Genomic DNA, 461373 nt, shown 5'->3' on the forward strand with positions numbered 1-461373 from the left:
TTCGAGAACACGCGGGTGCACTTCGAGCAGCGCGTCGGCTTCCTGGTCGCCCCCTACGTGCGGTTCACCGTGCAGACCGAACCGGTGGTCCAGTTCTCCGCCGACGTGCACGGCAAGGTGAGCTGCCGCCTCTCCGCCGCCTTCCGCGCCACCCACCGCCTGGTGTGGGCGCTGCCGACACCGGTCCCGGTGACCGTGGACCTCGCCCCGGCGCTGGAGTTCGAGGCGACGGTGGCCGGGAAGGTCAGCGTCACCGAGCGCTTCCACCGCATGATCGGGTTCTCCACGAACCCGGACCTGACCATCCGCTCCTACAACGCCGCGTCCCGCACCACCGAGCAGGTCTCCGTCGGACCGCAGCTGTCGGCGTCGCTGCTGATGGGCGCGGACGTCTCGGTCAAGCTCCTGGACCTGGCCGGCATCGGACTGACGCTCGGGCCGAAGTTCACCGCCTCGATCGACCACCGGGGCTGCGTCGACCTGTCGGTGGGCATCGCGGCGGCGTTCGACCTGCGGCTGAACCTGTGGATCAAGCAGTACCAGTACACCCCCTTCACGCTCACCCTCGGCTCGTGGACGCTATACCACCGCTGCCCGGACGGCAGCCAACCGCTCACCGTCGCCACCACCGGGCCGAGGGCGTTCGAGGTCGGCCGACCCGCGAACGCGCAACTCCTCGCCGCCGGCGGTTCCCCTCCCTACAGCTGGAGCGCCACGAACCTGCCGGCCGGCCTGGGCCTGTCGACCGGTGGCGTGCTGAGCGGGACGCCGACCACCACCGGCACCGTGAGCGCGGCGGTCCGGGTCGCCGACCAGCGCGGCGCCACCGCCACGGCCACCGTGCGGTTCACCGTCTCCGGACCGGTCGGCCTCACCCCCGCCACGTGGCAGACCGCCCGCACGCGCATGGCCTACACCCAGTACCTCGACATCGGCGACTGCTACGACCGCGCGCTGAGCTACCGCGCCACCGGCCTGCCGCCGGGGTTGGCCCTCGTGGGCGGTGCCGCGCAAGGCGTCCTCGCCGTGTCCGGTGTCCCGACCAGGACCGGGACCTTCGACGTCACGGTGGACGCCACCTGCCTGGGACAGGCCATGACCCTGCGGGTGCGGCTGCGCGTCGACGAGCCGCCCGCCCCCACCCCGGGGGAGGTGCGCGCCTTCGGCGTGGTCGTCGGAGCGGAGGACGGCACGGCAGGACCGTTCCACCACGTCTCGCAGGTGCGACCGAGCCCGGACGGCCGCTACCTCGCCGCCGCGGTCGGGATACCGCAGGCGCTCGTCGTGCACGACACCGTGCTCGAGACCACGATCGCCCTCACGCACGGTCTGGGCAGCTCCGGCACCGGGCACGGTAGCTGGTCGTCGAACCTGGCGTGGTCGCCCGACAGCCGCTACCTGGCCTTCTCGGCCGTGGACTACCTGATCTCGGGTGCGCCCGCGAACCCGGACGGTTATTACGACTCGTACGACATCTTCCTGTGGGACAGCCAGGAGCGGCGGATCGAGGGGGTGATCGGCGCCGGTGACTCCGACACGGAGAGCGAAAACCCGGTGTGGTCGCCCGACGGCAACCTCTTGGCGTTCAGCGACAGCAAACGCGGTGGGAGTGGGCCGGGCGTCGTGCGCACGTGGAACCCCTCGTCCGGGACCACCACGATCCTGCCCTGCGGCACCGGGTCGAGTTGTCGCCTGCTCGCGTCCTCGACACCGGGAGCGACCGAGCCGTGGAGCGCCGACTCCCGGTACCTGTCGATCGTCGAGCACGAGGAGGACGACTACTACGCCACGACGGGCCTGCGGGTGTGGGACCGCGCCACCGGCGGCTCCAAGCCGGTCGACGCGCCGGGCACCTCGGGCGTACGCCTCGCGGTCGACGGCCGGACGGCCCTGCTGTACCGCTACGAGAACGGCCGGCCGGGCAGCCGGGTCTCCCTGGCCGACGTGGCGAGCGGCGCGGTGCTCAAGACCTTCGAGGTGCCGGTGAGCGTCGGCAGTTCCGAGATGGTGGCCGCGTCGGTCCTCTCCCGGACCGGCGGCCACTTCGTCGGCTGGGCGTGCCTGGACAACGTCTCGCCGCGCTGCGGCCCGGCGGTCGTCGACACCGCCACCGGCGCCGTGAACACCTCCCTCACCGGCATCGGCGCGTTCGTGGCCTGGGTCGGCGACTCGGCGGTGTTCAAGGACCGCCCGGGCGCGCAGACGTGCCTCACCGCCCTCTCGCCTACCACCGGTGCCCGTCGCCCACTCGGGTGCACGGGCCTCGACACCGCCGGAGCCGACGCCACGGGCGTCTTCGTGGTCGTCTCCCGCGCCCCCGGGATCACCGGCCTGGCGAAGGTCGCGGTGTGACCCCTCCGCGACCACCGGGTCCCGTCGCGCGAGTTCATCCCTTCACGGCCCCCCCGGTGAGGCCCTCGGTCAGGAACCGCTGCCCCAACCCGTACATGACCGCGACCGGGATGCTGATCAGCAGCGAGGCCGCCGCCAGCTGTCCCTGCGGCACGACGTCGCCGAAGATCATCGACTGCATGCCGACGGGCAGCGTCTTGTAGTCGTCCCTGGTGATGAATACGAAGGCGAACAGGAACTCGTTCCACGCGTTGGTGAGCGTGAACAGCGCGACCGCGAGCAGGCCCGGTTTGGCCAGCGGCAGCACGATCCGGACGAACGCGCCGAACCGCGTGCAGCCGTCGACCAGTGCGGCTTCCTCCAGGTCGGCCGGGATCGACCTGAAGTAGCCGACGAGCAGCCACGTCGCGAACGGCAGGGTGAACGTGGGGTAGGCGAGCACGAGCGACCACAACGAGTCGTTCAGCCCGATCCCGCTCATCATCTGGTACAGCGGGATGAACAGCAGCGCGCCCGGCATCACGTAGGTGAGCAGGATCGTCACCGTGAAGCTCTCCGAACCGCGGAACCTCAACCGTGCCAACGCGTAGCCGGCCAGCGCCGCGCAGACCAGGGCGATCGCGGTGGACGCCACCGACACCAGGATCGTGTTGACGTACCAGGTGCCGAACGCCCTGCCCGCGAACAGGTTGGTGAACTGCTCGGTGCTCCACGGGGTCGGCCAGAGGTCGTCGGTGCGCGCGACGATCTGGGTGTCGGACTTGAACGCCGTGACCGTCATCCAGTAGAGCGGGGCGAGCACGAAGCCCAGCAGGCCCACGAGCGCGATCCCCGAGCCGGTGCCGCCGACCAGGCGCGCGGCCAGTCGGTCGCCCCGGGCGGCGAGCGCGGAGACGACCCGTCCGACAGCGGCCGCGAGCAGCACGAACACGCCCAGCACGAGCGCGGCCTTCCACGCGATGTGCGGCGACGCTCGCACCAGCACGAGCACCGAGACCACGACGACCACCCACGGCACCGCCCTGCGCTGGGCGGGGCTCAGCCGCCTGCGCCTCACGTCGCCCGTGCCCGGCAGGTCGCCGCGCCGCATCAGCCGCACGAGGATCACCACGAGCACGGCGACGATCGGCAGCATCACCAGCGTGACCGCCGCGCCCGCGCCCAGTTGCAGCTGCTGGATCGCCTTCGAGTAGGCCACCATCACGTACGGGGCGGTGGCGTCCCCCGGTCCGCCCTGGGTCATCAGCCAGATCAGGTCGAAGTTGTTGAACGTCCAGATCGACGACAGCAACACCGTCACGACCATGATGTGGCGCAGCCCCGGCAGCGTGATGTGCTTGAAGCGCTGCCACGGTGTGGCACCGTCCACGACGGCCGCCTCGTAGAGACCGCCGTCGATGGCCTTGAGCCCGGCGAGGAACGTCACCGTGAAGAACGGGACGCCCTTCCAGACGTTGACCAGGATGATCGCCGGCATCGCGAGCGCGGGGTCGGACAGCCACTCGGCGGGCCAGGAGTCGACGAGCCCGATCGCGGCGAGGGCGGGCCCGATCCCGGAATCGGTGAGCAGGACGTTGACGCTGCCGAAGATCGGGTCGAACAACGACCGCCAGGTGAAGGCCGTGACGACCGTCGGCACCACCCACGGCAGCAGGATCACCCCGGCGACGATCGCCCGGCCGCGTCGCATGTGGTGCAGCATCAACGCCGCGATGAGGCCGAGGGTCACCTTGAAGACCTCGGCGTACGCGGTGAAGACGAACGAGTTGAGCACGCCCTTGTGGAACACGGCGTCGTCGACGAGCGCGGTGTAGTTGTCCAGCCCGACGAAGACCGTCCCCGCGCCGTGGCGCTCCGTGGTGCTGGTGAGGACCGAGCTGGCGATCGGGACCAGGATCAGGCCTGCGACCAGCACCAGCGTCGGCCCGATGAACACCGCGGCGAGGCGCCAGTCGCGCCCGAGCAACCGCTGCGACGGGGTGAGCGAGGACGACGCCCCCGGCGCCGGACGGGCCGGTGGTGGACGCAGGACGGTCACTGCCCGTAGCCCTGCTGCTCGAAGACCTGCACGATCCGGGCGTGGGTCGAGGCGACGGCGTCGGCCGGCGGGGTGCCCTGGATGACCGACTGCATCATGTCGGTCAGCAGGTAGGCGGCGGTGGCGGCTTGCTCGCCGGGGCTCGGGGCCTGGGGGAAGGCGTAGCCGGTACCGGTGGTCAGCGGGAGCGGCGCGCGGGTCTGCTCCCGCAGCGCGGGGAAGGCCGGGTCACCGCTGGTGTAGTACGGGTCGGAGTCCCACACCCGGTCCCACGCGGGGTTGACCAGGCACGGCGCCCCCTTCGCGACACCGAGCAGCGCGCTCCCGCCGGCCATGAACTTCGCCACCAGCTTGGCGAGGTCGGGGTTCTTCGCCCCCTTGAACACCACGAACGAGTTGGACTCGCCGTACGCGAGCGGCCGGTCGATCGCCGGTCCGGTGGCGCCGTTGAACGGGTGCGTGTTGGCGTAGACCGGGTTGTTCTTCGTCTTCGAGTCGGCGTAGACGCTGAACTGGTTGAGCGTGAGCCCCAGGACCTGGGCCAGCCAGTTCTCGTTGTTGCTCGAATCGGTCCAGCTCCCGACACCGGGTGGCAGCATCGGCGCGTACTTCGGGTTCGTGTAGGTGTCGCCGATGAACGTGACGGCGGCGACGGTCTCCGGCGAGTCGAACACCACCTTCGTGCCGGTGTTGTCCGCGATGGCACCGCCGTAGCAGTTGATGACGTTCACGATGAAACCGTTGGCGTCGCCGGAGCGGTTCACCGTGAGGCCCCAGCCGAAGCGCCGCTTCGCCGGGTCGGAGACCTCCAACGCGTTGTCGCGCAGCTCTTCCCACGTGTAGTGGGGCTTGAGCGGGAGGCCCTTCTCCTCGTACCAGTCCTTGCGCAGGTACATCGCGGTCGCGATGAAGTGGTAGGGGATCGCGTACCAGCGCCCGCCGAACACGCAGAAGTTGGCCGCCTCCGTCGCGGGCTCTCCGTAGAGCGCGCGCATCTCCTCGACCACGTCGGTGACGTCGGTGAGGGCGCCGAGGTTGTGGAGCTGGCCGACGAACCGCCGATCGCTCATGAAGGCCAGGTCGCGGCTGGTGCCCGCCTTCACCTCGGTGTCCATCTTCGCGACCATGTCGCCGGCGTCACCGGAGACCAGGTCGTTGCCGATCGTGGTGCCGGTGGCCTGCGCGAACGCCTGCAACGACCTGTCCAGCGCCTGGTTGGCGGCCTCCGAGTAGAGCTTCTGCGAGAGCATCCCCACGGACCCGCCGCGCAGCGCGGCGGCCTGGTCGAGCAGCGCCTGGGGCACCTGGACGTCGAGCTGCGGCACGGCGGGGCCGCCTCCGCAACCCGCGAGACCGAGCGCGCCCAGCGCGCTCATCCCGAGGAACGTGCGCCTCGACAAATCCCTTTTCTCTTCCACGACAACTCCTCCCGCGCCCGGTCCAGCGGGCGCTTGCCGGTGGGGGCGACGTCGCACCCGCCGGGACAGCGGGCGAGTGCCGCGCTGCCGGGTCGTCCAGGCGGCGAACGACGCCGAACTGCTGGTGCGTTGTCCTGGCAGCCCGTCGAACAACCCGGACGGACTACGGGGCCGCCGCGGTACCGGGTCCGCGCCGGGCACGGGCTCCAGCGCCGGTACGGCCGCCCGGTCTGCGGGGTCGAGGGCCCCGCTCGACAACCATCGCGTCGGCCACGCTCCGCGCGACACCGCCAACCAGCCGCACTCCGAACCGCACGGCACCGGCGATGTCGGGAAGTTCCGCGCAATGGCCTTCGTCGATATCGCGGAAGAGTTTCGCGTGGGTGTTGCCGGCCTTCCGGCCCGCGATCCGCATCGCCGCCGTCGACACCCGACTACACCACGTGTGAGACGGCCCGGTGTCCGGGTTTCACGGCCGTGCTCGCATGCAGTCGACCCAGGGTGCGGTGGTGACGACGATGTCGGCAGTCCTTCAGGCGCCACGTGCGGGTTTGCGAGACTGCCTGTGCCGACGCGGCGACCGACGAGCCGACCAGGGACAGCAGGAGCACCGAGACGAGGGCGAGTACCGATCTGGCGATCCGGAACACCACTCTCACCGAATCCTTCCCGGACTGGCGTGGAAACGCTTCGGTCGACGCTAGCGGCCGGATCTCAGAATTCGCTGAGCTGGGTACGGGACGAGGGCTTGCCGGTACCGGTGGGCGACCGCCGGCGGTACGGCCTCGTCAGCAGCGGACGGGGCCGGGGCCTTTGCGCACTACATTGATCTTGGTTTCCCGTGTCGCGTCCTGTTCGGCGAGCGCGTGTGCGGTGAACGCCCTGGGAGCGGCAGCTTGGCGCAGTTCGTCCAGGAAGGCTGTGGGGGCGCTCAACACGACGATGTCGTAGGCGGTACCAGGGCGGTCGTCCTGGCTGCCGACGGCGAGCGGACTGTCGGTGGTGTTGCCGTCGAGTACGCGGGAGAGGTAGACGACGTCTTGTGCGGGCGCGTACACGCCGACGACGAGACCGCGGCCGAGCCCTGTCCTGCCCTCGACGATGACCGGCACGCACCGGTTCACGGATGCGCCGTGCACCGGGGACAGAACTCGGATGGAAGTCGGGCGGAAGAACGAGAAACAGCACAGGGTTATCAGTAGTACGGTGGCCAGGGTCGCGCATAACGAAACCGGCTTCGGTCTGAATCGCCCGAGGTGGATGCCGCCGTACACGTCGCGCGCTTGGATGATCGATCCGGACGAGTCCGTGACCGAGTTCGAGGTTCCGGCGTGCGACTGGTGATCATGCCCCATCGGCCCATCATGGCATTTCGCGACGAATGGGCGTCGGGACGGTCCGATACCTGCCGACTGCCCGGTCGGCGACCGGTCGTGGCAGCGATTCGACCAGGAGGCCCTGGGTGTCGGGCTGCGGTGGAATTCCTGTCCCGATCGTGGCTCGACGACGGGCAGAGCCGGTATCGGCGGATTTTCAGGAGGTGAGCACGAGCGGCATCTCGGGGAGGCGACCGTCGATGATGCGGCGGAGCAGGTGCGGGAGTTCGGCGGGGAGCAGTGTGTCGCCGCTGGTGCCCTCGGCCGGCCTGCTCGCCCACGACTACGAGTCCGACCTCCCCCTCAACCTCCTCTGGACCGCCTTCCAAGAGGCTGCACCCGCCGGACGAGGTGCGGGCGGCTCGCTCGAAGACACGCCTGACCGCCGCCGGGGCAGCTCTGATCACGCCGTCCCGCGGTCGTAGAAGTCGGCCTCGGGGGAGGTACCCGTCCACAGACGAACGAGGCGCCTGGCTGCCGAGCGTCCTCGACGGCCCGTTCCGGCCACGGGCCAGCGGACCGACCCGGTGGTGCGGCGGCGTCAGTTCGGTCCGGTGCCCTTGAGGTAGCGCAGGACGGCGGTGACGCGCCGGTCGGCCCGGTCGTCGGGTGGCAGGTCCAGCTTGGCGAAGATGCTGCGGATGTGCTTGTGCACCCCTCCTTCGGTGATGACGAGCCGTTCGGCGATGGCGGTGTTGCCGAGCCCTTCGGCCATGAGCGCGAGCACGTCCCGTTCGCGCGGGCTCAACCGGCCCAGCGCGGTGGTGTGCGGGTTCCGGGCCAGCAGTTGGCCCACCACCTCGGGGTCCACGGCGGTGCCGCCGGCCGCCACCCGGTGCAGCGCGCCGAGGAACTCCTCGACCCGCCCCACCCGTTCCTTCAGCAGGTAGCCGAGCCGGCCGGTGCCCGAGGCCAGCAGCTCGGTGGCGAACGCCTGCTCCACGTACGCCGAGAGCACGAGCACCGCGAGGCCCGGCCGGCGGCGCCGGGCCTCGACGGCCGCCACGATCCCCTCGTCGGTGTGGGTGGGCGGCATCCGCACGTCGACGATGGCGACGTCCGGTTCGTGCTCGGCCACCGCGGCCAGGAACGACCCGGGGGTGTCGGTGGTGGCCACGACGTCGAGCGACTCGGCGCGCAGCAGCAGCGCCAGCCCTTCGCGCAGCAGCGGGTCGTCCTCCGCGATCACGATCCGCACGGCAGCTCCACTTCCATCGTCGTCGGCCCCCCGGGCGGGCTGTCCAGGGCGAGTTCCCCGTCGTGCGCCTCGACCCGCCGGCGGATGCCGGACAGGCCCGACCCGCCGCGCTCGTCCGCGCCGCCCCGGCCGTCGTCGCGGACCCGCAGCAGCAGCCGGTCACCCTCCCGGCCCACCGTCACCACGGCGCTCGCGGCACCGCTGTGCTTGGCCACGTTGGAGAGGGCCTCGGCCACCACGAAGTACGCGGTGGCCTCGACCGAGGCGGCGCACCGGCCCGGCACGTCCACCACCACCTCGCACGGCACGCCGCAGCTGCCCGCGAGCCCGGCCAGGGCACCGGCGAGCCCGCGGTCGGCCAGCACCGGGGGCAGGATGCCGCGGACCACCGCGCGCAGCTCGGCGAGCGCCTGTTCGGCGGCGTCCTGCGCCCGGTCCAGCACGGCACCGGCCGCGGTCGGGTCCCGGTCCAGGGCTCGTCGCGCGGCACCGAGCAGCACGGTCACCGCGACCAGCCGGTTCTGCGTGCCGTCGTGCAGCGACCGCTCGATGCGGCGCAGCTCGGCGGCGTGCGCGTCGAGGGCGGCGGCACGGGTGGCGGTCAGCTCCGCGACGCGCAGTGAGAGGTCGGTGCCCGCGGGAGGTGCCAGCAGGCGCCGTCCCGGCCACTCCTGCACCCGGACCAGCGCCGGTCCGAGCCCGGTGATGAAGGCGGCGCAGAGCACGCCGGTCAGCGCCACGGCCAGTGCGTCGCCGAGGTCGGTGACGGCCCAGGGGATGGGGCTGGGGGTGTTGTCGTCGGGCGGCAGCAGGTGGTACCAGAGCGGGTACGTCGTGTTCTGCAGCGCCGTGACCGGCATCGCGATCCCGGCGAACCCGGCGGCCAGGCCGGCGGTGGCGTGCAGCGGCAGCCAGGCCAGCTCACGCCGCACGGTCGCGTCGCGCAGCGCGGCGCCCACCCGGCGCGGCACCGGGCCGGCGTCGAGGACACCGAGCCGGGCCCGTTCCCGGTCCGCGGTCGTCCGCAGCGCGCGCAGGGCGGCGGGCAGCAGGACGACGCCGACACCGACGCAGCCGAGCAGCGCGACCACGCCGAGCCGGACGAGAACGGACAGCGCGAGCAGCGCCGTGCCGAGACCCCCGACCAGGCGCGCGACGGCGTCCGACGACGCCCGCAGGCGCTTCCGCACCTGTGCCATGCCACCCCCCGGCCGAACCTTACCGATCAGCACAACCCGCGGTGCCCGCGGATCGAGCTGCCCGTCACGGCCCGCCCCTCGGCACGACGGGCCGGGGTGCCATCACCACCCCGGTCGTCCAGCAGGCTGGATTGTCCACCGGGGTGCGGGTGGGCAGCCTGGAGCCGGTCGGTCATCGCAGGACCGGCACCCGCTGAGCCCCAGGAGTTGTCCACGTTGTCCACGTCCTCTTCCCGGCAGGATCGACTCCCTTCCTCGCGCTGTCGCCGCGTGGTCACCATGACGGCGGCGGTGGTGGTCGCGGCGAGCGGCCTCGCGTTCGTCGGCCCGATCCCGACGGCCCGGTCCGAGCCCCGCCACGACGCGGTCCAGCAGGGCCTGGACGGACTCGTCGGTGCCGACCGGCACCCCGGGGCGCTGGCCGCCGTCCGGGACCGGCGCGGCCGGACCCAGCACTACACGGCCGGGGTGGGTGACCTGGGGACCGGCGGCCGGGTGCCGACGAACGGCAGGGTGCGGATCGGCAGCGCGAGCAAGATGTTCACCTCCGTCGTCGTGCTGCAGCTCGTCGGGGAGGGCCGGGTGGAGCTCGACGCGTCGATCGAGACGTACCTGCCGGGCCTGGTGCGGGGCAAGGGCGTGGACGCCGGCAGGATCACGGTCCGCCAGCTGCTCCAGCACGACAGCGGCCTGCCCGACCACACCGGCTCGATGTTCCGGTCCGCGGCCGACTTCCTGGCCTACCGGCACGTCTACCTCGACCCCCGCGAACTGCTCGACCTGGCGAACGCCAGGGAGGACGGGCGTGCCGCCGGCGGCGGTTGGTCCTACAGCAACACGAACTACCTCCTGGCCGGCCTGATCGCCCAGCGGGTCACCGGCCGCCCGTTCGACGAGTTGGTCACCACCCGGGTCGTCCAGCGGATCGGTCTGCGCGACACGTACGCGCCCGCGGTCGGCGAGCAGGACGTCCGCGGCCGGCACCCCAGGGGGTACCAGCGTGACCCGGCGACCGGCGAGCTGGTCGACTTCACGCGGATGGACCCGGGCTGGGGGTGGGCGGCGGGCCACCTGGTCTCCACGCCGGGCGACCTCAACACCTTCCTGCGCGCGCTGCTCGGCGGTGAGCTGCTCGAACCGGCCCAGCTGGCGCAGTTGCGCACCACCATCCCGACGGACCCGGAGTCGGAGGCCGGTCCGGGGTACGGGCTCGGCGTGTTCAGCATGCCGTTGAGCTGCGGAGGGGTCGCGTGGGGCCACGGCGGTGACATCCCCGGCTACTCGACCGTCAGCGCGGCCACCGACGACGGTCGCGCGGCGACCGTCGTGGTCACCTCGCTCAACGGGTCGGTGGAGGACGAGTCCGTCGCCGCGGACCACGGCGCGCTCGTCGACGCCGCGCTGTGCGCGAGCTGACGCCGGACGGAGGGCCGGGCCCTCGCGTCGTCCCACCCGGAGGTGGTGCTGGCTGTACCGGAGGTGTCCAGCACGGGGGGTCGTGCGCCGTCCGGGCGGTGACGACACTGAACGCGTCGGTGCGAAGCATCCAATTGGAGAGTGTCCCTTGTCGAATGATCTCAGACGCCCGGTCACAACCCGGTCGGGTCCCGCGCGTCGGCGTCGTGGCGCGGTCGCCGCGGCGATGGCGGCCGTGGCGGTCGCCGGGCTCACGCTGACGGAGGTGGCGTCGGCGGGCGCGTCGGGCGACAGGTCGAAACCGGCCCACGACAAGGCGTTGCAGGCGGGCATGGAGGAACTGGTCGGCGACGGGTCACTGCCCGCGCTGCTGATGTCGGTGCGGGACCGGAACGGGCGCGTGAAGAACTACACCGCCGGGGTGGGTGACATCCGGACGAGGTCCGAGGTGCCGTCGGACGGTTACGTGCGGATCGCCAGCATCACGAAGATGTTCACCGCCGTGGCGGTCCTGCAGTTGGCCGACGAGGGCAAGCTCGCGCTGGACGACACGGTGGAGGAGTTCCTGCCGGGCGTGGTGCGGGGCAGCGGCGACGGTGCGGCGATCGACGGCCGGACGATCACGATCAGGCAGCTGCTGAACCACACCGGTGGGATGCCCACCGGGATTCCCTTCATGTCCAACGGCATCCTGCCGGTCAAGGACCGGTACTTCGAGACCCGGGAGGTGCTGGACGCGGCGTTGACGCAAGCACCGGCGTTCGCCCCGGGACAGGACAGGGTGTGGGCGTACAGCAACGTCGGCTACATGCTGCTGGGTCTGGTGGCGCAGAAAGTGGCGGGACGCCCCTTCGCCGAGGTGGTCACGGACAAGATCGTCAACCGGATCGGGCTGAAGGAGACGTACTACCCGGGTCCGGGCGACCGCGACATCCGTGCCCCGCACCCCCGGGGTTACCTGCTGCCCAGGGACGACGCGGGCAAGCCGATCGCCGGTGACCTGATCGACATCACCCGGTTCGACCCGTCGATCGCCAGTGCCGCGGGGCAGATGATCGCCACCCCGAGCGACGTGAACAAGTTCCTGGTCGCCCTGCAGGACGGCCGGCTGATCACGCCCGGTCGGCTGGCGGAGATGCGTCAGGTGGTGGACGCGCCCGGTTTCCCCGCCGGCTGGCGCTACGGCCTGGGCGTCATCGAGATGAAGCTCAGCTGCGGGGTCACCGCGTACGGCCACGGCGGCGACGCCGACGGTTTCCAGACCCGCGCCGCGATCACCCCCGACGGCCGGGCGGTCACCGTCGCCGGGACGAACGACGAAGTCCAGCAGTACGAAGTCCTCGCCTTCTTCGACAAGGCCCTGTGCGCCACGAAGTAGGAGTCCCGCACGCGTGAACCCCGTGCCTGCCGACGAACTCCGTCCACGCTGACCACGAACTCGGGCCCGCCGGTCGACGACCGGCGGGCCCGAGTTCGTGGTGGTGTCGCGTCAGCGGTGGGCGCGGTGGCCCCGCTTGGTGACGACGTGGTAGATGCCGAGCACGATCAGCGAGCCGAGGATGGCCAGCAGCCAGGTGCTCAGGTCGAAGAAGCTGCCGATGTCGGAGCCGAAGATCGCGCGGCCGATGAAACCGCCGAGGATGGCGCCGACGATGCCGAGCAGCATGGTGATGACGATGCCGCCCGGGTCCTTGCCGGGCATGATGGCCTTGGCGATGGCGCCGGCGATGAGACCCAGAACGATCCAACCCAGGATGCCCACGGTGCTTCCTTGTCCTCGTGCCGCGCCGTCTTCCCGGCGCGGCGTGATCGCTACAAGCACCGGGTTGCCCAACTCGCACCGATTTCACACCTGTGTGAGCACTTCGCCGTGGAAGTGATGTGGGACTCAGCCGGTTGCCGCGACGTGTGCAGGCCTGTTCCAGGGGCCGCGTGCGCGGTCGTCACGGCTGGGTGAACCGGCTCTTCTCCACCCGTTCGTGCTCCGGCCACAGGCCGTGGGGATACCCCAACCGAGGCGCGCTCACCTCGTCCAGCCGTTCGAGTTGACGCTTCGGGACGTCCAGCTCGGCGGCGGCGAGGTTGGACGTGAGCTGGTCCACGCTCCTCGGTCCGATGACGGGGATCACCCCCTTCGACATCGACCACCTGATCGCCACCTGCTCCGGGGTGGTGTCGAGGTCCCGGGCGACGCTCTCGACGGCGTCCAGGACGCTCGCCTTGGCGGGGTCGTCCTCCCGGTGGAGGAACCGGCTGATCGAGCTCTGCGCACGACCTGTCGCGCCCCGCCGGTACTTGCCCGTCAGGAGGCCACCGCCGAGGGGTGAGAACCCGAGGACGCCCAAGCCGAAGGCGTCCGCCATCGGCACCAGCTCCCGGTCGGCGCCGCGCTCGACGAGGCTGTACTCGACCTGGATCGCCACGAGAGGGGCCCACCCCCGCTGCTGCGCCAGGGTGACCCCCGTTGCCACGCGCCACGCGGGGAAACTGGAGAGACCGGCGTACAGGACCTTGCCGGCGCGCGTCAGGTCGTCGAAGGCCCGCACTATTTCCTCGATGGGCGTGGACGTGTCGGCCACGTGGGCCCAGAACACGTCCACCCGGTCGGTGCCCAGTCGGCGCAGGCTCTGCTCCAGGGACTGGACCATCGCTTTTCGGCTGTTCCCGGTCATCTGGAGGCCGCTGCTCGCCGACGTGCCCATGGTGTACTTCGTCGCCAGGACCACGTCCTCGCGATCGGAGGAGATGATGTCCGAGAGGTACTCCTCGGCGTCCCCCGACTGGTAGTTGGAAGCGGTGTCGATGAAGTTCCCTCCCGCTTCCCGGTAGGCGTCGTACATGGCCCGGGCCTCGGGTGCGTGCGCCCCGTGCCCCCAGCCCATGCCGAAATTGCCCGTCCCCAGCGACAGTTCCGATACCCGCAGGCCCGATCTTCCGAGAAATCGGTATCGCATGCGTCTTCTCGCTCCTCGCGTCGATCCGGTATGCGCAGGTTCCTCATACCGGGCAGCTCCTGCCGCCGACGCCCATCGTTCCCAGTACCGGGCGTACAATCCATAACGTGGAGTCCAGCACTCTTTACCGATCGTCCAGCACAGAGGTTTCCCTGGATGCGCACGACCCTTTCCGGGACGCCCTGGCACTGGCGCGGCCCCGGGCCGTCGCTCCCGTCCCGCTCCGCGCGACGGCGCCGTGGGGAGCCTGGTTCTCCCCCTTCCCGCACATCAAGCTCGGCGTGGTGGTGGAAGGCGAGTGCTGGCTGTGCATCGACGGGCTGGAACCCCTTTTCCTGAGCACCGGCGATTTCTACCTCCTCGGGAACCCGCCCCCGTACGGCCTCGGCAGCTCGATCGAGGAGGCCCGGGTCCGCGGCTCGGACGGGTCGCTCCGCGAGGGGGTTTCCGGGCGCGGGCCCGAGACCTCCCAGGGGTCCGTCACGTACGCGTGCAGCGTCGACTTCGAGTTCCGGGATTCCGACGCGTCGACCCTGTTCTCGTCGCTTCCCCCGGCTGTGCTCGTCACAGCGGACGACGCCGGCGGGAGACCGCTCTGGAACATCGCGGCACTGCTCGTCCACGAGATCGAGACGCACGAGCCGGGGCGGTCCCTCGTCCTGGAGCACCTGGCCCAGATCCTCCTGGTGCACATGCTCAGGTCGCACGCCGGGTCGTCCCACGAGCCCCTGGGATGGCTCGCGTCGGTCGCCGACGACGGGATCGGGGCGGCGTTGCGCGCCGTGCACGCCGAACCGCGCCACCGCTGGACGCTCGACGAGCTCGCCAGGATCGCGATGATGTCGAGGTCGGCCTTCGCCGCGAACTTCAGGGACAGGGTGGGCAGACCTCCCTTGGACTACCTCATCGAGTGGCGCATGCAGCTGGCGCGCGCCGCACTGCGCACGGGGGACTCCCTCACTGCCATAGCGGGGGCCATCGGGTACCAGTCCGAAAGTGCTTTCAGCACCGCTTTCCGGCGCGTCGTCGGGATGTCACCGCGGGAGTTCCGCGTCTCGCTGAACGCGCAGCCGGGGGACCGGAGGTCCGGTGATCCCGTTCCGGCGGGGCTGTCCGGGGCTCACAACCCGTAGTCCGGAGACGTTCGGCTGCTCGGTCGGTGGTCGGTCGTGGCAGCGGCCCCACCGGACGGCGAGGTGGTCGAGCACGGCGCCGAGCCGGGCCGCGGGGGTGTGCCGGCGCAGCTCGCCCCGGACCGCCCGGCCGAGCGCCAGAACGGTGCGGGGTGGACGGCGTGCACCTTGCAACGCGGGCCCGGCGGGCATCCGTTGGAAGATCCCGTCGCGCGGAGCAGGCAGCGGGGTCTCGCACGGGGTCGCGCAGGAAGCGGTGGAAGGTCCACTGCTCGTAGCGGTCCACCGGTCGCCGCCACCGCCGGCGGACCGCGGGGAGGTCACGGGCCGCCACCGCTGCGCGCAGGTCGGGCAGCACGCCGACGCGCCGGTCGCCGGCGACGTGGACGGTGTGGTCGAAGGGGAAGTCGACCTGGAGGTCGGTGGGTGGGGGTTCGGTCACGGTCACCTCCTGCGGGTTCGGGCAGGTGTGCGGGGCGTGGGTGCGCGGGGCGCTCAGCGGGTGGAGCCGACCGGGTCGCCGGTGCGGTCGACCGCGACGACGCCGCCGCGCACGACGAACTCCACCCGGCCCATGGCGGCGATGTCGCTGAACGGGTCACCGGCCACGGCGACGAGGTCCGCGGCGGCACCGGGTGCGATGCGTCCCAGGTCGGGGCGCTCCAGCAGTTCGGCGGCCACCGAGGTGGCGGCCCGCAGCACCCGCGCGGGCGACAGGCCGGCCTCGGTCAGGTCCAGGAACTCCCGCCACGCCTCGCCGTGCGGGAACATGCCGGCGTCGGTGCCGAAGGCGATGCGGACCGGGCTGTCGGCCAGCAGCGCCGTCGACTCGCGGACGCGCCGGGCGTGGGCGCGGTACTTCGCCCGAGTCAGGGGACTGCGGTCGGCCCAGAAGTCGTCGTCGTCGAGGTTGTCGATGAAGTGGCGCTGGGCGTGCAGGGTCGGGCACAGGTAGGCGTCGTGGTCGGCGATGCGCGCCAGGGTCCGCGCGGATGCGAGGTTGGCGTGCTCGATGCTGCGCACCCCGGCCGCCAGGGCGCGGCGCACGGCCTCGTCGTTGAGCGCGTGGGCGGCGCAGTGCAGGCCGTGGTCGCGGGCCGCGGCGACGATCGCGGCCATCTCCTCGACGGTGAACGCGACGTGGTCGGGGGCGTCGGCGGGGGAGCTGAACCCACCGCTGGCGGTGAACTTGATCCAGTCGGCACCCACTCGCGCCTGGTCGTGCACCAGAGCGCGCAGTCGGGCGGGTCCGGAGGCGAGCGTGCCCACGTCCGTGCCGTAGCGGTGGCTCAGGGCGGGCATCTTGTCCCCGTGCCCGCCCGGCACCGAGATGATGTTGGGCGCGACGACCAGGCGAGGTCCCTCGACCAGGCCGTCCTCCACGGCCTGCCGCAGTGCGACGTTGATCGGGTCGTGCGCGCAGCCCAGGTCGCGCACGGTGGTGAACCCCGCCGCCAGCACCGCCTTCACGGCGGGCAGGGCGTTCAGGGCCTGGTAGGCCGCGAGGCCGCCGTCGTGCTCCTCGTCCACCAGGTGCACGTGGCAGTCGATCAGGCCGGGCAGCAGGGTCCGCGCACCCAGCCGGACGGCGGGCACGTCGGGCGGGAGCCCGGCCGCGGGGACCACCGACGCGATCACGCCGTCGGTCACGGTGACCGTGGTGGGGCCCGCGGGGCGGTCGCTCGTGCCGTCCCAGCAGCGGTCGGCGACGATGGTCAGTCCGGTGGGTGACATGGTCCTCCTCAGAGCAGGAAGACGAGCGCGGAGACGATCTTGGTGATGCGGCCGGCCGGGTCGCCGACCGCCGCGGTGGTGACCGCGTCGGTGCGCACCTCCGTGTCGCCGACGCGGTAGAGGTCACGCCGGGAGCGGTACTCGGCCTCGGCGTCGTAGCCGTCGACACCGAGTTCGACGGCCATCGCGGTCAGCGCCATCTCCACGGCCTTGCGCCCGGCCTGTCCGGCGGTCTTGTCCACCGAGTCCTGCTCGTGCACCTCGGCCACGCAGCCGACGCCCCCGCCGGTGGGCACGGCCACGCCCACGGCCGTGGCGATGCGGCGGCCGGGTTCGCCGGTCTCGGCCAGGGCCTGGATGGCGAACAGGACCTGCCCCTCGTGCAGCAGCCGGAGCCCGTCCTCGCGCGACACCCGTTCACACCCCGGCGGTACCCGGCTGGAGACCTGCACGCGGTTGACCCGCCCCAGGCCCGCGTCCACGTACATCAGGTCGTGCGCCTGCAACTCCCGTTCGTGCACCCCGGTCCCGCCGGTGAAGAACATCCGGTCCGGGACGAGCAACCGGCCCAGCGGCAGTTCGCGTTCCACCATCGTCTCCCTCCTCGCTCACCCGGCCACGGTCCGCGCGGCCACCAGGTCCACCACGTCCTCCAGCCGACCGCGCCTGCGGTAGGCGGAGCGCTGCCTGTCCGCTCCGGTGCCGTCGCGCTCGACCGCGCGCACCGCGTCGAGCACCACCTCGGCCCCGTCGAAGTCCTCCAGCGCGGGCCGGACGTGGTCGAGCAGTCCGGCGACCAGGTGCTCGTCCGGCCCGTAGCGGGCGACTCGCCAGCAGGCGGCCCGCAGCACGTGGTCGTCGACGCGCGGCGCGGGGCGCCCGGCCCGCACGTCGGTCAGCGAGGTCGCCACCAGGGCGCGCACCAGGCCCGCCATCGCCACGGCCTCGTCCACCGTTTGCGCCACGTCGGCGATGCGCACCTCGACCGTGGGCAGGTGCCGCGACGGCCGGGCGTACCAGTAGAGCATCGCCCCGTCGAGGATCACGCCGGTGTCGAGCAGCGCGGCGACCAGCTCCTCGTACTCCCGGGCCGAGGACAGGTGGGGCGGCGGACCGGCCGCGGGCCACCGCCCCCACAGCGGGGTGCGCCAGCTGTGGTAGCCGGTGTCGCGCCCCTCCCAGTACGGGGAGTTCGCCGAGAACGCCAACAACGCCGGCAACCACGGCCGCAGGTGGTTGACCACCTGCACGGCCTCTTCGCGGTCGGGCACCCCGACGTGCACGTGGCAGGCGCAGGTGCACTGCTGCTCCACCAGCGGCCCGTAGCGCTCCGCGATGCGGTGGTAGCGCGGCTTGTCCAGGATCGGCGGTGGCCCGGCCCGACCGAGCACCGCGGTGCCGCTGGCCACCAGGCGACAGCCCTGCTCCTGCGCGGCACGGGCCATCCCGCGCCGCAACCGCAGCAGTTCCGCCCGCAGGGACACCAGGTCCGTGCACACCCGGCTGGCGCTCTCGACCTGCGCCTGGTCCATCTCGGGCTCCACCACGCCGCCGCCCGGCACCACCTCGTCGCCCGCCCGGCGCAGCACGGTCTCCGCACGGCGGACCACCTGCCTGCTCGTCGCGTCGGTCAGGACGAACTCCTCCTCGACGCCCATCGTCAGATCCACCCGGCCACCCCCCGCGCTGTCCGGGGTGGCCGCCCGCGTCCGCCGGCACCCCGATTGCCCCGAATTCGTTTTCTGCTTCGAATGTAGTCGGAAGCGTTTCGCCCATCGACTACCCCGACAGTCTTCATCCGTGTACGCGGCACCGGATCACCCTGGCGGCAGACAAGCGGGACCGCCCGTTGCCGAATGGTTCTCCGTGAATCACTCCATCGAGTCGGTTTCGTACCTTGCCGGACGAGCGCCGGTATGGCCTGAGCAGAGCCGGACCGCAAAAATCGCCTCTCGGTGATGGGCTCGTCCGACTCCACCAGCGCCGACGCCGTTCGCCGCCCACGGCCTCGGGGCGACGACTCCGGCACGGTGCTCCGTCAGAGCCTCCCGCTCGGCTGCCCGAACCGGGTTCTCGCACTCAGCGGGGCCGGGGGCCGGGACAGCGCGCTCCCCGACCGGGTCCTGAAGCCTGAGCCGTTCTCTTCTTCGCACGATGGAACGCTCGATTCCCCACTATCGTGTCAGAGTCGCTGGATCGCCCTACAAATTCTCACCGAGAGTCACCCCCGGGCGTCGAAGTGGGTGATTGTGCTGGTCGTGCGCCAATCCCACAGCCTGAATGGCGCTGTCGCGGAGGGTTATCGATTTGCTACATTGGGTCGAAGTCGTGAGCCGTTCCGTGAAAACTGCGGAACGCCTGTGGTGAACACCGCTGAGGAGCGTAAAGTGTGCCCGTCCGCCAGTGGTGACGATGTTGCGGTGGGGTCCGACCTGGCGAATCTCCTCCGATTGGCGAGAATTCACCAGGGAATAGCCCAGATCCTGCTCGCGCGGGTGGAGGGCATCAGCTCCCGGGTCTCCCCGGTGGACACGCCGACCGCATCGGCTTTCTGCGACGGGTGGAGCTTCACCGATCGGGAGCGGCACGTGGCGGCACTGCTGGTCGAGGGGTTGTCGAACCGCCGGATCGCGCGGAGGCTGGAGATCTCCGAGCGCACCGTGAAGAACCACCTGCACTCGATCTTCTACAAGTTGAACGTCAGCGACCGCACCCAGGCGGTCATCAGGTTGATGCGGAAAGCCTGAACGTCGAGCCCGCCGCGGCGCCGGCGGGGTGGGCGTCGGTCCATCACCGTGCACCGCCTTGCCGCAGGGCCCGCCACAGCGCCACCCCGCCCACCCCGGCGAGCGCCCCGTAGAGGACCTTGGCCGGTGTCGCGTTGTCCGCGTGGGGCTTCCGCCAGTCCACCGGGATCTGCAACTCCCGGTTCGACAGGTCCCGCAGGATGCCGCGGGCCTGGGTGTAGCTGCCGTCGACCGTCAGCAGCGTCTCGACCACGCCGCGTGCCAGGCGGGTTTCGGACAGCGTCTCGCACGCCAGTTCCACCATGATGTCGGCCAGTTCGGCGCGCAGCACCTCGGCGGCGGACAGCTCGGGCGCCAGGCAGCGGATCGAGCCCTCCATGTTGGCGAACGCCTTGCCCAGCACCGGGACCACCGGGTTGATCTTGATGCCCCGCCTGGTCGAGTGCCCCAGCACGGTGGTCAGGGTGAGGCCGAAGTTCAACTCCTCCAACGAGGCGGTCGCCGCCTTCGGCACCAGCCGCGCCACGTCGTCGGTGAAACCGCCGATGTCGGCCCACTGCGTCAGCGTGCCCATCTCCACCCACGCCCGCGCGGCGCCGTCCCCGTCGTTCTCCGCGATGGTGATGAGGGTGAGGGCCAGCTTCAGGCTCATGGTGCGGTCGAGCCGGCACACCATGCCCCAGTCGATGAGGGACGCGCCCAGCTCCGGGTGGACGAACACGTTGCCGGGGTGCGGATCGGCGTGGAAGAAGCGGCCCAGGAAGTAGCTGCGGTACGTGTAGGCGAGCAGGTCGTGCGCGATCGCCAGGCGCTCGTCGGCCGGGACGGCGCTGTGCGGCACGTCGCGGATGGAGCGCCCGGGCGCCATGCCCTGCACCAGCACGCGTCGCGTCGCCATCAGCACGTCCGGCACGGTGATGCGGTCGAAGCCCCTGGCCTGCGCCCGCCCGACGTCCATGTTCCTCGCCTCGGCGGTGAAGTCGAGCTCGCCGGTCACCGCGTCGAAGATCAGGTCGAGGACGGCCCGCACGTCCACCACGGCGTTGAACCTCGTCTTCGCCGCGATCAGCGCTCTCGACGCCGTGTGCAACAACGCCATGTCGGTCTCGACCACCGCGCGGACGCCGGGGCGCTGGACCTTCAGCGCCCCGGGGCGCCCGTCGGCCAGCGTGACCCGGTAGACCTGGGCGAGGGAGGCCGAACCGAGCGGGTGTTCGGTGTCGACGTGGCGGAAGTGGCGCCGCCAGGAGCGGCCCAGCTCGTCCTCCAGCACCGGGACGAAGTCGGAGAAGGGCGACGCGGGGACCTGGTCGTGCAACTTGCCCAGTTCCCGCAGGGTTTCGGGGGAGACGAAATCCGGTCGGGTGGACAGGACCTGGCCCACCTTGATGTAGAGCGGGCCGAGCCGCTCGAACGCCTCGCGAACGGCTCGGGCGCGCCGGTCGCGGCGCAGTCGGGCGTCCCCTCCGGCGGAGGCGGCGGCCTCGTGCGCCAACAACCGCCCCAGCGTCGTGGTGATCAACCGGAGTCGCGAGTCAGGCACGGTCGGGACCGCCCGCGGGCGGCGGAGCGGACCGCTCGTCGCCGGGCCGCCGCGTCGGCGGGTCCGGTATCGGGCCCGGTGCCGGCGAGCCGATCCCGGTGGTGCGGTACCTGGTCAACGGGAGCGCCAGCACTTCGACGAGCACCTCCACCGTGCAGTTCTGCCCCGTGGTGCGGCGGTGCGCGCGGAAGCACAACCCCGCTCTCAGGTCGTCCAGCAGTTCTCCGAGTGCGACGACGCGCCCGTCGACGTCGGTGAGGCTGCCGTCCGGCTCGCGCCGCAGCACCCGCCGAGTCCGCCGCCGCCCGCCCGCGGGCCCGGTCATGCGCCGTGCCGGGAGGTCGTGCGCGATCGGTGCCGACCGATCACGAAGCGGCCTTCTCCTTGCCCTGCGAGGACCGCCCACCTCCGAGCCTGCCGACCTCCCGGGCCAGGTCCTCCAGCTTCGCCCTCAGGTCCGCGATGTCCTCGGCGGCGTCGGGAGCGCCCTCGTCGTGCTCGCCGATCACCCTGCGCGCCGTGTCGCGCAGGTCGTGGTCGATGTCCTCGCCGCGGTCGAGCACTTCGTCGACGTAGTCCTTGGTGGCGTCGACGACGGTGCCCAGGTAGCCGACGATGCCACCGCGCCTGCGTGTTCTCCTGCCCGCGCTCCTGGTGGTCATGGTGAATCCTCCCGCTCGGAAAAGGTGGAATCCTCGATGGGGTCGGGGGTACTGGTCTTCCGCTGTCCCCGGGTCGCGGGCGGCGTGCTCCGCCGCCCCGTTCAGTCTCGCGCGGCCGAGGGTGCGGTGACATGGTTTCCTCGTCCTAGTGCCCATGGCCCATGGCTCCGGTGGTCCTTCGCACAGCGCGTCACGGGTCTGTCGCTCGTCGGTGGGAGCGGGCAACCCTGTCGGCGGTGTACCGGATCACGTCTTTTGTTTGGAATGGACGGATGTCCGCCCGGTTCCGGTGAAACCGGGTGTGTCGTTCTCCGCTCGACGCAGAGGAGTTGCTGTGGTCCCGTTTCACGCGCGACGACTTCCGCCCGCGCCGCCGGACGGGCTCGGCGAGCACCCGCTCGAAGTGGTCCGGCACGCGCTGCACTGCGTTCAGCAGGCGTTGACGCACGTTGCCCGCGTGTTGTCGCAGGCGGAGGACGGCCGTGCGGCGGTCGCCGCGGAAGGGGGCCGTGCGGCGCTCGCCGCGGGGGAGGGCCGCGCGACGGGCGAGGACGGGCGCGAGCGCCGGCTGACCGGGCAGGAGAAGCGGGTGTTGACGCTGATCGCGGCCGGTGCCTCCAACCGGGGGATCGCTGAGGGCCTGGGCATCTCCGAGAAGACGGCCAAGAACTACGTGCACGCCGTGCTGCTCAAACTCGACGCCGGCAGCAGGACCGAGGCGGCGGTCACCGCGCTGCACGAACGCCTCGTGGACCCGGACGAGTGCCGCCGCGCCGCCAGGCGGAGGCCGTCGCCCCCGGCATCCGGGCGACGGGCGCGGCCGATGTCCTGAGGCGACGGGGGCGGCCGATGTCCTGATCGGACACCCGGCGCGCGCCGGCCTACCCGCCCCCGGTCCCCGCCCCGGTCAGGATGCCGCCCAGTTCCAGGCCGTACTCGCCGGACCGGAAGGTGGGGTCGCGCAGCACCCTGAGGTGGGCGTCGGTGTTCGTCAGGACCCCCGTGCACTCGAACTCGGCCAGGGCGCGGGCCAGCCGGCGCAGGCACTCGGCCCGGTCCCGACCGCTGACGACGACCTTGGCCAGCAGCGAGTCGTAGAACGGCGGCACCCGGTGACCGGTGTGGACGTGGGAGTCGACCCGGACGCCGGGGCCGCCCGGCAGGACCAGGCCGGTGATCCGGCTCGCCGACGGCCGCCAGCCCGCCGCCGGGTCCTCGGCGTTGATCCGCGCCTCCGCGGCGTGACCGCGCACCGACACGTCGGACTGGTCGAACCCCAACCGCTCGCCCGCCGCGACGCGCAGCATCCACTCCACCACGTCGACACCGGTCACGGCCTCCGTCACCGGGTGCTCCACCTGCAACCGCGGGTTGACCTCGATGAAGAAGAACTCGTCGGGCCCGGTGACCAGGAACTCGAACGTGGCCACGCTGGTCAGGCCGACCGCCCGCGCGCCCCGGAGGGCGGCCTCGTGCAGCCGTTCCCGCAACCCGGGCGACAGGCCCGGCGTCGGCGCCTCCTCCAGCAATTTCTGGTAGCGCCGCTGCACCGAGCAGCAGCGGTCGCCGAGGTGCACCAGACCGCCGTGGTGGTCGGCGAGCACCTGGACCTCGACGTGCCGGGCGGAGGGCGCGTAGTCCTCCAGGTACAGGCGCGCGTCGGTGGCCAGCCGGCGCGCGGTGCGCGTCGCGCGCGGGAACACCTCCGCCAGCTCCTGCGGCGAGTGCACCGGGTGCACACCGCTGCCGCCGCCGCCCGCCGCGGCCTTGAGCACGGTCGGGTAGCCCAGCCGCCGCGCCTGGTCGAGCGCGTCGTTCACCCCGCGCAGCGCGCCGGGCGAGCCGGGCAGCACCGGCAGACCGGCCCCGGCCATCGCCGCCCGGGTCGCGATCTTGTCGCCGAACAGCGCGAGGTGCTCCGCCGAGGGCCCGACGAACGTCAGCCCGGTCTCCGCGCACCCGCGTGCCAGCAGCGGGTCCTCGGAGAGGAAGCCGTAACCGGGGTGCACCGCGTCCGCGCCGGTCCTGGCGCAGCCGTACAGCACGGCCGGGACGCTCAGGTAGCTGTGCGCGGCCTCGGGCGGACCGAGGCAGAAGCTGTCGTCGGCCAACCGCACCGCCAGGCCGTCCGCGTCCGCGGTCGAGTACCCGACGACCGCGCGGATGCCCAAGTCACGGCACGCGCGCACGACGCGCAGCGCGATCTCGCCGCGGTTGGGGATGAACACGGTGTCAACGGGCGCCATCGGGCGTTCCCCCGTCCTGGCGGGCCGGCTCCAGCCGCAGCAGCGGTTCCCCGAACCCGACCACGTCGCCGTCGTGGACGCAGACCTCGCGGATCGTGCCCGCGCGACCCGCGAGGACCGGTGTGGTCATCTTCATCGCCTCGACCTGCGCCACCTCGTCCTCGGCGCCCACGACCGCGCCCACCTCCGGTCCCGGTGAACCGCTCGCCCCGGTGCCGAACCGGACCACGCCCACGGCGGGGGCCGGGACGTCGACCAGGGCCGGGTTCGCGTTCCCGTCCGGTTCGCCGCCGTCCGGTTCGCCGCCGGCCTCGACGGGCCGGGCCGGGACGCCGGTCGGGCCGGCGTGCTCGATCTCCACCTCGAAGTCGGCCGTGCGCACCAGCAGCCGCCTCGCCGGGTGCCGGTGCACGGCCGCCAGCAGTTGGCGCACGACGTCCAGCGCGACTCCCGCCGCCGAGCCGTTGCTCGCCGAGCCGCCGGACGAGGTGCCGTTGGTCGAGGGGGAGGGGCCGTGGTCTCGTTGCGGGAGGGGAACGGGTGGTACGGGCATCGACACGTGGTACCGCCTCACTCGTCTGTTCGGAGCGCGTCCGCGGAGGCTCCCCGGACCCGCAGTCGGTTGTCGCGTCGGCTCAGCAGCTCGGCGGTGGGCAGGGCGCCGAGCGCCACCAGGTGCCGGTGCAGCGCGGCCCGGACCAGCCGCACCGCGGTCACCGGGTCCGCGTGCGCGCCGCCGTCGGGTTCGGGGACCAGTTCGTCGACCAGGCCGGCCTCGTGCAGCTCCGCGGCGCGCAGCCGCAGGGCTTCGGCCGCCTCGGGCGCGCGGCCCGCGTCCCCGTGCAGGATCGCGGCGCAGCCCTCGGGGCTGATGACCGAGAAGTAGGTGTTCCGCATGGCCAGCAGGACGTCCCCGGCGGCCAGCGCCAGCGCGCCGCCGCTGCCGCCCTCGCCGATGACCACCGTGACCAGCGGGACCGGCAGGCCGGAGGCGACCAGCAGCGCCTCGGCGATGGCCCCGCTCTGGTTGCCCTCCTCCGCGCGGCGGCCCGCGTAGGCGCCGGGGGTGTCCACGAAGGTGACCACGGGCAGGCCCAGTCGCCCCGCCAAGCGCATCAGGCGCGTCGCCTTGCGGAAGCCCGCCGGGTGGGGCATCCCGTGGTTGCGGGCGCGTGCGCGTGCCGGGTCGTGCTCCTTCGCGTGCCCCAGCACCACCAACCCGACCCCGCCCCACCGGGCGACGCCGCAGACGAGCGCGGGGTCGTCCTCGACCTGGCGGTCGCCGTGCAGCTCCACGAAGTCGTCGAAGGCACCGGCCACGTGGTCGAGGACGGTGGGCCGGCCGGGGTCGCGCGCCACCCGGACGGCCTCCCACGCGGTACCCGGTGCGGGCCGGCCCCCGTCCGCCGGGTCGGTGGTCCCCGGCGGGTCCGGTGGCCCCGGCAGGTCCGGGAGCGGGCACGAGCCGGGCGCCGGGCGGCCCGCCAGGCAGGAGAGCACCCGGTCGAGCGTCTCGGGCAACGCGGAGCGCTCCACGACCAGGTCGACGTGGCCCTTGTCGCGCAGGAAACGCGCGGTCTGGAAGTCGGCCGGCAGCCGTTCGCCCAGGGCCTGCGCGATCACCCGGGGACCGGCGAACCCCGACCGGCAGCCGGCCTCGGCGAGGATGACGTCGCCGAGCGCGGCGAAGGACGCGGCGACACCGCCGTACACCGGATCGGTCAACACGCTGACGTAGGGCACGCCCCGCTCGTTGAGCCGCCGGACCGCGTCGCACGCGCGGACCATCTGGAGCAGGGAGTACATGCCCTCCTGCATGCGCGCGCCACCCGAGCAGGACACCGCCACGAGCGGCACGCCGCGGGCGGTGGCGAGGTCGGCCGCGGTGACCACCTTCTCGCCGACGACCACGCCCATGCTCCCGCCGAGGAAGTCGAAGTCCATCACCAGCAGCACGACGGGGCGACCGCCGACGTCCGCGGTGCCGAGCACCGCGGCCTCGGAGGCGGTGGTCCGGGTGGGGGCCGCGCGCAACCGGTCCCGGTAGGGGATCGAGTCGGTGAAGGCGAGGGGGTCGGCGGACCGCAGGCCGGCGAGGAGCTCGGTGAAGGTGCCCGGGTCGGTGAGCTGGTCGATCCGCTCCCGCGCGCTCAGCCGCCGGGTCGCCCCGCAGGCGGGGCAGGTGCCGTGCGACCGCTCCCACGTGCCGCGGTGCACCAGGCACCGGCACTCCGCGCACCGCTGCCAGACCCCGGGCGGCAGCGCGTCGATCCGGTCGAGGACACCGTCCGGCTTCCCGTTCAGTCGCATGTCCGCTCCCACCGAGCTGGTCGCCGCCGCGCGGGGTCGTCGTCGCGGCGTCCTCCTCGGCAGTCTGGGCCCCGCGCGGACCCGCGGGCCATGGGTCGCTCGCCCCGGGGATTCGGGTTCCGGCCGTTCGGTCCCGTCGGGCGCGGGTGCCGCGGTCACCACCCCGGAGGTCGCTGGTCGGCGGGGTTCCCGCGCCGCGCCCACTCCAGGCGCGTCTGCGGACGGGGCTGTGAACATCGGGCAACGCGCTTGCCCGCCCCTCGACGGCGGGGTGGGCTGAGGTGCCGCACCCACCGAGAGGGGACCGGGCATGTCGAGATGCGGAGTACGCGGGAGGACTCGCCGAGCCGTGTTCGCGGGAGTGCTGACCGCCGGGTCGGCCGCCGCGGCCGTCGTGCTGCTCGGACTGTCCCAAGGGGCGCTGGCGGCGTCGTTCGCCGTGTCCGGGACGAGCTTCAAGGTGTCGGCGGACAGGTTGGCGGGAAAGGGGTTCGTCCAGTTCGGCGGGGTGGACAGCGGGGCCGACGCGGCTCACCCGGTGGCCACCAGCGCCTTCCGCACCGTGGTGATGGACAACTTCTGCCAGTCGGTGACGCTGCGCTCCCTCCCGGCGGTGGGGGACGTGACCCTGCGGATCGACTCCACCGGCGCGGAGGGCATGTCCGCGACCGACATCGTGCTCGGCGTGGAAGGGCTCAGCGGTGACCTCACCCTGGTGAACCCGCAGATCGGGGTGGACGCCGGCCAGGTCTCGAAAGGACCGCCCGAGCTGGTCGGCCTGCCCGGCGGGTTCGCCCAGCAGGCCGACGAGGTCTCCATCGCCGCGCCGCGGCTGACGGCGTGGAGCGCCACCGCGTACACGCTGCGCCTGAAGGACACCCGGCTGACCCTGCACACCGATCCGGCCGAGTGCCACTGACCGCCCGTGCGGCGAGGAGGACCTGATGGGTTCGGTGCGGAGGCGGGCGGACCGGGCCCGACGCGACTTCCGGGACTGGCGCCGCGGCCGGCCGTTCGCCGCGGGCGCGTTCCTCGTGCTCTCGGGACTGGTGATCGTGATCCCGCCCTACGCCACCCTCCGGGTGGGGGACGTGCTGGTCTCGGTCACGACGGTCGGGGGCGTCTCGGCGCTGCTGATCGGCACGCTGCTCGGGATCTGCGGCGCGTCGTTGTGGCTGCGCCCGCGGTTCCGGTTCGCCGCCGGGGTGACCGCCATGCTGCTGTCGCTCGTCGCCCTGGCCGCGACCAACCTCGGCGGGTTCCTGATCGGCACGCTGCTCGGGGTGGTCGGCGCGGCGCTCGCCCTGGCCTGGACCGACGAACCGCGCCCGCCCCGCAGGGCGCGCCGCGCCGCGGCGGTCGTCAGCCTGCTGGCGTTCGCCGCCGGCGCGGCGCCGCTCCAGGCGCGGGACGTCCCACCGGCCGCCGGTTGGACGCTGCTGGCCGGTGCCGTGGAGCTGTCCGGGCTGGCCTACCACGGCGTCGACCACGTCCAGGTCGACGGCCGGCCCGCCAGGGCCATGCGGTTCACCGCGGCCGTCATCCGGGTGACGGACCCGGTGCAGGTCGGCGACCTCGGCAACGGCCGCCGGGTGGTCCTCGCGGTCCCGCACGGCGGGCTGTCGACGGCCGCCGGGGACATCGAGCTGTTCGTCCTGCGGATCACCGGGCGGGTGAGCCTGCTGGGGTTGTTGTCGGTCCCGGTCGACTTCACCCCCGACACCCCGCCGCCGCTGGTGCCGACGTCCGTCGTGCTCACCGACGTGACCGCGGTCAACGCCCTGGTGCGCGGCGGGGAGGTGACGATCCCGGGTGCGGAGCTGGCGGTCCGCTGACCGCCGCGACGGTGTCCGCGAGGCACTCCGCCGTCACCTTCCGGGGAAGCGCGGACACGGCGCGCACGTCGGGCAGGGTCGCCCTGGCGAACGCGGTGAGGATGCTCCGGGGGCCGGTTTCGAGGAAGGTCCCGACCCCGAGCGCGCGCAGGCGCTCCAGGGTCCGCCGGAAGTCCACCGGTCGGGTGATGTGGTGCGTCGGCGCCTCCCGCAGTTCCCGGGCACCCCGGTAGGGGCGCCCCAGCAACGGGGAGAAGACCGGGACGTCCGGCGGTCCGGCGGGGAGTTCCGAGATCCCGACCCGGAAGGACCGCTCGACGTCGGCGAGCATCCGGTTGTGGAACATGGACGCGGCCGGCAACCGCGTGGCGCGCACCCCCCTGGAGCCCGCGAACGCGGCCAGCACGGCCAGTTCGGCGTCCACACCGGACACCACGGACTGGGTCGGCGCGTTGTCGCAGGCGAGTTGGAGCGAGGGCAGGTGCACCTCCGCCAGGAGCGCCGGCACCTCGTCGGCGGGGAGCGTCAGGGCGATCATCCCGCTCGGCGGCAGCGGGTTCCCGGCGAACGCGGCGTCCCTGGCCAGGATGACCCGGGCACCGTCGCCGACCCCGGTGCCGCCGGCCGCGACGAGCGCGGCGACCTCCCCGGCGCTGTGCCCCACGAGGACGTGGGGGCGGACCCGGAAACGTCGCAGCAGCACCGCGGACGCGGCCACGGAGGCGGTGTAGATGGCCAGGTGCAGGGCGGTGCGGTCGAGGGCCAGCAGGTGGGCCGCGTCCGGGGCCGCGGGGTCGAGGAGCAGGTCGGGAACCCGGTGCCGGCCGCGGTCGGCCCGGTCCACGGCCTCGACGACCTCCAGCACCTCCGGGAGGTGCCGGAGCCCGGTCAGGACCCCGGGGTGGTAGGCGCCCATCCCGGGGAAGAGCATCGCCAACCGCCGGGCCACCGCGGGGCCTCAGCTCGACCGGAACAGCAGCGAGACGTCGTGGCCGCCGAAGCCCATCGCGTTGTTCAGCGCGGTGACGGGACCCGCGGGCAGGGGACGGGGTTCGGGTCCGACGACGTCGAGGCCGATGGCGGTGTCGAGGTCGGTCAGGTTCGCGGTGGGCGGGGCGACGCGGTGGTGCACCGCGAACACCGTCAGCACCGACTCCACGCCGCCGGCGCCCCCGATGAGGTGCCCGGTGGAGGACTTCGTGCCCGAGACGCAGGGCCGGTCGGCGTGGCGGCCCAGCGCCAGGCGGATCGCACCGGCTTCGGCGAGGTCCCCCTGGGGGGTGGAGGTGGCGTGGGCGTTGACGTGGTCCACCTCGTCCGCCGAGGTGCCGGCGTCGCGCAGGGCCGCGGTGATGGCCCGCGCCACGCCGGCGCCCGCGGGGTCGGGTTGGGCGATGTGGTGGGAGTCCGCGGCCAGGCCGTAACCGGCCAGCTCGCAGTACACGCGCGCGGCCCGGCTCCTGGCGTGTCCGGCCTCCTCCAGCACGAGCACGCCCGCGCCCTCGCCGAGGACGAAGCCGTCACGTCGGGTGTCGAAGGGCTGCGAGGCGCGCCGCGGGTCGTCGTTGCGGCGCGACAAGGCGTTCATCCGCGCGAACGCGGCCAGCGCGAGGGGGTGGAGCATGGCGTCCGTCCCGCCGACCACGACCACCTTCGCCCGTCCGGAGCGGATCATCTGCGCGCCGTACGCGACCGCTTCCGCGCCCGCGGCGCACGCGCTGACCGGGGCGTGCACGCCCGCTCGCGCCCCGATCAGCAGTCCCACCTCCGCGCTGGGGGCGTTCGGCATCATCATGGGTATGCAGTACGGGGACACGCCGTCGGGTCCGCGGTCGCACAGCGCCTCGTACTGCTCCAGCGCCGAGACCACCCCGCCCATGCCGCTGCTGACGACGGCCCCCACCTCCAGCGGGTCCAGCGGGCAGTCCGGGCCGCCCGCCGCACCGGTGAACCCGGCGTCGGACCACGCCTCCGCCGAGGCCACCAGCGCCAGCCGGCTCGCCCGGTCGGTGTGCCGCACCCGCTTGGGCGACAGGGTCTCGGCGGGGTCGACGGCGACGGGCGCCCCGATGCGCACCGGCAACCGGTCGGCCCACTCGGGTGGGAGGTCGAGCCCGCGGACGCCGCAGGCCCCGGAGAGCAGGCTCGCCCACGTCGTCCGGGCGTCCCCGCCCAGGGGCGTGGTGGCGCCCACCCCGGTGACGACGACGGTGGGGGTTGTCACTGGCATGCGGGGGCTCCTCGCCGGTCGGCTGCGTGGTGGGTGGCCGGGTGCCGGTCCCTCAGAGCTTCCGCTGGATGTACTCGATGATCCCGCCGACCGTGGTGAGCTCCACGGCCTCCTCGTCCGGGATCTTGATCCCCCACTGCGTCTCGGCGGCCGTCAGCAGCTCGACCACCCCCAGGCTGTCGACCTCCAGGTCGGTCTTGAGCGCCGATTCCACGTTGATCTCCTCCTCGGGGATCTCGGCGATCTCCGAGAGCAGCTTGATGAATTCACTCGGCACGGTGCCGGGATCAACGGACATGGCGGGGCCCCTTCCGGAACGGGTTGAGTGGTGTGCGATCGCCGGTTTCGCGGCGCCGGTCGGCGAAGACGGCCTGACCGAATTCTTCGCCCATTACACCCCACGCGGTCGGCGTCCCACAAGCCCGCGCCGTTCGGCCGGTCGGGCGAACAAATCAGTGATCACCGCCGCTTTTCCCTCATCTGGTCCGGTCGGACGGTGTCCGGAAGTACATCGCCGACCGGGTGACCATTCCGGGTGAACGGGTGAGCCGGCTTGTGCGCGAAGTCCCGGCCGGGTCACATTCGAACGGGAAAGGCCGCCGAGCGCAATCCCGATGAATCACCAATGTCGAAGACGGTGTCGAAGATGGGAAGCCGGGTGCTCAGAAAACCAGTGCGCGAAGAAGCGGGGGCGACGTCCGGGGGCGTCGCCCCCTCGCCGGACCGACCGCTCCCGGACTACCCGTTCACCTCCCGCTGGTTCGACAACGAGGGCATCGGGCAGCACTACCTGGACGAGGGGAAGGGCTCGCCGGTGCTGATGCTGCACGGCAACCCGTCGTGGAGCTACCACTGGCGGCACCTGGTCACCGCGCTGCGCGACGACCACCGGTGCGTCGTGCCCGACCACATCGGCATGGGGTGGTCCGATCGCCCCGCCGAGTCCGCCTACCCCTACAGCGCCGCCCGCCGCGTGGCGGACCTGGACAGGCTGGTGGAGCACCTGGTCGAGGCCCGGGGAGCGCCGCGGCACGGGTGGACCCTGGTGGCGCACGACTGGGGCGGACCGATCGGCCTGGCCTGGGCGCGGCGGCACCCCGGGCTCGTCACGCGCGTCGTCGCGCTCAACACGGTCGCCTTCCTCTGGCCGCCGGGCTACCGCCTGCCGTGGTTCCTGCGGCTGATCCGGGACGTGCCCCCGGCCGCCCGGTTCGTCGACCGCACCAACGCCTTCGCCCTGGCGGCGGTGCGGCTGGGCACGACCCGCGGGCTGGGCCGCGCGGCGCGCGAGGCGTACGTCGCGCCCTACGCGCACCGCCGGCACCGCCGGGCGGTGGTCCGGTTCGTCCAGGACATCCCGCTGTCACCGGCCGACCCCGCCTGGGAATTGTTCGGCCCCGACGAGGACCCCACCGCCGGCCTGCCCCTGTTCATCGGTTGGGGCGCCCGCGACCCGGTGTTCGACGACCGCATCCTCCAGGAGTGGTTGCGGCGCTTCCCCGGCGCGGAGGTCCACCTGTACCCGAAAGCCGGTCACTACGTGCTGGAGGACGCCGGGGAGGAGTTGATCCCCGCGATCCTGCGGTTCGTCCGCTCGTCCGACCACGGCTCGCACCGATCCCCACGACCGGGAGGGAAATAGATGTCACGCGATTACGCGCGCGTACGTGCCGTCGCCGTGGAAGTTCCACCGCACGTCGAGACCGAGGCGGAACTGATCGCGGCGATACGCCGGGCGGCCCCCGGGGTGACCGTTCCGCCGCGCACCTTCACGCAGATGTACGGCCTGCACAGCCGGGTGGTCGCCCCGCCGTCGTGCTACCCGTCCGACCTGGCGGCCGCGGCGGCGGTGAAGGCGCTGGACGCGGCCGGCTGGGAGGCCGGGGAACTGGACCTGCTGCTGTTCGCCGCGGTCTCCGAGGACGTGGAGGAGCCGGCGACCGCGCACGTCGTCGCCGACAGGATCGGCGCCAGGTGCCCGGTGTTCGACCTGAAGAACGCGTGCAACAGCGTGCTCAACGCCCTCCAGGTCGCCGACGCCCTCATCCGCACCGACCCGCGCTGCCGCCGGGTGCTGGTGGCCTGCGGCGAGACGCTCTCGCGGCACACCAGGCGCACCATCCGCGACCGGGCGGAACTGCTCGACGCGCTGGCGTCGTACTCGATCGCCGACCTGGGAACCGCCGTGCTGCTGGAAGCCTCGACCACACCGGGCATCATCGCCTCCGGGTTCTCGGCGAACTCGACGGCCTGGCGCGCCGCCACGCTGCCGAACGTCTACGTCCAGCAGAGCATGGGCCACGACGTCGTGGGGGAGGGCGTCGTCCGGTCGCGCGACCTGATGCTCGGGTTCGACGCCAGGATGGCGGGTGAGGTGCTGGAGCTGTGGAAGGAACTCGACCTGAGCCCGGCCGACGTGGCCCTGGTGTGCGTGCACCAGCCCTCGGTGGAGTTCGCCGGCCAGGTGTGCGCGGCGCTCGGCCTCTCCACCGACAAGGTGATCCCCACGGTGTCGCGCTACGGCAACGTCGGCGCCGCCACCCTCCCGCTCCAGCTGCACCTGGCCGAGCAGGCCGGCCGGCTGCGCCGCGGTGACCTGGTCGTCCTGATGGGCGTCGCCAGCGGTGTGAGCGCGGGGCTGATGGTGCTGAAGTGGTGACCCCCGAACCGATCCCCGACCCGACCCCCGGCCCGGTGCCCGACCTCGGCGTGGCCGACACCCTCTCCGCGGCCTTCCTCGCCCGGGTCGGCGTCCACCCCGACCAGGACGCGGTGATCTGCCGCTCGCCGCGCGCAGCACGACCGCGGACCACGTTCGCCGAACTCCGCGAACTCCACCGACGGGCGTCCGCCGCGTTCGCCGCGGCGGGCATCGGCCGCGGCACCAGGACGGCGGTGCTGGTGCGCGACCCGCTGACCCTCATCGGCTCGGTCTACGCCCTCACCGCGCTGGAGGCCGTCCCGGTGCTCCTCGACCCCGGCCTGCCGCTGCGCCGGCTCAAGCGCTGCTTCGACGACGTCGCGCCGGAGGCGTTCCTCGGGGGCGCGGTCGCGCACGCGGCCCGGCGCCTGCTCGGCTGGGGACGCCACACGACGCGCATCACCCTGCGGGACGACTTCGCCCGCACGGCCACCGGCGACGCGCCGGAGCCGGTCGCGCCGGACCTCGACGGCCTGGCGCTCCTCGCCTTCACCTCGGGCTCGACCGGGTCGCCCAAAGCCGTGCAGTACACCCAGCGCCAACTGGCCTCCCAGGTGGCGCACGCGGGCCACGCGCTCGGGGTGACGCCCGGGACCGTGCTGGTGACCGGCTTCGCCCCCTTCGCGCTGTACGGGCCGGTGCTCGGCGCCACCGTCGTGGTCCCGGACATGGACTTCCGCAAGCCCGCGGAGGTGGACCCGCACCGGCTGGCCGCCACCATCGCGGAGACGCGGGCCTCGGTGCTGCTCGGCTCGCCCGCGCTGCTGTCGGTCCTGGCCCGCCACTGCGCGCGGCACCGCGTCGTGCTGGACACCATCACCTGCGTCGCGTCGTTCGGCGCGCCGATCCCCGCCCGGTTGGTCGACCTGCTCGACCGCTGCGTGCCCGGGGAGGCCCGCATCCGCAGCGTCTACGGGGCCACGGAGTGCCTGCCGATCAGCGCCGCCGACCGGCACGACCTGGTCGGCACCAGGCAGGCCAGGGAGAACGGGGCGGGGACGTGCCTGGGCAGACCGCTGCCGCACCTGTCGGTGCGCATCGTCCGGCCCGGTGCCGGACCGGTTCCCCGCTGGTCGCCCTCCCTGACCGTCGAGCCCGGGGAGATCGGCGAGATCACCGTGTCCGGTCCCAGCGTGAGCCACGCCTACTTCGGCAGACCGGACGGGAACGCCGCCGCCAAGGTCCGCGACGGTGACGAGGTCGTCCACCGGACCGGCGACCTGGGCCGGGTGGACGCGGAGGGACGGCTGTGGTTCGCCGGGCGCAAGGCCCACCGCGTGCCGACGGGACCGGGGCACCTCGACACCGAACACGTGGAGCCCGCCTGCGACGCCGTGCCCGGCGTGCGCCGCACCGCCCTGGTCGACGCCGGTGTCCCCGTCCTGTGCGTGGAACTCGACGACACCCCGGCGGGTGGCGACGGGAAGGCGGTGGTGACCGCCCTGCGCCGGAGGCTGACCGAGGTGTGCGGCGGCGACGTGGTGCGCGAGGTGCTGGTCCACCCCGGCCTCCCCGTCGACATCAGGCACAACGCCAAGATCGACCGGGACCGGCTGGCGCGGTGGGCGCGCCGGCGGGTGCGCGGGGCGGTGCGGCGATGAGGACCCTGGTCACCGGCGGCGGCGGGTTCCTCGGCCGGGCGATCTGCCGCCGACTGCTCCTCGACGGGCACTCGGTGCGCAGCTTCGGGCGCGGCCACGACGGCGAACTGGCCGAGTGGGGCGTCGAGCAGCACCGCGGGGACCTGCGCGACCCGACGGCCGTGTCGGCCGCCGCGGAGGACTGCCAGGCCGTGGTCCACGCCGGGGCGAAGGCGAGCGCCTGGGGCCCTCGACGGGAGTTCCACGACGTCAACGTCCTCGGGACGCGGCACGTCGTGCAGGCCTGTCACGACCGCGGCGTCGGCGTCCTCGTGCACACCTCCAGCGCCAGCGTGGTCTTCGGCGGCTCCGACCTGACCGGCGCCGACGAGGCGACCCCGTACCCCGCGAAGCACCTGGCCGCGTACCCGTGGTCCAAGGCGCTGGCGGAGAAGGTGGTCATGGCCGCCACGGGACCCCGGCTGGCCACCACCGTCCTGCGGCCCCACCTGATCTGGGGGCCGGGTGACCCGCACTTCCTGCCGCGCCTCCTGCGCGCCGCCCGCCGACCGCTGCCGTTGATCGGCGACGGCGACAACGAGGTCGACACCCTCTACGTGGACAACGCCGCCGAGGCGCACCTGCTCGCGTTGCGCCGGCTGACCACGTCGACCGCGACGACCGGGAAGGCGTACTTCCTCAGCCAGGGCGAGCCGGTGGCGCTGCGCGCCATGGTCGAAGGGCTGGTCGGGGCGGCGGGCCTCCCCGTCACCTTCCGCCGCCTGCCCCCGCGCCCGGCCTACGCGGTGGGCGGGATCATGGAACTGCTCTGGAAGCTCGCGGGCAGCCGGTCGGGACCACCCCTGACCCGTTTCCTGGCCGCCGAACTGGCGACCTCGCACTGGTTCGACATCACCGCCGCCAAGGACGAGCTGGGGTTCGCACCGGAGATCAGCACCCGGCAGGGACTGGCGTTGCTGGAGTGCTTCCTCCGCTCCACCGGCGGCCGGTGACGGGCACGACCGCCGAGCGGCAGCCAGGTCCACCTACCCTTCGTCACGGAGGAGCGCCAGGACGAGCACCGCCGATCCGCACCTGTGTCGCGCTCGGTGCGGCACGGACTTCCACGACGCGCCCGCCGCGACGTCCGGCGCGTGGTCGATCCGGCCGGCGTGCTGCTCGTGGGGCGGCCACCGCGACCGCGGACCCGGCCGTCATGACGAGGCGGGGCCCGCGCCGGTCCGGCACCCGGCCCAGGGGCACCCCGACGGCGGCCGGGACGAGCAGGCCGAGCGAGAACCCGGCGGTCACCGCGGACAGCCCGTGCTCGCGCTGATGGACGGCGCGAGCACGGGGAAGGCGTAGTGGAGGACGCCCCAGCCGGTGACCCGGGTCAGGCACAGCACCACCAGGACGCGGCGCAGCCCGGCGCCCCCTCGATCGCGCCGGGCTGCCGGACCTCAGGACCGCGCACCCGGCGCGGCCGGCGTCAGCTCGGCGACCGCGGGTGCGCCGCAGCAACCCCCGGACACCTCCGGCTCGGCCACGTCGAAGACGCCCGAGCCGCCGCACACGCCGGTCTTGGGCAGCACCAGTTCGACCTTGCGCGCGCTCTCGTGGTCCCCGGCGATCTCGGCGACGACGCTGCGGACCTGCTCGTAGCCGGTGAGGGCGAGGAAGGTCGGCGCGCGGCCGTAGCTCTTCATGCCGACCAGGTAGACGCCCGGCTCGGGGTGGCGCAGCTCGTCCGCGCCGTGCGGGTAGACGGTGCCGCAGGAGTGCGCGTTCGGGTCGATCAGCGGGGCGAGCTTCGTCGGGGCCTGGAGCACGGGGTCGAGGTCGAGCCGGACCTCGGACAGCCACGAGTGGTCGGGGCGGAACCCGGTCAGCGCCACGACCTCGTCCACCGCCTCCACCCGGTGCCCGTCCTGCGAGACCAGTGCCAGGCGGTCGCCGTCGCGTTCCACGGCCGCGGTGCGGAAGCCGGTCACGACCTCGACGTGCCCGGCGCGGACCGCCTCCCGCGCCTGGAGCCCGAGCGCGCCGCGCGCGGGGAGCTGGTCGGCCTCACCGCCACCGAAGGCGTTGCCGACCGCGCCGCGGCGCAGCAGCCACGTGACGTGCGTGCCGGGGTGCTCCTCGGCCAGTCCCGCCAGCGCGACCAGCGCGGTGAGCGCCGAGTGGCCGCTGCCCGCGACCGCGACCCGCCTGCCCGCGTACCGCCCGACCTCGGCGGCCACGTCCGGGACGCGGTAGGTGATCCGGTCGGCCGCCGCGCGTTCGCCGACGGCGGGCAGGCCGTCGCCGCCCAGCGGGTTGGGGGAGCCCCACGTGCCGGAGGCGTCCACGACCGCGCGGGCGGTGATGCGCTCCTCGCCGTCGGCGGTCTCCACGTGCACGGTCAGCGGCTCGACGTCCCGCCCGGCGTCCACCACGCGGTCCCGGCCGCGACGGGCCACCCCGACGACGCGGGCGCCGAACCGCACGTGCCCGCCCAACGCCCCGGCCAGCGGCACCAGGTACTCCGACACCCACTCGGCCCCGGTGGGGTACTCCTCGCCCTTCGGTGCCGTCCAGCCCGCGCCGTCCAGGAGACGCCGTGCGGCCGGGTCGACGAGTTCGGACCACCGCGAGAACAGCCGCACGTGGTTCCACCGGGCCACCGCCGCGCCGGCCTGTGCGCCCGCCTCCAGCACCAACGGTCGCTCGCCGCGCTCCAGCAGGTGGGCCGCCGTCGCCAACCCGACCGGTCCGCCACCCACCACGACCACCGGAAGCTCACTCACGGCCCACCTCTTTCATCGGTTTTCATCGATCGAACGAGATGAATGTATCGAGCGAAGTCGATAGATGCAACCATCGGTTCCGGTCGATAGACTGCGGAGCATGACGATGACTGCGCCCGCGGCGGGGTTGGACCTCCAGGACGCGACCACCTACGCCGAGTGGTTCGCCTGCCTGGCGGACCCGACCAGGGTGCGGCTGCTGCACACCGTCGCCACGCGGCCCGGCGAGATCACCGTGGGCGCGTTGACCGAGGCGCTGGGCATCAGCCAGTCCACCTGCTCGCACCACCTGCGCAAGCTCGCCGACGTCGGGTTCGTGCGGCTGCGCAAGGAGGGCACCGCCACCCTGGTCTCGGTCAACCCGGCCTGCTGCACCGGCCTGCCGCACGCCGCCGACGCGGTCATGGGCACCATCGTCACCCGCCCGTGCTGCCCGGCCGACCTGCCCGCCGACGTCACCGTGCGCGCCATGACCGACGACGACTGGGCCGACGTGCGCCGCATCTACGGCGAGGGCATCGCCACCCGCAACGCCACCTTCGAGACCGAGACCCCCAGCCGCCGCACGCTGGAGGCCAAGTGGCTGCCCGGGCACCGCTGGGTCGCCGAGGTCGACGGCCGGGTGGCGGGCTGGGCCGCCGCCACCCCCGTCTCGACCCGCGAGTGCTACTCCGGCGTCGCCGAGACCTCCGTCTACGTCGGCGACGGCGTGCGCGGCCGGGGCGTGGGCAAGTCGTTGCTGCACAAGCAGGTCACCGCCGCAGACGAGGGCGGCCTGTGGACGCTGCAGACCGCGATCTTCCCCGAGAACCGGGCCAGCATCGCCCTGCACCACGCCTCCGGCTTCCGCACCGTCGGCGTCCGCGAACGCATCGCCCGGCACCACGGCGTGTGGCGCGACACCGTCATGCTCGAACGCCGCGCCGGCTCCCCCTCCGCCCCCACCTGCTGACCGGACACCTCGGGGCGACTGCGTCGACCACGACCTCGTTCACGGCACCGCTCGCCGGCCGTTCCGCGGTACGACCATGCCGATCGCTTGGGCAGGCAAGTCCGTGCGCGGCCTGTTGCGACCGGTGACCTGCGACGATGACTTTTCGAGCGGCACGACTCCGACCGGCTGCCGGCTGCCGGTGAAGCGGCGCGACCGCGCCCGTTGGGTGTTCCTCGGCGACGCGGGTGTTGCCGTGCTCCGGGGTCAGGGGCGCGGCAGCAGGCCCACCAGCGACGTGGTGATCGCGGTCCGCAGGGCGGTCCGCAGGTCGACGTGGTGCACCGCGAGCGCCGGCTCGGACTCGTAGACGGCGAGCAGGCTCGGCGGCGGCGAGGTGTAGGAGGACAGCGCGCCGGCCGTGATCAGGGTGTTCAGGCAGAACAGCTCCGCGCGGTCGCCGACCTCGGGCAGGTGCCGCCGGACGAGGTCGGTCATCGCCGCGAGGTTGGCCAGTGAGGCCCGCTTGTGCCGGCGGACCACCTCGACCGAGACGTTGTGCTCCAGGACCCCGCCCTGCGCGCCGAAGAGGTCGCAGAGCACCGTCTGGGCGGCGAGCGAGCGGCTGAGCACGTCGGCGGCCTGCTCCGCCCGTTCCAGCGCGGACCGGGCCGGGTCGACACCGCGGGCCAGTTCCCGCTCCAGCCCGGCCAGCCAGGTCGTCGTGCGGTGGTCCATCAGGTCGAGCAGCACGGCCTCGCGGGACTCGAAGTAGCGCAGCACCGCCGTCTTGGCCAGGCCGACCCGTCGGCTCAGCTCGTTGAGGGTCACCTGCGCCACCGGCATCTCGTCGAGCATCGCCGAGGTCGTCTCCAGGATCGCCCGGCGCCGGATCTCCCGCTGCTCCTCGCTGCGCGCCCGCTGGAACGTCATGGGGCCGAGCCTAGCTGCGGTACCGGCGGTCCCTTGACAGTGTACCGGCGGTACATTACCGTCCGAACGGTAAGTTACCGACGGTACATTAGGAGTCCGGATGAAGTGGACCGAGCAGCAGATCCCGTCCCAGCAGGGCCGGGTGGCCGTGGTCACCGGCGCCAACACCGGACTGGGCTTCGAGACCGCCCGGCGGCTCGCCGAACGCGGGGCCTCGGTCGTGCTGGCCGTGCGCGACCCGGAGAAGGGCGAGCGGGCCGCCGCCCGGATCGACGGCGACGTCTCCGTGCGGGAACTGGACCTGACCTCGCTGGACTCGGTGCGCGCCGCCGCGGCCGGCCTGCGCGCCACCCACCCGCGGATCGACCTGCTGATCAACAACGCGGGCGTGATGTACACCCCGAAGCAGACCACCCGCGACGGCTTCGAGGTGCAGTTCGGCACCAACCACCTGGGCCACTTCGCGCTCACCGGGCTGCTGCTCGACCTGCTGCTGCCCGTGCCCGGCTCCAGGGTGGTCACGGTCAGCAGCACCGGCCACCGCATCCGCGCGGCCATCCACTTCGACGACCTGCAGTGGGAGCGCTCCTACAGCCGGGTCGCCGCATACGGCCAGTCGAAGCTCGCCAACCTGATGTTCAGCTACGAGCTGCAACGCAGGCTCGCCGCGCACGGCACCACCACCGCCGTGGCCGCGCACCCCGGCATCTCCGGCACCGACCTGGCCCGCAACGCCCCGGCGGTCACCCGCAGGCTCATCACCTGGCTCGCCCCCGTGGTCGGCCAACCCGCGTCGGCGGGCGCGCTGCCCACCCTGCGGGCCGCCACCGACCCCTCCGTCCTCGGCGGGCAGTACTACGGCCCCGACGGGTTGGCCGGGGGACGCGGCTACCCGACGCCGGTCACCTCCAGCCCCGCGTCCTACGACCTGACCGCGCAGCAACGCCTCTGGACCATCTCGGAAGACCTCACCGGCGTGCGCTTCCCGGTGGGCCGGGCCGTCGCCGCCTGACGAGGCTCGCGCCCGGACCGGACCCACCCCCTGTCGAACCGGGTGAGCACGCGCTACGTGTTGATGCCCAAGGGAGAACGTTCATCCGCAGATGCCGTTCCAGGGGGAATTGATGATCAACCACCGATTACGTGCGCGGATCGCCGTCCCGGCAACCGCCGCGGCCCTGTTGGGAGCGCTTGCGACACCTTCACACGCCCGGGTGCCGCAAGTCGGAATCCCTCCATCGGGGCAGTGCAGTTCGGACAGCGGCCCCGCAGTCGAAGAATCACTCGAGAAAACCATGACCTTGGCCGTCGCCGGCAGCGACCTGTACTCGCCGGTGCCGGTCCTGTCGCGCTCGCGGCTCGCGATCGGCTTCCACGACCGGTCATCCGGGACCACGTGCTACTACAACGCCGACAGGCAGTTCAAAACCGCCAGCATCGTCAAGGTCCTCATCGCGGTCGCACTGGAGTGGAAGGCCCAGGAGGAACTTCGCCCGGTCGACCCGGACACGGCTGCGAAGATGCGGACGATGATCACCAGCACGGCTGGTGGCGGCCCGTACGGCAACGCTTCCACCGGTGCCGCCGCCGAACTGTGGAGGATCGTCCACCACGACGACGAGCACCGGGTCCCGTACCTGGGCGAGGTCATCGACAGGATCGGGCTCCGCGGCACCGTGCCCGATGGCGAGAACGAATTCGGCACGACGTTGACCACCGCGCGCGACCAGGTGGCGCTGTTCAAGTTCCTGACCTCGCCGAACGAGGAGTTCCTCGGCAGGAACCGCAGGACGCACGTCCTCGAGTTGCTGGTCGAAGCGGCGACGAAGTACGGGTGGGGTACCCACAACGCGGCGCCGGCGGGGGCCACGACCGCGAACAAGATCGGCTACGACAAACTCGGCGGGCGGCCCGTCAGTCCTCTTCCGTGGGTGCCGAAGAAGGCGTCCGATATCGCGACCGCCTACCACACCAACGCCGTCGGGGCGATCTACGGGGGAGCGGGAGGCGGGAACTACGACTACCAGATGGCCGTGTTGACCGACACCAACAACCCCGTCTCCGGCCAGTTGCGGATCAACGCAGTGGCGAGTGCCTTCAACAAGGCGATGGCGCGTGGACTGCCGGTGCCGCGGACCGGTGCCGCGACCACGACGCCCGGTCCGCCCGGTCGGGCGACCCTGCGCCCCAGCGCGCCGCCGGTCCAACCCCCCGCCAAGCCGTACCGGATCACGTTCGAGCCGACCGGGAAGTGCGTCGACAACCACAAGGGGCTCGCCCGGTCCTCCAACAAGGTCCAGCAATGGGCTTGCGCGCGTCCGGGCGATCCCGACACCGACAACCAGCGCTGGTCCTTCGAGTGGGACGGCGACGGAAGCGGCTTCGCGAAGATCCGCAACAGCGGTACCGGGATGTGCCTGGACGTACAAGGGCACAGCACGGACAACGGCGCGGCCGTCGTGCTGGAGCAGTGCTCCAACGCCACGTCGTGGAAGGGGACCCTCGTGCACGACGGCGACATCGACCACTACGAGCTGCGTCCCAGGAGCGCCGAGGGCAAGTGCCTCGACCTCCCGCGCTCGTCGAAGGCCGACGGCGTCCAGCTCCAGCAGTGGGATTGCGTGAGCGGGAACCACCAGCAGCACCTCACCTGGAGCCAGTGAGCGGAGGCGGGCCATGCGGGGCGTACTGCGCGTGCACTTCACGGCCGAGGACCTGGCCAGGACGAGGGTCGCGCCCGCACCGGACCCGATGTGGGAGCTGGTGATGAGCGTCCACAAGCTGCGCACGACAACCGGGGGCCTGGCCTACCGGGCGTGGCGGGGGCAGGCGCTGCCCGCCCTCGCCACGCCGCGGAAGCGGACGGGGGAGCCCTTGCTGAGGCAACTCGTGCCGCGACGTGGGGACTTCCCCGACTTCATCACACCGGTCGAGTCGGTGGACGGGTTCGAGCACGGCCTGGACGCCGTGCTGCGGACACCGCGCGCCCGGCTGCTGCGCGAGGTCGAGTTCCTGGCGCGGCAACGCCGGCTGCCCGGTTGGATGGCGGACCTGGCACTGGGCAGACCCGCGGTGCTCGACGACGTGGCGAGCTCGTTGCGCTCGTACCACGACCGGGTCATCGAGCCCTTCTGGGACGTGGTGCGGGCGCACACCGACGCGGACCGCGCGCTGCGCGCCCGCGCGTTCCTCGACGGTGGTGTCGAGGGGGTGCTCGACAGCCTCCGGCCCGCGCTCCGGTGGAACTCCCCCGTGCTGGAGGCCGAGTACCCGGTCGACTGGGACGTCCCCCTCGAAGGCCGCGGTGTGCTGCTGATCCCGAGTTACTTCTGCTGGAACAACCCCGTGACGCTGATCGACAAGTCGATCCCCGTGCCGGTGCTGGTCTACCCGGTCGACCACGACCTCACCATGACCTCGGCGAACGGCCCGTTCGCCGCCATGCCCGCGGACAGGCGACTCGGCGCGCTGCTCGGGCACACCCGCGGCCGGGTCCTCGTCACGTTGGCCGACATGCACACGACGGGCGAGCTGGCCCGTCGGCTCGGCCTGTCCCCGGCGGCGGTAAGTCAGCACACCACCGTCCTGCGGGACGCGGGCCTCGTCACCACCCGGCGGGACGCCAACCGGTCGCTGCACGTCATCAGCCCACTCGGTAGAGCGCTGATGTCAACGGCGACAGGTACCTGACCAGCGTTTTTCGACTTACGGCGAAGGTTGGTGCACGCCGAGGCGCCGTTCACCAGGCTGTGGACATGACATACACCCGAAAAGGCGCACGAGCACTTCTCCACGCCCTGATCGTCGTCCTCGCGCTGGTCTTCGCGGCGGCACCGGCGATCGCGGTGTCCACGCCGGAACAACCCGGTGCGGTGGCGGCGTGGGACGACCGGACCGGCGAGGAGTTGTCGTCGTGGGAGTGCGACTGGAACAACGTCTGCTTCTGGCCCGAGTACAACGGGGTGGGCGCGCGCTGCATGTGGAGCGTCGACGACCCCAACTGGACGAGCGGGAGCGTCACCTGTTCGTGGGCGGCGGTGCTGAACGCCCGCTCGGTCATGAACATGAAGTCGACGGCCAACGGCGGCGGGATCGGCGTCGTCTACTACAAGAAGTCGAACAACAGCGACCGCGCGGGGTGCACCAGACCGGAGCACGGCGGCAACCTGTCCGGCACGTACCAGATCCGCTCGCACCGGTGGATGCCCAGCGGCGGCTGCGGTTGAACCCGAGGTAGACCCCCGGCGTGAAAGCCGGGCAGGGGGGTCGGTGGGGAGCGCACCCGCGCTCCCCACCGGGCGCGATGCCTCGGTGGTCGTGAAGCACCTCTCCGTTCCTCAGCCGGACGGTAGGTCGACCGGCCTGATCGATGTGTGTGCGCAGAACTCGGACGAACACCACCTCCACGGACTGGGGCAGGACGTCCATCAGGATCGGGCGGTGGCCTGGTCGAACTGAAGTGCCCATCGCGCGGACAGGTGTCCCGAGACCGATGCGCACCACGCCGTTCACCGCGGTCCCGCACAGGTGTCACCAACCGGTGCTCACGCGGCACCTCGGGAAGTGCGTCCGTTGTACCGTGAATTCGAAGGCTGTGCGTCAGGGCAAGTGGATGTCTTCCAATCGGTGCAGAACGTTTTCGGCTCGACGGTGCTCTCCGCCTGCCGTGTACGCGGCGTAGGCCTGCTGTAGATGGGCGCGTGCGGTGGGCAGGTCGCCGAAGTCCTCGGCCATCAGGCCGAGCCGTCGGTGTGCCCGCCCCTCCAGGTCGTGCAGATCGATCTGTCGGCAGATCTCGATGGTGACCTGGTAACAGGAGTTCGCTTTTTCGGTTTTCCCTTGGCTGCGCGCCAGTATGCCCATGCTGAAGTGGATCTGGGCCTCGCCCGCACGGTCACCCGCTGCGCGGTACGCCGCTCGTGCCTGGTGGTAGTGCTTCCACGCGGAGTGGAAGTCGTTCTCGCGTCGGGCGAGCGATCCCAGGTTGTGCAACGCCCGTGCCCGGCCGCGGTGGTCGCCGAGGTCCTGGCTGAGGGCCGCGGCGGCGTCGAACCGCTCTCGCGCGGCGGTGTGGTGCTTCATCTCGCGGTGGATCCGGCCGAGGCCTCGGAGCGCCTTCGCACGGCTGGAGGAGTCGTCCAGCCGTGCGGCGGCGTCGAGGGCCAGTTCGTAGGAGGCGAGCCCGTCCTCTCCGTGGCGGCGGCGGTAGAACAGGAAGGTGCCCATCGCGAACGCAAGCCGCAACACCTGGTCGTAGTGGCCCTCCCGGTGGGCGAGTGCGATGGCGCCGACGAGGTTGGTCCGCTCTACCTCCAACCACGCGTGGGCTTGGTGGCGGGTCCGGATCGACGGGCGTTGCCGTTGGGTGAGCTCGGTCGCGTTCACGTAGAAGTCGATCAGGCGCAGGATCGCGGTCTGCCTGTTGTCGTCGGATTCGTCTGTCGTCACCCGATCCGCGGCGTACAGCCGCAGCAGGTCGTGGAACCGGAACCAGCCGCGCGGTTCACCCGGTTCGATCACGTGGGCGCGGCGCAGCCCGTTGAGCAGCTTCCCGGTCTCGCGTGACGGCAGGTCCGCCAGTGCGGCAGCCGCCTCGGTGCTGACCTGCCTGCCGGGATTGAGCGACGAGAGCCGGAACAGGCGCGCTTCGGCGGCCCCGAGGCGGGCGTAGGACAGGTCGAACGCCGCGCGCACGGCGAGATCGTCGTGGTAGGTCAGCTCGTTGAGCCTTGTCGTCGCCTCGCGCAACGACCCGGTCATCTCGGTGAGCGGCAGTTGCGGGTCGTCGGACAGCAGTGCGGCGATGATGCCCAACGCCAACGGCAGTCGTCCGCACAGCGTGGCGATCTCTCCCGCCGTGTCGACGTCATCCGCGACCCTCCGGTCGGTCGGATCGGCGGCCCGCAGGACGTTGTCCAGCATCGCCACCGAGTCGGCCTCGGTCAGCACGTCGAGCGGGATCTTCCGTGAGCCCTGCAAGCCGCCCAGCGTGTGCCTGCTCGTCACCAGTACCCGGTGCGTGGCGACAGGGGGCAGCAGCGGTACGACCTGCTCCACCGATGAGGCGTTGTCCAACAAGATCAGCATCGGCGCGGCGTGTTCGGCCAGTCTGGTGCGGTAAAGCGCCTCGCGGGCCGCCTGTTCCGCCGGTACCTGTCCGACCGGCACGCCCAGTGCGTGCAGGAAGATCGACAGAGCCGTTCGGGGCTCGACTCGCGAGGCGGGCGAGTAGCCCTGCAAGTCGACGAACAGCACACCTCCGGGAAACCTGCCCGCCTCGATGGCGTCGTGCGCCGCCTTGACCGCCAGCGCGGTCTTGCCGACGCCCGCCAGGCCCATGAGGGTGGACACCACGACCGGGCGGGTGGAGTGCAAAGCCTCGGCAATCAACGCGAGATCGACCGCTCGGCCGGTGAACGCCGCGTCGATCGGCGGCAGCCCGACCAGTGCCGTCACAACGGGAGCCTGCAGGTGGACATTCCTGGCCTGGAGCACCATCCCGTGCACGTTCCCGGACAGCTCGTTGCGCGCGAGGTCGGGTGCACCACGTGCAACGCTGTCCATGAGGGCAGTCAACCAGGCCCTGATCGCCGTTGGACCGCAAAAAGCGGCGTTGATGCCCGTTCCCGAGTTGGAGCCGGTCAAGGAACCTCTAGTGCGCGGACGGGATGTCCAGCCACGGCAGGACCAGCGGGTTTTCGCCCGGGTCGCGTTCGGCGGACGGAGTCGTGCCGGACGGCCATTCCGCGTCGCGCCACGCCTTGTACGCCAGCCCGTCGGGACCCGGAAGCCCGTGGACGTCGCGCAACGCCACCACGCAGCGCGCCGCCATCGCGGCGTACTCCGCCGTCAACGCGGGCAGTGGCGAAGAGCAGGTCCAGTTCGGCGGGTCGATGCCGGTCGGCGGTGTCCACCCGGCCTCGGCCATGCGGCTGTACCCCGCGGATGGCGCCCCCGCCGCCTCGCAGTGCAGCTCGTGCTCGCCGCCGGCGAACTGCACGAACACCCGCGGGTCGGCCCGGGAGAAGACGACCAGGAAGACCCGGTCGGACACCTCCCGCAGCGCCTCGGTGAGACCGCCGCCGAACGCCTCCCAGTCGGACACCCCGGTCACCTGCCTTCCGGGGTGAGGAACCGGACCGCCACGGACCTCGACAACAGCGTGATGGTGACCTGGGCGGTCTCCACCTCCCAGGTCGCGTCGGTGCACCCGCGGTCGCGCCTGAGGGACGGGCGTCCCAGCCGGGCCGCCCCTTCGCGCACCGCCAGCGTGAAGAGGTCGCCGAGGAAGGCCCTCGTCGCCGGTGTCTCCTCCGCGACCACGTCCGTGATCCGGAAGCGCACGGACGACACGGTGTCGATGCCGGACATCGACACCCCCGGTGGGGTGAAGGCCGGGTTGACCAGGTACCCCAGCCCGTCCTCGACCTCGATCACCCAGCCGAGGCGGTCGACCGCCCTCCGCTGGGCGTCGGCGCGGGACACCGGCCAGGGGATGCCGGCCCAGAAGTCGACGGTCTCCCAGACCTCGGTGGGGGACATCGCGGAGTGGTCCACGTCAGCCGCCGGAGCACGGGTCGTGGGCGAGGACGGGCGTGCTGATCCCGTCGCGGATCGCCCTGCTCGTCCTCGTGGCCGGGCTGCATTGCTCTGTCACGGGAACCTCCTGCGGGCTACCTTAGGACGGGCCGGGTCCGGTGTTCCCGGCCCGGCGGCCGGCCCGGCCGTGATCGTCACGCCTTCCCCGCGACCGCTGTGGATCGCGTGGGCGCGGTGAGTGACCTCCGGGTCGTCGCCTCGGTCAGTGCGGGCGGCGCAGCCCGTCCAGCACGAGGGTGACGAGACCGTCGGCCTGAGTCCGCCAGTCGGGGCGATCATGAGCCGCGCTGATGCCGTGCAGTGCGACCACCACGGCACCCGCGTCCACGTCGTCGCGCAGGGCGCCGCTCCGCACCGCGGCGGCCACCAGGTCGGCGACGGCCTGTTCCAGCGCCCGACCGCCCTCGGTCAGGGCGCCTGAGCGGTCGGCCATGAGCGTGGCCAGCGTCCGGGCCAGGCCCTTGTGGGCGTCTATGTGGTCGACCATGCCGTGCAGGAACGCCTCCAGGGCCTCCATCGCGGGCAGGGTGGCCTGGAGTCGGCGGGCGCGGGAGCACAGCGCCGCGACCTCCCCGTGGTAGACCGCCTCGGCCAGTGCCTCGCGGGTGGGGAAGTGGCGGTACAGCGTGCCGGTGCCCACCCCGGCGAGGCGGGCGAAGTCGTCGAAGCGCAGGTCGAAGAACTCCCCGGCGTCGAAGACCTCCCGTGCCTTGGCGATCAGGGCGTCGCGGTTGCGCCGGGCGTCGGCCCGCAGCGGCTTGTCGGCGGTCATGCGCTTCCTCGCGTTGACAAGTGGAGATTATCTCCATATGTTGAAAGTGGAGATGATCTCCAGATCAATCGTACCCCACGAGGTGCATCGTGAAGATCCTGATGTTCGGCCGTGGCGTGATCGCCACCGTCTACGGCTGGGTCCTGGAACAGGCGGGGCACGACGTCGAGTTCTACGTCCGGCCGGGCCGCGCGGCGACGTACGGGGACGGGGTGGACCTCGACCTGATCGACACGCGGCGCCGGGGTCGCGCTCGGCGCGTCGTCGGGAAGTGGCCGGTGCGCTACCGCGAGGCGCTGGAGCCGGACCACGACTTCGACCTGATCGTGCTCAGCGTGCCGCACCACCGCCTCGCGGGGGCGACGGGCTTCCTGGCCCCGCGGGTCGGCCGGGCCACGGTGCTGGTCTTCGGCAACGTCTGGGCCGAGCCGCAGGCCGCGATCGGCGACCTCCCCGCCGACCGGGTCGCCTGGGGCTTTCCCCAGGCCGGTGGAGGCTTCGGCGCGGACGGCGTGCTCCACGGGGCGCTGCTGCCGTCGGTGGTCTTCGGCACCCTCGGCCGGCCCCCGACCGAGCGGGAACTGGCCGTGCGCCGGGTGTTCCGCGAGGCCGGGCTCCGGCTCAAGGAGCGGCCCGACTTCCGCGGCTGGCTGTGGGTCCACTTCGCGTCGGACGCCGGCATGTTCTCGCAGGGCCTGCGGCTGGGTTCCCTGTCCGGGTTGGTCGGGTCGACGCGCGACTTCCGCGAGGCGCTGCTGGCCGGCCGCGAGCTGTTGTCACTCGTCGAGGCGCGCGGCGTCGACCTGCGACGCCACCGGGGCGGTGTGCTGCTGTTCCGGGCGCCCACCTGGCTGACGGCTCCAGCGCTCGCCTGGCTGACCGCGCATGTCGCGCTCGCGCGCGTGAGCCTCGCGGCGCACTCCGACCCCGACGCCGAGGAACCGCGTGAGGTCTGCCGGGACACCCTGGCCGAAGCACGGCGGCTGGGCATCCCGGTACCGCGACTGGAGGCGGCGGAACCGCACTTCGCCCGTGAGAACAGCCGGTGACCGACCTCTTCTGCCTGTCCGTGACGTCGTGGAAAGGAAAGTCATGACCACCGCCGGGAAGCACGAGTTCCCCATGGCCCGTACGTGCCCGTTCACCCCACCGCCGGCGTACGAGGAGATCCGCGAGGAGGAGCCGGTCTCGCGGGTTCGCCTGCCCGACGGCGGGTGGGCCTGGGTGGTCAGCCGCCACGAGGACGTGCGAACCGTGTTGAACGACCGGCGGTTCAGCGCCGACCGGCAGCACCCGGACTTCCCGGCGCTGGTCGAGGGCGAGGCGGCGTCCCGGCGGCCGGACGAGGAGCGCATGCTGATCGCGATGGACGCGCCCGAGCACGGGCCGGCGCGCAGGGCCGTGCTCGGCGAGTTCACGGTGCGCCGGCTGGAGGCGCTGCGGCCGCGAATCCAGGAGATCGTCGACGAGCGGATCGACGCGCTGCTGGCCGGGCCGCGACCCGCTGACCTGGTGGACGCGCTGTCGCTGCCGGTCCCGTCGCTGGTGATCTGCGAGGTGCTGGGCGTGCCCTACGCCGACCACGAGTTCTTCCAGGAGCACACGGTGAAGGTGATCAGGCAGTCGACGCCGCCCGAGGAGCGGTGGGCGGCCGTGCAAGCCGTCCAGGACTACATGGTCGACCTGATCGCGGAGAAGGAGGAGGACCCGCCGGACGACCTGCTCGGGCGGCAGATCGTCAAGCTGCGCGCGGACGGCACCTACCGGCGGGCGTCGCTGGCCAACATGGGCTTCCTGCTGCTCGTGGCCGGCCACGAGACGACGGCGAACATGATCTCGCTGTCGACCGTGGCGTTCCTGCGGAACCCGGAGCAGCTCGCGATGATCAAGGCCGACCCGGTCAGGACGCTCGACGCGGTCGAGGAGATGCTGCGGTACTTCACGATCGTCGACGTGGCGACGGCTCGGCTGTGCGTCGAGGACGCGGAGGTCGGCGGGCAGCTGATCCGTGCCGGCGAAGGAGTGCTGGCGCTCGGCTACTCGGCCAACCGGGACCCGAGGGCGTTCGAGAACCCGGACGAACTCGACATCGCGCGTGGCGCGCGCCACCACGTCGCGTTCGGCTTCGGGCCGCACCAGTGCCTGGGGCAGAACCTGGCCCGGATGGAGCTGCAGATCGTGTTCGACACGCTGTTCCGCCGCGTCCCCACGCTGGAGCCGGCGGTGGACGTGGACGAGCTGCCGTTCAAGGACGACGCGAACATCTACGGCCTGTACCGGCTCCCGGTGACCTGGTAGCGGACGAACCACCACCCCCACCTCGGGAGGAGAGGTCATGAGGATCATCGCGGACACCGGCAGGTGCGTCGGTGCCGGGCAGTGCGTGCTCACCGAGCCCGAGCTGTTCGACCAGGGCGAGGACGACGGCACGATCATCGTGCTGAACGAGACGCCGGAGGGCGAGCTGGTCGAGAAGGCCCGCGAAGCGGTGCACCTGTGCCCCGGCCAGGCCCTCTACCTGGAGGAATGAGGCAGTCATGGCCGGGGCTGCCGGCCGGACCCCGGTACGCCGAGCCAGTGCTGTCGGCGCCCAGTGCCGGGGACTCACCTCCGGTTCATGCAGTCCACCCAGGACTCGGTGGTGACGACGATGTCGGTCGGGAGGGTTTCGGTCACGGTCCCGTCCGACACCCGGATGTGCGCGTGGTAGGTCGCCAGTGGCACTGACGCGGGCCCTTGCACGCCGACGAACCCGTTGACGTCGATCGAGCCGTCGGGGTCGTGGAAGTTGGAGCCCGGTGGGAGGTGGTGCTCGGTGGCGGTCCAGCCGGGAGGCAGGTCGCGCATCCCGTACTGGAGGTCGGTGGTCCACTCCCCGCTCACCACGAAGATGAAGTAGGAGGCGTGGGTCCTCCCGTCGGGACCCTGCTGAACGCACATCCGGCTGGTCCTGTCGAACTGCTCCAGCTGCCACGTCCGGGTCTGCGATGCCGCCTGCGCCGACGCGACGACGGACGCGCCGACCAGGGACAGCAGGAGCACCGAGGCCAGGACGAGCACCGATCTGACGATCCGGAACACCACTCTCACCGAATCCCTCCCGAAACTGGTGTGAACACGCTTCGGTCCACGCTAGCGACCGGGTTTCAGGGATCTCTGAGGCGACTTGTCACGTGGGGCAGGACCACCGCGACCGGCCGGTGGTCAACCGGACCGGCCGCTGGTCACCTCAGGTGGTGATGGGGTGGGAGCGGATCGGTGAGCACGGCCACGTCTCGTCGCTCACGGTACGGGCTTGAGCGCCGCGAGGGTCCGCAGCGTGTCGTAGGAGCGTTGGATGAACGTGCCGCGCAGGGTCGCACCGGCGTTGGTCAGGCTCACCAGGGCGGTGCCCGTTTGCGGGCTGAACCCGGTGAAGGCGGTGAACCCGCAGGTTCCGCCCGAGTGGAACAGCAGGTCGTGGTCCGGCTTCGTCCGCTGGAACCACGCGAGGCAGAGGTGACCGTTGTCCGCCAAGGGGATTCGGCGGCGGGTGACGTCGGCGAGTGCCGAGGCCAGTGGTGTGGCGCGGGGGGTGAGGTGTGCGGCGAGGTAGTCGAGCATGTCGCGCGGGGTGGAGCGAAGTGCTCCGGCGGCGGGCAACCCGGGGATGTGCCACGGTGGCAGTGGCCTGCCGCGCCGGTGCCCGACGGCCTGGGGGGTCGGGGTGCTGCCGGTGCCGGTCAACCCCAGGGGGTGCAGGACCCGGTCGGTGAGCAGGCGTTCGAACGGGAGGTCGGCGGCTTCGGCCAGCGACCACCCGAGCAGCCCGACGCCGAGGTTGGAGTAGTGGAACCGGGAACCCGGTGCCGATCGCAACCGCGCACGGGCCAGCCCGGTTCGGATTTGTGCCGGCCCCAGGTCCCGGTAGGGGTTGGCGAACCAGGTCCGCAGCACCCTGGGCATCGTCGTGAGCGGTACCAGCGGCAGGCCGGAGGTGTGGGTGGCGAGGTGCTCCAACGTGACGGGGGCCGGACGCCGCAGTCGCCAGCCTGGCGGGAGGTGGTCGTCGACGGGGTCGTCGTAGCGGACCTCACCGCGCCGCACCATCTCGGCCAGCAGCAACGCGGTGAACGTCTTCGTGACCGATCCTATTTCGAACCGGGTGTCCGGGGTGATCGGCTGCGTCCGGTCCCGAGCGGTGTGGCCGGCCACCAGCAGGGTTCTCCGGTCGCCGTGCAGGGCCGCGACCGCGGCGCCGGTCGCGCCGGGCGCCGCCGAGAGCAGCGGGCGCACGAGCTCGTCCAGGTCGGACGTGCCGGTCACCGGCATCGGCCGGCGCCCAGCAGCCGGGACACGGCCAGTGTGCCGGCGACCACCGCGACGACCGTGGCGTGGTGGTGGTCCCAGAAGCGCCGGACCCGGTCGTCGTCGACGGGCTCGCCGTCGCGCGGCACGAGGCCGTCGTCGTGCTGCACGGCGGCGAACCGCGTCCACACGTCGAGGTCGAACCGCGGCTCGGGCAGGCAGGCGTCCACGATCAGCAGCTCGGCGACGAGGTCCCAGTCCCCGACCTCGGCCCACACGTCCGTCCACACGGGCAGCCAGGTGGCGAGGTAGTCGACGATGTCGGGCGGCAGGTCGTCGGGCCTGGCGCCCCAGTCGGTCACGTGGAAAACGGTGTGGGTCACGCTGTACGCGGTGTCCCAGTCGATGGCCCAGGGGGGCGGTGTCGCCCCCAACCAGGTCGCCCGCAGCAGGGCGCCCCAATCGTCGTCGGTGGACATGCCGCACGTCCGGTAGGCGTTGGCCACCGCGAGCCGGCGGTTGGGGTACACCTCGGGCGTCGAGCGCACCGCGGCGTTGTGCGCCGCCAGTCGTTCGAGTGCCTGGTGGCGGTGGCCGCCGCAGGTGAAGTGGCAGTACACCTCGATCGGGTCGGTGAGCAGGCAGTTGCGCAGCTGGCGTTCGTAGAGCAGGTCGCCCTCGCGCAGCTGCCGCCACGTGGAGTCGATCAACTCGCGGGCGGCGCGCAGCTGTGCGGTGCCGCCAACCCCCTCGCGCAGCACCAGGGCCGCGGCCATGCCGATCTCGGAGACGGGTTTGTAGACGGTGTCGGGGTCGTCCGGCTCGACCGGGATGTCGTCCGGGAAGATGTCGGCGCCCTGGTGGTCGTGCAGGTACGTCAGGGCGCGGTGGGCGACGTTGTGGGCGATCGGGATCAGCGGGGTCGTCATGCCGGTTCCGATCGGAGCAGTCGGCGGGAGATGGCCAGGTCGAGCGACAGCCGCGACCCGGTGCCGCCGTACAACCGGATGCGCTCGACGAGCAGGGCCGCGTCCAGTGGCTGTCTCAGGCCGTTGCTGCTCGACAACGCCACCCACCGGAGCAACCGCGCCGCGGTGACGAAGTCCCGGCGCAGCACCGCCCGGGTGACCCCCTGCGCGAGCGGGCGTGTCCCTTCGAGCACCGCCGCCGTGATCGGGCCGCCCACGCCCGGCAACGCCAGCGGGGACAGCTGCGCCGCGTTCGCCGACCACTCCTGCCAGGTCTTCGCGCCGTCGAGCAGCGCCGCGGCCGTCTCCGGCGTCGGGGCGACGTCCGATCCCGCGGGCGATGCCTCGCCGGCGCGGGCCACCAGTCGACCCGCCGCCCAGTCCCGCCACGCCGCAACCCGCTGTTGCCGGGTGGTGGTCCGCCGGGCCGGGGGGAAGACCACGAAGGAGCGCGCTACGACCGCCACGTCGTCGCGGTGCACGGGGCGGCCCAGCAGCAGGTGCGGAGCGAAGACGTCCGCACCGATCAGCCGGACCGCCCCCAGGGCGATCGTCGCGTCCGCACCGGTGTTCACGTAGTCGGCGAGCCCGATTTCCCCATCGCCGTCCACGGAGTTCAGGACGCGGTCGGCGACCTCCGCCGCCGCGTCCATCAGCGACACGTGCAATCGTCCACTGTTCACCGGTACCAACAACCCTTCTGCTCGGCTCCGGGCCCGCCCTGGCGGTTCAGGGCAGGAGCCCTTCTAGCGCTTCGAGTCCTTGGGCAGCGGCGGCGAGAGCTTGAGCTTGAGCAGCGCCAGCGCCTGCGGGATCTCGACGTAGCGCGGCGCGTCGCTGACACCGGCTTCGGGCTCCACCATCAGGGCCTCCACCGCGCTCTGCTCCTCGGCGGTGGCCACCGCGGGAAGGGACGTGTGAACGGACATCACAACCTCCTTGATCGGTCTTGCATCGATGTCGAGCGGACGGTCGACGTGCCCCGGTCACCCGGGGCGGTCGGGTCAGACGGGAAGGAAGAGGACGCTCTGGATCGGGAGGATCTCGTTCATGTACCCGCGCGGGATGATCACGGCGGACACCGACAACAGGCCGCACGTCGAGTCCTCGAAGACGACGGCCGTGTACCCGGTGTCGTTCACGAACGACCGCCGCGGCCCGTTGAGGTCGTAGCAGATCTCCGGGGCCGGGTTCGTCACGTTGCGGACGTTGCCCTGCATGAAGGACTGGTCCCACGCGCAGAACGACGGGAAGGTGGCGCAACCCTGGGCGGCCACCGCCGAAGGGGCCGCCAGGGTCACGGACAACAGGACCGATACCGCCGTGACAACGGCAGCGGCGGCGGCTCGTGGACTTCTCCACCAACGCATGTTCTCTCCTCGTTCGGAAGGGTGCCGCACTCGTCCGGAGGGGACGGGCAACGACAGCGGAGCGTTCTTCGGTGACCTCCTCGAAGGACTGCGGCGGCGTGTGGTGCTACCGGCCCTTCACCCGGTAGACGTGCGAACGCCGCCCAGTACGCAGACGTTCATCCGATCGGCCCAGCGAAGCGGCGGAGGCAGCGGGATCCGGTCGAAGTCGTGACCGATCGAGCTTCGGGTGGCCCCGCCACCGCGTCCCCGCTGCCCGCGTCGCCCGGGGCCCGGGCGGGTCGTGGTGGCCGGCGGGGTCGGGCGGCAAGCGATGATCGGCGGCGGGTGGGGCGCGGGAGGCGGCGGAGCACTACCCCGTCCCTGCCCGACACCACAACGCACCCAGCAGCGGAATGGACCGGCCGGCGGTCGGCGAGTACAGCGACGGCGCCCCGATCCAGTACCACGACGACACCTTCGTGCCCTGGTTTCTTTACGCCCCTTGGCGATCACCCGGTCGGGGAGGGTGGGGCGAGTCGGTGGTGGAGCCAGGTGGTCGCTGCGGTGGTGAGGTGGTGGCCGGTGGGGGTGGGGCGTAGTCGGGTGCGGCGGTGCCAGAGGCCGGTGAGGGTGATGGCGTAGGTGGTGATGGCGTCGGGTGCGGCGGTGTGCCAGGCGGGGGCGGTACCCGTCGAGGATGCCCCGTCGTTGCCGTCGGGGGAGGAGGGAAGCCTTCGGGGAGTTCTCCTGCGGGGGGCGCGGGGGCTGTTGAGCGGTGGCGGTGGACGCGGGTGTTCAGCCCACGGCGATTCCGCGGGCTTTGAGGGTGGTCTCGGCGTCGGGGGCGGCCATCATGGCCTCGTCGCCGCCGTGGATCACGCGGAGGTTGGGCAGCAGGTCGAGGTCGTCCAGTGAGGTGACGTCGAAGAGGTCGTCCTCCCCGTCCCAGAAAGGCGAGCACTGGTGGTGGATCTCCAAGCCGCCGTCGGTGGTGAGTTCGTCCACGGTGGCCAGCTGCTCGGGGGTGATCTCCAGGTCGGTGAAGTACTGGCGGGCTTCTTCGAGGACGGTGTGCAGCAGGTCCTGTTGGTGCAGGTACTTCCACAGGTCGCCGGTGGCGCCCTTGGCGTGGAGGACGTCGGCGATCCGGAAACGGGGCTGGATCACCTTGTCCTGGTACATGAGCTTGTCGATGACCAGCAGCTTGAAGTTGAAGTCGCGGAACATGTCCCACTGTCTACCAGGCCACCCCGACAATCCGGGCGGTCGACACCACCTTCCGATCGGCGAATCGTGCACCCTGATGCCCTGTACCTGCCGAGAATTGCCGATAGTCGGCCACGGTGTCTGACCTGTGCTTCAGCACCGCCACGCCGATGCAGGTCCCGAGCACTGGTGGCACCAGCCGGGATGGGCGAGGCACGTGTGCCGCGGGGAGGTGTGACACCGGCACGGCGTCGAACCGGTCCGACGCCGTGCCGCCGGTCAGTTCCGGGGATCGGCAGGTGGCCGGCTCGCTCCCTCGCAACGGAAGCAGACAACCGCCTTGTCGTCGAGAGCCGCCAGGTGACGGTGTGCGTACTCGACGTCGACCATGCCGTCCGGGTAGGTGCTCATCACCTGCTTCCAGTACCGCCGGGCCTCCGGCAGCCGACCACGGGTGAACGCGACGTGGGCCAGGCCCTCCAGCGCACGTGCTCGGTAGCGGGCGATGCCGAACCGGTCGGCGGCCTCCATCGCCAGCTCGAACGTCCGCTTGGCACGGTCGAGGTCCCCCATGGCGAAGGTGGTCTCACCGAGGCAGTTCATCACCTCGCACTCGACGACCCGCAGTTCGAACCGCCGGGCGGTGGTCAGCGCTCGCCTCCCCTGGTCGAGCGACTCGGTGAGGTTGCCCAGCGATCGGTTCACACCGCAGAGACCCTGCAGCGCGAACGCTTCACCGTGGGAACTCCCGGATGTCCTGCTCATCCGCAAACCGCGCGTGAACTCCCGCCGAGCCTCTTCGTGGGCCCCCATGGCGTGGAGGACCGACCCGATGCACCACGAGATGAACTGCGCCGACCGCGCGTCCTCGGCGGTGAGCAGCGCCTCGGCCCGCCGCAGGTGGTGCAGCGCCTGGTCGAAGTCCCCCAGATCCCGGCAGATGACGCCCAGGTTGTTCGCCACCGCGAGGCTCAGGAACGCGTTCGGGGCCCGTGCGGTCAGGGGCTCGGCTTGGAGGAAGATGTCCCTGGCTTCCTGGAGCCGGTCTTCGTGCAGGAAGAGGTTGCCGAGGTCGATCAGCTGCGCGGTCTCGCCCTCGGAGGCGCCGATCTGCCTGCTCAACTTGAGAGCCCGCTCGATGTGTTCCCGGGCTTCGGCAATGGACCGGTGATCGCGGCAGACGGCCGCCAGTCCCTGCAGGCAGGCCGACTCGCCGTGCGCGTCACCGGATTCCCGGGCCGCTCGTGCTCCACCCTCGAACAAGTCGTACGACGGCTCACCGTAGTTGTGCAGCTTGAGCATGGGTTGCAGAGCGCACACCAGCTGCCATGCGTGCCGGTGCCAGTCGTTGTCCGCGGCGAACCGGGCGACCGCGACGAGGTTGGAGTACTCCACGCCGAGGAGTTCGACCGCCTCCTGGGCGGTGGACACCGCTGGGAGCTGATCGGGCACGTGTTCCACCTTGGGTGCCTCGCGGTGGATGGCGTTGTGGTGGTGACGACACCACACGTGCGCCGCGTGCAGGTAGTAGTCGAGGAGCCGACCGAGGGCGGCGTGCTGCTCAGTGCCGTCGTCCTGGTCGGAAAGCAGCTGACGGGCGCAGTCGCGGATCAAGTCGTGGAAGTAGAAGCGCCCGGCGATGCTCTGCTTGAGCAGGTTGTCGTCGAACAACGAGTCGAGGTGCTGCTCGACCTCGTCCAACGGCAGGCCCGCGAGGGCGGCGGCGCTGTAGGCGTCGAAGTCACCGCCCGGGTGGAGGCTGAGCAGCCGGAACAACCGTTGTTGCGGCGGCGACAGGTAGCGGTACGACACCCTGAGCGCCGCCATGACGCCGCGGTCGTCGATTTCGAGGAACCTGACGCGCTGTGCGTGGTTCCGCAGTCGGTTCACCAGCTCCGCGACGGTCCACCCCGTGCGATCCCGCAGGCGTGCGGCGGCGATCCGGATGGCCAGCGGCAACCTGCCGCACAACTCGACGGCAGTGGCGACGGCATCGCGTTCCGCCGCCACGCGCCCCGCGCCGGCGATCTTCTCGAAGAGGGTGATCGCGTCTTCGTGCGGCAGCACGTCGAGGGAGATGGGCAGCGCGCCTTCGAGCGCCGTGAGCTTCCTGCGGCTGGTGACCACCACGAGCGCGCCCGCCGCTCCGGGTAACAGCGGCCGCACGTGTGCGGCGTTGACGGCGTTGTCTATGATCAACAATATTCGCTGACCGGCCATCCGCGAGCGCCAGAGCGCACTTCGGCTGTCTATTGTGGATGGTATGAGTTCGGGGGGCACCCCGCTGTCGCCCAGTAACATGTCCAGTGCCTGCTCCGGGGACACGGGGTTCATCCCGGCCGTGAAACCGCGCAGGTCGATGAAGTAGTGGCCCTCGGGGTAGTCACCCGCGACCTGGTGTGCCAGGTGGACTGCCAGTGTCGTCTTGCCGACCCCGCCCATGCCGTCGACCGCGGAGATGGTGATCGCGGTCGGCGACGTGGCCTGCGTGGCGTCGCGCAGGTGCAGGAGTTCCGCCGACCGGCCGGAGAAGTCGCTGATGTCGTGGGGCAAGTAGGACCGGACGGTCCGCTGCCGAGATGGGTCCTCGTCGGATTCGGTCGGCACGGCCGCGGCCGCGGGTACAGGCGCCGGCGTGCCGCGCAGCACAGTGGCGTGTACCTGTCGCAGTTCCGGACTCGGGTCGAGCCCGAGGTCGTCGGCCAGCATCCTCCTGCCGTCGTCGTACACGGCCAGCGCGTCAGCCTGTCGTCCGCTGCGGTGGAGGGCCTGCATCAGGCTGATGCGCAGCGAATCACGCAGCGGGTGCTCGGTGACGAGCTGTCGGAGCTCGCCGACCACTGAACCGGTCTCGCCGGTCCGCAGGCGGAGGGACATCATGCTCTCGACCGCGCTGAGCCGTTGCTCGTGCAGCCCGGCGGCCGCGCTCTCGATCGTCGTGCCGCCGAGCCCGGCCAGCGCGTCTCCCCGCCAGATGCCGAGCGCGGCGCGCAGCGCGGCCACCGCCTCGGCCAACCGCTCCTGGGCCTCGGCACGCCTGGCCTCGTCGAGGAGAACCAGGAACCGGTCGACGTCGATCGACACCTCCAGGGCTTCGAGCCGGTAGCCGGCCTCGGTCCACCGGATGTGCACGTCCGGGGAGTGCTCTACCAATGCGCGCCGAAGGCCTGCGACGGCGTTGTGGATCTGCTGGCGGGCGGACTGGGGAGGACTGCTCCACAGCTCGTCGACGAGGCGCTCGACTGGAACGACCCGGTTGCCGGCCAGCAGCAGTAGCGCGAGGAGCCGCTGTTGCCGTGCTCCGCCGATGTGGACCATTTCTCCGCCGGAGCGGACTTCCAAAGGTCCCAGGACCCGAAACTCCAATGTGACGACACCCCCTGGTCTGACTCGATCGATCGAGACAAGCGGGCACAGCGAGTAGGGACTCGATAGCGGTCCGGTAGTCCATGATGCCACAGTGGCGGAGGTCGAGGTCCGCCAACGCAGTTGGACCTGCGGCACTACGTCGATGACTTTGCCCATGGGGGATTTGTTGTGAAGAAGGCGTTTTCGCTCGGGTTCGCGCTGTCCGCCGCCGTGTTCGTCGTGGTGGTGACAGCAGGTGGTTCGTCGGCCGAAGTGGGTGACAAGCCGTACGCGGACAACAGCGTGGTGAACGGGGGCACCGGTCAGGAAGTGTGCAGTCAAGGCACGTGAGCCGCGAAGGTGCCGCTGGTGAGACGGGTAGTTCAGCTCCAGGGGGATGCCGCGCGCGGGGTGCACGGATTCGCGTTGACGGCGACGGTGCTGGTGACCAGCCTCGTGATCACCTGGCTCGCCGCGTTGGACGTCGCCGGGCTGCGTGATCGGCTCACCGGCTATCTTGAGGTCTGGCCGCAGCGTTGGACGTTCTTCGTGGATCTTGACAGGGACCTGCTCGTGGGCTACCGGGTTGTCCCCGGTAGCCCGCGGCTGGGCGAGTTGACCGAACGACGGCAATGGGACACGTGGTCCTGGGGACTCAGTCGAGCCGGATATGCGGAGTCGGCGGAGCTGCGCGCGGTCGCGCGCCGGATACCGGACGAATACTGGTTGCCGTGTGACGAATCGGAGGCCGTTGATTGCGGCCGCATGCGGAACGGCGTAGAACCTTACCGGGGGGAAAACCGAGCTGAGAGCCCGGTGTTGTGCGGGCAGCTCGCCATCGCGGTGGAACGCCCGTCGGCGCTGGTCGCCCGTCGACTTCCGGAGCAGCCCAGGCAGGTGTTCCGCATCGCGTTCGTGGACCTCCGGTGCCGGACGTGAGCAGGGTGGCGGGACGACTGGCCCGCGCGATCGAGCAAGCAGAGCTGCGGGGGACGCCCCTCGCGGTCGGCCGCAGCCTGTTGGCCACCGCCGGCCTGCTCACGATCCTCTTCAGCTCGAATTCAGAGCTGTTCATCCGCACTGCGGAGTTGCCGGACGGCATGCGGTGCACAGGTGTGCGTGCGGCCTCGCTGTGGTGCCTGACGGGGCCGACCGAGTCCGGTCTCCTGGTCAGCCGGGCCATCGCAGTCGCGGTGCTGGTGCTCGTCCTGGTCGGGCTGAGCCCGCGATGGACCTGCGTGCCGCACTGGTACGTCTCGTTCAGCCTCGCGGCGGCGATGGAGATGGCCAACGGAGGGGACGCGATCGCGCAGGTCGCCACGATGCTGCTCATCCCGATGTGCTTGGGTGACGACCGGGCATCGCACTGGCAGCGCCCGCTCCGCCCCCTCGCACCGTCGTGGCGGGGCAGCGCGTTCGCCGCTCACCTCGGTCTGCGCGGGCAGCTCTGCCTGATCTACCTCGGCGCGGTGACCGCCAAGCTGATGGACCCCCTGTGGCGGCACGGCGCCGCGTTGTCCATCGTGGCGAACCACCCCCAGTACGGGTTCCCGGCGCCGGTTCGCGACCTCCTCTCGCCGGTGATGGACTCCTACTGGCTCGTCGCCCTCCTCTCGTGGTCGGTGGTCGGCGTCCAGGTGGTGCTGGCGCTGTTGACCCTGGGGCGGCGAAAGCACCGGTTGGTCGCCCTGGTGCTCGGGTGCGGGCTCCACCTGGGGATCATGTTCTTCATGAGCCTGCCGAGCTTCGGCATGGTCATGATCGCGGTGCTGGTCATCAGCACCGCGTCCGTGACGTCCGAGCGGCGCGCCGAGCAGCCCAGCGCCGCGACCAAGGAAGGGAACCCGTGACAGCAGGTCTTGAAGTCGAGCGATTCGACCCCGCGCGCGCCACCGAGAGCGATCTCCGCGGGTACTACGAGGTGATGCTGGCGAGGTCGGACACCGACCGCCCTGATGAGCCTCGGTTGACGTACGCGGATGTCGTGGGCCGCTTGGAGAACCCTTTCGTCGGATTCGGGCCGGTGGTCTACTGGGTCGCGCGCCTGGATGACGAGGTCGTGGGACTCGCGATCGTCTACTTCCTGGAAGAGGAGAGCAGCCACATCGGGCTGACGGAGGTCGTCGTCCACCCACGGGTGCGGCGCAGGGGGATCGGCACCGCGATCCTGAAGGCCGTCGTCCCGGAGCTGCGCGCCCGTGGTCGCCGCGTGGTCGAGACCTGGCAGATCACCAAGGGCAGTGACGGTGAGCGGTGGGCCCGCGAGCTGAACTTCCGACCTGTGCACACCGTGCTGACGCAGGTGCTGGTGATCCCCGGAACCGACAGAGCCCTGTGGCAGGACGATGCTCCCGCCGGTTATCGCCTGCAGCGCTGGGAGGGCGTCGTGCCCGCGGATCTCATCGCGTCCTTCGCCGCCGCTCGCAATGCCATGCACGACGCGCCGTCGGGTGAACTGGGCTACCAGGAGCCCGAGTGGACCCCCGATCGAGTTCGGGCGCGTGAGGCTGAGCTGCGGCAGAACAACATCGAGCTGCGGGCGGTCGTCGCCGTGCACGAGGACACCGGTGAAGTCGCCGGGCTGACCGAACTCGAACTGCACCCCCACCGGCCGTTCTGGGGCTTCCAGCGTGACACCGCGGTGTCGGCGCCGCACCGGGGGCACGGGCTGGGTCGGTGCATCAAGGCGCACCTCATCCGCTGGCTGCTGGCCGATCGCCCGGACCTGGACCGGATCTACACGACCACCGGCGCCGGCAACGAGCACATGATCCGGGTCAACCACCAGTTGGGTTGCACCACGGTCCGGATCATGATCGCCGTCAACCGTGACCTCGCGGAGCTGGAGTCGGACCTCGGCGTGAGGTGATCGACGCCCGCCCACGACGCGCCGTGTCGGCCGGCTTGCTCACTCGCGCACTCGGGGGATCACACGACTGGTGTGCAGGTACTCGACAAGGCCGTTCTCGACGTCGTCGACGAGACCTATCACGGAGTGCGCCCCCTCCTCGCGAGCCACCGTGATCAACCTGTCCCGATCCAGCGCGACCACTTCGCGCGCGTCCGCCGCGAAGGTGTCCGGATCGGCGGGCGCGGTGTGGGGCGAGATGCGCAGCCAGGCGCGTCCGTCCGCGTCGACGTGCACCACGTTGTCGGCAACGGGCGACCGGTACGTTCCCGTGACCCGGCCGGCGTCGACGGGCTGCGGAACTTCCGGTGGGACGGGCAAGTCGGGTTGAACCACCCCGCCCAGTTCGCCGAGCAGGTGACCGAACACCTCGGTGAACACCGGGTACACGTCCCCACCGTTGGTCAGCATCGCCACCGCCACACCCGCGTCGGGCACCACGCGCAGGAACGAGCGCTGCCCGGCCGTCCAGCCGGTGTGGCCGAGCACGAGTGGCCCCCCGTAATCGGGCAGTGCCCAGCCCAGCGCCCAGTGGCCGCTGATCAGCCCCAGGTCGGGGACCGCGACCTGGGGCTCCCGCATCGCGTCGAGATCGGCGTGTTCCAGGTGCATCCGAACGAGGCCGAGCAGGTCACGCGCGTTCATCGCGAGCAGTGCGCCCGCCGGGGCGGTGGAAGCCCCCATCGACAGCTCCCGGACCGGCTTGACCGTGCCGTTCGACGCGGAGCGGACGTGTCCTGCGGCGGGACGTCGGAGGATCGCCTCGTCGGGTGAGGTCGCGACGTTGGCCAGTCCGAGCGGATCGATCAGGCGCTCGCGCAGCACCGCGTTGAACGGCTCGTCCCGCAACGTCTCGACCAGGCGACCGAGCACCACGTAACCGCTGTTGCAGTACGAGAACCGCTCGCCGGGTGGGAACACCTGACGTGCGTCGGCGAGACCGGCCACGTACTTCTCGATGGCGTCGTCACCGGTGCCGGTGTCGGCGAACAGGTCTCCTTCGAAACCCGCGGTGTGGCTGAGCAGCTGCCTGGCCGTCACGGTCTCGCCGGCGGACCGATCGGCGAGCCGGAAGTCGACCAGGTGGTCACGCACCGGCCGGTCCAGGTCGAGCAGACCTTCGTTGACGAGTTGCTGCACCAAGGTCGCCGTCCACACCTTGGTGATCGAGCCGATCCGGAACAGCGCGTCGTCCGTGACCGGTGCGCCCGTCGCGGTGTCCAGCACACCGGCGGCGGCACCTCCGACCTGGCCGTCCGCCAGCACCGCCACCTGGGCACCGGGCACCTCGTGCCGCTCCAGCAGTCGAGGCAGGGTCCCCGTGATCCACTCGGCGGCGGCGCGCGCTCGGCTCATGAACGGGCCTCCGATCGACAAGGTCTCCGGCACCGCACCCTACTCAGGATTCGCGAAGCGCACAGGTGCGCCGCATCAGCTCCGGCTACGCGATCCGCGGGGAGCCGGGCAGGAGTTCGCCCGATCGCCGGCGGTCCGACGAGTTCCGCACCCGCCAGAAGACCGACGACAGGAACGGTGGCCGCGGCCCTGGACGGCACCGTCCGTGCGAGCGCAGGGCCACAGGTAGGAGCCGGGTACCGGTGCGGTAGGGGGCGAGTTCACGATGTGGACGGGCGAGTGCCGGCGATTTCGCAGGAGGGCAGGAAGCATGGGGGCGACCAGGGCGGGCTCCGCGATGCCGGGGCGGCGCACCGGCGGTGCGAGCACCGGCACCGTTCGGTTCGAGGTGTTGGGGGCGACCAGGGTGGTCCACGCCGGGAAGGTGGTGCAGGTCCCCGCGCTGCGGCAGCGGACGCTGCTGGCGGCGCTGGTGCTGGACGCGAACCGGCTGGTCAGCAGCGAGCGGTTGATCGACGTGCTGTGGGGGGAGTCGCCGCCCGCCACCGCGCGCGCCCAGATCCACATCTGCGTGTCCAGGCTGCGGCGCCTCCTGGCGGGGGCGGACGCGGCGCACCTCCTGGTCAGCGAGCCGGGCGGATACGCGATCACGGTTTCTCCGGATCAGGTCGACGTCCGGCTGTTCGTGGACTTGACGGTGCAGGCGGGCCACCTGGCCGAGAGCAACCTGCTCGACGAGGCGGTAGCGGTCCAACGGCGGGCCCTGCGGCTGTGGCGCGGGGCCGCTCTGGACGATGTGCCCACCCCCGCCTTGGCCACCAGGGCCACCAGGTTGAACGAGGAGCGGTTGGACGCGTGGGAACGTTGCGCCGACTGGGAATTGCGGTTGGGGTTGCACCGTCGGCTCGTCGGCGAACTGATGGAGCGGGTCATCGATCACCCGCTGCGGGAGCGCAGCCGGGTTCAGCTCATGCTGGCGCTCTACCGCTCCGGCAGGCAGGCGGAGGCCCTGGAGGTCTTCCACCGGGGTCGTCGTGAACTGGTGGACGAGTTCGGCCTCGAGCCGAGCGCGGAGTTGCGCCGTGTGGCCGCGCAGATCCTCACTGACGACTCGGCCCTGCGCTGGACCGCCTGAGCCCGGCGTCGAGCCGGTGCGGGGACGAACGTGCTCCGGGCCCGCTGTTCCGGAGCCACACGTGGACAACCCGGTCCGCTGCTGTCGGGAGCAGGCGGGCCGCACCGTCGCGGCACACGCGCGCCGACGTGGCGCCTGCCGATCGGCGGGCGGCGTGGCGTCGAGCGACGTCCGCCGCCACGCTCGGGGCAGGCAGCGGCAGGAGGGGATGGGTGCGGTCACGCGCGGCGGTCGTCCCGGGGTATCGGCTGTCGCACCCGGTGGGCGGGCGGTGCCCACCGGGTGCGGGAAAGCCTCGTGTCACCCGTACCGGTAAAAGCCGTGACCGGCCTTCCTGCCCAGTCGTCCCGCGTCGACCATTCGCGACAGCAGCGGCGGCGGGGCGTAGAGCGGTTCCTTGAACTCGTCGTAGAGCGCGCACCCGACGGCCGCGACGACGTCGAGGCCGATCAGGTCGATGAGCCGCAGAGGACCCATCGGGTGGGCGCAGCCCAGCTCCATACCCGCGTCGACGGTCTCCGCGTCCGCCGCGCCGGACTCGACCATCCGGACAGCCGCGAGCAGGTAGGGCACGAGCAGGGCGTTGACGACGAACCCCGCCCGGTCCCGGGACCAGATGACCCGCTTGCGGAGCACGTCGGTGACGAACGATTCGGTGCGGAGCCTGGTCCGGTCGTCGGTGAGCAGGCAGGCGGTCAGCTCGACCAGTGGCATGGAGGGGACGGGGTTGAAGAAGTGCACCCCGATGAACCGCTCGGGGTGCTCCAGGCCCCGGGCCAGCCGCACGATCGGGATCGACGAGGTGGTGGACGCCACCACCGCGTCCGTCGACCCGACCGCCGCGGACACCTGCTTGAGAACGGCCAGCTTCTCGATCTCGCTCTCCTGCACCGCTTCGACCACGAAGTGGCAGTCCGCGAGGGCCGCGTAGTCGTGGCCGACGTCGATGCGGGCCGCGACGGCTGCCGCGTCCCCGGCGTCGAGCTGGCCCTTGGCGACCCGCCGGTCGAGACCGGCCTCGACTCGTTTCCGGCCGCGCGCCGCCGATGCTGGGTTCGTCACGACGACCACCACTTCCAACCCCGACTCCGCGCACAGACCGGCGATCCCGGCGCCCATGGTGCCGCAGCCGACGACGCCGACGCGCCGCACTTCCCCGGTCAGCACGGGCCGGCCCAGCGCAGCAGGCAGGACGCCGTGGCCATGCCGCCGCCGAACGCGGACAGCAGCACCAGGTCGCCGGGGGTGATGGCGCCGGACCGGTGCGCGGCGTCGAGTGTGATCGGCGTAGCGGCGCTGCCGGTGTTGCCGTAGCGCTCCAGGGTGCGGTGCACCTCGGCGTTCGGCAGTGGCAGCAGCGCCACGAGGTCGTCCAGCATGGGGCCGTTGGGCTGGTGCGGGACGAGGTGGGCGACGTCGGCCCAGTCGGTGTCGTGCTCCTTGAGCAGATCGCGGATGGTGTCGGGCACGGTGGCGAGGACGAACTCCTTGACGCTGCGTCCCTCCATGTGCACGAGGTGCGCGCCGGAGTCGACGGTGTCGTGGCTCGTGGGCAGTCTGCTGCCGCCCGCGGGAACGCGGATGAGGCCGGCGGCGTCACCACGGCTGCGCAGGTCGAACCCGAGGAACCCGGTGTCGTCGGGCACCTCGCCGACCACGACGGCGCCGGCGCCGTCGCCGAACAGCACAGCGGTGCGCCGGTCGCCGGTGTTGAGGGAGCGGGAGTACAGGTCGGCGGCGACCACGGCCGCGCGGGCACCGGGCTTGGCCGCCACCAGCGCCCGGGCGACGGCGAGGGCGAAGACGAACCCGCTGCACACCACGTTCATGTCGAAGCAGGCCGCCCGCCACGTCCCGACCGCCGACTGCACCCGGTAGGACGTGGGTGGCTGCGGGGAGTCGCCCGTGGACGTCGCGACGACGAGGTAGTCCAGCTCCTCCGGCAGGACGCCGGACTGCTCGAGCGCTGCCCGCAGAGCGCCGGCGGCCAGATCGGAGGTGGCCTGGTGCGGCAGCGCGTAGCGACGGGTCCGGATGTGGGTCTTGCGGATGATCCAGTCGGGGGTGGTCCCCGCGGCCGCGGCGATGCCGTCGTTGCCGATCTCGTTGTCGGGCAGGTACGAACCGGTGCCGAGGATGCCGGTGCTCACACCGCCACCTCCGCCCGCGCCGGGCGCAGCGGGTTGAGCCACTCCTCGCCGAGGCGGTGCCGGGTCACCGGGTCGGTCACACCGAGCCCCGCGCGCGGCGCCAGGGCGAGCACCGCGACCTTGCCGGTGTGCCCGTTGACCTGCACCAGTCGAGCGGCCTCGGCCACCTGGTCGAGGGGGTAGACGGCCGACACCACCGGGGCGAGCATGCCCAGCCGGTAGAGCCGCATCACCTCGTCGGCCTCGGCGAGGTTCGAGCCGTGGCTGCCGATGATGCGTTTGAGGTTCATCCACAGGTAGCGGTTGTCGAACACGTGCTCGTAGCCGGTGGTGGAGCCGCAGGTGACGATCGTGCCGCCGCGTCGGGCCACCAGCACGGAGATGCCGAAGGTGGCCCGGCCGACGTGGTCGAACACCACGTGCGGGTCCTCTCCCACCAGTGCGCGCACCGCCTTCCCCAAGCGCTTGCCCGCCCTGACCGTGTCCTCGGCGGTGGCGGCGTGGCCCAGGCCGATCTCAGCGCGGTTGACCACGTGTTCGCAGCCCAGGCGTCGCAGCAGGGCAGCCTTGTCGTCGGAGCCGACCACCCCGACGGGGATGGCTCCGGCGTTGTTCACCAACTGCACGGCGTGCGCTCCGAGCCCACCGGCCGCACCCCAGATCAGCACGACGTCGCCCTGCTTGATGCGCGCTCCGCGGTCGCTCACCAGCATCCGGTAGGCGGTACCGCCGCACAACAGGATCGACGCGGTCTCCTCCCACGTCAGGTGCGCCGGTTTCGGGACCAGTTGCGTGGCGCGCACGACCGCGTAGTGGGCGAGTCCGCCGAAGTTCGTTTCGTAGCCCCAGGCCCTGTGCTCGCTCAGCATGGCGTCGGCGTGCGTCGCGGGGTCCTGGTCGTCGACGTACACCGGGCTGACCGCGACGTGGTCGCCCACGCGCCAGCGGCGGACCCCGTCGCCGATCCGCACGACGACGCCCGCCGCGTCCGACCCCACCACCTGGTAGGGCCGATCGTGCCTGGCCAGGTACCCGCCGCCCCGGGCCAGCTTCCGCATCATGTCGAAGGGGGACACCGGGCTGAAGGTCGACTGCCACACGGTGTTGTAGTTGATTGAAGCGGCCATGACGGCCACGAGCACCTCGTCCGGCGCCAGTTCGGGCATCGGTACCCGACCGACTCGCACGGTGCGCCGCACATCGCGGTCAGGCGCGTCGACGAAGATCCCCGCGTCGGACTCGCGCAGGTGCGCGGCCAGGTAGTCGGCGGGTACCGGGGCTGCCGCCAGGTCGTCCGGACCAGCATCGTCCAGTACCGCCCGGGTAAGCGGGTCCATTTGCCGCTCCTCGATCTCGGAATTCACGGATCGCCGTCCCGTGCCTGGCACGGGCAGGCTTCGCGGTTTCCCCGAGAATAAGACCGGCACCTATTCTCGGACTATTCGGGGACCGGAATAGCGTGCGGACAGCGGCCTGATGGGCGATCGGGTCACACTGTGGGGACCGTCAGACCGACCGACAACGGGAGAGGTGGCGCGCCGGAGTCGGGCGTGTTCTGCTCCTGCGCGGGCTTCCGGCACCCAAGATAGGCGGTTGAAATCCTGTGTTGAGCCATGTGACCGTTTCCCATTTTCGTACGTTCGGGTTCGTCGTCCTGCGCGGACTGCTGTCCCCCGAGGAAGCCGAGCGGCTGCGCGTCGAAGCTGAGGCCGCGGTCGACGACGCGTACGGCGGCGAGGCGTCCAACGATGATCTCGCAGTGGCCGACGCGCCCGCGTTCGACGTGCCGACGATGTCGGACAGGACTCCGTTCGCGGCGGGCCTGGTCGCCGACGACCCGAGGTTCTGGCAGGCGTCGCAGTACCTGATGGGCCGCGCGACGGTGCCGACCAACGGCGAGGTGACCTGCTTCCGGGCCAACGCCCGCTGGCACGCCGACATGACGTCCGAGGTGCAGGGCGTGAAGTTCATGGCGTACCTGGAGCCGTGCACGCCGGACTCGGGCCAGATGCAGGTGCTCCCCGGGTCGCACCGGGCGGCGGCGGGCCCGGAGTTCGCCGACTACCTGCGCCAGGACCCGTGCAGGCAGGGGTTCCCGGCCGACCTCGACGACTGGCCGGTGCCGGCGTACGGCATCGACACCGAGCCCGGTGACGTGATCGCCTTCCACTCGAACCTGCTGCACTCGTCGGTGGGCGGGCGGCGCCGGATGGCGTGGGACGTCTACTACTTCGCCGACCCGGCGTTGGAGGGCGCTCAGCGCAGTGAGGAGATCCGCGACGCGATCCTGCACATCGGCGACTACGGCGGTCACCCGTTGGACCACGAGAAGTGGTCCGTCTGGCGGGACTGGCTGGTGGGCGTGAAAACCAGCACGGCCAGGAGCACGGCGGCGAACCGGCTGAAGCGGTTGGGGGTGCTCGACGTCGAGGGCGCGGCGATCGGCACCCCGGAGTGGCAGCCCAGGCTCACGAAGCCCGCCACCGTGTGGGTGTCGGGGGCACCGCCGAGGCGCCGGGCGCGCCGTTGATGGCCGTCGTCCCGGGGCGCGGGAGGTCGTCTCGTGCCCCGGGACGACGGTCAGCCCTGGTCGGCCCGTCGTTCCGCGGAGTCCAGGGCGTCGTTGTTGACGACGATCATGCCGATGAGGACGCTGAGGGCGAGCAGGGCCATCACGGCGAACACCGCGCGCAGGCCGATGAGCTGGCCGAGCAGACCGCCGGCGGCCGCGCCGAGCGGTTGGGTGCCGTAGGCGATGAAGCGGTGCGCGCTGCCGACCCGACCGAGCAGGCGGTCCGGCACCACGCGCTGCCTGAACGACACCATGATGATGTTCGACGTGATGATGCCGGCGCCGCCGAGGAAGAAGCCGATGCCCACCAGCAGCGGCTCCGTCGTCAGCGCCGGGGCGCCGACCAGCAGCGTGCCGGTGGCGAACGACACCACCAGGGCTCGGGTGCGACCCAGCAGTGCCACGAGCCCGGGCGCGGCGAGGGACCCGGCCACGCTGCCTGCCGCCGTCGTGGCCAGCAGCAGGCCGAACACCACCTCCGGCAGGCGCATCGCGGACGCCTCGCCGACCGCGTAGAGGACGAACACCGCGGACGTGGCCGTGGTGGCGAAGTTGAACACGGCGACCATCGCCGTGAACGTCCGCAGCACCTTCTGCCGCCACAGGAACCGCAGCCCTTCGGCGATGTCGGCGCGCATCGACGTGCGCTGCCCGGTCTCGCGCTCGGGCCGGAACGCGCCGCGCACCAGCAGCAGCACCCCGACCGAGGACAGCCACATTGCCGCGGGTGCGGCGAAGGCAGCGACCGCGCCCGCGGCCACGAGGAGCCCGGCCAGCGGTGGGCCCACGAACTCGTTGGCCGACAACTCCACCGCGTACAGCCGCCCGTTGGCCCGGGGGAGGTGGTCCTTGGCCACGACCCGGGGGACGATGGACTGCGCCGACAGGTCGTGGACGGTCTCGGCGGCCCCGGTCGCGAACGCGACGCCGTAGAGCAGCCAGACCGACCCGACGCCGGTCACGGCCGTCACGGCGAGCGCGGCGAGCAGGCAGGCCCGGGCGGTGTTGGCCGCGACCATCGCCCGGCGTCGGTCCAACCGGTCCACGAGCATCCCGGACGGCAGCGCGAACAGCAGCCACGGGAGGTAGAAGGCCACCGTCATGCCCGCGATCAGCACCGGAGACCTCGTGTAGGCCACGGCGATCAGCGGAAAACCGACCTTCACCACGCCGTCGGCGATGTTCGACAATCCGGCGGAGGCCCACAACCGCCAGAAATTCCCGCCAAGGGCGGTCGACGGCCGGAGGGGTTTCCCCGCAGCTGAGTCGTTGTTCGTCATGGGCCAGTACTAGCACACAGCCGGGTGGTGATCCGGCGAATTCGGGTGTACGTCGTGAAAAGAAACACTGATGGACCTGTGGACGACGATTGTGGCGGATCGCTGCCTGCCCGCAGAAGCGCGTGTGGAGAGGAACGGAATGCGGTACGAGACTGTCATCGAGGCCATTGGGAACACTCCGCTCGTGCGGTTGGCCGACACCGGCGCCGTGCGAGTGGAGATGTACGCGAAGTTGGAGATGCAGAACGCGTTCGCGATGAAGGACCGGGTGGCGCGGCAGATCATCCTGCGCGCCCGCCGGAGCGGCGAACTCCGACCGGGTGACCCGATCATCGAAAGCTCGTCGGGGACGATGGCGCTGGGTGTCGCGCTGGTCGGCAGGGCACTGGGGCACCCGGTGCACATCGTGACGGACCCGCGCACCGACCCGGTCACCCTGGCCAAGCTCACCGCCCTGGGCTGCGCGGTGGACGTGGTGTCCTCGATGTCGGCGCACGGCTGGCAGAGCGCCCGGCTGGAACGGCTGGAGCAGTTGCGCCGAGAACTCGGCGGTGCGTTCTGGCCCATGCAGTACAGCAACCCGGACAACCCGGCGGCCTACGCCGGCCTGGCCGACGAATTGCTGGCCGAGCTGGATCGCGTGGACGTCCTGGTCGGCTCGGTGGGCAGCGGCGGGTCGCTGTGCGGAACCTCGCGAGCGCTGCGCCGGCACCTGCCGGAGCTGTGGGTGGTCGGCGTGGACAGCGTCGGCAGCGTCCTGTTCGGACAACCGGACACGCCCGGGCGGTTGCAGAGCGGCCTGGGCAACAGCATGGTGCCCGCCAACCTCGACCAGTCGGTGGTGGACGAGGTGCACTGGCTCAACGACCGCGAGGCGTTCGCCGCGACCCGGCTGCTGGCCCGTGAACAGCAGTTGTTCGCGGGCAACACCTCCGGGTCGGTGTACCGGGTCATGACGCACGTGGCGCGCCGGTCCCGCCCGGGCACCAGGGTCGTCGGCATTTTCGCGGACCGGGGCGACCGGTACGTCGACACGGTCTACAGCGACGCGCACTGGGAGGAGCACGACCTGGGCCGGCGGCCGGACCGCGCGGAGCCCGACACGGTGAGGTACGGCGAGCCGGTGGCGGCGTGGTCGCGCAGCTACCTGTCACGGCCCGCGGAGGAGGCCGCGTGCGAGCTCGCCTGATCTTCGTCGAATCCAACACCACGGGGTCCGGGATGCTCGCGCTCGGCACCGCCCACCGGATGGGCCTCCGGCCGGTGTTGTTGACCGGCGCACCGCAGCGGTACGCCGGCCTGGGTGGCGCACCGGCCGATGTGGTCCTGTGCGACACGAACTCGCCGGACGCCCTGGCCTGGACGGTCGCCGCGCTGGGCGAGGTCGCGGGGGTCACCACGACCAGCGAGTACTTCCTGCCGGCCGTCGCCGGTCTGGTCACCCGCTTGGGACTGCGCGGCAACCCGCCGGACGCGGTGACCCGTTGCCGCGACAAGGCCCGTACCCGGACGGCGTTGGCAGCGGCCGGCGTCGGTCAACCCCGCTTCGCCGTGGTGCGCGACCCGTCGGAGGCCGCCGCCGCGGTCGCCGTGACGGGGTTGCCGTCCGTGGTGAAGCCGGTGGACGAGTCCGGTTCACAGGATGTGCTCCTCTGCGGGTCGGTGTCGGAGGTCCGGGCGCACCTCGGCCGGGTGCTGGCACGTCGGGTGAACGCGCGGGGCCAACGGACCTCGGGTACCGCGCTGGTCGAGGAGTACCTGGACGCCCCGGAGTACAGCGTCGAGACGTTCGCGGTCGATGGTCGCACCGGGATCGTCGGGATCACCGCCAAGCAGGTCGGTGGCAGCCCGTACTTCGTGGAGACCGGCCACTGCTTCCCCGCGGTGCTCCCCCCGGGCACCGCACGGCGCGTGGTGTCCGAGGTGACCCGCGCCCTGGCGGTGCTGGGCCTGCGGCACGGCCCGGCGCACACCGAGGTCCGGGTTCTGCCCGACCGGGTGGCCGTGATCGAGGTCAACGCGCGCCTCGCGGGCGGCATGATCCCCGAACTGGTCCGGCTGGCGGGCGGCGCGGACCTGCTGGAGCAGCAGATCCGCGCCGCCGTCGGCCTCCCGGTGGAGCAGCTGCGCGACCCGACGCGGTTCGCGGCCATCGGCTTCGTCACGGCAGCCGCGCCCGGAACCGTCACAGCGGTGGTGGGCGCGGCCGAAGCCGGTGCCCTGCCCGGCGTGGTGCGGGTGACCGTGACGGCGGAGCCGGGAAGGCCGGTGGTCCCGGCCCGCAACGCCCATGAACGCCTGGGACACGTCATCGCCGTCGCCCCGAACGCGTCCGAGGTCCGAGCGGCTGTGCGGAAGGCATTGGGGCTGATCCAGGTGCGCACCGGTTAACGGGGGTTTGTCGGGTCGGCCGAACGGCCCGCCGGCGCGGCTGAGCCCACCGACTACGGCCGGCCCCCGGCGTCCGGTGCCACCTCCGACACCTGTTCGAGGTCTGGACCGGCCGATGCCCCACCTGCGGACGACCTGTCCGGACCACAGCGGTCCAACACCCCCGACGACACCCGGCGAAGTCCCACTGACGCGTCGGCCACGAACCCGCACCGGGTCGGGACGCGCCGGAGGGACCCGGGCACGGGACCCGGTGCCGGCTGGGCGCGGTGCGCCGGTCCGCCGAGCGAGGGCTCGGCACGACCACACGGGGGGACGATCCGTGCAACCGGCGGACCGGTCCTGCCGCTTCGGTGCGGCAGGCCCGGTCCGCCGGTTCACCGGTCCGAGTGGTCGATCCAGACACGGAGCCCGAGGTCGACGTGGATCAGGAGGTCGGTCAGGAACTCGTTGCCGGACTCACCGTTGGTCATCACCACCAGGCCCGCGCCCGTCTCCAGACCCGCCGCGGTGTGAGCGCGGTAACCCGCGGTCTCGCCGGAGTGGCCGTACCAGCGGGTGCCGTCGGAGGAGCGGGCCACCGTGCCCAGCCCGTAGGTGGTGCCGGGGAGCGGGGTGATCAGGTCGAGCGCGCCGGCGCGGTCGAGGACGTGGCCGTCGCCGTCGACGGCGCGGTGGAGTTCGGCGACGATCTTGGCGAGGTCGCCTGCGGTCGACCACAGGCCGCCCGCTGCTGCGGGGTACCTCCTCCTGCGGCCGGGGATCGGGTCGCCGGTCGTGGTGTGGCCGTCGGCTACGGAGTCGGGACGGGTGGCCAGGAAGGTTTCGCCGTAACCGCTGTCGCGCATGTCGAGGGGATCGAACACCAGCTCGCGGGCCAAGTCCCGGAAAGGGGCGCCGGTGACGTCGGTGAGGACCTGCTCGACGATCAGGTAGTGGGTGCCCGAGTAGCGGAACCGGTCGCCGGTCGGGAATTCCTGGCCGGCGGAGGCGGTCGAGACGCCCCGGCCGGTCAGGAGGTCCGAGACCGTCAGGTCGGGGCCGCCCGGCTCCACGGCCCACTCCCCGTCGAAGGCGTCCTGGGTCAGGCCTGCCGTGTGCGACAGCAAGGCGCGCAGGGTGACCGGGCGGGCCGGGTCGACCGGTGGGAGCCGCGTGCCGCGCAGCAGGAGTGCCACGTCCTCATCCAGGTCCAGCACGCCCTCGGCGGCCAGTCGGGTGGTGACGATGGCGGCCACGTGCTTGCTGACGGAGCCCGCCTGGAACACGGTGCCCGGGTGGACCCGGGCACCCGTGGCGGACGCGGCGATCCCTTCGCCCCACGCGGCCACGACCTCGCTGCCGTCGACCAGCGCCAGGCTCACCCCGGGGACGCGGTGCCTGGCCAGCGCCAACCCGGTGGCGGGTAGCCACGGGGACAGCCGTTCGAGGAATCGGCGCTGCGGCGGTGACGGGGTGTCCGCGGTCGAAGCCCGCCTCCGGTGCTCCACCAGGCGCTGCACCGCGGCGACGAAGGTGTCGGCCAGGTGTGCCGCTTCGGCGGCGTCGGCGGTGGAGTGGGTCCAGTTCACCCGGAACGCGCCGTCCACGACGGCGACGTCGACCTCGAACCGGTGGGGCATGACGCCGTCCGGGTCCACCAGCACGCCGGGGACCTCGCCGACCCGCACGAAGTGGCCTGATCGGGATGAGGTCCGCACCTGGCCGTGGTAGTTGAACAGGCACGGTGCCGGGGTCGGGCGCGGACCGCCCGGGTAGCGGGCAAGGCCGTGGCCGATCCCGCGGTGCGGAGTGGAGGCCAGGTGTTCCCGCACTGTGGCGAGTGCCGCACCCGGGTCGTCGGGCACGCGCGCGGTCAGCGGGTGGATCGTGGTGAACCAGCCGACGGTGCGGCTGAGGTCGACGTCGTCGAAGAGCGGTTCGCGGCCGTGGCCCTCCACGTCCACCCGGACGTCCCGGGTGCCGGAGTGATCGGCCATGGTCTGCGCGAGCGAGGCGAGCAGCAGGTCCTCGACCCGGTGCCCGTTCCCGGCGGACCGCAGGAGGGCCGCGGTGCCCTCGTGGTCGAGGGCGCGGGTGAGCGTGGTCGCGGTCCGCCGGGGCGCCGGTGTTCCCCCCGGGAGGTCCGGTTCCGGCAGTCGCCAGTACGCCGCCTCGTCGGCGAAGTCCGAGGACCCGGCCCACTCCGCCAACCGCCGCGCCCACGCGCGGAACGAGGTGGTCTTCGCGGGAAGGAGCACGGGCTCGCCCCGGAGGCCCTGGTCGTAGGCCGTGCCCAAGTCGTCGAGCAGGACGCCCCACGACACGGAGTCCACGGCCAGGTGGTGGACGGTGACGATCACCTCGTCGGCGCCGTCCCCGCCGACGACCGCCAACGCCCGCAGCAGCGGACCGGTGCGCACGTCGAGCCCTCGGTGCATCTCGGAAGCCGCGTGCTCGACCGCGGCGGCGGCTGCGGCGGTGCCCAGCCCGCCGATGTCGAGCACGGTCAGCGCAGTGCCTTCCCGAGGTGCTGCGACCGTGAGGTGCCAGTCGGTCGAACGGGCCAGTCGCAGTCGCAGGGCGTCGTGGTGGACGGTCAGCGCGGCGAGGGCGGATCGCAGCGGGTCGAGGGCCACCGGGCCCTCCCAGCGCAGGCGGACGGCCTGGTTGTAGTGGTCCAACGGGACACCGAGCCCGGTGAACCAGTGCAAGATCGGTGTCAACGGCGCGTCCCCGGTGACCACGCCCTGCTCGGCGTCGACCCCGCCACCTCCCGGCGTCTCCGCGGCCAGCTCGGCGATCGTCGGGGTGGCCGCCACCATGCGGGGTGTCACCGACAGTCCGACCCGGCGGGCACCGACCGCGGCCTGGATGGCCAGGATCGAATCGCCGCCGAGGTCGAAGAAGTTGTCGTGCACACCGATCCCGGCCACCCCGAGCACCTCGGACCACACCTCCGCGAGCGCGTGTTCGGCCGCGGTTCTCGGGGCGGTGAAACCGGTCTGGAGGTCAGGTCGTTCCCCGTCGGGTACCGGCAGTGCGGCGCGGTCGACCTTCCCGTTGGGGTTCAACGGGATTCGCGCCACGGGCACGAACACCGAGGGGATCATGTGGTCCGGTAGCAGCACGCGCAGGTGTGCCCGCAGTTCCGACGTGGTGGGAGGGGCGCCCGACGCCGCGTGGACGTACGCGGCGAGCCGCTTCCCGCCGCCGGGTTCATCCAGGGAGACGACGACGGCCTGGGTCACCCGGGGGTGGGTGTCCAAGGCCGCCTCGACCTCGCCGAGCTCCACCCGGAAGCCGCGCACCTTGACCTGGTGGTCGAGCCTGCCCAAGAACTCCAGCCCGCCGTCGGGCGTCCGGCGGACGAGGTCCCCGGTGCGGTACAGCCTGCCGCCCGGCGGTCCGAAGGGGTCGGGCACGAACCGCCGGGCGGTGAGACCGGGGCGCCGGTGGTAGCCGCGCCCGACGCTCGCACCCGCCAGACAGGCCTCACCGGGTACGCCGATGGGCACCGGCGCGCCGTCGGCGTCCAGGACGTGGACGGCGGTGTTGGCGATGGGCCTGCCGACCGACACCGCGGGTGCGTCCGGGTCGGCGAACCAGGCGGTGGAGTCCACCGACACCTCGGTGGCGCCGTAGAGGTTGATCAGGGCCGTGCCGGGACACCGGCGGGCGGTCTCGGCCACCAGATCGGTGGTGAGCGCCTCGGCACTGGCGAACAGCCACCGCAGCGGCAACGGCCGTGTCACCGCAGGCATCACCATGCGCAGGATGGACGGCACCAGGTGGGCGGCGGTGATGCCCTCCTCGACCACCACGTCCACGATGTAGCCGGGGTCGCGGTAGCCGTCGGCCTTGGCGAGCACGACGGTCGCGCCCCGGCTGAACGGCCAGAACATCTCGTAGACGGAGATGTCGAAGCTCAACCCGGCGAGTTGCAGGACCTTGTCACCGGGGTCCAGGGGGAACGTGGTCGCCATCCACCACACGTAGTTGACGATGCCCCGGTGACGGATCAGCGTGCCCTTCGGCCTGCCGGTGGACCCGGAGGTGTAGATCACGTACGACAACGCCTCCGGAACCGTCGTCCGGGGCGGCCGGTGTGCCGGCTGCGCGTTGATCGCGGCCCGCTCGGCGCGGTCGTCCAAGCACAGCACCCGTCCGCTGTCCCCGGGCAGCAGGTCGGCGAGAGCGGACTCGGTGAGCACCACCCGCGCGCCGCTGTCGGCGAGCATGTGCTCCAAGCGCTCGCGCGGGTAGTCCGGGTCCAGCGGTACGTACGCGCCGCCCGCCTTGAGCACGCCCAGTACGGCCACGACCGCGTCCACGCCGCGCTCCAGCATGATCCCCACCAGCGTCTCCGGACGCACGCCGAGTTCCCGCAGGCGGTGCGCGAGCCGGTTCGCCCGCGCCTCCAGCTCGGCGTAGGTCGTGGCCGTGCCCTCGTCACGCACGGCCACGGCCGTCGGAGCGCGGTCGGCGGCCCGCTCGAAGAGTTGGTGCAGGCAGAGGTCGTTCGGGAAGGGGGTGTCGGTGTCGTTGACCTGGCGGACCACCGCGTCCCACTCTTCATCGGGCAGTGGGGCGAGGTCGGAGAGCAGGGAGCCGGACCGGCCGGCGTGCTCGGCCAGTTCGGTGAGGAGGGCGCTGAAGTGGGCGGCGAGCCTGCGGGCGGCGTCCGGGGCAAGCCGGTCGGTGTGGTAGTCGAGGCGGAACCGCAGCCCCTCCCGCCGGCCCACGTTCATGACCACCGGGTACTCGGTCTTCTCCCAGGACCCCGCGGGCACGGCGCCGGTCGCCGGATCGGTGTGGTGGCCCTCCACCATGAGGACGGTGTCGAACAGGGCGGTACCTGGTGGCAGCCCGCTCTCCCGCTGGATCCGCGTCAGCGAGTGGTGGTCGTGGTCCCATGACCGGGTGACCTGGTCGTGGGTCGTGCGCAGCCAGGCGGCGACCGGGGTCCGGGCGTCGACCCGGACCCGCACCGGCACGGTGTTGATGAGCAGGCCGACGACCCGGTCGATGCCGGGCAGGTCGCCGGACCGCCCCGTCGTCGTCGACCCGAAGACGACGTCACCGCTCCCGCAGTGGCGGCTGACCAGCAGACCCCACGCGGCGTGCACGACGGAGCCGAAGGTGATCCGCTCCCGCCGCGCCAGCTCGACCAGGCGGTCGGTGACCGCGGGCGTCACCTCGCCGGTCAGGAAGGCGACGTCGTGGTCACCGCCCCGGTCGGAGAGCACGGCGAGCCGGGTGGGGGTGGTGACGTCGGCGAGCAGGTCGCGCCAGTACGTGTCCTCGGAGCCGGCCAGCTCGCGCAACCGGTGGACGTAGTCGGGGAACGCGACCGGTTCGGGCAGCTGCGGCAGCACTCCGGCGGCGCGCAGCACGCGCAGGGTCGTCACCAGTTCGTTCACCACCAGGCGCACGCTCCACCCGTCGAGCAGGGAGTGGTGCCCGTGCAGGATGAGCAGGGCGTCGTGGGCGAGGTGCACCAGGTCGAGCCGGAACGGGGGTCGCCGCACCAGGTCCACGCCGCGGGCACGCTCCTCGGTGAGGTGCCGGGTGAGGCGGGCGGCGACGTCGTCGGCGGCGCTGTCCCGCCAGTCGAGGTCGCGGAACGCCGCCTGGACCGCGGTCCGCACGACCTGCACCGGCTCCGGGCGGTCCCGCCACGCGAAGGTCGTGCGCAAGGCGGCGTGCCGGTCGACCACGTGCTGCCAGGCGCGGCGCACCAGATCCGGTTCGGCGGGCTCGTCCAGCGTGTACGCGAACTGGACGACGTAGTCCGTGCTGCCCGGCTCGAACAGGGCGGTGGCCAGCATGCCCGCTTGCAGGGGCGACAACGGGTGGCTCTCCTCGGCCGGGACGGTATCGGCGACGGCGCTCGGGGTGAGCGGTTCGGCGACGGCGGCCAGCTCGGCCAAGGTCGTGCGGGTGAGGACCTGGGTCGGGGTGACCCGCAGACCTGCCTTCGCGGCACCCGAGACGACCAGGATGGCCATCAGGGAGTCGCCGCCGATGTCGAAGAAGTTGTCCGCGGGCGAGACCGCGGCCCGACCCAGCACTGACGCCCACACCCGTGCGAGCACCTGCTCGGCGTCGGTGCCCGGGACCGTCGGCACCGGGTCAACGGCGGCCGCGGGGTCGGCGGCGAGTGCCGCGGCGAGGGCACGGCGGTCGGTCTTGCCATTGGGGGTCAACGGCATCCGGTCGAGGAGCACGATCCTGCTCGGCACGAGGAAAGGCGGCAGGCGGTCGGCCAGGTGGCGACGCAGCTCCGGTTCCAGCCGATCGCCCCTGTCGACGGGCACCACGTGCGCGGCGAGCCGCAGCGCCCCATCGGGGCCGCCGAACGTGGTGACGGAGGCTTCCCGGACTCGGGGGTGGGCCAGCAGCGCGACCTCCAGCTCGCCCGGCTCGACGCGGTGGCCGCGCACCTTGACCTGGCTGTCGATGCGGCCCCGCAGGTCGAGGGCACCGTCGGAGCGGAAGCGGGCGCGATCGCCGGTCCGGTACATCCGGGCGCCGGGCGGCCCGTAGGGGTCGGGTACGAAGGTGCGGGCGGTCAAGCCCGGGCGGCCGTGGTAACCGCGCGCGACACCGTGGCCCGCGACGTACAGCTCGCCGAGGGCGCCGGGAGGAACCGGGTCGAGGGTGTCGCCGAGCAGGTGGACCCGGGTGTTGGCGGTGGGGGTGCCGATGAGCGTGGTCGGTGTGTGCCCGGTCAGGTCGGCATAGGTGGCGAAGACCGTGATCTCGGTGGGGCCGTAGGCGTTGACCAGCCGTCCGGAGAAGTCCGCGATCCGGGCCGCCATCGGCGGCGGCATCGCTTCGCCCACGGTGACCGCCATCTTCAGCGGCCCGTCGAAGCCTGCCGCGAGCAGCAACCGCCACCCGGCCGGGGTGGCCTGGACGTGGGTGACGCCGTGTTCCCGGATCGCCCGCGCGCGTACGGCGCCGTCGGCGTGGCCGGAGTCCGGTGACACCACGACCGTGCCCCCTGTGATCAGGGGCAGGAACAGCTCCACGGTGGACGGGTCGGAGTTCGGCGACGTGGCCAGCAACCACCGGTCGGTGGGGCCGGAACGCAGGTGGTCGCGTGCGCCGAGCAAGAAGTTGGTCAGCCCGGTGTGGGTGATGTCGATGCCTTTTGGCCGCCCGGTGGATCCGGACGTGTGGATCACGTACGCGAGGTCGGTCGGGCGCGGTGGGCTCGGTGGGAGGGCTCCGTCCCTAGCTACACCGGAGAACTCCAGGACGCGCGCGATCCCGAGGGCTGGGTGGTCCGCTCCGTCGTCGGTGACCACGACCCGGGCACCGGCGTCCTCGGCGAGGAACGCGAGCCGAGCCGCCGGGTAGCCGGGATCGAGCGGGACGTACGCCGCGCCCGCCTTGAGCACGCCGAGGATGGCCACCACCAGGTTGGCGCTCCTGGGCAGGCCCACCCCGACCACGTCGCCCCGGCGGACCGACGCGGCCCGCAGCCCGGCCGCGAAGGCGTCGGTGTGCCGGTCCAGCTCGGCGTAGGTCAGGGTGTGCCCTGCGGCCACGACGGCGGTCGCGGTCGGGCTGGCCGCGACCTGCGCGCGGAGGAGGTCCACGACCGTCCGGTCGAGGGGGTACGAACCGTCGTCCGGGTGGTCGGCCGTGTTGCGGGCCCAGTTCCCGGTGACCAGCGCGAGGTCGGCGGGTCCCATCACGGCGGCGGCGGTGACGGGTTCCCCGGGGTGTTCCGCCACGTGGGCGACGACGTTGCCCACGTACCGCAGCAGGCGCCGCGCGGTGCCGGTGTCGAACAGGTCGGTGGCGAAGTTCAGCGCCAGGTCGATCCCGTCGGTGCCGTTGACCGCCGTGAGTGCCAGGTCGACCTTGGCCGTGCGCTCGGTGAGCTGGACGACCGAGGCCCCGAGGCCGGGTACCTCCGCCGGGCGTTCGGCGGCTTCCAGGCACTGGTAGACGACCTGGTACAGCGGGCCGCGTCCCCGTTCGGCCGCCACCTGCTCGACGGTCACGTCGTGGTGGTCGAAGGCGGCGAGGACGGCGTCCTTCGCCCGGCGCAGCGCCTCGGTGAACACCGGTTCGCCGGTCAGGTCCACCGGCAGCGCGACCGGTGTGGCGAACAGGCCGACGATCGATTCGGTGGCGGTGTCACCGCGACCGGAGAGCAGGGACCCCACCGCGAACCGCTCCTGGCCCGAGCAGTGCCGCAACACGGCGGCGAAACAGGCGAGGAGCACCGTGTAGACGGTCGTTCCGCTGGTCGCCGCCACAGCGCGCACGGCGTCGGCCAGGTCGGCGGGGAGGGACTGCCTAACCGTGTCACCCCGGTGGGACGGCTCGCCGGGGCGGGGGCGGTCGGTGGGTAGTTCCAGCACCTCCGGGGTGTTCGCGAGCGCGGTCCGCCAGTGCGCGAGCTGCCGGTCGGCCAACCCGGCGGAGAGCCGGTCACGCTGCCACTGCGCGAAGTCGGCGTACCGCACGGGGCGGGAGGCCGCTTCGGGTGCGTCCCCGTCGAGCAGCGTGCGGTAGGCGACGTCCAGCTCGCGCAGGAGCAGGGCGCTCGACCAGTCGTCGGTGGCGATGTGGTGCGTGGTCAGGACCAGGACGTGGTCGTCCGGCGCGAGGGTGGCCAGCAGGGCGCGCAGGACCGGTCCACGTCGCAGGTCGAACGGCGTGGCGAACTCGGCCTCGGCGACGCGAACGGCCTCGGTCCAGCGCAGCGGCTCCGCGACGTCGCCCAAGTCGACGAAGCGCCACGGGACCTCCACGGTGTCGGCCACCACCTGGGTGGCCCCGGCCGGGTCCGGGTAGGTGGTGCGCAGGATGTCGTGCCTGGTCACCAGGGTGTCCAGCGCCCGACGGAGTGCGCTCACGTCCAGGGGGCGCCGGATCCGCAGGACCCTCGGTACGTTGTACAGCCCGGTGGCGGCTGAGAACTGGTGGGCGACCCACATGGCGTGCTGCACCGGGGACAGCGGCGCGGGGCCGGGCGGACGGGGCGGGATGCGGACCACCTCGGCCCGGCCGCCCGCGCCGCGCAGGCGGCGCAGTACGAGGTCCCGTTTGGCCTGGGCGAGCTGCGTCGCGCGGTCGGTGTCGGTCATCTGTGGCTCCCGGTCCGTGTCAGTCGCGCAGGCTGCGGGGCCGCATGTCGACCCACACCCGCTCGATGTGCTCGATGCAGTCCTCCTCCGGGCCCCGGGTGCCCTCGGCCGACCACCCGGCTGGCAGGGGCCGCTCCCGCGGCCAGATCGAGTACTGCTCCTCGTCGTTGACCACGACGAGGTACTGCCGTTCGGTGGGCTCGGTCATCGCTGTGTCTCCCTCAGCGGCTCGTGTGGTCCGGGTCGGCCGCTACGAGGGCGGCGATCTCGGCTTCGGTCAGCCCCGCGACTTCGGCCACGATCAGGTCCTCCACGCGGGCTGCCACCGCGCGGACCGTGGGGTGCTCGAAGATCAGCCGGATGGGGATGTCGGCGGCGAACGCGTCGCGCATCCGGTTGACCGCCCTGGTCACCAGCAGCGAGTGCCCACCTGACGCGAAGAAGTCGTCGTGGGCGCCGAGTTCGCGCACCCCGAGCACCTCGGCCCAGATCCGTGCCACGGCCACCTCCGCGTCCCCGCTGGGTGGGACGTGCGGCCGGTCGTCCGCATCGTCCGGGTCGGGCGGTGGCAACGACCGACGGTCGGTTTTCCCGGACGGTGTCCTGGGCAGGTCCGGCAGCAGCACGAACACCGCGGGCACGGCGGCGGGCGCGAGCCGCTCGGCGGTGAACTCGCGCAGCGCCGCCTGCACCGCGTTGGTGGGTTCGGCGGCCCCCACGGCCGCGTACGCGACCAGGCGGCGTTCACCCGGCATCGGCTCCCAGACGGCGGCGGCGGCGTCCGCCACCCCGGGGAACGCCCGCACCGCGGCCTCGACCTCACCGAGCTCGATCCGCACCCCGCGCAGCTTCACCTGGTGGTCGTCGCGCCCCCGGTAGCGAAGCACGCCATCGGTCCCCACCCTGCCGAAGTCCCCGGTCCGGTACATCCGGCGCCCGGGCGACCACGGATCGGGCACGAACACGCGGGCGGTGCGACCGGGCTGTCCCAGGTAGCCCCGGGCGAGACCGATCCCGCCGATGCACAGCTCACCGAACGCGCCGGGCGGCACCGGCCGCAGTGAATCGTCGAGCACGTACACCGCCTGGTCCTCCATGGGACGGCCGAGCGCGACGGCCTCGTCGCCATCGGCGTCGGCCGGGACGCACACGTGGTGGGTGGAGTCGATCGACACCTCCGTGGTGCCCCAGTGGTTGTTGAGCGAGCAGTCCAGACCCGCGAACCGCTCGTGGAAGAGGCGGACGGCCGAGGGCGGCAGCCGGTCGCCGTCGGACACCAGGTTCCGCAGCGCGCCGAGCTCGGACCTGTGCTCGGGACGGATCTCCTCCAAGAACAGCGCCAGCATCCCCGGGACGAACTGCAGCCACACGACGCCGTGGTCGGCGACGGCCGCCAGCAGGGCGCGCGGGTCGCGGTGCAGGCCGGGCGGCAGCACAACGGTTCGCGCCCCGTGCATGAGCGGCCAGAAGACCTCGCGGGCCACGTCGTCGAAGGTCAGCGGGGTTTTGAGGAGCACCGCATCGCCGGGAGCGAGCAGGTAGCGCAGCTGGAGGTCGACCATCTGGCCGACCCACCCGGCGTGGGTGCACCCGACGGCCTTCGGTTCGCCGGTGGACCCCGAGGTGAAGTAGACGGCGCACAGGTGGTCCGGTCGCACCTCGGGCAGCGCGGGCCCGGCGAGCCCCGCTTCGACCAGCGTGGCGACGTCCACGCGATCCGGGCCGTCGGTGGCCGGTTCCGCGCCGCCCGCGACGATGCAGATCCGGGCTCCGGCGGTGGACAGCAGGCGAGCGAGCCGCGGTGCGGGCGTGTCGGGTTCCAGGGGCACGTACGCGCCGCCCGCCTTCAGCACGCCCAGCAGCACGGCCACCAGGTCGGCGGACCTCTCCACGAGAACGCCCACCGGCACGTCCGGCCCGACACCGCGAGCGACCAGGCCGCGTGCGATGGCCTCGGCCCTGGCGTCCAGTTCGACGTAGGTGAGCCGGGTGTCGCCGTCGACCACGGCCTCCGCCGACGGCGTCCGCCGCACCTGCTCGGTGATCAGCCGGTGCAGCACGTCCGGGGCCCGCCCGGAGGCGCCGCCGTCGGCCGCTGTGCGTAGGAGGACCAGGTCCGGGCGGTCCAGCATGGGCACGTCGTCCACCCGCAGCGTCGGGTCGGCGGCGACGGCCGAGAGGAAGCGGACCAGGTGCTCGGCGAACCGGGTCACCGTGTCCACCTCGTACAAGGCGGTGTCCCACTCCACGTACAGGTCGAGCCCGCCCTTGGTCCGGTGGAAGTCCAGCGACAGGTCGTACTTGGCGCCGCTGCCCGGGGTCGGCACCTCGGCCACGGTCAAGCCGTGCAGCCGGGGCGGCACCAGCGGGGTGGTGTGGTCGACCAGGACCTGGAACAGCGGAGTGCGGGACGGGTCCCGCACCACCCCCGTCTCGGTCACGACGGTGTCGAACGGGACCGTCCGTGCCTCGTAGGCGTCCAGCGCCGTGGCTCGGACGCGGTCGACCAGCTCGCCGAACGCCGGGTTGCCCGAGACGTCCCCCGCGACCGCCACCATGTTGAGGAACGGACCGATGACCGGAGGGCCGCCTGCCCCCGGGCGGGTGGACGACGAACTGCCGGTGGTCACGTCGGTTCGACCGCTGTAGCGGTAGAGGACGGCGTGCGCACCCGCGAGCAGGACCATGAACAGGGTCGCGGCGTGCGTCCGGCCCACCTCGCGCAGACGGGCCACGGTTTCCCCGGCGACGGGGAACGCGGTGCTGCGCCTGCCGTGGCCGCCCCGCGTCGGGGGTCTCGGGTGATCCGGGGGCAACTCGAACGGCGCCCGACCCGTCAGCGCCGCCGAGTACCGCTCCACCGCGGCCGGACGAACCGCCGCGGTGGCCTCGGCGGCGACGTCCCGGAACTGGCGGACCGGCTGCAGCGGCACCCCTCCGGGACCGTCGTCCACCAACCGGTTGTAGAGGGCTTCCAGCTCCAGGTAGAGCACGCCCAGGGATGCCCGGTCGATCGCCACGTGGTGGACTGTCACGCAGAGCACGTGCTCCTCCGGTCCGAGCCTCAGCACGCGTGTCCGCATCGGCGGTTCCGCGGCGAGGTCGAGCGGCGCCGCCGCCACGGCCCGCAGGGTGTCGTCGAGGTCGTCGGGGGAGGTGTCGGCGACGATGAACCGGAACTCCTCCAACCGCCTGCGCAGTCCGACGAGGGCGCCGCCGTCTTCGGTGATCGAGGTGCGCAGGACCTCGTGCCTGGTGACGATCCCGGTGAGGGCGAGCCGGAGCGCTTCGAGGTCCAACGGGCCGGTCAGGCGCAGGAACGTCGTGCTCAGGTAGACCGCGCTCGCCGGGGTGAGCTGGTCGGCCAGCCACAGCACGTGTTGGTTCCTGGGCACCGCGACCCGGTCCGCGACAGCGGGCGTCATCCGGGCCATCACCGGGTGGTGAAGTAGCGGACCATGCGGTCGATGCCGTCCTCGTACCGGGCCGACGTGTAGGACAGCCGCAGTGTCGTGGGCAGTCCGAAGTCCGCGCCGGGCACGGTCGCGACGGCGGTTTCGCGCAGGATGTCGACGGCCAGGGTCAGCGAGTCGGGGATCCGGTGCTCCTCCATGTGCTCGGCGCAGTCCAGGGTCAGGTAGAAGCCGCCGCGCGAGCGGATCGCGGTGACTCCGGGCACCGGGGCGAACGCGCGCACGGTGTAGTCGCGGCGCCTGCGGTAACGACCGACGATCTCCGCCAGGCCGTCCTGGTGGTCCAGTGCGGCGATCGCACCGAACTGGGGTACCGGGTCCGTGGTCAGCAGCGTGTGGTGCTGCACGACGGTCAGCGGCTCGACCAACTCCTGCGGGACCAAGGCGTACCCGACCCGCCGGGCGTACATGCGGTGGCCCTTGGAGAAGGCGTTGGTGACCACGATCGGTGAACGGGTCCCGGTCAGTTCGACCGCGGAGAACGGGACGTCGTCGAAGTGGCAGTTGTTGTAGATCTCGTCGCTGATGATCACCGCACCGCCGTCGACGATGCGGTCGACGGCCGCGAACTCCTCCCGGCTGACGACGTTGCCCAGCGGGTTGCCGGGCGAGTTCACCACGACGATCCGGGTGCGGTCGGTGATCGCTCCGGCCAACGAATCGAGATCGATCCGCAAGGTGTGCGGGTCGATGCGGTAGTACCGCACGGTGGCACCCGCCAAGCGGGCGGTGAAGGTGTAGAGCGGGTAGTACGGCATCGGCACCAGGACTTCGTCGCCGGGCCCGGCGAGGAGCTGGTTCAGGTTGCGGAACGCCATGCTGGTACCGACGCTGACCACGAACCGCTCCGGGTCCAGGGTCACGTTGTGCCGCTTCTCGTACTCCACGGCCAGCCGTTCGCGCAGCTGCGGCAGGCCACCGGGGAACACCAGGGAACTCTTCGCGTGGTCGGCTGCGGCTTCCAGCATGGCGTCGACGATCGGCGCGGCCGGGGGTTCCTCCACCTTGCCCAAGGTGAGCCGGACGACGTCGTCCCGCGTTCGTTCGATCTGTTGGGCCATCCCGTCCAGCACGAACATGAGGAACCGCTCGTCGGCGAAGGACACCGGTAGCCGGGACTGGAGGGAGAGCGGCACTCGATCGTTCATCATTCACCTCTCGGGAAACGGGTGGTCTGCACGGGGCGGCGGGCCTCCGGCGTCGTGGCCGAGGGACCGCGAGGCTCGTGCTCGCCCCCTTCGCGGGTGGGCCAGTGGCGGTCGAGCACGGCGGCGAGCGCGGCGGCGTCGGTGAGGAACGAGAAGTGGTCACCGTCGACCACCTCCGTCCCCCACCAGGTATCGGTGACGGCTTCCCACGACGCCAAGCGGGCCGCCGGGACCACGGGATCGGCTGCTCCGCCGATCGCGACCACGGGTGTGCGCGTGCGTTCCGCGTGGGTGTCCACGTAGGTCCCGCCCGCGGCCAGGTCGGCGCGCAGAGCGGGGAGGGTGAGCCGCATCAGGTCGTCGTCGGCCAGCAGGTCGGGCCGGGTTCCGCCGCGTGAGCCGAGGAAAGCCAGCAGCGCGGTGTCGGACAGGTCCTCGGGGTGGGTGGGCAGGTCACCCCTGCCCGGGGCGGAACCGCCGCAGACGACCAGCCCGGCGACCGGGAGTGCCATGCCCTCCAGGGTGCGGGCGACCTCGTACGCGAGCAGCGCGCCGAAGCTGTGCCCGAACAGGACGACCGCGTGGGCGTCGGGGGCCAGCGCGGCAGCGGTGGCGGTGGCCATCGCGCGCACCGACCGGGCGTGTGGTTCGCGCAGCCTGGGACCACGGCCGGGGTACTGGACGCCGAGCACGGCACGGGTCCCGGCGAGGCCGGTCGCCAGGGCCCAGCCCGCCGATGCGCTCGCTCCGGCTGGTGGGAAGAACACCACCCCCGGCTGGGCGTCGGGTTCGGTGCGGCCCAGCCGGCGCAGCCACGGCGAGCCGGTCACCGGGTCGCCTCCCGGGCCAGCAGGTCGACGCGGTGGGCGAAGTCGGCGAACCCCGGGTGGTCGAACAGGGCGCGCAACTCGGGCCGCACCCCCAGTTCGGCCTCGATGCGGGCGCAGATCGCCAGCGCGGTGGCGGAATCACCACCGAGGTCGAAGAAGTCGTCCCCGTCGGTGACGTCGGTGTCGAGGCAATCGCGCCAGACCGACCGCACCACGCCTGCCGACCTGTGTCGATCGTCGTTGACCACGGCTTGGTTCCTCTTCTCGCGGGTTACAGGGACGCCGGGAACGGGTGTGCGGCCCGGGGCTGGTAGCCCGGCTCTCCCGGGACGCCGTCGTCGGGCAGGCAGCGGTCGACCCACACCGAATCCGACAGGGCGGCGCAGGCGCGCCGCGTTCGGTCCAACCGATCCGGGTAGGAGGGGTCGTCGGCAGCGAGCAGCACTCCGAGCGCGGTTCCGCTGTGGGCGGCGACGACCCCCAGCCCACCGACCGCCCGGCACACCTCGATCATCTCGTCGAGGAATCGCTTGCGGCACAGCCGCTGGTTCATCAGGGCGCTGCGGGTCGCCACCTCACCGATGAGACCGACGTCGCCTGCGGCGACTGCGCCTGTCACGGTGGCGAGCAGGCGCTCGTAGGTTCGCATCGAGGCCGCGGTGAAGTGCTTGGGCTGCCGGTTGAAACCGACTGTTTCGACTTCCCCGCCTTCATCGACACCGACCACGACCATCGGCGGCAGGTGCCCGAGCATCGCGCGCAGCCGCACCTCGCGGTGGTGGAAGGCCACCACGCCCGGGTACATGACGCCGTCGGAAGGCTCGATGTCGCGCATCAGGTCCTCGATGGCCTCCGGCGTGGGCACGTCCCCCAGCGCCAACCCGGTGGCGCGTGCGGTGGCCACCAGGTCGGCCGACGAGCTGGCCAGGCCCTTGCCCTCGGGCAGGTTGCCGTCGAGCAGCAGCAGCCCTCCGCCACCTCGACCCGACCGGACCAGCATCGTCCTGACCAGGGTCAGGGCTTTGGACTTGTGCCGCGGCCGGACGACGACGTCGTGGGCGCCCGGATCGTGGTGGAAGGACGCGGTGCTCCACCGCGCGATGGGCATGGTCACGAGGAAGTCGGAGCCGTCGGGCAGGGCACCCTGCAACAGCTCGCCGAACGTGCCGAACGCCGAGGCGGTGCCGCTGCGTTCGCCGGTGCCGATCCTGCGGGACACCGGGTCGCCCAGCCGGGTCACGGCCGACCTCTCCCGCCCAAGGCGCGGTCGACGCCACCCGCAACCGCTTCCAGCGCCCGGCGCAGTCCGGCGACCTGGTCGGCCAGCGTGGCGCGTTCAGTGGTCTGCGCGGCCAACAACTCGGCCGTCCTGTCCGGGTGCGCCGCCCCCGCGGAGGCTCGGCGGAGCAGCTCGCCGGCCGGGTCGAGTGCGTCTGCGAGCAGCCCCCCCGGGTCGGTCAGGTGGTGGCCGTGCGCCTCGGCGATGGTGCCGAGCAGGTCACCGGCGACGGCCTCCCCGTCACGACCGGCCGCGTGGGCGACGGACACGAACCGGCCGGCCAGGACCTGGGCCTCCCGCCACGGCACGCCCGCGTCCAGGGTCAACCGGTTGGCCAGGGAGAACCCACCGAGGTACTCCTCGGCGCATCGGCGTCGGGCGTGCTCGGTGCGGAACACCAGTTCGTCGAGGACGTGCGTCCACAAGCGCAGCAGCGATCCTGCGGTCCCGAGCGCCCCGACCAGCCCGGCGGTGCTCTCCTTGGACACCTCGACGGTGTTGCTGTACGGCGTGTTGCGCTGGGTGAGCGCGACGTCGACGTACCACGACGTCAGGTGCGCGGCCCGGCCGCGGATGCGTTCGAGCACCGGGTAGTTCTTCTTCTGCGGCATGGCGGAGGAAATCCCGGCCAGGGCATCGGGCAGCTCGACCAACCGGTACTCGCTCCCGGACCACGCCATCAGGTCGGTGACGAACCTGCTGGCGCCGACCGCGAACGTCGAGCACTCGGCGGCGACCTCCAGCACCCACGACCGGGACGCCACGCTCACCAGGGCGTGCGGTTCCGGCCCGGAGAAGCCGAGCAGCGCGGCCATCCGGTCGCGATCCCAGGGCAGTTCCTGCCCCGACATGGCCCCCGCGCCCAGCGGGCAGCGGGCCATGCTCTCGTGGACGGCCAGCAGCCGCCGGGCCGTGTGCAGCAGGTGCGAGACGACGGCGGACAGGTGGAACGCGGGCGTGACCACCTGTGCCGCCTGCAGGTGGGTGAAGCCGGGGAACGGGTCGGTCAGGTGGCGACCGGCGGTGCGCAGCGCGGCGGCGGCGCAGGCCAACAACTCGTCCAGCACGTCCAGCACACCGTCTCGCCCGGCCATGAGCGCCACGGTGGCCTGCAGGTCGTTGCGACTGCGGTCGACGTGCCAGGCGGGGGCGTCGACCTGGTCGGCGACCCGCCGCTCCACGGCGAGCGCCAGGTCGGAGAGGTTGCCACCCGGGTCGGCGGTCACCCCCTCGGCGGCGATGCCGTCGAGCGCGGCTACGACTCGTTCCGCGGCGGATCGGTCCAGCACGCCCAAGCGGACGTACTCGGTGAGCAGCACCTTCTCCACGACCAGGTGGTGCCGCAGCAGGTGGTCGGCGTCGTGGTGGAACTGCGGGTTCAGCACCTCGCGGCGCCACACGTCGTCCGGGTGCCCGCTGACCCGGCCGCTGAGCGGGGTCGCGCTCCCCGAAGTCGCGGTCATCGGCCGCTCCCGCTCTCGCGCGTACCGGCCACCCGACGCCAATCGGGGTCGTACCCCGCGACGTGGGCCAAGCCGACGCTGGTGGCCAGCGACACCGCGTCCGGCACGTCGCGCCGCGCCGAGGGCAGCACCGTGCCGTCGCGGTGGTCGGCCACGAGCAGGTCCTCCACGGACGCTGTCAGCGCGGCCTGCGGCCCCAGTTCGACGAACAGGGGCCGGCGGGCGTCGGCCGCGGCGGCGCGGCAGGCGGCGGCGAACAACACCGGCGAGCACAGGTGCGCGGCCCAGTACGCGGCGCCGAGTTCGGGCCCGCGCACCACGCGGGCCAGGACGGTCGAGTACATCGGGATGTCGGTGTCGGTGGCTTCCAGCGCCGTCAACCGGGACACCAGCTCGGGCACGGCGGAGGCGACCCTCGGCGAGTGCGAGGCGGCACCTGCCTTGAGCTTGCGGCAGAAGACCTTGCGCGCGAGCAGTGGCTCGACGACCTCCACGAGCGCCGCCGGATCGCCGCACAGGGTGACGAAGTGGTCGCTGTTGACCGCCGCGACGAACACCCGGTCCGCGTACGGCGCAACGGCCGCCCGCGCGGTCCGCTCATCCGCCTGCACCGCCCACATGTCACCGGAATCCGCCATGGACTCCAGCAGTTCGCCTCGGACGCACACCAAGGCCGCCGCGTGGTCGACGGTGAGCGCCCCGGCGGTGACGGCGGCGGCGATCTCGCCCATGCTGTGACCGATCACGGCGTCGGGCGCCACGCCCCAGTGCCGCCAGAGCGCGGCGAGCGCGACCTGCAGCGCCCACAGCACGGGTTGGACGCGGCCCTCCCCCTCGATGTTCGCGGACCCGCGCACCGCGTCCAGGAGCGACCACCCGGCGTGCCGTGCCACGGCGGCGTCGCACTCGTCGAGGGCCTCGGCCACGACCGGTCCTGCTGCGAGGAGTTCGCGGCCCATCCCGGCCCGCTGCGCTCCCTGACCTGGGAAGACGAACACCACGCGGTCGGGGGGACCGGGACGGGGGCCGGAGCCGGTCGTCGGGAGCGCACGCAGCGCAGCGGCCAGTTCGGCGCTGTCACGGCCGACGACCGCACCGCGGCACGGGTGGTGCGCGCGCTCCGCGGCGGTACGGCACACGGTCTCGGGACCGTGTGCGTCCAGCAGGTCCGCGTACTCGCCGGCCAACGCCGTGAGCGCGGCGGGATCGGGTGCGGACAGCGGCAGGACGTGCGGGAAGGGGGTGGGGAGGGCGGTGCCCGGCTCGACGGGCGCGGCGCGGGTGATCATGGGTGACCTCCGAGGTCCACCGTGGCCAGCCGCAGCTCCGAGGTGTACCGGCGCCCCGCAGCGTCGCGCAGCCACAGGTGGTCCGCCCCCGGTGCCATCTCGGTGAGGCGGACGGTCCGATCGCCGGTGAGATCCGCGCTGCGGATGGCCCTGCACAGGACATTGACGAGCAACGGACTGTCGAAGTCGACGTAGATCGGTTTCTGCTGACCCTGCACCTTGGCGAACACGTGCCGGGGCAGGCCGTGGTCGCGCCACCAGTGCCGGGTCCGGGCGTAGCGGTCCGCCTCGTCGCGGACGGCGGCGAACCCGAGCGCAGTGGCCGGGAACGCCCACGACTCGCGGGTGACGACGAGTCTGTCGACGGTGAGGCGGGGTGTGTGCGGGACGTCCCCGAAGATGTCGAAGCGGTCGCCGACGAGGTTCATGAGCATCTCGGCGAACACGTCGAGGACGTCGAACCGTTGTCCCTCCACGGTGACGTGGACCCCGTCGGCGTCGCTGCCGACGACGAGGTCGGCGGCACGCAGCAGCCCCGGCCGCGCCGGGTCCTCGGTCTGGTCGAACAGCGCGACCAGGAAGTCCCGGTCGCGGATCAGGGCCGGGCGGGTGCGGGCCGAGAGACGCCCGGACTCCTTGGGCAGCACGGGGTGCAGCCGGGGCCTCGGGTCCTCGGCGTCCAGGCAGGCGAACAGTTCGTCCCGCTCGGGGTGGAAGGCGACGCCGACAGCGTTGCGCAAGGTGTTGACCGCGATGTGGAACTCGCCCAGGACCAGCGTGAAGTCGCCACGCCGGAACGCCTCGTCGTCCGCGGCGGACACCATGACGTCCGGGCTGCAGTAGCGCGCGGCCGTCCACCCCGCCTTGGGCGCCGCGAACACCTCGGCCACCGGGCCGGCGAGGTCCGCGCCGCGGTACGCCAGGGAGGGGGTGTCGGCGGGCTCACCCAGGACGGTCCGCCAGCGGAGCCGGAACTCCGCGTCCACCGCGTCCGCGAGGACTCGACCTTCGTCGTGCACCAATGGCATGGCGGTGCTCCACAGCCACGCCAACGTGGGAGCGGAGCCGTGTTCGGCGGTGTACTGGTGGACCAAGTCGCGCATTCGCTCGGCGAGCGCCTGCCCGATCCGGTGGGTGTACCAGCGGACGCTGCGGAGCAGGAGTTCGACGGGGGAGAGCGCCGTCAGGAAGTCCTGGCCCATGACCGGTGTGGCAGCCCGCAGCGCGTCGAGGAAGACCAGGGTCCGGCCGCCGTACATCTTGCCGTGGTTGCGTCCCGGCTCGCTACCGGTCACTTCCCGGAAGACCTCGTCCAGGCCGACCAGCGCCAGCGCCAGCTTGTCCGGGTCGTCCTGGGCCTCGCGCACGGTGTCGCGTGCGGCTTCCAGCCGGTCAAGACCGATCTCGACGGCATCGCGCAGCGTCCCGTCCCCGATCCGGGCGAGGAGCGCCCGCAGCGCGACCTCCGGCCTCAGCCCGGCGGGCACCTCCAAGCGCCAGGTGAGGACCCTCTTGCGACAGAGCCGGTCCAGCATCGCGTAGACGTCGTCCTCGGTGGCCAGGCCGGGCGCGGTTCCGGCCAGCTCCCCGGCGATGCGGTGGGCGGGGGTGGTTCCGTCGCACCGCGCGAGGACCGCCGCATCCGACGCGGACAGGGTGAGGGGCCGCAAACCGGGCAACCGGACCTCGGTTCCCCCGACTTCGGCGAACGCCCGTCGATAAGGGGGCATCCAGCGTCGGACTCGTTCATCGGTGCCGATCAGGGCGGCGAGCCGATCGACGGCCCAGGACTCGAAGAAGATCTCGGAGCGCTCGACCAGCGCCGGGCCGTTCGTCACCGCCGACGTGGGCGTCGAGGGGTCGCACCGACCCCAGCCGACCGGGCCGAAGAAGCCGATGGTGTCGTTCTTGACGCAGTAGCGCTGCCAGTAGTTGGCCATCCGCTCCTCTTGCTGGCGGTAGCGCGCGTTCCGGCCATCGGCGACCGGGTCGCGCCGCAGGAACGACCCGAGCCCGCCCTCGGCCGCCCGGTGGTTCTGCCACACCAGGGCGCGGCGGAACCCGGCTGTCCCGGTGACCTCCTGCAACCGGAGGGTCAGCGTCGACATCGCCTCGGCGAAGCGCTCGCGGTAGGCGGCCCGATCCACGGGCGTGGTCGCGCGGTCCGCGGCGGCGGCGAGGTCGGGCGCGGCCAGGGCCGCCACCCCGGACGCCGGGAAGCCCGGCGCCCTGAGCAGGAACGGGCGCCACAGTGCCCAATCGTCGCCGATCCGAACGTGGGTGGCGGCGGTGGGGTCACCCACGGGGCGCATCGTGATCCGCCGGGTCGACGAGCACGCTCGTGATCTCCTCGGTGATCTCGTCCACGGTTCGCAGCATGAACAGCGTCGAGACGGGCAGCTTCACACCGAGCAGGTCGCGTATCCCGTGCACCACGTCGACGCCCTTGACGGAGTCGCCACCGTGGTCGAAGAAGTCGTCCTGGGCGGTGAACGCGGTCGAACCGAGCACCTCGCGGTAGATGCCGAGGACGGCGAGCCGGATTTCCTCGGTCGAGACGGCCTGGTCGTTGGTCATCGCACGGCCTTCCAGGTCAGGAGATGTAGACGAAGTAGGACTTGAGCGCGGGCATCAGCACCTTGAGCGGGATGCGTCCGCAGACCCCGAGTGCGAACAGCAGGTTGTAGCGCAGGTTCTGGATCGGCATCCCGTCCTTCACCGCGAGCACCGAGCGCACGGCACTCACCGGGTCGTGCCAGTCGATGTTGAACGACACCGACGCGCTCAGCGAGGTGACCTTGTGGAGGGTGCCCGGTGGCATGTAGAGCACGTCGCCCGCCTCGACCACGCGCGTCGTGGTCTGGACTCCCTCGAACCTGGGGTTCTTCTCGTAGTCCGGGGCGTCCGGGTCCACACCGGACCACCGCCAGTTGTAGGTGTACGCCCGGTCCCGGTCCTCGGGCGCCACCATGACGAACCGCTTGCTGCCGTGGAACTGGAAGAACAGGTTGTGGGTGAGCAGGGTGTCGAAGTGCAGCGGCGTGACCGCCCGGGACGGTCCGACGAAGAACTGGGGGAACTCCCACCACTGCTTGGCGAAGAAGGACGGCAGCAGCTCGGCGGGAAACGGCTTCAGTTCGTCCCTCAACCGCGGCACCATCGCCAGCAGCGGCACGTCGTGCAGGTAGGCGGGCGGCTCCCGCTCCGCGCGCACCTCCTCGGGCAGTGCCTCCCACTCCAGCACGGACGCGCAGTAGTCGGCCATCCTGACCGAGGAGGTCCTGCCATCGGCCACCCGGCCGACCTTGAGCCTGACCGGCAGGTCCGGTGCGATCTCGGCGAAGTAGGGCAGGCTCCACGAGCGGGTGGCCGGCAGGTGCGCGAGCGCGCCCTTCATCAGAACCGGGCGCTTGTTGACGTAGTCGCGGTAGAACTCGGCTGGAGACAGGTCGGATCGGACGTCAGCCGACCAGGTCGGCGCGGTAGCGGACATGCGGACTCCCAGCAGGCTCGGATCGAGCGGTCGAGTCGTGCAGGATCGAAGCGACGACGTCGACCGCGTGGTCGACGTCCGCCGTATCGACTCCCAGGTGCGTGACGGCCCGGATGCGTCCCGGACCGAGTTCAGCGAGGTCGATCCCGTGCTCGCGAGCGGCGCCGATGAGCGCTGTGCTGTCCCACCCGTGCGCGGTGACGCGGAAGAAGACCATGTTGATGTCGGCGTCGCCGTCGAGGGTGATGCCCGGGATCGCGGACAACCCCTCGGCCAGGCGACGCGCGGTGGCGTGGTCCTCGGCCAACCGTCCGCGATCGCGGAGGCCGACGAGGCCCGCTGCCGCGACCACGCCAGCTTGGCGCATGCCGCCGCCGAGCATCTTGCGCACCCTGCGGACGCCGGCGACGAACGCCTCCGGACCGACCACCACGGAACCGATCGGGGCGCCGAGACCCTTGGAGAGGCAGAACTGCACGCTGTCGGCGTGCGCGGCGATGTCGGCGGCATCGACGCCGGTCGCGGCGGCGGCGTTGAAGATGCGGGCGCCGTCGACGTGCACCGGAACGCCGTGTGCGTGGGCGAAGGCGGCGGTGTCGGCGAGATACGCCTGGGACAGCACCTTGCCGCCCGCGTGGTTCTGGGGGTTTTCCAGGCACAGCAGGGCGGGCAGGGCGAACTGCGGGTCCCCTGGATCGGTGGGGAACGCGGCAACCAGGGCGTCCGGGTCGAGCGAGCCGTCGTGGAGGTTGGGCACCGGGTGGTAGACCACGCCGCCGCAGACCGATGCGCCACCCGCCTCGTAGACGTAGATGTCCGACTGCTCACCGACGATCACCTTCGTACCGCGCGGGCAGTGCACGAGGATGCTCGCCAGGTTGGCCATGGTCCCGCTCGGCAGGTAGCAGCCGGCCGGTTTCCCCAGGACCGAGGCAGCCTCTGCCTCCAGCGCAACCACCGTCGGGTCCTCACCGTAAACGTCGTCCCCGAGCGGTGCTGCGGCCATCGCGGCCATCATCTCGGCTGTCGGCAGGGTGAAAGTGTCACTGCGCAACTCGATCCGACGCCCAGCTCGTCCGACGTCCTTCACCAAGCCCTCGCCCACGACCACCTCCGGTGTCGGTGTCCGTCGCAACGGACTCTCCGACACCACAGTCGGGTGCGCGGCGATCAGCGCCCTGTCCGCCCGCTATCACCGTGCCGGGATGAGGGGCCGATGGTCGGATCAGGATCGAGGGGCAGCGGGGATTCCACGCGAGGTGGACGAGGTCGCCGCCACGCCGTCCGTGACCTGTTTCGGGCTGTTTCGGGCTGGACGGAGGTGGACTGCCGACGCGCACCCGAGCCTCCGCCCGAGTCGTGGACGCGGGTCTCGTCCACCACCCCGCGGGGGCGGCCGAATGGGAAGGTCCGCCGCGGTGCCGATGGGTGGGCTCCCCGGAGTGGTTCGACGACGGTGATCCGGTTTTCGCGTTGTGGCCGCGCCAGGTTGACCGAGGATGTCGACCCGATTCGCGGGCGGCCCGTGGTGTCGTCCCAGTGGTGGTTCCGCGCCGGCGCCTGCCGCAGAGCCCGGACCTGGAAAATGTCCAGCAGGCCGGGATGGTTGAGGCCGAGGTGTTCGAGCAGGCCGTCGTGCGCATGATCGGCGACGCGGGCGGGTTTCCCCAGGGCCGCACGCACCCCCATCGCCGCCGTACCACCGGGATTACCGGCTCGCGCCCTCCGCGCGGTGAACTCCTCGATCTCCGTCAAGCACCCGGGACCAACCGGTCACCCTCCGCGACACACCGACTGTTCCGAGATCACCGGCAGGGTCAGGCTGAGCCCTTGTACCGCTCATGCCCTCCTACCGATATGGGTGGAGTTGTCGACAGGCACGAAGTCGCCGTCCCGGAAAGTTCGCGGCGCCGGCGCTCGACGACCGACAAGTCCGGGAATTCGCGCCGTGCCGCGACATCAGCACGCAGGACCAGCCGGTGACGGCCAGCAGGTGGTACCCCCGGGGGTGGCAGCGCGACGTACAGGTCCCGGGACGGCACGGGGAGAGGTTGACCACGACCAGGTGCCGCGTATCCGGCCCGATCCGGGACCAGGCCAGGAGGATCTCGCACGTCCGCCGGGTCGAGGTCCATGACGCCGGAGCCGCCGCGGTCGTCGCGACGGCACTCGTGCGCCACCCGGTCGGGGACTGTTTCAAGATCGGCCCTGGCGCACTTCCGGTGCTGACGATGAGTAGCCGGTCGCGGCCGTGACCTTGCGGTGGAGATCGATGCCCTTGTCGGGAAGGTGCTTTCGGGCTGTCGACGCCCTCGTCATCGCAGGCCCGGGGCGCCGGAAGGCACGGCGACAACCCGGATGCGGACCGCGACCACCGCTCTCTGCCACGCACCCAACGACCGAAACCGACAGTCCGGAAATGCCGTCCCCACAAAGGGATTGGCGCCCATCGCAAGATCACGACCCGACCGGCTGCTCACCGTCACCACCGAAAGTGCGCCAGAGCCGATCACGAGATAGACCCGTTCCCGGCCGCGCCGGCCTGGCTCTCCCGATGGGGACCCGACGCGCTCGCCGCCCGACTCCGCGACAGCACCACGCGCGCCGTCGCGGAACTGCGGGCTGTCACGTAGTCGATCCTGTCGTCCGTGCAGTTCACGCGGCATGGTGGTACCCGTCGAGGATGCCCCGTCGTTGCCGTCGGGGGAGGAGGGAAGCCTTCGGGGAGTTCTCCTGCGGGGGCGCGGGGGCCGTTGAGCGGTGGCGGTGGACGCGGGTGCTCAGCCCACGGCGATTCCGCGGGCCTTGAGGGTGGCCTCGGCGTCGGGGGCGGCCATCATGGCCTCGTCGCCGCCGTGGATCACGCGGAGGTTGGGCAGCAGGTCGAGGTCGTCCAGTGAGGTGACGTCGAAGAGGTCGTCCTCCCCGTCCCAGAAAGGCGAGCACTGGTGGTAGATCTCCAAGCCGCCGTCGGTGGTCAGTTCGTCCACAGTGGCCAGCTGCTCGGGGGTGATCTCCAGATCGGTGAAGTACTGGCGGGCTTCTTCGAGGACGGTGTGCAGCAGGTCCTGTTGGTGCAGGTACTTCCACAGGTCGCCGGTGGCGCCCTTGGCGTGGAGGACGTCGGCGATCCGGAAACGGGGCTGGATCACCTTGTCCTGGTACATGAGCTTGTCGATGACCAGCAGCTTGAAGTTGAAGTCGCGGAACATGTCCCACTGTCTACCAGGCCACCCCGACAATCCGGGCGGTCGACACCACCTTCCGATCGGCGGACCAAGCGGACCCGGTACCGGCTTGAGCCGGCCGGGGCTTTCTTCGCCCGCGCCGCACCGGACATCGAGCCCGGACCGCGGTAATGCCGGCCTTTCAAGATCTGCATTCGTTTGCGGCCCGCTGTGCGCGGCAACCTGAATTCCGGGTCCTTGTCAGGGGTTCGTGGTCATGCGATCATGAGGAGGTGAAGATTCTCATCATTGGGGGCTCGATATTCCTCGGATGGTCTTTCGCGCAGGAGGCAATCGATCGCGGACATTCTTTGACCTTGTTCAACCGAGGAAAATCCGGACCCGAAATACGGGGGGCGAAGAATCTTCGGGGTGACCGGGAGGATTCGGCCGACCTGGAGGTCCTCGCCGCCGCGGGACCGTGGGACGCGGTCATCGACACCAGTGGTTCCCAGCCCCGCACCGTCGGGCGGTCGGCCCGAGCCCTCAGCGGCAGGGCGGGCGCTTACCTGTTCGTGTCGTCCGTCCACGCCTACGCCGACTGGCCCGCCGGCCCCGTCGACGAGCAGTCGGCGCGCCACCCCTGCCCGCCGGACGCTGCCGTTGACGAGGTGTCCGGCAACGTGCTCAAGGCAGGGTGCGAGCGAGCTGTCGAGAAGTACTTCGAAGGTGACACCTGCGTCCTCAACCCCGGACTGATCACAGGTCCCCGCGAGACTCCCGGACGGCTGCTGTGGTGGCTGGAGCGCATGGCTCGCGGCGGTGAGGTCGTTGCGCCGGGCCGCGCCGAGCAGCCGGTCCAGCTCATCGACGCCCGGGACGTCGCGGCGTTCGGTCTCGACCTGCTGGAGAGGGGCGCCGCCGGGCGGCACCTGGTCACCGGTCCCAACGGCACCACGACCTTCGGTGAGCTGCTGGACCTGTGCGCGCGGGTGACCGGAGCCGGGGCACGACCGGTGTGGGTCGCCGAGGACTTCCTCGTGGACCAGGGCGTGGGGCCCTGGACCGAGATGCCGTTCTGGGCGCCGGAGCAGCCCGCCATGGCGGGTGCCTGGGCGGCTTCCCCGGCGAAGGCCGTCGCCGCCGGGCTGCGCTGCCGCCCGCTGGCCCGGACGGTCGCGGACACCTGGGAGTGGTTGGGCGAGCGCGGCCCGTCCGAGACCCCCTACCGGCAGGGCGACGCCGTGCTCGGGATCGACCCGGTGAAGGAGCGCGGAGTACTCCGCGCATGGCGGACCGAGGTGGGCGACTGATGACCGGACAGGAACCCGGTGCGCCGCGCGACCTGTACGACTGGTTCGCCGCGTCGGCACGGGAGCACGGCGGGCTCGTCGCCCTGGAGGTCGGCGGGGAACGGCTGACCTATCGCGAACTGGACGGCCTGGCCGTGGAGCTGGCCGAGGAGATCCTGACCGCGTGCGGTGGTCGTGCTCCGCGTCGGGTGGGCCTGACGACGACGCCGGGCACGTCGACCTACGCGGCGTGCCTGGCGGCGTTGCGCCTGGGCGCGGCCGTGGTCCCGCTCAACTCGTCCTTCCCCGCGGCACGGCTGACGCACATCGCGCGGGCCTCCGGTCTGGACCTGCGCCTGGTCGACCACACCCCGGCGCCGGAGGTCCCGGACGTACCGGTCCTCCGCCTGTCCGCGGACCTCCTGGCGCGGCTGCGCCGAGGCGAAGCGGTGGGGGAAGTACCGCCCCGGGTCGAAGCACCCGCGGGGGATGCCGCGTACGTGCTGTTCACCTCGGGGTCCACCGGCACCCCCAAGGGCGTACCGGTCGCGCACCGCAGCATCGACGCCTTCCTGCGGTACGTCATCGACCGCTACGCGCTCGGGCCCGGCTGCCGGATGGCCCAGAACAGCGGCCTCGCGTTCGACGCGTCCGTCCTCGAACTGTTCGGCGCCTGGGGCTCGGGCGCCACCCTGGTCGTCCCGCCCCGGAGCGAACTGCCCAAACCGGCCCGGTTCGTGGCCCGTGAGGGGATCACGCACTGGTTCTCGGTACCGTCCGTGATCACGATGGCGGACCTGACCGGAGGTCTCGCCCCCGGTTCGATGCCCTCGTTGCGCTGGAGCCTGTTCGGGGGCGAGCAGCTGACGGTGCAGCAGGCCAGGGCGTGGCGCAGGGCCGCGTCGCAGAGCGTTGTGGAGAACGTGTACGGGCCGACCGAGCTGACCATCCTCTCGACGCAGTACCGGCTGCCGGAGCGGGTGGAGGACTGGCCGCGCACGGTCAACGGCACCCTGCCCATCGGCCTGGTCTACCCCCATCTCGACCACCAGGTCGTGGACGATCGGGGCAGGCCCTCCGACGTGGGCGAGTTGCGCCTGCGCGGCGTGCAGCGGTTCGCCGGGTACCTCGACGAGGACGACAACCGGGGACGGTTCCTGGACGACTCGGGGCGTCCCGTGGAGACCGCCGGGCGGTACGTCCCGGACGAGGAGCACTGGTACCGCACCGGAGACCTGGTGCAGGTGCTGGACGACGGGGTCCTGGTGCACCTGGGGCGGCTCGACCAGCAGGTCAAGGTCATGGGCCAGCGGGTGGAGATCGGTGAGGTCGAGGCGGTGCTGCGCGAGCAGGACGGTATCGGTCAGGTCGCGGTCGTGGCCCTGCGCGGCGAGGACGGGCAGACGCGGCTGGAGGCCGCGTACACCGGAACCACCCGGTCTGTGGCGCAGCTGCGGCAGGCGCTCTCCGAACGCCTGCCGCGCTACATGGTGCCGCTCCGGTTCACCCACCGGACCGAGCTGCCGATGAACCACAACGGCAAGCTGGACCGCTTGGTGCTGGCGCGGCAGCTGGCCGCGTCCCGGGACTGATCCGGGCGCGGGCGCGGGGGCGAAGGGCCGGTGGGCTCCCGGAACCGGGAGCCCACCGGCCCTCCCGCGTGCCGCGGGCCTTCACCCGGGGGCCTCCACCAGCGCGCCGAGCGTCTTCCAGAACAGCGGCCAGTCCTGGGTGAAGTACATGTGGCCGCCCGGCACGTCCACCACGGTGGTCTCGGCGGAGGTGTGCTCGGCCCAGCGAGCCGCGTCCTCGTACGGCACCAGTTCGTCCTCGGTGCCGCGCAGGACGCTCACCGGCACGGTCAACGGGCCGCCGGGTGGAGGGGCGTAGCCGTCCTGGACCTCCAGGTCGGCGCGGAGCGCCGGGAGCAGCAGTTCTCGCAGCTCCGGCTCGTGCCAGGCTTCGTGGTCGTAGCCCACGAGCCCGCGCAGTCGCGCGACGAACGCGTCGTCGTCCAGCAGGGCGCCGTCCATCCGGGGGCGGGCCACGTCGGGCGCCGCCGCCCCGCTGACCACCAGGCGCTCGGGCAGCCGCGCTCCGTCGGCGGCGAGCAGCCGGGTCGTCTCGTACGCGAGCAGCGCGCCGAAGCTGTGCCCGAACACGGCGAACGGACCGGTTCCCGCCGCTTCCCGGACCTGGTCGGCGCAGACGCGGGCGGCAGCCGCCATGGTGGTGCAGGGTTCCCGGACGAACCACTCGTCCCGTCCCGGCAGCTGGACCGGAACGACCCGGAACGGCAGGCCGGGCTGGTTCTGCCACGGCCGGAAGACCCCGGCCCCACCTCCGGCGTAGGGCAGGCACATCACGGCGATCGTCATCGTGACTCCAGGGGAGTGCGGGAGGAGGGAGGGGGCGCGCCCCGGGGACTGCGGCACGGGGAGCCGTCGGGGTGGTCAGCGGCGGGACCGGCCCGCCCAGCCGCTCAGGGCCCGGGCGCGGCGCGCACCGCGCTGCGAGCCGTTCGGTGCGTCGGCCGGTGCCGGGTTCCGCCCTCCACCGGCGGGAGCCCCGGCACCGTCGGGGCGAGCGTCGTCGAGGCCGTCCAGGAACCCGGCCAACGTCCGCACCCTGGTGTACCGGAACAGGTCCGCCGCGTGCAGCGAGGGGTAGCGGGACCGCAGCAGGGTCAACACCCGGAGTATTCCCGAGGACGTGCCGCCGAGTTCGAAGAAGGTCGCCCCGGTGTCGGTGACCGGTTCGCCCAGGACCCGCTCCCAGGACCGCAGGACCGCGGCAGCGGCCGTCCCGGGCAGTGCGGGGGCGGCGGGGTCCACCACCTCGGCACTCGCGGCGGCCCAGCCGGCGAGGACCCGCCGGTCGAGCTTGCCGTTGGGCGAGCGGGGCAGGTCGGCCACGCCGTGCCACTGGGTGGGCAGCATGGCCCCGGTGAGCCAGTCCGCCGTGCCGCGCCGCAGCTCCGCCGCGACGGCGGCGGGCAGCGGGCGGGGCGACGGGCCCGCTCCGGGGTCGTCCTCGCGCACGAGGAAGGCGATGACGCCGGTGTGGTCCGGCAGCGGGGCGACGGCGGCGTCCCGGACGCCGGGACGCCGGCGCAACGTGGTCTCGATCTCCCCGGTTTCGACGCGCTGCCCGAGGATCTTGACCTGTTCGTCGGCCCGGTGGAGGAACTTGAGGCCGGTGCCGGGGGTGAAGGACACGACGTCGCCGCTGTGGTAGCCGGTGACGCCACCGGCACGGGGCAGTGCGGGGAAGCGCTCGGCGGTCAGGTCCGGGCGCCGCCAGTAGCCGTCACCCACGCCGGTGCCCGAGATCAGCAGGTCGCCGGGGCACCCCGGTGGCAGGTCACGGCCGCCCGCGTCCACCACGTGGCAGCGCACGCCCGGCAGCGGCAGGCCGATGTGCACCGGTGCGCCGGGGACGACCCGCCACAGCGTGGTGTACACGGTGGCCTCCGTCGGTCCGTAGCCGTTCAGGACCGGACCGGGGACGAGACCGGCGAGGTCGTCGGCGAGGTCGTCGGCGAGCGGCTCGCCCCCGACCAGGAGGCCGCCGAGCCGGGCGAGGAACGCGCGCCCCCGCGGGGAGGCGGTGTGCAGCCGGGCGGCGGACGGGGTGCACTGGTAGAACGCGCCGTCGGGGTCCGGTACGTCCTGGAGCACCGTGCGGTGGCTGGTCACGTGCACCGTGCGGCCGTTGGTCAGCGGCCAGACCAGCTCGACGAGACTGATGTCGAAGGAGGGACTGGTGCCTGCCAGGACCACGCCGGGGCCGTCGGCGAACTCGGCGTCGAAGGCGGCGAACAGGGCGCACAGGTTGTCGTGGCGGACGACGGCGCCCTTGGGGCGGCCGGTGGACCCGGAGGTGTACATGACGTACGCGGGGGCGTCGGCGGCGACGTCCGGCCACTTCGCCGGGGCCGGTGAGGAGGAGTCCGGGGCCAGTGTCCGCAGGCCGGGCAGCAGGGGGGCCCTGGCGATCAGCGCGGCGGGCTCGGCGTCGCGCAGGACGTAGCGCAGCCGTTCGGCGGGGTGGTCGGGGTCCAGCGGCACGTAGGCGGCACCCGCCCACCAGGTGGCCAGGACCGCGACGACCAGGTCCGGTGAGCTGTCCAGGTGGATCCCGACCCGGTCCCCCGGGCGCACGCCCGCCGCCACGAGGGCGGCGGCCAGGGCTCGGACGCGGTCGGTCACGGCGGCGTAGTCCAGTTGTCCGGTGCCGCTGCGGACGGCGACGGCCGCCGGGTCGGACTCCGCCCTGGCCCGGACGAGGTGGTGCACCGGCACGGTCGCGGTGGCGACCGGGGGACCCGTCAGCGCCGCGAGTTCGGCGCGTTCCCGCGCGCCGAGGAGGTCGTGCGCGGTCAGCGGCCGGGCCTCCGGAGCGGTCAGCGCGTCGAGGGCCGTGACGAGGTGGTCCAGGAAGCGCTCCGCGACGCGGGCGTCGAGGGCCGGCCGGGGGTGGGCGACGACCAGGTGCTTCCCGCCGTCGGGGGCGTGCAGCAGGGTGACGCTCAAGTCGTACTCGACCTGGTCGGACTCGGGCGGTTCCACCCGCCACCGCAGACCCGCCGCGTCGACGGTCTCGGTGTGCAGCTCGCCCTGGGTGCACAGCAGCTGGGTGAAGGGCTTGCGGTCGGGGTGGCGCGGTGCGCCGGTCACGGCGAGGATGTCCTCGATCGGCAGGTCAGCGTGCTCGACCGCGTCGAAGAGAGCTTCCAGGGTGCGGTCGAGCAGGTCTTCCGTGGTGGCGCCGGCCAGGTCGACGCGGATCGGGATGGTGTTCTGCAGACAACCGACGACCGAGACGCCGCGGGTGTCCCGCTCGGCCCCGCTGACCGTGGCGACGACGATGTCGTCGGTGCGCCCGTACCACCCCGCGACCCAGGCCAGGGCGCTCATCACCTGGGTGAACGCGCTCGCCCCCGTCTCCGCCGCGCGGCGGGACATCCGGTCCACGAGGGTGTCGGGCAGCCGCGTGGTGAGCGACGCGCGGGTGCGGTCCGCGCCGGGCGTGAGCTGCGGCAGGGCGCAGTCCTCCGGTGCCTCTTCGAGCGTGGTCGTCCAGAACCGCCGCAGCAGGTCGAGGCGTTCGGCGGACAGGACGACCTCGGGCGGCTCGGCGTCGGCGAGTTCGCCCGGCCCCAGCCCGTGGGCGGTCGTCAGCGAGGACAGCAGGGCGGGGGCGGAACCGTCGTCGAAGACACCGTGGTGCACGGCGAAGAGCAGGTGTGCCCGGTCGGCGCGGTGCAGGACCGTGATCCGGCACAGCGGTGCACCGGAGTGGTCGAAGGGGGCGCCGAGCCTGGCCACGTGGTGTTCGAGGGCCCGGTGCGCCGACTGCTCGTCCTCCGGCAGGGGGTGCACGGCGAGCGGGACCTCGGGCACCGGGTGGACGCGCTGAACGAGGCCCTCGGGCTCCACGTGCAGGGAGACCCGCAAGGCCGGCTGGGCGCGCAGCACAGCGCGCACGGCGGTCAGCAGCCGGTCGATGTCCACCGCTCCGGAAACGGCCAAGGAGTGCACGATGGCGGGCCGGGGCTGCTGCACGTCGAGCACGAAGAAGCGGAGCTGCCCCGGGGTCGCGGGTTTCTGCATTCGGAGTCCTTCTCGATCTGCTCGGGTTCCCCGCCCCGGGAGGTCTCGCGGCGTTGTGCGGCCGAGGTCGCGGAGAACGGCGAAGTCGCGGTTCACCTTTCGGCGGGATGACGCGGGACGCGGGAGTCGGGGGGCGCGGGATTCGGGGGCGCTCAGCGGGGAAGCGGGGGGCGTCCGGTGGCGGCGACGTGGGCGGCGAGCCGGCGGACCGTCGGGTGGCGGAACAGCTCGGGCCAGCTCAGGCCGTCGTCGATGCGGGCCAGGCAGCGCAGCGCGGACATGGAGTCGCCGCCGAGCGCGAAGAAGTCGGTGTCGCGGCCGACCGGACCGGTGTCCAGGACGTCCTGCCAGACCGCGGCGATGTGCTCTTCCCAGGCACCGACCGGGGCTTCGAAGGCCGCCGCTCCGGACCCCGGTGCGTCGGGGGCCACCGAGAGGGCGCCGAGGGCCTTGCGGTCGAGCTTGCCGTTGGGGTTGAGGGGCAGCTCGTCCAGGAGGAGGACCGCCGCGGGAACCATGAAGGAGGGCAGCACCTCGGCCAGGTGTGCGCGCAGTTCCGCGGGGCGCGGGGTCCGACCGGGGCGGGGGACGACGTGGCCGACCAGCCGCCGGGTTCCGGGGGGTTCCTCCCGGGACGTGACGACGGCGTCCTTCACGTCGGGGTGGGCGCGCAGCACGGCTTCCACCTCGCCCAGTTCGACGCGCAGGCCGTGCAGCTTGACCTGGAAGTCCTTGCGGCCGAGGAGTTCCAGGACGCCGTCCGGGCGCCAGCGGGTGAGGTCCCCGGTCCGGTAGAGGCGGTCGTGCACGGCACCGCAGGACCAGTCCAGGAAACGTTCGGCGGTGAGGTCGGGGCGTTCCAGGTAGCCGCGGGCCAGACCGACGCCGGCCAGGTGGAGTTCGCCGACGACCCCGGGCGGGACCGGCTGCAACGCGTCGTCCAGGACGTACACGCGCTGGTTGGCCATGGGGCGGCCGTAGGGGATGCTGACCCAGGCCGGGTCGGTCTCCGTGACCTCGTGGATCGTGGAGTGGATCGACGCCTCGGTGGCACCGCCGAGGGCCGCGAAGCGGACGTCGGGGGCGAGCGCCCGCACCCGTTCGGGCAAGGACACCGGGACCCAGTCGCCCCCGAGCATGACCAGCCGCAGCCGGCCCAGGGCCGTGCCGCCGGTGTTCTCCAGGTGTTCCGCGAGCAGTTCCAGCAGGGCCGGGGCGGAGTTCCAGACGGTGACGTCGTGCCGCGCGAAGAGGCGGGCCCAGTGCGCCACGTCCTTGGCGCGGTCCGCCTCGGGCACCACGACGGTGCCGCCGGCCGCGGTGATCCCGAGGAATTCGTAGACCGACATGTCGAAGCTCGGTGAGGACAGGGCGAGGACGCGGTCCGAGGGGCCCACGGCGAACCGGGAGTTGAGGTCCGCCAGGTTGTTCACCACGCCGCGGTGGCGCAGGGCGATGGGTTTGGGCAGGCCCGTCGACCCGGAGGTGTGGATGACGTAGCACAGGTCGTCGGGACCCGCGATCCGTCCGGGGTCGGTTCCCGGCCGCGCCGCGAGGTCGGGCTCGGTGCCGTCGAGGAGCCCTTCGACCAGGACGACCGGTCGGTCGGTGCCGGGTGGCGGGGCGGGCAGCGCGGCAGCCCGGACCCGGTCCGTGACCACGGCCGCGCAGGAGGTGCCGTCCAGCATCGCGCTCAGCCGCTGGGCGGGGTAGTCCGGGTCGAGGGGCACGTAGGCGCCACCGGCCTTCAGGACGCCCAGCACGGCGGCGAGCAGGGTGGCGGAGCGCTCCAGGCACAGCCCGACCCGTACGTCGGGCCCCACGCCCCCTTCCCGGAGCCGGTGTGCGAGCCGGTTGGCGGCCGCGTTGACCTCCCCGTACGTCCAGGTGCGCGCACCGTCGACGACGGCGGGTGCGCCGGGGCCGGTCGCGGTCCTCTCCTCGAACGCCGTGTGCAGGCAGGTGCCGTGCGGCAGGTCGGCCGCCGTGTCGTTCCACTCGGTCAGGACGCGGTGCGTCTCCTCGGCGGTGAGCAGGGCCAGCCGGGAGACCGGTGTGCGCGGGGCGCGGACGGCGCCCGCTGTGAGGGTGCGCAGGTGGGACAGGACGCGACGGGCGGTGTCCGCCGTGAACAGCCGCTCGTCGTAGCGCAGTTCGGCGGTCCAGGTGTCGCCCTGCCGGTTCAGGGTGAGGTGCCACTCGAACGGCGGGGTGCCCTGCGACCCGGTGCGGTGGGCGACCGCCACCACCGGCGTGCCGAGGTCGGCGGCGGGCGACACGGGGGTGCCGCGGGCCGCCAGGTCCGCCGCGGTGGAGTCCGGGTCGACGGTGTACCCGATGGTGCCGTCGGGAGTGGCGAGGGCGATCGCGTCCTGGCCGGTGAGGCGGTGCAGCAGTGCCGCGAAGCAGGCCGTGAGCCGTTCGTGGGCCGCCGCCCCGTCCTCCTGCGCGACACCGGCCAGGGTGTCCCGGACCAGACCGGTCGCACGGGGGACGGCGCCGGCGCGGCGCGGTCGGTCGGCGCGGATGAGCACGGCCGGCCAGGTCATCGGAACTGTGGTGGTGTCGGGGCTCACAGGAATGCTCCCGTCCGGAGGGCGCTGTGGGCTTCGGCCAGGGCGGTCGAATGCGGCAGGGGGTGGCGGGCGCACAGCGCCCGGACGTGCTCGCGCAGGCGAACGCGCCGGTAGGGGTCGATGCGGTACTCGGTGTCGCTCAGCGGGGTGGTCGCGGTCAGGACGGCGTGCATCAGCTCCGCGCACTCGCGCATGTGCTCCGGCCCCATGCCGCGCTGGGCGAGGATGTTGCAGCCCAGCCGGATGCCGCTGGTGATCAGAGGGGGGCGGGCGTCGCCCGGGACGCGGTTGCGGTTGACGAGGATCCCGCACTCCTCCAGCGCCCGTTCCGCGACGACACCGGTGAGCCGGCTGTGGCGCAGGTCGATCAGGGCCATGTGGTTGTCGGTCCCGCCGGTGAGCACCTCGTGGCCCAGGCGTGCCAGTTCGGCGGCGAGCGCGCGGGCCCCGGAGACGGTGAGCCGCGCGGTACGGGCGAACAGGGGCTCGGCGGCGAGTGCGAAAGCGCGCGCCTTGGCGGCGATCGACGCGGGGGCGGGGGTGCCCTGGTGCTGCGGGAAGACGGCCCGCTGCATCAGCTGGTCCAGCGGGGTGCGCCCGTCGGGACCGGGGGCCCGGTGGTCGCGACCGCTGAGGATGAGCCCGCCCCGCGGTCCGCCGAGTTGCTTGTAGGTGCTGGTCGTGGTGATGTGCGCGTGGTCGACGGGGCTGGGGTGCTCGTTGGCGGCGACCAGGCCCGAGATGTGCGAGATGTCGGCCAGGAGGTAGGCGCCGACCGAGTCGGCGATCTCCCGGAAGCGGGCGAAGTCGAGGGTCCGGGAGTAGGCGCTGGCACCGGCGATCAGCACGGTGGGGCGGTGTTCGGCGGCGAGTTCGGCGACGCGGCGGTAGTCGATCCGGCCGCTCGCGTCGAGGCCGTAGTGCACGGCCCGGTAGTGCCGTCCGGTGACCGAAGCGGGGGAGCCGTGGGTGAGGTGGCCGCCGGCGTCCAGGTCGAGACCGAGCAGGGTGCCGCCGGGCGGCACGAGGGCGGCCAGCACGGCGAGGTTGGCGGAGGAGCACGAGTGCGGCTGGACGTTGGCGTAGCGCGCCCCGAACAGGGCCTTGGCGCGCCGCACGGCGAGCCGTTCGACCTCGTCGAAGTTGACCGCGCCGGGGTGGTAGCGGGCGCCGGGGTAGCCCTCGGCGGTGACGTTCGACAGCGCGGACCCGCTCGCGGCGAGGACGGAGGGCGCGGCGATGCTGGCGGACGCGATCATCGCCAGGGTGGTGTCCTGGTGGCGGACCTCCGCGTCGAGGAGGCCCGCGAGTTCGGGGTCCTCGCGGTGCAGCTCGCCCAGCCCCGCATGGGTGAGGCCGGCCTGCCCGTATTTCGCCCCGCGCAGGTTCGGGGGGAGGTCGGCCAGGGTCACAGCTGCTCCTCGATGACGCGCCACAGCTCCGGCATGGAGTCCAGCAGGTAGAGGTGCCCGCCGGGCATCTCCACTTCGACGTAGTCCTCGGTGGTGAAGGTCTTCCAGTCGGCGACCCCTTCCGCGGAGGCCACCGTGTCGGATGCGCCGCGCAGCGCGGTGAGGGGGATCGGCAGGGGGTCGAGCACCTCGGGCCGGTAGTCGCTGTACTGCTGCAGGAGCCGTGCGTCGGCGCGCAGCACGGGCAGCAGCAGGGCGCGCAGTTCGGGGTGGTCGAGTGCCTCGAAGCCGCGCAGGCTGTCCTGCTTCAGCGATCTGACGGCCTCGTCGTCGTCGGTGCTGAGACCGGTGTAACCGCGGTGGCGGGGGCTGCGCGTGCCGCTGACGATCAGCCGCTCGGGCAGCGGCCCCCCGGTGTCGTACAGGTGGCGGGCGGTCTCGAAGGCGAGCAGCCCGCCGAAGCTGTGGCCGAAGATCGCGAAGGGTTCCCCGGCGGCGGCTTCCGCGACGCGGCGGGAGAGGTCGGTGACGCACTCGTGGAAGGAGGCGTAGCAGGGGCGGGAGAACTCCTCCTCCCGTCCCGGGAGCTGAACGGGTGTGGCGCGCGCCCTGCCGGTGCTCAGGGCCTTCCAAGGGCGGTAGACACCCGCGCCCGCTCCGGCGTACGGCAGGCACATCACTCGCGTCATCGGGCGCTCTCCTCGGTCGTTGTCGCGGGTGCGGGCCGGAACGGTCCGGGAGGGGCCGCGGCGGTGTGCCGCCCCTCCGCTCCGGTCAGCAGGGCGAGCCGGTGCCGGACGGCGGCCGACAGCCTTGCCAACCGCCCTGCCCAGGGGCTGCCGGCCGGGGCTTGCAGCATTCCCCCGAGACGGTGGCCGGGCAGCTCGTTCAGCTGGAACAGGACCTCGGCCTGCCCGCCGAGCGGCACCACGGGTTCGGTGTGCATGCGGACCCCTCCGGCGGCGTGGACGGGGCGCGGCCAGCTCTCGTACGCGAACAGGGCCTGGTACAGCGGCATGCGGCGCCCCGGACGGGTGCGCACCGCGCGGATCAGGTCGTCCTGCGGCAGGTCCATGTGGAGCAGACCGTCGGTGACGGTCCTCCAGGTGCGCTCGCAGGCGGCGGGTCCGGCGGGCCGCCGCACACGCACCGGCAACGTGGTCAGCAGGCAGCCGATGACGTCCGCGAGGTCCGGGGTCCGGGTGGACACCGGGGTGCCGATGCAGAAGTCCTCGGCCCCGCACAGGTCGTGCAGGGCCTGGGCGTACGCAGTGAGCAACACGGCGAACGGGGGGCAGGCGAGGCGCCGGCCCGTCTCGCGCGCCGCGGCGCCCGCCCCGTCGGGGAACCGGACGGCACGGCGGTGCAGCTCGGCCCGGGCGAGCTCGCGCTGGGTCGGGCCGTCGCGGTCCCCCGGCAGGTCGGGCACGCCGTCGAGCGCCGTCCGCCAGTAGGCGGCGAGCTCGGCCCGGCGTCCGGCGTCCGGCGGTCGCGGGGCCGGGTGGGCGGGCGGCGGCGGTTCGGGTTCCCCGGCGACGACGCGGGCGTAGGCCCGGGCGAGGTCGGCGGTGAACACCTCGTGGGACAGCCCGTCGTACACGAGGTGGTGCGTGAGGACGTACAGGGTGGCGCCGGGGGCGTCCTGCGCGTCCTCGGCGAGCGCGAGGACGACGTGGCGTCCGGTGGAGGGGTCCAGGAGCCCGGTCCGGGCCAGCTCGTGGGCGGCGGCGTCGAAGTCGGTGCCCGGGGGGAGTTCCAGCAGCGGCGGTTCGACGGGCGGCACGGTCGTGCACCGCAGTTCCCCCGCCTCGGGCGTGAAGACCGACCGCAGCACCGGGTGGCGGGTGACCACCCGTGCCGCTGCCGCGGCGAGTGCCGTCGGGTCCGGGGAGCCTTCGACGCGCACGGTGCTGAGCACCCTCCAGGCGGGTGCGCCGGGGGCGATGCGCTCGGCGAACCAGAACTGGCGTTCCGTCGCCGAGGCGGCGCGCGGTTCGGCACGGGGCGTTGAGGGGGTGTCCACGGGCGTCACCGGGCCGAATAGCCCGCGTCGACGGTCAGGGTGGTGCCGGTGACGCGTTGGGAGGCGTCGCAGGCGAGCCAGAGCGCGGCGGCCGCCACGTCGGCCGGCTCGACCAGCCTGTGCATCGGCTGGTCGGCGGTGAACAGTTCCTCGTGCTCGGCCGGCGGGACGTCGAGCGCCCGGGCGACCTCGGAGAGCATCCGCCCCTCCATGGCGGGTTCGTCCCGGATGTTGCCGGGGCACACCGCGTTGACGCGCACGCCGTACGAGGCGTAGTCGAGGGCACTGGCCTTGGTGAGGCCGACCAGTCCGTGCTTGGCCGCGACGTACCCGGCGAAGTTGCGGTAGCCCACCAGGCCCGCGGTGGAGGCGATGTTGACGATCGCCCCGGAGCGGCGTTCCACCATGGCGGGGGCGAACACCTTGGTGGCGCGCCAGGCGCCGCCGAGGTCGACGTCCACCATCAGCTGCCAGTCCGCCTCCGACGTCTCGTGCACCGGCCGGCCGGAGGGGGCCACTATGCCCGCGTTGTTGACGAGCACGTGCGGCGCGCCGAACCGGTCGTGGGTCCGCTCACGCAGCTCGGTCAGGGCATCGAGGTCCCGGACATCGACGGCCGCGGTGAGGACGTCGGCGCCGTGGCGGCGGCAGGCGTCGGCGGTGTGGTCGAGCTGGCTCGCGGTGCCCATCGGGTAGGGGACGCCGGGCACCGGGGCGGCCACGTCGAGCAGGACCAGGTCCGCGCCCTGGGCCGCGAAGGCCAGCGCGCAGGCGCGCCCCGCGCCCCGCGCGGCGCCGGTGATCACCGCTGTGCGTCCTTCGAGGACGCCGACGGACTGGTGCGCTGCGGTCATCGGACCGTCGCCCCCCTGCCCGCCGTGGGCTCCGGGTCCGTGTCGGGCGCGATCCGCGCGTCCTGCTCCGGCGCGGCGGGCCCGTCCCGGTCCCCTCCGGTGCCCGGCCGCTCGTCCATGGCGCGCAGGCCGGGCCACCGCCAGCTGACGGCGATCAGGACGAGGTAGACGAGGGCGAAGCAGAGCATCGGCACGCGCAGCCCGGCCAGGTCCACCAGCCAGCCGGCGGTCAGCACACCGAGCGGGGCGGAGGTGAGGGCCATGGCACCGGTGAGGCCGAAGACCCGGCCGCGCAGTTCCTCGGGGACGCGTTCGAGCATGACCGTCGAGAGCATCGGGTTGAGCGGTCCGCCGGCCACCCCGACCAGGAAGCAGATCACCGTCACCCCGACGGCGCCGGGCTCGAAGTAGAGCATCAGCCGCAGCACGGCCACCGCCGCGAAGCAACCGAACAGGGTGTAGCGGCGGTTGGACAGGATGTTCCGGCTGGCCGGGCCGTACAGGAAGGTGCCGACGATGGCGCCGACGCCGACGGCGCCGAGGAACCACCCCATGGCCGCGCTGTTGTGCAGGACGTCCTGGGCGTAGACCGGCAGGAACAGCGGGGTGAAGGCGTCGTCGAGGAAGTTGGTGACGACGACGAAGGCGGTCATCGCGCCGATCACCGGCATCGTGCGGACGAGCGCCACGCCTTCGCGCAGCTGGCCGAAGAAGCCGGGCCCGGCCGCCAGGTCGTCCCGGGACTTCTTGTTCTCGGCGACCGGTACCGCGAAGGCGACCAGCGCGGCGGCGACGAGGAAGGTCGCGGCGTCGACGTACATGCCGACGGCCGAGCCGCTCGCCGCGATCAGCACGCCGGCCAGGGGTGCTCCGGCCACCAGACCGAGCCGGGGGGCTGCCTGGTACCAGGAGTTCACGCTCTCCAGCCGGGCCCCGGCGCCTTGGATGACGGGCTTGAGGAGCGTCATCCGGGCGGCGGTGGCAGGGGTCGCCACGATCGTGCGGGCGAACAGCAGGGCGAGCAGCAGCGGGATGGGCAGCCCCGCGGTGGCGTCCAGGAGCGGTATGAGCAGCACCAGGATGCCCGCGGAGAGGTCGGACAGCACGCTCAGCCTGCGCCCGCCGAACCGGTCGACCAGGACGCCGCCGACAGCGCCCGCGAAGATCAGCGGCAGGGCGCCGATGAACCCGGCGAGACCGGTGGTGACGGCCGAGCCGGTGGTGTGCAGGACGTACAGGGGGACCGTCACGATCGTGATGGCGTTGCCGAAGGCCGACAGGTACTGGGCCATCAGCAGGAACACGAGCGGGCTGCGGTGCCGGAGGGCCGTCGTGGTGCTCTCGGTCATGCCTGTTCCCCCTGTCGTCCGCGGCGCTCTCGGCTGAGCCGTGCGAAGAGACGTTCCATGGTTTCCCCGGTGACCCCTGTCGTGCCGGGGACGTCGACCGGGACTCGGTCCTGCTGCGCCGCCTCGAACAAGCCGCGCAACTCGCGGGCTGCCGCCTCGGCGGCCGTGCGGACCGCGACCGGGTCGACGGCGTCGGGGTTGTACAGCCAGCGCAGCACGGCGCGGCCGTCGTGCACCCCGACCGCCACGTCCACGTCCACGTCGCGCTCCACCTCGGCGTTGCCGCGGGCGGCGGTCTGCGTCGAGGCGGTGAAGGGGCCGTGCGAACCGTCGACGGGGGCGGCCAGCTCGCCCAGGTGGTTCACGATCACCCGGGGCCGTTCCAGTGCGGCGAACTCCGCGCGCAGGTCGGGGTCGGCGGCGCAGGCCAGCATGCCGAACGTCTTGCCGGAATCGGGTACCCCGCGCAGCGCGGCGGCCGTGGCCCGCAGGTCGTCCCGGGCCGGGCCGCCGGTGAGCGGCACCAGGAAGGGGTGGGCGGCCGAGTAGAACCCGACGGCCCGGTCCGGGTCCCAGTCGGGCAGCGCGGCCAGCGGGTCGCGGCCCAGGCCGATCAGCCACACCGACGGCCGGTCGTGCGGTGCCCAGCGCCGCAGCGCGCGGGCGACGGAGGTGAGCGCGGCGGCCCGCAGCGTGCCGTGGCCGCCGGGCGGCAGCGGTACCGACACCTCCAGCGACCGCTCACCGGCGTAGGTGTTGGGGCCGTCCAGGCGCCAGCGGTAGTGGCCGGTGCCGCTCAGCTGGGCCCGCCAGTACCCGGCGTGCGGCGCCGGGTCCAGTGCCCGTACGACGGCGGCGTGTTCGGCGTACCCGGCGCGTTCGGCCACGAGCGGCCGGCCCCGGTAGGCGGCGGCCAGGTCGGCGATGAGGATGTCCCAGGACATGCCGTCGACGACCAGGTGGTTCGCGCTGAGGACGACGCGGTCCGCCTCGTCGGGCGCTCCGGGCAGGAGGCTGACGGCGAACAGCGGCCCGGTGACGCGGTCGAAGCCCGCCCGCTGGGCGTCCACCACCCGCTCCGGGTCGGTGCCGGCGGGCTCCACCGACCAGTGCCAGTCCGCGCCGGGCACGAGCCGGGTGCCGAGGACGCCGTCGGGGCGCACGGTGGTGGTCAGCGTCGGGTGGGCGCGGACCACCTCCCGGGCCGCCCGGCGCAGGCGCTCCGGGTCCAGGTGGCGGTCCGCGGTGAGGACGTGGCTGTGCGAGAGGTCCTCCACCCGGGACAGCCCGCGGCTCAGGAGCATCTCCTGCTCGGGGCCGAGGGGCCCGGCCGGTGGGACCGGCGCGCGGTCCGCCGGGGCATCGCGGCGCGTGCCGAGGACGCGGGCGAGTCCGGCCGGGGTCGGATGGGTGAAGACGTCCTTGAGGGTGACGGTGAGGTCGTCGCCGCGCAACCGGTGGGCGAGCCGGACGGCGAGCAGCGAGGTGCCGCCACTGGTGAAGAACACCGCTTCGGGGTCGGCGCGTTCGACGCCGAGCACGTGGACCCACGCGGCGGTGACCCGGTCCAGGATCGCCGCGTCGACGGGTCCGCCGGCGACCGTGCCGGCTTCGGCACCGTGGCCGAGCAGGGGGGGCGGTGGCGCCTGCGGCGGCGGAGCGGGCCGCCGCAGCGGCTCGTCGGGGCGTTCCGCGAACTGCTCGACGAGCTGGAGCAGGCGGTCGGCCATGGCGGCGACGGTGGCGTGGTCGAACAGCGCCGTCCGGTACTCGATGCGTCCGTAGACGACCTCCCCCACCCGCCACCAGGCGGTGGTCAGGTCCATGGTGGAGACGCCCTCGGGCACGGCGTTGGCGTACACCTCGGCACCGGGGAGCTCCAGGGACCGCGAGTCGTCGAGGTCCAACTGCACCAGCATGGTCTGCAGCAGCGGGTACCGGGTGGCGGACCGGCCGGGGGCGGTGGCCTCGACGATCTCGCCGAAGGGCACTTCGCGGTGGTCGGCCACGGCGGCGGCGGCAGCGGCCGTGGCCGCGAGCACGTCCAGCGGGGTGGGGTCCTCGGGCAGCCGGATCCGCAGCGGGATGCTGGTCAGCAGGAACCCGATCAGCGGTGCCGCCCCCGGCTCGCCGCGGGTGGCGGTGGGGATGCCGATCACCAGGTCGCGCTGCCCGGTGCGCTCGTACAACAGCGCGGCGTACGCGGCGGTCATCGCCGTGGCCGGGGTGGTGCGGACCTCCCGCGCGCGGCGGAAGAAGGATTCGGCGACGGCCCCGTCGAGGATGAAGCTGTGGTGCTCGCCTGCGTGGTCGGAGGTGTCGGGGCTGCGGTCGTAGGGCAGGGCGAGGTGCTCGGGGACGCCGTCCAGGAACGTGCGCCAGAAGTCCCGGTGGCGGGCGCCCCGCGGACCGGCGAAGTACTCGCGCTGCCAGTGGGCCCAGTCGCCGAACTGCACCGGCATCTCGGCGAGGCGAGGCGCGCGCCCCTCGGCGAGGGCCCGGTAGTGCTCCAGGAGTTCTTCGTTGAGGCGCACGTACGACCACTGGTCGACGAACGAGTGCGGCATGGTTTCCACGACCTGGTGGTCGCCCTCGGCGACCTTGGCCACCGCGAGGCGCAGCACCGGGTCGGTGGCGAGGGCGAACGGGCGGCGGACCTGTGCGGCGATGAACTCCCGACGGCGCCGCTCGACCTCGTCGGCGGGCGCGGCGGTGGTGTCGGCGGCCGTCAGGTCGGTGTAGCTGAGGTCCGCCCGCCGGTCGGGGTGCACTCGCAGGTAGGGGCGGCCGTCCTCGGCCTCGGCCCCGGAGCGCAGCAGGTCGTGGCGGCTCACCAGGCTGTCCGCGGCGCGGCTGAAGAGGTCCGGGTCGAAGGCTCCGAGCACGCGCAGCCCGTAGCCGAGGGTGTAGGTGGTGGTTCCCGGGTCGAGCTGGTCGAGGACCCACAGGCGTTCCTGGTCCAGGCCGAGCGGGAACCGGTCCCGCGGACCCGGCCTGGGCCGCAGCACCGGGCCGTGGCTGGTGGCGAGCCGATCGGTGAGCGCCGCGCGCTGAGCGGGGGTGAGCCGGGCGAGCCGGGCCGTCAGCCGCTGGTCGGCGGGGGTGTTCACGCGGGCCTCCCCACGGCCGCGGCACCGAGGTGGAACAGGGTGGGCAGCGACTCCAGGACGTCGCCGGCCGGGAGCCCGAAGTCGATCAGGCAGCCGACCTCGTCGGCGCCGGCCGCGGCCAGCTCGGCGAGGACGGCGCGGGCCTTGGCCGGGCTGCCGAGCAGCGAGGGACCGGTCAGGAAGTCCAGGTAGGCGTTCTCCAGGAGCACGAACTCGTCGCTTTCCCCCGTCTGCTTGCGGAAGGACCGCAGGTAGGCGTGCATGGCCGGGCGGAGGAAGTCCTCCAGGTCCGGCCGGTCGCTGACGTACGCGTGCGTCATGACCACGACGTCGCCCTCGCCGGTGTGCCCGGCGTCCCGCCACTCCTGCCGGTAGCGGGCGATGTTCTCCCTCAGGGCGGGCAACGTCTGCCCCAGGAGCGCGGTCGCCACCCCGTAGCCGGCCCGGGCGGCGGTGACGAAGGTCCCGGGTGTGCCGGTGGCGGTGAGCCACACCGGCAGCTCCTCCTGGACGGGCCGGGGGCGGGTCGACGCCTGGGTCGTGGTGCCCGCGGTGGACGGGTACGGCAGGGTCTCGCCGCGCCACAGGGCGCGCACGTCCTCGATGGTGCGGCCGGTGACCTCGCGCCGTTCCCGGTAGTCGTCCCGGGCGAGGGCGAAGTCGTCCGGGTGCCAGCCGCTGCCGAAGGAGAGGCCGACACGACCGCCGGAGAGACCGTCCACGACCGCCCAATCCTCGGCGATGCGGGCCGGGTGGTGCAGCGGGGCGGCCACGCTGCCCGCGTGGATGCGGATGGTGCGGGTGCGGGTGGCGACCGCGGCGGCCAGCAGCGCCGGGTTGGGCGAGAAACCGCCGAAGTCGACGAAGTGCCGCTCCGGGAACCACACGGCGTGCTGGCCCGCCGCGTCGGCCTCGGCGGCGGCTTCCAGGACGAAGGCGTAGTAGGCACTGGCGTCGGCGTGGTCGGCGCTGGCGAAGAAGTAGAGGCTGCGGCGCAGGTGTTCGGGCAGTGCGACCGGGGCCTGCGCCTGCTCGGCGCGCTGGGTTCGCAGACCCGCGCCCAGCCTGCGCCGCTGTTCCGGGGTCAGCGCGTCGAGGCGCGCGGAGAGATCACTCATGGTCCTGCCCGTTCTCGTTCTCGATCTCCGCCAACAGGCGCAACAGGGCCTCGTCGTCGCGTTCCGCGACGAGTTCTTCGGTCCGGGCCGTGAACCCGGCGAGGGAGGAGTTCTCGTAGAGGTCCTGGAGCCGGATCCCCACCACGAGGGCGTCGTTGACGACGCTGACCAGGTGGGCGGCGTGCAAGGAGGTGCCACCGAGGTCGAAGAAGTTGTCCTGCGGCCGCAGTTCGGTGACGCCGAACGCCTCCTGCCAGATGCCGCGGACGGCGTCGGCCGTCGACGTTCCTCCGGACCGCTCCGCACCGGCGGCCGGGAACGGGTCGGCGCCGTCGGCCACGGGGACCGGGTCCGTCGGGGTCGCGACGGCCGAGGGGTGGACCTCGGGGGCCTGGGGCGCCGGAGCCTCCACCCAGTGGCGGTTGTCGGCGAAGGGGTAGGGCGGCAGCGCCACGGCGCGTGCGGGCCGTGGCGGGTCGGCCAGCGGGTGACCCGCTGTCCACAGCACCGCCAAGGCGCCGTGCCATTCGGCGGTCTCGTCCGAGCCGCGGCGGTCCGACGCGTCGACGACGGGGATGTCGTGCTGCGCGGCCAGGGCCGCCCGGCGGATCTCCGCGGTGGCCGCGTGGGCCCGGTGCAGGCCGAGGACGGTGTCCGGGCGGGCTTCGAGCAGCGTGGTGACCGCGTCGGTGAAGCGGACCGGGTTGCTCATCTGGCGTCCCCAGTAGGCCGGGTCGACCGCCTGGGCCGCGGTGAGCAGCGACCCGGTGAGCCCGGAGACGATGGGGACCGCGGGCGTCGACAGGGACAGGGAGGCGACGAACGCCTCGAACTCCTCCGCGGGGCCGACCATCGAGCGCGAATGGGCGGCGTGGGCGATCGGCAGGCGCTTGGTGCGGATCCCGGCCTCGCCGCAGCGCGCTTCGAAGGCGGCCAGATCGGCTTCGGGGCCGCCGCAGACGGTGTTGTCCAGCCCGTTGAGCACGCACACGTCGACCTCCAGGCCGGCCGCGAGCCGTACCGCGGTGTCCTCTCCGGCGCGCACGGCGGTCATCGCGCCGGGCTCCGCGGTGGCCATCAGGTGTCCTCGGCGCACGATGGCGGCTGCCGCGTCGGCGGTGGAGAAGACACCCGCGTGGGCGGCCGCGGTCAGCTCGCCGACGCTGTGGCCGAGCAGCAACCCCGGGGTGAGGCCGTGCCGCTCGGCCTGGCGCAGGCCGGCCAGTCCGAGGACGAACAACAGGGGCTGGACGAAGGTGGTGTCGACCAGGCGCGGGTCGTCGGCGGGCCAGGTCCGGGCGTCTGCCAGGTCGGGTCCGCCGGCCCGGCGCACCTCGGCGGCGAGTTCGGCCAGGTCGGCGGCGAACCGGTCGTCCCCGGCGGCGAGGCCCGCTCCCGCGCCGGCCAGGTCGACGCCCTGGCCGGGCAGCACGGCGGCGAGCGACGGAGCGGTCACGGCGCGGCGTCCGCCGTTGCCGGCCGCCGCGGTCAGTTCGGCCACCAGGCGGTCGCGGGCCTCGGCGGGGTCGGCGGGCAGGACGGTCGCCCACCGCTCGGGCAGCGCCTTGCGGTGGTGCCGCAGAGTGCCGGTGATCTCGCCCAGGGGGAGTTCGGCGCCGTCACCGTCGAGCCACGCGGCCAGGTCGCGAGCCTTGTTCCGGAGGGCCTCGGGGGTGGCTGCGGACAGCACGACGAGGTGGTGCGCGCCCCGCCCCGCCGGGTCGTGCCCGACCGGACCGGTGGTCCGGGGTGCCGCGGACAGCAGTACGTGGCAGTTGGTGCCGCCGAGCCCGAACGAGCTGACCCCCGCGGTGCGGGGCCGGTCGGCGGGCCAGGGCCGGGCGGTGCGGGGCAGTTCGAAGGAGGCGCAGCCCAGCTCCACGTCGGGGCCGTCGCCGGGTTGGGACGGGGTCGGCGGCAGGACGCCCGCCTCGACCGCGAGGACCGCCTTGATCAGGCCGATGACGCCGGCCGCCGAGTCGCAGTGGCCGATGCTCGGCTTCACCGCCCCCAGCGTGAGGACGGAACCGGCGGGTCGTTGCCCGTAGACCTCGGCCAGTGCCGCGAGCTCGACCTGGTCGCCGAGGGTCGTGCCGGTGCCGTGGGTCTCGACGTAGCCGACGTCGCGCGGTTCCAGCCCGGCGACGGCCAGTGCCTCGCGCAGGACGTCGGCCTGGCCCTGCGGGCTCGGCGCGGTGAGGCTCATGCGGGCGGCGCCGTCGTTGTTGACGGCACTGCCCAGCAGGTGCGCGCGGGCGCTCTCGCCGGTGCCGGGCAGGTCGGAGACCCGGCGCAGCACCACGATGCCGGCTCCGCTGGAGGGCACGGTCCCCGCCGCGTCCTCGGTGAACGCGCGGCACCGGCCGTCGGGCGAGGTGACGCCGCCCTCGGCGAACGCGTAGCCCTGCTCCGCGTCGAGGTGCACCGTGGCCCCGCCGGCTATCGCGATGTCGCACTCGTAGGTGAGCAGGCTGCGGATCGCCTGGTGGACCGCGACCAGGGAGGTGGAGCAGGCGGTCTGCACGGTGATGGCGGGGCCGGTCAGGCCGAGCCGGTAGGCCAGGCCGGTGGCGAGGAAGTCGCGGGAGTTCCCGAGGGCGAGCTGTTCGGCGCCGAGCGCGCGCAGGATCTTCTCGTCCTTGAGGACGTGGTCGCGGTAGTACGTCTCGCTGCCGCACCCGACGAACACCCCGATGCGGCCCGGGGTGCGTTCGGGGTCGATCCCGGCGTCCTCCAGGGCCTGCCAGGCCACTTCGGTGAGGACCCGGTGCTGAGGGTCGGTGGCCGCGGCCTGGGAGGGCAGCATGCCGAACAGCTCGGCGTCGAACCGGTCGAACCGGTCGATCTGCCCCGCGCGCAGTCGGTCGCCGGGCGCGGTGGCCGCCGGCAGGGAGACGACCCCGTCGGCGATCGCCGCCCAGAAGGTCCCGGGGTCCGCGCTGCCGGGCACTCGCAGGGACATGCCGACGACGGCGACGGCGTCCCTCCCCTCCGCGACCGTACCGGGGTGCTCGTCGTGGCCGTTCTCGCTCACGCTTCCTCCTGACGGGGGCGCCCGTCGGAGGGCGGACCGATGACGTCCGCGAGGCGGCGCGGGGTCGGGTTGCGGAATATGTGCTTGAGCTGGGAACCGCGGAAGCCGTTGGAGCGCTGGAGCGCGTTGAGGCGCACCGCCAGCAGCGAGTTCCCGCCCAGCTCGAAGAAGTTGTCGTCGCGTCGCACGGGGACGCCGAGGAGCTGCTGCCACACCTGGGCCAGCAGGCTCGCGGCGTCTGCCGGCTCCTCGGGAGGCACGTCCGGGCCGGCGTCGGTGGTCGCGCTCGGGGGGTCGGTGTCGTGACCGTGCGCGGGTGGGGGCAGTCGGGTCGCGTCCAGCTTCCCGTTGACGGTCAGCGGCAGCGACGGCACCGCGGTGAGGGTCGCGGGCAGCATGTGCGCGGGCAGGCTCGCGGCCAGCCACCGGCGCAGCTCCGCGAGGTCGGGAGCGGTGCCGGGGCCGACCACGTAGGCGTCCATCCGCGCGGTGGCCGCGTCGTGGGCGTCGCGGACGACCGCCGCGGCCGCGGTGACGGCGGGGTGGGCCAGGAGCGCGCCGCGGATCTCGCCGGGCTCGATGCGGTGGCCGCGGATCTTGACCTGGTCGTCGAGTCGGCCCAGGTGTTCCAGTTCTCCGTTCGGCAGCACCCGGCCGCGGTCGCCGGAGCGGTAGAGGACCTCCTCCGGGAGTCCGGCGAGGCTTCCGGGCAGGAAGCGCTCGGCGGTGAGTTCGGGCCGGTTGAGGTAGCCGGCGGTGACACCGCTCCCCGCGACGTGGATCTCGCCGGGGACCCCCGGGGCCACCGGGCGCCTCTCCTCGTCCAGGACGTACAGCCGCCACCCCGGCAGGGGGAGTCCCACCGATCGGGTTCCGGCGAGGGCGTCCGCCCGGACCAGGTCGCGCCACGTGCAGTGCACGGTGGTCTCGGTGATGCCGTACATGTTGACCACGCGGCAGGTCCGCTCCGGGTGGCGGTCCATCCAGGGCAGCAGCACCCGCGGGTCGAGCGGTTCACCGCCGAAGATCAGCAGGCGGACGGAGAGCGGGTCCGGTGCGGTCGCGTCCGCGGTGAGGAGCTGCGTGAACGCGGAGGGGGTCTGGTTGAGCACGGTGACGCGTTCGGCGGCGAGCAGGGCGTGGAAAGCCTCCGGGTCGCGGGCCGTCCAGTGCGGTACGACGACCAGGTGGCCACCGGTCAGCAGGCACCCCCACACCTCCCAGACGGAGAAGTCGAAGGCGAAGGAGTGGAAGAGGGACCAGGTGTCCTGCTCGGTGAAGCCGAACCCGTCCGGGCCGGCCGCGGCGGCCAGCAGCGCGACGACGTTGCGGTGCCGCACCAGGACCCCCTTGGGGGTGCCGGTGGAGCCGGAGGTGTGGATGACGTAGGCGACCCGCTCCTGGTCCGGTCCGGGCAACGGGGTCCCGGGGTCGGCGGGCGTGGCGTCGACGGGGAGCAGTTCCACGTGCGGCGGCAGCAGTGCCGGGTCGCGGTCGGTCACGGCGGTGGTGATGCCGGTGTCCTCGACGATGAACGCCAGCCGTTCGCGCGGGTGGTCGGGGCTGAGGGGCACGTAGGCGGCACCGGCCTTGAGCACCGCGAGGAGGGCGACGACCAGGTCGGTGCCGTGGTGCAGGCAGACACCCACCCGGTCACCGGCGCGCACACCCGACTCGGCCAGGGACCGGGCGAGCGCGGTGGCGCGTTCGTCGAGTTCGAGGTAGCTCAGCCGCTGCTCCCCGCAGCTGACCGCGGTGCGGCCGGACAACCGCGTGACCTGCTCGGCGAAGAGCGAGACGAGGTCGGTCCCGGCGGTGTCCGCGAGCAGCGGTCCGGCGGTGACGACGCGGTCGGTCGCGGGGACGGTGGAGAGGGGGGCGTTCGGGTTCTCGACCATGGCGGTGAGCGTGGCCTCCAGTTGGCGGCAGAAGCCGGTGGCCCCGGCGGTGTCCACCTCGGTCGGCCGGTGGCGCAGCAGGCCGCGCTGCTCGCCGCCGAGGTCTTGCCGGAGGTAGAGGGCGATCGGGAACTGGGCCGGTCCGAACCCGGGGTCCGGCAGGGGGCGCGCCGTCAGTTCCGGCGTGGTGATGTCGGGCAGCGTCCGGCAGGGGACGACGACCAGGGACAGGCCGGCGCGGTCGGCGGGGGGCAGCACCGCCGACAGCGGCAGGTCGGCGTTCCGGTAGGCGGACATGGCGGACCTGTGGGCCTGGCGCAGGTAGTCGGCCACGGTTCGGGTGCCGCCGGTGTCCAGCGGCACCGGCACGGTGGCGCTGAAGTAGCCGATGGCGGTCGTGTGGCGAGGGGCGCGGCGGGAGACGGTGGTGCCGAGCACGGGTCGGGCGGTCGCGCTGTTGCGGCTCAGCACCAACCCGGCGGCGGCGAGCACCAGGGAGTGGCGGGTGAGGCCGAGTCCGGTCGCCAGTTCGCCCGCGGCGTCCCACACCGCGTCGGGGATCAGCAAGGGCACCGTGCCGGAAGACCCGGCCGGGGCCGGTCCGGCCGCAGGAGCACCGGGGGTGCGGGCCCACTCCAGAGCGGCGGACACCCCGGGAGCGAGGTCACGGGCGAGGTCGGCGGCCCGTCCGAGCCGCTCGGGCGGCAGTTCGTGCTCTCCCCGGGACCACTGCGCGAAGGATTCGCCTGGGACGTCGGGCACGTCACCGAGCAGCCACTCGGCGAGCACCGCCATGGACGTTTCGTCCACGAGCAGGTGATGGACCGTCAGGCACAGGTGTGCGGTCCGGGAGCCGTGCCTGACCAGGACGACGCGCAGCAGGGGCCCGTTGTCGAGGTCGAACGGGCGCAGCGCCTCCCGGCGCAGGCGGGCTCGGGCGAGTGGCCCGTCCGGGTCGACCGGGGCGTCGGCGACGAACAGCTTCGGGGGCCTGCGGGCCGGGGCGAACACCAGTCGATCGTGGTGTTCCGCCACCCGCGCGCCCAGCAACGGGTGGGCGGCGAGCACCTCGTCCAGCCGGGCGCGCAGGGAGTCCGGGTCGAGGGCGCCGTCGACGCGCAGGAACAGCGCGGAGTTGTACGTGGCGGGGTCCTCGGCGCTCCGGTCGGCCGCGTACAGGTCGCACTGGCTCGGGGTGAGCGGCAGCACCGCGGTGTCCCCGTCCACGCCCGGGCTGTTCCCGCGGGACCCCGTGCGGCCGTCCTGGTTCGCCGGGCCGTTAACCGCGGCCATCGGGAACGGCCCGTGCGAGGGTGGCGGCGTCCGGGGCGTCCAGGACTTCCAGGTAGTCGACCTCCTGGCCGGTCAACCGGAAAATCCGGTCGGCGAGCAGCACGGCCTTGAGCGAGTCCCCGCCGTTGGCGATGAACCCCGTGTCCACCTCGGCGTCGGGACCGAGGACTTCCTTCCAGGCCGCGGTGATTTCCGCTGCCGATCCCTGCGTCGGGAGCCCGTTCGCGGCGTCCTCGAACAACTCTTCTGTCGACATGGAAAAGCCCCCCATTGGTGGTTTCACTCCAGGCGGCCCTACTGTCCGCAGTCGCCCCACGATCTGCGGAACTGCCTACCATGGAATGCGTGCGACGAGCGTCGACGAGCACCGACGACCGTCGTGGTGGCGCGGGAAAACTCGCGAGACCCGCTCGCGTCAGGGATTTATGGTCATTTCGGACATCTCGCCGCTTCGTGAATCGGTCAAGCGGGGATGTGTTTCACGTTCTGCGAGGCACGGCATTGCGGACAGGTGGTGAAAAATGTCGGCAACTCGACAGCCGAGCTGGATGCGAGAAATCGATGAGGCCCCTACTTCCGGTCGACGTGCCGCCGGTCCCCCGTCTCGGGCAGTAGTGGGAACGTTACCGGCGATATCGAGAGTCGGTAAATAACCGGACGTGGGGTTCACTCGGATGGCCGTAATTTGATCTTGCACGGGTCGGGAATCCCGATGCGGGAATGTTCGTGGGCCGACCGTCACACCGGCGGGTGGTTCTCGGGGGCTCGGGAGTTCGTGGCGTTGCGGGCTCGTCGGGGGACGCGGGTTCCCGGCGCGGCCACCGGAGCGAGGCACGTCGCTGCCGTGAGGCGTTCACGGCGGCGACGACACCTCGCGCGGGATCAGCCGGTGACGGCCAGCAGGTGGTACTGCCAGGGTGGCAGCGCGACGTACAGGCCCCGGGTCGACACCTCCTCCCCGTCGCGGTGGAAGGTGTCGTCGCGCAGCGGGTCCCGGAAGCCGGTGGGGCCGGTCGGGAGGTCCGCCCACGGCAGGGCGACACGGCCCTGGGACGGCACGGGGGAGAGGTTGACCACGACCAGGTGCCGCGCGTCCGACCCGGTCCAGGACCAGGCCAGCAGGTTCTCGCACGTCCGGTTGTCGGGCCAGCCGGCCACGTCCAGCAGCCGCCACGTCCCGGTCCGCACCTCGGGTGCGACGGCCAGCAGGCGGTGGTGCCACGTGGCCAGGGTCGTGTCCGGGGGCTCGTCGGGGGCGCGGTCGAGGAACACCGGTGAACGGGTCCGCCTGCCCTCGAACTGGCCCTCGTGCCACAGGGTCGCGCCGGGCAGGGTGGCCAGGGCCACGGCCGCCGCGGGGACGGCCTCGCGGGGCAGGCGCGACGCCACCCTCGGCTCGTCGTGGTTCTCCAGGAAGCGCAGCAGGCGGGCCTGGTACGCGAGGTCGGCGCGCAGGTGGTCCCGCACGCCCGCCGCGTCGAGGTCCATGACGCGGTCGTAGAGGCGCTTGTCGTAGCAGAGGTCGAAGCCCTGCTGGTGCAGCGCCCACTCCATGTCCCAGTACGCCTCGGCGATCATCAGCGTGTCCGGGTGCCGGGTGCGGAACCCGGCGAGCACCTCCGGCCAGAAGTCGAGCGCCGGGGGTGGTCCGGTGCGGCCCGCCCACGTGCGGGTGAAGACGTCGTTGGTGGGCAGCATCGCCATGTCGCAGCGGATCGCGTCGCACTGCTCGGCGATGTCGGACAGCGTCCGCGCCGTGGCGTCGCGCAGCGCGGGGGAGAAGGCGTCCAGTTGCACCACGTCCGGCCACGGCGGGAAGTACGGGTCCCGGCCCCTGGCCACGACCTGACCGCCCAGCGCCAGCCACGCGTCCGGCGAGTCGGCGAGGTCGTGGTCGTCGCCGCGCACGAACAGCTCCGGCCGGCCGGTGGTCCACGGGTGGTCCGGTGCGACGTGGTTGGGGACGTAATCCAGCACGAGCAGCACGCCCCGGCGGGCCAGTCGGCGGCGGGCCTGCGCGAGCCCGGACCGCCCGCCGAACCGCTCGTCCACCTCGTAGCGGCGCACGCAGTACGGCGAACCGATCACGTCGTCGACCCGCAGGTCCGGCAGCGCCTCCCGGAACGAGCGGCGGGTGTCGGCGTCCACCAGCGCCAACCCGGCGGCGCTGCGCTCCCACACGCCCATCAGCCACACCGCGTCGACGCCCGGCCGCGCCACGGCGTCCCACGCCCCGTCGGGCACGTCACCCAGGGTCACCGGCCGCCCCAGCTCACGGGTGAGGTCGGTGAGCCACACGGCGGTGTTGACCTCGTGCACCACGAGCTGCGTCGGCGGCGTCATCGGGCCACCGTCCCGCGGAACAGCAGCGGCAGCAACGCGACGGTGCCGGTCCACCCGGTCTGGTGACTCGCGCCCAGGCCGGCGCCGGTGTCGCCGTCGAAGTACTCGTGGAACTGCACCAGGTCCCGCCAGTGCGGGTCCTCGCGCAGCCGGTGGCCGCCGTGGACGGGCCTGCCGCCGTCGCCGGGCAGGAACAGCCGCACGAGCCGGTCGGAGATCTCCTCGGCCACCTCGTGCAGGGTCAGCCACCGGTCGGACCCGGTCGGGCACTCGACGCGGAAGGTGTCGCCGAAGTGCCGGTGCAGGTTCAGCAGCCCGCGCACCAGCATCACGTTGACCGGGAACCACACCGGTCCCCGCCAGTTGGAGTTGCCGCCGAACATGCCGCTGTCGGACTCGGCGGGCAGGTAGGACACCCGGTGCTCCCGACCGTCGACGGTGAACGCGTAGGGGTGGTCGCGGTGCCACTTCGACAGCGAGCGGATGCCGTGCGGGCTGAGGAACTCGTCCTCGTCCAGCACCCGGGTCAGGATTCGCCGCAGGCGCTCCTCGTCGAACAGGGCGAACAGGACGGGGCCGGTGCCGTGCACCTGCTCGCCGTGCCGCCACATCGCCGCGGCCACCGCCGGGTGCCGGTCCAGGAACTCCTCCGCGTCCCGCACGAGACCGGGGAAGCGCTCGCGCACGGAGCCGTCCACGACGGTCGCCGCGGCCAGCGGCACCAGGCCGACGGCGGAGCGCACCTTCATCGGGGTGGAGGAGCCGTCGGGGCGGCGCAGCACGTCGTAGAAGAAACCGTCCTCCTCGTCCCACAGCCCGACGCCGTCCGACCCGACGTGCCGGCTGGCCGCCGCGATCCACGCGAAGTTCTCCAGCAGCACCTGCGCCTGCTCGGCGTAGGACGGGTCGTCGACCGCCAGCTCCAGCGCGATCCGGATGAGGCTCTGGCAGGCCAGGGCCATCCACGCGGTGCCGTCGGCCTGGTCGATGTGGCCGCCGGTGGGCAGTGGTGCGTTGCGGTCGAACACGCCGATGTTGTCCAGTCCCAGGAAACCGCCCTGGAAGACGTTGCGCCCGTCGGCGTCCTTGCGGTTGAGCCACCAGTGGAAGTCGCGCAGCAGCTTGGGGAACGCCCGTGCGAGGAACGCCCGGTCGCCCTCGCCGCGCACCGCCTTCTCGTGCTCGTGGACGAACAGCACCGCCCAGGCGTGCAGGGGCGGGTTCGCGTCGCCGAAGTTCCACTCGTAGGCCGGGACCTGCCCGTTGGGGTGCTGCAACCGCCGCTCCAGCAGCAGGTTCAGCTGGCGCTTGGCCAGCGCCGGGTCCACCACGGCCAGCGCCACCGCGTGGAAGGCCAGGTCCCACGCGGCGAACCACGGGTACTCCCAGCCGTCCGGCATGGAGATGACGTCCTCGGCGACCACGTGCCGCCAGTTGTGGTGGGGTGAGGCCGGTGGTCCCAACGGGTCGGCGCCGCGCTCGGTGAGCCAGCGCTCCACGTCGAAGGCGTAGTACTGCTGGGACCACAGCATCCCGGCCAGCGCCTGCCGCGCCACCGCGCGCTCGTCGGCGGAGAGGTCGCCCGCCAGCACGTCGGCGTAGAACTCGTCGGCCTCGGCGCGGCGGGCGGCGAACACGGCGTCGAAGTCGGCGAACGGGTCGGCGGCGGTGCGGTCGGCGAGCCGGACGCGCACGTCGGCGCTGCCGCCCGCCGGGATGTCGAACACGCACACCGCCGCCGCCTTGGTGCCGACGTCGTGCGGGTCGACCGCGGACATGTCACCCCGCACGACTGCGCGGTGGATGCCGTCCTTGACGAACGGCGTGTCGTTGGGCGAGCCGAACACCTTCTCGTCGTCGGTTTCGTTCCCGGTGACCAGGAAGGACGCCGGCGGGTCCACCGACAGCCGCCGCACGCCCAGGCCCGCGCCCTCCGCGCGCACCGAGCCGCCGGCCGCGGCGAGCTCCGGTTCCTCCTGCCCGCCCGCCCACGACCAGGTGTGCCGGAACCACAGGGTGGGCAGCACGTGCAGGCGCGCCGGGTCGGGTCCCCGGTTGTGCGCGGTGACCTTCATCAGCACGTCCTCCGGACCGGCCTTGGCGTACTCCACGACGACGTCGAAGTACCGGCCGTCGTCGAAGATCCCGGTGTCGAGCAGCTCGTACTCGGGGTCCTCGCGGCCGCGCGAGGCGTTGACCGACACCAGGTCGCCGTAGGGGAACTCCCGTTGCGGGTACTTGTAGAGCATCTTGAGGTAGGACCCGGTGGGGGTGGCGTCCAGGTGGAAGTAGCACTCCTTGACGTCCTCGCCGTGGTTGCCCTCGGCGTTGGTCAGGCCGAACAGCCGCTCCTTGAGGATCGGGTCCTCGCCGTTCCACAGCGCGAGCGCCAGGCACAGCCGCTGCCGGTCGTCGCTGATGCCCGCCAACCCGTCCTCGCCCCACCGGTAGGCGCGGCTGGTGGCCTGGTCGTGGGTGAACGACGACCAGACGTCGTCACCGAACCGCGCCTCGCGCACGGTGCCCCACTGCCGGTCCGCCAGGTACGGGCCCCAGCGGCGCCAGGGGACCCCCGCGTCGGCCTCGTCGAGCCGGCGCCGCTCCGCGCCGGTCACCGCCGACCACCCACTTCGTCGCCGTGCACGACGACCGCCCACACCACGACCACGCACAGCGCGATCACGATGGTCGACCACACCGGCTGCACGGACACGAAACCCAGTTGCAGCAGGGAGTTGACGGACGCGAACACCACGGTGACGACCCGCGCCCAGGCCGCGCCGGTCAGCAGCGCGGTCCCGGCCAGGGCGATCAGCACACCGACGACCAGGTGCACCCAGCCCCAGCCGGTGAGGTCGAGCAGCAGGACCTCGCCCGACCCCACCACGTAGTACTCGTCGTCGAACAGGGCGACCACGCCCTCGATCACGGTGAACAGCCCGATGACGACCATCATGATGGCCGCGAACCCGATCCAGCCGACCCACGCGCTGGTCCTGGGCCTCTCGTCCACCCACGTGTGGGCGGTGCGGTTCGTCTCCTGCGCCATCTCGGTTCCTCTCGTCGTTGCGGTCACGCTTCCACCGACCACTCTGGGGACCTCACGGTGCCGTTTCTTCACCCGGCGCGGACGAACGGGCGCGGACGAGCGCGGCGACCCAGGCGGCGCGCGGGTCCACGTCCACCAGCACGGCGCCGACGAGCAGCGTCGCCGGCACGGCCAGCAGCATCCCGAGCGGACCCAGCACCCAGCCCCAGAACACCAGGGCCACGAACGCGGCGGTGGTGGACAGCCCGACCGCGCCGCCCGCGAACCGGGGCTGCACCAGCGACTGCCCGACGAAGTTCACCAGCGCGTAGACGGCGCAGACCAGCAGCGCCCGCCGGGGGCCGTGCTCCAGCAGCGCGAGCACCGCCGGTGGGGCTAGGCCGAGCAGGAACCCGATGTTGGGGATGTAGTTGGTGACGAAGGACAGCAGGCCCCACAGCACCGCCAGCGGCACGCCCAGCGCCCACAGCGCCGCGGTGTCGACCACCGCGATCACGAGGCCGAACACCGTCGTGACGACGAGGTAGCGGCGGGTGCGGTGGGCGGAGGAGCGCAGCGAGGCGCCCAGTCCCGGCCGGTCGGCGGACAGCTCGGCGAGCCGGGCGTCCATCCCGTCCACGCTGAGGAACAGCAGCAGCGCCAGCAGGAACACCAGGTTGGTGGCGAGCCCCGCGAGGTCCCCCAGCAGTGCGGCCAACGAGGACAGGACCCGCGTCGTGTCCACCGACTCGACGAGCGAGCGCAGCTGCCCGGGCTCGCCCGCCGCCCGGTCCAGCAGGTCCGAACCCCGCGCGAGCAGCTCCCGGCCCCGGTCGACGTAGCCGGGCAGCAGCGCGCCCAGCTTCGCGCCGGACGCCACGACGGTCACCGCGAACAGGACCACCACGCCGTACACGGTGGCCACCACCGCGGTCGTCTCCGCCCACCGCGGCACCCCGCGCCGGCGCAGCGCACGCCGCAGCGGGCTCACCGCGATCACCACCACCAGCGCCAGCAGCGCGGGGGTGACCAGCCACGCGGCGGCGCGCAGACCGGCCACCACGACCACCGCCGACGCGCACCCGAGCAGCACCACGAGCCCTCGGGGCAGCGGTCCCGTCCCCGCCCGTTCCCCTGTTGTCGCACCACTTCCGGCCATATCTCCTCCGTTTCGCGCGGTCGGCCGACACCGTGACAGCCGGCGGCCCGGCGGTTCTTCACCCCCGGCGGACGAAGGGCCGCGCGACCTCACCCGGCACGTGCGGTGCCGGGGCGGCGCGCGGCGACCAGCGTCGTGCCCATGTCGATCCCAGAGCAGCACGACCACCCGCCGATCGCGGCGCACGGACTGATCGGTGATCTCCAGACGGCGGCGCTGGTCGCCGCGGACGGCACCGTGGACTGGTGGTGCGTCCCCCGCTTCGACTCGTCGAGCGTGTTCGCGTCCCTGCTCGACCGCGAGCGGGGCGGCCACTGCCGCATCGGCCCGGTCGGCGACCGGCGGCTCGGCCGGCAGCTGTACTTCCCCGACACCGCGGTGCTGATCACCCGCTTCACCACCGGCACCGGGGTGGGGGAGGTGGTCGACTTCATGCCGCCCGCCGGCACCGCGGCCACCACCAGGCGGCGGCTGGTGCGCGTGGCCCGCTGCGTGCGCGGCGAGGTCGACTTCGAGGTGGAGGTCGCGCCCCGGTTCGACTACGGCACCGCTGCGCACCGGACGACCCTCACCGACGACGGCGCCGTCTTCGAGACCCGCGACACCTCCCTGGTCGTGCACGTCGTGCGGGAGCCGGGGGAGCCCCGGGCCGACGTGCGGCTCGTCGAGCAGGACCTGCGCGGGGTGCTCCGGTTGTCCGAGGGGCAGGTGCGCGGGATCGTGCTGGAGACCAACCTCGGCGGGCCGCCCCGGGCGGTGCGGGTCGCGGAGGTGGAGCGGGAGTTGGCGGATGCGGTCCGGTTCTGGCAGACCTGGCTGTCCCGCTCGACCTACCGCGGCCGGTGGCGCGAGGCCGTGGACCGGTCGGCGATCACGCTGAAGCTGCTGACCTACGCGCCGACCGGCGCGATCGTCGCCGCGCCCACGGCCGCGCTGCCCGAGCGCATCGGCGGCGGGCGCAACTGGGACTACCGCTACACGTGGGTCCGCGACGCCTCCTTCGCGGTGTCGGCGCTGCTGGACCTCGGTTTCACCGACGAGGCGCGGGCGTTCGCGCGGTGGCTGGCCGACCGGTACGAGGAGGGCGACGGCCCGTTGAAGGTGCTCTACCGGGTGGACGGCTCGCCGCACGTGCCCGAACGGGTCCTCGACCACTGGACGGGCTACCGCGGTTCGGGTCCGGTGCGCGTCGGCAACGCCGCGGGCGGCCAGCTCCAGCTCGACATCCACGGCGAGCTGTTCGACGCCCTGCACCGCGCGCACGGGCACGGTCTGCGCGTGGGCCGGCGCGGCTGGCTGGCGCTGTCCGGCGTCCTGGACTGGCTGGAGCGCAACTGGGACCAGCCCGACGAGGGCATCTGGGAGACCCGCGGCGGGCGCCACGACTTCACCTACGGGCGCGTGATGAGCTGGGTGGCCTTCGACCGGGGGCTGCGCATCGCGGACGCGCAGGGCCTGCCCGCGCCCGCGGAGCGGTGGCGCGCGGCGCGGGACGCGATCCACGAGCAGGTGTGGAGCAGGGGCTGGGACCCGGGCCGGCGGGCGTTCGTGCAGCGCTACGACTCCGACGTGCTCGACGCCTCCGTGCTGCGCCTGGGCAGGGTCGGGTTCGTCTCGCCGCGCGACCCGGCGTGGCTGGACACCCTCGACGCGGTGGAGCGCGACCTGGTGGTGGACGACCAGGTCCTGCGCTACGACCCGGTCGCCTCGCCCGACGGGCTGGACGGGGACGAGGGCACGTTCTCCCTGTGCACCTTCGACCACGTGGCCGAACTGGCCCGGGCGGGGCGCGTGGGCAAGGCCCGGCTGGTGTTCGAGAAGGCGTTGACGCACGCCAACGAGGTGGGCCTGTACGCGGAGGAGCTCGGTCCGGACGGGGCGCAGCTGGGCAACTTCCCCCAGGCGTTCACGCACCTGGCGCTGGTGCAGGCCGCCGTGACCCTGGACCGGGCGCTGGCCGCGGGGGGCGGGTCGACGTGGCACTGGTGACACTGTGGTGGTTCGCCTCGCCGGACGGGGCGGAGGACGCGTTGCACCTGCTGCACGACCGCCGGGTGCCGTTGTGGGACGCGGCGGTCGTGTCGTGGCCCGAGGACCTCGCCCGACCGGAGGTGCGGCGACCCGGGCGGGTCGTCGGTGACGCGGTGCTCGGCGGCGCGTTCTGGGGGCTCGTCGTCGGGTTGCCGCTGTCGGCGCCCGTCCTGGGCGCCGTGGTGGGCGCGGCGGTCGGGCTGCTCGTCGCGTGCCTGACCCGCCCGGGACTGGACGACGACACGGTGCTGGGGTGCCGGCGGCACGTCACCCGGGGCTGCTCGGTGCTGGCGGTGCTCAGCGACGGCGAGGACGCGCCGGCCGCGCCGGCCGCGCCGGCCGGGGCGGGGGCCCGGTACCCGTGACCGGGCTGGTGGTGGCGGCGGGCGTCGCGGTCGTCGCGCTGGTGATCGCCTGGCAGGTGCGCGGGATCGGCCGGTCCGACCACCCGGTGCGGCGGGGCGTCCAGGCGCTGGTGCTGGTGGCCGGGCTGTTCGTGCTGGTGTTCGCCGGCTGCTACCACCTGCTCTCCGCCGCCGACCGGGCGGCGTTCACCGAACCGCTCGACCGCGTCGACGCGGTCTACTTCGCGGTCACGGTGTTCGCCACGGTGGGGTTCGGCGACATCGCGCCCGTGACCACCACCGCGAGGGTGGTGGTCACGGCGCAGATGTGCGGGGACGTGCTGCTCGTCGGCGGCGTGGCCCGGCTGGTGGTGCACGCGGTGCGGACCCGCCGCCGTCAGGTCGAGGGCGACGGCGCGGGCGGACGGGGTGGGCCGGACGGGCGGGCCGGTCCGGGCTGACGCGGTGGGCCGGGCCGGCGGGGCAGCAGGACCGCGACGCCGAGCCCGAGCACCGCGAACCCGCCGAGCACGGCCAGGGCCGCGGCGAACGGCCCGCCACCGGCGGCGGTCGACGCGACGGCCGACCCGGCCAGCGCCGTGCCCAGCGAGGAGCCGAGGTTCGACACGGATCGCGACACCCCCGACACCGCGCCCTGGACCGGCGCCGGCCACGCCGACTGCACCAGCGTCACCGACGCGGTGAGCATCGTGCCGACGCCGGCGCCGAGCAGCAGCAGGCCGGGCAGGAACGCGGGGAACCCGGAGCCGTGGCGCACCGGCCACACCAGCAGCGCCACGCCCACCACCGTCACCGCGAACCCGGCGCGGACGATCCACCGCTGGGGGTGCCTGCGCGCCAGCCGTCCCGCGACGGCCGCGGCGGCGAGCACCCCGGCGGTGGCGGGCGCGAGCACCAGACCGCTGCCCACCGCGTCCAGGCCGCGCACCTGCTGGGCGTAGACCGACAGGACGATGAACGCGCCCTGCAGCACCAGCCACTGCACCAGTTGCGTGGCCAGCCCGAGGACCGTGCCGCGGTCTCGGAACAGCGCGGGCGGGCACAGCGGGTCCTCGCGGCGGCCGATGTGCCACCCGAACCACACCAGCACCAGGACGCCGAGCCCCACCACCGCCCAGGCCGAGCGCAACACGCCCAGCACCACCAGGGACATCGCCGCCGCGGACAGCACCGCGCCCGGCACGTCGAACCGGCCCGACCGGGGCGGTGGGCCGGGGTCGGGCAGCCGGCGTGCGGCCACCAGGATCGCCACCACCACCGCGACCTGGAGCAGGAACGCCGCCCGCCAGCCGAACGCGCTGGTGAGCAACCCGCCCAGCAGCGGCCCGGCGGCCGCGCCGACCCCTCCCGCCGCGCTGACGACGGCGAAGGACCGCGCCCGGTCGGCCACCTCGGTGAAGGCCACCGTCACCATGATGTAGATGGGCGGGATCATCAGCGCCGACCCCACGCCCTCCAGCACGGAGTAGCCCACCAGCAGCAGCAGCGGTCCGGGCGCGAGGGCGGCCAGCAGCGCGCCCGCCCCGTACACCGCCAACCCCGCGACGAAGCACCTCTTGCGCCCCCACACGTCGGTCAGCTTGCTGCCGGGCACCATCAGCGCCGCCATCGTGAGCGTGAACAACGTGATCATCGCTTGGACATCGGCCGCAGAAGTGTGAAAATCCTCCGCGATGGCGCTGATGGACACCGTCATGGTGGTCGCGGCGAAGCTCGCGATGAACTGCGCGAGCGCCAACGGCGCCACCATTCCCCTTTTCCGTCGCACGTTCATCCCCTCCGGGTGATGCGGTGGCACACGTCCGTCCACCACTGGTCCGTCACCGGCCGCGGTGAGCGCCCGGCCGGTACCGACGGTCGCACCGGGGCGGTTCCCGCCGGCTCACCCGCCGCGGGTGGGGCCGCGCCGGCGATCACCCGCGGCGGGTGTCGCCGCGGCGCGCACCCCACCGTGACGCTGGTGTCGCGGGACGGGGATCGTCGGGGGGCTTCGGTCCCGGTCCCCGTCCCGTGCCGGTGGCGCCGGCCGGTCGACGCGCGGTAGCGGGCGGAGCGGTCGGGGCGCGGCCCGCGGCATCGCGCGGCGGTCCGGCGCCACCGGGCCCGTATCCCTTGCGGAGCGAGGAGAAACCCGTGCGCACACCCGTCCTGCTCGGCCCACGCAGCGTGATCGACGTGGTCCGGCCGCTGCACCCGATAGCCTCGGTCCACATCGGTGGTCCGAACGGGACGAGCTGGTCCGACCGCTCGGCGACGCTGGTCGACGCGCTGCTGGCCGACGGCGCGGACGAGGCGACCGCCCTGGACTTCCTGGTGGCCGCCTCCGACGAGCCGGAGACGCCCGCGGTGGTGTTCGCCGACGGCGGCCACGTGCCGGCGTCGTACGCCACCCCCGGTCTGCGCGGCCCGGACTCGGTCCGGTTCGGCGCGCCCGCCCACGTGCTGCCCCTCCTGGCGTGGGCGCAGGAACGGCCGCCCTGCGTCGTGGTCGACGCGCGGCGCGCCGGTGTCGAGGTCACCACCAGGCCCGGCGGGCTGGGCACCGGCGCGCGGGAGTCCGTGTGGTGCCGGCCCGGGGCCGTGCTCGACGCGTGCCGGGCGACCCTCGCCGGCTTCCCCGCCCGGTTGGTCGTCGTCCGCGGCGAGGAGCGGCTGGCCGAGTCGCTGCGGGCGGAGCTCGCCCCGGCCGCCACCGTGCGCCGGGTCCGGGAGACGAGCCCCGCCCGGCTCGCGGAGGTGGCGCGGTCCACGGCGCGGCTGTGGGCGGCGCAGAGCCTGGCCGACTTCGACGAGCGGTCCGCGATCCCCGGGCACACCGCGGCCGGGGTCGAGGCGACCCTCGACGCCCTGGCGCGCGGCCGGGTGCGGGAACTGCTGGTGGCGGGCACGACCGCGGACCCGGCCACCGCCTGGTTCGGCACCGCGGCGCGGCACGTGCTGGACGGGAGGCGCTCCGCGCCGTGGGCCCGGCGATCGGGACCGGCGGTCGACGTGGCCGTGCGCGCCGCCCTCCTGGGCGACGTGCCGGTGCGGGTGCTGCGGCCCGGCGCGCCCGGCACGCCCGCCGGCGGCATCGCCGCCCTGTGCGGCTACCCGCTCGCGCTGGTGCGGTCGTGAACGACGAGCTGGTGCCGCTGGGCACCGGGTTCGACGTGTCCTGGCGCGGGTACCGCCGTGACCAGGTGCACCGGTACGTGGACGAGGCGGAGGCGGACGTCCGGCTGCTGACCGCAGACCGGGACGCCGCGCTGCGCTGCGCGGACCTGCTCACCGCCCGGCTGGAGGCCCAGCGCCACGAGAACCGCCTGCTGCGCGCGCGGCTGGACCGGGTCTGCCGGTCGCCGCTGGACCTCGACGGCGCGGAGGAACGCGCGTGGCACCTCGTGCGGCTGGCGCAGGACGAGGCGGCCGAGATCGCCGCGCGCGCCCGTGCGGTGGCCGAACGGGCCTGGCTGGTCGAGCGCCGCGCCGAGGCGTCCCGCCGCCGGCGGCACGAGGCGCTGATCGAGCAGCTGGAGGCACACCGCCGGCACGCCGAGACCGAGCACCGCACGCTGCTGGACCGGGCGCGCGCCGAGGTCGCCGCGCTGACCCGGGAGGCCGAACGCCGGCGACGGGAACTCGACGACCGCGCGGCCCGCGCCCGCCACCGGGTCGCGGAGGACTTCGAGCTGGCCATGTCGGTCCGGCGGGCCGAAGCGCTGCGGGCGCTGGCGCGGCACGAGGCCGCGGCCCGCGCCGAGACCGAGCACGTCGTGCGCGAGGCGCGGCAGCGGGTCGCCGTCCTGACCGGGCACCGAGACCGGATCACCACCCGGCTGCGCGCCGTCGCCGAGGTGCTCACCCGGACCGGCTCGGCACTGGCGCTCGCCCCGGCGCTCTCCCCGTCCGCGCCCGACGCGCGCACGCCCGATGTGTCCGTGCCCGACGTGCCCGCGCCCGGCGCGCCAATCGCCTCCACCGGGTGAGGCGCCGGACCACCCGCCACCGCTGAACTGGCGGCACCCCAAGAGAACGGAAGGCGACATGGCTACTTTGACCATCTGGAAGTTCCACTCCGCGGACGGGGCCGACCGGGCCTCGCGGACCCTGGAGTCACTGGCCAAGGGCCGGCTGATCACCGTGCACGACGCGGCGGTCGTGTCGTGGCCGGAGAACCGGAAGAAGCCCAAGCTGCGCCAGCTGCACAACCTCGTCGGGCGGGGCGCGCTGTCGGGCGCGTTCTGGGGCATGCTCGTCGGCCTGCTGTTCCTGGCACCCCTGGCCGGGGCGGCGATCGGCGCCGCCGCGGGCGCGGCGGGCGGCGGGCTGGCCGACATCGGCATCGACGACGACCTCGTCCACGAGATCCGCGAGCGGGTCACCCCGGGCACGTCGGCGCTGTTCGTGCTCACCACCGACGCCGTGCTGGACAAGGTGAAGGACGCGTTCGCCGACTCCGACCAGCCCGAGCTGCTGTTCACCAACCTCTCGCCCGAGCAGGAACAGGCGCTGCGCGAGGTCTTCACCGACGACTGACGCCCGTCCCGGCGCGACCGCGCCGGCTTCCCCAGGAGGTGTCGCGTGGCACGTGGGCACAAAGGCCGCCGCCTCGCCCTGTTGTGCGTCCTCGTGGCGCTGGTGCCGCTGGTCGTCCAGCGGCGCGAAGGCCGGCTGCCGTGCGGCGCGGGGAGCGTCGTGGCGGTGGCGGTGGTGCTGTTCGCCGCCGTGCCGCGCACCGCGGTGCGCCTGGCCGCCGCGTTGGCGGACCAGCCCACCCCGGCGACGGGCCGGTCATGTCCCTGACCGGTGTGCTCGCGCGGGAACGGCTGTTCGCCGACCTGGACCGGGTGGTGGACCACGGTGACGGTCCCGCCCCGGTGGCGCTCGTGCACGCACCGACCGGGGCGGGCAAGACCACCCTGGTGTCGAGCTGGGCCGCGCGGTGCACCGACCGCGCGGCCCGCGGCGACCGGACCGCCCCGCTGGTCGTCGTGGTCCCGCTCGCGGAGCGGCACGGCGAGCCCGCGGCGCTGAGCGAGGCCGTCCACGACGTGCTGGTCGCCGTCGACGGGTCGCCGTTGACGCGGTTGGTGCCGCGCCCCCGGCGGAGCGCCGCACCGGTGTCCCCGCTGTGCCTGGCCCTGGACAACACCGACGTGCTGGCCGGCCGACCGGCGGCGCGGCTGCTGCCGACGCTGGCGCGCCACCCGTCGCTGCGGCTGGTCCTCGTCGGGCGCACGCCGCCGCCGCTGCGCCCGTGGCTGCGCGCCCGCGGCAGGTCGCGCGAGATCGGGGCGGCCGACCTCGCGTTCACCGCGGACGAGGCGGCGCAGTTGCTGCGGGCGCACCACGTGGCGCCGTCCCCCGAGGACCTGGCCCTGCTGCTGCACCGGACCCGCGGGTCGGCCGCCGACCTGCGCCTGGCCGTCACGTCGCTGACCGCCCGGGGCACACCGGTCGACCGGCCCGCCATGATCGTGTGAATCGGGTCACAGCGGTTCGCGGTGGAAATCCCCGTTCCCCGCCGCCGCGCGGTGCTCCCCGCCGGCGGGGGACCCGTTCGGACGCCGCCGTGCGGGCGATCGCGCGCGACACGTGGGCCCGTTCGCCATTCCGGACGGCCACCTGTGCCAGAACCACTCACGTCACCCACCGGGGGTGAGGAGCACCCGTGACCGCACCGCCGATGATCGTCCGCACCGCCGCCGCCCGATCCACCGGCGCTCCGCTCCCGGGCGGCCCCACGACCGGGCACACCGGAGCGACCGCCGGTAGACGAGGAAGGCAAACAGAATGTCGGAGCGGCAAGACCCAGCGGACGCCGGCCGCGAGCGGGACACCGGGCACCCGGTGGCACCGCCGAAGCTGCGCGTCCCCCTCGCCGAGGCGCCGATGGTGCACCGGCACCGGCTCGCCGCCCTGCTCGACCAGCACACCGCCACGACGACCGCCGCGCCGCCGGTCACCGTGGTGACCGGCCCGGCCGGCGCGGGCAAGACCACCGCGCTGGCCATGTGGGCGCGACGGCACGGGACCGCGCGCGTGGCGTGGGTGACCCTCGACGCGCACGACAACACCTCCCCCTACCTGTGGTCGGCGGTGCGGGAGGCGCTGGTGGACGCGATCGGCCCGGGGGAGCTGCCCGACCTGCCGCCGCCGGCCGAACCGGACTTCCCCGCCCTGCTCATCGCCGCGCTGGAGCACCTGCCCTCACCGGTGCACCTGGTCGTGGACGACGTGCAGCTGCTGGAGGACCGGACCGCGTTGCGGGGCCTGGAACTGCTCGTGCGGCACACACCCGGACCGCTGCGGTTGGTGCTGGCGGGACGCTACGCACCGCCGCTGCGGCTGTCCCGGTTGCGCCTGGAGGGCAGGCTGCGGGTGGTCGGGGAGCGGGACCTCGCGTTCACCCGGGAGGAGGCCGGCGAGCTGTTCGCCCACCACGGCCTGAGACTCGACGCCCGCGACCTCGACCACGCCCTGCGCCGCACCGAGGGCTGGACGGCGGGACTCCGGCTGGCGGCGATGACGGGGGACCCGGCGGCCTTCAGCGGCGCGCTGCCCGCCGTCGCCGACTACCTCACCGAGGAGGTGCTGACCCCCCACGGCGAGCGGGCGCGGCGGCTGCTCGTGGCGACCAGCGTGTGCGAGCAGGTGTCGGCGGACCTCGCCGCGGCCGTGGCCGAGGAACCGGACGCCAACCGGCTGCTCCAGGACCTGCGCCGCACCCACGCACTCGTCTCCGCCGCCGACTCCGGCGAGGGCTGGTTCCGCTTCCACCCGCTGCTGCGCGACCACCTCTCCGCCGAGCTGGACCGCACCCGGCCGCGCGACCGCCCCCGCCTGCACCTGGCGGCGGCGACGTGGCACCGCGACCACGGCCGTCCGCTGGTCGCGGTGGAGCACGCCGTGCACGGGGAGCGACCCGACCTGACCGCGGACCTCGTCGGCCGGCACGGGCTGGCGGAAGTGCTGTGCGGCAACGGTCCCCGACTGCACGAACTGCTCACCGCGGCGGCGGAGCCGCTCTCCGAGCGCCCCCTGGTGGCGCTGGTGGGCGCGGTGGCCGCGCTCGACGCGGGCGACCTCGCCGCCGCGGACTGGCTGCTCGGGCACGTCGGCGACGGCGCGCTGACGTCGGACCGCAACCGGGCGCTGCACGCCGCCGCACGGCTGCACCGGGCACGTTTCCACGGCGACCTGGCCGGACCGCTGCACACCCTGTCCTCGACCCAGGCGGGCCGCACCGGCGACGCCGCGGTGGACGTGCTGGCCCGCCGCGAACGCGGCATCGCGCACCTGTGGTCGGGCCGGCTCGACGAGGCCGAACAGGACCTGCGGCACACCCTGGACGCCGCCGAGCGCGGCGGGTTCGACCACGCCGCCCTGGAGTGCCTGGCGACCCTGGCGACCCTGGCGGCGGCCCGGGGCGACGCGGTGGCGATGGCGCACCACGCCGACCTGGCGTTCGACGTCGCCGCCGCGCACGGCTGGCAGGACCGCCCGGCGTGCGCGGTCGTCTACGCGGTGCTCGCCGCCCACGCCCACAGGTGCCTCGACGACGCCACCGCCCGCGACATGGCCGCCCGGGCCGTGAGCGCCCTGCCGGACACGGCGGACCGCACGGTGGAGCTGGCCGTGGCCGCGGTGCACGCGATCACCGCGTTCGACCGGGCGGACGACCCGCACGCGGTCGTCTCCGCGCTGTGGAAGCAGTGGCGCGGTTTCGCCGACGACCACGTCGCCCCGCACGTGCTCGCCGAGGTCGCGCCCACCGCGCAGCGGATGGCGCTGAGCGTGGGGGAGGAGCAGTGGGCGGTGGACCTGACCGGGTACGTCGAGTCGCTGCTCGGCCCCTCCGCCGAGCACACCCTGCTCCAGGCCGTGCTCCTGGCCCACCGCGGGCGCACGACCCAGGTCCGCAAACTGCTGGAACCGCTGCTGCGCGGGCACTGCGACGCGGTCACGCCCGGCACCCTCGTCGACGCCTGGGTCCTGGAGTCGACCGTCCTGGCCCGCGAGGGCAACACCCAGCACGCCCACGACGCCCTGCGCAAGGCCCTGGCCGCGGCCGAGCCCCTGCACGCGCTGCGCCCGTTCTACAACGCGGGCAAACCGGTCCGCGACCTCCTGGCCCGCGGCGCCGGCCGCTTCGGCAGGCTGGACCGCTTCGCCACCGCGGTGATGACCACCGTCCCGACCGCGTCCACCGGCCAACCCGAGGGCCTGACCACCCGCGAACGGGCGCTGCTGGTGGAACTGCCGTCGATGCGCACGGCCGAGGAGATCGCCGATTCGATGTTCGTGTCCATCAACACCGTCAAGACCCACCTGCGCGGCATATACCGCAAGCTGGGGGTGAGCCAGCGCCGCGACGCCGTGGTCGTGGCCCGCCAACGAGGTCTCATCTGAACGTCCGCGACGCGCGCGACCCGCCACCGTCCGCCGGGGCGGGCGAGCGCCGCCGACCCGTGCGGTCTACCCGCGTCGGGGTCCTTCCCCCGTGCGACGGCCGAGGAGGGTCGAGAGCAGTTCGCCGACGACCACCGCGGTCACCGCCGCGAGGATCACGACCGGCACCTGACCGGCCGCGGCGTCGCCCAGCAGGAGCACGACGAGCACGACGCTCGTGAGGGGCAGGCGGGTCACCGCCGCGCCGGCCGCCATGCCGACGGCCAGCCCGGGAACCGTCCCGAGGCCCGGCACCGCGGTGCTCGCCAGCACGGTGCTCGCCAGCACGCCGAAGGCCGCGCCGATGAGGACGGCGGGGAACACCGGGCCGCCGCGGAACGCCCCCAGGCACACGGCGTAGGCGAGGCACTTGCAGACCAGCAGCGTCGCGAGCGCCCCCGTCGACCACCGGCCGGGCTCGGTGGCGAGCACGGGGAGCAGGCCCTGCCCGGACAGCGCGACCTCCGCCGGCGAACGGCCGGTGATCACGGCGTAGGCGGCAGCGGCGGCCCCGGCGAGCAGGCCGGCCGCGACCGTGACCACCGCGGTTCGGCGGGCCGCCAGGCGGGCCGTCCTCCGTCCGACGGCGAAGGCGCTCCACGTCGCCGCCGCCACGACCGCCGCGACGGGGAAGGTCCACACCACGTCGGCGACGTCGAGCCGGGCGGGTCCGAGGCGGGGGATGGCCAACGCGGCGACCTCCAGGCCGGTCCACCCGCCGAGCCCGGTGAACACCAACGCGCCCACCCCGCTCGACACGAGGCACGGGAGGACGAGCAGCGTCGTCCGGCGCCGGTCGAGGCCGACGACCTCGATGTACATGACGACGGCGACGAGCGGGTTGCCGTAGGCGGCGGAGACCGCGGCCGCCGATCCCGAGGCGGCGACCACGGCGGTCGTCCGCGCGTCGCCGGGCACCTTCGCCGCCCTCGCCGCGAGCAGCGCCAGACCGCCGCCCATCGCGAACAACGCCGCCTCGGGCCCCACCACGGCGCCGAGCACCCACCCCGCGGTCGCCGCGAGGACGGTGCCGGGAACGTGACCGGGCGTGGTCGGGCTCGCGTCGAAGCCCCTGGCCGGCACGTGGCCTCCCCCGCCGGGGAGGTGCTTCACCGCGAGCGCGACGAGCACTCCCGCCGACCCGATGGTGACGATCGGCCACCACGCCGGGAGTTCCTCGAAACCCAGGCTCGCCGGGAGCGTCTCCCAGACGACGTGCTCCAGCCAGTGCACCGCCGCCAGGAAACCGAAGACGAGCAGGGACAGCGGAACCCCGACCAGCGCCGCGACGAGCATCAGCGTCGGGTAACCCCGACCGAGCAGCCCCCCGCCGCTCCCGTCCGGCTCGGACACGGTGGCCTCCACGGGGTTCGCGACGGTCGGGCGACAGGGGTGGACTCGGCCGGGGGTGGACTAGGCCGGGGTGGACTCGGCAGGGGGTGGACTCGGCCGGTCCCGGACCGTCAGGCCTTCGCCGCCGCGTTCCCGTGCACGACCAGCGCCCAGATGACGACGACGTCGAGGGTGACGGCGACGAGCGACCACAACGGGTGCGCCGGCATGAAGACCACCTGCGCGACGGCGTTGACCGACACGAGCAGGACGACGACGCCCCGGGCCCACACCGCCCCGCCCGTCAGCGACACGCCGGCGACCACGGACGCCACTCCGACGACGAGGTGGACCCACCCCCACGTGGTCAGGCTGAACACCAGCAGACCGTGCGGACCCACCGCGTACTGCTCGACGGCGAACAGCGCGACCAGGCCGAAGATGGTGTTGAACACCCCCACCAGGACCGTCATCACGGCGGCGAACGCGATCCACCCCGCCCACGCGGCTCCGGTCCCGACCGCACCACCGGGGTGACCGGTCGCCGTCCCGCGGTCGCCGGTCGGCGTACCGGTACCTGCTGCCGTGCTGTCCATGGCGAACTCCTGTCGACGAGGGGGTGGGGCGACACCCACGATCGCCCCTCTCGTCCGTCCGCTCCTCGCCCGCGGGTGATGAGATGCGCTCGTCGGCTACCCGGACGTCGCGCGGACCCGACCGCGCCCGATCGCCTCGACCAGCGCGGCGTGATCGCGTTCGTTCTGGTCGGCGCAGGCGTCGGCGAACTCGGCGACCGCGTGGTCGAAGACGTCCCCGGAGCCGAGGTAGGCCGCGATCGCGATCCGGTCACCGGAGCGGGCGTGCGCCCGCGCGAGCGTCCAGCCGCACAGCTCGCCGTAGGCCTCCCGGCTCGCCGGTGACTGGGTCTCGATCGCCGCCGAGCCCTTCCAGTCCCACAGCTGCCGCACGTGGAAGTCCCGCACGCGGTGGTCCAGGCCCGACTCGACCCGGACCCAGCCGAGGAAGATGTCGCTGACCGACTGGATGAGCCGTTGCCCCACGACGACCCGCTGGCCGGCGTTGTCGAACTCGCTGGGCCGGGTGAACCCCTCCAGCACCGACGGCCCGGCTTCCTTGGCCTGGAGGAACAGCGGGTCGCGCGCGTCGGCGCCGAGCAGGAGGAGCATCCACGAGCGGGTGCCCACGCTGCCCACGCCGACGACCTTGCGGGCGAGGTCCACGAACCTGTACTGGTCGAACAACACCTGCCGCTCCGGTGCCAGGCTGCCGCGGTAGGCGCCGAGGACCTCCCGCACCCGCGCCTCGACCCCGGCGACGTCCGCGCCGGCCCCCAGCAGGTCGCCGGCGGGCACGACCAGCGGCGGTTCCGGGACGATCCGAGGCTCGCCGTCCACGAGGCCAGCGAACCGGTCGAGCGTGCCGAGGTGGTCCCTGGAGCGCGCCTTGGCGATCGCGCGACCGATGTTCCCGCGCTCGGCCCGGTGGCGCTTCGGGCCGAGCCGCCCCCGGATCTCGGCCACGTCCAGGTGCGCGTACCAGACCTGCAGCGACGTCCGACCGGCGAACTCGCGCATCGCGCGCCGGTAGGCGGCCACCGTCGCGACCACGATCCTCCGACGCGTCCCGGGTGCGTAGCCGCTGCCCCGGCCCGCGACCTCCACGCTGGTGGCGAGCCGCTTCACGTCCCACTCCCACGGTCCGGGCAGTGTCTCGTCGAAGTCGTTGACGTCGAAGACGAGTCGTCGCTCCGGCGAGGCGAACAGGCCGAAGTTCGACAGGTGGGCGTCCCCGCAGCACTGCACGGTCACGCCGCTGTCCACCGTCCGCGCCAGGTCGCTCGCCATCGGGAGCGCGGCGCCGCGGAAGTACGCGAACGGCGAGGCGGCCATCCGCCCGTAGCGGATCGGCACCAGCTCCGCCACGCGGTCCCCGTCCTGCCTCCGCAACAACTCCAACGGGTCGGCCCGACCGGCACCGGCATCGAACTCGGCGTGCCGGCCCCGGGGCACCCTGCCCCGCAGGGCTCTTCCCCTGCGCGCGCGGTCGTGACGGGTCAGCGGCACCTTCCCGCCACCGCCACCGCCACCGCCACCGCCACCGTCCCCGACTTCGCTCATCGACGTGCCTCCACGCTCGGTGTGGACGTCCGAGACTCGCCCGGGGGACAGCCGTGCCGCATCCCCCGCCCCGGGTGAGGCTCCCGAGGTCATCCGAGCCGGGTGACGACGACCGCCGCGACCACCCGGAACCGTGGTCGGCATGGACAGGCAGCGCGCGATGGACGTCGAGGACACCGAACGGCCGCCACCACCCTCGACCGGCCGCAGAGCCGCGGCCGCGGCTGCGCTGTCGGCCCTCGCCGGGGCCGTCGCGGTCGTCGCGACGGCACTCGTGCGCCACCCGGTCGCGTTGCCGGTCTCGCTGGTCCTGCTCTTCGCGGCGGTCACCGCGGCGTGGTCGGCACTGGTGCGCCGCGGCCCCGCGCGGGTGCTCGCGACGGCGACGGCCCTGGCGGCACTGGCCGGGATTACCCTGCTGCCCGGCACCAGGTCGTTCCTGGTGATCGCGGCCGTGCTCGGACTCGTCCTCGCGTCGAGCGTCGCGGCACGGGTGGCAGTCGGGCGCGACCCGGCCCCGGTGGCCCGCAGCCGCACCGTTCGCCCCGCCCGGCACGGCGTCCTGCTGGTGAACCCGCGCTCCGGCGGCGGAAGAGCAGCGCGGTTCGGCATCGAGGACGCGGCGCGGGACATCGGCGTCACCCCGGTCGTGCTCCGCCCCGGCGACGACCTCCGCGCACTCGCCGAACAGGCGGTGGCCGCCGGCGCCGACGTGCTCGGCATGGCGGGCGGCGACGGCTCCCAGGCGCTGGTCGCCGACGTGGCACGCCGGCACGACGTCGCGTTCGCGTGCGTGCCGGCCGGTACGCGCAACCACTTCGCGCTCGACCTCGGGCTCGACCGCGACGACGTCACGGCCGCGCTGGGCGCGTTCGGCGACGCGGTCGAGCGGCGGGTCGACTTGGCGCAGCTCGGCGACCGCGTGTTCGTGAACAACGTCTCGCTCGGTGCGTACGCGACGGTCGTGCAGTCCGAGGACTACCGCGACGCCAAGCTGGCGACCACCGCGCAGCGGCTCCCCGACCTGCTCGGCCCCGGAGCCGAACGCCCCGACCTCCGGTTCACCGGACCCGACGGCCCGGTCGCGGACCGAGCGGATGTCGTGCTCGTCTCCAACGGCGCGTACCGCTTCGAGAGCCTGACCGGCTTCGGCACCCGGACGGGACTGGACGCCGGCGTCCTCGGCGTGGTCACCGTCGCGGTGGACCGCGCGTCGGACCTGCCGACCCTGATCGCCGCCGAGGTCGCCGGTCGGATCGGCAGGTTCCACGGCTACCGCGAGTGGACGGTGCCGCAGTTCGAGATCCACTCCGGCCGGCCACTGCTCGACGTCGGGGTGGACGGCGAAGCACTCCGCCTACCCCCACCCCTCCTGTTCCGCACGCTCCCCGGCGCGCTGCGCGTCCGCACCCCGGTGGACGCACCCGGCGCACCCGCGCCCGTCCGGGCGGGGAACGTGATCAAAGCCCTGCTCCGCGTACTCGCCGGCGCTCCCGTCCACAAGAACGCATGATTCCCCTGCATCAAGGGGTGCTCCGAGGCCGGTGTCGGCGGAGGTGCGAGGGCGCGGACGATCTCCAGGTGTTCGCGGTCAGGGCCGCGCTCAAGCGCCCGGACGCGTCTCGGACCCCTTGACCCGTTCAACGAGCTCGTCGCGGTACTCCCGCACCGCCTGGAACTCCGGTTCGTCACCGGTCGCCCGCTTCAACGCCCCTTCCAGGATCTTCAGCCCCTGGCGTTCGTCGCCGTGCGCGTCCGCCTGCCTCGCGGCGTTCTCCATGGCCTTGGCGAGCTTGGTCCGCGCCTCGGGTTCCTTGGCGGCCTTGTGGACCCGGATCCAGTTGCCGCCCGGGTCGACGACGGTGAACCCGGTGTACCGGTCGTTGCGCAGCCGCGGCCGGGTCATGCGCGGGATGCCGGAGATGAGCAGCTTCCCGTGCACGGACCGCATCCCCGCCGCGAAGGCCTCGAACAGCTCGCTGGTGTCCTCCACGATGACCAGGCACGTGCTGTACGACTGCGCCGGGTCGTAGTCGTCCATCCCGAAGAAGTGCAGGTTGATGTCTTCCCGTCGTACCGCGACGTGCGGGTTCGGCCGCGTCTGCCGATAGGTGATCTCGAAGCCGAGCATCTCGTAGAACGACGCGATCTCGTCGATGGAGGGACAGGGCAGGAGCGGGATGGTCAATTCGTTCGCCACCGCCCGAAGCTACGCCCGGACCAGCCGAAACGACACGGAGCTATTTGCTCGTGCGAACAGCACTGGTCGGCAGGTGTCGATCTACAGGACGTCTCGGGTGAAGCGGTGCGCCACCTGCCCGAACGGGCGGAAGCCTTCACCACCCTGCCGTCGGCAACCCGGATGCGAACCGCGACCACCGCCCTCCGCCGCCCATCCAACGACCAACCGACAGTCCGGAAATGCCGCCCCCCGCAGGGAAATCGACATCCATCACAAGATCACGAACGACCGGCTGCTCTCTGTCACCACTGGAAGTGCGCCAGAGCCGATCACGAGATAGACCCCAGTAGCTCGAAAACAGACCCGGAGGGGACACGTAGTTCTACCGATGTGATCCATCGCGAGGTGACGCACGCTGACGGTGTGGCCCCCGGGTGGAATCTGGTGATGCACGTCGCGGCGCTGGTGCTGTCGGTCTACCTGCGACTGAGCTGGGGCGGGTGGGAGACGGTCGCCTTTGCCCTGTCGATCATCGGGCCGGTGGCCATGCTGTTGCCCAGCCTCGTGGCGTTGGGGGTGCGGCGGCGCCATCGGCTCGGTGCGAACGTGTGGGTGCCGCTGGCGGCCGCGTCCGGTTCGATGGTGCTCGCCGGCGCACTGCTCGTGGGAGCGGGCGATCTGCCGGCGCCGACCATCCCGCTGTTCGAGTTGCTGGGGTTGCCGTGGAACCGCGATGAGTGGGGAGCCTGGACCAACCCCATCGGGCTGGCCTGCGCGGTCGTCTTCCTGGTGTTCCTCGGCTGGGCGTTGCTCGAGGTAGCGGCATCGGGCTTCGCCGCCCGAGGAGAACGCCCGATGTTCCGCTGATGAACTGGCGGTACGTGGGTACCGCTCAGTTCCGCGGCCACTGTCTCGGCTTCTTCCTGGGCGGAGAGGAAAGAGGGTGGCGAGTGCGTCGTCGATGTCGAGGTCGGTATCGAGGGTGAGGCGCACCTGGTCACCCAATCGGGTTGACCGGGTGTGTCGCCATCACTCGATCGGGGAGCGTGCGCCCAGGTTCGGAGGCGTTGGTCGGGTGGGAGGTCGCCCACGAGGGGCTGACCGAGCTGCACGTGGTCGCGGGGCTGCACGAACGCAAGGCGATGATGACGGGGTTGTCGGACGCGGTGTTGGCGTTGCCCGGTGGGGCGGGCACGTTGGACGAGCTGTTCGAGGCGTGGACGTGGGCACAGCTCAAGGTGCACACCAAGCCGGTCGGTGTGCACAACGTGGCGGGGCGCATGTCCCCCCGAACACTTCGTCGCGCCGCCGGGTCACCGCGACGAGGTTCGGCAACTCGGGTTCGCACCACGCGAGAGTGCCCCGTGCGGGTGACGAGTTGCGTTGCACCACCCGCCGGCCGTGTTGTCCTGGTAGGTGTCGGGCATGACTTTCGGGGCTGAGGTCGACCGGATGGTGCGCGCCAACCGGGCGAACTGGGACGCGCGGACACCGGTCCACGCGGCGAGCGAGTTCTACGCGATCGGCCGGCGGGACCCACAGGGCTGGTTCGCGCCGTTCGAGTGGGACGCGTTCGGTGACCTCGCCGGACGGGAGCTGGTCCACCTCCAGTGCCACATCGGGATCGAGACCCTCGCGCCGGCACGACGAGGTGCGCGGGTCACGGGGCTCGACTTCTCCGCGGCTTCGGTCGAGGAGGCCCGGCGGATCGCGGCGGAGGAAGGGGTCGGGATCGACTACGTCCACGCCGACGTCCACGACGCCGTCGCCCACCTGGGTGCCGGGCGGTTCGACGTCGTGTACACCGGCAAGGGGGCCCTGTGCTACCTGCCCGACCTCGCGCGCTGGGCGGAGGTGCTGGTCGGGCTGCTCAAGCCCGGTGGCTTCGTCCACATCGCCGAGTTCCACCCCCTGCTCAACGCCCTCGGTCCTGAACCCGGCCCCGGTGAGGGGCCCGAGCTGCTGTTGCGCCACGACTACCTGGAGGGGCGTGGCGCCACCATGAGCGATTCCACGCACACCTACACCGACGGCCCGGCGTTGGGCTCGGACACGGTCTCCTACGAATGGATGCACTCGATCGGGGAGGTCGTCACCGCGCTCGTGCGCGCCGGCCTGAGGATCGACGCGCTGATCGAGACCGACACGCTGCCGTGGCCGCGCTGGCCCCACATGGTCCGCACGAGCGGCGGCTGGTGGGCGCTGCCCGAGGACGAGCCCCGCATACCGCTGCTCTACGGGCTCAAGGCGTCGAAGCCGCCGGCGTGACCTCCGCTCCGGTCGGAGCCGAACGCGGAGGGGGCACCGAGTTCAAGCGGCCGCGCACGTCGTCCACCCCCGGGCCGCCGAACTCGTCGAGGACGGCAAGAGCGGCCGGCCACGAGGTGCGCGCCGCCGACTGGTCGTCGCCGACCAGGACGTCACCGCGCTTGATCGGCGTTTCCGCTTCACCCCAGCGGTCTTCGATCTCGCGGCGGACGTCCAGGGCGAGGTCGAGGTGGGCGAGTGCGTCATCGCGCCTGCCCGTGGCCTCCAGGGGCACGCCGAGCGAGGGTGAGGACGTAGCCGGTGCCGGGCGCATCACCGGTCGGTGCGGCGCGCCCGGCACGGGCGAGGCCGGATCGCTGCCCGTTGACCGTCGCGGGCGGTCAGTCGGTTCGGGCCTGGCAGGCTTCCAGCGCCCAGGGCTGTCGGCCGTAGGCGTCGCGGAGGATGCGGTAGCAGGTGGTCAGTTCGGCGGCGGTGCAGGCGTCGTGCGCGATCCACGGGTCGGCGTCGTGCTCGCCCACGGCGATGTCCATGCAGTCGCCGAAGTCCTTCGGCGCGGGTGCGGCCGTCGCGGCTCCCGGCGCCAGCACACCGGCGGCCGCGAGGAGCAGGCCGGTCAACAACACCTTGGACGCGGTAGTGGTCATTGTCTTCTCCCGGTGGAAGTGGATGGTCGTCGTATCCGGTGGGGGTGTCCCGGCGCCTCGCCCGGTCGGTGCGGGGTCCGGTCAGCCGATGCCGTAGAGGTGGACGGTCACGCGACCGTCCTCACCTTCGACCACGTAGGGCTCGTGGTGGCCGCGGTAGGGCAGGCAGCCGCCGGCGAGGTGGTCGTCGGAGTCCTCGTCGCGCTCGCTGACGTAGGCGCACACCTGCTCGACGACGTCCTCGTCGAACGCCACCTCCTGCGTGGCGAAACCGGTCGCCGGGTAGCGCCACGCGGACGGGACGTCCTCGGTGCGTCCCTGGCGCCACAGCAACCTGTCCTGGTCGGGCAACCGCAGGACCACCGCCCCGTACGGCTCGGGGTCCCCGGACTCGCCCGGGTCCGCGAACTCGATCGAGTACACCACCCGGTTCTGCTGCACCGCCCCCGCGGGGCCGGCACCCGGCAGACCGGTCAGCAGCAACCCCGCCGCCACGACCGCCGATGCCCTGCCGAACCACTTGACGACCATCCCCGCCTCCGTACCCGTGCCGCCGATGCCGACACGGTCGACGGTAGGCAGCCGATGCCCCGCCCGCTGCCGACAGCGGGGGAAACCGACCGTGCGGGTGAGGGCGTCCACGACCGGGCGGTGAAGACGAGTGCCGCCGGACACGGACCGTGCCGTCCACCGCGACCAGGTCCCGGCCGGAACCCTGGGGGACCGGGCGGCAAGGGGGCGTCGAGCAGCGGGATCGGCCGGGTGCGGTCCGCCCTTTGAGGACCCTGGACCACTCTGCCCGGACATAACTCAACAAGAATCGACAACACACGGTGTGGCTGATCAAGCACGCATCCAGGTTTTCGATGTCGTAGGGGTAGCGCCGCGCTGATTCGTCGCCGGGGCTTGCGAACGGGGTTCGGCGCGGCGTACGTTCCTGCGCCTTTTGTCGAACTGAGAGGGAGTACACCCGTGGAACTGCGCAACCAGGTCGCGCTCGTCACCGGCGCCACCGCCGGGATCGGCCACGAGACCGCGAAGTTGTTCGCCCGCGAGGGCGCGAGCGTGATCGTCCACGGCCGGGACGCCACGCGCGGCGCGGACGTCGTCGCCGAGATCAAGGCGGACGGCGGGACCGCGCGGTTCGTCCGGGCCGACCTGGCCACCGCGGAGGGCGTGCGGGAGCTCGCCTCGGCGGCGGGCGAGGTGGACGTGCTGGTGAACAACGCGGGCATCTACCCGTTCGCGTCGACCGCCGACCAGACCCGCGAGGGCTTCGAGGAGTTACTCGCGGTCAACGTCCTCGCGCCGTTCCACCTCACCGCGGCGCTGGCGCCCGCCATGGTCGCCAAGGGCGCGGGCGCGATCGTCAACGTCTCGACGATCGCCGCCGTGTCACCGGTCCACAACGCCGCCGCCTACGGCGCGACCAAAGCCGCCCTGGAGTCCCTGACCCGCAACTGGGCCGTCGAGTTCGGCATGAGCGGCGTGCGGGTCAACTCCGTCGCGCCGGGCGGGGTGACGACCGGGACCGTGATGAACCTGTTCGGGGACGCCGTCCACGACAACGCCGCCACCACCACGGCGCTGCGGCGCATGAGCGAGCCGAGGGAGATCGCCGAGGTCATCCTCTTCCTCGCCTCGCCGCGGTCCAGTTACGTCACGGGCGCGCTCCTGCTGGCCGACGGCGGGTACACCATCGTCTAGCGCCCGCCCCGCCCGGAAGACCTCGGCTGTCGGGCGTCGGCCGGCAGCTCGTCGAGGATGAGCGCGTCGGGGCGCGTTCCAGGAGCTGTTCGGGGTTCGGATCACGTGGCTGGGGCCGAGGTCCTCAGCCACGTGATCGTCCCCCGCAGGTGCGGTCCGGCCTCGTCGCTCTTCGGACGGCAAGCGCAAGTCGGTGCGGCCGATGGCCGAGCGCCTCGGTGCCGACCACCGGCAGTTCTCGCACTCCTGCGGTCCTCGGCGTGGCCGCTCACGCGTCTCGCTGACCGCGGTTCGGAACAGCGTTCTCCGGAGCCGGGAACGATCAGAACCGGCCTTACCACCAGCCCCGTGACGCTTTCGGAGCCCGCCGCCGGGTCACGGCTCGACCACGCCACCAGCGGCAAGGCGCGCGTTGGCGGCACGAACGATTCCCTCGGCGAGCTTCCGCATCTCAGCCCTGATCGCCTCCTCGTCGCGGTGCTGCGGCAGCGTCTCGTCCCAGGCTTCCAGCGGCTGGAGCATCAGGCCGATCTCCCTCGCGTTGTCGCAGGACCACCACAAACCCCACAGCGAGCGTGCACCGTCTTCGGGCAGCAGACCTCCGGCGATCATCCGGCGGGACACGTCACGGGCGACGACCCAGGGAGCCCGAGACGTGTCCACGGGCTCGACGCCGAGCTCGGCCAGCGTCCGTCGGACAAGTGGCACCGCGTCGGCGAGGGTGAAGCGGGAGGGCGGTTCACCGGCCAGTTCGAGCAACGCGGGACTCTCCACACCGGCGACGAGCAGATCGCAGGCCAGCCAAATCGCCTCGTCAGGTCTGAGCAGATCGACGATCAGGTCGGCGTTGAGCCGCAGCAGCCGTTCGCGCAGCTCCTCGGGCAGGTCGTCCATGCGCACCAGTGAAGCGCCGGACCGCTGCGACCGGTACCGGATATTCGCGACAACCCGCCACGTGATGCCGTTGTCGACCACGTACGGGATCGCGTCCACGATCATCCGGTTGCAGTGATCATCCACCGCCCAGCCCGACCACCGAGGCACGCGGGATCGGGCAACAGCGGGTCCAGTTCGACCCATTCGGCGTCGGCGTGCGCCTTGGGGATCGCGCTGCGCTCGACCTCGGCGAAGCGGGCCACGATCAGCGGAGCCTGGTCGGTGAGGGTGCTGGGCGGGACTTCGGCCGACGACGTCCAAGGTCACCGACAGGGTCGAGCCGTGGTCGAGGGATCATCCGACCAGGCACGGTAGGCAGGTGGCGGCGCGGGTTCCGCTGAGCGGAGCAACTTTCCACGTCGCGGGGCCGGTTCTCGCCGTTCGCGTATTTCCCGACCCGGGGTCGACCTCTCATCAGCGTGAGTGGCGACCGCCGCCGCCATCGGGGAAGGACGAACTTGCAGATCATGCGCACTGCCAGATCCCGGAGAATCGCCACGCTGACACTGGCGCTCGTCGCGGTGTCGGCCCTGGTGCCGTCGGCGTTGAGCACCGCCGTCGCGGCGCCCAAGCCCGAGGGCGTCACGATGGTCAACGGCGCCGGCAAGACCGTGGCGCTGCCCGCCGCGGCGGCCGCCGCGCTGCGGTCCACCGCCGGCCGGTCCGGGAACAACCTCAAGACCGAGGACACCGCCAAGGAGGAGCCGGGTTCCGTCGGCACCAACTCGGTGATCGGGGCCGACGGTCGGGTGCAGGAAGGTGTGCCCACGACCTACCCGTGGGGCGCGATCGCGCACCTGTCCACCAACCAGGGCGGCTGCACGGGCTTCATGCTCAGCCGCGACGTCCTGGTCACCGCCGGGCACTGCGTGCACTACGGCGGGAGCTGGGTGACCTCCTACACCGTCACGCCCGGCCGCACCGGCAACAACGCGCCGTTCGGCTCGTGCAGCGGCGGCATCAACGACGTGTGGACCACGTCCGCCTGGATCAACGGCTACCCGTCCGACCACGACTACGGCCTGGTCAAGCTGACCTGCGACATCGGCAACTCCACCGGCTGGTTCGGCTGGTGGTACAACACCGCCGAGAACCTGGTCAACCAGACCTTCTACGTCGAGGGCTACCCGGGCGACAAGCCCTTCGGGACCATGTGGTGGGACAGCGACACCACCTACTCGCAGACGGCCAACAAGCTCTGGTACTGGATCGACACGGCGGGCGGCCAGAGCGGCTCCCCGGTGTACCACTACAACTCCGTCAGCCCCGGCCTGTGCGGCGGTTGGTGCGTGACCGGCATCCACACCAACGGCGTGGCCGGCACCAACCCGACGAACAGCGGCACCCGCTTCCGCCCGGACGTCATGTCGTTCATCAACTACTGGATCTCCCAGCCGTGACCCCCACCGGCGCCGGGTGCGATCGCGCACCCGGCGCCGGTGCAACCCGGGAGGCCCCGTGCCCCGTCCTCGGACCATGAGGTACACCGCGTTCCTGATGGCAGTCCTGCTCCTCACCGCGGCCTGCGGCCGGGAAGCGGCGCCCGCCGGTGACAGCGCACCGACCGGGGACGACCTGCGCGGCCTGAGCTTCACCGCGTCCACCGGCACCGAGCAGGGCCGGGCACGCGCACTGGTCGCGGGCACCACCGTGCGGGTGCGCTTCACCGACGACGGCCGCCTGGTCGTCAGCGGCGGCTGCAACACCCTCTCCGGTCCCGTCGACACCGGTGGCGGCCGGCTGGCGGTGACGGACCCGAGCATCACCGAGATGGGCTGCGACCCGGAGCGCACCGCGCAGGACCGGTTCCTGGTGGACCTGTTCACCGGCAACCCCGCGTGGCGCCTGGACGGCGACACCCTCGTGGTCGGCTCACCGGACGACAACCTGCGACTGGTCCGGGAACGGGCACTGACCCTGGCCGGCGAGGTGTGGCGGGTCGACACCCTGATCCAGGGCACGACCGCCGGCGCGGCCCCGGCCGGCGTCACCGCGACCTTCGTCTTCACCGACTCCGGGGTGGCGATCACGGGCCTGTGCAACCTCACCGCGGCCGAGTACCGGACCACCGGCCGGACGATCACCTTCACCCCCGGCCCGGTGACCCGCAAGGCGTGCGAGCCGGACGTCATGGCGCTGGAAGCGGCGGCACTGGCCGTGCTCGACGGCGAGGTCGCCTACGCGCTCGACGCCCGGACGCTGACCCTGAGCAAGGGCGACAGGGGTCTGCGGCTCATCGCCGAACCGCGGTAGGGCGAAGTCCGGCGAGGACGAGGACGCCGCGCTACCGGGGGCGTCCGAGGGGTTACCGCTGGTTTCCCGCGCGCAACCAGGCGATGTAGTCGGCGGCGGCCGCGGCGGTGTCGTAGCGGGGCTCGAACCCGGTGTCCTCGCGCAGGCGCGTGATGTCGAGCCAGCTCACCGGGTGGTCCCCGGCCTGCGGGAGTGCGCACCGGAAGTCGGGTTCGGTGGAGTTGATCGCGGTGACGACGTCGGCGTTGCTCGTGGCGCGGCCGGAGGCGACGTTGTACGTCGAGTGGTTCAGCTTCCCGGCGAGCTGCAGCAGCGCGAGCGCGCGTCCGGTGTCCTTGACGTAGAGCAGGTCGAGGGCGTCGTCGGCGTGCGGCGGTGCGATGAGCCCGGACAGGTCGGGTTCGCCGCGCCGGGCCGCGGCGTGGGCCAGGGAGGGGGCGGCGAAGAACGGGTCGGGCAGGTGGCCGCCGGGACCCCAGGTGCCGGAGATGCGCGCGGTGACGATGTCCACGTCGGTCACGTCCGAGAGGTGGCCGGCGAGGAGTTCGGTGACCTTCTTGAACGTGGGGATGGCGTGGGAGTGCCCCAGGGGGATCGGCACGTCCTCGGTCAGCGCGCCCTCGGAGGCGAAGCCGTAGACGCCGATGGTGCTCGCGGTCACGACACGGCGCACGCCCCAGGTCCGCGCGGCGCGGACGATGTTGAGGAACGCGTCCAGTGCCCCCGCCGTGGCCTCGACCGGGTCGGTGTCGGTCACCGGCCACGGCAGGGCGACGGCGAGGTGCACGATCCCGGTGATCGGGTACCGCCGGCCCACGGCGAGCAGGGCGTCGAGGTCGGCGACGTCGGCCTGGACGACGTGGACGGGCAGGTCGGCCATGTGCGGGGGGACCTGCGCGGTGCGGCGCTGGAGCAGGACGCACTCCTCGCCGGCGTCGGTGAGGGCGCGGACGGTGTGGGAGCCGATGAAGCCGAGCCCTCCGGTGACGAGGATCATGGTCGCGCCTTTCGTGGTGGAACTGATCGTCAGGATTACTGACGATCAGACTAGGCCTAAGATGGGGGCCGTGTCCACCGAGCCGAGCGCCACCGCCGACCCGCACGAGGTCCTGGGGTACCTCCTCAAGCACGCGACCCTGAAGCTCACGGCGTTGACGGACGCTGCGCTGGAGCCGTTGGGGATCGACAGCAAGGACTTCGGGGCGCTCCGGGTCCTGGCCCACCGGGAACCGACGTCGCAGCTCCAGGTGGCGCAGATCCTCGGCATCGACCGCACCACGATGGTGGCGTTGCTGGACGCGCTCGAGCGCAAGGGCGTCGTCACGCGGCGCCCGGACCCCGCGGACCGGCGCAGGAACGTCGTCGAGCTCACCGAAGAGGGGATGCGGACCTACGACGCGGCACGGGTGGCGTACGGGAAGGCCGAGAGCGCGTTCCTGGCCGCGATCAGTCCGAACGCGACGGATCAGCTCCGCCGGACGCTGCGCACCCTCGTGCAGACCTGACCTGCGGGGGAGGCCCGGCCGGACCGCCGCCCGGACGAACGGGGGTGCCCCGCCGCCGAACGGCGACGGGGCCGAGCTGCCGGTCGCGGGACGGGCCCGCAACCGGCAGGGGTGGTCACAGCAGGGAGATGTAGTCGGTCGGCGGACCGTCGCCCGCGCTGTTGTGGGCGATCACCGCGGCCCGGACCGGCATGTGGGTGACGTCGGAGTCGGGCACGAACGTGTAGGTGGTGCCCTGCACGGATGGCTGCAGGGTGCAGGAGTCGTGGGTCTCGACGGACGTGCACATGACCACGCCGTAGCTGACGGTCTCGTACCCGTCGTCCGCGGGCGGCGACCACGTCAGGACGACGGTGCCGTCCTTGCGCTCGAAGGTCAGGTTCTGCGGCGCGCCGGGTGCGACCACGCCGCTCTGCGCGTAGCCCTGCCCGGTGGCTTCCGAGCAGGTGTCGGAGGCGGCCTGGGTGGCGATCACCCGGTCCTGGGTGGAGCCGGTGGCGGGTGCGGTGTAGAGGCCGGTGGCGAGGTCGATCGTGCCGAGGGCGCCGTCGCTCAGCCTCCAGGTGACGGGTTGGGTGTTGGCGCAGCCGACGGAGGTGGCGGTGAACTGCACCGCCTCACCCGCTCTGACCCGTCGGGTGGTCGGCTCGACGTCGACGGTGGTGAGCTTGTCCGGTGACGTCCACAGGTCTACCGGGTCGTCCTCGTTGTTGTAGATGGAACTGCTTCCGTGCACCTCCAGCAGCGGCACCTCGAAGGTGAGGCTCACGTCCACCACGAGCGAGACCTTGCCCCAGGGTGTTCGGGAGGAATCGGCGTCGAAGACCAGCGACGGGGTGAGTTCGAGGCCGGGGCCGGCGATGTCGTAGAGCAGGATGGTCAGGTTGGCCGGCAGGCTGACGGTGATCTTGGCCGCCGCCTTCAGGTTCGGTTCGAAGGTGTTGACGGCTTTCGTGGTGTCGTCGTGCGGGGTCCAGCGGTCCTCTGCCTTGCTGTAGGTGAGGCTGCCGCCGATGGTCTGCTCGTAGGAAGCGGTGAAGGTGAACTCCAGCGACCCCTCGGCGGTGAGCCTGGCCAGCAGCGTGAACTTCGGGCACAGCACCAGCGGGAACCAACCGACCCAGAACGTCGTGCAGTCGAACGGGATGTCCACCAGGGGCTTGCTCTCGGCGGTGCCGGAGAACATCGCGGCGAAGCGGCCCTCCACCGACGCCTGGACGGTGGCCTTCGCGGCGATCGAGGCGCTCTGGAGGCTGAACCATGACATGTCCACGTCCAGTGCCCAGTCGGGGGTGACGGTCACCTCGCCGGTCAGCGCGGCCTCGAAGCCGACTTCGCCCTCGGCCTGCACCTTGGTGTCCTCGGAGGTGGAGCTCTGCGGCTTGTAGGCGATGCTCATGTCGAGCCTGCCCCCGATGGAGGAGACGTCGACGCGGGCGCCGGGGACCAGGGAGCGGGGTTGTGCGGTGCTCACCCAGTCGGCCTTGGGCGCGGCGAGCAGGGAGGAGGTGTGGACGGCGTCGGTGAGCTTCGCGTTCTTCGTGATGAGCACGACCTTCTCGCCGCTGGTCCGCACTTCGGTGATCTCGCGCAGCAGGCCCTTGCGGGGGCGGGGCTGTCGGGCCTCCGCGACGACGATCTGACCCTTGACCAGTTTCTTCACCTGGGGGGTGGCCTGGTTGAACACCACGCGGTCGTGGGCGATCCGGCTGATGGCGTCCATGCTGTTGACGGTCAGCTTGACGGTCCTGTCGGCGATCTTGTAGCCGGGTCTGGCCCGGGCGGTGCCGGCGGCGGCGAGGCGGTCGGCCACGCCGTTGGCTGCGGTCACCGCGACGGTGTGGACCTGTTGCGGGTCCAGGCCGGTGAGGGTGGCCCGGTGCGTCGAGGCGCCCACCGTGACGGACTTGCCGCCCGGGGTGGTCGTGACGGTGTAGGAGGTGACGGCCGCGCCGCCGTCGTCGCGCGGCGGCTGCCAGGTGACGTCCAGCGACCCCTGGGTGCCGTCGGCGGAGGGCGTGGCGGACACGGAGCGGGGGCGGGTCGGGGCGTAGGGCGCTCGTGGCACGTTGTCGGCCTTGGTCGCGGCCCTGCCGGTGCCGATCTTGTTGGTGGCCGCCACGGTGACGGTCTGGGCCTTGCCGTTGACCAGGCCGGTCAGGGTGGCGGTGCGGACGTCGCCGCCGACGGTGGCCTTCTTGCCCGAGGGGGTCGCGGTGACCGTGTAGCCGGTGATCGGCGCGCCGCGGTCGGCGCCGGGGTTCCAGTGCACCACCAGGCTGCCGTCGCGACCGAACACCGAGTCGATCGTCGGCGGCAGCGGCCTGCGGGCCGTGCGCGGCACGGCGGGTTCCGACTGCGCGGACTTTGGCGAGGACGTCCCGGCGAGGGTTTCCACGGCGGTGAAGGTGTATTTCGTGCCGTTGGTCAACCCCGTGACGCGGGCCGAGGTCTTGCCGCGGTTCTTCACCACGGCGGTCTTCCCGCCCGGCGCGGCGGTGACCGTCATCGACCACTCCGCCGTCGCGTTCCGGTCCTGGTTCGCGGACAGGAACACCACGTCGACCGCGTTGTCCCGGGAGTACACCTCGGTGATGCGGGGGGCGACCAATCCCGGTGCCGCCTGCGCCGGCAGGCCCGGCGCGACCACCGAGGAAATCAGCAGGGAAATCAGCAGGGAAAGAACCGCTATCGGCGAAAATGCGCGTGCGGAACCGCGACTCGGTCTCATCGGTGACATCCCCTCGATCGAGCGAAAAGAATTCGGATTCGTTCGACCGTAGCGCCCTGGATATTGTCCGGGGCATCACTCGACGGTATCGACTGCTGTCGCTGTGCGTGCACGTGGAGGTCGAAAAAGCACGGAAAGGTGTGGGTCCGGCCACCGACGGGTGCGGTTCCTGCTCTTTTCGGTTGAACCGCGAGTGGTCTCTGCTGCTTGGACAAGGTCACGCGCGTTCGACGACCGTACGCCGATGTTGAGCCGGGAGTGTTCGGTTGCCCACATGATGGCGTAGCGGACGTGTGGGGCGCGGAAGTAGCCGCGGACGATGTGCGGTTGGCGTTGGCGGCGGTGCGGGAAACCTCTGGTCTCGTGGGCGAGGCGGTCGACGTTGTGGGCGCGGGAGGCGTTGACGTTGCGCTCGAGGTCGGCGTTGAGCAGCTCGTCGGGGTTCAACTCGGGGCTGTAGCCGGGCATCAGGTGCAGCTCGATCCGGTCGGCGTTGGTCTCCAGCCAGGCGCGGACCGCTCTGCTGCGGTGCACCGGATGCCGGTCGGCGATGACGTGCACTCTTCAGTCCGCTTGGCGTGCCACACGGTCGAGAAGTGCGGTGGACACGGTCGCGGTGAAGCGTTCGGTGAACACGGTGAACCACAGCGCGCCGCGTGAGGCGACCGCGGACATGACGTTGACCCGCAGCCGTTTCCCGGTCGCCCACACGACCGGCGTGCGGCCCTCCGGCGCCCAGGACCGGCCGGGCGGTGGGGCATCGGAGCGCAGCCCGCACTGGTCGACCCACGCGATCGCCGCGCCCTCGGCCTTGGCGCGTGCCTCGACCGCCGGATAGTCCTCGTCCAGCCAGGCCCGCACCGCGGCGGGCTGCTGTTCGTAGGCACATCGGCCCGGGCGTTGCGGGGTGAACCCGTGGCGGCGCAGCCACAGGCCCACGCCCTGCTCGGTCATGCCGACCCCGACGACCAGGCGGATCAGCTCCACCACCGCCGGACGGGTCCACAACGGGCCGCCGGTCAACAACCCCTCGGGTGTGTAGTCGGCCATCGCGGCGAACAGCGTGCCCCGATCCTCCGCATTGATCAATTCGGTGGGGTCGGGACGTCCTCTGCGGGTCGCCAGGTCGTCGCGACCGTCTCGCCGGTAGGCCGGCCACCAGGTCCCCGTCGACCATTCAGAGACCCCGAACACCTCCGCGGCCTGCCGATAGCCCTCGACTCGACCGGCCTCCAACGCCGCCACCGCAGCACCTCACGCTCCGCAGGCGACAACCGGTGCGCATCCCCGACCTCGACCACGCTGATCGACCTACAGGCAAGCGATCACTTTCGACTCAATAGTGTGGCTCCGTCAGCGGAAAGCGTGATCACCGGTTTGGCGATGACTGTTCGAGCGGCATAGGACCCGCTACGGCGTTTCGCTTTCCAGGCGGGTTCGTCGTCGCACGTCGTTGCAGGCCGGCCGCCGCGGTGGGGACGGGAAGCGTGCGGCTCGGCGATCACCCCGTCCACAGCCACGCCTCGGTGGTCAGCTCCTTGACCCGCACCGTCACCGGACTGAACTGCTCCCGGGGCAGGCCGGGCACGCCCTCGGCGACCACGAACTCGTGCACGTGCCGGGACAGGACGACCGCCAGGTCGCGCTCCGGCTGCGCGAGCACCTGCTCGCGCAGCGGTGCACAGTCCAGCAGTCGGCCGGCGACGGTGGCGGTGGCCCCGCTGAACCCCAGCTCCGAACGGCCGACCGGACCGATGACGACGGCCATCCGCAACCGCAGCCGGTCCTGCGCCCCGGTGTTGTCGTGGGCGAGCCGGTCGGCGGTGCGGCGGAGCAGCAGCGGCAACGCGCGGTGGACGTCGCACCCTGCCGGGAGGAACGCCAGCAGCCCGTCGCCGGTGTCCTGACGGTCGACGGCCGACGGCGCGGTGCCGAGGTCGTGGAGCACCGAGTTCGCCAGAGCCGCCAGCCGCCCCTGCACCCCCGCTCGCCACTCGGGCTCCCGGCCGCCGTACCCGACCATGTCGAGCATGAAGCCCATCCTGATCGCCCGCCCGCCGGGGACCTCGGCCACCGGCACGGGTGGGCGCAGCGTTCGAACCTCGTCCACCAGCCTCCTGTCCTCGTCGAGCCGTTCGAGCGCGTGGTCCAGTTGCCGGTCGACCCACTCCGCCAAGCCGTCGTCGGCCGCCAGCGACCGGGGGAACACCGCGGCCATGTTCGTCCGATCGATCTCCGCGGCCCGGCGCAGCCGGCGCAACGCCGACGTCGACGCGGTGAGCGCGACAGCAACCGGTCGCCCCAGGTCGGCGCGGTGCACCTCGTCGTGGATCCGCGCCCGCAATCGGTCGAGCGCGGGGGTGTCCGCGTGCAGTACGCCGATCGAGTGGCGCAACCTCGTGGTGTGCATCAGGTAGCGGGCCAGCGGCGGCATCTCGGCGGTGCCCCGGCTCCACGTCCACGCGCTGAGCACCGCGTCGTGCCCGGCCGGCGCCAGGACCACCAGGACGCGGTCGGTGCCGACGTCGTCGACCGGCTCCAGCACTGTGAGGACGCCTTCCCGGACCTCGGGCGTCGCCCACCGGAAGCGGTCGCGCAGGTGGACGGGCAATGCGGCCGGCACGGCGTCGTCAGCGCCGGTCGGGTGCTTGGCCTGGAACACCCTGGTCGTGCCGAGCAGGTCCGCCGCGTCGCCCACCAGGTCGGTGCACCGCTGGTCGAACGTGATCCACCCGGACCCCGGCCGGCCGGTAGGGCTGTCGGGCGCGGTGAACGCCAGCGAGAGGTTGAGTACGTCGTGCGAGCGGCGCAGGACGGCCTGGATGTCCGCCGCGCCGTCCCGCGCGGCCGCCACCGCGCAGTCCGGGCGGGACGACCGGAGGGAACCCGGTAGCGCGGCGGGTAGTCCGGTGTTCGGCACGGGGTGCACCGCGCCCAGCGCACGGCAGCGCGCCCAGATCGCACGGAGCCCGTCCTCGGCGTCCTCGGTCGCCGGCGCGTAGAGGTGGACCACCAACTCCTGCTCAGCCGGCACGCCGATCCCCCGGCTGGTCCTCCCCAGTCGGCTCCTCCGCGCGGTACCGATCGCCGGTGTCCCCGGCCAGGGTCCGCACCAACTCGTTGGCCAGCTCCAGTACCCGGGCAGGCGGCGGTACCACCGGTTCATCACCGATGCGCGTGATCCTGCGGGGAACGGCCAGCTCCAGGTCCGCCGCCGCCACGCCGAACGCGTCGCGATCCCGTTCGAGCACGGCCCTCGACAGCTCGACCACCGCTTCGTCGACGGCCGTCCACCGCGCCTCGTCGAGCCGCCACCCCGGCAGGTCCGCCAACACCGCCAGGGCATCGACCACCACCGCCGCGCCGAGTTCCGGGAACGCCGTCACCGTCATCACTCACCTCGTCGACCCGCCTGGTTCCGCCGCGCCGGATCGGCGCCGCAGTATTGCGGCCGCGTGTTCCGGCTCGTGTTATTGAATCACCACTGGACGATCATGCTGACCGCAAAAATCGGCAATCACCCGATGTGAAATCGACGTGCTCGGAACTCCTGGAGGAGGAATTCGGCGGTGTTGGCTGATGAACCCGTCGCGGACGGCGAAGAGGTCGATTGGCACCTGCTGGAGGTCCTGTTCGCCCTGGACTCGGAGGACGTGCCGGAGGAAACGTTCGACCAGCTGGTCGAGGCGCAGTGGAGGGAGGTGGACGCCCTGCCCCCGGGCACGCCCGAGCAGCGGGCGGCGATGGTCCTGCTCGTCAACCTCCTGACCACGGCCGCCGAGCGCTTCGCCGACCTCGCGCGGGATTGGGAGGCGGTGGCGGTCGCGCGGCTGGCGTCCCGCGAGCCGCTGGCCGACGACGAGCGCCCGCACCTGCTGTTGCTCCTGGCGACGGCGCTGCTGGGTCGGTACTCGCGCACCGGGGACGTGCCGGCGCTGCTGGAGTCGATCGAGGTCGGTGGGCTGGGGCTGACCGCGGCCGGTGGAGCGGATCGGTGGGTGCACCAAGTCAACCTCGGCCATGCCCTCACGTTGGCCTTCCGGGAGCGCGGCGACGTGCCACTGCTGGACGAAGCGATCGGCCTGTTGCGCGAAGCCGTGGCGGAGCGCCCCCAGGACGAACCTGAATCGGCCCTGGCACCGATGCAGCTCGGCATCGCGCTCCACCTGCGGTTCGCCGTCGGCGGTGGCGAGGACCTGTTGACCGACGCCGTCGCGCGGGCACGGGAAGCGGCGGCGGAACAGGCTTCGGACGCCTCGATCGCCGGGGCGGCCCACACCAACCTCTGCACGATCGCCCGAACCGCGTTCGAGCACTCCGGTGCCGCCGACCTGCTGGCCGAGTCGATCCGGGCGGGCCGGACCGCCCTGACCCTGCTGCCCGCCGGCGACCCGAACCGGCACGACGCGGCTGCCGTCCTGGGCACGGCTCTGCTGGCCAGGTACAAGTCGGTCGGCGACGGTGCCGCGCTGCGCCGGGCGCGATCGCTGCTCCAGGAGGTGTGCGCCACGAGCCGGCCGGACCACCCCGGCCGGGCCGGGTGGCTGACCAACTTCGCCGACTGCCTCCGGACGTGGTTCATCCACACCGGGCACACCGACGTGCTGGTGCAGGCCAGGGAGGTCGCTGCGGAGGCCGCCCGCGCGGGTCTCGCCAACGGACCCGACCGGGCGGTGCTGCTGGGCACCCTCGCGGACGTCCTGCTGTCCATCTACCTGCACGACCGGGCCCCGGAGGTGCTCGACGAGGCGGTGGGGCTGCTCCGCGAGGCGGTGCGGGTCACCGCCGGTTCCGCCGCAGCCGCCGTGCACCTCGAAGCGTTGGCCCACGCCCTCGACGTGGTGCACACGACCACCGGCGAGCGGGACGCGCTGATCGAGGCGATCGACCTCGCGCACCGGGCCGCCGACGCGGCCCCCGGCCACCGCCCGGCGCGGTCGAGGTCCCTGGGCGGCCTGGGACAGGTGCTCGACACCGGTTACCGCCGGATCGGCGACCTGGCCCTTCTGCGGAGAGCGGTCGACGCGTACTCGGAGGCGCTGTCCGGCACCGACGCGACATCGCCCGTGCTCCTGTCGGGCGCGGCGGGCGCGCTGAGCGCCCTGGCCGACCGGACCGGTGACGCGGACCTCCTCGACCGGGCGGTGGCACTGCACCGGTCGGCACTGGAGGCGGTGCCTCCGGAATCCCCGGTCCGGGCCGCCTACCTGGGCACCTTGGGCGGGGCGCTTGCGAAGCTGCACGCGACCACCGGCGATCACAAAGCCGAGCGGGAAGCCATCGAGGTAATGCGCGCGGGCGTCGCCGAGGGCGACCTCCTACCCCCGATCACCCGGGCCTCCCTCCTCTACCAGCTCGCCATCACGCTGTCGGACACCGAGGAGGCCGCCACCGACCTGCTCGTGCTCGACGAAGCGGCGGGGTTCGCCCGGCGCGCGGTCGACCTGCTGCCCGCGACGGAGTCCCACTCGGAGTCCCACTCGGAGGCCCACTTGGCGGCGGCCGAGCACACCCTGGCCAGGGTGCTGCTCGCCAAGTACGGGTTGGACGGCGACCGGGCCTCGCTCACCGAGGCGAACCGGCACTTCGCCGCCGCCGCGGAGGTCGCCACCGCGCCACCGGTCATCACCTTCGGCGCGCGGTGGCGGGCGGCGTCCACCTCGGCCCTCCTCAAGGACGACGAGCGCGCCGTCACCCAGGTCGAGCAGGCCGCCGCACTGCTCCCCGAGATCGCCCCCGAGGCGCTCACCGAGGCCGACCGACTGCACCTGGTCACCTCGACGGCGGGTTTCCCGGCCACCGTGCTCACCGTGCTGGCGCGAGCGGGACGGCCCGAGCGAGCCGCGGAACTGCTGGAGCAGATCCGAGGCACCCTCCTGACCGACGCGATCACCAGCCGATCCGGTGTGGACGAGCTGCGCGCGGTCCGGCCGGACCTGGCCGATGAGGTGATCCGGCTCCGGCTGGAGCGCGCGGCGCTGAATGACCCCGGCGAAGCCCCGCCAGCGGCCCTGCGCAACCGGCAGCTGTGGACTGTCCACTGGAGACGATTACTTCGCGAGGTGCACGCCCTGCCCGGGTTCGCCCGCTTCCTGGAGCCGCCCACGTACGACGAGCTGCGGGCCGAGGCCACCGAGGGGCCGATCGTCTACGTGGCCGCCGACGAGCGGGGCGGATTCGCCCTGATCGTGACGCGCGACGAGCCGATCGTGGTGGAACTGCCGGCCGCCGACTTCCGGACCGTGACCGGCCAACTGGCGGTGCTGCGCCACGCCGACGAGCTGGCGGCGGGGCCATTGCGGGAGGGGTGGCACGCGGCGCAGGGTCTGGCCGGGTACGTCCTGGCCTGGACCTGGACCGCCATCACAGGACCGGTGCTGGACCGCTTGGGGCCGGTCGACCGGCTGTGGTGGTGCCCGGTGGGCGTCATCGGGGCGCTGCCCCTGCACGCCGCCGGCCTCGACCGGAGGAACGGCCGTTCGGTGCTCGATCGCGCGGTCACCTCGTACACGCCGACCATCCGGGCGTTGGCACGGTCGCGGACCGCACCCGAGGCGCCCACCGGGTCGCTCCTGGTCGTCGCCGCGCCGGAGGCGACCGGTGCCGCCCTGCCCGCCGTACGGCGGGAGGTGGCCCGCATCGCCGCCAAGGTGCCGGGTGCCACTGTCCTGGACAGCGATGCCACCCGCGACCAGGTGCTCGCGCAGCTTTCGCACCACCGCTTCGCCCACTTCGCCTGCCACGGTGTCGCGGACGCGGCGCGCCCCGAGGAGAGCAGGCTCCTGCTCGCCGACCACCGCACGCACCCCCTGACCGTCGAGGCGATCGCCCGCCTGCGCTTGACCGGCGCGGAGATCGCCTACCTCTCCTCGTGCTCGACGGCCGAGACGTCCGCCCGGCATCGCGATGAGTTCACGCACCTGGCGGGTGCCCTGCAACTGGCCGGGTTCCGCGAGGTCGTCGGCACGCTATGGCCGGTGGGGGACCGGGTCGCGGCGGACCTCGCCGAGCGGCTCTACGACCGCGTCGTCGTCGATGGCGTGGTCCGGACGACCCGCGGGTCCACCGCGCGTGCCCTGCACCAGGCGGTCCGGGAACTCCGCGCCGTGCACCCGCACCGCCCGCTGGACTGGGCCCCCTACGCGCACTTCGGCCGGTAGCCTCCGTCCTGCAACCGGCCGGTGCCAGCCTCTGGTCACGGTCTCGGCCCGCATCAGGAACTCGGACAGGTAGCGCCGTGCGGGACGTCCGTCCGAGGGGGACCAGCCAATTATTGAGCCTAAAGTGATGGGTTTCCTGTAAGTCGGTGTGTAGTTGGGGTCGGGGGTGCGCACCGGGACCGCGTTTCAGTGCACTCCGCGACGGGTTCCGCGACGGGTGCCCCGGGTCAGGTGCCGCTGGGGTAGGTCTCGGGTTCGAGCGCGTCGACCCGGCGGGTGTGCAGCGGGTGCAGGGCTCGGGTCCGGTCGAGCCAGAGGAAGGCGTCGTAGCGGTCGCCGAGCACGGTGGGCACGTAGTTGCCCCGGTGGTCGCGTTCGGGGTGGTAGACCACGCCGATGGCGCGGTGGCCGAGTTCGGCGGTGAGCAGGTCGGGTCGGTCCTCGCGGGGGAGGACGAACAGGGCCTGCTCGGGTGCGGTGGCGTGCAGCACGTCCTCCAGCGAGCCGGGGCGGGCCGCCGGCACGGGCATCTCGTGCAGCGGCGCGCCCCACGAGTCGCCGGCGACGACCGTGCCGCGGTGGCTGCCGAACCCGACCAGCACCACCCGGTCGCCCCCGTACCGCTCGCGGGCGAGCTGACCGATGTTGATCTCGCCGTGCGCGGCCATGGCGGTGGCGCGGGCGTCGCCGACGTGGGTGTTGTGGGCCCACACGACCGCTTTCGAGCCCGGACCGTAGTGGGTCAGCAGGCGGGCGAGGGTGTCGTCCATGTGCCGGTCGCGGACGTTCCACGACTCGCGCCCGCCGCCGATCATGGCCCGGTAGTAGCGCTCTGCCCCGGCGACGACCTCGGCGTTCTGCCACGCCCCGAACGCACCGCCGTCGCCCGCCGACCCGTTGGCGGCGGCCCGTTCGCGCAGCCGCACCAGCAGGTCGACCACCTCGTTCTCGCAGCTGGTGGGGATCAGGCGGGTGGCCATCGCGTAGTCTCGGGCGCTCTCGCCGTAGGGCTCGAAGCAGTGGTAGGCAGCCAGGGCCGCAGGCACCTCGACGGGGTCGTGCTCGCGCAGGTGGGTGAGGATCTCGCGCAGCGATTCCCACAGCGAGTACACGTCCAGACCGTGAAAGCCCACTCGTTCGTGGACATCCCGCACCGCGTTGTGGGCCCGCAACCACCGGGTGAAGTCGGCGACCTCCTCGTTGGCCCACATCCACGTCGGCCACCGCTCGAACGCGGCCAAGGCGCCGCGCGGGTCGGCGGGCGCGTCGGGCAGGCAGCGGACGGCGCGGTCCACCCGGTCGCAGTCGGGCCAGTCGCCCTCCACCGCCACGAACGAGAAGCCCTTCTCGGCGATCAGCCGCCGCGTGAGCAGCGCGCGCCACCGGTAGAACTCGTGGGTGCCGTGGCTGGCCTCGCCGATCATGACCACCCGCGCGTCGCCGACGCGGTCGAGCAGCACGTCGAAGTCGCCCGCGTCGGTCAGCGGCGCGGCCAGTGCGGCGACCTCCTCCGAGTACCGGGGCACGGTGTCCTCCTCGCGGTCGTCGGTGGTCGGAACTGCCTACCCGCACCGCCGCGGCGAAAACCCGCCGTGTTCATGCGGCCGGTCCGGGTACTCACCGGGAACGCGTGAGAGGAGAGCGGGGAGATGCCACGACCGGAAGTGCGACCGGGGACCATCGTCGTCTACACCGACATCGCGTGCGCGTGGTCGACGGTCGCGATCGTGCGGTTGCTGCGCGCCCGGGACGAGGCGGGGTTGACCGATCGGGTGCACCTGGACCACCGGTGCTTCCTGCTGGAGGACGTCAACGCCTTCCCGATCCCGAAGAAGTTCCTCGACTCGGAGATCCCGGTGGTCGGCGCGCTGGAGCCCGACCTGGGGTGGAAGAACTGGCAGGGCGACCCGGCGGACTGGCCGGTGACCACGGCACCGGCGAACGAGGCCGTGCACGCGGCCAAGGAGCAGTCGCCCCGGGCGGCCGAGGAACTGGACGTGGCGCTGCGCCTGGCGTTGTTCCGCGACAGCCGCTGCATCTCGCTGCGGCACGAGATCGTCGACATCGCCCGCGGCTGCGAGCACGTGGACGCCGACGCGCTGGGCGAGGCGCTGGACGACGGCCGGGCGCGCGGGCCGATGATGCGCGACTACCGCGCCAACCGCGACGCCGTGCAGGGCAGCCCGCACCTGTTCTTCGCCGACGGCCACGACGTGCACAACCCCGGCATCGAGCTGGACTGGGTGGGGGAGCAGGGCGCCGGGTTCCCGGTGGTGGAGCACGACGACCCGACCGTCTTCGCCGACCTCGTCCGCCGCGCCGCGGCCACCGCGCCGGGTTGAGACGGCGATGAGCGGGTAGGCCCTGGGCATGGCTCCTACCGCGTTGACCGCGCTCGCGCTGACCTGTTCCCTCAAGCCCTCGCCCGAGCCGTCGAGCAGCGACAAGATCGCCCGACAGGTGCTGGACGAACTCGCCGCCCACGGTGTCGAGGGCGACCTGCTCCGCGTCGTGGACTTCGACGTGCGCCCCGGGGTGGAGACCGACATGGGCGGTGGCGACCAGTGGCCGACGATCCGCGAGCGCGTCCTGGCCGCGGACATCCTGCTGCTGTCCACCCCGACGTGGGTGGGCCACCCCTCCAGCGTCGCCCAGCGGGTGATGGAGCGGCTGGACGCCGAGCTGTCCGAGACCGACGACGAGGGCCGCCCGTCGATGTACGGCAAGGTCGCCGTGGTGGCGGTGGTGGGCAACGAGGACGGCGCGCACAAGATCATCGCCGACTGCTTCCAGGCGCTCAACGACATCGGCTTCACCGTCCCCGCGAGCGGCGGGACGTACTGGAACTCCGAGGCGATGAACCCCAAGGACTACATCGAGCTGGAGCAGACCCCGGACGCCGTCGCCTCGACCAACAAGAAGCTGGCGAGCAACGCCGTGCACCTGGCGCGGCTGCTCAAGCAGGCCCAGTACCCGCCCGTCCAGTGAGGAGCAGCCCAGTGAGGAGCAGCCCGGTGAGGAGCAGCCCGGTGAGGAGCAGCCCGGTGAGGAGCAGCCCGGTGGGAGACCTGGAAGTGGTGCACGAGTTCACCGGGCCGATGCCCACCGGGGTGAGCGTCTCGCACACCGGTCGGGTGTTCGTGAACTTCCCGAAGTGGGGCGACGAGGTCCCCGCGACCGTGGTGGAGCTGCGCGACGGCGTCGAGGTGCCGTTCCCGGACCAGGCGTGGAACTCGCCCTCGGGCGACGACGACGAGGGCGCGTTCGTGTCGGTGCAGAGCATCGTGGTCGACCCGGCCGACCGGCTGTGGGTGCTCGACACCGGCAGCCCGCTGTTCCGGCCGACCAAGCCGGGCGGGCCGAAGCTGGTGTGCGTCGACCTGGCCACCGACACCGTCGCTCGGGTCATCACGTTCCCGCCCGACGTGGCACTGGAGACGACCTACCTCAACGACGTGCGGTTCGACCTGCGGCGCGGTGAGGCCGGCGTCGCCTACATCACCGACTCGGCCGACTCGGGTCCCAACGGGATCATCGTGGTCGACCTGGACAGCGGCGAGTCGTGGCGCAGGCTGCACGACCACCCCTCCACCAAGGCCGAACCCCTGGAGGGCTTCCGCCCGGTCGTGGAGGGCGCCCCGCTGCTGGAACGCCCCGCAGACGGTGAGCCGGAACCGGTCACCATGGGCTCGGACGGCATCGCCATCAGCGCGGACGGCACGCGGCTGTTCTACTGCCCGTTGGCGTCCCGCCGTTGGTACAGCGTGCCGACCAACGCCCTGCTGGACCGGTCGCTGCCCGACGACGAGGTGGGGGAGCAGGTGGTCGACGAGGGCGACAAGGGGGGCGGCTCGGACGGGTTGGAGACCGACGACGCCGGGCGGCTCTACCTGACCGACTACGAGCACAACGCCGTGCTGCGCAGGCTGCCCGACGGCGACTTCGAGACCGTCGCCCACGACCCGCGCCTGCTGTGGCCGGACACGATGTCGGTCGCCGACGGGTACCTCTACGTCACCGCCAACCAGCTGCACCGCCAGGCGAAGTACCAGGGCGGGCAGGACCGCAGGCAGAAGCCGTACCACCTATTCCGCGTGCCTGTCGACGCCGGACCCGTCCGGCTCCGGTAGCGCACCACCCGGACGAGGAGTGATCCGCTTGACCACCACGACGATGCCGATGCTGGAGACCTACCCGGCGGAGATCAACCTGGACCGGGCGAAGCTGGCCGCGGCGATCGACGCGCTGATCGCGTGCGCCGAGGCGTGCACGGCGTGCGCGGACGCCTGCCTGAGCGAGAGCTCGGTGGCGGAGTTGACCAAGTGCCTGCGCACGAACCTGGACTGCGCGGACATCTGCGGCACGACCGCCCGGGTGTTGTCCCGGCACACCGGGTACGACGCGAACACCAGCCGGTCGCTGTTGGAGGCGTGCGCGACGGTGTGCGGGTCCTGCGGCGACGAGTGCGGCTCGCACGCCGGGATGCACGAGCACTGCCGCGTCTGCGCCGAGGCGTGCCGGGCGTGCGAAGCCGCCTGCCGCGACCTGCTCGCCACCATCAGCTGACGGTGGCGAGGCACGTCGGCTTGCGACGACGAGCCGGGCGGCACGGGTGTCGGTGCCCACGATCGGGTGGCACGTGGTTGACCTCATCCGACGTGGGTAGGCGGCGGTGAACCGACACCTGGAGGTTTTCGTGACTGTCGAGCGGGAGCACGACACCGACCTGGTCCGCGTGATCACCGCCGACCACCGCGAGGTCGAGCGGCTGTTCCGGGAACTGGAGTCCGGCCAGGGCACGCCCGAGCACCGGCGCGCCCTGGCCGACCACGTGATCGCCGAACTGGTGCGGCACTCGGTGGCCGAGGAGCAGTTCATGTACCCGGCCGCGCGCGAGGTCCTGCCCAACGGTGACGAGGTGGCCGACCACGAGATCGAAGAGCACGCCGAGGCCGAGCGGGTGATGAAGGAGCTGGAGGGCCTGGAACCCACCGACCCCCGCTTCGACCGGCTGCTCACTGAGCTGATCCGCGAGATCCGCCACCACATCAAGGACGAGGAGGAGGACCTGCTGCCCCAGCTCGCCGCCCGCTGCTCGGCCGAGGACCTCCAGGAGCTGGGGCGCAAGGTCATCGCGGCCAAGAAGGTCGCGCCCACCCGCCCCCACCCGGCGGCCCCGGACAAGCCACCGGCCAACCTGCTGCTCAACCCGGGCACGGGCCTGATCGACCGCCTGCGCGACGCGCTCTCCGGCCGCAACCGCTGATCACCGCCACCGACCGGTGACGGGTCGGGCGGACATCCCGGCCCGCCACCGTCGCGGGTCGTCCGCACGCCGTGCACACCGGGAGGCTCCCCGGTCGCGCTGGTTCGCGTCGCGTCCGCGTTTCACGGCCGGGCAGGCGGGTACCGGGCCTGCATGGAGGACATCACCGGAGCCGGTCCCGAGGAAGAAGCCGTGCGCGCCGGAGAGGCGAAGCCCGCCACCGAACAGGAGGAAGGGCTCGGCGAACCGGACTCGTCATCACCCGACGACCAGCGGGACGACGATTCCGGGACGCCCGAGGACGACCGGGACGACGCCTGACCGCGACGACGTTCCGCGCCGATCCGGTCACCACCGGCGTCGGTGGCCCCTCGCGGCCGGAGCCCCGCTGTCGCTTTTCGACGCGCGTACGAGGTCCGGCGCCGCGGTACCCGGGTGACGGTGGGGAAGTCGGTGTTCGCCTGGCGGGACGCCAACCACGCCCACGCCCGGCTGCGCGGACCGGGCGAGCGCGTCAACGCCCGACTCAACACCTGGTACGTCCTGCGCAAGTTCCGCTGCCGCCCCACCGCGCCGGCCACCCGGCCAAGGCCACCCACGTCCTGCGGAACCGAAGTTGCCGCACGATGAAAGAGGTGGTGTGCACGCCGTTCAAGCACCACGCCACCCGACCACCGCTGCTGCGGAACTCCCGCACGACGCGGGTACCCGGGACCGTCCCCTCAGGGGCGGATGCCCGCCGGTAGTCGGAACCGGGTGAGGTCGGCGGTGAGGAAGGAGGTCACCTCGGTGATGTGGCGACCCCGGATCGTGAGGACGTCGAGGCCGCCGGGCAGGTACTGCCCGGCGGCCTCGTCCCACAGGTAGGTGCCGAAGGCGAGCTGGCCGTTTGCCGTGGTGGGCAGGAATCGCCAGTGGTACCGCAGCGGGCCGCGCAGGAGGAAGGCGCGGATGTCGTCCCTGCCGCGGTACCACTCGGGCAGCGGTGGCATCGAGTAACGGGCGTCGTCGGCGAGCATCGCGACGATCGCGTCGACGTCGCCGAGGTGCCAGGCGTCGCTCCAGCGGGTCACGAGCGCGCCGACCGCCTCGTCGCCGAGGTCGCGCAGCACGGTGTGCTGGGTCGGCGTGGCCGAGTCGATCACCTTCCGGGCCCGCTGCAGGGCGCTGTTCACCGACGCGGGGGACGTACCCAGCTGGTCGGCCACCTGGGCCGCCGAGAAGCCGAGCACTTCGCGCAGGACCAGCACTGCCCGCTGGATCGCGGTCAGGTGCTGCAGTGCGGCGACGAACGCGAGTTCGACGCTCTCGCGGGCGAGGTAGTGCGCCTCGGGCGAGGTGTCGGGGTACGGCTCAAGCCAGTTGACCTCGGTGGCGGGTGCGCCGGGGTCGACGTCGACGGGCAGCGCGCGGCGTCCGCGTCGCTCGATCGCGGTGAGGCAGCAGTTGGTGGCGATCTTGTAGAGCCACGCTCGGACGAAGCCGCGGTCGTCGAGGTTGCCGACGCCGCGCCATGCTCGTACGAGCGATTCCTGCAGCGCGTCCTCGGTGTCGTGCAGCGAGCCGAGCATCCGGTAGCAGTGCGCCTTCAGCTCGTCCTGGTGCGGTGCGACCAGCTGTTCGAACGCGTCGGCGTCGCCACCGCGAGCGGCGGCGACCTTCCCACCGTGCTCGCCGACCACGCGCCGGACATCGTCATGTTCGACGTCCCGCCGCCCGAGCAGGGCGTGCGCGGCATCGAGGCCTACCGCGAGACCTGGCCGGGCTTCCTCCGGTGGCAGGCGTCCGGCGCGGTGTTCGAGATCGAGTCGCTCGACGTCACAGCAGGCACGGACGTCGCGTTCGCCGTCGCCCTGCTGCGGTGCGGTACGCCTTCGGACTTCGATCGCGACCCGGGGCGCCGACTGCGGCTGACCATCGGCCTGGTCAAGGTGGAGGGCCGTTGGACCGTCGCGCACGAGCACCACTCGTTCGCGGACAGGACGGGGGTGCCGGATGCGGCTGGTGCCGAGGTCCGGTTCCGCGGCACCCGCGTTTTCCAACGACGCGACGGCGACTGGCAGATGGTCCACCAGCACCTGTCCCTCCCGGCGGCGGGCGGCTGAGGCTCGTCATCGTGGTTGACGGCGGGGCTTGGTGCGGTGCGGGACGAGGACGGCCGCGACGATCGCGGTGGCCCGACGTGGGCGGCGGCGGCAGCGTGGTCACGGACAGGGTGGTGTACCGGTGCCGGGCGTCGCAGCGACGGACCCGGTAGTGGTCCGGGCCGGTCTCGTTCCCGGCGAACCGGAAGGTTTCCCGACGCCCCGTGTGGTCGGTCACGTGGCGGTGGCACCGGGAATCCCCCGGCGGGGATCGGTCGTTGCCGTGGTCGGTGCGCTCGCACCGGGGTTGAACAGCCAGCCCGTCGCCGTTGGATCGGGTCTCCGGGAGGTTGTCCGGTGGGGCAGGACGGATCGGCTGTGAACGTGGCGGTGTCCGCCGGTGTGCGGGGTGACGTGCCGGTGCTGCGCGTCGCGGGTGAGATCGACATGGCGACGGCGCCCGGTGTGCGCGACGCGCTGCTGAGGTGGCTGGGAGCCGCCGTGCCGATGGCCGTGCTGGACCTGACCGGGGTGGTGTTCCTGGCGTCCGACGGACTGGCGTTGCTGGCCGAAGCCGCTCACCACGCCGGCAGGTGCGGTGTGGTGCTCGCCGTCGCCGCCGGTCACCGCGCCGTGCTCAACCCGTTGAGCATCACCGGGATGCACGAGGTGGTCACGGTGCTCCCGGATGTCGACCACGCCGTGGAGGCGGTGCGCGGCCTGGTGGCCGCCCAGGTCGGCAGCCGGGACGAAGGCTGATCGACGGTTGATCGACGGTGCCGGTGCCGCACCGGTGCCGTCGGTCAACCGTTCTCGTCGGTGTCGGTGTGCGGGCTGCCCACCGGCTTGGACTGCGAGGACCCGCGCTGGCGCAGGTAGACGCTGAACACGACCATCGAGCCGATGGCCAGGAACTCCGACTGCCAGTTCTGCAGCGACCGGTTCCAGAAGTCCGGCGAGGCCAGGTACTCCCACCAGGTCACGGTGTCCTGGAAGTTCACCAGCTGCTCGTTGTTGTAGGCGCTGCGACCGGCGATGGACTGCGTGCCCCACGAACCGAGGAACAGCGCCAGCATCACCAGGCCCAGCGAGTTCGAGTACAGCCCGGTGCGCCACCCGCCCGCCTTGGCCCACGGCGGGGAGTCGGGCTTGACGTGCGCGCCCACCAGTTGCTGCTCGTCGGTCTCGCGGCCCAGCCGTTCGGCCGGTTTGGACTCGGTCGAGCCGCGCTGCACCAGCCACACGCCGGCGAGTACGAACAGGACGAACTGGAGGTACTCGGACTGCCAGTTCTCCGCGACGTCGACCGCGAAGTCCGACGAGGTGACGTAGGCCCACAGGCCGATCGGGTCGCCGCCGTCGGTCAGCCGGCGCTCGTTGAGGTCGGCGTTGCCGGCGAACGCCTGGCCGACCAGCGAGGCCAGGAACAGCAGGCCGAAGGCGAGCCCCAGGCCGTTGTCGCGCAGGAACCGCTTCACATCCCCACCAGCCCGATCACGCTGAAGCACACCAGCAGGGCCAGCACGCCCACCAGGTAGGCGTAGAACATCCCGCGTTGCGTCACGGCCCACCCACCTCGCACTCGTGCGGGTGCTCCCCGCGCGGCTCGCACCCCGCGCCCGAGACCCGCCAGCCCACCGCCAGCTCCCGCAGGAACAGCACGTCCCCGGCAGTGCGTACCCGGGCCGCGTCGCCCCACACCTCGACCTGCTCCACCGGACCGCCCGGGACGTCGAGGGCGGCGCAGTCGGTGCTGTCGCGGGCCTGCCCGGTGAGCAGGTCGCAGGCCCGCGCCGAGTCCCCGGCGGAGACCGCGGAGGTGAAGTCCTCCGCCGCCCGCCGCACCAGGTCCTCGGTGCCCGAACCGCACCCGCTCGCCACCAGCGCCGCGGTCAGCAGGGGTGCGAGGCGCACCGCGGTCGGGAAGAGCTGCCTCACCTGCACGGTCTCCTCTCGGCGTACGACACCTCCTGCTTCCCCCGTAGGGCGAAGGGCAAACCACTCCGGGGCAGGGTTGTCAGCCGCCACCGGCGTGCACGAGGCGTTGACGGCAGCCCCCGATCGCGACGACCGTGCGTGCGGGCGGAACCTCGCGTGACCACCGCTGGTCCGGTCGGGCCGGTGCGTTCGGCGAGGCTGGTCGCGGTGGGGTCGCGGTGGTCCCGGGTGTGTTCGGGGTCTCGGCGTCGCCGATTGCTTATTGGTCAGTGACCTAGTTTGCTGTCCTTGGTTATTGGTCACTGACTAAGGAGTGTGTTGTGGTGGTCGACGTGGTGGTGGTCGGGGGAGGGCCGGTCGGGTTGTGGCTCGCCGGGGAACTGGCGGCGGGCGGGGTGTCGGTGGTGGTGTTGGAGGCGCGGGACGCGCCCGATCCGCGTTCCAAGGCGCTGACGCTGCACCCGCGCACCCTGGAGCTGCTGGCCTCCCGGGGGCTGCACGAGCGGTTCCTCGCCGAGGGCGGGCGCATCCCCGGCGGCCACTTCGCCGTGCTGGAGCAGCGCCTGGACTTCTCCGCGCTGGACACGCCGTTCCCGTTCACGCTGGCGCTGCCGCAGGTGCGCACCGAGCAGCTGTTCGAGGAGCACGCGCGCGACCTGGGCGCCGACGTCCGGCGCGGCCACCGGGTGACCGGGGTCGAGCAGCGCGACGACGCGGTGGAGGTCCGCGTCGAGGGACCGGCGGGGGAGCGGGTGCTCCGCGCGCGCTACGCGGTGGGCTGCGACGGCACGCGCAGCACCGTGCGCGAAGCGGCCGGCATCGGCTTCCCCGGCACGCAGTCGAGGGTGCTGGGCCGGCTCGGCGACGTCGTGCTGGACGAGCCGCCGACCGGACCCGCCACCCGCGTGACCGGCGACGGCACGGTCATGGTCGTGCCGCTGCCCGAAGGCCGCCACCGCCTCGTGGGCATCACGCCCGAGGACCTGCGCACCGACTGGCCGGGCGAGCTGTCGCTGGAGGAGCTGCGCGCCAAGACGGCGGTGGTCGCGGGCACCGACTTCGGCATGCGCGACCCGTCGTGGCTGTCCCGCTTCGGCAACGCCTCCCGCCTCGCCGACCGGTACCGGTCCGGGCGGCTGCTGCTCGCCGGCGACGCGGCGCACCAGCACTTCCCCGCCGGTGGCGTGGGGCTCAACGTCGGCGTGCAGGACGCGGCGAACCTGGGGTGGAAGCTGGTCGCGGTGCTGCGCGGCTGGGCGCCGGACGCGCTGCTGGGCACCTACGAGACCGAGCGGCGCCCGGTGGGCGCCGACCTGCTCGCCCACACCGCGGCGCAGACCGCGTTGATGACGGACTTCACCCCCGAGGGACTCGCGTTGCGCGACCTGGTCGGCGGGCTGATCGCCACCCACCCCGAGGTGTCGCGCGACCTGGCCGAGCGGCTGTCCGCGCTCGGCGTCGCCTACCCGGCGGGCGAGGGGCACCACCCGCTGGTCGGCCGCCGCGCCCCGGCCCTGGGCGACCTGTTCACCGCCCTGCGACCGGACCGGTACGTGCTGCTGGACCTCTCCGGTGGGCTGTCCGGGGTCGCCGATGCCGCACCGGACGGCGTCGGGCCCGGTCTGACCGTGCTGGGCGGCGCGACGGCGGGCGACCGCGCCGAGTGGGCGGGTGTGCGCGCCGCCCTGGTGCGGCCCGACGGTCATGTCGCGTGGGCCGACCGGCCCGCCGATGACCTGCGGGTCGCGGTCCGCGCCGCCCTGGCCGCGATCGGCCGTTGAGGGTCGTGCCGAGGTGGACCACCTGGCGGCGCCGACGCCGTTCTCCCCGGCTCGTGGGGCTCCGCCCCGGCCCGAGTGGTGGTCGGGCCCGGCACGGTGCTGATCGCCGGGTTGTCCGCCTTCGGCGCGGGCCCGTGGGGCGTGCTGCGCGGTCGCCCCGTCCGCCGCCCCGCACGGGCGAGGCGGCTTGCGCGCGGCTGTCGGCGTGCTCCGGGGACCCGATGCCTCCGCGTAGGCTGGGACGGTGATCGAGGCGCGAGCGGGACGGCCGAGCCCCGCGCGGTTGGACCGGACCGCGGTGGTGCGCGCGGCTCTCGAAGTGCTCGACGAGTCCGGGTTCGAGGCGGTGTCGACGCGGGCCGTCGCGGCACGGCTGGACGTCCGGATGAACACCGTGCTGTGGCACGTGAAGACGAAGGCCCGGCTGCGCGAGCTGATGGCCGACGCGATCCTCGCCGGGATCGACCTGGGCGGCCTGCCGGAGCCGTGGCGGGACCGGGCGGCCGAGCTGTCCAGGCGGTTGCGGCGCGCCCTGCTCGCCCACCGCGACGGCGCGGCCGTGGTGACCGGGACCTATGCGGCGGAACCGGCCACCCTGCGCTTCTCCGAGGCGCTGGTCGCCGCCCTGCTCGCCGGCGGTGTCGACGACCACCGGGCGGCGTGGACCGCGTGGACGCTCACCTACCTCACCCTCGGGCTGGTGCAGGAGGAGCAGGCGGCGGCCAGGGGGGACGGTGTGCGCCTGGCCGGGGCGGTGGCGCCGGACCTGCACCCCGCGCTGCTGCGCACCGCCCACCACCTGGCACCGGACGCGTTCGCCGAGCGGCTGGACTTCGGCGTGGGACTGGTGCTCGCCGGCCTCGGCTGATCACCGGTGCCGACCGGCGAGACCGTGTGTCCGTTGTGGACCGACTTCCGCACCACCTGCTCGCCGCCGGAGTTCGCTCCACCGGCCCACGTGCGCTCGACGAGGGCCGACCGGCCCCGGCCTCAGGCCAGCGCGGCCAGGACCGCCCGCGCGGTGTCCGCACTGGACTGCGGGTTCTGGCCGGTGACCAGGTTCCCGTCCACCACGACGGTGCTCGACCACGCGGGACCGGTCTCCAGCACCGCGCCCAGCTCGCGCAGCCGCGCCTCCACCGAGTACGGCACGGCCAGGCCGCCTTGGCGCTCCTCTTCGTCGGTGAACGCGGTCATCCGCCGCCCGGCGAACGCGAACGATCCGTCCTCCCGCACCGCCGAGAGCAGGCCCGCCGGGCCGTGGCACAGCGCGGCGACGACCTTGCCCGCGTCGGCGAACGACACCAGCAGCCGCCCGAGCACCGGGTCGACCGCCAGGTCGGCCATCGGGCCGTGCCCGCCGGGCAGCACCACGGCGTCGTAGTCGGCGACGTCCACGTCCGCCAGCACCAGCGGCGCGGCCAACTCGTCGTCGATCGACGCCAGGTAGGCGTCGAACTCCTCCGCGCGGCTGGCGGCGTCCACCGCGGGCCGCGCGCCGCCCGGCGTGGCGATGTCCACCCGCGCGCCCGCCGCGCGCGGCACCCGCACCGACTCCACGACCTCCTCGGCCCAGAAACCGGTGGCGTGGCGCGACCCGTCGGCCAGCACCAACTCGTCGGCCGCCGAGACCACGACCAGGACCCTGCTCATCGAAAACCCCTTCCACAGTGGAACCGTCGACCACCACTCCATCACTTTTCCCCGGGTTAAGCTGGACCGAGCCATCACGTTCCTTATGGCCCGGAGTTGACGCGGTGACCGACCTCGACCTGCTGGCCACGTTCGTGGAGATCTACCGGGGCGGTTCGCTGACCGCCGCGGCCCGGCGGCGCGGCCTGACCCAGCCGGCGGTGACCGGGCAGCTCGCGCGGCTGGAGCGGGAGCTGGGCGAACCGCTGTTCATCCGCGGCGCCCGGGGCGTGACGCCGACCGCGCGGGCCGACGAGCTGGTCCGCGCGGTCGGCCCGCACGTGGACGCACTGCGCTCCGCGGTGTCCGGTGCGGACGACCGGGCGGCGCTCACCGGGACCGTGCGCCTGGCCGGCCCCGCCGAGCTGATGACCGCGCGCGTGCTGCCCGCGCTGGCCCCGCTGACCACGCGCGGCCTGCGGCTGCGGATCACCACCGGGCTCGCCGGCGACCTGCTCGCCGCCCTCGCCGACGCCCGACTGGATCTGGTGCTGTCCTCGGTGCGACCGACGGACCGGGCACTGACCGCGACGCCGTTCGCGGACGAGGAGTTCGTGCTCGTCGGCCCGCCCACCCTGGTGCGGTCGGTCGACCGGGAACTGCTCGCGGTCGACCCGGTGCGGGCGCTGGCCCACCTGCCGCTGGTGGCCTACGCCGAGGAGCTGCCCATCGTCCGCCGGTACTGGCGCAGCGAGTTCGGCCGCCGCCCGCCCAACCCCGTCGCCGTGGTCGTGCCCGACCTGCGCGCCGTCCTGGCCGCCGTGGTGGCCGGCGCGGGCATCTCCGCGCTGCCGCGCTACCTGGCCGACCCGGCGCTCGCGGCGGGGTCCGTGGAACCCGTGCACACGGCCGCCGTGCCGCCGCTCAACACGCTGTACCTCGCGACGAGGGTGGGTGGTGCGGCGGACGCGCCCGTGGCCCTGGTGCACGACCACCTGGTGGCCCGGTCGAAGGACTGGGGCAGCCTCTAGCCCGCCGACCGGGCGAACCCGCCGGCCGAACCCGGAACGGTCCCGGCGGACGCGAGCATCCAATGTTCGTCCACACCGGACGGTTTGGTTCACCGGGGTGCGGCCGTCCTTGCCCGGCTGACCTCGTGGGGTACGCGCTCGTCCCCGAAGGGACCGGCCACGAGGAGGTGTTCCGCCGGTTCGTGGGCCCGCCGCCGATGCCCGGGTCGACCACAACGCGCGGAGGGGGTCAGGACGTGACCTGGGCGAGGCGTCGCCTGCGCCGGTAGTCGGCGGCCTTCATCCGGTTCCCGCACTCCGCCATGCCGCACCACCGGCGCGGCTTGCCCCGGGCGTCGTCCACGAACAGCCTCGTGCACTCGGGCCGGCCGCACTCGCGCACCCGTTCCAGGTCCGCAGGCGACCCGACCAGCTCGATCGCGTCCCGGGCCACGGTGGACAGCGCCGCCGCGAGGTCGCCGTGCCGCTCCAGCCGGCCGTCGACGAGCACCGGCCGGACCGGCGGCGCGTCGGCGAACGCCTGGAGCGCGCCCGCGGCCACGTGCCGGTCCGCGTCGACGCGCACCGCGGCGTAGACCAGTTCGCGCAGCTCGCGGACCTCGGCCACGTCCGCCTCGTCCACCCGCGGCGGTCGGCTCAGCAGCCCGGCCAGCGTCACCCAGTCGGCGACGCTCGCGGCGTCCGGCAGCAGCTCCTCCGGCCGGTCGCGCCGCCACTTCAGCGTCCCGACCAGGTCCAACGACACCCGACCGCTCACGAAAACGTGCACGTAACCATCTTGACAGTGACGTCAAGTGCGCGCGGGCAGGTGGCCCGCAACGTCCTGGAGCGCAGACCGGAGTCGGCGTTTCACGGGCTGGCGGATCACGGTCCTCAGCCTCGCCGGGTCGGTCCGGCGCGGGTCGCCGACGTAGACCTCGTGGTGCTCGCCCGCCGGGACCAGGTCGTGGGACGGCAGGTACTCGTCGTGCAGGGCGGCCATCAACGGGGTCTCGTCGTCGTACGAGCCGATGTGCAGGACCTGCGCGCAGGTGCCTTCGTGCAGGGTTTCCCGGCGCACCTCGGCGATCGCGGGGAGCCCCTTCTTCGCCAGGGCGCGCTCCGCGGCCTCGCCGACCAGATCGTCGTCCACCCAGTCCGGCTGGCTGATCATCATGCGCCAGTGCCAGGACTCCTTGGCGCGCGCGGTGAACACCGCCGGGTCGGGTGCCCACCACAACCCCTCCAGCGGGGCGACGACGAAGTCGCGGCCGGCGTGCTTGCTCGCGAACTTCACCGCGTAGGCCACGGAGTACAGCGCCTGGACCGCCCGCGCGTAGTCCGGCGAGGTGTTCGGGTCGCCGACGCCGTCGATCGCCAGGAACTGCTGCGGGGGCACCTCGACCAGCGCCCAGGCCCTGTTCTTCGGCGCGTAGAACTCCTTCAGCGCGCGCTTCACGTCGTACGGGGGCACCCGGTGATCCTATTCCGCGCGTGTCGCCGCCCGGCCCGCGAACCGAACTCCCGTCACCGTCTTGACGGTGACGGGAGTTGTGTCCAGAATCGTGTCACCTTCTGAACGGTGACTCGGCGCGGTGGCGTGCCGACGAGCGCGCCCCGCGCCGTCACCGGTCACGACTCCCGGAGGAGGGTCCGATGACACGCGAAGAACCACCCGCGCCCGGCCCGTGGGCGCTCGACGAGTACCTGTACTTCGTCGACCGCGCCTTCGACGGCATGCTGGCGAGCCTGGACCGGCTGGGCCCCGACCGCGGCAACTCCGCACCACCGCTGCCCGGCGCCAACAGCCCTTACGCGATCGTGCACCACTGCGCCGAGGTCGTGGACTACTGGATCGGCCACCTCCTCGCGGGCCGCCCCACCGACCGCGACCGCGACGCGGAGTTCCGCGCGACGGGCGACCCCGATGGGCTGCGCGCCCGGATCACCGCCCTGCGGGGCAGGCTCCGCGACGACCTGTCCGGCGTCGACCTCACCGCCGTGCCCGCCACCGCCCCGCGCCCCGGCTACCAGGGGCCGACCCGACCGCTGACCGGCGCCGGCGTGCTGCTGCACGTGCTGGAGGAGCTGGCCCAGCACCACGGCCAGGTGGAGATCAGCCGCGACCTGCTGGAGGCGTCGTGACCACCGACCCGCTGACCACCGACCCGCTGTTCGACGACCTCCGCGTCGAGGACCTGCGCTCCGGCTACGGGGTCAAGTGGGGGCGCGTCGCCGACGACGTGCTGCCCGCCTGGGTGGCCGACATGGACTTCCCCGTCCCGCCGGTCGTGGTGGCGGCGCTCGACGACGCGGTGCGCCGCGGCGCGCTCGGCTACCCCGACTGGCCGCACGGCAACCCGCTGCGCGCCGCCTTCGCCGAGCGGATGGAGGACCGCTACGGCTGGTTCGTCGCCGCCGACGACGTCCGCGAGCACACCGACCTCATCCAGGGCCTGCAACTGACCCTCCACCTCGCCACCTCGCCGGGCGACGGCGTGCTGGTGCAGACCCCGAACTACCCGCCGTTCCTGGCCTCCGTCACCACGATGGGCCGGCGGCTCGTGGAGTCGCCCTGGCTGTCCACCCCCGACGGCTGGGCGCCCGACCTCGCCGGGCTCGACCGCGCCGCCCGGGACTGCCGGGTGCTGCTGCTGGTCAACCCGCACAACCCGACCGGGCGCGTGCTCACCCGCGACGAACTGGCCGCGATCGCGGCCATCGCCCGCCGCCACGACCTCCTCGTCCTCAGCGACGAGATCCACGCCGAGCTGACCCACGCCCCGCACGAGCACGTGCCGTTCGCGTCCCTGGACCCGGACACCGCCCGGCGCACGGTCACCCTCACCTCGGCCACCAAGGCGTTCAACCTCGCCGGGCTGCGCTGCACGGTCGCCCACTACGGCCCCGAACGCCTGCTCGCCCTGCGCGACGCCCAGCCCCCGGACCTCTACGGCGTCGTCTCCACCCTCGGCGTGGTGGGCACGCTGGCCGCCTGGCGCGAGGGCGACGAGTGGCAGCGCCGCCTGCTGCGCGTCCTGGACCGCAACCGGCACCGGACCGTCGCCGCCCTGGGGGCCACCGGCCCCGCGCCCGAGGCCGGCTACCTGCACTGGTTCCCGGCGGCGCTGCTCGGCGTCACCGGGGACGACCCGGTCGCGGAGGTCCTCGACCGGACGCGGGTCCTGCTCGACGGGGGAGCGGGGTTCGGCGCGGACGGCCACCGCCACCTCAGGCTCAACTTCGCCACCGGCGCCGCGGTCCTGGACGAGGTGCTGCGCCGGCTCACCGCGCCGGCCGCGCGGTGAGAGGGCTCCCACCGGTCACCTCCCGGCGTCGAGGAGACCCGCCTCCCAGGCCCACGCGGCGATCTCCACGCGGTTGCGGGCGCCCAGCTTCGCCTGGACCGCCGCCAGGTGCGTCTTGACCGTGCCGACCGTGACGTGCAGGGCGTCCGCCACCTCCGCGTTCGTGCGCCCGCGCGCCACCAGCAGCACCACGTCCAGCTCCCGGGGCGACAGCGGCACGTCGCGGGGCTCGCGGCGCCGGCCCGCCGGCTCCCGGAGCAGGCGCACGGTGATCGCCGGGCTCACCAGGGCCTCACCGGACGCGGCGGCGCGGATCGCCTCCACCAGCAGCGCCGCGCCGGAGGTCTTGAGCACGAACCCGGCCGCCCCGTTCAGCAGCGCCTCGCGCACGAGCGCGTCCTCGTCGAAGGTGGTGACCACGACGACCTTCGGGCCGCTGATCCGGCGCAGCGCCCCCAGGCCGTCCAGGCGGGGCATCCGGATGTCCATCAGCACGACGTCCGGGGCGAGGTCCCGCGCCAGGGCCACGGCCTCCACGCCGTCGACGGCCTCGCCCACGACCTCGATGTCCGGTTCGGCGGACAGGATCATGCGGAACCCGGTGCGGACCATCGCCTGGTCGTCGGCGATGAGGACGGTGGTCGTCACGCCCCCTCCCCGACCGGGAGGCGGGCCTCCACCGCCCAGCCCCCGTGCGGGCCCGGACCGGCGGACAGGGTGCCGCCCGCCGCGGTGACGCGCTCGCGCAGGCCGCGCAGGCCGAACCCGCCCGGCCGGTGGGTGGTGGGGTGGGCGGCGGGGCGGCCGTCGTCGGTCACGCGGACCTCGACGAGGTCGGCCGTGCGGCGGACCGCCACGTCCACGGCGGTGGCGCCCCGCGCGTGCTCGCGCGCGTTGGTCAGCGCCTCCATCACCACGCGGTGGACCGCGGCGGAGGTGCCGGGCGGCACGTCGGCGAACGGGCCGCGCACGTCGAGCGCGCCGGGCAGGCCCGAGGAGCGGCGGAACCGCTCCACCAGGGCCGGCACCTCGGCGACCCCGGGCGCCCCGTCGGCACCGGTGTCGCGCAGCAGGCCGACCGCGCGGCGCATCGCGTCCACCGCCTCGGTGCCGGCGCGTTCGATCTCCCGCAGCGCGGGCAGCACGAGGCCGGGGTCGGTGCCGGCGACCGCCGCCGCGCCCTGCGCGTGCACCACGATCCCGGCGACGTGGTGGGCGACGAGGTCGTGCAGGTCGCGGGCGAACTCGGCGCGTTGCGCGGCGCGGGCGCGCTCCAGCTCCCGCGCCCGGGCGGCGGTCGTCAGCCGCGCCACCAGACCGGCCGCCGCGGCGACCGCCACCCCGAGTGCCAGCACGAGCACGCCGACCGTCGTCCGCAGGTCCCCGACGTCGCCCCGCAGCGGCTGGACCAGGACGGACACCGCCAGGACGGGCGCCGCGACGGCCGTCCACCGGGGTTCGCCGCGCCACACCAGCACGCCGAGCACGCCGAGCAGTGCGGCGGTCGCCGACAGGGTGAAGGGCAGCCCCGCCTGGTCGTGCCGGGTCGCCCACCACGCGCCGGTCGCGGCGGCGGCCTGCGCCGCCGCGAGCGCGGGCAGGCCGCGCGGACCCGGCCGGCCGGCGCACAGGGCCGCCACGACGATCGCCGCCACGACGATCGCGACCGCCCACGGCAGGCGCGCGTGGCCCCGACCGCTGAACTCGCCCAGCCGCAGGTCGAGCAGGCCGAGGACGGCGAACGCGCACGCGACGGCCGGCAGGAGGACCGCTGTTCGGGGGAAGGACCGCACCCGACCAGCGTAGGGAACGGGCGCGGCCCCCGTATCCCTCGGCAGGGGGTCTGCCGAAAGGAGGAGGCGGACCCGGAAGACCCGTCCGGGGAGGGAGGTCCGCGCGGCGCGGCCGGCGCACGCTGGCACGAGGTCCGGACAGGAGGTTCCGCAGGTGTGGGATGACGTCGGTTACGCGGGTGTGGGGATCGAGTCGTGGTACGTGCTCGTGCCCGCGCTCGCGCTGTGGGGAGCGGTGCTCGTGACGCGCGCGGTGCGCGGCCGTCCGGGGTGGACGGGGCGCCGGCTGGTGGTCCGGGCGGCGGTCGCGGCGTACGTCGCGGGGGTCGCGCACGTCACGCTGTTCCCGATCGACGTGCAGTCGGGCCCGTACGCCGACCGGACCGCCTGGTACGAGCAGGTCAACCCGGTGCCGCTGCTGACTGCGGACGCGCCGTCGTTCGCGCTCAACGTGGTGATGCTGGTGCCGTTCGGCGTGCTCCTGCCGCTGGTGTCGGCGCGGGCCGCGAGCGCGGGACGGGTGGCGGCGCTGTCGCTGGCGTTCAGCGCGTCGATCGAGGTGGCCCAGCTGCTGGTCTACGTCCTCGCGCGCAGCGGTCGCAGCGTCGACGTCAACGACCTCCTCGCGAACACCCTGGGCGGCGTGCTCGGGTACCTGCTGGTCAGGTCCCTGCCCGCACTGCGCCGCGCCGCGCTGCCCGGTTCGCCGCCGGCCTGAGCCCGACCGGTACCGCCGGCCTGAACCCGACCGGCGGTACCGGGCTGCGCCGTCCCTGTCGGACACAGGTGCGCAACAAGCCGTTGACAGCCGCTTCATCCTGATGAATCCTTCACCGCACCAAGTGCCCAAACGATTTGGCAGGTTGCGGTGAAGCGCATCGGGATCAAGGACGTGGCGGCGGCGGCCGGTGTCTCCGCGACCACGGTCTCCCACATCCTCAACGAGGTCGAGGGCAAGCGGATCAACCCCGAGACCCGGGCCACCGTGGTCCGCGTGGCCCGGGAGCTGGGGTACCGACCCAACAACCTGGCGCGGGGACTGCGGACCAGCCGCACCTACACGGTGGGCTTCATCGGCGACGAGATCGCCACCACGCCCCACGCGGGGCAGATCATCCAGGGCGCCCAGGACGCCGGTACCGAGCGGGGGCTGCTGCTGCTCATGCTCAACACCGGCGGCGACCCGGAGCTGGAGCGCAAGGCGATCACCCTGCTCGTCCAGCACGGCGTCGACGGCATCCTCTACGCGTCGATGTACCACCGGGTCGTGCGGGTGCCGCCCCAGCTCCGGTCGGTGCCGACGATCCTGGTGGACGCGAGCTCCGACGACCCCTCGGTGCCCTCGGTCGTGCCCGACGAGGAGCAGGGCGGCCTGACGGCCACCCGGGAGCTCCTCGCGCACGGCCACCGCCGGATCGGGTTCGTCACCAACACCGACGACATCCCCGCCTCGCGCGGCAGGCTCGCCGGGTACCGGGCCGCGCTGGCGGAGCGGGGCATCGGGTTCGACCCCGCGCTGGTCGTCGCCGACCGCTCGGACGCGCCCGGCGGCCACCGCGCGGCCCGCGCCCTGCTCGCGTCCGCGGACAGACCCACGGCGCTGTTCTGCTTCAACGACCGCATGGCGATGGGCGCCTACCGCGCGGCCGGCGAACTCGGCCTCGCGATCCCCGCGGAGCTGTCCGTGATCGGCTTCGACAACCAGGAGCTGATCAGCGAGAACCTCCACCCCGCCCTGAGCACCGTCGCCCTGCCGCACTACGGGATGGGGGCACGGGCGATAGCGCTCCTGCAGGCCCTCATCGACGCGCCCGGCACCACCGGCCCCGCCCTCCGGGAGGTGCTGCACTGCCCCCTGGTGAGCAGGGACTCGATCGCCCCGCCGCCCCGGTCTTGACCACCGGGACGACGGAGCGACCACGACTGGGCGACCGCTTGCACCGGCCGCCCGACGAGAACCGACCCAGCACGATGGAGGAACCATGAACGCGCGGACCAGACGTCTCGTCGCGGCGAGTCTAGCGGCGGTCACCACGGCGACCGCCCTCACCGGCTGCGGCACCGGGACCGGCGGATCGGGCGCCGGCGACGGCGTGCTGAAGCTGTGGACCCACAACGCGGGCAACGCCGCCGAGTACGACGTCGTCGAGAAGGTGGTCGACGACTTCAACGCGAGCCAGACGACGTACGAGATCGAGATCGAGGCGTTCCCCCAGGGCTCCTACAACGACGCCGTCGTCGCCTCCTCCTCGTCGAAGAAGCTGCCCTGCATCCTCGACGTGGACGGCCCCAACGTGCCCAACTGGGCCTGGGGCGGCTACCTGGCCCCGCTGGAGCTCTCCGGCGGCGAGGTCCCCCTGGACGACCAGCTGCCCAGCACCGTCGGCAAGTACCAGGACGAGGTCTACGCCTTCGGCTTCTACGACGTGGCGCTGACGATGTTCGCCCGCAGGTCGGTGCTCGACGAGCACGGCATCCGCATCCCCACCCCCGAACAGCCCTGGACCCGCGCGGAGTTCGCCTCGGCGCTGGCCGACCTCAAGGCGGGCGGCAAGTTCGAGCACCCGCTGGAGATGGGCACCGGCGGCAGCGGCGAGTGGTGGCCCTACGCCTACTCCCCGCAGCTGCAGAGCTTCGGCGGCGACCTGGTCGACCGCTCCTCCTACAAGACCGCGCAGGGCGCGCTCAACGGTCCCGAGGCGCTCGACTGGGCGAAGTGGATCCGCTCCCTGGTCACCGACGGCTACATGGCCCAGAAGTCCGGCTCCAGCCCCAACGACGACTTCCTCAACGGCAAGTCCGCCATCGAGTGGGACGGCAGCTGGGACGCGGCCAAGAACGTCGAGAAGCTGGGCGACGACCTGCTGATCCTGCCGCCCGTGGACTTCGGCCGGGGACCGAAGATCGGCGGCGCGTCCTGGCAGTGGGCCATGAGCTCGAACTGCGCGCAGCCGGAGGGCGCACGCGCGTTCCTGGAGTTCACCCGCAAGACGAAGTACTTCCTGGACTTCGCCAAGGCCACCGGCACCATCCCCGCCACCGACGCCGCCGCCGCGCAGATCCCCGGCTACGAGCCCGGCGGCCGGTACGAGACCCTCGTCCGGTCCGCCCGCGACCTCGCGGTGGTGCGCCCCGTGACGCCCGCCTACCCCTACATCGCCTCGGTGTTCGAGAAGACCGCCAAGGACGTCGTCGCGGGCGCCGACCCGAAGACCGCCCTGGACGACGCGGTCGAGCGGATCGACGCCAACCTCACCCAGAACGACTTCTACGCCGGCTGACGGCCCCGCCCCGCCCGCCTGGTGGAGACCCGACCGTCTCCACCGGGCGCGCCCGTTCCGCCCGGAGATCCCGTGACCGCCGCTGTTCCCCTCCGCGCGCGCCTGCGACGCGCACCCGGCAGCACGCTCGGCGCCGCCCGCCGCAGGGAGGGCCTCACCGCCCTCGGCATGGCCGGCCCCGCGGTCCTGCTGCTGCTCGTCTTCTTCGTCGTCCCGGTCTGCCTGGCCTTCGCCCTGGCCTTCACCAGCGCGCGCCTCATCTCGCCGACCCCGGCCCGGTTCGTGGGCCTGCGCAACTTCGCCCTGCTGCTGGAAGACCCGGTCTTCCTCCGCTCGCTGCTCAACACGTTCACCTTCGCGGCCGTCGTGGTGCCCGTGCAGGCGGGGCTCGCCCTCGGGCTGGCCCTGCTGGTCAACGGGCGCTTCCGGGGCACGAACTTCTTCCGCACCGTCTACTTCATCCCGGTGGTCACCTCCATGGTGGTGGTGTCGATCGTGTGGACGTTCCTCTACCGGCAGGACGGCCTCCTCAACCGGGTCATCGACGCGGTCACCCTCGGCCTGGTCCAAGGTCCGGACTGGCTCAACGACCCCTCGACGTCGCTGGCGGCGATCGTGTTCATGTCCGTCTGGCAGGGCGCGGGCTTCCACATGGTCATCTGGTTGTCCGGTCTCCAGACCATCCCCGCCGACCTCTACGAGGCCGCGTCCCTCGACGGCGTGGGCCGCTGGACGCGGTTCCGGTTCGTGACCTGGCCGGGACTGCGGGCCACCCGCACCTTCGTGCTGATCACCATCACCATCTCCGCGTTCAGCCTGTTCACCCAGGTCAACGTGATGACCCAGGGCGGGCCGCTGGACTCGACCACCACGGTGGTCCACCAGGCCGTGCGCAGCGGCTACCAGCAGCAGCAGACCGCGTACGCCTCGGCGATCTCGCTGGTGTTCTTCGTGCTGGTGCTCGTCGTCTCGCTCGTCCAGCGCCGCCTGACCAGGGAGAAGGACTGACATGACGACCCGGTCACCCCGGCCCGCTCCCCGGGCGGTGCTGCGCGGGCTGCCCGTCCACGCCCTGCGGGTCGCGCTCGCGCTGTTCTTCGCGTTCCCCGTGGTGTTCATGCTGGTCTCGTCGTTCAAACCGGACCAGCAGATCTTCGGCGACCTCGGCAGCCCCCGCGCGTTCCTGCCGGTCGGCAGCCTGTCGCTGGAGAACTACACCGCCGTGTTCGACCGCGTGCCCGCGATCCGGTTCCTGCTCAACTCCCTCGGCGTCTCGGCGATCACGATCGTCCTGGGCATCCTCGTCAACAGCCTGGCGGCCTTCGCCCTGTCCCGGATGCGCTGGCCCGGCCGCAAGCTCCTGCTCACGGTCATCATCGCCACCCTGATCGTGCCGTTCGAGACCTTCGCGCTGCCGATGGTCTGGTGGGTGAACGAGCTGCCCTGGCTGGAGGTCAACGGGTTCGGCCTCACCCTCACCGAAGGGTGGCTGGACACCTACCGGGTGCAAATTCTGCCCTTCGTCGCGAACGCGTTCTCGATCTTCCTGTTCCACCAGTACTTCCAGAGCATCCCCAAGGAGCTCGACGAGGCCGCGCTGATCGACGGCGCGGGCTGGTTCGGCATCTACCGGCGGATCGTCATGCCGCTGTCCGGCCCGGCCGTCGCGACCGCGGCGATCCTGACCTTCCTGCCCGCGTGGAACTCCTACCTGTGGCCGCTCATGGTCGTGCAGGACGAGGAGCTGCGCCCGGTCATGGTCGGCATCCAGTACTTCTTCCAGCTCAACGTCTCCTGGGGACAGGTCATGGCGTACTCGTCGATGATCACCGTCCCCGTGCTCGCGCTGTTCCTGGCCTTCCAGCGGTCGTTCATCGACAGCATCGCCTCCAGCGGCGTCAAGGGATGACCGCTCCGACCACGAGGACTCCGTTGTCGACTCCCGACACCCACCTGCCCGCGATCCACCTCAGGCCGCCGCGGAACTGGGTCAACGACCCCAACGGGTTGACCTTCCACGACGGCCACTACCACGTGTTCTTCCAGTACAACCCGCACGGGCCCGACCACACCGGCGTCCACTGGGGACACCAGCGCAGCGCGGACCTCGTCACGTGGGAGGAGCTGCCGGTGGCGCTGGCGCCCACGCCCGGCGGCGACGACGCCGACGGCTGCTTCTCCGGCAACGCCGTCTCCCGCGGCGACCGGATGCTGGCGTTCTACTCCGCCTACCGCACCGACCGCTGGTGGCAGCCGATCGCGACCGCGGAGTCCGAGGACGGGGGCGTCACCTGGCGCAAGCACCCCGGGCTGGTGATCCCCGTGCCGCCCGAGGGCACCTCGATGTACCGCGACCCCTACGTCTGGCGCCACGGCGACCGGTGGCGGATGCTCGTCGGCGCGAGCGTCACCGGCGAGCGCGGCGCGGCCCTGCTGTACGAGTCACCCGACCTCGCCGACTGGCACTACCTCGGGCCGTTCTTCGCCGACGGACCGGGCGTGGAGGGCTGGACCGGCTGGGAGTGCCCCCAGTACGCCGACTTCGGCGACCGCGGCGTCCTCGTCGTGAGCCTGTGGGACGCGGTGGCGGGCCCCCGCAGCACGCGCGCCTACGTGGGCGGCGAGCACGCCGACCGGTTCGTCCCCACCGGCCACCAGCCCCTCGACCACGGCCCGGACCTCTACGCGCCCGCCCTGCTGCACGCGCCCGACGGCCGCTGGCTGCTGTGGGGCTGGTCCTGGGAGGCCCGCGACCGGGAGTGGACCCGCGAGGCGGGCTGGGCCGGCGTCCTCAGCGTTCCCCGGGAGGTCTCGCTCACCGAGGACGGGCGCGTGCGCCAGCAGCCCGCCGCCGAGGTCCTCGGCCACCGAGGCCGCAAGCTCGCGCACGCCACCGGCTGGTCCCGCGCCGACGACCTCGGCGAGGTCGGCCCCGCCTTCGACCTCACCGCCCGGCTGCGCCCCCGCTCGGACGCGCCGTGCGGCGTGCGCCTGGAGACCGCGGCCGGCGAGCACCTCGACCTCGTCGTCGACCCGGTCGCCGGCGAGCTGGTCGTGGACCGCGACCACGCCTCGCTGGACCCGCGCGCGCTCAAGGGGCGCTACCGGGTCCCGCTGGGCGGGTCGCGGGCACCGGACGGCTCGGTGGACTTCAGGGCGATCGTGGACGGCTCGATCGTCGAGGTGTTCCTCGGCAGCGGCGAGGCACTGACGCTGCGCTGCTACCCGACCGGCCCCGCGCCGTGGCGGCTGCGGACCACCGGCGCACCGGACCACGTGGTCGACGTCTGGGAGCTGACCGCCGGCGGGCGGCGGACCGCCGCGGGCGAGGACGAGCTGCACACCCGCGCGAGCTGACCGCGTCCACCACGCCGAGGGGCCCGGTCGGGACGCAGCGTCCCGACCGGGCCCCTCGTACTGCTCAAGGTCGTGCAGTTCAGGGCCGTGCCGCTCAGGGACGCGGCGCGGCCACCGATCCGCGTTCCCGCAGGGGCATCGCCACCCGGTGCACGCCGGAGACCCCCGCCCCCTCGTCGAGGACCAGCTCCACCGCGCGGCGCCCCATCTCGTAGTGCGGCAGCGCCAGCGTCGTCAGGGCGGGGTGCAGCCACGAGGAGATGTCCTGGTCGTCGAAGGAGATGACCGACACGTCACCCGGGATCGACAGGCCCGCCTCGGCGAGCGCCTGGTACGCCCCGAACGACACGCGGTCGGTCGAGCACACCAGCGCCCGCAGCGGCACGCCGGCGGCGAGCAGGGCCCGGACCTCGCGGTAGCCGTCCTCGGCGTTCCACCCGCACTCCACCACCCCGTCGAGCATCGCCCGCTCCGCGCGCAGGGTCTCCTGGAGGCCGCGCATCCGCTCGTTGCCCGCGAAGATGCCCTCCGGGGTGGCGGGCACGGCCTGGTGGCCGCCCACGGCCCAGATGCCCGAGCGGTGGCCGGCGTCGAGCAGCACGCGGCCGGCCGTCCGGCCCGCCTCGATCTCGTCGGGCACGACCGACGGCGCGTCGAACCCCGGCGCCAGGCAGTTGAGCAGCACGACCCGGCGGCCGTGCAGCTCCTTGGGCGGCACGACGTAGCGGGTGAACATGGTCGCCAGGATCACCGCGTCCGCCTGCCGGTCGAGCAGCACGTTGACCACCGCGGACTCCGAGGCCGCCACCCCGTTCGCCTCGGTGATGATCAGCGAGTGGTCGCGCTCCGCCGCCGCCTCCAGCGCGCCCCGCACCACGTCCCCGGCGAACGGCGTGGTGGTGATGCCGTCGGAGACGAAACCGATGGTCCTGGTGCTCCTGGTGCGCAGGCTGCGGGCCGTCGCGTTGGGGCGGTAGCCCAGCGCCTCGGCCGCCTCCCGGACCCGGGCGCGGGCGGCCTCGGAGATCCGCACGCCCTCCCGCCCGGACAGCACGAACGACGCCGTCGTCGGCGACACCCCCGCGCTGCGGGCGACATCGGCCATGGTCACCCGTCGTCCACTCGTCATCGTCACCCCTCGTCCGCTCGCGGGAGACCGCGGCACCGGGCACACCGGCACCGCGGCCCCGCGTCGCGACAACAGTACGGTCCGCGCACGGGTCCGGCACCGCGCGGCGGTGCGCCGCGCGGTGCCGGACGGGTGCGTCACCCGGTGATGGTCCCCATGCGCCAGACCGTCATGGACTCGACCACCGCCCCGTCGCCGAACAGCCCCAACCCGAGGGAGTCGTCGCGGTGCGTGTACGCCCGCGTCGTGATCGACCTGTGCGAGTTGGCGAAGGCCTCGACCGACGACCGGTCGACGAAGACGTCGAGCGCGACCTTGCCGCCCTCCAGCGCCAGCGGTCCGCTGTGCACGCCGAGGTCGGCCTCCAGGCTGGACCTGTTGCCCGCGCGGGTGCGGTCCACGCCGAACTGGCCGCTGCCGGTGTCGTAGAACAGCCGGGTGCGCTCCTCCTCGCCGGGGCTGCGCAGCACGTCCAGGCCGAAGCGCTGCGCGGTACCCGGTTTCACGGTCAGCCGGACGTGCAGCATGTCGCCCTTGATCGCCGCCAACGAGGTGTTGACGGCCCCGATGCCCGTGGGGGTCTTCACCTCCAGCAGCGGCGCGCCGTCGTGCAGGGCCGCCACCTCGCGGACCGGGTTGATCGCCATGTCCCCGTCGGGGCGCACGCCCAGTTCGACGGGCAGGCCGGCGTTGTGCGCCCACCCGGCGTCGAAGTGCGCCTGCTCGGTGCGCCGGTCCTGGGTGATGCTGAACAGCAGGGACCGGCCGTCCGGGCCCACCGTGCCGCTGGGGCCGGTGAAGTGCTCGCCGTAGTCGAACAGCTTCGGCGTGGTGGTGTCGGGCGTCCAGCGGCGGGCGTTCGCGTCCCAGGTGCCGACCCAGTAGAAGGTGTTCTTGCTGCTGTGCGGGCTTGCGCTGGTGAACGCCGGGTTGACCAGGAACGCGTGCTTCTGCCTGCCCGCGGCGTCCTTGCCGAGCGGCAGCAGCACCGGCAGCTCCCACACCTGCCCGGTCTTGGGGTGGGCGCCGACGTCACCGGTCATGAGCGGACCGGCGTAGGTCCAGTCGGTGAGGTTGGTGGAGGTGTAGAGCAGCGCGGTGCCGCCGACGTCGCCGCCACCGGTGGTCTGCACGCCCGACCCGACGAGCTGGAACCAGGTGTCGCCCTCCTGCCGCACGTACGGGTCGCGGAACTCGCCGAAGCGGACCTTGCGGCCGGCGCCGACGTCGAGGTCGGCCCGCTGCTCGGTGACCAGGCGCGGTTCCATCCGCCACTCCACCAGGTCGGGGTCGTCCGGGTTCACCGGGCGGGCGATGCCGGTGGCCTGGTTGGGGCGCTTGGAGTCGTCGCCCGCGGTGATGAACAGCACCGGGTCGCCGTTCCGGTCGAGGGTCGCGCCACCCGACCACACGCCGTCCGGGGCGACGCTGCCCGCGGTGGGCGCCAGGGCGACCGGAAGGTCGCGCCAGTGCACGAGGTCCTTGCTGACCGCGTGGCCCCAGCTGATGTTGTGCCAGTACGGGCCGTGCACGTTGTGCTGGTAGAACAGGTGGTACTGGCCGTTGGCGAAGATCGGCGAGTGCGGCTCGTTCATCCAGTGGTTCGGCGCGGTGAAGTGGTAGCCCGGACGGTACTCGTCCCCGTCGTAGCGCGAGCGGTCCTGCACGATGTCGGCGGCCGGGATGGTCCCGCCGGCGAAGGTGGCCAGGGCCGTGGCGTGGTCGGCGGCGACCTCGGCCGGGGTCAGCGCCCGGCGCTGGAGCTTCACCTCGTCGACGAGGCCGCTGAACATGTTCACCGCGAAGGTGCCGTTGATGATGGCCGGCTGGTTGTGCTTGCCGATCAGCAGCGGCACACCGGCCTGCTGGAACCCGGCACCGGTCGGGATCGCGGTCTCGGCGACCTGCGCGCCGTTGAGGTAGAGCCGCATCCGGCCCTGGGCCGGGTCGAACGTGGCCACCAGGTGCGCCCACGCGTCGGTGCGCAGCGCGGCGGACGGGGGAGCGGTGACCTCGCGCCAGGCGTCGCCCGTGCCGATGCCGAGCTTCCAGGTGCCGTGCCGCCCCACGCCGAGGGAGAAGCCCCGGTTCGCGGTCTGCTCCTGCTGGTTGACGATCGCGGAGACCTTGCCCTCGTCACCCCACTCGAACCCCTGCGGCGCGACCCACGCCTCGACGGTCAGGGCGTCCTGGTCCAGCGGCACCGACCCGGCGGCGCGGCTGACCCAGGTCGAGTAGCCGTCGAACAGCAGCGCCTCGGACAGCACGCCCTTGCCGTCGTTCGCGGGCTGCCACAGCGGGTCGCTCTCGGGCTTGTAGACGGCCTGGTTGAACACGTAGCTGATCGGGTCGGCCTGGCCGCTGACCCGTTCGACGGTCGAGGCGCCGGAGCCCTCCCGGAAGTCCCAGTGGGCGGCGGTGGCCCCGGCGGGCTGGTCGAGCCCGATGCGGAGGTCGTCGAAGTTCAGGTGCCCGAACCCCGCGGTCGACTGGTCCACCAGCTTGACGCGCAGCTGCTGGCCGAGGCGGTCGCGGACGTCCCAGGTGACCCTGCGGTACGCCTCGCCGTCGGCTCCGGTCGCCTTGTGCAGCACCGTGCCGTCGGCGGTGGTCAGCGCCGCGTACAGGGCGGCCTCGTCCCGGCCGCCGCCGACCAGCGCGCTGACCACGCCGGTGCCGGTCAGGGTGAACGGGTCCGAGGTGAGCGTGCCGGTGGCCGCGTCACCGCCGCTCTTGAAGCCCCACAGGTGGTGGGTGCCCTGCTGGCCGAAGCAGCACCCCCACCCCCAGCTCGTCTCGGTGGTCAGGGCGGTGGCGAACGCCTGCCCCTGCGCCGTCCACCCGGACAGGTTCCCGGACTCGAAGCCGGGGTTGGTGACGCCGCCGCCCGCGGGCTGGTCGAGACCGACGCGGACGTCGTCGAGGTTGACGTGCCCCCAACCGCCGGTGGCCTGGTCGACCAGCTTGATCCGCAGCTGCTGGCCGAGGCGGTCGCGGACGTCCCAGGTGACCCTGCGGTACGCCTCGTCGTCCGTGCCGGTCGCCTTGTGCAGGACCGTGCCGTCGGCGGTGGTCAGTGCCGCGTAGAGGGTGTTCTCGTTGCGGCCGCCGCTGATCAGGACGCTGACCACGCCGGTGCCGGTCAGGGTGAACGGGTCCGAGGTGAGCGTGCCGGTGGCCGCGTCGCCACCGCTCTTGAAGCCCCACAGGTGGTAGCTGCCCTGCTGGTTGAAGCAGCAGCCCCAACCCCAGCCGGGGTCCGAGGACACGGCGTTCGAGAACGCCTGCCCCTGTGCCGTCCACCCGGTCAGGCTGCCCGACTCGAAGCCGGGGTTGGCCAGGGTGCCGGGTTCGGCGGCGGCGCCGGTCGCCGGCGGTGGACCGAGCGACGTGGCCGCTATCAGGGCGGCCAGGACGAACCCGGCGCGACGCACCAGGCCCCTGGTGGCATGACGTGCCATGTGACGTCTCCTCGACGGTGAGGTGATAAATCGAAACATCGTGAGCGCCGATGCTGCGGGCAGGCGTTCCAGGTAAACAAGGTGGTAACGAGGCAACTTTACCGTTTTGTTACATCAAGATGACCCTTGTTCGCCGTGGTAATTCGATTTACCATCACGTCGGGCTGCCGCCTCGGCGGGCCACACCGGACCCACGGGCCGCGGTCGCGCCCACCACCGCTCCGACAAGGGGAAAGACATGATCATCGTTGGTGGCGAGGCCCTCATCGACCTCGTGCCGGACCACGCCGGCGGCTACCGCCCGCTGCCCGGCGGCAGCCCCGCCAACACCGCCGTCGGCCTCGGCAGGCTCGGCACGCCGACCGCCCTGCTGGCCCGCCTGGCCGACGACCACCTCGGCGCACTGCTGCGCGCCCACCTGGAGACCTCCAACGTCGACCTGCGCCACGTCGCCGCGTCGACCGCCCCGACCACGCTCGCGGTCGTGGACGTCGACCGGAACGGCGCGGCCGACTACTCCTTCTACGTCGACGGCTGCGCCGACGGCGGCTGGCGGGTGGGCGACCTCCCGACCGACCTGCCACCGGACGCGGCACTGCACGTGGGCGGCTCCTTCGCCCTCGCCGTCGAACCGATGGCCACGGCGTTCGAGACCCTGCTCTCCCGCGAGCACCCCCGCCGCGTCGTCACCCTCGACCCCAACATCCGCCCCTCCCTCGTCGACGACGACACCGCCGTGCGCGCCCGGCTGCGGCGCTGGCTCGGCATGGCCGACGTCGTCAAGGTCAGCGCCGACGACCTGGCGTGGATCGCCCCCGACCGGCCGACCGCCGACGTCGTCGCCGAGTGGCACGAGCAGGGACCCGTCCTCGTCGTCGTCACCCGGGGCGCGGACGGCGTCCACGCCTCCGGCCCCGCCGGGTGCGTCGACCTGCCGGCCCCGTCCGTCGACGTCACCGACACCGTGGGCGCCGGCGACGCCTTCACGGCCGGCCTGCTGGCCGCGCTCGACCGCGACGAACTGCTCACCCGCGCCACCCTGACCACCGTGACCCGCGCCGAACTGACCGAGGCCCTCACCTACGCCCAACGCGTCGCGGCCATCACCTGCACCCGCCCCGGCGCCGACCCCCCGTGGTTCGACGAACTCCTCCCCGCCGCGACCGACCGCCCGTGAACGACACGGCACTGGGGCGACACCCGTGCGCGAAGGGGCATCGGTGGTGCCCGTGGTGTTCCCCCCGTGCCCTTCGCCGCCCGGCCGGACGCGTCTAGACCGAAGTCGTCCGCATCCGCCCCTTCGCGCGGAGGTCAAGCGTGCACGCTCACGAATCCCCGGCCCCGGAGAAGGCGCCGGGCGCTCAGCCCGTCCACCTGTCGGAGGACACCCGTGCGGACGGGCCGGGAAGCCGGCCGTCGACGCAGCTCTCGCCGACAGCGCTGGTGGCGTTGCAGCGCACGGCCGGCAACACCGCCGTGGCCGGCCTGCTCGGTGAGCAGGCCGCGGTCCAACGTTCGACGGTGCCGGACGTGGTGGCCTCCCCGGGACGTCCACTGGCGGGGCCGATCCGCGCCGAGATGGAGGACAGGCTCGGCTCGGACTTCTCCGACGTGCGGGTGCACGCCGACGAAGCGGCCCGTCGGTCGGCGACGGAGATCGGCGCGCGGGCCTACACCGCGGGCAGCCACGTGGTCCTCGGCGAGGGCGGAACCGACCGGCACACGCTGGCCCACGAACTGGTGCACGTCCTGCAACAACGGGTCGGGCCCGTGTCCGGCGCCGAGACGGGCCACGGCTTCCGGGTCTCCGATCCCGCGGATCGCTTCGAGCGGGAAGCGGACGCGGTCGCGACCGGTGCGCTGTCCCTGCCGCCGAGCGGCCGGGCGACCCGGACCGATCCCGCGACCGCACAGGCGTCCGGCACCGGCGACGGCCAGGTGCAACGCGCGCCGGGGAAGAGGCCCGCGGAGGGCGAGCAGCCGGGGCCGGCATCCCAACGGAGGAAGGAGGGGTCCCCGGAAGCCGAGGTGGAGGACGACGACCTCCACGTCTCCGACTGGTCCGACTACGACCCGAACGAACCATCTCCGCAGGCGCGGCAGGGGGACACCGGCGCGGAGCAGGGCCAGGCCGGGTCGACCGCCGAAGAGGCGGGAGGGACTGTCGCGGAAGCCGTGGCGGAGGGCGACCTCGAAGATTTCCTCGACCTGGAGGACATCGATTTCGACCAGCTCGGCCTGGGGGGAAACCCGGGCGACACCGGCGTCGGCCGGGCTCAGGGAGCGTCGAACCCGGCGCACGCCAGGAAGAGCACCTACCCGTCGAAAGACGAACTGAAAGAGATCGCCAAGCGCGACCCGCAGCTGCGGACGCTCGACCGCATCGGACGTGTCCTCAAAAAGGGGATGGGAAGAGGCGAGGGCATAACGCCGCACCTCGCGGTACGACTTGAGGGTGACGAACTGCACGTCGCGGGAAACGAACAGCAGCCGATCACGCCCGCCCAAAGACAAGGTGCAACCGACTACCTCGCCCATGTCCGGGGAACCTCCCCCCTGAGGGGGACGAAGAGCCAGAGGAGGGACGCGAGCAAGACGCGCAGGGTCGTGCAAGAGGCGTACCGACCGGCGGACCTCCCCGAGGAGTGGAAGAAGAGCGTGGCCGCGGCCCTGAAGCGCAGCCTCGTCTGGAACAGCAGGTCCACCACCGACGACGACAACGCCAGGCAGACGGAAAGTCGAGTGCACGGCGAGATGAACCTGCTGGGGGAGATAGTCGCCCAGCAGAAGAAGTCGAAGAACCCGACAGCCGAGGAGAACGGGGAACGCACCCAGATCCTGCTGGGTGGGAATCTGATGCCGTGCGGGGCCTGCAGCTGGGTGATCGACGCCGTCAACGACGTCATCGGCAAGGCGTGCGGCTTCAAAGTGGTCGCCACCAGAACCCACGGCCAACTCTACCGGTGGGACCTCCCCCACTGGCTGACCACCGACCCGGACGAACTCGACCGACAGGTCGTCCAAGAGGTCCGGGACAAAGCGCGACAAGCCGGCTACGAACTCAAGGACGGGAAACTGCAGAACCTCCCCAGCGCGAGGAAAGGGGCCGAACCGCCGGGGTCCGATTCCGAATGAGAAACCGAGGACGCCGGCTCGGGCCAGATCTCGATCCTCCGACTGATCGGTCAGGTGTCGACGCCGACCCGCGTGGCGAAGGCGTTCAAGCCGGGCAGCGACAGTCGTGTCCTGCGGTCGAGCAGGTCGGCGACGATGCCCTGGATCGGCGCACGGTGGCGCACTTCGTCCGGTGACGCGATTTCCGCCGCGAGCAGCGCCCTGTAGGCGTGCTCCGGTTTGTCCCACTGGTGGAAGCTGCGGGCGACGTCGGACCAGTAGCGAGCCCGGCGTTCGGCGTTGGGGATGGCGTGCGGAGCGACGCGGCGCGCCAGTTCGATGGCTTGACCGAAGTCCCCGAGCACCCGGGCGGTGCTGATCTGGTAGAGCGCGACCGCGGTCGGGCCGAACGGCAGTGCCCGGTATTCGTGTTCGGTGCCGAGGCGGCGGGCGGCGGCCTGCGCTTCGTCGAGCAGCGTGTGCGCCTTCGAGCGATCGCCCTCGACCGCTGCGGTGTACCCGGCCGTGGACAGCAGGGCGCCGAAGACGGTCAGGTGCTCCGCGCTGCGGTGCAGGTCGCGTTGCACGGTCGTGGCGGTATCGACGATCAGTCGTTCTGCGACGTCGAGGTGGCCTTCGCGGCGGAGCACGATCGCCCACATGCGGCGAGAGCCGGCCTGCAGCAGGGGGTCTCCGCTGTTGTCGGCTGCCTGGACGGCGCGGTCGGCGGCGGTCCACGCGGACCACCCGCGGCCGTACTTGACCATCAGTTCGGACACGAGTTCGAACAATTGAGCGAGATGGCCGTTCACGAGTTCCAGTTGTCGGCCGGTGGATTCGGCGCGGGTCGCGACCGCCCTGGTCAACAGATCGGGGAGGCTGGAGATCACTGAACCGTAGTGGGCCGTTCTGGAAGACGGTCTGCGCGTGCCGCACCGACAGGCCCAGGGTGTCGACGGGCAGCGTCGTGGCGACGGGCGAGGGCGCCAGCAGGGCGTTTTCCAGCGCGGCGACGGAGTCGGCGACCGGGCGGCCTTGCGCGGGTGTCGATGTGCCGACCAGCACGGCGGATGCGGCTGCTCCGGTGAGCAGCGTGCGACGGCGCATCGGGTCAGTCTCCTCGTCGGGCGACAGGTTGGTGGAGACCCCAGCGAGGGAGTGGGCGCGTGGCAGGGAGGCGTTGTCCGCTTCGCAGCGGGTGTCGGCCAGGCCGACCCAGCGCGGCGGGAAGTCCAGGGCGTCGGACAGGCGTCGCAATGTGGGGATGTCGTCCAGTGGTCGTTTACCGGTCCCCATGCGCGAGAGCGTCGCGATCGAGTACCCGGTGGCCGAGGCCAATCGTGCGAGTGTGACGCGCCTGATGCGGCGGACGTTGCGGATGATCTCGGCGTGGTCACCCGACGCCACTGCCTGCTTCGCAGTCCTCGTGGGCGCCGACGGGTTCCGGGCCGAGTCCGTCATCGCCAAGGCGCAACGCGACCTCACCGCACTGCTCTACGCCGACGGCATCCACGACAGCCTCTACCTGTTCGCGGGCGACCGCCTCGTCGCAGCGGGACACGACCCGGTCGTCGAACCCACCGCCACACCACCGGCACCGCTGAGCGCCTGAAACGCCTGGAGTGGACCTGCCCGATTCACCCGATCGGTGAGCCGTGTTCACACAACAGTGTCGTTCCCTGCTCGACCGCACGCAGCGCGGCGACAATTCTGTCCGCCAGCACCGGCTTCACCTTCGGCCGCACCTGGGTCATGGTGTGGAACGAGGCGGACAGGATCTCGTCAGCGCCTGGCTTGATCGCCGCCACGTCCGCCGGGCGCAGGACGCCCCCGTCGAAGACGAACACGATCCCCTCGGGACGCCCGTCCTGGGGCAGCAGCCAGTCGACCACGAGCAGTCGTCCGGTCGGCGTGCGCAACCCCAGTTCTTCCGCCGTCTCACGGGCCGCCGTCGCCCACGGCGATTCGTCGTACTCGCCCGCACCGCCGGGGATCTCCCAGTTCGGCTTGTAGGAGGGCTGCACCAGCAGCACACGTCCGTCCGGGTCGCGGAACAGCATCCCGGAGGCCGTCCTTTTGCGGGGCAACGCGGCCGTGTACCGGTCGACAGGCAGTAACGCGCCCGACGTTCGGGCCGGCGCGGTTCGCGGGACGTCCACTCGCGGCACCCTAGGCCACGGGTCCGCTCGGTCCCGTCCAGGGCCGCGTGCCGTGTTGTCCCTCCGGGAATCGGAGGGTAGCGACGATCGTGGCGTGGAGCGAGTACCTCATGTTCACGGGAATCCTCGTACCGCGACTGCGGTGACTGCCCGTTGCGAACCACTCGGGCTTGCGCAGGAAGCGGGCGCGCAGAGAGGGCGCAGATGCGCAAAGGGTCATCCCGCTCGAAAAACCTGTGATCTTCGCAGTGGTGAAGCTCGCCGCCCGGACCTCCCGGCTCGCACGAGGAAGTCGCTTCGTGACCGGCGACTTCGCAGGCCGTGGTGTGCTTTGTCCATCAGCTTCGTACCGGTATCGGATATCGGTGGTCGGGTGGTGTCCAGCGGGTTCGGTGTGCGCTGAACCACGGTGCGGCGAAGTCGACGAGAGCGCGTACCGGCAGGAGTCGGGCCACCACTCGGCAGGCTCCTGGCCGAGGAAGGCCGGGTCGCGCAACTGTCACGACTGCGTGGGCATCACCAACGTTCCGGACGGCCCCACCACGTCCCGGAGGGCGTCGAGGACCGCCTGCTCGTCGCCGACCGGGAAGTGATCGGGAGGGTTCTCGGTCACCCCGTCGTGGCGATGCGCGCGCCGACGTGCCTGTGGTGCAGGGCGTCGACCGCGTCGTGCCACAGGTCGACCAGCTCGGCGGGGTCGGGTGCGCCCTCGGGGGCCAGGACGGAGAGCCGGGCGACGTCGCCGTAGCCGACGAGCAGGCCGAAGCAGGTGTGGCCGGGAGGCAGCCACGGGATCGCGGTCACGTCCGTCACCGGAGCACCGAGCAGGACCAGTGGTGATGCCACGCGGATGTTCGACAGGGTCACCGCGACGCGCGACGGGTCGGTGATCCGCAGTTGCGCCCAGCCGGCGGCCCGGTGGGACGCGTGGTCGGCCACGTCGCGCCAGGCCCGCCGGTGCCGTTCCAGGCGTCGGCGGCCGGCCGCGGCGACGACACCGCGCACCCGGTCGACGTCGCCGCCCGGCAGCGCCACGCGCATCAGCCCGATCCGGTTGGTGAAGCGGTCGTCTTCTTCGCCGGACCGGGTTTCCATCGGGAGGGCGATCTGCCGCGGCGATCCGCCGGGCGCCCAGCGGTCCAACGCCTCGGCCATCGCCGCCAGGTGCACCTGGTTGACCGTGGCGCCGGTCCGCCCCGCGATGTCCTTGAGCGCGGAGAGGGGGACCGCCCGCTGTCCCAGCACCCGGCCGGGGCCGTGCTCGCCGGGGGTGGCGGTGGGTGCCGGGGCGTAGGTCCTCGCCAGGTCGGGCGCCAGTGCGAGGAGCCCGGACCACCCGCGTCGCCGGGAACGCCGAACGGCGGCCGTGCGGACGGCGGCGGGTTCCTCCTCGCCCAGCAGGGCGGTCACCGTGCGGACGGCGGCGCCGGCGTCCTGCCGCGCGTGGTGCGTCAGGTAGTACAGCGACCAGGAGTCCGGTCCGTCGGGCGCCGTCCACAACCCCCACGGCGGGCGTTCCGGCGCGAACGAGTCCGCCAGTACGGTTCGCGCCGGGAGCACACCCACGTGCGCGGGCAGTTCGCGGACGTGGTGGGCGACGTCGAAGTCGGGGTCGTCCTCCCAGCAGACATCCCCACCGTGGACATCCCCACCGTGGACATCCTCACCGTGGACCAGGCGTTGCCTCAGCGGCGAGAGCCGCTCGATACGCGCCGCCACGCGGGCGCGCAGCAGGTCCAGAGAAGGACGCGGACCCGTCATCCGGAAGACGAGACCCATGTGCAGGTCGGTGGGGTCCCGGGTGATGAGGCCCAGTCGGGCGAACGCCGCGGCCATGAAATCCGCCGGCTGTCGTGAATGCGTGCCGGTCATGGTGATCCCCCGGGGTGAGGGCGTCCTGCCGGGGGACGCCGGTGGCCGGAGCCTCGGCCCGCCCGTCGGCGGCGGTCAACGAACGACGTCGCGACGGTGCCCGAACGGGCAGGGACCGGGTGTCCACTTCGTCCCGAACGGGCACCGGCCGGAGCGGATCGCCTGCCGCCGAACAGGAGGAGGGACGTCGACGCCACTTCGGACGGTGCCGTGTGAACGAACGTGCACCTCGTGTGAACGAACGGGAAACTCTTGATCCGCACCCTGTTTTAGGGGTGGGGAGCGCGTGCTAATTTCCGCTGCAAGTTGTTCTGGTTGCTATTCCTGTGGCGTTCGTCCTCCCGTGTTCACCTGTAGTGATAAAAGATTTAACGACCGGATTACCGCCGAAGGTATCGGTGGTGCCAAGGCGAGGGACTCCTCATGGTGTTGGCTCCTGCGCTTTTCTCCCTGAGCTCTGGTGAACCTCTCACCCCTGCTTCCCTGGAAATGGCGGCACAGCCCGTCGCCGTCACCGTCGAGGACGGGACCGAACAGGACCTGGCGGACGGGCGCGCGTTCGTCGACCGCTGCCTGGACGGGGGGCGCCCGGTCTACGGCGCGACCACCGGGTTCGGGCCGCTGGTGGTGTTCGACGGCCGCGCGGACGCCGCGGACCAGTGCGACAACGTGCTCCAGCACCTCACCGCGGGACAGGGGCCCGACCTGCCGGCGGACGTGGTCAGGGCGGCGGTGCTGGTGCGGATCTGGTCGCTGTCGCGGGGGCTGTCCGGCGTCTCGCCGGAGACCGTGCGGGCGCTGCGGGACATGGTGGCGACGTCGTTCGTCCCGGCGGTGCCGACGCTGGGCTCCGTGGGCGCCAGCGGCGACCTGGTGCCGCTCGCGCACGTCGTGCAGAGCCTGCGCGGCGTCGGGCACGCCTACGTGGACGGTGTGCGGATGCCCGCCGCCGAGGCCCTGGCGCTGGCCGGGCTGACGCCGCTGGTCCTGAGCGGGCGGGACGCCCTGTCGCTGGTCAACGGCACGTCCGTGACGACGGCGGCGGCAGGGCTCGCGGTAGCGTCGACCCGCCGTTCGCACGAGGTCGCCATCGCCCTGAGCGCCCTGCTCACCGACCTGCTCGGCGCGGCGCCCGCGTTCCTGTCGCCGTCGCTGCTGGCCGCCTTCGGCCACCCGGAGACCGTCCTGGTGGGGGAGCGGCTGTCCTACTGGCTCGACGGCACCGTGCCCACCGGCAAGCGGGCGTTGCAGGAGCCCTACAGCGTGCGGTGCGTGCCGCAGCTCCTCGGTGCCGCCCGGTCCGGGATGGAGTGGGCCGAGCAGGTCGTGCGCCGCGACCTGGCGGGCGTGAGCGACAACCCGCTGTTCTTCGCCGAGGAGGACCTGGTCGCGCACGGCGGCAACTTCTTCGGCCAGCCCTCGGCGTTCGCCTCCGACATGCTGTCGATGACCGCCACCCAGACCGGGAACCTCGCCGAGCGCCAGCTCGACCTGATCATCGACCCGCACCGCAACGAAGGGCTGCCCGCGATGCTCTCGCCGCGCGCGGGCGAGCAGCACGGCGTGCAGGGGCTCCAGGTCGTGGCCACGTCGGTGGTCGTCGCGATGCGCCGCGCCTGCACCCCGGCGAGCATGCAGAGCATCCCCACGAACCTGCACAACCAGGACGTCGTCCCCTTCGGCACCCAGGCGGCGCTCACCGCCCTGGACCAGGCGCGGTCGCTGCGCCTGCTGCACGGCTGCCTCGGCGTCGCCCTGCGCCAGGCCGCCCACCTGCGCCCGGGGGGCACTACGGCCCCTCGCTGCGGCGAACTGGTCGCCGCGCTCGCCGAGGTGGTCGAGCCGATCGAGCGCGACCGGCCGCTGGACGCCGACATCCGCGCCGCCGCCGACGCCCTCGACCGCTTCGTCGAGCGGCACGTCCCGACCCTGGTCCACGACGCGGCGTTCCCGGCGGACCGGTCATGACCGCCGTGGTCGACGCGCCCGGACCGGCGGCCGAATCCACGGACCTGCCCGCCCTGCGCCTGCCGGCGCCCGACGCCGCCCTCGCCGACTGCGTCCCCCCGTGCCGGCGGCCCCCCGCGCTCCGGCTGCCCGACGCCCTGTCCGACGCCGATTCGCTGGGCTGGTACCGCTGGGTGCTCGGCCACCACGTCGCCGTCTGCGTGTGGCGGCTGCTCGGCGACCGCCTCTCCGACGCCCTGCGCCCCGACGCGCCGGAGGAGGCGGGCGACGCCGTGGCGGGGCTCTACGACGCCTACTCCGCGCTGCTGCTCTACTCCGGCAGCTGCTCGCCCGAGACCTACGCGACGGTCATCCGGGCCCGGATGAAGGCCCGCCACCCGGCGTTCAGCGGCACGTGGGCACGGGACTACGAGCACGTCTCCGACCTGCTCGGCCGGTTCAAGCCGGTCGCGGGCGACCGGGTCAAGCGCGCGCTCAGGACCAACCGGCTCGTGCACATGACCGTCGCCAAGCGCCTGGTGCCCCGCGGCAAGTCCCTGCTGCGCGAGTCCGGCATGGACCCCACCCGCGTCACCGACGCCGACCGCGACCGCTTCGACGACTTCTTCGGCATCGCCCGCGCCGGGGTCTGCCGCGCCGAGTTCGACGACCAGCTCGCCGACCGGGTGGCCCTCGTCGTCGAGGACCTGGCCGCGCGCCCCGACACCGCGCACTACGACAACGACGACGTGAGCAGGCTCCAGGCCGGGCTGCCGGAACACCTGGAGCAGCTGGTCGCCCACCCCCGGAGGAAGGTCGCGCCATGAGCAGCCCCGACACCGTGAAATCCGTACGGCTCGACGAGGACGTGCTCGCCTACGTCCGCGAACAGGTGCTCCCGCTGACGCCCGCGCAGCAGGACCTGGTCGAGCGGACCCACGCCCTCGGCGGCGTCGCCGAGATGCAGATCCCGCCCGAGCAGGGCGCGCTGCTGACCCTGCTGACCAAGTCCGTCGGCGCCCGCACCGTGGTCGAGGTCGGCACGTTCACCGGCTACTCGACGCTCGCGCTCGCCTCCGGCCTCGCCCCCGGCGGCCGGGTGATCACGTGCGACCTGTCCGACGAGTGGACCGCGCTCGCCCGCGAGGCGTGGGCGGCGGCGGGGGTCGCCGACCGCATCCGCGTCGAACTCGGACCGGCCGCCGACACGCTGCGCGCCCTGCCCGACGAGCCGTTCGTCGACCTGGCGTTCATCGACGCCGACAAGACCGGCTACACCGAGTACTGGGAGCTGCTGGTCCCGCGCGTCCGCCCCGGCGGCCTCATCCTGGCGGACAACGTCCTCTACGCCGGCGAGGCCGCCCTGCCCGACGCCACCGGCAACGCCGCGGCCATCCGCGCCTTCAACGCCCACGTGAAGGCCGACGACCGCGTCGACTCCGTGTTGCTGACCGTCGCCGACGGCCTGACCATCGCCCGCAAGAAGTCCTGAAGCGCCGAGGAGACCGACCGTGAGAGCCGCCATCCTGCACGCACCGGGGGAACTGCGCACCGAGACGGTGCCGGACGCCGCCGTCGAAGGACCCACCGACGCCGTCGTGCGCGTCCTGGCCGCCGGCATCTGCGGCACCGACCTGCGCGGTTTCGCGGGCCACCCCGGCCCGGTGCGCGGACCGCGCTGCGGGCACGAGTTCGTCGGCGTGGTCGAGGCCACCGGCGCGGACGTGCGGACCGTGCGCCCGGGCGACCTCGTCGTGTCGCCGTTCCAGTTCTCCGACGGCGCCTGCGCGCCCTGCAGCCGGGGGGTGACCAGTTCGTGCCGCTCGGGCGGGATGTTCGGCGTCGACGCCGGCGGCGGGCAGGCCGAGGCCGTGCGGGTGCCGTTCGCCGACGCGACCCTCGTCCCGGTCCCGACCGACCCCACCGACGAGCGCCTGCCCGGCATCCTCGCGCTGGCCGACGTCATGTCCACCGGCACGCACGCCGTCGCCTCGGCCGGCCTGCCCGCCGGCGCGACCGTGGCCGTGGTCGGCGACGGCGCTGTCGGCCTGTGCTCCGTCCTCGCCGCCCGCCACGCCGGCGCCGAGCGGATCTTCCTGTTCGGCCGCCACGCGAACCGGTTGGAGATCGGCAAGTCGTTCGGCGCGACCGATTTCGTCACCGCGCGCGGGGACGAGGCGCACGCCGCGCTGCGGGAGGCCACCGGCGGGGTCGGCGTCGACCTGGTGGTCGACGCCGTGGGCGAGCAGTCCGCGCTGGACACCGCGATGGCGGTGTGCGCGGACGGCGGGTCCGTCGCCCTGGTCGGCGGCCCGCACGGCGGGGTCGACATGATGACGTGCTTCCTGCGCAACATCACCGTCACCGGCGGCCTCGCACCGGCCCGCGCCTACCTGCCCGGCCTGGTGGACGACGTGCTGTCCGGCCGGATCGACCCCTCCCCGGTGTTCGACCACGTGGTGACGCTCGACGACGTCGCCTCGGGCTACGGGGCGATGGCCGCGCGCACCGCGACGAAGGTGCTCGTCCGGCCCTGACCGCACGGACAGGGAGCCCGCACGAACAGGGAGCGTTCCGATGACCACCGAGCACCCCGCCCCGTTCGCCGACCCGGGCACCGCGGGGGTGGCCGAGTACGTGCTGCCCCACCGGCCCGCGCTCGACGGGCGGGTCGCGATCGTCGACCACTCCCGCGGCGGTGAGCGGCGGTGGACCTACGCCGCGCTGACCGCCGCGGTGGCGGGCCTGGCCGCGCGGCTGCGCGACATCGGCGTCACCGAGGACGACGTGGTCGCCGTCCTCACCGAGAACAGCGCCGAGTTCGTCATCGCCCACCACGCCGTGCTCGCCGCCGGCGGCGTGGTCCTGCCGCTGGACCCCCGGGACAAGCAGGACCGGTGGAGCGAAGACCTGGCGCGGTGCGGTGCCCGCGCCGTCGTCGCGGAGGAGGCCCTGTGGCCCGCGCCGCCCCTCCCCGTCCTCCGCCCCGACGAGACGGTCCCTCCCGGCACCGCCCGGCCCGAACCGGTGACGGGGGGCGACCGGCCCGCGGTGCTGCTGTCCTCCAGCGGCACGCAGGGCCTGCCGAAGAAGGTCGTGGTCACCCACCGCAACCTCACCGCGGGGCTCGCGCAGATCGCACGAGTGCACCGCATCGGCGACGGCGAGGTGGTCGCGTGCTGCGGCCCGCTGCGCCACGTCTACGGCATGCAGATGGCGATGAACGCGACCCTGCGCGCAGGCGGCACCCTGGTCATCGGTCCGGGCCGGTTCGACGCCGCCGCGTTCGCGGCCCTGCTGGACGGCACCGGCACCGCCATCGCCTACCTGGTGCCGAGCGTCGTCGCCGGGCTCGCCGCGCTCCCGGGCCCCGCCGTGCCGCGTTCCCTGCGGCTCGTGGTGTCCGGCGGCGCGCCGCTGCCCGCCGCGGCCGCGTCCGGTTTCGCGCAGCGGTACGGCCTGCCGGTCGTGCAGGGCTTCGGCATGACCGAGGCCGGGTGCGTCTCCTTCACCCCCGACGACCACCCGGTGCCGGCCGGGACCGTCGGCGTGGTGCTGCCCGGCACCGAAGCCCGGTTCGTCGACCCGGCGACCGGTCGGGACGCCGTGCCCGGCGAGCTGTGGTTGCGAGGACCGCAGATCGCCGCCGGCTACCTCGACGGCACGCCCCTGCGCGACGCCGACGGCTGGTTCCGCACCGGCGACCTGGCGCTGCTCGACCCCGGGGGCCACCTGCGGATCGTCGGCCGCCTCAAGTCGCTGATCAAGTACAAGGGGCACCAGGTCTCGCCCGCGGAGCTGGAGGACGTCCTCGTGGGCCACCCGGCCGTCACCGACGCCCTGGTGGTGGGCGAGGACGACCCCGTGGCGGGCGAGGTGCCCAAGGCGTACGTCGTGGTGACCGGCAAGGTCGCGCTGGGCGAGATCACCGCGCACGTCGCCGCGCGGGTCGCGCCGCAGAAGCGCGTCCGCCGGATCGAACGCGTCACGGCGATCCCGCGCTCGGCGACCGGCAAACCCGTCCGGCCACCGGCGGTGAGGGTGGTGGTGACCGGTGGGGGGCGCGGGCTCGGCCGCGAGTTCGCCGTGGCACTGGCGGGGGTGGGCGCCTCGGTGCTGGTCGTGGGGAGGGACCGGGGCGCGCTGGACGAGACCGTCGAACTGGCGCGCGACCTGCCCGGGACCGTCGAGCGCGCGCGGGCGGACGTGACCGACCCGGACACCCTCACCGCCGCCGTCGTCCCGTGGGACGCCGACGTGCTGGTCAACAACGCCGCCCTGCCCGGCCCCATCGGACCGACCTGGGAGGTCGACCCCGACGACTGGTGGCGCACCTTCGAGGTCAACCTGAGGGGGGCGCAGACCGCGACCCGGGCCGTCGTCCCCGGCATGGCCGCCCGCGGCGGCGGCCGGGTCGTCACCATCGTCAGCCGGGCCGGCAGGCTCCGCTGGCCGCACGCGAGCGCCTACGCCGTGTCCAAGGCCGCGTTGATCGCGCTCACCGCGAACCTCGACGGCGAACTGCGGGGCACCGGCGTCACCGCCGTGGCCTTCGACCCCGGCCTGCTCGACACCGGCATGACCAGGGCGCACCTGGACCGGGGGCACGTCGGCGACCCGTGGGCCGACGGCATCCTCGACTTCACGTTGCGCGCCCGCGACGACGGCGGGTTCACCCCGGTCGCCGACGCGACCGCCGCCCTCGTCCGCATCGCCACCGGTGCCGCGGACCACCTCTCCGGGCGCTACGTGGAAGTGGGGGACGTGTAGCACCGCTCACCGCGCCGGACCGGCGCCGGGTGCCGGCCGGACTTGTGGGCAAAGGTGGCGGCCCGGGTGGGCAGACGCCCTCCCCGGCGCGGTGTCACGTGACCGACCGCGTGGTCAGCTTGGTGCAGGCCATCCGGAAGGCGGTAGACGTGGTCATCCGTACGCAACGAGCCGACGCGGTGTCGGCGGTGCCCGACGTCACCCCACCCGACCGGGGACGCCCGAGCCGCGCCCGGTCCGCGCACCGATCGTCCACCTGATGCCCCCGGGTGACGAGGGCGCGGTGCCCTTCCCGCGCGAGGAGTTCGGCGGCGACCTGTTCCTGCTGCTCGCCGCCGACGGCAGGCTCGTGCTGGAGCCGGCGGAGGCGGACCGGATCATCGCGGGCCTGAAGCGCACGCTCGACGTGGTCGCCGACCGCCTGCGCATGGTCGACCTCCTGCGGGACGTGCCCCTGGACAAGCTCCGCCGGCTCCACCCCGGGCTCGACAGGGTCGTCGCCGACGCGGCGTTCGAGGAACAGGTCACCGGGGGACACCTGCGGCGGACGCTGCACGAACTGCCCAAGTACATCGAAGCGCTCGAACTGGCCAAGCGGTCCGCGCCCGCCGAGGAGGTCCCCGACGGGCGCGGCGGTCCCGCGACCGCGACCGCGCCGTGACCCTGTCGAGCCGTCGATCAGGCGGTGCGCCCGCCCGTCGTCCGCGGCGGGAACGGTGTGCCTGCCGAAACGTCGTCCGTTCAGGTCAGGCGACGTGGTGGCGCGCGATGGGGAACGCCCGATCGGCGGGGGAGAACCGCGGACGGGTATCACCCAGTCGGTGTTGCAGGACGGTGGTCCTCAGGTAGGCCAGTCGAAGCGGCACGGTCGGTCGTCGTGCCGCGCCAGTCGACGGCGCTGCGGACTGTCGGCGTTCCACCCCGCACCGCCGTCGCCACCGGCCTGACCGCCCGCGTCGACGCCGAACGCGCCGGGGCCCGACCGGGAGTCGCGTTGCGCTGTTCGCCGACGTCCCGCGTGCGAGCGGTCGTCTGGTCCGGAGAGCCCTCGGGCCGCTACCGTGGGGGCACACCGCCGACAAAGGGTCCTGCTCCGCTTTGGAGGTTCTCTTGGTGTTCCTGCGTTTTCTGACCCGAGTGGCCGGTGTGTCGACCTTGGTCGTCGGTCTGCTGACCGGTGTGGTCGTCGGCACGGCCAGTGCCTGCCAGTGCCTGCCCGGCGGGGAGCCGCAGCGGTACGCACGCGCCACCCACGTGTTCGCCGGTTCCGTGATCAGCAAGGTCTACGAGTCGCCGAGCAACCTGCGCTACACCTTCAAGGTCGGCGACGTCTACAAGGGCGACGTCCCCGACGTCGTCGTGGTCGGGACCTACGGGGAGACATCGGCGTGCGGCCTGGTCTACCTGCAGGTCGGTGACGAGTACCTGATGTTCACCACCCTCCGTGGCGACAGCCTGCGGACCGGCACCTGCGACGGCAACCGGCCCGCTTCCCTGGGCCCGCCCGTCACGGAGCCGACCGCCGTCGCCGCCTCCGCCGGCGTCGCACCCTGTGACGCGGCCGTGGCCTGAGCACGTCGGTGCGTCCGGGAGCCCGTCCTCCCGGACGCACCACCGCCGCGTGGGCTCGACCGGGGTGGATCGCCCCGCGGAAAATGCGCTGAGGGCAGGCCCGTAGTGCCGGTACGGTGCGCATTCCCGGAACACCCGGAGGGGTTCGGTGATCGGTGATCGGGCACGGTTCGGGGTCCTGGTGGGGCCCGCGGAGGCCGAGCACGCACAGCTGCGCTCCGTCACGATCTACGTCGGCGGCGAGAACCTCACGTTCCGGGACGACCAGGTGTACGTGCCGAACTTCCTGCTCCGGGTGGGGTTGACGCTGCGCGCGCTGGACGACTGGCCCGACCTGGCGCCGCACGCCGCGGTCCTCGGCACCGACCCGCGGGCGCTGCACGAGCGCCTGGTCGTCGAGAGCGAGCACGACCCGGTCCTGGCGTCGTGGGAAAAGCGGCTGTCGTTCCTGGAGTGGGGCGAGATCACGTTCCCGTTCCACTCGTTCCTGTTCCGCTTCGGTGACCGCACCTGGTTGACCGCCCGGCACCGCGAAGGCGGGTTGCGGGCGGTGGAGATCGGGCTGGCCGAGCTGCGGGACATCGTCGAACGGGCGCACCGCGTGGTCGCCGACGACTACGCGGCCCACCGGAAGCGCGCCGGGCTGGACTGAGCCGTCCGCACACCGGCGCCACCTCCGCGGCGGTGACGAACCCGCGACACTCCGCGCTCCACCACCTCATGTCGTCCTACCCGGCGTCGGATTCCGTCCGGTGGGACGCGATCCCGGCCGGCGTTGACGAGGTCGCGGATGGGCAGCGGCCCTCAGGTGTGGACCAGGCGGGTGATCGCCGGGGGCGTGGTCCACTACCCGATGCAACAGCACTGTCGTACCTGTGAGGAGGGTGCGTGTACCCGGCGGCCGAAGGCCCGGTGAACCGTCCGACGGGCTTCTTCGAGCAGCCGGTCTGGACCGTGCTCGGGCTCCTGGTCGTGTGCCGGTCCCATGATCCCGCTGGTCGGGATCAGCGGGTACGTCCCCGACGACGACCGCTGCACCAGGGTCCGGATGCTGGTCACCGTGCCGGGCCGGCCGCCGTTCACCACGAGCCACCTCGTCGACGGGGAGCAGGCCATCGAGGTCGGGGCGGGCATCCCGGTCGACGTGCACCCGACGCGGGACCTGTTCCGCCTGGCCGCCGAGCCGTCCGCGGGTGGGGTGTCGCGGTAGTCCTCCGCGGTCGGGACCACGCCGGTGCGCGGACGCCGGACCACCCCGCTCCGGCGGGCGGGCTGTTGCCCGTCTGGGTAGGAGGCGGGTGGGGGCAGTCCTGATACACCCATCTTTTTCCCGCCCGAGGTTGAGGGGGCGACCCTCATGACATCGGTGTTTGCGCAGGTCAGGCTTCTCCTATCGACAGCGAAGGGGCCACGGGAGGTGGCCCCCTCCACAGGAGGCAGGAACCCCATGTTGCGCAAGGTCGTCATCGCCGCCATCGCCACCGCCGCCGTCAGCTCCGTCGCCCTGCCCGGCCTCGCCGCCGCCGACCCGATCATCGGCACGCCGTCGCCGTGCGTGAAGCTCACCGACGTCACCGGCCCCGACTTCGAGGTCAAGCAGTGCGGCGTCAGCGACGTCGACCAGTACCGCGCCGGCTTCGCGGCCAACGGCGGCACCCACTGCGGTCCGTCGTCGCTCTACAACGTGCTGCACTACTGGGGGCACGAGAAGCAGGCACCGGTCGGCTGGCTCACCACCAAGGTCCGCAACCTCGACCCCAAGGACCCGGCCCACTACGGCATCGTCACCAACTCGATCGGCCGGATCGCCACGGACTCCCAGTGGAGCGTCGAGGACGGCACCAACTCGACCAACCTGCGCACCGCGTGGAACATCGCCACCAAGCCCGCCCGGGATGTCGGGTGGTCGACGGCGACCGGCGGGATCGGCACCACCTCCGGCCCGGACTTCGCCGGTGAACTGGCCAAGAAGCTCAACCAGGGCCCGGTGCAGATGTGGTACGGGCGCTACGTCGCGGGTCCGCAGAACAGCCTGAAGCGCGACGGCGGGCACCTCGTCACGGTGGTGTCGGCCAAGGGCTCCTTCGGCGGTGACTTCGTGCAGCTGCGGCTGGCCGACCCGGCCGAGGCGGCGGACCACGGCCAGGCGGGCTACCTCGACACGCAGTCCGCCTACGAGACGCTGGCCGTGACGCTGACGCGCCGGTCGGTCTACGAGTACCTGCCCGTGAAGGACGACGAGACGACGCCGGTCAACGAGAGCCTGCAGCCCGGCACGTACCGCTCGGTCGAGCGCTGGGAGCTGTCCGGCACGGCGTACGCCGACCAGAACAAGCCGCTGGTCGAGGGCTTCAACTGGTTCACGATGTCCCCGCCGGTCGGCTGAGTCCCCGGTCGTGCAGGCCCCGCTCGCCGAGCGGGGCCTGTCGCCGTGCCGGCGAAGTCCGGCCGAATGGCCGAAACCGCTGTCCCGGCGCGCCGCCCCCGGTCCGCGGTGGGGAACAAGGACTCCGGACTGTCGGGAACTCCATTCCGCGAGCAGTGCCGGCCTGCGATCATCGACGCGTGTCGAGCCTGGTGCCGGCGGGTGTGGTGACGGCGGTCGCGGCGGTGCTGTACGCGGCGTTGGCCGTGCTGAGCCGGCGGCCGAAACCGGCGGAGCGTGAGGTGCGCGCGGCGCTCCCCGGGCTGGAGATCGACCCGTTCCACGCGCTCGCCGTGCGGTGGGCCCACACCAGTGCGATCGACGACGACGCCGTCGCGACCCTCCTGCTCGACGACCTGATCACCCTCGACGCCGAGGGCATGATGACGGTGACGGAGCGCGGCCGGGACCCGCGGCACGCGCCCGCCCACCCGGTCCCGGCCGCGTGGCTGGACGCCGTCGCCCGCGCCGGCCGGCCGGTCGCCCTGTCGGAACTGCGCCGCGACCCCGAGCTGCGCGAGCGGTGCGAGACGTTCCTGCGGGAGCAGGACGCCCGGCACGCCAGGTGGATGCGTCCCGTGCCGGACCGCGCGGCGACCGCCGCCCTGATCGTCACGTGGCTGCTCGGCTTCTTCTACGCGGCCCTGCTGCTGTTCTCCGGCGGGCACCGCCCGCCGGGCGGGATCGCCGGCGGGCTGGGCCTGACCCTGCTGCTCGGGGTGCTGTTCACCGCGCTGCTGAGCCGGCTCGTCAACCACGCCTTCCCCGACCCGCCGGAACTGTTCCGGGAGCACTGCGCCGGGTTGCCGCCGCACCCGGCGACCGGCCTGCTGGACCCGGACCGGCGGGCGCTGCTGCGGGTCAGCTGGAACTACCGGACCGAGTACGAACTGCACCAGCAGCGCATCCGCGATGCGTACGACAACGACAGCGGCGGCTTCTGACCCGGCTCTGCGGACGGGGTGGACCGGACAGGCCCGGGTGACGGCGCCAGAATCACCCGATCGTGTTCGGAACTTCCCTTGTCGCCGCGCTGTCCCGCACCAGCTTCGACAGGGCCAGCACCCCGACTCCGACGAGCACCGTCCACCACGGGTACCGCCAGTCGGCCAGGACGTTGTACCAGTCGGACCCGGAACGGCCGACGGCCGTGTCCGTCAGGGCGCGACGCAGCAGGAGCAGCCGGGCGAGGGACTCCACCAGGGCGAGCGCGGGCAGGGCGATCAGCAGGTACAGGCCGAACACGCGCAGCCGCGAGGCCGTGGACGCGACGAGGAAGCCGTGGTCGGTGGCGTGGTCGAGCAGTCTTTTGAGCAGGAAGAACAGGATGGTGTAGCCGAGCGCGCCCGGCAGTTGCTCCGCCAGCACGAGGCCCCTGGCCCCGCCGGAGAGCTGCTCGAAGCAGAAGCGCTGGCTGTCGATGTCGACCAACACACCGGCCTGGAGGTAGTCGTCCTCGGTGTCCTGCACGGTGAACGGGCCGTTGTTCACGGTGGAGAAGCACGCGAACTGCAAGGTCGGCGTGAACAGGGTCACCCCCGACCGGATGACGACCCCCATGGCCGAGAGCACCCACAGGACCCGGGCCAGCGTGGTGAACGTGCCGAGGGGGTGCTTCCCGCCTCGCGCGCCGTCCCTCGGCCTGCGGCGGCGTGCGTTGTCGTCGTCGCCGGACAGCGGCGGTAACGGGGACGTCCCTGGCACGGTTCTCCCAACGTCGAGGTCGGTGGTGCCGGGAGACCCTACCGACGACGGGAACCGGGTGGTCGGCGATCGCCGCACTGGCCGACGCCGTGCAAAGGCAGTGGACGCGAGCGGCGGTCCGCCCGGGGACCCTGCGCGAGTCGCACGATCTCACGACTCCACCGTCCTGCGCCGTAGGTGGACCGTCGTGCTCGACGAGCCCGCGTGCGCACCGGGCGGGTACGACGTCGTACCCGCCCGGCTCCGGTGGTCCGTCCCGCGACACCGCTCGCAGCGGGGGCTACGGCGTCACGGGCTTGCCGCCGAGGGTGACGGCGAGGCGGCCGTCCGCGGCGTAGGACCAGCCCAACGCGCCGGAGTAGGACGCGCACCGGGAGCCGTTCGTCCCGGACCAGAACTGGTTCGACGCGTCGGAGTTGCCGACGACGCGGTCGTTCGCCCCGCTGCCGCTGCGGCACGAGGTGTTGTCGCGGAACACCGACGTCCCGCCGTCGAACGTGTAGTTGCGCTCGTCGTTGTCGATGCTGAGGTTGTTCGAGATCGTCATGGTGCCGAGGTTGCGGTTGTAGGTGAAGCCGTGCTTGCCGTTGTCGTAGGCGATGTTGCGGCGGATGACGTGGTTCACGCCGATGTCCTCGCCGCCGAGCTTGTAGCCGTTGCGGTCGCCGTTGCCCGCCTGGCCGCCGTTGCTCAGCGTGCCGTTCTTGTACGCCAGCGAGTCCTCGATCGTCACCGCGCCGATCGCACCGGTGTCGGTCTTGGTGTAGAGGTCCCAGCCGTCGTCGATGTTGTTGTGCGCCACGGCGTAGCGGAAGACGTTGCCGGGGCCGGACGTGAGCTTCGCGGCGAAGCCGTCGGCGTCCTCGCCGTCCGAGTCGGCGTTGTCGTGCGACTCGGCGCTGAGGATCAGGTTGTTGGCCGGCCACTGGTCCTTCGGCGTGGTGGACAGCATCCGCGACAGTTGCAGACCGGTGTCGCGGTTGAAGCGCGTGATCGTGCGCTCGAAGACGTTGTTGCTGCCGCCCACGAAGATGCCGTTGTCACCGGCGCGCTCGACCACGATCCCGCGCACGTGCCAGTAGTTGCCGTTCACGGCCAGGCCCCGGTTGGCCGGGTCCTCGGCCTGCGCCGAGAAGTTCAGCACCGGCGTCTCGCCCGGCTGCGCGTAGAGCTTCTTGAGGGCGCCGGAGGTGCCGTTGTTGCCCTGCGGGATGGTGACGGTCTGCGAGAACGCGTAGTTCCCGCCACGCAGGAAGATCGTCCCGCCCTGGGCGACGCGGGTGATGGCGGAGGTGAGCGTGGTGGGGTCGTCCTGGGCGCCGGTCGCGCTGTCGCGGCCGTTGGGCGCCGCGTACAGCGTGCCCGCGGGCGGGTTCGTCGTGGTGGTCGTGGTCGTGGTGGTCGTTGTGCTGGTGGACGTCGTCGTGCTGGTGGTGGTCGACGTCGTGGTCGACGTGGAGGTGTCGGTGGGCACGCCGGTGCAGGCGACGCCGTTGAGCGTGAACGAGGTCGGGACGGGGTTGGAGCCGGTCCACGAGCCGTTGAAGCCCGGCGTCACCGACGCGCCCGTGCCCAGCGAGCCGTTCCAGGGCGCGTTGCGCACCGCCACCGCGCTGCCGGACTGGGAGAACTCGCCACCCCACAGCTGCGTGACCCGCTGACCGGCGGGGAACGCCCACTCCAGCGTCCACCCCGACAGCGCGTCACCCAGGTTGGTCACCGTCACGGTGGCGCCGAAACCACCCTGCCACTGGTTGGTCACGGTGTAGTCCACCCGACAGCCCGCCGCGGCCCCGGCGCTCGTGCCACCGGCGGCCACCATCAACGCCGACACGGCTGCGGCGGACGCGGCGGCGGCCAGGGCCGTGCCCCAGCGGGCCGACCGGGTCGTGCGCCTGACCATGCGTGGGTTCATGCATCGACTCCTTGTGAGCAGGGGGAGGAACGCGGAACGTGTCCCGGGCGTCCGGTCACCGCGACGGGTGTCAGTTGCCGATGTCGGGTTGGGGACCCGCGCAGGTGCGCAGGAGGGCGGGCACGTCGGCCGCCTCGTCCAGGGTGTAGGGGTAGAAGTCCGACGGGGTGAAGGCGGCGCCCCCGGTCTGCTGCTTGCCGGTGGAGCCGACCACGATGCTGCCGCTCTGGCGCAGCTCGGCGGTGGCGTCCTTGTAGTAGGGGTCGCGGACGTTGTCGAAGTAGCTGTTCTCCAGCACCATCCTGGTTTTCCCGCGCGAGTAGTTGCCGTAGCCGCGCACGTCCTGCAGGTGGTTGTTGTAGAGGTGGGCGTGGGCCACGTTGTCGGTGCTGGGGTTGCGGCTGTTGGTGTCGTGGATCCAGTTGTGGTGGATGGTCGTGCGGGCGGTGACGTTGTCGGTCCAGCCGATGCCGAAGGACTTGTTGCCCTCGGCGAGGACGTTCCACGACACGGTGAGGTTCGTGGTGTCCTTGCGGCTGTCGACGAGGCCGTCGTTCATGCGCACGATGCGGTTGTGGTCGATCCAGATCCGGTCGGCGGTGTCCATCTGGACACCGTCGTGGTCGAAGTCCTTGTCGTCCGGGTCGTCGGAGGCGACGCGGGTGTCGCGGATGGTCAGGTTGCGGATGATGACGTTGCCCGTGCCGGCGTTGAGCCTGAAGCCGCCGCCCACGACCTCCCCGCGCGTGCCGACGCCCACCACGGTCTTGTTCGAGGCGACCGGGACCTCCCTGCCCAGCGGGGTGATGGTGATGGCCCGGTCCACCCGGATCACGTACGGCTCGGCCGCCGCGGCGTAGCGCTCCAGGCCCGCCTGGTCGGTGACGGTGACCGTGGTGCCGCCCGCGCCGCCGGTGGTGCCCGCCGCGCCCGCGAACCCGTCGGGGGTGGCCGGCCACCCCCCACCGCCCGTGGTGCCGGTCGTGTCGGTCGTCGTGGTGTCACCGGTGCAGGTGGCGCTGTTGAGCGCGAAGCCGGCGGGTGCGGGGGCCGTGGCCGCCGGCACCCCGCCGCCCACCACCGCCACCACCGCGGTGACCGCTCCGGCGAAGCGCGCGCGGAGCATCGTCATGCGTTTCACGGATCTCCTTCGATCGATGAAGCGATGCCGCTGTCGGGTCGCCCCGCGGGCCGACTACCGCTGGGTGATGTCGGACGGCGAGTAGAAGCAGTTCCTGCCGTCCGCGCCCTCGCCGATCTTCTTCGGCTCGGAGCCCTTCGGCACGCCCTGGTACTTCTCGCAGATCACCGCGCTGCCGTAGACGGTGATGCGGGAGAAGCGGGCGGTGTCGCCCCAGTTCGTGTTGATGCCCGCCAGCACCTTGGTCGACCGCGCCGTGACGCCGTCCATGACCACGTGCCGCTGGTAGGACGTCGAGCAGTTGCCGCACGCCCGGTACAGCTTGCCCGCGTTGTGCACCTGGAAGTTCCGGATCGTCACCGTGCCCGCGCCGTTGTGCTGGAACACCTTGTCCGACGCCGACTTCGCGCCGCCGCCGTCGACCAGGTAGGTCGCCGAGGAGCTGGAGGACTTGAACGTCGCCGCGTCCTCGCCCACGTCGTTCCACCAGACGTTGCGGATGGTGCAGGACCCCTCGCAGTGGATGCCGTCACCGGCCGGCGCGTCGATGAACAGGTTCTCGATCGTGCCGCCGTTGGCCACCACGAACATCGGGTCCTGGCTCTCGCCCTGACCGCCGTCGCCGATGCCGTAGTACTTCTTCATCCCACCGTTGAAGTACGTGCCCACGTTCCGCGTGGTCGTCTGGTGCACGCTGCCGGTGTCGGTGGGCCACGGGCCGCTGCCGTCACCGCCACCCGGCTGCTGCGACGTCGTGGTCGTGGTCGTCGTCGTGGTCCGGGTGGTGGTCGAGGTCGAGGTGCTGGTGCCGGTGGGTGAACCGGTGCACACCACGCCGTTGAGCGTGAACGACGACGGGGCCGGGTTGGAGCTCGTCCACGATCCGTTGAAGCCCGGCGTGACCGAGGCGCCCGTGCCCAGCGAACCGTTGTAGCCGGCATTGCGGACCGTCACCGCACCACCGGACTGGGTGAATTCACCGCCCCACAGCTGCGTGACCTGCTGACCCGCGGGGAACGCCCACTCCAGCGTCCACCCCGACAGCGCGTCACCCAGGTTGGTCACGGTCACGTTGGCGCTGAAACCACCCTGCCACTGAGTGGTCACGCTGTAGTCCACCCGGCACCCGACCGCCGCATTGGCATTCGTGCCGACCGCCATCACCAGGCCCCCGGTCAAAGCCGCCACCGACATGGTCGCGGCAATACCGGTGGTCCGACTCCTCACCCGCTCGCCCATGCGCAGACTCATGCGTCGCCTCCTTGCGAACAGCACTCCTGGACATCGGTTCCGCATCAGCGTGCCCACCGCCAACTGGCGGGATCAGCGGTGATCACAGGCTCTGGGAACGCTCCCAGAGAGCATTGCGCAACTTTTCGGGACTGGCAACAACATTCACATTCATGAACGGCCGGTTCCGTTTCGATCATGCAGGTACGACGCTTGCGGATTGACAATTCGTCAACCGGACATCAGGTCGCATCACCGAGAGCGAGCGGTCAAGACTGCGCGCTGTGCATCTTTCCGGCCAATCGCAGATCATTCACGAACATGAACAAAACGAGTGCGAACGACGACGACGCTTGACGCGTCCGGGTTTCACACCCCGGTGTTGAGGTGGAGTGCGAGGGTGGCTGGGTCGGGCCGGCGGTGCGGGTACGGCGGCAGGCAGTGGCCAGGCGGACGTCAGCTCCGCGGCCACTCGGCCGCAGGTGCCGCTGCGGCGCGGATGCGCCGGCACTCGAAGCTTCCCACCGACCAAGGGGAACGGCGGTGCTCCGGCCGGCGAATAGTGCATACGAGTGACGCCGTCCCCGCTGGGATGGACGACTCGGGTGACGCGGTTGACGGCGAAGTCCTGCTCGGTTTTACGGGGTGATCGATCACGTAATCGCGAACGGGTTGCGGCACTCTGCGGTTTTGCGGTAGATATGCACTGGAGCCCACCCGACCTCGAAGCCGCTGTTCACGGCGGCTTCCGGAGTTGTCGTCCGAGAGGCGTGTCCAATGTCTGACGTCGGCGCACTCGATGTCGTACGCACTCGGGTGGTCATCTCGCATTCGCGCAGAAGGCGCTGCGCCATCGGTCCCAGCGTCCTCCGCCATCCGGCGGTTCATTCCGGCCGGTCGACGGCCGACGCCGAAATAATTGTGGTCCGGCGAGATCGTGGTGCAACGCCGTGACATCTCGCCCCGATCCCCGGTCGAGGGCCAGGAGGGGTGGGTTCGCGGTTGAGGCTGGTCACACCTGGTTCGTGGCTCGGGGCGTTCACGGCGGACCGGCCGGGCCCGCGGGCGAGGAGAGGCGAGTGGTCGAACCGGCGACCACGGCGCCGGCACGTGCCGTGCGGGTGGGAAGTCACCTGCTCCGGAGTTCCGAACAAGGTTTCCCGGAAACGGAAGGACATCGTGATGGCGGACATCGACCTCGGAGAAGCGACGGACTGGGCGGAAGGGGACACGCACGGCCGGATCAGCCTGCAACCGAACAAGGAGTTCAACACGCCGACGCAATCCGCGCCTGCGGAGAAGGACGTGGTCATCAGTTCGCCGTTGAGCATCGAGCTCTCGGTCAACACCAACCACTCCACCGATCAGCAGGGGGACAAAGTCATCTTCACCACCTACCACGGTGACCAGAAGAGAACCATCGCGGTGCTCGACTCCCAGGGCAACCTCTACATCGCCGGCCGCGTCTTCGAAGGGCAAACGAACCTGTTGACCATGTACACGTAGGCGCGGCTGCGCCCCGGCACGATCACGTCGTGCTGTCGTGCCAGATGCCCGCGGGCGGTTCCGCCGCGGGCATCGGTGCTGTCGTCCGGCCGCCTCCCGCGGTGACGACGTCGCCCTGCGCGAGTCCTCCTCCCACGCGCAGAACGTCGGAGCGGCGCTGCGCCTCCGGGCGGCACCGGCCGAAGGGGAAGGGTTTTTCACCACCTCCGCTGTCCGGTCTCGTGCCGGGTAGTCGATCCGGCGCCGCCCACTGCGGGTTCCCGCGAAGGGGCGACGATGCCGTCCCGGTGCGGCGCCGCGGGTGCGTCGGGCGTTCGGGACTCCTGTCGGGGTGTGCCCGGCCATCGCGCGTCCGGGACGTCGGTGCCGATCGGTGACCGTGCGCCGATCGGCGGCCGTGGGCCGACCGGGGACGTGGGTACGGGTGCGGCGGTGTCGGTCGGCGTGGAGGAACGTGCCTCGGCGAGCGCGGAAGGGGTGGGTGGGGTGGTTCCGGGCTGCGGGGTCGTGTTCTCCCGGGCGCGCGGCGCGGCAGTGTCCTGAGTGGTCTCGGGTTCCGGGCCGGGCGCGGTGGCCCGGTCGCGGGTCGGCGGGCTGGTTCGGGACTGCTCCGCCGCCCCGGGCGGGGTGGCCGTGGGCGTGGGACCGGGTATCGCGGGCGGTGCGGTCGTCGTGCCGGGCGGGGCGTGGACCGTGACGGGCGGGGCGTGGACCGCGACGGGCGGTGGATCGGCTACCGGGCCGTGGTGGGGCAGCGGGGTGACGCTGATCGCGACGGCGGTCAGGGCGACGGGTGCGGTGGCCGCCGCCGCCGCGGTGCTCTGGCGAACCCAGCGCAGGACGGTGCCGGCCACCGCGGCGGTGGCCCCGGCGGCGAGGTGGCGCAGCAGGCGACGGGCCCGGGTGAGGTGGGACTGCACCGCACGGGTGGTCAGTCCCAACTCGGCGGCGGTCTGCCCGGTGGTGGCACCGGCGGCGATCGACCGGCACACCTGCCGCGTGGTGGGCGGCAGGTCGTCCAACGCCTGGACCAGCCAGGCGGCCAGTGCCCGGTCGACGACCACCTCGTCGGGGTCCACCGGGGGCGGGGTGGCGGCCCGCAGCCGCGCGAGGGCGCCCTGCTCCCGTTGTGCCCGCCGGACCCGGTCGACCGACCTGTGGCGGGCGACCACCCCCAACCACCGGTCGAGCGACTCCACGCCCCCGGTCCCGTCCCTACCCGCGTCCGCCCGGTCGCGGGCCAGCAGGGTCAGCAGGGTCAGCACCGCGTCGTGCACGCAGTCCTCGGCCTCGAACCGCGACATCCCCGCCTGTTGACAACGCCGCACCACCCGCGCCACCACGCGAGCCAGCTCATCGGAGTCCATCCCGCTCCTCCCACCCTCGCGCACCTCACCTGCCCGCCCCTTCGCAGGCCGTGAGGCGACGCGCCGTTCCACCCGGTGGCGTGTCACCACCTTCAGTGGCAGCATCGCTGCGGGTGACACCGACGTGACGTTCGGAGCAACTGAATGACCCGTTCGGGTTAATATTAGTGTGAAAGGTGGAGCTGCGGCGGGGCAACCCCGCCGAACAGGGCCCCGATGGGTCAACCCATCGGGTAACGCGGGCACCCTTTCGGACCTTGTCCGCTGACTCCGGACGGCGGCATCCTGTGTGCCGTCCGCCTCGACCGATCACGCGGGGAGCGTCCAGTGCCGGTGAACGACCTGCTCAAGGCCAAGATCGAACACGGCTTCTCGCACCTGGACGTGGACGGCGACGGGCTGCTGACCGAACAGGACCACGTCCTGATGGGGCGCCGCACCGCCGAAGCCCTCGGGCACGCCCCCGGCTCCCCGCAGGAGCAGCGCATCGTCGACGCCTACCTGCGGATCTGGCACGACCTGCACCTGCCGCACATCCCCGATGGGGGCGTCGCCATCTCGCGCGAGCAGTTCGTCGGCTCCACCGGGTCGCTGTCCGACGACCCGGAGGGCGCGCGGGCCGGCGTCGGCGCGCTCGCCGAGGCGTTCCTGTCCATCGCCGACACCGATGTCGACGGCCGGGTGAGCCCGGTCGAGTACGCGGCGTTCCTGCGGGGGCACTTCCCCGGCTTGACCGAGGCCGAGGTGGCCGAGGCGTTCGCGCACCTCGACACCGACGACGACGGTCACCTCACCGCCGAGGAGTTCACCCGCGCGTGCGTGGAGTTCTGGTCCAGCACCGACCCGGACGCCCCGGGCAACTGGTGGATGGGCCGCCCGTTCGCGTGACCCCACGGGACTTCGCGGGACTCCGCGGGACGAGCCGGCGGCACGCCTCCGGCTAGCGCTGCCGTTCGAGGGCGAAGCGGCTCACCGTCGCGGTCGACGCGTCGAGCCGCACGTCCTCGGCCACGACGTCGGTCAACGTGACCGACGGCGCGGGCAGCGACAGCGGGAGAGCGTTCGCGGCCAGGGTGATCGGCACCCGGCCGAACAGCCTGCCCGACACGGACCTCGCCTCCAGCACCACGGTCCCGGAGAAGCGCGAGTTCCCGACGCGGATGACCACACCCGGCCGCGGGACCAGCTCGGCGTCGAGCAGTTCCAGCGATCCCATGCGCAGCACGACCTCGGAGCCCTGTTCGTAGCGGACGTCGTGCGCGACCGCGGTGCGGGCGCGGAGGGACCCGTGCGCCACGTCGACCGGCGCCGACGACCCCACCGCGGGCCAGCTCTCCCGCACGGGCCACACCGCGGTGGCGCCGAGCACGAGGACCACCGCGGACAGGCGGCCGATCACGCCGGTCGGCCCGCGCGCCACGCCGTCGCGAGGGAACCGGCGACGAGGGCCAGCGCCGTCCCGACGAGGAACCCGCCGAGGTTCGCCACGACGTAGGCGACGAACCCGAGGGCAATCACCGCCACACCGATGGCGACGCTGCGCGCGGGCCGCCGCCACAGCGCGACACCGCCGCCCACCAGGCCCGCGGCGACGAGCACCGAGCCGATCCCGCCGATGCCCTGGACGAGCAGGAACCGGTAGCCGGTGACGGGGACGAGCAGGACCTCCACCCCGGCGAGCACCGCGAGCAGCCCCGCCCAGAACGGGCGCTCGCCGCGCCACCGGGTGAACCGCGCGACCATCAGAAGCACTCCTGGCGTCCGGGCACCGCGGTGATGTGCAGGCCGGTGAGCTTGAAGACGCCCGCGGTCGTGGTGCCGGACCTCGACCTGAGGTCGTCGATGACGATCGCGTCCGCCTGGTGGGCGTAGTCGCCGTCCCTCCCGGTGACGCCGCGCGCGCCCCGGTCGACCTTCCCGGCGTCCGTTCCCAGCACCAGGTTGGTGAGCGTCGCGTCGGAGTGCATGTCGGAGAGGTTGAGCACAAGGTCGCTCGCCTCGACCGCCTCGTCGCCACCCGCCCTGGCGACGATCGTCACCTCCCCGACGAGGCTCGGGACCAGGGCGGAGAAGCACAGGTCCTCGACCCGGGCGGACCCGATGCTGGTGACCACCACCGCGTCCTGGTCCTCGCCGACGCCGACGAACTGGGCGAAGCCGTCGCCCTCCACGCGCTTGGCGGAGAACTTGAAGTTCTCGCCGGAGAAGGCGAAGGCGGTGGGGACGGCCGCGGTGGCGGTGGCGGTGACCAGCCCCGCGGCGAGGCCGGTGCTCGTGGCGAGCACGACGGTGAACCGCGACCACCGCGTCCGGCCTCGTGCCGGGGTCAACGGCGTGGTGCGGTCGTCGGACATGCGGTCGTCGGACATGGGGGCCTTCCGCAGGGGGAACGGTGTCGCGGAGGCCGACCGTAGGGGGGCCACCGGGAGGTGAAGCCCGTGCGCCACCGGATCGGGTGAAAGATCATCACATGATCACCCGAAGGAGTGGACGACGTTTGGGTGCGGCGAACCCGGTCGGTAGATCTTGTCGCCCCGACCGGAGTGCGACGGCCTCGCACCGATCGCCACGGAGCCCTCCTTGACGCAGCACGACCTCGTCGCCGTCGTCGGCGTCGCCTGCCGGCTGCCCGGCGGCATCACGGACCTCGACGGGCTGTGGGCGGCGCTGTCGGCCGGGCGGGACCTGGTGGGCGAGATCCCGCCGGACCGCTTCGACGTCGACCGGTTCATCGACGAGCGGGGGCCGCGCCGGGGCAAGAGCTACGCCCGCGCCGCGGGCGTGCTCACCGGCGTGGACCTCGCCGCGTTCGACGCGGACTACTTCGGCATGTCCCCGAAGGAGGCGACCCGGGTCGACCCGCAGCAGCGGCTGCTGCTGGAGATGGCGGTCGAGGCCCTCGACGACGCGGGCATCGACGCCCGCGCGGTGGCGGGGTCGGACGCGGCGGTCGTGGTCGGCATCTCCGACAGCGGCTACAGCACCCTGCAGCAGACCGACCTGCGCGGCATCAACGCCTACACCAACGCGGGCGGCGCGAACTCGATCGCGGCCAACCGGTTGTCGCACTTCTTCGACCTGCGCGGCCCGAGCCTGGCGGTCGACACCGCCTGCTCGTCGTCCCTCGTGGCCCTGCACCAGGCGGTGCGGGGCCTGGCGGCGGGGGAGGGCGGACTCGCGCTGGTCGGCGGGATCAGCCTGCTGCTCAACCCCGCCACGCACGTCGGGTTCGCCCAGGCGTCGATGCTCTCGCCCAGCGGGCGCTGCCGGACCTTCTCCGCCGACGCGGACGGGTACGTGCGCGCCGAGGGCGGCGCGGTGGTGGTGCTCAAGCGGCTGTCGGACGCGGTGCGGGACGGCGACCGGGTGCACGCGGTGGTCCTGGGCAGCGGGGTGAACTGCGACGGGCGCACCGCCGGTCTCTCCTCGCCCCGTGCGCGGACCCAGGAAGCCCTGCTGCGCGAGGTGTACCGGCGGGCGGGCGTCGAACCGGGTGAACTGGCGTACTTCGAGGCGCACGGCACCGGGACCCCGGCGGGCGACCCGGCCGAGTGCGCCGCGGTGGGCGGCGCGCTGGGGCGCGGCCGGGGGACCCCGCTGCCGATCGGGTCGGTCAAGACCAACCTCGGCCACCTGGAGGCGGCGTCCGGCCTGGCCGGGCTGCTGAAGGCGGTGCTCGTGCTGCGGCACGGCGAGATCCCGGCGTCGCTGCACGGCGAGCGGCCCAACCCGGCGATCGACTTCGCCGGGCTGGGGCTCGCCCCGGTCGCGCGGCGGACCCCGCTGGAGCACGCCGGTCGGCCGGTCGTGGGCGTGAACTCCTTCGGCTTCGGCGGTGCCAACGCCCACGTCGTCCTGACCGCCGGCCCCACCGGACCCGACCCTGCGGCCGACCCCGCGCCCGACGCGGGACGCGCGCTGCCGATCGTCGTGTCGGGGCACTCGCCGGAGGCGCTGGCCCGAGCCGCGGCGCTGCTCGCCGAGCAGGCGGACCGGACCGCGCCGCGGGACTTCTACGACCTCTGCCACACCACCACCCGCCGCCGCGGCCGGCGCCCGCACCGCGCGGCGGTCCTGGCGCGGGACCCCCGCGAGGCCGCGGACCGGCTGCGCGCCCTCGCGGAGCGACCCGAACCGGTCCGGGAGAGCACCGGCGGGACCGCTTTCGCCTTCACCGGCAACGGCGCGCACTGGGCGCGGATGGGCGTCGACCTCCTCGACGACCCCGCGTTCCGGGTGGCCGTCGAGGAGGTCGACGCCGCGCTGCGGGAGCACCAGCGGTGGTCGGTGCTCGACGAGCTGCGCGCCCGGCCCCGCCGTTCCCGGCTGCGCCGCACCGAGTTCGCCCAGCCCGCGTTGTTCGCCGTGCAGGTCGGTGTCGTGGCGGCACTGCGGGCGCGCGGGATCGTCCCGGCGGCCGTCGTCGGGCACAGCGTGGGGGAGATCGCCGCGGCCCACGTCGCGGGCGCGCTGGACCTGGCCTCCGCGTGCCGGGTGCTGGCCGTGCGCAGCGCCGCCCAGGGGCGCACCGCGGGCCGGGGCCGCATGGCCGCCGTCGGGCTGCCCGAGGCCGAGGCGGTGCGGCTGTTGACGAGCCGGCCCGGGTTGTCGCTCGCCGGGGTCAACAGCGACCGGGACGTGACGATCAGCGGTGACGCCGGGCAGCTCGCGGACCTGGGCCGCGAACTGGCGGCGCGGGACGTGTTCTTCCGGGAGCTCGACCTGGACTACGCCTTCCACAGCCCGGTCATGGACGCCGTCGAGCACGAGGTCCGCGCCGGACTCGCGGGCCTGGTCGCGCACCGCGCGGCGGTGCCGGTGGTGTCCTCGGTGACCGGCCGGCCGATCACCGGTCCCGAGCTGGACGCGCGGTACTGGTGGCGGAACGTCCGGGAACCGGTGGCCTTCGCCCCCGCCGTGCGACACCTGCTGGACGACGGCGTCGACGCGTTCGTGGAGATCGGGCCGCACCCCGTGCTGCGCACCTACCTGCGCAGGCTCGCCCCCGAAGCGCTGGTGCTGCCCACCCTGCGCCGGGACTCGCCCGGCGGACCGGCGATCCGCGCCACCACCGAAGCGCTCCTCGCGGCCGGCGCGCCGGCCGACCGGGACGCCCACTTCCCCCGTCCCGGGACCGTGGTGGGGCTGCCGGCCTACCCGTGGCAGCGGGAGCGGCACTGGAACGGGGACACCGACCGGTGGGTGCGCTCCAGCGGCACCGGGAGGACCGACCACCCGCTGCTCGGGGAACGGGTGCCGGTCGCCGCCCCCACCTGGCAGGACGTGGTCGAACCGGTGCGCGTGCCGTGGCTGGCCGACCACCGCGTCGGCGGCGCCGTGGTGATGCCCGCCGCCGGGTACGTCGAGATGGCGCTGGCCGCCGGCGCACGGGTCCACGAGGACGCCGTGGAGGTCACCGACCTGCGGATCGACCAGGCGCTGGTGCTGCCCTGGGACGAGGACGTCACCACCACCCTGCAGTGCTCGCTGACCGAGGACGGCGGCCTGCGCATCGCCGGCCGCACCGACGGCACCGACGCGTGGCGGGTCCACGCGACCGGGCGGGTCCGCCGCCTGTGGGCCTCGCCCCCGCCGGCCCGCCACCCCGGCGCCGGACGGCCGGAACCGGTCGACGTGCCGGTCGAGCGGCTCTACCGGTCCGCGGCCGAGGCGGGCCTGGACTACGGCCCGCGGTTCCGGGTCCTGCGGGAACTGCGCGTCGGACCGGACGAGGTGGTCGCGCGGTACCACTGCGGGGAAGCCGTCGCCGGTTACGAGGCGCACCCCGTCGTGCTGGACGGCGCGCTGCAAGCCGGTGCGCCGCTGCTCGGCGACACCGCCCCGGGCAGCGCCTTCCTGCCCGCGGCCATCGGCGCCGTCCGGCGCCACCGAGCCCCGGCGCGCACCGGCTTCGCGCACGTGCGCTCACGCCACCGGGACCACGCGCACGTCCGGTGGGACGTGGTCCTCACCGACGAGTTCGGCGTCGTCGCGGTGGAACTGGACGACGTGGTGCTGCGCCGGTTCGACGCGACCGGCACCGACCGGGTGGAGCGGCTGCGCACCGTGCTGCGGGCCGCCCCGCTCGGGAACGGGGCCCGCGCGCCGCTGCCGGGCGCGCGGGACGTGCTCGCCGCGGCGGCGGACGGGGTGACGTGGGCGCGCCGGGAGCTCGAACGCCTGGACGACGGGTTCCTGCCGCGCCTGGTGACGTGCTCCGCCCACTACGCCGCCGCGGCGCTGGGGGAGTTCACGCCCACCGGGGCGCCGTTCACCACCGACGACCTGGTGACCGCGGGGATGCTGCCCAAGCACACCCGGCTGGTCGAGCTGCTGCTGCCCGCCGCCGAGGAGAACGGGCTGGCGCACCGGGTGGACGGGCGGCGGTGGCGGTTGACCGGCGACGCCGACCCGGACGCGGAGTTCGCCTCGGCGGTGGCGGAGCACCCCGGGCACCTGCCCGAACTGGTGATCAGCTCGCACGTGGGCGGCCGGCTGGCGGACGTCCTCGGCGGGCACGTCGACCCGACCGAGCTGATCTTCACCGAGGCCGCGCGGTTCCTGGAGCAGTACTACGACGTCGCGCCCGTCTACGGGGTGTTCAACCAGCTCGTCCGGGCGGTGGTGCGCGCGGTGGTCGCCGACTGGCCGGCGGACCGGCCGCTGCGGGTGCTGGAGGTCGGCGGCGGCACCGGCGGCACCACCGCGGCCGTGCTGCCCGTGCTGCCGCCGGAACGCGCCCACTACGTCTTCACCGACCGGAGCCACGGGTTCTTCCCCCGCGTGCGCACGCGGTTCCAGGAGCACGACTTCGTCCGCTACGAGGTGCTCGACCTCGACCACGACCCGGTGCCGCAGGGGTTCGCCCCCGGCTCGTTCGACGTCGTGATCGCCTCCAACGTGCTGCACGCGACGGCCGACCTGCGCCGGTCGCTGCGCTCGGTGGCCGACCTGCTGACCGACCGGGGGCTGCTGGTCGCCTACGAGGCGCACACCCCGGAGTACCTGGCGCTGCCCTTCGGCGTGCTCGACGGGTTCTGGCGCCACACCGACACCGACCTGCGCGGCCGGTCGCCGCTGCTGTCCCGGGAGCAGTGGCCCGCCGTGCTCGACGGGTGCGGGTTCACCGAGGTCGCCCAGGTCGGCGCCGAGCGGGGACCCGTGCACGGCGCGGGCGCGGTCGTCGTCGCGAGCCGCGCCGCCCGCACCCACCCGCCGGCCGCGCCGCCGCACCCCGCGCCGCTCCACCCCGCGCGGCCGGGCGTGCGCCGGGTCCTCGCCGCCGAGGACGACACCGAGTCCGACCTCGTCGCGCGACTCGCCCGCCACCTGGCGGGCGACACCCGCACCACGACCGCCACCACCGACGCCGACCGGTGGGCGTCGCTGCTCGGGGACGCGGGCACGGAGGTGGACGTCGTCCTGGTGCTCGCCGAGCACCCGACCGCCGACGTGGCCCACCACACCACCCGGCGGGCCTCGGTGCTGCGCGCCCTGGCCACCGCGTGCGACCGCCGCGCCGGCGCGGGCACGGTGTCGCTGTGGCTGGTCACCCGGCCCAGCGGGGCGCTGCCCGCCCCGGAGCGGCCCGACCACCCCGCGGACGCGGCCACCTGGGGCGTGGCCCGGTCCCTGGCCGGCGAACGCCCCGACCTCACCCCCCGGCGGCTGTCCCTGCACCGCGGCGCCGACGACGCCGGGCGGCTCGCCCGGGAACTGCTCACGCCGTCCGACGAGGACGAGGTCGTGCTCACCGGCGCCGGGCGCTTCGTCCCGCGCGTGGTCGAGGCGAAGCCGCCCGCGGACCGGGCGCGGACCTCGTACCGGCTCGACCTGCGGAAGGAGGGGCTGTCGTTCGAACTGGCCTGGGTCACCGCGGCGAACCCGGCACCCGGCCCGGGTGAGGTGGCCGTCTCGGTGCGGGCGTCCGCGCTGAACTACCGCGACGTGGTGCTGGCGACGGGTGCGCTGCCGCCCCAGGCGTGCGCGGAGTCCTTCGACGGCGGCGCGCCCGGTCTGGAGTGCGCCGGGGTCGTGACCGCCGTCGGCCCGGGGGTGACCTCCGTCCGGCCGGGGGACCGGGTGGCCGCGCTCGCGGCGAGGGCGCTGTCCGACGAGGTCGTCACGCCCGTCGAGTTCGTGATCCCGCTGCCCGGGGACGTGCCGTTCACCGCCGCCGCCACGCTGCCCGTGGCCGCCGCGACCGTCGAGCACGGCCTGGTGACCCTGGCCCGGCTGGCGCCCGGCGAGGTGGTCCTCGTCCACGGCGGCGCGGGCGGGGTCGGCCTCGCCGCCCTGCAGTGCGCGCGCCGCCGCGGCGCGACGGTGATCGCCACGGCCGGCTCACCGGTCAAGCGCGCCTTCCTGCGCTCGCTCGGCGTCGAGCACGTGCTGGACTCCCGCGGCCTGTCCTTCGCCGCCGAGGTCATGGCGATCACCGCGGGGCGCGGCGTCGACGTGGTGCTCAACTCCCTGGCCGGCGAGGCGCTCACGCGCGGCCTGGAGCTGCTGCGCCCGCACGGCCGGTTCGTGGAGCTGGGCAAGCGGGACGTCGTGGAGGACCGGGGGGTGCCGCTGCGGGCGTTGCGCCGCAACGCGAGCATGGTCTGCGTCGACCTCAGCGCCATGGCACCCGACGACCCCGCCGTCCGGGCGGGCCTGTTCACGGCGGTGGCGGAGCACATCGCGTCCGGCGCGTACCGCCCCCTGCCGCACGTGGTGTACCCGGCGGCGAGGGTGGCCGAGGCGTTCGAGCTGCTGCGGCACTCCCGGCACATCGGCAAGGTCGTCGTCTCCCACGGCGGTGACGTGCCCGTCGAACCACCACCCGCCGCGGTGCGGCTGGACGGGACCGCCACCTACCTCGTGACCGGGGGGCTCGGCGGGTTCGGCGCGGCCGCCGCGCGCTGGCTGGCCTCCCGGGGCGCCCGGCACCTGGCGCTGGTCGGCCGCAGGGGAGCCGACACCCCCGAGGCGCCCGGCCTGCTCGCGGACCTCGCCCGCGCCGGCGTGACGGCCACGGCCCACGCCGCGGACGTCGCCGACGAGAGCGCGATGCGGCGCGTCCTCGCCGCGGTGGCGGGTTCCGGCCACCCGCTGCGCGGTGTGCTGCACGCCGCGATGGTGCTGGACGACGCGCCGCTGACCGAGTCCGACGACCGGCGCTTCGGCACCGCGTTCCGACCCAAGGCGCAGGGCGCGGTCGTGCTCGACGCGCTGACCGCGAGCACCGACCTGGACTTCTTCCTGCTGTTCTCCTCCGCCGCCGCGACGATCGGCCTGCACGGCCAGGCCAACTACGTCGCGGGCAACCTCTTCCTGGAGGCCCTGGCGCGCGCCCGGCGCGCCCGGGGCCTGCCGGGGCAGGCGATCGGCTGGGGAGCGATCTCCGAGGTCGGCCACGTCGCGCGCAGCGGTCTGCAGGACAGCGTGGCGGAGGTGCTGCGGCCCGTCCGGCCGGCGGTGGCCCTCGCCGCCCTGGGGCAGGTCCTCGCCGGCGACGACGACGTCCTGGTGCTGGCCGGCCTCGGCCGCAACCCGGCCGGGAGGCTCCTGCCCGGTCTGGGCTCGCCCCGGACGGCCGGCCTGTTCCCCGCCGCGGTCGGTGCGGCGGCGGCCCGCGACCCGCGGGAGTTCCGCCGGTCCCTGGCCTCCGCGACACCCGAGCAGGGGCACGCGCTGCTCCGCCGGGCGATGACCGAGCTGCTCGCCTCGGTGCTGCAGACCGCGCCGGAGCGGGTCGACGAGGCCGTGCCGCTGGACCGGCTGGGGGTGGACTCGCTGATGAGCGCGGAGTTCCTCGTCGCGGTGCGGCAGCAGCTGGGGTGCGAGCTGTCGGTCATGGAGGCGGCCAAGGGCGGGTCGATCTCCGAGCTGGCCCGGATCGCGCTGCACCGCACGACGTCCCGGGCGGCCCGCCGGTGACGGGCGCGCCGGCGCACCGCCCGCTGCGCCCGCTGGACAACGCCTACCTGGACTGCGACCGGCCGGCGGGCAAGGACGGCACCGAGATCGGTGTCCTGCTGCGCTTCGCCGAACCGCTCGGCCGGTCGGTCGAGGACTGGCGGGCACTGGTCGCCGCCCGCCTCGACGCCGTGCCCGACCTCCGCCTCGTGCCGCACCGGCCGCGGCGCCGGTGGCTGCCGATGCGGTGGGCCACGGCCGAACCCGACCTCCGGCACCACGTGCGCGAGGTGGGGTCGGACGGGCCGGACGGGGTGCGCGACGCCGTCGAGGAGGTCATGGCCGGCAGGCTCCCGCTCGACCGGCCGCTGTGGCAGCTCGTCGTCCTCCGCGACCCCGCCGGCGGGGAGGCGGTCCTGTTCCGGGTGCACCACGCCCTCGCCGACGGCGTGGGCATGGTCGAGCTGGGCACCCGGCTGCTCGGCCCCGACCAGCCCGCGCCCGTGCCCGCCGGGACCACGCCGCCGCGGGGGGCGCGGCTGCGCGCGTGGCGGGAGGTGGTCGCCGGGACGGCGCGCTACCTGCGCGGGTTCGCGCCGCCGGCCGGGCGCGCCCTCACCAGCCGGGGGCTCACCGGCACCCGCCGGCTGGCCTGGGCGGAGACCGGCGTCGACCGGCTGCACTCCGTCGCCCGGCAGCACGGCGTCACCGGCACCGAGGTCTACCTCGCCGCCCTCGCGGGCGCGTTGCGGCAGTGGCCGCACACGCCGTGGCGCTCGGGGCCGCGCACGCTCTGGGCCCTGGTGCCGGTCGACACCAGGGCGACCGGTGCCGACGACGGCCTCGGCAACCAGGTGGTCAACCTGCGGGTGCCCCTGCCGTGCGGCGAGCCGGACCCGCGCCGCCGGCTCGCCCTGGTCGCGGGCAGCGTGAACACCGCGGCGCAGCGCCGGCGCGCCGAGGTGATGCGCGCCGGCGTCGAGGTGCTGCCCGACCTGGTGGTCAGGGCGCTGTTCTGGTGCACCCACCGGCGGTGGCACGTCGACCTGGTCGCCAGCAACGTCGCGTCACCGGGCCACCGGGTCAGCCACCGCGGCACCCTGATCACCGGGGCGTCGCCGATCGGGTTCCTGCCCCACCGGCGGCCGTTCGGGGTGGTGCTCGGCGCCTACGGGGACCGGGTGTCCCTGCACGTCGCCGCCGACGCGGGCCTCCCCCGACCCGACGTGCTGTGCAAGTTGTGGACCCAGTCGCTGGGCGAGCTGGCCTCGTTGCCGGCGCTCCCGCCACCTCACGGAAGAGACCGATGACCCACGTTCGTGCCGCACTCGCCGACCACCCCGTCGCCATCGTCGGGATGGCCGGTGTCTTCCCCGGCGCACGCGACGTCCAGGAGTTCTGGACCAACGTCACCCGGGGCGTCGACTGCACCACCGAGGTGCCGGACACCCACTGGCGCAGCGCCGACCACTACGACCCCGACCCGGACGCCGAGGACAAGACGTACTGCCGGCGCGGCGGGTTCCTGCCGAGCCTGGGGTTCGACCCGGTCGAGTTCGGCATGCCCCCGGCGACGATCGAGTCCACCGGGGTCGTGCAGCTGGTCAGCCTGCTGGTCGCCCGCGACGTCCTGCGCGACGCGGGCTGCGACCGCGACTGGTTCGACCCGGCCCGCACCGGCGTCGTGCTCGGCTACTCGGGCGCGCCGTCGATCGCGCAGATGCTGGTGCCCCGCCTGCACCTGCCGGTCCTGCGGGCCGCGCTGCGGCGGTCCGGGGTGGACGAGCAGCGCAGCGCCGAGGTCGCCGAGCGGTTCCGCGACTTCTACCTGCCGTGGTCGGAGGACTCGTTCCCCGGCATGCTCGGCAACGTCATCGCGGGCCGCGTCGCCAACCGGATGAACCTGGGCGGGATGAACTGCACCGTCGACGCGGCGTGCGCCAGCTCGCTGGCCGCCGTGCGGGTGGCCGTCACCGAACTCGTCGAGCACCGGGCCGACCTGATGGTCACCGGTGGCTGCGACGCAGACAACTCGATCACCTCGTTCGTCAGCTTCTCCCGCACGCCCGCCCTGTCGCGCAGCGAGGTGGTCCGCCCGTTCGACGCCCGCGCCGACGGGACCCTGATCGGCGAGGGCGTCGGGATGCTGGCGCTGAAGCGGCTCGACGACGCGGTGGCCCACGGCGACCGGGTCTACGCGGTCATCCGCGGCATCGGCTCGGCCAGCGACGGCGGCGCCACCAGCATCTACGCCCCCAAGCACGACGGGCAGGCGACCACCCTGCGCCGCGCCTACGCCGACGCGGACTGCTCGCCCGCCACGGTCGGCCTGTTCGAGGCGCACGGCACCGGCACCCCCGTCGGCGACGAGGTGGAGCTGCAGGCGCTCGCCACGGTGCTCGCCGAGGCCGGCGCCGAACCCCGCCGGGCGGCGCTGGGCACGGTGAAGTCCCAGATCGGGCACCTGAAGGGCGCGGCGGGCGCGGCCGGGCTGATCAAGGCCGCGCTGGCCCTGCACCACGGGGTCCTGCCGCCCACGATCAACGTCGACACCCCGACCGAGTCGCTCGCCCGCGACGACGCCCCCTGCTACCTCAACACCACCACGCGGCCGTGGGTGCGGGACGCCCGCGGTCCGAGGCGGGCCGGCGTCTCCGCGTTCGGGTTCGGCGGCACGAACTTCCACGTGGTGCTGGAGGAGCACGGCGAAGCACCGCCGACCACCGGCCACCGGGGCGCGACCGCGCACCTGTGGGCGTGCGCCGACCCGGCGCTGCTCCGCGCCGAGGTCGCCGGCGGCGCGGAGTGGGACGACGCCGAGCCGGTGCCCGGGACCCACGCGCGGGTGGGGTTCGTCGCCGCCGACGCCCGTGACCTCGACGAACTGCGGGCGCTGACCCTCGACCTGCTCGACGCGCGCGCCGACGAGCAGGAGTGGGACCACCCGCGCGGGGTGCACTACCGCCGTCGCGCACTGCCCGGCCGGCCCAAGGTGGCCGCGCTGTTCGCCGGCCAGGGCAGCCAGTACACGGGCATGGGGCTCTGGCAGGTCCTGGGCGTGCCCGCGGTGCGGCAGGCGTTCGAGACCGCGGACCGGTTCACGCCGGGCCTGGCGGACGTGGTCTTCCCGCCGTCGTGGCGGGACGACGCCGAGGCCGTCCTGCGCCGCACCGAGCACGCCCAGCCGGCGATCGGCGCGCTGTCCGCCGGGCAGTACCGGTTCCTGCACGACTGCGGCCTGCGCCCCGACGGCCTGCTCGGGCACAGCTTCGGCGAGCTGACCGCCCTGTGGGCGGCGGGCTCGCTGGGCGACGACGACTTCCACCGGCTCGCCCGTGCCCGGGGCGCGGCGATGCGGCCGGCCGGGACCCCCGGCACCGACCCCGGCGCGATGGTCGCCGTGACGGCCGCCGCCGCCACCGTCGAGGAGATGATCCGCGCCGAGCCCGACCTGCTGATCTGCAACCACAACGCACCGGACCAGGTCGTGGTGGGCGGCGCGACGGCCGCCGTCGAGCGGTTCGCCCGCGCCTGCGGCGCGGCGGGCGTCGTGGCGGTGCGGCTGCCGGTGGCGTGCGCGTTCCACACCCCGCACGTGGACCACGCCGTGCCGGTGTTCGCCGACGCCGTGGCGCGGGTGGAGTTCCTCCCGCCGGCCACGCCGGTCCACAGCACCGTCGCCGGCGCGGAGTACGGGGCCGACACCGGGGCCAACCGGCGACTGCTCGTGGAACAGCTCCGCCGTCCCGTCGACTTCGCCGGCCGCGTCCGGCAGCTCCACCGGGAGGGGTTCCGGGTCTTCGTCGAGTTCGGGCCCAAACAGGTCCTCACCCACCTCGTCCGGCGGACCCTCGGCGCGGACGACGTCGTCGCCGAGCACACCGACGGCGGGCCGGGCCGCGACGACGTGCAGCTCAAGTCGGCGGCACTGAGGCTGGCGGTGCTCGGGCTGCCGGTGCGCGGCATCAACAGGCACGCGCCGAAAGCCGTGCCCGCCAAGCCGCCGTCGGCCGCCTCGGTGGTGCTGCGCGGCACCTGGTACCTGTCCGAGGAACGGCGGCGGGCGCAGGACGCCCTGCTGGACGCCCCGGCCCCGGCCCCAGCCCTGGCCCTGGCCTCAGCCCCAAACCCGGCCCCGGCCCTCGCTCCGCTCCCGACCGCCGACCCGGCACCCGCCCACGACGACTGGGCGCGCGTCGCGGCGGAGCACGTCGCGCTGCACCAGCGCTACCTCGACGGCCAGTTGCAGGTGGCCGAGCAGCTCGTCCGGCACGTCGAACGGCCCGACCTGGCGGCGGGGGTCGCGGCCGTCGCGCGGCACGGCATCGCGATGGGGGAGGCCCACGTCCGGGCGAACGAGGTGCTGAGCACGCTCCTGGGCTCAGCGGGCTCAGCGGGCTCAGCGGGCTCGGCGGGCTCGGCGGGCTCGGCGGGCTCCGCGTCCGGCCCGGTGCCAAGCTCGGTGTCGAGCCCGGCGCCGATTGCGCCACCCGTCCTCGAAGCACCGCGCCCGGCGCCGGTCGCCCCGCCCGCCCCCGCACCTCCCGCCCCCGCCCCGGCGGAGGCACCTCGCCCGATGTCGATCGAGGACGTCGACCCGGACGAGCTGAGGGAGACCCTGCTCCGGGTCGTGGCGGACAAGACCGGCTACCACGTCGACATGCTCGAACCGGACCTCGACCTCCAGGCCGACCTGGGCATCGACTCGCTCAAGCGCGCGGAAATCCTCAGCGAGCTGTGGAAGCGGTACCCGGTGCGCAGCCTCGACGGCATGGGCATCCAGCAGTTCGTCGAGATCCGCACGCTCAACGACACCGTCGAACTCCTCGTCGGCCTGCGGGGGCAGCTCTTCGGCGAGGACGCCGACGACGCCGACGTGGTGCGCTCCGAAGTCCGGCTGGTCCCGCTGCCCGCGATGGACGTCGTCGAGAGCGCCTACCACCCCGAACCCCGGGCGATGCTCGTGGACGACGGCGGGGACCTGTGCCGGGCCCTGGCCGCCGAGCTGACGGCCCGGGGGTGGCGCGTGCACGCGCTGCCGCACGAGGACTGGACCGAGGACTCCCTCGCCGCGGCGCTCGACGCGGTGATCGCCGAGGCGGGTCGCGTGGACCTCGTGGTCGTGCCGGACGCGGACGCCGACGAGGCCGCGCCCGACGCGGTGCGCCGCCACGCGCACGCCCTGCTGACCGCCAAGCGCCTGATGGACCCGCTGTGCGCCACCGCGGCGACCGGCGCGCGCGCCGCGTTCCTCGCGGTCGGCCGGGGCGGCGGCGTGCCCACCTCGGCGCTCGGCGGACTGGCCAAGACCCTCGCGCACGAGGCGCCGCAGCTGTTCTGCCGCTCGGTGGTGCTGTCGGCCGAGCTGCCCGCCGAACGCGCGGCCCAGGCGGCGGTGCGGGAGCTGGACGACGCGGCCACCGACGTGAACGAGGTCTTCCGCGACGGCGTCGACCGCCGGGTCGCCCGGCTGGTCCCGCTGCCGTCGACCCCGGCGCGGCACCCGGCGCTCGACCGGGACGACGTGGTCGTGGTGACCGGCGGCGCGCGCGGCATCACCTCGTCGTGCGTGCTCGCGCTGGCCCGCCGTGCGCCGTGCCACTTCGTGCTGCTCGGCCGCACCGGGCGGCAGGACGAGCCCGCGTGGGCGACCGGGGTCCCGGCCGACGGCCTGCCCGCCGCCCTGCTGGACCACCTGCGGGGCACGGGCAAGGCCCTGCCGCCCGCGGGGTTCGAGGCGCGGGTGGCCGCCGTGCGGGCCCGGCGCGAGGTCGAGGACACCCTCGCCGCGCTGGCGGGGACCGGCGCCACCGCGGAGTACGTCGCGGTCGACGTCACCGATCGCGACGCCGTCACCGCCGCGCTCGCGCCGCACGCCGGCCGGGTCACCGCGCTGGTCCACGGTGCGGCCGAGATCAACGACGGCCCCCTGCGCGGCAAGGACCTCGCGGACGTGGAACGGGTTCTCACCGCCAAGGTCGTGGGCCTGCACAACGTGCTCGGCGCGCTGGACCCGTCGCGGTTGCGGCACCTGGTGCTGTTCGCGTCGGTCGTGGGGCTGATCGGCAACACGGGGCAGGCCGACTACGCCGTGGCCAACGGCGCGGCCAACCGGTTCGCCCACGACTGGCAGGCGGCGCACCCGCGGTGCCGGGTCGTCGCGATCAACTGGGGCCCCTGGCGCGGCGGCATGATCACCGAGACGCTGCGGGCCGGCCTGGAGATGGCCGGCACCCGCGTGATGAGCACGGAGGCGGGCTCGGCCCGGTTCGTGGAGGAGGTGTTCGCCGACCGCGGCACGGCGTCCCCGGTGGTCGTGATCTCCACGCCGATCGCGCTGCCCGCGCCCTCGGCGCCGCTGCCCCCCACCGGACGCCGGGTCGTGCGCCGGCTGGACCACCTCGTCGCCGAGCCGGTGCTGCGCGACCACACCATCGACGAGTACCCGGTGCTGCCGCTGACCGGCGCGCTGGGCTGGTGCGCCAACGTGGTCGAACACCTCCTGCCCGGTGAGCACGTCGTGGAGTGCCGCGACTTCGCCGTGCACAAGGGCCTGGTCTTCGACGGCGACGAGCGGTCCGCGTTCACCGCGGAGGTGCTGCCCGCCGAAGGCGGAGCGCTGCGCGTGACCATCACCAGCGCCGGCCCGGACGACCGCCGGACCCCCCGGTACGCCGGGACCTTCACGACGAGCAGGCGCGTGGCGCGCGACCAGGAGCGCGGCCGGGCCTGGCACGAGGAGCTGGCCGCACCGCCGACACCGCGCCCGGAGTACTTCGACGTGCTGTTCTGCGGCCCCACCCTGCGCGGGCTGCGCCGCGTGCTGGCCGAGGACGACTCCGGGGTGGTCCTGGAGTGCTCCGTGCCCGACACCGACCTGGCGGGGGGCGCGTTCGCGGGTCGCCTGCACAGCACGGTGCTGGCCGACCAGCTCGTGCAGGCCGCGGGGCTGTTCGTCGTCAGGCGGCACGACTCGGTGTGCCTGCCGGTCGGCGTCGGGACCTGGCGGATGTCCGACCGGCTGCCCGCCGACGAGCCGTTCGTCATCGAGGTCCGGCCGTCGGGGGAGGACGGCCTGGAGGTGCGGGTCGACGTGACCGCGTCGGCCGCCGACGGCCGCGTCCTGCACCGCGTGTCGGGGCTGAAGATGCTGCGGATGCCCTACGCCTCGACGTGGCGCCCGGCGGCCGGGGTCGTGCGGTGAACGACGTGCTCTCGTTCGACGGCGAACCACTGCTCGCCGCGCTCCCGCAGCCCCCTCGGCCCGACGACCTGCGGCGGCTGCGCGACACCGTGGCCCGCGCGCACGCCTCCGCCCTCGACGCCCACCACGCGCTCCAGGCGCGGTCGCTCGACGGCGGTGCGGCGTGACCGCCGTCGTGGCGGACGACGCCGTCCACCACGACCCCGAGGGCGTCCGGCGGGTCGTGGAGGCGGTGGACCGGCCCTGCTTCATCGTCCAAACCGGGCGCGGGATCGGCGCGAGCACCCGCTACCCGACGACACCGGGGCTGTCGCTGCTGGCCAGCGCGCCCGCCGTGCCACCGGAACGCCTCGGCGACAGCCGGTTCGCCCGCCACCACGGCACCCGGTTCCCCCTCATGGCCGGGTCCATGGCGCACGGCATCGCCTCCGTCGAACTGGTCGGCGCGATGGCGAGGGCGGGGTTCCTCGCCTCCTACGGGGCCGCCGCGGTGCCCCTGCGCGAAGTGGACGCCGCGGTGGCCCGGCTGACCCGGGAGATCCCCGGCCTGCCCTTCGCCGTGAACTTCATCCACGACGGCCGCGACGAGCGGGGCATGGTCGAGCTGATCCGCTGCCTCACCCGGCACCGGGTGCGCTGCCTGGAGGTGTCGGGCAACATGCTGATCAGCAAGGAGGTGCTGCACTACCGGCTGTCCGGCATCACCGAGGACCGCTCCGGCGCGGTCGTCCCCGCCAACCGCCTGGTCGCCAAGGTCGCGCACCCCGACATCGCCCTGCGCTTCCTGCGCCCGGTCGACCGCGCGCAGGTGGACGAGCTGGTCGCCGAGGGCCGGCTCACCGCCGACGAGGCCCGGCTTGCCGAACGCCTGCCCCTGGCCGACGACATCACCGTGGAGGCCGACTCCGGCGGGCACACCGACGGGCGTCCGCTCGCCGTGCTGTTCCCCGCCATCGTCGCGCTGCGCGACCAGGTTCAGCGGCAGCACCGCTACGCCGAGCCGGTCCGCGTCGGCGCCGCCGGCGGGATCGGCACGCCGCACGCCGCGCTGGCCGCGTTCGCCCTCGGCGCGGCGTACGTGGTCACGGGCTCGGTCAACCAGGCGTGCGTGGAGGCGGGCACCTCCGACGCGGTGCGGCGGATGCTCGCCGCCGCCGGGATCACCGACTTCGAGTCCGCGCCGTCGCCCGTGGCCTTCGAGGCGGGCACCACCGTCCAGGTCCTGCGGGCGGCCAGCCGGTTCCCCGTGCACGCCCGGCGCCTGCACCAGCTCTACGAGCACCACGACGGCCTCGACGCCCTCCCGGCGCAGGAGCGGGACCGGCTGGAGCGGGTGTTCCGGCACGACCTGGACGAGGTCTGGCGGCAGGCCGCGGAGCACAAGATGACCACCGACCCCGCGGCCGTCACCCGGGCCACCACCGACCCCAAGCGCGCCATGGCGATGGTGTTCCGCTGGTACCTGGCGATGTCCTCGCGCTGGGCGGTCGCCGGGGTCCCGGACCGCGAGGCGGACTACCAGGTCTGGTGCGGTCCGGCGATGGGCGCCTTCAACGACTGGGTGCGCGGCTCCCACCTGGAGCGGTGGTCGAACCGCCGGGTCGCCGAGGTCAACCGGCACCTCCTGCGCGGCACCGCGCACCTGGCCCGCCTCAACCAGCTCACCCTCGCCGGCGTCCGGCTGCCGGACGAGTGGACGCGCTACCGCATCGAACGGGAGAACACACCGTGACCACCGGCATCACCGGCGCCACCGGCTTCCTCGGCTCCCACCTGCTGCGCGAACTCCTCGGCAACGGCGACGAACCGATCACCGCCCTGGTGCGCCCGAAAGCACGCCGCCCCTCCCGCGACCGGCTGATGAGCGCACTCGCCGCCGCAGGTGCCGACACCGCCCTCCTCGCCCGGGCCGACGACCTGGTGACCGTGGTCGAAGGCGATGTCGGCAAGCCGCGCCTCGGGCTCGACCCGACCGCGTACCGCAGGCTCGCCGACTCCCTCGACACGGTGTGGCACAGCGCCGCCCTGGTCGCCCTGACCGGTCCCCGCGACCCGTTCACCGCCCAGAACGTCGTGGGCACCCAGGCCGTGCTCGACCTCGCCGAAGCCGGCGCGCGGCGCCCCCGCGTGCACCACGTGAGCACCGCCTACGTCGCGGGAGGGCGTCGCGACGGCACGGTCTTCGAGGACGAGCTCGACGACTCGGCGGGCTTCGAGAACTACTACGAGGCGTCCAAGTACGAGGCCGAGCTGCTGGTCCGCTCCTGGGCACGACGGCACCACCGGCCGGTCAGCGTCTACCGGCCGAGCCTGCTGCTGACCGACCAGCCGATCCCCGCCGGCGCGCCGGGCCACACCTTCGCCACCCTGGCCCGCATCGCCTCACCGTTCCTCGGCGACGGCCCGGTCGCACCGAGCCCGCTGCTCACGGCGGCCGACACCTACCTGTCCTCGACCCCCGAGAGCAGCACGTCACTGCCGCTCCCGCTGCCCGGCAGGGCGAACGGGACGATCAACTGCCTGCCGGTCGAGCACGCGGTGCGCATGATGCTCGCCGTCGCGGCCCGACCACCGGCGAACCTGGTCGACACCTACCACCTGGTCAGCCCGCACGAGACCGCCAACACCGACCTGCTGGCGGCCATCGCGCACCACCTGCCCCGGATGACCCTGACCTTCGGCTCCCCGCCCGCCGCACCGTCCCCGGTCCAACGGCTGTTCTACGACGTCGTGTCGCCGTTCCTGAGCTTCTTCCGCCACGACCGCCGCTACGACCGCCGTCACCTCGGCGAGGCCACGAAGGGGGTCGCCGACCCGGCGCCGCCGGACGCCGCCTACCTCCGGTCCGCGGTGGGGTCGTACCTGTACCACCGCTAGCACGCGTTCGCGGGACACCACACGGGCCGCGGGTGCGCAGCTCACCGGTCGCCGTCGCCACCGTCCCGTGAACCGCGACTGAAGTAGCCTGGCGACGTCGTCGGGTGGAGGAGGTTCCGTGGCGAGGAGCCCGCTGTGGGCGAGCCGGCCGAAGACGCGTGGCCTGGTGCTGGACGTGATCAGGGCCGCGCGGACGATCAGCCGGGTGGAACTCGCCACGGCGACCGGCCTCACCGGGGCGACGATCTCCGAGGTCGTGCGCGAGCTGCTGGGCGACGGCCTGGTGGTCGAGGTGGGGCGCGGTGCCTCGACGGGCGGCAAGCCGCGCACGCTGGTCCAGCTCAACCCGCCGGCGCGCTACGGCGTGGGCGTGCAGCTGGAGCGCAACGCGTGCGTCATCGTGGTCGTCGACCTGGCCGGGCGGCCGGTGGCGCGGACCTCGTTCCACGGCGTCGCGTCGATGCCGCCGGACCGGGCGCTGCCGCTGGTGGCGTCGCAGGTGGACGCCCTGTTGACGACGGCGGGCGTCGACCGCGCGAAGGTGCTCGGGGTCGGGCTGGTCAGCTACGGCCCGCAGGACCGGCGCGCGGGTGTGCTGCTGACGCCGCAGCCCACCGGCGAGTGGTGCGACCACCCCGTCGCGCAGCGCCTCTCGGAGCACCTGGAACTGCCCGTGCTGCTCGACAACGACGCCGCGGCGGCGGCCATCGGCGAGTACTGGATGGGTGCGGTGGACCCGCGCAGCACCTACGGCTGCATCTACATGGCCACCGGGATCGGCGGCGGGGTGGTGGTCGCGGGCGAGGTGTACCGGGGCAGCTCGTCGAACACCGCGGAGATCGGCCACGTCTCGGTCGACGTCCACGGCGACGAGTGCCCGTGCGGCAACGTCGGGTGCCTGGAGAACTACGCCGGCCCGTCGGCCGTGGTCCGGCAGGCGTTGGCGATCCCGGCCCTCGCCCGAAGGCTGGCGCTCGACCCGGCCAACGAGGACTTCCTGACCGAGTTCTCGCGGATCGCGGCCGCCGCGAACACCGGTGACCCCGAAGCCCGTGAGCTCGTCGAGCGGTCGGCGCGCTACCTCGGTCACGCCGCGGTCACCCTGGCGGTCCTGTTCGACCTGGACGCGATCGTGCTGGCCGGGCAGAGCTTCACGGTGGCGGGCTCGACCTACCGGGCGGTGATCCAGGAGCAGGTGGACCGCCGGCTGTTCGCCCGGCGGGCGCACCCGGTGCGGGTGGTGCCCTCGGTCAACGGGTCGGACGCGGCGGCGATCGGCGGAGCGGTCCTCGTCCTGCAGAGCGAGTTGACCACGGGCCGCGGCCGGTCCGAGGACGGGGCGCGCCCGGTGCCCGCCGGCGCTGCCGAGGCGCCCGACCACTCGCCGTCGGCCGGGGTGCCGAGCACGGGGCAGTAGAGCTGTTGTCAAGTTGCCTGAATAAGTCGTCACCAGGGCGGATGGCCTCGTGTGAGTGGTGATGCTGCGGTATGCCCTGGCGGCCTCCGCCCAGGGTATTGACTTACTTCGGCTACCTGAGTAACCCTCTGGGTGGTCTTGGCTCGTGTGGTGACCGACGAGGAGGAGGCGCATCCGCAGCTTTTCTGGGAGCGCTCCCAGGCCAGGCGAACCGTGTCCGACCACCGGCCTGCCGGCCCGTCGAACCCCTCCGGGGAGACGCGGCGGGGCCGGACATCACCAGCACAAAGGAGTGCCGATGTTGGGAAGAGCCAGAAAACGCCGCACCGCGCTGGCCGCGTTGGGCGCCGTGGTGTCCATCGCGGGCACGGGCCTGCTGGCGGCGGAGGGCGGGTCGTGGGCGAGTGGCGCGGGCGCGGCGCCGGCGTTCGCGTGCCGGGTCGACTACACCACCCACGACTGGGGCAGCGGGTTCGGTGCCACCGTGACCATCGCCAACCTCGGTTCCTCGGCCGTCGACGGCTGGACGCTGACCTACGGCTACACCGGCGACCAGACCCTCCGGCACGGCTGGAACGGTGCGTGGTCCCAGTCGGGCAACAAGGTCACCGTCGCGAACGCGAGCTGGAACGGCACCGTCCCCGCGGGCCGCAGCGTCAGCGCGGGGGCTAACTTCGCCTACAGCGGCACCAACGCCAAGCCCGTGGACTTCGCCGTCAACGGCGCCGCGTGCACCGGCACCGACCCGACGACCACCACCACGACGACCACCACGACCACGACCACTCCGCCGGGCGACGGGCCGGCGCCGGAACTGCGGGTGTCCGGCAACGAGCTGGTCACCGAGGACGGCACGCCGTACCGGCTGCTGGGCGTGAACCGCTCCAGCGGCGAGTTCGCCTGCGTGCAGGGCAAGGGCATGTGGGACGGCGGCCCGGTGGACCAGGCGTCGGTGGACGCGATGAAGACCTGGAACATCCACGCGGTGCGGGTGCCGTTGAACGAGGAGTGCTGGCTGGGCGTCCACGGCTCGCCCGGCGGCGCGGTCTACCAGCAGCACGTCGAGGACTACGTGGACCTGCTGGTGGCCAACGGCATCAACGTGATCCTCGACCTGCACTGGACCTGGGGCGCCTACACCGACAGCCCGGACTGGCACTGCAAGGACGAGCACGCCGTGTGCCAGAAGCCGATGCCCGACGCGAAGTACTCCCCGCAGTTCTGGACCGGCGTCGCGAACACCTTCAAGGGCAACGACGCCGTCGTGTTCGACCTGTTCAACGAGCCGTACCCGGAGATGGCCGCGAACTGGGACAAGACGCTGGGCTGGCAGTGCTGGCGCGACGGCGGCACCTGCACCGGCATCCCCTACGAGGTCGCCGGGATGCAGGACCTGGTCGACGCGGTGCGGTCCACCGGCGCGACCAACGTGCTGATGCTGGGCGGCCTGGAGTGGGCCAACGACATGCGCGAGTGGCTCGCCCACAAGCCGATCGACCCGGTTGGCAACATCGCCGCCTCGTGGCACGCCTACAGCTTCAACGCCTGCGTCACCGAAGCCTGCTGGGACACCCAGATCGCCCCGCTCGCGGCGCAGGTCCCGGTCGTGCTCGGCGAGTTCGGCCAGGACGACTGCGGCTTCGACTACATGCAGCGGCTGGTCGACTGGGCCGACGCCCACCACATCGGCTACCTGGCGTGGACGTGGAACCCCTGGGGTTGCAGCACGGGCGCCGTGCTGATCAAGGACTGGAGCGGTACGCCCGAACCCGGCGTCGGCGAGGGCCTCAAGGCCCACCTGCTCTCCGTGACGCCGTAACCACCCGCACCCGGGCAGGACCCGGTAGGCCCGCCGCCCACCCCGGCGGGCCTGCCGGCCGGGGAGTCACGTGCCCCCGCCGTCACCGTTCCTGGTGCCGCTCCCCGACGCGAGCCGCGGCCACGGGTGGTAGTCCCGCAGGCCGTAGAGCAGCGGGGGCGCGGTGGAGCGCCGGACGATGGCCAGCGGGCGCCCGAGGACGATGAGGTGCCCGCCGGTCGGGATGGTCCGCGAGACGGCGCAGTCGGCCACCGTGTGCGCGTGGTCGACCAGGTGCGGGCCCGCCCCCGACCCGGGGCGGTCCCAGGGCACCCGGCTGAACCGTCGGGGGGAGCCCGAGGCGAACAGCTCCGCCGCGGCACGACCCCGCGAGTGCAGGAGGTTGACCGCGAACAGGCCGCTCCCCGACACCGCCGCCGCCGTCGGGCTGCCGGTCCGCAGGCAGACGAGCAGCGTCGGGGGGTCGAGGGTGGCGCTGCACAGCGAGGAGCACGTCATGCCGCGCGGCGTCCCGTCCGGGTCGAAGGCGGTGATCACGGCGACACCGGTGGGGAAGCGGGACATCATGTCCCGCAGCCCCACGTCCGGCCCTGTCATCCGACCTCCGTCTCCGGCTCCCGGCGGGACCGACCGGGCCCCGGCGGTACCGGGCCCCGGCGGTACCGAGCCCCTGCGGGACCGAAGCCCCGGTGGCACCGGACCTCAGCGGAACTGGGCGAAGTACTCGTACTGGTTCGGCAGCGTGCGGACGAGTTCGTCGGCGCGGTCGCGGATCTGCTCGAACTGCTTGCGCGCGGCCGTGTCGTCGATGAGGTCCAGGGCGGGGGAGTGCCGCAGCGGCAGACCGCCCATGCCGAGCAGGACGCACGCGTACGAGTACGGCGGCAACCCGTGGTAGTAGGGGTAGATCGTCTCCGAGTCCGGCAGGTGCGTGCGCCACCGCTCCAGGCGCTCCTCCATGCCGTCCGGCAGCACCCGCGTCTTGGCGTCGCGCCAGTACTGGGTGTCGTTCCGCGCGGCGGCCCGGTAGTGCAGCACCAGGAACTCGCGCACCCCGTCCATGACGTGCCCGACCGCTTCGTTGTAGAGGTCGCGCAGCGCGACGTCCCAGTCGTCGCCGGGGAAGAACTTGACGAGCTGCTCGATGGCGTGGTGGATGAAGAAGATCCCGGTGGACTCCAGCGGTTCGACGAACCCGCTCGACAGCCCGACCGCGACGCAGTTGTTCACCCACGACCGCCTGCTGCGGCCGATGCGCATCCTGATGTGGTTCGCCTCGACGTGCTCGGCCTCGGGGCCGACGAACTCGCGCAGCGCCCGTTCGGCCTCCTCGGGCGACAGGTAGTCCTTGGCGTAGACGTACCCCGTGCCGATCCGGCCGAACAGCGGGATCGTCCAGATCCAGCCCGCCTCGCGCGCGGTCGCCGTGGTGCACGGCCGGATGCCGCGGGTCTCCATGTCCAGCGGCACCTGGAGGGCGACGGCGCTGTCGTTGGGCAGGGTGTCCTGGAAGGACTGGAACGGCTCGCCCAGCGCCTTGTTGATCAGCACCCCGCGGAAGCCGGTGCAGTCGACGAACAGGTCGCCGTGCAGCTCGCCGTGCTCCTTCGTCACCACGTGGTCGACCCAGCCCCGGGAGTCGAGCGCCACGTGGACGACGTCGTCGACGACGTGGCGCACGCCGCGGTCGACCGCGTACCCGCTGAGGTACTGGGCCAGCTTGGCGGCCTCGAAGTGGTAGGCGTAGGGGAACTGCGTCTTGCCCTGGTGCTCGGACATCGTGAGCACGTTCGACTCCGCCACGTCGCCCGGCAGGTCCCGGCCGAGCAGGCTGCCGTCGGGGCGGCGCGGGCTGCGCTCGGCGTCGCACAGGTTGGCCATGAGGAAGCAGTCGCGGTCGAACCGGTCCGTCGGTCCGCCGCGCAGCCACCAGTCGGTGAGCGGGAAGCCCTCGACCGAGCGCAACTGCTCGAACGGGTGGTAGAAGTGGTGGCCCGGCTCGCGCCAGTCCTGGAACCGCACGGCGAGCTTGTAGGTGGCGTTGCACGCCGGCATCCAGTCCGACTCCTCCAGGCCCAGGTAGGCGAAGAAGTGCCGGATGTCGCTGAACGTCGCCTCCCCGACGCCGATGGTGCCGATGCGGTCGGACTCGACCACCGTGACCTGCACGCGATCGTCGAAGGCGGCCTTGAGGTAGGAGGCGGTCATCCACCCCGCGGTGCCGCCGCCGACGATGACGATCCTGTCTGGCATGGGGCGCTCCATCGCATGTCCGTCGCGCGGGGAGCGGCGTGCGCCGGAAGGCGCCGGACGTCCCGCGTGGACGCCGCAGCGGACCGCTTTCCCTGTCGTCGTCCCGATACTAGGAACGGTGCGACAGCGCGTGCCAGGTGCTTAAGCACAGCGCGAAAGACCCGGGCCGTCCGGCGAACGGGCAGGTGGCGGCGTGCGGGGGCGGACGTTCAGCCGCAGCTTAAACGCCGGGGGAAGCGTTGACCCCCCGACGTGCCCGCTTGTTTCATCGCTGCACCGGTGGTGGTCCGGCCCCCGGGTCCTGAGCGACTGGAGGACGTCACGGTGACCGTGGTCGGACTTGCCGATGTGCTGCCGCTGACGCCGCTGCAGGAAGGTCTCCTGTTCCACAACCTCTACGCCCCCGAGGCCGAGGACGTGTACCTGTCGCAGCTCGTGCTGGAGGGCGAGGGGCCGCTGTCGACGGACGCGCTGCGCGCGGCGCTCGACGCGCTGCTGGCCCGGCACAGCACGCTGCGCGTCGGCATCCGGCACGAGGGGTTGAGCCGACCGGTCCAGGTCGTGCCCGCCGAGGCCGCGGGCCGGTTGCGCGAGGTCGACCTCGGCGCCGAACCGGACGCGGGCGCCGCGCTGGAGCGCCTGCTGGACGAGGACCGGTCCGAGGGCGTCGACCTGGCCGACCCGCCCCTGCTGCGGCTCCTCGTCGTGCGCATGCCCGGGACGCGGTGGCGCCTGGTGCTGACCTACCACCACCTGCTGCTCGACGGCTGGTCGGTGCCCGTGCTGCTCAACGAGCTGTTCACCCTCTACACCCGCGGACCCCGCCACCCGCTGCCCCCGGTCACCCCGTACCGCGCCTACCTGGGCTGGTTGGCGGGGCGCGACCAGGAGGCGGCGCGCGCGGCGTGGCGGGCCGCGCTGGGGGACCTGACCCGCCCGACGCTGCTCGCCGCGCCGGGCGTGACGCGGGTCCCGGTGCGCCCCCGGCGCGTGGAGTTCGCCCTCGACGAGGACCGGACCGCGGCGTTGCGCGACGTGGCGCGGGCGCGGGGGCTGACCGCGGCCACCGTCGTGCGGGCCGCGTGGGCCGTGGTGCTGGGCGGCCTGCTGGACCGCGACGACGTCGTGTTCGGCACGACCGTGTCCGGGCGCCCGCCCGAGGTGCCCGGCGTGGACCGGATGATCGGGCTGTTCATCAACTCGGTGCCGGCGCGCGTGCGCCTCGACCCCGCCGAGCCGGTGGGCGCGCTGCTTGACCGCGTGCACCGGGAGCACGGCGCGCTCATCCCGCACGAGCACCTCGGGCTCGCCGAGGTGCAGCGGGTCGTCGGCGCGGGCGAGCTGTTCGACACCATGACCGTCTTCGAGAACTACCCGCACGACGGCGGCGGCGCGGTCGTCCCCGGCGGCTCGGGGACGCGGGTCCTCGGGATCAGCGGGCAGGACAGCACCCACTACCCGCTCGGGCTCGTCGCCGTCCCCGGCCCACGCCTGCTCCTGCGCCTCGACCACCGCCCCGACGTCGTGGACGAGGCCACCGCGGACTCCGTGGCCAGGCGGCTGGCGCGGGTCCTGGAGAGGATGCTCGACGACCCGGGACGCCCGGTCGGCGACCTCGACCTGGCCGACCGCGAGGTGGCCGGCCGTGAGACAGCCGACCGCGAGGTGACCGACCGCGAGGCGGCCGCCCCCGACGCGGCGGGCGCGCCCGGCACGAGCGTGCCCGCGGTGTTCGCCCGGGTCGCCGCCGCCACGCCGGACGCGGTCGCACTGCGCGCCGACGGCCTCGACCTGACCTACGCCGAACTCGACGCGCGGGCGGACCGGCTGGCCCGCAGGCTGGTCGCGGCGGGGGTCGGGCCGGAGGACCCGGTGGCGTTGCTCATGCGGCGCGGGCCGGACGTCGTCGTGGCCGAACTCGCCGTGCTCAAGGCGGGCGGCGCCTACCTGCCGCTGCACCAGGCCCACCCCGACGACCGGCTCCGCCGCGTGCTCGCCGGGGCCGGCGTGCGCCTGCTCCTCTCCGACGACGCCTCCGCCGCCCGCGCGGACGCGCTCGGCGTCGCCGTCCTGGGCCCCGACGACGGCGCGTCGCTGCCCGAGCCGGCCGCGCGTCCACTGCCCGACCAGCTCGCCTGCCTCATGCAGACCTCCGGCTCGACCGGCGGGCCGAAGAACGTGGCCGTCACCCACCGCGCCGTCGTCGACCTGGCACGCGACCACTCCTGGGTCGACGGCGCCCGCGAACGGGTCCTGGCGCAGTCGCCGCACGCCTTCGACGCCGCCACCAACGAGGTGTGGCCCTGCCTGCTCACCGGCGGCACCGTCGTGTTCGCGCCGCCCGACGAGCTGTCCCCGGCCGCGCTGGTGCGCCTCCTGGAGTCCGAGCGCGTCACCGGCGCGTGCCTGACCGCGGCCATGCTGCCCGTGCTGGTCGAGGCGGGCCCGGCCCTGCCGCGCTCCCTGCGGCAGCTGTGGGTCGGCGGAGAGCAGGTCGCGCGCCCGGCGGTGCGGGCCGTGCTCGACGCGTGCCCGGACCTGGTCCTCACCAACGCCTACGGCCCCACCGAGGCCACGTCGTACGCCACGACCTACACCGCGCGCGCCGCTACGGCCGTGCCCGAGGTCGTGCCGATCGGCACGCCCGCGGCGCACGCCCGCGCGTACACGCTCGACTCGGCGCTGCGCCCGGTCCCGCCCGGCGGGACCGGGCACCTGTACCTCGCGGGCACGGGGCTCGCGCGCGGCTACCGGGGCCGACCGGGGCTGAGCGCCGAGCGGTTCGTCGCCGACCCGTTCGGGCCGCCCGGTGGGCGGATGTACCGCACCGGGGACGTGGTGCGGGTGGCCGGCGACGGCGAGCTGACCTGGGTCGGCCGGGCCGACGACCAGGTCAAGGTGCGGGGCTTCCGGGTGGAGCCGGGTGAGGTCGAGGCCGCGCTGGCCGCGCGGCCCGGCGTCGCCGCGGCCGTGGTGGTCGCCGTCCAGGACACCGGTGGCGTCCGCCTGGTCGCCCACGTGCTGCCCGCCCCGGGCGCCACACCGGTGCTGCGGGAGCTGCGGGACGCGCTGTCCGCCGTGCTGCCGGACTACGCGATCCCCGACACGATCGAGCTCGTCGACGCGTTCCCGTTGACCCCGAACGGGAAGGTCGACCGCCGCGCCCTCGCGGAGACCCGGCCCGACCGGCACGTCCGGGTGGCGGGCAGGTCGCCCCGCGGACCCCGCGAGGAGGTCCTGTGCGGGCTGTTCGCCGACCTGCTCAACCTGCCCGCGGTCGGCGTGGACGACAACTTCTTCGACCTCGGCGGGCACTCCCTGTCCGCCACCAGGCTGGTCAGCCGGGTCCGGTCGGTGCTCGGCGTCGAGGTCGAGCTCCGCAGCGTCTTCGACTCGCCCACGCCCGCCGGCCTGGCGGCGGCACTGGACACCGAGGTCGGGAACAGGCCGGCGATCCGGCCACGGGGCCACGACCGGCCCGTCCCGCTGTCGTCGACGCAGCGCAGGCTGTGGTTCCTCGACCGGATGGAAGGACCCTCGTCCACCTACAACGTCCCGGTCGCCCTGCGCCTGCGCGGTGAACCGGACCTCGCGGCGCTCCGCGCCGCGCTGGCGGACCTGGTCGAGCGGCACGAGTCGCTGCGCACCACCCTGGTCGGCGACGGCGGCGAACCCCGGCAGGTGGTCCTGGCGCCACACGAGGCCGTGCCGCCGCTGCCCGTCACCGCCACCTCGGCCGAGCGGCTGGCCGAGGACCTCGCCGCCGCCGCGGCCGTCCCCTTCGACCTGGCCGCCGAACCCCCGCTGCGCACCGGCCTGTTCTCCCTCGGGCCGGCGGACAACGTCCTGCTGCTCGTGGTGCACCACACCGCGGCCGACGGGTGGTCCCGCAGGCCGCTGCTGACCGACCTCGGCCGGGCCTACGCGGCCAGGCGGGCGGGCCGGGCCCCGGACCGGACGCCGTTGCCCGTCCAGTACGCGGACTGGGCGCAGTGGCAGCACGACCTGCTCCAGGGCGCGCACGACCCCGCGAGTCCCCTCGCCCGCCAGCTCGACCACTGGCGCACGACCCTGCGCGACCTGCCCGAACACCTCGACCTGCCGCTGGACCACGCGCGGCCCGCCATCGGCTCGCCGCGCGGCGACGCGGTCGGCTTCACCGTGCCCGCCGAGCTGCACGCGCGGATCGCGGGCGTGGCCCGCGACCACCGGGCGACCACCTTCATGGTGCTCCAGGCCGCCCTGGCCGTCGTGCTCCGCCGGATGGGCGCGGGCGAGGACATCCCGTTCGGGACGCCGATCGCCGGCCGCACCGACGACGCCCTCGACGACCTGATCGGGTTCTTCGCCAACACGCTCGTGCTGCGCACCGACCTGCGGGGCGACCCCACCTTCGCCGAGCTGCTGGCCAGGGTCCGCGCGGTCGACCTCGCGGCCTACGACAACCAGGACGTGCCCTTCGAACGGCTGGTGGAGCTGCTCAACCCGACCCGCTCGACCGCCGCGCACCCGCTGTTCCAGGTGCTGCTCACGCTCGACAACACCACCGGGCCCGACGCGGGCGCCGAGTTCCTCGACGGGCTCTCCGCCGAGGCCGTGCCGGTGGACACCGGGGTCGCCAAGTTCGACCTCGCGTTCGGCTTCTCCCCGCACCGGGGCACCGGCGTCCAGCACCCGCCGCTGCACGGCGTCGTGGAGTACCGCACGGACCTGTTCCGGCAGGACACCGCCGAGCTGCTCGGCCGCCGCCTGCTGGTGGTGCTCGACCGGCTCACCCGCGCGCCCGGACTGCGCGTCGGCGAGGTCGACCTGCTCGAACCCGGCGAGGCGGACCTCGTCCTCGACACCTGGAACCCGGTCGACCCGACCACCTCGCCCGCCACCGTCCCCGCGCTGTTCGCCGCCACCGCCGCCCGCGTGCCCGACCGGGTCGCCCTGGTCCACGACGACGGCGACCAGGTGGAGCTGACCTACCGACAGCTGTCCGAGGCCGTCAACCGGCTGACCCGGCTGCTGGTGGAGCGCGGCGCCGCACCGGAACGACCCGTCGCGGTGGCCCTGCCGCACTCCCCGGACTGGGTGGTGGCGCTGCTCGCGGTGTTCGCCTCCGGGGCCACCTACCTGCCCGTCGACCCCGGCTACCCGCCCGACCGGGTGGCCTTCATGCTCGCCGACGCGGACCCCGTGCTCGTGCTGACCACCACCGGGTGGGCCCGGCGCGGGGCGCACGGCGACGCGCCCGTCGTGGCGCTCGACGACCCCGCCGTCGTCTCTGACCTGGCGGGGCGGTCCGGTGAGCCGCTGACCGACGCGGACGTGCCGGCGCCGCCGCGGGTGGACAACGCGGCGTACACCATCTACACGTCGGGCTCCACGGGCAGGCCCAAGGGCGTGGTGCTGACCTGCGCCGGCGTGGTCGACCTGGTCAAGGAGCAGACCGAGCACTTCGGCGTGTCCGGGCGCAGCCGGTTGCTGCAACTGGTGTCCTCCAGCTTCGACGCCTCGCTCTGGAACGTCTTCGGCGGCCTGCTCAGCGGCGCGGCGGTCGTGCTGGCGCCCGACGAGCGCCCGACCGGGGCCGCGCTGGCCGCGTTCGCGGCACGCCACCGGGTCACGCACGTCGCGCTGCCGACCGCGGTGGTGGCCGGGTTGCCCGACGGCGGCCTCGCGCCCGGGGTCACGCTCACCGTCAGCGGTGACGTGTGCCCGCCCGAGCTGGTCGCCCGCTGGGCCGCGGACCGGCTGATGGTCAACGGGTACGGCCCCACGGAGGCCACCATCGGCGTCACCTGGTGGCGGTGCGACCCCGCCGACACCGGCCGGGTGCCGATCGGCAGGCCGTTCCGCAACTCCCGGATCTACGTGCTCGACCCGGCGCTGCGGCCGGTGCCGCCGGGCGCCGCGGGCGAGCTGTTCATCGCGGGACCCGCGCTGGCCCGCGGCTACCACGGCGCGCGTGCGCTCACCGCCGAGCGGTTCGTCGCCGACCCGCACGGCGCGCCCGGGACCCGGATGTACCGCACCGGCGACCTGGGCCGGTGGCGTCCCGACGGGGTGCTGGAGTTCGTCGGCCGGGTGGACGAGCAGGTCAAGATCCGCGGCTTCCGGGTCGAACCGGCGGAGGTCGAGGCCGCGCTGGCGGCGCACCCGGACGTCGCCGAGGCGGCGGTCGCGGTGTGGCAGCGCACACCCACCGACCGGCGGCTGGCCGCGTACGCGGTGCCGGCGCCGGGCTCCACCGCCACGGCGCCCGCCCTGCGGGCCCACCTGCTCGCCACGCTGCCCCGCTACCTGGTCCCGGACCGGGTAGTGCTCGTGGACGCCCTCCCGCTGACCCCCAACGGCAAGGTCGACCGGGCGGCGCTGCCCGAACCCGCACCCGTGGCGCGGGCGGACCGGCGCAGCCGCACCCCGGTGGAGGAGGCGCTGTGCGCGTGCTTCGCCGCCGCGCTCGACCTGCCCGACGTCGGCGTGCACGACGACTTCTTCGAGCTGGGCGGCCACTCGCTGCTGGTCACCGACCTGGTGGGCCGGGTGCGGGAGGCGCTGGGGCGCGAGGTGTCCATCCGGGACCTGTTCGTCGCGCCGACACCGGCGGCGCTCGCCGAGCGCGCGGGCGGCCCGTCCGACCCGCTGGAGGTCCTGCTCCCGCTGCGCGCCGAGGGCACCGGGACGCCGCTGTTCTGCCTGCACCCGGGCCTGGGGCTCGGGTGGTGCTACGGCCCGCTGGCCCGCCGGTCGACCGGCCCGGTGTACGCCGTGCAGGCCAGGGGGCTGCGCCTCGGCGAGGACCCCGCCGCCACCGTCGAGGAGATGGTGGCCGACTACGTCGCGGTGATCCGCTCCGCCCACCCGGACGGGCCGTACCGCCTGCTCGGCTGGTCGTCCGGCGGGCTGCTGGCCCACCGCGTCGCGACCGCCCTGCGCGCCGCCGGGGAGCGGGTCGAGCTGCTCGCCCTCGTCGACGCCTACCCACCCGCTCCGGGCGGGGTGGGGGAGTGGTCGGAGGACGAGGCGTACGCGCAGCTCGCCGGTGACCTGGGCGTGGACCCCCGGACCCTCGACGACCGCGGCGCGGCGGACCTCGCCGCCCGGTTGGCCGACCTCGGGCACCCGATGGGGCACCTGCCCGGCGGGGACCCCCGGTCCGCGTCGGCGGTGTTCGTCAACACCAGCAGGCTCACCCGCGACGTGCGGCTCGACCCGTTCGACGGCGACGTCGTGGTGTTCACCGCCGAGGACACCGCCCGGCGGGACGACCCGAGGTGGTCGGCGGGGGCGTGGCGCGGCCTCACGGGCGGGCGGCTCGCCGAGCACCCCGTGCCCGGCGGCCACGAGGACCTGATGACCGTCGAACGGGCGGTCGACGAGATCAGCCGTGTCCTGGCCGCCAGGGCCGGGACCGACAGGGAGGGATGACAGCGGTGACCAACCCGTTCGAGGACCCCGACGGCCGGTACGCCGTGCTCGTCAACGACGAGGGGCAGTACTCGCTGTGGCCGACCTTCGCCGACGTGCCGGCAGGGTGGTCGGTGGCGCTCCAGGAAACCGACCGGCAGTCCTGCCTGGACTTCATCGAGCGCACCTGGACCGACATGCGCCCGCGCAGCCTGGTCGAGGCGATGGAGAAGACGGCGGCCGACTGAACGACCCCGCCCGGAGGCCCAGAGGCCCAGAGGCCCGGACGGCACAGACGGCCCCGACGGCACCGCGCCGCCGGGGCCGTCGGCGTCGTCGGCGTTGTCGATCACCCGAACGGTCTCTGTCGAAAGTCCCGGTCGAGTGCTGCTTACGACCGATGGATCGGCCGCGTGCAGTCCCTAACCTCGATCACGACATCATCGACGGAGGGGTTCCTTGATCACGCTGAGCGGGCTGACGAAGCGCTACGGGGACACCGTGGCGGTAGACGACCTGGACCTGGAGATCGCTCCGGGGCGGGTCACCGGCTTCCTGGGGCCCAACGGTTCCGGCAAGTCCACCACCATGCGCATGATCCTCGGGCTCGACAGCCCGTCCGAGGGCCGGGCGTTGATCGACGGGAAGCCCTACGCGGCGCTCAGCCACCCGCTGCGGCGCGTGGGCGCCCTGCTCGACGCGAAGTCGCTGCACCCCGGCCGCCGGGCCCGCAGCCACCTGATCGCGATGGCCCGCAGCAACGGCATCCCGCTGTCGCGGGTCGACGAGGTGCTGGAGATCGTCGGCCTGGAGAAGGTGGCGCGCAAGCGGGCGGGTGAGTTCTCCCTCGGCATGGGGCAACGGCTGGGCATCGCCGGCGCGCTGCTGGGCGACCCCGACATCCTCATCCTCGACGAGCCGGTCAACGGCCTCGACCCGGACGGCGTGCGCTGGGTGCGCGAGCTGGTGCGCGAGCTGGCCGGCGAGGGCCGGACGGTCTTCGTGTCCAGCCACCTGATGAGCGAGATGCAGCTGACCGCCGACCACCTGGTCGTCATCGGCAAGGGCAAGCTCATCGCCGAGGGGCCCATCGAGTCGATCATCGGCAACAGCTCCGCCACCGCCGTGCGGGTGCGGGTGCCCGATCCCGCCCACTTCGGCCGGCTGCGCGAGCAGTTGCTGCACCACTCGTTCACCGTCACCGCGGAGACCGCCGACAGCATCACCGTCGCGGGCAGCGCCGTCGCCGAGATCGGCGACCTCGCCTTCGAGCACGGCGTGCGGCTGCACGAGCTGCGGGTCGTCGAAGCCTCGCTGGAGGAGGCGTACATGGAGATCACCGGCGCCAGCGTCGAGTACGGCGCGCCGTCCAGGGGCGCCGCGAACACGGAAGCGCAGGTCTGAACATGGCGGACAACGTCGCTCCCCCGGCGGAGCGCTCGCGGAGCAGGGCGTCGAACGCCGAACTGCCCGCGCCGAGCGGCGGCGGGTTCCCCGGCGCGGTGTCGTCGGAGTGGAGCAAGTTCTGGACGCTGCGCTCGACGTGGTGGACCCTGATCGCCTCGACGCTCCTGCTGGCCGCCTTCACCGCCGTGATCGCGCTGGCCACCCGGCTCCAGGTCCAGGCCGAGAACGAGCCGCCCGGCTCGGTCCCGGTGGGCAGCGTGGGCGTCTCCGGGTTGCAGCTCGTGCAGTTCGCCATCATCGCGCTGGCGATCATCGCCGTGTGCTCGGAGTACCAGACCGGCAGCATCCGCTCGACCCTCCAGTGGGTGCCGAAGCGGGGCCGGGTGATCACGGCGAAGACGACGGTCGTCACCGTCGTGTGCGCGGCGGCCGGGATCGTGTTCGGCCTGCTCGGGGACGGCATCGCCTGGATCGCGCTCGGCCCGTACCGCAGCGGCGGCGTCGACGACGTCGTGCGCGACGTCCTCGCGGTCACCGTCTACCTGACCTCGCTCGGCGTGTTCAGCATGGGGCTCGGCTTCATCATCCGCAGCACCGCGGGCACCTTCGCGATCGCCCTGCTGGCGGTGTTCGGCCTGCCCGCCGCGTTCCAGGCCGTGGACAGCGCCATCCTCAACACCATGGGCCAGTACCTGCCGCTGTCGGCCGGCGGGTACCTGATCGACCGGGCCGTGGAGCCGTACGGACCGGGCACCGCGGTCGTCGTGCTCGTGGCGTGGGCGGTCGCCGCCGTAGTCGCGGGCGGGGTGCTGCTCAAGCGCCGCGACGCCTGACCGGGAGCCGGAACGCCCGCACCTGACCGCCGGTGCCCATAACCGGGCACCGGCGGCGGAAGAACACCGCGCACCGGGGGATCGCGCCCGAATTCGCTTCCCGACCGGGTTTCCCCGTTCTCGCGGTCGATTTCACGGGTGGGTCGCCGGGGTCCCGTCCCCGGAATGCGCGTCGACCGGCGGTAAGGGACGCCGGTTCGCGATCGGCCGGTGGTCGCCACGACGGCCCCCGGTCGATCGGCATGCCCGCTCCGCGGAGTCGTCATCCGTGTCCGGACCTCTCCGGTTCTCCGGGGAGGAAGACGTGGTTGCCCCTGTCGGCACGCGGCCGAGCTGAATGATCCGGGGCGGGTGCTCCACCACCACGTGAACCGGGGACCCGCCTTCTCCGCTGTCGTGCCCGGAAGCGGATCACAGGATGGTCGGAAGTCCGAATCGGTACCGGTGACCGGGTCGGAACCCGGTCTTGGCGGAAAGACGGCCGCAGTTCGTCCGCGGGGAGATCGGGTGCGGGACCCGGCGTCCGGCGAACACCGCCTTCAGCGTCGGCGGCACCGCCGTGTCACCGTCGCGGGGAAATCCGCTCGGAATTCCGGCTGCGGTCGCCGGGCCCGTCGCCGCGTCGCTCGACCCGGGAAGTGCGGGCCGGACGCCCGGGGCGCGGCTTGAACGGCCGCGGGTCCGGGGGTTGCTGAGGACGTGGTGGCGAACGGCGGTCGTCCACCGGGCCGGTCACGACCGCGACATCGGGATTCGGTCCCGCACCCCGCGGTCAGATCGCCCATTCGGGTCAGAAGATGGCTCGACAGTGGTGTCGACGGGGCGGGGCGACAGGTTGGCACCCCGATCGGGGTAGCGCGACGAGGTCTGCGGTCGACTCAACGTGAGCATTGCCGACCCTGCTTCCAGGGGTTGACCCCGACGGCGGCCTGTGCGGTGGCGGTCGGGGGACGGGCATCGACCGTCACCCGGGGTGCCTTGATCGTTCCTTTGAGTCACCGCCCGAGCGGCGGAGAGCGCCCGTCGGTGACGCTTCGACCCGGCCGATCGGGTCCGAGGTGCGGTGATCCGCTCCCGTCCGTGCTCGAACACCGGGTGAGCGCGTTTCCGGTTCCCGGTGTCGTCTCCCTTTCCCCTTTGAGGTGCACTGCCGCGTTCGGCGTGGCCGGTGGGAGAACGCGAAACGGAACGGGGCCCCGGAATACCGGTGCGGGCCGACCGCGTCCCGGTGCGGAACCGCGGTGGTGAAAGGGGCGGCTCGTGCGCGTGGTGACCCGGTCCGGGGTCGATGAGTCGTCGCGGTAGTGGCGGTCGGCCGCCGGGGTGTCGTGATCCCGCGGTTCGTCGGCCGCCGGGACCACGAGTGCGGTCGTCGACGTGCTTTCGCGTTTTTCGCGACGCGTGGTGTCCGCACCCTCCCGGTTCCCGCATTCCGGTGTGATCGGGAACCGCGTCGGCAAGGCGGGCTCCGGCTGCCGGTTCTTCGGTGCGGGATGGCTGTCCGCGCTTTCCCCGAGTCTCGGCTGCGTAAGGTCGGTGCGGTCGGAGAGCATTCCCGGGGCACCTCTTCCGGCGTGCGGGCAATTCGCTCGGTGAATGACGTTCCCCGCCACTCCCGCCTTGTCGGGATGTCGGGCTTTTCGGGGTGACTTCGCAGGTGGGGTGCCGATCGAACCACCCCGGGTACGCCATACGGCCGATACTTCGGGGTGGTTGACACCTTCGCGGAAGCTCTTGCAAGATGAGCCCGGTCAATGGAAGCCGGGTCGTGGTTCGTGCCGGCCGAGAGGCTGGTGCGTGGGGGCGACCGACATTCCTGTGGTCGGTGATCGTCAACCCTATTCGGGCCGGTCGTGGGGCAAGGCGACGATGTGGTGAATACCCATGATTGCGGACACCGGAATTGAGGGAGCATGACGGGCGGAGACCGGGAAGAGGATTTCGACGTCGTCGTCGTGGGCGGCGGGCCCGGCGGGTCGACGACCGCGGCGCTGGTCGCGAGGCAGGGCCACCGGGTGCTGCTCCTGGAACGGGACCACCACCCCCGGTACCAGATCGGGGAGTCCCTGCTGCCCGCCACCGTGCACGGCGTCTGCCGCATCCTCGGCGTCGCCGACGAACTGGCGAACGCCGGTTTCCCGCGCAAGCGCGGCGGCACGTTCAAGTGGGGCGCTTCGCCCGAACCGTGGGACTTCTCGTTCGCCCTTTCCCCGCGCATGGCGGGTCCCACGTCCTACGCCTACCAGGTCGAGCGCGCGCGGTTCGACGAGATCCTGCTGCGCAACGCCGCGGCGGAAGGCGTCGAGGTCCGCGAGGGGTGTGCCGTCCGCCGCGTGCTGACCGAGGACGACCGGGTGACGGGTGTCGAGTACACCGACCAGGACGGCACCGAGGTCGCGGTGCGCGCGCGGTACACGATCGACGCCTCCGGGAACACCAGCAGGCTGCACCGCGAGGTGGGCGGCGCGCGGCAGTACTCGCCGTACTTCCGCAACATCGCCGTGTTCGGCTACTTCGCGGGTGGGCGACGGCTGCCCGCCCCCAACAGCGGCAACATCTTCTCCGTCGCCTTCGACGAGGGGTGGATCTGGTACATCCCGCTGCGCGACGACCTGACCAGCGTCGGCGTCGTGCTCGCCGCGGACCGCGCGGGCGACGTCCAGGCCGACCCGGAGCGCGGCTGGCTGGCGGCCATCGACCGCTGCCCGGCCGTCGCGGAGATGCTCGCCGGGACGCCGCGCGCCACCGAGGCGCCCTACGACCTGGTCCGCGTGCGGAAGGACTACTCCTACGACAAGGAGGCGTTCTGGCGACCGGGCATGGCCCTGGTCGGTGACGCGGCGTGCTTCATCGACCCGGTGTTCTCCTCCGGCGTCCACCTCGCGACCTACAGCGGCCTGCTCGCCGCCCGGTCCCTCAACAGCGTGCTCGCGGACGAGGTGCCCGAGGACGTCGCGTTCGGCGAGTTCGAGGCCCGCTACCGCCGCGAGTTCGGGCTGTTCCACGAGTTCCTGGTGGCCTTCTACGACCTGCACCAGGAGCGCGACTCCTACTTCTGGAACGCCAAGCGGATCACCGGGGCCCAGGCGTCCGAGGGTGAGGCGTTCGTCGAGCTGGTCGGGGGGATCGCCTCCGGCGACAGCGGGGTCCGCGCCCCGGCCGGCGGCCTGGCCGAAGCGGTCGCCGCCGCGGTCGACGGCGGCGAGGGCGCCAACCCGCTGCTGCGCGCCAAGGTCGTGAGCGCGTCCCTCCAGGAGGGTGCCCAGTTGCAGGCGCTGGCCGAACTCGGGGAGGACAGCGGTCCGCAGACGCCGTTGTTCCAGGGCGGCCTGGTGCCCTCGGCGGACGGCCTGCGCTGGGTGCGTCCCGCCGGCTGACGCTCCCGGCAACCCCCGCGGTGACGCGCCGTGCGGCGCCACCGCCCATCGCTGTGCCGGATCGGGGAGGTAACGTGCAGCGGATCCACTTCAACGCCGAGGACCTGGCCAGGGTCCACGTCGTCAGCACCCTCGGCCACGAGGCCGAGGCCGTCTTCGCGTTGAGCATGATCGCCAGGGGAGCCGCCGCCCACTTCGGGCCGTGGCACCACCGGCTCGCCGTGCACCTGGGCGCGCACCACGACGCCGTGCAGGGCGCGGCGAGGGCGGCGCGCACCGCCGACCTGGTGCGGCTGGTGAGCGGCGTCGCGGCCACCGCCGGGACCGGCGCGGCCCGCGACGCGCTGCCCGCCGTGGTGCGCGAACTCGACCGGCGGGCGATCCAGCCCTACTGGCCGGGCATCAGTGCCTACCTCGCGGGCGAGCGCGACGCGCACGGGCGCACGCTCCTCTCGGGGGGCGTGGCGAGCCTGCTCGCCACGCTGCACCCGGCGATCCGCTGGTGCCCGCCGGTGCTGGAGGTGCCCTCCGACGACGACGAGGACATCCACCTCGGGGGTGCGGGCATCGTGCTCGCGCCGTCGCTGTTCCTCACCGGCAGACCCGCCGTGCTCGTCCGCCCCCCGTCCCCCGGCGGCCAGGTGGCGCTCGCGTTCTCCGCGACGCCCACCGCCGACGCCGCCGCGGGCCTGTGGGGCACCCGCGCGCTCGTGCGCGAGTCCCTGGGGCCGCTCGTCGGCCGCACCAGGGCGCGCCTGCTGCGCGAGACCAGGACCGGCTGCACGACCGGCGAGCTGGCCCAGCTCCTCGGCATCTCCTCGGCCTGCGTCAGCCAGCACACCGGTGTGCTGCGCGAGGCCCGGCTGATCACCACCCGCCGGCACCGCAACACCGTCGTGCACTGCATCACCACGCTCGGCATCGCGCTGCTGGGCGAGGACTTCGCGTCACCCCCGCAGGTCCCCGCGCCGACGCCCGCCGGGCAGCGAGTTTCGCGGGTGCCTTAAAGGCGTGGTGCGCGGTCGCGGGGTGCGCTGGGATGAGACCGGCGGGGGCAGACACCGAGCACTGCTGGCGGTTCGGCGAACCGTCGGGACGGAGGGCCGAGTGAGCGGTAACAACGAAAGCCGGCACAGGAGGATCGCGGTCTTCGACGCCACTCTGCGCGACGGTGAGCAGGCGCCGGGCAACGCGATGTCGCCGGAGGACAAGCTGCGGTACGCGTTGGAGTCCGAGGCTTTCGGCGCGGACGTGATCGAGGTGGGGTTCCCCGCGTCGTCCCCGGCGGACTTCGTGGCCGCCGGGCTGATCGCCGACGCCCTGACCACCGCCCGGTTCTCCACCTTCAACCGGTGCTCGCGCCAGGACATCGACGCGTCGGCGTCCGCCGCGGGCATCCACCCCCGCCACCAGGTCGCCGTCTGCGGCACCGGCAGCGACCTGCACCTGGAGCACAAGCGCGGCATCACCCGCGAGCAGGCGCGCGCCGAGGGCCGCGACGCCGTGGGGTACGCGAAGTCGCTGGGGGCGACCGACATCGCGTTCTGCGTGGAGGACGCCAGCCGCGCCGACCGCGACTTCGTCAAGGCCCTGGTCTGCGACGCGGTCGAGGCGGGTGCCACCACCATCGGCATGGCGGACACGACCGGGTCGGCGACGCCCGACGAGTACGCGTCGCTCTTCGCCGCGGCGCGCCGGTGGTTGCCCGCCGACATCACGCTCTCCACGCACTGCCACGACGACCTCGGCCTGTCGCTGGCCAACGCCCTGGCGGCCGTGCTCGCCGGCGCGGACGAGGTGCAGACCACCCTCGCGGGCATCGGCGAGCGCTCCGGCAACACCCCGCTGGAGGAGGTGGCGGCGGTGCTCGCGGTCAAGGGCGACGCCCTCGGCCTCTCCACCGGCATCGCCCTCGACCGCCTCTACGACTCGTACCTGCGGCTCGCGGAGACCATCGGCCTCCAGACGCCCAGGAACAAGGCGGTCTTCGGGGACAACGCCTTCGCCACCCAGGCGGGCATCCACCAGCACGGCATCCTGCAGAACCCGGCCACCTACGAACTCGTCGACCCGGCCCGGTTCGGCAGGCGGCGGCGGCTGCTGGTCGGCAGGCACTCCGGCCGCACGATCGTGCGCCACCTCCTCGCCGACCTCGGCCGGGCCGACGACGACGAGCTGGTCGAACGGCTGTACCAGGAGCTGGTCGCGGCCCGCGCCGGGGCCGAGTGCGACGAGCTCGACGCGCTGCGCGCGCGGGTGACCGCCGAGCTGGAAGCGGTGGCGCGCTCGTGACACCGAGGACGATGGCGCAGAAGGTCTGGGACGCCCACGTCGTCACCACCGCGGGCGACGGCGCCGACCTGATCTACATCGACCTGCACCTGGTGCACGAAGCCAGTTCCTCGCAGGCGTTCGACGGGCTGCGGACCGAGGGGCGCCGGGTGCGCGCGCCGGGGCTGACCCTGGCCGTCGAGGACCACAACGTCCCCACGCACACCCTGCTGATCACCGACCCGGTCAGCGTCGAACAGCTGGAGACCCTGCGCCGCAACTGCGCCGAGCACGGCATCGAGCTCTTCCGCCACGGCGACCGCGCCCAGGGCGTGGTGCACGTCATCGCCCCGGAGCTGGGGGTGGTGCACCCCGGCATGACCGTGGTCTGCGGCGACAGCCACACCTCCACGCACGGCGCGTTCGGCGCGCTCGCGTTCGGCATCGGCACCACCGACCTCGAACACGTGCTGGCCACCCAGACGCTGGCGCTGCGCAGGCCGAGGACGATGGCCGTCGAGTTCACCGGGCGGGCACCCGCCGGCGTCACCGCGAAGGACATGATGCTGGCGCTGCTGGCCGAGGTCGGCGCCAACGACGCGGCGGGGCACGTCATCGAGTACCGCGGCGACCCGGTGCGCGAGCTGTCCATGGAAGCCCGCATGACCATGTGCAACCTCAGCGTCGAGGCGGGCGCGCGGGCCGGGATGATCGCCCCGGACGACACGACCTTCGCCTACCTGGAGCGCACCGAACGCGCGCCGACCGGGGCGGCCTGGGAGGACGCGCTGGCGCACTGGCGCGCGCAGACCACCGACGAGGGCGCGGTGTTCGACCGCACCGTCCGCCTGGACGTCTCCGGGCTGACCCCGTTCGTCACCTGGGGCACCAACCCGGGGCAGGCCGTCCCGCTGTCCGAGGTGGTGCCCGACCCGGACTCGTTCACCTCGGAACCCGAGCGCGACAGCGCCCGGCGCGCCCTGCGCTACATGGACCTGCGCCCCGGGACGCCCCTGCGCGACATCCCCATCGACATGGTGTTCCTCGGCTCCTGCACCAACGGCAGGATCGAGGACCTGCGCACGGCGGCCGACGTCCTGCGGGGCCGCCGGCTCGCACCCGGCACCGAGATGCTGGTGGTGCCCGGCTCGATGGCGGTGCGGGCGCAGGCGGAGGTCGAGGGCCTGCACGAGGTGTTCACCGCCGCGGGCGCCTCCTGGCGGTTCTCCGGGTGCTCGATGTGCCTGGGCATGAACTCCGACCGGGTGAGCGGCGAGCGGCGGTGCGCGTCGACGTCCAACCGCAACTACGAGGGCAGGCAGGGCCCGCGGGCGCGCACGCACCTGGTGTCGCCCGCCACGGCGGCGGCCACCGCCGTGCTCGGCCGCCTGGCCGCCCCCGCCGACCTGGAGGAACCGTGCTCCCGCTGACCGAGCACACCGGCACCGCCGTCCCGCTGGCCCGCAGCGACGTCGACACCGACCAGATCATCCCCAGCGACCACTGCCGCAGGCTGACCAAGACCGGGTTCGCGCCCGGACTGTTCGCGCAGTGGCGGCAGGAGGAGGACTTCGTCCTGAACCAGCCCCGCTACGCCGGGGCCACCGTCCTGGTCGCCGAGCGCAACTTCGGCACCGGCAGCTCGCGCGAGCCCGCGGTGTGGGCGTTGCGCGACTGGGGTTTCGCCGTGGTCGTCGCCGAGGGGTTCGGCGACATCTTCGAGCGCAACGCCCTCAAGAACGGCCTGCTCACCGTCCGGCTGCCCACCGACGCGGTCACCGAGGTGCGCTCGGCGGTGGAGGCCGACCCGACGCTGCCGGTCACCGTCGACCTCGTCGCGCTGGAGGTCCGGCTGCGCGAGCGGCGGTGGTCGTTCGACGTGGACGCGCACGCCCGGCGGCTGCTGCTCGACGGCCTCGACGAGATCGACCTGACGCTGTCCCAGGAGGACGCCATCGCCGCGTACGAGCGAGGACGCCCCCACTGGCTGGCGCCGCGCCCGGCAGGGGTCCGATGACGACCGTCGCGGTCGTCCCCGGCGACGGCATCGGACCGGAGGTCGTCGCCGAGGCGGTCGCCGCCGTCGACGAGCTGGGGCTGGGGATCGACTTCGACGTGCTCGACGGGGTCAACGCCCGGACCTACCGCGAGCACGGCACCGCGATGACCGACGCCGACTTCGACCGGGTGCGCGCGGCGGACGGCGTGCTGCTCGGCGCGATCGGCCACCCCTCGGTCCCCGACCCGGCGTACGGGCGCGGGGTCCTGCTGCGGATGCGCTTCGAACTCGACCTGTACGCCAACTACCGCCCGGTGCGGCTGCTGCACGACAGGCTCAGCCCGCTGCGCGACCCGGCCCGCCGGGGCATCGACTGCGCCATCGTGCGGGAGAACACCGAGGGCCTCTACGCCGGCATCGGCGGCGCCCTGCGCCCCGGCACCGACGCCGAGGTCGCGGTCGACACCGAGGTCAGCACGCACGCGGGCGTCACGCGGGTGCTGAGGTTCGCGCTGTCGGCGGCCACCCGCTCGGTGTGCATGGTGGACAAGGCCAACGCCGTGGAGAGCGGGGGCGGCCTCTGGCAGCGCTGCTGGGACCGGGAGCGGCGGACCCGGCCCGACCTGGAGACCCGCCACCTGTACGTGGACGTGGCGGCGATGCGGCTGGTGAGCGACCCCGACTCGTTCGACGTGATCGTCACCAACAACTCCTACGGCGACATCCTCAGCGACCTCGCCGCCGAGGTCGGCGGGGGACTGGGCTGCGCCGCGTCGGCCAACCTCAACCCCGAGACCGGCGCCGGCCTGTACGAGCCGGTGCACGGCAGCGCCCCGGACATCGCGGGCACCGGGCTGGCCAACCCGGTGGGCGCGGTGCTCAGCGCCGCGCTGCTGCTCGACCGGCTCGGGCACGACGGGCCCGCCCGCTCGCTGCGCGAGGCGGTCCGGGAGACCGTGGAGGCGGCGCGCTGCACCCCGGACCTCGGGGGCGACCTCGACACCCGGGCGGCGGGCGCGGCCATCCGCGCCGCGTGCCGGTGAACCACCCGATCCACCGCTCGACCCGAGACTTGGAGGGGCGCACGTGACGATCCCGGAAGCTGTGCTGGTCGAGGACCCGGCCGTGCAGGCGGTGTGGAAGCCCGTCGTCGGCGAGGGCGTCCCGGACCTGGCGGCCCAGCACGTGCTCGCCTCGACCCTGGTCGGCCTGGGCCGGGCCGGGATCGCGCAGCGGCTGTCCGAAGAGGACTGGACGGCGCTGGCCGACCTGGTGCCGGCCGGCGGGGTGCCGCACCTGGTGCGCAACGTCCTGCGCTACCTGGAGATCCGCGGCGTCGTCGAGTCCGACGGTATCCGGTGGGTGGGCGCCGAACCCGCCCCGGGGTGCGAGGACGGCGGCCGGTGGAGGCTGACCGGCCGCGGGGCGGTGCTGCTCTCGCAGGTCGGCGAGTCCCTGCTCGGCTTCTACGTGGAGGCGTACGGCCCGGTCCTGGCCCGGATCGGCGGGCTGCTGGACGGCACGGTCGACTACGGCACCGACGTCGAGCGCGACACCGAGGCCCTCGGCCGCCGCTGCGAGCCGATGACGATCAGCTTCCTGGCCCGGCTGCTCGGCGACCTGATGGCCCGCCGCGACGCGCACTCGGTGCTCGAACTCGGCTGCGGCACCGGCGGCCTCGCCCTGCACATGGCGCGGACCGACCCGGAGTTCCGCGCCATCGGCCTGGACATCGCCGAGGACGCCATCGCGCTGGCCGAGCGCCGCCTCGCCGGGACCGACCTCGGCGGTCGCGTCCGGTTCGTCGTCGGCGACGCCTTCCGGCCCGACACCTGGCCCGCCGACGCCGCCGACTGCGACTTCTACCTGGCCGTGGGCGCGCTGCACGAGCAGTTCCGCGACGGCGAGGACGCGGTGGTCGAGCTGCTGTCGCGGTACCGGTCCCTGCTGGCGGCCAAGCCCGGCCGCGTGCTCCTGCTGGCCGAACCCGAACTCCAGATCAACGCGGGCGACGCCGAGTACTACCTGGCGCACGTGCTCACCAAGCAGGGCTTCCCGCAGGGCAGGCAGGCGTGGCTGGACGTCATCGCCGCCGCCGGCCTGCGCTGCGAGCGCGTGTACGCCCAGCCCAACGTGGAGTTCCGCTTCGCCTTCTACGAGGTCACCGCCGGGGACCCGGCATGATCTCCAGGCGGGCGGCGGGACTGCCCGTCCCGATCCTGCCCGGCCTGCTCGCCATGGCCACCGGCTCCGACGTGGTCGACCTGGCCCTCGGCATCCCGCCCGGCGGCCCCGCGCCCGACCTGTCGGACGCGGCCCACGAGGCGCTGCGCTCGGGCGCCCACCAGTACACCGACCCGGCGGGCCTGCCCGCGCTGCGCGAGGTGGTCGCGGCCGAACTCTCGCGCGAACGCGGCGTGCCGGTCGACCCGGACCGCGAGGTGACCATCACCTGCGGCGCGACCGAGGGCGTGCTGGCCGCGCTGCTGGCGGTCACCGACGCCGGCGACGAGGTGCTGGTGCCGGACCCCGCCTTCGAGAACCACCCCGGGGCCGTGGTGCTGGCGGGCGCGGTGGTCCGGTCGGTGCCGCTCGCAGGTCCCGGCTGGACCCTCGACCCGGACGCGCTCGCCGCCGCCTGCACCGAGCGCACCCGGGCGATCCTGCTGAACACGCCGCACAACCCCACGGGGCGCGCGTTCACCCGGGCCGAGGTCGAGGGCGTGCTGCGGCTGTGCGAGGAACGGGACCTGGTGTGCGTGACGGACGAGGTCTACCACCGGTACGCGTTCGACGGCCGCGAGCACGTCTCACCGCTGGGGCTGGCCGGTCCGGACGAGCGGGCCGTCGTGGTCGGCAGCTTCTCCAAGGTGCGCGCCGTCCCGGGGTGGCGGCTCGGGTACGCGGTCGCGGGCGAGCGGCTGACGACCGCCCTGCGCGGCGTCCACGCCAGGCTGACCCTGGGCGCCGCCACACCGCTGCAGCAGGCGCTCGCCACCGCCGGACCGGTCGGCGAGCCGTGCGGGACCCGGGAATCCGCGGCGCGGCGGGCGCAGCTGGTCGCCGGGCTGACCGAACTCGGCCTCCGGGTGGTCGAACCCGAGGGGGGCTGGTTCCTGCTCGCGGGCGTCGACGGGCTCGGCTGGGCCTCCGACGAGCTGGCGGGGAAGCTCGCGGCCGAGGCGGGCCTGCTGGTCGCGCCCGGCACGGTGTTCTTCGCCGACCCCGCCGAGGGCAGGCGGTGGCTGCGGTTCAACCTGGTGCGCGACGAGGCCACGACGGCCGAGGGGCTGCGCAGGCTGCGCCGGTTCCTGAACGGGTCGTGATGCGCGCGTCAGCGGTCCCCGTCGACGAGCTGCGCCTCGTAGCCCAGGATCGCCGCCTCCACCCGGTTGCGCACCCCCAGCCGGTTCAGGATGGAACTCACGTGCGTCTTCACCGTGCCCTCGACCAGGGACAGCGCCCTGGCGATCTCGGCGTTGGACCGGCCGGCGGCCAGCAGCGCCAGCACCTCCCGCTCCCGGGCGGTGAGCTGGTCGGTGAGCTTGCGGGCGACGACCGACCTGGAGAGCCGGTCACCGCTGAGCCTGGTGATCACCCGCCGCGCCACGCGGGGCGACAGGAACGCCGCGCCGTCGGCGACCGCCCGCACCGCGGCCAGCAGCTCGCGCGGGTCGCCCGCCTTGAGCAGGAACCCGCTGGCGCCGTCGCCGAGGGCGCGGGAGATGTAGTCGTCCTCGCCGAAGGTGGTGAGGATGACCACCGCGGTGGCCGGGGCGCTGCGGCGGATCTCCGCCGCGGCGGACAACCCGTCCAGCTCGGGCATCCGCACGTCGAGCAGCACCACGTCGGGCCGGTGCCGCAGCACGAGGTCCACCGCGGCGCGGCCGTCGGCCGCCTCGGCCAGCACCTCGACACCCGGGTCCGTCTCCAGGATCGCCCGCACGGTGGCGCGCACGCTCGCCTCGTCGTCCGCCAGGACCACCCTGATCACGGCCACCCCCCGATTTCCCGCGCTGACCCGGTGCGGCTGCATGGTCGCACAGCGTGCACGGTTCCCGGACCGGGGGCCGGTAGGGTCGGGCCCGTGATCGGAGTCGCCGCGCGGTACCGGGATCGACGGGCAGCGGTCGCCGACGCGGTGCTCTGGGCGCTGCTGTCGGCCTTGGTGCTGCTCGGCTCGCCGATCGGGCCGGTGGCGCTGCCCTGGGAGTGGCGGGTCGCCGCCCTGGTGCCGCTGGCCGCCGCCGTCGTGCTGGTCCGCGCGCTGCCGCCGGCGGCGCTGGGCGCGGTCGCCGCGCTGAGCGTGCTCGACGCCTGGTTCCTCCCCGCCCTGTTCGCACTGTCCTACCTGGTCGGCAGGCACGACGCCCGTGAGCGGCGGGCGCTCTACACCTTCGCCGGGATCGTCGTGGCGGGCACCGCGACGCTGCTCGTCCTGCCCGACGCCGGGACCGCGCTGCGCACCGTGCCGCTGCTGACGCTGTCCATCACCCCCTGGCTGATCGGCCGCCACCGGCGCGTGCAGGGCGACCTGGTCGCCGCGGGCTGGCAGCGGGCGGTGGACCTGGAGCGCAGGCAGCGCGAGGTCGCCGAGCGCGCCCGGCTGCGCGAGCGGTGGCGCATCGCCCAGGACATGCACGACCAGCTCGGCCACGACCTGAGCCTGCTCGCCATGCGCGTGGGCCTGCTGGAGGTGGCGGGCACCCGGGACGACCGGGTGCGCGAGCTGGCGCGCGAACTGCGCGAGGTGGCGCAGGGCGCGGTCGAGCGCCTGCACGACGTGATCGGCGTGCTGCGCGCGGACGGCGGCACCGACGACGGCACCGACGACGTGGCGGCCCGCGCGCCGGTGCCCGACGACGTGGCGACCATGGTCGACGCCGCGCGCCGGGCGGGCATGGCGGTCGAGCTGCGCCGGGACGGCGCGGAGCAGCCGCCGGAACCGGTGGAGCAGGCCGTGCGCCTGGTGGTGCGCGAAGCGCTCACCAACGCCGGCAAGCACGCGCCGGGGGCCCGGGTGCGGGTGCGGCTGCGCACCGCCGTCGACGGCACGGACGTCACCGTCCACACCGGTGCGCCGCCCGCGGGGCGACCGGACCGCGTGCGCGGCAGCGGCAGCGGGTTGGCCGCCCTCGCCGAGCACACCGCCGGGCTCGGCGGCGCCTTCGACTCCGGCGCCCGGGACGGCGGGTTCGTCGTCCGCGCCCGGTTCCCGCGCACCGGGCGCGACCTGCCGAAGGCGCCGCCGCCGGGCGACGCCCCGGCTCGCCGGAGCCGCGGCCTGGCCGCGGCCGTGGTGCCGCCGCTGGCCGCCGTCGTGGTGCTGCTCAGCCTGATGATGGCCTACTTCGCCGACACCACCGACGACACGGTCCTCGCCCCCGGGACCTTCGACGGCCTCGCGCTCGGGCAGGCGCGCGCGGACGTCGCGGGGCTCCTGCCCGCGCGCCAGGTGGCCGTGACCGAGGTGGCCGGCCCGCCCGCGCCCCCCGGTTCCCGGTGCGAGCACTACCGCACGCGCGACGGCGACCTCTTCGAGTCGGACATCCCGGTGCACCGGCTCTGCTTCACGGACGGGCGGCTCGTCCTCAAGGACGCCGTCTCGGCCCGCTTGAACTGACTCTCCACACGGACGGGGACGGGAAGACATGCCCGACGCACCGCAAACCGACCAGGTGTACGGCGACATCCTCCGGCTGGAGCCGCTGCTGGCGTCCGCCCACGTGCACGAGGGCTCGCCGGAACGGATGTTCTTCCTGGTGACCCACCAGGCGTGCGAGCTGTGGTTCGCCCTGGTGCTGCGGCACCTCGACGCCGCGGCGCGCGCCCTGCGCGACGGCGAGGCGGACGCGGCGGCCGGCTGGCTGGAGCGGCTGCCCTCGGTGGTGCGCGTCCTGGTGGCCCAGTTCGACGCGCTCACCACGCTCACGCCCGCCGACTTCGAGGGCATCCGCACCGCGCTCGGCTCGGCCAGCGGCATCCAGTCCGCGCAGTTCCGCGAGATCGAGTACGCCTGCGGCCTGCGCGACACCCGGGCCCTGACCACCAAGGGCTTCAGCGAGGCCGAGCGCGACCGGTTGCGGCGACGGCTGACGGAGCAGTCGGTCGCCGACGCCTACGAGGGGTTGGTGAAGCACCGCGGGCACGCGGACCCCGGCGTCGCCCGGGTCCGCGCGGCGCTGCTGGACTTCGACGAGGCCTTCGTGGTGTGGCGGGCCAGGCACGCCGGGCTCGCCGAGCGCTTCCTCGGCGGGCGGCGGGGCACCGGCGGCTCCGACGGCCCCGCCTACCTGTGGCGCGCCGCGGCCAAGCGGCTGTTCCCCGACGTGTGGGGCGCGGCCTGACCCGGGCGGGTCGTCGGCTCAGTCGTCGGACCGGAACGGGCAGCGCCACTCCGGTCCGACGACCCGGCCCGAGTACTGCCCGGCCTCGGAGGCCGTGCCGTGCTCGCTCAGCATGGGGTTGATCCCGCCCTGCAACGCGACCTCCAGCGCGCGGATGCGCCGCTGGAACCCCGCGTACGCCCCGGTCTGCCTGAGCCGGCGGAACTGCCGGTGCGAGTTGAACACCAGGGTCGGGTAGGCGAAGCGGCGGGAGACCCGGGACGCGCCGGGGTGCAGGCCCGCGACGAAGAACGGGTGCTCGGCGACGCTGAAGCCGAAGTGCGGCGACCCCGGGTCGGAGGACACGTCGCCCGCCCAGCCGAACTCGCGCGCGTCGACCCGCCGCAGGGCGGTCAGCCGCTCCCACAGGTCCCGCTCGAACGCCTCCTCCGAGCCGCGCCCCGGTGCGCGGAACACCGCGCAGAACGCGGCCAGGGCCGTCCGCTCGTCCGGGATGCCCGCGGCGAAGTCGACCAGGTCGGCGTGCAGGCGCTCGTCGTCGGCCGCCGACGTCAGGTCCCCGTACACCCGCAGGGTCAGGGTGCCGCGGCGCAGCGCCGCCCTGGCGGCCAGGCAGGTGAAACCGGGGCCGGAGACCCAGGTGGCGAACTGCCGCCCGATGTCGTCAGCCGGATCTTCGGCTCGCACGTCCCACTCCCGGCTCGGGGCGCGCGGGGCGGATGGCGTCGAACTCCACGTCGAGCGCGCGCGGCCCGCGGAGGGTGACGTTCGGCTTGTACTCCACGGTGTCCCGGGCCTGCCGGGGGGCCACGACGCGGTCCGCGAACAGCTCGAACGCGATCGCCGCCTCCAACCGGGCCAGGCCCGCGCCCAGGCAGAAGTGCGGGCCCCCGGCGAACGCGAGGGACGGCGTGGACCGGTCCCGCCGGAGGTCGAACCGGTCCGGGTCGGGGTACGCCGCCGGGTCCCGGTTGGCCGCGGCGAGGAGCACCAGCACGAGGTCGCCGGTCTCGACCGGGGCGCCGCCGACCGACAGCGGCGCGGTCGCGACCCGGGTGACCAGCTGCACCGGCGCGTCGTGCCGCAGGACCTCCTCCACCGCGGCCCACGCCAGCTCCGGGTCGTCGCGCACCTCGGCCAGCTGCGCGGGGTGGCGCAGCAGGGCCAGGACACCGTTGGCGATGAGGTTGACGGTCGTCTCGTGGCCCGCGTTGACCAGCATCACGCAGGTGGCCAGCAGCTCGCTCTCGCTGAGCCGGTCGCTCTCCTGCTCGACCCTCAGCAGGCCGGACACCAGGTCGTCGCCCGGCTCGTCGCGGCGCCGGCGCAGCAGGTCGCGGAAGTAGGCGACGAACGCCGCCCGCGCCCGGGCCGCCTCCGCGCCGACCTCGGGGGTGCGCAGGCCGGGCAGCGGCGGTTCCAGCGCGGCGGACAGGTGGGCCGACCACCGGAGGAAGTCGCGGCGGTCGGCGTAGGGCACGCCCAGCAGCTCGCAGATCACCCGCACCGGCAGCGGGTGCGCGAAGTCGGCCACCACGTCGAAGGTGCCGCGGTCGGCGGCCTCGTCGAGCAGGCCGTGGGCCAGCTCCCTGATCCGCGGACGCAGGGCCTGCACCACCTTGGGGGAGAACGCCTTGGCGACCAGCCCGCGCAACCGGGTGTGGTCCGGCGGGTCCAGGTGCAGGAAGTTGCGCGTGCGCGGACCGCGGCGCGTGGGCGACTGGCGGGCGCGCTCGCGCTCGCTGCTCATCGCCGGGTGGCGCAGCAGGGTCCGGCAGTCGTGGTAGCCGCTGACGGGGACGACGCCGTCGTCGGTGGTGAACGGGCCCGCTTCCCGCAGGCGGCGCAGCACCGGGTACGGGTCCGGCCTGCTGTCCCGGCTGACGAACCGGGCCAAGTCCTGCGGTGGACTGGACATGGGTGCCACTGTCTGGTCGCGGCATTGGGGCGGTCAAGCGCGCCGGTGGATTTTCAGCGACGGCTTAACGTCCGCGCGAATGGCGCGCCGGGTATTTTCCGCACTGACCTTGAGCTGCGGGTTCCCTGTTTTCCTGGCTTGTTAAGCCCTCCTTGAAAGGTCTTCGCCGGCACTTTTCCGGGCGCGTTTCCCGCCTAAGCTCGGCCACTCTGGGTCCGGGGCGGAAGGCGGTGCGCGGGTGCGCGAGTGGATCAGGGGAGGCACGGGGGTGGCGGAGGTGGTGCTCGGGCACGTCGAGCGCGACCCCGGGGCCCTCGCCGTGGTGGACGTGCTGGGCAGCGGCCCCGACGGGCCGTCCGCCTCGTGGACTTACGGAGAGCTGCACCAGCGGGCCGCCACCGTCGCGGCCCACCTGCGCGAGCGGTGCGCGCCCGGCGACCGGGTGATGCTGCTGTACCCGGTCAACCGGCACTTCGTCGCGGCGTTCCTCGGCTGCCTCTACGCCGGCGTCGCCGCGGTGGTCGTCCCCCCGCCCGGGGGCTCGCAGGTCCAGCGCCGCCGGGCCGGGTCCGTGGCGGCCGACGCCGGGGTCCGCCTCGCGCTGACCGACTCGGAGAGCGCGAGGGCGGTGCGCGACTGGGTCGCCGAGCTGCACCTGTCCGAAGTGGACATCACCGTCACGGACGCCGGGGGGTACGCGGACCCCGCGGACTGGCGGCCGGTGCGCACCGACCAGGACTCCCTGGCGCTGCTCCAGTACACCTCCGGCTCGACCGGCTCGCCCAAGGGCGTCGTGGTGCGCCACGGCCACCTGCTGGCGAACGCGCACGCGTTCGGCGCCGCGCTGGGCTGGAGCACCCCGCCGCGCTTCGGCGGCTGGATACCGATGTTCCACGACATGGGCCTGATCATGCAGCTCGTCCCGGCCCTGCTGGCGGGGACCGCGGACGTGCTGATGACCCCGCCCGCGTTCATCCGGGACCCGTGGTCCTGGCTCGACGCCATCGGCCGCTACGGCATCACCTGCTCGGCGGCGCCGAACTTCGCCTACGACCTGTGCGTGCGCCGCGTGGACCCCGAGCGGGTGGCCGAACTGGACCTGTCCGGCTGGGAGTACGCGATCAACGCCTCCGAACCGGTGCGCATGGCCACCATGACCGACTTCGCCAAGCGCTTCGCCGCCGCCGGCTTCCGCGAGCGGTCGTTCGTCCCGCTCTACGGCCTGGCCGAGTCGACGGTGTTCACCTCGGCGACCGCCGACCGCGCGCCGCAGGTCCTGCGCGTGGACGACGTCGCCCTGGGCCGGGGCGAGTTCACCCCCGCCCGGCCCGGCGCGCCCGCGCGGTCCGTGGTCAGCTGCGGCGCCCCGGTCTCCGCGGCCGAGGTGCGCGTGGTCGACCCCGACACCGGCGCGCCGCTCCCGCCGAACCGGGTGGGCGAGATCTGGCTGCGCGGCGACAGCGTCGCGGGCGGCTACTGGCTCAACGAGGCGGAGACCGCCCGCGTCTTCCGCGCCACCAGCCCGGACGACCCGACCGAGTTCCTGCGGACCGGCGACCTCGGCGTGCACCACGACGGCGAGCTGTACGTCATCGGACGGCTCAAGGAGGTGCTGATCGTGCGGGGCCGCAACCTCTACCCGCAGGACATCGAGCACGAGCTGCGGGCGCGCCACCCCGAGCTGGGCAACGTGGGCGCGGCCTTCTGCGTGCCGGCCGGCGGGACCACCGAGGGCGAGCCGGGACCGGACGAGCTGGTCGTCGCCCACGAGGCCCGGGAGACGGACCCGGAACGGCTGGCCGCGCTCGCCGTCGCCATGAAGACGACGGTCGCGCGGGAGTTCGGCGTGTCCGCCTCGGACATCGTGCTGGTGCCGCCCGGCGGCGTCCCGCGCACCAGCAGCGGCAAGATCCAGCGCTCGCTCATGCGGGAGCGGTACCTGGCCCGCGGGGACTCCGGGGAGGGGGCATGACGACCACCGGCGCCCGACGGCCGTCCGGCCCGATCTCGGCGGAGCAGCTGCTGGACCGGCTCACCGCCGTCGTGTCACCCCACGTGAAGGTCCCGCCCGCCGGGCTCGACCCGGCCGTGCCGCTGGCGGAGTACGGCCTGGACTCGGTGACCGCCATCGCCCTGGCCGCCGAGGTCGAGGACGACCTGGGCGTCGTGCTCGCCGACGACGCGCTGTGGGAGCACCCCACCCTCGAAGAACTGGCCGCACTGCTGGAGCGGGAGCTGTTCGGCCCCGCGTCCGGCCCCGCGTCCGACTGAGCGACGGGAGCGGGATGCCCAGCACCGGCACGTCTCGACACGCCCTGACCGCTCGACACGCCCTGACCGCGGCCCAGGCGGAGGTGTGGGCCGCCCAGCAGCTGGCGCCCGCCGACACGGCCTACACCATCGGCTTCTACCTCGACATCGACGGCCCGGTCGACCCGGAGCTGTTCCGGCGGGCGGTCACCGCGACCGTCGCCGAGTGCCCGGCGCTGCGCGCCAGGTTCGTCGCCGACGCCGACGGGGTGTGGCAGGAGGAGGTTCCCGCGGGACCGGTGCCCGTCCCGGTCGTCCACGCCGCCGACGAAGCCGCCGCCGTCGCGCACATGCGGGCCGACCTGGACCGGGTGGTGGACCTGGCGCGCGGGCCGGTCGCCGCGCACGCGCTGCTGCGCCTCGCCCCCGACCGGCACCTGTACTACTTCCGCTGCCACCACATCGCCGTCGACGGCTTCGGGCAGGCCCTGTACTGGCGCAGGCTCGCGGAGGTCTACACGGCGCTGGTCGGGAACGCGTCGCCGCCGCCCGCGTCGTTCCACCCGCCCGCCGCCCTCGTGGAGGAGGAGGACGCCTACCGCCGGTCGGCGCGCGCCGAGCGCGACCGCGAGTACTGGGCGACGGCCCTGGCGGGCGAACCCGCGCCCACCGGTCTCGGCGGTCGCACCGCCGCGCCGTCGTCGAGCCCGGTGCGCCACCGCGCCCGGCTCTCCGCCGAGGAGGAGGCGCGGCTGGCGGAGGTGGCGACGCGGTGCGGCGCCCGCACGTCCGCCGTGCTCACCGCCGCCGTGGCCGCGTACGTCCACCGCCTCACCGGCGCGCACGACGTCTCCCTGGCCGTGCCGTTCACCGGCAGGCTCACCCGGACCGCGCTGAACACGCCCGGCATGCTGGCCAACGAGCTGCCGGTGCGGACGGCGGTGCGCCCGTCCGACCCGTTCGCCTACGTCGTCACCCGCACCGCCGCGGCCCTCGCGTCGGCCGCGCGGCACCAGCGCCACCGCGGCGAGGACCTGCGCCGCGAGCGCGGCGGCGACGCGCCGGCCCGGGTGCTCGTCAACATCCTGTCGTTCGACATGACGCCCCGGTTCGCCGGGCACGAGGCCCGGCCGGTGCAGCTGTCCACGCCGCCGGTCGCGGACGTCGCCGTCACCTTCTTCGGCTCTCCCGGCGCGCCCGGCGGCGTGCGGGTCGTGCTCGACGCCAACCACCGGCTCCACAGCCCCGCCGAGGCCGCCGCCCACCTGGACCGCTTCCTCGGGTTCCTGCGCGCGCTGCTCGCGGCACCCGACGCCCCGGTCGGCCGGGCGGAACCGCTCCTCCCCGGCGAGCGGGAACGCCTGCTCGACCTCGGCAGCGGCGCACCGGCCCCGGCCGGGCGCGCGGACCTGCCGGACCACTTCCGCGCGGTGGCCCGCCGCCTGCCGGACGCGACCGCGGTCGCCTGGTCCGGCGGGTCGCTGACCTACGCCGAACTCGACGCCGCCTCCGACCGCCTCGCCGCACGGTTGCGCGCCGCGGGCGCGGGCCCGGAGCGCTCGGTGGCGCTGCTGCTCGACCGGTCGGCCCACCTGGTCGTCGCGACCCTCGCGGTGGCCAAGTCGGGCGCGGCGTACCTGCCGCTGCGCGCGGGCAGCCCGGCCGCGTACCAACGGCGGCTCGCCCGGGACGTCGTGGCGGTGGTCGCCGACGCGGCCACCGCGGCCGAGGCCGCGGGCCTCGACGCGCCGGTGGTCGCCGCGGACGACCCGCGCGAGGAGGCCGGGGACCCGGGTCCCCGCCCCACCGGCGGGCATCCCGACCGGCTCGCCTACGTCATCCACACCTCCGGGTCGACCGGCGAGCCCAAGGGCGTCGCCGTCACCCACGCCGACGTGGTCGCGCTGGCCCTCGACGGCGCGTTCCGCGGCGGCGCGCACGACCGCGTCCTGCTGCACTCCCCGCACACCTTCGACGCGGCCACCTACGAGCTGTGGGTCCCGCTGCTCAACGGCGGCCGGGTCGTGCTCGCCCCGCCGGGGCAGCTCACGGCCGCCGGTCTCGCCGGGGCCGTCGCCGAGCACCGGGTGACCGGGATGTTCCTCACCAGCGCCCTGTTCCAGCTGATCGCCGAGCAGGACCCGGCCGCGTTCGCCGGCGCCCGCGAGGTGTGGGCGGGCGGCGAGGCGGTCCCGGCGGGGGCGGTCCGGCGCGTCCTGTCGGCCTGCCCGGACCTGACCGTCGTCAACGGCTACGGTCCGACCGAGGCCACGACGTTCGCGCTGAAGCACACCGTGCCCCCCGCCGCACCCCTCTCCGGCCCTTCGGGCACCGTCCCGATCGGACTGCCGCTCGACGGCGTGCGCGTGCGCGTCCTCGACACCCGACTGGGACTGGTCCCGCCCGGCGCGCCCGGCGAGCTGTACCTCGCCGGGGAGGGCCTCGCGCGCGGCTACCGGGGCCGACCGGGGTACACCGCCGAGCGCTTCGTCCCCGACCCGCACGGCCCCGCCGGGAGCCGGGCGTACCGGACCGGCGACCTGGTGCGCTGGACCGACGGGGGAGTGCTGGAGTTCCTCGGCCGCGCCGACGACCAGGTCAAGCTGCGCGGCTTCCGCATCGAGCCGGGCGAGGTGGCCGCCGTGCTGGCCGGGCACCCCGCCGTGGGCGCGGCGCACGTGGTGGTCCGCGAGGACCGGCCCGGCGACCGGCGCCTGGTCGGCTACCTCACCGCGACCGCGCCGGTGTCCGCCGCGGAGGTGCGCGCGCACGTCGCCGCGGTCCTGCCGGACTACCTGGTGCCCAGCGCGCTGGTGGTGCTCGACGCGTTCCCGCTCACCCCCAACGGGAAGGTGGACCGGGCCGCGCTGCCCGCGCCCGAGCGCGCCGCGGGCACGGGCCGCGCGCCGGCCACACCGCGCGAGGAGGCGCTGGCCGGCCTGTTCCGCGAGGTGCTCGGTGTGCCCGCGGTGTCGGCCGACGACGACTTCTTCGCCGCCGGCGGCCACTCCCTGCTGGCGCTGCGGCTCGTCGGCCGGGTGCGCGCGGTGTTCGGGGCGGAGCTGGGCCTGCGGGAGGTGTTCGACGCGCCGACGGTGGCCGCGCTGGCCGCCCGCCTCGCCCCCACTGCCACCGGCAGGCCGCCGATCACGCCCCGCACCCCGGGCACGAGGGTGCCGCTGTCCTCCTCGCAGCGCAGGCTGTGGGTCCTCGACCGCCTCACCGCCGACCGGGCCGCCTACCACGTCCCGGTGGCCGTGCGGCTGACCGGCGACCTCGACCGCGCCGCGCTGGGCACCGCGCTGCGCCTGGTGCTCGACCGCCACGAGGCGCTGCGCACCGTCATCGCGGAGGACGCCGGGGGACCGCACCAGGTGGTGCTCGCGCAGCCCCGGTTCGCCGTGGCGGACCCGGGACCGGGCGAAGCCCCCGCGGACCTGGTCCGCCGCCCGTTCGACCTCGCCGCGGACCTGCCGCTGCGCGCCTGGCTGCTGACCGAGCCCGGCGGCGCGCACGTGCTCCTGCTGGTCCTGCACCACATCGCGGGGGACGAGCGGTCGCTGACCGTGCTGACCCACGAGCTGGTGGCCGCCTACACCGCCGCCACCGAGGGGCGGGCGCCCGACTGGCGGCCCCTGCCCGTGCAGTACGCCGACTACGCGCTCTGGCAGCACGAACTGGCCGCGACCGACGCGGACGGGGGGCCGGGGTGGTGGCGGGACCGCCTCGCGGACCTGCCCGCCGAACTCGCGCTGCCCGCCGACCGGGCCCGCCCGGCGGTGGCCTCGTACCGCGGTGGCGAGGTCACCGCCGCGGTACCCGCCCCGCTGCGGCGACGGCTGGCCGCGCTCGCGTCGGACCGGGGCGCGACGCTGTTCATGGTGCTGCACGCGGCGCTGGCCGCGCTGCTGAGCCGGACCGGCGCGGGCGACGACGTCACGGTCGGGGCACCCGTGGAGGGCAGGCCGGACCCCGCCGTCGACGACGTCGTCGGGGTCTTCCTGAACATGCTGGTGCTGCGCCTGGACACCTCGGGCGACCCCTCGTTCGCCGAGCTGGTGGACCGCGCCAGGGACGTGGACCTCGACGCCTACGACCACGCGCACGTGCCGTTCGAGCGCGTCGTGGAGGAGGTCGCCCCCGAGCGGTCGCTGGGCCGGCACCCGCTGTTCCAGGTGGTGCTCGCCCTCAACGTCGAGCAGGACGCCGCGCTGCGCGCCTTCGACGCGCTGCCCGGCCTGTCCGCCTCGGCCGCCACCGTCGGCACGGGCACCGCCAAGTTCGACCTGACCGCGACCTTCGTGGACCGGGGCGGGGAGCTGGCGCTCACCCTGGAGTTCGCGCGCGACCTCTTCGACGACGGGACCGCCCGCCGCCTGGCGCGGTGGCTGGTGCGCGTGCTGGAGCAGGGCGCCGCCCACCCGGACCGGCCGATCGGCGAGCTGGACCTGCTCGACGCCGACGAGGCCCACCTCCTGCGGGTGACGTGGAACGACACCGCCGTCCCCGGCACGCCGCCCGACGTCCTGGACTCGGTGTTCGCGCAGGACCCCGCCGCCGTGGCCGTGGTGTGCGGCGGGGCCGAGATCACGTACGGGGACCTGCTCGGGCGGGTGGAGCGGGTGGCGTCCGGGCTGCGGGCCCGGGGCGTGGGCGCCGAGTCCGTGGTCGGGGTGGTGCTGCCCCGGTCGGTGGACCTGGTCGTGGCGCTCCTCGCGGTCTGGCGGGCCGGCGGCGCCTACCTGCCGCTCGACGCGGGGCTGCCCGCGGAACGACTGGCGTTCCTGCACTCCGACGCCGCCCCCGCGCTCGTGGTCACCGAGGGCGTCATGGCGGAGCTGTCCCGGGGGACCGGCGCGCCGACCCCGGGTGGCGCCGTGCCGCCGGACCGGGCCGTGCTGCCGGACCAGGCCGCGTACGTGATCTACACGTCGGGGTCGACGGGTCGGCCGAAGGGTGTGGTGGTGTCGCGGGGGAACGTGGCGAACCTGTTGGGTGACATGCGGGTGCGGTTGGGTTTGTCGTCGTCGGACCGGTGGTTGGCGGTGACGACGGTGGGGTTCGACATCTCGGTGCTGGAGCTGTTCGGTCCGCTGACCTCCGGCGGCCGGGTCGTCCTCGCGGAGGAGCGCGACGTCCGAGACCCGGCGGCCCTGCGCGCCCTCGTCGAGCGCCGCGGCGTCACGGTCGCGCAGGCGACGCCCACCCTGTGGGACGTGGTGCTGGCGAGCGAGCCCGCCGCGGTCGACGGGCTGCGCGTGCTCGTGGGCGGCGAGGCGCTGCCCGCCGGTGTCGCGGACGGGCTCGCCGCGCGCGCCGCGTCGGTGCTCAACGTGTACGGGCCCACCGAGACCACCGTGTGGTCCACCAGCGCCCCCGTGCGCGGCGGGGACCTGCCCTCCATCGGCGGCCCGCTGGCGCGGACCCGGGTGCACGTGCTCGACGAGCGGCTGCGCCCGGTGCCGGTCGGGGTGCCCGGTGAGCTCTACATCGCCGGGGCCGGCGTCACCCGCGGCTACCTGGCGCGCGGCGCGCTGACGTCGACGAGGTTCGTCGCGGACCCGTTCGACCGGTCCGGGCGGCGGATGTACCGCACGGGCGACCGGGTGCGGTGGCTGCCGACCGGCGAGCTGGCCTTCCTCGGCCGGATCGACGACCAGGTGAAGCTGCGCGGGTTCCGCATCGAGCCGGGCGAGGTCGAGGCGGTCCTGCGGGCGCACCCGGCGGTCGGCGCGGCGGCCGTCGTGCTCCGCGAGGACGTCCCCGGAACGCCCCGGCTCGTCGCCTACACCACCGGCGCCGCCGAGCCCGCGGACCTGGCGGCCCACGCCGCCGCCCGGCTGCCCGGCCACGCGGTGCCCGCCGCGTTCGTCGTGCTCGACACCCTGCCCACCACGCCGAACGGCAAGCTGGACCGGCGGGCCCTGCCCGCGCCGGACCTCCCCGCCCCCGGTCCCGGCCGCGCACCCGCCACGCCGCGCGAGGCACTGCTGCTCGCCCTGGTCGCGGAGGTCCTGGGCGTGCCGGACGCGGGCGTGGACGACGGGTTCTTCGCCCTGGGCGGCGACAGCGTCCTGGCCATGCGCCTGGTCGCCGCGGCCCGGAAGCGCGGGCTGGTGCTGTCCGAGCGGGACGTGTTCAGCCGCGCGACCGTCGCCGACCTGGCGTCGGTGGCCGCCGACGTGGCCGGGGAACCGCCGACCGCCGCCGGGACCGGGGAGCCGCCGGCCGCCGCCGGGCCGGCCGGGCGCGACGACCCGGCACTGCGGGCCGAACCCGGCGTGGAGGACGTCCTGCCCCTCACGCCGTTGCAGGAGGGGTTGCTGTTCCACCACCTCTACGAGGGCGCGGGCGGCGACGTCTACACGATCCAGGTCCACGTCGACGTCGACGGCGCGGTGGACGCCGCCCGGCTGCGCTCCGCGCTGGACGAGCTGGCGCGCCGGCACCCGGCCCTGCGGGCGGAGTTCCGCCACGCCGGGCGCGCCGAGCCCGTGCAGGTGATCCGCGACGACGTCCGGGTACCGCTGCGGGAGGTCGTCTCCGCCGGGTTCGACCGGGTCGCCGAGCAGGAGCGCGCCACCGGGTTCGCGGCGGACACCGCACCGCTGGTCCGCTGCGCCCTGGTGCGCGGCGACGGCGACCGGTGCCGGCTGCTGCTCACCCTGCACCACCTCCTCGTGGACGGCTGGTCGCTGTCGGTCCTGCTGCGGGACCTGCTCGCCGCCTACGCGGGCCGCGTGCTGCCGCCCGCCCGGACCCACGCCGACCACCTGCGCTGGCTGGGCACCCGCGACCACGCCGCCGCGCTCGCCGCGTGGCGGCCCGTGCTGGCCGCCGCCGGCGAACCCGCGCTGCTGGCGGCGCCCGGGGCCCGGTCCACCGAGCCGCCCCGCGCCGTCCGCTTCGACCTGGGCGAAGCCGGGTCCGCCGAGGTGGTCGCCTTCGCCCGCGCCCGCGGGTTCACCGTGAACACCGTCGTGCAGGGCGCCTGGGCGCTCGCGCTCGGGCACCTGCTGGGCCGGGTCGACGTGGCGTTCGGCGTTGCGGTGGCGGGCCGGCCGCCGGAGCTGGCCGGCGTCGCGGACGTCGTGGGCCTGCTCGCGAACACCGTCCCGGTGCCCGTCCACGCGCACCCGGCGCGCACCGCGGCCGACCTGCTCACCACCCTCCAGCGGCAGCAGGCGGACCGCTCGTCGGCCACCCACGTCGGGCTGGCCGACCTCCAGCGCCTGGCCGGCGGCGACCTGTTCGACACCGTGCTCGTGTTCGAGAACTACCCCTACGACCGCGGGGCGCTCGACGACCTGGCCGCCGCCTCGGGCCTGTCGATCACCGGGGTGGGCGGGCACGACGCCACGCACTACCCGGTGACCCTGGTCGTGGTGCCCGGCGCGACGATCTCGTTCCGCCTCGACCACCGCCCGGACCTGGTGCCGCCGGCGCGCGCCGGCGACCTGGCCGCCCTGCTGCTGCGGGCGCTGCGCCTGGTCCTCTCCGCGCCCGACCGCCCGCTGGCCCGCGGCGACCTCCTCGCCCCGGGCGACAGGCGGCGCCTCGCCGCGCTGGACGGCCCGACCGCGCCGCTCCCGCCGACGACGCTCACCGCGCTCCTGGACGACCGGTGCGCCCGGACGCCGGACGCGCCCGCGGTCCGCTCCGCCGGCACCACCCTGACCTACCGCGAGCTGCACGACCGCGCCTCGGCCGTCGCGGCCCGGGTGGTCGCGGCGGGTGGCGGGCCCGGCCGGTTCGTCGCCGTGGCGCTGCCGCGCGGGCTGGACCTCGTGGTCGCCCTCGTCGGCGTGCTCAAGGCCGGCGCCGCCTACGTGCCGGTCGACCCGGAACTCCCGGCCGAGCGCGTGGCGCTCCTGCTCGACGACGCCCGCCCGGCGGTGGTGGTCACGACGCCGGCGGTCGCCCTGCCGCCGGTGTCCGTGCCGGTGGTCGACCCGACCGGCGGCGAACCGGGCGGCGGTGAACCGACCGGCGGTGAACCGGCCGGCGAACCGGCGCCGGGCGTGGTCCTGCCCGTCCCCGCGCCGGGCGACCCGGCCTACATGATCTACACCTCCGGGTCGACCGGCCGGCCGAAGGGCGTGGTCGTCCCGCACTCGGCCATCGTCAACCGGCTCCTGTGGATGCAGGACGAGTACCGGCTGGAGGCCGACGACCGGGTCCTCCAGAAGACGCCCGCGGGCTTCGACGTGTCGGTCTGGGAGTTCTTCTGGCCACTGGTCCAGGGCGCACTGCTCGTCGTGGCCCGGCCCGGCGGCCACCGGGACCCGGAGCACCTGGCGGAGCTGATCCGCGCCGAGGGGATCACGATCGCGCACTTCGTGCCCTCGATGCTGCGCGCCTTCCTCGACGTGCCCGGCGCGCGGCACTGCACCGGCCTGCGCCGGGTCGTGTGCAGCGGCGAGGAGCTGACCGCCGACCTGCGCGCGCGGTGGTACGCCCTGCTGCCCGTGCCGCTGCACAACCTCTACGGCCCGACCGAGGCCGCGGTGGACGTCACCGCGCACGCCTGCGACCCGGCCGACACCGGGCCGGTGCCGATCGGGCGCCCCATCCGGAACACCACCGCGCGCGTCCTCGACGCCGCCCTGCGCCCCGTGCCCGTCGGGACGCCCGGTGAGCTGTACCTGGCGGGTGCCTGCCTGGCCACGGGGTACCACGGCCGCGCCGCGCTCACCGCGCAGCGGTTCGTCGCCGACCCGGCGGGCCCGCCCGGGTCCCGGCTCTACCGCACCGGCGACATCGCCCGCCTGCGCCCGGACGGGGAACTGGACTTCCTCGGGCGCGCGGACGACCAGGTCAAGATCCGCGGCGTCCGCGTCGAGCCGGGCGAGGCCCAGGCGGTGTTCGCCGCGCACCCCGGCGTCGCGGCCTGCGCGGTGGTGGTCCGCGAGGACCACCCGGGCAGCCCGCGCCTGGTCGCCTACGTCGTGCCGGACCCGGGGGCCGCCCCCGACCCCGCCGACCTGGTCGCGCACGCCGCCGCGCGGCTGCCCGAGCACGCCGCGCCCACGGCGGTGGTGCTGCTCGACGCGCTGCCCACCACCCCGAACGGCAAGCTCGACCGACGCGCGCTCCCCGCGCCCGTCGTGACCGGTCGGTCGGGCCGCCCGCCCGCCACACCGGTCGAGGCGGCGCTCGCCGACCTGTTCTCCGAGGTGCTCGGGGTGCCGGGGGTGTCGGCCGAGGACAGCTTCTTCGCGCTCGGCGGCGACAGCATCCTGTCCCTGCAACTGGTCGGCCTGGCCCGCGGCGCCGGGCTGGCGCTGACCCCGCGCGAGATCTTCGAGGCGCGCACCGTCGAGGCGCTCGCGGCGCTGGCGAGGTCCGCGGAGCCCGCACCGCGCCCCGCCCCGGCCCCGTCCGGCCCGCTGGCCCCGTTCCCCATGCAACGCTGGCTGTCGGCGCTCGGCGGCCCGGTGGACGGGTTCGCGCAGGTCCTGGTCGTCCGGGCGCCCGCCGGGGTCCGGACCGCCGACCTGGCCGAGGCGGTGCGGCGCCTGGCCGACCACCACGAGGCGCTGCGCCTCACGGGCGGGCCCGAGGGGCTGCGCGTGCGCCCGCCGGGCGTGCCCGTCCCCGACCCGGTCGCCGTGGACACCTCCGCCCTGACCGGCGCCGCGTTCGCCGACGTGGTCGAGGAGCAGGCGGACCGGGCGAGGCGCGCGCTGAGCCCGTCCGAGGGGCGCGTGGTCGCGGCGGTCCACTTCGACCGCGGCCCCGCCCGACCCGGTGCCTTCCTGCTCGCGATCCACCACTACGCCGTGGACGGGGTGTCCTGGCGCGTCCTGCTGCCCGACCTGGCCGTCGCCGTCGACCGCCCGGGGGAACCGCTGCCCCCGGTCCGGACGGCGCTGCGCCGGTGGGCCGAGCACCTGCACGCCGGCGCCGCCGCCCACCGCGCGGAACTGGCCCACTGGGTCGACGTCCTCCGCGACGCGCCCCCGCGACGCCTCGACCCCGCGCTGGACCGGCACGCCACCGCGGGTCGCCGGCGCGACCGCCTGCCCACCGCCACCACGACCGCACTGGTGGGGGACGTCGCCCGCGCTTTCCACGCGGGCGTCGACGAGGTGCTGCTCACCGCGTTCGCCGTCGCGGTGCGGCTCTGGCGCGGCACCCCCGACCCGGTGCTGGTCGACGTGGAGGGCCACGGCCGGCAGGACGGCGACCTGGACCGCACCGTCGGCTGGCTGACCTCGCTGCACCCGGTGCGGCTGGACGCCGGACCGGTGCGCGCCGGCGACCTCGCGGGCGGGCGGGCGCTCGACCGCGCGCTCAAGCGCGTCAAGGAGCAGCTGCGCGCGGTGCCGGGCCGGGGCGTCGGCCACGGCGTGCTGCGCCACCTCGACGACGAGGGGCGGGCGGCGCTCGCCCCCCTGGGCACACCCCCGCTGGGCGTGAACTACCTCGGCAGGCTGGCGGCAGACGGCGGCCGGGACTGGGACGTGCTGCCCGCGTGGGCGGGCGTCGGCGGACGCGCGCACGAGGACCTGCCGCTCGCGCACGAGATCGACCTGGACGTGGTGGTCTTCGACGGGCCGGGCGGTCCCGAGCTGGACAGCACGTGGACCTGGGCCGCGCGGCTGGTGTCCGACACCGACGTCGCCGAGCTGTCCGCGCTGTTCCACGCGGTGCTCGACGGCCTCGCCGCCCTGGTGCGGCTGCCGGGCGCGGGCGGGCGCACCCCGTCCGACCTGCCGCTGGTCCGGCTGACCCAGGCCGACGTCGACCGGCTCGCCGACGCGCAGGACGTGCTGCCCCTGACCCCGACGCAGGAGGGGCTGCTGTTCCACCGCGCCTCCGTGGGCGCCGACGCCGACGTCTACACGACCCAGGTCCACCTGGACCTGGTGGGGGAGCTGGACGCCGAGCGGCCGGGCGCCGCGCTCGCCCACCTGCTCGACCAGCACCCCAACCTGCGGGCGGGCCTGCGGCACGCCGACCTGTCCACGCCCGTGGCGGCCGTGCCCGCGGCGGTCGGGGCGAGGTGGCGGGTGGTCGACCTGACCGCCACGCCCGAACCCGACCGCGCGAACGCCGCGGACGCGGTGACCGAGGAGGAGCGCACCGCGCCGTTCGACCTGGCCGACCCGCCGCTGGTGCGCGGCGCCCTGCTCAGGACGGGCGTCGACCGGCACCGGCTCGTGCTCACCGCCCACCACGCCGTGCTCGACGGCTGGTCCACGGCGCTCGTCGTGCGGGCGCTGCTCGCCGCCTGCGCCGGGCGGGAACCCGACCTCGCGCCGCCCTACCGGGCCTACCTGCGGTGGCGGGCCGAGCAGGACGCCGAGGCCGCCGCCGCCGCGTGGCGCGACGCGCTCGCGGACCTCGACGGGCCGACGCTCGTCGGCGAGCCGGGCGTGGTCACCGCCGAACCGCCCCGCCCCCTGCGGTTCGCGCTCGACGCGCCGACGACCGCCGCGCTGACCGACCTCGCGCGCGCCGAGGGCGTCACCGTCAGCACCGCGGTCCAGCTCGCCTGGGCGCTGGTGCTCGGCGCGCTCACCGGCAGGACCGACGTCGTGTTCGGCGCCGTCGTGTCCGGCCGGCCCGCCGACCTGCCCGGCGCGCGGGACATGATCGGCCTGTTCATCGAGACCGTGCCGGTGAGGTTCCGGCTGCGCCCCGGCGCCCCCACCGCCGACCTGCTCGCCGAGGCGCACCGCGACCAGGCCGCGCTGCTGGACCACCACCACCTGGGCACCGCCGGCATCCAGCGGGCCGCGGGCCTCGGGGAGCTGTTCGACACCTCCGTGGTGTTCGAGAACTACCCGGTCGACGCCGAGGGACCGGCCGCGACCGCCGGGTTGCGCATCGAGGCGGTCGGCGGGCACGACGCGACGCACCACGCGCTGGGCCTCGCCGTCACGCCCGGCCCCCGGCTGGGGTTCCGCCTCGACGCCCGGCCGGACGCCGTCGACGACGAACGGGCCCGCGCCGTGGCCGGGCTGCTGCTGCGGACCCTGCGCGCGATCGCCGGGCGCGAGCGCGTCCGACCGGCCGGGCTCGTGCTCCCGCAGGCACCCCCCGCGTCGACCCCACCGCGCGCCGGCGGCACCGTGCTCGACCTGTTCGCGGCACGGGTGGCCGCCGCGCCGCACGCCCCGGCGGTGCTCTCCGACTCCGGCACCCTGTCCTACGCGGACCTCGACGGCCGCGCCAACCACCTCGCGGCGGAACTGGTGGGGCGGGGCCTGGGCGCGGAGGACGTCGTCGCGCTCGTCCTCCCGCGCGGCGAGCTGTTCCCCGTCGCGGTGCTGGCGGTCCTCAAAGCGGGTGCCGCCTACCTGCCCGTCGACCCCGACCACCCCACCGCACGTGTCCTCCAGGTGCTCGCCGACACCCGGCCGGCACTCGTGCTCGGCACCGCCGCGCTCGCGACAGGGCTGCCGGCCGACCGGCTCGTGCTGCTCGACGCCGCCGGGCGCGCGGGGCACCGCGACCGCGGCCCCGACGTGGAGGTCCGGCCGGACGCGGCGGCCTACGTCATCCTCACCTCCGGGTCCACCGGCGCGCCCAAGGGCGTGGTGGTCCCGCACCGGGGCATCCCGAACCTGGCGCTGGCGCAGGCCGACCGGCTCGGGATCGGGCCGTCGTCGCGGGTGCTCCAGGTGGCCTCACCCGGTTTCGACGCGGCGGTGGCCGAGCTGTGGACCGCCCTGGCGACCGGGGCCGCCGCGGTGTTCCTCGACCGGGACCGGCTGGCGCCCGGCGCGCCGCTGGCCCGCGCGCTGGCCGGGTTCGCCGTCACCCACGTCACGCTGACCCCCTCGGTGCTCGCCGCCGTGTCCGGGGACGAGGTGCCCGCCGGGGTCGTGCTGGTGGTCGCGGGGGAGGAGTGCCCCGCGGCGCTGGTCGAGCGGTGGTCCGCCGACCACGTGCTGGTCAACGCGTACGGGCCCGCCGAGGCCACCGTGTGCGCCACCATGAGCGGGCCGCTGCGCGGCGCGGTCGTCCCGCCGCTGGGCGAACCGGTCGACGGCGTCGGCGTGCGGGTCCTCGACGCCTGGCTGCGCCCGGTGCCGCGCGGCACCGCGGGCGAGCTGTACGTGTCGGGCGCGGGCCTGGCCCGCGGCTACTCGCACCGCCCGGACCTGACCGCGCAGCGCTTCGTCGCCTGCCCGGACGGACCTCCCGGCGCCCGCATGTACCGCACGGGCGACGTGGTCCGGGTCGACCACGACGGCGCGCTGCGCTACCTCGGCCGCGCCGACCGCCAGGTCAAGGTCCGCGGCGCCCGGGTGGAACCCGCCGAGGTCGAAGCCGCGCTCGCCGCGCTGCCCGGTGTGCGGCGGGCCGTCGTGGTGGTGCGGCCCGACCGCACCGGCGCGCCCTCGCTCGTGGGGTACGTCGTGCGCGACGCCGACGCGGTCGGGGACCCGCGCGCCGCGCTGGCGGCGACGCTGCCCGCGCACCTCGTGCCCGCGGCCGTGGTCGACGTGGCCGGGTTCCCGGTCACGCCGAACGGCAAGCTCGACACCGCCGCGCTGCCGGCCCCCGCCGAGCACGTCCCGGTGGACAGGGCGCCGCGCACCCCCGGCGAGGCGGCCCTCCGCGACCTGTTCGCGGAGGTGCTCGGGGTGCCCGCGGTCGGCCCGGACGACGGGTTCTTCGCCCTGGGGGGCCACTCGCTGCTCGCCACCCGGCTGGTCGGCCGGGTGCGCACCGTGCTCGGGGTCGACCTGGGCGTGCGGCAGCTGTTCGACGCGTCGACACCGGCGGCGCTCGCGGCGTTCCTGCCCGGCGCGTCGGCCGCGCGGCCCCCGCTCACCCGCCGACCCCGCCCCGACCGCGTCCCCGCCTCGCCCGCGCAGCAGCGCCTGTGGTTCCTCGACCGCCTCGACGCGGGCGGCGCCTACCACCTGTCCGCCGCGCTGCGGCTGTCCGGGCCGCTCGACGCCGCCGCCGTGGAGGCCGCGCTCGCCGACGTGGCCGCCCGCCACGAGGCGCTGCGCACCGTCCTCGCCCACGACGCCGACGGCCCGCACCAGAGGGTGCTCGCCGACGCCCGACCGGAGCTCGCGGTGCGGACGTGCGACCCGGACCACCTGGGGGACCTGCTCGCGGACCTGGCGGCCCGGCCGTTCGACCTGGCCGCGGACCTCCCGCTGCGCACGGCCCTCGTCGACGCGGGCGGCGACGGCCACGTCCTGCTGCTGGTGCTCCACCACGCCGCCGCCGACGGGTGGTCGCTGCGGCCCCTGCTGCGCGACCTCGACACCGCCTACACCGCCCGCCTCGCCGGGCGGGCCCCCGACTGGGCGCCGCTGCCGGTGCAGTACGCCGACCACACCCTGTGGCAGCTGGAGGGCCTCGGGGACGAGGACGACCGGGACAGCCCGATCGCGAGCCAGCTCGCGCACTGGCGCTCGGTCCTGGCCGGGCTGCCGCCCGAGACGGCGCTGCCGACCGACCGCCCCCGGCCCACCTCCCCGTCCCACCGCGGCGGTACCGTCCCGTTCTCCCTGGACCGCGCGGACCACGAGGCGCTGCGCGCGCTGGCCCGCGACCACGGCGCCACGCTGTTCATGGTCGCGCACGCCGCCCTGGCCGCCCTGCTCACCAGGGTCGGCGCGGGCACGGACGTCCCCATCGGGACCCCGGTGGCCGGGCGCGTGGACCCCGCCGTCGAAGACCTCGTCGGGTTCTTCGTCAACACCCTGGTGCTGCGCGTCGACACCGGCGGCGAACCGACGTTCGCGGACCTCCTGGCCCGCGTGCGGGAGACCGACCTGGACGCCTACGCCCACCAGGACGTGCCCTTCGAACGGCTGGTCGAGGTGCTGAACCCGCCGAGGTCCACCGCCCGCCACCCCCTGTGCCAGGTGGTGCTGACCGTCAACGACCCCGGGCACGTCGGCCCGCCCGCCCGCTTCGGCGGGCACGCGGCGGTGGCCGAACCGGTCCGGTCGGACTCGGCGAAGTTCGACCTGGTGCTCACCCTGGCCGAACGGCCCGGCGGCGGGGTCGACGGCGAGCTGGAGTTCGCCCACGACCTGTTCGACCCCGGCTCGGCACGGCGGCTGGTGGACCGGTTCCTCCTGCTGCTGCGGGGCGCCGCCGACGATCCGCACCGCCGCGTCAGCACCGTGGACCTGCTGTCCTCGGCCGAGCGCCGCGCCCTGCTCGCCCCGCCCGCGCGGATCGCCGAACCCGACGTGGTGCCCGCGCTGTTCGCCCGGCTCGCCGCCCGCCGCGGCGACGCCACCGCGGTCACCGACGGCACCGCGCGGCTGTCCTACGCCGAGCTGGACCGCCGCTCCGACCGGCTGGCCCGGCAGCTCGCCGCCCGCGGCGCCCGTCCGGAGGCCGTGGTGGCGGTGGCGCTGCCCCGGTCGGCCGACCTGGTGGTGGCGCTGCTCGCGGTGCTCAAGGCGGGCGCGGCCTACCTGCCGCTCGACCTGGACCACCCGCCCGCCCGGCTGGCGGCCGTGCTCGACCTGGCCGACCCGCTCCTGGTGGTCACGGACGCGGCCTCCCGCCCGCTGCTGCCGGGGGACCTGCCGTCACTGCTGGTCGACGAGCCGGGAGGGGCGGAGGCGGAGCCGGTGCGGCCCCACCCCGACCACCCCGCCTACGTCATCTTCACCTCCGGCTCGACCGGAACGCCCAAGGGCGTCGTCGTGCCGCACGCCAACGTGGTCCGCCTGCTCCGCGCCACCGCCGACGACCTCGGGCTCACCGACACCGACGTGTGGACCTGGTTCCACTCCGCCGCGTTCGACTTCTCGGTCTGGGAGATCTGGGGCGCGCTGCTCACCGGCGGCAGGGTCGTCGTCGTGCCGCGCGGCACGAGCCGCTCGCCCGGCGACTTCCGGCGGCTCGTCGCCGAGGAGGGCGTGACGGTGCTGAGCCAGACGCCGTCCGCCTTCGACCAGTTCGCGGCCGAGGTCGCGGCCGAGGCCGAAGCGGGGGCCGGTGGCCGGCTCGCGGTCAGGCTGGTCGTCTTCGGCGGCGAGGCACTGGCCTTCGACCGGCTCGCCACCTGGTGGCGGGCCCGCGGCACGGCGGCCCGCCTGGTCAACATGTACGGGATCACCGAGACCACCGTGCACGTCACCGCCCGGGACCTCGCACCGACCGACACCGGGCCGGCCAGCCTCGTCGGCCGCCCCCTGCCGCACCTGGGGACCGCCGTGCTCGGCCCCGCCCTCGAACCGGTGCCGCCGGGGACGGCGGGCGAGCTGTACGTGACCGGGGCCGGGATCGCCCGCGGCTACCTCGGTCGCCCGGACCTCACCGCCCACCGCTTCGTGGCGGACCCGCACGGGTCGCCGGGCACCCGCATGTACCGCACCGGCGACCTGGCCCGCTGGACCGCCGACGGCGAGCTGGAGTACCTCGGCCGCGTCGACGACCAGGTGCAGCTGCGGGGCTTCCGGGTCGAGCCCGGCGAGGTCGCCGCCCTGCTGGGCACCCACCCGGACGTGGCCGCGGCGGCGGCCGTGGTCCGGGAGGACCGGCCGGGCGACCCCCGACTGGTCGCCTACGCGGTGCCGCGCGGACCCGCGCCGCGCCCGGCCGACCTGCGGGCGCACCTGGCCGCCGCGCTGCCCGAGCACATGGTGCCCTCCGCCGTGGTGGTGCTCGACGCGCTGCCGCTCACCGCCAACGGCAAGCTGGACCGCGCCGCGCTGCCCGCGCCCGCCCGCACCGCCGCGCCCGCCGACCGCGGGTCGCGGGACCCGCGCGAGCAGATCCTGTGCGGCCTGTTCGCCGAGGTGCTGGGCCTGGACGAGGTCGGGGCCCACGGCGGTTTCTTCGAGCTGGGCGGCCACTCGCTCCTCGCGACCCGGCTGGTCAACCGGGTGCGCGCCACCCTGGGCGTCGACCTGTCGGTGCGCGACCTGTTCGACGCGCCCACCCCCGCCGGGCTCACCGCGCGCCTGGCCGGCGCGGGCGCGGCCCGACCCGCCCTGGCCGCCGGCCCCCGCCCGGAGCGGCTCCCGCTGTCCGCGGCCCAGCGGCGGATGTGGTTCCTGCACCAGTTCGGCGGGTCCGCCGCGAGCTACCACGTGCCGGTCGCCGTCCGCCTGACCGGCGCCCTGGACCTGCCCGCCCTGCGCGCCGCGCTGGCCGACGTCGCGGCCAGGCACGAGGTGCTGCGCACGACCTTCCCCGAGGACGCGGACGGGCCGCACCAGCTCGTCCCGGAGACCGGCGCGCCCGGGCTGACCGTCCTCGGCACCACACCCGACCGGCTCGACCACGACCTGACCCGGGAGGCGCTCGTCCCGTTCGACCTGGCGCGCGACCTGCCGCTGCGGGCGACGCTCCTCCGGCTGTCCGAAGTGGACAACGTGCTGCTGCTCGTGCTGCACCACATCGCCGTCGACGGCTGGTCCCTCGGCCCGCTCTCCCGGGACCTCGTCACGGCGTACCGCGCCCGGCGGGACGGCGGCGCACCGGTGTGGCGGGCGCTGCCCGTGCAGTACGCCGACCACGCGCTGCGGGAGGCCGCCCTCCTGGGCGAGGAGGACGACCCGACGTCGCCGCTCGCCCCGCAGGTCGAGCACTGGCGGGCACGGCTGGCGGGTCTGCCGGAGGAGACCGCCCTGCCGCTGGACCGGCCCCGCGCCGCCGTCCGGTCACCCGAGGCCGACACTGTCGGGTTCGCGCTCGACCCCGGGGTGCACGCCCGCGTCGAGGCCCTGGCCCGCGCCCGCGGCGTGACGGTGTTCATGGTCGTGCACGCCGCCGTCGCCGCGCTGCTCTCCCGCCACGGCGCGGGCACCGACGTCGCGATCGCCGTCCCGGTGGCCGGCCGGTCGGAGGCGGCGGTCGAGGACCTGGTGGGGTTCTTCGCCAACACCCTGGTCCTGCGCACCGACCTGTCGGGCGACCCGGGGTTCGGGGCGCTGCTTGACAGGGTCCGCGCGACCGACCTGGAGGCGTACGACCACCAGGACGTGCCGTTCGAGCGGCTGGTGGACCTGCTGGCACCGCAGCGGTCCACCGCTCGCCACCCGCTGTGCCAGGTGGTGCTGACCGTGGAGGAGGACGGCGAGCACCACGCCACCGCGGACGCGTTCGGCGCGGTACCCGGCCTCACGGCGTCGCCGGTGGTCGTGCGGGCCGGCACCGCGGTGTTCGACCTGGCGTTCGCCCTCGCCCGCAGGTCGGCCGAGGACGGGCGGCCCGCCGGGTACGACGGGGTGCTGCGCTACGCCACGGACCTGTTCGACCGGGCCACCGCCACCGCCCTGGCCGGGCGCCTGGTCCGCCTGGTCACCGCCGCCACCGCCGACCCCGACCGCCCCGTCACCGACCTGGACCTGCGCACGGACGAGGACCGCGAGCTGCTCGCGGCCTGGGCGGGCGCGCACCGCCCCGCCGCCGAGGTGGCCCGTTCGCTGCCGGCCGCCTTCCACGCCCGGGTCCGGCTCCACCCGGACCGGGTCGCGCTGCGGGCCGGGTCGCGGGTGCTCACCTACGGCGACCTGGCCGCGAGGGCCGCGGCCGTGGCGCACGCGCTGCGCGCCGCGGGCGTCGGCGCGGAGGACCGGGTCCTGCTGGCCGCGGACCGCTCGCCGGAGGCCGTCGTCGCCCTCCTCGGCGTGCTGGCCGCGGGGGCCGCCTACGCCCCCGTGCACGAGGGCGCGCCGCCCGCGGCGGTGCGGTCCCTGGCGAGGTCGACCGGCGCCGCGGCCGTGGTGGTCGACCCCGCCCACGCGGGGGTCGCGGACCTGCTCGGGCTGCCCACCATCACCGTGCCCGCCATCACCGTCGCCGCGGACGACCCCGTCCGCGAGGCCGCCCACGTCGACCTCACCGCCGGACCGGACGCCCTGGCCTACGTGATGCACACCTCGGGGTCGACCGGTGTGCCCAAGGGCGTCGCGGTCACCCACCGCGCCGTCCTGGAGCTGGCCGCCGACAGCCGCTGGCGCGGCGACGCGCACCGCAGGGTCCTGTTGCACTCGCCGCCGGCCTTCGACGCCTCCACGTACGAGCTCTGGGTGCCGCTGCTGTCGGGCGGCGAGGTCGTCGTGGCACCGCCCGGCGAGCTGGACGTCGCGACGCTGCGGGTGGTCGTCGCCGAGCACCGGGTGACCGCCCTGTGGCTCACCGCCGCCGTGTTCCAGCTCGTCGCCCACGAGGAGCCGGAGTGCCTCGCGGGGGTGGTCGAGCTGTGGACCGGTGGCGACGTGGTCCCCGCCGAAGCGGTGCGGCGGGTGCGCGCCCGCTTCCCCGCCCTGACCGTCGTCGACGGCTACGGGCCCACCGAGACCACCACCTTCGCCAGCTCGCACGCGGTCCGACCCGGCGACCCGGACCCGGCCGCGGTGCCGATCGGCGTCCCGCTCGACGGTGTCGTGCTGAAGGTCCTCGACGCCCGGCTGCGGCCCGTGCCGCCCGGTGTGGTCGGCGAGCTGCACATCGCCGGCTCGGGACTGGCCCGGGGCTACCTGGGTCTGCCCGGTCTCACCGCGGAGCGGTTCGTCGCCGACCCCGGCGGACCGCCCGGCTCGCGCGCGTACCGCACCGGCGACCTGGTGCGCCTGCGGGACGGGGTGCTGCACTACGTCCGGCGCGGCGACGACCAGGTGAAGCTGCGCGGGTTCCGGGTGGAGCCCGGTGAGGTCGAGGCCGTCCTCGGCGGGTTCCCGGGCGTGAGCCGCGCGGCGGTCGTGGTGCGCGCGGACGCGTCGGGGCGGGGCAGGCTCGTCGCCTACCTCGTGCCGTCGCCGGGCGCGACCCTCGACCGCGACCCGGTCCGCGCGTTCCTCGCGGACCGGCTGCCCGACTACCTGGTGCCGTCGGCGTTCGTCGTCCTCGACGCGCTGCCCCTGTCGGCCAACGGGAAGCTGGACCGCGCCGCGCTGCCGGAGCCCGAGGTCACCGCGACACCGGGGCGTGCGCCGCGCACCCACCGCGAGGCCGTGCTGTGCGAGCTGTTCGCCGAGGTGCTGCGGCTGCCGCGACCGGTGGGGGCCGAGGACGGGTTCTTCGAGCTCGGCGGCGACAGCATCCACTCCATCCAGCTGGTCAGCCGCGCCCGCCGCGCCGGGCTGGTGCTGACCGTGCGCGACGTGTTCGAGCAGCCCACCCCGGCCCGGCTGGCCGCGGTCTCCGCCGCGACCGCGGTCGCGGCGGAGGAACCGGGCGCCGGTGTGGGCGAGGTGCCGCTGACGCCGATCGTGGCCTGGCAGGCCGCGCGCGGCGGCCCCGTCGCGGGCTTCACCCAGTCGATGGCCGTGCGCGCCCCCGCCGGCCTGCGCCGGGGCGAACTGGTGGCCGCCGTGGGCGCGCTCCTCGACCACCACGACGCGTTGCGGCTGCGGGTGGACGTGGACCCGGGCGGCACCTGGCGCCTCCGCGTCCACCCGCCCGGCGCGGTGCCCGCCGAGGACGTGGTGCACCGGTGGGACGTGGCGGGGATGGACCCCGCGGACCGGGACCGCCTCCTGCGCGACCACGCCGACCGCGTCCGCCGCTCGCTCGACCCCACCACCGGACCGGTCCTGGGGGTGCTCTGGTTCGACGCGGGCCCGACAGCCCCCGGCACCGTGCTCCTGGTCGCCCACCACCTGGCCGTGGACGGCGTCTCCTGGGGCATCCTCCTCGGCGACCTGGCCCGCGCGGCCGAGCAGGTCCGCGCCGGCCGGCCGTTCGAACTGGACCCGACGACCACCTCGCTGCGCCGCTGGGCGCGGCTGCTGGACGACGACGCCCGCGGCCCGGCGCGCGCCGCCGAACTCCCGTGGTGGCAACGGGTCGTGCGCGGCCCGGACCCCCTGCTCGGCACCCGCGCGCCGGACGCCCGCGACACCCACGCCACCGCCGGCACCCTCCAGCTCACCCTGCCCGCGGAGATCACCTCGCCGCTGCTGACCGCGGTGCCCGCCGCGTACCGGGCCGGCGTGGACGAGGTGCTGCTGACCGCTTTCGCCGCCGCGGTCCGCGAGTGGCGCCGCGCCCGGGGCGTCGTGCCGACCGAGGTCCTCGTCGACGTCGAGGGCCACGGGCGGCACGACGAGACCTACCCGGGGGTCGACCTGTCCCGCACGGTCGGCTGGTTCACCACCGTCCACCCGGTGGCGCTCCACCTCGACACCGGACCCGGCGCGGTGGGCGGCGACGCGGGACGGCTGCTCAAGCAGGTCAAGGAACAGCTGCGGGCGGTACCGGGGCGCGGCCTGGGCTACGGCCTGCTCCGCCACCTCGACCCGGGCGGGGGACTGGCCGGCGCCGCCGCGCCGCAGCTGGGCTTCAACTACCTCGGACGCCTGCTCGCGGAGGAACCGGGGGACTGGGGCATGGTGCCCGACGTCGCCGGCGCGGGCGGCGGCGCGCCGCCGGAGCTGCCGCTGGCGCACGCCGTGGAGCTCAACGCGCTCACCCGCGACGGCGCGGACGGGCCCCGGCTCGTCGCGGCCTGGACGTGGGGCCGCGAGCTGCTGGCCGAAGCCGAGGTACGCGAGCTGGCCGAGCTGTGGTTCGCGGCGCTGCGCGACCTGGTCGCCCACGTCGCGGACCCGGACGCGGGCGGTCTCACCCCGTCCGACGTGGTGCTGCCCGGCGTGACGCAGGACGAGATCGACGACTGGGAACAGGAACTGGAAGCGGAGTGGGGGACGCGCGCGTGAGTCGAGCCAGCCAGGACCGCCGGGTCATCGAGGACATCCTGCCGCTGACGCCGGTGCAGCAGGGCATGGTGTTCCACCACGCCTACGAGGGGCCGTCGGGCGCCGACGTCTACGTCGCCCAACTGGTCGTCGACCTCGAAGGCGACCTCGACGCACGCGCGCTGCGGGCCGCGGCGCAGGCGCTGGTCGACCGGCACGCGACCCTGCGCACCGCCTTCCGCCGCCGGCGCACCGGCGACTGGGCGCAGGTGGTGGCCCGCACGGCGGTCCTGCCCTGGCGGGAACGGGACCTGCGCGCCGAGGACGACCCCGCCGCCGCCGCGGAGCGGGAGGCCCTGGCCGATCGCGAGCACCGGTTCGACCTCGGCGCGCCGCCGCTGCTGCGCTGCGCCCTGCTGCGCGTCGGCGAGCGCGCCCACAGGTTCGTGCTGACCAACCACCACATCGTGCTCGACGGCTGGTCGATGCCGGTGCTGCTGCGCGACCTCGTCGCGCTCTACCGCTCGGGCGGCGACGCGAGCGGCCTGCCCCCGGTGCGCCCGCACCGGGACTACTCGCGGTGGCTGGCCTCCCGCGACACCGGGGCGGCGAAGGCGGCGTGGGCACGGGCCTTCGCCGGCTTCGACGAGCCCACGCTGGTCGCCGACCCGGACGCCACCCGCGCGTCCGCCGCGCCCCGGCAGCTGGGCTTCACCCCCGAGCCGGGGGTGGCCGCCGGCCTGGCCGCCCTGGCCCGCGACCACGGGCTGACGACCAACACCGTGCTCCAGGTCTGCTGGGCGCTGGTGCTCGCCGAGCGCACCGGCCGTCCGGACGTGGCCTTCGGCTCCACGGTCGCGGGCCGCCCGCCGGAGCTGGCCGGCGTCGAGGACATGGTGGGGCTGTTCGTCAACACGCTGCCGGTGCGGGTGCGGCTGGACCCGCGCGAGCCGGTGGCCGCGCTGCTGTCCAGGGTGCAGGTCGAGCAGGCCGCGCTGCTGCCGCACCAGCACCTGGGTCCGGCCGACGTCACGGCCGTCACCGGGCTGCCGACGCTGTTCGACACCTCGTTCGTGTTCGAGAACTACCCCACCGACCCGGCCGCCGACGGCACCTTCGCGGACCTGGTCGTCACCGCCGCCCGCGGCTACGACGCCACCCACTACCCGCTGGGCCTGGTCGCCGTGGCGGACCCGGACCTGCGGTTCCTCCTCGACCACCGGCCCGACCTCGTCGACCGGGCCGAGGCCGAGGACGTCTCCGCCCACCTGCTGCGCGTGCTGGGCGCGGTCGTGGCGAACCCCGGCGTCCCGGTGGGCCACCTGGACACCCTCGACCCGGCCGTGCGCCGGCAGGTCCTGGTGACGTGGAACGACACGGCGCGCGAACACCCCGCCGACGTGCTCCCCGACCTGTTCGCCGCCCAGGTCCGCCGCACCCCCGACGCGGTGGCCCTGGTGCACCGGGACGAGTCGCTGACCTACGCCGAGCTGGACGCGCGGGCCAACGCGCTGGCCCGGTCGCTCCTCGCGCGGGGCGCGGGAGCGGAGGTCGTGGTCGCCGTGCTGGTCCCGCGGTCGGTCGACTCCGTGGTGGCGCTGCTGGCGGTGCACAAGGCGGGCGCGGTGTACCTGCCGGTGGACCCCGACTACCCGACCGAGCGCACCGCGTTCATGCTGGCCGACGCCGACCCCGCGCTGGTGGTCGCCACCGGCGCGGTCGCGCACCGGACCGCCGCCGTCCACCCGGACCGCGTTCTCGTCCTCGACGCGCCGGAGGTCCGCGCCGAACTGGAGCGCCGGCCCGCCACCGACCCCCCGCGCGCGACCACCCCGGCCCACGGCGCCTACATCCTCTACACGTCCGGGTCGACGGGCAGGCCCAAGGGCGCCCTGGTGACCCACGGCAGCCTCACCAACCTCCTGCACCACCACCGCGGGCAGGTGCTCGACCCCGCCGTGCGGGCGGTCGGCGGCCGGCGGCTGCGGATGGACCACACGGCGTCGTTCTCGTTCGACGCCTCCTGGGGGATCTTCCTGTGGATGGCCGCGCACGGGCACGAGATGCACCTCGTCGACGACGAGACCCGGCTCGACCCGGCGGCCTTCGCGGCGCAGGTCGTCCGGGAACGGGTGGACGTGATCGACCTGACCCCCAGCGAGTGCCTGCACCTCGTGGCCGCGGGCCTGCTCGACGAGGGACGGCACCGGCCGTCCGTGGTGGTCCTGGGCGGCGAGACCATCGGCGCCGGGCTGCGCGCCGACCTGAACTCGGTGCCCGGCCTGCGCGCCTACAACCTCTACGGCCCGACGGAGTGCACCGCCGACACGACCATCGGCGAGGTCCGCGCCGACAGGCCGGCCGAGCTGGGCCCGCCGATCGACAACGTCCGCTGCTACGTGCTCGACCCCTGGCTGCGGCCGGTGCCGCCGGGCACCGCGGGTGAGCTGTACGTGGCCGGCGCGGGCCTGGCCCGGAACTACCTGGGCAGGCCCGGCCTGACCGCGCAGCGGTTCGTGGCCAACCCGTTCGAGGCGGGCGGCGGGCGCCTCTACCGCACCGGCGACCGCGTCCGGTGGTCGGCCGCCGGGCTGATCGAGTACGTCGGCCGGACCGACGACCAGGTGAAGCTGCGCGGGTTCCGCGTCGAACCCGGCGAGGTGGAGGCCGTCCTCGGCGAGCACCCGTCGGTGCTCCAGTGCGCGGTCGTGCTCCGCGAGGACCGCCCCGGCGACCCGAGGCTCGTCGCCTACGCGACCGCGGCGGGCCCGATCGACCACGCGGCCGTGCGGGCGCACCTCGCGGAGCGGCTGCCGGGGCACATGGTGCCGTCGGCGGTCGTCGTGCTCGACGCGCTGCCGATGACGCCCACCGGCAAGCTGGACCGCCTGGCGCTGCCCGTGCCCGACCTCCTCGGCACCGCGGGGCGGGCGCCCGCGACCCCGCGCGAGGAGGTCCTGTGCGGGCTGTTCGAGGAGGTGCTCGGCGTCGAGCGGATCAGCCCCGACACCGGCTTCTTCGACCTCGGCGGGCACTCGCTGCTGGCGATGCGCCTCGTGGGCCTGGTGCGCGTCGCCCTCGGCGTGGAGCTGCCCGTGCGCGCGCTGTTCGACGCGCCGACCCCCGCCGGCCTCGCCCGCGCCCTCGTCGGCGCCGACGAGGCGCGCACCCCGCTGACCGCCCGCCCCCGACCCGGGCGCATCCCGCTCTCGCCCGCCCAGCGCAGGCTGTGGTTCCTCAACGCCTACGAACCCGACGGCTCCACCTACCACACGCCCACCGCCCTCCGGCTGCGCGGCGAGGTCGACCGGGACGCCCTCGCCGCCGCGCTCGTCGACGTCGCCGACCGGCACGAGGCGCTGCGCACGACCTTCCCGGAGGACGCCGAAGGACCCCACCAGCGGGTGCTCCCGCCGGGCTCGACGCCCGGCCTGACCGAGCGGGACACCACGCACGACCGGCTCCACGAGGTGCTCCGGGCCGAGGTCGAACGCCCGATCAGGCTGGACGCCGAGGCCCCGTTCCGGGCCCACCTCGTGCACGTCGGCCACGACGACCACGTCCTCCTGCTGGTGGCGCACCACGTGGCGGTGGACGAGTGGTCGATCGGCGTCCTCCTGCGCGACCTGACCACCGCCTACGCGGCCCGCCGGACCGGGAGCGCCCCGGACTGGGCGCCGCTGCCCGTCCAGTACGCGGACTACGCGCTGTGGCGGCGGGACGTGCTCGGCGACGACGCCGAGGACGGCGAGGTCGCCCGCCAGGCCGTGAGCAGGCTGCGGTACCTGGCCGGGCTGCCCGAGGAGCTGGCGCTGCCCGTCGACCGGCCGCGCCCGGCCGACCCGGACCACCGCGGCGGCGCGGTGGCGTTCACCGTGCCCGCCGACGTGCACGCGGGCCTCGTCGCGCTCGCCCGCGCCCACCACGCCACGGTGTTCATGGTCCTGCACACCGCGCTCGCGGTCCTGCTGACCCGCTTGGGCGCGGGCACGGACCTCCCGATCGGCACCCCCGTCGCGGGCCGGTCGGACCCGGCGGTGGCGGACGTGGTCGGCCTGTTCCTCGACACCCTCGTGCTGCGCGCCGACACGGCGGGCGACCCGTCCTTCACCACCCTGCTCGGCCGGGTCCGCGACGGCGACCTGGCCGCGCACGACGAGCAGGACGTGCCGTTCGAGCGGCTGGTGGAGCTGCTCAACCCGACCCGGTCGCACGGCAGGCACCCGCTGTTCCAGGTCCTGCTGTCGACGCACACCGCCGCGCCGCCCCTCGCCCCCTGGCCCGGGGCCGAGGTCTCCGGTGTGCCGCTCGGCACCGGCAGCGCGCGGTTCGACCTCGCGTTCGAGATCGGGGAGCTGCCGGGCGGAGGGCTCGACGCGGTCCTGGAGTACCGGGCCGACCTGTTCGACGAGGCCACGGCCCGGTCACTGGCGACGTGGTTCGGGCGGGTGCTGGCACAGGCGGTGGCCGACCCCGGTCGGCGGCTGGGCCGCTTCGAGCTGCTGGAGGCGGCCGAGGCGCACCGGGTCGTCGTGGAGTGGAACAGGTCGGACGTGGTCGCCACCGCGGACGACGTGTGGGACCTGGTCGCCGCGCAGGACCCGGCGGCGGTCGCGGTGGTGTGCGGCGACGACGGGCTGACCTACGGCGAGCTGGTCGACCGCGCGGAGCGGGTGGCGTCCGGCCTGGGGGCGCGGGGCGTCGGTCCCGAGGACCTGGTCGGCGTGCTGCTGCCCCGGTCGGTGGACCTGGTCGTGGTGCTGCTGGCGGTGTGGCGGGCGGGCGCCGCGTACCTGCCGCTCGACGGGGGCTGGCCCGCCCAGCGGCTGACCGCGGTCCTCCAGGACGCCCGGCCCGCGCTGGTCGTCACCGAGGACGTGGCGGCGGACCTGGCGGACGGCGGCGGCCCGCTCCCCGGGGGCCTCGTGTCGCCCGACCAGGCCGCGTACGCGATGTACACGTCGGGGTCGACGGGTCGGCCGAAGGGTGTGGTGGTGTCGCGGGGGAACGTGGCGAACCTGTTGGGTGACATGCGGGTGCGGTTGGGTTTGTCGTCGTCGGACCGGTGGTTGGCGGTGACGACGGTGGGGTTCGACATCTCGGTGCTGGAGCTGTTCGGTCCGCTGACCTCCGGTGGCCGGGTCGTCCTCGCCACGGCGGACGAGGTGCGCGAACCGTCCGCGCTGCACCGGTTGACCACCCGGTGCGGGATCACGGTCGCCCAGGCGACACCCGGCCTGTGGCGCGCCCTCCTCGACGCCGCCCCGGACGCGGTGCGCGGCGTGAGGGTGCTCGTCGGCGGCGAGGCCCTGCCCGCGCCGCTGGCGCGCGACCTGCACGCGTCGGCCGCGTCCGTCCTGAACGTGTACGGGCCCACCGAGACGACGGTGTGGTCGACGGCGTCCGTCGTGGACGGCGGGACGCCGACGATCGGCTCGCCGATGGCGGGCGTGCGGTGCTTCGTGCTGGACGAGGGGCTGCGCGTGGTGCCGCCGGGCGTGGTGGGCGAGCTGTACGTCGGCGGCGCCGGCGTCGGTCGCGGCTACGTCGGCTCGGCGGGGCTGACCGCGTCGCGGTTCGTCGCGGACCCGTTCGGCACGGGGGAGCGGCTGTACCGCACGGGCGACCGCGCGCGGTGGTCGAGGGAGGGCCGGCTGGAGTTCGTCGGTCGAACCGACGACCAGGTCAAGGTCCGCGGTTTCCGGGTCGAGCTCGGCGAGGTCGAAGCCGCCCTGCGCACCCAGCCCGGCGTGGTCGCCGCGGTCGCCGCCGTGCGGGAGGTCCGGCCGGGCGACAGCCGCCTCGTCGGGTACGTCGTCGGCTCGGTCGACCGGGCCGCGCTCGCCGCCGGCGTCGCCGAGGTGCTGCCCGGCTACATGGTCCCGTCGGTCCTCGTCGTCCTCGACGAGCTGCCCCTCAACGCCAACGGCAAGGTGGACCGCCGCGCGCTGCCCGCCCCGGTGGTCCGGTCGCGCGCCGGGAGGGCGCCCTCGTCGCAGCGCGAGGAGGTCCTGTGCGGGTTGTTCGCCGACGTGCTGGGCGTCGACCGCGTCGACCCCGACGACGGCTTCTTCGCCCTCGGCGGGCACTCGCTCCTGGTGACGCGCCTGGTCGGCCGGGTGAGGGCCGCGCTGGGCGTCGAGGTGGCGGTGCGCCAGGTGTTCGACTCGCCGACCCCGGCGGAACTCGCCCGCGCGCTCTCCACCGCCGGCCGGGCGCGCGCCGGCGTGGTGGCCGGGCCGCGTCCCGACCGCGTCCCGCTGTCCTCGGCGCAGCTCGGGCTGTGGTTCCTCCAGCGCCTCGACGGGGGCGTCGCGTACCACCTGCCCGTGCCGCTGCGCCTGACCGGCGAGCTGGTCGCCGCCGCGGTCGCCGCCGCGCTCGGCGACGTCGTGGCCAGGCACGAGGTCCTCCGGACCCTGGTGGTCGAGGACGCGACGGGCCCGCACCAGGTCGTGCTGCCCCCCGCGCCCTTCCCGGTGGGCGTCACCGCGCACGACGACGGCGCGGTGGCCGCCGAGGTGGCCCGCCCGTTCGACCTGGCCACCGACCTCCCGGTGCGCGCCACCCTGTTCCGGGTGGCGCGGGACGAGCACCTGCTCCTGCTCGTCCTGCACCACATCGCCGTCGACGAGTGGTCCGTGGCGCCCCTGCTGCGCGACTTCGCCACCGCCTACGCGGCGCGCCTCGCCGATCGCGCCCCGGCCTGGGAGCCGCTGCCCGTGCAGTACGCCGACCACGCGCTGTGGCAGCTCGCGGCGCTCGGCGCGGACGACGAACCGGGCTCCCCGATGGCCCTCCAGCTCGACCACTGGCGCGCCGCCCTCGCCGGCGCGCCCGAGGAGCTGCGGCTGCCGCTCGACCGGCCGCGCGCCGCCGCCGAACCCGGCGCGGCGGGCACCGTCGAGTTCCGGCTCACGCCGGAGCTGAGGCGCGGTGTCGCGCGGCTCGCCAGGGACCGCGGCACGACCGCGTTCATGGTCGTGCACGCCGCGCTGGCGGCGCTCCTGACCCGCTTCGGCGCGGGCCACGACATCGTCATCGGCTCACCGATCACCGGGCGCACCGATCCCGCGGTGGCGGACCTCGTCGGCCTCTTCCTCAACTCGCTCGTGCTGCGCGTCGACACCTCCGGCGACCCGGCCTTCACCGAGCTCCTGGACCGCGTGCGCGCCGCCGACCTCACCGCCTACGACCACCAGGACGTCCCGTTCGAGCGCCTGGTGGCGGCGCTGAGCCCGACCCGGTCACCGGGCAGGCACCCGCTGTTCCAGGTCCGCCTGGTCGTGCAGAACGCCGACCCCGCCGCCGCGCCGGTCGAGTTGCCCGGCCTGACCGCAGCCCTGGAACCGCTGCCCCCGGACACCGCCAAGTTCGACCTGCTGTTCCGGCTCTTCGACCGCGCGGACGGCGGGATGGGCGCGGTGCTCGAACACCGGGCGGACCTGTTCGACCGCGCCACCGCCGAAGCCCTGGCCGACGGGCTGCTGCGGGTGCTGGCCGCCGCCGTCGCCGACCCGGACCGCCGGCTCGGCGACCTGGACGTGCTCGGCGACGCCGCCCGGGTGCCGGCGGCGTGGAACGACACCGCGGCCGACCTCGGTGACGAGGACGTCGTGGAGATGTTCGAGGCCCGCGCCGCCGAGCACCCCCGGCGACCCGCCGTGCGCGACTCCTCGACGGCGCTGGACTACGGCGCCCTCAACGCCGCGGCCAACCGGCTCGCCCACCACCTCATCGCGCTCGGCGTGGGCCCCGAGCGCCTGGTCGCGGTGTCGGCGACCAGGCGCGTCGAGACGGTCGTCGCGCTGCTCGCCGTGCTCAAGGCGGGCGGGGCGTACGTGCCCGTCGACCCGGACCTGCCCGCCGAGCGCGTGCGCGCCCTGCTCGACGACACCCGGCCCGCGCTCGTGCTGGGCGGCCCGGAACTGCCCGGCGCGACCTGGCCGGACACCGCGGCCGGGAACGACGCGGACCCGCGCGTCCCGGCGCACCCCCGGCGCGCCGCCTACGTCATCCACACCTCGGGCTCCACCGGCCGCCCCAAGGGGGTCGTGGTCGAGCACCGCTCCCTGGGCGCCTACCTGCGGCGCGCCCGCGCCGCCTACCCGGACGCCGCGGGCACGGCGCTGGTGTCCTCCCGGCTGTCGTTCGACCTGACCGTCACCGGCCTCTACACCCCGCTGGTCGCCGGCGGTTCGGTGGTGCTGGCCGACCTGGCCGAGGACACCGCGACCACCCTGCCCCGCCCGGACTTCGCCAAGCTCACCCCGAGCCACCTCGCGCTCCTCGACGGCCTGCCCGACGACGCGTCACCGCGCGGCACCCTCGTGCTCGGCGGGGAGGGCCTGCACGGCGCCGCGCTCGCCCGGTGGCGCGAGCGCAACCCGCACGCGCGCGTGGTCAACGCCTACGGGCCGACCGAGACCACGGTCAACTGCACCGACTTCACCGTGCACCCCGGCACGCCCCTGCCCGACGGGCCGGTGCCGATCGGCACGCCGTTCCCGAACACCCGCGCCCACGTGCTCGACGACCGGCTGCGCCCGGTCCCGGTGGGCGTCGTGGGCGAACTCCACGTCGCGGGCGACCTGGTCACCAGGGGCTACCTGGACCGGCCCGAGCTGACCGCGCAGCGCTTCGTGGCCGACCCGTTCGGCCCGCCGGGCTCCCGCCTGTACCGCACCGGCGACCTCGTCCGGTGGCGCCGCGACGGCCTGCTGGAGCACCACGGCCGCGCCGACGACCAGGTCAAGCTGCGCGGCTTCCGGATCGAGCCCGGCGAGGTCGAAGCCGCCCTGCTGGCCTGCGGGGGAGTGGACCGCGCGGCGGTCGTGGCGACCGGCGAGGGCCCCGACCGGCGGCTCGTCGCGTTCGTCGTGCCGTCCCCCGGCGCGGCCCCGGACCCCGCGCGGCTGCGGTCGCGGCTGGCCGAGGCGCTGCCCGAGCACATGGTCCCGGCCGCCATCGGCCTCCTCGACGCGCTGCCCACCACCCCGCACGGCAAGCTCGACCGCCGCGCGCTGGCGGAGGTCGAGATCCCCTCCGGGGCGACCCCGACCCGGGAGGTCGCGGAGACGCCGTGGACGCGGATCGTCCGCGAGCTGTTCGCCGACGTGCTCGGCGTGCCCGAGGTCGGCCCCGACGACGACTTCTTCGCCCGCGGCGGGCACTCGCTGCTGGCGATCCGGCTCGCCGCCCGCGTCCGCGCGGCACTGGGCACCCCGGTCCCCGTGCGGGCGATGTTCGAGTCGCCGACCCCGGCCGCGCTCGCGTCCCGCCTCGTCGGCGAGGAGCGCGACCCCGCGCCGGTCCACCCGGTCACCCGGCCCGCGCGGCTGCCCCTGTCGTCGGCCCAGCGCAGGCTGTGGTTCCTCAACCGCTTCGACGACGGCGGCGCGGGCTACGCGCTGCCGGTGGCGCTGCGGCTCACCGGCAGGCTGGACCGCGCGGCCCTGGAAGCCGCCTTGGGCGACCTCGTCGAGCGGCACGAGGTGCTGCGGACCGTGTTCCCCGAGGACGCGGACGGCCCGCACCAGGTCGTGCTCCCCGCCACCCGACCGGACCTCGTGGCCGAACCGGTCGCGGAGGACGACCTCGGCCCCAGGCTCGACCGGACCGTGCGCGAGGGGTTCGACCTGCGCCGCGAACCGCCGCTGCGACCGGTGCTGCTGCGGCTCCACCAGGACGAGCACGTCCTGCTGCTGCTCCTGCACCACGTCGCCGCCGACGGCGGCTCCCTGCGCCCCCTCGGGAACGACCTCGCCACCGCCTACGCGGCGCGCCTCGCCGGCCGCGCCCCCGAGTGGGACCCGCTGACCGTCCAGTACGCCGACTACGCCCTGTGGCAGCAGCGGGAGCTGGGTGACGAGGACGACCCGGGGAGCGTCGCCGCGCGCCAGCTCGCGTTCTGGCGCGAGCGCCTGGCCGACCTGCCGGACGAGTTGGCGCTGCCCGTCGACCGACCCCGGTCGGCCACGCCGTCCCACCGGGGCGGCACGGTCGAGCTGACGATCCCCGCCGCGCTGCACGCCGACCTGGTCGACCTGGCCAGGTCCGAGGGGACGACCGTGTTCATGGTGCTGCAGGCGGCGCTGGCCGTGCTGCTCACCCGGCTCGGCGCGGGCCCGGACGTCCCCATCGGCACGCCCGTCACCGCCCGCTCCCACGCCGCCGTCGAGGACCTGGTGGGCGTGCTGATCAACACGCTGGTGCTGCGCACCGACACCTCGGGCAACCCCCGCTTCACCGAGCTCCTGCGCCGCGTGCGCACCGCCAACCTGGCCGCCTACGCCCACCGCGACGTGCCGTTCGAGCGGCTGGTCGAGGTGCTCGCCCCCCGTCGCTCCGCCGCCCGGCACCCGCTGTTCCAGGTGATGCTGTCCGTCCACGGGCACGAGCCGGACTCCGCCGCCCCCGCCCTGCCCGGCCTCACCGCCACGCCGGTGGACGCGGACCCGGGCACCGCGAAGTTCGACCTGATGGTGGCGCTCGCGGAGCACCGCGACGACGACCGGCGGCCCGCGGGGCTGCACGGCGTGGTCGAGTTCGCCCGCGACCTGTTCGACGACGACACCGCGCGGGCGCTGGCCGGGTGGTTCGTGCGCGTGCTGGAGCAGGCCGCCGCGGACCCCGGTGGGCGCGTGGGCCGGTTCGACCTGCTGGACGAGGCCGAGGCGCGCCGCGTGGTGGGGGAGTGGAACGCGTCCTCGCCGTCCGGTGCGCCCGCCGACGCGTGGGACCTGGTCGCCGCGCAGGACCCCGACGCGGTCGCCGTCGCCCGCGGCGGGGACGAGCTGACCTACGGCGAGCTGACCCGCCGCGCCGAGCTGCTGGCGCGCGGCCTCCGCGCCCGCGGGGTGTCCGCCGGGTCCGTGGTGCCGGTGGTGCTGCCCCGCTCGGTCGACCTCGTGGTGGCGCTGCTGGCCGTGTGGCGGGCGGGCGCCGCCTACCTGCCCGTGGACCCCGGGCTGCCCGAGGAGCGGACCCGGCTGCTGCTCGCCGACGCCGACCCGTCGACGGCCATCACCGAGCGCACGTTCGCCGACTGGTCGTCGGGCACGGGCACGGACCCGATCCCGCCCGCGTCGCCGCACGACGCGGCGTACCTGATCCACACCTCGGGGTCGACCGGCAGGCCCAAGGGCGTGCTGGTGACCAGGGGCAACGTGGCCGCCCTGCTGGCCGACATGCGCGCGCGGACCGGCCTGTCCCCCGCCGACCGCTGGCTGGCGGTGACGACCGTCGGGTTCGACATCTCCGTGCTGGAGCTGTTCGGGCCGCTGACCTCCGGCGCACGCGTGGTGCTGGCCGGCGCCGAGGACATCCGGGACCCCCGGGCGCTGACCGCGTTGATCGCCGCGTCGGGCACCACCGTCGTGCAGGCGACCCCGGCCCTGTGGCGGACCGTCCTCGACCACGACCCGGGCGTCCTCGCCGGGGTCCGGGTCCTCGTCGGCGGCGAGGCCCTGCCCGCCGACCTCGCCGCCGGACTGGCCTCGGCCGCCTCGTCGGTCCTCAACGTCTACGGGCCGACGGAGACCACGGTGTGGTCGACGGCGTCCGTCGTGGACGGGGGCGCGCCGACCATCGGGCGACCGCTGACCGACGAGCGGTGCTTCGTGCTCGACGAGTTCCTCCGGCCGACGCCCCCCGGCGTGACCGGGGAGCTGTACATCGGCGGCGCCGGGGTCGCCCGCGGGTACGCGGGCATGCCCGGCCTGACCGCGACCCGGTTCGTCGCGAACCCCTTCGAGCACGGGAGCAGGGTCTACCGCACGGGCGACCGGGTGCGGTGGTCGCGCTCGGGGGAGCTGGAGTTCGTGGGCAGGGCCGACGACCAGATCAAGGTCCGCGGGTTCCGGATCGAACCCGGCGAGGTGGAGGCGGTCCTGCGCGCCCGTCCCGGCGTCCTCGCGGCCGTCGTGGTCGCCCGCGAGGACCGGCCGGGGGACCGCAGGCTCGTCGCCTACACCACCGGCGGCGTGCCCGCGCGGGTCCTGCGCGCCCACGCCGCGTCCACCCTGCCCGAGCACATGGTGCCCTCGGTGTTCGTCGAGCTGGCCGAACTCCCGTTGAACGCCAACGGGAAGGTGGACCGCCGCGCCCTGCCCCGCCCCTCGGTCGAGGCGGGCCATGGCCGGCCCGCGACCTCCGTGCGGGAGGAGATCCTGTGCGGCCTGTTCGCCGACGTCCTGGGCGTCGACCGGGTCGGGCCGGACGACGGGTTCTTCGACCTGGGCGGGCACTCGTTGCTGGTGACCCGGCTGGTCGGCGTGGTCCGGTCGGTGCTCGGCGCGGAACTGGCCGTCCGGGAGGTGTTCGACTCGCCCACGCCCGCCCGCCTGGCGCGGGTGCTCGACGGCGCCGCCCCCGCCCGCCCCGGCCCCGTCCGCGGGCCGCGCCCGCCCCGCGTGCCCCTGTCGGCGGCGCAGCGCCGGCTGTGGTTCCTGAACCAGTTCGACGGCACGCCCGCCTACACCGTCACCGTCGCCCTGCGGCTGCGCGGCGACCTCGACGCCGACGCCCTCGACGACGCCCTCGCGCTCGTCGTCGAGCGGCACGAACCCCTGCGCACCCTCGTCGCGGACGACCTCGACGGCCCCCACCAGGTCCTGCTGCCACCGCCGGGCCGCGTGCTCCGGCGCGTCGACCGCACCGAAGCCGAACTGCCGGACCTGCTCACCGCCGAGGCGTCGCACGACTTCCGGCTCACCACCGACCTCCCGCTGCGCGCGACGCTCGTCCGGCTCGGACCCGACGAGCACGTGCTGTCCCTCGTCGCGCACCACATCGCCCTGGACGGGTGGTCGACGGGGCCGCTGCTGCGCGACCTGTCCGCCGCCTACACCGCGGTCCGGACCGGCGCGCGACCCGACTGGCCCGCCCTGCCGCTCACCTACGCCGACCACGTCCTGCACCAGCGGGACGCCTTCGACGGGGGTGCGCCGGACCCGCACCTCGACCGCCGGCTGGCCGCGCTCGCCGGACTGCCCGCCGAGCTGGCGCTGCCCGCCGACCGACCGCGCCCCGCCGCGCCCACCCACCGCGGCGGCCGGGTGGCGTTCGACGTCGAGCCCGCCCTGCACACCGCGCTCACCCTGCTGGCCAGGGCCGAGGGCGCCACGTTCTTCATGGTCGTCCAGGCCGCCCTCGCAACCCTGCTCACCCGGCTCGGCGCGGGCACGGACATCCCCATCGGCACCCCCGTCGCCGGTCGCGACGACCCCGCCGTGAGCGACCTCGTCGGGCTGTTCCTCAACACGCTCGTGCTGCGGACGGACACCTCCGGCACGCCCGCGTTCCGCGAGCTGCTGCACAGGGTGCGCGAGACCGACCTGGCCGCGCACGACCACCGGGACGTGCCGTTCGAACGCCTCGTCGAACTCCTCGACCCGCCCCGCGCCACCGGCCGCCACCCGCTGTTCCAGGTCCTGCTCAACCCCAACGTCGCCGCGCCCGCCGCCCTGGCGTTCGACGGCCTGACCGCCACCGAGGAACCGGTGGCCGGCGGGTCGGCGCGCCTGGACCTCACCCTCTCCTACACCGAACTCCCCGACGGGGTGCGGGCGGCCTTCGAGTACGACCGCGACCGGTTCGACGACACCACCGCCGCCCGGCTGGCGGACCGGTTCCTCCGCGTGCTCGACCAGGTCGCCGCCGATCCCGACATCCCGATCCGCGACGTCGAGGTCGCCGACCCGGCGGAGCTGCGGCAGGTGACCTCGGACTGGAACGACACCGCCGTCCCCGGCGAGCCGGTCGACGTCCTGACCTCGGTGTCCGCCCAGGACCCGGCGGCGGTCGCGCTGGTGTCCCGGGACGGGGAGGTGACCTACGGCGACCTGCTCGGGCGCGTGGAGCGGCTGGCGGCCGGGTTGCGCGCCGAGGGGGTGGGAACCGAATCGCTGGTCGGGGTGATGCTGCCCCGCTCGGTGGAGCTGGTGGTGGCGCTGCTGGCGGTGTGGCACGTCGGCGCGGCCTACGTGCCGCTCGACCCGGACCTGCCCGCCGAGCGGGTGCGGGTCATGACGGCGGACGCCCGACCGGCCCTGGTGCTGACCCGGACCTCCTCGGTGGAGCCCCCGGCAGCGGGCAGCGGCGCGCCCGCCCCCGCCGCCGTCGCGGGCGGGCAGGCCGCCTACGTGATCCACACGTCCGGGTCGACCGGCGTGCCCAAGGGCGTGGTCGTGTCGCGGCGCAACGTGGCCAACCTCCTGGCCGACATGCGCGCGCGGCTGGGCCTGACACCCCGGGACCGCTGGCTGGCGGTGACGACCGCGGCCTTCGACATCTCCGTCCTGGAGCTGTTCGGGCCGTTGACGTCGGGTGGTCGCGTGGTGCTCGCGACCGCGGACGACGTCCGGGACCCCGCCGCGCTGCACGAGCTGATCGACGGGCACGGCGTCACGGTCATGCAGGCGACGCCGACGCACTGGCGCGCGGTCGTGGCCCACCGGGCCGACGGGCTGCGCGGCGTCCGGGTGGTCTCCGGTGGCGAGGCCCTGCCCGCCGACCTCGCCCGCGACCTGGTCGCCCGCACCGCGGGCGTGACGAACGCCTACGGCCCGACCGAGACGACCGTGTGGTCCACGGCCGCGACCGTCACCCCCGCCACGGCCTCGTCACCGCCGATCGGCCGCCCGATCGCCAACACGCGGTGCCACGTCCTCGACCACCTGCTGCGCCCGGTGCCGCCCGGTGTCGTCGGGGAGCTGTACCTGGCGGGCGCCGGTGTCGCCCGCGGCTACCTGAACCGGCCCGGCCTCACCGCGGAGCGGTTCGTGGCCGACCCGGCGGGCCCGCCCGGGAGCAGGCTCTACCGCACCGGCGACGCCGCGCGCTGGCTGCCCGACGGCACGCTGGACTTCCTCGGCAGGACCGACGCGCAGCTCAAGGTGCGCGGCCACCGGGTCGAGCCGGGGGAGGTCGAAGCCGCCCTGCTGGCGCACCCCGGTGTCACGGGGAGCGCGGTGGTGCTGCACGACGGCCGCCTGGTCGCCTACACCACCGGCCCCGCCGACCCCGCCGCACTGCGCGAGCACCTCGCCGCGCACCTGCCCGGCCACCTCGTGCCCGCCACGATCGAGGTGCTCGACGCCCTGCCGACGACCCCCGGCGGCAAGCTCGACCGCGGCGCCCTGCCCGCCCCCCGGCGGATCGCGCCCACCGGCGGCAGGGAACCCGCGAACCCGCGCGAGGCGTTGGTCCGCGACCTGTTCGTCGAGGTCCTGGGCGCGGACCGGGTGGGGGTCGACGACGGGTTCTTCGAACTCGGCGGCGACAGCATCCTGTCCCTGCGCCTGGTGGCCAGGGCCAGGGCGGCGGGGCTCGGGTTCGGGGTGCGCGACGTCTTCGAGCACCGGTCGCCGGCGGCCCTGGCCGCGCTGACGGCCGAGGTGACCGCGGACGCCCCGGTGCCGACCGAGTTCTCCCTCACCGCGCTGAGCGACACCGAACTGGACCGGCTGCGCGCGGAGTGGCCCTGACCGGCCCCGCCGGGCACGCGCACGACCGCACCGCGGCTTTTCGCAGAACCGCGCCGCGGGGACCCGTCCCCGCGGCGCGACCACCGACGAGGAGGACGACCGTGCCCACCGACCTGTGGCAGCCCCACGAGATTTCCGGCCGCGACGTCGGCCCGGTCGAGGACCTGCTGTCCGACCACGACCACGTCGACCGCCTGCTCGCCGAGCACGGCGTCCTCGTGTTCCGCGGGTTCGGCGTCACCGAACCCGGGCTGACCGCGGTCCTGGACCACCTGCTGCCGGACCGGTTGGCCTACGTGCACGGCAACTCGCCGCGCACCAAGGTCGGCGGCAACGTCTACACCTCCACCGAGTACCCGCCCGAGTTCACCATCTCGATGCACAGCGAGCTGTCCTACGCCCACGCCTGGCCCGGCCGGCTGCTGTTCTACTGCGCGCGCGCCCCGGAGTCCGGCGGCGCGACCCCCGTGGTGGACTGCGCCGGGTGGCTGGCGGCGCTCGACCCGGACGTCCGCGAGTCCTTCCGCCGCGGGCTCCGCTACACCCAGAACCTCCACGACGGGCTCGGCCTCGGCAAGAGCTGGCAGGACACGTTCGAGACCGCGGAGCGCGCGGACGTCGACTCGTTCCTGGCCGCGACGGGGGCGGACTGGTCCTGGCAGGACGACGGCGGGCTGTGCGTCAGCCAGGTCCGACCCGCCACCACCGTGCACCCGGTGACGGGGGAGGAGGTGTGGTTCAACCAGGCCGACCAGTGGCACCCCGCCGCCCTCGGCGACGACGTCGCCGCCGAACTGGCGCAGTTGCTGCCACCGGAAGAGCTGCCGCAGTCGGTCACCTTCGCCGACGGCGAGCCCATCCCGGCCGAGTACGTGCTCCACGTCCGGGAACGGGGCCTCGCCCTCGCGGTCGACGTCGAGTGGACCGCCGGCGACTTCATGCTGGTCGACAACGTCCGCGCCGCGCACGGTCGCCGGCCGTACACCGGTCCCCGCCGCGTCCTCGTCGCGATGTCGAGCTGAGCCGCCCCGGGTGGAGGACGTCCGCCCCGGCGGTCTTCACCCGGGGCGGACGTCGCGCGGGCAGCGGCCGACCGACCGCTGCCCGCGCGACGGAACCGGGTTAGCCCTGGGGTTGGTGGACGAAGCCCAACCGGGCGGCGACCTCCAGCAACGCCTCCACGGCCGCCGCGGGACCCAGTCGGCGGTGCTCGATCCGCTCGGCGAGCGCCGCCACCCCGGCCGCGAAAGCGGGATCGGTGTGCACCTGTTCCACCGCCTGGCGAATCCGCTCGGCGTCGTCGGTGACGTCGATCGCGACACCCGCGCCCTCGTCGGCGATCCCCCGCGCGTTCGTGGCCTGCTCCTGGCTCCGGGGCACCAGGACCATCGGCACCCGCGCGGCGATCGACTCGAACACCGAGTTGATCCCGCCGTGCGTGATGAACACCGCGCTGCGGTCGAGCACCGACAGCTGGGGGACGTAGCGGTGCGCCACCACGTTGCCCGGCAGGGCGCCCAGCGCGGCGGGGTCGGTGTGCGCGGTGGACAGGACGACGTTCCACGACGAGTCGGCGAAGGCGCGGACGACCTTCCGGAAGAACTCCTCCCCGCGGGTGAAGAAGGTCCCCGTGGAGACGTACAGCAGCCGTTCCCCGTGCTCCCAGGGCAGTTCCACGGGTTCGTGGTGGTCGTCGGTCTTGCGGAGCGGGCCGACCATCCGGTAGCCCTCGCGGAACATCTGCGGTTCCGGTTGCAGCTCCGCGATGGAGTTGACCAGGCCGACCTCGGCCCGGGGCGGCACCGACCGGATCGCCGGGATGAGGCGGGGACCGAGGCGCAGTCGGCGGGCGACGCCGGCCGCGCGGCGACCCATCCGCTTGCCCACCTCGAAGACGAACAGCTCCTCGTTGAACGCGTGGCTGGCGAACAGCACCGCGAAAGGCGTCCCGGACCGGTCGGCGGCCTCGATCGCCCAGCGGGCGCCGATGTCGGCGACCAGGATGGTGCCGGGTTCGCGCGCCAGCAGGCGGGCCACCTGGTCGACCGAGCGCTTCATGCTCTGCCGGAGTCGGCGGATCTCGCCGATCTCCCTGGTGACCTGGCGCGCCGTCGTCCGGTCCGGGATGTGCCTGCGCACGGCGGCGTCGATGGGGGCCACCTCGACGCCCGCCGCGGTGAACGGCGCCGCGAACTCCGCGTTGACCGCCACCGTGGCCGCGACTCCCGCCGCGCGAAGACCCTGTGCCAGGGCGAGCATCGGAGCCGCGTGCCCGTGGGCGGGCAGGGGCACCAGGACGAACCTCACCATGCTGATATCCCTCGCGTGCGGGCGAATGGCCACTGTGGACAGGTGAATTCAGCGTATCCGACGTGGGTGGCCGGAAAAATGCACCAGATGACGCCCTTCCCGCGCGTTCGGCGGACACGGAACCGGTGCCGCGGCCGCACCACATTAAGGCCGACGTTAAACACCGCCGCGCTGAAGCCTCGCCGTTGACGCGGTTTCCCCGGGGTCACTACCTTCCTGTTGTCGCGGCCGACGGACACTCGCACGGGGGGCACAACGGATGCAGAGACCCCCGGGAGTCACCCGGCAGGACCGCACCGCCGTGCTGTCCGCCTTCCCCGGTGCGGCCGGGGCCCCGGTGCGCTGGACCGGAGCACGGGTCCACGTCCAGGTCGCGGTCCTCTGCGGCCGGACGCTCCGGATCCTGGTCAACGACCCGCAGCTGGTCCTCTTCAGCCTCGCGCAGCCGTTGATCATGCTCACCCTCTTCAGCCAGGTGTTCTCCAGCATCGCCAACACCGCGAGCTTCCCGCCCGGCGTCTCCTACGTCGACTACCTCATGCCCGCGATCCTCGTCACCACCGGCATCGGCTCGGCCATGCAGTCCGGGGTCAGCCTGGTGTCCGAAATGGACAACGGGTTGCTCAAGCGCCTGCGGGCGATGCCGGTCGCACCGCGGGCCGTGCTGGTGGCGCGCAGCCTGGCCGACGTGATCCGCACCGCGGTGCAGTTGGCCACGCTCACCGTGGCCGCCACGCTGCTGTTCGGCTTCCGCCCCTCGGGCGGGGTGCTGGGCACGGTGGCCTCGGTCGTGCTCACCCTCTACGTGAGCTGGGCGCTCACCTGGATCTTCCTGGCCCTCGCCGCGGTGCTGCGCAGCCCGGACGCCATGCAGATGGCCGGTTCCCTCGCCATGTTCCCGCTGATGTTCGCCTCCAGCGCCTACGTGCCCATCGAGGCGCTGCCGGACTGGTTGCGCGCGGTCGCGGTGGTGAACCCGCTGACCTACGCCGTGAACGCCGCGCGCGCCCTGACGATGAACACGCCGATCGGCGCCGAGCTGCTCGCCGCGTGCCTGACGAGCCTCGTGATCGCCGTGGTCGGCATGCACGTGGCGACCCGCGCGTTCCGGCGCCCGTGACGCGATGACCGCTCCGCCGAGCGACGGCCCCCGAGGCCGGAAGGGACCGCGCCCATGACCCAGCCCGTGATCGAGGCGCGGAAGATCAGCGTGTCCTTCGGCGCGGTCGTCGCGCTCGCCGAGGTCGACATCAGCGTCGAGCGCGGCACCGTGCACGGCCTGCTCGGGCACAACGGGGCGGGCAAGACCACCCTGGTCAACGTGCTCTCCACGCTCGTCGTGCCCACGTCCGGGGAGGCGACGGTCGCCGGGTTCGACGTGCGCGGCCAGGGGCACCTGGTGCGCGGCCGGATCGGCCTGACCGGGCAGTTCGCCTCGGTCGACGACAACCTGTGCGGCCGGGACAACCTCGTCCTGCTCGCGCGCCTGCTCGGCGCGAGCACCCGGCAGGCCAGGTCCCGCGCCGACGACCTGCTGGCCGTGTTCGGGCTCACCGCCGCCGCCCAGCGGGCGGTGCGGACCTACTCCGGCGGTATGCGCCGCCGCATCGACCTGGCCGCGAGCCTGGTCGGCAGACCGGAGGTGCTGTTCCTCGACGAGCCGACCACCGGCCTCGACCCGCCGGGGCGCCTGGGGCTGTGGCAGATCATCGAGGAACTGGTCACCTCCGGCACGACCGCCCTGCTGACCACGCAGTACCTCACCGAGGCCGACCGGCTCGCGCAGCGGATCTCGGTGCTGTCCCGAGGACGGGTGACCGCCTCCGGCACGCCCGCGGCCCTCAAGGCGCGGGTCGGCGGTGCGTCGACGCACCTGCGCCTGACCGTGCAGGCCGACACCGACCGCGCCGTCGAGCTGCTGGCGGAAGCCGGGTTCACCCCGTTCCCCCGCGCGGGCGACGGCTCGGTCGTCCTGCCCGCCACCACGCCGTCCGACCTCGCCACCGCCATCGTCGCACTGGAGCGCGAGCGGATCTCGATCGCCGGGATCACCATGGCGGAACCGACCCTCGACGACGTCTACCTCGCCGTCACGGACTCGCCCCACGACTGACCCGGCGCGCGCTCGGCCCGGAGCGGACGAGCGGGGCGCCCGAACGCAGGATTGTCAGCAGGTCCGCGATGGTGCCAGGCTCTTGTCGACGGGGTTGGGCGAGGACCGTTCCGCGTGTCCCCAACGCCATCGGGCGGGCCGTGGTGGACCGGGGCGCGGCATTTCGGGGCTGGAGGGGGACATGGTGGGTAGTCGGCTGCGAAGTGTGTCGGCGGCGTTCCTGGTCGGAACGGTGATCGCCGCGGTCACACCGGAGGTGGCACACGCGCAGGGGCGCGCGACCCACTACGCCACCCACACGCTCGCCTGGAACCCGAACCCCTCGATGCCGGTGTTGTGCATGCCCGCCAGGGCCATCGCCATCAACGCCGGCACCTACACGTGGGGCGCCTTCTTCGGTGGGGTGGAAAGCGACCTCACGAGCATCGACCTGATCGCGGAAGACTATTTCTGGGGCAACTGCCTGTACCCGAAGGACGGTTACTACCTCCTGGTCAGCTCACTGGACCCCGACGACCCCTTCCTGCAGACCGCGTACGCCAGGGCGACCGTCGTGATGTCGGCCCCGGACCGAGCGGCGACCTGGGGCACCTACCTCGATTCGTGACGCCGTGCTCGTCGATCAGGCCGCGGAGGACTGCTCGACGGCGTGTCGACGTGCGTCCCTGCTGTGCGCGAGCGGGATGGGAGGGGGAAGTTGTTCGAGGCCACGATCCGGACCGTGCGGCGGTTGGGGTGGACCGCGGTGCTCGTGCGCGGCCGGGACGACCTGGAGCACCCCGCCCGGCACTCCGTGCCGGAGGAGGTGGCCACGCAGGCGGTGCGGCGCCTGCGTCGCCGGGGGCTCGTGGTGCTGTCGTCGGGCGCGGTGCTGTTCACCGGGTTCGTCGTGGGCGCCACCCTGCTGGTCGGCCGGGCCGACGAGCTGCTCGCGACAGGCGGGACCACGCCGGGCGTGGTGGTCGGCACGGAATCGGGCTTCCGCGGCGCGGCCGGTTCGGTCGAAGTGCGGTTCGCCGTCGAGGGGGTGGAGCGGACCCGCTGGATGAACCTCGACGACACCAGCCCGGTGCTGGACGTGGGCGACCCGATCACCGTGTTCTACGACCGGCGGGACCCGGAGCGCATCGCCGCCCCGGGAGTGGCCAACGACCCCCTGCTGCCGTCCTACCTGACCATCGGCGCCTTCGTGGTGTCGGTGGTGCTGCTGCCCCCCGGGCTGATCGGGTGGACCAGGTGGAGCCGCCGCGCACGCGCCCTGCGCCGCCACGGTTGGCGCCGGGGGCACGTCGAGGTCCGGGACGGGCGGGGGCACCGCATCCGCTTCCCCGCGGACCCGCACCGCCGCGAGGTCACCGCGGTCACCACCCACCCGGTCGCCCACTCCATCCCCCCGGAGTTCCGCACCGGCGAAGTCCTCGTCGGTGGCCGTGGTCGACGCCTGACGCTGGTGTTCACCCTCGGTCCCGTCCTCGCCGCCGCGCGGGAGCGCCCGGACCGGGGCACGGGAGCAGACGTGGGCGAGCCGAGGCGGTCCTCATGACCGACCACCGCCGGCGACCCGTCGTGGGCCTGGTGAGCCGACCGGCTCGCGCGGTGGTCGGGTCCGTCCCCGTTCGCCCGCCTCGCCTACCGGTCCGGGGTCAGGGCCGCGAACGCCTCGTCGACCAGTGACCGCAGGTCGTCGGCGCCCTGACCCTCGACCCAGGCGGTGAGGGCGGTGGTGAGGGCCGCGGTGGCGGCTGCGGCGATCACGCGCAGCGCCAGGTCGACCGGTCGCCCCTCGCGTTCGGCGAGCGCGCCCGCGAGCAGTTCGCCGGTGGTGGCGCTGTTGCGCCACTGGCCGGCGCGCAGGGCGGGGGTGGTGACGATCAGCCGGGTCCGGGCGTAGACGGCGTCGAGGTCGCTTTCGAGCACCGCGTCCAACCCGGTGCGCAGCGCCGCGCGCAGGGCCTCCAGGGGCCTCTCGCCGGCGGGGCGGGCGCGCACCAGCCCGGCGATGAGCGGGTCGTGGTCGTCGTCCTCCACCACCGCTTCCTTCGTGGGGAAGTAGCGGAAGAAGGTCATGTGCGACACGCCCGCGGCGGCGGCGACCTGCTCGACCGTGGTCTGCTCGTAGCCCTGGTCGAGGAACAGCCGCAGCGCGTGCTCCTGGATGGTTCGGCGGGTGCGCGCCTTGCGCTGTTCGCGCAGCCCGCCCGCTGGTCCGCTCTGGCCGGTGGTCACCGGTCAAGCATGACCGCCAGCGCCCGGCGCAGCGCGGCCGGCTCCGGCTCGCCGCGCCAGGCCAGGTGACCGTCCGGGCGCACCAGCAGCGCGTCGCCGTCGCGCTGTGCCCACCGGACGTCGCCGAGCACGTCGCGCGCGACCGCGGCGCAGCCGTCGTCGCGCGGTGAGGCCAGGGTCCAGCCGAACCGGTCGGTCGCCGCGAACCCCGGCACCCGGTCGCCGACCCTGGGCCGTCGGCCGAACGGCGAGCGGGCGTAGCCGGTCTTCAACTGCGACGCCCGCTCCCAGAGGGCCTTCTCCACCGGTGCGAGGCCGAGCAGGCGGAACAGCACGCGGTCGCGCACCAGCCGCGCCGCCGGGGACTCGCCCAGCACGAGCCCGGTGAGGCCGCTGGTGGCCTTCAGCACCTCCTCGGCGACGGGGCGGCGTTCGGCCTGGTAGCCGTTCAGCAGTCGGTCGTCGGCACGGTCGGAGGCCACCAGGGCGAGCCGCCAGGCCAGGTTCTCGGCGTCGCCCAGGCCGGTGTTCATGCCCTGGCCGCCGAACGGGCTGTGGATGTGCGCGGCGTCGCCGGCCAGCAGCACCCGGCCGCGCCGGTAGGTCGCGGCCAGGCGGCGGTGGATGCGGAACACCGACACCCACGGCCAGTCCCCGTCGAGCCGGACCCGTGCGCCGACGTGCCGGTGCGCGGCGCGGGTCAGGAACCCCGGGACGTCCTGCACCGAGGTGCCCGGGGCGGGCGCCATGAACCGCCACACCCCGCCGGGCAGCGGGAAGGCCGCGAACACCTCCCCGCCGCGCACCCACACCCCGACCGAGTCGCGCGACAGCGGCAGCTCCGCCCGGACGTCGCCCAGCACGAAGCCCTCGACCAGCGGGACACCGGGGAAACCGATGCCGGCGGCCTTGCGGACCGCGCTGTGCGCGCCGTCGCAGCCGATCACCCAGTCCGCCGCCACCGGGCCGGTCGAGGTGGACAGCGCCACCCCGCGCCCGTCCTGGCCGAGGTCGGCGACCGCGGTGCCCCACTCCACCCGGACGCCCAGACCCGCCAGGCGTGCCCGCAGCCCGGCTTCGACCTCGGCCTGGGACACGAGCAGACCGGGGCGGCGGACCAGCGCGGTGGGGCGGCCGACCCGCAGTTCGCCCGAGCGGCGACCAGCGACGTGGACGACGACCCGGTGGATGCCGATCGACCGCTCGGGCAGGTCGCCCAGCGCGCCGAGCCGCTCCAGCACCTCGCTGCCGCGCGGCTGCAACCCCAGGGCGCGCGAGGTGGTCGCCGGCGCGGGCGCCGCGTCGACCACCCGCACCCGCACGCCGTGCAGGCGCAGCGCGCACGCCGCCGCCAGACCGGTGGGACCCGCGCCGACCACCACTACGCCCATGGGGCTTAGTGTTATCCGCTAACAGAAGTTAGTCAATAACACTTTCTTGTCAGCCGCCGACGTGGATGCCGGGGCGGCGGGCCGGGTCGGGTTCGTTGGTGCGGATGATCTCGCGGACCACCGGGGCGGTGTCGCCCCGGCCCAGCAGGAGGTAGCGGAACAGGTGGCCCAGGGGGTTGCCCTCGCTCCACGCGAAGTGGCAGTGGGGCCGCACCCCGGTGGTGTCGCGCAGCGCGAGCAGGATGGCGGCGATGGCGTTGGGCGCGGCGGGGCTCTCGGCGCGCAGCACCCGGTGCCCGTCGACCTCGACACCCCTGATCTTGAGCACGTCGCTGAAGCCGGAGGGGTCGACGACGTCGATCTCCAGGAACAGGACGTCGGCCGCGCCGGGCACGGGGTTGGCGCCGCGCTGCTCGGCCTCCTTCTCGGCGTACTCGGCGGCGTCGCCGGCCTGGCGGCGGTTGGCGATGAGGGTCAGCTCGCCGTCGTGGGCGATGGAGTCGGTGACGAACCGGCGGGCCGCCCCGTCGAACTCGATGTGCTCCACGCGCAGCTCGGTGGTGCGGCTGATGCGGGAGACCAGGGAGACGGCGATGATGCCGAGGATGAAGAAGAACGAGATCGTGATGCCGTCGGGCTTCTCGATCACGTTCTCCACCAGGGCGTAGAGCATGATCAGCGTCAGCACGGTGAAGGCGATCGCCGCCCGCCCGCGTCGGGCACGGGCCGCGGACAGGGTCACCGCGGCCGAGGCGGAGACCATCATCGCCAGGATGCCGGTGGCGTAGGCGCCGGCCTGGGCGTTGACGTCGGCCTGGAAGACCACGGTGAGCAGGACGCAGACGGCGGTGTAGACCAGCACGACCGGCCGCACGGCGCGCGACCACTCCGGGGCCATGCCGTAGGCGGGCAGGTAGCGGGGCACGATGTTGATCAGCCCGGCCATGGCGGAGGCTCCCGCGAACCACAGGATGAGGATGCTGCTGATGTCGTAGGCCGTGCCGACCCACTCGCCGAGCAGTTCGTGGGCCAGGTAGGCCAGGGCGCGGCCGTTGGCCTCCCCACCGGGCTGGAACTCCTCCACGGGTACCAGCACCGTGGTGACGAAACTGGTCGCGATCAGGTACACCGACATGATCACCGCGGCGGTGGTGAGCAGCTTGCGGGTGTTGCGGATGCGGCTCTCCAGCCGCTCGGCCTCCGTGCGGCCGTCGGCGGCCACCAGTGGCATCATGCTCACCCCGGTCTCGAACCCGGACAGGCCCAGCACCAGCAACGGGAACGCCAGGATCGCCGGTCCGATCACACCGAACAGCCCGCCGCCGCCGGAGGTCAGGGCGTCCAGCCACCGGTCCAGCGCGACCGGCTCCGCCACCACCTCCAGCACGCCGGCCACCACGACCACCGCGTTGAGCAGCAGGAACACCGCCACCAGGGGGATGGCCACCCCGACGGCCTCGCTGAAGCCGAGCAGGAACACCCCGCCCAGGACCAGCAGCAGCACGACCGTGACCAGCACCTCGTGGCCGTGCAGCGACTCCGGCACCCGCGGGTTCTCCAGCGCGTGCACCGACGCGTCGGCCGCGGACAGCGTGATCGTGATGATCCACGACGTGGCCACGAACCCGAGCAGCACCAGCACGAACAACTTGCCGCGCCAGAACGGCAGCAGGTCCTCCAGCATCGCCACCGACCCCTGCCCGTGCGGCGACTCGCGTGCCACCCGCCGGTACATCGGCAGCATCCCGAACAGCGTCAACGCCACGATCAGCAACGTCGCCAACGGCGAGATCGCCCCGGCGGCCAGCGCGGCGATACCGGGCAGGTAGGACAGCGTGGAGAAGTAGTCCACGCCGGTCAGGCACATGACCTTCCACCAGGTGTGGGGCTTGGCGTGCTGCTCGGCATTGGCCGGCCCCACCGGCTGCACCCGGTGCTCCAGCAACCACCGCCCCGACCGGGACGAGGGCGGGGTCGGTCGGACCGGACTGCCCACCCGTTCGGGGACAGCGAACTCCGGTGTGTCGGACATGCGGGGTCTCCTGTGGCGATCACTTCGTGGCGTACAGCATGCGGTCACCGCGCACCGCGTGCGCGGCGACGGACCGGCCGGCGCGGGGCCGCCCGGTCCGCGGCACGCCGAGGAGTCAACGTCCTGTCGGGTTCAGGTTTTGTGAGAACGGCGCTGTCGCGCGTAAAGATCGCGTCAAGACGCTCCGGGTTCGTCCGGGTATGACGTCGATACGTCCGGTTCGACCCGTTCGTGTCCGAGGGTGGCGTGCGCCCGGCACCCCGACCTCGTGCGGTCGGGGCGTCCGTTCACGGGGCGCACCGGTCGAGCGGCGAGCGCGAGGGGAAGGCGGTCACCGGGTGAGCACGTAGCCGTCGTCGGGGCGGTGGTCGCGGGAGCGTCGGAGGTCGGTGACGGCGAAGGTGCGTTGCACCCAGCGGTCGGCTCCGTCGTAGCGGGGGCGGAAGGGGGTGCGGCCGTGCACGGTGACCCGGTTGTCGATGACGGCCAGGTCGCCGGGTGCCAAGCGGCTGGTGCGGGCGGCGGTGTCGAAGGCGCGGGCGAGTTCGGCCAAGGCCGCTCCGGCCCGCGGGGTGACCGGTGTGGTGGCGATCTGCGCCATGCGCACGTCCGGGTCGTCCACCGCGCCCGAGAGCAGTGGTCGTGGCGCCCGGGCGGTGGTGTCGGTGCCGAAGGACGGCGGTGGCCGCAGGACGAACTCGGGCGCGAACAGCGCGTCCCTGGTGGCACCGGTCAGCAGCGGCAGCACCTCGCGCAGGCAGGCCGTGCGCAGGCCCGCTGTGCGGTCGTGGTCGGCGCGCAGGCACAGCAGCAGCACGTGGTCGGGCTCGTGGGGGTGGAAGGCGTTCTCGTTGTGGAAGGTCAGCAACGCCGACCCGGCGTTGCCGGAGAAGCTCTCCCTGCCCGGAACGGGGACGACGTCCTGGACGAGGGCCCCGGACTTCTCCGCCAGGTACGCGACGGGGTCACCGAGCCCGCAGGCCACCATGGTGAGCACCGCCGCGCCGACGGTGGGCTCCCGCTGCACCGAGTTCGGGGTGGAAGGGGTGGCGGGCAGGGCGGTCTCGTCGACCGGGAGCCCGTGGACGACCAGCACGCCGCGTGGACCCGAGTGCCGCCGGAACCGGCGCAGCCCGCGACGCAGGGACAGCGGGGCCTCCTCCCAGGCGTCCCGGGAGCGGGCGACCCACTCCGGCGCGTCCACCCCGCCCCGCCCGTCCGCGCACAGGGCACGGGCGAGCCGGTCGACCTCGGCGGTGTCGGACGGTGCCAGTTCCAGGTCGGTGGGGGAGGTGAGCCGGGACATGGGCGTTCACTCCTGGTTCCGGCGCCTGGCCGGGGTCAGCGCCGCAGGTCGGACACGGCGTCGGCGACGTAGTGGTCGCCGAAGCGGATCAGCGGCGCGTACCGGGCCGCCCGCCGGTGCCGCATCAGGCGCAGTTCGGCCACGGCGTTGTCCGGCCCGTCGGGGAGTTGGGCGATGCTGCGTTGCAGGCGCACCATCGAGTAGGCGAGCGTGACGTGCCGTTCGCTGTCGATCAGGTCGGCCTCGAGCAGCGCGTCCCGCGCGGCGGCGAGTTCCGGGTCGCGGGCGGCCAACCGCGCGTGGGGTTCGGGGATCACGGTGAGCAGGTCCTTCACCGCCGTGCGGAAGGTCCGGTAGCCGCGGTGCTGCCGCCCGCTCAACGGCCGCGCCACCTCGGGCGGACGCATGCCGGGCCGGACCGCGGCGGTGTAGTGCTCGACCGGGATCGTGGCGGCGTGGGTCATGGCCGCGGGAAAGCCGCGCACGAAGGTGGTGGCGTGCTCCAGCCGCCGCAGCGCGGCTCGGACCGCGCCGCGGCGCAGGTGGTGCGCGGCGTCGGTCACCGCGACCGCCGCGCAGACGTTGAACAGCACGTGCACCTGGTGGCCCACGATCCACCGGGCCGTCCACCGCTCCGCCAACGAGATCCCGTCGGCCGCTCGCGCGGTGGGGAACGGCTCGTCGGGAGGAGCGGCACGGTCGTCGGCTCCGGTCAGGTCGAGCACGGCCTGCGCCATGCCCGCGACCTCGACCGCCAGGTCGGCGCCCGACAACGGCGCCTCGCACAGGTCCCGCAGGCCGCGCTGCACGACGGCGGCGCCGTGCCAGGCGGCCTGGTGGTCGGACAGGTCCACCTCGCGCACGCGGAAGAACGACTGGCTGGTCGACCCGGCCGGGACGTCCTCGCCGACCACGCCCGCGCCTCGTGCGGACAGCGCCGCCACGAGTCCGTCCGCGACCGCCGAAGCCCTTCTCAGGGCGGCGGTGCGCTCAGCGGGACCGGCGTGCGTGGGCACCGCGGCCAGCACCGCCGCCGTCCGCCGCGCACCCGTGCGTGCGGAGAGGTCGAGCCTCGGGACGGTCCCGCCGGGGCGCGGGTCCCTGAACACGGCGACGGGCGGGTACCGGACGACCGCTGGTGGGTCCACGACCTCGAGTATCCCGGCCCGCGAATCCGGCGGGGCCGCCCGATCGGGTGGCCACCCTGCCGCCACACCGGCAATTCCCGGATGCCCGGGATGACGACGAGTCACCACTCCGGCCGGACCGCCGTCGACGGCGGTGTCAGCGAGCCGCCTGCGGTTCCGCGGCGCCGGCCTCGGCGCGGTAACGCCGACCCCATTCGTCGAGGCCCTCGACGATCTGCTCCAGCGAACGCCCCAACTCGGTCAACCCGTACTCGGTGCGCGGCGGCACCTCGGCGTGCACGGTGCGGTGGACGAGGCCGTCCTCCTCCAGTTCGCGGAGTTGCCGGGTGAGCATCCGCTGGGTCACCGACGGCATGGCGCGGCGGAGTTCGCCGAAGCGCAGCGGACCGGGGAGGAGGTACTTGACGATCAGCATCTTCCACTTGCCGCCGACGACGGCGAAAGCGACCTCGACATTGCAGAAATCGGCCACGTCGTCGATTTTCTCCCGGACCCGCACCCGTACCTGCCTCATGATCCGAGTGTAGCGCGGTGATTGCCGCGACCCCGGCCGTTCCGGTCCGCGGGTGTTCGTCGTGCCGCACGGGGTGCGCGGCCGTGCCGCTCCGTAATGAGAGGTGCCTCGGTTCGAGTGAGCGACGGCCACGTTCGGAGTAGGTTTCCGCTGTCGTCCGCCGTTCTCAATTCGGATGAGATTCGTTTCACACCGGTTCGGCGCACCGGTCCCGACCAGCGCGGGTATACCGGTTGTGACCTAGGCACAACCGGTTCACCACTTGACCCCCGCCGTGTTTTCGGTGAGAACAGGGCGGTGACTTCGATCAGTCCTTCCGCGGTGAGTCCCCCGCGAGAGGGACGGCGCTGGCTCGTCCTGGCCGTCCTGTGCACGAGCCTGCTGCTGGCCGGCCTCGACCTGACCGTGCTGCACGTGGCGGTGCCGGACGTCGCCCGGGAACTCGACCCGAGCGGACCGGCGCTGCTGTGGATCGTGGACGTGTACTCGCTGGTCGTGGCCGCGCTGCTGATCGTGTGCGGTTCGCTGGCCGACCGGCTGGGCCGCAAGCGGATCGCGTTGAGCGGGTTCGCGCTGTTCGGCGCCGCGTCGCTGACCGCGTCCTTCGCGCGGACCACGGAACAGCTGATCGGGGCACGGGCGCTGCTGGGCGTGGGCACCGCCCTGGTCATCGCCGCGACGGTGGCGATCATCCGCAACGTGTTCACCGACGACCGGGAGCGCGCCTTCGCCATCGGCCTGTGGACCGCCTCGCACAGCGTGGGCACCACCCTCGGCCCGCTGGTCGGCGGCCTGCTGGTGGAGCACTTCCACTGGAGCTCGGTCTTCCTGGTCAACGTGCCGGTGGTCGTGGTGGTGCTGGCCGTGGGCCTGTGGGTCATCCCGGAGTCGCACAACCCCGAGCCGCGGCGGTGGGACGCGTTGAGCGTGGTGCTGTCGGTGATCGGCCTCGGCGGGTTCGCCTACGGCCTGAAGCAGGCCACCGCGCCGGACGGGGTGACCCCCGCGGTCGTGGTCGGCGGCCTGGCCGGGACGGCGGTGCTGGTCTGGTTCGTGCTCAGGCAGCGGCGCATCGCGCACCCGCTGCTGGACCTGTCCCTGTTCCGCGACCGGCGGTTCAGCGTGGCGGTGGCGGCGGTGTTCGTGTGCTTCGGCTCGTACGTGGCGATGCTGTTCCTGCTGATGCAGTGGTTGCAGGAGTCGCGGCACCTGACCCCGCTGGCCGCGGGGCTCGCGATCGTGCCGCTGGCCGTCGCCAACGCCGTCGGGGCGACCACCGCGCCGTGGATCGCGACCCGGCTCGGGCACCGCGCGGCGATGAGCGCGGCGCTGGCGGTGTTCGGCGTCAGCCTGGCGGGCTTCGCCCTCGGCCCGGTCGAGGAGCACTACGCGGTCCTCGCCGCCGTCCTGGTGGTCGCCGGGTTCGGCGCCGGGATCATCATGACCACCGGCGCGGACTCGATCACGAGCGCGGTGCGGCCCGAGCGCGCCGGCGAGGCGGCGGCGATCCAGGAGACGTCGTTCGAGCTGTCGTCGGGAATCGGCATCGCGGCGCTGGGCAGCGTGGTCGCCCTGGTCTACCGGCTGTCGCTGCCCGTCCCGCCGTCCCTCGACCCCGAGCGGGCCACCGCCGCCCGCTCCTCCGTCGCCGCGGCGGAGCAGGCCGCCGCCGACCTGCCCGGACCCGAGGGCGCCGCCCTGCTCGCCTCCGCCGCGGAGGCGTACGGGCAGGGCGCCCGGTTCGCCTTCGGCGTCAGCGCGGTGCTGCTGCTGGGCATGGCGGCGCTGACGTTCGCGCTGCTGCGCGCCGGTCCCGACCGCGCGGTCCGCGCCTGACCCCCGGCGCACGCCCTCCCGCCGCCACCCCCCGTGGCGGCGGGAAATCGGCGTGCCCGGTTTTTGTTTCGTAGCCGGAGTTTGTTTTCACCCCAACGGTGGATGTCCGGTTTGTCGGGCGCCTGGTCAACTTTGAGGGCGAAAGTAATGTGCGAAACTAAACGCACGACTCATGCGACCGGTTCGACCTGCACCGAGGGGTAGATCGTGTCACAAGAATTCGGTAATGGCTCCGAAGTCCTGCGCGGACTGGACCTGTTCGTCGGGGGACCGATTCAACACGCGTTATCGCCGGACGGGTTCACGTCCGACCTGGAGAAAACGCTCGAACTCGTCATGGAAACGCTCCGGGGTTACGGGGCGAACATCTACTCCGCGCACACCGTCGAGCATTTCGGCGACCGCACCGCCCACTACACGCCCGAGCAGGTCGCCGCCCGCGACCTGCGCTGGATGTCCAAGTGCGACGCGTTCGTCCCCGTCCTGCCGGTGACCGAGGACGGCCTGCTGATGCGCACCGACGGCACCCACGTCGAACTGGGCTGGGCCACCGCGCTGGGCAGGCCGATCGTGCTGGTCACCCACCAGCCGATCGTCGAGTCGGCCAGCCACCTGCTCAAGGGGCTGCACCGCGTCGGTGACGTGCAGCTGCTCGACGTCGAACGGTTCGCGCGCACCCCGTTCCTGCTCGTCGAGCACGTCCTGCGCGCCACGAAGCGGCAGCGCGAAGCCGTGCGCAGCAGCGTCGTCTTCGCCCGCGCCTGACCGACAGCCGAGGAGAGGCGAACCGTGCACACCAACCACGAGGTCGACGTCCTGGGCCTGCGCCTGCGCACCCCCGTGGTCGTCGGCTCCGGCCTGCTCACCGACCAGGCGCGCAACATCCGCAAGCTCCTGGACGTCGGCGCGGGCGCGGTCGTGACCAAGACCATCCACCCGTCGCCGCCCCGCGACCTGGACGAGCGCATCCTGCGGTTGCCCACGGGGATGCTCAACAGCACCACCTACTCCAAGCGCCCGGTGGACGAATGGCTCGGTCACCTGCGCGACTTCGCCGGCGACGCCCTCCCCGTCATCGCCTCCGTGCACGCCGACTCGCCCGCCGAGCTGGGCGAGCTGGCCGCGGCCGTGGCGACCACCGGGTGCGGGGCGCTGGAACTGGGCATCTCCTGCCTCAACGAGGAGGACGGCCTGGAGGACACCCCGGAACGCGTGTTCGCGCACGCGACCGCCGTGCGCGCCGCGACGGCGATCCCGTTCTCGGTCAAGCTCGCCGTGGGCGAGGGCCTGCGCGACCGGGCACTGGCCGCGCTGGAGGGCGGCGCGGCGGCGCTGAGCATCAGCGACACCATCCCCGCCGCCGCCGTCGCGGCGGGCGGCGGCCTGGAACTCGGCGGCGTGTTCGGCTACTCCGGCCCCGGCATCAAACCGCTGGTCCTGGGGGCGATCTGGGCACTGCGGGCCGGGGGCGTCACCGCACCCGTGCTGGGCATCGGCGGCGTGCAGTCCGCCCGGGACGTACAGGACTACCTGGCCGTCGGCGCGTGCGCCGCGCAGGTCTACACCGCGCTGCACACCGACATGTACGGCACGCTCGACCGCATCGTGCGCGACGTGGCGGCGTTGCCGGGCGCGACGGCGGAGGTCGGTCGGTGAGCCCTCGCCGGGGGCGTCCGTACGCGGAGCTGGCCAGCGCCGAGGTCCACGACGCCGTGCGCGGCGCGACCCTGGTGTGGCCGATCGGCAGCACCGAGCAGCACGGCCCGCACCTGCCGCTGGCCGTCGACTCGCTGCTGGCCGAGGCGTTCGCCCACGACCTCGCCGCGCGGCTGGACGGCTTCGTCCTGCCCGTCGTCCACATCGGCGCCCGCTCACTGCCCCAGAGCGGGGGAGGGCTCGCCTTCCCCGGCACCCTCTACGCCACCGGCGCCGAGCTGATCCGCTACCTCGCGGCGGTGCTCCGCTCGCTGGCGCCGCTGCCGTTCGCCCGCCTGGTCGTGCTCAACGGGCACTTCGAGAACGAGGCGCTGCTGCTGGAAGCCGTGGACGAGGCGTGCGTCGCCGGCGCGCTGCGCGACCGCGAGGTGCTGGCGTTCAGCTGGTGGAGCCTCGTCGACGAGGCGTGGGCCCGCGAGCAGGACGAGCACTTCCCCGGCTGGCACGCCGAGCACGCCGGCCACACCGAGACCAGCCTCGTGCTGCACCTGCGCCCGGACCTGGTGCGGCGGGAACGACCCGACCACGAGAACCCGCCGCCCGCCGGTGTCTACGCCCACCCCCTCGACACCACCGTCGCGAGCACCGGCGGCGTGCTGTCGCGCACCTCGGCCGCCTCGGCGGAGGCCGGGCGGCGACTGTTCGACCACGTCGCCGAGCGGGCCGCCACCGAGGTCCGCCGCGGGTTCGGCCTGACCCGGCCCGCACGGGCGGGCGACTACGCCCGACCGCGCCCGTGACCGCGCCCGTGACCGCACCGGAAGGACACCACCGGCATGCCAACCCCTTTCCACCTGGCCTTCATCCTGAACTTCACCACCGACGACTGGCAGGGGCCCTTCGGCAACGGCGGTGACCCCTGGGACGGCGAGTTCCACATCGGCGTGGCGCAGGCGCTGGAGCGGGCCTGCTTCGACTACGTCATCATCGAGGACAAGCTGATGGTCCCCGAGACCTACGGCGGCAGCGCCGCGGCGGCGCTGCGCCAGGCCGCCATCGCGCCCAAGCACGACCCGGTGCCGCTCGCGGCGGCCATGGGCAAGGCCACCTCGGAGCTGGGCATCGTCGCCACCCTGTCCACCATGGCCTACCCGCCGTTCATGACGGCGCGCCTGTCCTCCACGATGGACAGCCTGCTGCGCGGCCGGTTCGGCTGGAACATCGTCACCAGCGCGGAGGACCTGGCCGCGCAGAACTTCGGCATGGACGGACTCCCGCCCCGCGAGCAGCGCTACGAGATGGCCGACGAGTACGTGGACCTGGTGCGGCAGCTGTTCGACTCGTGGGACGCCGACGCCGTCGTGCTCGACCGCGAGCGCGGCGTGTTCGCCGACCCGGACAAGGTGCGGCCGATCCACTTCCGCGGCAAGTACTTCGCCAGCCGGGGCCCGCTCAACACCGTGCCCTCACCGCAGCACCGCCCCGCGTTCGTGCAGGCCGGGGCCTCCCCGCGGGGACGGGCGTTCGCCGCCCGCAACGCCGACTCGGTCATCGCCATCGCCAACGGCCCCGAGGAGATGAAGCGGTTCCGCGACGACGTGCGGGCCAAAGCCGCGGAACAGGGGCGGGACCCGGACTCCGTCAAGGTGCTGTTCTGCGTCACCCCCACCCTGGGCGAGACCGACGCGGAGGCCCGGGAACGCCACGAGCGGATGGTGAACGCGCCGGGGTTCATCCAGGACGTCCTCGTCCAGGTGTCCGCGCTGACCCAGATCGACTTCGCCGAGTTCGACCTGGACCGGCCGCTGCCCCGGCGCCTGGAGACCAACGGCGAGAAGGGCACCCTCGACCAGTTCCAGCAGTGGGGCAGCGGCAAGACGCTCAGGCAGCTCGTCGTGGAGAACGCGGGCGGCCTGGTGTCCTCGGTCGAGCTGATCGGCTCGCCCGACACCGTGGCCGAGCGGATGGGCGAGGTGATGGCCGAGGTCGGCGGCGACGGGTTCATGCTCACCACGCCGCTGCTGCGCCTCAACCGCCGCTACATCGCCGACGTCACCGAAGGACTGGTGCCCGCGCTGCAACGACGCGGTCTGGCGCGCGACCGCTACGAGCCGGGGCGGACGCTGCGCCAACGGCTCCTGGAGTTCTGACCGTGACGGGCGCCCTGCGCGCCGCCGCGACGTCACCGCTGCGCGCCGCCGACTGGCGCGGTGACCCCCGCTACGGGTCGATCATCCCGGCGGCGGTGGTGGTGGTGCGCGGACCCGACGGCACCACGACGTTCGTCAGGCAGAAGGGAGGACCGTTCGCGGGGCGCTGGATGCTGCCCGGCGGGGGCGTCGAGCCCGGCGAGTTCGTCCGGGACGCCGCCGCCCGGGAGGTCTTCGAGGAGACGGGCATCAGCGTCGCGCCGCACCTGCTCGAACCGATCGGCAACTACGAGGTCGTCGCCGAGGCACCCGACCCCGGCGCCTACCACGTGCTGCTGTTCGCCTTCCTGGCCACCGGCTCCCACCTGCTGCCCGAGGGGTTCGTGGGCGACAACGGCGGCGGCGCGACCCAGGTCCGGCCGGACCGGCTGGACGTGCACTCCACCGACCGCCGCATCCTCGCCGACGCCGGCCTGCTCGTCGACGCGCACGGGACCGTCGACGCGGCGGTCGCGCGGGACCGGCTCAGGATCGAGGTGCTCAGGTGAAGGGGACCGCCGTGGACGACGACCCGCTGGTGCTCACCGTTCTCACCAGTAGCCTGCGCACCGGTCGCTTCGGACCGGTCGTGGCGGACTGGTTCCTGCGCCGGGCGCGCGAGCACGACGGGATCGTCGTGACGTGCGTCGACCTCGGCGAGGTCATCACCCCGCGGCTGTGGTCCGATCCCTCGCAGGGACCGAAGTGGCGACGCGTCGTCGGCGGCTCGGACGCCTTCGTCGTCGTGACGCCGGAGTACAACCACAGCTACCCGGGGCTGCTCAAGCACGCCATCGACAGCCTCGACCGGGAGTGGCACCGCAAACCGGTCGGCTTCGTCAGCTACGGCGGCCTCTCCGGCGGCCTGCGCGCCGTCGAAGCGCTCCGGCTCGTGTTCGCGGAGCTGTACGCCGTGTCCGTCCGGCACACGGTCAGCTTCCACGGCGGTCGGGCCTGCTTCGACGAGGAGGGCGAGCCGCTGGAGCGGGCCGCCGCCGACACGGCCGCGGTGCGCATGCTCGACGAACTGACCTGGTGGGCCCGCGCCCTGCGCACCGCCCGGTCGCACGGCCTGCCGGCCGAACCCCGCGCGGAGGGCGTCATCGCCGGCTGAACCCCCGGACCGGCGTTCCCCCAGTCGCCCGGTCCGGAACCGCGGAGCCGGTCGAGTCGCCCCGGTGTGCGACTCGGCCGGCTCCGCCCTCGTCGGTGTGCCGCTCCACGGGGCTCCTCAGCGCGGCGGGACGCGCGCCTCGGTCCACGCCCGGTCGAGGATCTCGTCCACGGTCTCCTCGGGGGTCTGGTCGGAGGTGTCGAGCCAGAGGCCGAGGCGCGGCGTGTCGTTCCGCAGGCCGCGGTCGAGCAGGTCGACGGTCCACTCGTCGTAGGTGTTCTTCGCCCGGCCCGCCTCCCGGGCGGCGACGGCCTCGACCCGGGGGGCGAGCACCACGACCAGCAACGGCCGCTGCCGGATCAACCGGACCACGTCGGCGAGGTGGTCGCCGAGGATGACGTCCTGGGCGACGACGGTGAACCCGTCCCGGAAGTAGGCGTCGGCGGTGGCCGCCGTCAGCCGGTAACGCAGCCGCAGTTGCCGCACCGCCTCCTCGGACGGTTCGGGGGTCATGTCCGCCCGGCCGTTGACCACCATCCGCCGGAACAGGTCACCCCGCAGGTGCACCGAGCGCGGCAGGCGCTCGGCCAGCAGCTGCGCGACGGTCGACTTCCCCGCCGCCTGGATGCCGGTGATCAGGATGACGGCCCGCTCCGGTGCCGAGGTCATGGGTGCGCGTCCTCCCTGGCCCGTCGGCCGACGTCGACGGCGCAGGCGGTCCGGTCGCCGAGGGGGTCCCCGGCGGCTCGGCTTCGATCGTCCCACGGTCGTCCGGAGCCGGGTCGGCCACGGGCGCGGCAAGCCGACGGCAACCTTCCGCCAGCCCCGCGGCAACCGCGCGGTCCTCTGCTGTGTCCCGCGGCCCGGACCACCGGGCCAGAGAGGTGGGACACGATGAGAAGGGAACACCTGCCGGCCCTGTCGATCGGGGTGCTGCTGCTCGCGGCACTGGCACCGGTCGTGACGGCGTCGGCGGCCGAGGCGGAGGACCCGTGCGCGGACCGCCCGGCGACCGAGTTGGACCGGCGCGGCGACTGGCGTTGCGTCGGGTTGGCCAAGTACACCGATCCCAACGCCCAGCCGAAGGTCGCCGCGCTCAGCGACGACGACGCCAAGCGGCTCGACACCACCCGGCCGACGAGCTGGGAGCTCGGCGTCGCGATCTCCCCGGACGGCCGGCTCTACCGGCAGACCGCGCTGTCACCGACGGGCCCGCAGGAGGTCCGCCCGCACAACCCGACACCACCCGACCAGGACCCGGAGGGCGAACCGAAGCCGGGGACCACGAGCACCGCCGAGGGCGGGGTCGGCACCCGGACGATCATCGGCGCCGACAACCGGGTGCTGCGCCCGGTGACCACGGGCTACCCGTGGCGGACGATCGGCTCGATCCTGGCCCCCGGCGCGAGCACCTCGAACTGCTCGGGGTCCCTGATCGGGCCGCGGCACCTCCTCACCGCCGGTCACTGCATCCACCCGGGCGGCGGCGGCGCGGGCGCGGGCTGGTACCCCAACCGCAAGGTGGCGCCCGGCCAGGACGGGATCGGCGTCTTCCCGAACGGCCTCAAGAACAGCCACTGGTACTTCAGCGTGAGCGGGTGGTACGACTGGGCCGACCCGGCCTACGACTACGCGATGATCGTGCTCCAGGACCTCGACTCCACCGCGCACCTCGGCTGGCTGGGGTGGCGTTCCAGCGGGCACGCGGGTGACCACTGGACGGCCGGCTACCCCGGCTGGTCGTACCAGTGCGCCGCCTCGCCCTCGGCCGACGGCCAGTGCGACAACTACCAGTACGGCGGCGACGGCACGGCGCAACTGGTGCTGGCCAGGCAGATCAGGACCAGCGTCGACGTCCAGAGCGGCCAGAGCGGATCGCCGGCCTACAAGTACAACGGCGGCGACCGGCGGGTGATCGGGGTCGTCGCCTACCACGGCAACTGGGCCACCAGGGTGACCCCGGCCAGGTCGAACAACTTCTGCGACTGGATCCACGCCTTCCCGAGCGCGTTCAACGACCACCCCTGCGAGTAGGAGTCCGGCTGCCGAGGGCCTTCGCGGGCCCTCGGCAACCCGACGGCAACCGGCCCCGGCTACCAAGAGCGCACACGTGACGAGACGGAGGATTCATGCGCACGATGGTGAACGCGGCGATGGTGAACGCGGCGGTGGTCGCCGTGCTGTGCGTCGCACCGGCACCGGCGGTAGCGGCGGCGGCCGAGGAAGGCGACCCGGCGACGGGGTCGCTCCAGGTGGTCGGCTCGGTCCTGGAGTTCAGGGCGTCCGACGGGGTCGCGAACGACGTGGAGACCTGGCGGTTGAACGCCACCCAGATGGCCGTCATCGACATCGGTCCGCTCGACGCCCGGGGCCGGAGTGCGTGTCCGGTCTGGACGACGACTTCCCGGACATGGTCACCTGCGACATCTCCGGGGTGACCTCGACCCTGCTGGACCTGGGTGACCTGGACGACCGGCTGCTGGTGCGGGACCCGATGTCGGTGCTGGTGACGAGCGGTAGCGGCGACGACGTGCTGTGGACCTGGTCGGGCAACGACACCCTCAAGGGCGGGCCCGGCGCCGACTTCCTCGACAGCGGGCCCGGGAACGACCTGCTGCTGGGCGGCACGGGCGCCGACGTGATGGCCGGCGGCCCCGGTGTGGACACGGTCAGCTACGCCGACCACCTCGTGGGCGTGAACGCCGACGCCGACGGCCAGGCCGAGGACGACGGGCAGCCCGGCGAGGGCGACACGATCACCACCGACGTGGAGAACATCTCCGGCGGCCCGGCCGCGGACTTCCTCGGCGGCAACGGCGGGGCGAACGACCTCCTCGGCGGTGGCGGCGACGACCTGCTGTTCGGCTACGGCGGGGTCGATCGCCTGCACGGCGGTTCCGGCTTCGACCTCCTGGACGGCGGCACCGGACCGTCCGGAACCGCCGAGTCCGACCTCTGCGACCCCGGTTCGCAGGGCGGCCGGCTCGTCGGCTGCGAGCGGACCCGCTGAGGGGTTCGGCATCGGCGGTATCAGCCGCGGGCCTGCGGCCTCCTCCCCCCGAGGACTCCGGAGGGGGCGCCCGCGGACATGTTCCCCGACACGTTCGACATCCGACTGCTCGGCCCGGTGGAGATCACCGGGCCGGGTGGTCCGGTGGCGCTGGGCAAACCGCGGCAGCGGACCCTGCTCGCCCTGCTGGCGCTGCGCGCCCGGCACGTGGTGTCCCGCTCGGCGCTGATCGACGCGCTGTGGGACGAGCGGCCACCTCGTTCGGCGGTCAAGACGCTCAACGCGCACGTCGCGCACCTGCGCCGGGCGCTGGGCGTCGCGGGGCTGGGTGCGGTGATCGGCACCCGGTCGCCGGGCTACCTGCTCGACGTGCCCGTCGAGCACGTCGACGCGCACCGCTTCGACGCGTTGCTCCGGTCGGGCCGCACGGCGTCGTCCCCGGAGGAGGCGGCCCGGGCGCTGCGCGCCGCGTTGGAGCTGTGGCGGGGTGACGTGCTCGCGGACTGCGCGGTGGGCGAGTGGGCGCGGGCCGAGGCGGCGCGGCTGCGGGAGGCCCGGCAGTACGCGGTGGAGGAGCTGTGCGGTGCCGAACTCGCGTTGGGCGGGCACGCCGGGGTGGCCGTCGAGCTGGAGCCGCTGGTCGCGCGGTACCCGCTGCGGGAACGGCTGTGGGAGCTGCTGATGCTGGCCCTGTACCGGGGCGGGCGGCAGGCCGACGCGCTGGCCGCGTACCACCGGGCGCGGACCGCCCTGCTGGCGGAACTGGGGGTGGAGCCGGGATCGGCGTTGCGCCGGCTCGAAGCCGCGATCCTGGCGGGCCGGGAACCGCGGGCACCGTGGGAGCGGACGCGCCACGACCCCGTGCCCGCGGCCGTGCCCGCGCCGTTGACCGGTCTGATCGGCCGGGACAAGGACGTGGCCGAGCTGACCGGCCTGGTCGCCGAACGCCGGCTGGTGACGCTCACCGGTGTCGGCGGCTGCGGCAAGACCCGGTTGGCGATCGCGGTCGCCGCCCCGGTCGCCCACGGGTTCGTCGACCTCACGGCGGTGTCCGACCCGGGGCTGGTGCCGCGGGCGGTCTGCGACGCGCTGGGCGTGCGGGGCGATCCCGACGTGACCGCGCTGGCGGGGCAGCTGCGCGACCGGGAACTGCTGCTGGTGCTGGACAACTGCGAGCACCTGGTGGACGCGTGCGCCGGGCTGGTCGAGGAGCTGTTGCGGTCCTGCCCGCGGCTGCGCGTGCTCGCCACCAGCCGGGAGTCGCTGACGCTGGTCGGCGAGGTGGTGTGGCCGGTGGCGCCGCTGCCGGTGCCGACCCGTGCCGCGGCGACGTTGGCCGAGGTCCGTGACTTCGACGCGGTGCGGCTGTTCCTGGACCGGGCCGCGCTGCCCGCCGTGCGGGAGCTGACCGACGCCGACGCGCCCGCGCTGGCCGCCATCTGCTCCGGGTTGGACGGGCTGCCGCTGGCGCTGGAACTGGCCGCGGCCCGGACGGCGGTGCTCACCGTCCGCGAGATCGCCGACCGGCTCCGGGACCCGGCGCTGCTGCGGGCGCACCGGCACCCGGACCGGCCGCACCACCGGGCGTTGGACGACGCGTTGGCGTGGAGCTACGACCTGCTCGACCCGGCCGGCCGGTCGCGGTTCCGGAGGCTGGCGGTGTTCGCGGGCGGGTTCGACCGGGCGGCGGTGGAGGCGGTGTGGCCGGAAACGGCCGGGTACGCGGTCGACGTGCTGTCCGACCTGGTGGCCAAGTCGCTGGTGATGGTGGACCGGCGGCGGGGTCGGGCGCGCTACCGGTTGCCGGCGACGATCCGCCACCACGCCCGGGAAAGGCTGGCGGGGGAGGCCGCCGAGGAAGCGGAGACCCGGCGCCGGCACGCCGAGCACTACCTGGCCCTGGCGGTCGAGGCCGACCGGGGGTCGCGCGGGCCGGGTTCCGCCGCGTGGCTGGACCGCCTCACGGTCGACGACGACAACCTGCGGGTGGCGTCGGAGCACCTCGCCGGTACGCCGGGTGAGCTGCGGATGGCCCTGGCGCTGGCCCGGTACCGCCGGTCGCGCGGGCGGTACCGGGAGGGGCGGAGTTCGCTGTCGGAAGCGCTCCAGCGGTGCCCGGACGCGCCGGCGGTGGAGCGGGCCCGGGCGTTGTCGTCGGTGGCGTTCCTGGCCTACTTCGAGGGTTCCTACGGTGTGGCGGCCGACTTCGCCCGCCGTGCCCTGTCCGCACACGGGGAGCTGGCGGACCGGCAGGGGATGGCGCGGAGCCGGCGGCTGCTGGGCTCGATCGCGTGCGAGCGCGGTGAGTACCGCGCCTCCATGGGCTGGTACGCCGAGGCGCTGGCGACCTACGAATCGGTGGACGACGAGTCGGGGCGGGCGGACGTCGTCCAGATGAGCGGGTTCGCCTCGTGGCTCGCCGGTGACCTCGCGGGCGCGGAACCCCTGCTGGAGAAGGCGCTGCGCGACTACGGGGCGTTGGGCGACGCCGAGAACGCGTCGTCCACGCGGGTGCACCTGGCGGCGGTGTCGCTGTACTCGGGGGACCTGACGCGGGCGCGGGTGTTGGCGGGGCAGGCGTTGAGCCACTTCGTCGAGCTGGACTTCCGGGAGGGGATCGCCTGGGCGCACAACATCCTGGGCCTGGTCTCGTTGCGGGAGGGCGGGGACGCGGTGCCCGCGCTGCGGGCCGGGCTGCGGGTGCACTGGGAGGTGGGCGACCGGTGGCGGCAGGCGAGCGTGCTGGAGGCACTGGCGGCGGCGCACGTCGACCGGCCGCTGCACGCGTACCGCCTGCTGTGGCTGGCCACCACGATCCGGGAGGAGCTGGGCGTGCCGGTGCCCGCGCAGGAACGGGCTTGGCTCCAGCAGACCCGGGAGACGCTGTCCCGGCGGCTCTCGTCGGCCGAGCGGTACGCCGTCACCCAGGAGACGGCCCTCTCGGTGGCGGACGTCCTCGCTTGACCCGCCGGTGTCCCGCACCCGACGTTCGTCGACGAACCGCGGGGTTGTCGGACGGCGAGCCCGACCAGGGTGCCGCGACCGACCGCCGGGGTCGCGGGCGATCGGCCCGGGCGGCTCAGCCGCTCGCCGTCGGGGCCCACACCACGTCCACCCAGTAGTGGGCGTCCTCCGCGCTCCGGTCGGGGAACCCGGCGCCGTAGCGGTACAGGCCGTTGGGGCCGTCGACGCTGCTCGGCAACGCGGTGAGCGGTTCGAGGTAGGTCCGCTGGCGGCTGAAGTGGCTGAAGTACTCGATGTCGGTGGAGTAGCGGCCGGTCGGGGTCAGGTACGACACGACGTAGGTGGTGTTCGCCGCGACCGCCACCGGGGTCGCGAACAGCAGGGTCTGCCAGCCGCTCGCGGTCTCGTTGGCGAACGTGCCGGTGGCCAGGCGCTGACCGCCCGGGGTCCACAGGCTGCCGGTGTGCCTGCCGGTGTTGCCGGGGCTCTTGTAGAACCGCACGCCGCGCACGTAGCCGCTCCGGTCGGCGCGCCACTTGACGCCCAGCTCCAGCGCGGAACCGTCCGAGAGTTCGAGTTCCGCGGGCCGGTCGGCGTTGGTCCACATGCCGCACGGGCAGGTCCGCGCCGACCTGGTGGGCGTGGCCGTCACGGGTGTGGAGAGGTTGAGCGAGTCGTCCACCGCGCGCACGCGCAGGCTCCCCGGGCCCGACCTCGCCGGGGTGTGGGTGTAGCTCCACGTGCCGCGCCCCGCCTGCCACACCGCCGGGTGCCAGGGCCCGCCGTCGGTGGAGACCTCGACACCGGCGACCTGCCCGGCCGCGTCGGCGACCGTGCCGGAGAAGGTGTGGGCGGCGCCGACGGTGGAGATGGCGGGCACGCTGGTGAGCGCCACGACGGGTGGCGCGGTGTCGGTGCTCGCGGTGGCCGCCCTGAGGGTGGGCAGGAGCGTGGCGGGCTGCACGCCCATGTCGGCCAGGAAGTTGACGGTGGCCTGCTGCATCCGCACGTCGGACGTCGGCGTGGTGGTCAGGTAGGCGTGCTCGTCGTCCACGCCCCACGCCCACTGCACCGTGCCCGCGCCGAACACCAGCGCCCCACCGGGGTGCCGGTAGTAGGTGACCGAGTGGGTCGCCGTGCCCGAGACGTAGAGGTCGCCGTGGTTCTTCAGGAGGTACGCGCCGTCCAGCGCCACGGTCGTCGACGACATCCTCGCCACGCCGCCGGGCTGGAAACCGTTGTCCGGCACCGTGTTCCACTCGTAGCCGAGAGTGCCGGGCCGGAAGGCGTAGGTGCTGTCGGCGGCCATGCCCTGCAGGTCGGTGTGCCGCCACAGCCGCATCCTGCCGTACGCGGCGGGCACCTGGAGGCGGTCGTCGCGGCGGCCGTTGACCGAGAAGATGGTGCCCAGCAACGCGTTCTCGGGCCGTCCGCCGTCCTGGGGCGGGCTGTAGCGCGGGTCGCGCCACGTGCCGGTCCAGTCGGCCAGGCCGTCGCTCTGCGTGCCCTTGGTCTCCTTGTAGGAGGCCAGGGTGCGCCAGTCGGTGCCCGAGGGGTCGATGGACCTCTCCCACCGGGTCTTCCAGAAGATCTCGTTGCCGGTGAGGAACGCCAGGTGCACGCCCGCGTCCCGGGCGGCCTCGACGTTGGCGCGCTGCTCCTCCGACCAGTACTCGTCGTGGCCGACGGCCATGAACACCTCGTGGTTCCTGATCAGGTGCCCGCGGCGGGCCGAGTCGACGTCGGTGGTGTAGCTGAGGTCGTAGCCGTTGCGCTCCAGGAAGCGCAGCATCGGGTACTCGGCGTTGAAGATGAAGTTCTCCTCGCCGTCGCCGCCGGTGTAGGGCCGGTTGTAGCTGACCTCGTACGCCTGCCCGCCCTGACCGGGGCCGTCGCCGAAGTACAGGCTGTTGCCGCCGTAGCGGTTGTACGCCACCCACGTCGAGTCGGAGGTCTGGAACAGGACTTTCGACGTACCGGTGTCGTCGCGCACCACGAACACGACCTCGTTCATCGCGCCGTTGTCGTTGCGCCGCAGCCGCGCGTAGTAGATGCCCGACACCGCGTCGAGCGGCACGGTCCAGGTGGCCGACACCGCCCAGTTGCCGCAGTCGATGAGCGCGCTGCCGTCCGTGCCGCGCAGGCACGCCGGTTGGGTCAGGCCGCCGCTGCGCGAGGTCGAGCCGACCAGTCGGGCCCCCGTGCCCCCGTACCAGCCGAGCCGGTAGACGTCCACGCGGTAGGCCGTCGCGGTGGTCTTCACCTTGAAGTCGACCCGGCTGCCGGGGGTCGCGCTGATGTCCGCGGTGAACCCGACGATGGACGGGTCGCGGTAGCCCACCTGCCAGTCGGCCGCACCGGCCTTGGTGTTCTCGCACGCCACCTTGTTGACCACCGGCGCGTCGCACACCGCCGCCGCGCCGGGCTGCGCCCGGACGGGCCTCGGCCGGACGTCGCCGACCGCCACGACGGACGCCGCCGCCAGCACGAGCACCACGAGGGCGCGCATCGACAACCCCCGGGACCTGAGCGGTCTTCCCTGCTGTGCCGACATGGCTCCCCCGTGAAGAATAATTCCCCGAGACGTCGGAATGCGCGTGAAAAGTGCGGCAGCGGAATCGGCGCTGCTGGCCGTAAATTACGCCAGGGCAACCTATCAGACCAGCTCCTACCTGCGACAACGTCCTCACTCGTTCGGCTGCCTCCGCTATCACGCGATAACCGCACATCGGCATCGCGGTCCATCTCGTGGGTGCACCCAGGCGGCCCCGGCCCACTTCGGAATTCGGCTGTCCGAAATGGGCTTTCCGGTCGAACGGCGTCCATTCCGCCTGGTGGCCCGCCCCCCGAATGCGGACCCGGCCCCGTCCCCGCCGCTGTCCGCTACCCGCGGGTGGCGGACAGCGGCGGGGACGGGTGAGAAGGCGCCTCGGTGGGGTGAAGGACCGGGCGTGCGGTGGTGGGGCTGGCGGTGGCGCGGGTAGGCAGGAAACGCCGGCGGGTCGTGACCGCCAGGCGACGTGTTGCCCTTCGTGAGGATGGACGATGTCTGCGCCGACGCTGAACCACCAGGCCACCGGGTACGACGCCCGCCAGGCGTACTGCATGGCCAAGGCCGCCGAACTGGCCTACCAGGACCGCGAACGGATCGAGGCCACCGCCGCCGAGTGGGGTTTCGACCGGGTCCGCCACCACCACTCGACGTTCTCGCCGCCGTTCGCGCTCAGCGACACCCAGGCGTACACCATGGCCAGTCCCACGATGATCGTCACCGCGTTCCGCGGCACCGAGCCGGTCCAGCTGCGCGACTGGCTGTCGGACACCACCACCCCGCCGTGGCCCGGCCCGGCGCGCACCGGTCTGGTCCACTACGGCTTCGCCGAGGCGCTGCGGGCGACGTTCCCGTCCGTGCTCGCGGCCGTCGAGGAACTGCGCGACGACGAGCAGACGATCTGGTTCACCGGGCACAGCCTCGGCGGGGCCCTGGCGATGCTGGCCGCCGCCTGGCTGCACTTCGAGGACCCCGGGCTCTCCGCCCAGGGCGTCTACACCTTCGGCCAGCCCCGCACCTGCGACCGCGCCCTGGCCGACGCCTACGACGAAGCCCTGTCCGGACGCACCTTCCGGGTGGTCAACAACAACGACGTCGTCGCCCAGGTCCCGCCCGAGCCGGTGTTCCACCACGTCCGGTCACTGCGCTACATCGACTCCTCCGGCCGCGTCCGCGACTCCACGCCCGCGGTGTCCACCCTGCTCGACCGCGGCAAGGGCATGGCCGCCGACCCGTTCGCGCCGGCGAGCGACGGGATGCGGGACCACTTCGTGAAAGCGTACGTGACCGCCCTGGAGAAGAACCTGCCCTGACCCGCGAGCCGGTGTCACCCGACAGGTGCTCACCGCGTCAACAGCCACGGGATGTCGAGTTGGTGGAGGAAGAGGCCGCAGTGGTGAGCGGGCTGGACAACGCCACCACCGGCGGCGAGGCCGAGCAGGACCGTGAGCCCGGTGGGGAGGGGTCGGTGACGCGGGTGCTGCAGCAAGCCGCGCACGGACTCGGGGTGCGCCCGCGCCGGCGACGACAGGCCGACGTGCCCGGCCTGGTCCCGGTGCGGGCCTGCGAGCCGGCGGGCCACGACGGCAGCCGCCCCTCGGGCGACGCTGTCGGCGTCGGCGAAGCGGCAGACCGCGCCGGCCCGTCTCCGGCGCCGTCACCGAACCCCTGGAACCGGCCCTCGCACGACGACGCACCGCGCCCGAGCCGGCCCCGTTCACCGCCCCGGCCCCCCACCCGGTGCTGCACCGGTGTGCGCGCTTCGACCTCACCGCCGCACTGCGCACCGCGCGGAACACCCTTCCGGGACCGCTCTTCCCCCTGCCTCCCGAGCGGGGAGCCGACAGCGGGGCCGAGCGTCTTCCACGTGGTGGTACCGGGACCGGAACGGTTCTTCGCGATCGGTGGTTCGCGGTAGCGGGTGCGCGGTCGCCCGCGACCGCGGTGTGGGCGGCGGTGTGCCGTCGTCGGCGACGGGGCGGGCCGGGTTCTCGTGGCGCCCGTCGTGCGGTCCGACCGCCTCACCGGTTGTCGGTGGTCGTGTCGGCCTCACCGACCTCGGCGCGGCCCGCTTCGAGGCGGGCGACGGGCACCCGGAACGGTGAGCAGGACACGTAGTCGAGGCCGACGTGGTGGAAGAAGTGGATCGAGGCCGGGTCTCCGCCGTGCTCGCCGCACACGCCCAGCGCGAGGTCCGGGCGGGCGGCCCGGCCTTCCCGCACCGCGATCCCGATCAGCCGGCCGACGCCCTCGCGGTCGATCGTCTCGAACGGGGACACCTCGAACACGCCTTCGTCCAGGTACACGGGGAAGAACGAGCCCTCGACGTCGTCGCGGGAGAAGCCCCACACCGTTTGCGTCAGGTCGTTGGTGCCGAACGAGAAGAACTCGGCGGTCCTGGCGACGCGGCCCGCGGTGACGGCGGCGCGCGGCAGTTCGATCATCGTGCCGATCCGGTACGGGACGTCGACACCGGATTCGCGGACCACCTCGGCGACCGTCCGCCGGGCACGCGCCGCGACGACCTCCAGTTCGCGCGCGTCGCCGACCAGGGGGATCATGATCTCCACGTCCGGGTTCCCGCCCACCCGTACGCGCGCCGCCGCGGCTTCCGCGATCGCGCGGACCTGGAGGTCGTACAGCTCCGGGATGAGCAGCCCCAGCCGCACGCCGCGCGTGCCGAGCATCGGGTTCTGCTCGTGCAGCCGGTCGACGGCGCGCAGCAGCTCCTCCGGTGCGCCGGTCTCGCCGAGCGCCTTGGCGACGGCGACGCGTGCGGTGAGCTCGACGCGGTCGGGCAGGAACTCGTGCAGCGGCGGGTCGAGCAGCCTGATGGTGACCGGCAGGCCGTCCATCTCCCGCAGGATGCGCGTGAAGTCGTCGCGCTGCAACGGGAGCAGCGCGGCGAGCGCCTCGGCTCGGGCGGCGTCACCGACCGCCAGGATCAGCCGCTCGACGAGCACCCGGCGGTCGCCGAGGAACATGTGCTCGGTGCGGCACAACCCGATCCCGGTGGCGCCGAGCCGGCGGGCGCGGGCGGCGTCCTCGGGGGTGTCGGCGTTGGCCCGCACCTCCAGCCGGTGCCGGCGGTCGGCGTGGGTGGTGATCCGCTCCACGGCCCGCAGCAGCGCGTCGTCCCCGGCGGGGCGGCGTCCCTCGAAGTAGTCGGCGACCGGGGACGGGACCACGGCCAGTTCCCCGAGGTACACCGCGCCGGCCGTCCCGTCGACCGAGATCACGTCGCCCTCGGCGACCACCGTGCCGTCGGCGGTGGTGAACCGGCGGGCCTCGGCGTCGATGACCAGCGACTCGGCCCCGCACACGCAGGTCCGGCCGAGGCCGCGCGCGACGACGGCGGCGTGCGAGGTCTTGCCGCCGCGGCTGGTGAGCACCCCCCCGGGCGTGGATGAGCCCGTCGAGGTCGTCGGGGTTGGTCTCGCGGCGCACGAGGACCACCGCCGCGCCCTCGTCCGCCCGGTGGACCGCGGTCGCGGAGTCGAACACCGCCTCGCCGACCGCCGCGCCCGGTGACGCGGCGACACCGGTGGCGAGCGGTGCCCGGTCGGTGTCGCCGAAGCGCGGGAACATCAACTGGGTCAGTTGGGCGCCGGTCACCCGCCGCAGCGCCTCGTCGTCGTCGATCACGCCCTCCTGGCGCAGCGCGTCGGCGATGCGGAACGCGGCGGCGGCGGTGCGCTTGCCGACCCGGGTCTGCAGCATCCACAGCCTGCGGCGTTCGACGGTGAACTCGATGTCGCACAGGTCGCGGTAGTGCTCCTCCAACGTCGCCATGATGCCCATCAGCTCCTCGTGGACCCGGGGTTGCAGGTCTGCGAGCCGGTGCAGCGGCAGGGTGTTGCGGATGCCGGCGACGACGTCCTCGCCCTGGGCGTCGGGGAGGTAGTCGCCGTAGACGCCGGGCGCGCCGGTGGCCGGGTCGCGGGTGAACGCGACGCCGGTGCCCGAGTCCTCGCCCAGGTTGCCGAACACCATCGCGCACACGTTGACCGCCGTGCCGAGGTCTTCCGGGATGTGCTCGGCGTGCCGGTAGGTCCGGGCCCGGTCGGTGCGCCACGACTCGAAGACCGACGTGATCGCCATGTCCAGCTGCTCGCGCGGGTCCTGCGGGAACTCCCGGCCCGCGTGCTCGCGGACGATCCCCTTGAACGCCGCGGTCAGCGCACGCAGGTCGGCGGCGTCCAGACCGAGGTCGCCGGTGACGCCCTTGGCGCGCTTGGCGTCGCGCAGCGCGGCGGCGAAGTGCTCCGCGTCGACGCCCAGCACCGTGGTGCCGAACATCTGCACCAGTCGGCGGTAGGAGTCCCAGGCGAGCCGCTCGTCGCCGGCCCACGCGGCGAGGCCGGCCACCGAGTCGTCGGTCAGGCCGATGTCGAGGACGGTGTCCATCATGCCGGGCATCGAGAACCGCGCACCGGAGCGGACCGAGACCAGCAGCGGCTCGTCGACCTGCCCGAGCTTGCGGCCCATCGCCCTTTCGAGGGTGTGCAGGTGCTCCTCCACCTCCGCGGCGAGCCCTTCGGGCGCCCTGCCGGTGGTGAGGTGGGAGCGGCAGGCTTCGGTGGTGATCGTGAACCCGGGAGGCACGGGCAGGCCCATCACGGTCATCTCGGCGAGGTTGGCGCCCTTGCCGCCGAGCAGGTCCGCCATGGACCGGTTGCCCTCGGCGAAGTCGTACACGTACTTCGGCATCGTCACTCCTCGTTCGATCCCTCGCGGGGACGCGGTGACCGCGGCCGGAGGCGGAACCGGTCAGCCGGCCGGGTGGCGGGTGATGTCGGCGTCGGTGAAGTCGAACTGGGCGTAGGTGAAGGGCCCGTCGGGCAGGTGCCAGGTCGCGCGGGCGCGACGGGGGCGCACGCGGTCGCCCACGAGGAGCCAGCCGTCCACGGGGGTGGACCACCTGGTCCTGGTGAGGCCGGTGGGCAGGTCGGCCCAGCGGTCGTCGGTGGTGACCTCGCGGGGTGCGCCCCGGTGGTCGGTGGTGACGCGGGCGGTGACCTCGGTGCCGTGGTCGGTGAGGGTGGCGTCGAAGGTGTGCCCGTCGACCTCGGCCCAGGTGACGGGCAGGTCGAGCAGCGTGGACGGGGCGAGCAGGAGCGCGTCGTCGAGGTAGGTGACCAGTTCGGCGGCGTCCACCTCGGGACCGGTGGCGTGGGCGAGGGTGAACGCGCCGAGCGCGGTGGCGTGCAGGCGGCCGTGCCCGTCCGAGTAGGTGTCGGTGGCGTGCACCGGCAGCACGTGGCCGAAGTTGAGGTGCAGGTGGAAGTCGCGGCGCAGGGGGGCGGTGGTGTTGCGCTGCTCGACGCGGCACGCGGTCCAGTGGTCGGTGGGCCTGCGGCGGAACCAGCCGTGGGCGCGCAGGTCGAAGCCGGTGTCGCGGGGGCGGCCCGGGACGCCGGTGAAGCGCAGGTAGCGCCGGGCGGCCTCGGGCAGGTGGGCGATGTCGTGCTCGGTGACGGTGGTGGCGGTGCGGGTCATGGTCGGGAGCCTCCGGTCGGTCGGTGGGGTGAGCGGGGTCGTCACCGGGGGTCGGCCGCCTCCAGCCGGGGGGTGCGTCGCGCCTCCGCCGGGACGAGGTGCGCGACGAGCACGGGGCAGCGGGCGTGGTAGAGCGCGGCGCGGGCGGTCGGGCCGCGGTCGGCCAGCACGAGCAGGTCGGTGTCGGCGTAGCGGGCCACCGCCTCGTGCGGGTGCATCCGGGCCGTCACCGAGCTGTGCCGCACGCCGCGCAGCACGTGGTCGGCGTGGCGCACGGGCACTTCCGGGTGGTCGGCGCGCAGCGGCAGCGGGGGGACGGCGTGCAGCACGCGCAGCGCCGCGCCCCGCCGTCCGGCGAGATCGGCGGCGCGGGCGAGGGCCAGGTCGTCCCGCTCGTCGCCGGTGACCAGGGCGGTGACGCGGCGGTGCCCGCCGTCGAGCGCCTCGGGCGTGCCGCGGACCACGACGACGTCGCACGCGGCGTGCCGGGTCAGCGGCACGACCAGGCGGCCCAGTCCCAGCGGGGTGCCGTCGACGCCGCGGTACCCGATCACCACGACCTGGGCCCGGGTGCTGACGAGCATCAGGTCGTGCAGCTCGTCGGCGGTCGGGCGGTGCTCCTCCAGCGGCGCGCCCAGCAGCGCGGCGTGCGCGGTCGCCCACCGCACCGCCTCCGCGCACCGGGGGGAGCCGTCGTCCAGGACGACGACCGGGGACGGAGCGGTGTTCACGTTGCGTGCCATGCCTTCACGGTCGTCCGCGCGGTCGTCCGCGAGTAGGGGCGTGGGTGCCGCCCGGGGCGGGACCAAGGTCCCTGCCGTTCAGGACCGGGACGGGTTCGGTTCCAGCAGCAGGTCGGTGACGTCCCGGCGCGGGCTGGGCGGCACGTGCGCGCCGAAGCCGATCCGCAGCAGGGTCTGCGGCACGACCGAGCCGCCCAGCGACCGGCGCAGCTCGGTGTGGGTCCGCCGGACCTCGATCACCTGGGACAGGAACGACGCGGACAGGCCCAGCGACGTCGCGGTCAGCAGCACCCGTTGCAGCGCCTGGCCGGCCTGGACCTCGCCCAGCGGGCCTTCGTGGAACGAGCAGAGCACGGCGACCAGCGGGTCGGGCTCGTAGTCCTTGCCCGGTGGGCGTTCGGCGGCGCGGAAGTCGCGCAGCGCCCACTCGTCCTGCGGTGCGGGGCGCACGCCGGCGGATCGCGGTGGCACGCCGTCCGACCCCCGGGGCCCGGTCCACGCGGCGAGTTCGGCGCCCACGGCCGGGTCCTCGGACTGGGCGCGGTGGGCCCGCGCGACCAGCGCTTGCAGGCGGGCGCGTTCCCCCCGGTCGAGGACCAGGTGCAGCCAGGCGCGTTCACGTTCGGCGGCGCGCACGAGGGCGTACCGGTGGGCGGTGGGCACGGGGACGTCGCGGAACGGCGTGCGGTTGGTGCGCCGCCGGGGCACCGCGGCGATCAGCTCGCGGACCTCGGTGTCGGCGTCGCGGTGCCCGCCCCAGCGGACCACGGCCAGCGCGCCGGGCGCTTCGGTGCCGGGCAGCAGGGTGACCAGCGGGCGGATGCCCCGCGCCCGCAGGCCCAGGCGCAGGTTGAACAGGGCCGCACCGCACGCCAGGCGCTGTTCGCGCCCGTCGGGATCGGTGGCGGGCAGCGCGCGCCCGGGGTCGGGGTGCAGTTCGACGCGGTCGGGGCCGACCCGGAACCGCCACGGCTGGGTGTTGTGCACCGACGGGGCCAGGGACGCCGTGCGCAGCACGTCCTCCACCTCGTACGGCTCCAACCCGAACAACCCGTCCATCGCCTTCACCCCAAGCACGCCACTCGATCGAACCAACACTCCTACTGTCCGGTTCACGGAGTGGCCAGCACACAGTCGAAAGTCCCCGATCGGAGGAGTTGTCAGACCCTTGGTGGTAGCCCTTCCGGCACGGATCGCGAGATGCTCTGAGTCGTGGACGAACACGAGCACCCCCGGTTGCTGGCCGGTCTGCGCCTGGACGAGCTGCTCGACGAGATGCGCGAGCGGCTGACCGAGATCGGGTCGACCAGGGACAAGATGCAGGGCCTGCTGGACGCGGTGCTCGCGGTGGGCACGAGCCTGGAGCTGGACGCCACCCTCCAGCGGATCGTGCAGGCCGCGGTCGAGCTGGTGGGCGCCCGCTACGGGGCGCTGGGCGTGCTGGGCACCCAGGAGGACCTGTCGGAGTTCGTCTACGTGGGGATCGATCCCGGGACCCGGTCGCACATGGGACACCTGCCGCAGGGCAAGGGGCTCCTGGGGCTGCTGATCAAGGACCCGCGGGCGATCCGGTTGCACGACCTGGCCGAGCACCCGGCGTCCGTGGGGTTCCCGGCCAACCACCCGCCGATGCACAGCTTCCTGGGCGTGCCGGTGCGGGTGCGCGAGGAGGTCTTCGGCAACCTCTACATGACCGAGAAGGTCGGCGGGGCGGACTTCACCGCCGACGACGAGGTCGTGCTCTCGGCGCTGGCCGCGGCGGCGGGCGTGGCCGTGGAGAACGCGCGGCTGTTCGAGCGGTCACGGATGCGGGAGCGCTGGCTGGAGGCCACCGCGGAGGTCAACTCGGAGCTGTTGGGCGGCGCGTCGGCGGAGGACGCGCTGCGGCTGATCACCCGGCGCACCAGGGAGCTGTCGCAGGCGGCGATGTCGCTGATCGTGCTGGCCGAGGACGGGTCGAGCCGGCGGCTGCGCATGGCCGCCGGCGCGGGCGAGCGGGTCGAAGGGCTGGTCGGCGGGGCGTTCACCGGAACCGGGTCGTTCGTGGAGCAGGTCCTCGACTCGGGCACGCCGATGCTGATCGAGGACCTGGAGGGCGCGCTGGGCGACACCGCGGTGGACGTGGGGCCGGGTGTGGCGGTGCCGCTGCGCGCCGGTTCGGCGGTGACCGGGGTGCTGCTGGTGGCGCGGGACAAGGGCGCTGTGCGGTTCAGCGCGGAGCAGGTGCCGCTGCTGGCGTCGTTCGCCGACCAGGCGGCGGTGGCGCTGGAGCTCGCCGAGAACCAGCGTGCGCGCCGGCTGGTCGACCTGCTGGAGGACCGCGACCGCATCGCGCGCGACCTGCACGACCACGTCATCCAGCGGCTGTTCGCCACCGGCATGAGCCTGCAGGGGGCGCTGGGCTCGATCCGCGACCCGCGCGTGCGCGAGCGGGTGCGCAAGGCCGTGGTGCAACTGGACGAGACCGTGCTGGAGATCCGCACCTCGATCTTCGACCTCCAGGCCGCCGAGGACGTCCCCGGCCTGCGCCGCCGGCTGCTCGACCTGGTCTCCGAGCTGACCGAGGACGCCCCGGTCGTCCCCACGATCCGGATGACCGGCACCGTGGACAACTCCGTGCCCGACCACATCGGCGAGCACGCCGAGGCCGTGGTGCGCGAGGCGGTCAGCAACGTGGTGCGCCACGCCCACGCCCAGGGGGTCGTGCTCACCGTCGAAGCCGGCGACCACCTGACCATCAGCGTCGTCGACGACGGGGTCGGCATGCCCGAGCAGGTCGCCCGCAGCGGTCTGCACAACCTGGAGCAACGCGCCCTCGACCTGGGCGGCACCTGCGCCACCACCGCCGGACCCGACGGCGGGACCCGCCTGACCTGGCAGGTCCCGCTGTAGTCACTCCTCGTTCGACGGCGAGGGCCTGCGCAGCTTGGTCGCGAGCACGGCGGCCTGGGTGCGGCGTTCGAGGCCGAGCTTGGCCAGCAGGTGGGAGACGTAGTTCTTGACCGTCTTCTCGGCCAGGAACATCTTCTCCGCGATCTGCCGGTTGGTCAGGCCCTCGCCGATGCAGTCGAACACGATGCGCTCCTGCTCGGTCAGCGACCGGACCGGATCGCCCTCCTCGCGCTCGCGGCGGATGCGGTTGAGCAGGGAGGCCGTGGAGCGGGCGTCGAGCAGCGACCCGCCCGCGGCCACGGTGCGCACGGCGTTCTGCAGGTCGTGGCCCAGGATGCGCTTGAGCACGAACCCCGAAGCACCCGCCATGATCGCGTCGAACAGGGCCTCGTCGTCGGTGAACGAGGTCAACATCAGGCACTTCAGCTCCGGCAGCCGGGACCGCAGCTCGCGGCACAGCTCGATGCCGTTGCCGTCCGGCAGCCGCACGTCGAGCACGGCCACGTCCGCGCCGCTGACCGGGACCCGGGCCAGCGCCTCGGCCACCGAACCGGCCTCGCCCACCACCTCCAGGTCGTCGTCGGCGTTGAGCAACTCCCGGACCCCGACCCGGACGACCTCGTGGTCGTCCACCAAGAACACGCGCGCCACCGATGAGCCCCTTCTTCCGCCTGGTACCCAGGTTCGCCGACCCCGGCCGTCCGGTACAGGGACCAAAGACCCTGCCGCCCGGTGCGCGACGTCCCGCGCACACCGGCGACCGGTGGGCACGACGACCGCGGGCGCGACACGGCCACAGGGCCCGGGTCGGTGATGACCGACGACCGCGTTCCGCGGCGCGGCCCCTGGCTAGCTTTCGGAGGGGAAGAGGACGACAGCGGAACGTGGAGGGGAACGGCGATGAGCGAACCGATCGTGGTCGGCGTGGACGGGTCGGCCTCGGCCCTGGCCGCCGTGCGGTGGGCGGCGGCCGAGGCGGCACGGCACCACGTGCCGGTCAAGCTGGTGCACGCCTACCAACTGCCGGTGCGCGGCTACCCGGAGATCGTGCTGACCGCGCACGACGTGCGGACGGCGTTCGAGGAGGTGGGCCGTGAACGGCTCGCCGAGGCCGAACGGACCGTCCTGGAGGCGGCTCCCGGGGTCGAGGTCGGGAAGTCCCTCGTGCTCGGCGGCCCGGCGGCCGTGCTGGTCGAGGAGAGCCGCCGCGCCCGACTGGTCGTGCTCGGCTCCCAGGGGCTCGGCGGGTTCTCCGGGCTGCTGGTCGGATCGGTCGCGGTCGCGGTCTCCGCGCACGGTGCGTGCCCGGTCGTCGTCATCCGGGACCAGGTGCCCACCGAGGGCGCCGTCGTCGTGGGCGTGGACGGTTCCGAGATCAGCGAGCAGGCCGTGGCGTTCGCCTTCGAGCAGGCGTCCGTGCGCGGTGCTCCGCTGACCGCCGTGCTCGCCTGGACCGACTTCCTCGTCGACAGCGTCTACGGCTCCCGCTTCACCGTCGACTGGGCGCAGGTCGAGGACGAGGAGCTCCGCCTGCTCGCCGAACGCCTGGCCGGCTGGCAGGAGAAGTACCCGGACGTGCGGGTCACCCGCGCCGTCGTCCGCGACCGCCCCGTGCGCGCCCTGCTCCAGGCCGCCGCCGACGCGCAGCTGCTGGTCGTGGGCAGCCACGGCCTGGGCGGCTTCACCGGCATGCTGCTGGGCTCCACCAGCCAGGCGCTGGTCTACCACTCCCCGTGCCCCCTGGCGGTCGTCCGGCCGGTGGGGGCCGCGCGCTGAGGGTGTCGGGCCGGGAACCCCGCGACCCGACGTGCCCGGTGCCCCGGTCAGGGCACCGGGCACGTCGGGTCGCGGACCCGCTGTCCCCCCGGTTCCCCCCGGCCGGGCAGGGACCTGTGTCACCGCTGCGAAGGGCCCATCCGCACTGCTCCGCGACCGCCGGCAGGCGGACCGTTGCCGGTATGAACGCAGCAGATGTGATGACGAGGCCCGTGTACACGGTCGAGCCCACCACCACCGTGCGCGCCGCGAGCGCGCTGCTGGTCGACCACGGCTTCTCCGCGCTCCCCGTCGTGGAGCCGGGCGGGCTGTTGACCGGCATCGTCTCCGGCTCGGACCTGCTGGTCGCCAACCTCGGCCGCACCGGCGCGACCGTCGGCGAGGTCATGACGTCGCCGGTGGTCAGCGCGCCCCTCACCGCCTCGCCCAGCGAGCTGGCGAGCGCGATCCTGGGCCACCGCCTGCGCTGCCTGCCCGTGGTCGACGCGCTGGGGTGCGTGGTCGGGGTGGTCAGCCGCGGCGACCTGCTGCGCGTGCTGACCCCCGACGACGACGTCCTGGCCGCCCGCGTCGACCGGCTGCTGACCGCCTACAGCCGCACCCGCCGGTGGGGCGTCGAGGTGGAGAACGGCAAGGCCGTGGTCGCGGGACCGTTCGAGGACGAGGCCGAGCGCCGCGTCGTCACCGCCCTCGTGCACACCGTCCCCGGTGTGACGGGCGTCGGCCTGAGGCCGGTCGTCGCACCGGTCCGGGTCGACTGACCGCGCGTCCCGCACCCGGCGCACGACGGCGGTGGCGGTCCGCCGGATCAGGGCCCAAGGTCCCGACACCGAGGGGACCGCAGCACCTGACCTCGGACGTCGCCACTCGGAAGGCTGAGGAGCGAGCACCCGAGGAGGAGTGATGGACGACAGGATCGTGGTGGGCGTGGACGGATCGCCCTCCAGCCTGACCGCGCTGCGGTGGGCTGTCGACGAGGCGGAGCTGCGCGGCGCGGTGGTCGAGGCCGTCCTGGCCTGGCACGTGGAGCACGGCATGGTCATCGGGCCGCTGTCCGCCGCCGTGGCCGCCAACCTGGACCGCGACCGGCTGCGCCAGGACGGCCAGGCGCGGTTGGACGAGATCGTCGACGGGCTCGGCGGACACGTCCGCGCGCTCCTCGCCGAGGGCGACGCCCGCGACGTGCTGGTCCGGGCCTCGCGGGACGCGGTGCTGCTCGTGGTCGGCAGCCGGGGCGCGGGTCCGATCCGCGGCGTGCTGCTGGGGTCGGTCAGCTCCCACTGCGTGCACCACGCGCACTGCCCGGTGGTCGTCATCCGCGAGCCCGAGCACACCGCGCCGGCCGAGCACACCGCGCCGGCCGAGCACACCGCGCCGGCCGAGCACACCGCGCCGGCCGAACCGGTCGGGCGCAAGCCCGTCATCACCCCCGGACCGCTGCTGTGACCGCGCCCCTGGTCGACCGCGCGCTGTTGGCGGACGGGTCCGTGGTGGAGTTGCGCGAGCTGGGTCGGGCCGACGCCGACGCCCTGCTCGCGCTGCACCGCGGCCTGCCCGCGGATGACCGCTACCTGCGGTTCTTCGGTGCCTCACCTCGGCACCTGGAGGACTTCGTCGCCCGCCTCACCTCGCCCGACGAGCCGAGGCACGTCGTGCTCGGCGCGTTCGCCGCCGGCGTGCTCGTCGGTGCGGCGAGCTACGTCCCGCTCGACGCCGACACCGCCGAGGTCGCCCTGGTCGTCGCCCACGAGCGGCAGTCCCACGGCGTCGGCACGCTCATGCTGGAGCACCTGGTGTCGCTGGCCCGCACCCGCGGTGTGCGGCGCTTCCACGCCGACGTGCTCACCTCCAACGCGAAGATGATGCGCGTGTTCGCCGACCTCGGCCTGACGTGGGTGTCCACGGCGGAGTGCGGCGAGGTGCGCATCGACCTCGGCCTGGAGCCCGGCGAACGCTACCTGGAGGCGGTCGCAGACCGCGAGCTGGCCGCCGACGTGGCGAGCCTGCGCGCCGTGCTCAAGCCGTCCTCGGTCGTGGTGGTCGGCGCGGGCCGCACGCGGTCCTCGGTCGGCAACGCCGTGCTGCGCAACCTGCTCCTCGGCGGCTACCGGGGAACCCTGTACGCCGTCAACCCGCACGCCGACCGCGTGCTGGGCGTCGCCTGCCACCGGTCGGTGGCCGACCTCCCGCGCACGCCGGAACTGGCGGTCGTGTGCGTGCCCGCCGAGGCCGTGCCGCGGGTCGCCGCGGACTGCGGCCGGCGCGGCGTCAAGGCCCTGGTCGTGATCACCTCGGGGGTGGACCGGGACCGGTTGCTCGACGTGGTCCGCCGGTACGGGATGCGCCTGGTCGGCCCCAACTGCGTCGGCGTGTCCGGCACCGATCCCGAGGTGCGGGTCAACGCCACCTTCCTGGCCGGCCGCCCCACCGCCGGCGACATCGGCGTGGTCACCCAGTCCGGCGGTGTCGCCATCGCGCTGGTCGAACGGCTGCGTGCGCTCGGCCTGGGCACCACCGAGCTTGTGTCTACCGGCGACAAGTACGACGTGAGCGGCAACGACCTGCTGCTGTGGTGGGAGCGCGACGAGCGCACCCGCGCGGTGGCGCTGTACACGGAGTCGTTCGGCAACCCGCGCAAGTTCTCCCGCCTGGCGCGCCGGGTCGCGCGCCACAAGCCGGTGCTGGCCGTGCGCGCCGCGAGCAGCGAGGCCGGGCAGCGCGCCGCCGCCTCGCACACCGCCGCCGCCGCGACCCCGGCCGTCACCCGCGACGCGCTGTTCCGGCAGGCCGGCGTGACCGCGGTGGACGGCGTCGGCGAGCTGGTCGAGGTGCTGGCCGCGCTGCACGCCACCCCGCTGCCCGTCGGCCGCCGCGTCGCCGTGCTGTCCAACGCGGGTGGTCTCGGCGTGCTGGCCGCCGACGCGTGCGTCCGCCACGGGTTGACCGTCGCCGAGCTGGGGACCGGCACGGTCGAGGCGTTGCGGGCCCTGCTGCCCCCCACCGCCGCCCCGCACGACCCGGTCGACACCACGGCCGCCGTCGACGAGCACGTGTTCGGCCGCTGCCTGGACCTCGTCGCGGCCGACCCGGCCGTGGACGCGGTCATCGCGGTCACCGTGCCGACCGCCGTGGGCGACCCGGCGGGCGGCGTGCACCGCACCGCCACACCCGTGCTCGCGGTCAGCGCGGACCAGGCCGGTCCCGTCTCGCTGACCCCGGACGGCATCGCCGTCTACGCCGACCCCGCCAGGGCCGCCGCCGTGCTGGCCGCCTTGGCCGAGCGCGGCCGGTGGCTGCGCCGAGCCGAACCGGCGCCGACCGGGTCGCCCGACGTGGACCTGGCCACCGCCCGGGAGGTCGTGGCCGGGCGGGAGGGGTGGCTGTCGCCCGACCGGGTGGTCCGGCTGCTCACGGCGTTCGGGCTGCCCGTGCTCGGCGGCGCGCTGGTGCGCGACGCGGGGTCGGCGGTCGCCGCCCAGCGCTCCTTCGGCGTGCCCGTGGCGCTCAAGGCGGTGGCCGACGACCTGCTGCACAAGAGCGAGGGCGGCGGGGTCCTGCTCGACCTCGACGCCGACTCCGTCGCCCGGGGTTTCGAGGAGCTGCGCGACCGGTTCGGCGACCGGCTGACCGGCGTGTTCGTCCAGCCCATGGCCCGGCGCGGCCGTGAGCTGCTGGTCGGCGTCGTCACCGACCCGCAGTTCGGGCCGCTGGTGGTGACCGGTCTCGGCGGCGTCGACACCGACCTGCTCGACGACCGCGCCGCCGCCCTCGCCCCGCTGTCGGACGCCGACCTGGACGACCTGCTGCACGACTTCCGCGCCGCGCCCAAGGTGTTCCACGACCACGACGAGTCCGCCGTGCGCGAGGTGCTGCGCCGCGTCTCGCACCTGGCCGAACTGCTGCCGGAGGTCGCCGAGCTGGACCTCAACCCCCTGACCCTCACCGACGACGGCGTGCTCGCGGTGGACGCGCGCGTCCGCGTGGCGCCGGTCGAACCGGTGGACCCGTTCCTGCGCAGGCTGCACGACCCCAGGAGGACCCCGTGACCACCGGCGAGAAGACCGCGCTCGTGTCCGTCTCCTACGCCAAGGGGGAGGAGTACGTGGTGCGGATGCGCGACCACGTGATCACCACCGACCAACCCGCCGCCGACGGCGGCGCCGACGCCGGCCCCGGTCCGGTCGAGCTGCTGGTGGCGTCGATGGCGGCGTGCACCGCCTTCTACGCGGGCCGCTTCCTCGACCGCCACGGCCTGCACCGGGAAGGGCTCACCGTCACCGCGCACCACCGGATGGCCGACGACCCCCAGCGCCGCGTCGGCGAGGTCCGGCTGGAGGTCACCCTGCCGCCCGGCTTCCCCCGGCGGCGCGAGACCGCGCTGCTCGCGGTCCTCCAGCACTGCACCGTGCACAACACGCTCCGGCACCCGCCGGAGATCACCATCGACCTGAACGAGGTGTGAGCCATGACCACGTCCCCGATCGTCGTCGGCATCGACGGGACCCCCGCCGGCGAGCGCGCACTGCGGTGGGCCGTCGACGAGGCCCTCCAGCGCAACGCCCCGCTGCACGTCGTGCACGCCTACGCCTACGAGCCGCTGGTCGACTGGACCATGATGACCGAGCAGGACGCCCGCGCCCGGTCGGAGGCGCTGGTGGGGGAGGCGCTGCGCGCCGCGGCCGTGGGCCGGGCGGAGTTCCCCGAGGTCGTCCGGCACAGCGTGCGCGGCCCGGCGGCGGACGCCCTGGAGGTGCGGGCGCGCGACGCGGCGATGCTGGTCGTCGCCGCCCACGGCGGCAGCCGGTTCCGCCAGGTGCTGCTCGGCAGCACCAGCGCCCACTGCGTGCGGCACGCCACCGTCCCCGTCGTGGTGCTGCCCGCCACGGCCGACGACCCGGCGGTGACCCGATGAGGGTCCGCGACGTGATGACCCGCGAGGTGGTGGCCGTCACGCCGGACACGTCGGTGCGCGACGCCGGCGCCCTGCTCGCCGCCCGCGGGTTCACCACGCTGCCCGTGGTGGACGGGCGCGGTGACCTGCTGGGCGTGCTCACCGAGGCCGACGCCCTGCGCGACCGGCTGCCGATCGACCCCAGGACCCTGGTCCACGGCGAACCGCCGCACCGCCGGCCCCGACCCCCGCGCACCGTCCGCGACCTGATGACCGGGCCACCGGTGGGCACCACCCCGGGCGCGGACGTCGCCGAGGTCGCGCGGCGGATGCTGGAGCACGGTGTGCGCAGCGTCGCCGTGGTCGAGGGCACGCGGCTGGTCGGCATCCTGACCCGCCGCGACCTGCTGCGCGCCGTCAGCCGCGATGACCGCGTGCTGGAGGCGGAGGTCCGCCACCGGCTGTGCCTCTACGGCGGGCCGGAGCGGTGGGAGGTCGCCGTCGTCGACGGCCGGGTGTCCATCGTGGACGAGCTGGACGACGAACGCGACCGGCACGTCGCCGCCGTGCTCGCGGGCGCCATCGCCGGCGTGGTGGGCGTGGACTTCCCGGAGTCGGCCCGCGGAGGGGTGGGACGTGCCGTCGGCGACCGCTGAGCGCGAGGCGGCCCCGCACGGCCTGCCGGTGCACGAGGTCGTGCTGCTCGCCGAGACCGACGCCGACACCGGCTTGGCCGGTGCGGTGGCGGAGCGGCGGTTCGCGGCGCTCGGCCCGAACACCCTGCCCGAGCGGCGCGGTCCGGGCTGGGCGCGGCGCCTGCTCGGGCAGTTCCACAACCCGTTGATCTACGTGCTGCTCGGCGCGGCGGCGTTGACGTTCGCCCTCGGCGAGGTCGTGGACGCCTCGGTGGTGCTGGCCGTCGTCCTGGTCAACGCCGCGGTGGGCCACCTCCAGGAGGCGCGGGCGGAGAAGGCGCTGGACGCGCTGGTGGCGATGGTGCGCACCACCGCGACCGTCGTGCGCGACGGGACGGCGGCGCGCGTGGACTCCGACCGGCTCGTACCGGGCGACCTGGTGGTCCTGGAGGAGGGCGACCAGGTGCCCGCCGACCTGCGGCTGGTGCGCGTCCGCGAGCTGCGGGTGGACGAGTCGGCGTTGACGGGGGAGTCGCAGCCGGTGGCCAAGGACCCGCTGCCGGTGCCGCACGACACGGCGCTGGCCGACCGCGTGGACATGGCCTACTCCGGCACGCTGGTCACCGGCGGCGGCGGGCGCGGCGTGGTCGTGTCCACCGGCGGGGACACCGAGATCGGCCGCGTGCACCGGCTGGTGGGCACCACCGAGACGGTGCGGACCCCGTTGACCCGCAAGCTCGCCCGGTTCAGCGGGCTGCTCACCCGGGTGATCCTCGGCCTGGCCGTGGTCGCCGTGGTGGTCGGGGTGCTGCGCGGCGAGCCGTTCGCCGACATGGTCACCGCCGCCGTCGCCCTGGCCGTCGGCGCGATCCCGGAAGGACTGCCCGCCGCGGTGACCGTGACGCTGGCCATCGGCGTGGCCCGGATGGCGCGGCGCAACGCGATCATCCGCCGGCTGCCCGCCGTGGAGACCCTGGGTTCCACCACGGTGATCTGCACCGACAAGACCGGCACCCTCACCGCCAACGCCATGACCGTGCGCGAGGTGGTCGCGGGTGGGCGGTGGTGGCGGGTCGGCGGGGTGGGCTACGGACCGGACGGCGACGTCCCGCCCGTGCCCGACGCGGTGCGCGAGGTCCTGCTGGCCGGGTTGGCCTGCAACGACGCCGACGTGGTCGAGCGCGACGGCCGCTGGACCCCGGTCGGCGACCCGACCGAGGCGGCGCTGGTGGTGGTCGCCCGCAAGGCGGGCGTCACCGACGTCCCGGAGCGGGTGGACGAGCTGCCGTTCACCTCGCAGCGCCGGTTCATGGCGACCCGCCACGAGGGCGGCGTGGTCTACCTCAAGGGCGCGGTCGAGCGGATCTCCGGGTTCACCGGCGGCCTCGACCACTCCGACGCCGAGCGCCTGGCGGGGGAGGGCCTGCGCGTGCTGGCCTTCGCCCGGACCCGCGTGCCCGTGGACGTCGAGCTGACCGAGGACGTGCTGCGCGGGGCGGAGTTCCTGGGGTTGCAGGCGATGCACGACCCGCCGCGCCCCGAGGCGATCGAGGCGGTGCGCGCCTGCCGGGACGCCGGCATCGAGGTCCGCATGATCACCGGCGACCACCTCGCCACCGCCCGCGCCATCGCCGAGCACTTCGACCTCGCCGAGGACGCCGTGCACGCCCGCGTCTCGCCCGAGGAGAAGCTCAGGCTGGTCCGGGACCTCCAGGCGAGCGGCGAGGTCGTGGCGATGACCGGGGACGGCGTCAACGACGCGCCCGCCGTGCGCCGCGCCGACATCGGCGTCGCGATGGGGCGCGGCGGCACCGAGGTCGCCAAGCAGGCCGCCGACATGGTGCTCACCGACGACAACTTCGCCACCATCCGCGCCGCCGTCGAGGAAGGCCGCGCCGTCTTCGACAACCTGCGCAAGTTCATCATCTGGACCCTGCCCACCAACATGGCGGAGGGCCTGGTCATCCTCACCGCCATCCTGGCCGGCACCGCCCTGCCGATCCTGCCCGTGCAGATCCTGTGGATCAACATGACCACCGCCGTCGCGCTCGGCCTGACGCTGGCGTTCGAACCGCGCGAGCCCGACGTGATGCGCCGCCCGCCGCTGCCGCCGTCGCTGCCGCTGCTGACCGGGGTGCTGATCCAGCGCATCCTGCTGGTGTCGGTGGTGCTGCTGGCGGGCTCGTTCGCCGCGTTCCACCTGGCCGACGGCACCGTGGAGCAGGCGCGCACGGTCGCCGTCAACGTCTTCGTCGCGGCCCAGATCGCCTACCTGTTCAACTCGCGCTCGCTGGAGAACTTCCGCCCGCACGTCGGGCTGCGCGCCAACCCGTGGCTGCCCGCCGGCATCGCCGTCACCGTCGTGCTGCAGCTGCTGTTCACCTACGCGCCGTTCATGAACGCGCTGTTCCACACCGAGCCCATCGGCTGGGGCTCGTGGGTGTTCGTGGCCGCGCTGGCGCTGGTCACCTACGCCGTGGTCGAGGCGGACAAGTGGTGGCGGCGGCGCTGACGCGTCGAGGCCCGTCCCGCGATCCCGGGACGGGCCTCGACGTCGTCCGGGTCACCGAGCGGGCACGACCACCACGGGGCAGGTCGCGTTCCGCAGACAGCGCGTGACGACCCCGCCCGGCAGCACCCCGTCGTCGCCTCCACCCGCTCACCCGTGCGCACCGCCGGCTCCAGCGCCCAGCGCAGCGCGGCTCGCGGCTCGCGGCCGATCCGTCCACACCGACCAGGATCATGACGTCCTCCCGTCTCCACCCCTCAGCGTCCGTCCCCGGGGGTGCGCGGGGAGAGCCCCGGGTCACCACCCGGCGGGACCAACGCCCCTCGTGACGGTCCCCTCACCCGACCTGCCGTCGGGGCAGGAGGTGCGTGGTGGGAGAACCGGTCGCGGGCGGGATCGACGGCTCGGAAGCGGCCCCGGGCGCGGTGCGGCAAGGCGCGGGCGGGCGGGGTCGAGGTGCAGGCCCGAACGGGAGGAGAGGACCGCTCCCGGCTTGACCTGATCGCCCCGACCCGAGGGCCTCAGCCGGCCTTGGGCACGCGGATCACGTCACCGGGGCTGATCGAGTCCGGATCGGTGATCGTCGCCGGGTTCGCCGCCACCAGCCGGTGGTAGAGGCCGCCCGAACCGTAGTAGGTGGTGGAGATCGCCCACAGCGTCTCCCCGGGCTGGACCACGTGCTCCAGGTAGACCCGGTAACCGGGGACGATCCTCGGGCCGAACAGGACGGGGACCACCACCTTGTCCAGCTCGGCGCCGTCCTTCGGCGAGACGTGGTACACCTCGACGAACAACCGGTCGAGGGTGAAGGCCGCCCCGGACACGTCGACGGTGACCTGGAACTGGCCGTGGCCGCCGACGCCGTCACCGGCCGTGAAGTACCCGGTCACCTCGTCGTGGCCCTCGTGGACCCGGTAGTTGAAGTTCGCCTCGAACGCACCCCCCGCCGTCCCGGCCACCCGGATGTGGTCGTCCACCAGGTCGTACGCCCTCGGTTGCTGCACGTCCACCGACACGGTTCGGCCTCCTGCCCCATCGGGTCGTCCGGCCCGCGCACCAGTGTCACCGCTCACCAGGGCACCCACCAGGGCACGAAGTCCCGGTCACGTCCTCAGCGGTCCATCTCCGCCAACTGGTGGGTGCAGCCGGTCCTGGAGCAGGTCCACCGCCTCGGCCCGCTCCTCCAGCAGCAGCGACACCGCGCTCGGCACGCCCCACGAGGAGCAGTGCCGCCGGTCGGTGCGGCGGCGGGGGATCGCGGCGGCCATCGCCACCTCGCCCTCGGTGGGCTCGTGCCGGGCGAACTCGACGGCCGCCAGGTGCTCCGGCTCGCCCGGGTCGGGCAGCCGGTGCACGGTGGGGTCGGTGGCGGGCACCGCGCGGGTCGGGGCCGCGTGGAGGCGGACGCTGTGGTCGCCGATGCGCCACCGCCACGGCTGCGTGTTGTGCACCGAGGGCGCACGGCACGCCAGTGCCACCGCCGCTCGGCTCGTGTCCCGGTCGGGCTGCTCGCGGTCCACCCGCCTCACCTCCACGTTCGTGTGCACCACCGACGGTGCACCGGCGGCGGGCCCGTTCGCAGGGTCGGAGGTCCCGCCCCACCGAGGACCGGCCGACTCTGTAAGCGACCGCCGCGCCGGACGACGCCGGACGTGCCGGACCACGCGGAGGAGGTCCACCCGGCGCGTCGCGGCCCGCCCGGACAGGCCGTGGACGCGGGCGAAGAACCGCAGGTTCTCCCGGCCGGTCAGATCGGGGTAGAGCACCAACTCCTGCGGCACGCAGCCGATGCGGCGCTTGCCCGTCGTGTCCCGCGTGGTCAGACGTCGACCGGCGACGACGACCTCGCCGGCGTCGGGCTCCAGGATGCCGACCACCATCGAGATCGTCGTCGTCTTGCCCGCGCCGTTCGGGCCGAGCAGGCCGTAGGTCTCCCCGGCCGCCGGCTCGAACGACACGTCGTCCACGGCCGGCAGGTCACCGGAACTCCTGCGCAACCGCGTGCAGGCGAGCACCGGCGTCATCGCCGCCCCTTCCGGTCGGCACCACGACGACCGGGCACGGCGCGTGGCGCACGCAGTAGGTGATGACCGAGCCGACCACGGTCACGTCCCCCCGGCGGTACCCGTGGCCGCCGAGCACGAGCAGGTCGGCGTCCTCCGCCGAGCCCACCAGCGCGGGGCCCGCCTCGCCGTCCACCACGGTCTCCTCGACCCGCACGCCGGGGACCGGGCCCAGCCCCGCCACGGCCTCGCGCAGCACCCGCCGGTGCGCGGTGTGGAAGGCGTCCCCACCCCCGCAGACCTCGGGGTGCATCCGGCAGGCCGACACCGCCAGCACGGTGCCGCCGCTCCCGGCGTGCCGCACGGCCCACTCCAGGGCCGCCGCACCCGCCGGCGAGGCGTCCACGCCGACGACGATCCTCTTCGTTCCGCTCATGATCCCGTCCTCCTGTTCTCGGATCGGCCCGAACGCCTCGGGGCGGGCGGGCCCGCGCCCGCCCGCCCCTCCACGCGTCACCGCAACCAGGTGTGGTCGCGGACCACCGGCAGGGTCGCCCACCAGCGGCCCAGGCCCCAGGTCGCGCCCGCGGCGGTGAGTGCGACCGCGATCAGCGCGACGGCGTAGATGATGTGGTAGTCGACGATCGGGTTGGTCGACGTGCTCGGTTCGCCGGCCGAGGTGAACTTCGCGAGCGGCCACTCCGCCGCCCACATGAGCAGCATCATCACCGTCCCCGCGACGGCGGCGAGGCGCAGGCCGATGCCGGCGACGACGGCGACGCCGATGGCGAGCAGGCCCAGCATGAACAGCCAGTCCGCCCACCAGGCCCCGGCCCAGGCGTGGAACACCGACTCGAACGGGCCGACCGCGACCCGGCCGAGGAACCCCTTGGTGGGCGACCCGCCGTTGATCCAGGCGTTGGCCGCCTTGGTGGCGTAGCCGAACCCGAAGAGCTTGTCGAAGAACGCCCAGAGGAACACGAACCCGGTCGTGATCCGCAGGACCGCGAGCGCGACGGCCCCGGCGTCGGCACGCGTCACCGTCGTGGCGACCGTGCGGGCCTCGGCCCCTGCCGTTCCCTCGGAGCGGGCGAACGCTGTCATGGCTCTCGTCTCCTCTGCTTCCGTCCTCGGCCCAAGCCTCTCGCCGGGAACGGCCGGGCGACGCGGGCGAAGGTCCTCGATCCACGGGGACGTCCGGCGCGTTCACCCGGCTCAGGGCCGAAGGGCCCTGTCCGGGCGGGGACCGCCGCCCCTGGGGCGGGATCGATCCCGACGGCAGTGTCGGTCCCAGCACCCGACACCCACTCAGGAGAAGCGCGATGCCGCAGCCCGGAACCACCGACCTGGAGCTGGTCGACGCCTACTGGCGCGCCGCGAACTACCTCTCGGCGGGGCAGATCTACCTGCTGGACAACCCGCTGCTGTCCACGCCGCTGACCCCCGCGCACATCAAGCCGAGACTGCTGGGCCACTGGGGCACCACGCCCGGCCTGAACTTCCTCTACGCCCACCTCAACCGGGTGATCAACGCCCGGTCGCAGGACGTCCTGTTCGTCACCGGTCCCGGTCACGGCGGTCCGGCGCTGCTCGCCAACACCTGGTTGGAGGGCAGCTACACCGAGACGCACCCGAGCGTGTCCCGCGACGGGGAGGGGATGCGGGCGCTGTTCCGCCAGTTCTCCTTCCCCGGCGGCGTGCCGAGCCACGTGGCGCCGGAGGTGCCGGGGTCGATCCACGAGGGCGGCGAGCTGGGCTACTCCCTCGCCCACGCCTTCGGCGCGGCGTTCGACAACCCGGACCTGGTGGTGGCGTGCGTGGTCGGCGACGGCGAGGCCGAGACCGGTCCGCTGGCCGCGAGCTGGCACGGCACGAAGTTCCTCAACCCGGCCCGGGACGGGGCGGTGCTGCCGATCCTGCACCTCAACGGCTACAAGATCGCCAACCCGGCGCTGCTGGCCCGCATCCCGCACGAGGAGCTGGACTCCCTGCTGCGCGGCTACGGCTACACCCCCCACTACGTGGAGGGCGACGACCCGGCCGTGCTGCACCCGCGCATGGCCCGGGTCTTCGACGAGGTGTTCGACGAGATCCACGCCATCAAGGACGCCGCCCGCGCCGGGAACACCGAGCGCCCCCGCTGGCCGGTGATCGTGCTGCGCACCCCGAAGGGGTGGACCGGTCCGGCCGAGGTGGACGGCGTACCGGTGGAGGGCACGTGGCGTTCCCACCAGGTCCCGCTGGCCGGTGTGCGGGACAACCCCGCCCACCTGGCCCAGCTGGAGGCGTGGTTGCGCTCCTACCGCCCGGAGGAGCTGTTCGACGCCGACGGCCGCCCGACGCCCGAACTGCTCGCCCTCGCCCCGCGCGGCGAGCTGCGGATGGGCGCGACCCCGCACGCCAACGGCGGCCTGCTGCTGCGCGACCTGCGCCTGCCGGGCACGGCGCCCCACGCGGTGGAGGTCGTCAAGCACGGCACCACGGCCTCGGAACCGATGCGGGTGCTGGGCCGGATGCTGCGCGACGTGATGACCCTCAACGCCGCCGAGCGCAACTTCCGCGTGTTCGGCCCCGACGAGACCGCCTCCAACCGCCTCGACGCGGTGTTCGAGGTGACCGCGAAGCAGTGGCTGGCCGAGAAGCTGCCCACCGACGAGCATCTGGAGACCGACGGCCGCGTGGTGGAGGTGCTCTCGGAGCACCTGTGCCAGGGGTTCCTGGAGGGCTACCTGCTCACCGGGCGGCACGGGGTGTTCAACTGCTACGAGGCGTTCATCCACATCGTGGACTCGATGTTCAACCAGCACGCCAAGTGGCTCAAGACGCACCGGCACATCGACTGGCGGCGTCCGGTGGCCTCGCTCAACTACCTGCTCTCGTCGCACGTGTGGCGGCAGGACCACAACGGCTTCTCCCACCAGGACCCCGGCTTCATCGACCACGTGATGAACAAGAAGGCCGAGGTCGTCCGCGTCTACCTGCCCGCCGACACCAACACCCTGCTGTCGGTGGCGGACCACTGCCTGCGCAGCCGCGACTACGTCAACGTCGTCGTGGCGGGCAAGAACTTCACGCCCGACTGGCTCAGCCCGGAGGAAGCGGCGCTGCACTGCGCGCGCGGCGCGGGCATCTGGGAGTGGGCCGGCACCGACGACGGCACGGGCGAGCCGGACGTGGTGCTGGCCTGTGCCGGCGACGCCCCGACGCTGGAGGTCATGGCCGCCGCCGCGGTGCTGCGCGAGCACCTGCCCGAGCTGAAGGTGCGCGTGGTCAACGTGGTCGACCTCATGCGCCTGCAACCCGACACCGAACACCCGCACGGGATGCCCGACCGCGAGTTCGACGCCCTGTTCACCCCCGACAAGCCGGTGATCTTCGCCTACCACGGCTACCCGTGGCTGATCCACCGCCTGACCTACCGGCGCACCAACCACCGCGACATCCACGTGCGCGGCTACAAGGAGGAGGGCACCACCACCACGCCGTTCGACATGCTCGTGCTCAACGACCTCGACCGCTACCGGCTGGTCGTCGACGTCCTCGACCGCGTGCCCGGGCTCGGCGTCAAGGCCGCCGGCCTGCGCCAGCGCATGACCGACCAGCGCGCCCGCCACCACACCCACATCCGCGAGCACGGCGAGGACCTGCCCGAGGTCCGCGACTGGACCTGGCCGTACTGATGAACGTGCTGGTGGTCAACGCGGGCTCCTCCAGCCTGAAGCTGACCGTGCTCGGCCGGGACGACGCGGTCCTGGCCGAGCACCACGTCGAGCGGTGGGACGGGAACACCCCCGACCTGGGGTCCGACCTGCCGCCCGTGCACGCCGTGGGGCACCGCGTCGTCCACGGCGGCACCCGCTTCACCGCGCCGGTCGTCGTCACGTCCGAGGTGCGCGGGGGGATCGCCGCGCTCACCGACCTCGCCCCGCTGCACCAGCCCCGCGCCCTCGCCGGCATCGACGCGGCCCGGGCGCTGCTGCCCGACGTGCCGCACGTCGCGTGCTTCGACACCGCCTTCCACGCCGGCCTGCCCCCGGCGGCCTCGACCTACCCGCTGCCGGGGGAGTGGCGAGCCCGCTGGGACCTGCGCCGCTACGGCTTCCACGGCCTGTCGCACGCCTACGCGTCCCGCCGCGCGACCGAGCTGACGGGTCTGCCCGGTGCCCGCGTCGTCACCTGTCACCTGGGCGCGGGGTGTTCGCTGGCCGCCGTCCGCGGCGGTCGCGCGGTCGACACCACCACGGGCTTCACCCCGCTGGGCGGCCTGCCCATGGCCACCCGCAGCGGCGACCTCGACCCCGGCGTGCTGCTGCACCTGCTCGACCACCTCACCCCCGGCGAACTCGCCGACGGCCTCGCGCACCGCTCGGGCCTGCTCGGCCTCTCCGGCCACGCCGACCTGCGCGACGTCCACGCCGCCATCGCGACCGGCTCCGCGGACGCCGGCCTGGCGCTCGACGTCTTCACCCACCGCCTGCGGCAGGGCATCGCCGCGATGGCCGCCTCACTGGGCGGCTTGGACGTGCTGGTCTTCACCGGTGGTATCGGCGAACACGACCCGATCGTGCGAACCCGCGCCGTCGAAGGGCTCGCGTTCCTCGGCCTGCGCCCGAGCCCGGCCCGCAACGCCGCCGCGCACGGCGACACCCGCATCACCTCGGACGCCTCCACCGCCTCCGCCTGGGTCGTCGGGGCCCGGGAGGACGTCGAGATCGCCGCCGGCGTCCGCCAGGCCCTGCGGAGCGTTCCGGCACGCGGTTGAGCGGGGGGCGCGTCGTCCGACACGCCCCCCGCTCGACCGATCACCTACACCGTCGGCGGCTCGTGGTGCTCCACCTCCGACCCGTGTTCCCCCCACCTCGGGTTCGCGCCGGTCCACCTCGATCGACCACTCGCTCGCCACGGCCGCGATCGCGGCGACCGCCGTGATGACCGGAGCGGCGACCGCCGCGACGACCCCCGCCGTCAGCGGAACCTCCATCACGGTGTGGCCCTTGTCGTTCTTGATGACCAGGCGGCGGACGCTGCCCTCGTGCCGGGTCCGCAATGTCGACCGACCAGGAGCGCACTTCCGCCGCGGAGGCACTCCGATGGGGTGCCCTCGGGGATGACGGTCGGGAGTGGCCGTTCAGGGGGTGCCCGCCCATCGACGGGTTCGGGCCCCGGCCGGGTGCCGGGGTCGCGGACCTCCTACGTCCCGTGATGGGGGTCGGCGGGGCGGTTCACGCCCGCAGCCCGTGCGCGGTGAACTGCCCGCGCACCCGCTCGCCCAGCTCCGCGTCCGGTACCGGGGTGTCGGTGAGCAGGAAGGGCAGGCCGATGGCCGCGTACTTCGGCGCGCCCATCCTGTGGAACGGCAGCACGTCCACGCGTTCCAGGGCCGGTCCGAGCGTGGCGGTGAAGGCCGCGACGCCCTCGACGTCGGCCGGGTCGTCGGTCAGGTCGGGCACCAGGACGAACCTGATCCACATCGGCTTGCCCAGGTCGGCCAACCGCCGGGCGAACTCCAGCGTCGGCGCGACCTCACCACCCGTCACGTGCCGGTAGGTGGTCGGGTCCCAGGACTTGATGTCCAGCAGCACCAGGTCGGTGTCGGCCGGCAGCTCGTCCGACGCACGCGCGCCCAGGAGACCGGAGGTGTCCAGGGCGGTGTGCAGGCCCATGCCCTTCACCGCGTGCAGCAGTTCCGCGGTGAACGCCGGTTGCGGCAACGGCTCGCCGCCGCTGATGGTCACGCCGCCGCCCGCCACCTCGATGAAGCGGCGGTACTTCGCGATCTCGGCCACCAGGTCGTCCACGGTGACGCGCCGCCCGTACCGCTCGAAGCGGGTCTCCGGGTTGTGGCAGTACAGGCAGCGCAGCGGGCACCCGGCGGTGAAGACGACGAACCGGGTGTCGGGGCCGTCCACGGCGGTGGCGAGGTCCCAGGAGTGGACGGTCCCGGTGGTCATCAGAGCGACCCGTGGAACCGCGGTCTTCCGGTGAAGGGCATAAATGTGAGCGCTAACTTTATGTTGTGCGGCGAAACGGAAGCAGTCGAATGATTCGACAGTCGGCTCCGTCGCAGCTAAAAATAGCTAAAGTTTCCAGGTTGCTCTATAGGGAGTAATTCGACACCGATGCGGGCGGTCATATCTTGTGAACGTGAACATCCTGCGGTAACACTGGCATCGACGGACCGGCGGGTAGCGGACCTGCGGGCGGCGGACCCCGCGACCGCGAGCGCGGCACGACCCGGCGCGCGACCCCGACCGCCCACCGCGACAGCGGACGAACGTCCCGATCCGGACGGTTCCACCCACCGCGCCCGCCCGTGAAGGCGGGTGCTGCGCAGAAAGCACCGGACACATGAAACTGACAACGAAGTCGGTGTCACGAGTGGCGCTCGTGACGACGTTGGTCGCCGCCGCAGCCGGCGGCACCGCGGTCCTGACCGCCACCTCGGCCAACGCCGCGAGCACGCTGGGCGCGTCGGCGGCCCAGAGCGGCCGCTACTTCGGCACCGCCGTCGCGGCCGGCCGGCTCGGCGACTCGACCTACGTCGGAATCCTCAACCGGGAGTTCGACATGGTCACCGCCGAGAACGAGATGAAGATGGACGCCACCGAGCCGAACCAGAACCAGTTCAGCTACGCCAACGGCGACCGGATCGTCAACCACGCCCGCAACCAGGGCAAGCGCGTGCGCGGCCACACCCTGGCCTGGCACGCCCAGCAGCCCGGCTGGATGCAGCGCATGGAGGGCTCGGCGCTGCGCTCCGCGCTGGTCAACCACATCACCAAGGTCGCGTCCTACTACCGGGGCAAGGTCTACGCGTGGGACGTGGTGAACGAGGCGTTCGCCGACGGCGGCAGCGGCGGCCGGCGCGACTCCAACCTCCAGCGCACCGGCAACGACTGGATCGAGGTCGCCTTCCGCACCGCCCGCGCCGCCGACCCCGGCGCGAAGCTCTGCTACAACGACTACAACACCGACAGCTGGGCCGCCGCCAAAACCCAAGGCGTGTACCGGATGGTCCAGGACTTCAAGTCCCGCGGCGTCCCGATCGACTGCGTCGGGCTGCAGTCCCACTTCGGCACGAGCATCCCCGGTGACTACCAGACCACGATCCAGCGCTTCGCCGACCTCGGCGTGGACGTGCAGATCACCGAGCTGGACATCGCCGGCTCCGGCAGCCAGCAGGCCGACAACTACCGCCGGGTCACCCAGGCGTGCCTGGCCGTCGCGCGCTGCACGGGCATCACCGTGTGGGGCGTCCGCGACACCGACTCGTGGCGCTACCCGGGCGACTCACCGCTGCTGTTCGACGGCTCGGGGAACAAGAAGGCCGCCTACACCTCCGTCCTCAACGCCCTCAACGCCGCGGGGCCCACCGGTCCGACCACCACTACCACCACCACGTCGCAGGACCCCGGCCCCGGCGGCTGCACCGCGACCGTGGGCCTGAACAGCTGGAACGGCGGTTTCGTCGCGAACGTCAAGGTCACCGCCGGGTCGTCCGCGTTGAACGGCTGGTCCGTCTCGGTGCCCCTGCCCGGCGGGGCGACGGTGACCGGCCAGTGGAGCTCCAACCGCTCCGGCAGCAGCGGCACGGTGACGTTCACCAACGTCGACTACAACGGCAACGTCGCGGCGGGGCAGTCGGTCGAGTTCGGGTTCCAGGCCACCGGCAGCGCCGGCTCGCTGTCCCCGACCTGCACGGCACGGTGACGCGGACGGCCGGACGCCGGGCGAGCGCCGACACGACGGTGTGAAGCGGCCTGCCCCTCACGCGTCCTGCCCGGGGTGCCGGGCAGACCGCCGCGTGCGCCGCCGCGCCCGTCCCGACACGTAGGCCACCACGACGGTTCCGCTCCGGGCGCGCGACGTCTTCGGAGCGGAACCGGCCACGCCACCGGAGTCCGTCGACGTCCTGGTGCACGCGGTCCGGGTTCAGGACTCGCGCCGTGACCCGCCGTCCCGGGGCAGACTTCGTTAAATTTCTATGATTACTTCAGTGTAGACTTACGCCAAGTGTATGAACAGCCGGGCACGGAATTTCACGCCACGAGGACGAGAGCTTGGCGACGGCCGACGCGGGCTTCGCGTGGGGTGCGAACACGGTTGTGCGGAGTTTCGTGGTTCATTCCCGGCTCGCGGGCGACCTGCCACAACGGCCGGTCCGGCGAACGGGCCGACCTCAGCTCGAAGGTTGTCGCTGCCGGTCAAGCAGCGCATCTGAACTCGTCGATGAGATCACCCGAGAGGCTGGTGGTGGCGGCACGCGCCTCGGGTCGCCCGTGCCTCACGATCCGGTCGGCGAGTCGTCCGGGAGCAGGCCGGTGACGTCGCGGTTCATCGCGACCAGCGTTCGGACGGTGGCGAAGCCGAGCTGGTGGTTGACCCGGATCATGTGGGTGTTCTCACGACCCGTGGACGTCTGGAACCGCTCCAGCTCGGGGTGGTCGGCGACCACCCACTTCGCCATCGCCGCCTTGACCGCCAGGCCGAGTCCGCGTCCGCGGTGCGCGGCGAGCACGGCCGTGTCGAGTTGGTAGCCCCAGTTCTTCCGGTGGGGTGGGACGACCATCTCGGTGAAACCCGCCACCTCGCCGGTCTTCTCGTGCACTGCGACGACCACCCGGTGCTCGACTCCCTGCGCGCGCAGGTCCGCCTCGTGCTGCCGGACCGCGGCCGGTGTCCAGCGCGGGTTCCCGAACTCGCTGTCCTCCAGGGGTGCGTCGTGGATGGCGTCGCGGGCCGTGGCGTAGGAGTCGACCAGTGGCTCCGGCGCGCTGCCCCGCCACCGCTCGACCCGGTACCCCGCGGCCGGTTCGGCGTTCCACGGCGTCCGGTCGGCGTGGGCGAGTTCCAGTGCCTGGATCACGATCGAGCGGACGGGGCGGAAACCCAGTCCGATGGCCCAGGGCTCCGCGGGGCTGCCGGCTTCGACCTGCCAGCCCTCGATGGTTTCGCGGCCCCTGTCTCGGCACAGCGAGGCGATAGCCGTCAGCAGGGCGGTGCCGATGCCGCGTCGACGGGCTTCCGGTCGGACCTGCACCTCGGCGACCGCCAGGTGGGTGTTCTCCGTGTCCGGGAAGTGGGCGTTCGCGATGCCGACCACGCCGCCGCCGTCCCGTGCGACCCAGTGGACGGCGGGTCCCAGACCGGGGAACGGGGTGCTCAACCGGCCGATCACGTTCTCGTAGGTCAACCGGGGCTCGTCGGGTCGGTCGAACTCCTGGCAGGCCACGACCACCTGGTAGTGGTCGACGAGGTCCGCCTCGCTCGCGTTCGCCGGTTCGAACCGCTCGATCAGGTCGTCATCCATGCGTCACACCGGTCCCCTCCACCGCGCGGACGTTTTCCGCCGGCGATCCAATCACCGGCGGGCCGGTCGTCGCCACACGGTTGTGCCCGGGTGTGGATGACCGGGAGGCGTGGGGGTTACCGCGGTTGCGGGTAATCGGCGTCACTTTGACCGTGGTGATGGTGGTGCGCCATGCTTTGCCGGCAGGGGGGAGTACCCACTGAGTTCGTGATCGTCATTCCGGTCGCTCCGCGGCGACCCGGTCACGGCGCCACCGTGTTCGGTGGTCGGGGAGACCTCGGTTCGCAGTGGGAACCGGAGGACCCGTCATGCGCTCTACACCCGTTCCGGCCGTCGTAGCAGCGGCTCGTGGTGTCCGCCCAGTCGTGGGCACCCTTTTCCGGGCCGGCGTCACGCCCTCGGCCTGATCCCGTACGGCTTCCGGGCCCGAAGAGGCCGGAAGCCGGTTCGGCGCTGTCCGGGCGCTCGAACCGGCCTTGTCGACGACCGAGCCCGCCGGCGGGACGACCTGTGGTCTCCCCGTGCGATCCGGCGTGCCTTCACCAAGGGGGACTTGTGAAATCAGATGCCCGTGCGCGCCTGTGGGGTGTGTTGTTGTGCGTCCTGGTGGCTGTGGGGTGTACTTCGCTCGCCGAGCTGTCCAACCTCAGGTCCCGCGTCCAGGACGCGGGTTACACCGGGGTTTCCGTCGAGCACAACACCTCCAACGGCTTCGACACGCTCGCCGTCGCCGCCTACGCCGCCGACCGGGGGACCGACGACGGCGAGAAGATCTTCCGCCTGGTCTGGGAGACCTATCCCGAGGACGTCGACCGCGTCGTGGTCGTCGTCAACGACAAGGCGCGGGCCGCTTCCAAGGAGGAACTGCGCAAGGCGTACGGCCCTCGCAAGTTCCAGCCCGCCGGTGGGTCCGGTTCGGGCACCGTCCTCCTGTGGGTCCTCTTCGCCGCCTTCCTGGTGGTCTGCGGTCTGATCGCCGCGGAGATCGTCCGCCGTCGCAGGCGCCGCCGCGTTGAGCGGGTGGTGCCGCCCCGCCCGCCGGGTCCGTACTACAAGTTCTGACACGTCGGGTCGGTTCCACGGTCGGTGGAACCGACCCGATGGCTCGCAGCCCGGGATACCGTTGATGCGCTGCTCGGCGAAGTCACCTGCTCTCCCCAGGGGAGGCGTCTGCCGGATGCCCTGTGGTGCCGCTGGTTGGCCAAGGGACGCTTCCACGATCGACCGGGTTCGGTGGGCGACCTTCGCTTGTCGAAGTTCGGGTTGGGTGACGGTGGCCGGTTGGGCGGACAGGAGGACCTGTGTCCGGCCGGAGCCGTCCACGGCGTTCGTGCCGCGCAGGTCGCCTCCGTCGCCGTCGTGGGGGTCGTCGATGTGGTGCCGGAGCGAGCCGTCGAGCTTGTGTCCGAAGTAGACGCCCCGACCGGGTGGCAGCACGTCTTCGAACACCTGTCGCTTGGTGGACCGCGGTTCGCAGCGCGTCCAGTCGTCCGTTCCGCGGATCTTGCAGGACAGCAGCCTGTCGTCGCTGTGGTCTGGCTGCAGGTCATGTCCGGGTCGTTGCGGTGGTTGTACCAGTCGGTGGCCCGGGTCGGCATCTCGGTGCGGGTGATCTTCCCGCCGATCGTCGAGGTGGCCGCAACGAGGGCTGGGGCCGGCGTGGGCGCTACCGGCGTCGCCGCTGTGACCGGCACCGCGACCGATTTTCTCGGCAGCATCGTGGTCGTGCGGTCGAGGCCCCTCGGGGTCGCTGACGCTTTACTGAACGCCGACCTGGCACGTGAACCGACACCGCAACAGCAGGGGGGCGCCGGCCCCGGGCCTTCGGACCTGCGGCCTCCTGGATGAGGACGAGCGGAATCCGGTGAAGCCGTCAGGGCGGGGTCCTGGCACCCCACGGGCTCGGGCGTGGTGGCGTAGTCGGTCGTGGTGCCGTGTCGGTCGATGTCGCCGCCGGCCTGTGCCCGCATCCCGCATCCCGCCGGCATCCCTCGTGCTCCGCGTGGGCTCGACGGGCGTGGTTGAAGTCGTCGGCAGGCGCGAGGCCCGTGGGTCGTACCGCGCCGTCGGGTTCCGCCGTCGCGGCGTCGCTCCTCGGCGGCTGCATCCGGACGCCTGAGTGATCATGCGTCCGAATGACGGTTCCTAATCTTCTCCGAGCCGCTAGGTTCGAAATAGTGATCGGCGGGGCTGTGAATGTGCAGCCTGACTGGTCCCTGTATTCGCCATCGGGGGGAAATTTCCATGTCATCGCGACTGGGTTCCAGTGCGCACGATTGGTGTGCGGATGAAGCGGGGAAAATTGCCGCGTTGCTCGACGCGAAGGATCGGCGAACCGGGGCGGTGGTCTTCGGAGCGGGCTTCGGCCCGTCCGGTCTGCCGCACGTCGGAACGGTGGCCGAAGTCGTCAGGACGTCCTTTGTCCGGCAATCGTTCGAGGAGTTCTCCGGCCGTGCCACGCGGATCGTCGTGGTCGCCGACGACATGGACGCGCTCCGCAGGATTCCGGATAATTTACCAGCTCAGGGTATGCTCGGCAAGTACGTGGGGCTGCCGCTGCACCGTGTTCCGGATCCCTTCGGCGACGCGAGCAGCCTCGCCGAGAACATGATCGGGAGGTTGCGCCGGATGCTCGACCTGGTGGAGGTCGACTGCGAGCTGGTGCGCAGTTCCGACCTCTACCACGGGGGTGCGCACGATTCGACGGTTCGCACCTTCTTGGCCGACTTCGAAGGAATCAACACGCTCATCGGGCGTTCGGTGGGGGCCTTGCGCCGGAAGTCCTACAGTTTCGTGATGCCATTATCGCCGTTCACGGGACGGGTCATCGAGCACATCCGGGTGGTCGACGTCGACGCGAAAGCGGGCACCATCGCCTACGAAATCCCGGAGGACGTGGTGGTACAGCGTCCGGGAGTGGCCCATGGTCTCGAACCGCGCGAGTACTACCCGGACGAGCCGATCGGCGAGCGCGTGACCGTGTCCGCGCTCGGCGGCGGGTGCAAGTTCCAGTGGAAGGCCGACTGGGCGCTGCGCTCGCTCAGCGGCGACATCGCCTACGAGATGCACGGGCAGGACCTGGCGGGCTCGGCCCACGTCCTCCGGCAGATCTTCGACCGGCTGCACCGCACACCGCCGGTCCTCTACGAGTACGGCCTGTTCGTCGATGAGCGCGGCCGCAAGATCTCCAAGAGCGTCGGCAACGGGTTCCCGCTCTCGGAGGCCCTCGACTGCCTCACGCCGGACGCCCTGCGGCTGCTGCTGTACCGCAAGCCCCGCCGGCCCCGCCGGATCGACCTCCCGTCGGTACCGCGCATCAACGACGCGGTGCGCCACGAGGTGCGGCAGGGCGAACGCGGTGGTGCGGGGGCGCGGTTGCGCCTGCGCAGGATCGGTGTGACGACGCCACCCGGAGGACCGGGGTTCGGCACGCTGGTGCGGGTCCTGGCGGCCTGTGCGCCACTGGACCTGGACGGCGCGACGGCGTTCGTCGAGCGGACGTTCCCCTCGGCACGCCGTCCGGCTCCGGAACTCGTGGCGCGGGCGTGGCGCTACCACCTGCGCACCCGTCCCGAGCCCGAGCCGGTCGTCCCCGACGCCGAGACGGCGGCGGTGCTGCGCAGGCTGGCGGACGCGTTGGCCGCCGCACCGCACGCCGATCCCGGGCGGCTCCTGCGCGACGCGCTCGGAGGCCACGCCCCCTCCTACCGCTCGCTGTACTCGGTGTTGCTCGGCAGGCCGCGCGGGCCGAAGCTGGCCACGTGGTTGACGATCGCCGGCGCCGAGCGTTCGCTCGCACTGGTGCGGGACGTGCTGTCCCGCGGCGCACAGGCCCGCGAGCGGCCGGTGAGCAGCGGGCTCACCCCGATCGACTTCGTCGAAGTGCGGGAGCGCGCCAGGCTGTTCGCCGCGCTCCTGAGGGAACGCACCGCCGCGATCGTGCGCGGCCTGTCCGGCTACCAGTGCGCGAACGTGGCGCTCGACGAGATCGAGCGGTCCGTCGACCTGCTGGACAACCTGCACCTCAACCGCGACTACTTCCGCGCGAAGGTGGGCGCGGTGACCACGTTCCTGCCGCTGAACCAGCCGCTGTACGCCACGGTGTGCTTCGGGGTCGTCCCGTCCCTCATGGCCGAGGACACCGCGCTCCGCCCGCCGACGGTCATGCACCCGCACTACCGGGTGCTGGCCGACGTGCTGGACCTCACGACGCACTTCCCCGAGCTGCACGTGTCGTACGACGGCAAGGAGGAGTTCGTCGCGCAGCGGGCGCACCGCACGGACGCGGTGGTGTTCACCGGCACACCGGAGAACGCCGGCAAGGTCCGCAAGTCGTTCCCGCGGCGAACCCTGTTCATCCTCAACGGTTCCGGTCACAACCCGCTTGTGGTGACCGAGACCGCGGACGTGGACCTCGCGGTCACCTGCGCACTGCGGGTCGTGCTGTACAACCAGGGACAGGACTGCGCCGGGCCGAACGCCCTCCTGGTCCACCGCGACCGCCTGGCGGAGTTCCGCGAGACCCTGCTGGCGCGGCTGCGTGCAGTCGAGCACCGCATCGGGCCCTACGCCGACCCGGACAACCTGGTGGGCCCGAACACCGATCCGGACCACGCCGTGAAAATGGTCCGGAGGTTCCGCGACGACCGCCGCCACTGGGTCCACGGTGGCGAGGTCAACCCCGTCAGCGGGTTGATCAGGCCCGCCGTGTTCGAGAAGGACCTGACGCTGGGCGGCAACTTCAACGAGTTCTTCGCCCCGGTGTTCTTCCTGCAGCCCTACGACGGGGACGCCGACCTCGCGCGGTACTTCGAGGACCGGCATTACGCGGCCAACGCCATGTACATCTCGGTGTTCGGCGACAGCCCGTACGTGAAGTCGCTGCTCGACACGCCCCTGCACGACGCGGACTCGATCCTGTGGGACACGGACCTGCACCTGACCGAGCGGGGCCACCTCCCGTACGGCGGACGCGGCCCGGCCGCGTCCTGCCTGTACGTGGACGGTGTCCGGCTGCCGGGCGCGACCTTGCCGCAACGCGACATCTACCTGCACCTGGTCGCACCGCGGAGCGGCCCGTGCTGAGCAGGCGCCGGGAACCCGTCGCCGCGATCTGCACCGTCGCCGTGGTCGGCCTGGTCACCGGCCTCACCGTCCCGCTGATCTCGTTGCGGCTGAGCGCGGGCGGCGCGTCGGCGGCGTTGATCGGCACGGCCGCGGCGCTGCCCGCGGTGGGCATCCTCGCCGCGGTGCTCTGCCTCGGACCGCTGACGTGGCGGTGGCGGGTCAAGCCGCTGCTGCTCGTGGGGATGTCGGGGTCAGGGGTGAGCACCGGGCTGCTCGCGGTGACCGACAGCGTCCCGGCGTGGCTGGTGCTCCGGTTCGCCGTGGGCGTGTTCGCCGGGTTGCTGCTGGTGCTGGGGGAGACCTGGATCAACGCCATCACGGCGGAGGCCACGCGCGGCCGTTGGATCGCCGTCTACACGTCGGTCTTCACGCTGTGCCAGGTATCCGGTCCCGGTCTGCTGGCCCTGTTCGGCTCGGCCGCGCAGTGGTCGCTGCTCGTCGCCGTGCTGACCCACGTGCCGGGGGTCCTCCTGCTGGCCGCCAGTTCGTGCGGGGTCGACTCGTTCCGCGCGGGCAGCCCGAGCCGGATCGTGGTGTTCGCGCGGTCGGCGCCGACGATCGCCCTGGCGGTGCTGATGTTCTCGTTCTTCGACAGCGCGGTGCTGGCCCTGCTGCCGCTGTACGGCATGGCCTACGGCCACACGGAGGCGATCGCCGTGCTCATGGTGGGCACGGTCTTCGCCGGGGACGCCCTGCTCCAGGTGCCGCTGGGCTGGTGGTCGGACCGCGTGGACCGCCGACTGCTCCACGTGGGCTGCGGCGTGGCGGTGTTGCTGCCGGCGCTGTGCATGCCGCTGCTGCTGGGCGTGCCTCACGCGGTGTGGCCCGCCCTGGTGGTGCTGGGCGGCGCGGCGGGCGGCGTGTACACGCTGGGGCTGGTGCGCATCGGCCGGGACTTCACCGCGGACGACCTGATCGACGCGAACGCGGGCGCCACCGTGCTGTGGGCGCTGGGCAGCCTCGTCGGCCCGACGGTGGGCAGCGCCGCGATGAACCTGCTGCCGCCGGACGGCCTGATGCTCGCGCTGGCGGTCGTCACAGCGCTGTTCCTCGCCGTCGCCGTCGCCGACCTCCGGGTACGGGAGCCGCTTCCCCGCTAGACGACCGCGCGCCGCGCCGCGTGCGCCGCGGCGGCGGCACCGAACCCCCTGAACAACGCCACCGACACGTCGTCCGTCGTCGCGTACCACTCGGGGTGCCACTGCACGGCCAGGCCGAACGCCGGACCGCCGGTGGAGACCGCCTCGACCACGCCGTCCGGCGCGACCGCTTCGACCCGGAGGCCGGGGGCGAGCCGGTCGACAGCTTGGTGGTGAAGTGAGTTCACGTCGACGCTCGGTGTGTCGAGCATCCCGCGCAGCACACCGCCCGCGGCCAGCGTCACCGGGTGCGCGGGCAGGTACTGGTCGTTCCTGGGCAGCAAGGGGTCCTCGGCATGCCCGTCGACGTCGCGCAGGGTGCCGCCCAGCGCGACGTTCAGCTCCTGGAGGCCCCGGCATACGCCGAGCACCGGCACCCCCGCCCGCAATGCGGCGGGGATGAGGTTCAGCGCCAGTTCGTCCCGGTGGGGGTCCACCCGCCCCCGTTCGGGTCCGCCGCCGTACCAGCGCGGCAGCACGTCGCTCTGGTGCCCGCCGAACACCACGCCGTCGAACCGGTCCACCACGTGTGCCAGCGCCGGTGCCGGTCCGCCGACGACCACGACCGCGCAGCCGGACACCTGCTCCAACGCCCGGACGTACACCTCGCGCACCGCCACGTGCGGCACGCCGTCCACCCTCTCCGAGGCTGCCGCGAGGGCGACCAACGGCCGGTCCGTCACCCGGCCACCGCCAGCGCGCCCGCGAGGTCGGCGATGAGGTCGTCCACGTGCTCCAGGCCGATGGACAACCGGATCGACCCGGGTGACACGCCGGCGGCGAGCCGGTCGTTCGCGGGCAGCTGCGCGTGCGTCGTGGACGCCGGATGAGTGGCCATCGAACGCACGTCGCCGATGTTGGTCACGTGCGAGATCATCCGCAACGCCTCGATGAACCGCGTGCCCGCGATCAGCCCGCCCGCCAGCTCGAACTGCACCAGCGGGCCACCGTTGCCGCCGGTGTAGCGCCGCAGCCGCGCCACTTCCCCGTCGTCGCCGAGACAGGGGTGGCGCACGGACACCACCGACGGCTGGTCGACGAGGTAGCGCGCGACCACCTCGGCGTTCTCGCCGTGCGCCCGCATCCTCAGCGGCAGGGTCTCGATGCCCTGGATGAGCAGGAACGCGTTGAACGGGCTGAGACACGGTCCGAGGTCGCGCAGCAGCGTCTCGCGGGCCTTGAGCAGGAACGGGCTGCGCCCGAGCGAGCTGCCCAGGCCGGCGCCGGCCTCGGTCCACACCACGTCGCCGTGCGCGGGGTCCGGCGCGGTGAGCAGCGGGTGCCGCCGTGCGTGCCGTGCCCAGTCGAACCGGTTGGAGTCGACGATCAGGCCGCCCAGCGCGCTGCCGTGACCGCCGATGTACTTCGTCGCCGAGTACACCAGGATGTGCGCGCCGAGCTCGAGCGGGCGGCACACCAGCGGCAGCATGGTGTTGTCCAGGACCAGCGGCAGGCCGACCTCCTCGGCGATGCCGGCCACCTCCTCCACCGGGAACAGCCGCAGCTTCGGGTTGGGCAGGGTCTCGCCGAAGTAGCAGCGGGTCCGCGAGTCGGTGGCGTCGGCGAAGTTGCGGGGCTCGTCCGGGCTCACGAACCGGGTCTCGATGCCGAACCTGGCGAAGGTGTTGGCCAGGAGGTTCCAGGTGCCGCCGTACAGCTCGTTGGAGCTGACCAGGTTGTCGCCCGCCTGGCACATGTTGAGCAACGCCAGGGTGATCGCAGCTTGACCGGAGGAGACGGCGAGGGCCGCCGGGGCGTTGTCCACGGCGGCCATCCTGGCCTCCAGCACGTCGCACGTCGGGTTGTTCAACCGCGTGTAAGCGTGGCCGTCCACGCGCAGGTCGAAGATGTCCGCCGCCGTGCCCACGTCGGGCAGCTCGTACGCCGCGGTCTGGAAGATGGGCGTCACCACCGGGTCGGTGAGGCCCATGCGCAGCTCGGCGCCGCCGTGCACGACACCCGACTCCACCCGCCGGTAGACCTTGCCGGCCGCACCCGGCCGCTCAGGCAGCGACATGCGGCTGCTCCGCCTCGTGCGTCATCGACTCGACGATGGCGCCGATCGCGCTCTGCTGCCCCTCGGGTCCCCTGGTGAACAGGCCGCCCAACTGCCGGTCCACCGCCGCGTAGTCCGGGTCGGCCAGCCGTACCCGCCGTGCCTCGGCCAGGCGCCAGAACGGCGTTCGCGGGTCGAGGTGGTGTTCGAGGTGGTAGTTGTCGTTGTGGATGCCGGTGAGGAACTTCTCCCACGTGCGGCTTTTGCGGTTGCGGGTCATGTAGAGGTCCACGTTGGAGTCACGCACCAGCGGTGTGTGCTCGGACAGCTCGATGTACCAACCCAGGATCTGGAAGCTGGTGAGGTAGGGGACCACCCAGAACAACAGCAGCTCGAACCCCCAGCCCTGCGTCGCGCACACCGACACGACGGAGGTCCAGAAAACCCAGAAGCCGACCCGGTCGAGCACCCGCTTGCGCCGGGGAACCGGGGTCCGCGGCACGTCGGCGGCCCGCAGGTGGCCCTGCTTGAGCAGCCGGTACCGGTTGCGCACGAGGTACTTCAGGTAGGCCCACGTCTGTGTCCCGAACAAGGGCATGACGACCGTGCGGAGCACGTACGCGCGTGGCGAGGACATCTCGTAGGCCCGCTGCTCGATGAAGAACCTCAGGTCCGGGTCGCCCTCGGGATTGCCGAGCTTGGGGTGGTGCGTGAACACGTGCGAGATCTTGTACGCGTAGTGCTGCTGGAAGATCGGGTACGCCGTGAGCACCGTGCCGACGAACATCTGCACCTTGCGGTTCGAGGCGCCGATGCCATGCGCGCAGTCGTGCAGGATGGTCGACAGCCCGCGCTGGCGTGCGCCGATCACGAGCACCGCCAAGGGGTAGAACCAGTAGGAGACGCCGAGGCACAGCCAAGCGCAGAAGACCATCCAGGCGACGTCTTCCAGCCACGCCAGCGCGGCGTGCCAGTTGTCGCTGCGGTTGAGCTTCTTGATGCCGCGCTCGACCTCCTCCGGGAAGCGGTGCATCCGGTAGCGCTTCCCGTCGAACGCCCAGGTGTACTCGTCGGACATCGGCGACTCCTTCCGGGGGCGTTTCGGCGTGGTCCGGGTTTCAGCGGCCGCGGGTGCCGAAGCAGTGGGTGGGCAGTGGTGGGAAGCCGTTGAAACCGACGGACGCGTACGGCGTCGTGTAGGCGCCGGTCGCGAGGATGTCGACGTGGTCGCCCGGCCTCAGGTCGACCGGGAGCCACACCGGTGTGCGCTCGTACAGGATGTCGGTGCTGTCGCAGGTCGGCCCCGCGAGCACGACGGGAGCCCTCTCGTCGGCGAACCGGCCGTCGGCGCGGACCGCGACCACGGGGAAGGCGATGGCCTCGTCATCGGTCTCGATCAGGCCGTTGTACCGGCCCACGTCGAGGTAGACCCAGCGCAAGCCGTCCTCCCGCTCGGTGACCAGCACGACCTCGGAGCGGATCATCCCGGCGTCGCCGGGCAGGTACCGGCCCGGTTCGACGATCAGGGCCGGCCGGGTCGCGAAGGACTCGGAGACGGCCCGGTCGATCGCCGCGAAGTAGGTCTCCAGCGGCGGCACGGTGCCCTCGTAGCGGACCGGTAGCCCACCACCGAGGTTGAGCAGGTCCAGCTCGATCCCCTCGGTGGCCAATTTGGCGGAGACGCGCGCAGCGGCGGCGACACCCGTCGCCCAGCTGTCCGGCTCGCGCTGCTGGGACCCGACGTGGAACGTCGTGCCGCGCGGCGTCAACCCCAGCGCCACCGCGTCGCGCAGCAGCTCGACGGTGTCCTCCTCGGTGCAGCCGAACTTCCGGCTGATCGGCCACTGCGCGCCGGTCGTGCGGACGGTGAAGCGGCAGCAGACCTCGGCGCCGGGCGCGGCTCGCGCGACCTTCTCCAGCTCCGCCGCGGAGTCCACCGAGTAGAGGCGGACGCCGCGCTCGTGGGCGTGGCGGATCGCCGACTCTTTCTTCACCGTGTTGCCGAACGAGATCGACGCCGGGTCGGCGCCTGCGGTCAGGCAGGCGTCGACCTCCCCGACGCTGGCCACGTCGAAGCCGCACCCGAGTCCCACCAGGTGCCGCAGCAGTTCCGGATCGGCGTTGGCCTTCACGGCGTAGTAGACGGAGGCGTCGGGCAGACCCGCCCGCAGTTCCCGGTAGCGGTCGGCGACGACGTCCAAGCTGAGGAGCAGGCACGGCGTCTCCGGCATGATGGCGTCGAACAATTCGCGATGCGCCGCGTAGAACGCATGGTCCACCGGTCGGTCGTCAATCAATGTGGAAGCCTTCCGCTCCGGAAGAACGATGCGCAGACCCGGGTCCCGCTCGGCGTGGGACGGGCCGTCGTGACTGTCGCCATCATGCCGATGTCGCGACCGGGGTGTCAACGAATGCACCCAACTGGCCTCGGCATTTCACTCGGCCTGGAATCCGGCTGCGCCGTGCCAGGTCCGTGTCGGCATTCTTCCGACCGGTTCGATCCACTTCGATCCGGACGGGAACCCTCCGTCGAGTGGCGGTGTTCTCGGTCGAGGTCGGGAAGATTGGGCCGACTTGTGCACCTTCCCCGTGCAGTGCTCGTATTTGCGGCTCTGACCTGCGAACTGCGTCGCCGTGTCCTTGTGCCGTCGATCAACTGGTGTCGACGGCGACCCTACTGCGGCTTCATTGTCAGAAAGAATACTTCGTTCACTTCGTGTGCGTACATTCATCCGTTGGTCGGGGCGATCGATTTCGATCCTCTGCGGATGGGTCGGGGAAGCGGGGGGCAGTTCCAATGAATGCGAGTGGATTGCGTTGAAGTGCGCTCGGTGGCGTCATCGCAACCTGCTGGTTCGATGTTTTGTCGCATTCGAACGGGGTGTGGTGAATTTCAAGGATCGAGTCCGTGAGGTACCGGTCGGTCAAAGGGGCGGCGCGCCCTCGCTCGGCCGGACGACCGCGGTGGAGATCTCCTGCTCGCCGACTGTCGTGATCCGCCGTGCTCGTCAGTCCTCCTCCACCGACATGACCAGTCAGTCGCCGCACCCCTCCCTTCCGGCACGACGTCGACCTCGGCCGGCTGTCCGGGGACGAGGTCGGCCGGGGCGTGACCGGTGCCGTCGGCACGCCCTTCGGCGCGTAGTCGTAGTTGCCGAAGTCGACGACGGTGGTGCCGCCGATCAGTGTGCGAGGGCGGTGAGGGGAGCCGTTCCAGGCGGACAGAACGAACAGACCGTGCCAGGGGACGACCTCCTGCGGTTTGTTCGGGTCGGAGGGGGCGGCGCGCAGGGCGATGTCGGCGTCGTCGCGCAGATACTCGTCGAGCCGCACCAGCTAGGAGCTGTTTGGGGTTCGGATCTACCGGTCCTGTGGTGCGCTGGTAGAACACGGGTGTGGCGCGTTTTGATCTGACCGATGCCGAGTGGGCGTTGATCGAGCCGCATGTGCCGGTGGCGGCTACGGGGCCGTTGCCGCGTCGGGTGCGGGATCGGTTCGACGGGATCCTGTGGCGGTTCCGCACCGGGTCGGGCTGGCGTGACGTGCCCGAGCGGTACGGGCCCTGGTCGACCGTCTACTCCCGGTTCAACGCCTGGGCCGGGGCGGGGGTGTTCCAGAGGTTGATGGAGGCGCTGATCGCCGAGGCCGCCTCCCGTGGGCAGGTCGGGTTGGAACTGGTGAGCGTGGACTCCACCATCGTGCGGGCGCATCACGAATCGGCGGGGTTGGCGGTCGCGGGGGAGACCCTCGACGCGCTGGAACAGGCGCTGACCGAGGAAAAAGGGGCTCCGTTGCCCACCCGACAGAGCGTGCTGCGGGTAGTGCGTCGCGGTCCGCGCCGGAGGCGGCCGGCGCGGGCATGTCTGCCGGTCGGGACCGTGCCGCCCGCGGGCGGCGTCGCAAGGCGCGGGCTGCGGCGGCCGGGCTCGGCCGGTCCCGGGGCGGGCTGAGCAGCAAGGTCCACGCCGCGGTGGACGCCGCCGGGCTGCCGTTGGCGTTCGTGCTCACACCCGGCCAGGCCGCGGACAGCCCGCGGTTCCGGACCGTGCTGGACCGGGTCCGGGTTCCCGGCCCGGTCGGCCGGCCCCGCACCCGCCCGGACGCGGTGGCCGCGGACAAGGCGTACTCCTCCAGGGCCAACCGGGCCTACCTGCGCCGCCGCCGGATCACCGCCGTGATCCCGGAGAAGACCGACCAGCAGGCCAACCACAGGAACAAGGGCTCGGCCGGAGGGCGGCCGGTCTCGTTCGATCCCGCGCGCTACCGGCGGCGCAACACCGTCGAACGCTGCTTCCAGAAGATCAAGACATGGCGCGGCCTGGCCACCCGCTACGACAAGACACCACAAAGCTATGAGGCCGGACTACATCTACGAGGAGCGATCATGTGGCTGAAGACCCTGACCCCAACCACATGATCCGAACCTCAAACAGCTCCTAGTCCGGTGGCGGCAGTGGGCATTCGGTGACCGGCACGTGCTCGCCGATACTGAGGCGCAGCGCGGTCCCTTCCGGGGCCGGGGCGCCCGTCGCCCTGCACCTGCTGCGGCGCGAACTGGGCGCTGACCTCGCCGTCCGGGTGGAGAACCTGATCGACTGCGAACGCAGGGGCACCGTCTGGCAGCGTTGAGGCGCGCCCCGGTCCGGCGCGACGTCGTCTTCTGCGCCGCCCCGGTCGGGGTTACCGTGGGTGTCACGTCGTCGGCCGCGGGCCGCGTCGCGGGAGACGCTTCAGAAGCGGGGTTGATGCGTGATGGAACGACGCATGTCGGTCGCGACGCACTGGGGCAGCTTCGTCGCGGTGGTCGACTCCGGCCGGTTGGTGCGGATCGAGCCGAGGCACGACGACCCCGCGCCCTCGCCCATCGGTCCCGGGATGGTGACGGCCGCCGACGACGCCGCTCGCGTGCTGCGCCCCGCGGTGCGCAGGGGTTGGTTGAACGGCGAGCCGCGCGCCGGGGGCACGGCCAGGGGCGCGGACTCCTTCGTGGAGGTGAGCTGGGACCACGCGATCACGCTGGTGAGCGACGAACTGCGCCGGGTCCGCTCGCAGCACGGGGACAGCGCGGTGTTCGGCGGCTCCTACGGCTGGGCGAGCGCGGGCAGGTTCCACCAGGCGCAGGGGCAGCTCCAGCGGTTCCTGGCGCTGGGCGGGGGGTACACCGACTCCCGCAACACCTACAGCACCGCGGCCCTGGAGGTGATCCTGCCGCACGTGATCGGCGGCCACCCGTGGAGCTACCAGAGCCGGATGCCGATGTGGGACGAGATAGCCGAGAACTGCGAACTGGTGGTGGCGTTCGGGGGACTGGCGCTCAAGAACAGCCAGATCAACCCCGGCGGGTTGGCCAGGCACCGGACGCGGGACCTGCAACGCCGGTGCCGAGAGGCCGGGGTGCGGTTCGTGAACATCAGCCCCATCCGCAGCGACACCGCCGGGTTCCTCGACGCCGAGTGGCTGCCCGTCACCCCCAACACCGACACCGCCGCGATGCTCGGCATCGCGCACACGATGCTGGTCAACGGGTGGCACGACGAGGACTTCCTCCGCCGGTGCTGCGTCGGGTTCGACCGCTTCGCCGCCTACTTGACGGGCGAGGTCGACGGCGTGCCGAAGGACGCCGCGTGGGCCGCGGGGATCACGGGCATCGGCCGTGACGCGATCACCGACCTGGCCCGCCGCCTCACCACCCACCGGTCCCTCGTCATGGTCAACTACGCGGTGCAGCGGGCGGACCACGGCGAACAGCCGATCTGGATGTCCGTCGTGCTGGCGGCCATGGCGGGTTCGATGGGCCGGCCCGGGGGCGGCTGGGGCGCGGGCTACGCGACGATGGACGCGACCGGCGTCGCCAGGGACCGCGCTTTCGTGGCGGGGGTGCCGGGCGTGCCCAACCCGGTCCCGGACTTCATCCCGGTCGCGAGGATCGCCGACGCCCTGCTGCACCCGGGTGAGGTCGTCGACTACGACGGCCGGCGCCTCACGCTGCCCGAACTCCGCCTGGTCTACTGGTGCGGGGGCAACCCGTTCCACCACCACCAGGACCTCCACCGGCTGACCCGCGCCTGGCAGGCCCCCGACACGGTGGTGGTCCACGAGGCGTGGTGGAACACGACGGCCAAGTTCGCGGACATCGTCCTGCCCGTCGCCACCACCCTGGAGCGCGACGACTTCGCCGCCGGGTTCTCCGACCCCCACCTCGTCGCGATGCCGAAGGTCCGCGAGCCGGCGGGCGAGTCGCGCACCGACCACCGGATCTTCGCCGACCTGGCCGCCCGGCTCGGGTTCGAGCGGGAGTTCACGGAGTCGCGTTCGGAGATCGAGTGGGTCCGGCACCTCTACGAGCAGACGAGGGCCACCCTCGGCGACGAGGCCGACCTGCCGGCCTTCGACGACTTCTGGCGGAACTCCACCGCCGAGCTGCCGGCGCCGACCGGCCCGTTCCCCGGCAGTTTCGAGGACCTCCGCGCGGACCCGCGGCGCTTCCCCCTGTCGACGCCGTCCGGCCGGATCGAGATCTTCTCCGAGGAGATCGACTCGTTCGGCTACGACGACTGCGCCGGGCACCCGACGTGGTTCGAACCGGTCGAGTGGCTCCGCGCCGACCTGTCGGACCGGTTCCCGCTGCACCTGATCTCCAACCAGCCCGCCTCGCGCCTGCACAGCCAGTACGACAACGGCGGCCACAGCCTCGGCTCGAAGATCCGCGGTCGCGAGCCGGTGACGCTCAACCCGGCGGACGCCGCGGCGCGCGGCATCGAGGACGGCATGGTCGTGCGCGTCCACAACGACCGGGGCGGCTGCCTGGCGGGCGCGGTCCTGTCGGACGACGTCATGCCGGGCGTCGTGCAGCTGTCCACGGGAGCGTGGTGGGACCCGGTCGAGCCGGGTTCGAGCGGAACGCTGGACCGCCACGGCAACCCGAACGTCCTCACCGCGGACCGGCCGTGCTCGCGCCTGTCCCAGGGGCCGAGCGCCCACAGCGCGCTGGTCGACGTCGAGCCCCATGACGGCCCCCTGCCCGACGTGCTCGCCTTCACGCCACCGCACCTCGTGCCACCCGGGTGATTCCACCACTCGAACGGGTGATCCGGTCTGCTCGGCGGTCGCGCCGCGTGGACACCGTCGTCATGATCTGGCTACGTTGCGCGGTCATGACCGGAGTTCGGGATCTCAAGTACCGCCAGTGGTTCAGGGGCGCGGACGTCGACGGCGACGGGGTCATCACCCGCGAGGACGTCCGCCTGATGGGCGAGCGCTACATCGCGGCCCGCGGCGCCGCGCCGGGGGCGGCGACCGCCCGCCGGCTGACCGAGGGCCTGGACGCGTTCTGGGCCGGTGTGATCGAGCCGATGGACCGCGACGGTGACGGGAAGGTCGACCTGCGGGAGATGACCGAGGGGTTCCGGCTGGCGCTGGCCGACCGCTCCCTGTACCCGCAGCAGGTCGGGCCGGTGGCCGACTGCTACTTCGACCTGATCGACCTCGACGGGGACGACCGGGTCGACCAGGCGGAGTTCGGCGAGATCTTCGGCCTCGCGGGCAACGTGTCCCCCGAGGACTGCGCCGCGGTCTTCACCGCGCTGGACTCGGACGGCTCGGGCGGACTGGACCGCGCCGAGTTCCACCGGGCCCTCGCGGAGTTCTTCTACGGCGACGACCGGGACGCCCCCGCCACGCACCTGTTCGGCAGGATCGCCGGCTGACCGGCCGTCGGCATCACCGCCGCAACGCCTCCGCTCGCCCGTCGACGCACCTGGTGGCGACCACGGCCGCCGCGGCGACGAGCTGCCAGGCGGTGATCGCGTAGACGGAACCGCGTTCCCACGTGGCGTCGTCGAACAGCACAGCCGCCCCGGAGGCGGTGTTGACGCCGAGCCCGAGCAGCGAGGCGATGCCGACGGCGCCGAACGCGAAGCCGGCGTTGCGGGCGGAGCGGGCCGTGCCGCGGCGGTGGAGCAGGAAGGCCGCGGCGACGGTCGCCAGGTTGCCGCCGAGGATCGCCATCACCGCGCCCACCGGGTGCAGGACGGCGGCGGCGCCCGCCGCCTGCTGACCGCTGTGGAAGGTGGCGACCAGGCCGTTGCCGACCGCGTGCGCGACCGCAAGCGCGACGAAGGCCGAACGCCCCCGGCCGGCGGGCAGGGCCCGGGCCGCGAACACCGCGCCGAGCAGGAAGAACAGGCCCTGGTGCAGGAAACCGAGGTTCATGACCTCCGCCAGCGGCGAGTCGACGAGCCGCTCGTCGAGGGGGTCCGCCCGCACGGCGCCGAGGTCGCTGATGTAGTCGTGCGCGTAGCTGTAGCCCGGGAAGGCGGACGCCGCGACGGCCTCCGACACCAGGTACCAGACCGCTCCCGACGCCCACAGCACCGCCGTGGCGACCAGGGGTTCCCGCCGCACCCCGCCCGCTCGCTCCACCGTCGCCCCCCGACCGCACCGGTCACCCGGCCGGTGCCCTCGCGGTGATCCTGCCCGCTGCCGACCACCCCGGCACGCCGGCCGCCCGTGCGCAGCCGGCCGTCCGTGCGCAGCCGGTCGCACCGTTCGTGGCGGCGGAGCGTTCCCCGTCCGGCGCGCAGTCGCGGACCGGGGGCGAAGGTCGGTGGGAGGCCCGCCGGTCCAGCGGATACCCGATTGCGCCACGCACCCGCGCGGGGCGACCATGGGTGCCGTGACGCGCCCTCGGCAGACCATCGACCGCGGGGACTTCGCCCTGCGGCGGTGGCGGGCGGGCGGTGACTTCGAGGCGTTGTCCCGGATGGTCGAGGAGTCGCTCGACCACCTCGGGCCGTGGATGCCGTGGGTCGCCCGCCACAGCCCGGACGCCACCCGCGCGTTCCTCGCCGGCTGCGACCCGAAGTGGCGGAGCGGCGACGCCTACGACTACGCGATCACCACGGGCAGCGGGCTCGTCGGCAGTCGTTCGACGTACCGGGCGGGTGATCCCCGCGGTCTGGTCACGGGCTACTGGCTGCACCCCGCCGCCACGGGCCGTGGCACCGCGACCCGGGCGGCGGCTGCCATGGCGGCTGAGGCGTTCACCCCGCCGGACGTGGACCACGTGGAGATCGTGCACGACCTGGCCGACACCGCCAGCGGCGCCGTACCCCGACGACCGGGCTCCACCGAGGTGCGACGCGAACGAGCGGCCCCGCCCGCGACCCCGTCGGGAAGCGGCACCGACGTGGTCCGGCGGCCGACCCGAACCCCGGCGACCCGGCTCCGCCGGGCGGGGTGAGGACCACGATCCATGCGCATCACCCAGGAAACCGTCGTCGACGGCGTTCGCGAACAGTTCTTCGCCATCGGCGACGTCCCCGGCGTGCTCTGGACGCCCGCCGAGGGCTCCGGGCCGCGTCCGCTGGTCCTGATCGGGCACGGCGGCGGCGGGCACAAGAAGGGGTGGGAGGTCGTCTCCCGCGCCTTCCCCTACGTCACCTCGTGCGGCTTCGCGGTCGCCGCCATCGACGCGCCGGGTGCCGGGGACAGGCCCGCGCACCCGGAGGTCCGGCGGCTCGTCGCGGTCATCCGGGAACGGGAGGCGGCGGGCGAGCCCCCCGGCCCGGCGTGGCCCGCCCTCAACGACACGGTGGCGGCGGAACTCGTACCCGACTGGCGGACCACCCTGGACGCGCTCCGGGAACTGGACTCCGTCGGCGACAGCCGGCCCGTCGGGTACTACGGCCTGTCCCAGGGCGGTGAGATGGGCGTGCGCCTCGTCGCGGCCGAACCCCGGATCACGGCCGCGGTCCTCGGCCTCGTCGGGAGCGACCGGCTCACCGACACCGCGGCGCGGATCACGATCCCGGTCGAGTTCGTGATGCAGTGGGACGACGAGGGGAACCCGCGGGACTCCGTCCTGACGCTGTTCGACGCGCTCGGCTCCACCGAGAAGACCCTGCACGCCAACCCGGGCGGCCACTTCCGGGTCCCGTCCTTCGAGATCGACAGCTCGGTCCGGTTCTTCGTCCGGCACCTGGGCGGCCCCGGCGAGGCGAGCGGCTCCTGACACCCGCGGCACGGTGATCGCGGCCGCCGGGGTTCCCGTACCCGGGCCCTGAGCACGTCGAACCCGCACCCCCGCGCGTCCGGGTCGAAGCCGTGCTCGACCAGCCGGCGCGACGCCACGAGGCTGCGCAGCGACCACCAGGCGCGGTCCAGGCCGCACCCGGCCTCACGGGCGACTTCCGGGTGGACGAGGCGGGAGCGCGGGTTCACCGTCGACGCCGGGTACCGCGACGTCGGCCGTACCAGGCCGCGCCACCCGCGGCGAGCCCCGACACCCCGCCGTACACCCACGCCCCGCCAGGGGTGTGGATGGCGAGCAGCGCGACCGCGGCGGCGACGACCGCGATCGCGAGCACGGCGCCGCCGAGCGTCCAGCGCAGCAGCAGCAACGCGTTGCGGGTGCGGTGGTCGTCGGACAGCACGTAGCCGAGCAGGCCGTGCGGTGCCGGAGGTTCCGTGCGCCGGGCGGGGGGAGCGGGCATCGTCCTCACCCCGCCGCCGCGTCGTCGGGACCGGTGTCGCGTCGGGCGCTGTGCAGCAGTTCCCCCCACGACGTGACGTCCGGCCTGCGGCGGAGCAGCGCCCGCCGTTCCCGCTCGGTCATCCCGCCCCACACCCCGTACTCGATCCGGTTGTCCAGGGCCTCCGCCAGGCACTCGGTCCGCACCGGGCACCCCATGCAGACGAGCTTGGCCCTGCGCTGCTCGGCGCCGCGCACGAACATGTCCTCCTCGCTCTCGTCACGGCAGGACGCGCGCGTGCGCCACTCCTCCGTCCGGGGCGGCGGGTGCACGACCGCGTCGACGGGCAGCCTGGGACCCCATCCCCCGACCTCCGCGGAAGGGTCCCCGGTCAGGTCGACGGCGACGGCGACCAGGAGGTCCGCCATCTCCGCGTACGGCATCCGCGGCCCGTCCGGTTCCGCTCCCGCCACGAGCCTCGCCGCAGCCGGGGTCGCGGCCGGGGTCACAGCCGGGGTCGCGGCCGCAGCCGGGGTCGCCGGTGCCCGCCGTGGAGCCTCTTCGGCCGTTCCGGCGGCGAGAAGACGGTTCTCCAGGTCCTCCTGCGCCGCGTCCAGGTCGTAGTCGGCGTAGCGCGCGTCCAGGTCCGCCGCGACGCGGCGCATGGTCTCGTCGATGTTCACCGCCCCTCCTCTTCCCTTCGGTCGCCGCGGTCCTCGAGCCGTCGCCGTGCCCCGGACAGGTGGGAGTGCACGGCGGACGGGGTGATCTCCAGGTACCGGCCGATCTCCTCGACGTCCTGCCCGAGCAGGACGTGCAGCTCCAGGCACTCGGCCTGCCGCGGGGTCAGCCTCCCGAGCATCTGCTGGAAGTCCAGCCGCGCCACGAGACCGGCGACGTCGTCGGGCGCGATCAAACCCTCGACCTGCTCCGTCACCGGCACGGGCTGCCGCCTGCGCCTGCGCCGGAAGTCGACGAGCGAATCGCGCAGGACCTTGAGCGCGAACGCCTCCGGTGATCGCGCGGTCCGGAGTGCCGTTCGCACCCGGTACAGGGCCACGAAGGCGTCACTGACGACGTCCTCGGCGTCGTGCCGGGTCAACCCGCGCAGCGCCAGGTACTTCAGGAAGTTCACGCGGTGCGCTCGGTGGAACTCCGCGAACCACGTGTCCAAGCGTTCCCGGGCCTGGCAGGCTTGAGCGTCACGCGGGCACACGCAACTCGTGCGCGGACACGTGCTCATGCTGGTCACGACCACCTCACCCCACCGTCACCCACCGCGTCCCACGCGCCGTAGTCCACCGTTCACCCGCAACGCCGTCGCGTGGCCCCGGTTTGTCCAGGCGATGCGCGGACACCACCCGTTCGCAGTAACCCCGGACATCGGGCTTCAAGAACCCGTAACCGGTCCGGCGTCCTCGTCAACACCGTCAGCCCTACCGGGAGAGGTGATCACACGGGGTTATGCTGCCCGGCGTGACCGAGTTCGTGCAGGTGTCCACCGCGGCCGAGAGCAGGGAAGTCGCCTTCCGGTTGGCGAAGTCCGCGGTCGGGGCGCGTCTGGCCGCCGGTGCGCAGGTGATCGGCCCGGTCGGGTCGGTGTTCTGGCACCTGGGCGAGCTCGGTGAGGGCGAGGAGTGGCAGGTCCTGTTCAAGACCACCGCCGACCGCTTCGCCCGGCTGCGCGACCACCTGGTCGCCGAGCATCCCTGGAGCAATCCCGAGGTGACCGCGACGGCGCTGGTCGACGGCACGCCCGAGTACTTCGACTGGCTGAGGCGGACGCTCGACCCGCAAGCCTAGGCACCGATCGCGTCGAACATCCGAGCCACCGCCGGCAGAGAGCGGTGCTGTTCCAGTCGGTGCGCGACCTGCCGGATGCGGCTCAGTGGACGCACCGAGCCGACACCGTCGGCCAACCGGAAGGACTCGGTGACGACCAGGGCGGCGCGTTCGATCTCGTGCCCGTCGAGCAGGGCGTGGGCCAGCCAGGTCAGGTACAGCGCCTTGTCCCGCGCCTGTGTGTCGTCGAACCGCGACAACGCCGACTCCAACACCGGCACGGCCCGCAACGGCCGGTGCAACTCCGCCCAGCACCGCCCCGCCATGATGTCGATCTCGGTCCGGTCGACCCAGTAGACCCAGTCCGGCTCGGGCCGGTCATCCGAGCGGGCCAACTGCTCCCGCGCGAGGGCCAGCGACCGGTCCGCGTTGGCCGCGTCGCCCGCCACCGCGTAGGTCCAGGCCCTGCGCTCGGACAGCAGCGCCCCCACCCGCGGCGTCACCGCCTCACCCGCCACCGCGCAGGAGGACTCGGCCAGGCCGACGTTCGGCCGCGCCACCGTCACCTCCTGGTAGGCCAGGAACGCCAGGGCATTGCCCGCCAGCGCCGGATCCTCGGCTTCACGTGCCGCGGTCAGGCTCGTCTGGTAGTGCCGCCCCGCTTCGGGGTGCATGCCGGCGTCGAACGCCGCCCAGCCGGTCAGCTGCGCCTGCTCGGCCACCACCCCGACCAGGCGCTTGCGGGTCGCCCCGGTACACCGCGCCTGGCGGACGAACGACATCGTCCCCTCCAGCTCGGAGGCGTAGAGACGGTAGGTGTCACGGCCGCCGAGGTAGTTGTCCAACCGGCGCAACCGCGCCGTCCGCGCAACCAACCGATCGACATCGCCACCGCCGACACCGCCTGACGGCGACCGGAAGACGTCGGCCGTACCCAGTGCGGCACCCACCGCGGTCCCGAAGAACTCACGTCGGTCCACGTCACCTCCGACACCGGTCTCGTCGTGCCCGCGCCGCCCCGCCGCGCGACGAACGCGGTCCTGCTCCTCTCTCGCCTTGCCGCGCAGCGCGACGAGCGCCCCGCCCGCGTCCAACGCCGCGTCGATGGCGCGCACGATGTCCAGCGACGGCAGGTTCGCCTGTACCCGCTCGGCGTAGGAGACGTACTGACGCGTATAGCCGATCCTTCTCGCCAGCTGCGGCTGGCTCAACCCCGCCTCGACCCGGCGACGCTTGATCTCCGAGGCCAGCAGACTGGCCGCTGCACCCGTGTCCTCGCCGCCTGAAGGTGCCACGCCCGCCGACGCGTCCGTACCGCCGGCCTTGTTGTCGGCTTGGGACACGTGGGCCTCCATGGTTACCGAAGCGGTATGGATGGTGACAGATTGTAGCTCCACTGATGTTGACCAGGCACAGCCGTATCCAGCACTGCCCGCTGAGGGATGTAAACCGCCCTGGGGTCAAAGGAGGTTCAGTGGTGTCCGACAAGATTCAGCCCAAGATCATCGCGGGCGTGGTCATCGACCAACTGCTCACCAACGACACCGGTGACCAGACCCGGCCGCACACCGTCACCGAGACCCCGACCGGCGGCGGTCAGGTCACCCGCGTGTTCACCCGCGCCGCGCTCGGGGTAACAGAGAGCGTGGACAACGGGCAGCGCACCGGATGCACCTGCCACCCCATCGGGGTGACCGGCTCCCTCGAAGGCGTGCCGGGACCTCCCGGGCAGAGTGCGACGTTGTCCTGATGACCGACCGGTCCCCGCCGCGCCACTCCGCGCGCTACTACGCGATCGTCGGTGCGCTGATGCTCATCGCGGTCGTCATCGGGTTCGCCCTCGTCGAGGAAGCGGGCTGGGTACTGGTCCTGACCGGCTGCTTCCTCGGCGGGTTCCTCGCCGAGTGGATCGCCGACCTGGTGCGCTACTGCCGAAATCGACGCTGACCTCGTTCATCGGAGCCACGTGAACCGCTCGAAGAAGAATCTCGTCATGGTGATCTCGTGCTTCCTCATCGCCGCGTTGCTCTCAGGGGTGCTGGCGGCCTTCCTCGAACAGGCGACGGGGCAGTGGTGGGTCCTCTACCTGCCCCCGCTGGTCGTGGTCGCCGTCGCGGTCCCGGTGGCGCTGCGCATGATCACGTCCAGGAGGAGGTGACGGACCCCGCGGTGCCGGCGGGGGCGGTCTGTGCGGGGGCGTGGTCAGAGGAAGGTCGTCAGGGCGACCGGCACGGCCAGGCCGGACAGGCCGTTGAGCGGGCAGTCGAGGTTGGGGTTGGCCGCTCCGACCGTCTGCGAGGTGGTGCCGGCCAGGGTGCCGCCGGTCTGCCAGGTGGTGAGCTGCACGGTGCCGTCGAGCACGTTGGTGCGGACGGTGAAGTCGAAGGTGGTCTGCTCGTCGCCGGGGGACCACTCGATGATCCCCGAGCCGGTGAGGGTGAGCAGCAGGTTGCACGGCACGCCGCCGAGGCTGGTCGCGGTGCCGGTGACCGGGGTGGCGACGCCGCCGGCCAGTTGCGGGTGGGAGCCGTTGGGTGAGGTGCAGTTGGACAGGCTGGCGACGGCCACCACCGACGCCGTGGTCTGCACGGCGGTCAGCGCCGGGCTGAAGCTGAGCTGCACGTTGATGGTGCAGGTCAGGTCGGCGACCGCAGCCGTGGCGGGCGGCGCGGTGGCGGACCCCGGCGCGACGAGGGACGCGGCGGCCACCGCCCAGGCCCTGAGCCGGGTCCGCGTGGTCATCCCGGGACGTCTCGACATGTGCACCTGCTCTCCGGCGGATGTCAGCTGACAGTGACAGGATGAATACCGAGCGTGATCGACTGCAAGCGGCCGAAAGAGTAGCGGCGACCGGGAACGGTGCCGGTCATCGGTCACGCGTGGCCGATGACGCGCGATCTCGCGCGGCGGACCGGGCGACCCCCGTCAGCGGCCCGCGGTGAGTTCGCCGGTGAGCTTGCCGTGCAGGCGGGCGCTGTGCGGGTCGAGGCCGGTGATCTCGACGGTCTTGCCGCGCTGGGCGTACTTCGCCTCGACGGCGTCGAGCGCGGCGACCGAGGAGGCGTCCCAGACGTGCGCCGCACCGAGGTCGATGACCACGCGGGCCGGGTCGCCCGCGTAGTCGAACCGGCCGACGAGGTCGTCGGAGGAGGCGAAGAACAGCTCGCCGGTGACCCGGTAGACCACGGTCGTGCCCTCGGGGTCGGTGACGGCGGTGACCTCGGCGACGCGGGCGACGCGCCTGGCGAAGATGACCATGGCGGTGACGGAGCCGACGACGACGCCGACCGCGAGGTTGTGGGTGGTCACCACGCAGGCGACCGTCGTGACCATGACGGTGATCTCGCCGAGCGGCATCCGGCGCAGGGTCTTGGGGGCGATGGAGTGCCAGTCGAAGGTCGCGAACGACACCATGACCATGACGGCGACGAGCGCGGCCATCGGGATGTCGGAGACGACCGGCCCGAACACGACGCACAGCACCATGAGGAACGCGCCGGCGAGGAAGGTCGACAGGCGGGTGCGGGCGCCGGAGACCTTCACGTTGATCATCGTCTGGCCGATCATCGCGCAGCCGCCCATGCCGCCGAAGAAGCCGGTGACGATGTTGGCGACGCCCTGGCCGATGGACTCGCGGGTCTTGTTCGAGGGGGTGTCGGTGATGTCGTCGACCAGCTTGGCGGTCATCAGCGACTCCATCAGCCCGACCAGCGCCATCGCGAAGGCGTAGGGGGCGATGGTGGCGAGCGTGCCCGGCGTGAACGGCACGTCCGGCAGGCCCGGCACCGGCAGGGACGACGGCAGCGCGCCCTTGTCGCCCACGGTCGGCACGGCGATGCCCGCCCCGACCGTGATGAGCGTGAGCGCCACGATCGAGACCAGCGGCGCGGGCACGACGGTGGTGACCTTCGGGAAGAGCACCATCAGCGCCAGGCCGCCGAGGAGCAGCGGGTAGACCGCCCAGGGGACGTCGCGCACCTCCGGCACCTGCGCCAGGAAGATCAGGATCGCCAGGGAGTTGACGAAACCGACCATCACCGAGCGGGGGACGAAGCGCATCAGCCTGGCCACCCCGAGCGCGCCGAGCACGACCTGGAACACGCCCGCGAGGATGACCGCGGCGACGAGGTGACCCAGGCCGTGCTCGTTGTTCAGCGGGGCGATGACCAGCGCGACCGCGCCGGTGGCGGCGGAGATCATGGCCCGTCGGCCGCCGACCACGGAGATCACCACGGCCATGGTGAACGAGGCGAACAGGCCCACCGCGGGATCGACCCCGGCGATGATCGAGAACGAGATCGCCTCGGGGATCAGCGCCAGCGCGACGACGAGACCCGCCAGGACCTCCGTGCGCCAGACCTCGGGGTCGCGCAGCCAGTCGGGGGCGAGGGCGCGCAGGCGTCCGGACGCGGACGGGGCGGAACCGGGAGTGGGCAAGAGGGGTTACCTGTCGTGCTCGGGCACGCCCCTGCGGGCGTGCGCGGTGGGGACGGCGGGGCCGGATCGGCACCCGCGCGGGACGGCCCGGTGCCGGGTGGGCCTGGTGCCGGGTGGGCCTGGTGCGGGACGGGGCCGCGGCCGGCCGCCCTCGCCGCCGGCAACCCTACCCTGACGTCAGGGTTCGGCCGCGGGGGTGTGTCGGACATCCCGCCGGGGGCGCGACGGCCGGGCCGGTCGCGGCCCGGTGCTCGGCACGGGACGGCCGGAAGGGCGGTCCGCTCACGGCGTGCGGGGGTGGACGGGCGAGGCCGGCCGCTCGTGGACGACGGCACGGGGGCCGACGAGCACGAGCGCGGTGGAGCAGTGGTCGAGCAGACCGCGGCTGGTGGGGTTCCCGGTGGTCGGGGTGCAGCCGACGACCAGCAGCGAGGCCAGCCTCGCGTGGCGGACGAGGCCGGTGACCGGGTGCGACCCGGCGACCCGCACGTCCACCGGCACGTCCGGGTGCCGCCCGGCGTACAGGTCGATCGTGGTCAGCACGGCGTGCGCGGTCGAGGCGGCCCGCGGTCCGGCGGCGGAGGAACCGCGGGTGCAGCAGACCACGCGGACGCCGGTGCCCAGGGCCTCGGCCAGGGCGAACCCGGACAGCAGCGTCGCCCGGGACACGCCGTCGCCGTCGGTGCCGATCAGCACGGGCAGGTCGTCGCGCCACGCCGCGCCGGGCGGGACGGCGACGACCGGGCAGTGCGCCGAGGCGGCCACGACGAGCGCGAGCCACCGCTCCGCCTCGGTGCGCGCGCTCAGGACGACCACGTCGGCGGTGCGGGACTCGGCGACCAGGGCGCGTGCGGCGACGTCGGGGGTGCCCCGGAGGGCCGGACCGGCGGGGGCGTCGGCGCGCGGGGCGGGCCGGGCCACGGCGATGTCGCGACCGCGTCGTTTCGCGTACGACGTCGCCCACAGCGCGGCGTCGAGGGCGTCGGGTCGCCCCGACGCCCCGAGGACGACGCGTGTCGGCCGATCGGACGAGCTGGTCGTGACGGCCTCCGGGGTCGTGCCGCTGTGGGGCCCGCTCACCGCCGGGCGGTGCCATCTTGGCCGATCGCCACCCGGAACGGTCGCGGATCGCCCGTTCTTCGACCGGTTCGGCGTAGGCGACCCGGCCGCGGGGAGCAGGGGCACTGGGGCGTGGGGCGCAGTCCGTGCCCGGCGAACAGCGGTGCCGGGGCCGCGGCGGTGACGCGGACGCGGGTCCCGGTGGTTGCACCGATCGCGCCCGCGGCCGTTCCGCTAGGCTCGCCCGTCGATCGACAGCTCCCGGGACCACTGGCCGGCCCCGGTCCCGGACACGGCTGTCGTGCCTTCATCCGGGGAGGGATGTGGCCGTTCCGACTGTCGTGCCGTCCGGTGACGCGGAGGACGCACGGGTTGCTCTCCACCGCGTGCGCCGGTGGACCTCGGTCTTCGCCTGGGCCGGCGGGGTCGTGTTCGCGGCGCGGCTGCTGCTCGCGGGTGCGACGCCCGCCGCCGGCGTCACCGCCGTGGTCGTGGCGCTGCTGCTGTGCTGGTGGGCGGTCCGCCCGGGGCGGGACGGGTGGGTGGGCGCCCTCGTCGAGACCGCCGTCGTGGTGACCGGCGTGCTGGTGCTGCCGAGCCCGCAGCCGGTGCTGGGTTTCCTGTTCGGCGTCACCGTCCGCCGGGTGCTGCTCGACGACGAGCACCGCTTCCCCGGCAAGGCCCTGCTCCCCGCGTGCGGCTACGTCCTCGGCTTCGGCGCGTCCGCCCTGGCCGGCCGGGTGGTCGACCTGGGCCCGGACACCCTGGCCCCGGCGCTGATGCCGCTGGCGGGGCTGGCCATCGGGTCGGCCGCCCTGCACCAGACGGCCCTCGCCGCCCGGCTGGCCGAGAGCGCGCGGCGCCGCGCGGACAGGGCGCACCGCGCCGCGGAGGCCGCGGTGCGCGCCGGACCGGTCGGGTTGGTGCTGCTCGACGGAGGGGGCCGGCCGGAGCTGTTCAACGAGCGCGCGGCCGACCTGCTCGGGTGGGACGGCCCCGGCGCGGTGCCCTGCCCGCACGGCCCGGAGATCACCGCCTGCGCCCGCGGCTGCGCCCGCCCCGCCCCCGACCCGGTCGAACTGCGGCTCGACCGCGCCGGCACCGAGACCGCGCTCACCCTGCACCCCGTGGACGTCCCGGACGAGGACGGCCCGGGGCGGGTGATGGTCGCGGTCGTCGACGTCACCGCGCGCCGGCGCCGGGAGGACGTGCTGCGCGAGCACTGCGAGCACGACGAGCTGACCGGCCTGACCGGCCGCCGCTACTTCCTCGACCTGGTCGACCGCGCGCTGGAGGACGGGGACGTCGCGCTCCTGCTGGTCGACCTGGACCGGTTCAAGGAGGTCAACGACGTCCAGGGCCACCAGGTGGGGGACCGGCGGCTGGTCGAGGCGGCACGGCGCCTGCGCACCGCGCTCGGCGAGCACGACGTCGCGGCCCGCCTGGGCGGGGACGAGTTCGCCGTGCTGACGGCGCCCGGGGACGAGGTCGGCCTGGCCCACCGCGTGCTCACCGCGCTGGCCACCCCCGCCGGCCCGGGCGAGGGCACCGTGATCAGGGGCAGCGTCGGGGTGGCCGTGGCCGGCCGCGACGGCACCGGTCGCACGGCGCACGACCTGCTGCGCGACGCCGACGTGGCGATGTACGTGGCCAAGCGCGAGGGCGGGGGACGGGTCCGGGCGTTCCGGCGCGAGATGGGCGAGGACGTCGCCGCCCGCCAGCGCGACAAGGTCGACCTGCGCGCCGCGCTGGACAACGACGAACTGGTCCTGCACTACCAGCCCATCGTCGACCTGGCCGCGGGCCGCGCCGTCCACGCCGAGGCCCTGGTGCGGTGGCGGCGCCCGGGACACGGCCTGCTCGGGCCCGACCGGTTCATCGGCCTGGCCGAGGAGACCGGCCTGATCGTGCCGCTGGGCGCGCACGTGCTGCGCGCGGCGTGCACGGACGCGGTGCGCTGGCGGCGGCGCGGCCGCTCCCTGGGCGTCGCGGTCAACGTCTCGCCCGGTCAGCTGGCCGGCGACGCGTTCTCGCGGCAGGTCGGGGAGCTGCTGACGTCCACCGGCCTGGAACCGCGGGAGCTGACCGTCGAGGTCACCGAGGCGGTGTGGGCCGACGAGACCGCCATGCGGGTGCTGATGGACGTGCGCGAGCTGGGCGTGCGCGTGGCGCTGGACGACTTCGGCACCGGCTACTCGTCGCTGAACTACCTGCGGCGCTTCCCGTTCGACCTGGTGAAGATCGACAAGTCGTTCACCGACGGCCTCGGCGAGGACGCCCGGACCGAGGGCGTGGTGCGGTGCATCATCGACCTCGCCGCCGTGCTGGGCGCGCGCACGGTCGCCGAGGGCGTCGAGACGCCGACCCAGGCGCACTGGCTGCGCGACTCCGGCTGCGACTACCTCCAGGGCTACCTGTTCGGCAAACCGGACCTGCTGGAGAACTGGCACCCCGACCTGGTCGCCGGCCCCCTCCCGCTGCCGCGCCCCTGACCCGCCCGGCGACCGGGTCCTCCCGCTCGACCGCCGGGACGACCACGCCGGTCCCGCGGGCACCGGCCGCGCGCGTCACCGGAAGATCGCCAGGGCCCACATCTTCAGCACCCGGTCCTCCTCGTCCCAGCTCTCCACCTTGCCCAGCACGCGTCCCCCGAACGAGGTGTTCCCCTGCGGCAGCACGTCGTTCTTCCGCAGACCGCTGCGCGGGAACTTGACGCGCGCGTGAGCCTCACCGCCGGGGTAGGGCACGCGCAGGCGGAGGTAGTCCGCGTCGGGCTGGTCCTTCTCCTCGTACACCTCGAACACCCCGACGACGGACAGGAACATCCGGGTGTCGCTCAGGGCCGCCCCGCCGCGGGCGTCGCCGACCAGGCTGTGGTGCGCGTGCACCTCGCCGTCGTGGAAGTCCGCGTAGACGATGGCGTCGGCCGCCTCCAGGTGCCGCACGACCTTGCGGATCGCGGTGATCGGCTGTTCCACGACCTCGAAGAACTCGGCCCTCTCGCCTTCACGGGTCCGGCCGCCGGTGACGTTGAGCCAGCGGGTCTTCACCTCGCCGCGGCCCTCCGTGGTGTCCCGGGTGTACTTCTCCACCTGCCGCTTGAGCGCCGAGACGTCGTCGCGGTACTGGAGGATGTCCATGACCACCGCCTCGTTGAGGTACATCAGCACCTCGTGGCTGCCGATGAGGCCGGGCGCCGCGCTGGGGTCCCGCCTGCGGCGCGCGTACAGCACCGCGGCGGCGACGACCAGGGCGGTCCCCACGACGACGAGGACCCAGAACAACGCGCTACCGGCAGCCACGGATCTCCTTGAACGCCTCGGACAGCGATGTCGCGTTCGCGTCGACCATGTGCCCCCCGGTGGCCCTCGCCGCCCGGTCCAGCTCACCGGGGTCGGCCTCGCCGAAGCGAACGGTGTAGGTGTGCACGGCCTTCGCCGCCGGGTGCCGCGCCTCGTGGTTGCGCAGGAAGTCCGCCAACCCGATCCCGGTGTTGTTCTCCCCGTCGGTCATCAGCACGATCGTGACCGGCTGCCCGGGGTCGGCGGCGGTGACGGCCGCGGCTTTCCCGTAGGCCGCCTCCAGCGCCGACCACACGCCGGTCCCGTCGTCGAAGCGGTCGGTGGCGATGTGGTCGCGGATGGCGTCGAGGTCGGACTGGTCCTCGATCACGAAGTCCCGCTCGTCGAGGACCTGCCCGCCGAAGCGCACGACGGTGAACCTCTCGCCCCGGTAGAAGCGGGTGAACTTGCCGGCCTCCGACGGGTCGGCACCGCTGAAACCTGCGAACGTGGACCGCAGGTCCGCTATCCGCTGCCCGCGCATCGACGTGGAGAAGTCCAGCGCGAAGATCACCTGCGAGGGGTTCCTGGACAGCGGGTCGGCGTACGCGGCGGCGAGCCGGTCGACGGTCTCCTTGCGCTCGGGGAAGTACAGGGTGTTCGTGCCGAAGTCGCGGAACCGGGGGTCGCGCGGCACCCGGTTGTCCAGCGGGCGGCGCAGCGTGCGCTCCATGATGCCGCGCTGCGCCCGCTCGGACTGGAACCACGTCACGACCGCGTCGAAGCTGTCCCGCTTGGCCGGGTCGAGCAGCAGCATCGGGTAGTCGGCGAGGATGATGCCGTCGCGCGGGTAGAGGATCTCCAGCGGCTCGCGCAGCTGCCCGCCGGCGTTGAGGGACAGCAGCACCGACTCGTAGTTGATCAGCGCGTCCGCGGCGTCCTGGTCGGCGGCGTAGCTGTCGGCGAGCTGCCGCGAGGTCTCCCCGGCGAGGGTGCGCCCGGCGAAGAAGCCGCGCAGCCGGTCGCAGGTGACGTCCTCCTCGCGCAGCGCCCCGCCGGTGCCGGCCGCCGCCGTCGCGACACCGATCAGCGCGGAGAGCCCGCTGCCCGCGTGCCGCGGGTCCGCCATCCCGAAGCGCACCATCCCCGTGGCGGACCGGTCGGCCAGGTCCGCCCAGGAGAGCCGCTGGTCCGCCGCCGAGGTCCGCAGCAGCTCGGCGACCGCCGGTTTCACCCCCACCGCCAGCGGCGAGAACATGAACCTGGCGCTCAGCGGTCGTTCCCCGGCGTACTGGAGCTGCTTGAGCTTCAGGTCGAAGTAGCGGTCCGTGGACAGCCAGGCGATGTCGTGCCGGTAGCTGCCGGGGGTGAGCGAGTCGGTCGCGTCGATCGTGCCCCGGTGCTCCACGACGAGCTCGACGCCGGTGTCGCGGCGCAGCTCGTCCAGCAGGGGCCGCATGTCCGTCAGCTCGGAGGAGGCGAGCACCGTCAGGGTGGTGCGCGGCGGTTCGGGGTCGGCGGTGCACGCCGTGAGCAGCACGAGCACGGCGCAGAGCAGGGCCGCCGCCTTCGTCGCGGCCCGCGTCACGGACATCCGCCGATCGTGGTGATGAGCTTCTCGAAGACCTCCAGCGGCGGCAGGTACGCGCGCGTGTAGTCGTTGTCGGACGACGGCGCCTCCAGCCCGTGCCCGGTGAGCATGCCGGTCAGTTCCGGGCTCGTGGTCCGCTGCTCCGCGTCGAGCACCCGGAACCCCAGCTCGACGGCTCGCCGGCGCAGCTCGGGATCGGTGCGCAGCAGCTCGGCGAGCTTCTTCCCGGTCTCGTTGAGGGCGATGAACGACGGCTGGGTCTCGAAGTGGTCGGCGGGGTAGAGCAGGACGCGGTCCTCGTCGGGCTGCCCGTTCGGGCGCCGCAGCTGGTGGGCCAGGTACTGGTGCTCGTAGATCACCACGATCGGCGCGATCCCCTTGCCCTCCGGCGACAGGTAGAAGGGGACCCGGTCGGCCGTGGGGGCGCCCTGGGAGCGGTAGAACGGCTTCAGCGCCTCGCCGAGCGAGACCGCCTCCTCCTCGGCCGTCGCGGCCCGGCCGCCGTTCTTCGCGTAGGCGATCAGCCCCTGGTACGTGCCGCCGGAGTTGGACTTGCACACGTCGGAGGTGTGGGCGAGGACCAGGTTGTTGTTCTGGATGCCGTGGGCGCGGACGCCGATGTCGTTCCAGCGCTTGCCCGATTCGGTCAGCTCGACGAACCTGCCGATGTCCAACTCGTAGTAGAGCGGGTTGGGGCGCTGGTCGTCCATCGGGATGGCGATGCCCGCGTCGTGCAGGGCCCGCGCGTACGGGCGGTAGGTGGCGAGCACGATCGGGCTGACGAACGGGACGTACGCCTGGGCGTACTGGTCGTTCTCCTGCCGGTCGGCCAGGATCAGGTCGGTCGCGGGCTGGCCCGAGGGGAAGACGAAGTCGTAGCGGTCGACGTCGTGCGTGGCGATCTCCCGCGAACCGGAGTTGTCGACGGCGACCTCGTAGTTCCTGCGCTTGAGGATCTCCCGCACCCCGGGATCGCGGAAGAAGTCGACCTTCGACCCCAGCTTGCCCCGGACGACGGTGACGGCCTGCGCGGGTGGCGCCGTGCGGACCAGGACGGGGACCAGCCCGAGCAGGAGCAGGCCGACCAGGCCGACGGCGAGCACCGGGGCCAGTGCGGGGCGCGGTGGAGGCGGTTTGATCCTTAACAGCGGCTCGTCGGCCACACGTCCTCCAGCGGTTCCCGCGGCGTACCGACTCCATCGGTACGCCCGCTCGGTGAACGCGACCGGTCGTCCGGATAACGCTTTGGCCTTCACCGGGGTGGTGGCCCCACCCGCGACGGCGGGCCGGCCGGGCACCGGCGGAGTCACCGATGCGGTCCGCGCCACCCCGGGCCATGATGATCGGATGGCTGTCGACCCGCGCGGTGCCGACCTGAAACGACTGCTCGCCGAGGACCCGGGCGGGCCGGTGGTGATGCTGAACCTGCTGCGCTTCGCCGAGGGCGGTGTCGAGTCCTACCGGGCGTACGCGGAGCAGCTGACCAGGACGTTCCTGCCGCGCCACGGGGGCGAGGTGCTGTACGCGGGCACCGGGTCCACGGTGCTGGTCGCGGAGGACGGGCAGAGCTGGGACGCGGTGGTCGTCGTGCGCTACCCCGACCGGGACGCGTTCTGCCGCATGGTCGCCGACCCCGAGTACCAGGAGGTCACCCGCTTGCGCACCGCCGCGCTGAGCGAGGCGGTGTTGCAGGCCACCGTCCCCTGGGCGTGATCCGGGCGGCGCGGACCTCCGTGGTCCGCGAGACCACGAGGGTGCACGACCGGGTGTCGGACGCGAAGGGGCGGTCGCAGGCGGTGAGGCGCTCCATCACGTGCAGGTCGCTGCCCGGCAGCACCGGCCGCCGCGACCACGGCCGGTCCCACGCGGTCTGCAACGCGCCGTCGAAGACCTCGTCCTGTTCGGCCAACCACGGCAGCTCGTCGAGCACCACGACAGTCGGGCTGTCCGGCAGCGTCGCGCCCAGGACGCGGAAAGCGGCGGGCCACCCGATCGAGGCGCTTGCGCAGTAGTCGCAGCTCGGCCTGTCTGCCCACGCAGCCCGACATGCCTGGTGGCGTAGATCGAATCTACGTAGATGGTAACTACCTGTACCGAGGGTGAAGACCGGCCGGGTGCCCACGTGAAGCGGGGCCCGACGCGTCCGGCGTCGGGCCCCGCTCCCGCATCGCGCACCGCCGCGGTTCAGCCCGCCTTGTCGCGGCGGGAGCCGAACGTGAACGCGACGCCCCACATCATGAGCATGACCCCGCCCACGGCGCCGGTGACGTTGCGCCACGTGCCCAGGCCGCCGGCGCCGGACATGGCCGCGACACCGCTGAGCACGAGGCTCACCAGCAGCAGCGCCAGCGCCGTGAAGCCGAGTGCGGCGACCGCCGTCCGTCCGGGGTCCCTCTCACGGGTCATACCGACTCCTCACTGCTGGAAGTAGTCCGAGAACGGGTTGAAGCACGCGTTCAGGTCCGTGAACTCGTCGCTCCACGAGTTGTCCGTGTCGACCCAGGCCCGGGAGATGTAGCAGCCCGCCGCGATCGGCGTCGCGACCGCGCCGAGCGCCTTCCCGGCGAACTTGGCCGCGCCGCTCACCCCGAGGAACGACAACGCCCCGGTGGGGTCGCTGTTGTTGATCGGGTCGCCCTGGGCGTAGTTGTACGGGTTGGGTTCCTGGCCGGTGGGGTCGGGGGAGCGGAAGCGCGCGTAGGCGCTGTCGTAGACGCGGTAGCCGAGCAGGTGGTGGCCGCGCTGGAGCTGGTAGGCGCCGAGGTAGCGGAACGGGTTGGCGTTCGCGGCGGTGCCGGTGGCGGTGACCACGCCGTAGGGGCTGTAGGCGTAGCGGGCGGCCACGTCGCCGTTGGCGTCGACCAGGGCCATGACGCTGCCCTGCGGGTCGGTGACCGCGCCGTAGCGCGCGCCGGCGGGGGTCCTGAGGGTGACCAGCAGGCCGTCGGGGTCGCGGGTGTAGCCGGTGCGCTGCCCGTTGTCCACGGTCTCTGTTACCCCGAGCGCGGTGCGGGTGAACACGTGGGTGACCTGGCTGCCGCCGGTCGGGGTCTCGGTGATGGTGTGCGGCTGGGCCTGGTCGCCGGTGTCGTAGGCGAAGTCGAGCACCTTCGTGCTGCCGAGGTTGCCGGTGAGCAGCTGGTTGGTGGGGCTGAAGGTGAAGCTGGACTCCGGGTTGGTGGTGGACTTGTAGTTGCCCGCGCCGTCGAACACCGCGTTCACGTCGTTGATCTTGGTGTACTGGTCGGCGGCGTTGACGGTGTACGTGCGGCCCTCGCCGGAGAGCAGGTTGGTGGCGTTGTCCAGGCTGTAGGTGCCGGTGCCCGCCTGGGTCAGACGGCCCAGCGCGTCGTAGGTGTAGGCGACGGTGCCCTGGGTGTAGACGTACTTGGTCTGGATCTTGTCGGTGTCGGTGCCGTCCGCCTTGGCGTAGGTGTAGCTGAGGAACGGGAAGACGACCGTGCCGGCCTTGCCGATCCAGCTGTACCTCAACCGGCCGGAGGTGTCGTACTCGTTGGTCTGCCACGCCTGCCCACCGGGGAAGGTGGTCCTGGTGCGCTGGTCGTTGTCGTCGTGCTCGAACGTGGTGGTGCCGCCGTGCGCGTCGGTCAGCGAGGAGAGCCGGTCGGCCTCGTCGTAGTCGTAGGTGGCGGTGCCGGACGGGGTGGTCAGGGTCTTGAGGTTGCCGGCCTTGTCGTAGGTGTAGGAGACGACCTCGGTGCCGCGGGTGACCTTGGTGAGCTGGTTGCGGGCGTCGTGGTCGAGGGTCCTGGTGACGCCGGGGACCTGGGTGGAGGTGAGGTTGCCGTTGGCGTCGTAGGTGTTGGCCTGGCGCACGGTGGAGCCGTGCTTGACCGACACGACGTGGTCGAGCTTGTCGTAGCCGTAGTCGATGCGCACGCCGTTGCCGTCGGTGACGCTGGTGACGCGGGAGAGCGAGTCGTGGGTGTAGGTGGTGGCGCCCATCGGCGCGGGCGGGGCGACCTTGGTCAGGTTCCCGGCCGTGTCGTAGGTGTAGGTGGTGGTGGCGCCCTTGCCGTCCTTGCGGGTGGTGACCAGGCCGCGGGCGTTGTACGTGTAGGTCTCGATGTCGGCGTTCAGGCCGGTGGAGCGGATCTTGGTCAGGTTGCCGCGGGTGTCGTACTCGCGGGTGTGCTGGTTGCCCGACGGGTCGGTGACCTGGGTGGGCAGGTGCGGGTGCGCCGAGCTGGTGTAGCCCACGACGCTTTGCGCCCCCGTGGGCAACTGGGTGCCGATGAGGTTGTTGAGCGAGTCGTAGTTGTACGTCGTGGAGTGCGACAGGGCGTTGGTGGCGGTGTTGACGTCGCTGTTCGCCGTCCAGGTCTGCGACTGCTCGTGCCCGAGCGCGTCGGTGGCCCTGGTCTGGCGGCCTTCGCCGTCGAACTCGTGCACCGCGGCGTGGCCGTTGGCGTCGGTGACCGTGGTCTCGTCCCCGTCCACCTCCCGGTAGGCGTAGGTGGTGGTGGCCGTCGTCCCGCCGGCGAGAGGCTTGGTCAGCGACGCGACCCGCCGGTCGCTCCAGCCGAGCGCGTAAACGCCCCCGCGGGCGTCGGTGAGGCGGGTCAGCAGGCCGTCGTCGTCGTACTCCAGCGCGACCTGCTTGCCGTCGCGGTCGGCGAACCGGGTCAGCTTGCCGTCGTCGTAGGTGTAGCCGCCGAACGACAGCCCGGACGGGTCCGTGATCGAGGTGACGCGGCCCTGGTCGTCCGAGGCGAAGGAGGTGACGCGGCCCTGCGAGTCGGTGATCGACGCCAGGTCGCCGTCGGGCCCGTAGTGCATCGTGTTGGTGTTGCCGTTGCGGTCCTCCTGCGAGGTGAACCAGCCATCGGCGTCGAACCGCCACTTCTCCTGCGAGTCGTGGAAGGTCGCGGTGAACGTGCCGTCGGCGGCCTTGGTCAACGTGGCGTCGATGCCGGGCGGCGAGGTGTAGCCGCCGTCGGGCCGTTCGTCGAAGCTGACGCAGTAGCCGTTGGGGCCGAACAGCTCGACGCTGCCGTTCCACAGCCACAACCCCACGCCGCTGCCGGTGCTGAGCTGCCAGTTGCCGAAGTCGTCCGAACCCCAGCCCTGGCTGTTGTAGACGTGGTCCACCGACAGGTTCAGGCCGGTGCCGGGCAACGTCAGGTCGCGCGCGACGACCATCACGTTGCCGTTGGACAGGTTGACCGACAGCTCCAGCCGGTCGCTGATCCGGTGCCGCTCCATCGGGTAGGACGGCAGCGCCCCGGGCCGGTCCCAGGTGGTGCAGGCGATGGTCTGCGCCCCGACCTCACCGCCGCGCCACGGCCGGTCCGGCGGCGCGCCGCCCACCGGCGTCCTCGCGACCTCGCCCCCCGGCGTCCACGACTCGGGGGCCTCCACCCCCTGCTCCGCGGCCCCCTCCGGTGCCGCCTGCCCCACACCGCTGACCAGACCCGTGGCCAGCACCACCGCCGTCGCGCCGCCGAAAGCGCGCAGCACGAACCCACGCAGGATCCTGCGTCTCATGGAAGAAGTCCCCCTCGCAAGGCCGAGCGCCTTGTCGGCAGCCCGGCGCGCCCGGTGCCCCCTCGGCACCGGCCCTGCCGAAGCTAACGATCACCGCATCGGGACGCATCCCGGCTGCCTCCGGCCGCCTGAACGGAGCAGTTCCCGGACTACCCGGCGTAACGGGATCGCCGCGTTCGGCGGCGAGTGGGTGAAGCACCTCGGGCGTGTCCGGTGTGCCCCGGTGACGACGGGGCTTGGCCGGCTGCGAGTCGGGTCCGCTCCGGGCGGGGTCAGCCGCGCAGCGCCCGGATCTTCCGGCGGACGCGCCGGAGCGCCACGACGATCCCCAGGAACAACGCCAGGGCGCCCAGGGCGGTCCAGGGCACGGCCCACACGGAGGCGTCGGCGGTCGCGGGGGGCACGGCGCCGCCGAGGGACTGGGTCGCCGAGGTGACGGGTTCGGCCGTGACCCGGACGTCGAGCGGGCCGAGGGGCCACACGTCGGTGACGGTCCGCGTGAGCGTCACGGCGTTGCCCGGCAGCAGTTCCGGCAGCACCTCGCCGGTGGTCGAGCGCTCCCCGAGGCCGAACGGGCCGCTCAGGCGCACCGACGGCAGCAGCGACAGGCGCAGGTTGCCGTCGTTGACGATCGTGTAGGTGACGTCCACCTCGCCGGTCCCCGCCGGGTTGGGCGTGCCCCGGTAGGACGGGGTCACCGAGTCGATCCGCACGGTGGCGTCGATCGGCCCGGCCACCCGGGCGTAGAGCCTGCTGCCCACCCGGCGCTCCACCTCGACCGGGGTGTCGCCGCCGCTGGTGGTCAGGGCGGCGACGAGGCCGCCCACGTGGTCACCGGGCTCGGCGTCGGCGGGGACGGCGACGCTGAACGGCACCACCGCGGTCCCCCGCGCGGGCACGACGACCCGCGGCGCGGAGACGGTGACCCAGTCGCCGACGACGGCGGACGCCTCGTCGCGGGCGAGCAGGTCGAACCCGCCGGTGCCGGTGTTGACCGCGTCCCCGGCGTAGAGGTCCAGCGTGATCTCGCCCTCCCCGAGGTTGCGTACCGCGAGGTGGTCGTCGTACCGCATCCCCGGTTCCACGACGTAGTCGAACCGGGCCCGGCCGTCGGGTCCGGACGCCGACGCCGGCGCGACCGACCACGTCTGCCGGTCGGCGTCACCGGCGACGGGTTGCGCCACCGCGTGGGGCATCGGGAGGAGGGCGGCGACGATCAGGGTGGCTCCGGCGCGGCGGGCCGCGGCCAACGGGGTTCTCACGAGCGCTCCAGCGCGGGAAGGGGTGGTGCGGGTCCGCTCCGGGGAGCGGACCCGCACCGGGGGTCGGTCAGGTGGCTGGTCGGTCAGATGGCGGTGAGGATGAGCAGGGCCCGGTAGGTGCCCGGCGCCAGGTCGGCGGGGGCCTCCAGGTCCAGCTCCGCGCCGAGCTGCGCGGTGCCGCGGCCGGCGCCGGCCGCCGCGGAGCCCAACTGCGACCAGGTGGACAGGCCGTTGCCGGCGGTGAAGCCGGGGTCGACCCGCGGACCGGCGGTCACGGTCTGGTCGGCCGAGGCGGACAGCACGGTGGGCGTCCAGCCCAGGTACTTGCCGCCGAGCTGCTGCCCGTCGACCGTGGTGAAGGCGCGCACCCGGCCGGAGGCGTTCCAGCCGGGGTTGTCCGCCCTGGTGTCGGTGACGGTGATCGGCTTGAGCGCGCCGGCGGCGGCGTAGCGGTCGGCGGCCGGGGTGAGCGTGAGCGCGCCCAGGTCCACCTCCCGGTTCTCCGGCGCGACGCTGATCGCCAGCACGCCCTCCTGCGCGCTCAGCGTCGTGCTGATGGTCGGGCCGTTGACCGGGTCGTTGCCGTGGTCGTCGACGTCGACGACGACCGGCGCGGACTCGGCGATCACCCGGTGGTCGTGGTCGTAGAGCACGGCCTTGACCTCGCGGCCGTCGTCGGCGGTGCGGACGACGAAGCCGTACTTGCCGCTCAGGGCACCCGGCACGACCGACCACTCCGCCTCACCGGCGGCACGGGTGAACCAGTGGTAGTGCTCCTCGCCGGTGGACGGGGTCTGCACGGCGGTCAGGGCTGCGACGCCGCCCGCGTGGTAGTGCGCGGCCAGGCCGGTGACGGACAGCTGCGTGGCCGGGGTGCCGGGGTCGGTGCCGGGGTCCTGCGGCAGCTCCTCGCCGACGAAGAACGTGTAGACGACGGGCTGGAGCTGCTCGGCGGTGCCGCCGGGCGGGGTCACCGCGGCGCGCACGGTCACCCTGTACTCGCCCTGCTCGGTGAAGCCCCAGTTGACGTGCTCGTGGTCGGCCGTGCTGGTGAACGACTTCGGCCCGTCCCCGGCGGAGGCGAGGAAGACGTTCGGGCCGTCCTCGCCGTTCTGCCACAGCGCGAACGCGCCGGGGCCCTGCACCGAGTCGAGGGCGTAGGTCACCGACGTGCCCTCGGCCACGGCGGGGCTGTGGCCGAAGCCGCCGAACACCTGACCCGCCTGGGACGTCTGGGGCAGCAGGTAGTAGGTCTCGCCCTGCGGCTTCCAGCCGGGCAGTCCGGCGATGGTCGCGCCGACCGTGCGCGCGGCCACCGACGGCTTGGCCTGGATCACCAGGTCGGCGGGAGCGACGTTGCCGGCGGCGGTGTGCGCCACCAGCGTGTGGGCGGAGTCCACGACGTCGACGTAGAACACGTCGACGTGGCCCTCGGACACGACCTGCTTGTCGGCGTAGGCGGCTTCGGCGTGGGCGGTCCCGGTCAGGGAGCCCAGGGCGAGCCCCAGGGCGGTGACCGAGGCCAGGGTGGCGGTGTACCGCCCCGCCCGGCTCTTGGTCCTGCGGTCTTGCACTGCGTTCACGGTTCTTCCTCGGTTCTGGCCGGGCCCGGGAGGGCGCGGCGCGGTGGGGACGACGTCCGGGGACGTCGGACGGGAAGGGACTCCTTCCTCGTGGGTGGTTCAGGAACGTCGGCGGGCCGCGGCCACGGTGGCCAGGCCGGTCAGGAGCAGGCCGAGCGGGATCAGCAGGGCGGCGGCGACGGCCAGGCCGAGCAGGTGCTCGCCGTCCAGGCCGGTGCTCGCCAGGCCGGGCGCGCCGGGCGCGCCGGGCGCGCACCCCCGGCCGTCCGCGGTGCCGCTGAAGGAGGACCGCGGCACACCGGGGGACCGGCTCAGCGGGACTGTCCACACCGGATCGGATACGGGGAAGTCGTGGCCCGGGCCTGCCGCCGGGGTCTGGGTGACCCCGGTCCGGACGCACGACGCCGCGGGACCGGTCGGGGGCGGTGGGGGCGCCGGGGTGTCGGTCGGTGGGCCCGGTGCGGTGGTGGGCACCGCAGTGGTCGGCGGGGCAGTGGTCGGCGGGACGGCGGGATCGACGCGGAGGGTGACCGCGCGGGAGGAGGTCGCGGTGTCGCCCCCGGCGTCCACCAGGTCGAAACCGAGTTCGGCCCCGTCGAGGTCGGCGGTGGCCACGAGACCCAGGGACTCGCCGGTTCCGCGCGGCGTGGGGGTCGCGCCCCGCCTGGTCCACCACGACACGGTGTGACCGGGGCGGGCCGGGGTGACCAGCGCGGTGGCGGTGACGGTCTCCCCGACGACGTAGCGGTCGCGCACCCCGACCACGACCGCGCCCGGCGGAGCCCGCGGGTTGGCGACCGCGGCCGACCACGAGGGCGCCACCAGGTCCGCGACCGCCGGCACGAACCGCGCGCCGTAGGCGACGGCGGTGGCGTCGGGGACCTCCAGCACGGCCTGCCCGCCGTCCACCGCCGCGTGGCCCACGACCTCGTCGCGGGTGGCGTGGTGGGCGTGGAACTCGACCCACCCGGTCGGGACGCCGCCGTGCAGGTGCGCGGGTCCGCCGGTCACCCGGCCGGTGAGCCGCAGCCCGCCGGCGGTGTCCGCCACGTCCAGCGCCGTCGTGGTCGCCGCGGTCGCGAGCGGGCCGACCACGACGGCGTAGCGCGCGGGGGCGGAGGTCAGCGGTTCGCCCGACGAGGTGGTGGCGGAGGCGGTGAACTCCAGTTCGTAGACGCCCGGCGCGGTGAACGCCCAGTTGGCGTGCGCGTGCGTCGGCACCGCCGCGCGCAGCGTCCGCAGGCCGGGGTCGTGGGAGCTCCAGACCCGCTCGGGCCCCTCGACACCGCTGAGGTAGACCTCGACCCGGCCGGGCCCGCGCACCTCGCGCAGGGTGATGTCCACCGCGTCGCCGGCCAGTGCGCCGCGCGGCACGGACCCGGTGTTCCAGCCCGCCCACAGCACCCCGGGTCGGAACGCCTGCGGGAGCACGTGGACCGGCGCGCCGGCCGGGACGCCGAGGAAGGCGTGGGCCGCGGAGCCCGGAGCGGGCCGCAGTGCGGCGTCGGTGACGTTCACGGTGGTGCGCGCGGGGTCGAACCGGGTGGCCGTCCGGTCCACATCGGACTGTCCCGCCACGACCAGCGATCCCGCTTCGAGGAACACCGACACCAGGTCGGCGTGGCCGGTCGCGAGCAGCTGCCGCTGCGGTGGGGTCGGCGCGGGCCCTTCCTCGGCCGTCGCCGTCGCGCCGGAGGCCGACATCGTGATCAGGAAGGCGGTCGCGGCACGCGTGATCTTCGCGGCGAGGGGCGCGCGTGGGTGGGACTTCGCTGTGCGGGACCGCATCTCTCCCTTTCGGTGGAGCCTGGTGCGACCACGCTAATTGATATGATAATCCTTTTCAACTATCACTCCGGGTGGTTGGCCCGTCACGGTCCCGTCGCCGAACGCGCAGGTCCGCGGTGCCCACCGGACGGTGGGCACCGCGGACCTGGTTGGTCGGACCTCGGCAGGGGTCAGGGCTGCACGGTGAAGGTGTAGGTCTTCTGGCCGGTGGTGATCGCCGTGCCGGCCGCCGTGGTGGCGGTGACCTCGAAGGCGGCGGTGTAGGTGCCGGCCGCCTCGAAGGCCCAGTTGGCGTGGGCGTGGCTGTTGATCGCGAAGGTGCGGGCGTCGGGCAGGCCGTTGCCGCTGTCGAACCACACGCTCACCGACCCGCCGAAGCCGGTGGTGTAGACGCTGACGTCGGCGGGACCGGTGACCGAGACGAGCTTCACGGTCAGCGAGTTGTTCAGCAGCGCGCCGGCGGGCACGCCCGCGGTGTTGAGGCCCGGCCAGAGGATTCCGCTCACCTGGTTCTGCGGCAGGACCCAGAACGTCGACCCGGGCGCGCCGAGGAAGGAGTAGGCGCTGCCGGACGGCACGGTGGACCTGCTCGCGGGGACCGCGTTGAGCGTCACGGTCGACGGGTCGCGGTCGACGGCGGGTGACGCGGTGGCGTCGACGAGGTCGAGGGTGAGCGCGGTTCCGGTCCAGTCGACGTCGATCACGTCGACGTGGCCGGAGGAGAGGGTGGTGGACGCGTGGGCCGTGCCCGTGGTGAGCAGGGCGAGCCCCGCGGCGAGCGCGGCGGCGGAGAGGCGGGCGATCACTTGTTCACCTTGAAGGTGTAGGTGGCGGGGGTGGACACGACGTGCTCGCCGGTCGCCGCCAGCGTGCCGACGGCGCGGACGGTGACGCGGTAGTAGCCGGCCGCCTCGAACGCCCAGTTGGCGTGCACGTGGTTGTCGGCCGTGAGGTCGATGCGGTCGGGCAGGCCGTTGCCGCTGTCGACCAGCACGTTCGGCGCGCCGACGGCGTCGGTGGTGAAGATGCTGAAGTCGCCGGGGCCGTAGGCGCGCGTGACCTTCAGGCGCAGGGAACCCTCGACGAAGACGCCGGGTTCCACCTCCTCCGTGGCGATGCCGGGCCAGATCAGGTTCGGGTCCTCGATCTCGGGCAGCACCCAGACCGGTGCGCCGGGGGCGCCGAGGAAGGCGTAGGCGGGGTCGGCGGGCACGGTGGTCTTCGCCGCCGACTTGGCGACCAGCAGGACCTCGGAGGGCGCGTGCTCGACGTCGTTGGTCTCGTCGTGGACGTGCAGGTCGAACGCGCCGTCCTCGAAGGCGACGCCGAAGACGTCGACGTGGCCCGAGTCGACGGTGGCGACCGGGGTGGCCGTCGCGGGAGCGGCGACGAGGCCGGACAGGCCGGTCACCGCCACCGCGAGCAGGGCGATGCGTGCAGTCGTGCGCAAGGTCGTGGCACTCCAATCGTGCGGGTGTTCCGGCCCGGGAGGGGCCGTGCCCGGAGTGTTGCACACGATTATCGTTGTCAATACGACCGAACGGCCCCATCCCGGGGTGCGGGCGCCGGCGTTCGACGGCCGCCGGGGAACACGGCCAGTGTGGCTAATGGCAATCGTTACCATCAGGGCCGGACGGTCCATTGAAAACGGTTGTCGTTGGTATTAAGTTCGCGGTGCCCCCACCGGTCGGGTGACGGGCGTCTGGAGGTTCGAGAACACATGCGAGTGCGTGCACCCTCACGGGCCGCCGCGTCCTTCTGCGCGGCCCTGCTCGCCGTGACCGGGTGCACCTCGGCAGGGGGGCGAAGTGCCGGCGACGGCCTGTCGGTGGTCGCGACCACGGAAATCCTGGCCGACCTGGCGCGCAACGTCGGGGGAGACCGGGTCCGGGTGGACTCGCTGGTGCCGCCCGGGGGTGACCCGCACTCCTACGAGCCGACGCCGGCCGACGCGAAGAAGGTCGCCGCGGCGGACGTGACGTTCACCAACCACCTGCTGCTCGAAGAACAGCGGCTGATCAAGGCCATCGACGCCAACGCGCGCGAGGGGACGCCGAACGTCTCGCTGGCCGAGGCGGCGGAGACCTACGGCGCGCACGTCATCCCGCTGGTGGAGGACGTCGGGCTCGACGTGCTGTGGTTCGGGCTGCGCGTGCGCGGCGACGGCGGGCAGCGCGGTGCCACGCGCACCTCCGAGGTGCGGCTGACCGCGACCGCCGTGGAGGGCCCGGGCAAGCTCGTGGCCTACCTGACCGAGTCGCTGGGCAAACCGGTGGTGTACTTCGACTCCGGCGACGGACTGTCCGACGTGGACTCCGCCACGCTGCCTCCTGCCGCGCACACCCACCTCAACTGGGCGTTCACCGCACCGGGCACCTACCGGCTGACGATGCGCGCGTCGTTGCTCAACGGTGCCGACGAGGTGCCCCTGGGCGAGGGCACGTTCACCTTCGCGGTGGGCATCGACCCGACCGGCATCGCGAAGACCGTGCTGAACGAGGGGCACACGGACGTGACCGTGGACCTGGACACCGGCGAGCTGTACACGTTCAACGACCGCGCCGGCGGCACCACGCAGCAGGTCGTGCCCGCGGCCGAGGCGGTCATCGAGGTGCCGAACAAGGCCATCGCCACGGTGCCCGACGACCCCCGGTTCGCGTTCCTCGGCACGGCCGGCGCGTCGGTGCACCAGCTGCCGCAGGCGGTGCTGGGCAAGCACGTGCACGGCGAGATCGACCCGCACCTGTGGCAGGACGTGCGCAACGCCCGCGCCTACGCCGAGCTGATGCGCGACACGCTGCGCACCGCCGACCCGGACGGCGCCGCCGACTACGACCGCAACACCCGCGACTACCTCGCCCGGCTCGACGAGCTCGACGCGCGGGTGCGCGACACCGTGGCGGCCGTGCCCCGCGAACGCCGCCACCTGGTCACCACGCACGACGGCTTCGGCTACTTCGCCGGCGCCTACGAGATGAGCGTGGCCGGGTTCGTGGTGCCCAACCCCGCGCAGGAACCCAGCGTCGAGGACGTGCGCAAGCTGACCGAGACCATCCGCAACCTGAAGGTGCCCGCGGTCTTCATGGAACCCAACCTCGCCCAACGCGGCTCGGTGCTCACCCAGGTCGCCCGCGACCAGGGCGTCGAGGTCTGCCTGCTCTACGGCGACGCCTTCGACGACGACGCCCGCAACTACGTGGACATGATGCGGCACAACGCGGAGGAGGTCGCCCGGTGCCTCGCCTGACCCGAGCCCTGCTCGCCGCCGCCGCGCTGCTCCTGCTCGCACCCCCGGCCGCGCACGCCGACGCGCCGGTGGTCATCGCCGACGGCCACGTCGACCTCGGCCCGCGCCTGGTCGACGGCGAGTGGACCCTCCAGCTCCGCGACGACACCGGCGACGGCCCCGTGTGGCGGGACCCCGCCGACGTGGTGCTCCAGGTGGCGGACGCGGCGAGGACCACCGTCCCCGACGACCCCGCCTACGCGTTCCTCGGCACGCCCGGCGGCGAGGTCTGGGTGCTGCCGCAGGTCCAGGACCCGCGGGTCGTGTGGCCCGGCTGGAACACCCAGGACCCGAGCATCGCCGGGGTCGTCGGCCGCGAGGTGGACTGGCGCCTGCACGGCGTCGAGGGCCCCGGCCGCTTCGAGCTTTTCCTCACCGGGAACTTCGGCGCGCCGGAGGCGATCTTCGGCAGCGACCGGCCCTACCCGCAGGAGACCGGCGTCGAGGCCGGCACCCACGTGCACGGCAACTGGGTGTTCACCGCGCCGGGCGCCTACTCGCTGGACGTGGAGATGGCCACCGCCGGCGGCCTCGGCGACCGCGCGACGCTCAACGTGCACGTCGGACCGGGCGACCCGGCGGCGGCGTTCGCCACGACGGCGCGGAGCACCCCGACCGCCGGTCAGGGGACGGCAGGACCGGACACCGCCGCGTCCGGGGGCACCGCGGCCCAGGGCCCGCCGTGGGCGTGGATCGCGGTGGGCGGCGTGCTCGTGGTCGGGGCGGCGGCGCTCGTCGCCCGGTCCCGCCGCGCGAGGAGGGGGACCGATGACTGACGAGGTGCTGGAGATCACCGGCGTGAGCGTGCACCTGGGCGGCCGGGAGGTGCTGTCCGATGTGGACTTCCGGCTGCGCCGGGGCGAGCTGGTCGGCCTGATCGGGCCCAACGGCGCGGGCAAGACGACGTTGCTGCGCACCGCGCTCGGCCTGGTGCCGGCGCACCGCGGCACGGTCGTCGTCGCCGGCCGCACGCCGCGCCAGGCGCAGGGCTCGCTCGGCTACGTGCCGCAGCGCCACGAGTTCGCCTGGGACTTCCCGATCACGGTGGAGGGCGCGGTCGCCACCGGCCGCACCCACCTGACCGGCCTGCTGCGCCGCCGCACCGCGCGGGACCGCGAGGCCGTCGCCGACGCCCTGGACCGCGTCGGCCTCGCGGGGCTGAGGACCAGGCCGGTCGGCGAGCTGTCCGGCGGCCAGCGGCAACGGGTCCTGGTCGCCCGCGCGCTGGTCCTGCGGCCGGAGGTGCTGCTGCTCGACGAGCCGTTCACCGGCATCGACGCACCCACCCAGGAGCTGCTGGGCGCGGTGCTGACCGGACTGCGCGACGAAGGGGTGGCGGTGCTCATGACCACGCACGACCTCGTCGCCGCCACCGCGCTGTGCGACCGGCTGTGCCTGCTCAACCGCACGGTCGTCGCCGACGGCGAGCCGGCCGCGCTGGCCGACACCGACATCTGGCTGCGCACCTTCGGCCTGGACCGGGCCGAGCAGCTGCTCAAGGCACTGGGGGTGGCCGGGTGACGGTCGTGGAGTTCCTGACCGCGCCGTGGGAGTACGACTTCTGGCGCCGCGCGCTGCTGGTGGCGCTGATGTCGGGCCTGGTCTGCGGCGTGATCGGCAGCCACGTGGTGCTGCGCGGCATGGCGTTCATCGGCGACGCCGTCTCGCACGCCGTCTTCCCCGGCATCGCCGTCGCCTTCGTGCTCGGCACCAACCTGGTGCTCGGCGGCGCGGTCGCGGGCGTGATCACCGCGCTGCTGATCGCGGTGTTCGCGCAGAACCGCAGGCTCAAGGAGGACTCCGTCATCGGGATCTTCTTCGCCGCCTCGTTCGGCCTCGGCATCGTCATCCTCAGCACCGCGCCCGGCTACGGCGGCTCGCTGGAGTCGTTCCTGTTCGGCTCGATCCTGGGCATCAGCGACTCCGACGTCGCGTCGGTCGCCGTGATCGGCGCGGCGGTGCTGCTGTGCACGGCGCTGTTCAACAGCCGGTTCACCGCCGCGACCCTGGACCGGGAGCAGGCCCGCGCGGTCGGCCTGCCGGTGTTCTGGCTGGACGTGGTGCTGCACGTGATGGTGACCCTGGCCATCGTCATCTCGCTGCAAGCCGTGGGCAACATCCTGGTCCTCGCCCTGCTCGTGACCCCCGCCGCGGCGGCGAGGCTGCTCACCGACCGCCTCGGCGCGATGATGCTGCTGGCCCCGCTGATCGGCGCGGGCGGCAGCGTGCTCGGCCTCTACCTGTCCTACGCGTTCGACCTGGCCGCCGGCGGCCTGATCGTGCTCACCCTCACCGCGGTCTTCCTGCTGTGCTGGCTGTTCGCGCCGCGCCACGGCCTGCTCGCCAGGCCCCGCCGGACCGCCGTTCCCGCCGCGCCCGCGCCCGCGCTCGCCGAGGAGAAGTCGTGACCCCCACCCGGACCGGCGCGCTGCTCGGCGTGGCCACCGCGCTGCTGATGACCGCGCCCGCCGCGATCGCCGAACCGGTACCCGACACGCGGGTCGCGGACGCGGTGCTGGACGTCGAAACCGGCTCGCTGGAGCTGGACGTCGAAACCGGCTCGCTGGAGCTGGACGCGCCGCCCGACCCGCTCGCGGTGCCCGCCGGGACCGAGCGGGTGCGCCTGCGCTGGGACACCACCGCCATCGAACCCGGCACCGTGTTCGGCGACACCGTGAGCCTGCGGACCTCCGTCGTGGAGCCCGTGGAGCAGCCGGTCGCGGAACCGCTCGCGCCGCAGGGCGAACCGGTGGCGGTCCCGGTCGCCTCCAGCGGGACGGTGGAGGTCGACGCGCCACCGCCCGGCGACCACGTGCTGCGCGTCGAGGCCGCAGCGCACACCTTCGACGGCAGCCCGTTGACCGCCACGCGCGACTACGCGCTGTCGGTCGCCGCGGACGCCGAGCCCGGGATCGCCGTCGAGCCGAGGGCGCTCCCGCCGGCACCGGCCCCCGCCGCCGCACCGCCGCAGCCGCAGGTCGAGGCCGCACCGCCGCAGCCGCGGGTCGCCGCCGCCGCGCAGCAGCCGCCCACGGCCACCGGCCGCGTCACCCCGGACCGCGGCCACGTCGACGCCGTCGCGCTCCGCGTGCTGCCGGACGGCCTGCACGCCCAGGTCAAGGACGGCACCACCACCGGCGTCACGACCTGGCGCGAACCCGCGGACGTCGAGTTCCGGGTCACGGCCGCCGCGCGCACCGAACTCCCGGCGCAACCGGCGCTGTCCTTCCTCGGCGGGGCCGGCGAACAGGTCTTCCTGCTGCCGCAGACCCAGCGCGCGGACCTGCTGTGGACGGGCTGGAACACCGAGGAGCTGCGCCCGGCCGAGGTGTCGGGCCCGGTGACGTGGGCGCTGACCGCGGTCGACGGACCGGGTGCCTTCGGCCTGTTCACCACCGGCTCGTTCGGCGCGCCGGAGATCATCTTCAACAGCGCCGACGGCCTGCCGGACACCCTCTCCGTCCCGCTGGGCACCCACGCGCACGCCAACTGGGCGTTCGCCGGACCCGGCCGCTACCGGCTGACCTTCGCCGTCACGGCAACCGGTGCCGACGGCACCGCGCTGAGCGACACGGAGACCCTCACCTTCGTCGTCGGCGACGGCGTCCCGACCGGGCAGAACGGGCAGGTTGGGCAGCAGCAGCCGGGCGGCACCGACCTGCGGACCGGGACGCCGAACCGACTGGCCTCCACCGGTCCCGCCGCCCTGCCCGCCACCGCCGGCCTCGCGCTCGTCCTCGTCGCGACGGGCGCCGCCGCGCTCGTGCTCGCCCGCCGCCGCCCCGCCAAGGAGAACCCGTGACCACCCCGACCCGCGCGAGAGCCGCGTTCGCCGCCCTCGCGGTCGCGGCGCTCGCCGCGCTGTCCCTCGCCCCGGCCTCCGCCCAGGAGGCCGCGCCGGTCGTCGACGTGGGGCACGTGGACCTGCTCGCCCCGGTCGTCGTCGACGGCGCGCTGGACATCCGCTACAAGGACGGCAACACCACCCCGCCGACGGTCCTCGACCCCGAGCGGGTCGTCACGCACGTCAAGCCGGAGTCGCGCATCCAGGTGCCCGACATCCCCGAGTACGCCTTCCTCGGCCCCGTGGGCAGCGACCTGTGGCTCATCCCCGAGATCCAGGACCCGAACGTGGTCTGGGCCGGGTGGAACACCGAGTCCCTGACCGCCGACCTGGTCGACCCGGGGTCGGTGCGCTGGACCCTCGACGCGATCGGCGGCGACCTGCCCGGCAGCCCCGCGCCCGGCACGCTCACCGTGTTCCAGAGCGGCCCGGTCGGCGAACCGCTGCCGCGCGTGTTCGACACCGCCCTGCCGCTGCCGCAGCAGCACCCGCTGGTGCTCGGCACCCACGCCCACGCGAACTGGACGTTCACCGCCCAGGGCGTCTACCGGCTCACCTTCACCGTCACGGCCACCGCCCCGGACGGCACGCCGCTGCGCGACACCACGACCTACGCCGTCGCGGTGGGCGCGGTCGACCCCGCCACCGTGAAACCCGGCACGGGCACGGACCCCACCACCACTACCACCACGACGACCACGACCACCACGACCGGCACCACCACCACGACGACGGGCACGACGACCACCACCGCCCCGCCCACGTCGTGCGCGGTCCTCGCCGACGGCCACGTCGACCTCATCGCCCCGCGCCTCCTCGACGGCCGGCTCACCACCGGGGTCAAGGACGGCACCGCGGGGCCCGACCGCGCCGTGTGGCGCGACCCGGCCGACGTCGTGCTCCACCTGGTCCCCGCCGCGCGCAACACCGTGCCCGCCGACCCCGCCTACTCGTTCCTGGGCGCACCCGGCGCACCGGTCTGGCTCATCCCGCAGACCCAGGTGCCCGGCGTCGTGTGGGCCGGCTGGAACACCGAGTCCCTCAGCCCGCAGCAGGTCGCGGGCGGTGTCGACCTCCGCGTGACCGCCGTGGACGGCCCCGGCCGCCTCGGCGTGTTCCTCAGCGGCGTGGCCCCCGTGGTGCTGGTCGACTCCGGTGACGGCCTCCCCGACACCACCACGGTCCCGCTCGGCACGCACGCGCACGCCAACTGGGCGTTCGGCGCGGAGGGCACCTACCGGATCACCGTCGAGGTCACCGCCACCCTCGTCGACGGCCGCACGGCCACCGACAGCGACGTCTTCACCATCGCCGTCGGCGACGTCGACCCCACCGCGGGCGGGACCTGCGCACCCCCGGGCACCACCACCACGGCACCGGCCACCACGACGCCCGCCGGCACGACCACCGCCGGGCCGGTCCCGACCACCTCGCCGGCGGCGTCCGCGCCCAGGCCGGCGGGTCTGGCCTCCACCGGCGTCGGCGGTGTGGGCACGGCCGTGCTGCTCGCCGCCCTGCTGACCGCGACCGGCGCCGCCGTGCTGGTCCTCACCCGGCGCAGGCGCACCCACGGCGGCTGACCCGAACGCGGTGCGGGGCCCGGACGAACCCGTCCGGGCCCCGCACCGCGTTCGGCGTCGGTGCGGGTGTGCCCCGCCGGTCGGCGGGGCACACCCGGTCCGTCACCGCCCCTGGCTGGGGTAGGGGAGCAGGGCCATCTCACGGGCGTTCTTGATGGCGGTGGCGACCTGGCGCTGTTGCTGCGGCGTCAGGCCGGTGACGCGGCGGGAGCGGATCTTGCCGCGGTCGGAGACGAACTTGCGGAGCAGCGTCACGTCCTTCCAGTCGACCTCGGCGATGCCCTCCTTGTGCAGCAGGTTCACCCGGCGCTTCGGGGTGCGTTCGACCCTGGGCACGCGGCTCACCAGCTCGACTTGGTCACGCCGGGCAGCTCGCCCCGGTGCGCCATCTCGCGGAGCCGGATGCGGGACAGGCCGAACGCGCGGTGGAAGGCGCGGGGGCGGCCGTCCACCGCGTCGCGGTTGCGCAGCCTCGTGGGGCTGGCGTCGCGCGGCAGCTTCCGCAACGCCCGCTGCGCCTCGTCGCGGCGCTCCGGGTCGAGCCGGATGACCTCCTTCAGCTCCGCGCGCCGCTCGGCGTGGCGGGCGACGACCTCGCGTCGCCGCCGGTCCTTGGCGATCTTGGACTTCTTGGCCATCAGCGCTCCTCCTTGAAGTCGACGTGCCTGCGCACGACGGGGTCGAACTTGCGCAGCACGAGCCGGTCGGGGTCGTTGCGGCGGTTCTTGCGGGTGACGTAGGTGTAGCCGGTGCCCGCGGTGGACCTCAGCTTGATGATCGGCCGGACGTCGGTGGACTTGGCCATCAGACCTTCACCCCCTGGCGGCGCAGCTCGGCGACCACGGACTCGATGCCGCGCCGGTCGACGGTCTTGATGCCCTTGGTCGACAGGGTGAGCACCACGTACCGGTTCTCCGAGGGCAGCCAGAAGCGGCGGCGCTGGGTGTTGGGCAGCCAGCGCCGGGACGTGCGCCGGTTGCTGTGCGAGACCTGCTTGCCGAAACCGGGCCTGCGCCCGGTCACCTGGCAGTGCCGTGAGGACACGCTACCTCCAACTTGAAACGACAATCGTTTCCGTTAGGCTAACCCACATGGGAACAGAGGTCGTACTGGTGGCCGGACTCGCGCAGCACGACGTCGCCGAGGAGGTGTGGCGCGCCCTGCCGGGATCGGTGCTGGTGCGCCACGACCTGCGCGGCCTCGCCGAGGGCGTGGTGCGCCGCTGGGTGGACGGTGAGCTGACCGTGCTGGAACTCGCGCACGGCTGCGTCTCCTGCACCCTGCGCCTGGACCTGCTGCCGCTGCTGGAGCGGCTGGGCGGCCGGGTCGTGGTCCACCTGGACCCGGCGCTGGAGCCGGAGGCCGTGTGCTTCGCCCTGCGTGAGGTGGACGTGCGCGTGGAGGCGGTGCTCACCGTGGTGGACCGGGCCACCTGGCTGGCCGACGCCACGGGTGAGGACGCGCTGGCCGATCGCGGCCTGGCCGCCGCGGCGGGTGACGAGCGGACCGTGGCGCAGGTCGTCGTGGGGCAGGCCGAGTTCGCCGACGCCCTGGTGGTGACCGGCGTCGGGGCCGACCCGGTGCTGGACGCCGTGCTGGACCGGCTCAACCCGCGCGCGCCGCGCCGCGACCGGCGCGTGCTCGACGTGGCCGGACTGCTGGCCTCGATCCCGGCCGACGCGCGCCGGGGCGGGTTCGACGACGGCTTCGGCGTGCTGCTGCACGGGCAGCCGCCGCTGGAACCGGCCCACGGCGCGGCCGTCGTGCACTTCACCGAACGCCGCCCGTTCCACCCCGTGCGGCTGCACCAGGCCATCGACGTCCTGCTCGACGGCGTCGTGCGCACCCGCGGCCGGGTCTGGGTCGCCAGCCAGCCCGAGGTCGCGCTGTGGCTGGAGTCCGCCGGCGGTGGCCTGAACGTCGGCAACCTCGGCCCGTGGCTCGCGGCCGTCGACGACTGGTCCGACGTGCCCGCCGAACGCCGGGCGGTCGCCTCGGCGGTGTGGGACCCCCGCTTCGGCGACCGGTCGCAGGAGCTGGTGGTCATCACGGCCTCCGCGTCGCCGGAGGCGATCACGGCGGCGCTGCACGAGGCGCTGGTGACCGACGAGGAGCTGGAACTCGCCGACGAGCTGGAGTTCGTCGACCCGTTCGCCGAGTGGCACGACGAGATGGAGGAGCTGTGAAGCGGCCCCGGTGACCGCCCGGGACCCCGTGCGGCGTCAGGCCGGCCCCGCCCCGGCGTCGTGCTCCAGCCGGACGGGTTCGCGCAGCGGGCGGACGGCGAACCACCCCGGACCGGGCAGCGCGACCAGCGGGGCCAGGGCGCCCTGGGGGGAGGTCGCGTCGGCCAGGCCGCCGATCAACGGCCCGGCGACGCCGCCGACGCTCACCGCGAGCCCGAGCGTCACCCCGCCCGCCGTGCCGGGGTGACGGGGCAGGTAGTCCTGCCCGAGGGTGATGTGCGGCGAGAACGGCACGGACAGGCCGATCGCGCAGGCGGCCGTGAACAGCAGGAGCGCCGGTCCGGGGACGAGCACGACCCCGGCGACGGCCGGCGCGGTCGGGTCGACCTGCGCCTCGTCGGCCTGCCCGCGCGGACCGACCCGCTGGGGCTGCGCGAGCCGACGGTGCTCGCGGTGAACCCGCTGCTGCGAAAGCTGATCGTCGCCCACGCCCGCGACCCGGCCGAGGACGGCCCGGAACGGCGCCGGCTGCGCGCCGTGCTCCTCGACCAGCTGCGCGCCTCGCCGCGCCGGGCCGTCCAGCTCCCGACACCCCGCGACCCCCGCGCGCTCCGCTCCGCGCTGCACGCAGACCCGGCCGACCTCGGCATGACCTTCCCGCAGTGGCGAACCCAGTTGCGCCTCTACCACGCCCTGCGCATGCCGGCCGACGACGTGCCCGTGACCGCGGTGGCGCACCGCTGCGGCTGGTCGTCGGCCAGCGCCTTCATCGACGCCTTCCGCCGCTCGTTCGGCCACACCCCGGGCGCCTTCCGCCGCTGCGGCTGATCCCGCCGCAGCGGCCGTACAGCGCCGTGGTGACACCGCACGTCGACCGGAGCGCAGCCGTCCACTTGCACCACCGTGGAGCACGGGTGCCACTGTCGAGTGCTTTGTTCCCAACGGAATCTCCCGCGCGTCCGTCCTGTGGTAGGCACGAACCGGGCGACGCGACGCGTTGCCGTGACGGCCACCCGCGAAGGGAATGTCATGACCCCGGGAAAGCGCTTGATCTCGTTCCTCGTCCTGCTCTCCACGGCCCTCGGCCTGGTGGCCGCGCCGGCCGCGCACGCCGCCCCGCCGGCACCGGCCGCGCCGGTGGTGTGCAAGGAGCCGTTCTACCTCAACGATGAACGGTTCGGACCGAAGGACCTGCCCCCGCCGTCCCACGTGGTGGGTAAGCTGCTGAACGGGTACGAGCGGTTCGGCGACGCGCAGAACCCGGTGACGTTCCTCAACACGTACTGGGGCGACAAGGGCTGGAAGTACCCGGCGAACGACGGTTTCGCCGGCACGCCGACGACCGTGGTGCTCCAGCCGGGCCAGTTCCTGGACCGCTTCGGCGGGCAGTCCGGCAGGTTCCTGAGCCCGACGGGCACGCCGTTCGCGCAGCGCTCGCTGCCGCCGCAGAGCCTCAACACCTGCGAGTACGAGAAGGGCACCTGGATGCCGTACGGCTACTACCGGTACAAGATCCTGAAGGAGTTCCCGGTGCTCAGCGGGACCGCGGCGAAGTGGTTCGGGCAGCCGGGGGGCGGGACGCAGTACAAGGTCGTGTCACCGGTCGACCCGCCGCAGCGCCGCAACGTCGCGTGGCTGGTCGCGAACGGCTACCTCGGCGTCGTCGGGTGACCGGGACCGTCGTGGACCGGGTCGCGCTGGTCGAGGCGCTGGACCGCGCGGGCGTCCCCCGTGCGATGTACGAGGTCGAGGGGGTGCGCGAGTTCGGCGCCGTGCCGCCCACGGACTTCTACTTCCTGCGCGAGCGCGGTGACCGCTGGCAGGTCGGTGTGTACGAGCGAGGCGAGTACGACCCGTTCGAGGAGTACGACACCGAGGGTGAGGCGACCGCCGCCTTCCACCGGCGGCTGACCGAGGCGTAGCCCCGACGCGGCCACGACGAGCGCGGGGCCCGGCGCTGCCCCGCCGGGCCCCGCGCCGTCAACCGTTCCGCCGACCCGCCTCCTGCCACGTCACGGTGTGCCGCAGCGCCGCGACCGCGCGGTCGACGTCGGGGTGGATGGCGATCGTGGAGTCCACCTTGGTGAGGCGGAGCGGGGACAGCACGGTGCTGTGCTCGGCCACCAGGGCGAACCCGACGCCGCGGCGCTCGGCGTGCCCGGCCACCTCCGCCAGCAGGTGCACGCCCGCCGCGGCCATGAAGGTCACGCCGGTCAGGTCCGCCACGAGGCCGGATTCCGCGCTGTCGAGCCAGAGCAGGAGTTCCGACCACACCAGGTCCCTCGAACCCAGGTCGATCTCACCGGTGACCCGGACCACCTGGACGTCACCCACCGCGACCGACTCCACCGCCACCACTGACGAACCGCCTCCGTCCTCACCGCACCGGTGATGTCGGGGGAGGTCTTACCCGTTCCGGTGCCGCTTACACGTCGCCGGCCGGACCACCCGCGGTGATCGTCGACCACTCCGCCGGGTGAACCTGGCGTGGTGAGCGCGCGTTCGGCGCGCGGCCGTCGTGCGCGGCGCGGTGCGACGGCACAGACTTCGGTCATGGCCGAGGAGAACTTCAAGAAGGGTGACGAGGTCACCTGGTCCAGCCACGGGCAGACCGTGCACGGCGAGGTGGTCGAGAAGATCACCGAGGACACCGAGGCAGCGGGCCGGAAGGTCCGCGCGTCGGAGGACGACCCGCAGTACCGCGTGCGCAGCGACAAGAGCGGCAAGGACGCGGTGCACAAGCCGGGCGCGCTGGAGGAGGACTCGTGAGCGGCGAGTTCGACGAGGCCGTGAACATGACGGCGACCCAGCTGGAGCGGTGGCTGGACACCGACGAGTCGAAGTCGGTCGGCCAGTCCGACGGCGGCGAGTCGGTCGGGCACGAGTCCGGCAGGCGCATCGTCGAGCTGCTGCGGAAGAAGAAGGGCGAGCTGACCGACGACGACCAGGCGCACATGCGCAAGGTCGTCGGCTACGTCCACCGCCACCTAGCGCAGCGCCCGAACGGGGACGTCGAGCACACGAAGTGGCGCTACTCCCTGATGAACTGGGGACACGACCCCCTGAAGGACTGACGCCGCCGAGTCCGCCTCGTGGGCCCTTCCCGGCGGTCGGCCGCCGGCGGTGGTGGGGTCGGGTGGGGTGGTGGGGGTGCGACAGGTTGCCCGGCGTGATCGAGCTGGGACCCGTCGCCTGGCCGCCCGCCCGGTTTCTTCGTCGTCGACCTCGACGGGGCGATGATCGGCATGGTCACGTTCGACCGGCGCGACCCGCGCCGTCCCGGGCCCGCTCGCCCCGGACGCGGGGGAGGCATGGCTCGGCTACCTGTTCCTGCCGCGGGCTTGGGGACGTGGGTACGCCGTCGAGGCGTGCTCGGCGGCGCTGGGCTGGTTCGCCGACGCGCTTCCCGGTGAGCAGGTGGGTGGTCTGCACCCAGGTCGCGAACGAGCGCGCGGTGCGCCTCGCGGCGAAGCCGGGGTTCACCGAGGTGGAGCGGTTCGAGGCGTACGGCGCGGAGCAGTGGTTCGGCGCGTGGTCGCGGGTCACGCCGTCCGGTTGAGCCCGGCGGCGCGGTAACGGCGGGTGTCCGGGCGACGAGACTCCCACATGAGGACTCCGGTTCGTGTTCTCGCCGCTCTGCTGCTGCCGCTCACCGGGTGCAGCGTGACTTTCACCCCCGCTTTCCCCTCCTCCACGACGTCGACCACGACGCCGACCACGAGCACGACCTCCGCGTCGCCCGCCCCGGCGACGGTCACGGTGCAGGCGCCCGCGGGTCTGGTCGGCGAGTGGGGTCCGCGCATCCACGACCTGTCGACCGGCCCGGCGGACTGCGCCGGGCCGGCGTCCCGGGACATATCGTGTGCCCTCTACCTGAGCCGCGTGTTCAACGCGTGGGCCGAGCTGAACGTGGTCCTGGCCGCACAGCTCGACCAGGTCCGGTACCGGCCGGTCGAGGTCGAGCTGGACCGGGCGATGGACGCGTTCACCGAGTTCATGCCGTGCAGCGAGGGCAAGGGCGACCAGGCGCGGTGCGCCGAGTTGGCCGCGGTGGTCGCGGGCTCGCCGGGAACGGTCGACACGGCGCTGCGCGACGCCGAGAAGTGACACCCGCCCGCGCGATGGCCCGAGGGGTTCTCCGCCGGGCGGTCGCGACGCCGAGGGACGCCGAGGGACGCGGAGGAGCGGACCGGCACGCGGTGGGGGCCGCTTCTGCGCCACAATCGGTCGTGGACCGGGTGCGGCGGCGAGGGGGAGGGCCAGGGTGCGTTACCTGCCTGCGGGCGATCGGCCGGGGATGGCTGCCTGGTGGGGGCCGGTCTCACTGGGCCTGGCGCTGCTGAGCTGGTTGTTCCCGGTGGGCGGCGCGGTGGTCGCCGCGGCGGCGGTGACCTGCGGGGTGCTGTCCGTGGCCAGGGACCGCGAGTACCGCCTGGACTGGACGGCCCTGGCCGGGGCGCCGATCGGCGCGGCCCAGCTGGGGCTGTCGCTGCTGCTGGTGCTGGCGGACGCCACGAGCCGGTGATCGCGGCGGGGCACCCCACCGCGTGAGCCCGTCCGGTGGTGAGGCGGGGTGCGGGAACGCCCCGACCGGGCTCAGGAGCAGCACCGCGGTGTCGCCGGGACGGCCGACCGCTCCGGCGGGTCGTGCTGCGCGGCCGCTTCCGCGTCGGCGAGCAGGCGGGTCCGTTCGGCCGGGGTGATGTACCGGCCGCGGTGCACCACGGAGTGGACCCGGCGCACGTTGCCGATGTCGGCGAGCGGGTCGGCGTCCAGGACCACCAGGTCGGCCGGCTTGCCCGGGGCGACCGTGCCCGACCGGTCCTGCCGGCCGAGGCACCGCGCCGCGTCCCGCGTCGCCGACTGGAGCGCGCGCATCGGTGACAAGCCCGCGGCGACGAGCTGCGCCAGCTCGTCGTGCAGCGAGAAACCCGGGAACCTGAACGGTATCCAGCTGTCCGTGCCGGCCACGACGCCCACACCGGCCCGGTCGAGTTCGCCGACCATCCGGACCTTCGCCCCGAACACCGCGCGTGCCCTGGCGGTCTCGGCCGGCGGCCGGTCGCGCACGGCCGTCACCTGCGCCGACCACTGAGCCCGCGTGCTCGGGTGGACGTAGCGCTCCAGCAGGTCCCGCAGCCTCGGGTCGGCCAGGGTCTCCGCCGCTTCGAGGAACGTCCGCTCCACGCCCAGCGTCGGGCACTGCCACGTCCCCGCCCGCCGCATCGACCGGTACAGCGAAGCGGCGACCGCCGGGTCGTGCGTGGCCAGCGCTTCGTGCTCCAGCTCCGCCGACGTCCGGGCCCACAACCCGGCGTCCTCGGCGCCGGCGAACGCGGTCCGCATCCGGTCGAGCAGCTCGTGCCTGCGCGACGACGTGGACAGCGCCATGGTGTACAGGTGCTCCACGGTGTGCTGACCGCGCCTGACCGCGTCCTGGGCCGACACCTGCATCGGCACGTGCCCGGCGAAGGCGATGCCGAGCCGCGCCGCCTCGGCCGCCGCGGCGGCGTACGGGCCGGGGAACAGGTGCGAGTAGACCTTGACGAAGTCGGCGCGCTGCCGCACGGCCCCGACCACCGCCGCGCGGGCCTCCGCCTCGGTGCGCACCTCGACCACCCCGTCGCCGAGACCGGCCCACGGGGACAGGGGGCCGTCGACCAGGTGGCTCGCCAGCACCATCCGCGGGCCGAGCAGCTCACCCCGGTCCACCGCGTCCCGGATCGCGAACCGCGCACCGGGACCACCCATGTCGCGGATGCCGGTGACCCCGTTCGCGACGTGCAGCGGCAGGAACGTGTCCACCAGCCACGCCCCGTGCGTGTGCACGTCCCACAAGCCCGGGATCACGAACCGGCCGCCGAGGTCGACCACCCGCACGCCCCGGGGCCGCGCGGGGTGCCGGCCGACGGCGATGACCTCCTCGCCGGCCAGGACCAGCACGGTGTCCGGTGCCGGCGGCGAGCCGGTCCCGTCGATCAGCGTCGCGCCGGTGAGCACCGTGATCCCGGTGCCCGCGGCGGCGGGCACGGCCCCCGCGACCGCGCCGACCGCGCCGAACGTGCCGCCGGCCAACCAGGCGAGGAACTCGCGGCGAGTCGCCACACCCCGTACGACCACCTCGCGTCACCTCACCGGGTGCTCGACCGGTACCGCGGGTTCACCCTTCAAGGGTCACCACGGGGACCACACCTGGCTCTGCGTGACCTGGCACGGGAAGATCAGGGCGGGAGAGTAGTCGGCGTAGGACTGGACGTCCAGGCAGATGCCGCCACCGCCGCCGACGTTGCGGACCTTGTTGCTCGCGGTCACGGTCCACTGCTGGCTGGCCGCGTTGTAGCACGGGTACAGGTGCACGGGGGAGTTGTCGGCGTAGGAGCTCACGTCCAGGCACATGGCGCGCCCCGACCCGAGGTTGCTGATGGTGCCGTTGTCCTCCCGCACCCAGGTCTGGCTGACACCGCCGTAGCAGCCGTACAGCGTCGCGGGGGTGCCGCCGGCGTAGGAGGTGACGTCGAGGCAGCGCTCGTCCGACCCGGCGTTCTCGAACACCACGGGGACCGGGACGGCCTCCGCGCCCCCGATCCCGGCGCCGCCCACGAGCCCGGAACCGATGAGCAGGACCACCGACAACAATCGCGATAATCGCCCGGTCACGACCGCCTCCATTCCTCGTGATCTCATAATGATTTCCCGGTGAATTCCCGTTCAGCATCCTGTTCGGCGGTGGTGCGCGTCAATCGGCAGAAGAGTGTTTCCGCGCGGTTCCCGACGACCGGCATCGACGGATCGCCCACGCAGGCGGCGTCCATGCCGATTACCGCGGGTATCCACGCACCGTGGAGTTGTGCGCCCCGCGTTGTTTTCCGGCGGTCGCCGAGGAATTCCACTCCGTTCGCGCCGCCACCCGGCCGAACGTGAGCCGGCCGCCGCTCCCGTCAGTTCTCGTAGAAGTAGCCGGTCACGTCGACCACGAGGTCGAGGTCGCCGTCGCTCCCGTTGTGGAACGCCGCCGTCACGTCCTCGGTGACGGCGAGGTTGTTGGTCACGGCACCGGCGGCGAAGTTCAGCGTGGAGGCGTTCGGCCGGAGCTCGAACGGGTGCGGGTGGTAGGCGGTGAGGTGGCCTTCGCGCCGGGGGTTGACGACCTTCGCGTTGAACATCACCGCGGTGGGGCCGAAGTCGAGCGGCGGGGCGCCGAGACCGAGGGTGTACTCGGTGGTCGACCTGCCCGGCAGCGCGCCGGCGGGACCGCCGACGGCGGTGCGGGTGTCGACCGCGCGGAGCGGTGACACGGGCAGGAGGAAGCTGTCGCCGCCCGGGGCGAAGTAGCCGACCACGTCGACGACGAGGTCCACGGCCGCGTTCGCGGAGAAGGTGATGTGCCCGTCGGCGCTGATGGGCACGATCGCCGCGTTCGTGACGACCTGGCCCGCCGCGTAGTTGAGGTTGGAGGTCTGCGGGGCGCCCGTGCCGCTGGGGAAGGCCGTCAGGTGGCCCGGTGCGCTCGGGTTGACCACCGTGATGTTGAGCAGTGCCGCGCCCGCGTAGCGGGGGACACCGCCGGTGTAGTGGCCGGCGACCCGCTGGGTGAACGCCTCGCCGGCGGCGATGGACCGGGGGAACGGCATCCCGTGACCGGTGCGCGTGTCGAGCAGCCGGTTCGGGTGGACCGGGGTGAAGCCGTCGGTCTCCGCGGTCCTGGTGAAGTAGCCGGAGACGTCGGCGATCAGGTCGACGGTGCCCGGACTGGCGTTGTGCAGGTCGAGGTGGCCGCCGCCGACGGCGACGGTCGCCAGGCCGGGCACGGTCCCGCCGGCCCGGAAGTCCACCGCGGACGCGGTGGGCCTGGCCTGCCCGGCGGGGTGGGCGGTGAGGTGCCCGTCGGCCGTCGCGTTGGTGACGGTGAGGTTCACGGACACCGCCGTCACGTCCGCCGGAACCCCGTGGCGGCCGCCGATCGCGAGCCGCAGGGTGCTGTACGGCGCGACCTTCCGGGCCGGGGCGCCGATCCCGCTCCTGGTGTCCAGGAACCGGGTCGGTCCGTGCTCGACGTACCCCGAGCCGAGCGTGGTGAAGCTGGTCGTCGTCGTCGCGGTGGCGCCGCCGGCGTCGGTGGTGGTGGCCCGGACCCGGTAGGTGCCGGGGCTGTCGTACCGGTGCTGGGCCACGCCGTGGGGGACGGCCGCGGTGTCGCCGTCGCCGAAGTCGAACGTGGTGCGGGTGATGTTCCACGGGTCACCGCCGGGGTCCACCGCGAACCTGGCCGTCATGCCACCGTGCGTGGTCGCGGCCAGGGTGGGGTTCAGCGTCCCGCCCGCGGGCACGACCTTGACCGGCCAGGACCTGTCGGTGGTCAGCAGGGACTCGCTGGTCGCGGTCACCTTGACGGTGTAGGTGCCGGTCGCGCGGTAGGCGTGGGTCGCCGAGCACGGCGACACCGTCGTCGTCGTGCCGTCCCCGAAGTCGATCGCGCAGGTGAAGGGCGCCCCCCACAGGGAGCGGAGGGTGCCGCCGACGGTGACCACGCCGCCGACCGGCGCCTGCGACGCGGACGTCGCGAGGGACTCGCTGACGATCTGGTCCTGCTGCTCCCGCGCGCCGCGGTCGAGGTAGGGGACGGGGCCCGTCCCGGTGTCGGGCACCTGCGGGTTGTCCACCCGGGGGCCGTTGACGGCCTGGTCGAGCACGCCCGGCGCGGCGGCGTTGCCGGAGTCGACGGCCGCGGTGCTGTCGTCGGTGCGCGCCTGCAGGTCGTGGGCGCCCTGCCCGGTGGCGGCGTGCAGGGCGGTGGGGGTCTGGTGGGCGGTCCCCGCCCAGCGGTACGCGTTGAGGTGCGGCAACACGGTGTTGTAGTCGAGCGTGACCCCGGGGGCCGCCGCGCCGTCGACCTCGATCGCGTGCACCGGTCCTCGCGGGCAGTAGCTGCTGACCGAGGCGGACAGCACGTCCGAGACGACGTTGTTCTGGATCGAGGAGCCGGTGGTCGCGCCGGTGACCACGACCGCGCGGTGGCACGACTCGTCGAAGTCGTTGTTGGTGACGGCGAGGGCGTCGACGCCCTCGGCGACCACGCCGTGGTTGCCCAGCGAGGTGATCCTGTTCCCGGTGACCGTGACGCCGGAGCCGCCGGCGGCGTGCACGGCCCGCCCGCGCGTGCCGAAGTCCGTGCGGCTGACCGTGACCTCCGTGGACCCGCCGGTGATGCGCACCGAGTCGGCGCCGCCGTAGGGGTCCGCGTCCGGGCGCAGCGAGGCGCGGTCGAGCGTCACCCGGTCGGCGTCGTCGACCACGACGGCGTGGGTGGCGGTGGCGCCCTGGACGGTCGTGCCGCGCAGCGCCACGTCGTGCGCCCCGCGCACGGTGATCGTCGGCGCGGTGCCGCCCGCCGGGCGCCGCACGGTTCCGCCGGTGAACACGATCGGCGCGTCGGCGGTCCCGGACCGGGTGATGGTCACGCTCTCGTCGTGCGTGCCGGTGATGTCGACGACCTGGCCGGGGCCGACCACGTCGGCCGCCGCCTGCACCGTGCAGAACGGCGTGGTCGCGCTGCCGTCGCCGTCGTCGGTGCACGTCGCGGTGTCGCGCACGTGCAGCGTGGTGGCCGCGGCGTGCGCCACCGGCACCGGCACCACCCCGGCGAGGACCGCGAGTGCCGCGGCCGCGGCGGTGGTCGACAAGCGCACGGTGTCTCCTCGGGGGCGCACGGCGGACGGCTCGGTATTCCTACCGCGAATCGTCGCCGGCTGTGACCGGGTTTCCTCATCCGGCTCACCCTGCTGCTCCGGTCGGTGGGGTCGGGCGCCGTGCCGGGGGTCCGGGCCGCGGGCCTGCCCGAACGGGCGGCGCATCCCGCCCCGGCGGCCGTGTCCGGACCGCGGGCGCGGGGCGATGATGGGCTTGCGGCCTCCACGACGGGCGGGCACGGTCGTGGACGGGTGCGCGCTGCGGAGGGAGTGCCGGTGGCACCACACCGGGTGGAACGCGAGAACCGCCTCCGGGACGAGCGCGGCACCGGCGGGGCGCGCCACCGCGTCCTGCCGCCGCTGCTCGCCCTGCAACGCGCCGCCGGGAACGCGGCGGTCGCGCGGGCGGTCCTCCAGCGGGTCGGCCTCCAGCGGGTCGGCCCGCCGACGGTCACCGCGGTGACCCCGGCGGCGGCCGAGGTGGGCGTGGGCCGCGACCTGGGCGTGCGGGCCACCGTGACCGGTTCGTCGGCACCGCTGACCTGGGCGCTGGCGGGCGCGCCCCCCGGCGTGACGATCCACCCCTCGGGCAAGCGGGCACAGGTGCGGACACCGGCGCCCGTGGCGGGCGCGGCGATCGGCGGCGCGAACTTCACCGTCACCTGCTCGGTCGGCGGGGCCGCGCCCGTCGTGTCCACGCCGGTGCTGCTGGTCGAGGTCACCGGCGTCGCGTTCACCCCGGCGCCGGCCTTCGGCGCCTCCTTCGCCACGGCCATCGGCAACGCCGTGCCGCCGGCCGCCACGGCCGACCCCAACCGCGACGGCGTCACCGGCAACACCGCCACCGCGGCGGTCACGACCGCGCCCGCCGGGCGCGCCGTGGCGTTGACGACGCCCGGCAGACCGGGCGCCGCGGTGGCCGGCACGGTCGTCCACCCCCGCGCCGGCACGGGCACCCAGCGCGTCCGCGTCACCGACACCGCCACCCGGACCTTCACCGAAGCGCCGCTGACGATCAACAGCGTGCCCACCAGGGTCAGCGGGTTCGGGGCGCAGACCACCGCGATGCCGGGGCAGTACGGCGGCTGGAACACCGTGCTGTTCGGCGCGAGCGACCCCTCCGGGGCCGGCAGCCGGCCGATCGCCGAGATCATCACCCAGGTCCGGGACGACTTCGCCTTCGGCGCGCCGATGGCGGGCGCGGGCGCGCCGTCGCTCGCGTTCTCCGCGCCGGCCGACAACTGGACCGATCAGAACACCACGCCCACCACGATCGACGTCAACGCGTTCGAGGGCCCCGGCGTGCCGCACCCGCCCCGGCTGATCCTGTACCGCCAGCAGTTCTTCTGGATGTCGTGGACGGGCACGTTCGCCACCACCGCGTCGGCCACCGGCACCCACCGGCGCACGCTGCTCAGGTCCGGCGGCGGTCACGTGTTCCGCACCGAGCAGTTCTTCCCCGGCGCGGCGGCCCCGCCGATGAACGACCCGTACGCGGGACCGCCGCTCGTCGTCCTGTCCGGGGTCACCGCCGCGCCCGTCGCCGCCGACGGCGTCTCGACCACCAACGCCACCGTCGCCACCACCGTCCCGGGCCGTCAGGTGGACTGGTCGGTGCTGTCCGGGGGCGGCAGCGCGGCGATCACCGCCGGCGCCGCGGCCAACCCGGTCGGCTCACCCGCCGTGCTCACCGCGACCACCACCGCCGGCCGGGTGCGGCTGCGCGTCGCCGACACCGCCTTCCCCCACCGCAGGGCGGACGGCGTCGTGCGCGTCCTGCCCGTGGCGCTGCGCGGCATGACGGCCCCGAGGTCCGTCGCGGCGGGCGTCGGCGTCGCCACCGTGTCGGTGACCGCGAGCCCGGCGGGCCGCGTGGTCGACTTCGTCGCCGACAACGGGGCCGTGGTCGGCCCGCCCGCGGTCGCGGGCAACGTCCACACCGCGACGGTCACCCCGCCGGTCGGCTTCACCGGCGTGGTGACCGTGACCGCCAACGACCACGTGCTGCCGGCGCGGACCGCGACCAGGCGCATCAGGTTCCGGTGACGGGGATGCCGGAGCACGGCGCGCAGCGGCCCCCGGACGGCCCCCGGGTCCGGTCCGGGTTCCGGGTCGCCACCCCCGACCCGCCCGCCGGCGGGGCGTGCGTCGTCGTCTGGTCGGTCGAGGCCCTGACCTCGGACCTGCACCTGCTGACCGGGACGGACCGCGGCGGCGGCCGACCGGCGCACGTGGGGCTGCGCGCCGTCCTCGACGGGGTGGAGCTGCCCGACCCGGCGACGGCGCCGGCCCTGGGCGGCCCGTCCGGCGTGGTCGTCGTCCGACCGGGCGAGCCGTACGAGCTGCGCCTCCTGGTCAACCGGTTCGCGCGGCTGGAACGGGCCCGCGAGCTGGTCGAGCCGGGCGCGAGCGGGACGCTCGTGCTGAGCTGCCGCCGGGCCCTGCCGCTCGCCGCGCGCCCCGGGGAGGCGTTCGCGCTGAGCGGGGCGCCCGAGGTCACCGCCGAGCTGCGGGTGACCGTCCACCACGACGAGGAGGCCCTCGAAGCCGAGATCGCCGCCCTCGTGGAGGTGCTGCGCGGCCGGTGGCGGGAGGCCACGTCGAACGAGCTGGAGACGGCCCTGGACACCCTGGTCGCGCTCCGGCTGCCCGAATCGCGCACCGCGCTCGCCGGGCTCACCGACCACCCCAACCCGCTCGTGCGCCAGGAGGCGGACCGCGCCGCCGCCCGCTGAGGAACGAGGCGCGACCCCGCCCGGCCACCCCGGTCGCACCGCGTCGCGACGCGGTGCGACCGGCGTTGCCCCGCGCCGGCACGGGTGCTCGTCCCGCGCGGGGTTCAGCGGAGTCCCGACGTCAGGGACTGTCGGCCAGGGCCCGCTCCGGCCTCACCTCAGGTGCCGGGCGAAGAACCGGTTCGCGTCGTCCCCCTCGAACGCCGGGACGCCGGTGTGCCCGCCCGTGTTGGCGTGCAGCGTCTTCTCCGCCGAGCCGAAGGCGTCGAACAGGTCCAGGGCCATCCGCCGGTCGTTCCCCTCGTCGTCCCACTGGAGCAGGACCAGCAGCGGGACGGTGACCCGCCGGGCCTCCTCGAACGTCACGCGGGGCACGAAGCTCCCGGCGAACAGCACGGCGGCCGAGATGCGCGGCTCGACCACCGCCAGCCGGGTGCCGATGGCGATCACCCCTCCCGAGTACCCGACCGGGCCGCCGATGCCGGGCAGCGCGAGGAGGGCGTCCAGGGCCGCCCGCCACTCCGGGACCGCCCGGTCGACCAGCGGGAGGACCAGCCGGTCGACCACGTCGTCACCGACCGGCTCGCGGGCCTCCAGCGCCCGGACCAGGTCGGCGCGGGCCTGTTCGAGGTCGGCGGAAGGGGGCCGGTCACCGGCCCAGGGCAGCTCGATGGTGGCCGAGGCGAAGCCCGCCGCCGCGGCGTGCCGGGCGCGGGCCACCAGGCGGGGGTGCATCCTGCGCAGCCCGCCGGGGTGGCCGAGCAGGACCAACGGGGTCGGTGCCGGCGCGGCCCGGGGCGTCCACAGGACGCCGGGGATGTCGCCGAGGGTGAACTCGCGCTCGACGACACCGTCGTCGAGGTGCTGTTCGGAGGTGAAACGCATGGTCGTGCCCTTCGGGAGTGCTCGGTGAACGGCGCTCCCGGACGACCTACCGCCCGACCGTGACCCCAGGGGGGAGCACCCACGTCGACATGTTCACGGGTACCACCTCCTCGGTCTCCAGCACGGCGTCGGGAAGGTAGCAGCGGCCGCGGTGGGCCGCCACCGGTTTTTCGCGGTGGAACCCGGGAGCGGTCCGGGGCGTCGAAGTCGCCGGAGTTCGTGGACCGGCGGAACCGCACCTGTCCACCTGGGAGAACGGGTGTGATCCAGTGCCGGGCATGTCGTCACCACCGCCGTACCCGCAGGGGCCCGGGGGACCGGGGGGCCCGCAGCCCGGTCACGCACCGCAGCCCTGGCCCGCACCGCAGCCCTGGCCCGCCCACCCCGGCGGACCGGCGCACGGCGGACCGCCCCCGCCCCCGCGGCGCAGGAGCGGGGTGGTGTGGGTGCTCCTGGCGCTGGTCCTGCTCCTGGTCCTGGCCGCCGGTGTCGTGGTCTGGTCGACCCGGGGCGGCGGGTCCCAGGGCAACGGCTCCCCGGGCGGCGGCCGGAACGGCGAGGCGGCCGGGGACGCCGGGTGCGCGGGCGACTACTGCATCGGCCGGTTCGAGTACGTCAACGCCTGCGGCCTCCTCGACCCGTCGAGCACGACCGCCCGGATCGGGCCGACCGGCGACGACGGCCTGCTGGTGCAGGAGTCCTTCGCCGACCCCCTGCCCACCGCCGACCCGGCGTCGCCGCGGCCCTTCCTGGTGCGGTCGCTCTGCGACATCAGGCCGGTCGACCACGAGAAGGCGGTGTTCCGCAGCCTGTCGCTGGAGTTGGAGCAGTACGCCGAGGAGGGGCCCGCGAAGGAGAAGCCCCTCCAGCAGGGCCGGTCGCTGCCGGGCGTCGGGAACGCCGTCGTGAAGGACGAGGACGGTGGCGCGGAGGTCTTCGGCCAGGTCCGCAACACGCGCTTCCGGCTGAACCTCGTGTGGAGCAACAAGAAGCCGCCCATCCCCGACGCCACGCTCACCGGGCTGGTCGACGCCGTCGTCAAGGGTGTGGGCACCGGGCCCAGCGCGCCCGCCGACCTCGGCGAGCTGAGCGAAGGCGGCCGGCGGGTCGTGACCGACGCCTGCACCGTGTTCACCGGCGCGGACTTCCAGGACGCGGTCGACCACGTCGTCGACCCCACCAACGTGGACCGCACCTACAACACGGCGCTGGTGGGGTCGATCACCAGCACGTGCAGGCGGACCACCGCCCAGCTCGACCGCGACCGGCCGGCACCCGCGGGCACCACCTACCTGGACGGGGGCATGTCGCCCAAGGTCGCGGTCACCCAGCACCCCGACGCCGCGGCGGCGCGGGCGGCGCTGGCGGAGGACCGCCGCGACATCGCGGGCGCGGTGGACGTCCCCGGTGTCGGCGACGGCGCGGTCTTCGGGGTCGCCGCCTCCGCCTTCACCCTGGAGTTCACGCGCGGGTTCCACCGGGTCCGCGTCGACTGCGGGCTCACCAACGGCACCGCGGACTGGACCCCGGCCGACATGCGCGCCCGCCTCGAACCCCTCGCCGCCGCCATCGCGGCCCGCATGCCCTGACCACCGCCCCGCGCGGTCCGGTCGACCACCGGGCCGCGCGGACCGTCCACAGAGGAGTCAACCGTCCGGTGACGCGCCGGCCGGTGGCGGTGACCGCCGCACGGGTGGTGGACGGGACCGTTCGGGTGCCGTGCGCCGCGCACGGCCGTTCCCGATGATCTCCTGTGGCACAGTGGCCCCGGACGGACGTCCGGGTCACGAGCACTGGAGGACACCATGCCCGATCTCGTCGACCGGGTGCGCGACCTCGTCCCCCTGCTCCGGGCCAACGCCGCGCGCTGCGCCGCCGACCGCCGCGTCCCCCGCGAGAACCTCGACGCGCTGCGCGAGACGGGGATCTTCCACGTGGCCCTGCCCCGGCGCTTCGGCGGCGTCGGGTGCGACGTGCGCACGAAGCTCGCGGCCCTCACCGAGGTCGCCCGGGGCTGCGGTTCCACCGCCTGGGTCACGGCCATCTACCTGGACTCCGTCTTCCTGCTCGCGAAGCTCCCCGACGACGTGCAGGACGAGGTCTTCGCGGACCGCCTGGCGTTCCACTGCACCACCCTGGCCCTGCCCGGACGGGCGGTGCCGGTCGACGGCGGCTACTCCGTGTCCGGCCGCTGGCCGTTCAACAGCGGCTGCCTGGACGCCTCCTACCTGTTCCAGCCCGCCGTGGTCGAGGGCGGCGCCCCGACGCACTTCGTCATCCCCGCGCGCGACCTGGTGATCGAGGACGACTGGCGCGTCAGCGGCATGGAGGGGACCGGCAGCAACACCGTGTCCGGGCAGGACGTCTTCGTCCCGCACCGGCACGCGGTGCCGACGGCGCTGCTGCTCGACCAGGACCACCGCGGCGAGCGCCACCCGGACTCGCCCGTCCACCGCCACCCCGCGCTCACCTACCTGCTGACCAGCGCCGTCGCGGCGTTCCTCGGGATGGCGGAGGCCGCGTACGAGCTGTACCTGGAGCGCCTCCCGCGCCGCGGCCCGATCGCCTACACGGGCCACACCCACCACCGCGACGCCGCGATCACCCACCACCAGGTCGCCGAGACCAGGCTGAAGATCGACTCCGCCCGCCTGCTCGCCGACCGGGCGGCTGCCCTGCTGGACGAGCGCATCGCCGCGGGCGTGCCGTGCGGCGTCGAGGACAAGGCGGAGGTGTGGGGCCGGGTGGCCTACGCGACGAGGCTCTGCACCGAGGCGGTCGAGACGCTGCGCCTGACCTCGGGCGCGTCGGGCATCGCCACGGCACTGCCCATCCAGCGGATCGCCCGGGACGTCCAGGCGCTGGCCACGCACGCGATCATGACCCCCACCACCGGCATCGAGCACCACGGCCGCGCGCTGTGCGGTGTCGAGCCGAGCACGCCGTTGCTGCTCTGACGCCGGGCGCTCAAAGGGGATGACGGATCGCGGTCGTGCGGGCACGGCAAGTCATACCCGGAAATTCCACCCGAAGGTGTGTTCATCCTTCGTGCTCGGGTAACCGTTGGCCAGCACGCCAGAGGCGCTCGACAAACGAGGAGGAGGTGATCCGCGGTGTTGTTCCCGGTGTTCGACGCCACCGCCCCCGGGCGGGGTGTCCCGACCGCCCGGCGCTCGGCGGGCCACCACCCCTCCGGGCGCGGAACGTGCCGACGCGACCGGCCGTCGCCGGTCGCGTTACGGGTCTGAGGGCCGCGACAGGTCCTCCCCGTCATCTCCAGGGCCACCCGTGCCCCGGCACGGGTGCTGCGAGCAACCGACTGCACTCGACCCGCACCAGCGGTCCGCGAACGCGGCTGCGCGGGGGAAGGAAAGACGGAACCACACATGACTTCGACCATGGAGCGCATCAGCCACTGGTACGGCCGCGACGTCCGCGACCGGTCCGGCGACAAGATCGGCAGCGTGGAGCAGGTCTGGGCCACCGACGGCGACGACCAGCCCGCCTGGGTGTCGGTCAGGACGGGCCTCTTCGGCCTGCGCCAGTCGTTCCTGCCGGTGCGGGGGCTGAGCGAGGGGCCGGACGGCGACCTGCGCACCACCTGCACCAAGGAGCAGGTCAAGGACGCGCCCAGCGTGGACCCGGACGGCGGCCTCGACGCCACCGAGGTGCAGCGCCTGTACCGCCACTACGCCACCGGCAACGACAGCACCGGCAACGACAGCACCGGCAGCGCCGGCTACGGCGGCACCGCGTCGACCACCCGTGACCGCGCCGAGCACGCGGGCCACGCCGAGCACGCGGGCCACGCAGGCCGCGACACCGACAACGCGATGACCCGCTCGGAGGAGCACCTGCGGGTGGGCACCGAGCAGCACGAGGCGGGCCGGGCGCGGCTGCGCAAGTACGTGGTCACCGAGACCGAGCAGGTCGAGGTGCCCGTGCGGCGCGAGGAGGTCCGCGTCGAGCGGGAGCCGATCACCGACGCCAACCGCGGCGAGGCGTTCTCCGGCCCGGCCATCAGCGAGGCCGAGCACGAGGTGACGCTGCACGAGGAGCGGCCGGTGGTCGACACCCAGGCCGAGCCGGTGGAGCGGGTGCGCCTGGCCAAGGAGCAGGTGACCGACCAGCGGACCGTCTCGGGCCAGGTGCGCAAGGAGCGCATCGACACCGAGGGCGCCGTCGACCGGGACCGCCACCGGGGCTGACGAGGACGACCGATCCGGCGCCCGGCACGTCGAGGGCACCCGGCACGTCGAGGGCCGGCGCCCCACCCGCTGAGGGGTGGGGCGCCGGCCCCGTCGTGGTCGAACCGTGCCGGGTGGTCAGCGCTGGAGCGTCAGCACGCCCGGTCGGTAGGGCAGCTTGCCGTAGTCGCCGCCGGAGCTGGGGCTGCGCCCCTGGTAGAGCAGCTGGAGGTTGCAGGGGTCGATGGTCTTGGTCTGGTCGGGGTTGGCGCGGACCAGGTCACCGTGGCTGATGTCGTTGGTCCAGGTGGCACCGCTGTTGGCCTTGCCCGCGAAGGGGTTGCCCTCGGTGGCGGCCTGCGGCGTCCACGAACCGCCGAGGCTGCTGGACGTGAACGAGCGGAAGTAGCGCCCGTTGGTCCCGATCGCCTCGACGATCATCAGGTACTGGTTCTGGCCCTGGACCTTGTAGACCTCGACCGCCTCGAACAGGTTGTTGGTCGTGTCGCTCATGATCGTGGTGTAGGACGAGCCGAAGCTGCTCGGGAAGTTCCCGATCGGCATGACCTGGCGGTAGATCTTGCCGTTGTCACCGGCGAAGAACAGGTACATGTTCTGGCCGTCACCGATGATCGTCTGGTCGATGGGGCCCGTGCCGGAGCCGGTGATGCTCGCCGTGGAGAGCACCTGCTGCGCCGACCACCCGTTCGGGTTGGTGGGGTCGCTCGACGTCCGGTAGCTGAACGCGGTCCCGCCCCACTGGTAGGCGAGCACCCAGATGTTCCTCGGGGCGAAGTAGAACAGCGTGGGCGCCACGGTGCTGATGTTCATGGCCTGCTGGGGCGCCGAGGCCATGTCGGACCAGTTGCTGAAGAGCCCGAAGTTCATCGACCCCCAGGACGTCCCGGTGTCGTGGGTCGTGGCGTAGACCAGGTGCTTGCCGTTGTACGGCACGTAGGTGAAGTCCTTGAGCGAGACCCACCCCGACCGCGGGTTCGCCAGCGAGCCCGTCGAGGTCCAGCGGTACGTCGACGGCAGGGAGCACCCGCCCGGTTGGCTGGTGGTCGTGGTGGTGGTCGGGCCGCCGCCGCCGATGCGGACGAGTTGCCACTGCTGGTTGGCGCCGCCCCAGTCGCTGTACTGGACGATGTTGGCGCCGTCGGCGGTGGAGGCGCCTTGGACTTCGACGGCCTTGTTGCTGTTGCGGTTGATGAGGCGGACGTGGCCGTTGTCGGAGTCGGCGAGGCGGAACTGCTGGTTGGTGCCGTTGCCGTCGGCCCACTGGACGATGTTGCCGCCGTCTGCGGTGGAGAAGTTGTGGACGTCGAGGACCTTGCCGGAGTGGCGTGACTTGAGGCGGTAGTAGCCGCCGCCGGAGTCGACGAACTGCCACTGCTGCTGGTTGCCGTCGTTGCGGGTCCACTGGGTGATGCGGGCGCCGTCGTTGGTGGCGAGGTTGTAGACGTCGAGCGCCTTGCCGCTGGTGCGGTTGACCAGCACGTACCACGCGGTCGTGTCCACCGTGGCGGCCGACGCGGGAGTCGCGCCGAGCGCCGCCAGCAGCCCGCCGAGCAGCACGGCGACGACGGCGACGACACCGGCCAGGCGATGCCCGCGGACGCGTGGGACGGTGGTGGGTGGGTGGTGACCTGACCGGACCATGGACGTACTCCTCTTCGTCGAGGTGGGGACGGTGCGCTGTGGGACGGGTGCGCTGTGGGGCGGGTGCGCTGTGGGGACGGAAGCGCGGTGAGGACGGGTCAGCCGACGCGCAGGGGTCGCCACTGCCGGTCGGTGGTCCCGGGCGGGGCCGTCGGGACCGTCGACGCGAGCGCCGCTCGTGACACTGACCTCGGTGTCAGTTCCATCTTCCACACTCTCCGGGGTCCACCCGGGTTCCCGGGCGGTGGCGGGCAGGACTGCCGGGCACCGCGCGGCGGTGTGGACCGGCGGGCGCGACGCCGACATCGGCCTCGCACCCGGCATGTCCGGACTTCGGGCCCCGCGCGGCGGCGGACGCGGTGGGAGGTCTGCCCGAACGTGCCGAACAGGAGTGTTACAGGTCTGTGTTCACGTTCACAAGAAGCTGTTCGGAAATTGGTCGACGGATTGGTCCAAAAGGCCGAACCGGCGTAAGGGAACGCTCCCAAGTGCGGCTGTAACAGGGTTCTGAGCTGGCTTCCTCACGTGTGAATGGTCCGCGCAGCTAAAGTTAGCGCTAACATTTTTAGCTCCCGATGGCCGGTGGTGGAACGTTCTTCCAGGTGATCGGTCCACTGTGGATTTATCCGGTGAACCGCAGGGGTCGAGCCCGTCTCCACCGTTGTCCCGGAGCGGTTCCGGTGCGTCTGTTAGGTTCGGCCGCCACCGGTGCGACCCACCGGATTCGCCGAACACGCCCTCCCGTCGCGGTGAGGGCCGCTGGGGGACCGATGAACGGCGTGCCGCACGACGGTCGGGTGGCGCGCGTCGTCGCGGCGGTGGGCCGGGCCTGCGTCCGGCACCGGTTCGTCGTGGTCGGCGCGTGGGTGCTGCTGGTGCTGACTTCGGTGGCGGGCGCGAGGCTGATCGGCACGCCCACGGACAACGACGTGAGCCTGCCGGGCACCGACGCCCAGCTCGTGCGGGACCTGACCGCGTCGTCGGCGGCCCCGCTCACCGCCGGGACCGTGGTCCTGGTGGCCCCGAACGGGCGGTTGGACGACGAGGCCCGCGCCGGGGTGCTGGCGGCGACGGCGGCCTCGCTGCGCGCGGTCGGGCACGTGACCTCGGTGGAAGCGCCCTCGGTCCGGGCCGGGTCGCTGTCCGGGGACGGGCGCACGGGCTGGTTCACGGTGGGGTTGGACGTCCGGCGGGCGGAGCTGACCAGGGCGGTGGCGCTCGCCGTCACCGACGCCGCCCGGCCCGCCGCCGACGCCGGCCTGCGGGTGCTGCCCGGCGGGGCGTTCGCCCAGGCCGTCGACGGTTCGGGCAGCACCGGCGACGAGTACTTCGGCCTGGCCCTGGCCGCCCTGGTGCTGTTCCTCGCGCTCGGCGGCCTCGTCGGCGCGCTGCCGGCGCTGCTGACCTCGGCGCTGTCGGTACTCGCGACGCTGGAGGTGGTGGGGCTCGCCGGGAACCTGACCCCGATGCCCGCCCAGGCGGCGACCCTGGCGCTCATGATCGGCCTCGGCGTCGGTATCGACTACTCGTTGTTCCTGCTCAGCCGGTTCCGCGCGCTGGCGCGGTCGGGCCTCGCGGTGCCGGAGGCCGTCGAGCGCGCGGCCGGTGACGCCGGTGCGGCGGTGGCCTTCGCCGGTGTCACGGTCGCGGTGGCGCTCGCGGGCCTGGGGCTGACCGGCGTGCCGTTGCTGCAGACGCTCGCCTGGACGTGCGGGGTCGCGGTGGCGTTCGCCGTGCTCGCCGCGCTGACCCTGCTCCCCGCGCTGACCTCGTTCGTCGGGGCGCGGCTCGCTCGTGGCGGGGCGCTGCACGAGCGGGTGGTCCGACTCGCCGGTTCCGGGGGTACCTGGGCTCGCGGGGCCGACCGGGTGACGCGCCGGCCCTGGCCGGCGGGTGGGGTGGCGCTCGTGCTGCTGGTCCTGCTGGCCCTGCCGGCGGTGGACCTGCGGCTCGGTCAGCTCGACGCCGGGTCGTCGCCCGAGTCGACCGCCGTCCGCCAGGCGAACGACGCCGTGTCGGCCGCGTTCGGGCCGGGCGCGGGCACGCCGATCACGGTGCTCGGCCGGTTGTCGACACCGGTCGCCGATCCGGGTGACCCCCGGTCGTCCTCGCTCGTGGCGGCGGTGCGGGCCCAGCCGGGGGTGGCCGCCGTCGGGCCGGCGACACCGGCCGGGGACGGGCGGCTCGTCACGGTCCAGGTGATCGCCTCGACCCCTGGCGGTGACCCGGCGACGGCGGACCTGGTCCACCGCCTGCGCGACCTGTCCGTGCCGGGCGTGGGCGTGCACGTCGGCGGCAACGTCGCCGCCCGGGTGGACCTCGCGGACCGGGTGACCGAGAGGCTGCCGCTCGTCATCGGGGTCGTGCTGCTGCTGTCGGTCGTGGTGCTGCTGCTCGCCTTCCGGGCGCCGCTGCTCGCCCTCAAGGCGGCGGTGGTGGACCTGGTGTCGATCGGTGCGGCCTACGGCGTCCTGACGGCGGTGTTCACTTGGGGCTGGGGCGCGACGTGGATCGGGCTCTCCGGCCCGGTGCCCATCCCGAGCTTCGTGCCGCTCGTGCTGTTCGCCCTGCTGTTCGGCCTGTCGATGGACTACGAGGTGTTCCTGCTCAGCGAAGTCCGGCGCCGTTTCCGCCTGACCGGGGACAACCTGCGGTCGGTGCGCGAGGGCCTGGTCGGCACCGGCGGCGTGATCACCGCGGCGGCGGCGATCATGGTGGGGGTCTTCCTCGCGTTCGTGCCCAACGACGACCCGACGATCAAGATGTTCGGCGTCGGCCTGGCGGTCGCGATCGCGGTGGACGCGACCGTGGTCCGGTGCCTCCTCGTCCCGGCCACGATGGCGCTGCTCGGTGACCTGAACTGGTGGACGCCGGGCCGCGCGAAGGTGCGCGCCGGCGAACCCGCCTGACGGGGAGCGGGTGTTCCGGGGCTGCGCCGGCTGCGTCCTGGGCTGCGCCCACCGCGCTTTCCGCGCACACCGGCGACCCGATCACCGGCCTGCACAGCCCGGGCTGCACCCGGGAGGGGACGAGCGAGTTGGTCTTTCGCACCGATGTGGCGCCGAAGCAAGTCCACGTGGTCGTTCGGGGTCGAGGGCGGCGAGGAGGCGGGTGGTCCGGGCTGCGTGCGGGCTGTTCACCGCGCGTTGGACGACAAGTGCTTCGTGCAGGCGGGTGATGGCGTGCCGGCTGTCACCGGCGCGGTGGAGGCAACGGGCTTCGCCGACGAGGGCGTTGGCTTCGTGGAGTTTGGTTCCGCACGTGCGGGCGAGGTCGAGTGCGGTGGTGTAGTGGGTGCGGGCGGCTCCGCTTTCGGGGTGGTCGAGGGCGAGGTCACCGAGGGCGTTGTGGGTTTCGGCTTGGCCGTCGACGTCCTGGCCACTCGTGAAGAGGTGCAGGGCACGGCTGAGGTGGGCACGGGCAGGGCCGGGTTCGTGTTGTCGGTGGTGGGCGATGCCGAGGCCCAGGTGCGCGTTCGCCTGCCCCAGCAGATCGCCCCTGCGGGTGTGCAGGTCCAATGCCCGTGCTTGCGCGTCCACCGCCTGAGCCGATGCGCCTCGCAGCAGGTGCACGTAACCGAGGTTGTTCAACGCGTTGGCCTGCGACAGCGGGTCCTCGCTGCGGCGGTACAGGTCGAGCGCCCGCATCAGGGTGTCGGCCGCCTCGTCCGCCTCCTCCCGCAGCAGGTGCACCCGGCCGAGGTTGTTGAGCGCGTTGGCGTGGGCCGACGGGTCGTCGCTGCGGGCGTACAGGTCCACCGCGCGCCTCGAAGTGTCGGCCGCCGCGTCCAGCTCGCCCCGCAACAGGTGCACGTAGCCGAGGTCGGTGAGCGTGGCGGCCTGCCCGACCGGGTCTCCGTTTCGGGTGTGGAGTTCGAGAGCGTGCGTCTGGGCGGCTGCCGCGGCGTCCAGGTCGCCCTGTCTGCGGTACACGTAGCCGAGGTCGTTCAGCACGGCGGCTCGGGCGCGCAGGTCGCCGGTTCGCGCGGCGGTGGCGTGGGCGGTGCGCAGCATGGCGCAGGCGTGGTGCCAGTGCCCGACCGCGCGGAAGTACGGGTAGAGGGTGGTGGACAGGCACAGGGTGTGGGTGGGGTGCGTGGTGTGGGTGTGCTCGACGGCGGTGACGAGGGTGGGCAGTTCGGTGGTCAGCCAGTCGACGGCGTGGTCCGTGGTCGTGATCGCGGTGGGGTGTGCCGGAGCGGTGGGGGTGACCGGCGTGCTGCGCGTGCGGCGTGCGGGCAGGAGTCGGGTGGCGGTGTGCGCGGTGTGCAGGTAGTAGTCGAGGGCCCTGGTGGTGGCTTGTCCTCGGTGCCCGAGGTCCAGGCGGGTGGCACGGGTGTGGGCGTAGGCGCGGAGCAGGTCGTGCAGGCGGTAGCGCCCGGGAGCGGTCTCCTGGACGAGGTGTCGGAGGTGCAGGGCGTCGAGTGCGCGGCGGGCGCGCGTGGGTGTGGTCCCGACGAGCGCCGCGGCGGCGGGGGCGTCGATCTCGGGACCGTGGTGGACGCCGAGGAGCGCGAACATCGAGCGCAGGTCCGCCGGCAGGTCGTGGAAGGAGGTGTCGAAGGCGGCTTCGACGGAACGGTCGCCGTGGTCGAGCTCGCCGAGTTTCCCGGTGTCCTGGGTGAGTTGGGCGGCGACGATGTCCGCGAGCCGGCGGACGGACCAGGTGGGGTGGGTGCGGAGCTGGGACGCGGTGATGGCGATCGCCAACGGCAGCCGTCCGCACAGCTCGACCAGCCGGGCCACGTGCTCGGCTTCGGCGGGATCGGGTGTTCGCAGGGCCAGGCGCAGCAGCATGTGGGCGGCGTCGGCGGGCGGGAGGACGTCGAGGGTGAGGGGGTGGACGCCGTCGAGTTCCGGGAGGCGGTTGCGGCTGGTGATGAGAACCAGGCTTCCCCTGGTACCGGGGAGCAGAGGGGTGACCTGGTGGTGGTCGGCGGCATCGTCGAGCAGGATCAGGAGCCGGCGATCCGCGACCAGACCGCGCCACAGGCGGGTGCGGTCGTCGAGGGTGCTGTGCCGGGCGAGGACGTCGGGTCGTACGCCGATGTCCACCATCAGGGCGTGCAGGGCGTCGAGGGGATCGCGGGGTTCCTGCCGCGGTGTGTGTCCCCAGAGGTTGAGGAACAGCGTGCCGTCGGGGTACTTCGGGGCGAGGACGTGGGCGGCGTGGACGCCCAGGGTCGTCTTGCCCACGCCGGGCATGCCGTCGATGGCGTGGATGGCGACGGCGGTGGCCCCGTCGCCCGCGGCTCGTTCGACGGCGGCGAACAGCCGGCGGAGTTCGTGTTCGCGACCGGTGAAGTCGGCGAGGTCGCGCGGCAGGCTCTTCGGCACCAGCGGTGTGCCGTTCGCGGTGGCGCACGGGGCGAGACCGCACACCGCGTGCCGAGGCGGAGCGGAGGACTCCCCGCCGGACATCGGTGCGCGGACGTCGTGATCGCCCGCTGTCCGGTCGGGTGCCGGCGCGGTCGGGGACTGCGGCGTCACCGCTGTGGTGTGGAAGTGGACACCACCGTGCACGACCCCTGCCTGCACGACGTTGCCGCAGCCCAGTTCCAGGTGGTTGGTGACGTGGTCGTCGCCGTCCTCGTCGTCGTAACGCGCTCCGCCTTCCACGACGCTCCCTCCGCAGGAATTCCTGTTCGGGCCGGACGGGGCCCGACTGCCGGGCGGTGCTATTCGGTGAGTGGCTGGAGGAGTGCTTCGACCTCGTCGTGCGCCGGGCTGTCGCGGTGGTGGTCGGCGGCGCGGCACCACTGCAGGGGGGTGCGGTGGTGGCGGGGGTCGCGGAGGGCGGGGTCTGCGCCGTGGGTGAGCAGGTGGCGGACGGCGGCGGGGCGGCCGTTGTGGGCGGCTACGTGCAGGGGGAGGCGTCCCCAGTCGGCGTCGGCCTGGTTCAGCGGGGTGCCGGCGGCCACCAGCCGGTCCACCACGTCCAGCCGTTGGTGGTCGGCGGCGAACACCAGTGCCCGCAGGCGGCTCTGCGTGGAGGCGCGGTCCAGTGGCCAGGAGGTGATGTCGCCTGCTGCGGCGGCCATCTCCAGGGTGTCGACCCGTGCTCCGGCGGCCACCAGGACGTCGAGGACCTCGGTCATGCCGAAGACCGCCGCGTGCGCCAGGGCGGTGCCGTTCGGCACGCCGCCGGAGTCGGGCGCGGACGTGGCTTCCAGGGTGGCTCCGGCTTCGACCAGGACCCGTGCGACCTCGGCGTCGCCGTAGCTCGCGGCGGTGATCAGCGGGGTTTCCCTGTCACCCGGGTGGCCGTCCACCGGGGCGCCGGCGTCGATCAGCGCCCTGACCACGGCGCCGGTGCCGGGCAGCTCGTCGGGCAGGCCGAGCCTGCGGTGGTCGAAGCGCAGCATGGCCACGTAGCCGAGCACGTCCACGCCCTCGGTGTGGTCGCTCCAGCGCCGCATCCTGGTGGTGGCCGAGTCGGGGTGCTCGGTCAGCAGCCGCGCCAGCCGTCGGAGGTCCCGGCTGTCGAGGACCGCGCGGCGCTCGACCTCGCGCTTGAGGGCGGTCCAGCCGGTGAACCCGTGCTCGTGGGCGATCGCGAGCTGCGCCGAGGAGAGCGCTACCCGGTCGGAGACCGCGCGTAGGCGGGCCAGTGCCTCGTGTTCGCCGCGCCGGGCGGCCTTGAGCAGGTCCTTGGCACGGTGGCGCAGCTGGTCCGGGTCCGGGCGCGCGGGGAGTTCGGGCATGACGTCTCCTTCGTCGCCCCGTGGTCCGCGTTCGGGTCGAAAGAGATCGTCGTGGTGCGGTCGTGGTCCGGTGCGGAGGTGGACTCGGTCCTGCCCGCGAACCCGGCGGCACCCTCCAGGGCCGTGCCCGGATCGTATCGCGGCCGGGCCGGCGGGGTGCGGTCCCGCGCGGGTCAGGCGGGCCAGCGGGCGTGCAGGTCGTCGATGCGGTAGGCGTGCCGGTGGCGGTGGCGTCCCCGGACGAGGACGGCACCGTCGAGGTGGTCGTGGTCCGGGGCGAGGTCGTGGTGGTCGTGCTCGACGACCTCGGGGTCGTCGGTGGGCCACAGCCGGACCGCGGCCGCCGTGGCGGTGGTGGCGACCGCGCCGAGCACCAACAGGGTCGTGGCCGCGGACGTGGTGGTGGCCAGCCAACCGGCGAGGGGGTAGCAGAGCAGCCAACAGGCGTGGGAGAGGGCGAAGTCGGCGGCGAAGACGGCGGGCAGGTCCGGTCGGTGCGCCGAGCGGCGCAGGAGGCGTCCGCCCGGGGTGAGCACGAGTGACCCGGCGGCCCCGATCGCCGCCCACAGCACGAGCAGGGCCGGCCAGCGCAGGTCGCCGGGGAACGCGGTCGCCGGGGCGGCGGCGACGAGCAGGACTGCGAGCGAGGCCGCCGCCCGCAGCACGACGGGGCGGTCGCGGCACCGGTCCAGCAGGCGCGGCAGGGCGAGGGCCGCGGTGGCGGAGCCGAAGCCGTAGGCGGCGAGCGCGACGGCGACGGACGTCTCGTCGCGGCCGAGCAGGTCGCGGACGTAGGTGACGGTGTTGACCAGGACCACCGACCCGGCGGCGGCCACGGCGAGGTGCACGGCGAGCAGCCCGCGCAGGCGCGGTGTGCGCAGGTAGGCGCGGACGCCCCGGGTCGTGGCGGCGAGCGGGCGGCCGGTCGGGGTGCTGCCCTGCGCGGCGGGCAGTGCCGCCGCGACCACCAGCAGGGCGGAGGCGGTGAACCCGATCGCGGTGCCGACGAACAGCTGGTCGTGGCCGATCACGAGCAGCGCGGCGGCGGCCAGCAACGGGCTGAGCAGGCTCTCCAGGTCGTAGGCCAGGCGCGACAGGCTCAACGCGCGCGTGTAGTCGCGCTCCTCGGTGAGGACGTCGGGGATGGTGGCCTGGAAGGTCGGCGTGAACGCCGCCGAGGCCGCCTGGAGCAGGAAGATCAGCAGGTGGACCTGCCACACCTGGTCGACCCACGGCAGGACGGCGGCGACCGCCGCGCGCACCAGGTCGAGGCCGACCAGCAGGCGCTTGCGGGGGAACCGCGCGGCCAGGGCAGCCGCCAGGGGGCCGATGCCGACGTAGGCGACCATCTTGATCGCGAACGCCGTGCCCAGCACCGCGCCCGCGTCCGGTCCGGCCAGGTCGTAGGCGAGCAGGCCGAGTGCGACCGTGGCCAACCCGGTGCCCGTCAGGGCGACGACCTGGGCGGTGAACAACCGCCGGTAGGTGCGGTTCGACAACACGGCGAGCATCGCTGCGCTCCTCCTGGTGGCGTCGTCCTGGGGCGAGTGCGGTGACACCATACGTGCTCATGTGCGCACGCGACTACGTTGCAACAGCGCACGACTGGCAACAGCCACTCCCGTGCACCCGCGCCGGCGTCCGAACGCGATTCGCCGGAACGCCCCTGCGCCGGCCACACTGACCACGTTCCGGCCGCGCACCCCCACCGACGATGGAGACCCACCCGGTATGACCACCGTGATCAGCGATGACGGGATCGCCTTCGACCGGGACGCCCCGCCGCCCCGCGCACCGCGGCAGCGGTGGGTCGTCATCGCGACGGGCGTGCCGGCGGTGGCGGTGGTCGGCGTGTTCCTCGGCACGTTGCTGCGGGCACCGGCACCGGTGGAACCCCGCCCCGGTCCGGTGGACGTGGGGTTCTCCCAGGACATGACCGCGCACCACCAGCAGGCGGTCACCATGTCCACCCTCGCCCGCGACCGCACCGCCGATCCCGAGGTGCTCCAGCTCGCCTTCGACGTGGAGACGATGCAGATCGAGCAGATCGGCCGCATGCAGGGCTGGCTGGCGTTCTGGCAGCAGCCGGTGACCTCGCCGACCGGTCACATGGGCTGGATGGTGGAAGGCGGGCACGGCCACGACTCGACGGCGGGGTTCACCCCGTCCGGCGCGGCCTTGATGCCGGGCATGGCCACCACGGAGGAGCTGACCAGGTTGCGCGGCCTGGCGGGGGTGGAGTTCGACGTCTACTACCTGCAGCTGATGACCCGCCACCACCAGGGCGGGATGTCGATGATGGAGCACGCGAAGCAGCGCGCGTCGGTGGGGATCCTGCGCAACTTCGCCGCGCAGATGCTGGTCACGCAGAGATCCGACATCCGCACGATGACCGACATGCTCATCGAACGCGCCGCCGCCCCGCTGCCCGCTCCTCGGTGACAGCGCCCGCGCCGCCGCTCTACCCTGCGACCGTGACCACCTCCGGGCCCGCGCAGCGCGCCGTCGTGCCCGCGGCCCGGAGCACGGCGTTCGCGGTGACCTCGACGGTGCTGGCGTGCGTCGCGCACGGCGCGGGTGCCGGTGAGCCGCCCGACGTCGGCACCGCGGTCCTGCTCACCGCGCTCCTCGCGTTCACCGGACGGCCGCTGGTGACGCGTTGTCGCGGCACGGTGGACGCGCTGCTGCTGCTCGGGCTCTCGCAGGCCGTGCTGCACCTCGGGTTCGCCTGGCTGTCCGGGCTGACCCACCACGGGTACGGGGCCGGTGCGGGCATGCTCGTCGGGCACGCCGCCGCGGCGCTGCTCACCGGGCTGGTACTGGCCCGCGCGGACGCCGCCGTGCTCGCGGTCGCCCGCGCGCTCGCCGCCTGGTGGCCGGTGGTCCCCTCGGCGTTCCGCGCGCACCGGCCGCTGTGGGTGGCCCTCGTCGCCGACGACCGCGCCGCGGTCCGCACCGCCCCGCCGCGCCGCACCACGCCCCGGCGCGGACCGCCCGCCCCCTCCTGACACCGCGAACCCCCGTCCCCGCCCCTCCGGGCGGGTCCCCCACGCTGTCCAGGAGAACCACCGTGTCCCCACGCCGCACGGCGACCGCGCTCGCCGTCCTGACCGCCGCACTCGCCGGGTTCCCCGGCACCGCCTCCGCCCACGGCATCGGCTCCGCCGCCGGCAAGACCCCCTGGGAGTTCGTCCCGCTGGGCGTCGAGCACATGCTGCTCGGCTGGGACCACCTGCTGTTCATCGCCGGCGTGGTGCTGTTGGCCGGCGAGCTGCGCCGCGCCGCCGGCCTCGTCTCCGTGTTCGTGCTCGGCCACAGCACCACCCTCGTCGTCGGCACCCTGGCCGGCTGGCGGGTCGACGCCGTCGCGGTCGACGTCGTCATCGCGCTCAGCGTCCTGTTCGTCGGCGTCGTCGCGATCCTGGGCAGGCCGGAGCACCGGCGCTGGTTCACCCTCGCCGTCCTCGGCTTCGGCCTCGTGCACGGCCTGGGCCTGTCCACCCGCCTGCAGGACCTCGGACTGCCGGAGAACGGCCTGCTCGTCCGCGTGGTCGCCTTCAACGTCGGCATCGAGATCGGCCAGCTCGCCGCCATCGCGGTCCTCGTCCTGCTCGGCAGGGTGTTCGCCCGCTTCGTCACCTGGCCCGGCGCGCCCCGCGCCGCCGGGGTCCTGCTGGCCGCCGCCGGACTGGTCACCGCCGTCGCGCTGCCCTTCGTCGCCACGTCCCCGCCCGCCCTGGCCGACCGCGACGCGGTGAGGTCGTGCACCACCGGCCCGAACGAGGAGACCTACCGGCTCGGCGACGGCGGCCACCCGCCCAAGGACTTCTACGAGCCCACCGAGACCTACCCCGAGCCCGACTTCGCCCACGTCCTCGGCGACGGCTACGTGCTCGTGCACTACCCGAGCGGCCTGGCGGGCGGGGACCTCGACGCGCTGCGCGCCCACGTCACCGGCCCGGACGGCAACCGCGTCGTCGCCGGGGCCGAACCCGGGCAGACCCAGTTGCTCAAGGCCGTGCACGCCTACGGGACCCTCACCTGCGACGCGTTCGACCTGGACGCCCTCAAGGCGTTCACCGGGAGCTGGTTCGACGACCCGCGCTCCAAGCCCGTCGACCAGTGATGCCGCGGACGGCGGGTCCGCTGTGGTCGGACGTCCGCGCCGGTGGGAGCATTGGTGCTCATGCGCGCACGCGACGATGGGGCCACGACGCCGGACTGGCGACGGCTGCCCGCCGACGGCCACGTGGAAGCGGCCGTGGACGGGTTCCGGATGCTGGCCGACGGCACCCGGTTGCGGATGATGTGGCTGCTGTGCGGTGAGGAGTACGACGTGACCACGCTGGCCGGGGCCGTGGGCATCGCGCGGCCCGCCGTGTCGCAGCACCTGGCCAAGCTCAAGCTCGCCGGCCTGGTGTCGGTGCGGCGGGACGGCCGCCGCGCCGTCTACCGCGCCCGCGGCGGGCACGTGCGGCGGCTGCTCGCCGAGGCGGTCGAGGCCGCCGACCACCACCTCACCGGTCGCCCGGACCACGACTGACGCGGCTGTCGGCGGTGGCCGCGCCGACAGCCGCGGGACCCATCGGTCGTCGATGGACCTGTTGGGGCACAAGGGTTCGGTGGTGGCGGAGCCGGTCCCGGCCCCGGTACGTGCCGAAAGACCCTAGTGATCTGGGTCACAGTCGGAGTATCCCTGAGGGGGCACTGGGGAGGTGCCGTCATGTTGGAAGTCGAATTGGACATTTTCTCGGGTATGCCCAACCCGCGGTGGGTGCTCTCGGAGGCCGAGGAGCGCGAGCTGCTCGACCGGGTCACCGCCGATCCGGGCCAGCTCTCACCGGCGGCCACGGAGGACGAGCAGTTCAGCCTCGGCTACCGCGGCCTGCTCGTCCGACTGGTCAAACCGGACACGGGCGTGTGGAGCTCGACCAGGCTGGCCGCCGGCCGGTCGCTGCCCGGTGAGTTCCGGGTGGGCAGCAGGCCGGCGGACGAACCGATCGCCCAGTGGCTGCTGGGCACGTCCGAACGCCGCGAGACCGCGGTGACCGACGAACTCCGCGAGGTGGCCGGGCAGGGCGTCGTGCTGCTGGAGTCGTCCTGGGCGGCGGCGGACCCGCGGCAGGTCCCGCTGCCGACCGACGAGCACCAGCCGCGGCTGAGCGGCGAGGGACCGCACGGGCCGGCGGGTGAGGGCGGTGACATCTCGGCCGCGGGCGCGACGTGGTGGTCGTGCGGGTCGAACTACTTCAACGCCAACGCCGCCCTGTTCAACGACCCCGCCTACGTCACCAGGAACAACTGCTACTGCTTCGCCAGCAACCACCTGGCGAACTCGCGCTACGCGCTGCCGGGGCGCTACGGCGGTCGCCCGGCGACGTCGATCACCTGCGGCGGCGTGACCGACGGGCTGCGCGCGGACGGCTGGCTGGACGGGTGCCAGACCAACACGCTGACCATCGTGATGGTGATCTGGCCGGGTGTGGACTACCACTTCTACCGGCTGGTCACCGGCACCCCCTACTGGTGGTGGGGCCACAAGCCCGGTGGCACACCGGCGAAGTACACCGACGACTGCGGCAACAGCATCTACCAGTACCAGGGCAGCGGGTACGCGCCGAACAACTGCTGCCGGGGCAACTACACCGATTTCTGCGGGTACTTCTACCAGAACAACAGCACGGCGCTGGTCGCCTAGCGATGGCCGTGGCCTGGGTCCTCCTGGTGCTCGTGCTCGCGAGCTGCGGCTCGGCGCCACCCACACCCGGGGTGGCGCCGAGCACGACACCGGGAGGGGACCGCGCGGTGGAAGTGGAACTGGACATCTTCTCCGGCAAGCCGAACCCGACCTGGTCGCTGCCGCCCGCCGACGCGGACGCCTTCACGGCGAAGGTGGCCGCGTTGCCCACCGCACCGCCGACGGCGCTCGCCAACCCCCTGGGGTACCGGGGTTTCCTGGTCCACGTCCGAGGGCGGGGCGGGGAGTCCGAGGTGGTCGTGCAGAACGGCTCGGTGCGGTCCACCGCGGCCGGGACGACGACCCACCTCGGTGATCCCGGCCGGGCGCTGGAGCGCTGGCTGCTGGACACCGGCCGGCCCTCCCTGCCCCCGGAGCTGGTCGAGGCGGTGGAGCGGTCCCTGCGCTGACCCGGCCGCGGGCCGCCGTACCGGCGGCCCGCGACCGGCCCGGTTCAGTAGGGGTTCCCGGGCACGCCGAGGTCCACCCGGTAGAGGCCGAACCCGCCACCGGGGACGCCCGAGGTGATGTAGAGGGTCCGCCCGTCCGGTCCGCCGAACGCCGCGTTGGTGGTGCTGCGACCGGCGGAGATGGTGCCGAGCCGCTCGCCCGCCGGGGAGAAGACGTGGACGCGCCCCTCCTCGTGGGACGCCCAGTACACGTTGCCCGCGCAGTCCACGGTCGCACCGTCCGGCGTCCGGACGCCGGCGAACGTCGTGCGGTCGCCGGGGACGCCTTCGGGGGAGACGGTGTACCGCACGATCGAGTCGCTGCCGAAGGCCCCGACGTAGAGCGTCGTGCCGTCGGGCGACAGGGCGACGCCGTTGGGCTGCGGCAACGTGTCGTCGACGAGGTCGACCACGCCGTCGCGGACGCGGAAGACGCCGGTCCGGCCGCCCTGCTCGTCGGCGCGGTTGCCGCGCTGGAACGACGGGTCGGTGAAGTAGGTGGTGCCGTCGCGGCCGATGGCCAGGTCGTTCGGGGAGTTGAACGCGCGCCCGAGGTGGTCGGCTGTCGCGACGGTCGTGCGGCCGCGGTCGGCCAGGCCGTAGGAGGAGACGGTGCGGTTGTCGTGGGTGGCGGCGAGCAGCCGCGCGCCGTCGGGGGTGACCGCCAGGCCGTTGCCGCCGGAGTCGGCGATGAACGTCTCGAAGCCGGCCGGTGGCGTGTGCCGGAGCACCTCCGACGGCTGCACGCCCTGCGGGCCGGTCGGCCGCCGCATGTTCGACAGCAGGAGGGTGCCCGTGGCCCGGTCCCACGTGGGGCCTTCGAGGAAGTCGAACCCTCCCCGCACGAGCTGGGCCGACACCGCCCGGCTCGGCAGCGGCGGACCGTAGGTCGCCCCCGGCGTGCACGGCGGGGCCGGCACGGCGACGGCGGACGCGCCGGGCGTCGCGGATGTCGCAGGTGTCGCAGGTGTCGCGGGTGCCGCAGGTGTCGCGGGTGCCGCAGGTGTCGCGGGTGCCGCGACGCCCGCGACGACGACCGCCGCCGCCACCACCGTCCACGTGCGGCGGTGACGCGGTGTCCTCCGGTGGTCCACGGTGGCTCCCTTCGCGAACGGGGGGTCGCGGGGCGGTCGCCCGCCCCGCGACCGGCTCACCGCCCGAGCTCGACCTTGAGGATGCTCTCGTTGCTGTTGTTCGCGACGCTGTCCTTGTCACCCCGGGTGCTGGTGGTCAGCCACAAGCCGCCGTCGGCGGACGGCTCCACCGTGCGCAGCCGCCCGTAGGTGCCGTTGAGGTACTGCTGGACGTCCGTCAGGCCCTCGTCGGTGATCTCGGCCCGGTACAGCCGCGCGCCGCGCAGGCAGGCCAGGTACAGGGCGTCGCGCACCACGGCGATCCCGCTGCACGAGCCCTCGGCGACGGGGTAGGTGCGCTCGGGCGCGACGAAACCGGGTTCGCCGCAGCTGCCGGTGGTGCCCTCGCAGGCGGGCCAGCCGTAGTTGCCGCCCCGGACGATCAGGTTGGTCTCGTCCATGACGGAGTTGCCGAACTCCTGCTCCCACAGCCTGCCCCGCGAGTCGAAGGCGAGGCCCTGGGGGTTGCGGTGGCCGTAGCTCCACACCGGCGTGCCGAACGGGTTGTCCGCGGGGACCGTGCCGTCGCGGTTGATGCGCAGCACCTTGCCGGCGAGGTTGTCGAGGTCCTGGGCCCACGTGCCGTTCTGGCCGTCGCCGGTGGCGACGTAGAGCGTCCCGTCCGGACCGAAGCGCAGCCGGCCGCCGTTGTGGTACTTGTTGCGCGGGATGCCGGTGAGCAGCACCTGCGGGGAGCCCGTGAGCGCGCCCCCGGTGTAGCGGATGCGCACCACCCGGTTGTCGGTCGTGCTGGTGTGCATGACGTACACCCACGGGTCGGCCGCGAAGTCGGCCGCCACGGCGATGCCCAGCACCCCGCCCTCGCCGTCGGTGCCCGCCACGCCCGGCACGCGCCCGATGCTGGTCTTCGCGCCGGTCGCGGGGTCGAGGCGGACGAGGTCGAAGGCGTCGCGGCGGCCGTAGAGCACCTGCCCGTCGGGCAGGGTGGTCAGGCCCCACGGCAGGTCGGTGTCCGTGGTGACCCTGGTGATCGAGCACAGCGCGGTGGCGCAGGCGGCACCCGTGGTGACCGCGACCGGCGTGCTCGGCGCCGAGCGGTTGTCCTGCGCGTCGCGCGCCCGCACCCGGTACTCGTAGCGGGTGTTCGCGGCCAGGCCGCTGTCGCTGAACGAGGTCGCCGTCGCGCCGGTGGTCGAACCGACCTGGGCGCCGTCGCGCAGGACCTCGTAGCCGGTGACGCCGATGTCGTCGGTCGCCGGTGCCCAGCGCACCACGACCGTGGTGCCCGACGCGGTCGCCGTCACGCCGGTGGGGGTGGAGGGCGGTTCGGTGTCGGCCTGGCACTGCGGCACGGTGATGGTGACCGTGGCGCTGGCCTGCGAGACGTTGCCCGCCGCGTCGCGCGCGTTGACGTACAGCCCCCAGGTGGCCCCCGGCACGACGGTCAGGTCGGCGGACAGCGCCGTGCCCGGCACCGAGGTCATCAGCTGCCCGTCGTGGTAGACGTCGTAGAACGCCACCCCGACGTCGTCGGTGGAGGCGGACCACGACAACGTCACCCCGGCACAGGTCAGGTTCGAGGTGCGGGGGTCGGTCGGCGCGGTCGGCGGCGTGGTGTCGGCACCGAGCCGGACCAGCCGCCACTGCTGACCGGCGGTGCCGCTGTCGGGCTGCTGCACGACCCGCGCCCCGTCCGAAGTGGAGGAACCGAGCACGTCGACGGCCTTGCCGCTGGCCCGGTTGAGCAGGCGCACGTGGCCGTTGTCGGAGTCGGCGAGGCGGAACTGCTGGCCGGTGCGGTCGGCGTCGGCGTTCTGCACCAGGCCGGTGCGGTCCGCGGTGGACGGGAAGTCCAGCACCTTGCCGCTGTGGCGCGACCTCAGCCGGTAGTAGCCGCCGCCGGAGTCGACGAACCGCCACTGCTGCCACGCCCCGTCGTTGCGGGCGTACTGCGAGATCCGGGCGCCGTCGTTCGTGGCGCGCCCGTACACGTCGAGCGCCTTGCCGCTGTTGCGGTTGACCAGCACGTAGGAGGCGGTGGTGTCCACGGTGGCGGCCGACCCGACGGCGGGCGCCGGGAGCACGACGCCGAGAGCCGACAGCACCACCGCGAACACCGCTCCGAGTCGCCTGCGGGGCACGGTGCTCTCCCTGGTCGCGGGGGCTTTTCGCATGGTGCTCCTCTCGCGGAATGCACAGGACATTCGCGTTGTTACCGCTAACAAAAATCAGCCCGGCACGAGGTGGCGGCGCTCGCGGGCAACGCGTGCCGAAATGGCCGATCGGGTGGGTTCCCCGGTGTGCGGACCGGCGGTCACCGAGTGGGCGAGGCGGGTCTCAAGCGGCGCGGGGACGACTCGGGCTCTTGGTGCGCAAGTACAGCCATGCTCCGCCTCCTTGCGGGCAGGGGGTGGTGCTCGACGCCAGATGCCGGGTCAGTACGACTGGGAGCGTTCCCAGGGCACGGTAGCGCACGCTTTCCGCCACCGACAAGACCACGGAACGGGTAACGCGGTCTCGTTAGCGCTAACACCGCGTAGTGGTTTCGCCGCGGTCAGGGTTGTGCGGAGCGCAGGGCACGTGCCCGCTCGGCGTGCCGTTCGGCCTCGTCCGCGCGGCCGAGGGCGGTGAGGGTTTCCGCCAGTCCCTCGTGGGCGCGGACCTCCTCCGCCCGGTAGCCGGTGCGGTCGGCCAGGTCCAGCGCCCGGCGGTAGTGCTCCAGGGCCGTGGCCGGGTCGTCGGTGCGGTGGGCGGCGGCGGCCTCGATGAGCACGCCCAGCCTGATGGTGCGCAGGACTCCGCCCTCGACGCGCTCCAGCGCGCGGTGGTGGTACTCGCGGGCCCGGCGGGGGTCGTCGAGGCGTTCGTGCAGGGTGCCGAGAGCGCTCAGCACCACGGTGCACAGACCGGGATCGGCCACCTCCTGGGAGATGGCCAGCGCCTCCTCCAGTTCGGTGCGCGCCCGGCCGTGCTCCCCCTGCTCGGTGTGCACGGCGCCCAGGTTGAGCAGGGCGATGCCCTCGCTGTGGCGGTACCCGCCCCGCCGTGCCGCGCGCAGCGCGCGCTCGTGGTGGCGGACGGACTCCTCCACGGCCCCGCTGTCGCCCCGGGCGATGCCGAGCAGCGTGCAGGCGAAGTTCTCCAGCGCGAGGTCGCCGGTGGCCTCGGCGTGCCGCAGGCCCCGCTCGAAGTGGCCGAACGCCTCGTCCGCCCGCCCCAGCCGCGACAGAACCGACCCCAGGTTGCACAGCGCGAAGCCGTCCTCGCCGCCGGTCGCGGCGACGGCGGCGGTGTGCAGGGCGAGCGCGTCGTGGAACAGGGCGGTGGCGTCCAGGTAGCGCGCCAGCGCCCTGGACAGGTGCGCGGTGTGCCGCGGCGCACCGCGCACCGCCGCGGCCACGAGGGTGGCCCGCTCCTCGGCGAGCCACTGGATCGCGTTCCGGTGCGACGGGAAGTCGACCTCGGGACCGACCAGGGGCGGGCGCGGCGGGCGGCGGTGCGGTTCGCCGGGGGTGAAGACGTCCGCCGCCGCGGACGCGAAGCAGCAGCAGTGGTCGAACAGCCTCTCCAGCGCGGCGGCGCCCTCGTCGCCGGGCAGCTCGCCGGCGTGCAGGCGGACCAGGTCGTGCATCCGGTAGCGGCCGGGCACCCGCTGGTGCACCAGGTGCGCCTCCTCCAGCTCCCGCAACGCCCGGCGCGCCCGCACGACCGTGACGCCGGCCAGGGCCGCCGCCCCGGTGACGCCGAGGTCCGGGCTCGGCACCAGGCCCAGCAGCCCGAACAGCTCGGCCGCGCCGGTGCTCAGGACGCGGACCGAGGTGGTGAACGCGGCGCGCAGGTTCGTCGGCAGCTCCCCGGTGTCGAGCGCGTCGAGCCTGGCCGAGTCGTCCCGCACCTCCTGCCAGAGCGCCGCGAGCGGCACGTCCGGCTGGGACTTGGCGCGCGCCGCGAGGATGCCCAGCGCCAGCGGCAGCCCCGCGCAGTGCCGCACGAGCCCGGCGGCGGCCTCCGGCTCGGCGCTCGCGCGGTCCGGTCCCAGGTGCCGCGACAGCAGCCGCGCGGCCTGCGCGTCGTCCAGCACGTCCACCGGCACGGGCGTGGCGCCGTGCGTGGCGACCAGGCCGGTGAGCCGGTGCCTGCTGGTGACCACGACCGCGCACGACGTGCCGCCGGGCAGCAGCGGCGTCACCTGGGCGGTGTCGCGGGCGTTGTCCAGCACGACCAGCGAGCGCAGGTCGGCGGTCAGCTCGCGGTACAGGGCCGACTGCGCGTCCGGTTCGGCGGGCACCGCGTCCGGTCGGACGCCGAGCGCGGTGAGGAAGCCCCGCACCACGACGTCGGGTGCGAGGGGGTCGGCGACCGGGTCGAACCCGCGGAGGTCCACGTGCAGGTGGCCGTCCGGGAACCGGTCGTGGCGCAGGTGCGCCCACCGCAGCGCCAGCCAGGTCTTGCCCACGCCGCCACCGCCGGTGAGCACGGCGATCGGCGTGTGCCCGCCGTCGTGGCCGAGCAGCAGGTCCAGGGCGGCCAGTTCGCGGTCGCGGCCGGTGAAGAACGGCGGTGACGCGGGCGGTCGGCGGGGTGCCCGCGCGGTCGGCGTGGCCGGCGGTGCGGTGTCCGGGTCGAGGACGTCGTGGTGCAGCCGCCTCAGCTCCGGGCCGGGCTCGACGCCGAGCTGCTCGACCAGCACCTCCCGGGTCCGCTGGTAGTGGCCCAACGCCTCGGCGGTCCGCCCGGCCCGGTGCAGGGCCAGCACGAGCTGCCCGGCCAGGCGTTCGTCCAGCGGGTCCGCGGCGGCGCGCACGCGCAGGTCGGCCAGCAGGTCGGCGTGCTGCCCCAGCCGCAGGGCCAGGTCGGTCCGGTGGGCCGCGGCGGCGGCCTGCTCGGCCCCCAGCGCCAACCGCACCTCGT

Annotated in this window: 351 protein-coding genes and 8 pseudogenes (2 of these 359 cut by a window edge); 182 read left to right on the forward strand and 177 right to left on the reverse strand. The window is 73.6% G+C overall.

The window, feature by feature from the left end; genetic code table 11:
* Positions 1-2352 carry the 3' portion of an Ig-like domain repeat protein gene (locus ACRAKJ_RS13040; RefSeq protein WP_438925249.1) on the forward strand. It extends 2076 nt beyond the left edge of the window, so 2352 of the gene's 4428 nt are visible here — the last part of the coding sequence; the start codon falls outside the window, past its left edge; its stop codon occupies positions 2350-2352.
* A gap of 34 nt (positions 2353-2386) precedes the next feature.
* Here the strand turns inward: ACRAKJ_RS13040 and ACRAKJ_RS13045 are convergent, their stop codons facing one another.
* From ACRAKJ_RS13045 to ACRAKJ_RS13065, 5 genes are all read right to left on the reverse strand, one after another.
* Positions 2387-4390 carry an ABC transporter permease subunit gene (locus ACRAKJ_RS13045; RefSeq protein ID WP_438925248.1) on the reverse strand — a complete coding sequence of 668 codons (2004 nt, stop codon included), beginning with the start codon at positions 4388-4390 and terminating at the stop codon, positions 2387-2389.
* Positions 4387-5808, reverse strand: coding sequence for an extracellular solute-binding protein (locus tag ACRAKJ_RS13050; protein ID WP_438925247.1), 1422 nt, complete (start codon positions 5806-5808; stop codon positions 4387-4389). Before ACRAKJ_RS13050 ends, ACRAKJ_RS13045 begins: the two co-directional genes overlap by 4 nt.
* A 788-nt stretch (positions 5809-6596) precedes the next feature.
* Complete coding sequence (locus ACRAKJ_RS13055) at positions 6597-7163, reverse strand: hypothetical protein (protein WP_438925246.1); 567 nt, start codon at positions 7161-7163, stop codon at positions 6597-6599.
* 562 nt (positions 7164-7725) lie between these two features.
* The gene (locus ACRAKJ_RS13060) at positions 7726-8382 is read right to left on the reverse strand and encodes a response regulator (protein ID WP_438925245.1); all 657 of its coding nucleotides are present in this window, start codon (positions 8380-8382) and stop codon (positions 7726-7728) included.
* On the reverse strand, positions 8370-9581 hold the full coding sequence (locus tag ACRAKJ_RS13065; protein WP_438925244.1) for a sensor domain-containing protein: 1212 nt from the start codon (positions 9579-9581) through the stop codon (positions 8370-8372). The genes ACRAKJ_RS13060 and ACRAKJ_RS13065 overlap by 13 nt, the downstream gene beginning before the upstream one ends.
* Before the next feature lie 279 nt (positions 9582-9860).
* Here ACRAKJ_RS13065 and ACRAKJ_RS13070 point away from each other — a divergent pair, with 279 nt between their 5' ends.
* Together ACRAKJ_RS13070 and ACRAKJ_RS13075 are read left to right on the forward strand one after the other, a co-directional pair.
* Positions 9861-10997 carry a serine hydrolase gene (locus ACRAKJ_RS13070; protein ID WP_438925243.1) on the forward strand — a complete coding sequence of 379 codons (1137 nt, stop codon included), beginning with the start codon at positions 9861-9863 and terminating at the stop codon, positions 10995-10997.
* A 226-nt stretch (positions 10998-11223) separates the two neighbouring features.
* Complete coding sequence (locus ACRAKJ_RS13075; RefSeq protein ID WP_438925242.1) at positions 11224-12375, forward strand: serine hydrolase; 1152 nt, start codon at positions 11224-11226, stop codon at positions 12373-12375.
* Between the two features lie 111 nt (positions 12376-12486).
* Here the strand turns inward: ACRAKJ_RS13075 and ACRAKJ_RS13080 are convergent, their stop codons facing one another.
* Both ACRAKJ_RS13080 and ACRAKJ_RS13085 read right to left on the reverse strand, forming a co-directional pair.
* Positions 12487-12759, reverse strand: a complete 273-nt coding sequence (locus ACRAKJ_RS13080; protein ID WP_438920447.1) for a GlsB/YeaQ/YmgE family stress response membrane protein — start codon at positions 12757-12759, stop codon at positions 12487-12489.
* A 181-nt stretch (positions 12760-12940) separates the two neighbouring features.
* The gene (locus ACRAKJ_RS13085) at positions 12941-13951 is read right to left on the reverse strand and encodes an aldo/keto reductase (RefSeq protein WP_438920446.1); all 1011 of its coding nucleotides are present in this window, start codon (positions 13949-13951) and stop codon (positions 12941-12943) included.
* A 107-nt stretch (positions 13952-14058) separates the two neighbouring features.
* Between ACRAKJ_RS13085 and ACRAKJ_RS13090 the strand changes: the two genes are divergently transcribed.
* Positions 14059-15084, forward strand: coding sequence for an AraC family transcriptional regulator (locus tag ACRAKJ_RS13090; RefSeq protein ID WP_447008952.1), 1026 nt, complete (start codon positions 14059-14061; stop codon positions 15082-15084).
* 495 nt (positions 15085-15579) lie between these two features.
* On the opposite strand, the gene ACRAKJ_RS13095 is transcribed toward ACRAKJ_RS13090, so the two are convergent.
* From ACRAKJ_RS13095 to ACRAKJ_RS13105, 3 genes are read right to left on the reverse strand one after another with little or no spacing between them, the layout of a single operon-like run.
* Positions 15580-16818, reverse strand: a complete 1239-nt coding sequence (locus ACRAKJ_RS13095) for an amidohydrolase family protein (protein WP_438920444.1) — start codon at positions 16816-16818, stop codon at positions 15580-15582.
* A gap of 8 nt (positions 16819-16826) precedes the next feature.
* The gene (locus ACRAKJ_RS13100) at positions 16827-17411 is read right to left on the reverse strand and encodes a pyruvoyl-dependent arginine decarboxylase (protein ID WP_438920443.1); all 585 of its coding nucleotides are present in this window, start codon (positions 17409-17411) and stop codon (positions 16827-16829) included.
* Between the two features lie 15 nt (positions 17412-17426).
* Positions 17427-18488 (reverse strand): glutamate--cysteine ligase, encoded by a 1062-nt coding sequence (locus tag ACRAKJ_RS13105; RefSeq protein ID WP_438920442.1) that lies wholly within the window; start codon positions 18486-18488, stop codon positions 17427-17429.
* 288 nt (positions 18489-18776) lie between these two features.
* On the opposite strand from ACRAKJ_RS13105, the gene ACRAKJ_RS13110 reads away from it, so the two are divergent.
* A complete protein-coding gene (locus tag ACRAKJ_RS13110; RefSeq protein ID WP_438920441.1) occupies positions 18777-19565 on the forward strand; it encodes a LuxR C-terminal-related transcriptional regulator in 789 nt (262 codons plus the stop codon).
* A 43-nt stretch (positions 19566-19608) separates the two neighbouring features.
* Here the strand turns inward: ACRAKJ_RS13110 and ACRAKJ_RS13115 are convergent, their stop codons facing one another.
* The 3 genes from ACRAKJ_RS13115 to ACRAKJ_RS13125 are packed head-to-tail and all read right to left on the reverse strand — an operon-like array spanning position 19609 to position 21770.
* The gene (locus tag ACRAKJ_RS13115; protein WP_438920440.1) at positions 19609-21108 is read right to left on the reverse strand and encodes an AarF/UbiB family protein; all 1500 of its coding nucleotides are present in this window, start codon (positions 21106-21108) and stop codon (positions 19609-19611) included.
* A complete protein-coding gene (locus ACRAKJ_RS13120) occupies positions 21101-21433 on the reverse strand; it encodes a hypothetical protein (RefSeq protein WP_438920439.1) in 333 nt (110 codons plus the stop codon). Before ACRAKJ_RS13120 ends, ACRAKJ_RS13115 begins: the two co-directional genes overlap by 8 nt.
* Positions 21434-21473: 40 nt before the next feature.
* A complete protein-coding gene (locus tag ACRAKJ_RS13125) occupies positions 21474-21770 on the reverse strand; it encodes a hypothetical protein (RefSeq protein WP_438920438.1) in 297 nt (98 codons plus the stop codon).
* A gap of 334 nt (positions 21771-22104) precedes the next feature.
* On the opposite strand from ACRAKJ_RS13125, the gene ACRAKJ_RS13130 reads away from it, so the two are divergent.
* The gene (locus tag ACRAKJ_RS13130) at positions 22105-22602 is read left to right on the forward strand and encodes a LuxR C-terminal-related transcriptional regulator (RefSeq protein ID WP_438920437.1); all 498 of its coding nucleotides are present in this window, start codon (positions 22105-22107) and stop codon (positions 22600-22602) included.
* A 49-nt stretch (positions 22603-22651) separates the two neighbouring features.
* Here the strand turns inward: ACRAKJ_RS13130 and ACRAKJ_RS13135 are convergent, their stop codons facing one another.
* From ACRAKJ_RS13135 to ACRAKJ_RS13145, 3 genes are read right to left on the reverse strand one after another with little or no spacing between them, the layout of a single operon-like run.
* Positions 22652-24016 carry an ATP-binding protein gene (locus ACRAKJ_RS13135; protein WP_438920436.1) on the reverse strand — a complete coding sequence of 455 codons (1365 nt, stop codon included), beginning with the start codon at positions 24014-24016 and terminating at the stop codon, positions 22652-22654.
* Positions 24003-24569, reverse strand: a complete 567-nt coding sequence (locus tag ACRAKJ_RS13140) for a biotin/lipoyl-containing protein (protein ID WP_438920435.1) — start codon at positions 24567-24569, stop codon at positions 24003-24005. The genes ACRAKJ_RS13135 and ACRAKJ_RS13140 overlap by 14 nt, the downstream gene beginning before the upstream one ends.
* Positions 24570-24586: 17 nt before the next feature.
* The gene (locus ACRAKJ_RS13145; protein ID WP_438920434.1) at positions 24587-26326 is read right to left on the reverse strand and encodes a carboxyl transferase domain-containing protein; all 1740 of its coding nucleotides are present in this window, start codon (positions 26324-26326) and stop codon (positions 24587-24589) included.
* A 349-nt stretch (positions 26327-26675) separates the two neighbouring features.
* On the opposite strand from ACRAKJ_RS13145, the gene ACRAKJ_RS13150 reads away from it, so the two are divergent.
* Both ACRAKJ_RS13150 and ACRAKJ_RS13155 read left to right on the forward strand, forming a co-directional pair.
* Positions 26676-27245: a DUF6230 family protein gene (locus ACRAKJ_RS13150; RefSeq protein WP_438920433.1), complete on the forward strand. Its 570-nt coding sequence runs from the start codon at positions 26676-26678 to the stop codon at positions 27243-27245.
* 25 nt (positions 27246-27270) lie between these two features.
* Entirely contained in the window at positions 27271-28161 is an 891-nt protein-coding gene (locus tag ACRAKJ_RS13155) for a DUF6114 domain-containing protein (protein ID WP_438920432.1), read from the forward strand.
* On the opposite strand, the gene ACRAKJ_RS13160 is transcribed toward ACRAKJ_RS13155, so the two are convergent.
* The 3 genes from ACRAKJ_RS13160 to ACRAKJ_RS13170 are packed head-to-tail and all read right to left on the reverse strand — an operon-like array spanning position 28100 to position 30689.
* Positions 28100-29092 (reverse strand): acyltransferase domain-containing protein, encoded by a 993-nt coding sequence (locus ACRAKJ_RS13160; RefSeq protein WP_438920431.1) that lies wholly within the window; start codon positions 29090-29092, stop codon positions 28100-28102. The genes ACRAKJ_RS13155 and ACRAKJ_RS13160 overlap by 62 nt on opposite strands.
* Before the next feature lie 27 nt (positions 29093-29119).
* A complete protein-coding gene (locus ACRAKJ_RS13165) occupies positions 29120-30391 on the reverse strand; it encodes a beta-ketoacyl-ACP synthase II (RefSeq protein WP_438920430.1) in 1272 nt (423 codons plus the stop codon).
* Between the two features lie 52 nt (positions 30392-30443).
* Positions 30444-30689, reverse strand: coding sequence for a phosphopantetheine-binding protein (locus tag ACRAKJ_RS13170; protein ID WP_438920429.1), 246 nt, complete (start codon positions 30687-30689; stop codon positions 30444-30446).
* Positions 30690-31049: 360 nt separating this feature from the next.
* Here ACRAKJ_RS13170 and ACRAKJ_RS13175 point away from each other — a divergent pair, with 360 nt between their 5' ends.
* From ACRAKJ_RS13175 to ACRAKJ_RS13190, 4 genes are read left to right on the forward strand one after another with little or no spacing between them, the layout of a single operon-like run.
* Positions 31050-32033 carry an alpha/beta fold hydrolase gene (locus ACRAKJ_RS13175; RefSeq protein WP_438920428.1) on the forward strand — a complete coding sequence of 328 codons (984 nt, stop codon included), beginning with the start codon at positions 31050-31052 and terminating at the stop codon, positions 32031-32033.
* Between the two features lie 36 nt (positions 32034-32069).
* Positions 32070-33050 carry a 3-oxoacyl-[acyl-carrier-protein] synthase III C-terminal domain-containing protein gene (locus tag ACRAKJ_RS13180; RefSeq protein ID WP_438920427.1) on the forward strand — a complete coding sequence of 327 codons (981 nt, stop codon included), beginning with the start codon at positions 32070-32072 and terminating at the stop codon, positions 33048-33050.
* Positions 33047-34693: an AMP-binding protein gene (locus tag ACRAKJ_RS13185; RefSeq protein WP_438920426.1), complete on the forward strand. Its 1647-nt coding sequence runs from the start codon at positions 33047-33049 to the stop codon at positions 34691-34693. Before ACRAKJ_RS13180 ends, ACRAKJ_RS13185 begins: the two co-directional genes overlap by 4 nt.
* Entirely contained in the window at positions 34690-35685 is a 996-nt protein-coding gene (locus ACRAKJ_RS13190) for an NAD-dependent epimerase/dehydratase family protein (protein ID WP_438920425.1), read from the forward strand. Before ACRAKJ_RS13185 ends, ACRAKJ_RS13190 begins: the two co-directional genes overlap by 4 nt.
* A 447-nt stretch (positions 35686-36132) precedes the next feature.
* On the opposite strand, the gene ACRAKJ_RS13195 is transcribed toward ACRAKJ_RS13190, so the two are convergent.
* Positions 36133-37458, reverse strand: a complete 1326-nt coding sequence (locus tag ACRAKJ_RS13195) for an FAD-dependent oxidoreductase (RefSeq protein WP_438920424.1) — start codon at positions 37456-37458, stop codon at positions 36133-36135.
* A gap of 100 nt (positions 37459-37558) precedes the next feature.
* Between ACRAKJ_RS13195 and ACRAKJ_RS13200 the strand changes: the two genes are divergently transcribed.
* A complete protein-coding gene (locus ACRAKJ_RS13200) occupies positions 37559-38410 on the forward strand; it encodes a metalloregulator ArsR/SmtB family transcription factor (protein ID WP_438920423.1) in 852 nt (283 codons plus the stop codon).
* 246 nt (positions 38411-38656) lie between these two features.
* Here the strand turns inward: ACRAKJ_RS13200 and ACRAKJ_RS13205 are convergent, their stop codons facing one another.
* Positions 38657-39322 (reverse strand): TetR/AcrR family transcriptional regulator, encoded by a 666-nt coding sequence (locus tag ACRAKJ_RS13205; RefSeq protein ID WP_438920422.1) that lies wholly within the window; start codon positions 39320-39322, stop codon positions 38657-38659.
* A gap of 100 nt (positions 39323-39422) precedes the next feature.
* On the opposite strand from ACRAKJ_RS13205, the gene ACRAKJ_RS13210 reads away from it, so the two are divergent.
* The 4 genes from ACRAKJ_RS13210 to ACRAKJ_RS13225 all read left to right on the forward strand — a co-directional run bounded on the left by ACRAKJ_RS13210 (position 39423) and on the right by ACRAKJ_RS13225 (position 43548).
* On the forward strand, positions 39423-40334 hold the full coding sequence (locus tag ACRAKJ_RS13210) for an SDR family NAD(P)-dependent oxidoreductase (protein ID WP_438920421.1): 912 nt from the start codon (positions 39423-39425) through the stop codon (positions 40332-40334).
* A 91-nt stretch (positions 40335-40425) separates the two neighbouring features.
* Positions 40426-41985, forward strand: coding sequence for an RICIN domain-containing protein (locus ACRAKJ_RS13215; RefSeq protein ID WP_438920420.1), 1560 nt, complete (start codon positions 40426-40428; stop codon positions 41983-41985).
* A gap of 13 nt (positions 41986-41998) precedes the next feature.
* Positions 41999-43012 carry an ArsR family transcriptional regulator gene (locus tag ACRAKJ_RS13220; RefSeq protein WP_438920419.1) on the forward strand — a complete coding sequence of 338 codons (1014 nt, stop codon included), beginning with the start codon at positions 41999-42001 and terminating at the stop codon, positions 43010-43012.
* A 65-nt stretch (positions 43013-43077) separates the two neighbouring features.
* Complete coding sequence (locus ACRAKJ_RS13225; RefSeq protein ID WP_438920418.1) at positions 43078-43548, forward strand: hypothetical protein; 471 nt, start codon at positions 43078-43080, stop codon at positions 43546-43548.
* Between the two features lie 373 nt (positions 43549-43921).
* Here the strand turns inward: ACRAKJ_RS13225 and ACRAKJ_RS13230 are convergent, their stop codons facing one another.
* The 4 genes from ACRAKJ_RS13230 to ACRAKJ_RS13245 form a co-directional block, all read right to left on the reverse strand.
* Positions 43922-45967: a tetratricopeptide repeat protein gene (locus tag ACRAKJ_RS13230; RefSeq protein WP_438920417.1), complete on the reverse strand. Its 2046-nt coding sequence runs from the start codon at positions 45965-45967 to the stop codon at positions 43922-43924.
* A 7-nt stretch (positions 45968-45974) separates the two neighbouring features.
* Positions 45975-46427 (reverse strand): TY-Chap domain-containing protein, encoded by a 453-nt coding sequence (locus tag ACRAKJ_RS13235; protein ID WP_438920416.1) that lies wholly within the window; start codon positions 46425-46427, stop codon positions 45975-45977.
* Between the two features lie 5 nt (positions 46428-46432).
* Positions 46433-46864, reverse strand: a complete 432-nt coding sequence (locus tag ACRAKJ_RS13240) for a DUF6301 family protein (protein WP_438920415.1) — start codon at positions 46862-46864, stop codon at positions 46433-46435.
* A gap of 259 nt (positions 46865-47123) precedes the next feature.
* A complete protein-coding gene (locus tag ACRAKJ_RS13245; RefSeq protein WP_438920414.1) occupies positions 47124-47693 on the reverse strand; it encodes an SbtR family transcriptional regulator in 570 nt (189 codons plus the stop codon).
* An 89-nt stretch (positions 47694-47782) separates the two neighbouring features.
* Between ACRAKJ_RS13245 and ACRAKJ_RS13250 the strand changes: the two genes are divergently transcribed.
* From ACRAKJ_RS13250 to ACRAKJ_RS13260, 3 genes are read left to right on the forward strand one after another with little or no spacing between them, the layout of a single operon-like run.
* On the forward strand, positions 47783-48742 hold the full coding sequence (locus ACRAKJ_RS13250) for a 2-dehydropantoate 2-reductase N-terminal domain-containing protein (RefSeq protein ID WP_438920413.1): 960 nt from the start codon (positions 47783-47785) through the stop codon (positions 48740-48742).
* Between the two features lie 43 nt (positions 48743-48785).
* The gene (locus ACRAKJ_RS13255) at positions 48786-49991 is read left to right on the forward strand and encodes a cytochrome P450 (RefSeq protein ID WP_438920412.1); all 1206 of its coding nucleotides are present in this window, start codon (positions 48786-48788) and stop codon (positions 49989-49991) included.
* A 37-nt stretch (positions 49992-50028) separates the two neighbouring features.
* Positions 50029-50223, forward strand: a complete 195-nt coding sequence (locus tag ACRAKJ_RS13260) for a 4Fe-4S domain-containing protein (RefSeq protein ID WP_438920411.1) — start codon at positions 50029-50031, stop codon at positions 50221-50223.
* Positions 50224-50297: 74 nt separating this feature from the next.
* Here the strand turns inward: ACRAKJ_RS13260 and ACRAKJ_RS13265 are convergent, their stop codons facing one another.
* The 8 genes from ACRAKJ_RS13265 to ACRAKJ_RS13300 form a co-directional block, all read right to left on the reverse strand.
* Positions 50298-50783 (reverse strand): DUF5980 family protein, encoded by a 486-nt coding sequence (locus ACRAKJ_RS13265; protein WP_438920410.1) that lies wholly within the window; start codon positions 50781-50783, stop codon positions 50298-50300.
* Positions 50784-50975: 192 nt separating this feature from the next.
* Positions 50976-51998 (reverse strand): serine hydrolase, encoded by a 1023-nt coding sequence (locus ACRAKJ_RS13270; RefSeq protein ID WP_438920409.1) that lies wholly within the window; start codon positions 51996-51998, stop codon positions 50976-50978.
* Entirely contained in the window at positions 51995-52909 is a 915-nt protein-coding gene (locus ACRAKJ_RS13275; protein WP_438920408.1) for a DUF6895 family protein, read from the reverse strand. The genes ACRAKJ_RS13270 and ACRAKJ_RS13275 overlap by 4 nt, the downstream gene beginning before the upstream one ends.
* A complete protein-coding gene (locus ACRAKJ_RS13280) occupies positions 52906-53631 on the reverse strand; it encodes a hypothetical protein (protein ID WP_438920407.1) in 726 nt (241 codons plus the stop codon). The genes ACRAKJ_RS13275 and ACRAKJ_RS13280 overlap by 4 nt, the downstream gene beginning before the upstream one ends.
* A gap of 63 nt (positions 53632-53694) precedes the next feature.
* A complete protein-coding gene (locus ACRAKJ_RS13285; RefSeq protein ID WP_438920406.1) occupies positions 53695-53877 on the reverse strand; it encodes a hypothetical protein in 183 nt (60 codons plus the stop codon).
* 75 nt (positions 53878-53952) lie between these two features.
* Complete coding sequence (locus ACRAKJ_RS13290) at positions 53953-54225, reverse strand: peptidase inhibitor family I36 protein (protein ID WP_438920405.1); 273 nt, start codon at positions 54223-54225, stop codon at positions 53953-53955.
* An 870-nt stretch (positions 54226-55095) separates the two neighbouring features.
* Complete coding sequence (locus ACRAKJ_RS13295; RefSeq protein ID WP_438920404.1) at positions 55096-55527, reverse strand: DUF6892 domain-containing protein; 432 nt, start codon at positions 55525-55527, stop codon at positions 55096-55098.
* A 258-nt stretch (positions 55528-55785) separates the two neighbouring features.
* Positions 55786-58824: a BTAD domain-containing putative transcriptional regulator gene (locus ACRAKJ_RS13300; RefSeq protein ID WP_447008953.1), complete on the reverse strand. Its 3039-nt coding sequence runs from the start codon at positions 58822-58824 to the stop codon at positions 55786-55788.
* A gap of 171 nt (positions 58825-58995) precedes the next feature.
* Between ACRAKJ_RS13300 and ACRAKJ_RS13305 the strand changes: the two genes are divergently transcribed.
* The 4 genes from ACRAKJ_RS13305 to ACRAKJ_RS13320 all read left to right on the forward strand — a co-directional run bounded on the left by ACRAKJ_RS13305 (position 58996) and on the right by ACRAKJ_RS13320 (position 61723).
* Complete coding sequence (locus tag ACRAKJ_RS13305) at positions 58996-59205, forward strand: hypothetical protein (RefSeq protein WP_447008954.1); 210 nt, start codon at positions 58996-58998, stop codon at positions 59203-59205.
* Between the two features lie 75 nt (positions 59206-59280).
* Positions 59281-59793: a hypothetical protein gene (locus ACRAKJ_RS13310; RefSeq protein ID WP_438920401.1), complete on the forward strand. Its 513-nt coding sequence runs from the start codon at positions 59281-59283 to the stop codon at positions 59791-59793.
* Positions 59790-60704 (forward strand): hypothetical protein, encoded by a 915-nt coding sequence (locus ACRAKJ_RS13315; RefSeq protein WP_438920400.1) that lies wholly within the window; start codon positions 59790-59792, stop codon positions 60702-60704. The genes ACRAKJ_RS13310 and ACRAKJ_RS13315 overlap by 4 nt, the downstream gene beginning before the upstream one ends.
* Before the next feature lie 116 nt (positions 60705-60820).
* Positions 60821-61723 (forward strand): GNAT family N-acetyltransferase, encoded by a 903-nt coding sequence (locus tag ACRAKJ_RS13320; protein WP_447008955.1) that lies wholly within the window; start codon positions 60821-60823, stop codon positions 61721-61723.
* Between the two features lie 39 nt (positions 61724-61762).
* Here ACRAKJ_RS13320 and ACRAKJ_RS13325 read toward each other — a convergent pair whose 3' ends face one another.
* Positions 61763-63118: a serine hydrolase gene (locus tag ACRAKJ_RS13325; RefSeq protein WP_438920399.1), complete on the reverse strand. Its 1356-nt coding sequence runs from the start codon at positions 63116-63118 to the stop codon at positions 61763-61765.
* A 310-nt stretch (positions 63119-63428) separates the two neighbouring features.
* On the opposite strand from ACRAKJ_RS13325, the gene ACRAKJ_RS13330 reads away from it, so the two are divergent.
* Positions 63429-64253, forward strand: coding sequence for a BTAD domain-containing putative transcriptional regulator (locus ACRAKJ_RS13330; protein ID WP_438920398.1), 825 nt, complete (start codon positions 63429-63431; stop codon positions 64251-64253).
* Positions 64254-64553: 300 nt separating this feature from the next.
* Here the strand turns inward: ACRAKJ_RS13330 and ACRAKJ_RS13335 are convergent, their stop codons facing one another.
* Genes ACRAKJ_RS13335 through ccrA form a run of 3 tightly spaced genes read right to left on the reverse strand, consistent with a single transcriptional unit; the run spans position 64554 to position 67740 of the window.
* Complete coding sequence (locus tag ACRAKJ_RS13335) at positions 64554-65417, reverse strand: 3-hydroxybutyryl-CoA dehydrogenase (RefSeq protein WP_438920449.1); 864 nt, start codon at positions 65415-65417, stop codon at positions 64554-64556.
* Complete coding sequence (locus tag ACRAKJ_RS13340; protein ID WP_438920397.1) at positions 65414-66403, reverse strand: beta-ketoacyl-ACP synthase 3; 990 nt, start codon at positions 66401-66403, stop codon at positions 65414-65416. Before ACRAKJ_RS13340 ends, ACRAKJ_RS13335 begins: the two co-directional genes overlap by 4 nt.
* Entirely contained in the window at positions 66400-67740 is a 1341-nt protein-coding gene (gene ccrA / locus ACRAKJ_RS13345) for a crotonyl-CoA carboxylase/reductase (RefSeq protein WP_438920396.1), read from the reverse strand. The genes ACRAKJ_RS13340 and ccrA overlap by 4 nt, the downstream gene beginning before the upstream one ends.
* Positions 67741-68018: 278 nt before the next feature.
* Between ccrA and ACRAKJ_RS13350 the strand changes: the two genes are divergently transcribed.
* On the forward strand, positions 68019-68933 hold the full coding sequence (locus ACRAKJ_RS13350) for a phytanoyl-CoA dioxygenase family protein (RefSeq protein ID WP_438920448.1): 915 nt from the start codon (positions 68019-68021) through the stop codon (positions 68931-68933).
* A gap of 50 nt (positions 68934-68983) precedes the next feature.
* On the opposite strand, the gene ACRAKJ_RS13355 is transcribed toward ACRAKJ_RS13350, so the two are convergent.
* The gene (locus ACRAKJ_RS13355) at positions 68984-70255 is read right to left on the reverse strand and encodes an MFS transporter (RefSeq protein ID WP_438920395.1); all 1272 of its coding nucleotides are present in this window, start codon (positions 70253-70255) and stop codon (positions 68984-68986) included.
* 184 nt (positions 70256-70439) lie between these two features.
* On the opposite strand from ACRAKJ_RS13355, the gene ACRAKJ_RS13360 reads away from it, so the two are divergent.
* Together ACRAKJ_RS13360 and ACRAKJ_RS13365 are read left to right on the forward strand one after the other, a co-directional pair.
* A complete protein-coding gene (locus ACRAKJ_RS13360; protein WP_438920394.1) occupies positions 70440-71444 on the forward strand; it encodes a pyridoxal-phosphate dependent enzyme in 1005 nt (334 codons plus the stop codon).
* The gene (locus ACRAKJ_RS13365; protein ID WP_438920393.1) at positions 71429-72646 is read left to right on the forward strand and encodes an ATP-grasp domain-containing protein; all 1218 of its coding nucleotides are present in this window, start codon (positions 71429-71431) and stop codon (positions 72644-72646) included. The genes ACRAKJ_RS13360 and ACRAKJ_RS13365 overlap by 16 nt, the downstream gene beginning before the upstream one ends.
* Positions 72647-73023: 377 nt before the next feature.
* On the opposite strand, the gene ACRAKJ_RS13370 is transcribed toward ACRAKJ_RS13365, so the two are convergent.
* From ACRAKJ_RS13370 to ACRAKJ_RS13435, 14 genes are all read right to left on the reverse strand, one after another.
* The gene (locus tag ACRAKJ_RS13370; RefSeq protein ID WP_438920392.1) at positions 73024-81738 is read right to left on the reverse strand and encodes an amino acid adenylation domain-containing protein; all 8715 of its coding nucleotides are present in this window, start codon (positions 81736-81738) and stop codon (positions 73024-73026) included.
* A 19-nt stretch (positions 81739-81757) separates the two neighbouring features.
* Positions 81758-81946 (reverse strand): MbtH family protein, encoded by a 189-nt coding sequence (locus ACRAKJ_RS13375; RefSeq protein ID WP_438920391.1) that lies wholly within the window; start codon positions 81944-81946, stop codon positions 81758-81760.
* Positions 81947-81959: 13 nt separating this feature from the next.
* Positions 81960-85163, reverse strand: a complete 3204-nt coding sequence (locus ACRAKJ_RS13380; RefSeq protein ID WP_438920390.1) for an amino acid adenylation domain-containing protein — start codon at positions 85161-85163, stop codon at positions 81960-81962.
* A gap of 8 nt (positions 85164-85171) precedes the next feature.
* Positions 85172-86359: an aminotransferase class I/II-fold pyridoxal phosphate-dependent enzyme gene (locus ACRAKJ_RS13385; RefSeq protein ID WP_438920389.1), complete on the reverse strand. Its 1188-nt coding sequence runs from the start codon at positions 86357-86359 to the stop codon at positions 85172-85174.
* Positions 86359-87189, reverse strand: a complete 831-nt coding sequence (locus tag ACRAKJ_RS13390) for an alpha/beta fold hydrolase (protein WP_438920388.1) — start codon at positions 87187-87189, stop codon at positions 86359-86361. The genes ACRAKJ_RS13385 and ACRAKJ_RS13390 overlap by 1 nt, the downstream gene beginning before the upstream one ends.
* Positions 87186-87404 (reverse strand): phosphopantetheine-binding protein, encoded by a 219-nt coding sequence (locus ACRAKJ_RS13395; RefSeq protein ID WP_438920387.1) that lies wholly within the window; start codon positions 87402-87404, stop codon positions 87186-87188. The genes ACRAKJ_RS13390 and ACRAKJ_RS13395 overlap by 4 nt, the downstream gene beginning before the upstream one ends.
* A 56-nt stretch (positions 87405-87460) precedes the next feature.
* On the reverse strand, positions 87461-88429 hold the full coding sequence (locus ACRAKJ_RS13400; RefSeq protein WP_438920386.1) for a GHMP family kinase ATP-binding protein: 969 nt from the start codon (positions 88427-88429) through the stop codon (positions 87461-87463).
* Complete coding sequence (locus ACRAKJ_RS13405) at positions 88426-89931, reverse strand: lyase family protein (RefSeq protein WP_438920385.1); 1506 nt, start codon at positions 89929-89931, stop codon at positions 88426-88428. Before ACRAKJ_RS13405 ends, ACRAKJ_RS13400 begins: the two co-directional genes overlap by 4 nt.
* Positions 89928-91220: an acyltransferase domain-containing protein gene (locus ACRAKJ_RS13410; protein ID WP_438920384.1), complete on the reverse strand. Its 1293-nt coding sequence runs from the start codon at positions 91218-91220 to the stop codon at positions 89928-89930. The genes ACRAKJ_RS13405 and ACRAKJ_RS13410 overlap by 4 nt, the downstream gene beginning before the upstream one ends.
* A complete protein-coding gene (locus ACRAKJ_RS13415; RefSeq protein WP_438920383.1) occupies positions 91217-93523 on the reverse strand; it encodes a lantibiotic dehydratase in 2307 nt (768 codons plus the stop codon). Before ACRAKJ_RS13415 ends, ACRAKJ_RS13410 begins: the two co-directional genes overlap by 4 nt.
* A complete protein-coding gene (locus ACRAKJ_RS13420) occupies positions 93516-93797 on the reverse strand; it encodes a phosphopantetheine-binding protein (RefSeq protein ID WP_438920382.1) in 282 nt (93 codons plus the stop codon). The genes ACRAKJ_RS13415 and ACRAKJ_RS13420 overlap by 8 nt, the downstream gene beginning before the upstream one ends.
* A 16-nt stretch (positions 93798-93813) precedes the next feature.
* The gene (locus ACRAKJ_RS13425) at positions 93814-94713 is read right to left on the reverse strand and encodes a cupin-like domain-containing protein (RefSeq protein WP_438920381.1); all 900 of its coding nucleotides are present in this window, start codon (positions 94711-94713) and stop codon (positions 93814-93816) included.
* Positions 94682-95818: a GntG family PLP-dependent aldolase gene (locus tag ACRAKJ_RS13430; protein ID WP_438920380.1), complete on the reverse strand. Its 1137-nt coding sequence runs from the start codon at positions 95816-95818 to the stop codon at positions 94682-94684. Before ACRAKJ_RS13430 ends, ACRAKJ_RS13425 begins: the two co-directional genes overlap by 32 nt.
* A gap of 1675 nt (positions 95819-97493) precedes the next feature.
* The gene (locus ACRAKJ_RS13435) at positions 97494-97925 is read right to left on the reverse strand and encodes a DUF6892 domain-containing protein (RefSeq protein ID WP_438920379.1); all 432 of its coding nucleotides are present in this window, start codon (positions 97923-97925) and stop codon (positions 97494-97496) included.
* Between the two features lie 146 nt (positions 97926-98071).
* On the opposite strand from ACRAKJ_RS13435, the gene ACRAKJ_RS13440 reads away from it, so the two are divergent.
* Together ACRAKJ_RS13440 and ACRAKJ_RS13445 are read left to right on the forward strand one after the other, a co-directional pair.
* Entirely contained in the window at positions 98072-99193 is a 1122-nt protein-coding gene (locus ACRAKJ_RS13440; protein WP_438920378.1) for an NAD-dependent epimerase/dehydratase family protein, read from the forward strand.
* Entirely contained in the window at positions 99193-100764 is a 1572-nt protein-coding gene (locus ACRAKJ_RS13445; protein WP_447008956.1) for an amino acid adenylation domain-containing protein, read from the forward strand. Before ACRAKJ_RS13440 ends, ACRAKJ_RS13445 begins: the two co-directional genes overlap by 1 nt.
* Positions 100765-100845: 81 nt before the next feature.
* Here ACRAKJ_RS13445 and ACRAKJ_RS13450 read toward each other — a convergent pair whose 3' ends face one another.
* The 17 genes from ACRAKJ_RS13450 to ACRAKJ_RS13530 form a co-directional block, all read right to left on the reverse strand.
* Positions 100846-101550 (reverse strand): alpha/beta fold hydrolase, encoded by a 705-nt coding sequence (locus ACRAKJ_RS13450; RefSeq protein WP_438922734.1) that lies wholly within the window; start codon positions 101548-101550, stop codon positions 100846-100848.
* 75 nt (positions 101551-101625) lie between these two features.
* Complete coding sequence (locus ACRAKJ_RS13455) at positions 101626-104787, reverse strand: amino acid adenylation domain-containing protein (RefSeq protein WP_438922735.1); 3162 nt, start codon at positions 104785-104787, stop codon at positions 101626-101628.
* A 152-nt stretch (positions 104788-104939) separates the two neighbouring features.
* On the reverse strand, positions 104940-107336 hold the full coding sequence (locus ACRAKJ_RS13460; RefSeq protein ID WP_438922736.1) for an amino acid adenylation domain-containing protein: 2397 nt from the start codon (positions 107334-107336) through the stop codon (positions 104940-104942).
* 23 nt (positions 107337-107359) lie between these two features.
* Entirely contained in the window at positions 107360-108775 is a 1416-nt protein-coding gene (locus tag ACRAKJ_RS13465) for a serine hydroxymethyltransferase (RefSeq protein WP_438922737.1), read from the reverse strand.
* Complete coding sequence (locus ACRAKJ_RS13470) at positions 108772-109464, reverse strand: alpha/beta fold hydrolase (RefSeq protein WP_438922738.1); 693 nt, start codon at positions 109462-109464, stop codon at positions 108772-108774. Before ACRAKJ_RS13470 ends, ACRAKJ_RS13465 begins: the two co-directional genes overlap by 4 nt.
* Positions 109461-110798 carry a condensation domain-containing protein gene (locus ACRAKJ_RS13475; RefSeq protein ID WP_438922739.1) on the reverse strand — a complete coding sequence of 446 codons (1338 nt, stop codon included), beginning with the start codon at positions 110796-110798 and terminating at the stop codon, positions 109461-109463. Before ACRAKJ_RS13475 ends, ACRAKJ_RS13470 begins: the two co-directional genes overlap by 4 nt.
* Positions 110799-110803: 5 nt before the next feature.
* Positions 110804-111652: an SDR family oxidoreductase gene (locus ACRAKJ_RS13480; protein ID WP_438922740.1), complete on the reverse strand. Its 849-nt coding sequence runs from the start codon at positions 111650-111652 to the stop codon at positions 110804-110806.
* Positions 111649-113001: an MFS transporter gene (locus tag ACRAKJ_RS13485; protein ID WP_438922741.1), complete on the reverse strand. Its 1353-nt coding sequence runs from the start codon at positions 112999-113001 to the stop codon at positions 111649-111651. Before ACRAKJ_RS13485 ends, ACRAKJ_RS13480 begins: the two co-directional genes overlap by 4 nt.
* Positions 112998-116111: a condensation domain-containing protein gene (locus ACRAKJ_RS13490; RefSeq protein ID WP_438922742.1), complete on the reverse strand. Its 3114-nt coding sequence runs from the start codon at positions 116109-116111 to the stop codon at positions 112998-113000. Before ACRAKJ_RS13490 ends, ACRAKJ_RS13485 begins: the two co-directional genes overlap by 4 nt.
* Positions 116108-117229, reverse strand: a complete 1122-nt coding sequence (locus ACRAKJ_RS13495) for a MupA/Atu3671 family FMN-dependent luciferase-like monooxygenase (RefSeq protein WP_438922743.1) — start codon at positions 117227-117229, stop codon at positions 116108-116110. Before ACRAKJ_RS13495 ends, ACRAKJ_RS13490 begins: the two co-directional genes overlap by 4 nt.
* Entirely contained in the window at positions 117222-120263 is a 3042-nt protein-coding gene (locus ACRAKJ_RS13500; protein ID WP_438922744.1) for a beta-ketoacyl synthase N-terminal-like domain-containing protein, read from the reverse strand. Before ACRAKJ_RS13500 ends, ACRAKJ_RS13495 begins: the two co-directional genes overlap by 8 nt.
* A complete protein-coding gene (locus ACRAKJ_RS13505; protein ID WP_438922745.1) occupies positions 120260-123388 on the reverse strand; it encodes an amino acid adenylation domain-containing protein in 3129 nt (1042 codons plus the stop codon). The genes ACRAKJ_RS13500 and ACRAKJ_RS13505 overlap by 4 nt, the downstream gene beginning before the upstream one ends.
* A 52-nt stretch (positions 123389-123440) precedes the next feature.
* Positions 123441-123710: a phosphopantetheine-binding protein gene (locus tag ACRAKJ_RS13510; RefSeq protein ID WP_438922746.1), complete on the reverse strand. Its 270-nt coding sequence runs from the start codon at positions 123708-123710 to the stop codon at positions 123441-123443.
* A gap of 626 nt (positions 123711-124336) precedes the next feature.
* Positions 124337-125797 (reverse strand): alpha-amylase, encoded by a 1461-nt coding sequence (locus tag ACRAKJ_RS13515; protein ID WP_438922747.1) that lies wholly within the window; start codon positions 125795-125797, stop codon positions 124337-124339.
* Entirely contained in the window at positions 125794-128412 is a 2619-nt protein-coding gene (locus ACRAKJ_RS13520) for an MGH1-like glycoside hydrolase domain-containing protein (protein ID WP_438922748.1), read from the reverse strand. The genes ACRAKJ_RS13515 and ACRAKJ_RS13520 overlap by 4 nt, the downstream gene beginning before the upstream one ends.
* On the reverse strand, positions 128409-128846 hold the full coding sequence (locus ACRAKJ_RS13525; protein WP_438922749.1) for a DUF7144 family membrane protein: 438 nt from the start codon (positions 128844-128846) through the stop codon (positions 128409-128411). The genes ACRAKJ_RS13520 and ACRAKJ_RS13525 overlap by 4 nt, the downstream gene beginning before the upstream one ends.
* A 52-nt stretch (positions 128847-128898) precedes the next feature.
* Positions 128899-129984: an AI-2E family transporter gene (locus ACRAKJ_RS13530; protein WP_438922750.1), complete on the reverse strand. Its 1086-nt coding sequence runs from the start codon at positions 129982-129984 to the stop codon at positions 128899-128901.
* A gap of 141 nt (positions 129985-130125) precedes the next feature.
* Between ACRAKJ_RS13530 and ACRAKJ_RS13535 the strand changes: the two genes are divergently transcribed.
* From ACRAKJ_RS13535 to ACRAKJ_RS13545, 3 genes are read left to right on the forward strand one after another with little or no spacing between them, the layout of a single operon-like run.
* Complete coding sequence (locus ACRAKJ_RS13535) at positions 130126-131973, forward strand: glycoside hydrolase family 15 protein (RefSeq protein WP_438922751.1); 1848 nt, start codon at positions 130126-130128, stop codon at positions 131971-131973.
* A complete protein-coding gene (locus ACRAKJ_RS13540) occupies positions 131970-132380 on the forward strand; it encodes a DUF1269 domain-containing protein (RefSeq protein WP_438922752.1) in 411 nt (136 codons plus the stop codon). Before ACRAKJ_RS13535 ends, ACRAKJ_RS13540 begins: the two co-directional genes overlap by 4 nt.
* Complete coding sequence (locus ACRAKJ_RS13545; protein ID WP_438922753.1) at positions 132377-132820, forward strand: ion channel; 444 nt, start codon at positions 132377-132379, stop codon at positions 132818-132820. The genes ACRAKJ_RS13540 and ACRAKJ_RS13545 overlap by 4 nt, the downstream gene beginning before the upstream one ends.
* Here the strand turns inward: ACRAKJ_RS13545 and ACRAKJ_RS13550 are convergent.
* Positions 132757-134076: an MFS transporter gene (locus tag ACRAKJ_RS13550; RefSeq protein WP_438922775.1), complete on the reverse strand. Its 1320-nt coding sequence runs from the start codon at positions 134074-134076 to the stop codon at positions 132757-132759. The two genes, ACRAKJ_RS13545 and ACRAKJ_RS13550, sit on opposite strands and share 64 nt — an antisense overlap.
* Before the next feature lie 437 nt (positions 134077-134513).
* Here ACRAKJ_RS13550 and ACRAKJ_RS13555 point away from each other — a divergent pair, with 437 nt between their 5' ends.
* The 6 genes from ACRAKJ_RS13555 (at position 134514) to ACRAKJ_RS13580 (ending at position 140774) form a co-directional block, all read left to right on the forward strand.
* Entirely contained in the window at positions 134514-135497 is a 984-nt protein-coding gene (locus ACRAKJ_RS13555) for a hypothetical protein (RefSeq protein ID WP_438922754.1), read from the forward strand.
* The gene (locus ACRAKJ_RS13560; protein ID WP_438922755.1) at positions 135494-136348 is read left to right on the forward strand and encodes a metallopeptidase; all 855 of its coding nucleotides are present in this window, start codon (positions 135494-135496) and stop codon (positions 136346-136348) included. Before ACRAKJ_RS13555 ends, ACRAKJ_RS13560 begins: the two co-directional genes overlap by 4 nt.
* Before the next feature lie 58 nt (positions 136349-136406).
* Positions 136407-136898 carry a DUF1269 domain-containing protein gene (locus tag ACRAKJ_RS13565; RefSeq protein WP_438922756.1) on the forward strand — a complete coding sequence of 164 codons (492 nt, stop codon included), beginning with the start codon at positions 136407-136409 and terminating at the stop codon, positions 136896-136898.
* A gap of 45 nt (positions 136899-136943) precedes the next feature.
* On the forward strand, positions 136944-137165 hold the full coding sequence (locus ACRAKJ_RS13570; protein ID WP_438922757.1) for a hypothetical protein: 222 nt from the start codon (positions 136944-136946) through the stop codon (positions 137163-137165).
* Positions 137156-137845: a hypothetical protein gene (locus ACRAKJ_RS13575; RefSeq protein WP_438922758.1), complete on the forward strand. Its 690-nt coding sequence runs from the start codon at positions 137156-137158 to the stop codon at positions 137843-137845. Before ACRAKJ_RS13570 ends, ACRAKJ_RS13575 begins: the two co-directional genes overlap by 10 nt.
* Before the next feature lie 310 nt (positions 137846-138155).
* The gene (locus tag ACRAKJ_RS13580) at positions 138156-140774 is read left to right on the forward strand and encodes an AAA family ATPase (RefSeq protein ID WP_438922759.1); all 2619 of its coding nucleotides are present in this window, start codon (positions 138156-138158) and stop codon (positions 140772-140774) included.
* Between the two features lie 66 nt (positions 140775-140840).
* Here the strand turns inward: ACRAKJ_RS13580 and ACRAKJ_RS13585 are convergent, their stop codons facing one another.
* The 3 genes from ACRAKJ_RS13585 to ACRAKJ_RS13595 all read right to left on the reverse strand — a co-directional run bounded on the left by ACRAKJ_RS13585 (position 140841) and on the right by ACRAKJ_RS13595 (position 144283).
* Positions 140841-142166, reverse strand: a complete 1326-nt coding sequence (locus tag ACRAKJ_RS13585; RefSeq protein ID WP_438922760.1) for a chloride channel protein — start codon at positions 142164-142166, stop codon at positions 140841-140843.
* A gap of 110 nt (positions 142167-142276) precedes the next feature.
* Complete coding sequence (locus ACRAKJ_RS13590) at positions 142277-142741, reverse strand: DUF7144 family membrane protein (protein WP_438922761.1); 465 nt, start codon at positions 142739-142741, stop codon at positions 142277-142279.
* A gap of 96 nt (positions 142742-142837) precedes the next feature.
* Positions 142838-144283, reverse strand: a complete 1446-nt coding sequence (locus ACRAKJ_RS13595; protein ID WP_438922762.1) for a DUF2252 domain-containing protein — start codon at positions 144281-144283, stop codon at positions 142838-142840.
* Positions 144284-144425: 142 nt separating this feature from the next.
* Here ACRAKJ_RS13595 and ACRAKJ_RS13600 point away from each other — a divergent pair, with 142 nt between their 5' ends.
* Positions 144426-145796, forward strand: a complete 1371-nt coding sequence (locus tag ACRAKJ_RS13600) for a diacylglycerol kinase family protein (RefSeq protein WP_438922763.1) — start codon at positions 144426-144428, stop codon at positions 145794-145796.
* A 90-nt stretch (positions 145797-145886) separates the two neighbouring features.
* Here ACRAKJ_RS13600 and ACRAKJ_RS13605 read toward each other — a convergent pair whose 3' ends face one another.
* On the reverse strand, positions 145887-146483 hold the full coding sequence (locus tag ACRAKJ_RS13605) for a hypothetical protein (RefSeq protein ID WP_438922764.1): 597 nt from the start codon (positions 146481-146483) through the stop codon (positions 145887-145889).
* 372 nt (positions 146484-146855) lie between these two features.
* Here ACRAKJ_RS13605 and ACRAKJ_RS13610 point away from each other — a divergent pair, with 372 nt between their 5' ends.
* The 3 genes from ACRAKJ_RS13610 to ACRAKJ_RS13620 all read left to right on the forward strand — a co-directional run bounded on the left by ACRAKJ_RS13610 (position 146856) and on the right by ACRAKJ_RS13620 (position 148733).
* On the forward strand, positions 146856-147332 hold the full coding sequence (locus ACRAKJ_RS13610; RefSeq protein ID WP_438922765.1) for a hypothetical protein: 477 nt from the start codon (positions 146856-146858) through the stop codon (positions 147330-147332).
* 179 nt (positions 147333-147511) lie between these two features.
* Positions 147512-147907, forward strand: a complete 396-nt coding sequence (locus ACRAKJ_RS13615) for an LOG family protein (protein ID WP_438922766.1) — start codon at positions 147512-147514, stop codon at positions 147905-147907.
* Positions 147891-148733, forward strand: a complete 843-nt coding sequence (locus tag ACRAKJ_RS13620; protein WP_438922767.1) for a methyltransferase domain-containing protein — start codon at positions 147891-147893, stop codon at positions 148731-148733. Before ACRAKJ_RS13615 ends, ACRAKJ_RS13620 begins: the two co-directional genes overlap by 17 nt.
* On the opposite strand, the gene ACRAKJ_RS13625 is transcribed toward ACRAKJ_RS13620, so the two are convergent.
* The 3 genes from ACRAKJ_RS13625 to ACRAKJ_RS13635 all read right to left on the reverse strand — a co-directional run bounded on the left by ACRAKJ_RS13625 (position 148708) and on the right by ACRAKJ_RS13635 (position 149911).
* Positions 148708-149007 carry a hypothetical protein gene (locus ACRAKJ_RS13625; protein ID WP_438922768.1) on the reverse strand — a complete coding sequence of 100 codons (300 nt, stop codon included), beginning with the start codon at positions 149005-149007 and terminating at the stop codon, positions 148708-148710. The genes ACRAKJ_RS13620 and ACRAKJ_RS13625 overlap by 26 nt on opposite strands.
* Positions 149008-149113: 106 nt before the next feature.
* Positions 149114-149380 (reverse strand): hypothetical protein, encoded by a 267-nt coding sequence (locus ACRAKJ_RS13630; protein ID WP_438922769.1) that lies wholly within the window; start codon positions 149378-149380, stop codon positions 149114-149116.
* Between the two features lie 81 nt (positions 149381-149461).
* Positions 149462-149911: a hypothetical protein gene (locus ACRAKJ_RS13635; protein ID WP_438922770.1), complete on the reverse strand. Its 450-nt coding sequence runs from the start codon at positions 149909-149911 to the stop codon at positions 149462-149464.
* Positions 149912-150352: 441 nt separating this feature from the next.
* Between ACRAKJ_RS13635 and ACRAKJ_RS13640 the strand changes: the two genes are divergently transcribed.
* Positions 150353-151087, forward strand: coding sequence for a glucose 1-dehydrogenase (locus ACRAKJ_RS13640; protein WP_438922771.1), 735 nt, complete (start codon positions 150353-150355; stop codon positions 151085-151087).
* 375 nt (positions 151088-151462) lie between these two features.
* Here ACRAKJ_RS13640 and ACRAKJ_RS13645 read toward each other — a convergent pair whose 3' ends face one another.
* Positions 151463-152086, reverse strand: coding sequence for a hypothetical protein (locus ACRAKJ_RS13645; RefSeq protein WP_438922772.1), 624 nt, complete (start codon positions 152084-152086; stop codon positions 151463-151465).
* The gene (locus ACRAKJ_RS13650; protein ID WP_438922773.1) at positions 152083-152226 is read right to left on the reverse strand and encodes a hypothetical protein; all 144 of its coding nucleotides are present in this window, start codon (positions 152224-152226) and stop codon (positions 152083-152085) included. The genes ACRAKJ_RS13645 and ACRAKJ_RS13650 overlap by 4 nt, the downstream gene beginning before the upstream one ends.
* 264 nt (positions 152227-152490) lie before the next feature.
* On the opposite strand from ACRAKJ_RS13650, the gene ACRAKJ_RS13655 reads away from it, so the two are divergent.
* Entirely contained in the window at positions 152491-153423 is a 933-nt protein-coding gene (locus ACRAKJ_RS13655; RefSeq protein WP_447008957.1) for a trypsin-like serine peptidase, read from the forward strand.
* A 97-nt stretch (positions 153424-153520) separates the two neighbouring features.
* Entirely contained in the window at positions 153521-154276 is a 756-nt protein-coding gene (locus tag ACRAKJ_RS13660; protein WP_447008958.1) for an META domain-containing protein, read from the forward strand.
* Between the two features lie 52 nt (positions 154277-154328).
* Here ACRAKJ_RS13660 and ACRAKJ_RS13665 read toward each other — a convergent pair whose 3' ends face one another.
* Entirely contained in the window at positions 154329-155273 is a 945-nt protein-coding gene (locus ACRAKJ_RS13665) for an NAD-dependent epimerase/dehydratase family protein (RefSeq protein ID WP_438925849.1), read from the reverse strand.
* A gap of 70 nt (positions 155274-155343) precedes the next feature.
* Here ACRAKJ_RS13665 and ACRAKJ_RS13670 point away from each other — a divergent pair, with 70 nt between their 5' ends.
* A complete protein-coding gene (locus tag ACRAKJ_RS13670) occupies positions 155344-155781 on the forward strand; it encodes a MarR family transcriptional regulator (protein WP_438925848.1) in 438 nt (145 codons plus the stop codon).
* Positions 155782-155896: 115 nt separating this feature from the next.
* On the opposite strand, the gene ACRAKJ_RS13675 is transcribed toward ACRAKJ_RS13670, so the two are convergent.
* From ACRAKJ_RS13675 to ACRAKJ_RS13690, 4 genes and pseudogenes are all read right to left on the reverse strand, one after another.
* A complete protein-coding gene (locus ACRAKJ_RS13675; protein WP_438925847.1) occupies positions 155897-158431 on the reverse strand; it encodes a fibronectin type III domain-containing protein in 2535 nt (844 codons plus the stop codon).
* Between the two features lie 156 nt (positions 158432-158587).
* A pseudogene (locus ACRAKJ_RS13680) lies at positions 158588-159757 on the reverse strand (IS630 family transposase).
* A gap of 256 nt (positions 159758-160013) precedes the next feature.
* On the reverse strand, positions 160014-161546 hold the full coding sequence (locus tag ACRAKJ_RS13685) for a CATRA conflict system CASPASE/TPR repeat-associated protein (RefSeq protein WP_438925846.1): 1533 nt from the start codon (positions 161544-161546) through the stop codon (positions 160014-160016).
* Positions 161536-161904: a CATRA system-associated protein gene (locus tag ACRAKJ_RS13690; RefSeq protein WP_438925845.1), complete on the reverse strand. Its 369-nt coding sequence runs from the start codon at positions 161902-161904 to the stop codon at positions 161536-161538. Before ACRAKJ_RS13690 ends, ACRAKJ_RS13685 begins: the two co-directional genes overlap by 11 nt.
* Positions 161905-162081: 177 nt before the next feature.
* Here ACRAKJ_RS13690 and ACRAKJ_RS13695 point away from each other — a divergent pair, with 177 nt between their 5' ends.
* On the forward strand, positions 162082-165672 hold the full coding sequence (locus ACRAKJ_RS13695) for a CHAT domain-containing protein (RefSeq protein ID WP_438925844.1): 3591 nt from the start codon (positions 162082-162084) through the stop codon (positions 165670-165672).
* 227 nt (positions 165673-165899) lie between these two features.
* Here ACRAKJ_RS13695 and ACRAKJ_RS13700 read toward each other — a convergent pair whose 3' ends face one another.
* The gene (locus ACRAKJ_RS13700) at positions 165900-167198 is read right to left on the reverse strand and encodes an erythromycin esterase family protein (RefSeq protein WP_438925843.1); all 1299 of its coding nucleotides are present in this window, start codon (positions 167196-167198) and stop codon (positions 165900-165902) included.
* A 123-nt stretch (positions 167199-167321) separates the two neighbouring features.
* Here ACRAKJ_RS13700 and ACRAKJ_RS13705 point away from each other — a divergent pair, with 123 nt between their 5' ends.
* From ACRAKJ_RS13705 to ACRAKJ_RS13735, 7 genes and pseudogenes are all read left to right on the forward strand, one after another.
* Positions 167322-168014 carry a DsbA family oxidoreductase gene (locus tag ACRAKJ_RS13705; RefSeq protein ID WP_438925842.1) on the forward strand — a complete coding sequence of 231 codons (693 nt, stop codon included), beginning with the start codon at positions 167322-167324 and terminating at the stop codon, positions 168012-168014.
* A gap of 28 nt (positions 168015-168042) precedes the next feature.
* A complete protein-coding gene (locus ACRAKJ_RS13710) occupies positions 168043-168660 on the forward strand; it encodes an NAD(P)H-dependent oxidoreductase (protein ID WP_438925841.1) in 618 nt (205 codons plus the stop codon).
* Between the two features lie 71 nt (positions 168661-168731).
* Positions 168732-169802: an L-dopachrome tautomerase-related protein gene (locus ACRAKJ_RS13715; RefSeq protein ID WP_438925840.1), complete on the forward strand. Its 1071-nt coding sequence runs from the start codon at positions 168732-168734 to the stop codon at positions 169800-169802.
* Between the two features lie 28 nt (positions 169803-169830).
* Positions 169831-170238, forward strand: a complete 408-nt coding sequence (locus tag ACRAKJ_RS13720) for a four-helix bundle copper-binding protein (RefSeq protein WP_438925839.1) — start codon at positions 169831-169833, stop codon at positions 170236-170238.
* 130 nt (positions 170239-170368) lie between these two features.
* On the forward strand, positions 170369-170938 hold the full coding sequence (locus ACRAKJ_RS13725; RefSeq protein WP_438925838.1) for a hemerythrin domain-containing protein: 570 nt from the start codon (positions 170369-170371) through the stop codon (positions 170936-170938).
* A 153-nt stretch (positions 170939-171091) separates the two neighbouring features.
* Positions 171092-171259 (forward strand): hypothetical protein, encoded by a 168-nt coding sequence (locus tag ACRAKJ_RS13730; RefSeq protein ID WP_438925837.1) that lies wholly within the window; start codon positions 171092-171094, stop codon positions 171257-171259.
* 144 nt (positions 171260-171403) lie between these two features.
* Positions 171404-171564 (forward strand): annotated as a pseudogene (locus tag ACRAKJ_RS13735) (IS5/IS1182 family transposase); the annotation flags it as partial.
* 96 nt (positions 171565-171660) lie between these two features.
* Here the strand turns inward: ACRAKJ_RS13735 and ACRAKJ_RS13740 are convergent.
* Positions 171661-172620: a sigma-70 family RNA polymerase sigma factor gene (locus ACRAKJ_RS13740; RefSeq protein ID WP_447008959.1), complete on the reverse strand. Its 960-nt coding sequence runs from the start codon at positions 172618-172620 to the stop codon at positions 171661-171663.
* On the opposite strand from ACRAKJ_RS13740, the gene ACRAKJ_RS13745 reads away from it, so the two are divergent.
* Together ACRAKJ_RS13745 and ACRAKJ_RS13750 are read left to right on the forward strand one after the other, a co-directional pair.
* On the forward strand, positions 172606-173043 hold the full coding sequence (locus tag ACRAKJ_RS13745) for a nuclear transport factor 2 family protein (RefSeq protein ID WP_438926423.1): 438 nt from the start codon (positions 172606-172608) through the stop codon (positions 173041-173043). The genes ACRAKJ_RS13740 and ACRAKJ_RS13745 overlap by 15 nt on opposite strands.
* 357 nt (positions 173044-173400) lie before the next feature.
* Entirely contained in the window at positions 173401-173781 is a 381-nt protein-coding gene (locus tag ACRAKJ_RS13750) for an anti-sigma factor antagonist (RefSeq protein ID WP_438926422.1), read from the forward strand.
* A 44-nt stretch (positions 173782-173825) separates the two neighbouring features.
* Here the strand turns inward: ACRAKJ_RS13750 and ACRAKJ_RS13755 are convergent, their stop codons facing one another.
* The gene (locus ACRAKJ_RS13755; protein ID WP_438926421.1) at positions 173826-174500 is read right to left on the reverse strand and encodes a DUF6766 family protein; all 675 of its coding nucleotides are present in this window, start codon (positions 174498-174500) and stop codon (positions 173826-173828) included.
* An 82-nt stretch (positions 174501-174582) separates the two neighbouring features.
* A complete protein-coding gene (locus ACRAKJ_RS13760; protein ID WP_438926420.1) occupies positions 174583-174960 on the reverse strand; it encodes a hypothetical protein in 378 nt (125 codons plus the stop codon).
* Positions 174961-175280: 320 nt separating this feature from the next.
* On the opposite strand from ACRAKJ_RS13760, the gene ACRAKJ_RS13765 reads away from it, so the two are divergent.
* On the forward strand, positions 175281-176741 hold the full coding sequence (locus tag ACRAKJ_RS13765) for an FAD-dependent monooxygenase (RefSeq protein WP_438926419.1): 1461 nt from the start codon (positions 175281-175283) through the stop codon (positions 176739-176741).
* A 244-nt stretch (positions 176742-176985) separates the two neighbouring features.
* On the forward strand, positions 176986-177609 hold the full coding sequence (locus tag ACRAKJ_RS13770) for a TetR/AcrR family transcriptional regulator C-terminal domain-containing protein (RefSeq protein WP_438926418.1): 624 nt from the start codon (positions 176986-176988) through the stop codon (positions 177607-177609).
* Between the two features lie 122 nt (positions 177610-177731).
* Here the strand turns inward: ACRAKJ_RS13770 and ACRAKJ_RS13775 are convergent, their stop codons facing one another.
* Positions 177732-178394, reverse strand: a complete 663-nt coding sequence (locus tag ACRAKJ_RS13775) for a DJ-1/PfpI family protein (RefSeq protein ID WP_438926417.1) — start codon at positions 178392-178394, stop codon at positions 177732-177734.
* 104 nt (positions 178395-178498) lie between these two features.
* Here ACRAKJ_RS13775 and ACRAKJ_RS13780 point away from each other — a divergent pair, with 104 nt between their 5' ends.
* Positions 178499-179404, forward strand: coding sequence for a LysR substrate-binding domain-containing protein (locus ACRAKJ_RS13780; protein WP_438926416.1), 906 nt, complete (start codon positions 178499-178501; stop codon positions 179402-179404).
* A gap of 229 nt (positions 179405-179633) precedes the next feature.
* Here ACRAKJ_RS13780 and ACRAKJ_RS13785 read toward each other — a convergent pair whose 3' ends face one another.
* Together ACRAKJ_RS13785 and ACRAKJ_RS13790 are read right to left on the reverse strand one after the other, a co-directional pair.
* Positions 179634-180173 (reverse strand): ABATE domain-containing protein, encoded by a 540-nt coding sequence (locus ACRAKJ_RS13785; RefSeq protein WP_438926415.1) that lies wholly within the window; start codon positions 180171-180173, stop codon positions 179634-179636.
* Between the two features lie 21 nt (positions 180174-180194).
* On the reverse strand, positions 180195-180857 hold the full coding sequence (locus tag ACRAKJ_RS13790) for a GyrI-like domain-containing protein (RefSeq protein WP_438926414.1): 663 nt from the start codon (positions 180855-180857) through the stop codon (positions 180195-180197).
* 182 nt (positions 180858-181039) lie between these two features.
* On the opposite strand from ACRAKJ_RS13790, the gene ACRAKJ_RS13795 reads away from it, so the two are divergent.
* A complete protein-coding gene (locus ACRAKJ_RS13795; protein WP_438926413.1) occupies positions 181040-181528 on the forward strand; it encodes a DinB family protein in 489 nt (162 codons plus the stop codon).
* On the forward strand, positions 181525-182691 hold the full coding sequence (locus ACRAKJ_RS13800) for an aminotransferase class I/II-fold pyridoxal phosphate-dependent enzyme (RefSeq protein WP_438926412.1): 1167 nt from the start codon (positions 181525-181527) through the stop codon (positions 182689-182691). The genes ACRAKJ_RS13795 and ACRAKJ_RS13800 overlap by 4 nt, the downstream gene beginning before the upstream one ends.
* A gap of 15 nt (positions 182692-182706) precedes the next feature.
* On the opposite strand, the gene ACRAKJ_RS13805 is transcribed toward ACRAKJ_RS13800, so the two are convergent.
* Both ACRAKJ_RS13805 and ACRAKJ_RS13810 read right to left on the reverse strand, forming a co-directional pair.
* The gene (locus ACRAKJ_RS13805) at positions 182707-183339 is read right to left on the reverse strand and encodes a response regulator (protein ID WP_438926411.1); all 633 of its coding nucleotides are present in this window, start codon (positions 183337-183339) and stop codon (positions 182707-182709) included.
* Entirely contained in the window at positions 183336-184484 is a 1149-nt protein-coding gene (locus tag ACRAKJ_RS13810) for a sensor histidine kinase (protein WP_447008960.1), read from the reverse strand. The genes ACRAKJ_RS13805 and ACRAKJ_RS13810 overlap by 4 nt, the downstream gene beginning before the upstream one ends.
* Positions 184485-184638: 154 nt before the next feature.
* Between ACRAKJ_RS13810 and ACRAKJ_RS13815 the strand changes: the two genes are divergently transcribed.
* From ACRAKJ_RS13815 to ACRAKJ_RS13840, 6 genes are all read left to right on the forward strand, one after another.
* Positions 184639-185202 carry a VanZ family protein gene (locus tag ACRAKJ_RS13815; protein WP_438926845.1) on the forward strand — a complete coding sequence of 188 codons (564 nt, stop codon included), beginning with the start codon at positions 184639-184641 and terminating at the stop codon, positions 185200-185202.
* Between the two features lie 150 nt (positions 185203-185352).
* Positions 185353-186381: a LacI family DNA-binding transcriptional regulator gene (locus ACRAKJ_RS13820; protein WP_438926844.1), complete on the forward strand. Its 1029-nt coding sequence runs from the start codon at positions 185353-185355 to the stop codon at positions 186379-186381.
* An 85-nt stretch (positions 186382-186466) separates the two neighbouring features.
* Entirely contained in the window at positions 186467-187765 is a 1299-nt protein-coding gene (locus tag ACRAKJ_RS13825; RefSeq protein WP_438926843.1) for an extracellular solute-binding protein, read from the forward strand.
* 72 nt (positions 187766-187837) lie between these two features.
* Positions 187838-188773 carry an ABC transporter permease subunit gene (locus ACRAKJ_RS13830; RefSeq protein WP_438926842.1) on the forward strand — a complete coding sequence of 312 codons (936 nt, stop codon included), beginning with the start codon at positions 187838-187840 and terminating at the stop codon, positions 188771-188773.
* A 1-nt stretch (position 188774) separates the two neighbouring features.
* Positions 188775-189674 carry an ABC transporter permease subunit gene (locus ACRAKJ_RS13835; RefSeq protein WP_438926841.1) on the forward strand — a complete coding sequence of 300 codons (900 nt, stop codon included), beginning with the start codon at positions 188775-188777 and terminating at the stop codon, positions 189672-189674.
* Positions 189675-189697: 23 nt separating this feature from the next.
* Entirely contained in the window at positions 189698-191122 is a 1425-nt protein-coding gene (locus ACRAKJ_RS13840) for a glycoside hydrolase family 32 protein (RefSeq protein WP_447008961.1), read from the forward strand.
* Positions 191123-191216: 94 nt separating this feature from the next.
* Here ACRAKJ_RS13840 and ACRAKJ_RS13845 read toward each other — a convergent pair whose 3' ends face one another.
* Together ACRAKJ_RS13845 and ACRAKJ_RS13850 are read right to left on the reverse strand one after the other, a co-directional pair.
* Complete coding sequence (locus ACRAKJ_RS13845; RefSeq protein WP_447008962.1) at positions 191217-192251, reverse strand: LacI family DNA-binding transcriptional regulator; 1035 nt, start codon at positions 192249-192251, stop codon at positions 191217-191219.
* A 137-nt stretch (positions 192252-192388) separates the two neighbouring features.
* Positions 192389-195712, reverse strand: a complete 3324-nt coding sequence (locus ACRAKJ_RS13850) for a GH32 C-terminal domain-containing protein (RefSeq protein ID WP_447008963.1) — start codon at positions 195710-195712, stop codon at positions 192389-192391.
* A gap of 238 nt (positions 195713-195950) precedes the next feature.
* Here ACRAKJ_RS13850 and ACRAKJ_RS13855 point away from each other — a divergent pair, with 238 nt between their 5' ends.
* The gene (locus tag ACRAKJ_RS13855; RefSeq protein ID WP_438925184.1) at positions 195951-196889 is read left to right on the forward strand and encodes a PfkB family carbohydrate kinase; all 939 of its coding nucleotides are present in this window, start codon (positions 195951-195953) and stop codon (positions 196887-196889) included.
* A gap of 140 nt (positions 196890-197029) precedes the next feature.
* On the forward strand, positions 197030-198847 hold the full coding sequence (locus tag ACRAKJ_RS13860) for an eCIS core domain-containing protein (RefSeq protein WP_438925185.1): 1818 nt from the start codon (positions 197030-197032) through the stop codon (positions 198845-198847).
* A 50-nt stretch (positions 198848-198897) separates the two neighbouring features.
* On the opposite strand, the gene ACRAKJ_RS13865 is transcribed toward ACRAKJ_RS13860, so the two are convergent.
* Entirely contained in the window at positions 198898-199716 is an 819-nt protein-coding gene (locus ACRAKJ_RS13865; protein WP_438925186.1) for a hypothetical protein, read from the reverse strand.
* A gap of 404 nt (positions 199717-200120) precedes the next feature.
* On the opposite strand from ACRAKJ_RS13865, the gene ACRAKJ_RS13870 reads away from it, so the two are divergent.
* The gene (locus tag ACRAKJ_RS13870; RefSeq protein ID WP_438925187.1) at positions 200121-200438 is read left to right on the forward strand and encodes a hypothetical protein; all 318 of its coding nucleotides are present in this window, start codon (positions 200121-200123) and stop codon (positions 200436-200438) included.
* A 25-nt stretch (positions 200439-200463) separates the two neighbouring features.
* Here the strand turns inward: ACRAKJ_RS13870 and ACRAKJ_RS13875 are convergent, their stop codons facing one another.
* From ACRAKJ_RS13875 to ACRAKJ_RS13885, 3 genes are all read right to left on the reverse strand, one after another.
* Positions 200464-200994, reverse strand: coding sequence for an NUDIX domain-containing protein (locus tag ACRAKJ_RS13875; protein WP_438925188.1), 531 nt, complete (start codon positions 200992-200994; stop codon positions 200464-200466).
* Between the two features lie 490 nt (positions 200995-201484).
* Positions 201485-201598 (reverse strand): AAC(3) family N-acetyltransferase, encoded by a 114-nt coding sequence (locus tag ACRAKJ_RS13880; protein WP_447008964.1) that lies wholly within the window; start codon positions 201596-201598, stop codon positions 201485-201487.
* On the reverse strand, positions 201595-202857 hold the full coding sequence (locus ACRAKJ_RS13885) for a hypothetical protein (RefSeq protein WP_438925189.1): 1263 nt from the start codon (positions 202855-202857) through the stop codon (positions 201595-201597). The genes ACRAKJ_RS13880 and ACRAKJ_RS13885 overlap by 4 nt, the downstream gene beginning before the upstream one ends.
* Positions 202858-203346: 489 nt before the next feature.
* Between ACRAKJ_RS13885 and ACRAKJ_RS13890 the strand changes: the two genes are divergently transcribed.
* From ACRAKJ_RS13890 to ACRAKJ_RS13940, 11 genes are all read left to right on the forward strand, one after another.
* Positions 203347-204825: an aromatic amino acid lyase gene (locus ACRAKJ_RS13890; RefSeq protein ID WP_438925190.1), complete on the forward strand. Its 1479-nt coding sequence runs from the start codon at positions 203347-203349 to the stop codon at positions 204823-204825.
* The gene (locus ACRAKJ_RS13895) at positions 204822-205631 is read left to right on the forward strand and encodes an L-tyrosine 3-hydroxylase (protein WP_438925191.1); all 810 of its coding nucleotides are present in this window, start codon (positions 204822-204824) and stop codon (positions 205629-205631) included. The genes ACRAKJ_RS13890 and ACRAKJ_RS13895 overlap by 4 nt, the downstream gene beginning before the upstream one ends.
* Positions 205628-206296 carry a class I SAM-dependent methyltransferase gene (locus ACRAKJ_RS13900; RefSeq protein ID WP_438925192.1) on the forward strand — a complete coding sequence of 223 codons (669 nt, stop codon included), beginning with the start codon at positions 205628-205630 and terminating at the stop codon, positions 206294-206296. The genes ACRAKJ_RS13895 and ACRAKJ_RS13900 overlap by 4 nt, the downstream gene beginning before the upstream one ends.
* A 19-nt stretch (positions 206297-206315) precedes the next feature.
* Positions 206316-207341 (forward strand): zinc-binding dehydrogenase, encoded by a 1026-nt coding sequence (locus ACRAKJ_RS13905; protein WP_438925193.1) that lies wholly within the window; start codon positions 206316-206318, stop codon positions 207339-207341.
* Between the two features lie 40 nt (positions 207342-207381).
* Complete coding sequence (locus tag ACRAKJ_RS13910) at positions 207382-209574, forward strand: SDR family NAD(P)-dependent oxidoreductase (protein WP_438925194.1); 2193 nt, start codon at positions 207382-207384, stop codon at positions 209572-209574.
* Positions 209575-209833: 259 nt separating this feature from the next.
* The gene (locus ACRAKJ_RS13915) at positions 209834-210235 is read left to right on the forward strand and encodes a hypothetical protein (protein WP_438925195.1); all 402 of its coding nucleotides are present in this window, start codon (positions 209834-209836) and stop codon (positions 210233-210235) included.
* Between the two features lie 485 nt (positions 210236-210720).
* On the forward strand, positions 210721-211146 hold the full coding sequence (locus tag ACRAKJ_RS13920) for a hypothetical protein (RefSeq protein ID WP_447008965.1): 426 nt from the start codon (positions 210721-210723) through the stop codon (positions 211144-211146).
* Between the two features lie 148 nt (positions 211147-211294).
* Positions 211295-211798, forward strand: a complete 504-nt coding sequence (locus ACRAKJ_RS13925; protein WP_438925197.1) for a hypothetical protein — start codon at positions 211295-211297, stop codon at positions 211796-211798.
* 333 nt (positions 211799-212131) lie between these two features.
* Positions 212132-212356, forward strand: a complete 225-nt coding sequence (locus ACRAKJ_RS13930) for a hypothetical protein (RefSeq protein WP_438925198.1) — start codon at positions 212132-212134, stop codon at positions 212354-212356.
* Positions 212357-212593: 237 nt separating this feature from the next.
* Positions 212594-213532 (forward strand): hypothetical protein, encoded by a 939-nt coding sequence (locus tag ACRAKJ_RS13935; protein ID WP_438925199.1) that lies wholly within the window; start codon positions 212594-212596, stop codon positions 213530-213532.
* A gap of 179 nt (positions 213533-213711) precedes the next feature.
* Positions 213712-214515 (forward strand): hypothetical protein, encoded by an 804-nt coding sequence (locus tag ACRAKJ_RS13940; protein ID WP_438925200.1) that lies wholly within the window; start codon positions 213712-213714, stop codon positions 214513-214515.
* A 52-nt stretch (positions 214516-214567) separates the two neighbouring features.
* Here the strand turns inward: ACRAKJ_RS13940 and ACRAKJ_RS13945 are convergent, their stop codons facing one another.
* The 4 genes from ACRAKJ_RS13945 to ACRAKJ_RS13960 form a co-directional block, all read right to left on the reverse strand.
* On the reverse strand, positions 214568-215275 hold the full coding sequence (locus tag ACRAKJ_RS13945; protein ID WP_438925201.1) for a hypothetical protein: 708 nt from the start codon (positions 215273-215275) through the stop codon (positions 214568-214570).
* Between the two features lie 280 nt (positions 215276-215555).
* On the reverse strand, positions 215556-217190 hold the full coding sequence (locus tag ACRAKJ_RS13950; protein ID WP_447008966.1) for a cellulose-binding domain-containing protein: 1635 nt from the start codon (positions 217188-217190) through the stop codon (positions 215556-215558).
* A 70-nt stretch (positions 217191-217260) separates the two neighbouring features.
* Positions 217261-218322: a pectate lyase family protein gene (locus ACRAKJ_RS13955; protein ID WP_447008967.1), complete on the reverse strand. Its 1062-nt coding sequence runs from the start codon at positions 218320-218322 to the stop codon at positions 217261-217263.
* Between the two features lie 63 nt (positions 218323-218385).
* Positions 218386-219582 (reverse strand): pectate lyase, encoded by a 1197-nt coding sequence (locus ACRAKJ_RS13960; RefSeq protein ID WP_438920828.1) that lies wholly within the window; start codon positions 219580-219582, stop codon positions 218386-218388.
* Positions 219583-220743: 1161 nt separating this feature from the next.
* Between ACRAKJ_RS13960 and ACRAKJ_RS13965 the strand changes: the two genes are divergently transcribed.
* A complete protein-coding gene (locus tag ACRAKJ_RS13965; protein WP_438920829.1) occupies positions 220744-221067 on the forward strand; it encodes a DUF6342 family protein in 324 nt (107 codons plus the stop codon).
* Positions 221068-221264: 197 nt separating this feature from the next.
* Here ACRAKJ_RS13965 and ACRAKJ_RS13970 read toward each other — a convergent pair whose 3' ends face one another.
* Positions 221265-222434, reverse strand: a complete 1170-nt coding sequence (locus tag ACRAKJ_RS13970; protein WP_438920830.1) for a sigma-70 family RNA polymerase sigma factor — start codon at positions 222432-222434, stop codon at positions 221265-221267.
* 327 nt (positions 222435-222761) lie between these two features.
* On the opposite strand from ACRAKJ_RS13970, the gene ACRAKJ_RS13975 reads away from it, so the two are divergent.
* The gene (locus tag ACRAKJ_RS13975) at positions 222762-223322 is read left to right on the forward strand and encodes an EF-hand domain-containing protein (protein ID WP_438920831.1); all 561 of its coding nucleotides are present in this window, start codon (positions 222762-222764) and stop codon (positions 223320-223322) included.
* Between the two features lie 52 nt (positions 223323-223374).
* On the opposite strand, the gene ACRAKJ_RS13980 is transcribed toward ACRAKJ_RS13975, so the two are convergent.
* The 3 genes from ACRAKJ_RS13980 to ACRAKJ_RS13990 are packed head-to-tail and all read right to left on the reverse strand — an operon-like array spanning position 223375 to position 224803.
* Positions 223375-223854 (reverse strand): hypothetical protein, encoded by a 480-nt coding sequence (locus tag ACRAKJ_RS13980; RefSeq protein ID WP_438920832.1) that lies wholly within the window; start codon positions 223852-223854, stop codon positions 223375-223377.
* Positions 223830-224177 carry a DUF6114 domain-containing protein gene (locus ACRAKJ_RS13985; protein WP_438920833.1) on the reverse strand — a complete coding sequence of 116 codons (348 nt, stop codon included), beginning with the start codon at positions 224175-224177 and terminating at the stop codon, positions 223830-223832. The genes ACRAKJ_RS13980 and ACRAKJ_RS13985 overlap by 25 nt, the downstream gene beginning before the upstream one ends.
* Positions 224177-224803: a DUF6230 family protein gene (locus ACRAKJ_RS13990; protein ID WP_438920834.1), complete on the reverse strand. Its 627-nt coding sequence runs from the start codon at positions 224801-224803 to the stop codon at positions 224177-224179. The genes ACRAKJ_RS13985 and ACRAKJ_RS13990 overlap by 1 nt, the downstream gene beginning before the upstream one ends.
* A gap of 211 nt (positions 224804-225014) precedes the next feature.
* On the opposite strand from ACRAKJ_RS13990, the gene ACRAKJ_RS13995 reads away from it, so the two are divergent.
* The 8 genes from ACRAKJ_RS13995 to ACRAKJ_RS14030 all read left to right on the forward strand — a co-directional run bounded on the left by ACRAKJ_RS13995 (position 225015) and on the right by ACRAKJ_RS14030 (position 245654).
* On the forward strand, positions 225015-232358 hold the full coding sequence (locus ACRAKJ_RS13995) for an SDR family NAD(P)-dependent oxidoreductase (protein WP_438920835.1): 7344 nt from the start codon (positions 225015-225017) through the stop codon (positions 232356-232358).
* Entirely contained in the window at positions 232355-233647 is a 1293-nt protein-coding gene (locus ACRAKJ_RS14000) for a wax ester/triacylglycerol synthase domain-containing protein (protein WP_438920836.1), read from the forward strand. The genes ACRAKJ_RS13995 and ACRAKJ_RS14000 overlap by 4 nt, the downstream gene beginning before the upstream one ends.
* Positions 233644-239541 (forward strand): SDR family NAD(P)-dependent oxidoreductase, encoded by a 5898-nt coding sequence (locus ACRAKJ_RS14005; protein ID WP_438920837.1) that lies wholly within the window; start codon positions 233644-233646, stop codon positions 239539-239541. The genes ACRAKJ_RS14000 and ACRAKJ_RS14005 overlap by 4 nt, the downstream gene beginning before the upstream one ends.
* A complete protein-coding gene (locus ACRAKJ_RS14010) occupies positions 239538-239708 on the forward strand; it encodes a hypothetical protein (RefSeq protein ID WP_438920838.1) in 171 nt (56 codons plus the stop codon). Before ACRAKJ_RS14005 ends, ACRAKJ_RS14010 begins: the two co-directional genes overlap by 4 nt.
* A complete protein-coding gene (locus tag ACRAKJ_RS14015) occupies positions 239705-241273 on the forward strand; it encodes a PfaD family polyunsaturated fatty acid/polyketide biosynthesis protein (RefSeq protein WP_438920839.1) in 1569 nt (522 codons plus the stop codon). The genes ACRAKJ_RS14010 and ACRAKJ_RS14015 overlap by 4 nt, the downstream gene beginning before the upstream one ends.
* Positions 241270-242418 (forward strand): SDR family oxidoreductase, encoded by a 1149-nt coding sequence (locus ACRAKJ_RS14020; RefSeq protein ID WP_438920840.1) that lies wholly within the window; start codon positions 241270-241272, stop codon positions 242416-242418. Before ACRAKJ_RS14015 ends, ACRAKJ_RS14020 begins: the two co-directional genes overlap by 4 nt.
* Before the next feature lie 118 nt (positions 242419-242536).
* Positions 242537-243835 (forward strand): ROK family protein, encoded by a 1299-nt coding sequence (locus ACRAKJ_RS14025; RefSeq protein WP_438920841.1) that lies wholly within the window; start codon positions 242537-242539, stop codon positions 243833-243835.
* 298 nt (positions 243836-244133) lie between these two features.
* Positions 244134-245654, forward strand: coding sequence for a cellulase family glycosylhydrolase (locus ACRAKJ_RS14030; protein ID WP_438920842.1), 1521 nt, complete (start codon positions 244134-244136; stop codon positions 245652-245654).
* A 66-nt stretch (positions 245655-245720) separates the two neighbouring features.
* On the opposite strand, the gene ACRAKJ_RS14035 is transcribed toward ACRAKJ_RS14030, so the two are convergent.
* Both ACRAKJ_RS14035 and ACRAKJ_RS14040 read right to left on the reverse strand, forming a co-directional pair.
* On the reverse strand, positions 245721-246251 hold the full coding sequence (locus ACRAKJ_RS14035) for a flavin reductase (RefSeq protein ID WP_438920843.1): 531 nt from the start codon (positions 246249-246251) through the stop codon (positions 245721-245723).
* A 105-nt stretch (positions 246252-246356) separates the two neighbouring features.
* The gene (locus ACRAKJ_RS14040) at positions 246357-247907 is read right to left on the reverse strand and encodes an FAD-dependent oxidoreductase (protein WP_438920844.1); all 1551 of its coding nucleotides are present in this window, start codon (positions 247905-247907) and stop codon (positions 246357-246359) included.
* 324 nt (positions 247908-248231) lie between these two features.
* On the opposite strand from ACRAKJ_RS14040, the gene ACRAKJ_RS14045 reads away from it, so the two are divergent.
* The 12 genes from ACRAKJ_RS14045 to ACRAKJ_RS14100 all read left to right on the forward strand — a co-directional run bounded on the left by ACRAKJ_RS14045 (position 248232) and on the right by ACRAKJ_RS14100 (position 268518).
* Positions 248232-255326, forward strand: coding sequence for an amino acid adenylation domain-containing protein (locus ACRAKJ_RS14045; RefSeq protein WP_438920845.1), 7095 nt, complete (start codon positions 248232-248234; stop codon positions 255324-255326).
* Between the two features lie 5 nt (positions 255327-255331).
* Positions 255332-255553 (forward strand): MbtH family protein, encoded by a 222-nt coding sequence (locus tag ACRAKJ_RS14050; protein WP_438920846.1) that lies wholly within the window; start codon positions 255332-255334, stop codon positions 255551-255553.
* Between the two features lie 211 nt (positions 255554-255764).
* On the forward strand, positions 255765-256709 hold the full coding sequence (locus ACRAKJ_RS14055) for an ATP-binding cassette domain-containing protein (protein ID WP_438920847.1): 945 nt from the start codon (positions 255765-255767) through the stop codon (positions 256707-256709).
* A gap of 2 nt (positions 256710-256711) precedes the next feature.
* On the forward strand, positions 256712-257545 hold the full coding sequence (locus ACRAKJ_RS14060; protein WP_438920848.1) for a hypothetical protein: 834 nt from the start codon (positions 256712-256714) through the stop codon (positions 257543-257545).
* Between the two features lie 1913 nt (positions 257546-259458).
* On the forward strand, positions 259459-260922 hold the full coding sequence (locus ACRAKJ_RS14065; RefSeq protein ID WP_438920849.1) for a tryptophan 7-halogenase: 1464 nt from the start codon (positions 259459-259461) through the stop codon (positions 260920-260922).
* 74 nt (positions 260923-260996) lie between these two features.
* Positions 260997-261929 (forward strand): helix-turn-helix domain-containing protein, encoded by a 933-nt coding sequence (locus tag ACRAKJ_RS14070; protein WP_438920850.1) that lies wholly within the window; start codon positions 260997-260999, stop codon positions 261927-261929.
* A gap of 100 nt (positions 261930-262029) precedes the next feature.
* Positions 262030-263214, forward strand: a complete 1185-nt coding sequence (locus ACRAKJ_RS14075) for a LeuA family protein (protein WP_438920851.1) — start codon at positions 262030-262032, stop codon at positions 263212-263214.
* Positions 263215-263225: 11 nt separating this feature from the next.
* Positions 263226-264623 carry a 3-isopropylmalate dehydratase large subunit gene (gene leuC / locus ACRAKJ_RS14080; RefSeq protein WP_438920864.1) on the forward strand — a complete coding sequence of 466 codons (1398 nt, stop codon included), beginning with the start codon at positions 263226-263228 and terminating at the stop codon, positions 264621-264623.
* Positions 264611-265210 (forward strand): 3-isopropylmalate dehydratase small subunit, encoded by a 600-nt coding sequence (gene leuD, locus ACRAKJ_RS14085; protein ID WP_438920852.1) that lies wholly within the window; start codon positions 264611-264613, stop codon positions 265208-265210. The genes leuC and leuD overlap by 13 nt, the downstream gene beginning before the upstream one ends.
* Positions 265207-266235 carry an isocitrate/isopropylmalate family dehydrogenase gene (locus ACRAKJ_RS14090; RefSeq protein WP_438920853.1) on the forward strand — a complete coding sequence of 343 codons (1029 nt, stop codon included), beginning with the start codon at positions 265207-265209 and terminating at the stop codon, positions 266233-266235. The genes leuD and ACRAKJ_RS14090 overlap by 4 nt, the downstream gene beginning before the upstream one ends.
* 43 nt (positions 266236-266278) lie before the next feature.
* Positions 266279-267376: a methyltransferase domain-containing protein gene (locus tag ACRAKJ_RS14095; RefSeq protein ID WP_438920854.1), complete on the forward strand. Its 1098-nt coding sequence runs from the start codon at positions 266279-266281 to the stop codon at positions 267374-267376.
* Positions 267373-268518, forward strand: a complete 1146-nt coding sequence (locus ACRAKJ_RS14100) for an aminotransferase class I/II-fold pyridoxal phosphate-dependent enzyme (RefSeq protein ID WP_438920855.1) — start codon at positions 267373-267375, stop codon at positions 268516-268518. The genes ACRAKJ_RS14095 and ACRAKJ_RS14100 overlap by 4 nt, the downstream gene beginning before the upstream one ends.
* A gap of 8 nt (positions 268519-268526) precedes the next feature.
* On the opposite strand, the gene ACRAKJ_RS14105 is transcribed toward ACRAKJ_RS14100, so the two are convergent.
* Positions 268527-269186 (reverse strand): response regulator, encoded by a 660-nt coding sequence (locus ACRAKJ_RS14105; protein ID WP_438920856.1) that lies wholly within the window; start codon positions 269184-269186, stop codon positions 268527-268529.
* Positions 269187-269279: 93 nt separating this feature from the next.
* Between ACRAKJ_RS14105 and ACRAKJ_RS14110 the strand changes: the two genes are divergently transcribed.
* Together ACRAKJ_RS14110 and ACRAKJ_RS14115 are read left to right on the forward strand one after the other, a co-directional pair.
* Complete coding sequence (locus ACRAKJ_RS14110; protein ID WP_438920857.1) at positions 269280-270815, forward strand: histidine kinase; 1536 nt, start codon at positions 269280-269282, stop codon at positions 270813-270815.
* 28 nt (positions 270816-270843) lie between these two features.
* Positions 270844-271539: a tryptophan 2,3-dioxygenase family protein gene (locus ACRAKJ_RS14115; protein ID WP_438920858.1), complete on the forward strand. Its 696-nt coding sequence runs from the start codon at positions 270844-270846 to the stop codon at positions 271537-271539.
* Positions 271540-271557: 18 nt separating this feature from the next.
* Here ACRAKJ_RS14115 and gntA read toward each other — a convergent pair whose 3' ends face one another.
* Together gntA and ACRAKJ_RS14125 are read right to left on the reverse strand one after the other, a co-directional pair.
* On the reverse strand, positions 271558-272226 hold the full coding sequence (gntA, locus tag ACRAKJ_RS14120; RefSeq protein ID WP_438920859.1) for a guanitoxin biosynthesis heme-dependent pre-guanitoxin N-hydroxylase GntA: 669 nt from the start codon (positions 272224-272226) through the stop codon (positions 271558-271560).
* The gene (locus ACRAKJ_RS14125; RefSeq protein ID WP_438920860.1) at positions 272204-273457 is read right to left on the reverse strand and encodes a cytochrome P450; all 1254 of its coding nucleotides are present in this window, start codon (positions 273455-273457) and stop codon (positions 272204-272206) included. Before ACRAKJ_RS14125 ends, gntA begins: the two co-directional genes overlap by 23 nt.
* Before the next feature lie 238 nt (positions 273458-273695).
* On the opposite strand from ACRAKJ_RS14125, the gene ACRAKJ_RS14130 reads away from it, so the two are divergent.
* The 5 genes from ACRAKJ_RS14130 (at position 273696) to ACRAKJ_RS14150 (ending at position 313807) form a co-directional block, all read left to right on the forward strand.
* Positions 273696-275429 (forward strand): AMP-binding protein, encoded by a 1734-nt coding sequence (locus ACRAKJ_RS14130; RefSeq protein ID WP_438920861.1) that lies wholly within the window; start codon positions 273696-273698, stop codon positions 275427-275429.
* On the forward strand, positions 275426-275728 hold the full coding sequence (locus tag ACRAKJ_RS14135) for a phosphopantetheine-binding protein (RefSeq protein ID WP_438920862.1): 303 nt from the start codon (positions 275426-275428) through the stop codon (positions 275726-275728). The genes ACRAKJ_RS14130 and ACRAKJ_RS14135 overlap by 4 nt, the downstream gene beginning before the upstream one ends.
* A gap of 14 nt (positions 275729-275742) precedes the next feature.
* Positions 275743-297318, forward strand: coding sequence for a non-ribosomal peptide synthase/polyketide synthase (locus ACRAKJ_RS14140; RefSeq protein ID WP_447008968.1), 21576 nt, complete (start codon positions 275743-275745; stop codon positions 297316-297318).
* Positions 297315-312785, forward strand: coding sequence for an amino acid adenylation domain-containing protein (locus ACRAKJ_RS14145; RefSeq protein WP_438925971.1), 15471 nt, complete (start codon positions 297315-297317; stop codon positions 312783-312785). The genes ACRAKJ_RS14140 and ACRAKJ_RS14145 overlap by 4 nt, the downstream gene beginning before the upstream one ends.
* Before the next feature lie 101 nt (positions 312786-312886).
* Positions 312887-313807: a TauD/TfdA family dioxygenase gene (locus tag ACRAKJ_RS14150; RefSeq protein ID WP_447008969.1), complete on the forward strand. Its 921-nt coding sequence runs from the start codon at positions 312887-312889 to the stop codon at positions 313805-313807.
* A 100-nt stretch (positions 313808-313907) separates the two neighbouring features.
* On the opposite strand, the gene ACRAKJ_RS14155 is transcribed toward ACRAKJ_RS14150, so the two are convergent.
* Complete coding sequence (locus ACRAKJ_RS14155) at positions 313908-315095, reverse strand: nucleotide disphospho-sugar-binding domain-containing protein (RefSeq protein ID WP_447008970.1); 1188 nt, start codon at positions 315093-315095, stop codon at positions 313908-313910.
* Between the two features lie 259 nt (positions 315096-315354).
* On the opposite strand from ACRAKJ_RS14155, the gene ACRAKJ_RS14160 reads away from it, so the two are divergent.
* The 4 genes from ACRAKJ_RS14160 to ACRAKJ_RS14175 all read left to right on the forward strand — a co-directional run bounded on the left by ACRAKJ_RS14160 (position 315355) and on the right by ACRAKJ_RS14175 (position 318751).
* A complete protein-coding gene (locus tag ACRAKJ_RS14160) occupies positions 315355-316215 on the forward strand; it encodes an ABC transporter permease (protein WP_438923720.1) in 861 nt (286 codons plus the stop codon).
* A gap of 54 nt (positions 316216-316269) precedes the next feature.
* A complete protein-coding gene (locus ACRAKJ_RS14165; RefSeq protein WP_438923719.1) occupies positions 316270-317208 on the forward strand; it encodes an ATP-binding cassette domain-containing protein in 939 nt (312 codons plus the stop codon).
* 205 nt (positions 317209-317413) lie between these two features.
* On the forward strand, positions 317414-317815 hold the full coding sequence (locus ACRAKJ_RS14170; RefSeq protein WP_438923718.1) for a hypothetical protein: 402 nt from the start codon (positions 317414-317416) through the stop codon (positions 317813-317815).
* Between the two features lie 90 nt (positions 317816-317905).
* Positions 317906-318751 (forward strand): DUF3592 domain-containing protein, encoded by an 846-nt coding sequence (locus ACRAKJ_RS14175; RefSeq protein ID WP_438923717.1) that lies wholly within the window; start codon positions 317906-317908, stop codon positions 318749-318751.
* A gap of 86 nt (positions 318752-318837) precedes the next feature.
* Here ACRAKJ_RS14175 and ACRAKJ_RS14180 read toward each other — a convergent pair whose 3' ends face one another.
* The 6 genes from ACRAKJ_RS14180 to ACRAKJ_RS14205 all read right to left on the reverse strand — a co-directional run bounded on the left by ACRAKJ_RS14180 (position 318838) and on the right by ACRAKJ_RS14205 (position 325825).
* Positions 318838-319434, reverse strand: a complete 597-nt coding sequence (locus ACRAKJ_RS14180) for an acyl-CoA-like ligand-binding transcription factor (RefSeq protein ID WP_438923716.1) — start codon at positions 319432-319434, stop codon at positions 318838-318840.
* Positions 319431-320825, reverse strand: coding sequence for an FAD-dependent monooxygenase (locus ACRAKJ_RS14185; protein WP_438923715.1), 1395 nt, complete (start codon positions 320823-320825; stop codon positions 319431-319433). Before ACRAKJ_RS14185 ends, ACRAKJ_RS14180 begins: the two co-directional genes overlap by 4 nt.
* A 49-nt stretch (positions 320826-320874) precedes the next feature.
* Positions 320875-322857: an amino acid transporter gene (locus tag ACRAKJ_RS14190; RefSeq protein WP_438923714.1), complete on the reverse strand. Its 1983-nt coding sequence runs from the start codon at positions 322855-322857 to the stop codon at positions 320875-320877.
* A 331-nt stretch (positions 322858-323188) separates the two neighbouring features.
* Positions 323189-324163, reverse strand: coding sequence for a TauD/TfdA family dioxygenase (locus ACRAKJ_RS14195; RefSeq protein ID WP_438923713.1), 975 nt, complete (start codon positions 324161-324163; stop codon positions 323189-323191).
* A 35-nt stretch (positions 324164-324198) separates the two neighbouring features.
* Positions 324199-325311, reverse strand: a complete 1113-nt coding sequence (locus tag ACRAKJ_RS14200; protein ID WP_438923712.1) for a hypothetical protein — start codon at positions 325309-325311, stop codon at positions 324199-324201.
* A 136-nt stretch (positions 325312-325447) separates the two neighbouring features.
* On the reverse strand, positions 325448-325825 hold the full coding sequence (locus tag ACRAKJ_RS14205; RefSeq protein ID WP_438923711.1) for a winged helix-turn-helix transcriptional regulator: 378 nt from the start codon (positions 325823-325825) through the stop codon (positions 325448-325450).
* A 321-nt stretch (positions 325826-326146) separates the two neighbouring features.
* On the opposite strand from ACRAKJ_RS14205, the gene ACRAKJ_RS14210 reads away from it, so the two are divergent.
* From ACRAKJ_RS14210 to ACRAKJ_RS14240, 7 genes are all read left to right on the forward strand, one after another.
* Positions 326147-327661, forward strand: coding sequence for an MFS transporter (locus ACRAKJ_RS14210; protein WP_438923710.1), 1515 nt, complete (start codon positions 326147-326149; stop codon positions 327659-327661).
* Positions 327662-327868: 207 nt separating this feature from the next.
* Positions 327869-328426: a nucleoside 2-deoxyribosyltransferase gene (locus ACRAKJ_RS14215; RefSeq protein ID WP_438923709.1), complete on the forward strand. Its 558-nt coding sequence runs from the start codon at positions 327869-327871 to the stop codon at positions 328424-328426.
* 24 nt (positions 328427-328450) lie between these two features.
* On the forward strand, positions 328451-329317 hold the full coding sequence (locus tag ACRAKJ_RS14220; RefSeq protein WP_438923708.1) for a hypothetical protein: 867 nt from the start codon (positions 328451-328453) through the stop codon (positions 329315-329317).
* A complete protein-coding gene (locus tag ACRAKJ_RS14225; RefSeq protein ID WP_438923707.1) occupies positions 329314-330117 on the forward strand; it encodes a creatininase family protein in 804 nt (267 codons plus the stop codon). Before ACRAKJ_RS14220 ends, ACRAKJ_RS14225 begins: the two co-directional genes overlap by 4 nt.
* Positions 330118-330153: 36 nt before the next feature.
* On the forward strand, positions 330154-331467 hold the full coding sequence (locus ACRAKJ_RS14230; protein ID WP_438923706.1) for an NtaA/DmoA family FMN-dependent monooxygenase: 1314 nt from the start codon (positions 330154-330156) through the stop codon (positions 331465-331467).
* A 2-nt stretch (positions 331468-331469) separates the two neighbouring features.
* Complete coding sequence (locus ACRAKJ_RS14235; RefSeq protein ID WP_438923705.1) at positions 331470-332015, forward strand: NUDIX domain-containing protein; 546 nt, start codon at positions 331470-331472, stop codon at positions 332013-332015.
* Entirely contained in the window at positions 332012-332620 is a 609-nt protein-coding gene (locus ACRAKJ_RS14240; protein ID WP_438923704.1) for an NAD(P)H-dependent oxidoreductase, read from the forward strand. The genes ACRAKJ_RS14235 and ACRAKJ_RS14240 overlap by 4 nt, the downstream gene beginning before the upstream one ends.
* A gap of 117 nt (positions 332621-332737) precedes the next feature.
* On the opposite strand, the gene ACRAKJ_RS14245 is transcribed toward ACRAKJ_RS14240, so the two are convergent.
* Positions 332738-333289 carry an AAA family ATPase gene (locus ACRAKJ_RS14245; protein WP_438923703.1) on the reverse strand — a complete coding sequence of 184 codons (552 nt, stop codon included), beginning with the start codon at positions 333287-333289 and terminating at the stop codon, positions 332738-332740.
* Positions 333290-333514: 225 nt separating this feature from the next.
* Between ACRAKJ_RS14245 and ACRAKJ_RS14250 the strand changes: the two genes are divergently transcribed.
* The 4 genes from ACRAKJ_RS14250 to ACRAKJ_RS14265 all read left to right on the forward strand — a co-directional run bounded on the left by ACRAKJ_RS14250 (position 333515) and on the right by ACRAKJ_RS14265 (position 338594).
* Positions 333515-334654: a trypsin-like serine protease gene (locus ACRAKJ_RS14250; RefSeq protein ID WP_438923702.1), complete on the forward strand. Its 1140-nt coding sequence runs from the start codon at positions 333515-333517 to the stop codon at positions 334652-334654.
* A 95-nt stretch (positions 334655-334749) separates the two neighbouring features.
* Positions 334750-335058 (forward strand): hypothetical protein, encoded by a 309-nt coding sequence (locus ACRAKJ_RS14255; protein ID WP_438923701.1) that lies wholly within the window; start codon positions 334750-334752, stop codon positions 335056-335058.
* Positions 335001-335630, forward strand: coding sequence for a calcium-binding protein (locus tag ACRAKJ_RS14260; RefSeq protein ID WP_438923700.1), 630 nt, complete (start codon positions 335001-335003; stop codon positions 335628-335630). The genes ACRAKJ_RS14255 and ACRAKJ_RS14260 overlap by 58 nt, the downstream gene beginning before the upstream one ends.
* Positions 335631-335708: 78 nt before the next feature.
* Complete coding sequence (locus ACRAKJ_RS14265; protein WP_438923699.1) at positions 335709-338594, forward strand: BTAD domain-containing putative transcriptional regulator; 2886 nt, start codon at positions 335709-335711, stop codon at positions 338592-338594.
* 115 nt (positions 338595-338709) lie between these two features.
* Here ACRAKJ_RS14265 and ACRAKJ_RS14270 read toward each other — a convergent pair whose 3' ends face one another.
* Positions 338710-341103: a N,N-dimethylformamidase beta subunit family domain-containing protein gene (locus ACRAKJ_RS14270; RefSeq protein ID WP_438923698.1), complete on the reverse strand. Its 2394-nt coding sequence runs from the start codon at positions 341101-341103 to the stop codon at positions 338710-338712.
* 536 nt (positions 341104-341639) lie between these two features.
* Here ACRAKJ_RS14270 and ACRAKJ_RS14275 point away from each other — a divergent pair.
* Positions 341640-342458 (forward strand): lipase family protein, encoded by an 819-nt coding sequence (locus ACRAKJ_RS14275; protein ID WP_438923697.1) that lies wholly within the window; start codon positions 341640-341642, stop codon positions 342456-342458.
* Between the two features lie 708 nt (positions 342459-343166).
* Here the strand turns inward: ACRAKJ_RS14275 and ACRAKJ_RS14280 are convergent.
* From ACRAKJ_RS14280 to ACRAKJ_RS14305, 6 genes and pseudogenes are all read right to left on the reverse strand, one after another.
* Positions 343167-344216 (reverse strand): putative PEP-binding protein, encoded by a 1050-nt coding sequence (locus ACRAKJ_RS14280; RefSeq protein WP_438923722.1) that lies wholly within the window; start codon positions 344214-344216, stop codon positions 343167-343169.
* A gap of 201 nt (positions 344217-344417) precedes the next feature.
* Positions 344418-344687, reverse strand: a pseudogene (locus tag ACRAKJ_RS14285) (PEP-utilizing enzyme); the annotation flags it as partial.
* A 187-nt stretch (positions 344688-344874) separates the two neighbouring features.
* A pseudogene (locus tag ACRAKJ_RS14290) lies at positions 344875-345855 on the reverse strand (PEP/pyruvate-binding domain-containing protein); the annotation flags it as partial.
* 60 nt (positions 345856-345915) lie between these two features.
* Positions 345916-346644, reverse strand: a complete 729-nt coding sequence (locus ACRAKJ_RS14295; RefSeq protein ID WP_438923696.1) for a DUF6544 family protein — start codon at positions 346642-346644, stop codon at positions 345916-345918.
* A 41-nt stretch (positions 346645-346685) separates the two neighbouring features.
* Complete coding sequence (locus ACRAKJ_RS14300) at positions 346686-347387, reverse strand: hypothetical protein (protein WP_438923695.1); 702 nt, start codon at positions 347385-347387, stop codon at positions 346686-346688.
* A 78-nt stretch (positions 347388-347465) separates the two neighbouring features.
* Positions 347466-348446: an Acg family FMN-binding oxidoreductase gene (locus ACRAKJ_RS14305; RefSeq protein ID WP_438923694.1), complete on the reverse strand. Its 981-nt coding sequence runs from the start codon at positions 348444-348446 to the stop codon at positions 347466-347468.
* A gap of 153 nt (positions 348447-348599) precedes the next feature.
* Here ACRAKJ_RS14305 and ACRAKJ_RS14310 point away from each other — a divergent pair, with 153 nt between their 5' ends.
* Complete coding sequence (locus ACRAKJ_RS14310; protein ID WP_438923693.1) at positions 348600-350279, forward strand: GAF domain-containing protein; 1680 nt, start codon at positions 348600-348602, stop codon at positions 350277-350279.
* Here ACRAKJ_RS14310 and ACRAKJ_RS14315 read toward each other — a convergent pair whose 3' ends face one another.
* Positions 350280-350930 carry a response regulator gene (locus ACRAKJ_RS14315; RefSeq protein WP_438923692.1) on the reverse strand — a complete coding sequence of 217 codons (651 nt, stop codon included), beginning with the start codon at positions 350928-350930 and terminating at the stop codon, positions 350280-350282.
* Positions 350931-351179: 249 nt separating this feature from the next.
* Between ACRAKJ_RS14315 and ACRAKJ_RS14320 the strand changes: the two genes are divergently transcribed.
* From ACRAKJ_RS14320 to ACRAKJ_RS14355, 8 genes are all read left to right on the forward strand, one after another.
* A complete protein-coding gene (locus ACRAKJ_RS14320) occupies positions 351180-352055 on the forward strand; it encodes a universal stress protein (RefSeq protein WP_438923691.1) in 876 nt (291 codons plus the stop codon).
* Between the two features lie 200 nt (positions 352056-352255).
* Entirely contained in the window at positions 352256-352816 is a 561-nt protein-coding gene (locus ACRAKJ_RS14325) for a CBS domain-containing protein (RefSeq protein ID WP_438926553.1), read from the forward strand.
* Between the two features lie 142 nt (positions 352817-352958).
* On the forward strand, positions 352959-353501 hold the full coding sequence (locus ACRAKJ_RS14330; protein WP_438926554.1) for a universal stress protein: 543 nt from the start codon (positions 352959-352961) through the stop codon (positions 353499-353501).
* Positions 353498-356101: a GNAT family N-acetyltransferase gene (locus tag ACRAKJ_RS14335; protein WP_438926555.1), complete on the forward strand. Its 2604-nt coding sequence runs from the start codon at positions 353498-353500 to the stop codon at positions 356099-356101. Before ACRAKJ_RS14330 ends, ACRAKJ_RS14335 begins: the two co-directional genes overlap by 4 nt.
* Entirely contained in the window at positions 356098-356517 is a 420-nt protein-coding gene (locus ACRAKJ_RS14340) for an OsmC family protein (RefSeq protein ID WP_438926556.1), read from the forward strand. The genes ACRAKJ_RS14335 and ACRAKJ_RS14340 overlap by 4 nt, the downstream gene beginning before the upstream one ends.
* Positions 356518-356520: 3 nt before the next feature.
* The gene (locus ACRAKJ_RS14345) at positions 356521-356967 is read left to right on the forward strand and encodes a universal stress protein (RefSeq protein ID WP_438926557.1); all 447 of its coding nucleotides are present in this window, start codon (positions 356521-356523) and stop codon (positions 356965-356967) included.
* Positions 356964-357602 carry a CBS domain-containing protein gene (locus tag ACRAKJ_RS14350; protein ID WP_438926558.1) on the forward strand — a complete coding sequence of 213 codons (639 nt, stop codon included), beginning with the start codon at positions 356964-356966 and terminating at the stop codon, positions 357600-357602. Before ACRAKJ_RS14345 ends, ACRAKJ_RS14350 begins: the two co-directional genes overlap by 4 nt.
* Positions 357583-360093, forward strand: coding sequence for an HAD-IC family P-type ATPase (locus tag ACRAKJ_RS14355; RefSeq protein WP_438926559.1), 2511 nt, complete (start codon positions 357583-357585; stop codon positions 360091-360093). Before ACRAKJ_RS14350 ends, ACRAKJ_RS14355 begins: the two co-directional genes overlap by 20 nt.
* Before the next feature lie 518 nt (positions 360094-360611).
* Here ACRAKJ_RS14355 and ACRAKJ_RS14360 read toward each other — a convergent pair.
* The 5 genes and pseudogenes from ACRAKJ_RS14360 to ACRAKJ_RS14380 form a co-directional block, all read right to left on the reverse strand.
* On the reverse strand, positions 360612-361106 hold the full coding sequence (locus ACRAKJ_RS14360; protein WP_438926560.1) for a Gmad2 immunoglobulin-like domain-containing protein: 495 nt from the start codon (positions 361104-361106) through the stop codon (positions 360612-360614).
* A gap of 186 nt (positions 361107-361292) precedes the next feature.
* Positions 361293-361610: pseudogene (locus ACRAKJ_RS14365) on the reverse strand (Acg family FMN-binding oxidoreductase); the annotation flags it as partial.
* A gap of 147 nt (positions 361611-361757) precedes the next feature.
* Positions 361758-362114, reverse strand: a pseudogene (locus ACRAKJ_RS14370) (ATP-binding cassette domain-containing protein); the annotation flags it as partial.
* The gene (locus ACRAKJ_RS14375; RefSeq protein ID WP_438926561.1) at positions 362068-362529 is read right to left on the reverse strand and encodes a universal stress protein; all 462 of its coding nucleotides are present in this window, start codon (positions 362527-362529) and stop codon (positions 362068-362070) included. The pseudogene ACRAKJ_RS14370 and the gene ACRAKJ_RS14375, both read right to left, overlap by 47 nt.
* Positions 362530-362606: 77 nt before the next feature.
* A complete protein-coding gene (locus tag ACRAKJ_RS14380) occupies positions 362607-363197 on the reverse strand; it encodes a hypothetical protein (protein ID WP_447008971.1) in 591 nt (196 codons plus the stop codon).
* 218 nt (positions 363198-363415) lie between these two features.
* Here ACRAKJ_RS14380 and ACRAKJ_RS14385 point away from each other — a divergent pair, with 218 nt between their 5' ends.
* The gene (locus ACRAKJ_RS14385; RefSeq protein WP_438923934.1) at positions 363416-365773 is read left to right on the forward strand and encodes a phosphoketolase; all 2358 of its coding nucleotides are present in this window, start codon (positions 363416-363418) and stop codon (positions 365771-365773) included.
* Positions 365773-366855, forward strand: a complete 1083-nt coding sequence (locus tag ACRAKJ_RS14390; protein ID WP_438923935.1) for an acetate/propionate family kinase — start codon at positions 365773-365775, stop codon at positions 366853-366855. The genes ACRAKJ_RS14385 and ACRAKJ_RS14390 overlap by 1 nt, the downstream gene beginning before the upstream one ends.
* A gap of 120 nt (positions 366856-366975) precedes the next feature.
* Here ACRAKJ_RS14390 and ACRAKJ_RS14395 read toward each other — a convergent pair.
* Together ACRAKJ_RS14395 and pflA are read right to left on the reverse strand one after the other, a co-directional pair.
* Positions 366976-367179, reverse strand: a pseudogene (locus tag ACRAKJ_RS14395) (DUF4342 domain-containing protein); the annotation flags it as partial.
* A 136-nt stretch (positions 367180-367315) separates the two neighbouring features.
* A complete protein-coding gene (gene pflA, locus ACRAKJ_RS14400) occupies positions 367316-368044 on the reverse strand; it encodes a pyruvate formate-lyase-activating protein (RefSeq protein ID WP_438923936.1) in 729 nt (242 codons plus the stop codon).
* Between the two features lie 397 nt (positions 368045-368441).
* Here pflA and ACRAKJ_RS14405 point away from each other — a divergent pair, with 397 nt between their 5' ends.
* The gene (locus ACRAKJ_RS14405; protein WP_438923937.1) at positions 368442-369803 is read left to right on the forward strand and encodes an endo-1,4-beta-xylanase; all 1362 of its coding nucleotides are present in this window, start codon (positions 368442-368444) and stop codon (positions 369801-369803) included.
* Between the two features lie 574 nt (positions 369804-370377).
* Here the strand turns inward: ACRAKJ_RS14405 and ACRAKJ_RS14410 are convergent.
* Positions 370378-371403, reverse strand: coding sequence for a GNAT family N-acetyltransferase (locus ACRAKJ_RS14410; protein ID WP_438923938.1), 1026 nt, complete (start codon positions 371401-371403; stop codon positions 370378-370380).
* A 612-nt stretch (positions 371404-372015) separates the two neighbouring features.
* Here ACRAKJ_RS14410 and ACRAKJ_RS14415 point away from each other — a divergent pair.
* The 4 genes from ACRAKJ_RS14415 (at position 372016) to ACRAKJ_RS14430 (ending at position 377630) form a co-directional block, all read left to right on the forward strand.
* A complete protein-coding gene (locus ACRAKJ_RS14415; RefSeq protein ID WP_447008972.1) occupies positions 372016-372465 on the forward strand; it encodes a hypothetical protein in 450 nt (149 codons plus the stop codon).
* A gap of 135 nt (positions 372466-372600) precedes the next feature.
* Positions 372601-373251 (forward strand): hypothetical protein, encoded by a 651-nt coding sequence (locus ACRAKJ_RS14420; protein WP_438923940.1) that lies wholly within the window; start codon positions 372601-372603, stop codon positions 373249-373251.
* A gap of 396 nt (positions 373252-373647) precedes the next feature.
* Positions 373648-376488 (forward strand): aldehyde dehydrogenase family protein, encoded by a 2841-nt coding sequence (locus tag ACRAKJ_RS14425; protein ID WP_438923941.1) that lies wholly within the window; start codon positions 373648-373650, stop codon positions 376486-376488.
* The gene (locus ACRAKJ_RS14430) at positions 376482-377630 is read left to right on the forward strand and encodes an MFS transporter (protein WP_438923942.1); all 1149 of its coding nucleotides are present in this window, start codon (positions 376482-376484) and stop codon (positions 377628-377630) included. Before ACRAKJ_RS14425 ends, ACRAKJ_RS14430 begins: the two co-directional genes overlap by 7 nt.
* Here the strand turns inward: ACRAKJ_RS14430 and ACRAKJ_RS14435 are convergent.
* From ACRAKJ_RS14435 to ACRAKJ_RS14455, 5 genes are all read right to left on the reverse strand, one after another.
* Positions 377627-378352, reverse strand: a complete 726-nt coding sequence (locus tag ACRAKJ_RS14435; RefSeq protein WP_438923943.1) for a gamma-glutamyl-gamma-aminobutyrate hydrolase family protein — start codon at positions 378350-378352, stop codon at positions 377627-377629. The two genes, ACRAKJ_RS14430 and ACRAKJ_RS14435, sit on opposite strands and share 4 nt — an antisense overlap.
* Complete coding sequence (locus tag ACRAKJ_RS14440) at positions 378349-379686, reverse strand: PLP-dependent transferase (RefSeq protein WP_438923944.1); 1338 nt, start codon at positions 379684-379686, stop codon at positions 378349-378351. The genes ACRAKJ_RS14435 and ACRAKJ_RS14440 overlap by 4 nt, the downstream gene beginning before the upstream one ends.
* On the reverse strand, positions 379673-380743 hold the full coding sequence (locus ACRAKJ_RS14445; RefSeq protein WP_438923945.1) for a fatty acid desaturase: 1071 nt from the start codon (positions 380741-380743) through the stop codon (positions 379673-379675). Before ACRAKJ_RS14445 ends, ACRAKJ_RS14440 begins: the two co-directional genes overlap by 14 nt.
* Before the next feature lie 40 nt (positions 380744-380783).
* Positions 380784-381944 carry an alanine racemase gene (locus ACRAKJ_RS14450; protein WP_438923946.1) on the reverse strand — a complete coding sequence of 387 codons (1161 nt, stop codon included), beginning with the start codon at positions 381942-381944 and terminating at the stop codon, positions 380784-380786.
* A gap of 430 nt (positions 381945-382374) precedes the next feature.
* Positions 382375-382998, reverse strand: a complete 624-nt coding sequence (locus tag ACRAKJ_RS14455; protein ID WP_438923947.1) for a hypothetical protein — start codon at positions 382996-382998, stop codon at positions 382375-382377.
* Positions 382999-383060: 62 nt separating this feature from the next.
* On the opposite strand from ACRAKJ_RS14455, the pseudogene ACRAKJ_RS14460 reads away from it, so the two are divergent.
* The 3 genes and pseudogenes from ACRAKJ_RS14460 to ACRAKJ_RS14470 all read left to right on the forward strand — a co-directional run bounded on the left by ACRAKJ_RS14460 (position 383061) and on the right by ACRAKJ_RS14470 (position 387371).
* Positions 383061-384082: pseudogene (locus ACRAKJ_RS14460) on the forward strand (IS5 family transposase).
* 347 nt (positions 384083-384429) lie between these two features.
* Complete coding sequence (locus ACRAKJ_RS14465) at positions 384430-386733, forward strand: molybdopterin-dependent oxidoreductase (RefSeq protein ID WP_438923948.1); 2304 nt, start codon at positions 384430-384432, stop codon at positions 386731-386733.
* An 86-nt stretch (positions 386734-386819) separates the two neighbouring features.
* Positions 386820-387371 (forward strand): EF-hand domain-containing protein, encoded by a 552-nt coding sequence (locus ACRAKJ_RS14470; protein WP_438923949.1) that lies wholly within the window; start codon positions 386820-386822, stop codon positions 387369-387371.
* Between the two features lie 13 nt (positions 387372-387384).
* Here ACRAKJ_RS14470 and ACRAKJ_RS14475 read toward each other — a convergent pair whose 3' ends face one another.
* The gene (locus tag ACRAKJ_RS14475; RefSeq protein ID WP_438923950.1) at positions 387385-388086 is read right to left on the reverse strand and encodes a DUF998 domain-containing protein; all 702 of its coding nucleotides are present in this window, start codon (positions 388084-388086) and stop codon (positions 387385-387387) included.
* Positions 388087-388339: 253 nt separating this feature from the next.
* On the opposite strand from ACRAKJ_RS14475, the gene ACRAKJ_RS14480 reads away from it, so the two are divergent.
* Both ACRAKJ_RS14480 and ACRAKJ_RS14485 read left to right on the forward strand, forming a co-directional pair.
* A complete protein-coding gene (locus ACRAKJ_RS14480) occupies positions 388340-388906 on the forward strand; it encodes a GNAT family N-acetyltransferase (RefSeq protein ID WP_438923951.1) in 567 nt (188 codons plus the stop codon).
* A 12-nt stretch (positions 388907-388918) separates the two neighbouring features.
* Positions 388919-389677 (forward strand): dienelactone hydrolase family protein, encoded by a 759-nt coding sequence (locus tag ACRAKJ_RS14485; RefSeq protein ID WP_438923952.1) that lies wholly within the window; start codon positions 388919-388921, stop codon positions 389675-389677.
* Positions 389678-389882: 205 nt separating this feature from the next.
* Here the strand turns inward: ACRAKJ_RS14485 and ACRAKJ_RS14490 are convergent, their stop codons facing one another.
* The 3 genes from ACRAKJ_RS14490 to ACRAKJ_RS14500 form a co-directional block, all read right to left on the reverse strand.
* Positions 389883-390158 carry a hypothetical protein gene (locus ACRAKJ_RS14490; RefSeq protein WP_438923953.1) on the reverse strand — a complete coding sequence of 92 codons (276 nt, stop codon included), beginning with the start codon at positions 390156-390158 and terminating at the stop codon, positions 389883-389885.
* A gap of 5 nt (positions 390159-390163) precedes the next feature.
* Positions 390164-390469, reverse strand: a complete 306-nt coding sequence (locus tag ACRAKJ_RS14495) for a WhiB family transcriptional regulator (protein WP_438923964.1) — start codon at positions 390467-390469, stop codon at positions 390164-390166.
* 347 nt (positions 390470-390816) lie between these two features.
* A complete protein-coding gene (locus tag ACRAKJ_RS14500) occupies positions 390817-391272 on the reverse strand; it encodes a sigma-70 family RNA polymerase sigma factor (protein ID WP_438923954.1) in 456 nt (151 codons plus the stop codon).
* Between the two features lie 341 nt (positions 391273-391613).
* On the opposite strand from ACRAKJ_RS14500, the gene ACRAKJ_RS14505 reads away from it, so the two are divergent.
* Positions 391614-391940 carry a divalent cation tolerance protein CutA gene (locus tag ACRAKJ_RS14505; protein ID WP_438923955.1) on the forward strand — a complete coding sequence of 109 codons (327 nt, stop codon included), beginning with the start codon at positions 391614-391616 and terminating at the stop codon, positions 391938-391940.
* On the opposite strand, the gene ACRAKJ_RS14510 is transcribed toward ACRAKJ_RS14505, so the two are convergent.
* The gene (locus ACRAKJ_RS14510) at positions 391937-393262 is read right to left on the reverse strand and encodes a helix-turn-helix domain-containing protein (protein ID WP_438923956.1); all 1326 of its coding nucleotides are present in this window, start codon (positions 393260-393262) and stop codon (positions 391937-391939) included. The genes ACRAKJ_RS14505 and ACRAKJ_RS14510 overlap by 4 nt on opposite strands.
* A 134-nt stretch (positions 393263-393396) precedes the next feature.
* Here ACRAKJ_RS14510 and ACRAKJ_RS14515 point away from each other — a divergent pair, with 134 nt between their 5' ends.
* The 3 genes from ACRAKJ_RS14515 to ACRAKJ_RS14525 are packed head-to-tail and all read left to right on the forward strand — an operon-like array spanning position 393397 to position 394077.
* Positions 393397-393669 carry a hypothetical protein gene (locus ACRAKJ_RS14515; protein ID WP_438923957.1) on the forward strand — a complete coding sequence of 91 codons (273 nt, stop codon included), beginning with the start codon at positions 393397-393399 and terminating at the stop codon, positions 393667-393669.
* On the forward strand, positions 393669-393866 hold the full coding sequence (locus ACRAKJ_RS14520; RefSeq protein ID WP_438923958.1) for a hypothetical protein: 198 nt from the start codon (positions 393669-393671) through the stop codon (positions 393864-393866). Before ACRAKJ_RS14515 ends, ACRAKJ_RS14520 begins: the two co-directional genes overlap by 1 nt.
* 19 nt (positions 393867-393885) lie before the next feature.
* Positions 393886-394077: a hypothetical protein gene (locus ACRAKJ_RS14525; RefSeq protein ID WP_438923959.1), complete on the forward strand. Its 192-nt coding sequence runs from the start codon at positions 393886-393888 to the stop codon at positions 394075-394077.
* Positions 394078-394121: 44 nt separating this feature from the next.
* Here the strand turns inward: ACRAKJ_RS14525 and ACRAKJ_RS14530 are convergent, their stop codons facing one another.
* The 3 genes from ACRAKJ_RS14530 to ACRAKJ_RS14540 form a co-directional block, all read right to left on the reverse strand.
* Complete coding sequence (locus ACRAKJ_RS14530; RefSeq protein WP_447008973.1) at positions 394122-394661, reverse strand: hypothetical protein; 540 nt, start codon at positions 394659-394661, stop codon at positions 394122-394124.
* Positions 394662-394844: 183 nt separating this feature from the next.
* Positions 394845-396356 (reverse strand): SulP family inorganic anion transporter, encoded by a 1512-nt coding sequence (locus ACRAKJ_RS14535; RefSeq protein ID WP_438923961.1) that lies wholly within the window; start codon positions 396354-396356, stop codon positions 394845-394847.
* Between the two features lie 282 nt (positions 396357-396638).
* Positions 396639-397436, reverse strand: coding sequence for a hypothetical protein (locus tag ACRAKJ_RS14540; RefSeq protein WP_438923962.1), 798 nt, complete (start codon positions 397434-397436; stop codon positions 396639-396641).
* A 365-nt stretch (positions 397437-397801) separates the two neighbouring features.
* On the opposite strand from ACRAKJ_RS14540, the gene ACRAKJ_RS14545 reads away from it, so the two are divergent.
* Positions 397802-399907 carry a putative bifunctional diguanylate cyclase/phosphodiesterase gene (locus tag ACRAKJ_RS14545; protein ID WP_447008974.1) on the forward strand — a complete coding sequence of 702 codons (2106 nt, stop codon included), beginning with the start codon at positions 397802-397804 and terminating at the stop codon, positions 399905-399907.
* 75 nt (positions 399908-399982) lie between these two features.
* Here the strand turns inward: ACRAKJ_RS14545 and ACRAKJ_RS14550 are convergent, their stop codons facing one another.
* The 3 genes from ACRAKJ_RS14550 to ACRAKJ_RS14560 are packed head-to-tail and all read right to left on the reverse strand — an operon-like array spanning position 399983 to position 403450.
* Positions 399983-400717 carry a hypothetical protein gene (locus ACRAKJ_RS14550; RefSeq protein WP_438926903.1) on the reverse strand — a complete coding sequence of 245 codons (735 nt, stop codon included), beginning with the start codon at positions 400715-400717 and terminating at the stop codon, positions 399983-399985.
* Positions 400704-402290, reverse strand: a complete 1587-nt coding sequence (locus tag ACRAKJ_RS14555) for a substrate-binding domain-containing protein (RefSeq protein ID WP_438926902.1) — start codon at positions 402288-402290, stop codon at positions 400704-400706. The genes ACRAKJ_RS14550 and ACRAKJ_RS14555 overlap by 14 nt, the downstream gene beginning before the upstream one ends.
* Positions 402281-403450 (reverse strand): hypothetical protein, encoded by a 1170-nt coding sequence (locus ACRAKJ_RS14560; RefSeq protein ID WP_438926901.1) that lies wholly within the window; start codon positions 403448-403450, stop codon positions 402281-402283. Before ACRAKJ_RS14560 ends, ACRAKJ_RS14555 begins: the two co-directional genes overlap by 10 nt.
* Positions 403451-403634: 184 nt before the next feature.
* Between ACRAKJ_RS14560 and ACRAKJ_RS14565 the strand changes: the two genes are divergently transcribed.
* Entirely contained in the window at positions 403635-404000 is a 366-nt protein-coding gene (locus tag ACRAKJ_RS14565) for a DUF1330 domain-containing protein (RefSeq protein ID WP_438926900.1), read from the forward strand.
* A complete protein-coding gene (locus tag ACRAKJ_RS14570; protein ID WP_438926899.1) occupies positions 403997-404299 on the forward strand; it encodes a hypothetical protein in 303 nt (100 codons plus the stop codon). Before ACRAKJ_RS14565 ends, ACRAKJ_RS14570 begins: the two co-directional genes overlap by 4 nt.
* Positions 404300-404471: 172 nt before the next feature.
* Here ACRAKJ_RS14570 and ACRAKJ_RS14575 read toward each other — a convergent pair whose 3' ends face one another.
* From ACRAKJ_RS14575 to ACRAKJ_RS14605, 7 genes are all read right to left on the reverse strand, one after another.
* Positions 404472-404693, reverse strand: a complete 222-nt coding sequence (locus ACRAKJ_RS14575; RefSeq protein ID WP_438926986.1) for a hypothetical protein — start codon at positions 404691-404693, stop codon at positions 404472-404474.
* 9 nt (positions 404694-404702) lie between these two features.
* A complete protein-coding gene (locus ACRAKJ_RS14580; RefSeq protein WP_438926985.1) occupies positions 404703-407795 on the reverse strand; it encodes an RHS repeat-associated core domain-containing protein in 3093 nt (1030 codons plus the stop codon).
* Positions 407796-408067: 272 nt separating this feature from the next.
* A complete protein-coding gene (locus ACRAKJ_RS14585; RefSeq protein ID WP_447008975.1) occupies positions 408068-409057 on the reverse strand; it encodes a WxL protein peptidoglycan domain-containing protein in 990 nt (329 codons plus the stop codon).
* 83 nt (positions 409058-409140) lie between these two features.
* The gene (locus tag ACRAKJ_RS14590; protein ID WP_447008976.1) at positions 409141-410640 is read right to left on the reverse strand and encodes a choice-of-anchor M domain-containing protein; all 1500 of its coding nucleotides are present in this window, start codon (positions 410638-410640) and stop codon (positions 409141-409143) included.
* 99 nt (positions 410641-410739) lie between these two features.
* The gene (locus ACRAKJ_RS14595; RefSeq protein WP_438927037.1) at positions 410740-412428 is read right to left on the reverse strand and encodes a choice-of-anchor M domain-containing protein; all 1689 of its coding nucleotides are present in this window, start codon (positions 412426-412428) and stop codon (positions 410740-410742) included.
* A 170-nt stretch (positions 412429-412598) separates the two neighbouring features.
* Positions 412599-413234, reverse strand: a complete 636-nt coding sequence (locus tag ACRAKJ_RS14600; protein WP_447008977.1) for a choice-of-anchor M domain-containing protein — start codon at positions 413232-413234, stop codon at positions 412599-412601.
* Positions 413231-413878 (reverse strand): choice-of-anchor M domain-containing protein, encoded by a 648-nt coding sequence (locus ACRAKJ_RS14605; RefSeq protein WP_438926686.1) that lies wholly within the window; start codon positions 413876-413878, stop codon positions 413231-413233. Before ACRAKJ_RS14605 ends, ACRAKJ_RS14600 begins: the two co-directional genes overlap by 4 nt.
* 270 nt (positions 413879-414148) lie before the next feature.
* Between ACRAKJ_RS14605 and ACRAKJ_RS14610 the strand changes: the two genes are divergently transcribed.
* From ACRAKJ_RS14610 to ACRAKJ_RS14635, 6 genes are read left to right on the forward strand one after another with little or no spacing between them, the layout of a single operon-like run.
* On the forward strand, positions 414149-415675 hold the full coding sequence (locus ACRAKJ_RS14610; RefSeq protein WP_438926685.1) for an anchored repeat ABC transporter, substrate-binding protein: 1527 nt from the start codon (positions 414149-414151) through the stop codon (positions 415673-415675).
* The gene (locus ACRAKJ_RS14615; protein WP_438926684.1) at positions 415663-416490 is read left to right on the forward strand and encodes a TIGR03773 family transporter-associated surface protein; all 828 of its coding nucleotides are present in this window, start codon (positions 415663-415665) and stop codon (positions 416488-416490) included. The genes ACRAKJ_RS14610 and ACRAKJ_RS14615 overlap by 13 nt, the downstream gene beginning before the upstream one ends.
* The gene (locus ACRAKJ_RS14620; RefSeq protein WP_438926683.1) at positions 416483-417235 is read left to right on the forward strand and encodes an anchored repeat-type ABC transporter ATP-binding subunit; all 753 of its coding nucleotides are present in this window, start codon (positions 416483-416485) and stop codon (positions 417233-417235) included. Before ACRAKJ_RS14615 ends, ACRAKJ_RS14620 begins: the two co-directional genes overlap by 8 nt.
* Positions 417232-418122 (forward strand): anchored repeat-type ABC transporter permease subunit, encoded by an 891-nt coding sequence (locus ACRAKJ_RS14625; protein ID WP_438926682.1) that lies wholly within the window; start codon positions 417232-417234, stop codon positions 418120-418122. Before ACRAKJ_RS14620 ends, ACRAKJ_RS14625 begins: the two co-directional genes overlap by 4 nt.
* The gene (locus ACRAKJ_RS14630; protein WP_438926681.1) at positions 418119-419516 is read left to right on the forward strand and encodes a choice-of-anchor M domain-containing protein; all 1398 of its coding nucleotides are present in this window, start codon (positions 418119-418121) and stop codon (positions 419514-419516) included. Before ACRAKJ_RS14625 ends, ACRAKJ_RS14630 begins: the two co-directional genes overlap by 4 nt.
* Positions 419513-421138, forward strand: coding sequence for a choice-of-anchor M domain-containing protein (locus ACRAKJ_RS14635; RefSeq protein ID WP_447008978.1), 1626 nt, complete (start codon positions 419513-419515; stop codon positions 421136-421138). Before ACRAKJ_RS14630 ends, ACRAKJ_RS14635 begins: the two co-directional genes overlap by 4 nt.
* A gap of 102 nt (positions 421139-421240) precedes the next feature.
* Here the strand turns inward: ACRAKJ_RS14635 and rpsR are convergent, their stop codons facing one another.
* Genes rpsR through rpmB form a run of 4 tightly spaced genes read right to left on the reverse strand, consistent with a single transcriptional unit; the run spans position 421241 to position 422182 of the window.
* On the reverse strand, positions 421241-421474 hold the full coding sequence (gene rpsR / locus ACRAKJ_RS14640) for a 30S ribosomal protein S18 (RefSeq protein ID WP_447008979.1): 234 nt from the start codon (positions 421472-421474) through the stop codon (positions 421241-421243).
* A gap of 5 nt (positions 421475-421479) precedes the next feature.
* Entirely contained in the window at positions 421480-421776 is a 297-nt protein-coding gene (gene rpsN / locus ACRAKJ_RS14645) for a 30S ribosomal protein S14 (protein WP_438926190.1), read from the reverse strand.
* On the reverse strand, positions 421776-421943 hold the full coding sequence (rpmG, locus tag ACRAKJ_RS14650; protein WP_033439124.1) for a 50S ribosomal protein L33: 168 nt from the start codon (positions 421941-421943) through the stop codon (positions 421776-421778). Before rpmG ends, rpsN begins: the two co-directional genes overlap by 1 nt.
* Positions 421943-422182, reverse strand: a complete 240-nt coding sequence (gene rpmB, locus ACRAKJ_RS14655) for a 50S ribosomal protein L28 (protein WP_438926189.1) — start codon at positions 422180-422182, stop codon at positions 421943-421945. The genes rpmG and rpmB overlap by 1 nt, the downstream gene beginning before the upstream one ends.
* Positions 422183-422229: 47 nt before the next feature.
* Here rpmB and mrf point away from each other — a divergent pair, with 47 nt between their 5' ends.
* Positions 422230-423324 carry a ribosome hibernation factor-recruiting GTPase MRF gene (mrf, locus tag ACRAKJ_RS14660; protein ID WP_438926188.1) on the forward strand — a complete coding sequence of 365 codons (1095 nt, stop codon included), beginning with the start codon at positions 422230-422232 and terminating at the stop codon, positions 423322-423324.
* Between the two features lie 36 nt (positions 423325-423360).
* Here the strand turns inward: mrf and ACRAKJ_RS14665 are convergent, their stop codons facing one another.
* On the reverse strand, positions 423361-423813 hold the full coding sequence (locus ACRAKJ_RS14665) for a hypothetical protein (RefSeq protein ID WP_438926187.1): 453 nt from the start codon (positions 423811-423813) through the stop codon (positions 423361-423363).
* On the opposite strand from ACRAKJ_RS14665, the gene ACRAKJ_RS14670 reads away from it, so the two are divergent.
* The 3 genes from ACRAKJ_RS14670 (at position 423778) to ACRAKJ_RS14680 (ending at position 425246) form a co-directional block, all read left to right on the forward strand.
* Positions 423778-424152, forward strand: coding sequence for a helix-turn-helix domain-containing protein (locus ACRAKJ_RS14670; protein ID WP_438926186.1), 375 nt, complete (start codon positions 423778-423780; stop codon positions 424150-424152). The genes ACRAKJ_RS14665 and ACRAKJ_RS14670 overlap by 36 nt on opposite strands.
* A 201-nt stretch (positions 424153-424353) precedes the next feature.
* A complete protein-coding gene (locus ACRAKJ_RS14675) occupies positions 424354-424995 on the forward strand; it encodes a TNT domain-containing protein (protein WP_438926185.1) in 642 nt (213 codons plus the stop codon).
* A complete protein-coding gene (locus tag ACRAKJ_RS14680) occupies positions 424992-425246 on the forward strand; it encodes a hypothetical protein (protein WP_438926184.1) in 255 nt (84 codons plus the stop codon). Before ACRAKJ_RS14675 ends, ACRAKJ_RS14680 begins: the two co-directional genes overlap by 4 nt.
* Before the next feature lie 58 nt (positions 425247-425304).
* Here ACRAKJ_RS14680 and ACRAKJ_RS14685 read toward each other — a convergent pair whose 3' ends face one another.
* Positions 425305-425682: an STAS domain-containing protein gene (locus ACRAKJ_RS14685; protein ID WP_447008980.1), complete on the reverse strand. Its 378-nt coding sequence runs from the start codon at positions 425680-425682 to the stop codon at positions 425305-425307.
* Between the two features lie 195 nt (positions 425683-425877).
* Here ACRAKJ_RS14685 and ACRAKJ_RS14690 point away from each other — a divergent pair, with 195 nt between their 5' ends.
* The 5 genes from ACRAKJ_RS14690 (at position 425878) to ACRAKJ_RS14710 (ending at position 427849) form a co-directional block, all read left to right on the forward strand.
* The gene (locus ACRAKJ_RS14690) at positions 425878-426093 is read left to right on the forward strand and encodes an HVA1 family protein (protein WP_438926183.1); all 216 of its coding nucleotides are present in this window, start codon (positions 425878-425880) and stop codon (positions 426091-426093) included.
* On the forward strand, positions 426090-426398 hold the full coding sequence (locus ACRAKJ_RS14695; RefSeq protein WP_438926182.1) for a DUF3140 domain-containing protein: 309 nt from the start codon (positions 426090-426092) through the stop codon (positions 426396-426398). Before ACRAKJ_RS14690 ends, ACRAKJ_RS14695 begins: the two co-directional genes overlap by 4 nt.
* 335 nt (positions 426399-426733) lie before the next feature.
* On the forward strand, positions 426734-426883 hold the full coding sequence (locus tag ACRAKJ_RS14700) for a hypothetical protein (RefSeq protein ID WP_438926181.1): 150 nt from the start codon (positions 426734-426736) through the stop codon (positions 426881-426883).
* Between the two features lie 47 nt (positions 426884-426930).
* A complete protein-coding gene (locus ACRAKJ_RS14705) occupies positions 426931-427431 on the forward strand; it encodes a hypothetical protein (protein WP_438926180.1) in 501 nt (166 codons plus the stop codon).
* 190 nt (positions 427432-427621) lie between these two features.
* Positions 427622-427849, forward strand: a complete 228-nt coding sequence (locus ACRAKJ_RS14710) for a hypothetical protein (RefSeq protein ID WP_438926179.1) — start codon at positions 427622-427624, stop codon at positions 427847-427849.
* A 71-nt stretch (positions 427850-427920) separates the two neighbouring features.
* Here ACRAKJ_RS14710 and ACRAKJ_RS14715 read toward each other — a convergent pair whose 3' ends face one another.
* The 4 genes from ACRAKJ_RS14715 to ACRAKJ_RS14730 all read right to left on the reverse strand — a co-directional run bounded on the left by ACRAKJ_RS14715 (position 427921) and on the right by ACRAKJ_RS14730 (position 433010).
* Positions 427921-429429, reverse strand: a complete 1509-nt coding sequence (locus ACRAKJ_RS14715; protein ID WP_438926178.1) for an amidohydrolase family protein — start codon at positions 429427-429429, stop codon at positions 427921-427923.
* 69 nt (positions 429430-429498) lie between these two features.
* Entirely contained in the window at positions 429499-429981 is a 483-nt protein-coding gene (locus ACRAKJ_RS14720; protein WP_438926177.1) for a ricin-type beta-trefoil lectin domain protein, read from the reverse strand.
* A 23-nt stretch (positions 429982-430004) separates the two neighbouring features.
* The gene (locus ACRAKJ_RS14725) at positions 430005-430214 is read right to left on the reverse strand and encodes a hypothetical protein (protein ID WP_447008981.1); all 210 of its coding nucleotides are present in this window, start codon (positions 430212-430214) and stop codon (positions 430005-430007) included.
* A gap of 48 nt (positions 430215-430262) precedes the next feature.
* Positions 430263-433010: a PKD domain-containing protein gene (locus ACRAKJ_RS14730; RefSeq protein ID WP_438926175.1), complete on the reverse strand. Its 2748-nt coding sequence runs from the start codon at positions 433008-433010 to the stop codon at positions 430263-430265.
* Between the two features lie 276 nt (positions 433011-433286).
* Between ACRAKJ_RS14730 and ACRAKJ_RS14735 the strand changes: the two genes are divergently transcribed.
* Together ACRAKJ_RS14735 and ACRAKJ_RS14740 are read left to right on the forward strand one after the other, a co-directional pair.
* A complete protein-coding gene (locus tag ACRAKJ_RS14735; protein ID WP_438926174.1) occupies positions 433287-435056 on the forward strand; it encodes a hypothetical protein in 1770 nt (589 codons plus the stop codon).
* Positions 435057-435061: 5 nt separating this feature from the next.
* Positions 435062-435745 (forward strand): hypothetical protein, encoded by a 684-nt coding sequence (locus tag ACRAKJ_RS14740; protein WP_438926173.1) that lies wholly within the window; start codon positions 435062-435064, stop codon positions 435743-435745.
* Positions 435746-435898: 153 nt separating this feature from the next.
* Here ACRAKJ_RS14740 and ACRAKJ_RS14745 read toward each other — a convergent pair whose 3' ends face one another.
* On the reverse strand, positions 435899-436630 hold the full coding sequence (locus ACRAKJ_RS14745) for an alpha/beta hydrolase (RefSeq protein WP_438926951.1): 732 nt from the start codon (positions 436628-436630) through the stop codon (positions 435899-435901).
* Between the two features lie 437 nt (positions 436631-437067).
* On the opposite strand from ACRAKJ_RS14745, the gene ACRAKJ_RS14750 reads away from it, so the two are divergent.
* The 3 genes from ACRAKJ_RS14750 to ACRAKJ_RS14760 all read left to right on the forward strand — a co-directional run bounded on the left by ACRAKJ_RS14750 (position 437068) and on the right by ACRAKJ_RS14760 (position 440838).
* A complete protein-coding gene (locus ACRAKJ_RS14750) occupies positions 437068-438219 on the forward strand; it encodes a hypothetical protein (RefSeq protein WP_438926950.1) in 1152 nt (383 codons plus the stop codon).
* A gap of 216 nt (positions 438220-438435) precedes the next feature.
* On the forward strand, positions 438436-439587 hold the full coding sequence (locus ACRAKJ_RS14755) for an acyl-CoA dehydrogenase family protein (protein ID WP_438926949.1): 1152 nt from the start codon (positions 438436-438438) through the stop codon (positions 439585-439587).
* A gap of 429 nt (positions 439588-440016) precedes the next feature.
* Positions 440017-440838: a DUF2382 domain-containing protein gene (locus ACRAKJ_RS14760; RefSeq protein WP_438926948.1), complete on the forward strand. Its 822-nt coding sequence runs from the start codon at positions 440017-440019 to the stop codon at positions 440836-440838.
* Positions 440839-440955: 117 nt separating this feature from the next.
* On the opposite strand, the gene ACRAKJ_RS14765 is transcribed toward ACRAKJ_RS14760, so the two are convergent.
* On the reverse strand, positions 440956-442479 hold the full coding sequence (locus tag ACRAKJ_RS14765; protein WP_447008982.1) for a non-reducing end alpha-L-arabinofuranosidase family hydrolase: 1524 nt from the start codon (positions 442477-442479) through the stop codon (positions 440956-440958).
* Between the two features lie 770 nt (positions 442480-443249).
* Here ACRAKJ_RS14765 and ACRAKJ_RS14770 point away from each other — a divergent pair.
* Positions 443250-445388: an MMPL family transporter gene (locus tag ACRAKJ_RS14770; RefSeq protein WP_438926346.1), complete on the forward strand. Its 2139-nt coding sequence runs from the start codon at positions 443250-443252 to the stop codon at positions 445386-445388.
* Between the two features lie 81 nt (positions 445389-445469).
* Here the strand turns inward: ACRAKJ_RS14770 and ACRAKJ_RS14775 are convergent, their stop codons facing one another.
* The 3 genes from ACRAKJ_RS14775 to ACRAKJ_RS14785 all read right to left on the reverse strand — a co-directional run bounded on the left by ACRAKJ_RS14775 (position 445470) and on the right by ACRAKJ_RS14785 (position 450693).
* A complete protein-coding gene (locus tag ACRAKJ_RS14775) occupies positions 445470-448097 on the reverse strand; it encodes a tetratricopeptide repeat protein (protein WP_438926347.1) in 2628 nt (875 codons plus the stop codon).
* A gap of 59 nt (positions 448098-448156) precedes the next feature.
* Positions 448157-449182, reverse strand: a complete 1026-nt coding sequence (locus tag ACRAKJ_RS14780; RefSeq protein WP_438926348.1) for an ankyrin repeat domain-containing protein — start codon at positions 449180-449182, stop codon at positions 448157-448159.
* Between the two features lie 173 nt (positions 449183-449355).
* On the reverse strand, positions 449356-450693 hold the full coding sequence (locus ACRAKJ_RS14785) for an MFS transporter (RefSeq protein ID WP_438926349.1): 1338 nt from the start codon (positions 450691-450693) through the stop codon (positions 449356-449358).
* 220 nt (positions 450694-450913) lie between these two features.
* Between ACRAKJ_RS14785 and ACRAKJ_RS14790 the strand changes: the two genes are divergently transcribed.
* From ACRAKJ_RS14790 to ACRAKJ_RS14815, 6 genes are all read left to right on the forward strand, one after another.
* On the forward strand, positions 450914-451624 hold the full coding sequence (locus ACRAKJ_RS14790) for a DUF305 domain-containing protein (RefSeq protein ID WP_438926350.1): 711 nt from the start codon (positions 450914-450916) through the stop codon (positions 451622-451624).
* 32 nt (positions 451625-451656) lie between these two features.
* Positions 451657-452190: a hypothetical protein gene (locus ACRAKJ_RS14795; RefSeq protein WP_438926351.1), complete on the forward strand. Its 534-nt coding sequence runs from the start codon at positions 451657-451659 to the stop codon at positions 452188-452190.
* 62 nt (positions 452191-452252) lie between these two features.
* Positions 452253-453308 carry a HupE/UreJ family protein gene (locus tag ACRAKJ_RS14800; RefSeq protein ID WP_438926352.1) on the forward strand — a complete coding sequence of 352 codons (1056 nt, stop codon included), beginning with the start codon at positions 452253-452255 and terminating at the stop codon, positions 453306-453308.
* A 60-nt stretch (positions 453309-453368) separates the two neighbouring features.
* Positions 453369-453725: a metalloregulator ArsR/SmtB family transcription factor gene (locus ACRAKJ_RS14805; protein ID WP_438926353.1), complete on the forward strand. Its 357-nt coding sequence runs from the start codon at positions 453369-453371 to the stop codon at positions 453723-453725.
* Positions 453726-453938: 213 nt separating this feature from the next.
* Positions 453939-454880 carry a hypothetical protein gene (locus tag ACRAKJ_RS14810; protein ID WP_438926354.1) on the forward strand — a complete coding sequence of 314 codons (942 nt, stop codon included), beginning with the start codon at positions 453939-453941 and terminating at the stop codon, positions 454878-454880.
* Positions 454881-454987: 107 nt separating this feature from the next.
* Positions 454988-455329 (forward strand): hypothetical protein, encoded by a 342-nt coding sequence (locus tag ACRAKJ_RS14815; protein ID WP_447008983.1) that lies wholly within the window; start codon positions 454988-454990, stop codon positions 455327-455329.
* A gap of 44 nt (positions 455330-455373) precedes the next feature.
* Here ACRAKJ_RS14815 and ACRAKJ_RS14820 read toward each other — a convergent pair whose 3' ends face one another.
* The 3 genes from ACRAKJ_RS14820 to ACRAKJ_RS14830 all read right to left on the reverse strand — a co-directional run.
* Complete coding sequence (locus ACRAKJ_RS14820; RefSeq protein WP_447008984.1) at positions 455374-456288, reverse strand: SMP-30/gluconolactonase/LRE family protein; 915 nt, start codon at positions 456286-456288, stop codon at positions 455374-455376.
* Between the two features lie 230 nt (positions 456289-456518).
* A complete protein-coding gene (locus ACRAKJ_RS14825; protein WP_447008985.1) occupies positions 456519-458636 on the reverse strand; it encodes a PQQ-dependent sugar dehydrogenase in 2118 nt (705 codons plus the stop codon).
* A gap of 380 nt (positions 458637-459016) precedes the next feature.
* Positions 459017-461373, reverse strand: partial view of a BTAD domain-containing putative transcriptional regulator gene (locus tag ACRAKJ_RS14830; RefSeq protein WP_438926239.1) — the 3' portion only. It continues 424 nt past the right edge of the window; 2357 of the gene's 2781 nt are visible here — the last part of the coding sequence; its start codon lies off the right edge, out of view; its stop codon occupies positions 459017-459019.

The sequence above is a fragment of the Saccharothrix sp. DSM 118769 genome, from assembly GCF_052936295.1.

Bases quoted from the DNA above. Each gene is read 5' to 3' on its own strand.
- ACRAKJ_RS14390 (WP_438923935.1), top strand. From the start codon at position 365,773: ATGAACGTGCTGGTGGTCAACGCGGGCTCCTCCAGCCTGAAGCTGACC.
- ACRAKJ_RS13710 (WP_438925841.1), top strand. From the start codon at position 168,043: ATGGCTCCTACCGCGTTGACCGCGCTCGCGCTGACCTGTTCCCTCAAG.
- ACRAKJ_RS13140 (WP_438920435.1), bottom strand. From the start codon at position 24,569: ATGCCCGTACCACCCGTTCCCCTCCCGCAACGAGACCACGGCCCCTCC.
- ACRAKJ_RS14790 (WP_438926350.1), top strand. From the start codon at position 450,914: ATGACCACCGTGATCAGCGATGACGGGATCGCCTTCGACCGGGACGCC.
- ACRAKJ_RS13220 (WP_438920419.1), top strand. From the start codon at position 41,999: ATGCGGGGCGTACTGCGCGTGCACTTCACGGCCGAGGACCTGGCCAGG.
- ACRAKJ_RS13515 (WP_438922747.1), bottom strand. From the start codon at position 125,797: ATGACGCCGCCGACGCAGCTCGTGGTGCACGAGGTCAACACCGCCGTG.
- ACRAKJ_RS14785 (WP_438926349.1), bottom strand. From the start codon at position 450,693: ATGCTCGCCGTGTTGTCGAACCGCACCTACCGGCGGTTGTTCACCGCC.
- ACRAKJ_RS14270 (WP_438923698.1), bottom strand. From the start codon at position 341,103: ATGCGCGCCCTCGTGGTGCTCGTGCTGGCGGCGGCGTCCGTCGTGGCG.
- ACRAKJ_RS13915 (WP_438925195.1), top strand. From the start codon at position 209,834: ATGCCCCCGGGTGACGAGGGCGCGGTGCCCTTCCCGCGCGAGGAGTTC.
- ACRAKJ_RS14705 (WP_438926180.1), top strand. From the start codon at position 426,931: ATGAGGACTCCGGTTCGTGTTCTCGCCGCTCTGCTGCTGCCGCTCACC.
- ACRAKJ_RS14490 (WP_438923953.1), bottom strand. From the start codon at position 390,158: ATGCCCGCTCCCCCCGCCCGGCGCACGGAACCTCCGGCACCGCACGGC.
- ACRAKJ_RS14410 (WP_438923938.1), bottom strand. From the start codon at position 371,403: ATGGATGACGACCTGATCGAGCGGTTCGAACCGGCGAACGCGAGCGAG.
- ACRAKJ_RS13825 (WP_438926843.1), top strand. From the start codon at position 186,467: ATGAACGCGCGGACCAGACGTCTCGTCGCGGCGAGTCTAGCGGCGGTC.
- ACRAKJ_RS13135 (WP_438920436.1), bottom strand. From the start codon at position 24,016: ATGGCGCCCGTTGACACCGTGTTCATCCCCAACCGCGGCGAGATCGCG.
- ACRAKJ_RS14100 (WP_438920855.1), top strand. From the start codon at position 267,373: ATGATCTCCAGGCGGGCGGCGGGACTGCCCGTCCCGATCCTGCCCGGC.
- ACRAKJ_RS13255 (WP_438920412.1), top strand. From the start codon at position 48,786: ATGACCACCGCCGGGAAGCACGAGTTCCCCATGGCCCGTACGTGCCCG.
- ACRAKJ_RS14440 (WP_438923944.1), bottom strand. From the start codon at position 379,686: ATGTCGCTGCCTGAGCGGCCGGGTGCGGCCGGCAAGGTCTACCGGCGG.
- ACRAKJ_RS14690 (WP_438926183.1), top strand. From the start codon at position 425,878: ATGGCCGAGGAGAACTTCAAGAAGGGTGACGAGGTCACCTGGTCCAGC.
- ACRAKJ_RS14565 (WP_438926900.1), top strand. From the start codon at position 403,635: ATGGCTGTCGACCCGCGCGGTGCCGACCTGAAACGACTGCTCGCCGAG.
- ACRAKJ_RS14575 (WP_438926986.1), bottom strand. From the start codon at position 404,693: ATGACCCGTGAGAGGGACCCCGGACGGACGGCGGTCGCCGCACTCGGC.
- ACRAKJ_RS14090 (WP_438920853.1), top strand. From the start codon at position 265,207: ATGACGACCGTCGCGGTCGTCCCCGGCGACGGCATCGGACCGGAGGTC.
- ACRAKJ_RS14595 (WP_438927037.1), bottom strand. From the start codon at position 412,428: ATGCGGTCCCGCACAGCGAAGTCCCACCCACGCGCGCCCCTCGCCGCG.
- ACRAKJ_RS13845 (WP_447008962.1), bottom strand. From the start codon at position 192,251: ATGACGAGTGGACGACGGGTGACCATGGCCGATGTCGCCCGCAGCGCG.
- ACRAKJ_RS13300 (WP_447008953.1), bottom strand. From the start codon at position 58,824: ATGGTCCACATCGGCGGAGCACGGCAACAGCGGCTCCTCGCGCTACTG.
- ACRAKJ_RS13355 (WP_438920395.1), bottom strand. From the start codon at position 70,255: ATGACGAACAACGACTCAGCTGCGGGGAAACCCCTCCGGCCGTCGACC.
- ACRAKJ_RS14385 (WP_438923934.1), top strand. From the start codon at position 363,416: ATGCCGCAGCCCGGAACCACCGACCTGGAGCTGGTCGACGCCTACTGG.
- ACRAKJ_RS14155 (WP_447008970.1), bottom strand. From the start codon at position 315,095: ATGGTGAGGTTCGTCCTGGTGCCCCTGCCCGCCCACGGGCACGCGGCT.
- ACRAKJ_RS14745 (WP_438926951.1), bottom strand. From the start codon at position 436,630: ATGCGTTTCACCTCCGAACAGCACCTCGACGACGGTGTCGTCGAGCGC.
- ACRAKJ_RS14190 (WP_438923714.1), bottom strand. From the start codon at position 322,857: ATGTCCGACACACCGGAGTTCGCTGTCCCCGAACGGGTGGGCAGTCCG.
- ACRAKJ_RS14195 (WP_438923713.1), bottom strand. From the start codon at position 324,163: ATGTCCCGGCTCACCTCCCCCACCGACCTGGAACTGGCACCGTCCGAC.
- ACRAKJ_RS14470 (WP_438923949.1), top strand. From the start codon at position 386,820: ATGACCGGAGTTCGGGATCTCAAGTACCGCCAGTGGTTCAGGGGCGCG.
- ACRAKJ_RS14060 (WP_438920848.1), top strand. From the start codon at position 256,712: ATGGCGGACAACGTCGCTCCCCCGGCGGAGCGCTCGCGGAGCAGGGCG.
- ACRAKJ_RS14740 (WP_438926173.1), top strand. From the start codon at position 435,062: ATGCCGGAGCACGGCGCGCAGCGGCCCCCGGACGGCCCCCGGGTCCGG.
- ACRAKJ_RS13380 (WP_438920390.1), bottom strand. From the start codon at position 85,163: ATGACGCCCGCTGTCGCGGACCGGGTCGCGGTGCCCAGGAACCAACAC.
- ACRAKJ_RS14530 (WP_447008973.1), bottom strand. From the start codon at position 394,661: ATGACCACGCGGACCCGGCTCAGGGCCTGGGCGGTGGCCGCCGCGTCC.
- ACRAKJ_RS13535 (WP_438922751.1), top strand. From the start codon at position 130,126: ATGTCGATCCCAGAGCAGCACGACCACCCGCCGATCGCGGCGCACGGA.
- ACRAKJ_RS13895 (WP_438925191.1), top strand. From the start codon at position 204,822: ATGACCGCCGTGGTCGACGCGCCCGGACCGGCGGCCGAATCCACGGAC.
- ACRAKJ_RS13420 (WP_438920382.1), bottom strand. From the start codon at position 93,797: ATGACCAACGACCAGGCCGTCTCGACCGAGGAAATCCGGCTCGCCGTC.
- ACRAKJ_RS13450 (WP_438922734.1), bottom strand. From the start codon at position 101,550: ATGACGATCGCCGTGATGTGCCTGCCCTACGCCGGAGGTGGGGCCGGG.
- ACRAKJ_RS13370 (WP_438920392.1), bottom strand. From the start codon at position 81,738: ATGACCGACACCGACCGCGCGACGCAGCTCGCCCAGGCCAAACGGGAC.
- ACRAKJ_RS14005 (WP_438920837.1), top strand. From the start codon at position 233,644: ATGACCCACGTTCGTGCCGCACTCGCCGACCACCCCGTCGCCATCGTC.
- ACRAKJ_RS14425 (WP_438923941.1), top strand. From the start codon at position 373,648: ATGTCATCGCGACTGGGTTCCAGTGCGCACGATTGGTGTGCGGATGAA.
- ACRAKJ_RS13955 (WP_447008967.1), bottom strand. From the start codon at position 218,322: ATGACGATGCTCCGCGCGCGCTTCGCCGGAGCGGTCACCGCGGTGGTG.
- ACRAKJ_RS13480 (WP_438922740.1), bottom strand. From the start codon at position 111,652: ATGACCGCAGCGCACCAGTCCGTCGGCGTCCTCGAAGGACGCACAGCG.
- ACRAKJ_RS13120 (WP_438920439.1), bottom strand. From the start codon at position 21,433: ATGACCGGGCCCGCGGGCGGGCGGCGGCGGACTCGGCGGGTGCTGCGG.
- ACRAKJ_RS13325 (WP_438920399.1), bottom strand. From the start codon at position 63,118: ATGAGCCGAGCGCGCGCCGCCGCCGAGTGGATCACGGGGACCCTGCCT.
- ACRAKJ_RS14065 (WP_438920849.1), top strand. From the start codon at position 259,459: ATGACGGGCGGAGACCGGGAAGAGGATTTCGACGTCGTCGTCGTGGGC.
- ACRAKJ_RS14160 (WP_438923720.1), top strand. From the start codon at position 315,355: ATGCAGAGACCCCCGGGAGTCACCCGGCAGGACCGCACCGCCGTGCTG.
- ACRAKJ_RS13385 (WP_438920389.1), bottom strand. From the start codon at position 86,359: ATGAACGATCGAGTGCCGCTCTCCCTCCAGTCCCGGCTACCGGTGTCC.
- ACRAKJ_RS13565 (WP_438922756.1), top strand. From the start codon at position 136,407: ATGGCTACTTTGACCATCTGGAAGTTCCACTCCGCGGACGGGGCCGAC.
- leuC (WP_438920864.1), top strand. From the start codon at position 263,226: ATGGCGCAGAAGGTCTGGGACGCCCACGTCGTCACCACCGCGGGCGAC.
- ACRAKJ_RS13630 (WP_438922769.1), bottom strand. From the start codon at position 149,380: ATGACCACTACCGCGTCCAAGGTGTTGTTGACCGGCCTGCTCCTCGCG.
- ACRAKJ_RS13620 (WP_438922767.1), top strand. From the start codon at position 147,891: ATGACTTTCGGGGCTGAGGTCGACCGGATGGTGCGCGCCAACCGGGCG.
- ACRAKJ_RS13215 (WP_438920420.1), top strand. From the start codon at position 40,426: ATGCCGTTCCAGGGGGAATTGATGATCAACCACCGATTACGTGCGCGG.
- ACRAKJ_RS14030 (WP_438920842.1), top strand. From the start codon at position 244,134: ATGTTGGGAAGAGCCAGAAAACGCCGCACCGCGCTGGCCGCGTTGGGC.
- ACRAKJ_RS13590 (WP_438922761.1), bottom strand. From the start codon at position 142,741: ATGGACAGCACGGCAGCAGGTACCGGTACGCCGACCGGCGACCGCGGG.
- ACRAKJ_RS13645 (WP_438922772.1), bottom strand. From the start codon at position 152,086: ATGATCGTGGACGCGATCCCGTACGTGGTCGACAACGGCATCACGTGG.
- ACRAKJ_RS13950 (WP_447008966.1), bottom strand. From the start codon at position 217,190: ATGAACCCACGCATGGTCAGGCGCACGACCCGGTCGGCCCGCTGGGGC.
- ACRAKJ_RS14250 (WP_438923702.1), top strand. From the start codon at position 333,515: ATGAGAAGGGAACACCTGCCGGCCCTGTCGATCGGGGTGCTGCTGCTC.
- ACRAKJ_RS13485 (WP_438922741.1), bottom strand. From the start codon at position 113,001: ATGACCGAGAGCACCACGACGGCCCTCCGGCACCGCAGCCCGCTCGTG.
- ACRAKJ_RS13890 (WP_438925190.1), top strand. From the start codon at position 203,347: ATGGCGGCACAGCCCGTCGCCGTCACCGTCGAGGACGGGACCGAACAG.
- ACRAKJ_RS13705 (WP_438925842.1), top strand. From the start codon at position 167,322: ATGCCACGACCGGAAGTGCGACCGGGGACCATCGTCGTCTACACCGAC.
- ACRAKJ_RS13110 (WP_438920441.1), top strand. From the start codon at position 18,777: ATGGGCTCGTCCGACTCCACCAGCGCCGACGCCGTTCGCCGCCCACGG.
- ACRAKJ_RS13275 (WP_438920408.1), bottom strand. From the start codon at position 52,909: ATGACGACCCCGCTGATCCCGATCGCCCACAACGTCGCCCACCGCGCC.
- ACRAKJ_RS14465 (WP_438923948.1), top strand. From the start codon at position 384,430: ATGTCGGTCGCGACGCACTGGGGCAGCTTCGTCGCGGTGGTCGACTCC.
- ACRAKJ_RS13970 (WP_438920830.1), bottom strand. From the start codon at position 222,434: ATGGACTCCGATGAGCTGGCTCGCGTGGTGGCGCGGGTGGTGCGGCGT.
- ACRAKJ_RS14115 (WP_438920858.1), top strand. From the start codon at position 270,844: ATGCCCGACGCACCGCAAACCGACCAGGTGTACGGCGACATCCTCCGG.
- ACRAKJ_RS13550 (WP_438922775.1), bottom strand. From the start codon at position 134,076: ATGACGGTGTCCATCAGCGCCATCGCGGAGGATTTTCACACTTCTGCG.
- ACRAKJ_RS14765 (WP_447008982.1), bottom strand. From the start codon at position 442,479: ATGGTCCGGTCAGGTCACCACCCACCCACCACCGTCCCACGCGTCCGC.
- ACRAKJ_RS14295 (WP_438923696.1), bottom strand. From the start codon at position 346,644: ATGACCCGCACCGCCACCACCGTCACCGAGCACGACATCGCCCACCTG.
- ACRAKJ_RS14805 (WP_438926353.1), top strand. From the start codon at position 453,369: ATGCGCGCACGCGACGATGGGGCCACGACGCCGGACTGGCGACGGCTG.
- ACRAKJ_RS13530 (WP_438922750.1), bottom strand. From the start codon at position 129,984: ATGGCCGGAAGTGGTGCGACAACAGGGGAACGGGCGGGGACGGGACCG.
- ACRAKJ_RS14825 (WP_447008985.1), bottom strand. From the start codon at position 458,636: ATGCGAAAAGCCCCCGCGACCAGGGAGAGCACCGTGCCCCGCAGGCGA.
- ACRAKJ_RS13665 (WP_438925849.1), bottom strand. From the start codon at position 155,273: ATGATCCTCGTCACCGGAGGGCTCGGCTTCATCGGCTCCCACACCGTC.
- ACRAKJ_RS14255 (WP_438923701.1), top strand. From the start codon at position 334,750: ATGCGCACGATGGTGAACGCGGCGATGGTGAACGCGGCGGTGGTCGCC.
- ACRAKJ_RS13730 (WP_438925837.1), top strand. From the start codon at position 171,092: ATGGAGGACATCACCGGAGCCGGTCCCGAGGAAGAAGCCGTGCGCGCC.
- ACRAKJ_RS14265 (WP_438923699.1), top strand. From the start codon at position 335,709: ATGTTCCCCGACACGTTCGACATCCGACTGCTCGGCCCGGTGGAGATC.
- ACRAKJ_RS14810 (WP_438926354.1), top strand. From the start codon at position 453,939: ATGCCCAACCCGCGGTGGGTGCTCTCGGAGGCCGAGGAGCGCGAGCTG.
- ACRAKJ_RS13600 (WP_438922763.1), top strand. From the start codon at position 144,426: ATGGACAGGCAGCGCGCGATGGACGTCGAGGACACCGAACGGCCGCCA.
- ACRAKJ_RS14325 (WP_438926553.1), top strand. From the start codon at position 352,256: ATGACGAGGCCCGTGTACACGGTCGAGCCCACCACCACCGTGCGCGCC.
- ACRAKJ_RS13285 (WP_438920406.1), bottom strand. From the start codon at position 53,877: ATGTCCGTTCACACGTCCCTTCCCGCGGTGGCCACCGCCGAGGAGCAG.
- ACRAKJ_RS13910 (WP_438925194.1), top strand. From the start codon at position 207,382: ATGACCACCGAGCACCCCGCCCCGTTCGCCGACCCGGGCACCGCGGGG.
- ACRAKJ_RS14140 (WP_447008968.1), top strand. From the start codon at position 275,743: ATGCCCAGCACCGGCACGTCTCGACACGCCCTGACCGCTCGACACGCC.
- ACRAKJ_RS13190 (WP_438920425.1), top strand. From the start codon at position 34,690: ATGAGGACCCTGGTCACCGGCGGCGGCGGGTTCCTCGGCCGGGCGATC.
- ACRAKJ_RS14330 (WP_438926554.1), top strand. From the start codon at position 352,959: ATGGACGACAGGATCGTGGTGGGCGTGGACGGATCGCCCTCCAGCCTG.
- ACRAKJ_RS14520 (WP_438923958.1), top strand. From the start codon at position 393,669: ATGACCGACCGGTCCCCGCCGCGCCACTCCGCGCGCTACTACGCGATC.
- ACRAKJ_RS13495 (WP_438922743.1), bottom strand. From the start codon at position 117,229: ATGAGTGATCTCTCCGCGCGCCTCGACGCGCTGACCCCGGAACAGCGG.
- ACRAKJ_RS13225 (WP_438920418.1), top strand. From the start codon at position 43,078: ATGACATACACCCGAAAAGGCGCACGAGCACTTCTCCACGCCCTGATC.
- ACRAKJ_RS13580 (WP_438922759.1), top strand. From the start codon at position 138,156: ATGTCGGAGCGGCAAGACCCAGCGGACGCCGGCCGCGAGCGGGACACC.
- ACRAKJ_RS13375 (WP_438920391.1), bottom strand. From the start codon at position 81,946: ATGACCGAGCCCACCGAACGGCAGTACCTCGTCGTGGTCAACGACGAG.
- ACRAKJ_RS13145 (WP_438920434.1), bottom strand. From the start codon at position 26,326: ATGCGACTGAACGGGAAGCCGGACGGTGTCCTCGACCGGATCGACGCG.
- ACRAKJ_RS14040 (WP_438920844.1), bottom strand. From the start codon at position 247,907: ATGCCAGACAGGATCGTCATCGTCGGCGGCGGCACCGCGGGGTGGATG.
- ACRAKJ_RS14345 (WP_438926557.1), top strand. From the start codon at position 356,521: ATGACCACGTCCCCGATCGTCGTCGGCATCGACGGGACCCCCGCCGGC.
- ACRAKJ_RS13100 (WP_438920443.1), bottom strand. From the start codon at position 17,411: ATGGTGGAACGCGAACTGCCGCTGGGCCGGTTGCTCGTCCCGGACCGG.
- ACRAKJ_RS14405 (WP_438923937.1), top strand. From the start codon at position 368,442: ATGAAACTGACAACGAAGTCGGTGTCACGAGTGGCGCTCGTGACGACG.
- ACRAKJ_RS13165 (WP_438920430.1), bottom strand. From the start codon at position 30,391: ATGCCAGTGACAACCCCCACCGTCGTCGTCACCGGGGTGGGCGCCACC.
- ACRAKJ_RS13900 (WP_438925192.1), top strand. From the start codon at position 205,628: ATGAGCAGCCCCGACACCGTGAAATCCGTACGGCTCGACGAGGACGTG.
- ACRAKJ_RS13440 (WP_438920378.1), top strand. From the start codon at position 98,072: ATGCCGGCCTTTCAAGATCTGCATTCGTTTGCGGCCCGCTGTGCGCGG.
- ACRAKJ_RS13065 (WP_438925244.1), bottom strand. From the start codon at position 9,581: ATGGCACAGGTGCGGAAGCGCCTGCGGGCGTCGTCGGACGCCGTCGCG.
- ACRAKJ_RS14485 (WP_438923952.1), top strand. From the start codon at position 388,919: ATGCGCATCACCCAGGAAACCGTCGTCGACGGCGTTCGCGAACAGTTC.
- ACRAKJ_RS13460 (WP_438922736.1), bottom strand. From the start codon at position 107,336: ATGACCTGGCCGGCCGTGCTCATCCGCGCCGACCGACCGCGCCGCGCC.
- ACRAKJ_RS13855 (WP_438925184.1), top strand. From the start codon at position 195,951: ATGATCATCGTTGGTGGCGAGGCCCTCATCGACCTCGTGCCGGACCAC.
- ACRAKJ_RS14125 (WP_438920860.1), bottom strand. From the start codon at position 273,457: ATGTCCAGTCCACCGCAGGACTTGGCCCGGTTCGTCAGCCGGGACAGC.
- ACRAKJ_RS13055 (WP_438925246.1), bottom strand. From the start codon at position 7,163: ATGGGGCATGATCACCAGTCGCACGCCGGAACCTCGAACTCGGTCACG.
- ACRAKJ_RS14380 (WP_447008971.1), bottom strand. From the start codon at position 363,197: ATGACAGCGTTCGCCCGCTCCGAGGGAACGGCAGGGGCCGAGGCCCGC.
- ACRAKJ_RS14770 (WP_438926346.1), top strand. From the start codon at position 443,250: ATGAACGGCGTGCCGCACGACGGTCGGGTGGCGCGCGTCGTCGCGGCG.
- ACRAKJ_RS14230 (WP_438923706.1), top strand. From the start codon at position 330,154: ATGCCAACCCCTTTCCACCTGGCCTTCATCCTGAACTTCACCACCGAC.
- ACRAKJ_RS13470 (WP_438922738.1), bottom strand. From the start codon at position 109,464: ATGACGCGAGTGATGTGCCTGCCGTACGCCGGAGCGGGCGCGGGTGTC.
- ACRAKJ_RS13095 (WP_438920444.1), bottom strand. From the start codon at position 16,818: ATGTCACCCACCGGACTGACCATCGTCGCCGACCGCTGCTGGGACGGC.
- ACRAKJ_RS13435 (WP_438920379.1), bottom strand. From the start codon at position 97,925: ATGTTCCGCGACTTCAACTTCAAGCTGCTGGTCATCGACAAGCTCATG.
- ACRAKJ_RS14375 (WP_438926561.1), bottom strand. From the start codon at position 362,529: ATGAGCGGAACGAAGAGGATCGTCGTCGGCGTGGACGCCTCGCCGGCG.
- ACRAKJ_RS13160 (WP_438920431.1), bottom strand. From the start codon at position 29,092: ATGCTCTTCCCCGGGATGGGCGCCTACCACCCCGGGGTCCTGACCGGG.
- ACRAKJ_RS13155 (WP_438920432.1), top strand. From the start codon at position 27,271: ATGGGTTCGGTGCGGAGGCGGGCGGACCGGGCCCGACGCGACTTCCGG.
- ACRAKJ_RS13205 (WP_438920422.1), bottom strand. From the start codon at position 39,322: ATGACGTTCCAGCGGGCGCGCAGCGAGGAGCAGCGGGAGATCCGGCGC.
- ccrA (WP_438920396.1), bottom strand. From the start codon at position 67,740: ATGGACCCGCTTACCCGGGCGGTACTGGACGATGCTGGTCCGGACGAC.
- ACRAKJ_RS13445 (WP_447008956.1), top strand. From the start codon at position 99,193: ATGACCGGACAGGAACCCGGTGCGCCGCGCGACCTGTACGACTGGTTC.
- ACRAKJ_RS13170 (WP_438920429.1), bottom strand. From the start codon at position 30,689: ATGTCCGTTGATCCCGGCACCGTGCCGAGTGAATTCATCAAGCTGCTC.
- ACRAKJ_RS14245 (WP_438923703.1), bottom strand. From the start codon at position 333,289: ATGACCTCGGCACCGGAGCGGGCCGTCATCCTGATCACCGGCATCCAG.
- ACRAKJ_RS14710 (WP_438926179.1), top strand. From the start codon at position 427,622: ATGGCTGCCTGGTGGGGGCCGGTCTCACTGGGCCTGGCGCTGCTGAGC.
- ACRAKJ_RS13575 (WP_438922758.1), top strand. From the start codon at position 137,156: ATGTCCCTGACCGGTGTGCTCGCGCGGGAACGGCTGTTCGCCGACCTG.
- ACRAKJ_RS13690 (WP_438925845.1), bottom strand. From the start codon at position 161,904: ATGACGGTGACGGCGTTCCCGGAACTCGGCGCGGCGGTGGTGGTCGAT.
- rpmG (WP_033439124.1), bottom strand. From the start codon at position 421,943: ATGGCCAAGTCCACCGACGTCCGGCCGATCATCAAGCTGAGGTCCACC.
- ACRAKJ_RS14620 (WP_438926683.1), top strand. From the start codon at position 416,483: ATGACTGACGAGGTGCTGGAGATCACCGGCGTGAGCGTGCACCTGGGC.
- ACRAKJ_RS13795 (WP_438926413.1), top strand. From the start codon at position 181,040: ATGACACGCGAAGAACCACCCGCGCCCGGCCCGTGGGCGCTCGACGAG.
- ACRAKJ_RS13775 (WP_438926417.1), bottom strand. From the start codon at position 178,394: ATGAGCAGGGTCCTGGTCGTGGTCTCGGCGGCCGACGAGTTGGTGCTG.
- ACRAKJ_RS14445 (WP_438923945.1), bottom strand. From the start codon at position 380,743: ATGTCCGACGAGTACACCTGGGCGTTCGACGGGAAGCGCTACCGGATG.
- ACRAKJ_RS14300 (WP_438923695.1), bottom strand. From the start codon at position 347,387: ATGGCACGCAACGTGAACACCGCTCCGTCCCCGGTCGTCGTCCTGGAC.
- ACRAKJ_RS13245 (WP_438920414.1), bottom strand. From the start codon at position 47,693: ATGACCGCCGACAAGCCGCTGCGGGCCGACGCCCGGCGCAACCGCGAC.
- ACRAKJ_RS14675 (WP_438926185.1), top strand. From the start codon at position 424,354: ATGACCCCGGGAAAGCGCTTGATCTCGTTCCTCGTCCTGCTCTCCACG.
- ACRAKJ_RS13635 (WP_438922770.1), bottom strand. From the start codon at position 149,911: ATGGTCGTCAAGTGGTTCGGCAGGGCATCGGCGGTCGTGGCGGCGGGG.
- ACRAKJ_RS14305 (WP_438923694.1), bottom strand. From the start codon at position 348,446: ATGGACGGGTTGTTCGGGTTGGAGCCGTACGAGGTGGAGGACGTGCTG.
- mrf (WP_438926188.1), top strand. From the start codon at position 422,230: ATGGGAACAGAGGTCGTACTGGTGGCCGGACTCGCGCAGCACGACGTC.
- ACRAKJ_RS13260 (WP_438920411.1), top strand. From the start codon at position 50,029: ATGAGGATCATCGCGGACACCGGCAGGTGCGTCGGTGCCGGGCAGTGC.
- rpsN (WP_438926190.1), bottom strand. From the start codon at position 421,776: ATGGCCAAGAAGTCCAAGATCGCCAAGGACCGGCGGCGACGCGAGGTC.
- pflA (WP_438923936.1), bottom strand. From the start codon at position 368,044: ATGACCACCGGGACCGTCCACTCCTGGGACCTCGCCACCGCCGTGGAC.
- ACRAKJ_RS14035 (WP_438920843.1), bottom strand. From the start codon at position 246,251: ATGACAGGGCCGGACGTGGGGCTGCGGGACATGATGTCCCGCTTCCCC.
- ACRAKJ_RS14780 (WP_438926348.1), bottom strand. From the start codon at position 449,182: ATGCCCGAACTCCCCGCGCGCCCGGACCCGGACCAGCTGCGCCACCGT.
- ACRAKJ_RS13850 (WP_447008963.1), bottom strand. From the start codon at position 195,712: ATGGCACGTCATGCCACCAGGGGCCTGGTGCGTCGCGCCGGGTTCGTC.
- ACRAKJ_RS13655 (WP_447008957.1), top strand. From the start codon at position 152,491: ATGCGCACTGCCAGATCCCGGAGAATCGCCACGCTGACACTGGCGCTC.
- ACRAKJ_RS13240 (WP_438920415.1), bottom strand. From the start codon at position 46,864: ATGTCCCCCACCGAGGTCTGGGAGACCGTCGACTTCTGGGCCGGCATC.
- ACRAKJ_RS13930 (WP_438925198.1), top strand. From the start codon at position 212,132: ATGATCCCGCTGGTCGGGATCAGCGGGTACGTCCCCGACGACGACCGC.
- ACRAKJ_RS13960 (WP_438920828.1), bottom strand. From the start codon at position 219,582: ATGAGTCTGCGCATGGGCGAGCGGGTGAGGAGTCGGACCACCGGTATT.
- ACRAKJ_RS13835 (WP_438926841.1), top strand. From the start codon at position 188,775: ATGACGACCCGGTCACCCCGGCCCGCTCCCCGGGCGGTGCTGCGCGGG.
- ACRAKJ_RS13595 (WP_438922762.1), bottom strand. From the start codon at position 144,283: ATGAGCGAAGTCGGGGACGGTGGCGGTGGCGGTGGCGGTGGCGGTGGC.
- ACRAKJ_RS13425 (WP_438920381.1), bottom strand. From the start codon at position 94,713: ATGTCCGCTACCGCGCCGACCTGGTCGGCTGACGTCCGATCCGACCTG.
- ACRAKJ_RS14320 (WP_438923691.1), top strand. From the start codon at position 351,180: ATGAGCGAACCGATCGTGGTCGGCGTGGACGGGTCGGCCTCGGCCCTG.
- ACRAKJ_RS13510 (WP_438922746.1), bottom strand. From the start codon at position 123,710: ATGTCGACAGAAGAGTTGTTCGAGGACGCCGCGAACGGGCTCCCGACG.
- ACRAKJ_RS14580 (WP_438926985.1), bottom strand. From the start codon at position 407,795: ATGAGACGCAGGATCCTGCGTGGGTTCGTGCTGCGCGCTTTCGGCGGC.
- ACRAKJ_RS13405 (WP_438920385.1), bottom strand. From the start codon at position 89,931: ATGACCGCGACTTCGGGGAGCGCGACCCCGCTCAGCGGCCGGGTCAGC.
- ACRAKJ_RS13295 (WP_438920404.1), bottom strand. From the start codon at position 55,527: ATGTTCCGCGACTTCAACTTCAAGCTGCTGGTCATCGACAAGCTCATG.
- ACRAKJ_RS14165 (WP_438923719.1), top strand. From the start codon at position 316,270: ATGACCCAGCCCGTGATCGAGGCGCGGAAGATCAGCGTGTCCTTCGGC.
- ACRAKJ_RS14135 (WP_438920862.1), top strand. From the start codon at position 275,426: ATGACGACCACCGGCGCCCGACGGCCGTCCGGCCCGATCTCGGCGGAG.
- ACRAKJ_RS13085 (WP_438920446.1), bottom strand. From the start codon at position 13,951: ATGCGATACCGATTTCTCGGAAGATCGGGCCTGCGGGTATCGGAACTG.
- ACRAKJ_RS13870 (WP_438925187.1), top strand. From the start codon at position 200,121: ATGCGCGAGAGCGTCGCGATCGAGTACCCGGTGGCCGAGGCCAATCGT.
- ACRAKJ_RS13070 (WP_438925243.1), top strand. From the start codon at position 9,861: ATGACGGCGGCGGTGGTGGTCGCGGCGAGCGGCCTCGCGTTCGTCGGC.
- ACRAKJ_RS13965 (WP_438920829.1), top strand. From the start codon at position 220,744: ATGGCGGACATCGACCTCGGAGAAGCGACGGACTGGGCGGAAGGGGAC.
- ACRAKJ_RS13200 (WP_438920423.1), top strand. From the start codon at position 37,559: ATGACGATGACTGCGCCCGCGGCGGGGTTGGACCTCCAGGACGCGACC.
- ACRAKJ_RS14205 (WP_438923711.1), bottom strand. From the start codon at position 325,825: ATGAGGCAGGTACGGGTGCGGGTCCGGGAGAAAATCGACGACGTGGCC.
- ACRAKJ_RS13990 (WP_438920834.1), bottom strand. From the start codon at position 224,803: ATGTCCGACGACCGCATGTCCGACGACCGCACCACGCCGTTGACCCCG.
- ACRAKJ_RS13455 (WP_438922735.1), bottom strand. From the start codon at position 104,787: ATGCAGAAACCCGCGACCCCGGGGCAGCTCCGCTTCTTCGTGCTCGAC.
- ACRAKJ_RS14610 (WP_438926685.1), top strand. From the start codon at position 414,149: ATGCGAGTGCGTGCACCCTCACGGGCCGCCGCGTCCTTCTGCGCGGCC.
- ACRAKJ_RS13330 (WP_438920398.1), top strand. From the start codon at position 63,429: ATGGGGGCGACCAGGGCGGGCTCCGCGATGCCGGGGCGGCGCACCGGC.
- ACRAKJ_RS14350 (WP_438926558.1), top strand. From the start codon at position 356,964: ATGAGGGTCCGCGACGTGATGACCCGCGAGGTGGTGGCCGTCACGCCG.
- ACRAKJ_RS13935 (WP_438925199.1), top strand. From the start codon at position 212,594: ATGTTGCGCAAGGTCGTCATCGCCGCCATCGCCACCGCCGCCGTCAGC.
- ACRAKJ_RS13075 (WP_438925242.1), top strand. From the start codon at position 11,224: ATGGCGGCCGTGGCGGTCGCCGGGCTCACGCTGACGGAGGTGGCGTCG.
- ACRAKJ_RS14555 (WP_438926902.1), bottom strand. From the start codon at position 402,290: ATGTCCGTGACGCGGGCCGCGACGAAGGCGGCGGCCCTGCTCTGCGCC.
- ACRAKJ_RS13210 (WP_438920421.1), top strand. From the start codon at position 39,423: ATGAAGTGGACCGAGCAGCAGATCCCGTCCCAGCAGGGCCGGGTGGCC.
- ACRAKJ_RS13885 (WP_438925189.1), bottom strand. From the start codon at position 202,857: ATGACCGGCACGCATTCACGACAGCCGGCGGATTTCATGGCCGCGGCG.
- ACRAKJ_RS14760 (WP_438926948.1), top strand. From the start codon at position 440,017: ATGACTTCGACCATGGAGCGCATCAGCCACTGGTACGGCCGCGACGTC.
- ACRAKJ_RS14755 (WP_438926949.1), top strand. From the start codon at position 438,436: ATGCCCGATCTCGTCGACCGGGTGCGCGACCTCGTCCCCCTGCTCCGG.
- ACRAKJ_RS13410 (WP_438920384.1), bottom strand. From the start codon at position 91,220: ATGATCACCCGCGCCGCGCCCGTCGAGCCGGGCACCGCCCTCCCCACC.
- ACRAKJ_RS13660 (WP_447008958.1), top strand. From the start codon at position 153,521: ATGGCAGTCCTGCTCCTCACCGCGGCCTGCGGCCGGGAAGCGGCGCCC.
- ACRAKJ_RS14185 (WP_438923715.1), bottom strand. From the start codon at position 320,825: ATGGGCGTAGTGGTGGTCGGCGCGGGTCCCACCGGTCTGGCGGCGGCG.
- ACRAKJ_RS14275 (WP_438923697.1), top strand. From the start codon at position 341,640: ATGTCTGCGCCGACGCTGAACCACCAGGCCACCGGGTACGACGCCCGC.
- ACRAKJ_RS13125 (WP_438920438.1), bottom strand. From the start codon at position 21,770: ATGACCACCAGGAGCGCGGGCAGGAGAACACGCAGGCGCGGTGGCATC.
- ACRAKJ_RS13985 (WP_438920833.1), bottom strand. From the start codon at position 224,177: ATGGTCGCGCGGTTCACCCGGTGGCGCGGCGAGCGCCCGTTCTGGGCG.
- ACRAKJ_RS13525 (WP_438922749.1), bottom strand. From the start codon at position 128,846: ATGGCGCAGGAGACGAACCGCACCGCCCACACGTGGGTGGACGAGAGG.